A 453,958-nucleotide genomic window follows, 5' to 3' on the forward strand; every position below is an offset into this window, starting at 1 on the left:
ATCGCAGCCGTCAATGACGTCTTGCCATGGTCAACGTGACCGATCGTTCCCACGTTCACGTGCGGCTTGTTACGCTGAAACTTCTCTTTCGCCATAGCTAACGTTCCCTTTTACGGCCACATGTTCCGGACGCCCTTGGGTCTGTCCTGGGCCTGCTCGCCAAACCAAATAGAGCCGCCGACCACTGTTGTCACCCACCTGACAAACCTTGGCCGCTGCCTCCCATGTCTCTGGAGCGGGTGAAGGGAATCGAACCCTCATAGCCAGCTTGGAAGGCTGGAGCTCTACCATTGAGCTACACCCGCTCTTTCGTCGTCGCGCGTCCCAGGCGTCTGGTGGAGGGGGTTGGATTCGAACCAACGTAGGCGAAGCCAACGGATTTACAGTCCGTCCCCTTTAGCCACTCGGGCACCCCTCCACGTCAACCTTACGGACGACGCGCAACGGCGTTGCGCACTATGGTGATTTCGTCTCGCGTGTCAATGATGAACATGCGAAAAAACGACCTCGACATTCCCGCTCTTGCCCATACAAGGCCGGTCGTGTGAAATCGTCTTGCAACAGATTAGGATTTTCGATGACCACGCGCAAGCCCAGGGGCGAATACAGAGGTGAATCAAGGAGCGGCTCGAAAGACCGGGGCTCCTTTCAAAGGAACTCCAGAGCTTTAGATAGTGCTGAGGAGGATCTCTGGATCTATGGCCAGCACGCGACCTTGCTGGCGCTGGCAAACGCCAGACGTCAGAAAAGACGGCTGCTGGCAACGCCGGAGGCCCGGCGGCGACTCGCCGAAGAGCTGGAGCCCTTGACCCAAAGTGCATCCCTCCAGATTGAAGAGCTGCATCGGCGTGATATCGAGCGCCTGTTGCCTGAGGGCGCCGTACACCAAGGTATTGCGATGCTCAGTCAGCCGCTGGCCGATCTGCGCCTTTCCGACTGGCGGCCGCCTGAAACGGGGCGCTGCGTCGTCGTCGCTCTCGACCAGGTTACCGATCCGCATAACGTCGGCGCGGTCATTCGTTCGGCCGCGGCCTTCGGCGCCTCGGCTCTGCTTTTCACCCGCCGCCACTCCCCCGGGGAAACCGGTGTCTTGGCCAAGACAGCCTCCGGCGCCCTGGAATGCGTGCCGATCATCCGTGAGACCAATCTCTCGCAGGCGCTGGAGTCGCTTCACAAAATGGGGTTTCTAACGGTTGGCTTAGCAGGCGAAGGCGAGGAATCGCTGGAGGCCATTCCAAACGACGTCGAGAAGATTTGCGTGGTTCTGGGCGCCGAGGGTAAAGGGTTGCGGCAAAAGACGCGGGAAACCTGCAAGCAGCTCGTCCGTTTACCGACCCGTCCCCCGATCGATCAACTCAACGTTTCCAACGCGGCGGCCATTGCACTCTATGAGCTGTTGGGGCGATCAAGCTGAGGCCTCCAAAAATTTAGAGAAGCATCTCCGGGGATGAACCAGACACCGTCCGCGTAAGTCTTTAGGACAGGCGATGAACGATTTTGCCTGCCCCCTGAGAAATCGAACGGAGAAGATAAATGAAAAAGTATGCAGCCCTCCCCCTGGCGGCGATCCTGGTAGCAACTCTGGCTGTCATTTCGGGTGTAACCGACGTGAACGCCGGACCACGCCATGGGAAGATGTTCGAGAGAATGGACAGTAACGGTGACGGCGTTCTCTCCGCCGTCGAAGCGGAAGCTGCAGCGCTAAGCCGGTTTGAGAAAATGGACGAAAACGGCGATGGCGTAATCACCAAGGCCGACATCTCGGCCATGGCACTCGCCCGTTTTCAAAAGGCCGACTTAAACAGCGACGGTGAGATCACCCACGAGGAAGCCAAAGCCGCACGTGAGGCCTGGCGCAAGGAGCATCACGATCACAATTGATCGTGGCACTTTGAGGCCCTCCAGACTTTCCCGATAACATTAGAAACTGGGCGGGGTGCAGGCAGATACAACCACTGTCTCCGCCCCGTCGAGGTTCTTGAAGCGATGCGGTAGACGACTGTCGAAATAATAACCGTCACCCGCCTTCAAAATCCGCCTCTGATCACCAACGGTAACTTCCAAGCTTCCCGATACGACAACGCCTGCTTCCTCCGCCTCGTGTCGCAACAGGCTTTCGCCGGTATCGGCGCCCGGCGCATAGCGTTCCAACAGAACCTGCAGTGCCCGGCCGGTCAGGTCGCGACCAACCTGGCGATAGGAAATCTTACCCCGACCAAGTTCAACCATTTCCTCACTGGCAAAGAACACCTTCTCACGCGGCGTGTCCTGCCAGGCAAAGAAATCCGACAACGAGATGGGAATGCTATCCAAGACCCTTTTGAGCATTCCGACCGACGGGCTGGTTCGGTTTTGTTCAATGAGGGAAATTTGCGCATTCGAAACGCCGGCGCGTTTTGCAAGCTCACGCTGTGACAGTTTATTCATCTGCCGCAAGGAGCGCAAACGCTGCCCGAGATCAAAACCATCCTGGCTCGACATTCTTTACCTTCTGCTTAGTCGTTAATATGTTAAATATATATAACATTTATGCTCATAATCAGCCATATTAGGTCGCTATTGTCAATTTTCTTTATCGATAGTATTTTCGGCCCGTTCAACATACCAGTCATTAGGAGCAGCCCCATGGAGATGCCAAGCGGCCTTGGCGATTTCGACCCGACGCCAAACAATCTCGAAGCTTTCTGGATGCCATTCACTTGGAACCGCGGGTTTAAGAAAGACCCAATGCTCCTCGCCGAAGCACAGGACATGCATTACACCACCACCGAGGGCAAGAAAGTTCTTGATGGCACGGCAGGTCTTTGGTGCTGCAATGCCGGGCACGGTCGCCGCAAAATTGTGGAAGCCGTTCAAGCCACGGTTGCCAAACTCGACTACGCACCGAGCTTTCAGGTCAGCCACCCTCTACCTTTTGAGCTGGCGAGCCGCATGACCAACATGCTCTCGGGCGATTACGACCATGTGTTCTTCTGCAATTCGGGTTCCGAGGCAGTCGACAGCGCCCTGAAAATTGCGCTTGCCTATCACCGCGTCCGCGGCGATGCAGCCCGTACCCGATTGATCGGGCGTGAACGCGGTTATCACGGCACCGGCTTTGGTGGAATCTCCGTTGGCGGTATCGTCAAGAATCGCATGTTCTGGGGTCCGCTTATCAACGGCGTCGACCATTTGCCGCACACCTTCAACCTTGAGAAGCAGGCTTATTCCAAGGGGCAACCCGAATGGGGCGCCCATCTGGCCGACGAACTGGAGCGAATCGTCACTTTGCACGACGCTTCGACCATCGCCGCCGTGATCGTCGAGCCGGTCGCCGGGTCGACCGGCGTGCTGCTCCCGCCAAAAGGCTATCTCAAGCGCCTTCGGGAGATTTGCGACAAACACGGCATCCTCTTGATCTTCGATGAGGTGATTACCGGCTTCGGGCGTCTGGGTTCTTCTTTTGCTACAGAGCACTTCGATGTGCAGCCCGACCTCATCACCTGTGCTAAGGGCTTGACCAACGGCACCATCCCCATGGGTGGCGTAATCTGCCGCAAGGGCATCTACGACGCCTTCATGGACTGGGCCGACAACACCGGCAACACGATTGAGTTGTTCCATGGCTACACGTACACGGCGCATCCAGTCGCGGCGGCGGCAGCCCTGGCAACGCTGGATGTCTACAAGGAAGAAGGTCTCTTTGAACGGGCGGCGGAATTGGCTCCATACTGGGAAGACGCCGTTCACGGCTTGAAGGGGACAAGGCATGTCATCGACCTGCGCAACATTGGCCTAATCGCGGGAATCGAGTTGGAGTCCCGCCCCGGCAAACCGGGTGCTCGTGCCTACGAGGCCTTCCGAAAGGCCTTTGATGCAGGCGTGATGATCCGAACGACCGGCGACATCATCGCGCTGTCTCCGCCACTGATCATCGAAAAGAGCCATATCGATCAGATTTTCGAAACGATCCGCACAATTCTGACCGATCTGGATTGACGCTAAGATAATGCCTCGTGAAAAGGCAGCAGCGGGCTATCGCGTCGTGGTAGCCCGCCATTCGAACAGGACCAGGCCATAGCAAAAGGGACAATAAATCATGCTCGTGGGCGTGCCAAAGGAAGTGAAAAATCACGAATACCGCGTTGGAATGACTCCAACTTCCGTACGTGAGCTGGTTCATAACGGCCATCAGGTCATGGTTGAGAGCCGTGCGGGCGCAGGTATCGGCTTTGACGATCATCACTATCAGGAAGTTGGTGCGTCAATCATTGGCACAGCTCAGGAGATCTTCGCGAAAGCGGATATGATCGTGAAGGTGAAGGAGCCTCTTCCTGCTGAGTATGCGATGTTAAAAGAAGGCCAAATATTATTTACCTATCTACACTTAGCGCCCGATCTTGAACAAACAGAAGGACTCGTAAAGTCAGGCGCCATCTGCATCGCCTATGAAACAGTGACGGACCGCCGGGGTCGCCTGCCTCTCCTTGGCCCGATGAGTGAAGTCGCGGGCCGCATGTCGATCCAGGCAGGCGCCCACTGTCTCGAGAAAGAACAAGGTGGTTCGGGAATGCTGCTGGGTGGTGTTCCGGGTGTACCAGCCGCCAAGGTCGTGGTCATCGGCGGCGGGGTCGCCGGCACAAATGCGGCTCGTATGGCCATGGGATTGGAAGCCCATGTGACGGTCATCGACCGAAACATTGAGCGTCTTTACGAACTGGACATGCAGTTTGGCCCCATGCTGAACACGATCTATTCCACCGTGGACGCGATCGAGCAACGAGTCGTGGATGCGGATTTGGTTATTGGTTCAGTCCTGATACCGGGCGCCGCCGCTCCTAAGTTGGTTACGCGCGATATGGTCAAGGCCATGCGCCCCGGTTCAGTGCTGGTGGACATTGCTATTGATCAAGGCGGGTGCTTCGAGACCAGTCGTCCAACCACGCATGATCACCCGACCTATGTCGAGGAAGGCTGCGTACATTACTGCGTCACCAACATGCCGGGTGCGGTCGCGCGCACGTCAACCTTCGCGCTGAACAACGCCACCCTGCCCTTCACGCTGGCGCTGGCTAACAAGGGAAGCCGTCAAGCATTGGCGGAAGACCCGCACCTGCGTCAGGGACTGAACGTCGCGGAAGGTAAGATAACCTACAAGGCAGTCGCCGATGCACATGGCATGGCCTTCACGCCGCCGGAAGAATACCTCGGCATATCCTATTAGGGTTTAGATAGTGCCCGGGCTGGCGACGCTTACCACCTGCGCGGATTTGAATGAAGCGAGAAGCCTGCGGGCTTTGCTGGAGGACGCGGGCTTTTTCGTTTTTCTGCCGGAGGAACACCATCTATCAACCGTCTGGTTCCACGAGGTCGCCACAGGCGTGCGCCTGCAAGTCGAAGCTGACTCGCTGCAGGCCGCCCAAGAATTTTTCCAAGCCGTTCAGGAAGAGATTTCACAGCCCGATCGAGGAACCCATCAATCCAACACAGGTTCGATTTGTCCGGCATGCGGTGGAGCCGATATCCATCGCGGTCGCTCACTGCTGGCCGGTATAGCCGGGCTCGTTTTGGCGGGTCTACCCCTGGTCTTGGGGACAAGAAAGCGGCTGTGTCGCAGGTGCGGCCATACTTGGAAAAGCCAGGCCCGAGCCTAGGGAAGCAGGTCGCGCAGACGGTACCAGGTCATTGCCAGAGCCAACACCGGAGCACGCAACCATTTGCCACCGGGGAACAGGGAATGCGGCAGCTTTCCAAAAGCATCGAAGCGTTCGGCCTGCCCGGCGATTGCCTCGGCGATAACCTTTCCTGCTATTCCGGTCAAGGCGACACCCTGACCCGAGTATCCCTGTGCAAAGTAGATATTCTTTTGCTGACCCGTCCGGCCTAGGTGTGGCGTTCGTTCCACTGTGATGCCGACATAACCGCCCCAAACGTACTCGAATGTCTCGTCGCGGAGCTGCGGAAAGACCTTCACCATCTTGCGCCGCATGACGCCAGGCAAGTTCGGCGGCATCAATGTCGTGTAGCTGACGCCACCGCCGAAAAGCATACGGTCGTCACCGGAGCGCTGAAAATAATTGAGTACAAAATTATGATCCGCCACGGTCGCATTGGTTGGCAAACAATCCTCGGCCAAGGCCTTGGGCAGGGGGCGAGTTGCGCCGATGTAGGTCCCGACCGGCATAATCCGCCGGCGCAGTTTTGGAATGAGGTCGCCGAGGTATGCGTTGCAGGCCATGACGACAAACGGTGCCGTGACGGCAGCGCCATTGTCGGTGTCTAGCGTTACCTTGCTGCCTTCCTCAATCCTGGTTACGCGGGTCCCCTCGAACAATTTGACGCCTGCGGCCTGGGCCGTGGCTGCGAGACCCAGGCAATAGTTCAAAGGATGCAACCAACCTGCCCCACCATCGACAAGCCCGCCGACATAAGCTGGTGAATTGCAGTAAGCCCGCACCTCAGCCCCGCGAACGACCTTCAATTCGGCTCGGTAGCCATAACGGCGCCAGGTTTCCAGGGTTTCATCCATATCTGCAAGATGGCGCCTTTTCTCGGCAGCATGGAGGTAACCCCAGCGTAGATCGCAGTCTATTGAATGCTTGGTCACCCGTTGCCGGATGATGTCCTTGGCTTCCTCCGAAAGGTCCCAAAGCAACTGGGCGTTGGCCCTGCCAACCCACTGCTCGATCCTGTCGATCCCCGGGTTATATTCGGTCCCGATATGTCCACCGTTGCGCCCGGATGCCCCCCAGCCGATGCGCTCGGCCTCTAGCAACACAACGGAGAATCCCCGCTCGGCCAGATTCAACGCTGCGGAAAGGCCGGTGAATCCGCCCCCCACCACGCAGACATCGGCATTCACCGATTCCTGGAGCGCCGGCTGAACGGAAAAGGCGTTGGCACTCGCCGCGTAGTAAGACTCCACATGGTTGGCCGATGGCATTACGGCTCCCTCGATTGCAATAGTGTGAAGGCCTCAAGTGCCCATATTCCGCTGATTCGCGGGCATCCGTTCATCAGTCTAGCTTGCCCAAATAAGCGTCTCGTGATAGCCATAGCGTAGTTTCATATGGGAGCCAACAGGCCTGAGATTCCTTACCGCCAGGTCCAACCCAGAATCGGCCCGGCGAATAATTCGAAACGAGATTTTATAGAGAAGCGAGACTCTGCATGTCTTCCGAGAGCGGCGTTGCGGCCGTTAAGCGCTTTATCGAAGAACATCATATAGAAGAGGTCGAATGTCTTGTCCCTGACATGGCCGGCATCGCCCGTGGGAAAATTCTTCCCGCCCAGAAATTCCTGCGTGGAATGACTGAGAATGGCCTGCGCATTCCGGAATCGGTTTTCATCCAGACAGTGACCGGCGATTATCCTGATAGCGATGGTGTGACCGACCCCGGTTCCAGCGATGTATATCTACGGCCGGACCCTGGCACCATCAGAGTGGTCCCTTGGTATGACGATCCTACCGCGCAGATCATTGCCGACGCTTATTATCTGGATGACGAAACGCCGGTCGAGATAGCCTCGCGCCAAGTGCTCAGCCGTGTTTTGAGGCTCTATGAAGCGCGCGGCTGGCGCCCCGTCGTGGCTCCTGAGCTCGAATTCTATTTGGTCGAGGTCAATACCGACCCGGATTATCCTCTTTTACCTCCTATCGGGCGCTCGGGGAGACGGGAAACCTCACGCCAAGCTTATGGGGTGGACGCAGTCAATGAATTCGATCCCCTGTTCGAGGAAGTTTACGATTTCTGCGAAGCGCAAGGCATCGATATCGACACATTGACGCATGAAGCAGGTGCCGCTCAGATGGAGATGAACTTCAATCACGGCGACCCGCTGGAGTTGGCTGATCAAACCTTCCTGTTCAAGCGCACCGTCCGCGAGGCAGCACACCGTCACAAGGTCTATGCGACCTTCATGGCCAAGCCCATGGCAGACGAACCGGGTAGTTCAATGCATATCCACCAGTCCGTGGTGGACGCCAAGACGGGCAAGAACCTGTTCGGGAAGAAAGATAATTCCAATAGCGATCTGTTCTTGTCCTACATCGCCGGATTGCAAAGGTATCTGCCGGCGGTAATGGCATTGCTGGCGCCCAACGTGAACTCCTACCGCCGTTTGCGCCCTGGCGCGGACGCGCCGATCAATACGCACTGGAGCCACGACAACCGTACCGTGGGCCTGCGGGTTCCCGTCTCCACGCCTGCCGCCCGCCGGATCGAAAATCGAGTAGCCGGTGCGGACGCCAACCCCTACTTGGCAATTGCGGCCTCACTAGCCTGCGGCTACCTGGGCATGACGGAGGAGTTGGAGCCGACCCGTCCTATCGAAGGGAGCGCCTACCGTTTGGCTCATACCCTTCCTCGCACACTCTATGATGCTGTCTCCAAGATGACTGGCAGCCGACCGATTAAGGATGTGCTGGGTGAGGATTTCGTGACCGTCGTAAGCGCAGTGCGCGCCGAGGAATTGGACGCCTACCAGCGGGTTATTTCGTCCTGGGAACGGGAACATCTGCTTTTGAATGTCTGATGTGATCGGATGAAGAGCACACTCCTGCTTCACCCGTAGGCATTGGGCTAAGGTTGGTTTTCTGCTATAGGAGAACCATGCGAAATCGCTTCATCACTTTCTATGGCGACCTTCTTGGCAAAGCGCAGCCCTGCTCGTTGGAGTTGGAAGCGGCGCGGTTGACCGAGGGATCGCTGAGATCAAGGCGCCAGGACCTGATGATCCTCTGCGCCCGGATCGGCTATAACCCCTAGAGGCCTGCGGAACGATTCCGTCTGCCTGCGCGAACAGCCGCGAGCAGACGGCAGATTCGGTGCCGCCATATAGACGCCCGTCTTATCCGTTAGCCTCCAGGAGTATGAAATCATGACGACCCAAGCTCTGCGCAATACCACGACGGTTTGGAAAGAACAGGACCGCCGCCACCATATACACCCCTTCACTGACAGTAAAGCACTGCACGCCGAAGGCGGCACACGCATCATTACCAAAGCCCAAGGCTGTTACCTCACTGATTCCGAGGATCATCAGATTCTAGACGGCATGGCCGGATTGTGGTGCGTCAACGTCGGTTACGGCCGTCAAGAACTGGCGGAAGCCGCCTATAAGCAGATGCAGGAGCTGCCGTACTACAATACCTTTTTCAAAACGGCGACGCCGCCGCCGATCGAACTCGCCGAGAAACTCGCAGAACTGGCGCCAGAGGGCTTGAACCGGGTTTTCTACGGCTCCTCCGGATCGGAATCGAATGACACGGTCGTCCGTCTCGTACGGCATTTCTGGAACCTGATGGGCAAGCCCGACAAGAAGGTATTCATCAGCCGCGAGCACGCCTATCACGGTTCAACCTGTGCTTCCGCCAGTCTGGGCGGGATGACTGCCATGCATAAGCAGGCCGATCTGCCTTTGCCGGGTTTCGAGCACGTCATGCCGCCCTACTGGTACGATTTCGGCGCTGGCATGGACCCTGCGAGTTTTGGAAAGAAGGCCGCCAAGGCCGTCGAGGACAAGATTCTGGAACTGGGTGCAGACAAGGTGGCGGCTTTCATCGGCGAACCCATCATGGGTGCCGGTGGCGTCATTGTGCCGCCTGAGACCTACTGGCCGGAAATTCAGCGTATTTGCAAGCAGTACGACGTTCTGTTGATCGCAGACGAGGTTATTAGCGGCTTCGGACGGGTCGGCACCTGGTTTGCCAGTCAGAAACTTGGAATCAAGCCGGATATGATGACCATGGCCAAGGGCATCACATCCGGATATCTGCCGCTCTCTGGACTGATGGTAGGTGACCGGATCGCCGACGCGCTCAGCGAGGGTGGCGACTTCAATCACGGCTACACCTATTCAGGCCACCCGGTCGCCTGTGCTGTTGCCTTGAAAAACATCGAGATCATCGAGCGCGAAGGCTTGATAGAGAGGGTACGCGACGAAACCGGTCCCTATCTGCAGGAAGGCCTCGCCAGCCTGGTCGACCACCCCTTGGTCGGGGAGGTGCGGGGCATGGGACTGCTTGGCGCGGTGGAGTTGGTAAAGGACAAGGACACCCACGAGCGTTACCCAAACAATCAGGCTTCGATCGCTTGCCGAGACCACTGCATCAAAAACGGCCTGATGTTGCGGCAGGTGCGCGACGGTATGATTATGTCGCCACCGCTGATTCTGACGAAAAGCGAGATCGACAAGTTGATCAGTATCCTGCGAAGCGGACTGGACGCGGCCAAAGCTAAGCTCGGCTGATATCATGCCTGAGGAACCCTCGGCGTCTAATGACGTCGGGGGCGCCTCGATAGGCAATGAAAGGAGCTATGAAATGCGCGAAGTGACGGTCGCAGCCACACAGATGGCCTGTTCCTGGGATAAGGACGCCAATGTCAGTAAAGCCGAGTCCCTCGTGCGCGAAGCAGCAGGACAAGGGGCGCAGATCGTCCTTATCCAAGAGCTCTTCGAGACACCCTATTTTTGCCAGGATCAGAAGCAGGAGTACTTCGCACTGGCTCATCCGCTGGAGGATCACCCAACCATCGCGCGGATGGCTGATCTTGCCGCCGAGCTAGAAGTCGTCCTGCCCGTCTCCTTTTTTGAAAAAGCCAACAATGCCTACTTCAATTCGCTGGTGGTGATCGATGCCGACGGGAGCCTCGTGAACCTCTATCGCAAAAGCCACATTCCCGACGGCCCCGGTTACCAGGAGAAGTTCTACTTCAACCCAGGGGATACCGGTTTTGTCGCCAGCAAGACTCGTTATGCGACCATCGGCGCGGCAATTTGTTGGGATCAATGGTTCCCCGAGGCCGCACGTTCAATGGCCCTGCAGGGTGCGGAGATCTTGTTTTACCCCACTGCGATCGGCAGCGAACCCCAAGACGCCTCGCTCGACAGCAAGGACCACTGGCAACGTACGATGCAAGGGCATGCCGCAGCAAACCTCGTGCCCCTGGTGGCCTCCAATCGCATCGGCAAGGAAGAAGGCGCCGGCGGCGAGATTACCTTCTATGGTTCTTCCTTCATTGCCGACCAGACCGGTGCCAAAGTCGCCGAAGCCGACCGCGACAGCCAAGGTATCCAGATTGCCACCTTTGATCTTGATGCCGCAGCCGCCAAGCGAGCCTCCTGGGGTCTGTTCCGCGACAGGAGACCCGACCTGTATGGGAATCTCCTGACGCTGGACGGCGAAGATGACTGGTAGCACCCCGCCTTCGTTTACCTCTTAACAGTTCGCATTATCGGTGGTGCAGACCGCAAAGGAGCTTGCACCGACGATAGCTCCGTCAGGGCGTTCCAGCCGCATGTAGAGGCGGTTTTGCAGAATGTTGAGCGGGATCGACTGACCCTGACCCCGCAGACGGACGCGGAAGCTGCGGAGCGACTCATCCTCCGGCGTGGCCGGGTCGTCGGTCAGGTCGACGGTTTGACGATTGACATCCCGGTCCACCGCACAGTTCGTTGCGCCGATGGGAATGATGCAGGTATCGATCGCCACCGGCAGCGTCGGGCGCGGGTCGTCCAGCACCGATTCGATCACCAGGTCCACCACACCGCCGACATTGACGTTGCGGATCGCCCCGAAGCCGTTGGTGTTGCCGGTGTTTAACGGCACCTGGGCCCGGTTGCCGATGGGGCTGAAGAGGATCGTCGCCACCGCACGCGGTCCCGGCGCCGCCTCGGAGGTCAGCAGCAATGTGTTGAACTCCGACAGCACCTGGGATTCCCCGTTGTCGCAAACCACCTGCAGGTCCATCCGCGTCGGCGGGAAGGTCTCGTTGGGCTGCATCGAGAAGAACCACGTCTGACCGGACACACCCGAGGGCAGGTCCATCGGTTCGTTGGGCTGCAACAGATTGCGTCCCGCATCCCACCAAGAGAAAGGCTGCGCAAAGAACGTGCCGTTGAAGGGCGTCGCCAATTCAACCCGGCAACCGGTCATCGCCGTATTCGGACGGTGGCCGATGTTGAAGAAGCCGGTCATGGGTGGGCTGCCCGGTGCGATATCGACCGCGAAAGCCGCCGGGAAGATGGCCGTGCCCGGCTTCTGGTCGGGCAAGAGGTTATCGCGATCGATATCCTCGCCGTAGACCATGATGCCCATGGCCGCCGTCCCGGTCGCACCGTCGCTGGAAGTCACCGCGACCTCGATGCGGCAGTCGCTGTTGGCGTCGGCCGGTGTACCGCCCGGCAGGTCATAGCTGTTGACCGGCGCGGTCCAGGTGAAGGTCGCCCCCGTCCCCGTGGCCGGCGTACCGTCGCTGTCCCTCAAATCCTGCGGGCGTGCACCAGGGAAACCATCTTCAGCCTGCGCGCAAGTCGCCGTCCAGGCGTAGTCGGTGATGCCATTCCCCACCAGATCGGTGACGTCGACATTGAAGCCCGTGGTGCCGCCGGAATCCACCGCCAGGGCATCTGGCAGAACCGTGGCCGTCAAACGGTTCTCCTCATAGATCGTCACGCTCTCGCTGGGCGACTCATCGCCCGCACCCGTCTCGGCACCGCCACGCGCCGTCACCGAGGCGGACACATCCCCCGTCACCGCTGCCGGGTCGCCCGTGAAGACCAACCCACCCGCCGCCGTCACCGGCAGAACAAGGTTGGCGCTTTCGCCCGGTGCCAGCCCGGGTGTAAGTTGCCAAACAGCACCGGTCCAGCTGCCGTCACCCGTCGCTGCGCCGTCCAACTGGAACAGCCCGCCAAAATCAGGCGTAATCTCGATACCGCCGACGAAGTTGCCGCCAACCGAGTTGCTCACGGTCAAGGTCACCGTTGTATCGCTCTCTTGATCCAGCAGCGGATTCTTCCCAATCACCTGCGTCACCGTTAGATCGCTGTTCTGATTTTCCGGCAGCACATCAATCTCAATGTCCCGAACAGTGCCACCAGTCGCAGAGGATACGGCCGCGTTTAAGGTGCAGGACACCAGCCCGGAGGTCGCGTTCACCGGAGCGGTCCATTGAGGATTAGACGCGCTGACGTCGCTGAAGCTCCCGCCGCAATCGCTGGTCCAATAGTAGGTCAGCCCAGTTGGATCAGAAGTCACGTCCAAACTAAGGTTTGAGATCTCCGCAGAAAGAACCGGATTTGGTGTCGCGGTAATAGCGGGGTCGCCGAAGGTGATTCCCGGATCGAAGCGCGGTGTGACCGTTACAAAAGATATATTGTTGGCGCTGACGAGGTCGAAAAGCAGTATCGGCGGCATTCCAGCGCTCAAAAATACCAGATCTGCAATAAAAACCTGCTCCGTCGAGGTCATTACCCGCGCAGCTACCTGCAAGGTCGCCACACTGGTCAATTCACTTATGGTCCATAGGCCTAGATCAAACACACCATCACCTGTGGCGCTCTCTATCTCGAAGCCATTAGGCAAGGCGACAACGACCAACGCCTCATCAGGCGCGATTGCTCCAAGTAGTTCAGCGGTAATGGTAAAAGTAACAAGACTGCCGGGTAGTGGGTTCGCTACATCGACACTTGCCTGAATGGCCACATCAGTTTCGTCACCTGCCGCAGGATCAGGCAGCAAATGCGCCTGAAGGCCTGCCGTCACATCTGTTGCAAAAGGCGCGGACATATCGACAGACATATTACAGGTCTGAAGCTGCGCAGTGTTGTTGATGCCGCTGGCCCAGATCGTGCTCCGGCTTAGCAGGTCCGCAAAGCTGTGGCCGCCAAGATCAGGCTGTGCCGGACAATCGGCAGACCAAAGATAGTCGATGCCTAGCTCCAAGGCGTCTTCAGCATGGGAAATTACACGGAAGTCGCCTTGCAAGACGCGGCTCTGCGGCACGATAGTCGCCGGAATCGTGCTGGTGATCGTGTTCGCCGCCAGCGAAGTCACCTGCGTCCGGCTGACGTCATTACCACTGTTTGCGTCGCCTTCGACCGTACCGTTCAGCGACGCTTCATTTTCAAGGAGCCCCAATTCATCCAGCGATACCAGGAATCGGGCAACCGCGGTCTCCCCTGCCGCAATCGCGGGAACCAGCAATTCGCTGCTGTCTGCGTCAAAGCTGCCGGCACCTATCAATTGAAGGAAGGTAAAGCCGGTCGCACGCGGATCGGCGGAGAGATCGCCAAGCGGTTCGAGTTGGACACTGACTCCGGTCGCATCGATGATTGAATTGTTGGTCAGGGTCAGTGTGAAGAGTGCGGTGTCCCCCAAAAGAGCCATGTGGCGATCCACCTCCAACCGCAGGCTGATATCCGGCGTGGTGATATCTGTCGGCAAAAGAGTGACTTGCTTGGTGAGTTGCAATGGCTCGGCGCTGTCGGCGGTCAAATCCACGGTCAGGGTGCAACCGGCGTTAGCGCCCGCCAGATTATTTGTCGGAGATGTCCAGTTGGTCTGTTGCCCAACGGCAGGATCGAACGCACCGACCCCCAAGCCGCCGCAGTCGCTACTCGACCACGTGGCTGTGACGCCGCGCCCAAGCAGGCCCTCAGCTTCAACCGAAAGAGCGAACAACCCCTGCCCAACCAGAGAATCTGGGTTCGCGACAATATCCTGCAACACCTCAATGGCATTGCCCGGAATGACAGTCACGGTCCTAAAGGCGCTATCATTGAGCGGGTTGACGTCAACGCCCGGCGCATCAAGACCAGCCAGCTCCGCAAGGTTTACGAAGAACCCCTCGCGTACGGCCTGAGCTTGAAGCTGAATGCTGACCGTCTGCCCTACGGAAAGCAGCGGAATCGTCCAGGTATCCGTTGTGGTATCGAATTCTGGCGGAAGGGTGCCCGTTTGCAGCAGCAGACCTGCGGGCAGGACATCGCGGATAGCTACATTACTGGCATCCGCACCGCCATTGTTGCTCGCCGAGAGCGTGAATGTGGCGATTTCCCCCTTGGCCAGAAGGTCGCGGTCAACAGTCATGGCCAGAGAGATATCCGGGTCGGCAAGTCCCTCAGGCAGAACGACGATCTGGATGCTTTCCTGTAGGGCGCTTGCACCGTCAGCCGACAGGTTGACCGTTAAGGTGCAAAGAGCATTAGCGCCCGCGCCAGAGATATTCTCGGGCGCCGTCCAGATCGGGTCCTGGATGCTGGTGGAACTGAATGAACCGTTATCTGCTGCGTTGCCGTCGGCACAACTCGCCGTCCAAGCGTAGCTCAATCCGGCCCCAAGGTCGTCGAAAGCGGTCAGGTCGAGTTGCACCAGACGTTGCTCGCCGGCGGTCGCCATGCCGACAATCAATGACGTGGGCGTTGCTGTCAGATCGGAGACGTGAATCCGATTCTGCGCGCCGACCTCGATGATGGAAGTACGGCTGTCGTTGTTCGGATTCTGATCGCCATTGCCGTCGGCTGCCACGACCGAGGTCACGCTCGCGGTGTTGACTACACTCCCCGGGAAGAGAACGTCAGCGGTGATCAGCAGGGATTTCTCTTCTCCAAACGCCAAGGCGCCCACAGCCCATGTTCCGGTCCCATCGTCATAGGCTCCACCGGCGTCATCGGACACAAAGCCGAGTTTGCCTGGCAGCAAATCTGTAACCGTAACGTCGGTCGCCGCAACAGGGCCGTTATTCCGGATCGTGACCGTATAGGTGATCTGATCGCCAATGAAGGTAGAAGCCTTCGACGGCGTGTTAGCTTTGAGTGAGATATCCGCCCCCGCCGCTCCATCATGCAGAACGGTTGCCGTGACCAAACCCGTAACCGGTTGGCTGCCTTCAGCCGAGACAGTTATCTGGAAGTCACAACTTTGCGGCGTGCCGGTGGTGTTCACCGGCCCTTCCCAATCCGTCGTTGCTTCGCCCGGCGTGGCAAGAATGCCGCTGTCGATGCCACCAGTACAACCAAGCAGAGTCCACGCATGGGTAAGGGGGCGCCCGATCTCGTCGATCGCAGTCACACTCAGATTAAGCGTACGATCCTGCGGGGTTGAACCAACGGCGCCCAATATCGTGTCCGGATCTGCATTCGGGCCCGCTGTGATCTGGATAACGTTCTCGTCAACGATCGACAGACTTGTCGTCACGCTGTTGTCGTCCAGCAACGGATCGTTCTCGATCGCCGCAGCCGCTGCCTCGATGCTCACCAAACGCGGCGTTTGAACCGTCCCGCCAAGTGCATCGACCACCGCATTTATCGTGAAGTTCACTGTTGAGCCATCACCGGGAATTGGTGCGGGAACGCTCCAGGTCGTGCCGTCGAAGTTCGGATCGTCGCTGGTACCCGTGACCATGAACCCGGTCCCCGGCAACTGTAGTGTAATCTCGGCGCCGTTTGCATCACTCGGACCGAAATTGGTCAGGCTGAAATCTATGGTCAGCGTCTCCCCATCGATCAGCGTCGTGAAATTCGGGATACCCTGAAGAACCAGGAAGACATCATCCGGGTCGGTGCCATTGGGCAGAACCGGGATATCAACGGTTGCCAGCGACGGCAACGTGGACCCGTCGCTGGAAGTCGCATCTGCTGTCAGACTGCAAATCACAACCTGGCCGGTCTGATTGTCCGGTGGCATCCAATCAACGACAGCCTGATCGGTAACGTCAAACGCCCCGTGATTACCGCCAAACTCCGCTGGACAAGCCGCACTCCAGGTATAAGTTGCCGGGTCGCCCAGAGTGGTCGTTACCTCTACGCTGACCGTGGTGCTATTGATCCCATCACCCGCCAAGCTCGCAGGATTAGCCAGGATGCCGTCCAAAGTAACTTCATTGCGGTTGGCAACCGTCAGGGCGACTGCTGCCAGGTCATCCAGGGCATTAGTGTCGTTTTCACCCAAAAGATCAGTGCGGAAAGTGGCTTCGATGTTGATGGTCGTGCTGTTTCCCGGCGCTACAGCCGAGCCTTCGACAGTCAACTGCAGAACTTGGCTCTCACCAGGCAGCAAGGTGCCAACGGCCCACTCACCAGTCCCGGCGGTGTAATTACCCGGTACCGGCGCGATCAAGGTCAGGCCTGCAGGGATCGGAATATCGACCTGAACGCCGGTCGCATCGATCACCCCTTGGTTCATCACCTCAAAGTTCAGCAGCCCCCTGTCCTCGGCTGTTCCCAGGCCAGGAGCCACGACGATGGCCGACGGAGTCACCTGGGCCGTCACGGCCACATTCGTATCGACCGTCGGGTTGACGGTGATATCCGCCATGGTCTCCGCTGTGCCCGAAATACCGTTGGATCCCGGCGCATCCAGGTCAACCATCAAGGTGCAGATATCCTGGGCTCCGGTCGTGTTGGCGGGCGACGTCCAAACGACCTCTGCCGCCGTGCTTGAGGGCGCAAAGCTGCCATTGCCAGCAAACCCCGGACAAGCCGCCGTCCAACGGTACGACACACCCAACCCGTCAACATCGTGGGCGACGATTGACAGTTGGCTCGTTTCGCCTCCGATCAAGACCGCCGGGTTCGCTGCGATTGGATTATCGATGACGATCTGGTTGTCCCCCAGAATGTCGAAAAGCAGCGATGTCGGGTCATTGGACCCCGGGCCGGTATTCGGGTCAGCCGGCGTCACCTGGGTCACGCTCGCGGTGATTGAACCTGTCCCAGGAACGGCACCGGCACCGCTGGCCGCGATCGGCAGTTCGAGCGTGAGCACTTCACCCACGCCAAGGCCTGCGACGCTCCAGTCGCCACTGTCATATGTTCCGCCCGACAAAGTGGGTGCACCGGTCACAGCTAGCTCATCGCTAAGCGCAAGAGAGATCGTGACGTCCGTCGCGGCTTCGGGGCCGTTGTTCTCCAGCCGGACGATGGCTGATGACACCTCACCAACGAATAGCGCCGTATCCAGCGAGGTTACGCGCAGATCGATATCGGCACCGACCGCGCCGGCGGGGAGCAAGGTGACCGGTACTGTACGGGTTGAGACAATCTGGCCGAACAGCGCATCCGTCACAGTGACATCAACCCGCAATGAGCAGACTACCGTTTCGGCAGTGCCATTGAAGGGCGATTCCCAGGACGGTTCGCCTGCGGTCGCATCACTGAAGCTGCCGCTGCCGGGCAAAGACGGACAGATAGCCTGCCAGGCATAGCTCGTATTGCTATTGGAAACGGCGTCCTCAACCGTCAACATCAAACGGCTTACACCCTCGCCGACATGGCTGTTAGGCGATGCAAAGGGACCGGCTATATCCAGCAGGTTCTCCGGAATGACCGACACCACCACTTGCGCGGTCTCATTTCCTGGGTTCGGATCGGCTTGATCAACGGCACTGACAAAGGCCGTGTTTGGCAACTGACCATTTGCGCCGTCTCCCACACCGGGGGCGGATTCAGCGCGCGCAATTACATCGACAAACAGTTCCGCGCTGGCGCCCACCTCAAGATCGCCAACGGTCCAGATTCCCCCGTTATAGCTACCCTGCTCGGCTAATGCCGCGGTCTGGACAAACCCAGGATTGAGCACATCCGTGACTGCCAGGTTAGTCGCCTTTGCAGGTCCTTCATTGGTCACGCGAACCGAGAACCTCAGGCTTTCGCCGGGCAGCACCACCTGCTTGTCGCTTTGCTTGAGTACAACCAGCTCCGAACCCAAAGCATCGCTTGGCAATATTTCAATGGTCAGGCGTCCCTGCGCTTGTGCGCGTTCGGCCGGATCATCGCCGTCGTCGATATCGACGGTGAGGGTGCAAGTCTGCTTTAGCGCACCATCCGCCGCAGGGCCGATGTTCGGCGACGTCCAATTCGCTGTCGCCAGGGTTGGTGCAAGGAAAGCACCGCTGCCGCCGGATGGCAGACAGCTCTCCACCGCCCATTGATAATTTAGCGGATTGCCTCCTAACAGGTCATGCGCCACGACGGAAACCGAAATCGTGCCACCGCCAATAAGGCTGTTCGAGCTGGCAAAGATGCTGTCGATCGTGATGATGTTTTCCGGCACAACCGACACTGTCGCCAAGGAAACATCATTGTCCGGCACCGGATCAGCTTGATCCGCGGCCGCCACGATGAGACTGATGTCCTGCGTTCCCTCGCCAATGGCCAACGCCGTCACAGTCAAGGTTTTCGTCGAAGATGCAAAGACATTGCCGACGGACCAGTTGTACACCCCATTACCCTGGGCGCTGAGGTTCGCCGGATCGTCGGAATCCAGGAACTGCAAGCCAGGCGGCAAGTCAAACGAGACCGCCACGCCTGATGCATTGTCGAGCAGGCTGTTGTTGGAGACCGGCACCGTCACCAGGACCGTATCGCCGAACTCGTAGGCTTGGCGATCTGTGGCCACTGCTGTCGAGAGATCGATACCGATAGTGTTCGGGTTTAATACCGGCACAACCAAATCAACGGAGATAGGCAGCTGTGCTCCTTGAACGGATGCCTCGACGGATAGCAAACAGTCGTAGTCTATAGTCGGATCCGTGTTCTCCGCTGAACTCCAAATCGGCTCTCTAAGCGAAACATCGTCAAAAGAGCCATGGCCTCCCAACTCAACCGCGCACTCTGCGTTCCAAAGGTAGGTGATGGGCCGCTCCAGGCGATCGCGCACCTCGAAGTTCAACAGTGCGACATCGGTCATACCGATCACGCTCGCCGGCGATGCTACAGGTCGCCGCACAAGTTCGAGCGTGTTGTCATCGATCACTTCAAGGATTGACGCGAAGATATCGTTCGCGCTGTTGGGGTCTGGCACATCCGACGCAACACGCCGGACTTGCAGGGCCTTTGCGCCCAGCCGCTCAGGATTGGCGATAGGATCAACTGCCTCTACGTCGATCGTGAGGTCCAGCGTGGCGACGTCACCATTGCCCAGTGCATTGATCTGCCAGAGTCCGGTCGCGGGATCAAAGCTGCGGCTTGCATGATCGACAGCCCAGTTCCCCGGCGCAGCGGCAAAACCCGTCGGCAGCAGAACGCGTGCGACAACGCCGTCAGACCCTATAATACCAAGGTTCTCAGCCACCGCTTGCAGCTGGAAGCTTTCTCCCAGGACCACGCCGTTGGGGGCGCCGACCAAGCTGACTTCGATGTCCGCAACTGGAAGAGTTTCCACGGTGACATTGGCGGTAGCGCTGGATTCCGCACTACCAGCCACACTACCGGTGATCGTCAGGCTGCACCCTTGATTTACCCCAGTATGGTTTTCGGGCGCAGTCCAATCGACGGTGATCACGCGCGGATTTCCACCAGGCGCGATTTCACCGATGACGGGGTCGAAACTCCCCGCAACCGGCGAACCGGCACAGACCTCGGTCATTGTGAAGGGAATCGGGTCCGTGAAGTTCGTTGTTGTCGCTTCAACGGTGAGCGTCGTCATCCCACCAGACACAATGCTTATCGGGTCCGCAATCAGAGTGAACGCCAGCGTTTGCGTTTCCTCAATGGTGATATCCGCGCCGTCGGAATCGTCCGCCCCGTTGTTGTCAATGACTTCCGCCGCCGAGATGCTCGCAAGGTTCCCGGACCCGCTATAAACCCCAGCAGCAGTGGCCCGCAAAGACACGACCAGCGTTGCATTTCCGCCCGCCGGAATGTCACCGACCTGCCATGCGCCACCGGCCGTATCGAACACCCCTTGGCTGATGGCTTCAATCTGCCGGTCGTCGAAACCCGCGGCATGGAAGCTATCCTGCACCACAACATCCTTGGCGATTTCGGTCGGGGAATTGTTTGTCACCACGATCGTGAACTCGGGACGCGAGAGCACAACGACCGGGCTCGCGTTGACTGTCTTGGAAAGCGACAGATTCAATGTCGGGATGCTGTCGACCTCAACCCGCACCGTAGAACTTTCAGCCTGTCCCGCGGTCGGCGTAGCCAAAACTGTCAGGTCACAGAACTGCTGCGCGCCCGTATCGTTGCGCGGCGCGGTCCAAAGCGGCAATTGCGCGGTGTTGTTACCGTCAACAAAGAAACCGTTGCCCGCAAGGTTCCCGTTGCAAGAAGCGCTCCAACTGTAGCTGGCCACAGGGAAACCAAACGCATCAATCGCCGTGGCGCTCAGTTGCGTGGTGCCCTCGCTCTCCACCGGGTCCGGTAGGGCCGATGCCGTTTGAGTGAAAGAGGCCTTGTTCTCTGCCAGCACATCGACGCTGACAACGCCGTTGTTGTTGCCCCCAAGCGGGTCGCTGGCCATGCCGTCGCTCACCGTCGAATCGATGGTAACCGTCCGAGCCTGTCCGGCAGAGCCGCCAACATCGCCACGGAACGTCATGGTAATCGTTCGCCGCCCAACCAAGGGATCAAGCGGATCAAAATCCAAGGCGCCCGGTAGCCAGCGGCCAAGGCCGATGTTTGAGTTATAGGAGAAGTCCTGATTGAGTGTAGCGCCTTCAACCGACACGAAGGACAAGCCATCGGCGGGCAACACATCAATATCTACTTGCGTTTGATTGACGTTGGCAGGTCCGCCGTTCCGCACCTCTAGAGTAACGGTCACATCCTCGCCACTGAAAACCGCCGCAGGCGTCCGCGTCACCAGTAATGACAGATCTGCCTCCGGTTCGGCGATAACACCCACATCGGTCCTGCGAGAGGCACTGCCCAAATTGGTGGCCGTCGCCAAGGAATAGAAAGCGCAGTCCTGTTGGATCGCCGTTGTATTGGCAGGCGCGGTCCAGGTTACGTCGCGCGAATTGTTGCCGAGGCCATCCTCGGGCGTTCCATCGGCAAAGGCGCCGTTACCACCCAAAGGTGCCGGGCAAAATGCGAACCACTCATATGAAATGAAGCTCCCTTCAAGCGAGGCCATCACCGTTGCATTGGCATTCTGGCGCGGCCGCACCGGGTTCGGCAGCACGGACGGCAAGCTGTTGAAGAAGATACTGACCAGCCCGAAGCCCTCTACGGACTTAACGTCGCTATCATTATTGGGGTTCGGGTCGGCCTGGCTCGATGTGCCAAGGGATGCCGTTGTGAACGAAAGAATGTCTTCCGCAATCATCCTGACCTTGACGGACAAGACGCGGCTTTGATCCCGATCCAGATTGTCGATGGTCCAGACCGCAGCGACAGGATCGAAGCTGTCCCCGCCCAGCCCGTCGAAAGTTATGCTGTCAGCCAAGGCCCCGGCGGGTAAAGATACCGATACCTGCACATTGTCCGCGCTGATGGCGTCGGGCCCGTTGTTCCTGGCCGTTACTATCAGATCGAAGAAGGAACCAACCTGCACCGCGGTATCGGACACACGCAAATCGATGCTGATGTCCGATCCAGTCGTCGAGGGGTGCAGCACCGTGACCGGCAAACTGCCAATGACCGGATCCGCACCGCCGGCACCGTCGTCAATCGTTACCTGGAGCGTGCAAAGCGCAGGGCCAAAGTCCGCAACGTTGTATTGAGGCGAGATCCAAATGGGGTCTTCGAGCGTGTTGTCCTCCACGCCACCGGCGGTGGTGAAACGACCACTATCGCCGAGCGCACAGGCGCTATCGTCCCAAAGATAGGTTAACGGCGCGCCCAGCAAGCTGCTGGCGGTCAAGGTTACGGCATAGTTCCCCTGGAAAAGTGCGCTGTCGGGTACCGCCAGCAGGTCCTCGATATTGATACGGTCCTGATCGATGATCGAAATGCGGATAGGACCGGAGAAGTTGTTGCCGTAGTCCGGCTCGACTAGCGCGGTTTCCAACTGTCCGGCCAGCAGATAGTTGCCCAATCCCACTGGATCGCTTGTCGCGACTGCATCGATTTCCAGTGTCGTGGAGGCTCCTTCATTCAACGTACCGGTGGGGAACCACTCACCCGCCTGGGTGACAAATGCATCAACAGGCACGGCCGATTCCAAGTCCAGCTGCAATTCGTCAGGCAAGGACAGCCGGGCTGTGAGGGAACCAATGGATTCCAGGTTTACCAAACCGGGACCGTTGTTGCTAACGGTCAAGCGCAGCCGTGCGCGGCCGCCCAGAAGAACCGCTTTATCCAAGACCTCCAGCGATAAGGCCAGATCGACGTCCGGTTGCTCGGCAACACGGATTGAGTAAGACAAACTAACATCGTTCGCTGTGACGCCTGCGCCCACTGTCACGTCGAGTACGCAACTCAAAACCGCCGGAAACTCATCCGGGACAAAAAGCGGCGCTGTCCAGATCGGCTCAACGGCGCTGGCGTCGTCAAAGCTGCCAAGACTAACACCGTCCGTACAGGATTGCGTCCACTGGAAGGTCATGGGACGCCCCAGGGAATTGCTCGCCTCCAGGCCCAGGAACCGTCCCTGGCCTTGTGACACAAGCGCCTGCACCGCAATGGGGATTGTATCCCAATCAATGAAAAGGGAGGGTTCCTGCAAGATCGAAACCCGGTTTACCAGATAACGCTCCAGCGTAGCGGACGCTGGCATTGCGCCATCCGGGTCGGCCGGCGTCGCGCTCACCAGAGTGGCCGTCGCGGTCTGCAAATCGCTGCCTTCCGGATCAGGATTGCCGAAGTTGTTCGTATTGATGTCAACGGTGACGGTTAGAGTCGCGACAGCCGAAGGATTGAGCGAGGTTAACTGCCAAACCCCTGCTTCGCCGGGCGTCCCACCGGGCGTAAACGCGCCGTTCCCAACCAGCGTGTGTGCGGCGTAGTCCACGCCATCCGGGAGCACCACGTCGATCTGCAGATTGCTGCCGGGCGTTTGGCTCAAGTTGACGATGTTAAACTCATACTGCGCCTGCTCGCCGACGCCGCCCAGGACACGGTCGCTTCCGGCTTCGACAAGGGATTCGGCCAAAGCCGTCAAACCGTAGTTCGTAAAGGGCCCTGGATGTTCCAGGACTGTGAACGCCGAACCGTTCTGCTCGTCCGGCCACCAAAGCGACCGCGCATTGCCTTCAACGTTCATTTCAACCCGAACGGAGCAGATTTGATCTGTGCCCGAAAGGTTATAAGGCGCGCGCCAGTCCCATTGCGCACTGGTTGGGTCCGAAAATTCAAAACTGCCGTCGAACGGTACAAGCTCGTCAGAAAGATTCGGGCAATCCACAACCCAATTGTAGTTGATCGGACGGCTTAGTGCGTCCTGCGCGGTAACCTGTGTTCGCGCAAGGCCGTTCGACGGCACCGGCTGCGGGAACAGACCGAACAGCTCACCGGAATCGACCGTGATCGGATGCGTGGAGAGAACCGCCATATTGGCCGTGACACTACTGTTGGCCGGGAACGGATCCGGCAATTCACCCACGACGCTGGCGGTCAAATCATGATCGCCCGCTTCCAATCCTTCGACCATGAAGGCCAGTGTCGCCTCCTCGCTGCTAACGGCGGGTGGCAGGCTCCAGGTCAAGGACGGCTCGTCGAAAGTACCAACCGACGGAGCGAACTCGCCGGGCATAAATCTGAACCCGGGACCCGGCGGTACGATTGAAACCACGGCGTTTGCAATCGAACCGCTGTTGGCGCGCAGGGTCATCGTAACGGCTTCGGTTTCGGTCAGGAAAATCTGCTGATCTCCCAACTCCAGCGCGAGGTCGGCACCAGCAGGAACGAGCAGATTGATCGCTGCGGTGTTATTGGCCGCGTTACTGTCGAACTCAGCCAAACGAAGCAGCGCTGCGTTTACCGCGATCTCCTGATCGGAGAAGGAGTTCCTAACCGTGATGATGTAGCTTTCGCTCGATCCGGCAGGCAGTTGGTCAAGCCGAAGCTGACCACTGGCCACGTCATAACTCCAACCTGCCGAACCAGAGCCGGACTCGAAAACGAGACCCGCACCCTGTTGATCGCCAGGCAAAGGTACATTGATGACAATATTGTTTGCTTGCGTGTTGGTGGTGGTGTTCGTGAGAGTGACAGTGAGATCGAACACTGCGCCCGGCTCTGGTTGGAATGTGCTCGCATCCAACTGAACCGCCACATCTGTCGTGACGTTCAAGCGACGGAAACCTGCCTGGTGCCACTCACCATAGCTCTTGCCCCTAGCCAGCGGACGCCGCATGGCCAGGCCAATCAGGCCATCGTCCACGACCGCAAGATCATTGCCGCGATCGAACCCATCGATCACGCCTTGCCCATCCTCAATCGGGAAGTTGCCGAGAACACGAAGTGCATAACCGCGGTCGAATAGGCCATCCTTGTTTATGTCCGTATGCAGGCCGCTGGCAGCGTCGATCTGATCGATGTTAACGCCCGGCGTGCAGTGCCGGCCGCCAGGTATGCTTTCAATCTCGAAATGCCCACAAACGTCATAGCTGACCAGGAAGGTACCGGGGCCCGGATAAAAAACCACATGCGGGTTGTCGGCATTGTGCAACGGCGAGGCCGCACCGGGTCCAGGCGTATAGACAATATCCCCTTCGTAAGGTCGAGATATCCTTCGGATTGGCGTTGTAAAAACGCCGCTGGTGGAGAGAATACGACCATAGATTTCCGTTTGACCGTTATCCGGCGCAAAGTTCTTACCAGCCCGGCGGCCTGCCCAAACCAGTAGATAGCGGTCTCCTGCACTGTCGTATGCGAGATCCGGCTCAAAAGCAGTACGCGTGCTTACCTCGCCAACCGGGGCAATGAAGGCATTTGGGAAAGATCCTTCCTTTGGGCGCTTCGTCAGAATGATCGACGTTTCGTCTGGCTCTTCGTCAATAATAGCGAGATGGCCGCGGCCATCAGCGCCGCCGGCAAGAGGCAACAGGCTCGCGGCGTCTGCTTTGCTGAAGTGAACGCGGCTGTGCAGCGTTTCGGAACCGTCGTAGTCAAACTGCCCCGGCACCGGCTCGCCAATGTCCCAAGCCAGTCCCAGTTCTGCATCACCGGCCCCGGGAACAATCGTGACGCGGCCAACGCGTTGGTCCTCGGCACCGGCACCGCCGGCCAATACGACTCCGTATTGATGGTCGGAAATCAGCGAAGCTACACCGCCGTTAACCCCAAAGCGCCCGGCAAAGACCTCATCAACCGGTAGCGCAATGGGATCACCTGCCGTGGGCCGTCCGGCCAAGGCGAAGGCAAAATCGTTGAATGCACTCAAGTAAGCAACCGACGGGCGGAAGGTACTGCTGTAGGCCGTGGTGTCCAATCCTTGCGGGTTCGCGCCCGCCGCAACCTGAAAGGCTGCGCCGCTTCTGTTTGCCGGGTCGTAAGTCGCATCGCCCGCGAGCTCCCGATAGCGCGCGGTCTTGGGGACCATGGGGTCCAACGTGTCCCCTTCCACCGCCGCAATCTCGGTCCAGGCCAAAAGATATGTATCATCCTGCGGATTGTAGGCTATGGCCGGATGCCGGGCGCTGAGATTAAGACTGTCGTCCAGCGTCCAGGTCAAACGAGTCAGATCGGCGAAGCCATCCGCATCTCGGTCCAAGGGTTGGCCGGTAAAGGCGTCAATCCGCGCCGCGTAGAGTTCATAAACATCAGGCGCATCAGCCGTACTGGTCGCTGGGTCCTTGGCCTTGAATCGGATTTCCAGTACCTCCAGAAATTCGTGGCGGACCGAGTTGTAGGCGATGGCGATATCGCTGATCTCATCGCTGACCAATTGCAGCTGCGGATTGAGCGGCGAGAGGAAAACGATCGATTCCGGCGCAAAAAACGGGCTGGGATTCCCACTGCCGTCGATATTGTCCGGAATGGCTTTCACATACCCGTAGCTGACCGGCGGTATTTCACCAATCTTGCGGTCGAACAGTCGCTGTGTCGATCCGCTGGCCGGACCGAAGGTTAAGTTCAGCGAAGCGCTGTCGTTGGCCGGGTCGTTGTCGTCACTGTCGGCACTGCTTGCCGCGGCGCTAAAACTCGCCGCCCCGCTATTGCTGCGGCCAAAAATCGAGAGCCTCATGGTCGCCGATTGCCCGGCTTCTAGGGCATTAATCTGCCATCTCGTGGAACTGGGTAACGCGCCGAGTGAAAACCCTCCCAGTTCCGTCCCTTGAACACTTCCGCTCGAGATCTCCAGATCGTGCAGGAGTACATTCTGGTCCAATGACAGATCGAGGTTGATGCCGAACATCGGCTCTGTGCCCAGGTTCGTGACGGTCAGAACCGGCTCAACCCATTCACCCTGCGCCAGGCTTACTGACGGGTTATCCCAGGAAACGGCAAGATCCCCGAGCGACCGCTGAGCATTCAAGGTTACCGAGAAGCGGTTGCTGCCTGCCGAAACGTCTGGATCAACAGCTTGTCCGTAGAGGCCGCGACTGTTCCCGAGAGCCCATACGGAAATGCTATGTGACGTCACCGCAGTGGTGGGCTTGATAGTGATTGCGGCGCTGGATACTCCGCCGTTGAAGTTGTCGGTTCTGAAAAATTCCGGGTCCGATTGGACAGTCAAGAAAGCGTCGGGCGGTGGAAACGCTCCGGTCGGGTAATGCGGGAACAAGACATCATCGCCAAATAGAGCGACGACCGTCAGCGAATCATCATTCAACCCGTCCTGCCCCACTCCGGGATCATCTGGCCCGCTGCTTGTGATGGTCCGGCGCAAAACCAGGTGTTCACCGACGAACACCTGCTGCCCGTCTAGCACCGGTGTTCCATTCGAAGCACGAACCAAAGAAGAGGCCTCAACACCTGGCGGTAGGCTGACTGCTGGCGTGTTGACGTTTATGTCTGCGATCAAGGTCGGCGGCGCGGTAAGCGTAATGGACACAGCCGCCTGATCGTTGCTTGGGTCGGGATCGGAAAGGGACTTACCCTCAACGTCAGTAGCATCGGCGAGACTGGCGACGAGATCCAGTAGGCCCGATTGGTCGGATTTCAGGCGAATTCGTTGCGAGGCGACAAATGTATAAACGGCACCGCCGCCGCCATCGTCGATCGCCCCCAGCTGGAAGTTCTCCAGGCTCCAGATGTTGGTCGCAGGATCATAATTTGGCGAGGCATCCTGCCCAAAAGGTAGGGAGACACCTGGCGGCAAGGGTAAATTTACGCGTGCGCTCGCCGGCATGGACGTTTGTGAAACGAGAACTGCTGTCAGCAGCACTGTAAATTCTTGATCTTGTTCCAGCGAGCCGGCAAAGGTTAACGGCTCGACGATTTCCAGCCCAATGGCAAGGTCTGCCTGCCTCTCGACAATGCTTATCGATCGGCTGGCGAAGTCATTTGCCGCATTGGGGTCCGCGGGCGTGCTGGCGTTGCGCGTAATATCGAAAATCTGATCTGCCGCTGGAGTTGAACCAGCCGTAAGCGTGATCTGTAGAGTCGCTCTACCACCAGCAGCTATAGAGGGAACACTCCATTGTCCGTTGCCAAAGGTCCCCACGCCCAGTCCCGTGGTAGGATTGGTAAAGGTTGGCGGAATCGTTACGTCAAAAACTGCATTGCTTGCCGCTTCAATCGACGAAAGGTTGTCGGCGATCAAGGTCACGCTCACCTGCCCCTCAGTCGGGATTTGCGTCGTATTACTTGAAAGGCTCACGCTTAAATCAGCGCTAGCGGAAGTCGTCACTGCCGCACTGGCGCTGTTATTCGTTCCGTTGGGATCGGCTTGCCCGCCGGCGTTGGCGCCGTTGTAGGTCGCAATGAGGGTTTGTTCACCCAAAGGCGATTCCTCGGCCCTGAACCGCGCAGTGATGGAGCGGTTAACGCCCGCTGGCCAGGTGTTGATCTTCCAGCGCAGTCCGTTCGCGGGCTGATCCACAATGGTTCCGTTGCCGCCCGGTTCGAACTGGACGAAGGTCAGACCCGGCGGCACGGTGAGGTCTGTATAAACGGTGGTAAGCTCCAGGTTTCCGTGATTCTTGCCGGCAATCGTGAAAAGCACCTCCTGCCCTGCCAACACCGTACTTTGATCTGGTATGACCGAAATGATCTCTATGTCCCCGGGTTGCGCGACTGTATTGACGGTTCTCTGGAACCTGTTGCTGGCATCGCTCAAATCAGGATCGGAGACGGGCAGCGACGCAAACTCGGCGGAAACGGTGGTGTTCGACACAGCAGAAGTTGCCCGCATGCGCAATTCGAACTGAACCACCTCGTCGACGGCGATATCGCGCTCAATGCGAAACTGGTTCGTCGCGGCGTCGTAGAAGAAGTTGGGCTGACCGAAGACGAGGCCTTGCTCAATGGTGAACCCCGCCGGAACGGTGGGGGCGACGACCAGCGGAAACTCCGCCGACGCCGTTGCCACTTCGGGCCCGAGGTTATGAACCTTCATGAAGAGGGTAACTTCATCACCCAGGTTCACTGAATTGCCATCAAACAAGAAGGGCTGACCGGCTGCCGTCAGGTTACGCAAAAAGGTCTTCGAGCCATTATTCGGCGACGTGAAGGTTAAGTCGGCAATAGGTCCCACCGTGTTGACGGTTCGCTGGAACGTGTTGCTGGCATCGCTCAAATCGGGATCGGAAACGGGCAGGGCCGCAAAGACAGTTGAGACAGTGGTGTTTGCCACGACCGAAGTTGCCCGGATTCGAACTTCCACCTGCACCTTCTCGTCGACGGCGATATCGCGCTCAATGCGAAACTGGTTCGTCGCGGCGTCGTAGAAGAAGTTGGGCTGACCGAAGACGAGGCCTTGCTCAATGGTGAACCCCGCCGGAATGGTTGGCGCGATAACCAGCGGAAACGCCGCCGAGGCCGCTGCAATCTCAGGTCCGAGGTTGTGAATCTTGATGAAGAGGCTGAGCTCATCCCCAAGGTTTACCGAAGCGCCATCGGTCAGGAAGGGTTGGCCCGGCGCTGTCAGATTGCGCAGGAAGGTCTTTGAGCCGGAGATTGGAGAGTTGAAGGTCAGATCGGCAGAGGGCCCAACGATGTTGACCGATCGGCTGAAGCTGTCGTTATCCGACCTACTGTCGGGCACGGGTGCGCTGCTGATTTGCGCCGTGAAGTTTGTCCCCGTCGAGACCGCCGAAGCGTAGAAGCGATACTGAAACTGCACCACTTCATTGAAGGCCACCGTCCGTTCAATCCGGAACTGCTTGTTCGCCGCGTCATAGACAACGCCGGGATCGCCGTTATTGCTGGCGGTTTTGAGCGTAAAGTTCGCGGGATGAGGTGCCTGGATGATGATGGGGCTGGAAGGCGTTGCCGCGACGGCATCGGGACCTTGGTTATGCACCTTGATCAGGAATTGGACCTCGTCGCCGGCATTGACCGTATCGTTGGCATCGTTGATGAAAGCGCCGGTCGTAAAATTTCGAACGAAGGTAACTTTCGTATTGTCATCCGAAACAAGCGCGAGATCCGCCGACTGCGCCCGCGCATCAGGAACCCCTGTTGCGGCATAGAGTACGGCCGCCAGCCCCAACAGCAACAATAGTGTTCGTGACATTGCAGATGAAAGAAGTGCTTGCATCAAACTGGCCCCCAGTTATCGTCAGTCGCCCATCAGTTCTGTCCATGCCGATGTAGGCGGATTTGCCGACCGATTCTTCTTCCGGAATGCGTAGTCGCGCACTAACCTTGCTAGAGCTATTTTCTCCCTATTAACGGCAAAACGATATGAGGTGTTTGTCGTATTTTGTACAACAACTGGATTGCGATAATGGTCGCGAAGGCCCGTGAATGACCTAATTCCAAAGCACTAAGCTATTGAGCTAAGAAGCCCCGGCAAATAGCCTTGTTTACGCCTGCAATTGATGAAGTTGGGACCATCGACGCACGAGGCAACGGCTAGGAAATCAGGGTCCAGACCCCCAGCTCTTTGATTGAAAACTGCGAAAATGCTGCTGAATCAAAAGGCAAGCCAAAATTCGTCATTGGCGCGTAATTTGACAACGATTAAAATATCAGTGGTTGTTTGTTCGATCTGGTTAATTTGCCGTAAATTGTTGTTTGAGACATAAATCGACGCTGAATTTAGTGCTGATTGTCGTCCCGGCGGATACTGGCGCAATCGATGCAGAGCGGCGTCGCCGGATCAAGATCCAAGCGTTCCGGTGCAATTCCCTCACCGCAGCGCAGACAATAACCATAATCCCCATCGGCTATACGGTCGAGAGCCGCGTCGATCTTGCGAAGCTCTATTGAGCGGCGATTCGCGGTCGCTTGCGCCATCGCTTGCTGCTGCAAAGCGTCCATCCGGGACAAGCGGCCAACGCGACTTTGATCCAGTTCCACCGGCTCGCGTGATTCTTGACTGGAAACGTCAAGATTTCGCAGTTCCTCCTGCTGAGCGCGCAAGCGTGCAACCAACTGTTCAAGCTGCCGTCCAAGGCTTTCGGTCATGAAGCCACTCTTCCTCTCTCCCACAAAGCGGAGATCAGAAAGTATGACGTAAGATTACACGATCGGCTAGAGAACTGGGGGTGACCCTCAGGAAAGCCTGGAATAGCCCAAGGATTCTGCGCTCTTCACCATGGCGTCTATCGCCATATACTCTGTCTGGCATTCTACATCAAACCCACAGAGGCCAAGGGCTGCCCGCGGCTCAGCAAGGCTAGGATCATCGACGGCACCCAGCAAAGCCTCCCGCAAGGCTGTGATCCTGCCCTGGTCCGCCGCCGGGCAGGTGATATAGGGCAAACCTGGAACCAAGGGACTGGTTGTCAGCACTCTGATCCCCGCAACCGACTGGGGAGCATGGCGGGCCAATAGGCCAAAAGTGATACAGTCGATGGCGGCAACATCCGCCTCACCCCTCTGCAGGCTAGCCAAGCTGTTCCTGTGGCTCCCCGTCTCTATGGCCTTGGTGAAAAACCTTCCTTCGGCGGCAAGCGGCGCCACCACAGCGCGTAGCGCGTTGTAACCGGAATGGGAGCCTTCCATATTGTAGGCCGCTCGGGTCCCCCTGAGGTCGGCCAACGTCCTGCTACGCGCATCCTCAGGCACGACAATCACGCTGCAGTATCGCGGCCCATCGCAGTAAGGAAAATCGTAACAAGGCGTGGCAACGAAGGTTGGCCGCGGCAATGCACCCAACTGCAGGTCGTACCCGCAGCACTGCGCCAGCAGCAAGTCCGGAAGACGCCACAGCACATGGGGTTCCAGGTCACGCGAAAGCCGTTCGGGCGGATTGCTGAAGCCAGCGCTTCTCAGATGCCGCGAGAGCCCCTGCCACCAATGGTCCGTCGCGGCGGCGATCTCGGGAAGGTCATACATAGTTAGACCGGCGACCGCGTTCATTTCTTTGCCATTCCCTTAGCCCGCTTGGCAGCCGTCTTGCCAGAAGTCGCATTTGCCGGCTTTGGTGGCAGATCGCGCAGCAATCCGAGGATGAAGTTAGGCACGTCGGGCGGCTGCATTCGCGCGCCGCGGATCAGATCGTCGAAGTGCCGTGTCAAAGCGCGAATTTGTTCGCCGCCATTGAAGACGAAATACATGTTGCCGAGATAGACAGCCGCGCGCTTGGCTCCAAAAATCGTGTAAGGCGCTGAATAACGCCACAAACCATCGAAGAGGAACCAACGGAACGTTGGGTAAAGCTCCTCCGTCAGCTCTGCCATGGATTCAAGCTGTTTTACACGGGCCTCTCGGTCGAGACGGTCCCAGATGCCACGCCCTTCGGCAAAGTCGCGCAACGACTGGCTGGACGTACAGACCTCGATATCTGTTTCCGGGCGCCGTGTGTAGGCCAACCGCGCTTCGGCCTGCTCGATCCGCGCTTGTGGCACCAAGGCGCCGTACGCTTCATACTCATAGCGAATGATCGCCGGCGATTTCAGCAGGTCGGGTAGCGTTGAGGGAACGTAGCGAACCTTGGCGCCCACGGCTTCCTTGTGCCAACGCTCCAGCCTCTCGTCCATTGGCAGACCGGCGCCTGGTTCGATCTCCAGGGCATTCGCCACCAGTTGGGTGCCCGCCCGCCCCTGCTCGATGACACCAAGCAACCAATCGACTGAAACCTGTGCTACACGGGCGATCGCGACAATGGTCTCGGAGCGCGGCAAGCGCTCGTTTCCTGGAGATAGAAGCTGGGACAATGTCGAACGATCGAGCCCGATTTCCGTCGCAAATGCCGAACGTGTTACGCCGCGCTCCTCGATCACCTGGCTCAATCTTTCACGGAACTTCTCAACCGTCTCGCTTCGTTCCATCACAGGATCGGCCCCACTTATCAATTGACCCGAATAGGATTTTGATGCATTTATGTCATCAATGTTGTGTTTCTGCAACAATCGTTGTGCAAAATCACTTCTACTTTCATTGACGCGAGGGGTAATGGGGACGGCTCCGGTTTCACAAGCGGCTACACCATCGAACCGGTCGAACCCGGCAAGCCAGGCACACGAAGCTCTTGCAGCGCAAGCGCGCCGCATCAGGCCCATAGAAATTCCTACCTTGGTCGTGGCTGTTGCGATTTACTGCGGGTTTGCGCTGGTCACCTACCATCACGCCGCATTGCCCAACTGGCTTTTGTTGATCCTGGGAGGATACCTCGTCGCTTGGCATGGGTCGTTGCAGCACGAGGTCATTCACGGACACCCGACGCCATGGAACTGGCTGAACGAGATCATCGTTTTTCCAAGCTTATGGCTGGTCATTCCATTCGACAGCTACCGCGAAAGCCATTTAGCCCACCACCGGGATGAGAACCTGACCGATCCGGCGCTGGACCCAGAGTCATTCTATGTAACCGCTCGGGAATGGCGTCGCGCCGGGCCTTTAGGCCGCGCGTTCCTTACACTGCACAACTGTCTCCTCGGACGATTGATCCTCGGACCGCTTTGGATACTGCTGCTGCAAAGCAGGGCGATATTCAAAGCCATCATTTCCGGAGATTTGAAAGCTCTTTTCGGGTGGGCAAAGCATGGACTAGCGATATGCCTCGTGCTTGTGTGGGTGCTGGAAGTCAGTGGTCTTCCCTTGTGGAAGTATCTGCTGTTTTTCGTCTATCCCGGATTGGCTTTGACTTTGCTTCGCTCCTTCGCCGAGCACAGAGCCGTTCCGTCGGTAAGTGCGAGAACGGCTATACAGCAAGCCGAATGGCCTTTTGCGCTGCTGTTCCTTAACAACAATCTGCACGCACTACATCATTTGCAACCGGGCCTTGCTTGGTATCGGCTCCCCGCCGTGTGGCGTGCGCTCCGTCCCGATCTTAACGCGGCAAGTGGTCGTGAATCCGGTGAGTTGTTTCGGGGTTACTGGGAGATTGTGCTGCGTTACCTCCTCTGGCCCAAGGAGCCGCCACTTCATCCCGCGGAGCGTTGGCGGTTGGCTGGTAAACCCGATGACATCAGTGGCAGTATGCTGCAAAATCCAGGCGAGGCCTGATCCCGCTCTTTAGTCGGCCTTAGCCCCGCCTTCTTCCTTACGCTTGGCGATGAAGGCTTCGAGCTCGTCGGCGATGGCCGCATCCAATGCCGGCGGCTCGTACTCTGTGAGCAATTGCTTGTAAATCTGGTGTGCACGTTCTGTAGCGGTAAGAGCCCCTGCCTCCTCCCAGCTTTGGAAGTTCCGCCAGTCGGAGAGGATCGGACTATAGAAGGCATTCTCGTAGCGGGCCAAGGTGTGCTGCGCGCCGAAATAATGCCCGCCGGGACCCACCTCCCGCACGGCTTCCATGGCCAGGCTGTCGGCGTTCACTTCGATGGGCTGCAGGAACTCCGCCATGCCTTGCAGCATTTCAGCATCCAAAATCACCTTCTCGAAAGAGGCCGTCAGACCGCCCTCCATCCAGCCGGCACCGTGCATCATCATATTGCCGTGTCCCATAACCGCAGCCCAGATGGACATCTGCGATTCGTAAGCCGCTTGAGCATCGACGACGTTGGCCGCGTTCACGTTCGACGACCGGTACGGCAATCCGTAACGACGCGCCAATTGCCCACCCGCCAAAGCAGCGCGCGAATATTCAGGCGTCCCGAAAGCGGGCGCGCCTGACTTCATATCCACGTTCGACGTAAACCCGCCATAAAGTACCGGTGCGCCTGGATTGACCAGTTGAACGAAGGCGATAGCCGCCAAGGCTTCCGCATTCTGTTGAGCCAAGGCGCCGGCGATCGTGGCTGGCGCCATGGCACCGGACAAGGTGAATGGCGTGATTGCGGCCGGCTGATTCAGCTTCGCCATCTCTATCAGGCCTTCGATCATCGGCCCGTCCAGACGCAAGGGAGATGACGTGTTGACCACGGTGAATATGGAGGGCTCGCGCAACAGCCGGTCATGGCTGATTCCCCGGCCGATCCGGGCGATCTCGATGGCATCGACGATTCTTTGGCGACCCAGCGAATAGCCGTGGAAGGCCTTGTCCGTTAGCGTCACGAAGGCCGCCACCGCATCAAGGTGACGCGTCGCAGGCGGCAGGTCCACCGGCTCCACCGGATACCCGCCAAAGAGATGAATAATGTTCAACTGCTGGCCCAAGCGCAGCAGATCACAGTAATCCTTGAAGTTACCGACCCGGCGACCGCCCGAAATATCCGAGACATTGGGAGCGCTGGCAACTTCGCAAAAGGCAATATTGTTGCCGCCGAAGGTCAGGTCATGCTTGGGGTTACGTGCATGCAACTTAAAATCCGAAGGTGCCTTTCCAACCGCCGTCTCGATCAGGCCACGGTCAAAGCGCACGCGCTCACTCCCTGGCGTCACTTCGGCACCGGCCGCCTTGAGAATTTCCAGAGCCTCCGGGTGCAGGAAATCCATGCCGATTTCCTCAAGTATCTCAAGAGACGTCTGATGTATTGCTTCCAGACCGTCCGCACTGACGACCTCGATAGGACTGTAGGGGTTGGCAAGATTGCGCCAGGGGAGTTGCTGAAAGCCGCCACGCGCACGACTGCGTTCCAGAGTCCCTGCATCTCCGTCGGCACCACCGCGGCGGCGGCGGTTTCGGCGGCTATCCCTGTCTTGCTCCATAGATACTCTCCAGCCCGGTGAATTGCCCTATGCCCCAAACTCACTCGACTGTAATCCTTGCTGGAAAATCTGTATAGACAACTTTGTGTCGCAATGAGTTTTTCCTGTTTTCGCGTCAGGACGACAAAAAACGACGAACGATGGGAGAACGTCTCGCCTCAGGATTGTTCTATCCGAATCATTTCGCCTGCAGGTCTGTTGATCGGCCGCACGACCCGATCAAACCTAACTGTACCGGCAAGAGCGGCAGGAACGTCGTTTCTTGTGTCGGCAGTAAAGGGGAAGCAAAAAATGAGAACGATAATTGGCTCTTTACTGATCGTTGCCGCCCTGGCGGCGGTCGCAGCGACTGCCTGGGCCGGGAACCCATGGCTCGATCACTTCGGCCGTTAGTTTGGTAGAACGATCGAAGTGAACAACAATAGCGTGAGGCCGCCCGTAAACGCGTCGTTTCCGCGCGGCCTCACCCCAATACAGTCAAGCTGAACCTATCTCCGCTGCAACGCCAGCCAAGCGCCGCCAGCAATCAACATCGAGCCGGAAATTCGGTTGACCCAGTTCATCCGCGTGGGACGAGCCAACCAGTGCCGAATGCGGCCGGCAGCCATGACGTACCCGCTATCGCCAAGCAACGCCACAAACCAATAGGTAACGCAGAGCAACAAAACCTGGGGCCCTGCCGCTGCTGTGGGATCGACAAACTGCGGCAGAAAAACCGCCAGGAAGGCGAGCGATTTCGGATTGGTGAGGGAGATGATACAGCCCTCTGCAAACACGTGAGTGAAAGGCTTACGCCGTTCCGCCGACGCCGCCGACAGGTTAGATGCTTCCCGCCAACGTTGGACCCCCATCCAAATGAGATAAGCCGCGCCGATCCAGCGGACCCAGTCGAACCACTCGGCCATGAAGGCAATCAAGGTCGCCAATCCGAAGCCCACCAGCAGCAACTGCATTGCGTTGCCTGCCTGTGTCCCGGCAATGCTACATAACCCGTAAGCTGGCCCATGCCGCAACGAATTAGCGACAACCAGCGAAACAACAGGACCCGGAAGTAGAATGAGTAAAGTCGTCGCTACCACAAAAGATAAATAAAGTTCCCAAGACATGACATGGGCTCCTCAACCTGCCGACAGCATTTTTTACGCTTTTACCTTTCGAAGCGGAAGCCTCAAGCTTTGCGCCGCGCAATTATCGCAGGTTGATAGAATTGACTCTCGGATTTTTCAAGCCAAGAAACAGCCTGAAAACCAGCCACAGTCAGCGCGCGCTCCAACTCTTCGCGGCGCAAAGCATGATAATGAGACGTGAACGACAGTGTTTCCTGCAACAAGCCACGCTCGATGATCAGATACTGAGTCAGCGCATAGCCATCGCCTTTCTTGTCCCAGTCCCAGACCTGAAAAAGGATACGCCGACCGCCCTCGTCCTCTTCATAAACGCGCGGTTTGGTGGCGCGCGGTCTCTCGACGACAAGTCGATCATAATCACGCAGGGTCGCAATAAAAATACCGCCCGGCGCAAGCACTGACGCAACCTCGTGTAAGGCCGTTTCCAGGTCTTCGCGGGTTTCAAGGTGCGGTAACGCATTATCGGCCGCCAGCACCACATCGAACGGTCCGGGCAGATAGCCAGAAAGACTGCGTAAATCGGCGACGCCGAACTTTGCGTCTATTCCCCAAGCATCGGCTTCGCGACGGGCCCGCATGATGGAACCCGGCGAAAGGTCGGTCCCGCGCACTTGATGCCCCTCAAGCGCCAAGCCCAGCGCCTGCGTGCCAATGCCACAGGCCGCATCGAGAACCCGCTTCGGCCCCTCGCCCAGTTCTTTTTCTATCAGCTTCGAGAACAGTCGGCCCTGGTTGCGCACGGCAGCCGACCAATCCGCGAACAGCAGATGGTAGTGCGCTGCAAGGTCGTCATAGAACCGCTCAACATTGGGCAGAGGCTGTAGTTGTGTCATACAGCCATGGCTAACGCGTCTGCCGGCAGGTTGTCCAGTCCGCTGGAGACACCGGCGGTCACATCTGCGCCATGAGGGCGCCCATGGCCGCCTTGTAGTCAGCGAAGATCGCTTCTTCCTTTTCGTGCCGCCGCTCGCGCACGACCCAGCGGCCGCCGACCATTACGTCACGGACGGGATTCTCATTGCCCGCGAAGACCATAGCGTCGAGCAGTGCCATTCCGGCCTTTCCCCATAACGTTGGCGTTTCCGGGTCTATCACCAGGAAATCGGCACGTGCGCCTACTGCAAGTCGGCCGATCGGCCGCCCCAATGCTTGCGCACCACCGTCTAGGGCGCCCAGGAACAGTCCTGCCCCAACATTCGGGCGATTGGCCGCGACCAGCAAATTCCGGCGCATATGACCGAGCCGCTGGCCATACTCCAACCAGCGCAGCTCTTCCCAAGGACTTACGGAGATGTGGCTATCCGAGCCGAGCCCAAACCGTCCACCCTCCTCCAGGTAAGTGATTGCCGGGAACAGACCGTCCCCCAGGTTTGCCTCGGTTGTGGGGCAGAGCCCGGCAACAGCACCACTATCCGCCAATCCGGTTGTTTCCTCGGCGGTCATATGGGTTGCATGGACCAAACACCAGCGGGGATCGAGAGGTTGATTTTCCAACAGCCAAGCCACGGGACGCTTGCCGGACCAAGCCAGGCAAGCCTCGACCTCGGCGGTCTGTTCGGCCACGTGGATATGGATCGGCGCAGTGGCGTCGAGGCTGTCCAGAGCGGTGCGTACGGCGTTCAACCCCTCCGGCGTCACGGCCCGCAGTGAATGCGGCGCGACGCCTAAACGCCGGTCATTGCGCCCGGAAAAGGCCGGTGCCAAGGCTTGCAGCAACGCACCAAAACTCTCGGCATCATGGAGAAAGCGACGCTGTCCAGCGGTCGCCGGCTTACCACCGAAATCGCTGTGCGCGTAAAACACTGGCAAAAGCGTCATACCAATTCCGGCACGGTCTGCAGCCGCCATGACCCGGTGAGCATTCTCCGCCGGGGTTGCGTATTTCTTGCCCTTCGGATCGTGGTGCAAATAGTGAAACTCGCCAACCGCCGTATAACCCGCCTTGAGCATCTCGACGTATAGCTGTCCGGCGATGGCCTCCACCTGGCGCGGCGTCATGTGAGTCACGAATCCGTACATGACCTGACGCCAACTCCAAAAGGAGTCCTTCGGATCCCCGCGGCTTTCCGCCAACCCGGCCATGGCGCGCTGAAAGGCATGCGAGTGAAGGTTGGGCATACCCGGCACGACGGGGCCGCCCATGACCTCGCAGTCCTTAGTGCTTCCACCCGGCGTGACCGCTGTCAGTGTGCCCGTATCATCCACTTCAAGAACCACATCCTCGACCCAACCTTTGGGCAAGAGCGCGCTCGGGGCGAATAACTTAGCAGGCATGCCTTCCTGTCCCTCTGCTTGCACGTTCCGATTGTTGCGGCCACTCTAGGGAGCAGGACGGGCGCTGACAAGAATAGCTGCCAGAACAACAACAAACGGATCGACTATGTGGGATCAACTGCTCATCAACGCCCGACTCGCGACAATGGTCGGCGCCGCTCCCTACGGGGCGATCGACCAGGGGTGCCTGGCGATAGCGGAAGGTAAAATCGCCTGGTGCGGCGAGCGCGGCGATCTGCCCGGTGCGCCAGACAGTCTGGCGCGGGAAGTCACGGACCTTGATGGCCGTTGGATCACTCCCGGTCTAGTCGATTGCCATACTCATCTGGTCTATGGCGGCGATCGGGCCGGTGAGTTCGAACAGCGTCTGGAAGGCGCAAGCTACGCAGAGATATCTCGCGCAGGTGGCGGCATCCGAGCAACCGTCACAGCAACTCGTGACGCCAGCGAAGAAGAACTTTTCAAGCAGTCACGACCCAGGATGGCCGCCTTGGTGGCCGAGGGCGCCACGACGATTGAAATCAAAAGCGGTTATGGATTGGCGTTGGATCAAGAACTCAAACAGCTGCGGGTCGCCCGTTGGCTGGGTGAGTTTGGTGAAATCGGAGTCCGCACGACATTCTTGGGTGCCCATTCCCTGCCCCCCGATTGGGAGGGATCGAGCGACGATTACATCGCCGCCATCATCGCCATGCTGCCGCATGTCAAGGAAAGCGGCCTTGCCGATGCGGTCGATGCATTCTGCGAAACAATCGCGTTCTCGCCCGAACAGACCGAGAAGGTTTTCGCCGCCGCTCGCGCGCTCGGTTTGCCGGTCAAACTGCATGCCGATCAGTTATCCGATTTGGGCGGCGCAGCGCTTGCCGCTCGCTACCAAGCGCTTTCCGCAGACCACTTGGAGTTTACCAGCCGCGAAGGTGTTGAGGCTATGGCCGCCGCAGGAACCGTGGCTGTCCTGCTGCCTGGCGCGTTCTATACACTGCGGGAAACACAGCAGCCCCCGTTGGCCGACCTGCGCGACACAGGCACGGCGATCGCCTTGGCGAGCGACTGCAATCCGGGCTCGTCGCCTCTCACATCCCTGCTGCTGACGATGAACATGGCCTGCACGCTGTTTCGCATGACACCGGAAGAAGCCCTAAGAGGCGTCACGATCAACGGCGCCAAGGCACTGGGTCTGCAAGACCAAATCGGCAGCCTAGAGGTCGGTAAACGCGCCGATCTGGCGATCTGGGAAATCGAACGCCCGGCCGCACTCTGCTATCGCATCGGCTTCAATCCGCTTGCCTTCAGCATGAAGGATGGCCGCACGCTGTAACCGGTTACTTTTCTATCCACTCAAGCGCACGATCCAGCAGGCTGGCGATGACCGGTTTAATTCCTGCCGCCTTTTCGTCCAGGAAACTGAAGGGGGCGGCCTCATCCATGTAGGTTGCCTGGGAAAGCTCCAGTTGGATCGCATGAATCTCACCGGCAGGGTTGCCATAGCCCCGTGTGATCGCGCCTCCCTTGAAGCGACCATTGGCAACCCAACTGTGACCGCTTTCCCGGCATTGGTCTTCCGCCTCTGCCGTCATCGCCTCCAGCAATTCGCTATCTGCCGAGGCCCCGCCCGCGGTCCCAAAATTGAGATCAGGCAGGCGCCCCTCAAAGAAGCGTGGCACTTCGCTTCGGATCGAATGGGCATCCCATAGCAGTACCTTGTGATGTCGTTTCCGTAGCCGCTCTAGCTCCTCGGCAAGCTTGTCATGGTAAGGTTTCCAATACAGCGCGATACGCGCCGCCACTTCACGCGCATCGGGCTCTTCTCCAGGCCGGTAGATCGCTTCACGGTCAAACGTGGTAAGGGGGCAGATCTCAGTGTTGTCCGCCCCGCCGTAAAGCGCCCTACCATCCGAACGCCGGTTCAAATCGACGACATAGCGGGATTTACGGGCGACCAAAAGCGACGCACCCTTGTCCCGGGCGGCTTCATAGAGACGCGGCACATGCCAGTCGGTATCAGCAATCAGCCTTCCAGCTTCCGTGAAGCGCTCGCTGATCTCGTTGGGTACCTCCGTACCGGCGTGGGGCACTGATATCAGAAGCGGCCGATCGCCCGCATGAAAATCAAAAAGCGCCTGCGTCATAAACAATACCTTCCTGCTGGTCAGTCACGATAAACTTGTCTATACAGATTTTAATGACTCATTGAAAAGATAGCCGTAATGGGAAAAGGTCGCCGCAGTGGCTAAGAAAGGCAAGCGTCAAAGCAATGATACGGACCCGCCGCTTTACCGGCGCGTAAAGGAGTACATTGCCGAACGCATCCTCGACGCCAGCTGGGCTGTCGGCACGCGTATCCCCTCCGAGAATGACCTGACCGAGCAGTTTTCCGTCAGCCGCATGACGGTCAACCGGGCACTCCGCGAATTGACCGACGAAGGTCTGCTACATCGTATTAAGGGCGCGGGGACCTACGTGGCGGAACCGAAGCCGCAATCCGCGCTTTTGGAAATCCGAAATCTGCGCGAGGAGATCATCGAGCGCGGTCATAAATACTCCTGCGAAGTCCTTATTATGGAGACAGTAATGGCTGACCGCCAAACTGCGCGAGCGCTCGACTTGGCGGAAGGCAGCACCGTCTTTCATTCTCTTGTTCTGCAGATGGAGGACGATGTCCCCGTCGAACTGGAGGACCGCCATGTGAATCCGGCCTTCGCCCCGGACTACTTCGTGCAGGACTTCACCCGGATCACGACTTTCGAGTACCTCGACGCCCTCGGCCCCATGACCAAGGCAGAACGTTCCGTCGATGCCGTGCTGCCCGACCGGCGCCAACAGAAGCATCTCCGGATAGGCCCAAGAGAACCTTGCTTGTTGGTCAAGAGAAGAACCTGGTGCGGTGATTTGGTGGTAGGGCGTACCAGCAGCTTGCTGCCCGGAAGCCGTTACCGGCTTTTCGGTGTCCAGACCTATAGTTAGAAGCAGATCGATAGGCCCGTGAATTAAAGTTATGTGTCAGTTTAAAGAAGGTATGTAACTATATGAAAACGCATGTTGAAGTAGCGGTCATTGGCGGTGGCGTTGTTGGGTGCTCTGTGCTCTATCACCTGACCAAGCTTGGGTGCAGAGATGTGGTGCTGATTGAGCGGTCCGAACTGACGTCGGGTTCAACGTGGCACGCGGCTGGTGGCTTTCACACCCTCAATGCGGACACCAACATGGCAGCCCTTCAGGGCTACACGATCCGCCTCTACAAAGAATTGGAGGAAATATCCGGCCAGTCTTGCGGCCTGCACCATGTGGGCGGCCTGACGCTTGCCACCACTCCGGAACGCCTGGACTATCTCGTTTCCGAGCGGGCGAAGCACCGCTATATGGGCCTGGATACAGAAATTGTCGGGCCGGACGAAATTAGGAAGCTTTCACCGATCATCAATACCGACGGAGTAATCGGTGCGCTCTACGATCCCTTGGATGGCCACTTGGACCCCTCCGGCACAACCCACGCTTATGCTCGAGCCGCACGCCTTCAGGGTGCTGAAATATATCTGCGGAACAAAGTGTTGGAGCTGATTCCTCAGACGGACGGTTCTTGGGAGGTCGTGACCGAGCAAGGGACGATCCGCGCCGAGCATGTGGTAAACGCGGCTGGCTTGTGGGCCCGTGAGGTCGGCGCCATGGCTGGCGTCTTCCTGCCACTGCACCCCATGGAGCATCAGTATCTCGTTACCGAAGATATTCCTGAGGTTTATGAGCGCGCGCACGAACTGCCCCACGCCATGGATCCAACCGGCGAGAGTTATCTGCGCCAGGAGGGCCGCGGCCTTGTCATCGGTATCTACGAACAGGCCTGTGATCCCTGGGCAGTAGATGGCACGCCATGGGATTTCGGTCATGAGCTACTGCCCGACAAGCTGGACCGGATCGCCGAGCCACTGGAGTATGCGTTCATGCGTTATCCCTGTCTGGCGACGGCCGGCATCAAGCGGGTCATCAACGGCCCCTTTACCTTTGCACCCGACGGGAACCCGCTTGTTGGCCCGGTACCGGGCTTGCGAAACTTCTGGTCCGCCTGCGGCGTAATGGCAGGTTTCAGCCAGGGCGGTGGCGTCGGCCTGACGCTGGCTGAGTGGCTGGTCGAAGGTGAGCCGTCGCGCGATGTCTTTGCCATGGATGTCGCACGCTTCGGATCTTACTGCACCCGCGCCTATACCCGGGAGAAGGTGCGCGAGAACTACCAGCGGCGCTTCGCGGTCTCCTACCCAAACGAGGAGCTGCCGGTTGGGCGACCGCTCAACACCACACCCGCCTATCCGATCTGGCGCGACCAGAACGCCGTGTTCGGCCAGGGTTTTGGACTGGAGCACGTCAACTACTTCGCACCCGAAGGGCAAGAGCCTTTCGAAGTGCCCAGCTTTAGACGGTCCAATGCCTTCGACACTGTCGGCGAGGAGTGCCGTGCGGTTCGCACGGCGGTTGGGATCAACGAGATTCATAACTTCGGCAAGTACCTCGTCTCCGGCCCTGGCGCGCAGGCTTGGCTGGACCGGATCATGGCCGGGCGCCTTCCCAAAACCGGGCGCATCTCTCTTTCGCCAATGCTCAGTCCAAGGGGAAAGCTGATTGGCGACTTCACCATTTCCAAGCTTGGCGAAGGTCGGTTCCAACTCACCGCATCCTATGCCGCCCAGGCCTACCACATGCGTTGGTTCGAGCAGCACCTGCCCGCTGACGGATCGGTGCGCATTGAGAATGTTTCGTTGAACCGCATTGGCTTTCAGATAGCCGGGCCCAACTCCCGAGAGTTGCTGTCACGCGCAACAAGAGCCGACGTGTCAAACAGCGCCCTTCCCTTCATGTCCCTGGCGGAGATCGAGGTCGGTATCTGCGATGCATTGGTGCAACGTGTTACCTACACCGGGGATTTGGGGTACGAGATCTATGTTCCCGCCGCCCAGCAACAGGCGCTCTACGAGGCATTGATTGCCGCCGGCGAAGGACTTGGATTACGGCCTTTCGGAATGCGGGCGATGATGAGCCTGCGCCTGGAGAAGTCCTTCGGGTCCTGGATGAACGAATTCAAGCCGGACTACACACCGTTGGAAACCGGCCTTGACCGCTTCATTTCTTACAACAAGGAAGCCGATTTCATAGGCAAGGCAGCTGCCTTGGCGGAGAAAGCGAGCGGCACGGCCCGTAGGCTTTGCAGCTTCGTTGTAGAGGCATCTGATGCCGACGTTTGGGGATACGAGCCCATCTGGAAGGACGATACGGTGGTGGGATTCGTCACCTCCGGAGGCTTTGCGCATTTCGTTGGAAAATCCGTCGCCTTTGGATTTTTGCCTAATGAACTGATCAGCGAAGGCCAAACGGTCGAGATTGAGATCCTGGGCGCGCGTTGCCCCGCTCGCCTTTACAGTCAGCCGCTTTTCGACCCGAAAGCCGAGCGCATGCGGGGGTAGCCTTTCCAAAGACGATACCAGGAGGTCACTTTACACAAATGCGCTCAGGGCGATAGCTTGAGCAAACCGACCCCGAATATTTCCTAACACCCAGGCGCTGATGACAAACCTTTTAAAGCAACTCCTTGACACTCGCCCTTGGCTTCTGGCCGACGGCGCGACCGGCACAAATCTATTCGCTGCGGGACTGCAAAGCGGCGATGCGCCGGAAATGTGGAACATCGATCCAGCGCAAAGCGAGAAGGTCCATGATCTAAACCGCAGTTTCGTCGATGCCGGGTCGGATATCATCCTGACCAATACCTTCGGCGGAAACCGCTATCGCTTGAAGCTGCACAATGCCCAAGATCGCGTTGAAGAATTGAATGTTGCCGCTGCAAGGCTTGCCCGCAAGGCAGCGGATTCGGTCGACCGACCCGTGATTGTTGCCGGCTCAATGGGCCCGACCGGTGAAATATTCGAACCGATAGGCCCCTTGTCTATCGACGCCGGCACAAAGGCCTTCGCCGAGCAGGCGCAGGCTTTGGCGGCAGGTGGAGCAGACGTCCTTTGGATCGAAACCATCTCCTCCATCGAGGAATTGACAGCGGCCATAACTGGCGCCGGCACGACCGGTCTACCCATCGTTTGTACGCTGTCCTTCGATACCAATGGCCGCACCATGATGGGGATCACGCCTGGGCAAATCGCGGCCCTGATGCAAAGCATGGAACCTCATCCGGTGGGCTACGGCGCCAACTGTGGCACCGGCGCTGCCGAGTTGGTCATGGCGATCCTGCACATGCGCACCGCCAAGGGTGAGACCGATGTCCTTGTCGCCAAGAGCAACTGCGGGATTCCCCAGTTCAAGGACGGCGAGATCGTTTACAGCGGAACGCCTGAGTTGATGGCTGACTACGCCGGTTTGGTTTTCGACGCCGGTGCGCGAATTATCGGCGGTTGTTGCGGCACCACTCCCGAGCATGTCAGGGCGATGCGTCAGGCACTGGAAGCGCACCTGCCGGGACCGGTTCCAAGTGTGGATTTGGTGACCGAACGGCTCGGCAAAATCTCCGCAGGCGCAGGTCAACTCGATTCCGGCGCGCCTCTGGGCGAGCGTCAGCGGGAAAGACGGCGCGGACGTGATCGACGCCGTGGATCCGGCCCGGATGCCGACGGTGGTGCGAACGGCGACGACACACCTCGCTTTTAACAGAAAGAATTCAACAGTTCCGGAAGATGGGAAACATCCGGCAAGACGTGGTCGGCGGATTGCCTCAACGCCTCGATTTCTCCTGTACCACTGAGCACTGCGATACGAAGTCCGGCGCCGGCTGCCTGCGCCATTTCCATGTCATGCAGATTGTCGCCGACCACGGCGATCTCCGACGGCGCGAGCCCGCAAGCTCGGCTGAAGCCCAGCGCCATCCCGGGTCCAGGCTTGATTCCATGACCACTGTCATAACCAGCAACAAAATCGACAAGATCTGAACAGCCGAAATAGGCGAGCGTGGCCTTCGCACCTGCTTCCGAGTCGCTTGTCGCTACGCCGATTACCAAGCCGCTTCGACGCAAAAACGCCAAAAGCGCAGGTAAGTCGGTGAGTGCTACCGCTCCATTGCTAGCGTGCCGCACGAAGCGATCATCCATCCAATCCACCAGTTCGTCCAAGGTCATACCCTTGGAAACTCGCGGCAACCAAGCCTCCGCAATCTCTCGGGTCGTGGAGGCAGCGCCCAAGCTTCCCGCTCGAAAGCGCCCCGACACCACATCGTAGCCGGTTATCGCCATCAATTCGGCTACCAGTGTCAGATCGGCACCGACCAGGTCCTCCAACGCACATTGATAGGCATGGTTCCAAGTCGCGTGGAAATCGATAAGCGTCCCATCCTTATCGAAGAGAATGCCTTTGATCTTCATTTGAGCGCCTTCATCTTGAGCCGGGCGGTTTCCGGCGGTTCCGATGGTCGTGAAGATAGCGCCGCTTTAACCCTCGGGAAACCGCTATGATCGTCTCTTGCGCTCGTCGGTTTCGAAACCTGTGATTGCCAAACCCCGGACCACCTCCTAGATTCCCATGCAACAAGGCCGCGCTGTCATGTGCAAGCGCGCCGCGTGGACGAAAATCGTCCGCAATCGGGGGGGCAGTCCAATGAATAGCAGCAGAAGCAGGCCACACAACATTGCGCTCAAACCGAAGGGCAAGGTGTTGCATCTGGCGTACGACGCGATTACCGGTTGGGCTCTTGATGGAGGTGGATCGCAAAGCACCCTCGAAATAGGGCTTTTCCTCGAGGGTCGCTTCCTACACAGCGTCCAGGCTTCCGGGCCAACCGACGCTCGTCTGGACCAAGACGCGCCTCCCGGCGCCAAGATTTTTCGCCTGCCAATACCGATGGAGAAACAGACGGAGAAGCGGCGCGCGCTATCCGTGCGCTTCATGATCAATGGCCAACCCTTGGAGAACAGCCCGGCGGAGACCACGCCGGACAATTGGGTGCCACCGCAGGTCGACTTCGAGCAGATCACTATCCAACGCAACGACACGGAAGCCCCCGTCCTCGACCAGGCCACAATCGACGAAGAGGGATTAACCCCCACCCAAATACATTGGCGAGAGGCTGGCTATGTCATTCTACCGAAGTTCATGCCCTCGAATATGATTAGCGCCTATTGCCACGCTTGGCAGCAGCGGTGCGGCCAATTGGCCGGCTGGACCTGCCCGGTACCCTACATGCATGTGCCCGAGGCAATGGCGCTCTCCACCTATGGTCCACTCGCCCAGGTGCTGGAGAGTCTGATCGGGAAGACCATGGCGGTGCAGTTGAACCTGACCGGGTGGCTATCGACACGGCGCGACTGGCACCAGGATTCTTACCTCAGCCGCAAAGGCGCAAGCTGGCGCTTGGCTATCTGGATCGCGCTGGAAGATATCCACCCCGATTCCGGACCGTTTGAATTCGTGCCCGGCTCGCACCGCTGGCCGACCCTGGATAATGAAAAGGTGCGCGATTTGCTGCCGCAGCACTTGCGAAATGCAGACTGGCCGCGCTGGGCGGACCGCTTTGTGGTTCCGGCCTGCAAGGCGGAAATCTGCAAACGACGAGCCCGGGTCGAGAAGTTCATCGCAAGAAAGGGGGATGTTTTGATCTGGCATGGCTCCCTGCTACACCGCGGGGCCGTTCCGGTGGATCCGCAGCGACCGCGTAAATCCTTCATTGCCCATTATAGCGCTCTGGATTGTCGGCCCGATTTCCCCGTCGCGCTGCAAAGCAGCCACGGCGGCTACTACTTTCCGATCCATCGACCTTTGGATTGAGGGCAGCCGGTATCAGGCAACCTCGGCGCTTCCCTGCTTGAGAATGCCGCCGTAAATCGCTTCGTCGTCGCACACGCCGACACAACGCCCCTGCTCGACCATCACGACCGGAAAACCGCTACAATGGCGCAAGTTGATGATGCTGGTCATGTCCTCGTCCGGTGACGCGCTGCATAGATTGCCCGGCTGTGCCCCGGCACCGTCCTTCGACAAGACGATCTCGCGCCCGTCGATCCGCGCTGAAAGCGGCGCTCCATCCGGCCCCAATGATAGGCGCAAGCGCCCATCCGCCCCCAACAGCACATCGTCCGCATCGCGCGGCAGGCTATCGAGCGCCTTCATCAACGTACCGCCCCGCATCACTTTCAAGGGGTTCATATGGGCGACAAACTCGGCGACGTAGGCATTTGCGGGATTCAGCACAATCTCCTCGGGTTCGCCGTGCTGAATAATCCTCCCACCTTCCATGATCGCAATGGAGTTGCCGAGCTTGAGCGCTTCATCCAGATCATGACTAACGAAAATGATGGTTTTCTTGAGGCTGCGCTGAAGCTCCAGCAGTTCCTCTTGGAGATGGTCCCGGATCAGCGGATCGAGTGCTGAAAAGGGCTCGTCCATCAACAATATATCAGCATCGGTAGCAAAGGCCCTCGCAAGGCCTACGCGCTGCTGCATGCCACCAGATAGCTCGTGCGCGAACTTGGCGCCCCATTGATCCAGTCCAACGAGTTCGAGCTTTTCCTCCACCAGCGCTTCACGCTCGGCCCGCGGCAATCCACGCAACTCCAGCCCCAAGCCCACGTTCTCCGCGACGGTCCGCCAGGGTAGCAATGCGAACTGCTGAAAGACCATCGCAATCCGGCTCATGCGTAAACGCCGTAAGGTTGCGGCATCGCAACTCGCGACATCGATCTGCTGATCGCCATCCCGAACCAACACACGGCCGCGCGTCACCTTGTTAAGCCCATTGACCGCCCGCAGCAGGGTGGATTTTCCGGAACCCGACAACCCCATCAGGACACAAATTTGACCTTCCTCGACAGCAAGGCTAGCTTCTGCAACACCCAGAACCTGGTTTGTCTCCTGCAAAATTTCATCCCGGGTTTTTCCCGCATCGAGCAGCTTCAGCGCACTCTCAGGTTTTTCGCCGAAGATGATGTCGACCTTGTCGAATTCCACTGCTGACATGGTTACTTCTTCCCCCTGCCTGGCTCACGCTGCTTGCAGATACGATCCAGAAGAATAGCCAGAATGACGATAGCCAGACCGGCTTCGAATCCCTGAGCGATGTTGACCGTATTGAGCGCGCGAACCACTGGTTTACCCAGACCATCCGCGCCAACCAACGCGGCGATGACCACCATCGAAAGGGATAACATGATGCACTGGGTCAGCCCGGCCATGATGGTCGGCAGGGCATGCGGCAGTTCCACTTTCCACAAAAGCTGCCGTTTAGTCGCGCCAAAGGCCTCACCGGCCTCTATCAGTTGCTTAGGCACCGAGGAAACCCCTAGATGGGTGAGGCGGATCGGCGCCGGTAGCGCAAAGATGATGGTTGAGATCAAACCCGGTACAACGCCCAAACCAAAGAGTATCAGGGTCGGTATCAGATAAACGAAAGTCGGGATGGTCTGCATGAGGTCGAGAACCGGGCGCATGGCTGTAAAGAGCCAGGGCCGGTGCGCGGCCGCAATTCCCAACGGTACGCCCACCGCCATACACAGACTTGCTGCGACGAGCACCAGCGCCAAAGTCTCGAGTGTGGCCTGCCAATAACCCAGGTTGATGATCAACAACAACGACAGACCAATCATTGTCGATAGCTTCCACGATCGATGCAGCCAGAAGGCTCCAACGACAATGAGGGCCAACAGCACCAATGGCGGACACCATTCGAGTATCTCGATGAAGCCTTCGATAACGAATTTAAGACCTTCTGTGACCAGATCGAAGAACCAGGCCGCATTGTCCTGGATCAGTCCGATGAAGCTATCGATCCATCGCCCGAGCGGGATCTTATTGCTGGTGATCCACTCTTCCATGAAAAGCCTCCGACTGCGGCGGCGAGGGCGGCATCACGACGCCACCCTCGCCTGCCCGGTTCTTGCGCTGGCCCGCCAATCACTTCCATGCTCACGGCGCACGGGAAGCAGCCGGCATTGGCATCAGAGCCCGAGAGACGCCTTGACGGCCGCCAAGCCATCCTTGCCGTCAAAAGTGGTGACGCCCTGAAGCCAAGCATCGAGTCCGCCGGGGTTGGCCTTCAGCCATGCTGCGGCTGCCTCGTTCGGATCTTTCCCGTCGTCCAGGATCGCACCCATGATCTCGTTTTCCATCGCCAGCGTGAACTGGAGGTTCTTGAGCAGTTGGCCGACGTTGCCGCACTCATCGACATAGCCTGCCCGGGTATTGGTATGAACGGTCGCGCCGCCGAAATCCGGGCCGAACCAATCATCGCCACCCGCCAAGTAGGTCATATCGATGTTCGCATTCATCGGGTGCGGTTCCCAACCGAGGAAGACGATCCATTCGTTCCGGCGAGACGCGCGATTGACCTGCGCCAGCATTCCCTGCTCGGAGGACTCAACGACTTCAAAACCTTTCAGCCCGAAAGCGTCCTTGTCGATCATTTCCTGGATCAAGCGATTGCCGTCGTTCCCAGGTTCGATTCCATAGATCTTGCCGTCGAACTTATCCTTATGCGCAGCGATATCGGCAAAGCTCTTCACCCCGCCTTCCGCGACGTAAGTCGGCACAGCCAGGGTGTACTTCGCGCCTTCCAGGTTGACCCGGACGGTGTCCACGGAGCCATCGTCGCGATAGGGCGCGATGTCGGCCTCCATGGTCGGCATCCAGTTGCCCAAGAAGACGTCGATGTCACCGTTTTTCATGGACGCGTAAGTGACCGGCACCGAAAGAACCTGAGCCGTCGGTTCATAACCGAGACCCTCCAGAATCACGGAAGTGGCGGCCGTTGTCGCAGTGATGTCCGTCCAACCGACATCGGAAAACCGCACCGTCTTGCAGGCGTCGGCTTCAGCCGCATGACTGTTGGGAACGGCGAGCAACGTGCCTGCCGCCAGCAGTGATGCAAAAATGATCTGTCGCTGCATGGTCATTAATCTCCCTGTTCTATCGCTTTTTATCACCTGAGCACGAACCCGAATTCACCGGTTCGTCACACGCGGTTGTTCCGCTCGGCATTTCATACGCGGTTGCCGCGACGCGACCCCCATCGCAATCCTTGCCAAATTTGACCCCAAAAACACACTGTTCGGCAAGCTTCAGACAGCCGCGTCACAGCCGAGGCGATGATATCTTCTTTGATTGAACGTGCAATTAAAAACCAGCTCTCACCGGCAACCTGATTAAAATCAGGGTGTTACATCCCGTTCCTTGGCTCCGCTGCCTGAACGATCACTGGGCATGGGAACAAGCTCGCTAACAACCGGTGAGAGGCGTAGCGGCATGGCGACCATAGAACCCTGCTCCGCCACCGGTTTGGCCTCGCGCACTTTGATTCGATACATAACAAAGGCTGCGAGTAACAAGGCGACCGCGGCGACGAACCCGAAGAAGGCGGCAACCCCCAGAGAATCCATCAACAGCGCGGCCATCAACGGCCCGCCCGTTGCGCCTACAGAGTAGGCCAGCAAGAGTCCGCTGGAAGCCGCCACAAATTTCTCTTTTGGAAGATAGTCGAAGGCCTGGGCCATTGCGGTCGGATAGACCGCTGCCACCGCGCCGCCCATGATGCCTGCGACAATGAACAAAGAGAACTGAGGCAGTGTCGCGCTGTGCAATGAAATCGGCATTCCAAGAGCGCAAGCTGCGGCCGTTATCAACAAGATGACCAGCAGGATGCTGCGACGGTCGTACCGATCGGAAAAGCGGCCGATAGGGTATTGCAGCACCAAGCCACCGATCAACATCGACCCCATGAAGAGCGAAACCTCGAAGGTGTCGAAGCCAATCCGCTTGGCGAAAACTGCTCCCATACCCCAGTAGGCACCTTGCATGACTCCAGAAGTCGCCGAGGCTATGACCGACAAGGGCGACGCACGGTAAAGCTCAAGCGGAGACATCGGATGGATGGCTTCCAAGCTGGGTGGCGATACCTTGCTTAGGGCGGTTGGAACCAAACAAACGGCCATCAGAATACCGCCGACCAGGAACACTTCCAGCCCATTGATATCCCAAAAATTGATCAGGAACTGCCCGCAAATCATGGCGATGTAGCTCACCATCACGTAGAAGGCCAGAACCTGACCGCGCGTGCGGTTGTCGGCACGTTCGTTGAGCCAGCTCTCCATGGTCGAGAACAGTCCGGCGATGCAAACACCGGCCAAGAAACGCAGCAGAAACCATGTTACAGGGTGGAAGAAGAGCGGCAGCGCCAACACGCTGGCGGTCATGATCGCTGCCAATCCGGCGAATGCGCGGATATGGCCGACCGCGATGATGACCTTCTGCCCGAGAATAGCGCCGACCAGCAAGCCACCGAAGTAAGCGGACATCACAACGCCTGTTACTAGCGTAGAGGACGCCGCTTCCTCCAGGCGCAATGGCACGACAATGCCCAGAAGACTGTGCCCCACCAGCATCAGATAGGCTCCCAGCATCAAGCTGGCGACGCTCTTAATGACAGCAAACATCAGGGCCTTCCAATTCTTCTGCGGCAGCATTCTGCAATGAATAGACTTTAGGTGTCCGACCCTAACGAAGTCAGCTCAGCAACGCCATGTCCCTATTCTTTCTGCGACAGGATTGTTTCTGGGCCGAATCTCTTCGCGCATACAGCCAGATATGGCATGCGCGGTAACGCTACAGTAAGCTTCCTCCATGACCGACGATTTTGCCCTGCACGAGCGCCTTGAGGCCGACACGGCCTTCATCTCCGACCTACCTCTGACGCGGGTTCTCCTGATGCGAGATGTCCGCTATCCCTGGTTGATCCTGGTGCCAAGGCGCCCCGGCGCGGTGGACCTTGATAGCTTGGCCCAGGACGACCTCCGGGACCTGTTCCTTGAAGCGCGATTAGCGTCCTTAGCGCTGAAGCGGTTGTTTACGCCTGACCGGATCAACGTCGGCGCGCTGGGTAACATGGTCACGCAACTCCATCTTCATGTTATTGCTCGTTTCGAGGACGATGACGCCTGGCCCGGCCCTGTTTGGGGCGCTCACCCCGCTCTCCCCTATGACGCGGCGACGCTTGAGGAGCGGTTGCACCAACTGCGCGCCGCGCTGACACACTGAGCCGTCGGGCCGAATCGGTGGCACAGCCGGACCCACTGCTGCCGCGCCGGTTCCATGACTGGTTCCGGGCAAAGGGCTGGAAAGCCCGCGATCATCAGATTGATATGTTACAGGCTGCGCGCGACGCTCGTTCGGCTCTGCTCATCGCGCCGACCGGCGGCGGCAAAACGCTGGCTGGCTTCCTGCCAACGCTTATTGATCTAGCCGAAAACCCGCGTCCGGGCCTTCACAGTCTCTACATATCGCCTCTTAAGGCGCTCGCTGTCGACATTCACAGGAACTTACTGTCGCCCATCGCCGAAATGGGCTTGCCGATCACCTGCGAAACCAGAACCGGCGATACACCGCAAGCAAAACGCCAGCGGCAACGCCGCCACCCCCCCCAGATACTTTTGACAACCCCGGAATCGCTCGCCTTGATGCTGTCTTATCATGACGCAGAAGCGGTCTTTGCAACATTGTCCTGCGTCATTCTGGATGAGCTACATGCGCTGGCCGGAAGTAAAAGAGGCGACCAACTCGCGCTTGCTTTGTCACGGCTGCAAAGCATCAACCCCACACTGCGCCGTGTCGGCCTATCCGCCACTGTGCATGATCCGCGCGCCCTGCAAGCATGGGTATCGCCGAGCGGAAGCCCCGATGATGATCGGGTTAGACGAATAGAAGGCAAAGCGGGCGCCGCGCCTGATATTCAAATTCTCTCAACAGGGCCTCAACTGCCTTGGTCCGGTCATATGGCGATGCATGCCTTGCCGGAAATCTATGAGCGCATTCGCAAACATGGCACGACGCTGGTTTTCGTGAACACACGCGCTCAAGCAGAGCTTACATTCCAGGGGTTGTGGCATCTAAACGAGGAAAACCTTCCCATTGCTCTCCATCATGGCAGCCTGGCGGTCGAGCAACGACGCAAGGTGGAAGCCGCCATGGGGCGAAACGCGCTGCGGGCCATCGTCGCCACCTCATCTCTAGATCTGGGTATCGACTGGGGTGCGGTCGACCTGGTTATACAGGTCGGGGCACCCAAGGGTGTATCGCGGCTTCTGCAAAGGGTTGGTCGCGCAAATCATCGCTTGGAATCGCCTTCCAAAGCGCTGCTGGTGCCCGGCAACCGCTTCGAGGTTCTGGAATGCCGGGCAGCCATCGAGGGTGTGATGGCGCACGAACTGGACGGCGACCTACCGAAGCCGGGCGGCCTGGATGTTCTAGCACAGCATATCTGGTGCATGGCTTGCAGCGGCCCACTTGATGCGGATTTGTTGTTTGACGAAATTACAACTGCAGCGCCTTACCGCCGGCTATCCAGGGACGACTTCGACGCCGTGTTGGACTTCGTGGCTACCGGCGGTTACGCACTCAAAACCTACGACCGCTATCAAAGACTCCGTTTAGGACCGGATAATCTCTGGCGCTTGACCCATCCCCGCCACGCACAACGCTTGCGAATGAACATCGGCACAATTGTCGAATCCCCTTTGGTCAAGGTCCGCCTGCACCGCGGGCGCGTATTGGGTGAAGTCGAGGAGTACTTCATTCAGGGATTGCGCGCGGGTGATACCTTTCTTTTTGCAGGACAGCTCCTCCGCTTTTTGGGCATGAAGGAAAATACGGCACTTTGTTCAGCCGACGGACAGGGAGACCCGAAGATTCCGGCTTATGCGGGTGGGCGCCTGCCGCTATCCACCTATCTGGCTGATCGGGTTCGATCGCTGTTGCAAGATGCGCACCGTTGGCACGACCTGCCGGACGCTGTGCGAGAGTGGCTACGGCTTCAGCAACATCGTTCTCTCTTGCCGGATCGGAACGGCTTGCTGGTCGAAACATTCCCCCGCGCAGAGCGAGAGTATCTGGTTGCCTACTCCTTCGAGGGCCGAAATGCGCATCAGACCTTGGGGATGCTGCTAACCCGACGCATGGAGCGCATGGGCCTCTCCCCCCTCGGCTTCGTGGCCACAGACTACGTAATCGCCGTGTGGAGCCTGAAGCCGGCGATCGATCTTGATGCGCTGTTTGACGAGGATATGCTGGGTGATGATTTGGAGGCCTGGATGGCCGAGTCTTCTTTGTTGCGCCGAAGTTTTCGTAACGTCGCCGTCATCGCCGGGCTGATCGAGCGCAAACTGCCGGGCGCAGAGAAGAGCGGCAGACAGGTCACTATCAGTTCAGACCTGATTTATGACGTTCTCCGAAAATACCAGCCCGACCACGTGTTGCTGCGAGCCACCTGGGCCGATAGCGCGGGCGGTCTGACCGATATCGGGCGATTAGGTGGTATGCTGGCGCGCATCAAGGGGCGTATTCGGCACCGACGCTTGGACCGAATTTCCCCGCTGGCTCTGCCTGTCCTATTGGAGATAGGCCGGGAACAGGTTTATGGAGCGGCCTTGGACGAGCTTTTCGATGAAGGTGCGAGAGCATTGATTGCCGAGGCTATAAGCGATACTGATTAATCTGTGCAACAGCGCGAACAAACAGCGCAGGCACGTAAAAAGAACAAGGAAACCGGGGGGCGGTGATGTTCAATTTCCTGAAGCTGAAGGCTCACACCACGGCGTCGGTGACGCCTCATGGCATGGTCACCGAGGTCACCCCGAAACGGATCAGAGGTTGGGCCGTCGGTCGATCATCCGATGGCACGCCACTAGAGGTCGTGGTTAAAGCGGGCGAAATCGAGCTTGGACGTGCGCGAGCCAATTCCGAGCTTAACCAAGAGCAGTTTGAGGAATCGGAAGCCTAGGAGTCGGCAAAGGCTTTCGAAATCATCTGGCCCGAACCGAGGTCGCATCTAACTTTAGAGGTCGTGTTTGCCGAATCCGGCATTCCGCTTTTGGGTAGTCCACGCCACCTGGGCGCGTCGCCCTGGAATCCACCCGATAGCGACTTCGCCGATTTAAGCGAAATTCCAGACGATGATGTGGTTCCGCCCTTGGATAGAACGGAATGTGATGAAAGCGCGCTGACCCAAGATCAACTGCTGTGGCGAAGACAGGGTTACCTCATTCTAGATAGTTTCATGCCGAGTGATCTGGTGGAGAGTTACGCCGAGGCCCGCTGGCGACTGCTGCCGAAGGTGCATGGATGGAACTCAGCAGTCCCTTACATGCACGTTCCGGAGGCCTTGGCACTTTGCACCTGCGCGCCCCTTGCAGCGAAGCTCGAGGAACTCATAAGCGAGCCAATGGGCCTCCACTTGAACCTGACACACTGGGTATCCACACAACGCAATTGGCATCAAGACGATTATCTGAACCCAGAAACCCTCAATAGCTACTACGCTGCGGTTTGGATTGCCTTGGACGATATTCACCCGGATTCAGGGCCGTTCGAGTACGTTCCCGGCTCCCACCGCTGGCCGGTCATGCGTCGCGAGAAAGTTCGCAGCTTGATGCCACCCTATCTGAGGCATGGAGGGTGGCCGAAGTACTCGGAGCCCTTGGTGGTCGCCGCCTGTGAAAGGGAGATCGCCAGGCGGCGAGCCGAAACCAGACAGTTCATTGCCAAGAAGGGTGACGTCCTGATTTGGCATGGCAGACTGTTACACCGCGGCACGGCCCCGAGAAATCCCACGTTGCAGCGGCGCGCCATGATCGCTCATTATAGTGCTATCGATCGCCGCCCTCGTTTTCCGGCAGCCAAGCAGGCAGACGGCGGAGGGTGGTACTTTCCAGTCAACCAGCAGCTTTTCTAACGCCTTTGACCGCACAGGAACATTCCATCCAGCTAAACGGCGCCAACTTGGTGTTGAGGGTTAGCGGCGCACTTTTTTGGCCTGCGCGCGCCACCTTGGTAGTAGCCGACCTGCACCTGGAAAAGGCGAGCAGTTTCTGGCGGCAGGGGCAACTGCTTCCACCTTACGATAGCCAGGAAACTTTGGCGCGCTTGACCGACGAGTTGCGAAACATCAAGCCGGTCAAGCGGGTCATCTGTCTGGGCGATTCCTTCCACGATTCAGAAGCCGGAAACCGTCTGCAACCCGATTCCCGTCGCTGGCTGGAGGCCTGGACATCCCATCTGGAATGGATTTGGATCGCAGGAAACCACGATCCCGACCCGCGCGGTAGCTGGGGTGGGTACGTTATGGAAGAACTGCGCGATGGGCCCCTTGTTTTTCGCCACCAGGCGCAAGCCGGCGGTGTCCTGAATGGAGGAGAGGTTTCGGGGCATTTTCATCCTAAAGCCGCGATTAGGGTCCGCGGCAAGCGCCTGACCGGCCCAGCTTTCATTGAGGATGGGAAACGCCTTATCTTACCTGCCTTTGGGGCTTTGACAGGCGGCCTGGATGTATCCGATCCGGCGATTGCCGGTTTGTTTGAATCAGGGGTCAGGACCCATCTGCTCGGGCGACGCAGCATCGCAACCCTGTCCTCCGGTATTGTTGGGTGAATCCAACCGTCAGGTGCAAAGAAAATGGAGTCCGCTGAACGATAGCGGACTCCATTTAAGGCAACCTTGCGAAGCAGCGTTACATGACCGGTGGCATGATCACTTCATCAACCACATGGATAACGCCATTGTCTGCCCAAACGTTTGCCTGAACCACCATTGGCAGGTTGCCAGCACCGGGGCCAGAGCCGACAAAAACTTGATTACCTAGGCCATTAATATAGAGCTTCTCGCCGTTTGCGGTATCGGCCCAGGTCGTCTTGTTCATGACGGCCTTGGCAGGAACGCGGCCGGGGACGACGTGATAGGTTAGGATTGCTACCAACTTATCCTTGTTCTCAGGCTTAAGCAGCATCTCCACAGTGCCTGCCGGAAGTTTAGCGAAGGCATCGTCGCTCGGCGCAAAGACCGTGAAAGGTCCGTCGCCCTGAAGCGTTTCAACTAGGCCTGCAGCCTGGACTGCGGTAACCAACGTCTTAAAAGATCCGGCTGCGACCGCTGTCTCGACAATATCTTTTCCGGTCATCCGCGGGTCCGACGCTTGCGCCGCGAAACCGCTAAGTAAGAACAGGGCGGCGGCAAGGGCCGCCTTCGAACGAGTCATCGTCTTGATCAATTTTCTCTCCCTTCGTATGGCTACTGTTTAGTGATCGACAGGCTCCCACTGCCGGAAGCGTGTCTGGTCTGGGAACTAACTCGGGAGAGTCGAAGAACAAGCACGGCACTCATAAAACAAACGTGATGAAATAAAGATGATCCAAGGCTCACTTTATTTCGTAGACAGCTGTTTGGCGCGATAGGAGCGGCCATGGTTACGTCCATCATTTGGTTTCGCCGGGACCTTCGCCTTTCCGACAACCCGGCCCTGACTGCCGCAGTGGCTGCGGGCGGGCCTGTCGTCCCACTCTTCATTCTCGAAGACGCAACCAAAGGGGACAACACCTGCAGGGATTATGATTCAGGAACGGGAACCGCCTGTGATTGGTGGCTGCACCATAGCCTCAACGCTCTCGAAGGAGCTCTGAGTGCTCAAGGGATGTCCTTGGTTCTGCGGCGTGGTGACCCGGAACAAATTCTCCGGCAGGTCGTCGAGGAAACACAGGCAGCGGCGATTTTCTGGAACCGCCGTTATGAGCCTGGAGGGATAGAGCATGATCGCAAGATCAAACAGGACTTGCGTCTTCAAGGTCTGACCGTTGAAAGCTTTAACGGCTCGCTTTTGGCCGAACCCTGGTCGGTGAAAACCAAGGCTGATGGCCCATTCAAGGTCTTCACGCCCTTTTGGAACGCACTCCAGCGGAACCGCGGGCAGGTTCCTGTCCAGGCAGCGCCGCGGATCCCACAGCACCCTGCCGTTCGCTGCTTCAGCGAGCGTCTAGATGATTGGCGGTTACTGCCACGCAATCCGGATTGGGCCAACGGCTTTTCCGACGTCTGGCAGCCGGGAGAAGCTGGCGCTCTAGATCAGCTTGTGACCTTTCTGGAGAAAAGCCTTTGTCATTATAAGGAGGGTCGCGACAGGCCCGACCGAGAACAGGTTTCGCGCCTGTCGCCACACCTGCGTTGGGGCGAGATATCACCAAACCAAATCTGGCAGGCAACTTTAATGGCCAGCGAGAAAACCGGGAAAAGCGATGGCTTGCGAGCCGCTGCTTGGGCGTTCCTTCGTGAACTGGGATGGCGGGATTTTTCCTATCATCTGCTCTATCACTGGCCAAGCCTGCCCGCGCGCAACTGGCGACCCGAGTTCGATAAATTTTCCTGGAATCAAGACAGTCGGGCCTTTCAGGCTTGGAGCAAAGGCAACACGGGCTATCCCATCGTTGACGCAGGCATGCGCCAACTATGGGTCAGTGGTTGGATGCACAATCGCGTGCGGATGATCACGGCGTCCTTCCTGATAAAAGACCTGCTGATTGACTGGCGCCAGGGTGCCGCTTGGTTCGCGCAGACGCTCGTAGATGCTGATATTGCAAATAACAGCGCCTCTTGGCAGTGGGTAGCCGGAAGTGGCGCCGACGCCTCTCCGTTCTTCCGGGTGTTCAATCCAATCACGCAAGGGGCGAAGTTCGATCCTGACGGCAGCTATGTCCGAACCTGGGTTCCGGAGCTGTCAGCATTGCCAAAACAATGGATTCACAAGCCCTGGGAAGCGCCCGCCGCTGCGCTCGAGGAAGCGAACGTCCAGCTAGGGAAAAACTATCCTCACCCCATTGTCGATCATGCGACGGCCCGGCAAAGAGCACTTGCGACCTTCGAAGCAATACGCGGGGATCAGCCAGGTTAATCGTGGCCTCACTTGTGTCGGCTTGCTCGGCATACCATTGATGTTATAACATATCAATCAATGCCAACAGGTGAGGATAAAGCCCGTGACTCGGTTCAACACCACTGCTGCAGCCTTCGGCACAACGGAGCACGACCATCAGCGTTGCCAGGAACGGGCTCTGGGTGAAGCCGAAGCGCTCTGTGAAAAACGAGGACTCCGGCTGACCGAGATTAGGCGCGCGGTCTTGGAGATCGTCTGGAACCGCCATGCACCGGTCGGCGCTTATGATATCCTCGACACCTTATCGAATGACCGCGGCAGAATCGCCCCGCCTACTGTTTATCGCGCCCTCGACTTCCTCTTGGTACAGGGTTTGATCCATCGTATCGAGAGCCTGAACGCTTACGTCGGCTGCCCGGTCCCCGGCGAGAAGCATATTAGCCAGTTCCTGATTTGCCGCGACTGTGGTTCTGCCGCGGAGGTAAGCGATCCTGCTATAGATCAGGCAATCGACAGTGTCCTCGCCCACCTCAAGTTCGAGGCAGGACGCCGGACACTCGAGATTGAAGGCCTATGTGGACGATGTCAGGGGCCGCATTCGGAAAAGGCCCGCGGTCAATGACAAGCCCAACCGATGAGGGCCCGGTTCTCGTCACGCTAGAAGGTGTCGGCCTCAGCCTCTCAGGCAACGGAATCCTGAAAGGTTTGGACCTAACGATCGAGCGGCGCGAAATACTGACGGTCGTCGGGCCCAATGGCGCTGGCAAGACATCACTTGCCCGTCTTGTATTGGGATTGGTGAAGCCGACGAGCGGTCGAATAACCAAGCGTAAGGATCTGAAAATCGGTTACGTACCACAGCGGTTTTCCATCGATCCGGTGATTCCCATCACTGTTGCCAGGTTCTTGGCGCTGCCTCGCCCTGCACCGGCCGAAACATTACGCGCCTGCTTGAGTGAAGTTGGCATAGAACGCCTTGTCGATCGCCCGATACAGTCCTTGTCAGGCGGCGAGTTTCAACGCGTCTTGCTTGCCCGCGCGCTACTGCGCGAACCCGACTTGCTGGTCCTCGACGAGCCGGTTCAACAGGTCGATTTCTCCGGTCAAGTCGAGCTTTACGAACGCATTGCGAACCTGCGTGACCGCCACGGCTGCGGCATCCTGCTCATATCGCACGATCTGCATCTGGTCATGGCGCGGACAGACCGCGTGATCTGCCTTAATCATCACATTTGCTGCTCTGGCGCGCCGGAGGCTGTTAGTCAGCACCCGGAATACCTCAGCCTTTTCGGAAAACGCGCCGCCAGCGTCATGGCCTTCTACAGTCACGAACACGATCATCGGCACGGCTTGGCGGGGGAGGTTCTGCCAAAAGATACGCGATCCCATCAGAAAGCCGATCACGGCAACTCGGAAGGGGAGCAGGCCTGATGCTGGACGATTTCATGGTCCGAGCGCTTCTGGCCGGTTCGGGCGTTGCTTTGATGGCCGGCCCCCTGGGGTGCTTCGTCGTCTGGCGGCGCATGGCTTACTTTGGCGACAGCCTCGCGCATAATGCGTTGCTCGGCGTGGCGCTTGGCCTGCTGCTGGGTATCGATCCGTTGATCGGCGTGACGGTCGGCAGCTTGATGCTGGCCGGGTTGCTTTGGCTCATGCAGCGCCAGTCACAACTAGCCGGCGATACAATTCTGGGAATCCTGGCGCACGCCGGTTTAGCATTCGGCGTCATCACACTCGGATTTCTCCCAAACGCGCGCATAGACCTGTTCGGATACCTTTTCGGCGATATTCTTGCCGTTCGGGCAGGTGACATCTATTGGATATACGGGATCGCAGCAGTCGTGTTGTTGCTCGTTCTGCGCTTCTGGCGCTCCTTGCTGCTGGTCACCCTGCATGAAGAGATGGCGGCTGCAGAAGGGCTGCACGTCGGTCGGTTGAAACTGGGGTTTGTTTTGCTGATCGCCATGACCATCGCCGTCGCCATGAAAGTCGTCGGGGTCCTGCTGATTACGTCCCTGTTAATCATTCCGGCAGCCACTGCACGACGCCTGGCGTCAAGTCCGGAGCAGATGGCGGTCCTGGCCACGGCGTGTGCCGCGGCGGCGGTGCTGATGGGGCTCACGGCGTCCTTGTACTTTGACACACCAAGCGGGCCGTCCGTTGTGGCCGCTGCCGCTAGTCTTTTTGCCCTTAGTCTACCGCTTGGCCGTTTTCGCGGCATGACCTAATCAGAGGCGCGGACCGGCCGTTTACTTCTTGAGAGAAGCCTTCTCGGCGGCGATAGCCTTTTCGATGAAGCGTGACGCTTCTTCGGCCTCACCCCAGTGCTGGACCTTAACCCACTTCCCGGATTCCAGATCCTTGTAGTGCTCGAAAAAGTGCGTGATCTGGTCCAAAACAATCTTCGGCAAGCTGCGGTAAGAGCTGACGTTCGTATACCAGGGATGCAAGGCATCCACCGGAACAGCCAAGATTTTCTCATCGAGCCCCTTCTCGTCTTCCATTACGAGAACGCCAACCGGACGGGCCCGTAACACAGCACCAGGCACAACGGGTACGGGCCCAGCGACTAGAACGTCCACCGGATCCCCATCGTCGGCCAAAGTGTGGGGAATGAAGCCGTAGTTACAGGGATAGAACATTGCCGTGTGCAAGAAGCGATCAACGATCATGGCGCCGGAGTCTTTATCCAGTTCGTATTTGACCGGCGCGGCGCCAATCGGCACCTCGATGATGACGTTCACATCCCAGGGAGGGTTTATACCAACAGGGATCTTGCTGACATCCATTGTACTCAGGCTCCTTAAAATACGGCGGCGGTGGCGATCGCGGCGGACAATGCCGCACTGCAACATAGGCCGCAAGAAAAAATCTCTTGAACAGCGGCGGCGGTGACGAAAGGCTGGACACCCTGCTCCCACGCCCTTGGAAAGTACCCGATGACAGAACAAAGCAATGAATTCCAACGCCAACCGATACTACTGGCGCCACCGGCGGTGACTTTTCTGGCGGCGGGAATGATCGCGTTACACGCCTTGTTACAGGTCCTCGGCCCGGCGGCCCAATCGTGGACCTTTCGTAATTTTGCCTTCGTACCTTACGAGTTTTTTGCCCTCTTTGGCGACCGCCAACTCGTTTCCCCGGTGCAAACCACCCTGACTTTGGTGACGCATGCTTTCCTCCACGGCGATTGGGCGCATTTATTGATCAACATGGGTATGTTCATGGCGTTCGGCAGTTTGGTGGAGCGCGCCTACCGGATTCCGGCATTTCTTGCTTTTTTTGTGATTGGCGCCGCTTCCGGCGCACTGACCCAAACTGTATTCGAGGGCGGACAGGCCTTTGTGATGATCGGTGCTTCCGGTGCAGTCTACTGCATGATGGGTGTGGTGGTCCGGTTGCTCTTCCAATCCAAGAACCCGGCCGGACGCAGGCGCGCGGTCGTCCTTGCTGCCGTTCTCATGGCGCTCAATCTGTTCGGCGGGCTGATGGGTGTCGGCGACTTGCTGGCAGGCGCGCAGATTGCCTGGCAGGCTCATTTAGGCGGTTTCGTCACCGGGTTCCTGGTAACCTTCCTGATTCGGCCGAAGGCGCGTTGAGGATCGGGTGAAGCCATGTCAGGAAGATCAGCCCTGTATCGCTTGGCCGTGGCTTTTGCGTTCACTTTCGTCGTGGCAATGGCAGCGCAGCCAAGCTCGGCCAAAGCGGAACGCTATCTGCTAGAGCTATCCGGCGGCACCCTAGCCAACTTCAGCATGACATGTTTTGCGGAGAACGCTGGCCGGCAGACCAGGATACGGCGTCGCGGGTACCTGCCGCAAAGCTACATCATTCATGCGCAATCCCTTCATTGCACCATCGCCTTGCTTGAAAGCCATGATCGTCTGCGTGTCCGCTTGCTCGACGAGAAAGAGCGGGTTATCGCGGAGATGGAACAGCATGCGATCTTTCCCAGAATTACGATCCGCAGTGCCGGGTCGTGGGGGCCCTCCGGCGCCAGCAGGGGTGCCGCGCCGTTTGGCCAGAATGACCCCTGACCGCAGGCATTTTACGACACAGATTAATTTTCGATTGGGTTTTAGCTAATTGTTAAGCAAAGCCCTGTAATGATCTTCGCTGACTTAGAAAACGAAATGGCTTTGAGTTCACCATGATGTCCACCGCACGCCAGGATTTGGCAAGAGATCTTATGACGCCACAAGAAGCTAACGTTCTGATTGTAGACGATAATCCACTCCTGCGGCGGGCAATCTCCACCTGCTTGCGCAAGGCTGGGTTCTCGGCAATCGAACAAGCGGAGAATGGTGCGACAGCAGCCGACAAACTTGGTCATTGTCCCGTCGATGTCATCATCTGTGACATCAACATGCCGGAGATGGACGGCATCGAATTTATCAGGCACCTGGCGGAGATCGACTTTCCAGGCGGCCTCTTGATGGTTACCGGTGAAGAAGAAAGCCTTGCTTCCACCGTTTCAAGCATGATCCATGCTTGTCGGATCGACTTTCTAGGGTTGCTACTGAAACCATTCGATACGGCGGACCTGCTCAGACTCCTGGCGGCCTACGAACCCAAGCGCGTGAAGGGCCGCCGCGGTGGACCAAGACAATTGAGCAAAGAACAGGTAGTCGCGGAAATGGACAGTTCGCTTGATCTGTTCATGCAGCCAAAGGTTTCACTGCGTACCGGCGCGGTGACGGGGATTGAGTTCTTGGCCCGCTGGCGAACGGATGAAGGCAAGTGGCTGACACCTGCCAGTTTCATCCCGACCTGTGAAGAAAATGGCTTGATGGATCAGTTGACAGAACGGGTCATCGACCGGGCGTTTGAGATCGCTAAAAGCTTGGGCGATGGTCAAGACACGCCATTCTTTGCGATCAACATCAGTGCGGCCACCTTGGTCGACCTGACTTTCCCCGACCGATTGCAAGCAAAAGCTCGGAAATTCGACCTTTCGCTAGACAACTTCATTTTGGAAATAACTGAAGCCAGCATCCTAGGAGATCTGCGTCGCAACTTCGAGGTGCTGTCTCGTCTTAGATTGAAACGTATCACCTTGGCTATCGATGACTTTGGTACGGGCCATTCTACCTTGACCCAGTTGCAGCACGTGCCCGCCAGCGAATTGAAACTGGATCGATCATACGTATCGTTGGCGCTTGCCGATCACCGCTCCAGAGCCATTCTTGAGAGCGCCGTCAGCCTTGCGCGCAAGCTGGGGATGCGAACCGTTGCCGAAGGCGTGGAAACGAAGGACATCATGAATTTAACGCGAGATCTGGGCGTGGACGACTTGCAGGGATTCCTGATTTGTCCGCCCATCAGCGAGAAGGATTATATCGATTGGCGCCAGGATTGGACGACCGACAAAAAGCGCTTCTTTGCGGCTTAGCGGCGGAACAGGCGATTATACAGCTTCTTGTTCCGATAAAAGGTGGCGTCCGCACGCGCAAGGATGCTTTCCGGCATCGCAGTAGGGTCAAGCCACTCGACGCCAAAGGTAATGCTAAGCGGGACCTTGGCGCCGCTATCGGGGTCCGTAATGGGGTTGGATTGAATCAGTTGCTTAAGCTCGGACATTTTCCGGTCGGCAGCCATGACGTCGGCCTCCACCAGCAGAAGGCCGAATTCATCGCCGCCAAGCCGCCCGAAAACATCGGACCCACGAATTTCCGCCAGCACCGAATCCACAATCGTCTTGAGTGCAAGATCGCCAACGGGATGGCCGTAGGTATTGTTGATGGCCGACAAGCCGTCCAGGTCGAAATAACAGAAGGCCGCTTTGATCCCGTGGCGTTTCGTGTATTGCTGGGCGCGCTGACACTCCCGCAGAAAAGCTCTGCGATTGAGGATCAACAACAACGGATCAAGATCAGAAAGCCGTTGAAGCTCCGCAACTGCTTCACGAAGCTCTCGATTCTCAGCGCGAAGCTCGGCATTCTCCCGCTCCAACGCTTCTTGGTCCCGTGGTTCGGGCGGACACGCAACGTCTTCAGTTTCTGGCAAATCCGAGGGGATATCGCCTTTTCTGCGCTGCCGGCTAAACAAATTGTGCAACCGCGCGCGCGCGGGCTTGCGCCCCGCTACAGGCAAGCTTTTCAAAACCATCCCCTGTCATCCTTTCGCCCGCATTATGTCTACAGATACAATACAGTACAATATGGCGAATTGCCGAACCGCCTTTAGCGGAATTAATCGAGGGGAAAAACGATATGCGCATCGGTGAGCTTCTAGTTGCACAGGGTTTGATCAGCGACGAACAGGTCGAAGCTGCACGTCAGCGCCAGCTTGCCGAAGGCGGTCGCCTTGGCGACAATCTCGTGGCAGTAGGCGCTATATCGGCAGAAGCGTTGGATCGCTTCTTTCAAGAAGCGCCAGCCGAACCGATGAGCGTGGCCGAGACCGGCCTCCGCGACACAAAGATTACCGAGCTTTTGCTCAAGACCATGCTGTTGCAGAAACTGGAAACCGCCAACCAATGCGTTGAAGCTTTGAAGCTTCCCTTCACGGTAATCAATATAATTCTTGAACGAGCGGTTGAGCAAAGATTGCTTGAAATTCTGGGGTCAACCGGCTCTTCGGCCTCCAGCCAGTTTCGCTATGCGCTAACAGGCGCCGGCAACCAGTATGCGTCCGATGCACTGGAGAGAAATCAGTACATCGGGCCGGCGCCGGTGTCGATATCCGCATTCTGCTACCGCGTCCTACGGCAGAAAATCAGCAACGCACATATCCCGCAGGAAAAGATTACCAATGCCTACAATGATCTGATCGTACCCGATGCTTTGTTATCGGAGCTCGGTCCGGCCATCAATTCCGGCAAGTCGATGCTGCTCTACGGCGCACCGGGCAACGGTAAGAGCTCGCTGGCCGAACGCATGAACAAGATGTTTGAGGACATTATCTATATTCCCCACGCGGTTGATATCGACGGCGAGATTATCAAGATCTTCGACCCCTCGCTGCACTTCCCCATCAAGGTAGAGGAAAAGCCGAACAACTCGATCCTGAAAGATACCTCAATCGAGAAAGAGACGTTGGATAAGCGCTGGATCGCGGTGCGCCGCCCCCTGATTATCGTTGGCGGCGAGCTGACCTTGGAGATGCTGGACCTGCAGTACAACAATGCCAGCGGGTTCTATGAGGCTCCGCTTCATATGAAAGCGCTGAACGGTATCATGATGATCGACGATTTCGGGCGCCAATTGGTGGCGCCGGATCACCTCCTCAATCGTTGGATCATTCCACTGGAACGCCGCGTCGACTACCTGAAGCTACATACCGGCCGGACGTTTGAAATTCCGTTCGATGCTCTCGTCATCTTCTCTACGAACCTGACGCCGGAAGACCTCATGGACCCGGCCTTCCTTCGGCGCATTCCCTACAAGATCGAAATCGAAAGCCCGGCGGCAAGTGATTTCCAACGCATCTTCAAGGCCGTTGCCAATGCCAACGGTCTGGAGTTCCCCGATGGCGCCATAGAGTATGTTGGACAGATGATCCAATCCAACGGCATGCCCCTGGCCGCCTATCAGCCGAAGTTCGTCATCGAACAAGTGCTGTCAGCCTGCAAGTATGAAAGCCGGCCACCGACCGTTGAACGATCACTGATTGATAGAGCCTTAAAGAATCTATCAACAAAAAAGATGCATGCTACGGCGGACGCGCCACAGGGAATGTAGTGTTTTTATGTTTTGTTTCAGTACGTTATTTGCACAATCCGGAAAACAATTAATAAGAGAAATAATGATTTTCCGGAAAATTTTAGGCGCTTGTTTAAGCCTTTGTTAAGCAAGCCTCACGAATAATGACAAACATGGTGGTGACAACGCCACCGTTGCCAAAAAGCGCCCTTGAGGCGTAGGCGCGTGAGGAGAAGCAAAATGGGTTTGGAAATTGTCATAGCAGCCGTTGGCGCAGGGCTTCTGTTGCCACCGCTATTTGATACCCGCGGGCCGATGGCCGTCCGCATGGTGTTCTTATTGGTGGGAGGCGGTGCGATAGCTTTCGGATTGACCCAAGACGTTGGGGCCCTCTGGTAGTCACTTTCCTCCCTAGCAACGTAGAAGAGCCGAAGCCGGTGGACCGAAAGGGCCATCGGCTTTCGCCTTTGTAGGCCTTCGCTTGACCTTTCCCCCCAGGACGCCCGAAACTAGTGCCGAGCTAAACATGAAACCATTTCCAAAGAGTTTCATGTAACAATGAGGCTAGGCATATGGCGAGGGAGGAACAAGATGGAACGTCACATCGTCCCGGGAATCGTGTCCGACCAGGCACTCAGTCTTCTATCCGCGAACGACACCGTACAAGAAGCCGTCGAGATCATGACGACACGCAAGATCGGCGCCGTGCTGATTGTCAATGACGATGGAAGCCTGGCCGGTATATTCACCGAACGCGACGTCGTCGCACGTGTAGTACATCAAGGTAAGGATAGCGCCGCAACAACGCTGGGCGAGGTTATGACGCCGGACCCAGAAAGCGTCCGTCCTGAAGATAAGGCCCTCACCGCCCTTGAAAAGATGAGCCGACGCGGATTTCGCCACCTGCCCGTCATCGCAGAAGATGGGAGCATTGCAGGCATAGTCTCTATACGTGACCTCTACTCGGCCGTGCTCCAGGAGTTGGAGGAAGATGTCCGCCAGCGAGATCAACTCATCTTCGATACCGGTTACGGAAGTGGGTAAAACTAGTTAAAATACAAACTGACAATTTGGAAAGTTTTTAAGGGGGCGGCAACACACTGATTTTTCACAATAACTCCAATCATAAATATTGAAATTAATACTGACTCCTAAATCCAGCGTTGCAGTCATTAATAGTTTGTTAACTATTCTGGCGCATCTTAGGTCTATAAGAAATTGGAGGCTGTGTTGAAGGAATCCTCTGCCCCCGTAACGGCACCAGAACACCAAGATGAAGGCTCGCGGGAAGAACTGCGCAAAGCTCATGGAAAACTGCGTCTTGCGGCAAAAATCGCCCAGCGCATGGAAAGCCTTCAGAGTTCGATCATTGGTGTGCCGGCCGGCAGAGCGAAGGAAAACACGCCCAAAAACGTAGACGGTATTCGGGAAGACGCTCACCAATCAGCCCAGATACTGCGCCGCATGATGCCCGTCGCCGCAGATACCACAAGCAACGCATCGAGTGACGATCCGGATTTGTCGGAACTTTGCCGAGGCCGGCGCATTCTCTTGGCCGACGATGACCCGATGGTTCTTAGTTCGGCCCGCATGGCCTTGATGGATGCAGGCTTTAGCGTGGTTAGCTGTTCATCCGGCGAGGAGGCCTGGAAGGTTTTCTCTAAAAGCCCCAAATCGTTTGACCTGCTGCTTAGCGATATCTCCATGCCGTCGCTCGATGGCGCCAGTCTCGTACAGCAGGCACGCCTGCTGCATCCGCACCTTCGCGTGATATTGATGTCAGGATACTTCGACGAGCGTTCAGCGGCCGATCTGGTCCGCGGCGGCAAAGGTTCCTTCCTCGCGAAGCCATTTGGGTTATCGCAACTCGTGGATGAAGTGCGCGCGAGGTTGCTGGCGTCCTGATCGACGCCCCACCTCTATCTTAGATTCCTGCCAACTCGCATCGCCGTCCAAGCTTTTAGTCAAGCCTGTTCACAGACCATGCCGGCCGCCACTTTGCGGCCCTTATCAAGTGAGCCTGCGGATCGATTGATTCGCCGTTAACCTTAACCTGAAAACCGTCGTGAAACTGCCAGGTGGTGACTTCCTTCGCCTACCCAACATTCAAAAGAAAACAACCACCCAGAAAGGGCAATTTCCTGGATGGTTGCTTCTCCCGTGCAGTCATCGGGGGCGGAAAAGGGTAAAGCTCTACTTTAGGCGTGCGAAGCGCCTTCTTCGCTATCGGGATAACCGTGTAGTCGGTTCAAGCGATCGAGGACCTTGCGTCCGGTATCGATGCTGCGCCGATTGGTCGTCCCGCCACTAATCGGGTTCAGCGACCGCAACAAGTTTCGGATCGCGCCACCTTTGGCTGGTTTAGCAGTTTCCGGAGCGCCACTGGAACCGCCACTGTTCTGATCCTCGTCGTCGTCGTCCGTCTCTGATCTGGAGGGTTCGTCGGTGGCAGGGATCGAAGCGGAGGCTTCAACCGGAATCGTCGCCCCCTCTTGCAAAAACGAAGGCACTGGGTCGCTATCGGGCGCTCCATTCGCGACCGCGTTATCTTCGTGACCTAAGTCATCATCCCGCGCCAAGTCAGACTGCGCCGCGATTTCGGGATCCTTTTCGGATTCCGGTTGTGCGATGCCAGCCGTCATTTCCGCGCCGCTATCCATTGCCGTTTGGCTATCTTCCGAAGTAGACGCCAGATCACCGGCAACGGCTGCATGACCGTTCAGTTGTGAAAGGACAGCAGCTGAACCATTCGCAGAACCGTTTACCGGCTTGTCCGAAACCGCTTTTTTGGGCCCCAGATACTTGCGTGTGATCCAAGCGGTTACGTCTTCGACTAAAGCCTCATCGACGACTTTCTGGCGCGATTCACCGCCGGAGACCGGCGGCATCGGTGTAACCGTGTGGCGTGGCTTCTCCGGCTTATTTTCAAAGAAAGCCGCGCCATTGGCATGGTTTTTGCCCCAGTCATCGTCGCCGAATGGGTCCAATTTGCGCAGCGTGTTCCCGTCAACGAAGCTACCAAACTCCGACGCTGATTCCCTACGCGCGTCGCCATTCTTATATGGCTTGTCATCGCTGGCCCCACGCAGCGGCAGCGGTTGCGGATTGATGGACGGCTTTTCCGGCGCCCAGGCGTCCCAGCTATCGTCACTATCCTGGTCGCCATCGATTCCATGACCGTTCAGGGCCTGATCATCGGCTGGCTCGCCATTCAGGGAACCTCCTGAGAACTCTCCAAAGTCGCCGGCCGAAGATACGGATTCCGCCGTGTTCGGCTCCACAATCATCGCCTGATCAAACTCTGCGGCGGGCGCCACTTGGAGTTCCGGTTTTATTGTTGCGGAATCAAACCCGGTAGCCACGACCGAAACCCGCAGTTTACCTTCCATGGCGTCGTCAAAGGTCGAGCCGAAGATGATGTTGGCTTCCGCATCGACTTCTTCGCGGATGCGGTTGGCCGCCTCATCAACTTCAAACAGTGTCATGTCCGGACCACCGGTGATGTTGATGAGAACGCCCCTGGCCCCTCGCATGGTTATATCGTCGAGCAACGGGTTAGAAATGGCGGCTTCTGCTGCTTGTACGGCACGCCCCTCGCCTTCGCCTTCACCCATACCCATCATGGCTTTGCCCATCCCGGCCATCACCGAACGGATATCGGCAAAGTCGAGATTGATTAGGCCGTTCATCACGACAAGGTCCGTCACATTGCGGACGCCGGAGTTCAGCACCGCGTCCGCCAGCTTGAAGGCGTCCTTGAATGTCGTCTTCTCATCACAAATTCGGAACAGGTTCTGATTTGGAATGATGATCAATGTATCGACGTGGCGCGCCATTTCTTCCAGGCCCTTTTCCGCCGAGCGCATACGATGCACGCCTTCGAACTGGAAAGGTTTGGTGACAACGCCAATCGTGAGAATACCGAGTTCGCGGGAAATCCGTGCAATGACGGGCGCCGCTCCAGTGCCTGTGCCGCCGCCCATGCCGGCGGTGATGAACACCATGTTGGCGTCCTGGATGGCTGCCTTGATTTCCGCTTCTGATTCCTCTGCCGCCTCAGCGCCGATCTCAGCTTTCGAACCTGCGCCCAGCCCAGCGGTCAATTTATGGCCAAGCTGAATTCGGCTTTTGCACGAAGAATGCTCAAGAGCCTGTGCATCGGTGTTCGCCACCACGAAATCAACGCCTTCAAGTTGGCTGGCGATCATATTGTTGACGGCATTCCCGCCAGCGCCACCGACGCCGATGACAGTTATGTTGGGTTTCATCTCTTGCTCATGTTGCGTCATATCCGACGCTCCCTTTTGCCCTGGCCGCTCTCGCCGCAGCCTTTACCCCTTCTTCCCTATAATGACTCACTTGGGTTAATAAGGATTTAACGTCGGTGGGCGTTATGACAGCGCACCGCGGGCCGACACGGGCCAAATTCGCTCTACACGGTCGTTTCGCACCCCTACGAACCAATCATAAAGATTAACCGTGGGGTCACAATGTCCGGGAATCAGCCTCACTCGGTCGCCCAAAGCCAACTTTTCATGTGCAGGTATTGTTAGGGTTCCATGCTCATCGGACGGCCCGGAATAGATAAAATCAGACCTATCGGCCACCGTAGGAGGACCGGAATCGAAAGCCAATGCCTTCAAACCGGCATCGAGAACGGCCTTTCCAGAATGCGCAACGCTCATGACGCTGGACAAAACGAAGAGGCTGTTTTCAAACAGCGCGTAGGGTGTGCCACGCGTATCGCGATTGCGACCATAATCCGCATCCATGAAAATGTAGGACCCGCATTGCAGTTCGGTCCAGATCGGGTACTCAATGTCTTGTAAGAGCGTTCCCGTTCCGCCACCGGTGACGGTCTGGCAAACCAGACCCCGCGCTTCAATATCCGCTTTCGCCGCCTCGGCAAGATTCGCAGCTTTGGCCACGGCGGATTGACGTTCCTGCACTGATCGCAAGTGCTGCGCGCTTCCGTGATAGGCTTGTATCCCGGCAAACCGGAGAGCCGGGCTATCAGCGGCGGCGGCGGCAAGACTGCCGGCCAGGTTCGGCGTCACGCCGCAACGCCCGCCACCTACATCCACTTCAACCAAAACCGATACAATACTGTCTGCCTCCTCGGCGGCCTGGTTCAAGCTTCTGAGGTTTTCGATATCGTCCACGCAAACAGTCAGGCGCATCGAACGTGCCAGCTTGGCAAGGCGCCTTTGCTTCCGCTTGCCGACGACTTCGTTTGCGATCAGGATGTCGCGTACGCCGCCCTGCCATAGGATTTCTGCCTCCGACAGTTTTTGGCAACAAATGCCAACAGCGCCCAAGGCCATTTGATCCAATGCAATGACGGGTGACTTGTGCGTCTTGGCGTGAGGGCGCAAAGCCTTACCTGAGTCGCCGACAATACTGGCCATCAGGCCAAGATTCCGCTCATAGGCGTCCAGATCGACGATCAAGGCAGGGGTGTCGACCTCGCTGAGTTCATCGCCAACTCTCGCTGGAAGTTGTTGAACCACCTCCACGTCCTCCTAACTGCATGAAAACTTCGACAGCCTATCCTGGGGTCGATTTAGTGCGTCCGGCACCCCAGATACCGATTGGGCTCAGGTTCGCAGATTTTTGAGGGCGACGCAGAAAACTCAACAACGTGAACCGATGCCCTTTGGTGACAGGCGTCGCCTCGTGTATCAACGAACAGGGGAACAAAATCGCCCCACCGCGCGGCGGCGCATAGTGGGTAGGTCCGTACTCCGGAAAATGCAGACCGCCCCCTTCATAGTCATCCGTGTTGAGATTCAAAGTCATCGCGAACAACCGGTCCTGCGTTTCCTTTGTCGTATTGTCGCGGTGCGGTCGAAAGTAGTCGCCGCGCTCGGCAGCGTAGCAAGTCACGACGAAGTGATCGAAAGCAAAGCCTTCAAGCCCGAAGCTCTTGCTCAATTCCGGCGCAATTCTGCGCCCGATCAACTGCGAAAGATCCCGCGCTACCGCTGCGTCTGTGATCCTGTGATCCCGCCGCTTTTTCGTTTCATGCGCCACCAGCACTTTTGCACGCCCCTGCGCATCACGGCTTTGCGCAAGCCCTTCGACATGCCCCAGCTTGTGCCAACGCTCAATTAAGGCGTTGCAGGTAGCGTCATCAAGCACGTTGGGGACGATCAAGACAGGGGCAACACTGTTAAGCGTTCCCGTTGGTCCAAGCCTGGGATGCTTCTCGCTGCTGGCCAACGCCTTTGCCGGAACCTGCGCATCCGGTGCCCCAAGGTCTTCCAAGACCCGTTGATTTTCATCCAGGAGCAGAGCCAGGGCCTGGTCTGGGCCGCGCCCGAAGGCTCCGGCCAACGCGGGATAGACCTTCCTCTCTAGATCTTGAAACACCATGAATGACGGCTGTCTGGAGAGCTTTGAGATATCCGCCCGGATGGTGGCCTCCGCTCCCACGAGTAGCAGAAATGGATCGATGTCCGCCTTTGTCAGTGCCGGCAGGGCTGCCTCTATTCCTTCGATCACCTCGACAGCCGTCCCCTCGCCTGCCGGGTGCAGCACCAGAAGGTTTCGCTTGCCGCGGACCTTGTCGTAGAAGACCCAGAGCTTGTCATCCAGCCCCGGTAAAAGGAAATTTGGAACGCGATCGCCACGTGTCAGGGCTGCATTTCCAGCTTGCATGCGGATATTCCTTTCGATCACAAATGCCGCATGATGCTGGTAGCATGTCCCTAAGATAAGGCCAAGCCACCGGTGGCACGGCCGACCACCGGCCGGTAGGTTTGGGTTTGCGGAAGCTTGCCGGAATTAACCTAAGCGAGGAAAAGCCATGCCCGTTGGATCCAGAAAGAACAAAGCAGTCTTCGGTAATCGAGGCGCCCTGTCGGTTTTGTTTAAGCGCAGTCTGATTGCAGGCTCACTGCTTCTGCCTGCCATCGTGCAACCAGCGCTGGCGGAACTAGCGCACTACGATTGCACCTGGACCGGTCGCGTAGGGCAGCCTTTCAGCATGACCTATGCCGACGGCACGACCTATATCGAAGGCAGTCTGGGTGTCTTCGGGCAGATCGCACCGACCGAGAAAACCGAAACCACCTACCGGGCGGCGCTTGAGCTGCCCGGCGGCGTCTTCGCGATCGAATGGCCAAAAAATGGAGGGGCAGCAAGAGTTGCCGTGATCAACCTGAAAGATGAGATTCAGGGAGGCCACCCGCAGGCCGCTCAATGCACGCTATCTGAGTAGCACATTGCCGCGCTAGAACGGCGACTACATTAATCAGGCCTCGTCTGCTTCGCCCCCACCGGAGGCTCCGAACGACGAACCGGTTGGGTCTTGTTCGACCACGTCGGCAACGGCTGCGAAGATTCGCGCCTCTTCTCCAAGCTGCTCCTGCAGCCCTGGGTTTTGTTCACCTACCGAGTTGAAAAACTCAGCGGCGTGGCGTAGCAAGCGCGCAGCAATTTCGGCGTTGGTCGCCATAGCGATCCTCCGTCATTTTGAAGTTAGAGTTGCTAGGAAGAGGCAAACCCTAACAGCCCAAACAATCGGGGTCGATGCTTAATTCCCCCCATCCTGCACCCGAGGCCACTCTCGCTCGACAAGCAAGAGTGAATGATCGAAGCTTGCGCAGTGATGGCTAAAAAATCCTCCAGGAGGCTGAGACGTGAAGGCTGCATTGTTCGAGGCGTTTCGTGGGCCGCTTCACGTTCAGACCGTCCCTGATCCGGACTGCCCGCTAGACGGAGTCGTTGTTTCGGTGGAAGCCTGCGGCGTCTGTCGGTCTGATTGGCATGGCTGGACCGGCGCCGATCCGGACGTCCAAGCACCGCATGTGCCAGGGCATGAGTTTGCCGGACGCATTGTCGAAGTCGGCCCTGAGTGCCGGAACTTCAGTCTCGGCGATCGGGTGACGGCCCCCTTTATCCTGGCATGCGGCCAGTGTCCGGTTTGCCGGGCTGGCGACCCGACGATCTGTGCTGACCAATTCGTTCTTGGTTTTTCTGGATGGGGCGCTTTCGCTCAGTTGGCCGCCGTTCCCCATGCCGATTTCAATCTCGTGACGCTGCCGGAAACCATGAGCTTCGACGAAGCCGCTGCCATGGGCTGCCGCTTCACAACCGCCTATCGTGGTCTGGTCGAACGCGCAACCTTGAAACCGGGCGAATGGCTGGTCGTCCACGGGTGCGGCGGTATCGGTCTATCGGCGGTGATGATCGGGGCGGCGATGGGAGCCTCCGTCTTGGCGGTCGATATCGACGATGCCAAACTCGCTCTGGCGCAGGACCTTGGCGCTACTCTTCTCTTGAATGCGCGAACGGCTGATTCCGTCGGCGAAAGTGTGAGGGATATGACCGGTGGCGGCGGTCACGTCTCCGTTGATGCCTTGGGTGTCACCGAGACGTTCAACAACTCGCTGTACGGTTTGCGTCGGCTGGGCCGCCATGTGCAGATTGGCATGCCAACTGATCAACACGCCCGCCCGACCCTGGCATTGCTAGATCTCGTTTACTCACGCCAGCTAACGCTCCTGGGGACCCGCGGCATGGCCGCACACCGATTCCCAAGCCTCCTTGATATGGTTACCGCCGGACGAGTCTCTCCGGGACGCCTTGTCACAAACCGCATCTCACTCGCTCAAGCCGGCAAGGCACTCTCAGAAATGGACGATTTTAAAGGTTCCGGCATTACTGTAATCACCGACTTTAACAACTAGTCACAATATCTTGATGCTTTTGATATTTTTAACACTATTTATGGTGCGTTTTTGATCAAATTCGCCTATGATTCTATGAATGTCTGTCTATGAAGGTTACTAGGTCGATGTACGATAAGCGTCTTAATAGACCGCGAACGACCCTTAGGAGAGCCTTTTCGAAGCAGCGACAGATGCTTCGCACCGTGTATTTTTCGATCGCCGGATTGGCGCTGGCCATTTCAGTCGGCACGTACGAAACGATTGACCGATTCCAGACGGCGAGCGATCAGTCGCTGAGGGACGTGCTGGCGATTGAACCGGCAGCCGGGCCCGCCAGCAACGACAGCAAAGTCAATCTCGCGTGCCAGGAAACGCCCCCCGATCCGAATGCCAAGCCGAAGCAGGATCGTGACTGTCCCGCGGTGACCAAGCCCTGAGCAACTGACGCCTTGCTTTCCTCGGTAACGTTAAATTCACGTAATATTACACAAACGTGATCAGCGCGGGCATTCCTTTTGTAACGAATGTTCTACATTCTGAAGAACACCACTTACCGCTGGAGTTCGTTCAGGAATGCCACTGCGCACATGGAGATCCCCCCCTCCGCGCACGCCTTTCGCCCCGAATTGGACAGTGCCTCTTTTTATCGAGGAACTTTCCGATCCAGCGGTGAATCGCAAGATTAGAAGCGTTGTCTTGTCGAAAGAACAGCAATTGCGCAACGATATAGAACCCATTCCCATTTCGGGAATTGATGATGGGCTGACGTCGCGCTGGCATGGTTTCAATATCTTTACTTGGCAAGAACCCTGCATGCGGCGGTTCCAAAAGTTCGTCAAGAACGCTTACATTAAGCTTCTGAAGGAAACCCACGCACCGCGCACCCGCTGCTACATTCAGGGTTGGGCGAACGTCGTGCGCTCTGGTGAGCGGCTTTCTCCTCACTCCCATGATCAGTCGCCCTTCAGCTATTTATCGGGCAACTACTGTGTCACCTCCCAGGACTCTGCGACAATCTATTACCCGCCCTATGTCTACGCAGGCTCATTGGACCCGAAGACCAGCATAGCGATCAAGAATCGCCCCGGCATGCTCACGATCTTTCCCAGCGGCATCTTTCATGAAACCTCGATCCACAAGGGTGACCAGGAAAGGATCACGCTGGCTTTCGATATCTTCCTGGAAGACGTGGACCCGCGCGGCCGCGCGGGCCATGAAGGTACGCACATCCTCTTTGATGACCCGCAAGAGCCTGTCGGTGGGAGCCCTCTGCGAAACTGAAGCTGTATCTAGAGGTTGGATTCCACCACTTCGCTGCGTTACGTTGTTTTGATCTTAAAACACGGGGGGCACGAAACATGAGAAAAACATTCTGGACTGCATTAGCCATATCCGCTGTCTTGGCGTCGGGAGTGGCATCCCAGGCGCAAGCCCGAGCCCAGCAAGTATGGGGCATGGGTATCGCCGCGTCGGCGATCGCGCTTTATGGACTCATCGCCGACCAGGAACGGGACGATGGGAATTATGCAACGTTGGGCGGTGGCTGGTACGACGCGATTGACACTGTGGACGAAGCTGGCGAGGCCCATCTCGAATTCCGGCCCGGAGTTTCGATTTGGAAGCTGCAACCATTGCTGGGTGTCGGTGTCACGACCGACGGCTCCGTGATGGCGTATGCGGGCGGGCGCTTCGATGTTTTCCTGGGCGATGATCTCGTGTTGTCTCCCAGCTTGGCACCGGCGGTCTATGCAGAGGGAGACGGCAAGGACCTGGGATCGAACGTGGTCCTGCGCTTCGCCATCGACGCTCAATATAAGCTGGAGAACGATTCGCGCGTGGGATTGGGTATGTATCACATGTCCCATGGCAATGTTTTCGGCGACGATAATCCCGGCGTCGATACGCTGTTTCTCAGCTACACGATTCCCTTCGGGCGTTAATTTCTTCAGCCGCTGCCTGGACGTGGCGGACGCGGTTTGAAACCCGGCAACGACAGTCCGTAAACAATGCCCCCTGCCCGAATGGCGAAAGCCATCAAGAATCCGAGCATCGCGGCAATAGTGACGCTCGTCCCCAGCTCCACCAAAAGGATGTGAACCAAGGCGCCTATGGCGGCTGCGCTCGCGTAGACTTCAGACTTCAAGATCAAGGGCTTTTCGTTACAGATGACGTCGCGCAACAGACCGCCGAAAGTTGCCGTCATCACCCCCATAACCAGCGCAACAGGTGCCGCCGCCCCTGCCTTCAAGGCCAAGTGCGCGCCCATGACGGCATAGGTCGAAATACCAACGGCATCGGCCCAAAGCACGACCACATACCGGCGCTGAATTGCGGGTGCAACAAAGTAAACGAGGAGTGCGACGGTCAGACAAACAAGGATATAGCGGGGATCGTCGACCCAAAACACCGAACGCTCGAGAAGGAGGTCACGTAGCGTACCGCCGCCAACGCCGGTAACACTCGCCATCAAGCCAAAGCCGATCAGGTCCATTTGCTGCCGAGAGGCAACCAACGCTCCGGTCAAAGCGAAGACTGCTACCCCTAAAAGGTCGAGCCAGACCGCGTAACCACCCATCTTACCCCCCCCCCGCCTAAATCTAAAGGATCAACCGCAAGGGAAGCACCGCTACCTGGTAGGATCAAGCCTCTGCCGGGAAACAGTCCGACAAGGAACGCTTCTGCTGCCCATCGGCGTTAAAATTTCCGGGCGACAGCCAGCTCTCGAAACCCCGTTTCAGGCGGGGCCATTCGCTGTCGAGGATAGCGTACCAAGCCGTGTCTCGGTTTCGCTGCTTGTAGATCGTTGCCTGCCTGAAAACACCCTCGAACCGGAAGCCCAAACGCTCGGCCGCACGCCTTGAGCCCTTATTCAGTGAATCACATTTCCACTCGTATCGGCGGTAACCCAGCTCATCGAAAACGCGGGCCATCATAAGGTACATGGCCTCAGTCGCCGCGGCGCGGCGCTGCAAACGGGGTGAGAAGTTGATGTGCCCAACCTCTATGACACCGACCGCCGGGGTGATTCTCAGGTAACTGGCAACCCCGATTGGCTTGCCGTCGGCCGCGTCTATAATCGTATGGAATAATGGGTCCTCGCCCGATGCGTCACTTTCAATCCAGGCGCGAAACTCGGATAAGCTCGCGAACGGTCCGTAAGGAAGGTAGGTCCAAATACGGTTTTCCTTGTCCTCACAAAACGCATCATAGAGCCCGGCGGCGTGACGGCCCGCGGACAGGCGTTCCAGTTTGCAGAATCGGCCGTCCATAGTGGCCTCGCCGGGCGGCGCGGCTCTGGGCTTCCAACCCGACAGGGCCTCTCCGATCTCCTGACCCAGTTCATTTCGTGGCATTACCGTCTCCATGCTGCACTGCTGTGCAACTTGCCCCTTCGCGGGGCCCTGGGAAAAGAGCCAATCCGATAGAATTTATCGGGCCACTAACGCACTCAATCTCGCGTTCGGAACCGCCAGATGAAGTAACCTGCAACACCGATTGCCAGGAGTTCGACCGCGACCAAGCCAAAATCCACACGGTGATTAGCCGGAATCTCGAACAGGAATGCATAGGTAACAGGTGCTTCCGGAACCATCCCCGAGTCCTGGACCAAGCGAACAGGTGGAAAGAGAATCGCCAGCACGCCAAAGACCGCGGACAAGCGTTCCACAGATTTTTTCCTAAGAATTGGGTCCTTCTTACGCAATCCGGTTCTCCTGACTTGGCGGCATATTGAAACGCTCTTTCCTCAACGAATGTAGTGCAGGCTGGAAAAACGCCTACGGAACGCCATAGTTTGCTCGGCCAGCACTTCGGGGTGATCACTGCGCAACGCCGCCGCCAGAAGTTTCGCCAGTTCCGGGGCGTCCTTTGGCGTCATGCCCCAACGAACCACTTCCGGCGTTCCGAATCGCAGGCCATTCATGTCGCCAGGAACCGGCGCCAGGGGCAATCCTATACCGCAGGTCAGGAAGTTGGCCCGCCGCAAGTGTTTTGCCGCCGCCTGACCGCCACCGAAGGACGCTGCCTCCAACGCAAACTGATGCGATTCCGTCGCCCCTTTCTTGGCTGCAAATACCGGCAAACCCTCTGCAAGGCAGGATTGCGCAAGGGCTTGAGCCATGTCGCGCATGGCGGACGAGTAAGCTTTTCCATGGTCACGCCAGTCCAAGAGCGTGAATGCCAGCGCGGCAGACTTGGCCGCATCGAAATTCGCGGTAAGACCGGGGAAAGCAATCGCATCCAGGCGTTGAGCCAGTTCAGCGTCGTTGGACACAATTAGGCCGCCGGCTGGACCACCAAGGCTTTTGTATGTGCTCATGGTCATCAAGTGGGCGCCTTGGTGCAGAGGGTTCGGCCAAGCGCCTCCGGCGATCATCCCACAGAGATGTGCCGCATCGAAAAGCACGTAAGCCCCGACTTCATCGGCAATAGCCCGCACCTTGGCGACCGGATGCGGGAAAAGGTTGAGGCTAGCGCCTATGGTAATCAGCTTGGGCCGCAGCGCCAGCGCTTGGACCCTCAGCGCCGCGATATCCAAGCTGTAGCCATCCGCATCGACGGGGGCATTGTGAATGTCCAGCCCGTACAAACCAGCCGCACCGGCCTTTTGGTGAGTCACGTGCCCACCAATAGCGGGCGGCGGGACGATGATGCTATCACCGGGTTTTGTGGTCGCCATGAAAGCATAGAGATTGCCAAGTGCGCCGGAAGGCACACGAATTTCGGCGTAAGGTGCCTGAAAAATCTCGGCCGCAAGTGCTGCGGCTATCACCTCGATCTTTTCGATAGCCTCCAAGCCCATTTCATACTTGTCGCCCGGATAGCCTAAAGATGGGCGTGAGCCGAGTCCCTCCGCCAGCACAGCTTCGGCTCTTGGATTCATCACGTTCGTTGCCGGATTTAGATTGATGCACTCGGCTTCATGGATACGCCTGTTCTCCACGATCAAGCTATCCAGTCGCGCTGCCAGTGCGTCGCTTTGCTCCGCAGCCGTTTGGCTAGCGATATCGGCAATGTAGTCCTCACAGGCTTGCGGCACCCAAGCCCGCCGCGCCAGTTCCGTCATGTCTTCGCTCCTGTTCGAAAGCAACGTTTCATTCACCGTCCGGCAAAGGGTCGATGAATAAGGAATCAAAATCTCAACTTCCGGCAGCGCCCCTTGCAAAGGAGCATTGCAACAAAGGCACCTGTTTTGCAAATGCTCCATCGCCCATAGTGGTTGGGATCAAGGATTCGGAAACCCAATGTTCGGTAGGGCCAACAATGGAATTTGAGAATTTTCTCATCATTACCGTGATCTTCCTGCTCGCTGGGCTTGTCAAAGGGGTCGTTGGCCTTGGTTTGCCTACCGTTTCCATCGCTGCCTTGACAGCGACGCTGGGCTTGCCGACCGCAATGGCTGTCGTACTTCTCCCCTCTTTCATAACCAACCTCTGGCAAGCTGTGGCAGGAGGAGCGCTGCGGGAAGTGCTTAAGCGACTTTGGCCTTTGTTTCTGGCCGTCGTGTTAACGACCTGGCTGGGCGTCAGTGTGCTTGCGGTCAGCGATGAGGCGATCCTCTCGGCGCTGCTGGCCTTGATCGTCATCCTCTATTCCGCCACGAGCCTCATGGGCTTACAGGCACCAAGGCCCGGCGGGGCGGAGGGTTGGTTGTCACCGCTGGTCGGTTGTATCAACGGCATTCTTACCGGCTTGACCGGGTCCTTCATATTTCCAGGTGTTCTATACTTGCAGGCGCTCGGCTTGCCGCGCGACATTTTGGTCCAGGCCATGGGCATGCTGTTTCTGGTATCGACTCTTGCCTTGGCCGGCTCACTCGGCGGTCATGGATTGATGACGCAGGAGCTGGGCTTGCAATCCTTGTGGAGTGTCGTTCCTGCACTCGTTGGCATGGTCGGCGGACAAAAGCTCCGTAAGCGCTTGTCCGAAACCCACTTCCGCAAAATCCTGTTCTGGGCCCTGCTGCTACTGGGCGGGTACATTCTTTACCGCTCCTTATAAAGGATCGCCGCCGCTGACAGCGCGGCAATTTGGGATTAGGCTTTTCGGCAAACCTTGAGACAAAGAGGTCTTTTATGGACGACCACAAAGAGCGGGAGCATAGCCACAGCGGACACGGGCACGGGCATGGGCATGGGCACGACGAGCATGATGCGCCTCATTCCCATTTGCCCTCGGACCCGGCGTTAAGAGTGAAGGCGCTGGAAACGCTGCTCGTCGACAAGGGGCTTGTGGACCCGGCGGCGCTTGACGCCTTGATAGAGACTTACGAGCACAAGATCGGGCCAAGAAACGGCGCCAAGGTAGTGGCAAAAGCCTGGTGCGATCCAGACTTCAAGGCTTGGTTGCTGAGGGATGCAACCGCCGCCATCGCCAGCCTAGGCTTCACCGGCCGCCAGGGCGAGCATATGGTGGCCGTGGAGAACAGCGCAGCGCTACACAACATGGTCGTCTGCACGCTCTGTTCCTGTTACCCCTGGTCGGTCTTGGGAATTCCGCCCGTCTGGTACAAGTCCGAAGCTTACCGTTCACGCGCCGTGATCGATCCGCGCGGTGTGCTTAGTGAGTTTGGTGTTACCTTGCCGGAAACAGCCGCAGTGAAGGTCTGGGATTCAACGGCCGAGGTCCGTTATCTCGTGATCCCCCAACGCCCGGAGGGTACCGACGGTCTGAACGAGGAACAGTTGGCCGAACTCGTCACCCGTAACTCCATGATCGGTACGGAGCTATTGTCCGCTGATTCAGGAAGCGAGCAACCATGAACAACATCCATGACATGGGCGGAATGCAGGGCTTCGGCGCCATCCCCATTGAGGAGAATGAACCGGTTTTCCACAGTGAGTGGGAAGCAAAAGCCATGGCGATTACCGTCGCGATGGGTGCATGGGGGCGTTGGAACATCGACGCTTCGCGGCATGCCCGAGAGCGTCTGGCACCGCAGGAATACCTGAACCTAACCTACTACGAGCGCTGGATTGCAGCGCTTGCGGACCTGATGGTGGATCGAGGCTTGGTAACAGTCAGCGAGCTGCAAAGCGGCAAACCCGATGGCGGTGCGACGACCGCTCAACCGCCGTTGACCGCCGACAAGGTCGCGGCGGTGCTAGCCCGCGGTGGCCCGGTGCTTAGGGAAATCGACACAGCCCCCCGTTTCAAAATTGGCGATTCAGTCAGGACCGCAAGAGACAACCCGGACGGCCATACACGGCTGCCGCGCTATGCAAGAGGAAGACAGGGCGTCATTACGCTTCATCATGGCGCCCATGTGTTCCCGGACAGCAACGCCAAAGGGCTTGGCGAAGCGCCGCAGCATCTTTACGCCGTTACTTTCAATGCCACGGAGCTGTGGGGTCGGCATGCGAGCGCCAAGGATTCGGTGACCCTGGACGCATGGGAGAGCTATCTTGAGCCGGCCTGAGAGCCTAACCTCGTCTGACGTGCCATCCTTGCCTGACGTGCCTTCCTCGTCAGATATGCCAGTCTTTGTCGAACCCTGGCATGCGCAGGTTTTCGCACTCGCCGTCAGGCTTTCGGAGCAGGGGCATTTCACCTGGCCCGAATGGGCCGCAACTTTTAGTGAAGAACTTGCCCGGGCTTCTGCTGCCGGGGCTCCGAAAGACGGATCGGCCTATTACGACGTCTGGCTGACCGCGTTGGAAACGATGCTGCTGGATCGGAACCTGGCCACGCCCGAGCAACTGAGCGATCTCAAGCAAGCCTGGACCGATGCTTATCTCAGCACGCCTCACGGAGCGCCCGTGCATCTGAAGCGTTGATTGCGCCGCCGCCGCTATGCCTGTCACCCCTGCCCCGCATTTTCGCTTCCGGCCCCGGAAATTCGGGCAAAAAGCCATTTGGCAGTTGGCCTTTGCCGAGACGATTGTCTGGGCGGGGTTCTATTATCTTTTTCCAGCCCTGCTCCCCCGCTGGGAACAGGACTTTGGCTGGGCCAAGACCGATATCACCATCGCAATGACCCTGGCCCTGGTGGTCTCTGCCTTGGCAACACCTTACGCCGGAAGTTTGATAGATAGGGGACACGGACGCACCCTGTTGGTCGGTTGCGCCGCCTTCGGCAGCCTACTTGTCGCCAGCCTGACTTTGGTTTCGACGCCGTTGCAGTTTTACGGCCTTTGGCTCTTGATCGGGCTCATGATGGGCGGGTCTCTTTACGACCCTTGCTTTAGTTTCCTGACCCGGACCTATGGCGGCGGCGCGCGCCAGGCCATTACCTTGGTTGCTCTAGTCGCGGGTTTCGCCGGGACTTTGTCGTTCTCGCTCTCGAATATTCTCGCCGAGCCATTTGGCTGGCGCGTCAGCGCACTGACCTTCGCTGTGTTGCTCCTCTTGGTTGCGGCCCCGCTGTTCTGGCTAGGCACTAGGCCCGGAAACACAAATTCCGAGGCAACCGAAACAGAGACACCCGATAGCCAAAAGGCCGGGCGACGGATGGCCCGCAGCAAAGCCTTCCGCAATCCGGTTTTCTGGTTTCTTGCAACTGCTTTCTCTCTCATCTACCTGAACCACGGAATGATGATCACCCACTTCTTGCCAATGCTGGATGAACGCGGCGTATCGCTGGAGATCGCGGTTGTCGCTATATCATTCATCGGTCCACTGCAGGTCGCCGGGCGCGTGGTCATGGTCATGGTGGAAAAGCGAGTTTCGACGCGGGCGATTTGCACCACAGCGTTTGCGTCGATGGTTTTGGCGTCCGCCGCCCTTTTTGCAGCCCATTGGAGCCTGCTGCTGTTACCTCTATTTGTTCTTTTTCAAGGTGCCAGTATCGGCGTTATGAGTATACTCCGACCCGTTGTTACGGCGGAATATCTCGGTCGCGCGCACTTCGGTACCGTGTACGGTGTCCTTGCAATGCCGGTGACCGCAAGCTTCGCATTTGCACCTTGGCTAGGTGCCATCATCTGGACTTTCGGAGGATACGATAGCCTATTGTTCGCTACGGCGATCATGGCCTTGGCAGCACTTTTGTTCTTCGTCCTTGCAGCGACCCACCGGCAGAGTGCATGAAGGCCACTATGGAGCGATTCGATGCCATCGTACTTGGAGCGGGCGCGGCTGGGTTGATGTGCGCCATGACCGCGGCTCAGCGCGGCCGACGCGTGTTGCTACTGGAACGCGCGAACCAGGTTGGCAAGAAGATCCTGATTTCCGGTGGCGGTCGCTGCAACTTCACGAATTTGGATGTTCGCCCGGAACGTTTTCTTTCGGGTAATCCGCATTTCTGCAAATCCGCACTTAGCCGCTACCGACAACAAGACTTCATAGCTTTGGTCGAACAGCATGGCATTGCCTACCACGAGAAAACTCTTGGTCAGTTGTTTTGTGACGGCTCGGCACGTCAAATCGTCGATCTATTGCTGGCGGGTTGCGCCAAAGGTGGCGTGACCCTGCGCTTGAACCAAGACGTGCAGGAAATATCCAAGCCCGATGATTTTCATGTCGTCGTGAATGGAAGTCTCGCCGCAGCGCCGGCGCTGGTTGTTGCGACCGGTGGCCCCTCGATCCCCAAAATGGGAGCAACCGGTTTTGCTTATCGTTTGGCGGAACAATTTGGTGTTTCCCTCGTGCCGCCGCGCCCGGCTTTAGTGCCTTTGACAGTTGAGAGCGCAGGCATTGGGTTAGAAGATCCCGGGTCACTGGCGGGACTGTCGCTGGACTGCGTGGCTCGGTTCGGGAAAGCCAAATTTCGTGAGGCCATGCTGTTCACCCATCGCGGCCTATCTGGACCTGCGATTCTCCAGATCTCATCTTATTGGCAGCCCGGCAATGAAATTCACCTTGATCTGCTGCCAGACATCGATGCGGCGGCCTACTTGAAAGCACGCAAGCAGGAACGGCCAAAAAGCGAAGCCCGTAGTGTATTATCCGAGATTTTCCCAAATCGCCTCGCTCAAACGATCGCGCTGCGTCATCTGCCCGAAGGCAGCCTTGCAAACCTGCCGGACCGTAGTTTGGAAAGCCTTGGCGCGCGCCTCAAGAACTGGCCCGTCCAACCCACCGGAAGCGAAGGTTACGCAAAAGCCGAAGTTACAGCCGGCGGCATCGACTGCAGGGAGCTCTCTTCAAAAACCTTCGAGACACGCAAGGTGCCAGGGCTCTATTTCATTGGCGAGGCATTGGACGTAACCGGCTGGCTAGGCGGCTACAATTTCCAGTGGGCTTGGTCCAGCGCGTGGTGTTGCGGCCAAGCGCTAACGACCCATGAAGGGTGACAATCGTTGGATCAGAAAAATTTACAGACAACACATGCGAAGGGGTTTGCGCTGACCCTTTTCGGCGTTCTCATCCTAACCCCCGATGCGTTGCTGATCCGCCTCATCGACATAGATCCCTTCTCCATGGTGGTCTGGCGTGGTTTCCTGATGTCCGGCACCCTGATGACTGTCTTCATCATTCACCGAAAGGGCCGTGTTCTAGCCGAATTCAGGGCTCTGGGCCGCTACGGCCTGGCTGTTGCGCTCTTTTATGCAGCGAATGCCTTCTGCTTCATCTTAGCATTGCACCTGACGTCCGTGGCCAACACCTTGGTGATAATATCCGCAGACACGCTCCTGGCTGCGCTGCTGTCCATAATCTTTCTCCACGAACGTGTCGCCACCCCAACTTGGTGCGCCATTCTCGCCGGCATTGCAGGTGTCGTCATCGTGGTTGGCGGCGGACTGGGCGACGGCACATTGCTAGGCGATTTCTTTGCGCTGATGACCGCCCTGCTGTTGGCTGGGACTTTCGTCCTAATCCGCATGCGCCCGGACCTCAACATGATTCCGGCGACAGCGCTGGGCGGATTCCTCGCCGCCATGGTGGCGTTACCCTTTGCTTCACCCTTTGCCGTAAACGGCACTCAGTTAGGAATGATCCTGGTATTGGGAATGTTTGTCCTGCCGGTTGCGTTTGGCCTTATCACGCTGGGGCCGCGCAGCATACCCGCACCGGAGGTTGCTCTGTTGCTATTGCTCGAAACCGTGCTCGGCCCCTTTTGGGTTTGGTGGGGCATTGGCGAAACGCCCCCGACCGCGACCTTCATCGGAGGCGCCGTGATTCTCTCAGCCGTCGGTCTGCACGCGCTTTGGCGGCTCAGAAAACGACCTGCAGGAATATGACCAACAATGCCACGCAACCAACCGCAAAGCTTATCGTGCGGGTAAAGGGGATGTTCGACACATAGGCCGGGTAATGGGCCAGCCGAGCCAGGAAATACACCACCGAGGCCGCCGCCGTGGTTTCATCCGCCGTTCCACTGACATGCGCGATTAGAACCAAGGTGGCAAAGGGCGCCAAGTTCTCAATGGCATTGTAGTGGGCTTTTTTGGCCCGTGCCGCCCAATCAGGAAGCGGTGTTCCATCTGCTGTATAGGTCAAGGCTGGCAGCAGTCCGACGTTAACAATGTGGGCTAGAATGTAGGGAAGCCATAAAAGCGCCGTTAGCCCAGCCACCAGAGCCAACATAATCAGATCGGTTGTCATCTCCCTTCTCCCCAGAAAGAATACTTTAGCGCTACCAGCATTTCACAGGACTAAGACCCTGTAAATCCAGGCTCTGATACGCCGTCCAATCAATGTAGGGTCAAATTCAAGGACGAGCCCTTGCTGGAATTTGGAACGCCCAAGTCACCTCCAAGACCTTCTCCAACCTCACTTGAAACGGCTGACGCAATTTCGGCCCCCAAGCGCAGCGTTTCATCCATCGCACCGGCCTCCACGATTCCGGAAACCGCAGACAGCAGCGCTGCGCTACGGGGCCGCAGCATAATATCGATCAGCAGACGTTCGTCGCTCGTGACCCGCCCGCAGCACGGTCTATTGAACGCCAAGGTACGGCGGGCATCGACCGCTATCGCCCTGACGAACGATTCCATACCGGAAAGAACTCGGCGCGCGGCCGATGCCGAAACCTGCCGGCAGAGCAACTCCCATGCCGCTCGCCAGTAATGCGGATTCCTCGTCTCCCAACCGGTCAACCAGCGACGGAGGACATCCAGCAGCAATTGCTCTCTTTCGGTTAGCAAGGCGTAACTATCGCTTTCATCGTTAACTCGACGCAGTCCCTTGGGCACCACACACGCTCCCTTCTTGTGTTCGTTGTTCCTAGCGGTCACGGGATCAATAGCTATCCTAATTGCGAATGATTCGCAATCTTAATTTAAGCCCTATCTGATGGATAAAGCGAGGATTTCACGTCGATCGTTCATCAAGATGGTTGCGGCCTTGTCAGGCGTATGGAAGGCTGACGGTCCACGAGGTGCGGAGGACTGAAGGTATGAAAATTAGAGCGGTGCATGTCAAACAGGCATTGGACGAGCTACCGGTTCTAAAAGGGCGTACCCCACAGACGACGGCTTCGGATGCCGACCCCTCCTTCGCAACCCTAGCAACGTTCGGCAAGAACGGCGGCGTTTTCGTAGGCAGCTTCGAAGGACGCAGTGCCTGGGAACGGCATAGCCTTGGCGATGAACTTGTACAAGTCGTCGCGGGCAGCACGCGTTTGACCATCCTGGCAGACGGCCAACAACAAATCTTCGAAATGAAGGCAGGTATGGTTACGGTCGTGCCACAAGGCTGCTGGCACCGCTTCGACGCCCCAGAGGGAGTATCGGTGTTAACTGTTACGCCTCAACCGACGGATCATTCGGCCGACGACCCGGTTCTATCCGGAAACGTTGCTACTGATTTTCCTCAAACAACCAAATAGCCTACGAGTACAGCCAAAACGATTGCCGCAACCGCCGCAAGACCATACTTATTCTTCATATCGAGATCGGACCAGAACCGCAGAAAGTTCATCATTATTCCCCTGAATGGAACACAACCATCGAAATTTCCCCACACGATGCCCGGGAATTATAGCAGGTATAGCGACCCAACGCGAACGGGCCCAAAGGCTAAACCAAATTCGGCTGGACGGACACAAGAACGCTTCAGCGGCGCCGCAGAATTCATCGATAAAACGCGACGAGGAGAAGTGGAGCAGTGCCGCGAATATTCCTAAGCTGTTGGGGTACATTAGGCGAGGTACTGCCTTTTGCCGGTTTTGCACGTGATCTCACCACCGCGGGGCACGAGGTGTTTGTGGCCGGGCCGGAAAACCTAAGGGTGATTTTTGACGGAACCGCCACAGGGTATTGCGCACTGCCACCCGGTCCCCGTGAAATGCAGGTCACGGTCGATACCGTCCGTCATCTCTTTAATCCCACGCTGAGTTGGGAAAGGTTGCTGTCCCAGGTAATCGACCCTTACTGCGAGGCGCAGTTCCATGAAGCAGGCCGGTTTATTCAGAAAAGCGGAGTCGATGTCGCATTTTGCAGTTGGATCACGCCGGGGGCGTCTCTAGCGGCCGAAGCCTCCGGAACAGCGACGATTCGTTGCCATCTCTACCCGCAGTCGCTTTTCCAGAAAAGCGACCTTCCATTGTTCAGCCGCTGGTGTCGCGCGATGACCGGTAGCCGGCCAAAAATTACCGATAGAATCGAAACAAGGCGTGCGATCGTGCAGCACTTCTCCAGACTGACGCCAAGGCTGAATAATCTGGCTGCGTCCTGCGGTCTGGCGCCGGAGACCAGTGGCATGTTTGCCGTGGACCGAGAGGAAAGGCATCAGCTAGCACTTTTCCCAGCCGCGCTTTTGCGAAAGGCGGAACCTGGCTGTCTCCATCTCCAACACGCGGCACGACAAAAGATTGGCGAGCTGCCGGCGCAACTGACGCGCTTCCTGGCATCGGGCCCTGCTCCAATTTTGGTGGCGCTGGGATCCGTGATCCCAGTTGCACGACCAGACTTGCTAGACCTTGTTGCCCGCGCTTGTCAGGAGATCAGTGAACGGGCAATTCTTCACCACGGACCATTCAATCAGCCTATCGTACAACATGGGCCAAACCTGATTTCAGTTTCAACCCTACCGCCCCCTTGGCTCCTGCCACGGGTAAAGGCAGTCGTGCATCACGGCGGTATGGGTAGCTTGCGGGAAACCCTGGGCGAAGGTCTACCCTCCGTAAGCCTGCCGCAAGGTTTCGACCAATTGGATAACGCCAAACGATTGGAGGAACTGGCTTTGGGAACATGGGTGGCGCCTTCACGACAAAACAGCGAGACCATTGGCCGCGCCCTTGTCCGGGCATTGCATCAAGAGGCGGAAACCCATGCGGCCAAGCAGTGGAACAAAAACGCCCTTACCAAGCGAGATCTTACTGCAAGCTCCGTCATCTCCACTTTGGGGCTTTGATCTTCTGTTGGCCCCTTCGTTGGTCCACCGCCCCGAAAGGTTCGGCAAAAAAACTAAGCCCCGCCAAGGGGTCCTGGCGGGGCTACGAATGGTCAGGCGGAAACATGGTTAACCTCCTTTCCGCGGGATCTCTTGCTCTTTCGCTTCGGTGACCTGCACCGATGAGCAGTGCTCCCCTCGTAAGCGGGAGCTATAGCGATATTACGCGAGTGATGGCCGGGCAGCAAAGGCAACAAGGGCAGCAGCGTTTACGCTTTCACCGCACCAGATGTTCGGCAACTCATGCCCGGTCAGTCGAGGCAAGCAAATGTAACCGTACCGTCGGGTACGCCGTCTTCAACCATCTGGGCGCTTTTGTCATAGGCAGAGCAATAAGCGTGAGCTTGTCTATAGATTTCACTGACGTTCCCCAACATCACGCCATGATAAGTTGCAGTCTGCGTGCCTGCATCAAGGGAACTCACCCTTATACCGCCAGCGTTGCAACCCGCCACCAAGCCGGCAACGACAACGCTTGCGGCAAATCTCATCCTGAGCCGCCTGTCACTTCGTTCCACCGGATACCTCCCCAACGCATCGACCCGATCTTGTAAGCATATACCGAATAGATCGTAAATAAAGCCGCCTAAACCCATAAGGGGTTTATCTTTGCCAAGTGACTATCAAGCGATAAACTGTCCTGTAACACTCCATCCGATGATGGTGGGAGGGAAACATGATCAGATTGATCGCCAGTGCGGCAATCACGATTAACAACATCCTGTTCATTATATTTTTAGCGCTTTTGGGTTTTCGCGCTTACAACGTCTTGGCGGCCGTCATGGGGACGCCCGAGCAACAAGGTGAACTTCCCAATGTACTTGCCAAGCTCTGGCAAGCTTTCAGTGATCAAGACATACCGCTCGTCCTCGGTGGGCTGATCGCAACCGGTGGCGTCTCCTTGCTAGGGGCGATGTGGCTTGAATTCCGCGAGGCGCGCGGACTTTCTTCAAAACCCCGGAGTTCATAGCCAGCAATTGAAGTGATGTGGAAGTTTGGGTCCTTCCGGGAATAGTGATCACTCGGCCATCACGCGGTCCAAGGCTTCCAGCAATTGGTTTGTCCGATAGGGCTTTGATAAAAGCCTGTATCCATGACTGTCGATCTGCGAGTGGGGAAACCCCGAGGTTAGGAGGATTCGCATCTTCGGATTGATCTTCAGCGCCTCATCGGCCAACCCCACGCCGTCCAATCCCCCAGGCATCACGACATCGCTGAACAAAAGATCGAACGCGCTGTCCCGCTTCAGTATTTCAAGTCCCCCTAGGCCGTCGGCCGCTTCGACGACTACGTAGCCCAATCGCTTCAGCTGCAATACCGCGGCCTGTCGAACAACATCATTGTCCTCGACGACGAGGACTCTCGCGCCACGCAAGGAAGGCTCTAAGCTTTGGCGCGCCCGCTTGGGTGTGGCCTCCATGGCCCCACTATGCTTTCTGAAATACAGGCGGAAAGTCGTTCCCCGACCAATCTCACTGTAGACGCTTACCTTACCCTTTGACTGCGCCATAAACCCGAAAACCATCGACAACCCCAGGCCAGATCCTTTGCCGACCTCTTTCGTGGTAAAAAACGGCTCGAATATGCGCGTCCGCACCGCTTCGGCCATTCCTTCTCCATCATCCGAAACTTCCAGGACAAAATAGGATCCCGGTGCTAGGTCATGCATATCGAAGGGCGTCAGGTCATTGTTTGTTTCTTCGACAGAATCACCGTCGTGATCAATTTCGGCTTCATCGACGGCAAAACGAAGATGCCCTCCACCAGGCATTGCATCACGCGCATTGAGCGCAAGGTTGATGATGGCGCTATCAAGTTGTGCGGGGTCTACGAAGATCTGCGCCTCGGGAACATGACTTTCAAACGAGATGGCTACCTGTTCGCCTAAAGTCCTGCGCATGAGCGGCAGCAATGATTCGACAAAAGTAATCAATTGCACCGGCATTGGCGACAGGGGTTGCTGCCTTGAAAACGCAAGCAGCTGGCGGGTCAGCTCGGAACCTCGCCAAACCGCGTTGAAAGCCTGGCCCAGCATCGCTTCACGTTCGGCGCTGTCACAGCTTGGGTCTGCAATGGCATCAAGCGAGGCATTTATGGCTTGCAACAGATTGTTAAAGTCGTGCGCCACGCCGCCAGTAAGTTGCCCGACGGCCTCCAGTCGCTGTGACCTGCTGACCTGTGCTTCCGCACGCACCCACTCTGTGACATCCCGGCCGGTGCAAAACAATGTCTGATCTTCATCGGACCAGAGCGCCGACCACAGCATGTTCTTGATCTCACCGTCCTTGGTGACATTCCGATTGCTCAGCGAGGCCAAACCACCGTCTTCGATGGCGCTCGCTATTGCCTCAAAGGTTCGGTCCTTATCCTCTGGATGCACCAGCAATACTGAACTGGTGCCAATAAGATCGGTCGGGGAGTAACCCCACATGCTGGTCGCGCGTTCGCTCACTTCCAGGAAAGTACCTGATCTGTCGATCCTGCAAACGACGTCCGGTGATGTCTCGACGATTCTGCGATATCGCCCCTCGCTTTCCCGAAGCTTCTCGCGTGTCATGCGCTCATCGGTAACGTCGATCACCAAGGTCAAGAGACGTGACCAGTCCTTGCGTGCGGAGGGCGGCAGGAACGCTCTTGAATCAACCAACGCCCGGGATCCATCGAATGCTTCGACCCGTCCTTCGTGATGAAAGGATGTAGCGCCCCCGGCAAGCGCCAGAAGAACCTTGAGAAAATACTGGCGTTCAAACTCGGAAATCTTGTGACTACGCATGTTATCGATGACGGCTTCTTTGCTGTCCGCCTTGAAAAGGCCAAGTGTCGCTCGGCTGATATCCACCACTTCTGTCGCATCAATCAGTTGCGAGACAACTTCCGGATGTTCGATGAGGTAACCCCGAAGGTCGGTTACACCCTCTTCCACCAAGCGGTCGACAATGGCTTTAGCGTCCGACCAGTCTTCAACCCAGACTGAAATCGGAACCTCCTCGAAAACGTCACGGTAGCGTTCTTCTGTTTTTCGGAGCCGCTCGTATATTCGCGCACGTTCTGCCTCGAGATCCTTCTGCTCCGTTACATCCCGGGCAATGACTACTCGGGCCGGACGGCCGAATCCTTCTATGGCATGTGAATTGATCTCGACAAATATCATGCCGCCATCTGCAACAACGTGCCGCCAGACACCAGACTGTTGCAGGCCTGGGTCTAGGCCACGTACGACACGCTCCAGATTTGGGATATCGTCCTTAGGACGAATATCCTTGATCGTCATCGCTAAAAATTCTTCCTGGGAATATCCATAATGCGCGATCGCGGCGGAATTGACCGCCAGAAACGCCATCGTTTCTTGATCATACACCCACATGGGATCGGGGTGAGCCTCGAACATCCTGCGATAAAGAGGGTCGCGATGATCAGCCATGGACTAGCATCACACCTTCTTCATTCATTCGGGGATTGTCTGTTCTAGCGAGTGAAACGCAGATACCGTCCGCAGGCAATATTGTGTCGCCCTTTGTCGCCATAAATTGAACTGACTTCACATTCACTAATTTTAATCTCATCTCCCTATCGATTAGCACAACCAGCACTAGCAAAAAACCCCTTCATCGATCAAAACACATAGCCGTAATGTGTATTGCCTTATGTGCGCCCCGCTGTCGTCACAATTTTACAAGAAGCTACAGTCAATTAGTTTTCTACTGAAATCTAACCGGAGGAACGAAGATGTACGACTGTCACCACACTTCAGTCCGCCAAGCCGCTGCTGCGCTTTTTGCACCGCTCTTCGTCAGCCTGCTCCTGTCCTCACCGGTCGAAGCGCGCAAAATGGCATTGCCGCAAGAAGAAATCGTCAACGTCAATGTGAACTTCAATTCTCAATCGCCGATATCCGACCTGTCGGAGGAAGCAATTACCAAGGTCCGCAACGAGGCCAGCCGCGTTCTTTACGAGATGGCAAAAAAGGAATGCGCCTTAATGCTGGAGGTTATCGCCGACACCTGCAAACTCACTAACTTGAACGTTTCCACCCAGGTTCAGAACTACAACAACCAAGCGCCGATGCAGATTTACATCAACTCCAGCGCTAACTTCGCCATCACCTTGAAAAGGGAACCGGCAAACGAATGAATGATCCAACCTAGAAGTAAGCAAAAGGCGGAACACCCATTGAACAATAGGGTTGCACCAGCATCCCGTTCAGCCTACCCAGAGGTCACTTTAAAACCAAAGTGATTTCTCGGAGAATATTAGAATGAAACTACCCTCGTTCATGATTGACCACCTAAGACATGAACGTCCAGATCGACCACAAGCCTATTTTAGACACGGTGTTTTCGCCTTCACGAACTCATGGAAATTACTCCTGGCCGGTGTTGCAGGCGTGGTGCACGCAATCTTCCCCTGGTGGTTCAAGTTCTACTCCGCAGAACAGGTTGTGCGGACGTTCGCAAAGGTTGCTAACTCGGGTCGTCATGACGACCTGCTAGAGCGCTACGGCCTGCAACAGCACAAAACAAGTGCGGACGCTGATACCCCCTGATGGCCCGTCACTCAGGCTTTGATTACCATACGAACTCCTGCCAATATTTCCGCATTCGGCAGGAAAACAAAGCGCATGCTTCTTCTCAGGTCACTAAAGACGCGCAACCTTGGCCCGCTTGATCTGGAGCTGGCTTCCGGCGAGTGCGTGTCGCTGCAAGGACCATCGGGAAGCGGAAAGAGTCTGCTGCTACGGGCAATAGCCGACCTGGATCCCAGTGAGGGCGACATCCTTCTGGACGGACGATCTCGCAGTCAGGTTCCTGCACCGCAGTGGCGGCGGAAAATCGGATATGTTCCAGCGGAACCGGGATGGTGGGCCTCTCGGGTGGATCAGCACTTCGAAGCTTGGCACAGGATATCAGAGAGTTTACGGACACTCAGTATTCCAAGCGATTGCGGTTCATGGCCGATCAGCCGCCTTTCGACCGGCGAACGGCAGCGTCTGGGCTTGATACGCGCACTCTCCACAGGCCCCCAGGTTATACTCCTCGACGAGCCCACAGCGGCGCTTGATCCGGAAACAACAGAAGCTGTTGAAGCAATTATCACAGAGCGCTGCCGAACGGATGGCCTCGCCGCCATTTGGGTTACTCACCGTGAGGATCAGGCCCGGCGCGTCGCCAAAAGGCATTTCAGGATCATTGGGAACGGGATAGTGCGGGCATGACCGGCTATGTGCATCTCGATTTCGTCGATCTCGCCCTGGCTGCGATTCTTTTGTTCTTCAACGGTGCCTTGTCGTTGGTGCTACAGCTACGGTTGGAGCGCCAGCTCGCGATCTCCGCTGTTCGGATGATTGTTCAGTTGATGGCGATCGGGTTCGTATTGCGCGCGCTTTTCTCAACCGTTTCGCCTTGGCTCACCGCCTTGGCGGCTTTGGTGATGGTTCTTTTTGCAGGGCGGGAGATCATGGCACGGCAGGAGCGCCGACTGACCGGTTGGTGGTCCTATGGTCTGGGTGTGTCCTGCATGGCCACCGCCGCCTTCGCGGTGACCGTTTTCGCCCTCCTCACACAGATTGAAACCGATCCTTGGTATCATCCGCGCTTTGCAATTCCGATCCTGGGAATGGTCATGGGCAACACCATGACAGGGATTGCCTTGGGCCTAGACCGCCTGACCAGCTCAGCAGCCCGCGAACGAACAGCGATAGAAGCTCAGCTCTGCCTTGGGGCCACCCGGTTTCAAGCCATGCTTCCCTTTACGAGACAAGCTGTACGAAGCGCGCTCATGCCGACAATAAATGCAATGGCGGCTACCGGCCTGGTCTCCTTGCCGGGAATGATGACGGGGCAAATTCTTTCGGGTGTCGATCCTGTTGAAGCCACAAAGTATCAGCTCCTTGTTATGTTTCTTATATCTGGGGGTACCTCGCTGGGTGCCGTGGCGGCCGTCATAGCGGGAACGCTGCGCATAACCGACAGCAGGCATCGATTGAGGTTGGACCGGATGACTACAGGACCCTAGGTGCATTCTTTCGAGACCGTTGAAGAGTGCGAACGCAAGACATCATAGCCATATCGTTTAGGAGTATGACAATGCCAGGTTCAGTTAAGGAATTGCTCGCAGCGGCTAATGCGGCAGTAACACGCATAACGCCTGAAGAAGCCACCACGCTTGTCGCAGAACAAAATGCACTGGTGGTCGACGTTCGCGATGCCCCGGAAGTTCAATCCACCGGCAAGGTTCAAGGGGCGCTCAATGTCTCACGCGGTATGCTTGAGTTCAGAGCCGACCCTGCCTCTCCCTACCATAACGAGGCCTTCGATCCGAACCGCCCGGTCATTCTTTATTGCGCTTCTGGAGGCCGCTCCGCCCTGGCTGGAAAGACTCTGATCGATATGGGGTACAAATCAGTCTACAACCTTGGCGCTTTCAAGGATTGGGTCGAAAGCGGTGGCGGCGTCGAACCGTGATCGGATTCATCCCTTTATAGCGTCGTGGACTGCCTTTGCCAGTTCACGGCGCCTATAGGGCTTGGACAATAGAGAATAGCTGTGGTTCGGACGTTCTGAATTCGGGAACCCCGAGGTAAGTAGAATTTTTATATGCGGATAATTCTGCTGGACGGAATCGGCCAAGGCCACGCCATCCACTTTTCCAGGCATCACAACGTCACTGAATATCAGCGAAAAATCCTGATCGTTCTTCAATACATCTAGAGCTTCCGCGCCGTTGCCCACCTCAACAACAGCATACCCCAAGGATTCAAACTGACGCTTTACAGTGCTGCGCACCATATCATTGTCTTCGACCACAAGAAGCCGCATACCATTTGCGGTTGGCACGGGAATCTCCAGATTATCATCCGCCGCCGCAACAGCCGGGGCCTCATGGGCCTTGAAGTAAAGCCGGAACGTCGAACCCCGACCGGGTTCGCTATAGACCGTAATTTTCCCATTCGACTGTGCCATGAATCCAAAAACCATGGGCAGCCCCAGGCCTGAACCCTTTCCCAGTCCTTTGGTGGTGAAGAAGGGTTCGAAGATACGAGCCTGCGTTTCCTCCGACATGCCCTCACCATCGTCGGAGACCTCCAACACACAGTAAGCGCCGTGCTCGAGGCCTTCCATGGCGTACAGCGAGCCATCGATGCCGCTCTCTTCATCTTCTTCGATTTGTTTAAACTTTACGCTGAACGCGAGATGCCCGCCGTTGGGCATGGCGTCCCGTGCATTGAGCGCTAAATTCATGATTGCGCTATCAAGCTGCGCCCGGTCGACGTTGATAAAGGTATGCTCATTCGGCATGGCCGAGAACGTGATCTCAATTCTTTCGCCCAGCGTCCTTTTTAACAAAGGCAGGAGCTTTGCAACGAAGGCGTCAAGCTCCACGACAGAAGGTTGCAGTGGTTGCTGCCTGGAGAAAGCCAAGAGCTGCCGGGTCAGGTCAGAACCGTGCGAGACGGCTTCCAGAGCCTGTTGGATCATTTCAGTGCGTTCTTCCTCGGGCAAATCCGGTGAATCCAGGATATCCAAAGAGGAACTGACTACTTGCAAAAGGTTGTTGAAATCATGGGCGACGCCGCCGGTAAGTTGGCCGACGGCCTCCAGTTTCTGCGCTTGACGGAGCTGCGCTTCCGCCGTGACCCGATCACTGATGTCCCGAACCGTCGCGACTAGTCGGGACGGGTTGCCGCGGTCATCGCGCGCCACCACGACTGTATCCTCGACATGAGCATAAGTCTGATCCGCACGGCGCAAACGGTAAAAGAACTCCCTGCGCCGCAACGGGCCGCTCAAAAACGCTTCCAGGCTCTGTTCGTACGCTGGAAGGTCAGCCGGGTGGATCAACTCCCGGTACCAAGTTGCCGCCTTCCCCACCTCTTCCATCGGGTAACCGAAAATCAAGGTGATGCCGGCGCTCCACACTTCCTCGCCTGTCTGAACGTTGCGGTCCCAAATTACGACCGGCGAGGCCTGCTCGACCATGGCGTTGCGCTGTTCGCGGTCGGATAAGCGCTCAGCCATTTGATTAAAGGCCGTTGCCAATTCCCCAATTTCTCCGCCTTGCCGAACCCTAGACCGCTGCTTGAGGTCATTGAGGCCAAAATTTCGTGCATCTTGCGCCAGGTCTCGCAACGGGCGCGAAATCATGCGGCTGAAGAACAGCGCCGCCAACGTGCCGATCAGTATTGAGGCCAAAAAGGCTATGGCCCCGCGCCACACTTCGCTGTTGGCATCGGCGAAAGCAACGTTGTTGGGAATCCCGACGTAAACCACCCAAGGCGCAGCACGCATCGGGCTGTAGGCGCCAAGCCGCTGAATACCATCGGCCGAAGGGCCGTCGGTAATCCCGGAAACTCTTTGTATGGCACGGATTACGCCCGGCAAGTGCGACAGATCTCTGCTGATCCAGTCCTCCGGATCGTGACTTCGGGTCACGACGTGACCATGCTGATCCAACACTGTGACCAGCGCAGAGCGAGGAACCCCACTCAAAGCCACCAGACTGTTGAGTTCCTTCAACCGGGTCGAGATGGACAACACCCCTCGAACGTCGCCCATAGAATCCAACAGCGCCATTCCGACAGTCAGCGTCCATTCGCCCGTCGAGCGGGAGATCTTCGGCTCGCCGAATCCTATGGACTTGGAATCCACTGCATTGACGAGGTAGTCCCGATCACCGACATCGATCTCGAAGCCGGAAGAAGACCCCAAAGGCGCTCCATCCGGCGCATTCAGCTTTATATTGTTTACATAGGCGGGAAGATCACGCTTTACCCGGAAGAATAGTCGCTCGTTCTTGTTGATATCCGTGGCATCGAATGAAACGGAATGGCCCACGACATTCATGACCGTGATCAGATTCTCCAGATAATCATCGATCAACGCACCGACGTTCCCGGCATGATTCAAGGCCATCCGCTGTGCTACGTCGTAATCTTCGCTGACTCGTTGGGCGGCCCCAAAAACTAACAAGACCATCAAGGGAAAGCTGGCGGCGACCGCAACCAGGAAGAGCCGCATCTTGATGCCCAGCCCTTCAATCACGTGGCAACGTCCCTCGCCATCTGCGGATTGACCCAAAAAGATCGCACTGCCTCAATTCTCCCTTGTCCCCATTATCGATGTAGCATTCGACGCTATGCAAGCAATCTTACACTCGATAGACGAGCTTGCCGATTGTTGTTCGCCTTGTTCGTGAAATTCTCTCGGCAAAGAATGGGGAGCGATTTCATCGAGAGGACGTAAACTCATTTACATCCAGGGAGAAGTATTTGCCGTCCGTGCAAACCACGTTGCCCTTCTCATTAGCGTGGTAGGAGACGGCTTCCAAGTCCGCCGCGTTGGAGATGATATTAACGATCAAACCGGAATCGGTGGTGCCGAAGACGCGTACCCGTAGTTCCGGCTTGCGAACGAATGTGTTGCGGCTCTCGTCGAAAATGAAAGTGTATCCGCTGGCGCGAATAGCAGTGTCCTGCACGGATTGCACCTCGCCAATGAAATGGCGGCGCACTTCTTGCGGAAAGTGCCTGCGGGTAATGATATAAACTTTATCTCCTACATTTAGAATTTTTGACAAACCTTTGTTCTTTCGAAAAATTTTAATTTCGTCACAACGGAGAATAGTAGGCATTATTTAAAAATTCATAAACAAATATACGACGACTCCCGATCTGAAACCTGCTGATAGAACTGTCCTTCACAGGCCGATGACTACAGCCTTCCAGATCACGCCGGCGAGCGAACAGAAGGCCAAGGTAGTGAACATGCCTGCTTTCAAGCGAAATACCAGCCCTACCGCACAGAGCACCAGCACCAAAGCTGCTGAATCGAGCGAACTCCAGACTGGTAAATCCAGTGAAATACCCATGCCCGACCAAGGACGAACCGATGTGAAGACCAAGTGAAGCGCAAACCAAATCGATAGGTTGAGTATCACGCCGGTCACGGCAGCGGTAATCGCCGAAAGACCGCCGGACAGGGCCCGATTTTCGCGGAGCGACTCGATGAAGGGAGCCCCCAGGAATATCCAAAGAAAGCAGGGCACGAATGTGACCCAGGTCGTCAAAATCGCCCCCAGTAAGCCGGCCAGCAGCGGATCCATCGTGCCTGCGTTCCGGTTGGCTGCAAGAAAGCCGACGAACTGAACGACCTGTATCAAAGGGCCGGGCGTGGTCTCCGCCATACCCAGACCATCCAGCATTTCACCGGGAGCCAGCCAGCCATGATGCTGAACCGCTTCCTGGGCTACGTATGCCAGCACAGCATAGGCACCGCCGAAAGTCAGAACGGCGAGTTGGCTGAAAAAGACCGATATTTGACTGAAAACATTGGACTCTCCCCATTGAATGTTCAGCCACAGGACTGGAGCAAGCCACAACAACAGAAAGATCGACGCTACTTTCATTGACCAGGAAAGGCTGGGTCTCGCGTGAGCTGGTGTCCCTTCCCCCAATGCTGAATCGGCTTCCGCCAGGGCTCCCTTGCCGTTCTCGCCATGCCCCTTGCCCGGGCGGAACCAAGCGAGTCCCGCCCGTGTGCCAAGGAAACCAACCGCGGCCGCCACCAGAATGATGATCGGAAAAGGAACATCGTAGAAAAAGATTGCGACAAACGCGGCAGCGGCAAGCCAGACCGAGGCGGCGCTGCTAAGGGATCGCCTGCCGATTCGTATCACCGCTTGGATGACAATGGCCAGTACTGCCGCCTTCAACCCAAAGAACAAGCCGGCAATCACAGCGAGATCGCCGACCAGGACATAGAGGTAACTCAAGGCCAGAATCGACAGGAACCCCGGCAGAACGAAAAGCGTGCCTGCGACGAGCCCCCCACGGGTCTTGTGCAGCAGCCAGCCCAGGTAAACAGCAAGCTGCTGGGCCTCGGGGCCCGGTAGCAGCATGCAATAGTTGAGCGCATGCAAAAACCGGGCCTCGCCCACCCAACGCTTTTCTTCGACCAGAATACGGTGCATCACGCCGATTTGCCCCGCCGGGCCGCCAAAACTCAGCAATGCAACACGCACCCATACCCGCAGCGCCTGGGAAAATGTGATCCCGTGAACCTCCGATGAATTCTGCATATCAGCGACTCCGACTGGCACTGGGCCACCCATGAGATTCCTCCATCGCCTCCTGGCACCAGCGGAATAGGGCGTCGTACAGCTTCAATCCAGCTTCCAGTTGCTCAAGATCATCCTGATAGAGCCGAGACAAACCGAGCGAGAGGGCTAATAGGCCGGCGGCTTCGGGTGCCAGATCGGGTCTACCCGTGTCCGCGCCCCGGACGATCACGGCGAGACTATCCAATGCCGGGATTTGCAGTGCGAAACCGGCCAACATCGCATCGAAGGTGCAGGAAGCGCCTTTGTGGGTCCAAAGAAGGTCATCGCCTTCGATATCAAAGGGCGTGGCATGGAACCTGTCTGCAACCGCCAACACATCCTCGGACGGCACGAACAGGAATACTGCATCCGGGTCTACAAACCGACGAAGCAGCCACGGACAGGCAATCCGATCAACCTTTGGACGGGCCCGGGTGACCCAAACGGTCGGACTGCCATTGTCATGGGGCGGTAGCATCGCGTGTGGAACCATCGGCAATCCAAGTGAAGCCCAGGCGAGCGCTCCACCTTCTAGAGCAACCGCATCAACGCCGCGCACGCGTAGCCAAGCTGCAGTTCCCTGGCTCAGCTTTTGCCCCTTCTGGCAAACGATCACGACCGACTGGCCCTTGAACTCGAGGCCCCAATCTGAAACGGACTGAAATGGCCGCCTTCTCGAGCCCGGGATCAAACGAGGGTCGCCTTCGAAGTCTTCATCGACCCGAACGTCGATCACACGTGGGCAATCGGGATGACCGATCATTGCGAACAGAGTTTCACATGGAATGGAAAGTTGAGACGGCATGCTGCGTTCTCCCCAAATACAAAAGGAACGAACGCGATACTTGGGCATCTCGCCTCTTGAAGGCCTTCGTCTATCCGGGACAATACAGACGATAGAGACGGCTTCCACGGGGGAGATCGCGATCCCCCGTCAATTCAAAATCTACGCCACTTCCAGCGCTTGTCAATTAAATGTACCGAGCCGCTATGCCCAAACACTACACGCGAAAGGATAGAGTGGTCGGATAAGCCTGCATTTAATACAATGATAATCGGAAAATTGCGGCTGGAGAAATGGATGGAACGCATACTCACTAGGGGAAAACTCGCCGCCGAGACTGGCTGTAACATTGAAACGATCCGCTTCTACGAAAAGATCGGTCTCATGCCCGATCCGAAGCGAACCGTTGCGGGCTATCGGCAGTACGCCCCTGCTGACCGGGCACGCTTGCAGTTCATCCTTCGCGCCAGAGAACTGGGTTTTAGCATCGCCGATCTTCGTGACCTATTGGGGTTGGTCGACGGGGGGGATTACACCTGTGCAGAAGTGAAGCAACTGACCCTCGCGCACCTCCGATCGGTGCGCGCAAGAATTGCCGACTTAAAGCGGCTTGAAAAGACGCTGGCCAGTGTCTCGGCCCAATGCGATGGCGATTCAGTGCCTCAATGCCCGATCATCGATGCATTGTTCCAGCCTGTGCTCTAGCAAGGGGATCGTTATCGACCCACCTAGATTCCTTCAGCCAAGGCATGGCGTTCATCGGCCTCCCGAAACAGCGCCTTGGCGTGATCTAAACTCCAAGGCTTCTCTTCCAGGGTCTCGTGATCCCATTCCTTGCGCGGCTGCGGCGGGTCGAAAAAATCTCCGCCATAAACATGCAACGCGCAGGAACGCTTGCCGATAGGGTTTGTTACCGAGTGGATAATGTCGGGCCCCAAGGTTGCAACCTCGCCGGGGCCAAGCGATTTTGCACCCGCTGCTTCGATCCCCGCGCCGTGACGCCGCCAGAACAGATTGTCCTCTCTTCCCACGTAGAGCCCCACTATCGAGTACATCTCGTGGTTATGCGGGAAAATACTCATCCGCGGCGACCATACGAATTGGAGGATGGTCAAGTCGCTGCTTCGGTAGAGCGGTGTCAGTCCAGCCGATTGAGGCTCACCCAAAGACTTGATAATGCTGGCCGGGTCACATACCGCCGCGGCCACGACCTCTCGCATGGCTTTTTGCCCTTCCGGTACGGCGGCTTTACAGGATTCGATAAAACGGTCCTTGTCGAACATCGTTCTTCTCCTCTGACCATCGATAATGATCGAGTTCTGCCGGATCGACGGAATAGTCGCGATCATATCATCAAAACTGGAGATGTCCTCTCCAAAGGCCCCATCGATTACGATGGTAGAGACGATTGCCGCTGGCGATGTCTGCTATAAGGTTGGCGCATGTCGACGGCTGTAAACCATATGATCAGAACTCTACAGTACCTGCGTCCCGCGCCAGCGCGGATCCTTGAGGCCGGCTGTGGTGATGGGCAACTCCTCTCGCTGCTCCATCGGGCGGGGTACGACGTGTACGGTTTCGACGTGAAGAACTTTGGCTTGCAAGATGCCGCGTTCTTCGAACGCTGCCACGCGCGATTGCCCGACCTGGCTGCAGACCCGGCCCGATTGAAATTGCTTGAGCAAACATCCGACTGGCCCTTCGAGTGGTTTGAAGTCGTGGTGTCGAACCAGGTGCTGGAGCACGTCAGCGATCACGACCACTTTTTCGCCAATCACTTTCGGGTACTCAAGCCCGGCGGCTTTGGATTGCATGTGTTTCCCGCTCGCGAGGTCCTGTTCGAGTTTCATCTGAACCTGCCGCTGGCACACCGGATTGCCAACAAGGTCTGGCTGGAGCGCTATGTTCGCTGGGCGGGGCACCTTCGACTGGGCAAGGCCCATAAAGGGCCGGGCTCACTGCAGGACGAAAGCCGCAATCTCACCTACTACCTCAACACCCTAACAAACTACAAGACCACCGCCGAGCTGGCGGCATTGGCGAGGCGCCATGGTCTCCAGCCTAGCTATGCGCTGACACCCGCCTTCTACGCCGAGCGGATGAAAATAAACTGGAAGCCGCGCATCGGCGGCGCCTGGCCCTGGAAGTACATAGCCAACGTTACCTTGGTCCTCACCAAGCCATCGACATGAAGATGTCTGGACGTCCCTTGGATGCACCCCCTATGAGTGCGCTGGCAGCTGGCCGTGACTTCATGCAGACTGAAGGAGGTGGAGTTCGTCAGGTAAATCGAGAAAACAGAAGGCCCGTCGCCCCTTGTCTATAGAGAAACTCTACATCCATCTGATGCGCGCTTATCGCTCGATGTGGTTTCCCCCTGCCGCCTATGCAGCAGGAACCATTTTGATCCTTTCCTTGGCGCCCATAGTCGAACCAATCGTGCCTTTCGCTCTGGAGACGCTCATCGAGCCGAATGCCGTGGAGAAGATACTCGGAATCTTGGCTTCCAGCATGCTCGCCGTTGCGATTTTCTCTCTCGGCACCATGGTTTCCGCGTTGCAAGCCTCGGCCAGTTCGGCGACGCCTCGGGTTCGTGTGCTCCTGACGGAAGACCGAACGGCCCAAACGGCTATATCAACCTTCATAGGGGCCTTTATTTTTAGTGTCCTGGGAATTGTCGGTTTGTCGACCGGCTACTACAGCGATGCGGGCCGTTTCATCATCTTCACGATCAGCCTAGCGGTTATTGCAATTGTTATTGCCACCCTGATCTCCTGGATCAACCGCCTATCAAAAATGGGCGGCGTCGGAGAGGCCGTCGATCTGGTGGAGCGCGCAGCAACGAAGGCTTTCACCTTGGCCGCCCGAGACCCTTATTATGGCGGCAAAGCTTTGACGCACGTGCCTGAAAGTGCCACTGGAATCTGTCTCGAGACCTTCGGCTACATCCAGCATATCAACGGATCGCAGCTCGGCGAGATGGCGGAAAAACTTGGCTTCAATCTGCTATTGGTGGCGCGTCCTGGCAGTTACGCCGCCCCGAACCGCCCGGTCGTTCTCGTCGAGAGCCCGGTCGAGGATTCCGATGCCGCCAAGATTAGAAACGCCTTTGTCGTCGGTGATGCCAGAACCTTTGAAGAAGACCCGAGGTTCGGCTTGCTGGTTCTGTCAGAGATAGCATCGCGGGCGCTCTCTCCTTCGGTGAACGACCCGGGAACGGCCATCGATGTGGTCAGCACATTGGTGCGGGTCCTGGCAAATTGGCAACAGCGCGTCAAAGAGCAGGAACCTCAAATCAGGTTCGATAAGCTTTATGTTGCCGACTTACAGGTCGAAGACTTGCTGGGCGACGCTTTCCGATGGATATCCAGGGACGGTGCCGGTCTCCTTGAGGTGTCGGTCAAGGTTCAAAAAGCTTTGGCCACACTCTGTGCGGTCGATCCGGAAAAATTCGGGCCGGCTGCCAAGAACATGAGCCGCGAAGCCCTCGGTCGTTCGAAATTGGCAATGTCAGCAGAATCGGACCTGCTGTGCCTCACGGAAGAGCAGCAAAAGGTCGGCCTTGACTGACAACACCACAGGCGCCTCGTTTAGCGATCAAGATTGACCTCAACAAGTACCGTCTCGGTCTCGAACACCGCACTGTGCCATGACCCCGGCGGCAAGTGGATCACGGTCCCGGGCTTTAACGGCGTCGACCCAGCCGCACATTCCAGCACTCCCGATCCTGATAGCACTTGAATGAATTGCTCGAAGGCGTGTTCATGGCGTTCGGCGCGTGTCCCGGCGGGCACGACCACGTGCTTCAGCGACGCGCCGATACCGACAATCTCCTTGCGCAGAATAGCATCGCTCTCCGAGCCCGTTATTTCCGACCAGCGATAGAATTTTGATGCTGCCAATTGTCCCTCTCCCTCGCAAACTGCCGCAACGAATGTTGCCACCTGACGAGCGTCAAAAGCGATGACACTTCATTTGTGAGACACCATATTGCTTGATATAATTCGCCCCGGCACTGATTTCAGGAGCGCTTCATCATGAAAAGCCGAACAGCGGTGTCCCTGCTCATCCTAAGTGTTCTGGCGCTTACCACTCCGGCGATGGCGGGTGGCAAATACCATCGTGGCTATCACCACGGGCATGGACACGGGCATTACAAGTACAACGACGATGCTATCATTATCGGTGCAGCCATCATCGGCGGCTCGATTCTGGCCAGCACCCTGCTTTCACAGCCACGATATCCGTACGCGCCTCGCTATGCCGTGGCACCAAGAGCACGCGTCTGCGAGCAGGACGAAGTCTATCGTTTCCTGCCTGACGGCCGTATCCAATGGGGCACCCGCACCCGCTGCTACTGACGGTTATTGAGGGATGGGTTGGCGTTCAATGACCCTCGCCCTTTCCCGGATGGCAGAAGAAGGTTTTGCTGACGATGCGCCACTGCCCTTCGATCTCCACAAGTGACAGATGATCACTGAACCAGTGGCCGTAGCTGTAACCTCCCAGCGTTATCACAGCGATATCACCCACCAGAGCCATGTTGTCGACCCTGCATTCAAAGGGGCCTTCACCCGTTCTGGCGTCGGGTGTCGAGGCGATAAATGCCTCCAATGTTGACTGTTCCAGCTCTCCACCAAAATGCCCGACGATGATGGCTTTGTGATGGAAAATGTTTCTCAACCGATCTCCATCGGCATCCAACATGGCCGCATAATACTCCTTGGCGACCCCGGCAACCGCCGCGTCCCTGTCAGGTGACCCTATCATAAGCTTGCCTTTCCAAAGTGATGTCGAGAGCTGATACGCAACGTACCGCCGGTCGGAACCGAGAGGCGTTTTAGAAACTGGTCTTACTTGTATACCATCTTGCAGGCTGTTAAGATTTTCTTCAAATGCAATTTATTGCTGGACGCTCGACAAGAGCGAACCGAGAGAAGCCATCGAAAATCCTGGCGGGCAACGGGTGCAACGACAGCATCTATGGGGAGGGAGTTCGATGTTTTCATCGATCAAGCATAGCTGGATCAGCGACCATCATGACTGGGAAGATGTGTGCTCCGTCAGTGCTGGTGTCCTGATCGTCCTCTCGCCACTTGCCGCCGGATCCGCCGCTACACCATCAGTAGCAATCAGTGCCGGACTAGCGGGAATTACCATAACCGTAATGGTGATGTTGCAATTGATGATGCTTCGTCGTTGGGAAGAACTGTTGAAGCTCGCCTGCGGCGTATGGGTCGTCGTTGCCCCCTTGCTTATGCAGTACGACGGCACTTTGCGGCTGCTTCACTTCGTTCTGGGCGGTACGGTTGTATTCCTCTCGGTACTGGAGTTCTGGCAGGACCGAAGCTGTCAACTCGACAGCTAAGCTAACTTTCAGGAATCACCGGGCACCAAGGCCTGAATTGCCTCTATCAAATCTTTCTTGCGATAGGGTTTGGGAAGCATGCTGTAGTGATGCTTATCTGCATAAGTACTCGAAAATCCTGAGGTCAGGAGGATTTTCATATCAGCGTTCAATTGCTCTGCCTTCTCTGCCAAAGCAATTCCATCAAGGCCGCCCGGCATCACCACGTCGGTAAATAAAAGATCAAAACCGGAATCTTTTTCCAGGATCGCCAAGGCGTCGATGCCGGAGGAGGCAGTCTGAACGGAATAGCCGGCGCTGGATATCTGCTTAACGATCGCAGCGCTAACCATCTCATTGTCCTCGACGATCAAAACCCGGCCGACATTGGTGCCATCCATCTTGACGTCGGGCCGTGATTTCTTTGCTTCCCGCGGCTCCTTCTGTTCGGCTTTGAAATAGAGATAGAACGTGGTGCCTTGTCCGGGCGTACTGTCGACCAGCACCCGCCCTTCCGATTGGCTCATGAACCCAAACACCATGGACAGTCCCAGGCCTGACCCCTTGCCTACATCCTTTGTAGTAAAGAAAGGTTCGAAGATTCTCTCTTGCGTCTGCAAATCCATCCCCTCGCCCTTGTCCGACACCTCCAAGACGCAATATCGGCCACTCGGTAAGTCGCCTTGAGTGGCTATGGTCGGGCTTTCGCTGGTCTTAGCGCCGGGCTGCGCATCAACGATCTTTTCGTAAACCCTGAAAGCTAATGGGCCGCCATCAGGCATCGCGTCACGCGCATTGATCGCCAAGTTCATGATCGCGCTGTCAAGTTGCGACGCATCCACCAAAGTCCAGGCATTGCTGACCTGACTTTCAAAGGTAACCTGCACTTGCTCGCCCAAGGTTCTTTGTAACAGCGGTAGCGAGTTTTCAACGATCGACACCAGATCCACGACAGAACGCGCCTGCGGTTGTTGCCGCGAATATGTCAGCAACTGACCGATCAGCTCCGACCCCCGATGAACGGCGCCAAACGCTTGCTCGAGAATTTTGTTGTGCTGCTGCTGGTCGAGCTTGGATTCCTGCAGGGCATCGAGGGACGCATTGATGACCTGAAGAAGGTTGTTGAAATCGTGCGCGACACCGCCTGTCAACTGCCCAATGGCCTCCAAGCGCAAGCTTCTCTGCAGTGACCGCTCAGCCAGCATGCCATCTGTAACATCCCGGCCCATACACACGAGTTCCTGGTCGCTCTCCGACCAGATCGCAGACCAAATCATGTCTCTGATCTGGCCGTCGCTGCGAATGTTCCGGTTGTTGAACTGGGTCAGCGGCTCGCCCTCAGCCACCTTCCGGATCGCTTCCATTGTGGATTGATGATCATCTGGATGTATCAAAAAGAAGCAGCTTCGCCCAAGCAGATCCTCTTCCTTATACCCCCAGATGCTCTCGGAGCGTGCACTTACGGATAAAATATTGCCGTCCGTATCCAATGACAGGAATACGTCGGGCGAAACCGTTTGCACCTTACGGAATTTTTCCGCACTAGCCGCCAGGCGCGATAGCAGAAAATCATCCGTGAAAACGCTGTCGAAGGCCTCCGCACGCAACCGGCTTCGAATAATACAAACACTCAGAAAAACCAACCCGACGCCAAAAATAAAATGAGAGAGCCAGAAAATATGATCCCAATGCTTTACCGAGAATAAAAATGACACTGATGAGCTTGCAAACAATACTATAGATAGAGATAATATAAGTATTAGCTGGCTATATGCTTTCTGGAATAGAATTATTACTACAGAACCCCAGAAAAATACGAAAGCAAAAATCTCTAGAGAAAACATGGTCTTTCTCAGATCCATGCTTTCGAATGGCACGATGGACATCAATATTGGCAACAATAGCAAAAAGCCTATTGCTATAGTCCAATAGCGCCATGTCGCCAGATGATGATCGCGGCGGCCAAAATTGAGAAGGCCGACAAAGAATAGACCGGCCAGAACCAATCTGGCAGCGGGGCCATAGGCCAGGAATAGTATCTCGTTCGTATCTGCCCAGCGTGTAAAAATACCGTGGAAGGCATAGGTAATCGTGCCTCCCAGAAGCGACAGTGTAAGATAGCGCAGAAAAGTCTCCTGGCTGCGCAGATAGCAACGGTATGACAGCACTGAAAGAATACTGACCCAAAACACGACAAACGCCACTGCGGCTTCGTGTGCCAAAGGTTCCTCGGCCGTACTGTAGTTTCCGCCCGTAACCTTGAAATAAAGCGTCAGACCCACCGGTACACACAGCAATAGAACTGCGCCTAAGATCTTGCCCAGCACGTCAAAAAGAAGTCCGTTACTACGTGCGGGCACTATCAGAAATCCTTTGCTGGCGACTCGAGCGTGTTTAGATCGTATGCATTCAACCTTTTATCAAAATAGGTGCCTTCAGTAGAGAAATTATCTTCCGGACGTGAAGAAACCTTCGACGGTTGCCTTTAGCCGACGATCCGCAAGGCGATGAGCGCAAGGATGATCAGCAGCAGGACGTTGGGGTAGAAGGTGAGGCCAAACCCTACCGCACGCGCCGGAGCACCCGATTCATAACCGCTGAAAAACAACAGGCGTCCGATAACAAACAACCCCACGGCCACCGGGATCGCCGCCAGCCAGGAAACGGGTGCAATCACTGCCCAAAGAATGTGAAGCGTAATCGCCAGGACCGTTTGTTCCAAGGTGTTCTGCAGGATGGCCTGAAGCGATTTGGCGCGCGCCGTCCCTACACTCATACCCCCGCCGTCGATATCCGCGGGTTCATGAAACCGATGCCTTGCCAGCCGACCAATGGATATGACCAAAAGCAGCACTACAAAAAGGTCAGCCTTCAAGGCAAAGGAAAGGCGCCCAGCCATCGTGTTGCTAGGCGTCAGAAAATCCGGTTGCCAGAAAAGAACGCCGATCAAAGTAATCAACGTGATTACCATCGCCATTCCGGCCCCACGCACAACGCCTTTCTGTTTTTCGGTCAGTTGCATCGATACCGCTCCTTCCGATCAGGAATATAAAACCGCAGGGTCGTGTACGCAGTGATTAATGATCGTGTGCGATGCGTCGTTGCGGCACATTATCCTCGTGATGGCCTATGCTCCTCGGGTCGGGGCATGCATGGAGTGAGCACTCGGTCTCAAGCGTAGCGTGCGTAATGGCAAACTTGTCCCGCAGTTTTGCTCTCACTGCCTCCTTCACCGCATCCGCATTCCTCCACTGCCCCGAAGCAATCACGAGATGAGCGTCGACAGCATTCTCATGTTCTTGCATCTGCCAAAAGTGCAAATGATGGACACCGGCAACGCCTTCAACATCCGCGATTTCCGCTAGAACTTGCTGTGTATCCATCTCAGGGGGACTGCCCAGCATCAAGATGCGGATGACAGCGCCAATTTCCGTAAAGGACTGCCAGAGGATGTATCCGGCGATCAACAGCGTGACAATCGGGTCCACCAGACGCCAATCATAAAGCAAGATGAGAGTTCCGGCGCCGATCACAGCGATGGAACCTAAGGCATCGGCCACATTGTGAAGGAAAGCAGCCCGCATATTGACGCTATGCTTTGAAAGCGAAAAGGTCAGCAGCGCGGTAACAGCATCGATCACCAACGCTACGCCCGCAATGACTACCACCAGCCAGCCTTCGACCGCCGTTGGCTCAAGGAAGCGCAGCATGGCTTCATAAACCAGATAAAGACCTATCAGGATGAGCGTCGTGTAGTTGACGAGGGCCGCCACGATCTCCGCCCGACCGTAGCCATAGGTCATCTTCTCGTTAGCAGGACGGCGCGCGACCTTTCGCGCAAAGAATGCGATGACGAGCGACAGTGCATCCGACAGGTTATGAATGGCATCCGCGATCAGCGCGAGGCTGCCGGACAACAGACCGCCGATAACTTGGGCCACTGTCAGTCCCAAATTTACAACGACCGCCCAGAACACCTTCGCATCACCCGCGCTCGGATCTATGTGATGGTGGTGGTGGTGGCCTGCCATACCTATCTTCCTACATGGTTTCCCTTTATCTCTCGATTCAACGACAAACCCCATCCTTTGTCGATTGACGATTTGTCACGAGATGCTTCTGACGCCGCCTGCGTTTCAAAAGCGGATACCAAACCGGGGTAGCACCCAAACCATTATGAGATAAAGCAGCGTGGTCAGAAGACAGGACAACGCGAGCGCCAACCAGAAATTGACCCCACTACGGAGCAGCGCCGGCAATAAAAGAAACATCGGCAAAGACGGCAGGACGTACCAGAACGTCGCTTCCGCGTGGTCAGCGAGGCGAGAGCGGTCCCCGGTCTCACCCCAGAGCCACACCATTCCCATGACCGAAATCAACGGCAACGAGGCGACCAAGGCCGCAAAGGCAGAGCTTCGCTTGCCAATCTCAGAGATCGCCATGATGATTACACCGGAAAGTAGAGCCTTGAAGATCGCAAACCACATGACCTGCACCCCTTTGGAATCTTGGGGGCGTCACTTTGGCTCTAAGTGAGGCTGCGCGCAATCGGTGATCGGCTTGGCTGACCTCGCGGCCAGCGACATGGTCGGCTTCATCGCCCACGAAGCGCTTTAATACCACACCTTACTCCGCGGCAGGGGCGCCAAAACGCGGGGCGCTTTCCAGGTCGTCCTGCAGCGCCGCCTCTCCTTCAGTCGGAAGGATCTCAAGGTAGTTCAGGCCCGCTTCAATATCGTTCTCCCATAGCACGCGCGGCAGCTCGTAAAGGATCTCCACGCCATAGCCGTTGGGATCGCTGATATAGACGCTGTGCGACACTCCATGATTGACCCGCATGTCGAACTTGACGCCCTGCGCCTGCAAGTCCGCCAGCTTTTCCAGCCAGGCTTCTCGGTCCGCCATGGCGATTGCGATGTGGTTGAGCGCGAGCGGCCTTTCAGGCGCCTCGTTTGCCCCGGCCGGCGGCGGAATGTCGGATAGTTCCATCAAGGCAACATCATGGTGGGTCACCTTGCCGTCACGTTCGCCGCTATAGAACCGCATTTTTGGAAAGGGCTCCATCTCAGGCGGCGGACGAAAAGTTCCCACATGCTTCAAGCCGACGACCTCGGTCCAGAAACGATGGGACTCCTCAATATCACGCACATTGAGCACAACATGATTGACGCCACGAGGTGTTGGAGCCTTGCGCCCGCCGGAAGCTCGCTTGCCCATCGGTTTCTCCCAATACTGGTGCAGCCGCCCGCGATGAACCGGCGACCGCAGAAATCAATGTTCAATTTTTTTACGATTTTTTGCAACAAAGTTGCTGAACGACGGCCATTCGGATCACGAGCCTGGCGCTTCCACCGCTTCGGCCAACAACCAGGCAACTGCCTGGTCTCTCGCCTTTGCGTTCGGTGGTTGGGTTTTCGGATAGACGACATAGAATCCGGTCTCTTCTTCTCGAATTTCCCGCCAAACGGGAACCAGGCGCCCCAGCGAAACCTCCTCCGCAACCAGTAATTCCGGTGCTATGGCGATTCCGTGAGAGCGCACCGCCGCATCCATCGCCAATGCTGTTTGATTGAAGATCATGGTCCGACGTTGCGGCTTGCGCTCCGGTACGGCAAGTAAACGGTCCCAGTGGCGATGGCTATCCTGGATCAAGTGGTGCGCGGCCAATTCTTCCAGATGCTCAATCGTACCCATTGTGGCCGCATATTCGGGGCTGCAAACCGCGATCAGACGTTGCGGCGCCAGCAACTCGGCGTTCAATCCGCCGTTGAACGGCGGCTTGCCGAGCCGTATCGCGATATCGACGTCGTCGGAAGTGAAGTTGGAAAGCCCCTCGCTGGCGACCGTACGTATCTCAATATCCGGGTGTGCCTCAGTGAAGCGGACGAGGCGCGCGATCAGCCATTTGGAGGCAAAGGACGGCGTCGTGCTGATGGTTACACGCGACGCCAAAGGCTGCAGCCGTGCCGTTGCCTCCGCAATGATCGCCAGGGCTTGGCGAACCGCATTGTGATAGCTGCGCCCAACTTCAGTCAGAGCTAAACCCCGCGCCTTGCGTTCGAAAAACTTGACGCCCAATCGTGCCTCAATCTGCCGCACCTGCTGGGCTACCGCGCCTTGGGTCAGATGCAGTTCTTCCGATGCCAATCGGAAGTTTTCATGCCTGGCCGCCGCATCAAACATGTAAAGCGCATTGAGATTGGGAAGGGCCACGATGCTCTCCAAGACAGTAGTATTTCTACAGTCTGACACTATCAAACATGATTGGTCAAAAGCTTTGCGCGGGGCTATTTTCAGCTCTTCATTCAACACAAGGAGAAAGCGGCCATGAGCGGCAAGAGAGTAGCACTGATTACGGCGGGTGGTAGCGGCATGGGTGCAGACGCGGCACGACGCTTGGCTTCCGAGGGATATCACGTCGCCATACTTTCCTCTTCCGGCAAGGGCGAGGCCCTAGCCGCGGAACTGGGAGGATTCGGCGTCACCGGATCGAACCGCAATCCCGACGATCTCAAGAAGCTCGTGGACGGCGCCATGGAGCGCTGGGGCCGCATCGACGTGTTGATCAACTCCGCCGGACATGGCCCCAAGGGCCCGGTCCTGGAGGTCAGCGACGAGGACTGGCACGAGGGTATGGAATTCTACCTGATGAACGTTATCCGTCCGACGCGCCTCGTGACCCCCGTGATGGTGGCACAAGGCGGCGGAACGATCATCAACATCTCGACCTTCGCCGTCTTCGAGCCCGATCCGTTGTTCCCCACCTCAGGCGTCTTCAGGGCTGGGCTGGCAAGCTTCACGAAGCTCTTTTCGGATCGCTACGCCGCAGACAACGTCCGCATGAACAACGTTCTTCCCGGCTTCATCGACAGCCTGCCGGAAACCGAAGAACGCCGCGCACGCATTCCCATGGGCCGTTATGGCAAGGCTGAGGAGGTCTCCTCGCTGATCGCCTATCTCGCTTCCGAGAATGCCGCCTACATCACCGGACAGAATATCCGCATCGACGGAGGCTTGACCCGGGCCGTCTGATTCATTGGTTGGTGCAAACATCGGCATGACGCCCTGGAGTTTTTACCTCTTCGTGGTTGGTCTTTTGGGATGGCTCCGTGTCGGTGTGCTGTGGAATGATCGTGCGATCATGCTGATCCATGCGGTGGCCTTGTCGGCCATGATCATTGGTTTGACCAGTTAAGGGCATGGGTTGGAATCCGATCACCTGCTAAATCGAAGGCGGAAGATTGAGTATTCTTCAGATAGAAAACATCGCGGAACAGGATGAGTCCGGTCGGCGGGCTCTCCTGGATCTGAACAACGCGCATGCCCGCGAGACGTCGTTCCTGACCGAGCCGCATTTTGAGAGCTTGCTCGCCGGAGCGTTTTCGGCGGTCTGCGTTCCGAAAGCCGCTGCGCTGCTTATCGCCTTCGATCACTCGGGTCCCTACGATAACCCTAATTTTAGGTGGTTTTCAGAGCGCTACCAGGAATTTGCCTATGTAGACCGAATTGTCGTCGGGCGGGCATTTCAGGGTATGGGGCTCGCCAGGCGCCTTTACGAGCATCTTTTCGATCTTGCGCGCCAGGCGCGGTTGAGGCGCGTCGTCTGCGAGGTGAACCTTGATCCGCCAAATCCGGAATCCGACGCCTTTCATGAACGGATGGGGTTCGCGGAGGTTGGGAAAGCCGTCCTGAAAGGCCGCGAGAAGACCGTCCACTACCTCTGCAAGCCGCTTTGAAAGACCTGGCAAGCCATTACTAACCGGCAGTCAGCTTTTCTTCCGGAACATTCTTGCAGCGAGGCTCGCCAAGGGTTCACCGATCATCGCCCGACACCAGATCAAGGGAATATGTGCAAGGCGCAAGCTCCAGGGTTTCGGCTCCAAGTCGATGCTGAGCGATTTGATGCTGCCCTCGGAAAGCTCGCCAATCACAAACTCAACACCGCCGACCCGCAGACGTCGGCCGACCCGCAGGCGGCCGGGCAGGTTCCTTGAAACGAATGCGCCGATCGTGTCTGCCTCTTTGCGTGTCGGAAGCCTCAAACCGTAGGCATCGGCAACGGACTCCAAAGGCGCGGATCCGTTGAAGACAAAGGCGCCCATGATCGCCGCATCCACTGAATCAAACCCGCCTACTCTCTCGCCGAACAAGCGATCCAAAACCGGAAGCGCCGCAGGCGGCGCCAACAGCAGGATGTCATCGCCCGGATTGAGGTACTTGACCGATACAGGCGTCAGCAGTTTCCCCTCGCGCATGATCGAGACCAGATCAACTTTCTCCGGCAAGGGCAAGCGGGCAAGGTTGCGTTTGAGCGCCAGGGATTTCGGCCGCACGGAGTATGCCAGCATGTCACGGCTGGAGCCCGAGGGCAGATTGAGGGCGACACGTGGCGGCGCCTCCGGGCGCGGCGGCAGGACCACGCCGAACTTCCGCCCGGCCAGCCCGATCGACCAGCCCTGAAAGATCAAGGAAATCAAAACCACAACATAGACAACGCCAAAATAAGCCGCCGCGTGATCAAGCCCCGCCAGCACCGGTATCGTTCCCAGGAAGATCGGCACTGCGCCGCGTAACCCAACCCAGGATACGAAGCCGATCTCTCGCGCTTTGAAGCCAAACCACGGCAAGCACAGCGCGACCGCCACGGGGCGCGCGACCAACATCAGCGCCAGTGCGATCACGACCGCCGGTAACAACACGGGCAATAGCTCACTGGGCGTGACCAGAAGACCCAGCATCAGGAACATCGCAATCTGGCTGAGCCACGCCAACCCATCATGGAACCGGTCGATTTGCAGGGAAGATTTATGGTTTCGGTTACCGACCGTCAGGCCCATCAGATAAGCGGCCAAGAATCCGCTGGCGCCCAACGTTTGCGAGGCGGCGAAGATTGAAAGGACGGACGCGGTTACCACAATCGGGTAAAGCCCCGCGGCCACTTGGATCCGGTTGATCATGAACAACAACAGGTAGCCGCCCGCCAAGCCAGCCGTCGCACCGCCCACTATCTGCAAAACGAAGGTGCCCACCAGCGCAACGGCCGTATCTCCGTTGAAGGGGACTTCAGGCATCCCCAACAAGGAAACACAGGTAATGGTCAAGAGGACGGCCATGGGGTCGTTGAGCCCGGCCTCGGCCTCGAGGGTCGAACTGAGACGCTCACGCAGACGTAGACCGCGCAGGTGAAGTAGCAAGAACACCGCCGCCGCGTCGGTGGATGCGACGATGGAGCCCAGAAGCAGCCCTTCCAACCAACCGATACCCAACAGGAATGAGGCCGCCGCGCCCGTAACCGCGGCCGTTACGACAACCCCTGCGCTGGCCAACACCAGCGCTGGCGCCGCGACTTTACGCAAGCTCTCGACCCGCGTACGCAAGCCACCGTCGAAGAGGATGATTGCCAGGGCGATGCTGCCGACCAGGTAGGTCGTGCCGAAATCGTCGAAATCGATCCCGCCGGGACCGTCCTCCCCGGCCAGCATCCCAAGCACCAGGAAGACAAGGAGCAAGGGCGCGCCGAAGCGAGAGGAAATCATTCCGGCAAAGATGCTGATCAGAATCAAACCGGAGCCGATAAGGATCAGATGATTGGCGAATTCCAAGACGGCCCCACTTCCACAATGCTTACCTTCCGCGGACCGATGATGGGACCAGACCGGCAACCACCCTCTCGCGACTAGACCCTTGAGAATTAAGGTCTCGCACGAACGCGATCAAGCAGCGGCGGCCATCCAATGGGGACAAACAGGCTGTCGCGGAAAATCCTTGCCGCAATTTCGAGGCCAACCCTAGGTACTTGCCAAAGAGACTAAGGCCTTTTTATATCACCGAAACGATCTGAGGAGCAGTGGCGATGGTAAATTCAACTGAGCATGTGACCGGCGGCTGTCTTTGCGGCGCCGTGCGATACAAGGCAGAGGCCTTCCTAAAGAGCGCTTACTACTGTCATTGCAAAAACTGCCAGAAGAGCAGCGGACAACCAGCGGAGATCGGGGTGCCAATCAAGGCAGGTACGCTGGAGTTTACCGGCGAACCGCCAAAGTTTCATTCGTCTTCGGAGTACGGCGAAAGAGGATTCTGCCCGCACTGCGGCTCTCGCCTTCTATGGCGGCCACAGAACGGCGAAAACGAATGGGCTATCAGCGTCAACGTCGGCTCGCTCGACAATCCAGAGGATGTGATACCCAGCGCACACATTTTCGTGGACCGTCAGCTTCCCTGGTACCGGCCCGACGATTCCCTGCCCGGCCGACGTTCAGACGAGATGGAAGTAGTCGCCGCGGCCTGGAAGAAAGAACGCCTTGCCGAATCCTAACCGAGCCGCGCGAACGGGCACGCATCCTGGCGCCCATCCGACTGGACACAATGAATGGATGAGGGAATCAAAACGTCCTTCACCCGCAAGAATGTTGTTGGGATGCTGCGCCCTGCGGCAAGCTGGGCCTAGAATATCTTGCCGGACGCCACGAGCTGCATGACCAGGATGTAAAACATCATGATGACCCAGGTCGGCGCGAGGCCAAGGCCGATGGCAGGACGGTTCTCGGGGGAGCAATCGAAATTACGGAACATTTCCAGGACTCCTTTTACAAAGTCTCATCCGCGCCAAGTGGTCGGCATCGAACAGAGCAGCGCAAAAACTCCAAGGATCGCCATCCACGATGTCACCCTCAGAGACATCATAGATACTGCGAAATCGACTGAGCTTTGTCCCGGGATAAAAGGTCGCAGCACCGGCCTGCATGAACCGCGCCCCGTCACCGGCATCATCTAGACTTCCCCGAATGAAGGTGTAATCATCTAGTCTTTCAACCGAAAGAAGGTTGTCGGGATGCTGCCGCTCCGCACCCTCTCTCCGAGGGTTTCACTTGCTCTCTTGCTGACCCTAACCTTCGCGGTCGCGGCCTGTACGGCGCAACGCCCGACCCAACCGGCCCAAACCGAATCCCAAAGTATTGAACAGAATGACGCGCAGGACAGCCGCACCCGGGTAGATGAACTCACCGCCGAGATCGAAAGCGGAACCTTAGGCGGTAGTGATCTTGCGGAGGCATACAGAAACCGAGGCCTCGCCTGGAGTGACCTCGGCGAGCACCGCCGCGCAATCGCCGATTACGATCAGGCCATCCGCGTCGACCCGCAGTATGCAGCGGCGTACAACAGCCGAGGCGTAGCTTGGGCAGAACTCGGTGAACCGCACCGCGCAATCGCCGATTACGATCAGGCTATCCGGCTCGATCCCGGCTATGCATTCGCCTACAGAAACAGGGGTCTTCGTTGGGCTGACCTCGGCGAGCATCGCCGCGCAATCGAGGATTACGACGAAGCCATTCGTTCGGATCCGCAGTACGCAGCCGCCTATAATAGCCGGGGCAATGCTTGGGCTGACCTCGGTGAACCTCACCGCGCTATCGCCGATTACGATCAGGCCATCCGCGTCGATCCCGGCTATGTATTCGCCTACAGAAACAGAGGCCGTCGTTGGGCTGAACTCGGCGAACTCCGCCGCGCCATCGAGGATTATAACCAAGCCATCCGCGTCGACCCGGAATATGCAGCGGCCTATAACAGCCGGGGCATCGCTTGGAACGACCTAGATGAGCACTACCGCGCTATGGAGGACTACGATCAGGCCATCCGCCTCGATCCGAAACACGCGCTGGCCTATAATAATCGGGGAGTGTCTTGGGCTGACCTCGGCGAACACCGCCGCGCCATCGAAGACTACGATCAGGCCATCCGTCTCGACCCGGAATACGCGCTGGCCTACAGAAACAGGGGTCTTCGTTGGGCCGCCCTCGACGAGTATCACCGTGCCATTGAGGATTACGACGAAGCCATCCGTCTAGATCCGCAGTATGCAGCGGCCTATTATAGCCGAGGCAATGCTTGGGATGGCCTCGGCGAATACCGCCGCGCCATTGAGGACTACGATCACGCCATCCGCCTCGATCCGGAGTATGCGGCCGCCTATAACAATCGGGCAGTGTCGTGGGCTGACCTCGGCGAATACCGCCGCGCCATCGAAGACTACGATCACGCCATCCGTCTCAACCCGGAATACGCACTCGCCTACAGAAATCGGGGCCTCCGTTGGGCTGACCTCGGCGAATATCGCCGCGCCATTGAGGACTACGATCAAGCGCTCCGCATCAATCCGGACTACGCGTCGGCTTACTTCAACCGCGGAAATGCCTGGGGCAACCTCGGTGAATATTCTCAAGCGATCGAGAACTTCAACGAGGCTATCCGCTTGAGTCCGGAATATGCGCAGGCCTACAACAACCGTGGTCTCGCTTGGTACTACCTTGAGGAATACAATCTCGCGATTGAGAACTACGATAAGGCTTTGCAGCTCGATCCAGAATACGCGGAAACCTATAATAACCGGGGTGTCGCCTGGGCTGACCTCGGCGAGGATCGCCGCGCCATCGGAGATTACGACCAAGCCCTCCGCATCGATCCGGACGACGCCCTCGCCTATAACAACCGTGGTCTAGCCTGGGCCAACTTGGGCGAGTATCGCCGGGCTATCAAGGACTATGACCGGGCTCTACAGTTCGATCCGGAATTCACGCTCGCCTACAACAACCGTGGCCTTGCGTTGAAAGCACTTGGCAATGGTCAGGGTGAGATCGAACAATGAGAAGCGCCGATCGCGACGCGGTGTCCGCAGGTGTCTCCGACGCCCTGCCGAAACCCATGTTTCAACAAAAAAATTCCAGGAACTTCCTTGGTAGCAGAAGAGGAATTCATCGCCCGTGGCGGACGCCCAAAGGGCGGCAAGCCCCGACACGCGGATAAAGATTTTAATGCTATGGCTCGCCAACGCCTCGACGACGCGCATCATCGTCTGACTCAAGCGCGCGATTCAGGGTGTGCAAGGCCGGGTCGCCAACAGACTTGAGAAACTGTGCCGTCGTCGCCGGAAAGAGTTTAGCTCTCATGAGGGGTTTTGAATGCTCGCCAAGTCAGTGAGAGACAAAGACCGGCACCTTGGAACGCTCCAGAATCCCGGTTGCGTGGCTCCCAAATTGCTCAAATGCAAGGAAGCGTCGGTACGAAGACCCGATGACGATCACACCAGCGTCAACTCTCTCCGCTTCTTCCAGGAGAGTAGTCGTACGGTCACTCCCGCTCGGCAGTGATGATTTGGACACCTTGAAGCCGTGATCGATAGCATAGGCTTCGGCTTTATCGAGCAAGCGATCCGGGGATTCTCCACTCTTTGGCTTGCCCGCCGTGACCAGATGCAGGTTGGCGTCCGGGCATAGATCCGATTGAACGAACTGCTTGAAGGCTTTCGCACTATCCAGCGAGCCAGACAATGCAACCAGTGTGCTGGCTGGTTTCCATTCCGATTGCTCAGGCACGGCCAACATTGGTCTCAAACCCATCGCGATCAGATGCAGCACCGCCGCTACATCGTCCGCATTGCGCTCTCCTGGTGACCAGGGTCTGGTCGGAATTAGCGCCAGGTCCTGGAATCGCCAAACCGATGAAAGGGTCTCGTCTGTGTCTCCCCTGAGCGATACCGCCTGATAAACAACGTTGGCTCTTTTGCACTCATCTCCAAGGGCAATGAGTGAATCATTCGCGTCTTTCGTCGCGTCACGCAGGCGAGCCTCGATTAGCCTTACCCTGTAAGAGAACGCTCCCACCGGCGCTGGTCCAACCATCCCGATCCGGTCAACGTCCACAATGGCGCAGCCCGTGATCTTCGCGTTGTGTTGCCTTGCAAGCTCTACCGCTATCCTGCTTTGAGCCGCAGCAGCAGGAGAATGAGAAACGGAAACCAGAATACGGCGTAGCATTGATCGACTGCCTCCGGACGGTAACGGGCATTTCGAGAATCCGGAGGCATTATCCTCCTGATCCTTTCCGGCTTAGGATATTCACATTCAGGAGGTTCTTGGATTGATCTAGCGCAAAGCATGTATGAATGCGGTTGTTTACTTGAAGACGGTGATACCCTCTAACCTGTGAACTCCGCAGTTTCATTTTGATCATCCACTGCCGGATACTGGAAACTCTGGATTATGGCTCGACAAGGCAACTCCCTCTCCAGCGTGACCACCTTCGAGGTGGCCAGTCGTGCCCGTCACAATCCGAGAGCAACCTAGATGCCAAGCAGTCTTCTCCTGGCTCTCTATCTCGGAATTGCGGCTGCGCCAGTTGCTCTTGCCTGGATTTCGGACCTTCCCCCAAGACCCTTTCTCGATGATCTGTCGTCCGGGCTGGCCATGACCGCGTATGCGGTCATGCTGATGGAATTCCTCTTGTCAGGACGGTTTCGCTTCGTTTCGAGCAAAATCGGAATCGACCAGACGATGCGGTTCCATCAGCTCTTTGCCCGCACCCTCTTGGTCTTTGTTCTCATCCATCCGTTCATTTACACACTTCCGATCATTGCCAATCCCCCTCCCTGGGATCTTGCCGCCACCGGTTTCCTTAAACTGACAAACATTGGCATCCTCACCGGTATCGCCGGTTGGCTACTCCTGGGAGCACTGGTTCTCACGGCGATGGCGCGTGACGCACTTTCCTACAGCTATGAAACCTGGAGGCTCAGCCATGGCCTGGGCGCCATTCTGGTCGCCGCTCTTGTCGCCATCCATACATTCGATTCAGGCCGCTACAGTGGAACCGGGCCTTTGACGATATATTGGACCGGTCTTCTCGGCATCGCTGCGGTCTCGATGCTGTACGTCTATCTGGTCTCTCCGCTTCTAAAGCTGCTCTCGCCTTTCGAGGTTATCTCGGTCCGGCAAATCGCCGAGAGAACCTGGGAGCTCACGATTGCGCGAAGGGACAGGAGGCCGATCCGGTTCAAGGCCGGTCAGTTCTTCTGGTTGGGCATTACCCGGCATCCGTTCACCCTGAGAGAGAACCCTTTCTCCATTGCATCCGCCCCTGCGAACAACAGGCAGGTTCAGTTTGTCATCAAGGAGCTGGGCGACTTCACCCGTTCGATCTCCCGCATAAGCCCCGGCCAGCGTGCCTGGGTCGATGGTCCTCATGGTGGCCTCAGCCTGCCGGAACCCGATGCTCCGGGTGTAGGTCTCATCGCGGGTGGTGTAGGGATTGCGCCGCTTCTCAGCGTGTTACGCGAGATGAGAGCGCGTGGAGACGAACGGCCTGTCATCTTGCTCTACGGAAACCGGCGCGAGGACCAGATTGTCTATCGAGAAGAACTTGAGAACCTTGCCGCTACGTCGGACCTCAATGTGACACACCTGTTAGGTGAGCCTCCGGATGGTTGGTCCGGGGCAACCGGCCTGGTGGATGCCCAGGTAATCGGAGATATTTTTGGCCAGCGAAAAGGGTCGCAAGGCTGGACGTATCTGCTCTGCGGGCCACCAGCAATGTTGAATGCAGCCGAGGCAGGACTGATGGCTCATGGTGTTCCTGCCAGCCAGATCGTGAGTGAAAGGTTTGTTTACGATTAAGGAGTGGGCTCCATGAATCTGCCCAACCACCGAAAGAACCTGTTGAAGTGGACCATTGTCTCCCTGGCGCTCTTCAGCGTGGCATTGGCTTTTGCCCTTCGGTAATTCTCCAGAACTCTGACAGGACGCGAGCGGCAGATCCGTTGTTGCTGATCAACAGGGCGTGGCCGGAGGATTGCATTGCACGCGCCATCATTCGGATTTTTGAAGTTCCGCACCGGCGGAGCCGCAAGCGGGCTCTGCAACAAGGGTCACGGTTCTGGGAGTCGCTCTTCAAGCCGCTGCGCGAGGCTCTGGGGGCAGGAGCCGAGATGGAGCAGGCACTCATCGCAAAGGGCAAACCAATCGCTTTGACGCTAGCAGTCAATTCGCGCGGGAAGGCCTGGACCGAAGCGGGGCTACGGGCGAGCTGGCGCAAGTTGCGGATCGCGCTCGAGGAGAAGGGGGCGGTTGAACCTGGGCTTACCATCCACGGCCTACGGCACACGGTGGCGACCTTCCTCAAAGAGGCAGGGTGGGACGAGGATACGATCAAGGACCTGCTGGGCCAGAAGGAAATCGCGATGGCGCAGCACTATAGCCGCGACGCTGATCTGCGCCGGAAAATGGAAAAACTGTTGGAAATATGGGACGGCGACGAGGCCAAAATGAGAACGGTTTTGTCAAACCCTGGGAAAAAAGTGTCAAACCTCGCCTTACACAAAAAATTGCAAGGCAAAAAATCACAATGATTCCAGGAACTTCCTTGGTAGCGGGGGAGGGATTCGAACCCCCGACACGCGGATTATGATTCCGCTGCTCTAACCAACTGAGCTACCCCGCCACACGTCAGGAAGTGGCGCTTGATTTATTGGTGCGGGCGGTCTCTGTCAAGCGCTTTACGGACGGGCCAACCGGCCGCCCTCGCCGATCGCCGCCCCTCCCCGCCGGCAATAACCACGGTATCGAGGGCCATCTTGCACGCTTACCAGAGGTCGGGCTCATCTTTTTCACGCTTTTCTGGCAAGAAGCTCCGAATTGGCATTTGCGACCACGCGTTTTTCAGCTAAGAGAATCCATCCACCTGAAACACCCTGCCGCATGAAGCGGGGTTCAGCGACGGATCGCAACGCCGGTTTTAAGCAGGGAGCGGTGCAAGGCGGACCATGGCCTATTTTATGCAGCAGTTGATCAACGGGCTGACGCTCGGTTCGATCTACGGCCTTATCGCCATCGGCTATACGATGGTTTACGGCATCATCGGCATGATCAATTTCGCCCACGGCGAAATCTACATGATCGCGGCCTTCGTGGCGGTTATCGGCTTTACGGTGCTGGCAAGCTTCCAGGCACCCTTGTTGCTGGCGATCCTGATCGTGCTGATCCTCTCCATGCTGATCACAGCGGTCTATGGCTGGACGGTCGAGCGGGTCGCCTACCGGCCGCTGCGCGGGTCGTTCAGGCTGGCGCCGCTGATCTCGGCCATCGGCATGTCGATCTTCCTGCAAAACTACGTCCAGTTGATGCAGGGCGCGCGCAACAAGCCGGTCCCGCCGATGATTCAGGGTGGCTTCACGATCATGCAGGACGGCGACTTCACGGTGCAGCTTTCCTATCTGCAGATCATCATCGTGGTGACCACGGTCGGGCTGATGTATGGCTTTACCAGTTTCATCAACACCACCTCGATCGGACGACAGCAACGCGCCTGCGAACAGGACAAGACCATGTCTGCGTTGCTGGGCGTCAACGTGGACCGCACGGTGTCCCTCACCTTCGTCATGGGCGCGGCCTTGGCCGCCGTCGCCGGTGTCATGGTCACGCTTTACTACGGCGTGGTGGACTTCTACCTAGGCTTTCTGGCGGGCCTGAAGGCCTTCACGGCTGCGGTGCTCGGTGGCATCGGTTCCCTGCCCGGCGCGATGCTCGGTGGGCTCCTGATCGGTCTGATCGAGGCCATGTGGGCCGGATATTTCTCCAGCGAATGGAAGGATGTCGCGGCTTTCTCCATCCTGGTGCTCGTGCTGATCTTCCGGCCGCAAGGGCTGTTGGGCCGGCCCGAGATCGAGAAGGTCTAAGACCCATGGCGCGCCAACCCGTAGAACGTACGCCGCTCGATTTCTCCGAGATCGGTCGGGAACTGGGCCTGACCGCCGTCGTCGGCCTCGGCCTCACCATCCCCCTTCTCAGTTTGAAGACCGTCGATGATGTCGGCGGGTTGCAGATTGTCGGCCGCTGGACGGAAACGGCATTGGTGATCCTGTTGCTGGTTCTGGGTCGCTTCGGGTTGATTTTGCTGCGCGAGACCGGACGCGAAATTCCGGTCGTCCTAGGCGGCGGACTGATGGGCCTTGTCGGCTTGTTGGACCTGCTGCGCAATCAGCTTTCAGCGATGACCGGGGGCGAGCCCTGGGACGGCATTTTCCCGAGCTACACGCTCGCCTTCCTGGCGGGTGCGGGAGGCGCGATTCTGGCCCTGCGCGCCGGGATGCAGCTTTCTCGCCGGTACTCCAACCTGACCCGTGGCGAACGCGATGCGCGGGCCGAAGCACGCGCCGAAACCTTCCGCGGTTTTATCACGCTGCTCGCGGCGTTGGCGGTCGTGATGGCGGTCATCCTGCCCTTCATGCCCTTTTCCAACCGCTATGTGATCGACGTGGCAACCTTGATCGTTACCTACGTGATGCTGGGTTGGGGCCTGAACATCATCGTCGGTTACGCCGGCCTTCTGGACCTTGGGTATGTCGCCTTTTATGCCGTGGGCGCTTACTCCTACGCGCTGGGCGCTCAGTATCTGGGAGTCAGCTTCTGGCTGGCCCTGCCCTTCGCGGGAATTCTAGCGGCCTCCTTTGGCCTGATCCTGGGGTTCCCGGTCCTGCGCCTGCGCGGCGACTACTTCGCGATCGTGACCTTGGGATTCGGTGAGATCGTTCGCATCATTCTGATCAACTGGTACCCGGTGACCAAAGGGCCGGACGGGCTTTCCGGCATTCCCAGACCAGACTTTTTCGGACTGGCCGTCTTCAGCCGCAACGCCATCGACGGCCTGCCTCCATTCCACGAATTTTTCGGGTTGGAGTACGCATCAGAGCATCGCATCTACTTCCTCTATTATCTGATCCTCATCATGGCCTCGCTGGTCGCCATCTTCACGCTGCGAATCAGACGGCTGCCCATCGGGCGCGCGTGGGAAGCCCTGCGCGAGGACGACATCGCCTGTGCTTCACTGGGCATCAACCGCACGACGATCAAGCTTGCCGCCTTTGCTATTTCGGCAGCCTGGGGCGGCCTCGCCGGTGCTTTCTTCGCAACGCGGCAGGGTTTCATCAGTCCAGAGAGCTTCACCTTTATCGAGAGTGCGATCATCCTGGCCATCGTCGTGATGGGCGGCATGGGCTCGCTGGTGGGTATCGCCTGCGCCGCGATCCTCTTGATTGGCCTGCCGGAAGTGTTTCGAGAACTGGCCGAGTACCGGATGGTGGCCTTTGGCGCGGGCTTGGTCTTCATCATGATCTGGCGGCCGCAAGGCTTGCTGTCGCATCGAGAGCCATCTGTTCTGTTACACGGCAAGGACGGTAGAGGCGGCATGAAACCTGCCGCTGATCCGGCGGCGGCCCTGGCCGAGGCGACGAAGGAGTCCGCCTCATGAACCGGGATCTGCTGACAGTCGAGCATCTGACCATGCGATTCGGCGGCCTGGTCGCCGTCGATGACGTGGAGTTTGTTGCCCGCGATCGCGAAATCACCGCGGTCATAGGACCCAACGGGGCCGGCAAAACCACGGTCTTCAACTGCCTGACCGGTTTTTACCAGCCGACGGTCGGGCGGTTGACCCTGACCCACGAGGACGGCCAGCAGTTCCTTCTGGAACGGTTGGAGGCCTATCGCATCGGCCGCGATGCCCGCGTTGCCCGTACCTTCCAGAATATCCGACTCTTCCCGCGCATGACGGTCCTGGAGAACCTTCTGGTCGCTCAGCACACCAACTTGATGCGGGCCAGTGCCTTTTCAGTGGCCGGGCTGTTTGGACTGCCCGGGTACAAGAAAGCTGAAAAGAAGGCGATCGAGAAAGCGCGCTACTATCTCGACCGGACGGGCCTGACGCCGGTTGCCGACTGGCAGGCAGGCAACCTTCCCTACGGCGCTCAACGGCGCCTGGAAATCGCGCGTTCCATGTGCACCGACCCGGTCTTGCTTTGCCTCGACGAGCCTGCTGCGGGCTTGAATCCCCGTGAGTCCGCCGAGCTGAATCAGTTGCTTTTGCAGCTGCGCAACGAACAGGATATCGGTGTGCTTTTGATCGAACATGACATGAGCGTCGTCATGCAGATTTCCGACCATGTGATCGTGCTGGACTACGGCAAGAAGATCGCCGACGGTACGGCTCAGGAAGTGCAATCGGACCCCAAGGTCATTGCCGCCTATTTGGGCGAGGAAGAGGAGGCGCTTTAGATGCTGAGCGTCAAGGGCGTCCACACATTCTATGGCGCGATCGAAGCTCTAAAGGGCGTCGATGTCGAGGTTGCCGAGGGCGAGATCGTGACCCTGATCGGTGCCAACGGCGCTGGCAAGTCGACGCTGCTAATGACGATCTGCGGTGTCACCAAAGCGCGGCGCGGAACGGTTTCTTTCACGGGCAAGGACATTACTGGCAAGCGCACCGACGAGATCGTCCGCCATGGCATCGCCTGCGCGCCGGAAGGCAGGCGGATTTTCCCGCGCATGACCGTGCGAGAGAACCTGCAAATGGGCGCGCTGACGTCCGATCCGGCGCGTTACGATCATAACCTGGAAGTCGCTTACACTCTTTTCCCGCGCTTGAAAGAGCGCGAGAACCAACGCGGCGGCACGCTGTCTGGTGGCGAACAGCAGATGCTGGCCATCGGGCGGGCGCTGATGAGCGAACCGCGCCTTTTGCTGCTGGACGAGCCGTCCCTCGGCTTGGCGCCGCTGGTGGTCAAACAGATTTTCGAGGCCATCCGTCAGATCAATGCGGAGCGCCGCATGACGGTCTTGCTTGTGGAACAAAACGCCCACCATGCCTTGCGGCTCGCCAACCGGGGTTATGTTCTTGTAACTGGCCAGATCACCTTGACCGGAACCGGCAAGGAGTTGCTGGAGAATCCCGAAGTGAAGGCGGCCTACCTAGAAGGAGGCCACGCATGAGCGCGATCTTCTCACAGTCTCTGCCTGTCTTCATCGTATTGACCGCCGCTTTCGGGATTTGTGCTTGGCTTTCCGGCCAGGCAATGGCTAACGGATGGCGGCCTCTTTGGGTGGCGCTTTTCTATGCGGGTTTGATAGCGTTGGCGCATCGCTTTTTGCTGTTTGCGCTTCGCGACGCAAGCCTGCTGGATTTCCTGGGTTTCGTACTTTCTTTGATATTTTTCTGTGCGATCGCTTGGTTCGCCTATCGCAAACGCCGGGCCGATCGCATGGTTTCGCAATATCCGTGGCTCTATCAGCGCGCTGGGTTAATCGGGTGGCGCGCGCTACGGGACTAGCTTTGGTGGAGGCATGCCGCCAAAGGGGCGACCCCCTGGGTTTGTGGGGCGCCGTTACTTGCAGGGAGATCAAGAGGAGACTCCACCCATGAAGAAGATTCTACTCTCTACAGCCGCTGCTGCCATCTTCGCCCTTGTGGCCCAGAGCGCGAACGCGGAGATCAAAATCGCCACCGCCGGTCCGATGACCGGTCAGTATGCCTCCTTCGGCGAGCAGATGCAGAAAGGCGCCGAGGCGGCCGTTCGTGACATCAACGCGGCCGGCGGGATTTTGGGCGAACAGCTTTCGCTGTCCGTAGGTGATGACCGCTGCGATCCTAAGGAAGCAGTGGCCGTGGCCAACAAGTTCGTGAACGACGGTGTCGTTTTCGTTGCCGGTCACTTCTGTTCCGGTTCCTCGATCCCGGCTTCCGCCGTTTACAACGAGGAAGGCATCATTCAGATATCGCCAGCCTCGACCAACCCAAAGCTGACGGAACAGGGTTTTTCGAACGTGTTCCGCACTTGCGGTCGTGACGACCAGCAGGGTGATTACGCCGGCGCTTGGCTCGGCAGGCACTATATCGGCAAGAAGGTTGCCTTCGCGCACGACAAGCAGGCCTACTCCAAGGGACTTGCCGATCTGACGCTGGCCGCCTTCGAGAAGGCCGGCGGCAAAGCCGTTCTCGTCGAGACCGTCAACCCCGGCGAACGCGACTATTCTGCGTTCGTGACAAAGCTGAAAGCCGCTGGCATCGATGCCCTCTACTATGGTGGTTACCACACCGAGTTGGGCCTAATTTCCCGGCAGATGCGTGAACAGGGCCTCAACGCCCAGATCCTGTCGGGCGATGCGCTCAACACGTTGGAGTTCTGGTCCATCACCGGCGATGCCGGCGAAGGTCTGCTTTTCACCTTCGCGCCGGACCCGCGCGCAAAACCGGAAGCCAAGGAGATCGTCGATCGCTTCAAGGCCGAGGGTTATGATCCCGAGGGTTACACGCTGTACACCTACGCCGCCATTCAGGCTTGGGCAGCAGCCGCTACCGCAGCCGGTTCACTGGACAACGCGGCCATTGAAGCCAAGCTCCGGGAATTGGACTTCTCTACGGTCATCGGGCCGCTCAATTTCAACGAATTGGGCGATCGTACGACGGCTGACTATACCTGGTACGAATGGACCAAGGGCAACTACGTAGAGGTGGGTGACGTCGCCCCCAAAATGTAAGTTTGTCAAAGGCCATGTGCCTGAAAAGGAAAGGCCCGGCGGAAAGCCGGGCCTTTCTCTTTTGATAAAGCCTTGAACCGTTTGTCTCACACCTTCCGCGGGCCGAACAGGAGCCAGGCAAGGAACCCGAGGAACGGAAAGACCAACAAAACGACGATCCAGATAACCTTACCCCCCATGGAGGCGTTGGACTGGACGATATGCAATCCCGCCCAAACGATCAGAACCAGAAGGATCAGACCAAATACACCTACGAATTCCATCCCCATCATCGCTTTCATTCCCTTCCCGGCGCGGTATTAGAATAGGCTTAATCTTCAAGCAGTGCTGCGACCTTCAATGCAACGCCCATCGACCCCTCTACCTTAAGCTTTCCCATCATGAAAGCCACATTGGGATCGAGATCGCCGCCAATGAGCTTCCGGGCATTTTCGAGAGAAAGGCGCAGCGTCGTGTCGGCATCCCCGCTAAGTCCGTTCTCTATGATAGCGGTTGTACCTGTCCCATCCCAGGACACCGCGCCATCATCACCAAGATCGAAGTTTACTTTGTAGCCAAGAGGCGGGTTCTGGTTAGCCACGGCACGTAGCTTGTCGATGATCGGCTCTAGACCCATTGCATTCATTCCCCCTGATGGCCGGGCCGCCACCGCAGGCTTAAGCGACTTCCTGGTTGCGCAGTTCGCTACCAACTATCCAGCCGCCGCCAAGCACCTGACTCCCGTCATAGAGAACTGCCGCCTGGCCGGGCGCGATACCATGCTGGGGCTCAACCAAGTCAATGACGGCGCCGCCACCCGGACTCGCCATCACCCGTGCAGCGGCGGCCGGTTGGGCCGAACGCAGTTTTACCTGGCAACTCCGGCCTTCCTGCCCCAAGGGGCGTCCATCCAGCCAATTCAATTCCTTCACGAAGACCCGATCGCGCGCCAGGGCCGATTTTGGTCCGACGACCACCCGCGCCGCTTGCGCGTCTATAGCCACGACATAGAGCGGATCGGCGGTACCGCCGATCCCAATTCCGCGGCGCTGCCCGATTGTGAAATTGATGATGCCCTCATGGTGCCCCAGCACTTGCCCTTTCAGGTCGACAATCTCGCCCGGGTCCAAGGCGCCGGGACGTAAGCGTGAGACCACCTGCGCATAAGACCCATTGGGGACAAAGCAAATATCCTGACTGTCCGGCTTCGCCGCGACCGGCAGGTTCAATTCCTCGGCCAGTTTACGCGTTTCGCTTTTGGGAAGACCGCCAAGCGGAAAGCGCAGAAAATCCAACTGCTCAGGCGTTGTCGCAAACAGGAAGTAGCTTTGATCCCGGCTATCGTCCTCGGCTTGATGAAGCTCAGTTCCGCTGACGCCCGCCTCGCGCCGTACATAGTGACCGGTGGCCAAAGCCGCCGCACCCAACTCTTTCGCCGTGGAAAGCAGATCCCGAAACTTAACCGTCTGATTGCAACGCACACAGGGAATCGGCGTTTCACCGCGCATGTAGCTGTCGGCAAAATCCTCGATCACCGATTCCGAAAAACGGCTCTCGTAATCCAGTACGTAGTGCGGGATACCGATTGTCTCGGCAACACGGCGCGCATCATAGATGTCCTGACCCGCGCAGCAGGCACCCTTGCGTTGAACGGCGGCGCCGTGATCGTAAAGCTGCAAGGTGATGCCCACCACGTCGTAGCCCTCGCGCTTCAACAACGCGGCAGCAACCGAAGAGTCGACGCCACCCGACATGGCGACCACAACACGCGTGTCGGCGGGAGCGCCCGGCAATCCCAGGCTGTTGGTTGATTCAAGGCTACGCATCATGAGGCGGAATATAGGCACGGCAGCGCAAAACGCAAATCCCGTTGCGTAGCAGCCCGAGTCATATCCCTATAAATGCTTGATTCGTTGCAAGAACTGGAAGAACGGCTGCGGCGCGGCAGGCAACCCAAGATAAGCGGTGAAGTGGCCCTGTGGTCGGATTGTGACGTTCTCGTCCGGCAAGCGCCAGTCGCGCGCCAGCGCACGGCCTTCGGAAATTGGCATGATCTCGTCTTCAACACCCAACAGCATGAAGATTCGCTCCGGCGGCAGCGGCGCATCACGTTCCGGCTCGACCAGCGGCGCATAGCGGCGCAGCAGGTCGTCCGTCCAACCGGCCTTGGCCAGACGTTCGGGCAGGCGCATTTCCCCGGCAAGGCGCCCCCCCATCTTCAAAGTTGAAACCCGCCCACTGACCACCATCAACATCAAGGCATCCGGCTTGTAGGCATCGGGCCAGTGGCGTGATGCGCAAGCTAGTTTCTGGGCTGTCAGTCCACCCAAGCTTACACCGGCCAGCCCTACCGGGCCGCCGCCCTGCCCCCGCGCCCAGGCAATCAAGAGCGCAGCCTCGAGCAGATGGCGGCTGATATAATTGATAAAGCCGAAGGGGCCTGTCGAAAGCACCTCCTCGCCGCCGAATGTGCCGGGAGCCCGGCGACGGCCATGTCCGGGGCCTTCGGCTCGAATCAGCCGAAAGCCCTGTTTGACCGCTAACATCGCCGCATCGTTGAATCCCGCCCAAAAATCCGTCTCCATGGAAATACCGTGGAGAAAAACCAAGGTAGGTGGATCAACAGCATCAACAGGCTCTATGACCCGGGCCCAGAGCGGTGCGCCGTCGTTTTCGGACTGGCCTTCCGCAGTTATCCAGCGATGTCGGACACCGCCCTCGATCATGCTGTGGGTCTGCCGCAATTTGGCAGTTGCTTGCGTGGGGTCCAGGAAGCGTACCGGGTCGGCCGCCGCTCCGTCGAAGGACGTTCCTAACTTTTCCGGGGTTGCTATATCCCAAGACAAGGGCGGCAACCGCCCCAACAGCTTGAGCGGCAGAAAAAGGCTACGGGCGTTCATGAAGCGGTCGGCTGCGCCCATGCGTGCCGCTTCCAGCGCTACTAAGTCGATGCTTGCGGCGTCAGCGCCAAAAAACCCTTCCTGCCAACGCCGGTCCGCGCCGACCCATTCGTGGCGCTGCTCCTCGGCCCTTCCCAGCAACAACGCCAACCCACGCTCCCAACCGGGACCTGGCGGCAGGGGCTTGCCGATTCCTGCGACGTAGTCGGCAGGGTCATAATCCACGGCCTCCGCGAGGCTCCAGGCACGCGACAAGGGCTGAAACCAGTCCAGAATTCCGCGCAGTGTCAGACGATCGAACCAGGGCCGGAAGACGAAAGGCTCAACACGCTCCGCCTGCCTTAACAATTTCATCGCTCGCTCGGCAGCACTCCGCATCGAATACGCGCCCCCTAAAATTCGCGACTTACCGACTTCACCCACTTGTGACTCGCCGTGTTCGGCTTGACCTTTGCCCGCGCTGGATACGACCCCTAAGGTTGCCGTCTGGCCTATTTTGCACAGATGGCCTGCCCGATGGGAGGCAAAGATGAGATTTCCGAAACTTACGATACTGACTTTGGCTTGGCTGTTGGTCGCGATAGTAGCGCCTAGAGCCGATGAACCGGCATGGCCCCGGAACTGGGTCGTGATTTCCACACCCCATAGCTATGGCGCTCTCGTCGAGCGTTTCAACGATGCCGTGGCCGAGCAGCAAATGGGGATCGTGTCTCGGGCCAGCGCCACCGTCGGCGTCAAGAAGCTCCTTGACGAGGATATACCCGGCAACATGGTCATAGGCGTCTACCGTCCCGATTTCGCCAAGCGCATGCTGGCGGCCTCGATCCCGGCGGGTATCGAAGCGCCGATCCGTTTCTACATTACCGAGAACAGCGATGGGACGGCGACGCTCAGCTACGCTCCTCCCAGTGAGGTTTTTGCGCCCTACGACGACGGCGGTGTAGCACTCGATGATCTGGCGCGCGAACTTGATGTCATCTTCAAAGCAATCGCGGAAAAGGCGACGGCCGGATAGCTTCGCCACTTCATCGGGCGGCGGCGTCCAGACCCATCTGCCAGAAACCCACCTCTAACCGGGTGGCGGCCGCGAATGTTTCCTGAATCGTCGCCCAGCGAAGGTTCGCCGTCGGGCGATCACCCAAGCGATCGCTGGCAACACGTTCGATCTGCGCAGCTGCCGCGGCCGCAATCTCCTGGTACTCCACACCACCATAGGTCTCAATCCAGGAGCGATAGGGGTTGGCTGCCAGTGTGGCGCTACTATCGGCGAGCAAACGCGAACCGATTTCGCCATAACCGACTACACAGGGCGCCAATGCCACTAACAGATCCAGTAGGTCTCCGGCCAGACCACGCTCCAGGACAAAACGCGTATAGGCCATGTTGGCAGGGTGCTCGACGGTGGCTTCCAACGCCTTTGCATCTATTCCCCACCCTGCCGCCAAATCGACATGCAGCAGCATCTCATGATTAAGGAGACCATCCAGGGTCGCAACGGCTGCCCGCATATCAGAAAGAGTTTCGCTTTTATAGACCGCCAGAGCGTAAGCGCGCGCGAAATGCTTCAGGAACAGATAGTCCTGCGCCAGATAAAATCGAAATGCCTCGATCTCGAGCGTCCCTGCCGCGAGCGCACGAACAAAAGAATGGTTGGTATAGGCTGCCCAGTCATCGCGGCAGTTGGCCTTCAATTCCTCAAACAGTGCCGCCACTGACAGCGGTCCTACTCGAAAAGCATATTGCGGGTTTCGGCGGGCAGCTTGACCGTCAGGCCATCAAGATCATCATTCATGATGATCTGGCAGCCCAGGCGAGAGGTTTCAGTAAGACCGAAAGCGAGATCGAGCATATCCTCTTCATCTTCGGAAGCATCTTCCAACTTGGTATACCAATCGGCTTCCAGGATGACGTGGCAGGTGGAACAGGCGAGCGAGCCTTCACAAGCACCTTCGATATCGACGTCATTGCGGTGCGCTATCTCCAGCACCGATAGGCCAACCGGCGCATCGACTTCCTTGCGATTTCCATCCCGCTCGATGAAGACCATCTTCGGCATACTCTCGAAACTCCTCTTCACGATAACCTTTGTTTGCTTCTATTCCGCCGCACCCTGGCGTTTCTGCGCCCGCAGCGCCCGCACCGCGTCCGAAAGCGTCGCCACGGCAAAATCTACGTCGACTTCACTCGTGAAACGGCCCAGGGCCAAACGCATCGACTGGCGTGACTGCGCTTCGTCCAAACCCAGCGCACCCAATACATAAGACGGCTCGACTTCCGCCGAACTGCAAGCGGACCCCGTTGAAAACGCCAAGTCGGGGACAGCGGCAATTAGCGATTGAGCATTAACACCTGCGAACCGGAGATTGAGATTGCCCGCGATCCGCTGGTCCCACTCGCCATTGACCGTTACACCTTCAACGCGCGCCCTTAAACCATCGAGCAGGCGCGCGCGCAAGGCCGAAACACGGGCATTGTCGCTCTCCCGCTCCTCACCGGCGATGCGACAAGCCTCACCGAAACCTATGCAGAGCGGCGCCGGCAGTGTTCCGGATCGCAACCCACGCTCTTGCCCACCGCCGTCGAACAAGGGCTCCAGGCGAACACGTGGGCGGCGGCGCACGTAAAGCGCCCCCATACCTTTGGGACCATAGATTTTATGGCTGGACAGGCTCAATAGGTCGATCTGCATGGCTTCCATGTCCAATGCGATGCGTCCTGCAGCCTGTGCGGCGTCGCTGTGAAACAGGACACCGCGCGCACGGCAAAGCGCGCCAATCCGGGCCAAAGGCTGTATCACGCCCGTTTCGTTGTTTACCGCCATCACGCAAACCAGAGCGGTTTTGGATTCCAGGGCCAGGGCGAGCTTGTCCATATCAACCAAGCCGCTGGGAAGAACCGGCAGATAGGTGGCGCGAAAACCTTCACGCTCGAGCGCGCGAACGGACTCCAACACACACTTATGCTCGGTTGCCAGGGTGACTATGTGATCGAGCCCCTTGTGCCGCCTCAAGAAGCGTGCGGCTCCCTTGATCGCAAGATTGTTCGCCTCAGTTGCGCCCGACGTAAAAATCACCTCGCGAGGGTCAGCGCCGATCAAGGCGGCGACCTGCTCGCGCGCCTCCTCGACGGCGGCGGCGACTGCCCTGCCAGGGCTGTGCTCGACACTGTGAGGATTGGCAAAGAACTCCGTGAAATAGGGCTCCATCGCCTTGAAAACTCTCGGATCGAGGGGCGTTGTGGCTTGATAGTCCAGATACACCGGCGTTTTAGGCGTATTGTCCTTTGTCACTTTGGATTTTGTTTCCATGTTCAAGCCGCAGCCCGACTGCGGTCATAAAGCGCAAGCCATGCTTTAAGGAATCGCGGTAAGTCCTCCGCCTGACTGTTCCAACCCAAGCTGATCCGAATTGCCGAGGCGGCAGCATCGGGTTCGACGCCCATTGCGCGCAGAACATGAGAGGGTGTTACCTTGCCGGAAGAACAAGCCGAGCCGGCGCTGACGGCAAAACCTGCCAAATCCATCGCCATCACTTGTGTTTCAGCAGGCAATCGCGGCACGCCTAGACAAATCGTGTTTGCAACTCTGGGCGCGCCGTCGCCATAAATCACGGCCTCCGGCGCTTCTGCCAGAACAGCATCCTCAAAAGCCTGCCGCCAGGCTCCCAAGCGGTCCATCGCGTCCTGACGACCCTGCTCGGCCTCCCTGGCCGCGGCAGCAAAGCCTACGATACCAATTAGGTTCTCGGTTCCGGCACGACGGCGGCGCTCCTGGCCGCCTCCGCGCACCAATGGGGTCACACTGAGTCCGTCGCGCTGTATCAACAAGCCACAACCCGCCGGACCACCGATCTTATGTGCAGAGAGCGATAGGAGGTCGACACCAAGCTCGCTGAAGGAAAGTCGAAGCTTTCCGGCAGCCTGCACGGCATCGCAATGCACGAGAGCGCCAACGCTCTTTGCCAAGGCCACGACGTCTTCCAGGGGTTGAACAACGCCGGTCTCATTGTTGACCAGCATTACGGAAACCATCGCTGGCGTCGGCTTGCGGCTCAGACGCGCAGCCAACCACTCGAGATCGACCAAGCCGTTCTCACACAAGGGGATGATTTCGGCGTCGGCGCAAGACTGCAGCAGCGAATCATGCTCGCCGGCGGAAAGCAGGATCGGGCCCTGCTTCGCAGTCAGTAATGCCTGGTTGTTCGCTTCGGTCGCGCCGGAGGTAAAAACAAGCTGCCCGCTGCCCGCTCCAAACAAGTGCGCCAGATCCTGGCGCGCGTCATCCAAAAGGCCTCGCGCCTTGCGGCCAAACCCATGCACGGACGATGCGTTGCCGCAAACTTCCAACGCCGCCAGCACCGCTGATCGGGCTGCAGGCCGCAATGGCGAGGTTGCATTGTGGTCCAAATAGGTCGCTGCTGCTTTCATCGTCGTCCAGGTCAAAGATCCGCGTGGAAGGCTCCAGTTAAAAAAAATCGCTGATTGCGATGCCGGATAGGACTTTATCGGGAAGCCACCAGTTTATCCGACTCCAAATCGGCGCCTCTGTCGTGGCTTACTTTGTCGAGAGCAGCTGGAAATCTGTCCAGACCACTTGTACCTAGAACGCGGCGATTGACAATGTCGGCAACCGAGACGGAGGAAAGATACAGGTAGATCTGATTTCCGAGTTCTTCCCATAGATCGTGTGTCAGACATCGACTTTGATTGCCGCGGCAACCGTAAGGTTGGCCCGGCATGCAGCGCGTCGCGCGAATTGGCTCATCAACGGCCATTATTATGTCGGAGATACGGGTCTCGGCGGCAGGCCGGGCGAGTAGATAGCCGCCGCCAGGACCACGTACGGAAGTGACGAGATTGGCCCGACGCAGTTTGGCGAATAGCTGCTCCAGGTAGGACAAGGATATCTCCTGCCGTTCGGCGATATCCGCCAGGGTGATGGGCTTGCCAATAGATTCGCAAGCCAAGTCGACCAACGCCATGACGGCATAACGACCTTTCGTACTCAATCTCATTTTCCCTACCTCCTAGCGATCCGAAGAAACATGGAGGGCGTCAGCACTTACCGCCGCTTGCGGTCGCCTCGTGTTCCTCTCCGGGGCTGCCGACCGCAGGTGTCCCGGTCGTATTTTGCCCCTTCTCCTCGACGATGTTCTCAAGCTCGTCCAATCGGCCACGCAATCGCGTGACTTCGTCCATCAGTCCCTCCAATGCACGTGCTACCGGGTCGGGCAAGTCACCAACGGGCGTACCATAGGCAACAAAGGGAGCAGGATCGGCCGAACGGCCGGCCTGGGCCACGACCTTAGCCGGAATACCAACCACTGTGACGTTGTTCCCCACATCCTTGGTAACCACGGCGTTCGCGCCCACACGCGCACAGTTACCCACGGTCACGGGCCCGAGCACCTGTGCGCCGGACCCGACAATCACGTTGTTGAGCAGCGTTGGGTGTCGCTTTTGGTTACGCTGTGCATCACTGTCCACCGACGGTGCGACGCCACCCAGAGTAACACCTTGATAAAGCGTCACGTCGTCGCCGATTTCAGCCGTCTCACCAATAACCACGCCCATTCCGTGGTCGATGAAAAACCGACGACCGATGCGCGCACCTGGATGAATCTCGATCCCGGTAAGAAAGCGGGCCACGGCCGTGATCCAACGCCCCAACAGGTGTAACCTCCGCTCCCAGAACCAGTGAGCGAGGCGATACATCATCGTGGCCTGGAAACCCGGATAACAAAGCACTACCTCAAGGGCAGACTTCGCCGCGGGGTCGCGGGCGAGACTTGAATCGATTTCTTCTTTAAGAGACTTGAGAAAGCCCTTGCTTGCCATGCTACACTCCGCCGCCTATTAAACCACTGCCTATCGGCCCCACACATCACCATGTGGTGGCCGATGAGCTGATCGAACAGGTACCAAACTGCAGAAAACCTACCTGTCCAGTCAAGTATTGCACAGCGACCCGCCTGAAAAAGGCTCGCAATACCATACTGTAAGAGTCAGATATTTGTTCGATGATGGTCAATGTAAAGCTGAGGTAATGCGACAATATGCCTGATGTGATCATAAATGGGCCGGAAGGCCGCCTCGAAGGCCGCTACTTGCACAATCGGGAAGCCAATGCGCCGGTCGCAATTATTTTGCACCCGCACCCGCAGCACGGCGGAACGATGAACAACAAGGTGGCCTATCACCTGTTCCACACATTCGCCAAGCAAGGCTTCTCAGTCCTGCGGTTCAATTTCCGCGGTGTCGGCCGAAGCCAGGGCGTCTATGACCGTGGCGAGGGTGAATTGTCGGATGCGGCTTCTGCGTTGGATTGGTTGCAGACAATCAATCCGAACGCACGCGCTTGCTGGGTCGCAGGCTTTTCATTCGGAGCATGGATTGGCATGCAGCTATTGATGCGGCGGCCAGAGATCGAAGGCTTCGTCTCGGTCGCGCCGCCGGCGAACATGTACGATTTCACCTTCCTGGCTCCCTGTCCCTCTTCCGGGCTGATCGTCCAGGGCCAGAAGGACGAGTTGGTGCCGGAACCCTCGGTCGCGAAGCTGGTGCAGAAATTACAGGCACAGCGAGGCATTGCCATCGACTACCGGGTGATTCCCGACGCCGACCACTTCTTCAAGGATCAAATGGAGCTGCTCTGCGAGCACGTGGCCGATCATGTCGACAAACGCAGGGCTGCGGCCGCCTGATTACCCGGACGTTGGCTTTTGATACCCGGGCGGCAGGTGCAGTTGGCCGCCCGTGGTAGGTGAAGCAACCCCCGTCGTTCCCGGGAAGGTCAAAGGCTGTTTCGCCAGAGATCGGAGTGCGAGATACCCAAAGGCCTGGGCCTCGATGGCATCGCCATCCCAGCCGACCGCCTCGACAGGATCGACGGCGGTGCCCAAACATTCTTTTAGCGCGTCCATCATGAAACCGTTATGACGCCCGCCGCCGCAGATCAGCCACCGCAGTGGTGTCTGCGGAAGCCAGGCAGCAGCCTTGGCGACGGCGGCGACTGTGAAGGCCGTCAATGTCGCTGCCCCTTCGTCTAGCGAATGACCGTTCACGCCATCAACCTGGAAACTGTTCCTGTCTAACGACTTGGGTGGCCTCTGTTTGAAGAATTCATGCTGTAACCAGGTTGCCAGCAAGCTTTCGTCGACCTTGCCACGCCGGGCCAGCAACCCATCCTTATCGTAGTTACCCGCATTGAAACCAAAGACCCAGTCATCGATCAGCGCGTTCCCCGGTCCGGTATCGAACGCCAGCAGATTGTCCCCTGCCCGGCTGTTTTCCTCGGGCTCTCCGATCCAGGTGACATTGGCGACACCACCGATATTCAACACCGCCAACGGCTTTGGAAGCCCGGCTGCCAAGGCCGCATGAAATACCGGAACGAGCGGCGCGCCCTGGCCACCGGCATCAACATCTGCCGTGCGCAGTTCGTTGACGACGGGTATGCCCGTCAGGGTCGCCAACAGATGACCATCGCCGATCTGCCGGGTCACACCGTCTTCTGGCGCGTGAAACAGCGTCTGGCCGTGAAACCCGATAACCGAAACCTCTGACGCCTTCAACTCGGCTCTGTCCAACAGGCTGGAAACGGCTTCGGCATGACGCATGGTAAGAAGCATCTCAACTGCATCAACCTCATCGCTGGAATCTCGGCGTCCCAGGAGGCGGCGCAGGCGCTGTCTAAAGGCCTTGTCGTAGGGAATGCTTAACCTTGGCCCGGCTTCTACAACCGTCAAACCGTCGCTGCGGATGAGCGCTGCGTCGATACCGTCGAGCGAGGTCCCGCTCATCATGCCGATGGCCCATTGGGTCTTTGTTTGATTCACTTTCGAAGTTCCTTTGCCCCAAGGCCATCAATGATGATACCGGCATCAATTGTGAAACAGCCTGCTTTGTGATACCAGAGCCGCCCGTCCATACGGAAGTGCAATACAATCGGTGCCCGGATCGGAGCCACCTTCTTACGACGAGCGAACCAAACCATGACCGACGTAAAATCCGACTTTCTGCGCGAAGCCCAGCGAAGGGGCTTTATTCATCAATGCACGGACCTGGAGGGTCTGGATAGCCTGCTGAGCAAAGGCGTTGTAACGGCTTATATCGGTTTCGATTGCACCGCGGATTCCCTCCACGCCGGCTCTTTGCTTCCGATCATGCTCTTGCGCCTGCTGCAACAGACCGGACATCGACCAATTGTCCTCATGGGTGGTGGCACGTCACGTATCGGCGATCCGTCGGGGCGCGACGAAGCGCGAATGCTGCTGACGGACGAGCAAATCGCCAGCAACATGATCGGTATAAAACGGGTATTCGAGAACTTCCTCACCTTCGGCGACGGTCCGACCGATGCCGTCATGGTCAACAACAACGACTGGCTGAGTGAGATAAACTACATCGATTTTCTGCGGGACTTCGGGCGGCATTTCTCCGTGAACCGGATGTTGAGCTTCGACTCGGTTAAGCTGCGCCTGGATCGGGAGCAGTCCCTGACCTTCCTGGAATTCAACTACATGATCCTGCAGGCCTACGACTTTCTTCAGCTTTCACGCAGTCACAGCTGCCGTCTGCAGATGGGCGGCTCCGACCAATGGGGAAACATCGTCAATGGCGTCGAGCTCAGTCGCCGGGTGGATGGTGCGGAAGTCTTCGGATTGACCAATCCTTTGCTGACCACTTCTTCCGGCGCCAAAATGGGCAAGACCGCCCAGGGCGCCGTTTGGCTGAATGAAGAGCGGCTCTCCAACTACGACTACTGGCAGTACTGGCGTAATACCGAAGATGGCGACGTGGGTCGTTTCCTGCGCCTTTTCACCGAAATTCCGGAAAAAGAGATTGCCAGGCTAGAGGCGCTTGAAGGCGCCGAACTGAACGAGGCCAAAAAGATACTGGCCACGGCGGCCACGGCGTTGTGCCGCGGTGAGGAAAATGCGACGCGCGCCGCAGAAACCGCTCGCCAGACCTTCGAGCAGGGTGCGCTTGCTCAGGACCTGCCAACCATCGATATTGCCCGTAGCGAGCTAGAACAGGGTATTGCTGCATTCGAACTCTTTCGTCGTGCAGGACTTGCGGCATCGAACGGCGAAGCGCGGCGCCTCATCAAACAGGGCGGCGCACGTTTAAACGACGAAAAGATTGAAGACGAGACGCTTCAAATCACCTCCGATGCTCTGACACCCGATGGCGTTATCAAGCTATCGGCAGGCCGCAAACGGCACGCGCTGATCAAAACGCAGTAAGGGCCGTCACCCGCTTTCAAAGGTGCTGCCGACTCCTGCCACGATCCGCTAAACTGTCACAAGCGGTAAGAGGCAAATCATGGCGATAGTGGTGGAACAGACGGCTCCCACAACCCTCTGTCGGGATTGCGGCTGGCTGTCTGGCACTTCCCAAACTGCCGACGCGCCGGCGGACCGTTGTCCAAAATGCCGCGGCCATCGACTTCTTTCCCATTCCGAGATTGCTTCGCTGTCCATCGCGCATATCGACTGCGACGCTTTCTACGCTTCTGTCGAGAAGCGCGATAACCCCGATTTAAGAGACAAACCGGTTATCGTCGGTGGCGGGCATCGCGGTGTTGTTTCGGCGGCTTGCTACGTGGCAAGACTCTATGGTGTGCGCTCGGCCATGCCGATGTTCAAGGCACTGAAGGCCTGTCCGGACGCTGTGGTGATACGTCCGGATATGAACAAGTACCGAAGCGTTGGCCGGCAAATCCGTGAACTCATGGAGGAGCTGACACCGTTGGTCGAACCCCTTTCGATAGACGAGGCATTTCTTGACCTGACCGGTACCGAACGGCTGCACGGCGGGCCGCCGGCACGCAGCTTGGCGCTTCTAATCAAGCGAATCGAGGAACGCTTCTCCCTCACTGCTTCGGTGGGTCTCAGCTACAACAAGTTTCTCGCAAAGGTGGCTTCAGACCTCGATAAACCCAGGGGGTTTGCGATTATCGGTAAGGCCGAAGCAAAGCGGTTTCTAGCCGACAAGCCGGTGGGAATGATCTGGGGAGTGGGCAAGGCGCTCCAAGCAACGCTCGCACGCGACGGCATCGCCAACATTAAAGACCTCCTAGCCTACGAGGAGGCGGTTCTCGTCGGGCGCTACGGTGCGATCGGCAGGCGTCTCTATAGTTTTTCCCGCGGCGAGGACCAGCGTAAGGTCACGCCTGACTCCCCGACCAAATCCATCTCCGCCGAAACAACTTTTGATGAGGACATTGGCGACCTTGCGCTGCTCAGGGGGCACCTCTGGCCACTCTGCGAGAAAGTGGCGCGCCGGCTAAAAGCGCAAGGTCTTGCAGGCGGAACGGTTGTCCTGAAGCTGAAGACGGGCAGCTTCAAGCTGATAACCCGCAGCCATCGACTGGACGGCTCCACGCGGCTAGCCGAAGTACTCTACCGCGAAGCCCTATACATCCTGACGAAAGAGTGTGACGGACGGGTGTTTCGACTAATCGGCGTCGGCGTTTCTGAGTTGGAACCGCTTTCCCACGCGGATCAAGGCTCCCTGATCGATCCGGACCGTCCGCGCCTTATTCGGCTTGAGGACGCGCTCGACCGATTGCGTGACAAGCTAGGGCCAGATGCCATTGCAAAGGGCCGTGGTTTCAAACCCATGCCGCCCCGAAAGCCTTTGAAGAAAAGCGAATGAGGCAAACCGTCAGCAGTCGCTGGCGTTTTGCGTTTCGTAATCGCTCAACAGACCTTCGACAACGAAATCGCCCATATCGAGTTGCAGACGATCGATCACGCCATTCTCATAGAGCCGGAAGGATTGTTCTTGATCCGGCACGCTGTTGCGATCACCAACACTGTAGAAAGCGGCACGAACCTGCCAACTTTCCAGGTTCTCCAACCCCTCGACAGAAGGGGCCGTACCTGGCGGCAAATGCTTGCCGATCACCAGACTGACGTCGTAGACGCCCTTTTCGCCCGAACCGTCGAACAGCGGGCCCGATAGAATCACCTCACCCGACCGGGCGGCATCAATCAATTTCACAGTGAAGGCGGAGGGAAACAGCGTACCACGCGGCAACTCCTGAGCGCGGATTTCGCCATTCTCCTCGATCTCGGCGACGCCGCCACTTCCGTCCGCTTTTATCTTCGCCTTACCGCTTTGCTTCTCATCATCACCGGCCTCGGAGAACTGCTCGACAAAGAAACGAAAGCTGCTGCCATCCTTGGCTTCGTATGTTGAATTGCTCCAACCAAAGGTAACGCTTCCACCGCTGGAGAAGCCCAGATCCAAGGAGGTTTTCTGAGCACTTGTCCAACCCCTGCAAGCATCGGTCAATTCAAAGGTCATCCGGCCGCTTGCATCGGTCACGCTGCCACCACTTCGGGCGGTGACGAGCCTGAAGGTGTAAGCGGCTACGTGAGGTTGCAGAACAGGACTGGCTCCGACCTCGGTTGCGCCTGAGAAAATCAATAGAGAAGTAACAAGAAAGGCAGTGGGCTTCAGATCGATCAAGAGTGGCTCCCATTAGGTAGCAGGGCCGTCAGTAGACCATGTGGCGGAACTTGCAGAACATTCTTGAGAAAGGTAAGCCTGCAATGCCGCCTTGCCAAGGTGGCAGGCACACAAGAGTGATTTACTAACCGTCTAGGCGTAGAGGGCGCCTAAGCGATGAGCAGGGAGCATACCTTATGGCAAAAAAGCCGCAGATTTTTGTAACGCAGCAGTTTCCAGACGCCGTCATGGCACGCGTTGAGCGCGATTACGATGCGCGGCTAAACGACACGGGCCGGGTGCCTAACGCCGAAGAAATCGTCTCCCGCACATCCGGCTGCGACGCTATTTTCTGCGCGCCAACAGAGAAATTCACCGCAGATGTAATTGGACGACTTCCGGAGAGTGTCAGGCTGATCGCGACCTTTTCGGTCGGTGTGGATCACATTGATCTGGCCGCCGCAAAGGCGCGAGGCATCGCTGTAACCAACACACCGGATGTGCTGACGGACGCAACGGCAGATATCACGCTGTTGCTGATCCTAGCCGCGGCCCGCCGCGCCTATGAAGGTGAGAGGATGGTGCGAGAGGATCGCTGGGTCGGATGGGACCCAAAAATGCTGATGGGTATCGAGGTGACCGGCAAACGCTTAGGCATTCTCGGCATGGGGCGCATAGGACAAGCCGTAGCGCGTCGCGCAAGCGGGTTTTCGATGGAGGTTCACTACCACAACCGCAAACGGCTGCCGAAGGACCAGGAACAAGGCGCAATCTACCACGAGACGGCGGACGGTCTGCTGCCACATTGCGATTTCCTTTCCATCAATGCCCCAGCCACGGCTGAAAACTACCACTTCTTGAATCAACAGCGGATTGCACTGCTTCCAGATGGGGCCGTGGTGGTCAACACCGCGCGCGGTACTCTTGTGGATGACGATGCACTAATCGCAGCACTGAAGTCGGGTAAGATCGCAGCCGCAGGGCTCGATGTTTTCGAGGGCGAACCCAGGATCAACCCCGGCTACCGAAATCTGGAGAATGTGTTCCTGCTCCCGCACCTGGGCAGCGCGACAATCGAAACCCGCAATGCAATGGGCTTCAAATGCCTCGACAACCTGGATGCCTTTTTCGCAGGCCGGCCACTCCCCGACCGCTTGGTCTAGGATGACATGTTGCTGGCACGAACAGTCCATCGACGTGCCAGGCTGATATGCCGATATCAATGGGTCAATCGTGATCTGGGAAGGACCCTGATGCGACCGTTTTTAACACACCCTTTGGCGGTTTTATCAGGTAGCCTGTGCAGAGAAGCCGACGTGTGCGACAGGCCCAAAGTGCTACGAATTGATTTGTTTTCCCCTGGATCTTGGTCAATGCAATGAAGTTTCCTCGCGTCATTCGGCTCGATGCCTCCGATCTGCACGTGTTCGAACAACCGGCCGAGGTCGGTGAGTGGGCGGTTCCCGGGTCCTTTGCGTTCATCGGCGTGGATGGCACGGCGCTAACAGGCAAGACGAAAATTGCTTTCGCCAGCGGTTGGTTGGGGACGCAAACCTGGGGCCGGGCCAGCTTGGTTGAGGTTGCGGAAATCGATGAAGCGGCATTCCACGCAGTCATCGAGCGCCTCGCGCAGCTTTTCGCCAGCGCTTATGGGGCGCCCAGTCTGGTCGAAGCCCTGCCCGCCGCACGTGCAGAGGCCGAGGATGCGGCGGCGCTGGCCGACCATAAGACCGGTACCTTGCTGGCCATCGAACGCGAACCGGGCGACCCTGAGCCAGACGGCACAGCGTCTTTCCGTGAGAGGGTACGCCTGATCACGCCTCAGCGCGCGACGGACCATGCGCGTATCTGGGAAATAACATCGGACAGCGAAGAGTAAAGCGGCCGGTTACGACCGAAAAATCAATCGACCTTCGGCTGTTGTTGCGTAATGCAGTGAATGCCACCGCCGCCGACAACAATGTCGCCCGCTAGAACCTGCACGACATCATGGTCGGGGAAACATTTGCTAATGGTGTCGAACGCAGCCTCGTCCCTTGGATCGTCGAAGGCCGGAACGATGACACCCTCGTTCGCAATATAGAAATTGACGTAAGAGGCTGCGAGCTTATCGCCCTTGCGTCCTTTGCGCGGCCGCGGCTGTTCGATCTCTACGATCTCGAAGGACCTGCCTTGTGCGTCCGTTGCGTTCTCCAACCTGGCACGTGCGTCTTTGTAGACCTCGTTATTGGGGTCGCTACTGTCGCGGCAGGCGTGCAACAGGACGACGCCGGGCTTCACAAAGCAGCACAAGTTATCGACGTGACCGTCTGTTTCGTCGTTGTGCAGACCCTGGCCGAGCCAAACGACCTTGCGCACCCCCAGATATCCCTGAAGAACCTCTTCAATCTGCTTACGGTCCATGCCCGAGTTGCGATTGGGATTGAGCAGACACTGCTCGGTGGTTAAGAGGGTGCCCTCACCGTCGGTATGAATCGAGCCACCCTCCAGCACGATAGGCGCTTTGTATAGCTCTGCCTGCACGTGGCGGATTACAGCTTCGGCAACCTTGTCATCCAGATCGTGAGGTTCGTACTTGCCGCCCCAGCCATTGAACTTCCAATCCACGCCCGCCAGTTCGCTCCGGCTATCGACGAGAAAGGTCGGACCGTTGTCCCGCATCCAGGAATCGTCATGCTCCTGCGAAAAAGTCGCGATTCCCGGCCCAAGTTGCAGCGAAACCTCTGCAACATCCCGGGGATTGGCGATCATGGTAACCGGCTCAAACGCCGCGATCGCTCGCGCAACTTCCGCATAGGCGTCACGCGCCGCTTCCAAACCGTCGCCCCAAAGCTCCTCACGGCATGGCCAAGCCATCCAGCATCGCTGATGGGGCTCCCACTCCGCCGGCATGCGGTAGCCATTGTCACTGGGTCGCGTCATGCGACGTCTCCCTTCGCTTCGATTCGGCCCTAGACTTTATGAGAGGCCCGGTGGACTGTCCATTCGAGAGCTGTAATGCTTTGTTTTAAAAACATTTTACAGATCGATTTAGACAAAATTGTCGGGAAAATCGCTATCCGAATCAGGGCTTCTTCGCCGGGGGAAGCGACAGGCGCAGATGCAAATCTCTCAGACGATCATCCGGCACTTCAGCCGGCGCGTTCATCATCAAGTCCTCCGCACGCTGGTTCATGGGGAAAGCCACTATCTCGCGCAGGTTTGGCTCATCGGCGAGTAGCATGACAATCCTGTCGATACCGGGCGCAGAGCCGCCATGGGGCGGAGCGCCATACCGCAACGCACTGAAAAGCCCGGAAAAACGGCTTTCCACCTCAGCCGCGCTGTAGCCAACAATCTCAAAGGCCTTGATCATGACATCAGGCAAGTGATTTCGGATTGCGCCGGAGGAAAGCTCAACGCCATTGCAGACAATATCGTACTGAAAGGCCTTGATGGTCAGGGGGTCCTGGTTCAGCAGAGCGTCCATGCCGCCCTGGGGCATCGAGAAGGGGTTGTGCGAAAAGTCGATCTTGCCGGTTTCCTCGTCCTGCTCATACATCGGAAAATCGACGATCCAACAAAACCGGAAACAATTCTTTTCCAGCAGGTCGAGTTCGGCACCAAGTTTGTTCCGAACGTTACCGGCGAACTTCGCGGCGGGAAGCGGCTTGTCGCACGCGAAGAATACCGCATCGCCGTCTTTCAGGCCGGCCAAGGCTTTGATCTCCGCGACGCGCTCGGGCTCCAGGTTTCGAGCAATCGGGCCCTTGGGACCCTCGGCATCGTAAACGATGTATCCCAGGCCCGGTTTACCCTCCTCCTTGCGCGCCCAGTCATTCAGCTTGTCGAAGAAGCTGCGCGGTTGACCGGCAGCGCCCGGTGCTGGGATAGCGCGGACGACCGCACCGTTCTCGGCAATCAGCTTTGAGAAAATCCCGAAGCCTCCGCCAGCGAAGGCGGTCGTTACGTCGGCGATTTCAATCGGATTGCGCAGGTCCGGCTTGTCGCTGCCGTACCGCAGCATCGCATCGTCAAAGGCAATTCTCGGGAAGGGAGCCGGCGTTACCGCACGACCGTTCGAGAATTCTTCAAAAACACCATGAAGAACAGGCTCTATTGCTTTAAAAACATCATCTTGCGTGACGAAGCTCATCTCAAAATCGAGCTGATAAAACTCGCCTGGAGAGCGGTCGGCCCGGCTGTCCTCGTCGCGGAAGCACGGGGCAATCTGGAAGTAGCGGTCGAAGCCGGCGACCATCAGAAGCTGCTTGAACATCTGAGGTGCCTGCGGCAAGGCGTAGAACTTGCCGGGGTGCAAACGGCTCGGCACCAGATAATCGCGCGCGCCCTCCGGGCTAGACGCGGTCAAGATCGGTGTTTGGAACTCCGTGAAACCCTGTTCGACCATGCGGCGGCGAATGGAAGCTATAACCTGCGCGCGTTGAACGATCCGTTTGTGGATGGCTTCACGCCGCAGATCAAGGTAGCGGTAGCGCAACCGAGTTTCCTCGCCAGCGTCTTCCTCCGCATTCACCTGGAGCGGCAGCAACTCGGCGTTCGACTGGATTTCGAAGGCCTCCACTCCGACCTCGATCTCGCCGGTTGGAAGCTTGGGATTGACCGTGTCGGCAGTCCGCTTGATCACCTTGCCAGTGATGGTCACCACGCTTTCGACGCGGGTTGCCTCGACTGACTGGAACAGGGCGCTGGATACATCAAGAACGCACTGGGTAATACCATAGTGGTCGCGTAAATCGATGAACAGCAACTGGCCGTGGTCGCGCTTCCTGTGAATCCAGCCCGACAGGCGAACCTCCTGGCCTTCGTCTGAAAGGCGCAGTGCGCCGCAAGTGTGAGAGCGATAAGGATGCATGAATTTCGTCTTTCGAGGCTTCTTGGAAGTTTGATCCGCTGTCCGCCCGCCGGAAATGCAACGGAACGGTCCTAAAGTCAACCGTCAGCGCTCTCAAACCACCATTCATCAGCAAGAAGAAAGTTAGGACACCCCCTAGTCCGCTTCAACTCGGGCCTTCCCTTTATCGATCGCAAAGGGTATCTGAAAAGCCCATGACCCTCTTGACCGATTCCCAATCGCTTGCCGATTTCTGCGCACGCCAGAAAAACGCCGATTTCATTACCGTCGATACAGAGTTTCTGCGGGAAAGCACCTACTGGCCAAGACTTTGCCTTGTTCAAATCGGCGGCCCAAAAGAAGCCGCCGCTATCGATGTTCTGGCTGACGGTCTGGAGGTCGGGCCGATGCTGGATTTGATGGCGACTGAGTCGTTAATCAAGGTTTTCCATGCCGGTCGACAGGACATGGAGATTTTCTATCGGCTCATGGATGGCGCGTTACCGCGCCCCATTTTCGATACCCAGGTGGCGGCCATGGTCTGTGGTTTTGGCGATCAGGTTTCCTACGAGCGACTGGTCAAAGACCTGGAAGGCGAACAGTTGGACAAAGGCAGCCGCTTTACCGACTGGTCCCACAGACCGCTGACTGACCGGCAGCTTGAGTATGCCCTGGCCGACGTTACTTTCTTGCGAAGCCTCTACCGCAAGCTCAAGAAGAAGCTCGACGCCAACGATCGCGCATCATGGCTGGACGCGGAGATGGATATATTGACCGCGCCCGCCACCTACGCCAGCAACCCGGCGGAAGCCTGGCGCCGGATCAAGTCACGCTCAGGCAACCGTCGTTACCTTGCAATTCTTCGCGAGCTCGGCGCTTGGCGCGAGCGAGAAGCGCAGCGTCGTGACATCCCACGCAATCGCTTGGTACGCGACGAGCAACTTGTCGATATCGCAGTGCATAAGCCGCGCAGCGTCGATGCTCTGGCGCGCACCCGCGGCATCAGCCATGACATGGCACGCGGCAAGCTTGGTGAAGGCATTCTAAAAGCCGTAGAGGCAGGCTTGGCTCTGCCGGACGGCGAATGCCCGGCAGCCGAGAACAAGGCTCCCCTTCCCTCCGGTATCGGACCGGTGGTCGAACTACTGAAAGTTCTATTGAAGGCGCGCTGCGAGGCGCACGATGTCGCGCAAAAACTTGTGGCTAACAGCGCCGATTTGGAACTCATTGCCGCTAGTGACGACGCCGATGTGCCAGCGCTCAAAGGATGGCGGCGCGATATTTTCGGTCAAGACGCCCTGCGGCTTAAACATGGCGAATTGGCTCTAACCCTGAAGAAGCAGCAGGTGGAAGTCGTAGAGCGCTAGCTGTAACGCGCTGCAACGGCTTTGCGAACGGCAGCCAGGCGGCGTTCCACAACGTCGCCACCCGGCACCCAGGCATCCTTTTCGAAAATCAGATTGACCTGCCTCCCATCTAATTCCAAACGCGACTGGGAAAGTACCTCCCGCGTGCCACCCGACAAGGTGTACCCCAGGCGCAAGGCGGCTCCCAGGATCGTTGCCTCTCGGGTCGCTTCCTGGTCGATCAATTCAAAGAGCGGCACGATCGCGGCACTGCCCAACGGCCCGCCATAGCGGATATAGGAGGCCATCCCAAGAAAGCCGCGATCATAGTGATCCGCTCCCTCAAAGGGTTGCCGCAGGAGGCGCAACAGCGATTGCTCCGCTCGGTAGTCGGGGTGTTCGCGCCAAGCGACATCCGACAGGTAGCAAGCCGCGCGGCGCAAACGCTCCCAGCGTTTATGCGCAGCGTCGAACAGGGGCGCCGTCCAGGCAATTAACGGTTCCCCCAAATCGCCAAAGCGTCCTTCGCGCCGAGCGAGTTCCGCCGCCATCTCCTCGAGTGGGTCAAGCGCACGAGCCTCGTCGCTCAGCTTCGCATAACGGCTGCCCTCCCGCAGCCCATAGCCGCAAAAGACAACGTTTTCCGGCTGCACCACAGCAAGCACGCGCGACATGATCAGAGCAGCCATCGGCATGGTTTCAAGCCGACGCTTGGAGACGGACCCGAAGGCTGCCAATGAACGGCTCCCCAAACGGGCGATTACTTTCAGCATGTCCTCGATATCCCGGTAGGCGCGCGTATAACCGTGAATCACATGCAGCGGATACTCGTTCTGCTCGATATCTACCCGGGCAAGCGAACGCCAGGCACCGCCAACAGCGTAGAAATTTGACCCCAACTGATCTCCAAGCCAGCCAACCTGTGCAATCGCCGCATCAATTTTATCCACGACCGCCTGACGCTCGGTTGAGGAGTCACACGGCATGCGGAGCAACCCCAACGGCAGCGTCACGGATTCGCCCAGTTGCCCATGGTTCAGCTTGATCAATTCCAATGATCCGCCACCCAGGTCGCCGACGATGCCGTCCGCATCGGGAATACCGGCCGCCACGCCATAGGCGGCGTAACGGGCCTCCTCCTCTCCACTGAGAATGCGCACGGGGTAACCGGTCAGGGCCTCTACGTCGCTGGCGAATTGCTTGCCATTGCTGGCGTCACGGACCGCCGCAGTCGCAAGCAGTTCAACATCATCGACACCCATGACCTGACACAAGCGGGTGAAGCGCTGCAGGTTGGCTAACGCCATTGCCACCGCTTCCGCGCTGAGCTTGTTCTCGCGATCCATCCCGCGCGCCAGGCCGCACAAGACCTTTTCGTTGAACAGCGGCGTCAACGACCGCTGAAACCGCTCAAAAACCGCCAGTCGGACGGAGTTTGAGCCAATGTCTATGACGGCCTCGCGCTTGCCGTTCGGCAGCGCATCGCGTCCGGCAGTCTCCATTAAGTTCTGGCCTTCCCTCTCGCGAATCCCGTCGACGGATTATGGAGCTTCGTGGCGGATCAATCGAGCAACAATCGAGGTGCCGTTTTGTCGTTTTTCAAGGCGCTGCCGCGCCCGGACAAGCTTGGGTTCGTCATGAAATAACGGTGCGCACTGAAGGACTTGCTGTCGTGAGGCACACGTTCGTAGGCACCATCCCCGCGCAATGTCCAGGACTGAGCCTCATCTTTCAGGTTGGCGATCATGATCTGGTCGAGGATCTGCTGGTGCACGGTAGGATTTTCGATGGGAATAAACGTCTCGACCCGACGGTCCAGATTGCGCGGCATCCAGTCGGCGGAAGCGATGAAGACCTTTGCCTGTGGTGACGGCAGCCCATATCCCGCGCCGAAGCAGACGATACGGCTGTGCTCCAGAAACCGTCCGACGATGGATTTCACCCGAATACGTTCCGAAAGGCCTTTGATACCGGGACGCAAGCAACAGATGCCGCGCACGATAAGGTCGATTTCAACGCCCGCTTGGGAAGCATCGTAAAGCGCATCGATAACTTCGCCATCAACCAGCGAGTTCACCCGGGCCCAAATCGCCGCTGGCTGGCCGGCCTTTGCATGTTCCGCTTCCTCGGCGATCAAACGCAGCAACGTTTGGCGCAATGCTATGGGCGCCAGTGCCACCTTTTCCAACTGGTGCGGTCTGGCATACCCGGTCATGTAATTGAAAATTTTCCCGGCATCGCGACACAATGCCGGATCGCAGGTGAAAAACGAGAGATCTGTGTAAACTTTCGCTGTTATCGGGTGGTAGTTGCCCGTGCCGAAGTGGACATACGAGCGCAGGCCACCGCCTTCCCGGCGCACGATAAGACTCACCTTTGCATGGGTCTTCAGGTCGATGAAGCCATAGACTACCTGCACGCCGGCACGCTCCAGATTGCGCGCCCAACGGATATTCCGTTCTTCATCGAAGCGGGCCTTCAGTTCCACGAGCGCGGTCACGGATTTTCCGGCTTCAGCGGCTTCCGCCAAAGCCGCCACGATCGGCGAATCCTCCGACGTACGATAAAGCGTCTGCTTTATGGAAACGACTTGCGGGTCGCGGGCGGCTTGGCGGAGAAACTGCACCACGACATCGAAGCTCTCGTACGGATGGTGGACCAGGATGTCCTTGTCCCGGATCGCCGCGAGGCAATCGCCGCCGAAATCACGAATACGCTCCGGGAAGCGTGCGTTGTAAGGCTCGAACAGCAGGTCTTGCCGCTCCTGCAAGATCAACTGCTTGGTGTCCACCAGCCCGATCAGACCATCGAGTGAAAAAATGTCGCTGGCGTCCACACCCAAATCGCGTGCCACGAAGCGTTGCAGACTAGGTGGCATATCGCTGTCGACACTCATACGAATGACGCTGCCACGGCGCCTTCGCTTGAGCGCGGTTTCGAACAAGCGCACCAAGTCCTCGGCCTCCTCCTCGACTTCCATGTCACTGTCTCTGAGGATGCGGAAGTAACCGTAATCCTGAAACTCAAAGCCGGGGAAAAGGCGATCCAGGTGAAGGCGCACCACCTGCTCGAGCCGAATGAATCGAGCCTTCGCCCCGGGCAAGCGAATGAAGCGGTCAACCTGGTTGGGAAGAATCATCAACCCGGTCAGGCTCTTGTTATCCTCCCGACGCAATAGCTCCAACACCATCGCGAAACCCAGGTTGGGTATGAAAGGAAAGGGGTGCGCCGGATCGACAGCAATCGGTGTCAGAACAGGAAAAACTTCCTCGATGAAGTAACGCTCCAGCCACTGCCGCTCGGCATCGGTCAGATGCTTGGTCTCCAGGACATCCACACCGGCCTCGCGCAGCTCCTCGCGCAACTCCACCCAGACCCTCTGCTGATGGGCCATCAGACCCGCTGCCTTGGCGTTGATCGCGGCCAATTGCTGCGCCGGTGTCATCCCTTCTTGACTTGGCATCGCCACATCCGCGCTGACCTGCCCCTTCAGACCGGCAACGCGCACCATGTAGAATTCATCCAGATTGCTGGCCGAGATCGAAAGAAACCGCAGCCTTTCGAGCAATGGATGCGATGGGTTGGTTGCCTCCTCAAGCACACGCTCGTTGAAGGCCAGCCAGGAAAGTTCGCGATTGATGAAGCGTTCGGCACTGTTCCGATCAGGCACAGGCAAATCACTTGCGGCGGCATCATCGACAATTGCCGCTTGATGCTTTTCACGAACCTGCGATTCCTGAACGTTTCTCACCTTAGTTACCTCTTTTTCGCCGTAATGCTTTGATCATAGACCAGTTTTGGAACAGAATCATGACGATCCAGCCACTTTTAGACAGAAATGGCAAATTTCACATAGGAAGGTGCATCCGCAATTGAAACGGCTTTATCTGTTACGTCATGCGGAAGCTCGCCCCGCTAGTCGCGGCTCGTCCGATTTTGCCAGGACGCTCACCGACCGGGGACGCAAAACGGCCGCTCTCGTTGCTTACTACCTGCGTGATCAAGACTACCGGCCGGATATGGTGCTGTGCTCCAACGCCAAGCGTGCAGAGGAAACCTGGGCCGTGATAGCCCCTGCCCTGCAACCCTACGAGGACAGCGTGGAACGTCTTATTGAATCTCTCGAGGTTCAGTATCTCAAGAGCCTCTATCTGGCCACGCCCGAGACAATGATAATGCTGATGCGCACTTTACCTGAGACGACCAACAGCTTGCTAATCGTCGGCCATAACCCCGGAATTCAATCCCTGGCAATCACATTGGCGGGCAGCGGCGAGGCGGTGGCCGACGCGCCTCTCTACCGCGATTTCCCGCCAACCGCTCTAGCAGTGCTGAATCTGGAGATCACAACTTGGGCGGCGCTGGAAGAAGGTTGCGGAAGGCTGCTTGAAGTCGCCATCCCCGACCGGGGCTAGACCAACCGGACCGTCCTCTAAAATGTTGAGTTGAAGGCGCCGCCATCAAGCAACAAGTTCTGCCCGGTGATAAAGCCGGACCGCGCTGAGCAAAGGAACGCGCAAGCCTCGCCGAATTCCGCCGGATCGCCAAATCTACCCGCCGGATTGCCCGCCTTGCGTTCGTTCCAAACCTCCTGAGGATCGCGGCCGGAAGCTTTTGCCGCCGCTTCTATGTTCGCACGCAACCGATCGGTCTCGAACGGACCGGGCAATAGATTGTTGATGGTCACGTTGTGACGGACGGTCTTGCGGGAGAGCCCGGCCACGAACCCGGTCAGTCCGGCACGCGCGCCGTTTGATAACCCCAGCGTCTCAATGGGCGATTTAACCGCGCCCGAGGTTATATTCACGATCCGGCCAAATCCGCGCTCAATCATCGGATCAACGGTTGCCTTGATCAGTTCAATGGGCGTCAGCATGTTCGCCTCCAGCGCCTTGATCCAATCGGCCCGCTCCCAGTTCCTGAAATCGCCCGGCGGAGGACCGCCCGCGTTGTTGACCAGGATATCGACCTGGGGACAGGCAGCCAGTGCCTTGGCCCGCCCTTCGGGCGTCGTGATGTCTGCCGCGACCGCCGTGACCTTGACGCCGCTGGCCTCGACGATCTGATGCGCTGCCAGCTCCAGGGTTTCCTGCGTCCGCGCAACGATGGTCAAGGAGACGCCATTGGCCGCCAGCGACTCTGCGCAAGCGCGCCCTAGACCCTTGCTAGCCGCACAAACCAAGGCATGTTTACCCGCAATTCCCAAATCCATAACCACACCTCTCCTACCAAAAAATTTTCCCGACAATTGCCACTCCAGAAAACGCCGTTCGAACTGGCTGCAGCCTACAGCATCCCCTGCTCCTGCAGCACCCGGCGGGCGACCGGAACGGTTACCCGCCGCCGTTCCGCCAATGCCACCCGGTCCAATGCCACCACGACCCGGTGTGCCGCCGAAAAGGAGCGTTCCATGCGCGCCACCAGATAGGTCACCGCCTCGGGGTCCAACGGCGTCTGGCGATCAAGGAAAAGCTTTACTAGCAGGCCCGCCATCAGGTCGTCATCAGGCCGCTCGATCGCGACACAACCGGTTGCCGCAAGGCGCGAACGCAGATCCGGCAGCGCCAGCGGCCAACGGTTCGGCGCTTCGCGCGCCGCAAACAAAAGAGATAATCCACTTTCGGCAGCTAGATTGATCAGATGAAACAAAGCCGCTTCACGCTCGGGCAGACCGGCCACGGCGTCGGCGTCGTCCAATGCCAGTCCGGTCGCATCCGCAACCAGCGCCGGCACCGCCTCTACCGAAAGATCCTGTGGCTGAAGCAGACGCGCGGCGGACACTTCGCGCCATACCGCGATCAAGTGACTCTTGCCGCAATCCGGGGGGCCTTGTATCGCCATCCTCCCGCTCGGCCAATCCGGCCAACGGTCGATCCAGGCGAGGGCGTCGGCATTGCTGGGCGCGATCAGAAAGTCCTCGCGGCCACTAGCGGCCCTGTAGGCCAGGTCGAAGGCTAGCTGACTCACATACCCCCCTCTGCTTTTTTGGATTCGGCTTCATCCTCGATTCCAAATAGCGCGCTCTGCCGGTACCGCTGCAAGCCGAAACGGACCAGCACACCGATGACCGCTGTTACTGGCAAGGCAAGAAGAACGCCTAAGAACCCAAACAACGCCCCACCGGCCAACAAGGCGAAAATCACCCATACAGCGTGCAGGCCGGTTCGTTCCCCGACAAGTTTTGGCGTTAAGTAGTTGCCTTCGACCGCCTGGCCGACGAAGAAAAGAATGGCCACGGCTGCGATACGCCAGGGTTCATCGAACTGGGCTATAGCCAAACCGACCGACAGCACCAAGCCGGTCAGCGAACCAACATAGGGAATGAAGGTAAGGAGACCGGCAAGCAAGCCGACGACAAAGCCAAATTCCAATCCCAGGGCAACAAGCCCGATCATGTAAAATAAACCCAGGACGAAACAAACGGCCGCTTGTCCGCGCACAAAGCCAGCCAGCGTCTCATCGGCCTGCCGCACCAATTCGCGAATCGTGTCGCGGTGGCGGCGCGGCAGGTAATCATCGACCCGCGAAACCATCACGTCCCAATCGCGCAATAGATAGAAAGCGACGATCGGAGTGATGAACAGCAGGGACAGAAGATTGATCAGGGCCACGCCACCCGACAGCACACCGCCAAGCAGGTCGGTCATCCAGGCAACGCCGGAGCTAACGGAACCACGTAGACTTTCGCGAAGCTGCGACAGGGTCTCTGGATCGAGGCGATCGCGCAACAGCGCCATCAGGTTCTCGACCTGCGCCCGCAAGCTGTCGACGATCTTGGGGAGCTGTGCCAAAAAATCGAGGAATTGACTGACGATCAATGGGGCCAGAAGCAGCAGAAACAGGATGAAAATAACCAATGAGACTGCCATCACAAGGACGGTCGCCAAGGTCCGCGACAAGCCCATCCGCTCCAACCGGTCGCACACAGGATCAAGCAGATAGGCTACGCCCATTCCGGCGACAAAGGGCAATAGCACGCCCCGCAAGAGGAACAACAAGGCGATAAACACCGCCGCGCCGATCAGCCAAACACGCATCTGCTTTTCCGCGGTCACGTCCGATCCTCCAGTGCCATAGCCTTTCGGAGCCACACTATTACGTAAGCGCCCCCTGAAAGGAAGGTGGTTCCGGCCACCAGATAAATCAGCGTCGGCTCCAACCCGCCGAGAAGAATGAAGCCTGCCGCCTGCGCCATTACCGCGGCCACCAAGGTGATCTGAGCTGCCGTGTTCAGCTTGCTTATCAGCAAGGGTTGCATGGTCAGCGTCTGACTGAGCGCTTGGAACACTACCGCCCCACCAATGATCAAGAGGTCGCGAAACACCAACAGGAATACCAACCAGAGCGGTAGTAACTCCAACCAAGCCAGCGTTATCGAGGAAACGATCAGTAAGGCTTTGTCGGCAAGGGGGTCCGCATAGGCCCCAAAACTCGACCTTGCATTGAGTACACGCGCCAGCAGACCATCGACCGCATCTGAAACGCCTGCGGCGAGAAAGACCCAGAATGCGGCCTCATAATACCCTAGCAGCAGAAGGTAGAGCACGAAGGGTACGCTGCAAAACCGCAGCATCGTTATCGTGTTCGGCAGGGTCGTCAGCAGCGCTTTCACTGTACGGCAGGCGCCTGATCCCCCGTCGTCACGCCACCATTCGGGGTTGCGACGCGCAAACGCGGGGGCGACAAGCGGGATGCGTCCTCGGACCGCCCGATAACCCACCCAATGGAGGGTTCACCGACCAACACCAAATCGGCCTGATTGAATGCGACACGCAAACGCTGAGGGTCGCCGAAATACTCAAGGCGCAGATCCGCCATCGTGCGGGTCATGCGCAAAACGCGGCGCGAGGCCAACAAGTTTACCTTCTCGAGGCGTTGAACGACCTGCCCCCACTGCTGCAAATCAAAGATGTCGACCCCGGCTTCCAAGCTGTTCCGGCGATCGAACGCGATCGTGTTTCCAAGCTTCCAGTCCTCTTGCAGAGAACTGGCAACCCGTGCAGCTGCGCGGGAAAAGAAGCTTTCGACGGCCTCCCCGCTCTCACGCCTTACAGTAAAGGATACGCCCGAAAGACCCTGACGCGGCGCCGGTGCCGAAACCGATAGTACGCTCGGGTCTGTCGCGCTGTCCGCCGTCGCACGCACAAGAAGAGCGCCCACGGCACCGTGCTGAGCCGCTATGGCCTCCTGAGCCGCCGCGTCGCCCGCTGCCGCACGTGGCGCGTCGATGGCGACAATGTCGCCCAGATCGCCTAAAGGCATAATCAAGGGAACCAGCCCACCGGGTCCGGGTTGCGCCGCCCAGGCACGCATCCAGGGATTGGCCTCCGACCAAAGCAACTGCGTACCTCCCGCCTCGTAAAGCGGGACGACAACCAGGGGTTTACTCTGGGTTTCGGCGAAAGGAACCGGGATGGACTGTAGCAGTTCGCGAACCCGTTGAGGCACGAAGCGGACGTTGACCGTCGCCAGATAACGCACATCCGAACGGCTTTCCTGCACGACCTGGAAATCGCTCAATAATTGCTCTGCAAGACCTGCCGTCAGCTGCGGCAGGCGCACTCTTTCTTCCTGCGGAACCAAACGTTCCATCAAAGCCACAAGGGCGTCTTGCTGGGCGCGCTGTAGCGCCTCGCGCTGCGCGGCAGTGGCCGAATCGGCCGTTACATCCACCTGTACGCCAAGCACGTCGTACACACCACCGATCTGCGCACGCGCGATGGAAAAAGTGAAGACGGCAACGGCTGTCGTCACCAGGAAATAGAGCCCCAATACCCGGATACGGGAAAGAAAGCGGAGAGTCATTGCAAAGCAGTCCTGTTTCGCTATTGTCCGCGAGACATTCAGGCTAGCAAGCCTGTAGCGGAGAGTCATGGGGGTAATGCCCCGGTTGGGGTAAATTACCCTTTAATGATTAAAGGCCTGTTTTGGGAGTGGGTTGATGAGCCGCGAAAGCTACAAAGCCGCTGGCGTGGATATCGATGCTGGCAACGCCTTGGTCGATGCGATCAAGCCGTTGGCCAAGTCCACGGCGCGCTTGGGCGCTGGTGCCGGGTTGGGCGGGTTTGGCGCATTGTTCGATCTGAAAGCAGCCGGTTACAGGGACCCAATCCTGGTCTCCAGCACCGATGGTGTCGGCACCAAACTGAAGGTGGCTATCGACTGCGGCAAGCACGACAGCGTCGGGATCGATCTGGTCGCCATGTGTGTCAACGACCTTGTGGTGCAAGGAGCCGAACCCCTGTTCTTTCTTGACTACTTCGCCACCGGCAAGCTGCAGGTCGACGAAGCACGCGACGTTATCAGCGGCATAGCCGAAGGTTGCCGGCAGGCCGGCTGCGCACTCATCGGCGGCGAAACCGCCGAGATGCCCGGCCTCTATAAGAGCGGCGATTACGATTTGGCCGGCTTCACAGTCGGCGCCGTCGAGCGCGACAGGCTCTTGACCGGCGAGACGGTCGCGCCCGGCGACGTTCTACTTGCACTGCGTTCGAGTGGACTTCATTCCAACGGCTACTCACTGGTTCGTCGTTTGGTTGAGAACAGTGGCGTTGACTATGGCGACCCTGCGCCCTTTGAGACACAAACTCAAATGGGTGATGTCCTATTGCGGCCAACGCGGATCTACGTAAAAAGCTGCCTTGCGGCCATCGAGCGTGGCGGCGTCAAGGCGCTGGCGCATATCACCGGCGGCGGCCTGACCGAGAACCTCCCGCGCGTTCTGCCGCAAGGCGTTGCTGCGAAGATCGACCTTGATAGCTGGACGTTGCCCCCTCTCTTCGCCTGGCTGGCGGACGTGGGAAATCTTGAGCGTCAGGAACTGCTTCGAACCTTCAACTGCGGCATTGGAATGATCCTGGTGGTCGCCGCAGACGCCGTCGGTTCAGTGACCGATGTGTTGGCGGCCAACGGAGAGGAGATTGTCGAGATCGGTTGCATCGAGGCGGCTCAGACCGATGCCGCGCCTGAAGTCCACTATACCGGGGGCGATACCGCGTGGCCGGCAAGCTGAAAGTATCGGTCCTGATTTCTGGACGCGGGAGTAACCTCCAGGCTTTGATCGACGCCTGTAGAGCTCCCGATTTTCCGGCCGAGATCGTTATGGTCGTCAGTAACCGCCCCGACGCGCAGGGTTTGTTTCGTGCCCAGGCCGCAGGCATCTCAACAGCGGTTATCGAACCACGCGATTTCCCAGACAAAGTATCCTTCGATCGCGCGATGACCGAAATTTTGGAATCAAGCGGCACGGGCTTTATCTGTCTCGCGGGTTTCATGCGTCTTTTATCGCCGGAGTTCGTGGATCACTGGCGTGACCGGATGATCAATATTCACCCATCGCTGCTGCCATTGTTTCCGGGATTGGATACGCATCGGCGCGCGCTGGACGCTGGCATGCGCTTACATGGTTGCAGCGTGCACTTCGTGCGTCACGAAATGGACAGCGGCCCAATTATCGGTCAAGCGGCCGTAGCAGTGCTTGACGGTGACGACCCGGATAGTCTTTCAAGCCGGGTCCTGGAGGCAGAACATTTACTCTATCCCTGGTGTCTGGAATTGGTCGCTCGTGGGATGGTGACGGTTACCGGGGATACCTGCCGTATCGCTGGTCACACCACGGCTCTGTCGCCGCTTGTCAGCCCGGCACGCAGTTAGTTCATCTACATGCTTTCACTTGCCCTGGCATCCTGCACAAGCTAGAAAATCCGCAGGATTCACTGTTTCTGCTTTGGGGGATAAAATGCCATATGAGGATCTGACGCGCGAACGCCAGAAGTCTTATGAAGGCTTCATCCGCAGCGGCACCATCGGGACCGCTGTAGTGGCTGTACTGCTGTTCATTCTGGTTGTGGCAATCATCGCCTGATCATCGCCGGCAAGTCGTTGACGAAAAAAGGCGGGTGGAATCTCCACCCGCCTTTTTCCTTCGTCGCCAGGGGTAGCTCGTAAAAGAGTTCTTATACGGCTCTATTAGCCGACGATTTCGATTCCCGAAAAGAAGAAAGCGATCTCAATCGCTGCATTTTCCAAAGAATCCGATCCGTGCGCCGAATTTGCCTCGATGCTCTCGGCAAAATCCTTACGAATGGTGCCCGGCGCGGCGTCGGCGGGGTTGGTTGCTCCCATGACTTCGCGATTCTTCGCAACAGCACTTTCACCCTCCAGCACCTGAACCACAACCGGCCCAGAGGTCATGAATTCGCAGAGGCTGCCAAAAAACGGCCGCTCACTATGCACGGCATAGAAGGCTTCGGCCTGTGCACGGCTCAACTGCAGACGCTTCTGCGCTACGATACGCAGGCCAGCCTCCTCGAAACGTGCATTGATCTTGCCTGTCAGATTGCGCCGGGTCGCGTCCGGCTTGATGATCGAAAGGGTGCGTTCGATGGCCATGGCCTTCGCCTCTCCTCGTCTATAGCGTGAAGGGATAATCGGGCGCGCCAAACCGCACTCCGACTCGTAAATGCGGGCGTGGTATAGCCGCTTCGCTGCGTTGCGGCAACCGCAAATGCTTTTCCTTTGGCGCTGGAAGTCACCCAGCACGTCCGACTCCGCGCCGAGGGGGCTTTGCGGCCAAGCTGCCTCCGTGTTAGACAGCGCGCCATGTTACACCTGAACGAAGTTACCTTGCGCGTATCCGGTCACGTCCTGCTTGAGGGCGCGACGGCGGCTGTCAACGACGGCGAGCGCATCGGCATCGTCGGTCGTAACGGTGCGGGCAAATCAACGCTTCTCAAAGCCATTATGGGCGAACTGGCTTTCGATGGCGGGTCGATGTCTTTCCCGCGCGGCCTTTCAATGGGACTTTTGCGCCAGCACGCGCCAGAAGGCGAAGACAGCCTGATCGATATCGTCCTCGCCGCCGATCGCGAGCGCGCGTCCCTGCTGGAAGAGGCAATCCACTGCAAGGATCCTCACAGAATAGCGGAGATTCATACGCGCCTCGCCGATATCGATTCGCACGGGGCTCCGGCGCGAGCGGCGCGCATTCTGGCAGGGCTCGGGTTTGACGAAGCTGCGCAACAACGAGCGATCTCAGAGTTCTCCGGTGGCTGGAGAATGCGTGTCGCCTTGGCCTCACTTCTGTTTTCCAGGCCAGACCTGCTTTTGTTGGACGAGCCCAGCAATCATCTGGACCTGGAAGCCACGCTTTGGCTTGAGGGATACTTGAAATCCTACCCAGGTACATTGCTGATGGTATCGCACGACCGCCGCCTGCTGAACGCTGTGGCACAGCGGATTCTGCATTTCGAGGGAAAGCGGCTGGTACTCTATAGCGGCAACTACGATACCTTCGAGCGCACCCGGCGCGAGCGACAGTCACGCCAAGCCGCGATGCAGGCAAAGCAGATTGCTCAACGTCGGCATATCGAGAGTTTCATCGAGCGCTTTCGTTACAAGGCGTCCAAGGCGCGTCAAGCGCAGTCTCGCGTTAAGATGCTCGAGCGCATGGAACCCATCGCCAGCGTCGTCGACGAGCGCACGGTATCTTTCGATTTTCCGACACCTGAGCCGCTGTCCTCCCCCATCATCTCACTACAGGGCGCTAGCGTCGGTTACGGCAAGAAGCCGGTGATTTCCGGTCTCGATCTGCGTATCGACATGGATGATCGCATCGCTTTGCTGGGTGCCAACGGCAACGGTAAGTCAACCTTCATGCGGCTACTCTCGAGCCGCCTCAAGCCCATGGAAGGACGGCTCGTCAAGCCGCCCAAACTCAAAGTGGGTTATTTCGCTCAGGAACAGGCGGAAGAACTGGACCTCAAAGCAACGCCCCTGCAACTCATCGAGCGGCTTTCGCCGATGTCCACCGAGACGAAGCTGCGGGCCCAGCTTGGGCGGTTTGGCTTCGGCCAAGCGAGAGCCGATATCTCCGTGAGCAAGTTATCCGGCGGGGAGCGGGCGCGATTGCTGTTCGCCTTGATGACGCGCGACGCGCCGCAACTGATTCTACTGGACGAACCAACAAACCATTTGGATGTCGATAGCCGCGAAGCGCTGATCCAGGCACTCAACGCCTATGACGGTGCTTTGGTCCTTGTCACCCATGACCCCCATCTCATCGAGCTGGTCGCGGACCGTTTGTGGATCGTCAACGAGGGCAAAGTGCAACCCTTCGACGGAGACCTGGACGATTACCGTCAACTTCTTCTGGAACAACGACGGCTGGAGCGAAGCAAGCGTGGCGGTGCGAATGGCAACGATATGGCGGCGGAGGAACCGGCAAGGCAGCGAAAGACCGACCGGCAGGATGCTGCCTTGGGGCGTGCCGCAGTAGCAGATATCAAGAAGCGCGTCCGGACCTCGGAACAGCGCATGGAGAAACTCGGCAAAGCGTTGGAAATTCTGGAAGCGCGGCTTTCAGATCCAGAGATCTACAAAGGCTCGCCCGCAAAACTCTCGGACCTGCAACGCCAGCACGCCGACATCAAACAGGCGCTGGAACGTTCCGAAATACAGTGGCTGGAAGCACAGGCGCTCCTCGAACAGGAAACTGCGTCCTGATAGCGCCGCACCTGTTGGGCGCGGGATCAAGACCTGCGTAATTAGCGCAGCTTGCACCCGCACAATCCGTTAATTTGTCGTCCTACATTTGTTGGAGCGCAACAGGATGACTGCGGAGAACCGAGACACGACCGCAAATAAGATTCTCGCCCCGCGTACGGGGACCGAAGACAATGCTGCCAAGGGCATCGTCCTGATGCTGCTGGCCATAGCGCTTCTGTCGGCGATGGATGCCAGCGTAAAGTACGTAAGCGACGACTATCCTGTCATCGAGGTGGTGTTCTTCCGATCGCTGTTCGCTTTCTTTCCAATCGCATTCGTTGTTTTGCGGGACGGTAACATCGGTGATCTGAAAACCCGGAATCTGCGCGGCCATCTGGGGCGTTCCCTCGTCGGTCTGATGGCCTTGATGAGCTTTTTCTACTGCCTGAAATACATGCCACTGGCCGATCTCGTCGCCATATCCTTCGCAGCGCCACTTTTCGTCACTGCTCTTTCCATTCCGCTACTCGGGGAAAAGGTGGGTTTGCGGCGTTGGACGGCGCTGCTGGTCGGTTTTGTCGGCGTTCTGATCATGGTGAAACCGGGATCGGGGGTCTTTGGTTTGCTGGCCCTGATCGCCATTGGTGCGACATTCTGCTACGCCCTGGTGTTGATCTTCGTGCGCAAACTCAGCCGTACGGAAACCAATGCCGCAATCGTTTTTTACTATTCTTTGACATCGGTGGTCGCCACTGGATTGCTCCTGCCCTTCTTCTGGGTCACACCGACGTTTCCCGATCTCCTGCTGCTAATCGCCATTGGCCTGATTGGCGGTTGCGCGCAGCTTACGATGACGGCTGCCTTCCGCGCAGCCAGCGTTTCCATCGTTGCCCCCTTTGAATATACGGCAATGTTCTGGGCGGTTATCTATGGATATCTGCTATGGGGCGACTTGCCAGGTTGGAACATTTGGGTTGGTGCCGCCGTACTGGTAGCCAGCGGTATCTATATCGTTCACCGCGAAACGAACCTTGGCGTCCGGCGGGCCAAGGCGGCGCGCCTCCAAGCGAAACGTTGACAGACTGGCGCGCTTTTTTTTCCTCCGAGGCTCAGGCGCCTGATCGCCCCTTTTCCTGCCACCGGCCATCTTCGTCCTGCTGCCAGTAGGTGAGCGCATGCCCGGCGTCGAGATAAACTTTCCAACGCGACCGGGCAGCGGCGACGACAGCGTTGTCGCGGCCATCGAACAACTCCGCCACCAAAGCAAAGCGATCCAGTGCCGCGCTTTCGGCGCCATCGGTCAAAAACAACACCTCGGCATTGTTGGGACACTCATCCGCACAGGTTAGCCAGACCGGCTGTTCCTCAGCATGCCCGTCCGCTTTGGTGCCATGCGGTAGGAACGACCGGGTATCGTAGGTCCAAAGCCAGCTATTGAGCGCATCGAGCCGCTCTTCGGAACGCACCATGACCACAGCGCGCTGGCCGCGTTGCAGGCTGCGCGACAGCATGGTTGGCAGTACCTCCTCCAGGGTCGAGCGTTGCAGGTGATAAAAGCGTATTTCGGTCATGTTAGGCGTATTCCGGCTGGGAGTGAGACCCGGCTGCCCCCCATGATCCGGAGGACAGCCGGATTTACTCAGCTTTCGTAGTTCTTGGCGACAAGTCGATCCAGCAAACGCACACCAAAGGCCGTCGCGCCCTTGGGCACCGTCGGCCTCGCCTCATTGGTCCAGGCCACGCCAGCAATATCCAGGTGCGCCCAGGGTGTGCCCTGCTTGATGAAGCGCTGCAGGAACTGGGCCGCGGTTATGGAGCCGCCGGCGCGATTCCCGGTATTCTTCATATCGGCGATATCGCTATTGATCGCCTTGTCATAAGCCTCACCCAGCGGAAGCCGCCAGAGCTTCTCGCCAACCCCCAGTCCTGCCTCCAACAGCTGATCGGAAAGACCGTCATCGTTGGAGAAGAGCCCTGCGTGTTCATGCCCCAGCGAGATGATGATCGCGCCCGTTAAGGTTGCCAAGTCGATGACCGCCTTGGGCTGGAACTTCTCTTGGCCGAACCACAAGGCATCGGCCAAAACCAGACGCCCTTCGGCATCGGTGTTGATCACCTCGATGGTTTGGCCCGACATGGATGTCACCACATCGCCCGGGCGCTGAGCCGCGCCGTCGGGCATGTTTTCCACGAGGCCGCATATCCCGACGACATCGGCTCTAGCCTTACGCCCCGCAAGCGCCCTCATCAGTCCTAAGACGGTTCCGGCGCCACCCATATCCCACTTCATGTCCTCCATTCCGCCGGCTGGCTTGATGGAGATACCGCCGGTATCGAAGGTGACTCCCTTTCCGACCACCAACAGAGGCGCGTCACTCGCCGCCTTGGCAGCCTTCGCAGTCTTGGCTTTCGCCTTGCCGATGGCGGCAAGTCCGTTCCAGCGCATGATCAGCAACTGGGACTCCCGCGCCGAGCCTTGACCGACGCCCAACAGCGATCCCATTCCCAGCTTCGCCATTTCCTTTTCGCCCAGCACTTCGATCTCAACGCCCAATTTCTCAAGCTTGCGGGCCTCTGCGACGAAGCTTTGCGGATAGATGATGTTGGCGGGCTCCGATACGATGTCGCGAGTCGTGAACACACCTGCTGCGATCTCTTCCAACGCGGCGTAGGCTTTCTTCGCTTCCTTATGCGGTTCGGTCGCTACAACAAGCTTTTTGAGTGTCGGTTTCGCGTCGGGCTTCTCTTTCGTGCGGTATTTGTCGAACCGGTAGGATTCCAAGAGCGCACCAAAGGCCGAGCGCGCGGCGTCGGCGCCGGTGTCACGTCCGGCAGCAAGACTGTCGACGATCAGCGTCGCTTCATTTTCGCCGCTGCTATTGAGACGTTTGACGGCGCTGGCGGCCGCATTCTCGATCATCAGGTCGGTGATATCCTTTGCCGCTCCCATACCCAACAACAAGACGCGGGTCAGGTCGCCTTTCCCCGGAGCCAGAACCTCAAGTGTTTGCCCCTTGTCGCCCTTGAAGCGGCTGTTGGCCATTGCGCGGGTAAGGGCCCCGGCAAGCTGTTTGTCGAGCTGGGCGGCGCTGGCCGATAGCTTGCGTCCGGCGAGGGCATAAACGATTGCCGCACCGCTTTTGGGAAGATCCTGGTTAGCGAAAGTGATTTTCATAACTGTCCTCTGTTCTCGATGCCTTGGCTGTTTGGTCCGGCGACGGGCGCCGGGCAGGTAGCATGATTACCTGCCCGAAAGCTGGCCTTAACCTCGGATGCAATCAAGGCATGCACCAAGGCGTGGATCAAGGATACTCTTTGTTGCTATTTTCATGCCCGTCGATTCCCTATAGTGCGGCTAATGACCAACCTGGAACGTCATATTCTACGCCAGCTCGTCTTCCTGACTCTGGTCATCCTTTTGGCGCTGACCTTTGCGGTATGGCTTAGTCAGTCGCTGCGCTTGATCAAGCTAATCGTCAATCAGGGCATCGACATCGCCTCGTTCCTCTACCTGATCGCCCTGCTCGCGCCAGCATTCATTAGCATTGTCATGCCATTGGCAGGCTTTGCCGCCGTTCTGGTGATTTACAATAAAATGGCAAACGACAGTGAGCTTGTCGTGATGCGCGCCGCGGGATTCAGTCCATTACAGATCGCTCGCCCTGCCCTCTATCTCGGCATCGTCCTGACGCTCGCCAACTATCTCGTTGCGTTCTACTTGCAACCGGCGTCCTACCGCGCGTTCAAGGACACGCGCACTTTGCTTCAGACCGAATTGAGCGCAGTGCTGATCGAAGAAGGCGTTTTTACCGACGTGACGGACGGTTTGACGGTCTATATCCGCGACCGGCTGGATGACGGCTCTCTTCAAGGAATCCTGGTGCATGACACCAGGACCCAAGGCAAGCCTGTTACCATGATGGCCGATCGTGGCTTTATCGCGGATGCCGACGCCGGACCAAAGGTCGTCATGTTGAAGGGCAATCGCCAGGAGATGAACCAGGAAACCGGACAGCTCGCGCTGCTCTACTTCGATCGCTACACATTGGAACTGACGCAGCTTGGCAAACAACTGGAAATGCGCTGGCCCGACCCCGCTGAGCGCTACCTCTCCGAACTGGTTGGGCCGGGTATACACCCATCCGACAACGATCCCCAGGTCAGGCCTCGACTGACCGCCGAAGCGCACAAGCGATTTGCCAGTCCCTTCCTCAGCATGACGTTCATCCTGCTCGCCTTATCGGCGCTCTTATCGGGTGACTATAATCGACGTGGGCAAACAAATCGTTTGGCCGTAGCCGTCATAATCGTCGGCGCGCTCGATGCCGCGAGCTTTGGATCGCATTCGCTCATCGAGGAGGACACATTCCTTGCACCCCTGATCTATGCGATTAGCCTTTTGCCAGCGCTTGCCGCGGGATTCATTCTGATCGCCGGTATCAGAGGCACGACCGGCAAGCCTCTTGTGTCGGTGCCGTCATGAGTATCCTCGGGCTGACGCACTTAGATGAACGCGTCGACGTCACCGGCGGTCGTCGGTTATCGCCAACCGTATGTTTCTACATTGCCCGCATTTTTCTGACCTGGGTTGCGCTGCTGTTTCTCGCGATCGGAACCATTGTGGTTTTTGCCGGCGTCGTTGACCTGATGAATCGCTTGGGGCGTCGCGAGGGTGTCGATTTTCTCGTGGTGCTCAATTTTTCAATGTTGAAGCTCCCCTTTATCCTGCAAGAGGTTTCGCCTTTTATTTTGCTTTTTGCCAGCCTCGGAGCATTCTGGCGTCTGGTGCGCAAGAATGAGCTGGTGGTTTTGCGCGCTGCCGGCGTATCCGTTTGGCAGTTTTTGCTGCCAGTCGTTGTCAGCGCTCTAGCAATCGGCCTGCTGATCATCACGATCCTCAATCCCATTGCCGCCGCTACCTACGGACGGTTTCAGGTTGCGGAAGAAAAAATTCTGAAAAACCGGACTGAGGCTCTTAATCTGTCCAATTCGGGACTTTGGATTCGCCAACCCGACCTTACCGAGCCGGCAGGCGGGGGCTACTACATCTTACATGCTTCCGCGCTTGATCGAGACACGTCGATTTTTGACGAATTGATTGTCTTTCGCTTTGACCGCACGGGTCGGTTCGAAGGGCGCTACGATGCCGGAAAGGCGACCTTGACTCCGGATGGCTGGCGCCTTGAGAAGGCCTGGAAGAACTGGCCGGGAGAAAAACCGCTTCTCGTGAATCGTCTGCTGATTCCGAGCAAACTGGAGTTCGAGAGGCTGGAGAACAGTTTTGCCAAGGCGGAAACTATTTCCTTTTGGAGTCTTCCGAGCTTTATCGATCAGTTACAAGACGCCGGTTTTCCTGCGCGCGCCCATAAACTTCAATGGCATCGCCTTCTGGCCATGCCAGCGCTTTTTGCTGCAATGGTGCTGCTTGCCGCAACGACATCCCTGCGGCCCCATCGCCGTGGGCGCGTGATTCTTTTGATGCTGATAGGGCTAGGTGCCGGTTTCCTTCTCTACATAGCAAGCAGTATCGTCTTTGTGCTTGGCCTCACCTCTAAAATACCTATCGTGCTAGCAGCCTGGACGCCGGCTGGTGTTTCCTTGATGCTGGGGATTGCGTTACTGCTCCATCTGGAAGACGGTTAAGATGGAAGTCAGTTAGGGGAAAATGCGCGGGGATGAATAGCAGAATGTGGGGAAGACGGCTCCAAGAATACTTAATGGCTTCAGCCGTAGCCTTTGGGCTGGTGTTCCTTCCTGGCCTTGCTCTGGGCCAATCGACCATGCCGCTTCCCGAATTGGATTCAGATACCCCAGCTTTGCTGAGCGCCGACGAAGTCACTTATGACGAGTCGCTGGGGGTCGCCACGGCGCGCGGAAATGTGGAGATATCCCAGGGTGACAGAGTGCTGAAGGCGGACGCCATCAGCTACAACATGCGTAACGATGTCGTCACCGCAAGCGGGAACATCACGTTGATCGAACCCTCAGGCGAGTTGATTTTCGCCGAGTACATCGAGTTGACCAGCGATCTAAAGGAAGGGTTCATTCGCGACGTTCGTGCATTGCTGACCGATCGATCACGACTGGCCGCCGCCAGCGGCGTTCGCCAAGGCGACCGTGAAACGACCTTCCGCAAAGCTGTCTTCAGTCCTTGTGAGCTATGTCGCGACGACCCCACCCGCGCACCGCTTTGGCAGGTGAAAGCCGCTGAAGTCACCCATGATCAGGAAGAACGGGTGATTCAGTATCGCGACGCTTGGTTGGAGATGTTCGGCGTACCGATTCTCTATACCCCCTATCTGGAACACCCCGACCCGACCGTTGATCGCAAGTCCGGATTTCTAGCGCCTCGCTATCATCACTCCGACGCCATGGGTCATGGGATAGAAGTCCCCTACTTCTTCACCATCGGCCCAGACAAGGATCTGACACTTGCCCCTATCTTCACGACCGAGCAGGGCTTGTTGATGACCGCCGAGTATCGGCAGATCATGACGTCGGGTGAGTTTTCGGTCAGCGGCAGTGCGACCCTCGATGACATGACGAGAAACGGAAAAGTGGATAAAAACCAGTTCCGTGGGCACTTTTTTGCCGAAGGCGAGTTCAGCATAACCCCGAACTACCGGGCGAGCTTCGACATCAAGCAATCCGCCGACGATACTTATCTGCGCGAATTCGATTTTACCAACGACCGAACACTGACCAGCCGAGGCACGGTCGAGTATTTTGAAGGCAGGGATTACGGATCGCTCAACGCCTTTCTTTTCGACGGTCAGCGCGCGCAGGACGACGACGAGGAAGCGCCGATCGTCCTTCCGGAACTTCAGTACAGTTTTATCGGCGAACCGGATGAGCGTGGTGCGTTCTTCAGCATCGATGCCGGTATGCTGAACATATTGCGAGAAGAAGGCCAGGATTCACGCCGTCTGTCACTGCATGGACAGTGGGAGATGCCCTATGCCGGAGAGATGGGCGACCTCTACCGCATCAAAGCGGCACTCTCCGGCGATCTCTACTGGGGCAATGACGTCGATAAGGTTGGCGAGGACGTGACGCCGGGACCGGGCGTCAACACGCAAGATGGTTTTGCCGGACGGCTTTTCCCGCAAGTGGCCGTGGAATGGCGCTATCCGTGGGTGAGTTATCAGGAGGACTTCGCCCAAACGCTGGAGCCAATCATACAGGTGGTTGCCTCGCCGGAGGGCTTCAACGACGGTGACATTCCAAACGAAGACAGTCGCGATGTCGAGTTTGACGACAGCAACCTGTTTTCGCTCAATCGCTTTCCAGGTGATGACCGTGTCTCCAGCGGTAGCCGCGTCGACTATGCGCTCCGCTGGACAGCGGAATCACCGGATTTCGGTTGGGGCGAGGTCTTCTTCGGCCAATCCTTCCGTTTCCTGGGAGGCAGTGACTTCGAGGCGGGATCGGGACTGGAGGATGATCTCTCGGATTTCGTCGGTCGCGTAGCCTTCGAACCCGATCCGACCTTCAGGACGCGCTACCGCTTCCGCCTGGATAAAGATTCGTTGAAGGGTCGGCGTCACGACTTCTCTGCAAGCATAGGGCCGCCCGCCTACACCTTCACGACTCAATACACATTGGCAACGCTAGACGACACTGGCTCTGGCCCCGAGGACTCGGAGGAAATTCGCCTTGGATTCTCCACCCAGATAAACGAGTTCTGGTCAGCGGGGGTGACCTATTTGCGAGACCTCGACGAAGATGAGACAAGGTCCTATGGCGGACAGATTCGATATCATGACGAATGTTTTGATCTGCGGTTGCGCGCGGAGCGGGAATTCTTCAACGATCGCGATCTGAAGCCTTCGGACACAATTCTCTTCGAGGTTGTCTTCAAACACCTTGGCGGCGTCTCCAGTTAATAGGCGTGCCTTGTTTGCGCCAAACTTTGTGGGATACTGCGCCTTGAGAACGCCTCTGCAGGGAACCGCCCTGTCGAGACCGACACATTCGGAACGGACGAGAGAAACCGGGATAATGAAGAAAGCCTATGGTCTGATAGTGGCGCTCCTTCTGCTTGCGCCAGTCGCGTTGAACAGTGCTCGCGCGCAAGACACGCTGCGTGCTGCGGCAGTGGTCAACGATGATGTCATTAGCGTGCTTGACCTGAGCCTGCGAACGCGTTTGGCAATCGCTTCCATCGGGGCAAAGGATTCTCCGGAAATTCGGCAACGCTTGACCCCGCAAGTTCTGCGCGCGTTGATCGACGAGCGCCTTCAACTTCAAGAAGCCAAACGTCTGTCGCTCGAGCCCACTGAACAGGAGGTAGAGGAAGCCTTTGCGGCCATCGCCCAGGGAAACAACATGTCTCCTGAACAGTTCACCGAAGTGTTGCGTCAGAACAACGTACTGCCCACCGCGGTCAAGGACCAGGCACGGGCAGAGTTGGCGTGGCGTGGCGTGGTGGAGCGCCGCATCAGGCGACAAATCACCATCAGCAACGAACAAATCGGCGCGGAGATCGAGCGGTTGAAAGGCCAGGACGGCCAGCTGCAATACAGAATTGCCGAGCTTTTCCTTTCTGTCGACAATCCCGGTGATGAAGCAAGAGTTAGCGAGAACATCGCACGATTGGCCGATGAAATTCGCAAGGGCACGCCGTTCCAAGCCGTGGCCAAGCAATTCTCGCAATCGTCAACGGCGTCCGTGGGCGGCGATTTGGGTTGGGTTACGCTAGATCAGATCGATCCTGCGGTTGCGCGCGCGGTTCAGGGGCTGCAAAAGAACGGACTTGCAGGACCCATCCGCGGTACCGCCGGTTACTACATCGTGGGTCTGATAGATCAGCGAACCTTCCGCTTAGGTGAGCAGTTGATCGATACACGCGCCATTGCGCTCCCTGTGCGTCCAGGTACCAGTGCCGAGGTCATCGAACAGCGCATGGCGCAATTGGCTGCAATTCAGCCACGAATTGAAAGCTGTACCAATCTTCAAACACTCGCCAAGGAAGCCGGTGAGGATGCCGTCGTGCGCGACACGGGGCGGCAGCGGCCACAAGACTTGCCGCCTGACGTGGCTCGGGCCATCGAAGGCGTTGCCGTAGGCCAGGCATCCGCACCCTTCCGGCGCGCCGATGCCTTGATTATTGCCGTGGTCTGTGGCCGCGATTCCAGCGGCATTGATCGCAAGCGCGTCGAAGAACGCCTGGTGCAGGAGCAGATTGAATTACGGGCGCGCCGTTATCTTCGCGATCTGCGACGCTCCGCCGATCTGGACATTCGCATATGAACTCTGCGGGATCCAAAAGCCGCTTGGCGCCACTGGCGTTGACGGTCGGGGAACCGTCAGGGATTGCAAGCGAGATCACACTAAGGGCTTGGCTGCTCCGGGAAAGTCACGCGTTGCCCTGCTTCTTCCTTTTGGACGAAGCGCGTTGGGTCGCGGAATCCGCCAAGGCTCTTGGGCTGGATGTACCGATCAGGGAAATTGAGCGCCCGGAGCAGGCTCATAACTGTTTCAATGATGCTTTGCCGATACTTTCCCACGGTGTCGTGCGCGACGAGGCGTCGCCGGGTCACCCCAGTCCTGCCAATGCGCCCGCCATCATTCGCTCGATAGAACGCGCGGTGACCTTGGCGCAGGACGGGCATGCCGCCGCCGTGGTAACCAACCCCATCAACAAGAAGTCTCTGATGGACTTTGGCTTCGCACACCCAGGCCACACGGAGTACTTGGGCGAGCTCGCGGGTCCGGGCCATCGCCCTGTGATGATGCTGGTATCACCGGCTTTAAGAGTGATCCCTGTTACCGTGCACGTACCGTTGAGCCAGGTACCAGATCTTTTGACCCGCGAGGCTATTGAAACGGCTTGCCGGACCGCGGCTCAAGCCTTGAAAAGGGATTTCGGCATCGCCGAGCCGCGCATCGCTGTGTCGGGGCTTAACCCGCATGCAGGTGAACAGGGCAACATCGGCCGAGAAGAGATTGAGATCATCAATCCTGCAATCGCCGCCATGAAGGCGGAAGGCTTGTCGGTCTTTGGGCCAGTCCCTGGCGATACCCTTTTCCACGCAGCCGCGCGAGAAACCTACGACGTCGCGCTTTGCATGTATCACGATCAGGCCTTGATCCCTCTCAAGACTCTCGACTTCGACCGTGGTGTCAACGTGACGCTTGGGTTGCCTTTTATCCGAACCTCGCCGGATCATGGAACGGCCCTGGGTATCGCCGGCAAGGGCATGGCCTCGCCAATCAGCTTGATCGAGTCTCTGAAACTGGCGGGACAAATGGCTTATCGGCGTAGTTGGGTCGACGCGGCGTGAGCGGGAGCGTCCCGAACCTGCCGCCTTTGCGGGAAATTTTGTCTCGCTATGGCCTTGAGCCAAAAAAATCCCTCGGTCAGAACTTTCTTCTCGATCTCAACCTAACCGGCCGAATTGCCCGCGCCGCCGGCGACTGTGGCAAAGGCACAACCATCGAGATCGGCCCAGGTCCGGGCGGCCTGACGCGCGCATTGTTGCTGGAGGGCGCGGCCAATGTTGTAGCCGTTGAAAGGGACCGCCGTTGCGTGGCCGCCCTGGCCGAACTGTCCGACGCCTTTCCTGGGCGTTTAACGGTAATCGAAGCCGATGCCATGACCTGCGACCTGGCCGATCTGGGCCCGGCGCCCCGGCGGATCGTCGCCAACCTGCCGTACAATATCTCAACAGCTCTCCTGATTCGCTGGCTAACGGCCCTGTATGAGACTCCGGGCCTGTTGGATGGCATGACCCTGATGTTCCAAAAGGAGGTTGCCGAGCGTCTCTCCGCCAAACCCAGGAGCAAGAACTACGGCCGCCTGTCGATCCTGACACAGTGGCTTTGCGAAACCGAAAATCTCTTCGACATTTCCCCCAAGGCCTTCATCCCGCCGCCGAAGATCACATCGACGGTCGTGAGGCTACGGCCACGTGCCGAGCCGCTCCACCCCGCCACTATGACCGTGCTGGAAAAGGTCACCGCCGCCGCTTTCGGTCAGCGCCGCAAAATGCTGCGCCAAAGCCTGAAACCGCTTGGGATCGACCCTAAACAGCTGTTGGAAAAGGTAGGGATTCTAGAAACCGCGAGGGCGGAAGAACTGTCCGTTGCAGACTTCTGTCGTCTGGCTCGGAGTGTAGAAGATAATGACGCCTAGCCCGGTTCTCGAGGACTAGTCGCCGGAGCCGCGTAATTCCTCAACGAAACGCCGTAGGCCTATCTGCCGTTCCCGTTTCAAACGCTCGGCCGCCAAGATTGCCTTTACCTGAGCCACACTCGTTTCGACGTCATTGTTTACGATGACGTAATCATACTCGGCCCAGTGACTCATCTCCGCGGCAGCTTCGGCCATGCGTTGACGTACGACCTCTTCGGAATCCTGCGCTCGTTGGTAAAGGCGTCGCTCCAACTCTTCCACCGACGGCGGCAGCACGAAAACGGAAACCAGATCCTCACGGGCCGCCTCAGCGATTTGCTGAGTCCCCTGCCAATCTATATCGAACATCACGTCACGCCCCTGGGAAAGCGCCTGCTCTACAGCCGCGCGCGGCGTACCGTAACGGTTCTTGAACACCGTGGCGTGCTCAAGGAGTGCGCCCTTGGAAACCATCTGCTCAAATGCGCTTGCAGAGACAAAGAAGTAATCCCGACCCTCGATCTCGCCGGGACGCGGCGGGCGGGTCGTTGCCGAAACCGACATCGACAAAGCTGGCTCGCTATCAAGCAGCCTACGCGAGATCGTGGTCTTCCCCGCCCCGGAAGGTGACGAAAGAACCAGCATCAACCCGCGTCGTTTGATGGCATTCTCGTTCATCGCAACTCCCTCGCGGATCCCGCGTTATTCGATGTTCTGTACCTGCTCGCGCAACCGATCAACCACGGCCTTCAGCGCCAGGCCGACCCGGGTCAACTCGATATCCGAAGACTTCGAACAGAGTGTGTTGGTTTCCCGATTAAGTTCCTGACACAGGAAGTCGAACCGCCGTCCTATCGCGGCACTGTCCTTCAACAACTCCCTTGCCGCAATGATGTGCCCCGCCAAACGATCCAGCTCTTCACGAACATCGCCTTTGGTGGCCAGCAGAGCGACCTCCTGTGCGAGACGCTCGGGGGCAACCGGCTTCTCCCCACCGAGTAACTCAGCAAGCTGGCGTTGCAGGCGCTCCTGGATGGCTGCTGGCTGCGCCGCGGCAAGACTGGTCGCCTGTTCGGTCAAGGCCGCCATTTCGCTCAGCAACTCCTCAACCACGCCCTGAAGGTGGCGCCCCTCGTCTTGACGGGCCGCTATCAGACTGGTCACCGCCAGTTCCAAATCCGCAAGCAACTGTGCCTCGCGGGCCTCCATCTCGGCAGGGTCGCTAATCGGCTCAACGACTTCAACCACGCCGCGAATCGCCAGCAAGCCATCGGCACTTGCCGGCTTTAGCTCCTGCTCAGCCTCAAGGCGCTTTGCCTCCGCCAGCACCTGAGCCAAAACCTCCTGATTCAACTGCACATTCTGGGGTGCACGCGAACGATCCAACGTCAGATTGATCTGCAAGCTACCACGGGTCAGGCGCTTGGCGATCCGCCCGCGCAACGGCGCGTCCAGCATCTCAAAGCCAGCAGGCAAGCGTGCCCGCATCTCAAGCCCGCGCGCATTCACGCTCTTTATTTCCCAAGTCCAGCCGAGCGCGCCGTCCCCACCGCTTTGGCGTGCGAAAGCCGTCATGCTGGCAAGACAGTGCTTTTGCTGGGGCTTGGCCATGGTGTGGCAGTCCTTCTCGTGCTGGCGCTCTCTCCGGGAATCGTCGAGGAGGCGCTTGTGAAGGGTCCCTTATAAGGGACCGGCAAGGTAGGCAACAAGGGGCGTTACACCACCGACAAACCTTGTTTTACGATCGTTCGATAACTGCCTACTTGACCAGCGGCTCAACCCAAGGCGATATGATGCTATGCCAGACAGCAGCACAAATAGAGAAAAAGAGGCAGCCGAGGCTCTTGGTCTTCTACCGAATGCCAGAGCCGTTGATTGCTTTTTTTCCGATCTGTCGGGCGTGGTGCGAGGTAAGCGCTACCCGATAGACCAATTGGACAATGTTCTAGGTGGCGGCGTCGCCTTTCCCGGATCGGTCTTCCTTCTGGACACGCGCGGCGAAAGCCACGACCCGAACGGGCGCGGATTTTCCGATGGCGACCCGGATTGCGCGGCAATACCGATCCCTGGAACTCTGAAACCCGTTCCCTGGGCCGCACAGCCCTTGTTGCAGGTCATGCTGACTCTCCAGAACGAGGATGAGTCGCCCTACTACTTTGAACCCCGGAACGTGCTGAGGCGAACAATCGCCCATTTTACCGAAATGGGCCTGACGCCGGTTGTGGCGATGGAACTGGAGTTCTACTTGATCGACCGCGAGTTAGATCAGCATGAAGCACCGCAGCCACCAATCTCCCCACTGACCGGGCAGCGCGATCACGGCACGCAGGTGTATGGGATGTCCGAGGTTGATGCCTACGGCGACATACTGGAGGACATTTCGACCGCCTGCGACCTGCAAGGCATTCCAACGGGCGCCATTTCAGCGGAGTATGCGCCCGGCCAGTTCGAGATCAATCTGCATCACGTGCCCGACCCTCTGGCAGCCGCCGATCACTGCGTGCTGTTCAAACGTGTCGTCAAAGGCGTCGCCAGCAAGCACGGCATGCGGGCGACTTTCATGGCCAAACCCTACGGCGAGCACGCTGGCAGCGGGCTGCACATGCACATCAGTCTGGTCAACAGCGACGGCCGCAACGTTTTCGATGGCGGCGCGGAAAATCCAGCGAGCCCAATGCTGCTGAACGCCATCGGCGGCGTCCTGGATTCGCTGCCGGAGGCCATGGCTTTTTTGGCGCCAAATCCCAACTCTTACCGGCGGTTCAAGCCCGATATCTTCGTGCCGATCGCACGTTCATGGGGTTACGAGAACCGTTCTGTTGCCCTCCGCATTCCTCTTGGTGAGGGCCACGCCCGTCGAATCGAACACCGCATGGCAGGCGCTGATGCCAACCCTTACCTGACCTTGGCCAGCGCTCTGGCAGGCATACATCACGGCATCACCAACAAGATCGATCCTGGTCCGAAGTGGGAAGGCAATGCCGGTGTCGCCTACGACCAGGGCTTAACCTTCCGGCCCCGCCGGTCATTGGATAGACTGGAAAGCGCCACCGTGCTCAATAAGTATTTTGGCGAGGAGTACGTGAAAACCTACGCCGCCTGTAAACAGCGCGAGATGGACCGCTACGAAGGTGATATCACGCCTACGGAGTACGCCTGGTACCTTCAAGCCGATTGAGCCGCAAACGGGAAACATCGTGACCGAACCGGGGTTACAGATTCGGGAAGAACCGCCACGCCAGAAGGACATTATTAAACTGCTGTCCGAACTGGATACCTACCTGAACGACCTTTACCCGCCGGACCAGAACCACCTTTTGGACCTAACGGACTTGGAAGGGCCGGATGTCATCTTTCTGGTAGCCCGCATCGATGGCCAGGCGGTCGGTATCGCGGCCCTCCGCCGTCATCCCTACTTCGGGGAAGTGAAACGCATGTATGTTAGCCCGGCCGCCCGTGGTCGTAAGGTCGGGGCAACTCTGCTGACCGCCGTGGAAACACAGGCGCGTGCGTGCGGATATCGCCTACTCAAACTAGAAACCGGCCCCCTGCAGAAAGAAGCCCTTGGCCTGTATCGACGGCGTGGTTTCATCCCTTGCTCGGCTTTTGCCGATTATCCTGAAGAACCAGCCAATCTCTTCATGGAAAAGCGGCTGGTTTAGAATCACGCCAACCAGTTACCAATGCGCTCGGCAGCCGTTTCAATCTCGTCGTAGGCCCCCGCAAAGGAAAACCGAACGAAGCGATGGCCGCGTTCGGGATCGAAATCGATTCCCGGCGTGGCGGCAACCCCAATCTCGGCCAGCATTCTGGCGCAGAACTCCTGACTGTCATTGGTATAGCGCCCGACATCAGCGTAGATGTAAAAAGCGCCGTCGGCGGGCGCCAGCTTGTCCAGCCCGGCCTTGGGCAGGCGGTCCAGCAACAAAGCGCGGCTGCGGGCATAACCATCGACCAGCGCATCAAGATCTTCCTTGCAGTCGAAGGCCGCACATCCGGCAATCTGAGATAAGGTCGGGGCCGAGATAAACAGGTTTTGCGCGAGGCATTCCACCGGCCGCAAAAGATCCTCCGGCAAAATCATCCAACCCAAACGCCATCCCGTCATGGAGAAATACTTGGAGAAGGAATTGATCACCACCGCATCGTCACTGAATTCAAGCGCCGAGACCGCCCGCTTTCCAAAGCTTATCCCGTGATAAATCTCGTCCGAAATCACCCGGATATCCTGCGCCGCGCAACACTTCATCAAAGCCCGCAGATGCGGGGCATCGAGCATCGTGCCTGTGGGGTTGGAGGGGCTGGCGACGATCAGCCCTTGCAGGTTGCCTCCCGCTTGCTCCAACAAGGCCGGAGTCGGTTGGAAGCGGTCTCCGGCCTCGCTCGGCAAAAGAACCGGCTCGACCCCAAGCGCTGAGAGAATGTTGCGATAGGCCGGATACCCAGGAGCCGCCAGCGCAACCCGATCGCCTGCATCGAAGGCCGCCAGAAAACTTAGCAGGAATCCCGCCGACGATCCGGTCGTTACCACGACACGGCGGGGATCCAGGTCCAAACCGTAGGCATCTCGATAGTGACCGGCAATGCGTCGCCGCAACTCGGGAATACCAAAGGCATCCGTATAACCAATCTTGTCCGCATCAAGCGCCCGCGCGGCAGCGTTTCGTACCGCGGCCGGTGCAGGCGTACCCGGCTGTCCTACCTCAAGGTGCAGCACTTCCTTGCCCGCAGCAGCCCGTTCGTTAGCAGCACGCATCACATCCATGACGATGAAAGGCGGTATTAGTCCGCGGCGGGATTGCTTCAATGGCATTCAGCGATCCTCGGCAAATGCCTGGGTGATGCGGCGAGCGGTCATCATACCGTCGGCGCTACTCTGCACGGATGGCCAACCCGAAGCCGCGTGGATCTGTCTCGACCGCACAGGATATGGGCTCTTCGTGGCTATCTGCACAGAAAAAGGCGTTTATCTGTCCAATTGTCGGAACCGTCTCGACCTTATGGCCACGCCGAACCAACGCGGAACGAGCCTTATCGTCGGCAATGCGCTCCGCCCAAACGGTATCGGGGCTGCCCACATGAGCAAAGCGCCCGGCGCTCATGAGGTCGCGCAGCGATTCATCCTCCTCAAGCGCTTCCAGCATGATCCGCACCAGATTGGCCATAGCACCGTCGCCACCAGAAGCGCCACCGCCAAAGTAGATGGTTCCGATATTCTGGTTAGCGACAATCAGGGGAGACAAAGCTTTGCCGTTTGGCGATGGCGGCGCACCAAGCACCAGACCTGTTCCCGGCGCGATGCGGCCCGAACCGAAGACCTCGCCCAAAGAGAAGTTGCACGCCACGGCCTGCCCTAGAGTATCCATCACAACGAGGCTGGAGCCCCCGACCGAACCGGGAGTCGCCGTTTCACCGACAACCGCCGGATCAAACGCGGGCGGTTGGTGCCGGTCGTCGCTATAGCCTCGCATCAAACCCTCTGCATAGTCTTCGGAAAGAACCTGATCCAAGGGTAGGCGGCTGGTGCCGTTGGGGTTGCGCCACTGGGATTGTCCCGCGATCACACGCGCCGAGGCTTCGGCGAAAAGGTGCGCGCGCTCGGACGTGCCGGACCCATCATAGTTCTCGACTTCGTCCAGAATGGTCCAGAGTTGCGCACCGGTTACACCACCATCGATCGGCGGCGGTGCGAAGAATGCTGTCTGATCGCCCACCGGTACGGCCACGGGCGCTAGAAAGGCGACTCGGTAACCGCGCATCTCGGCCGCGTCGATGGGTTGACCCGCCTGCCTCATCGCCAGAGCGAGGGACTCCGTGAAGGGTGAGTTGTAAAGCGCCGCCAATCCGGAACTCCTAACACCTGCCAGGACAGCCGCCAGGGCGGGTTGTTCGATCAGTTCCCCCTCCTTATGCGGAGAACCATCGGGTCGGAAGTACATCCGGGCGGCGTCCGGGTCGCCCTTGATCCGATTGCCGTGCAGTGCCAAATCGCGCGCGAACGCGCGGCTGGCTTTACTGCCGAACCGGGCGGCCGATTCCGCTGGCGCCAACAATTGCTCCCAGCGCTGGGTTCCGTATCGGGCATGGAGTGCCGCCATGCCGCGAACCATGCCTGGCACCATGCCACCCTCGGCGCTTTGGATAGCAGGAAATACAACGCTATCGCCATTGACCGACTGGCTTTCAAAAATCAAGCAGGAGCCACCTGACATGATTCCCGCCCGTGACGGCAATGTCGAAGCCATCATGAAAGACATCGCCACGGCGGCATCTGCCGCCCGACCGCCGCGCAACAGCACTTCCTGCCCAAGAATACTGGCTTGGGGACTGTCCGATACGGCAAGGCCGGTTAACTGATATTCGACGTTCAAGACGCCTTCGGGCCTGCCTTGGCAGGCTGAGATCAGCAACAGGGTGGTAAAAAGTGGTGCAACGCGCGCCTTGAAAGTCACATTAAAGATGCTTGCCATAAGTTGATCCAATTCTTCCCCCACCCTACCTTTGCAAAAGAACATCAAGGATGCAGATGTGCGTACCCGAATGAAACACATGATTGTAGCAGCAATGATTCTATTCTTCGCTGCGCCCCTTCCCCTCGCTGCCCAGCAGCGCGGAGCCTCTTTTATCAGAGATGCGGAGATTGAAGATACCATTCGTGTCATCTCCACGCCTTTGTTTCAACAGGCTGGGTTATCGCCAGCCGCGATTGATGTGTACCTAATCAACGACGACTCACTCAACGCCTTCGTCGCCGGTGGGCTGAATATGTTTCTCCATACCGGCTTTTTGGTAAGCACGACGGACATTGGTGAAGTTATGGGGGTCATCGCCCACGAAACCGGGCACATCGAAGGAGGGCACCTTGCAGCGCGCAAAGCGGAAATAGAAGACCTCAAGGATCAACTGCTGGCGACCTATGTCTTGGGATTGGGCGCAGCGATCCTGAGCGGCAATCCGGGCGTTGGGACCGCCGCAACCCTGGCCACTCAGGACGCCATGCTACGCGGTCTGCTGCGCTACAACCGCGGACAGGAAGCTTCCGCCGATCAAGCCGCCGTCCGCCTGTTGCAGGGTGCCGGCTACTCACCCAGCGGGCTGCTGGACTTCATGAAGGTGCTCCATGGTCAGGAGGCCTTGCTTTCCAGCAGTCAGGATCCCTATCTGCGAAGCCACCCCTTGACCCAAGACCGCATGACCTACCTGGCGGAGTCGGTTCAAGAATCGCCCTATCGTTCCAAGCCCTTCCCGCCCGACCTTGTCGAACGCTACCAGCGCATGAAAGCCAAACTTGTGGGTTTCCTGAAGCCCATGCATATCGTGGAAAGCCAGTACCCACAAAGCGACGCGAGCATAGCGGCTCGCTATGCCCGAGCAATTGCTCAGTACCGCAACGGCAGTATCGATATTGCGTTGGAGCAAATCGAAGCGCTAATCCAGTCCGAGCCCGGGAACCCTTACTTCTGGGAACTGAAGGGTCAGGTGCTCTATGAAAACGGGCGCATCAATGAATCGATACCGCCCTATGAGGAAGCAACCCGTCTGGCGCCGGATTCCGCTTTGCTCAGGATCGGCCTGGCCGCCGCTTTGTTGCAACTGCCGGGAAACGACCTTGTTCCGAGTGCACGTGACCACCTCTACGAAGCTTTGAAGCAGGAGGACGACAATCCGACGGTCTGGCGGTATCTTGCCATTGCCGAGGGTCGGCTCGGGAACACCGGCTTGGCGGCTCTTTCCTTGGCAGAAGCCGCCTGGGCGCGCGGCAATGCCAAGGAAACACGCGATCAGGCCGAACGGGCACAAAAACTGCTGGATAACGGTACCAGGGGCAAACTGCGCGCCGAAGATTTGCAAAGATTTGCCGAGAATGAATTGAAGAAGAAAAAGAACTAGGATATTCCCCCGGGACGGGGAACAACGGCGACCGATAAGGATTAGAAACATGAAAACGGGAATGTCGTGGCTCTACGCGTTGCTTGTTGCAGGGATCATCGCAAGCGTGCCGCTCTCCAGCCGGGCACAGGAACAAAGCTCGCCTTTCGACGCCGTTCAGAAGGAAGCGCTTGAGAAGATCATTCGCGACTATCTGATGGAGAATCCGCGAATCATCATCGAAGCGGTGCAAGGACTGGAACAGCAGCAACGAGCAGCGGAAGCCGAACGGGCCCGTATTGCCTTGACCGAGAATCGTGAGGCTCTGGAAGCAGACGCGGCCGATCCGGTCATGGGCAACCCAATGGGTGATGTCACCGTGGTCGAGTTCTTCGACTATCGATGTCCTTATTGTCGACGCATGATTCCTGCAATGGAAGAATTGCTGGAAAGCGATCCGGGCGTGCGTTGGGTCTTCAAGGAATTTCCGATCCTGGGGCCGGATTCGCTCTATGCCGCCCGCGCTGCTCTGGCTGTCGAGAAGCAAGGCGCCTACGAAGCCTTTCATCTGGCTTTGATGGCCGATGGATTTGACGTAACGAAGGAGAACGTAGATCGGGTCGTAGAGAGCCTGTCTCTGAATAAGGCACAGTTTGAAGCCGACCTCGTTTCTGCTGAGATCGAAGGAATGTTGGCAAAGAATCATGCGCTGGCCGGGCAACTGGGAATCAACGGCACGCCGGCTTTCGTCGTTGGCAATACGCTCCTGCCCGGCGCCGTCAGTCTTGCGCAGCTTCGTCAGGCAATCCAACTGGCGCGCGACACCAAAAGCTGACTCGCGACGAGGCCATTTGTTGCCGAGTCAAGGCGTTGCTGCCGATTGCGCGGCTCGTACGCCCTGTGCTAACCAAGCAAGTTAAGATTTGTACATCAGGGATGAATCGGGGGAAACTTGACCCAGTCACGAAGCGTGCTGCTCCTCAATGGGCCGAACCTCAATTTGCTGGGGACCCGCCAACCTGAGGTTTACGGCAGCACGACGCTTGCTGAGATAGAGGCGCGTTGCATCGAGCAGGCCAAGGGTCTTGGCCTGACCCTGGAAGCACGGCAATCGAATCACGAAGGCGAGTTGGTTGATTGGATTCAAGCGGCCCGTCAGCAATTCGCTGCCATCATCATTAATCCTGGAGCGTTCACACACACATCGGTAGCGCTCCTGGACGCACTTCAGGCTTTCGAGGGGCTGGTGATAGAAGTTCACCTGTCCAATATTCATCGCCGGGAGAGCTTTCGCCACCACTCCTATGTATCGCTCGCGGCCACCGGCGCCATCGTCGGCCTGGGTGCGCAAGGGTATGACCTGGCGCTGCAGGCGATCGCCGCGCGCCTGACTGAAGTTTAATTTAAGAGAGACCGTAAATGGCAGAATTCGACCTCAACGATGACTTGATCCGCCGTCTGGCTGGGCTCCTGGAGGAGACTGGCCTAACGGAGTTGGAATACGAGGCCGATGGGCGGCGCATCCGTGTCAGTCGCGGCTCGTCGGTATCTCAGGTATCCGTCGCACCCGCCGCGGCGGCACCCTCTGTTGCGCCAGCGCCCTCGGCCGGCGATGCCATCCCGGCTGGTGCGATCACCGCACCCATGGTGGGCACTGTCTATACGGCGCCCTCGCCCGGCACTCCGGATTTCGTATCCGTCGGCGACAAGGTTCGCGAAGGTCAGACGGTACTCATCATTGAGGCCATGAAGGTGATGAACCAGATTGCGGCGCCGCGCGGCGGCACCGTCACCCAGATCCTGATCGACGACGGCCAGCCGGTGGAGTTCGGCGAGCCGCTCATCGTGATCGAGTAGCGCGGGGTTGCTTCAGCTTTGACCGCAGTTTTTGAAAAGGTCCTGATCGCCAATCGCGGCGAGATCGCGCTCCGCATCCATCGCGCCTGTCGCGAGATGGGGATCCATACCGTAGCCGTCCATTCAACTGCCGACGCAAACGCCATGCATGTCCGTTTGGCCGACGAAAGCGTTTGCATTGGGCCGCCTGCTGGACGCGACAGCTACCTAAACGTTCCCGCATTGATAACGGCGGCGACCATCACGGGCGCCGATGCCATTCACCCCGGCGTAGGCTTCCTTTCGGAAAACTCGGACTTTGCCGCCATGGTTGAAGATCATGGCATGACCTTCATTGGCCCGTCGCCTGAGCATATTGCACTGATGGGCGACAAGATCGCCGCAAAGGATGCCGCCGAGCGCTTTGGCATCCCAATCGTTCCCGGTTCATCCGGCGCCATCACATCGCCCGACCAAGCCCTGAAGGTCGCCGAGGAGATCGGGTATCCGGTGCTGGTAAAGGCCAAGGCAGGCGGCGGTGGCCGCGGCATGAAGGTGGCACGCGATCCCGAAGGCCTGGTCGAGGGCCTGGTCATGGCCAAGAACGAAGCACAGGCTGCATTCGGCAACGACGACGTCTACCTGGAGAAGTACCTCGACAACCCACGCCACATCGAAGTGCAGATTTTGGCGGATGGGCAGGGCGGCGCAGTGCACCTGGGTGAGCGGGACTGCTCATTGCAGAGACGCCACCAGAAGGTGCTGGAAGAGGCGCCCTCGCCGGCATTGAACCAGACCGAACGCGAGCGCATCGGCGATATCGCCATCAAGGCGGTACGGGAAATGGGGTATCGCAGCGCCGGGACATTCGAGTTTCTCTACCAGGACGGTGAATTCTACTTCATCGAAATGAACACACGGCTCCAGGTCGAGCACCCGATTTCGGAGATGATCACCGGCATCGACCTAGTGCGCGAGCAGATACGCGTGGCTGCCGGTATTCCACTGGAGATTTCCCAGGAGGATATCCGGTTCCAGGGCCATGCTATCGAATGTCGCATCAATGCCGAGAACCCCGAGACCTTCGTGCCGTCACCGGGCCGCCTCAGCGATTACCACGCGCCCGGCGGCTTGGGTGTGCGGGTCGACTCCGGCCTCTATTCCGGCTATTCGATCCCGCCCTACTATGACAGCCTTATCGCCAAACTTGTCGTGCACGGTCAAACCCGGAATGAATGCCTGATGCGGTTGCGCCGGGCACTGGAGGAATTCGTCATCGACGGCATTCAGACAACCATTCCGCTGCACCAACGTTTGATTGGCGAGGGTGATTTCATAAACGGTGACTACAATATTCATTGGCTTGAGAAACTGCTAAGCGGCAAACTCTAAAACAGCCTTTGCCACAACAGTCTGCTATTATTGTTTGGTAGAGTTGGTTGACCCGCGAGGAGTGCACGGCTGATTGAGTGATCGCAAGCCGATTCCCCTCACCCCGGAGCTTCTTCTCCGGGCCTATGCCATCGGTATCTTCCCGATGGCCGAGAGCCGTTTTGCCACGGACCTTCATTGGGTCGAGCCTACGCGTCGCGGCATATTGCCTTTGGACAGCTTTCATATCCCACACAAACTGAAAAAACTGGTTCGCAAGGATCATTTCGAAGTGACCTGCGACCTGAGCTTCGTCGACGTGATCGACGGTTGCGCCGAAGGCAGCGACGATCGGCGCGATACCTGGATCAATGAAACCATCCGCGCGCTCTACATCGAGCTTCACGCCATGGGCCACGCCCACTCTATCGAATGCTGGCACGAAGGTTGTTTGGCTGGCGGTTTGTATGGCGTGGCGTTAGGTGGCGCATTCTTCGGCGAGAGCATGTTCAGTCGGGAAAGCGGGGCCAGTAAGGTTGCGCTGGTGCATCTCGTCGCGCGGCTGCGTCTGGGCGGCTACAAGCTGTTGGATACGCAGTTCGTGACATCCCATCTTCGCCAATTCGGGGCCAAGGAGATCTCGCGGGAAGCTTATCGCAGCCAGTTGTCAAAGGTTGTTGGACTGCCGGTTCAGTTCCCGGTGGAACTGCCTTCAACGGCACTGGAGGATTTCTTGCAATCCAGCAACCAGACGTCATAGACCGGGTGCTCCAACGCATTGAGCGCCGGTGAAGAGGCAAACATCCATCCGGTAAATATGCGTTCGCCGGCAGCGTCGGCCCGATCATCGTCGATTTCCAGAAAGGCTGTGCTTTCGGGGGTTTCCGTGGGCGGCGTCTTGCGACAGGTCCTGACGACAACCTTGAGGCTGCCAAAAGTGACTTCCTCGCCCAACGCCACTTCCATGGTCGATATACGGGCCGTCACTTTGTCCAGGCCTTGCAGAACCGCGTAATTGCCGGTGATCGTAAAGTCTTTGGCCGTAAGGGCCAGAGCCGGACTGTACGGCGCGGCGGCGGCCACCAAGCCTGCAAGCGATAGCAAAGCTGTTGTTGTGCGGCCAAGGCGCATGAAGCGGCTCCTACTCACTTTTGTAAGGATTCTGCAGGGACTGCACCAAACGCAGCAGAACGTCTCTGACCTGTTGCTCGTCGCAGCCCATCAGAATTGCATCTTCCAGCGCGTCCTGCGCCATCTCACTGATTTCGGTGAGGTTTTCGTTCAAGACCTTGATCTTTTCGCGGCAAGACAAGGGTTGGCCGTCCGGCTGCAGCCACACCGGGATCGAAAAGCTATCCTGTTGCTTATCACCACTCATGACGCATCACTTATGCTGGGGCCCCTTGGGTCGCAAGCAATAATCGCTTACCTCAACTCCGCTTTGAAACGCAGTCGGACATAATCGGCGGTCCAGTTCCCGTCCGCATCGCAAAGTTGCGGCCGCAAGGCTTCGACCACCTCGGCGATGTATGCTGGCTGCTCCGCATCCGGCAGCAATCGAATAAAGTTCTCGCCGAAGGTTTCCAACCAAGCGCTCAGATCGCCTGGGAGCGGTGTGGGCCGTGGGATCAGCTCGATATAGCTAACCTTGAACCCATGACTCTGCAGCTTGTCCAAATACTCCTGTGGTTGCGGAAAGTACCAGGGAATGGCTGATTCCCCATCAAAGTTGCGCCGATCAAGTGCCGCCACCAGCGCATCTTTGATGGTCTTGACGTTATCACCGCCGCCCATTTCTCCAACAAATCGCCCGCCGGGCTTCAGAGCGCGAGCGACCCCATCAAGAACTGCATCAGGATCAAGCATCCAGTGAAGGGCTGCGTTCGTGAAGACCGCATCGAACTCGGACTGAAAGGCAAGCTCCTGGCCGTTCACAACCCGTGCGTCCAACCCCCTGGCCTTTGCCGCGGCGATTTGGTCCGCACTGGCATCGACAGCCACAACATCCAAGCCGCATTCAACCAGTTTCTCCGTCAGCGCTCCGTCGCCACAGCCCAGGTCTAGAACGCGTTCCCCGGCCTTGGGTACCAACAGTTCGATCAACGGCTCGCCGAGTTTGGCGACAAAGCCGGCATTCCGGATGTAGCGTGCGGGATCCCAGTGTTGCGTCTGCCCATTCTTAGCCGGCATTACTGGGCACCTTCGGCCGCCGCGTCGCTGAGGCTAAAAATAAAGCGCCCTAACATATCGACCACGTTGACGGAGCCTTGCGTGAACTGAATACGCTCACCGGGTTTGAGAGTTTCCTCGGCGCCACCCGGCTCGATCTCGATATAGATGTTCCCCAACAAGCCATCGGGTACGATCCGCGCCGAGCTGTCCTGGGGCAAATTGATCCCCGGGATAATCGACAGGTCGACACGCGCCATGAAGGTCTCGGTATCAACGCGTTGTCCTGTGACGCTTCCTACCTTCAATCCCGCAACCCGTACATCCGTACCGACGCTTACCCCCGAGGCGTTGTCGAAAGTTGCCCAAAGGGACGATCCCCCTGTCGTAGTGACCTGGGTCGCGTTGAAGGCAAAAATGAGAAACCCGCCGGCAACCAACAGAACCAGGCCGCCGATAATAGTTTCCAGTACGCTCCGGCTCATGCGCTCACTTCCTCATTCTTGGCGTTCGTTCCTGCAATCATCTTCACGGTCGAGGCCCTTACTCCGGTTTCCAGGCCTCATAATCGCCGCCGGTCGCGGCCCGTTGACCGCCTTTAAGCGTATGTCCTGGCGGGCGATAGGCTAAATCTGTTCCCGTTAGATTCGGCAAATGCTCTTTCTCCCATGGCTTGCGAGACGGGGCGGTATGCGTGGGCGCCTGATCGATTGTGTGATGAAGCCATGCATGCCAGTCGGGCGGTACTTTGCTCGCTTCGGCCTTGCCGTTGTAGATCACCCAGCGGCGCTCCCGGCGCAAAGAACCGACGTCCAGTTTCTTCGCACCGCGCTCGCGGTAATAGATATTGCCAAATTCGTCACGGCCAACCTCTTCACCCTTGCGGCGCGTGAAAAACCAGGTGCCAAAGTCAAAGAACATGGAGCTCGTCTCTTTTCCTGCCTCGGATCAAAGCATATGCGCGGGCGGACTATTGCACCTGATCGTCGCTCCGTCCAGCCCGACCGACCGTTTGGTGCGCCTGCGGCATTGCAATCGCTGGACAGCACCACAGACCAACCCCTATAGCTTTGTCGTTGAACAGCTATTTGGCAAGCCGGGGTTGAGAAGCATATGACGGATTTCTGGCGGGATTGCGGCTTTGTACTGCTTGAACGGGAAGAAAACGGATTCTTGCGTGTAACGGATGACTTCCTGCGCGCTTATTTCAAGCGTCCGGAGATCCGCCCGGTCGAAGAGTCCTGCGCCGCCGAACGGAAGCTGCACGACGCATTGCTGCGCAACCCACGCCAAGCTGTATCCGACAAGCAGCTGACGGACCTGGCCGACCCGGACGCGCGGGAGAATTACCAGATTGTCCTGGCCTTCCGCGACCGGCTGGTTGCGGCAGGCACCGTCGAGGGTTGCTATCTAAATCTTTTCCGCGACGCCAGCGGGTCGGCTGAGGGAATCCCTGTTCCGCCACTCTTTGTTGATCAAATGACCCATGTGATCCTACGCAACATCCTAGACGGCGTCGCAGATCCCCTCCGGGCACGCGCCGGCGAGTTCTTTTTCCGCCCCCAGAAAGTCACCATCAACGACGGACACATCATGGCCGCCGACGAGGAGATCGTCGAAATGTACGCCAGCAGCGGCGGATTTGGGTCACTTGGGCAGTTGCTGGTTGAAGCCCAAACCCCTTTGCGGACCATTGACCTAGATGTTCTGACGGTCGAGAACGCCGAGATGTACTGGCTGCGCGATCAGAAGTACGACACCGTGCTCAACCTGAACTTTTCAGGCGATGGCCTAGATGCCCTTTGCCGGGTCCTGGAATCTTGGGTGCAACATTTCCTTGATGTTGCCGTTTCCATCCAACCTGTTCAGCAAATTACGGACGAACGCTGGGTCTGGCATATTGGTTTGGAGCAAGAAGGCACGCGATTGCTCAATGATCTCTACCAAGGCGTGGACGTTGGCGAAGCCCGCTTGGCCCGCTTGCTGTCCCTGTTTCGGTTGGACTTCGCCGACCCTCAGGAGATGCGGCCCGATATCGCCGGGCGTCCGGTCTACCTTGCCTTGTCCACTAACGAACAGGGCATTGTCCGTTTGAAGCCGCAAAATCTGCTAGTCAATCTCCCCCTTGCCGCCAAGGCGTCATGACGACAACCAATCCCGACTCGGGACACCCGCCAAATCTGGCGAACCGGCTGGATGGCAGAGTCTGGGCCTTAATCGCTGCTTCCTCGTTGGGCCTGAACACCACTTTGGCGAGTCTTGCCTATGGACTGGGCGCAACGCCGCTGTTGATCGCAGCGGTCCGCGCGCTGGTCGCGGCCTGTATCCTGGGCTTCTGGCTACGTTCGCGGGGAATGCTCGCCTTTCACCCTAGGGACTGGAAGGCTTTGTTTGTCGCAACATTGGCTACGACCGGCGTTTCACTCGGCTACCTGGGTTCGGTTTTCTTCATACCGGTTTCTCTAGCAGCGATCATTTTTTACACCTTCCCGCTCGTGGTGGCAGGCGCAAATGCGCTCATCGAACGGCGTATGCCGACAGCAGGCGAGAGTGGTCTTTTCTTGCTGGCTTTCGCGGGTTTGGTCCTGGCGATCGGTCCCTCGTTCCAGTCCCTGGATTGGCGCGGCATAGCTCTGGCTGGCCTTGCCAGCACCTCCTCAGCCACGCTCTTCATTGTCGCGGCGCGCAGATTGGGACACCTCAACGATCTGGCCGTGTCGTTTCAGATCAACCTTTTCGGGGGCGGCGTAGTCGCGCTTGGCGCTTTGGCCTTGTTCCCAAGCATGCTGGTCCTGCCCGGCAACGTCGCCGGTGTCGCTTTGATCGGCGCGATTTGCCTTGCCTATCTTGTGGGCGTCACAACACTCTTTACCGCCGTTAAGCAAGCCGGCCCCGCCAAAACAGCTCTTTTTTTCAACATCGAACCGCTGGTCTCCATCGCGTTGGCGTTCCTGTTACTGGGCGAGCGTTTTTCCGGTCCGCAGCTGCTTGGAGGTGCTTGCGTCATCACGGCTTTAATGCTGGGCAGCTTGCAACGGGCCCATCGGCCCTTGCCGCCCACAGCCTGACGCCCACAGCAGGCATCTATGCCTTGATGATGTTGTGTTCAGGACCGTAGGGAAATCCGGTAATGTTTTCGGCGCCGTCGTGGCCCAGCACCAATATGTCGTGCTCCCGATATCCGCCGGCGCCGGGTTGTCCTTCCGGAATCATGATCATCGGTTCCATGGAAACCACCATCCCCGGTTCCAAGATCGTTTCCACATCCTCGCGTAGTTCCAGACCGGCTTCCCGTCCGTAATAATGCGATAGGACACCGAAGGAGTGGCCGTAACCAAAGGTTCGGTTCGCAAGCAAGCCGTAACGCGCATAGATTTCGTTGAGCTCGGCCGCGATATCGCAGCAACGCGCGCCGGGTTTGATGAGTGTCAAGCCGCGCTCGTGCACCTCAACATTGATGGCCCAGGTTCTTAGATGCGCATCGCTTGCGTGCTCCAGGAACAAAGTGCGTTCCAACGCGGTATAGTAGCCCGCGATCATAGGGAAGCAGTTGAGCGACAGAATTTCCCCCTTCTGTACCTGGCGACTCGTCACTGGATTGTGGGCGCCATCGGTATTGATGCCGGATTGGAACCAGGTCCAGGTATCCATAAGCTCGGCGTCGGGATAGGTTTCGGCGATCGCCCGCACCATGGTTTGGGTCGAATGCAGGGCAATCTCGTATTCCGGCACGCCTTCCGACAGAGCCTCCACGCACGCCGCGCCGCCCAGGTCGGCGATCCGTGCGCCGTTACGTATTACCGTGATTTCCTCGGGCGACTTGATCATCCGCTGCCGCATGACGGCCGACGATAGGTCTTTTATCGGCGAGCTTGGAAAGGCTTCCTGCAATCTGCCATAGGTTTCTAGACTGAGGTGGTCGAATTCGACACCAATTCTCGCGTCGGCGGGAACGAGCCTCTGGAGCGCTTTGAAGTAGTTGTCGCGATCCCAATCGGTATAGACGACGTTCTCGCCTACCGTTCGGCGCCCGGGCTGTCCGCCGTCAATGTTCGCCGAAACGCTCGTAATCTGCTCCTGGGTCACAACCAATGCGTAGCGCCGCCCGAAGCTGCAATAGAGGAAATCGCTGTAATAATCGATGCAGTGGATCGATGTGAGTACCGCAGCGTCAACCCCAAGGTCAGCCATGATCAGGCGCAACCCCTTCACGCGCCGTTTCATTTCCTTGGAAGAAAAGGTCGGCGTCACTCTCCGACCATTCTTTATCTGCTTCATGGATTCGAGCATTGCGGCATTTCCCTTAACTGAAACGAATGTGGACCGTTCCTGTGATGAGGGTGTGTAGAGCATTTCGTAAATCAAATAAATTTTGTTATACTTTCCATTCTATAAATTTTATTAATGTAAAGCATGTTACTACCGCTTGATCTCCTACACAGCTTTCTGACGGTCATAACAGTTGGCTCTATGAGCCGGGCCTGTCGATCGCTGGGACGAACACAGGCCGCTGTATCCTTGCAGATACAACGCCTTGAGGACTTGTCGGGCGGAAAACTGATAGAGCGTCGGACACGTCCTTTGCAGACCACGCCCCGCGGTGAACTGGTCTTGCAGCATGCGCGCGACATGCTGGAAATGAACGCTGCTTTTGTGGCCCGTCTTAAGGATGACGAGGTGTCCGGTAGTTTGCGGGTCGGAATTCCCAACGACTTCGCCACACGTTTCCTGCCTCGCGTTCTGGCGGCCTTTGTCAGATCGCATCCGGGAATCTCTCTCGAGGTCGAGTCGGACATCAGCGATCGCTTGAGCGCGCGCTTCTCGGACGGCGAACTCGACCTTGTTCTAGCAATCCGCGGCCAGCACGGTTGGGACAGGCCATCCCGCGTATGGCACGACCCGCTAGTTTGGATCGGCCAAAGGGCGGCGATAGCGAAAAAGGCAAGGAGTCACCGACCGCAGTCCCCCCTCTCCCTTGTTACCTATCCTGAAGGCTGCGGCTATCGCCGGCGCATGCTGACGGCCCTGGAGCGAAATGAAATCGCACATCGAATCGCTTATACCAGTCTTGATCTTAGCGGCCTGTCGGTTGCAGTCGAAAATGGCTTAGGCATCACGGCCCTCGCGCAGCATACCCTACCGACACCCCTGAAATCCCTGATCCTGACTGACTCACTTTTACCGCCGCTCGAGCAGGTGGAAATTGGGCTTCTCTGCAAAGAGGAAAGCCTTTCACCGCGCGCGCTCAACACGCTACGAGACAGTTTTATCGAAGCCCTGGATTCACGCCTTTTCCAGACATAGTGCCACCCGCCTCGACTGCCGATGACCTCTCGTTTTTACCGCTAATCACCAATAAACAGGGGTGTCAATCAGCCCTGTGAGGTTGAGCAATTTTTCCGAATAACTTAGTGACACCAACTGTATATTGTGGTTTCATTTAGTTTCGACACTAGGGAATGTGATTAAACTCTTCTCGTTTCCTAGCAAGGCGACTGGGGGGCGCCGTCCTGGCCTCATTTTCATGTCGGTGCCGCCCTCCTGTTGCGCAGGGCAAAAACACGTAAAACCAAAGGAGCGTCAGGTATGCGTATCGCGCGTCGATTCACCGAAGCGGGCAAGGACGTTTACGAGGATATCGAGTTCCGCTCGACGACCAGCGAGATACGCAATCCCGATGGGTCCGTCGTCTTCGTACAGAATGATTTAGAGGTGCCGGCAAGCTGGAGTCAGGTCGCAGCCGACATCCTGGCACAGAAGTATTTTCGCAAGCGTGGTATTCCGGCGAAATTGCGGCGCATCGAGGAGAACGATGTCCCCATCTGGCTGTGGCGCTCGGTTCCGGATGACAAGGCGCTTAAGGCGCTGCCTGAGGACCAAGCCAGCATTGGCGAGACCTCTGCGCGCCAGGTATTCGATCGCCTCGCCGGCACCTGGACCTACTGGGGTTGGAAGGGCGGTTACTTCGATCAGGAAGAGGACGCCCAGACCTATTTCGATGAAATGCGATACATGCTGGCGACGCAAATGGCGGCGCCGAACAGCCCGCAATGGTTCAACACGGGTCTCCATTGGGCCTATGGCATTGATGGCCCAGGTCAGGGGCATTTCTACGTTGATTACCAAAGCGGCAAACTGGTGCGCTCTCAGTCCGCGTACGAACACCCGCAACCGCACGCCTGCTTCATTCAGTCCGTTGACGACAGTCTGGTCAATGAGAACGGCATCATGGACCTGTGGGTACGGGAAGCACGGCTCTTCAAATACGGATCGGGCACGGGCACGAACTTTTCGCGCATCCGCGCCGATGGAGAGAGCCTGTCGGGTGGTGGCCGTTCCTCCGGCTTGATGTCCTTCCTCAAGATTGGCGACCGGGCCGCCGGCGCCATCAAATCCGGGGGAACCACGCGCCGTGCCGCGAAGATGGTGACTGTCGATCTCGATCACCCAGACATCGAAGCCTACGTTAATTGGAAGGTAATCGAAGAGCAGAAAGTCGCGGCTCTGGTAGCCGGCTCGAAGCTTTGCGACAAGCACCTGAATGCCATCATTCAGGCCTGCCATCAGAGCAAGGACGCCCTGGGGGACAAGGCTTTTGAGCCGATGAAGAATCCAGCGCTCAAAGCCGCTATCAAAGCCGCACGCGCGGTAATGATTTCCGAGAACTACATCGGTCGCGTCATCCAGTTCGCCCGCCAGGGTTACACCGCTATCGATTTCAGGACCTACGATACCGACTGGGACAGCGAAGCCTATCTGACGGTATCCGGCCAGAACTCAAACAATTCGGTACGCGTGCCGAACGCATTTTTGGAATGCGTCAGGGAAGATGGTGAATGGGAGCTCACCTCCCGCACCGACGGCAGTGTCGTCAAGACGGTAAAAGCAAGGGAACTTTGGGATCAGATCGCGGGGGCCGCCTGGGCCTGCGCCGATCCCGGCGTGCAGTTTGATACCACCATCAACGAGTGGCATACCTGCCCGGCCGGTGGACGTATCAACGCTTCCAACCCTTGCTCTGAGTATATGTTCCTCGACGATACGGCCTGCAATCTGGCCTCGATGAATCTGATGACCTTCCGGCGCGCGGACGGGTCCTTCGACATCGGCTCCTATGAGCATGCCACACGGCTTTGGACCATCGCGCTCGAAATTTCCGTGTTGATGGCACAGTTTCCATCCAGCGAGATAGCCCAGCGCTCCTACGATTACAGGACCCTTGGCCTGGGCTACGCGAATCTCGGCGGACTTTTGATGGCCATGGGCCTGTCCTACGACAGCGACGAGGGCCGGGCAGTCTGCGCGACCCTGACGGCGATCATGACCGGAACCAGCTATGCCACCTCCGCAGAAATGGCTGGTGAACTGGGAACCTTCCCGCGCTTCGAGGAAAACCGAGATGCCATGCTGCGGGTCATCCGCAACCATCGCAACGCGGCCTACGGGAAAGCCGATGGTTATGAAGACTTGTCGGTGCCGCCCGTGCCGATTCGCGCCGTGGACTGCCCCGACCCGCGCATGATTGAAGCAGCCGAGGCGGCTTGGGATCTGGCGCTGGAATTGGGCGAGCGCTACGGCTATCGAAATGCGCAAACAACGGTGATCGCACCGACCGGAACCATCGGGCTAGTCATGGATTGCGACACGACTGGGATCGAACCGGACTTCGCGCTGGTTAAGTTCAAGAAGTTGGCCGGCGGCGGTTACTTCAAGATCATCAACCGCACCGTTCCGCAGGCGCTGCGCACGCTCGGTTACGATGAGGATCAGATTGAAAGCATGATCCGCTACGCGGTCGGTTTCGGAACGCTCGACGGCGCTCCCGGAATTGACCACAAAGCCCTGAAAGAAAAGGGCTTCTCCCAAGCCGCTGTGGAAGCGGTGGAGGACGCTCTCGCGAGCGCCTTCGATATCAAGTTCACCTTCAACAAATGGACCCTGGGGGCCGATTTTTGCACCAAAGAACTGGGCTTCACGGAAGCACAGCTAAACGATCCCACGTTCGATATGTTGCAAGAACTCGGATTCACGCGGAAGGAAATCGACGCCGCGAACCTGCATGTCTGTGGCGCAATGACCCTGGAAGGCGCGCCGCATCTGAAGGACGAGCATCTGACCGTGTTCGATTGTGCCAACCCCTGCGGGCGAATCGGCAAGCGCTCCTTGTCGGTCGAAAGCCACATTCGCATGATGGCGGCCGCTCAACCTTTCATTTCCGGCGCAATTTCCAAGACCATCAACATGCCCAACAGCGCGACGGTCGAGGATTGCCGAGAGGCCTACGAGCTTTCCTGGAAACTGGCGATCAAAGCGAACGCCCTCTACCGGGATGGCTCAAAACTTAGTCAGCCGCTGGCGGCGAGCCTCTTGAGCGACGAGGAAGAGGACAACAGCGATGAGGTCGTTGAAAAGCTGATTGCCGCTTCCCGCACGGAACAAACCGAAGTGATCGCGGAACGCATCATAGAGCGCATCGTTCATAGGTCTGCCGAACGCCGGCGTTTGCCGCAACGACGCAAGGGTTATACCCAAAAAGCGATCGTCGGCGGTCACAAGGTTTATCTGCGAACTGGTGAGTACGAGGATGGACAGGCCGGCGAAATCTTCATCGACATGCACAAGGAAGGCGCCGCTTTCCGCAGTTTGATGAACAATTTTGCAATCGCGATTTCCATAGGACTTCAGTACGGCGTACCGCTCGAGGAGTTCGTGGAAGCCTATACGTTCACACGCTTCGAACCATCGGGCATGGTGGAGGGGAACGACGCCATCAAGATGGCCAGTTCGGTACTCGACTACATTTTCAGGGAGCTGGCGATTTCTTACCTGGGCCGCAAGGATTTGGCTCACGTGGAACCCGCCGATATCACACCCGATTCGATCGGGACAGGTGAAGGTCAGGCATCGCTTCCCGCCGTTGAGCAGGAAGCCTTGACGGAAACCATGCGTCGCGTCGCCTCGACTGGCTACGTGCGCAACAATCTCGTCGTCTTTTCGGGAGGCGGTGGCAACGCGAATGGGTCCGGAGGCGGTCAGACAACGACCGCGTCGGGGACGGTTGCCAGCGCTAGCCCGACTGTGACGCCGAAAGCCTCTGCAAGCGCCGCAGGCGCTCTGCAGGGCCTCAGCGGTGGTAATGGCTCCGCCAACCACGCCATCGCCGTTGAGGACACCGTGGTCGAGAGTGTCGACCTCCATCTCGAACGTGTGCGCGAGGCGCGCATGAAGGGATACGAGGGTGACGCTTGCGGTGACTGCGGTAACTTTACGCTGGTACGCAACGGGACCTGCATGAAGTGCGTGACCTGTGGCTCCACCAGCGGCTGCTCGTGACGGGGGATACCCCTTCTTAGGAGCCACTCGCCTTTGACGGCGGTTGCCCAGACCGCCACCGGCTCCGTCCCTCGACCCTGAGTTCTCCCTGTGACTGGGGGGCGGCATACGGCGGAGTCCGCCCCTCTCTTTTCCAAGGAGGGGGACCGGCACTGCAAGGCCTGGGACCTTGCCGCTCGGCATGGCTGACTTGTCGCGAGAGGGCTAGTCTGACGGCAAGCCAAGCGCTAAGGTCCGGCCTTTAGACATCAAAGAGCACACCGCCGATAAGGGAGAACCACCATCATGGCCGGGAAGATCGAAGCACGCCTCAAGGAACTTGGACTGGAACTGCCCAAAGCAGCCGCCCCTGCTGCCAACTACGTGCCATACGTGGTCAGTGGCAATCTGGTTTTCATTGCCGGGCAAATTACCCTGTGGAATGGCGAACTGAAGTTCCTCGGTAAGGTCGGTCAGGATTTCACTGTCGATGAAGGCAAGGAAGCCGCAAAGCTCTGCGCCCTTAACATCATCGCTCAGCTCCGCGAAGCCGCGGGCGGCGATCTGGACCGCGTAAAGCGCATTGTGCGCCTTGGCGCTTTCGTCAACTCGACACCCGACTTCACCCAACAGCCGGAAGTTATCAATGGCGCGTCCGATCTGATCGTCGCTGTGTTCGGCGAATCAGGCAAGCACGCCCGCGCGGCCGTTTCTGCCGGCGCTTTGCCGCGCAACGTAGCCGTCGAGATTGAAGCGGTCGCCGAGTTGAGCTAAGGCCAGAACCGGCCGATCAGTTTGACTGTTGCTGTCGGAGCCGCCGCAATTTCTGGACATTGCGGTTGTGCTCCGCCAGCGTCTTCGTGAAGGCATGGCCGCCTTGGCCGTCCGCAACGAAATAGAGATACCCACTTTCAGCGGGCCTCAAGACGGCTTCCAACGACGCGCGTCCCGGATTTGCAATCGGACCCGGTGGCAATCCGGTATTTTGGTATGTGTTGTAGGGGTCATCGACCTTCCAATCCTGGCGGGTCAACGCACGCCCCAGCGGCGCTTTGCCTTTGGTCAGCGCAAAAATGACCGTAGGGTCCGATTGCAGCGGCATACCCTTGGCTAAGCGATTATAAAAAACCGAAGCAACCAGCGGACGCTCACCGCCGACGCCGGTTTCCTTCTCCACGATCGATGCCAGAATTACGGCTTCCTCAGGGTTTTTGAGCGGCAAGCCCTCGGCACGTTGAGGCCAAAGTTCCGCCAACGCCGCTTGCAAACTCTCCTGCATGCGGCCAACCAGTTCGCCCCGGGAATCACCCCGCTGGTAATGATAGGTTTCCGGTAGCAGGCTTCCTTCGGGAAGCGCCTCCGGCGCGTTTCCGGTCAAGGCATCGGCAGCAGCAACAAGGTCCATGATCTCCCGTGACGTCAATCCCTCCGGCACGGTTAAACGACGCACCAGGGTTCGCCCCGAAGAAAGAATTTCCATGATCTGACGCGCTGATGCGCTGGCCGGGATCAGGAACTCGCCGGCTTGCAGGGACCGCGCCTGGTTTTCCAGGCGGACGCCTAGGCGAAAAATGATCGGATCCTTGAGCAGCCCGGCGTCCTTGAGGCGGGCGGCTATCGCGGAAACACCACTGCCGGGATCCACGACGAGGATTTGTTCCTGGTCAAGCGGCCCCGGCGCATCAAACTGTATTTCCAGCCATTTGTAGCCGATACCCAGGCCCAAGATCGCCAGAACCGCCAGGGTTACGACGGTTCGGATCAGCCAACCCATGGCGGTCCTTCCGTTCAGTCGACCTTGGATAAGACGAGCGATGCGTTCGTGCCGCCAAATCCAAAGGAATTTGAAAGGGCATAGCGCACTTTCCGTTCCTTAGCCTTGTGCGCCACGAGATCGATATCGCAGCCGTCGCTCGGATCGTCGAGATTAAGCGTCGGCGGCACGATGCCCTCATTGATCGCCAAAATGGAGAAGATCGCTTCCACGGCACCCGCCGCTCCCAGCAGATGCCCGATGGCGGACTTCGTCGAGGACATGGAAAGTTTATAGGCGTGATCCCCGAACAGCCGCTTGACCGCGCCCAGCTCGATTTCGTCGCCCAATGGCGTGGAGGTGCCATGCGCGTTGATGTAGTCAATGTCGCTCGCGTTGATCCCCGCACGTTTCAACGCCGCTTGCATCGCGCGGAAACCGCCGCTCCCGTCTTCCGCCGGCGCGGTAATGTGATGAGCATCGCCCGACATTCCGTAACCAATCACTTCAGCATAGATGGTCGCGCCACGTTTCTTGGCGTGCTCCAGCTCTTCAAGCACCACAACGCCGGAGCCCTCGCCCATGACAAACCCATCGCGCTGCTTATCCCAGGGCCTTGATGCCCGTTCGGGGGTGTCGTTGAAATGGGACGACAACGCACGCGCCGCCGAGAACCCTGCATAACCAAGACGGCAAACAGCCGCCTCGGCGCCGCCAGCTACCATAACATCTGCATCATCCAGCATGATCATGCGCGACGCGTCGCCAATGGCGTGGGCACCCGTAGAACAGGCTGTCACCACTGCGTGGTTAGGCCCCTTGAAACCGTATCGAATGGAGACCTGACCAGACGCTAGATTGATCAGAGCCGCCGGGATGAAAAACGGGCTCACGCGACGCGGGCCTCTTTCAGCCAGCATGGTTGCCCCATTGGCAATCCACTCCAGGCCACCGATGCCCGATCCGATCAAGACGCCAGTGCGCTCCTGACCCTCATCGTCCGTCGGCTTCCAACCGGAATCCTCAACAGCTTGCTGAGCCGCGGCCATCGCATAGATGATGAACTGGTCGACCTTGCGCTGATCTTTGGGCTCCATGAAATCATCGGGATTGAATAGGCCGTCGGCCGTTTCACCCCGAGGAATCTGACCGCCGATGCGCGACGGCAGATCCGAAACATCAAAACCCTCGATCGCGTTGATGCCGGATTTACCAGCGATCAACCGCTCCCATACGGCCCGGGTCCCCACGCCAAGCGGCGTGACGAGACCCAGCCCTGTGATGACGACACGTCTCATGTCTGTCAGATGCTCTGCCTGATCGCCTCTATCGGCGGCGACCTCCAGAAGCCCTTGCGGGCTTCAGGTCAGGCGTTTTCCTTGATGAAGTCGATCGCGTCCTTGACGGTCACGATCTTCTCGGCGGCATCATCGGGAATCTCACAACCGAACTCTTCCTCAAACGCCATGACGAGTTCGACGGTATCGAGGCTGTCGGCGCCCAGATCGTCGATGAAGCTGGCATTCTCGGTCACCTTCTCTTCTTCCGCACCCAGGTGCTCGATAACGATCTTTTTGACGCGATCGGCGATATCATTGCTCATAAGCTTATCCATCCTCGTTGAAAGACACGTAATTCTGTACGTTCCTTGGGCTCCGGTACGGTGGCCCCTTACTCATCAAAGACCCCGAAGCATCGATTGCGCTGGCCTCTTAACACAAGTGAAAATCATATTCTAGCGTTCCTGGGCGCGAATCGTGTTCGGAGTCTCGCTATTCAAATCATGGCCATTCCGCCGTTCACGTGCAACGTTTGGCCGGTAACATAGGCGGCTTCATCGCTTGCCAGGTACAATACAGCCGCTGCTATATCCTCAGAATCACCCAGGCGACCCATTGGAATCACCTGCAAAATGCGTTCTTTTTGCTGGTCGTTCAACACATCGGTCATCGCCGTAGTGATCATTCCCGGTGCGACGCAGTTCAGCGTGATACCACGGCTTGCAACTTCCTGAGCCAAGGATTTGGTCATGCCGATCATCCCTGCCTTGGATGCCGCGTAGTTCGCTTGGCCAGGATTACCAGTGACGCCGACCACCGACGTTATGCCGATAATCCGACCGCTGCGGCGGCGCATCATTCCTTTCAATGCCGCCCGGGTCAGACGAAAGGCCGCCGTTAGATTGACATCCAGTACGGTCTGCCAATCCTCGTCTTTCATCCGCATGGCCAGTCCGTCACGTGTCAGGCCGGCATTGTTGACCAGAATATCGAGCGGCCCTAAGGCTTCCTCGCAACGCCCAATCAGGCCTTCGGTGGCAGCCGGGTCGGAAAGATCGCAGGGAAGAACCGCGGCGCGATCGCCAAGCGTCGATTTCAACGCTTCAAGCGGCTCCACGCGTGTGCCGGTCAATGCCACGCTCGCACCCTGGGCATGCAATGCTTTGGCAATTGCGCCGCCAAGTCCGCCCGACGCGCCCGTCACCAGGGCCACCTTGCCGCTCAAATCGAACATATCCCGATCCTTTCAATGTCTTTTGCTAGCTACCCGGAGGTAATATCCCGGGTGCCCCGTTCAATTCGGAGCCTTCATCACAAGCTCTTGAGGAGCACGTCAATCTCGTCTGGCGTTCCGGCCGCATCGGCCTGTATCTCGCGGTCGATACGTTTGATCAAACCACTCAGGACCTTGCCGTTGCCCAATTCAACGCAACGCTCGATTTCCAATACCTTCATGGCCTCCACGCTCTCGCGCCAACGCACCATGCCCGTCACCTGCTCCACCAGCAAACGCCGGATGGTTTGCGGCTCGAACACCGGCGCTGCGGTGACGTTTGCAATCACTGGAAGGCTGGGCGGTTGAATTGCCACCGCCTCCAAAGCCTCGGCCATAGCTTCTGCCGCCGGTTCCATCAGGCGACAGTGAAACGGCGCGGATACCGGCAAGGCCAGAGCCCGCTTTGCCCCTCTTTCCTTGGCCAGAACAATGGCCCGCTCGACGGCTGCGGTATGCCCGGAAATAACGACCTGACCCGGCGCGTTATCGTTCGCGGCCTGACAGACCTCGCCTTCCGCAGCTTCCGCAGCCACCGCCACGACTTCCTCGAACGAAAGGCCGAGAATAGCGGCCATAGCGCCCTCACCAAGAGCGACGGCCTGCTGCATCGCCTGGCCACGTTTTTTAAGGAGCCGTGCCGTGTCCGCAAGAGTAAAGGCGCCCGCTGCCGCCAGCGCGGAATACTCGCCCAACGAATGTCCGGCTACGAACTGGGCGCGTTCCGACAACGCAAAATTGCCTTCGGATTCAAGAACACGGACGACCGCCAGACTACAGACCATGATCGCCGGTTGGGCATTCTCGGTTAGCGTCAGGTCATTTTCCGGGCCCTCGAACATCAACTTAGTGAGATTTTGGGATAGTGCGTCGTCGACTTCTTCAAACACCAAGCGAGCCGCCGGAAAAGTCTCGTACATCGCCTGACCCATGCCAATCGCTTGGGACCCCTGTCCCGGAAATACAAATGCCCGCGCCATGTTTCCTCCCTCAATTCGCAGCGTTATACCAGCCTATCAAGGCAAGCCGGTCACTGCTTTTTTGCAACGCCCCACGACAACCCGACTTCAACAGATTTCCCCGCGACAAGGCCGCTAGTGATAGCGTCGCCTAACAGGCTGTCAAGCAGGGCCACTCTCTGCAAGGCTTTTCCCTTGCAAGCACGCGGCTTTTCGCTATAGTCCGCGGCCTCGCAAGCTCCTCGCCGGGTCGTTGCGAACCTCGAACAACGGCTCTGCCGTCGACGAGGGAAAGATTCGGCTAGGGGCGGGTCAGCCACAAGGTTGGTGGCGCCGCTCCACAAAACAGCCATGGGGAGTAACATCGATGGCACTGTACGAATGCGTATTCATCGCGCGCCAGGATGTGTCGACCGGACAGGTCGATTCACTGGGCGATGAATTCACCAAAATTATCGAAGACAACGGCGGCAAGATTTCCAAGCGTGAGTACTGGGGTCTGCGCAGCCTGTCCTTCAAGATCAAAAAGAACCGCAAGGGCCACTATGTGCTCTTCAATCTCGACGCTCCTTCTGAAGCGGTGCTCGAGATGGAGCGCAACATGCGCCTGAACGAGGACGTCCTGCGTCACATGACCGTGCGCGTGGAAGAACTCGAAGAGGGCCCGTCGGCCATGATGCAGCAGAAGGATCGCCGGGATGATCGCCGGGGCGGCGGACGCCGTTTCGACCGTGACGACCGAGGCGGCCGTGACCGTGACGGCGACCAGCGCCGTGAAGGAGGCCAGGAATGAGCACCATCCGTGTTGTCAGCAGTGGCGGCGCCGTGCGTCGTCCGTTCTTCCGCCGCCGCAAGTCCTGTCCTTTCTCCGGCCCGAGCGCGCCGAAGATCGACTACAAGGACATCAAGCTGCTGGGTCGTTTCGTGTCCGAACGCGGCAAGATCGTTCCCAGCCGCATCACTGCGGTCTCCGCAAAGAAGCAGCGTGAACTGGCACGCGCGATCAAGCGCGCCCGGTTCCTTTCGCTTCTGCCCTACGTGACCAAGTAACGGAAGGGAGCAAGCATCATGGAAGTCATTCTGCTTGAGCGGATCGAGAAGTTGGGTCAGATGGGCGACGTCGTCGCCGTCAAGCCCGGCTTTGCCCGCAACTACCTGCTGCCACAGAACAAGGCCCTGCGCGCCAACAAGGCGAACTTGGCCTACTTCGAAACGCAGCGCGCCCAGCTTGAAGCCCAGAACCTCGAACGCAAGAAAGATGCGGACCAGGTTGCCGAAAAGCTCGAAGGTCTGTCGGTGGTGATTATTCGCCAAGCCGGCGACACCGGACAGCTTTACGGTTCGGTTTCAGCCCGCGACATCATGGAAGCCGTTACCGAAGCGGGCTTCACGATTGAGCGTCGCCATGTCGTGCTCGACAAGGCTATCAAGGTTCTTGGACTGCACCCGATCCGTATTCGGTTGCACCCGGAAGTGGTGGTCGAGATCACGGTCAATGTGGCCCGTTCCACCACCGAAGCCGAACAGCAGGTCGCTTCCGGCCAGATGGTGACGGCCCAGGCGCAGTTCGAAGCCGAGGAAGCCGCTATCGAGGAAGCCTTGGAACTGGCTGAAGAAGCCGATGCCGAGGAAGAAGCTGCCGAGGACGTTGGCAGTGACGAAGATGATGAGGCCAAGGCCTGATCTTTATCTTCCGGGCTAAGGAATTAAGGCGCTCCACATAGGCGGGGCGCCTTTTTCTTTGCCTGGACAGTCGGCAGGGGCAGCCCTATCTTTCAAGTTGGTAATCCTGATTGAAAGTGCCGTGCCATGTACCGCGACCATACCCTCATTCCATCGGAAGCGATCCGCCTGCTAGCCTTGGGTTTGCTTGCGGAAGCCCCTCTCCAGTATGCCGATCTGGCCCGGGAAGTACGGCACGTCACTGCACGTCTAGTGGGGCCGTCACTCGATCTGATCGGTGCGCCGCTGGAACTCTTGAAGGTTGAAGGTTTGGTGCAGACCCTAGAGGGCCAAGGCACTGCGGATAATCCCCAGTTCAAGATCACCGATAGCGGGCGGCAGGAAATTGAGCGCCTGTTGGGTGCTGGCGTTCGTGCTGCTTCCTCGGACATCAACAAGCTGATCCTGGCGATCAAACTGCGTTTCATGCATCTGCTGCCAAGGGCGGCACAAGCCCTGCAGGCGGACATGCTGGTCGAGGTTGCGGAGAAGGAGTTGACGAGATTGCGCGACCTCTTGCAAAGCGGTAGCGGCGCACACAGCAGGCTACCGGCCTGGTTGACACTGGAAATCGCACAGGCCGAGGCGCGATTGGCTTGGTTCCGCGACCTACACGACGAACTGCAAGATTGACGGCCCGGTTCGGTTAATAGAGATGCTGGCCGCCCGTCACGAAAACCTCGGTTCCCGTCACATAGCCAAAATCACTGCTGCATAGCTGAAAGACCGAGGCGAAACCTTCTTCGCATGAGCAGGTAATGATTCGCCATTGTTCGTCGGAGAAACGCTTGACGGTAGCGTGGCCGATCCCCCGGCTGGCGCCCGTCAGGACCAAAGTTTCTCGGGCTTTGCGAGAACTCAAAATGGCCTGGAGGCTAACAGCTTCATCAAAGGCGTGGGAGTCCTATCATGGCGACCCGGGCCACACAGATCCGATAAGGCACCGACAGGGTCTTCAAGAACTCAATCCAACGGGCGAACCGAAACGACCCGGAAGGTTTGCAAATCACCGTCATGCTCGCGAATCGAGACGTACTCACCGGGCTTGAAGGCATGGTCGGCGAAGCGATACCCCGCCTCGTCCTCATCCGAATCGCCGTTCACGTCGTAGTGAAAGGCCCAATGTCCGCCGCGGGTGCGTACCAGATGCCCAACTTCATCAGGTTCGCCCTGCCAGAAGCGGTGGACCCGGCAACGCGCGCGCTCTTTTCGCCATTCCTCTACGTCAATCCGGCTATCATCAGCCAAAGGGGCGATAAACTCGTAACCGTGACGATTGCTCCCTTCCGGGTGCTGTGGATCGCGTGCCAACTCCAATCTGATACGTTCCAGCGTCATGACTAACCTCGTCCTTCGTAGGCTTTATAACTCCAACTCCAACTCTGAGAACGCCGACCAACCTCAGTGGGCCATGAGGACCGGCATGCCGGCAGACCGCAGTACGCTCTCGGTCACACCCCCAAAAATGAACTCACGCAATCGGCTGTGACCGTAACCACCCATCACCAAGGTATCGGCACCGGCAGCGGCGGCCGTTTCGAGAAGAACAGCCCCGGTATCGCCACTGTCCGACGGCACTATCTTAGACTTCGCACTCAATCCATGGCATGCCAAGTACCGGGATAGGGCTCCTAGGTCACTGGTTTTGCCGCTTTCTTCTACTGCCACCATGGTGATCTGCTGAGCATCGGATAGAAACGGTAATGCCGCAGCAACCGCACGGGTCGCAAAGGCCGAGCCGTCCCAAGCTATGGCAATGTGCCGCATAGCCGCGCCAACGCCACCTGGCGGAATGAGCAAGACCGCACGGCCGGTTTCCATGAGCGCAGCTTCCACGCAAACCGTCGCATAGGCATCCTCCTCCAGATCCGGACGATCCAGGACGATCAAATCGCGATAGGGGGCAGCAGCCTTTACGATCTCGGTCTCCGATCCCTGTAGGGCTTGCCAGGTAATTGAGAACCCCGGGCGCCCCGTGCCCACACTGGCTTCCAATAATTGCTGCCCTTTAGAAGCGGCTAACGCCTCGGCGGCTTTTCTAGCTTTACTGCGACGCGCATGGCCTTCCTGCTCATTACGCTCGATTACATCTTGGATCATCCCCGCTGCCATGCCCTCTCCAACCATCGGCAAGGCCATACGCGGATCCAAAGACACATGCAGGATATCCAGCACGGCATCAGCGCGCTCGGCAACCTCAGCGGCAGCCTTGAGGCAACCCTCCGTGCGCGCGCCACCACTCGCAATAACCAGAACCGCAGCGATCGGCATGACCTGTCTCCTTCCCTTACTGGCTCGCTCTGAACTCAATAGCAGTATCAGGCCGGGTCAGCGTAGACGACAATGACCTACATCAAACAAGTACATTCGACTAAAGGAATTCAAGACCAAGTGGGCTAGCGAACCGCGGAAGATTCCTCTTCGATGCCGAAAGGGTCTTGGTGAATCAGAATTTCCGCGTCGGGAAAGGCAGCCTGCAGCTCCGCCTCTACGGTGTCGGATACGACGTGGGCGCGCCACAGGCTCATGGCGCCACTCATTTCAATATGAAGTTGGATGAATTTTTGCGGACCAGCGGCTCGGGTCTTTAATTCGTGGAGGCTGAGCACATCCGGATGCGCCAGGACGATATCCTTGATTATTTGCCGCTCCTCGGGCTCCAACTCTCTATCCATCAGCATATCCATCGCGCCGCGCGCGATCTGCCAAGCGTTCCAGACAATATAGGCGGCAATGCCCAGGGCAAAGGCGGGATCGACCCACAAGAGGTCGAACTGACTGACAATAACCAGCGCGACAATCACTGCGATATTGACCAGTACATCGCCCGCGTAATGCAGCGAATCGGCACTGATAGCCAGCGAGTCGGTCCGGCGGACGACGAAGCGTTGATAGCGCACCAGGATCAAGGTCAGGACAATGGAAAATATCATCACACCAATGCCGATGTCGGACGACGCCACCGGTTGCGGCGCATAAAGCCGCTTGCCGGCCTCAACCAAAAGAAAGATGGCTGACCCCGTAATAAAGGCCGCCTGGGCCAGTGCCGCCAACGGCTCGGCTTTGCCATGACCAAAGCGGTGCTCACGGTCTGGCGGCGTCAGAGCCTGCCGGACCGCAAATAAATTGACCAGCGATGCAAAGGCGTCGAGCAGCGAATCGATCAGTGTCGAAAGCATCGCGACCGACCCGGTCAGCAACCAAGCGGCCAGCTTCACGACGATCAGGATACCGGCAACCGAGACCGAAGCGTAGGTAGCCCGCCGCATGAGGGTTGCCTTATGCGCCTGTCCCTGGGCCTCTGCCTGCCTTGCTGCGGTTTCAAACTCGGTCATGGACTGATTATCGCGCGCCCCTCCCGTCAGGGAAAGAGCCGCTCCGTCGTCCAAGTTCCGTCGGGCTGGCGATAGAAGACCAGGCGATCATGCAAACGAAAAGCGCCATCCTTCCAGAACTCGATCAAGCGGGGCATGACCCTAAAACCCGACCAGTATGGCGGCCTGGGTACGGCGCCGATGGCATACTTCGCTGCGTACTGGGCAACACGTTTCTCCAACTCGAAACGACTTTCCACCGGCCGCGACTGCTGGCTTGCCCAGGCGCCGATCTGACTGCTGCGATGCCTCGTGGAAAAATAGGCGTCTGCTTCTGATTCCGTGACCTGCTCGACCGGTCCTTCGATTCGCACCTGTCGACGCAGGCTCTTCCAATGAAACAACAGGGCCGCCATGCCATGGTTCAGCAACTGCCTACCCTTTCGGCTTTCGTAATTGGTGTAGAACACAAACCCCCGCTCATCGAAGCCCTTTAGCAAAACCATACGCGACGACGGCATTCCATCCTCGCCAACGGTTGAAAGCGCCATCCCTTCAGGGTCATTGGGTTCGCTGCCCCTAGCCTCTTCAAGCCAAGCAGAGAATAATTCAAAGGGGTTGTCTTTTTCATTCATCGCCTAAGTTCCTACAGCCATCGCCGTTTCCGCGCCGCGAATCTCACAACGCCGTCGCCTGTCACTTTCATATATCCCGGCGCAAGGATAACCGCCAGGGTCCGCACCAAATACCTGCAATCGCCTCGGGGATGCCCGGGGATGCCCGGGGATGCCCGGGAATGCCCTGGGGATGCCGGCCACAATTCTGTCGTAAAATAATGCAGAATATGATCTGAAGCGGGCGATCAACTGATTCCCCCGTACGCGGGGAGAGGGAAGGAATAGGAAATGGCACTGAAAACCTTTGCTGTCGTCGGTCTTGCTGGCCTTATCCTGGCCGGGTGTGAACAAGGCCCGAAGCAGACCATCGGCACGCTTGCCGGTGCTGCCGGCGGTGCGGCCATAGGCTCTCAAATCGGCTCCGGTTCCGGACGACACGTCGCTATTGCGCTGGGTACACTCGCAGGCGCCATGTTGGGCGGCGAAATCGGTCGCCAACTCGATGAGCGTGATCAGTTGCTTTACAGCCAGGCTTACGAAGATGCCAAGACTGCACCGATAGGCGAGACCATCATCTGGTCGAACCCGGAAAGCGGCAACAAAGGTGCGATTACCCCCGTGCGCGACGGCACGACGGGCTCCGGTAAATACTGCCGCGAGTTCCAGCAGACCGTGATTATCGCCGGCGAACCGCAGCAGGCTTACGGGGTCGCTTGCCGCCAACCCGACGGTACCTGGCAGATCGTTCAGTAAAGCCAGGGCATTTGTCCGGGCACAGGACCTCCCGAGCGTCACTCCGCCGCGCCGGCGATCTTTGCGTCAGACTGCTCGCCCGCTTCACCACGCCCAACGTCGGCCTGCGGGCAAGCCTCCAGCACTTCGATCAAGGGCGTATCCTCGACAGCCCTGATGGCGGAGTTTTGTCGCGCGACCAGTGATACTGCCGCCGGTTCCCACTGCGGATAGGTGTCGTGCGTCAAGCCGAGCGTCTTGGTCAAATCGCCCAAGGTTGCACTGCGCAAATCCCTCGAAAGCAGCCATCGCCCGCGCGAGGTTCGTTCTACGTATCCACTTTTCCGCAGTCGCCCGATCACATCATCCAGCTCGCCCGGCAATACCGGCAGTCCACGGCTCCAAACTTGAACCTTTAAGGCACGCCCTTTCGTGCTGGCCTCTTGCAGCCTTACCAGCAGCGATAGCGCCAACGGCAAGCGGTCGGCTGCCGCTATCAACCGCCCGGCCCGGCTGGAAACAGCCCCCCATTCCCCAAGCGCTGCGGCCACCTCCGCGCCTAACAGGACCACGACCCAAACAAAGTACATCCAAAGAAGAAAAATCGGTATTGCGGCCAAAGCGCCGTATATCACCTGATAGGATGGGAACGCTTCGATATAAGCTGCAAAGGCCAGCTTCATAGCCTCGAATAGGCAGGCCGCGACCGATGCGCCCGCTAAACCGTGCAGCCAGCGAATCGATCGATTGGGAAGTACGACGAACAGAAGCGTGAAGGCCATGGCGTTCAAAATGATCGCGACCATGCGACTAAGGCCCAGCGTTCCTATCCCAAAAGCCTCGGCGCCCGACATGTGCACCATCGTGAAGAGGTAACCGGAAATAGTGATCGACAGGCCGATCAGGATGGGACCGATGGTCAACATGGCCCAATAGATCAAAAGGCGAATAATGATCGGTCTGGGCTCTGTGACCCGCCAAATCATGTTCAGCGCGGTATGAATCCGCATCAACAGCAACACCGCGGTAACCGCCAGCGCCGCGATCCCGGTCCCCGTCATGGTGCGGGCGTTATCGACAAACTCCACCAGCCTTGCCGAAACATCTCCCTGTTGATCAGCGGGAAATGTATCGATAATGGCCAACTCAATTGCCGCGCGCGTCTCTTCAAACGCCGGGAAGGCCGCCAGCATCGCCAAGCCAATGGCTACCAGCGGTACTATGGCCAGAAGGCTGGTGTAACTGAGGCTTGCGGCCAGTCCGGGTCCATCGTCTCCGAGAAAACGTTTGAAGACAAAGCTGAGAAAACTCCAGAACCCCTGCAAGCTGGTCCCAGGCTTGCTTCTTACAATCTTTGTCAGCCGACCAACGCTTTGCGGATCGTTACCTGTTTCCAATGTCATGGCATTAGTCTAAACCAGCAACGGCTGAGGCGGAAACACTGGCTGCACATCAGTTTCCCGGAATTTGACCACTGATGCCTTTGGTGTAGGATGCCTAACAGTGCTGGGTTAGCCTTGGCAGGCTCGATTCTTCCTGGTTTTCAATGAGGATTTTTGATGACGGATTCCCAACCTCTGATGACCGGCAAACGTGGTCTGGTCATGGGTGTGGCCAATGACCGCTCGATCGCTTGGGGTATCGCCAAAGCAGTGCATGCACAAGGCGCCGAACTCGCGTTCACCTATCAAGGCGATGCCTTGAAGAAACGTGTTGTCCCCTTAGCGGAGGCCACCGGCAGTCGCATAGTCCTGCCATGCGATGTGACCGACGACGCCAGTGTCGATGCGGTTTTTGACGAGTTGCAGGATAAGTGGGGCGGCCTGGATTTCGTCGTGCACGCCATCGCCTATGCCGACAAAGAGGAACTTAAGGGCAAGTATCTTAACACCAGCCGAGACAACTTCCTGCGCAGCCTGGATATCTCCTGTTTCTCCTTTACTACCATTTGCCGTCGCGCAGCAGCGCTGATGAACGAGGGAGGCAGCCTCCTAACGCTTTCCTATTACGGCGCCGAGCGGGTTATGCCGCACTACAACGTGATGGGCGTCGCAAAAGCGGCGTTGGAGGCCAGCGTGCGCTATCTGGCCGCCGATTTAGGCGAGCAGAATATCCGTGTGAACGCGATTTCCGCCGGCCCCATAAAGACGCTCGCGGCGTCGGGTATCGGCGATTTTCGCTACATCCTGCGTTGGAATGAGTTGAACTCCCCTTTACGTCGCAACGTCTCCATAGAGGATGTCGGCGGCGCAGGCCTGTATTTGCTCAGTGATCTCTCGAGCGGTGTCACCGGCGAGGTTCATCACGTCGATTCGGGTTACAATGTGATTGGCATGATGGCGGTTGACGCGGCCAGCGATGTTCGCGAACTGCTGTCCGGTCTCGACACCAAGGCCTGACAAGGCGGGAAGAACGATGTCCGGAAACTCCTTCGGCGAGTCCTTTCGCTTCACGACCTGGGGTGAGAGCCACGGGCCCGAGATCGGCTGCGTAATCGACGGCACACCGCCGTTGATCCCACTTGCCGAGGAAGACCTGCAGGTGTGGCTGGAGAAACGCAAGCCCGGACAGTCTCGTTACACCACGCAACGGCGCGAATCCGACCGGGTCAAGATCGTCTCAGGCGTCTTCGAGGGCAAGACCACAGGCACACCCATTGGTCTGATTATCGAAAACGAGGACCAGCGCTCCAAGGATTACGGGGAAATCGCCGACAAGTTCCGCCCCGGACACGCCGATTACACTTACTGGCAAAAGTACGGGATACGCGATTACCGCGGCGGCGGTCGCTCCTCCGCGCGCGAGACCGCGATGCGCGTCGCAGCGGGTGGGGTCGCCCGTAAGGTCCTGCAGCATGTTCTGGGATCGTCCCTAACCATTCGCGGGTCGCTGGTTCAGATGGGGGCCCATCGCATAAACCGTGATCGCTTTGATTGGGGCGAGGTTGATCGCAATCCCTTTTTCTGCGCCGATGCCGATGCTGCTGCCGAGTGGGGCGATTACCTGGATGGGATACGCAAAAAAGGGTCATCCGTCGGTGCCGTAATCGAAGTCGTGGCCAGCGGTGTTCCTGCCGGCTTGGGCGAGCCCGTTTACGACAAGGTTGATGCCGATCTGGCCAAAGCCATGATGTCGATCAACGCCGTCAAAGCCGTGGAGATCGGTGCTGGGTTCGGCTCCGCAAGCCTGTCCGGCGAGGAGAATGCCGACGAGATTCGTATGGTGGACGGTGCACCTCGTTTTCTCTCTAACAATGCCGGCGGCGTTCTGGGCGGCCTGACCACGGGCCAGGACATCGTGGTGCGTTTCGCCGTCAAACCGACCAGTTCGATCCTCAGCCCGCGCAAGACCATCGACCGCCATGGCGCCGAAACCGAAATCGTCACAAAGGGTCGCCACGACCCGTGTGTCGGCATCCGTGCGGTTCCCGTCGGCGAAGCCATGATGGCCTTGGTCCTGGCAGACCACGTACTGCGCCATCGCGGTCAGATCGGAAAGCTCTGAACCATGACTGAAGGGGCGAAGCGTACGAGCGCAGTCGTCCGAGTTGCGGGAACCGAGGACTTCGAGCAGCTTGCGGCGCTCTTGATGGAATGCTTCGACCACTATGGCGATCATCCGCAGCGGTTTCTTCCGGAAGTTCTGGGCGCCTTGCGCGATCACGGTACCGGCGCGGGGCCGGCATTCGAAGCTTTGCTGGCCGAGGTTGGCGGCCCGCATGGGCGGCGGCGGGCCGAGCGTCAGGCGGTTGGGTTTGCGATCTTCGGAAACATATTCTGGACCGGCGACCTGGCACCCGCGCTCTTCCTCAAGGAAATCTACGTCCAGCCGGCCTTTCGCGGACAGGGGTTGGGGCGCAGCCTTATGGCTTCGCTCGCCAGAGTCACGCTGCAACGCCAGTGGCGCCGCATTGTCTGGACCGTCGATCACGACAATCCGACAGCCGCCCGATTTTACGAGACGCTCCCCGGCGCCGCACTTCTCGGCAAGCGGTTCTATGGCATCACCGAAGATAACTTGGAGGACGTCGCCGGACGAATATAGCGCCCGGGCCATACTCTTGAGTCCTACCGCTGCAGCGACGCTGCTATCTCCAGATGACCCGTCCAAAGGAACTGATCGATGGGGCGCAGAGTTGTGAGCGCAAATCCATTATCAACTAAAATCTTAACATCCCGTGCGAACGTACTGGGATTACACGATAACATTGTAACATTCTGTACATTACTCTGAGCAATCTCGGCGCATTGCTCGGGCGCGCCGTTGCGTGGAGGATCGAGGACGATCGCATCAAATTGCTCCAACTCCTCCGCCCTCAAGGGATCGCGCGCCAAGTCCCGGCAGGCGGTACTGACACCACCCGACAATCCGCTGCGCCGTGCGGCTGCGTCCAGGGTTGCCACAGCGGCCTCCTCACCTTCCACTGCCAGCACCGACACCTTTTCGGCCAGGGAGAAGGTAAACGCGCCGCACCCAGAATATAGATCGGCGACCTTTCTGGCACCATCTGGCAGGAAATCGAAAACCGCCTGACGCAACAGCGACTCCCCTTCCGCTGTGGCCTGCAGAAAGGCGCCCGGCCAGGGCTGCACCGCCACCTTGCCGAAGGTGACAATAGGCTGACGGCGCAATGCCACAGGCTCTGGTCCGTCGTCTTCTTCCCAGGATAGCTGGGCAAGATCCTGCTCCCTGGCAAAGCTCGCAAGGGCCTCGCGCTCCCGCAGACCTGGCGCGAAGGGCGCCCGTATCAGGAGGTCGCAGCCCGTTTCGCTCTCCAGAAGATGCAAATCCATCTGCAGATCATTGGGCAGGATGTCAGACAGCAGGGTGCGCAGCGGCGCAAGAAGGTCGAAGAGCGCCGGACGTAGAATCATGCAGCTCTGTACATCCACGATTCGGTGGCTCAATTGCTCGCGAAACCCGAGGAGAACCTTTTGCCCCTGGCGCCGCGCGGCCAGGGTAGCTCGGCGTCGGCTACGCGCCGGCACCGATTGGAGTGGCGACAGGGATTTGGCTTCAACGCCGCGCCTTGCCAGCGCCTCCGCCGCGAGACCGCCCTTCCACTGCCGATAGGCCTCATCCGAGAAGTGTTGAAGGCTGCAGCCCCCGCAAGAGCCAAAGTGCGGGCATTCAGCCTCGACTCGGTCCGGCGAAGGTTGGATCAACTCAAGAATCTCGCCCCGGAAGCCGCCGGCCTTTGGGCTCGTCAAGCGCGCCAGCACCCGCTCGCCCGGCAGCGCGCCGGGAAGAAAAACCGGGCGCCCTTCGAAATTGGCAAGGCCATCGCCGCGGCCACCAAGGCCTGTGACCGTCAACTCCGCCTGCTTACCGCCGCCTGGGCGCACTTGCCGTCGCATTGGTTTAACTCCATTTCAATCAGTTCAATAGAAGGTTTAACTGAAGTTACCTTTGCTTGAGCGCTGCCAAGCGTTCATCCTAGAGGCGATAATCACCAAAGGGTGCGCGCAACGAGCACCAAAAATCGACAAGCCGCCCGGTGAGAAGCACATTAACGGTGGCAAGCAATCGGTCAGACGGCCAAGCGGAGAGAACATGCGCATCATTGTCTTCTTGCTCAAGTCCATAGTTGGATTGCTGGCAAGTATTGGGTTCATTCTGGTTGCCGGTACCGCGGCGCTCATTTACTACGGTTCGCAGGTTCCCGAGGTAAAGAAGCTGGTCAGTCAGGAGAAGATCCCCGCCGAAACCGTGCTCGAACTCGATTTGGTCCAGGGTTTGGCGGAGAACGGCCCGCAGGACGGGTTGCTCGACTTGGCCCGACTGGGCAAGCGACCGCTACTCCTTTCCGATGCGGTGGAAGCTCTGGAACGCGCCGCTGACGACCCGAAAGTCCTGGCCGTCGTTGCGCACCTAGGCCGGGGCGATTTGGGATTGGCCCAAACCTCTGAGTTGCGCGACGCCGTGTTGAAGTTCCGCGAATCCGGCAAACCCACCATCGCCTTTGCCGAAACCTTCGGGGAAGCCGGCGAAGCCATGCCCCACTTCTACCTTGCCACCGCTTTCGAGAAGGTCTGGATTCAGCCGTCCGCCAGCCTGCCAATCACCGGATTCCGATTTGAGCAGCCCTTTATTGGCGGCGCCCTGGAGATGGTGGGAGTCGTGCCACGCTTCGACCAAAGAGAAGAGTACAAGGGCGTTGGCAGTTCCTTGACTGAGCGCGAACAGCCAGAAGCCATCCGGGAGAACCTCACCGACCTCGTGGACTCCTTCCTGCAAGAGACCGCCAAGGGCATTGCCGAGGCGCGCGGATTGAGCGAGACGAAAGTGCGGGAGATTATCGACAGCGCCCCACTGAACGGTCAGCAGGCGCTGGACCTGGGGCTGGTGGATCACCTGGGTTACTGGGACGAGGTTGAGGCTGAGATCGAGAATGCGACCGAGAGCACAGAGTCAGCCAGGATGGGATTGGCCCGTTATGCCTCCCTCTCGCGCGTTCCCGCACCCGACTCGGCGACGAAGATAGCGCTGGTACGCGGCCAGGGCGGAATCACGCTCACCGATTCCGGGCCGTCACCGCTGGGCGGCGGTAGTGGCATCACCTCAGACCGCATGGCCAAAGCCCTCTCAGATGCGATCGAAGACGATGCTATCAAAGCCATCGTCCTGCGTGTTGACAGCCCAGGCGGATCCTACGTGGCCTCCGACACTATCTGGCACCAAGTGACCCGCGCGCGCGCCGTGGGTAAGCCGGTGATCGTATCCATGGGTAACCTAGCGGCGTCCGGCGGATACTTCATTGCCATGGCCGCGGACAAGATCGTGGCGCAACCGATGACGATTACCGGCTCAATCGGCGTGGTCTCGGGCAAGTTCGTGGTCGAGGAAGTTTTGGAAAAGCTGCAGCTTTCGATGGGTGGCGCGGAAGCCGGCAAGAATGCCGGATTCTATTCAGCCACACAGGACTTCACTCCGGAACAGTGGGAACTCTTTCAGACAATGTTGGATGAGGTCTACGCGGACTTCACGGGCAAAGCCGCCGCCGGACGCGGTTTCGATGCCGAACAAATAGACGCGGTTGCAGGTGGCCGTATTTGGAGCGGCGCGGACGCTCTGGAAGTCGGTTTGGTGGACGCACTCGGCGGACTTAGCACCGCAATCGATTTAGCCAAAGAAGCTGCGGGAGTTCCCCCAGGTGAAGCCATCGCCCTGGTGCCCTTCCCCGAGGAACAGGACCCCTTCGCCGCATTCATCGAGGAAGCAATCGGCAAGCCGCTTTCGACCTTGAGCCGCCTGGAGCAATTCGCTGCACGCTGGTTGACGATCAGCGAAGCGCTTACCGGAAATCCGCAGAGCAGACTTCTGCAAGATTCGCGCTTCAGGCAATAGCGGCCGTTGGGTCCTCACAGATTCCGCTGCGCCGCTATCAGGAACTCCCGGTTGCCCTCGGGTCCGGTAATGGGGCTTTCGGTAATACCCAGGACGGCCCAACCCGGCAGCGCCGCAACCCAGGCGCCGATCCGCTCGCAAACTTCCTGATGCAAGGCTTCGTCACGCACGACACCGCCTTTGCCGACTCGCTCCTTACCGACTTCGAACTGTGGTTTGATCAGCGCCGCCAGCCAAGCGCCGGGAGCGGTCAGCAACAACGCCGCGGGCAAAACCGTCTCTAGACCGATAAAGGAGGCATCGCAGACGACCGCGTCCAAGGGATCTGGGATGAGGTCCGCGGTCAAGTGACGGGCATTGGTACGCTCCAGCACCACCACGCGCGGATCCTGGCGTAGCTTCCAGGCGAGTTGTCCATGGCCGACATCCACCGCATAAACGCGCTTTGCCTCTCGCGTTAAGAGCACATCAGTGAAGCCGCCGGTAGAGGCCCCGACATCCGCACAGATTCGTCCTGCGACTGGAAGGTTGAATTGGGTAATCGCCTTATCAAGCTTCAAGCCGCCCCGGCTGACCCAGGGATGGTCCTGGCCTTTCAACGATAATGGCTTGTCATCGGCGAGCTGATGGCCCGGTTTGTCGATACGCTGCGTACCCGTGAAGACTAGCCCTGCCATGATCAAGGCCTGGGCCTTGGTCCTGGTTTCCACCAAGCCACGCTCCACCAGCAATTGATCAACGCGTTTCTTAGCCATTTGCCTGCCGTCGCGCCGATCAGGCCCGCACAGGCGCTGCCTCGGCCTCGTTGTACCCCAACGCGAGGAGGGCTGTATTGACGATGTGCTGAGCGGTTAGGCCCGCCTGCTCGTACTGCTTTTCGGGCTTGTCGTGATCTATGAAGACATCCGGCAGATAAAGGGGCCGGAACTTCAGGCCGCCATCGAGCAACCCTTCCCATGCCAAGGTATGAACCACCTGCGCGGCAAAGCCGCCGATGGCCCCCTCCTCGACGGTGATCAGGACCTCATGTTCGCTTGCCAAACGGCGCAGCAGTTCCTGATCCAAAGGCTTGGCAAAGCGCGCATCGGCTACCGTGGTGCTCAAACCTCGTGCGCCCAGTGCTTCTGCTGCCTTAAGCGCTTCAAGCATCCGCGTGCCGTAGGACAACACGGCAACGCGCGTACCTTCGCGCAGGATGCGGCCTTTGCCGATCTCCAGGGGCGTGCCACGGTCCGGCAAGGCAACCAGTCCCGACGCCTCGCCGCGCGGATAACGCAACGCGGACGGGCGATCATCTATGGTGGCTGCCGTCGCCACCATGTGCATCAACTCGGCTTCATCCGCGGCGGCCATTAAAACCATCCCCGGCAAACAACCCAGGTAGGTCACGTCGTAAGAACCCTGGTGCGTCACTCCGTCGGCGCCGACCATACCGGCTCGGTCGATGGCAAAGCGAACCGGCAGGCCCTGGATCGCAACGTCGTGGACCACTTGGTCATAAGCCCGCTGCAAGAAGGTCGAATAGATGGTCGCGAAGGGCTTGAAGCCCTCCGCCGCCAGTCCGGCAGCAAAGGTCACGGCATGCTGCTCGGCGATACCGACATCAAAACACCGCTTCGGAAACCGCTCGGCGAACTTGTTCAAACCGGTACCCGAAGGCATGGCCGCAGTTAGGGCGACGATTCGGTCGTCCACCTCCGCTTCGGCGATCAGGCCTTTGGCAAAGATGTTGGTATAACTGGGCGCTGCCGCAGCGGCTTTGGCTTGCTTGCCCGTTACAACATCGAACTTGGCGACGCCATGGTACTTGTCAGCGGATTCCTCGGCGGGTTTGTAGCCTTTGCCCTTCTGGGTCACGACATGGATCAGGATCGGGCCGTCATAATCACTGTCTCGCGCATTCCTGAGCACCGGCAACAGGTGATCGAGGTTGTGGCCATCGATCGGCCCTAGATAGAAGAACCCGAGCTCCTCGAACAAGGTGCCGCCGGTCAGCATACCCCTGGCGAATTCCTCGGCTCGTTGCGCCGCCTTCTCAAGCGCGCGTGGAAATTTACTGGCAATCTCCTTACCCAGATGCCGAACCGACTGATAGGGCTTGGAGGAAATGAGCTGCGACAAATAGGCGCTCATGGCACCGACGGGCGGTGCGATCGACATATCATTGTCGTTCAGAATGACAATCAAGCGGCTGCGCTGCGCGCCCGCGTTGTTCATTGCCTCATAGGCCATCCCAGCGGAAAGCGCTCCATCACCGATCACCGCGATGACATTGCTGTCCTCACCCGCCAGATCGCGGGCAACAGCAAATCCCAACCCCGCTGAAATCGACGTCGAAGAGTGAGCCGCACCGAAGGGATCGTAAACACTCTCCTTACGGCTGGTGAATCCGGAAAGCCCGCCGCCTTGGCGCAGCGTTTTCATTTCGTCGCGACGCCCGGTTAGAATCTTATGGGGATAGCACTGGTGGCCTACGTCCCAGATCAGCTTGTCTTTCGGCGTGTTGAAGACGTAGTGGATTGCCGTCGTCAACTCCACAACACCCAGCCCAGCTCCGAGGTGCCCCCCGGTGGTCGAAACGGCCTCGATCGTTGCCTGACGCAGTTCGTCGGCGAGCTGGCGCAACGCGCTTGCTTCCAATCGCCGCAGATCTTCAGGCAGCTTTACCTGGTCGAGCAGGGGCGTGGTGTTGTTATCGGACAAACTCTTCCTCTCCCATCGCTTATCACTACTGTCTCGCGGACAAGCCTTGAACCGCGCGCAGAGGTTATAGGCGCCGCTCCAAGACGAACAGCGCCGCCTGCCGGAGAAGGTCGGCCTTTTCAGCGAAAATATCAAGGCGCGCAACAGCCGAATCGACTAGCAAGGCAGCCTTTTTTCTCGCTTCCTCCGCACCAAGAAGGCTGACGAATGTGGCTTTTTGCAGGGTCTTGTCCTGACCGACCGGCTTGCCGAGTTCGGATGCCGTACCCTCGCAATCCAGAAGATCGTCCCGAATCTGGAACGCCAACCCCAGGTCCGCGGCATAATCCTCCAAAGCTGTGCGTTCGGGCTTCCCGGCACAACCGAGGATCGCCCCCGCCATGACCGAGAATCCCATCAGTGCGCCGGTCTTAAGCGCCTGCAGTCTTGTTATTCCCGGCAAATCAAGGCGGAGCGCGCCACGGTCGGCGGCAACGTCGATCATCTGGCCGCCGACCATCCCAGCCGCGCCCGCGGCACGTGCCAATGCCGCGGTAAGTTCGATCCTGATAGCCGGATCCGGGTGGCTTTCCGGCGACGCTAGGACTTGAAAGGCCTCGGTCAGTAGGCCGTCGCCCGCCAGGATCGCGGTCGCCTCATCGTAGGTTTTGTGCAATGTGGGCTGCCCGCGTCTGAGATCGCTGTCGTCCATGGCTGGAAGATCATCGTGGACCAAAGAGTAGCTATGCAGCATCTCCACCGCGGCACCGACGGTCAGCGCCCGCTCCCGAGGCACCTGGAACAAAGCAGAAGACTCTGCAACCAGAAAGGGTCGCAGACGTTTACCGCCTGCGAGGCAAGCTAGGCGCATTGCCGCGACGACTTGCGCTTCGGGCCCATCCACCATTGGCAGCAATTGATCCAGGCGCACCTGGACCGCCGCAGCGGTTTCGGCCAGTTTTGTTTCAAACAAAGATGCCACGCTATTCCAGATCCAGGGGTTCGCTGCCGGTCGGCTGCCCGTCCTTGGTCAATGTGATTTTCTCGATCCGCTCCTGCGCTGCGCGTAGTTTGGAATCGCAGTGCTGTTTCAAGAGCGCGCCGCGCTGATAAATGTCGATCGACTCTTCAAGTTTTCCATCGCCCTGCTCCAGACGCTCGACGATGCCTTTCAGCTCAGCCAGAGCCTCTTCAAAGCTCATCTTTCCAATCTCGTCAGCGGCCTCAGCCTTATTCATCTCTCGTCGTCCCTTTCCGCCGCCCTCGTGGGCAGCAATGATGTCATGACCTCACGCGTTCATCAGCGCCTTCACATGAGCCGCCGCAGACCGTGCGAGCGATTCCAGATCGTAACCGCCTTCCAGCGTCGAGACTACCCGTCCGCCACAAACCTGATCCGCTATCGCAGCGATTTCACACGTCACCCAGGAGAAGTCATCCTCATGCAGGCACAAGGATGCCAAGGGGTCGTCGGTGTGCGCATCGAATCCCGCCGATATCAGGATAAAATCCGGATTGAAACGCGTCAGACGAGGAAAAACGGAATCGTTCATCGCCTGACGAAATTGTTGCGATCCGGCCATGGGTGGCAAGGGCAGATTCACAATGTTGTGGTTGCACCCGCTTTCGGTAGCGGCACCTGTTCCCGGATAAAGCGGCATTTGATGCGTCGAGAACAGCATCAAATCGGGATCGTCCCAGAAAATGTCCTGTGTGCCGTTTCCGTGATGCACATCGAAATCGACCACTGCAACCCGCCGGCAGCCGTGTACGACACGGGCATGGAGCGCACCGATCGCGACGTTGTTAAAAAGGCAGAAACCCATTGCCGTCTGGCGTTCGGCATGGTGCCCCGGCGGCCGCACGGCGCAAAAGGCATTGCGCGCCTCCTCTGCCACGACCGCATCAACCGCCGCCGCCAAAGCCCCGGCCGCACGCAATGCGGCCTCGCCAGACCCAGGTGATACCAGCGTATCGCCGCCATCCAAAGCGCGCAGTCCTCGCTTGGGCAAATCGGCAAAAATTCTCGCGACATACTCCGCAGAATGCGCAAGCTCCAACGTTTTCCGTTCCGCAAGTGGCGCGTCGCGCCGAACCAGCACCTCGAAGCCAGGCTCTTCCAATGCAGCAATAACAGCGTCCAAGCGAGCGGGACTCTCCGGGTGCATCGTCCCGGTATCATGTGCCAAACAGGCCTGGTGGCTGTATAGCAACGTTGTCATTTGACTTACCTTTCGCCCTTCTGCTCACCTATAACCGCGGCTCCGGCGGTGCAATTGAAAACTGGCGTTAATGATAGACTTCTGTAACGATCTCCCGTTCCTCAAACCATGATTGAGAGCAAAAGGACATTGGTCCAGTGAAAGCTGATCGAAAGGCTGCGTGTGTTAGCTGGCTGCAGCGCGCGCCGATGGTTGTGACAGGGCTGTTTCTTGCCGCCTCAATGGCCATCCTACCCGCAGCAACTCAGGCTCAGGGGCAGCAAGCCATGGCCGTGCGCGTGGATGCCGTCCGCAGCACGCTCCTGTCGCAGAAAGTTCCGGTTCTGGGGCGCCTTGTCCCCAGACAGGCCGGCGTGGTTGCCGCTCGCACCTCCGGTGCAATCGAGCGATTTGTCGTGGAGGTTGGCGATCGCCTGAATGCAGGCGATCCAATCGCCCATTTAGACGAGGAGCGTTTGAAGGCCATCCGCGATGACGCCGCGGCGGCGTTGGACAACGCCAAGGCAAACCTCCAAGTGCGTGATGCGGAGCTCAACCTGGAACGGCAGAACCTGAAGCGGATCGAAGGGCTCAAAGGGTCCTCGGCTTTCAGCGGCGCACGCTTTGAAGACCAATTGCAAACCGTCAATGCCGCTACCGCACGCATTACCGTGGCCAAGGCCCTGGTTAACCGCGCGCAGTCTGCTTTGACGCTCGCCGAGATCGATCTTCGCTATACAACGGTCGCAGCCCCTTACGACGGTGTTGTGACACAGCGGCTGACGGAAACCGGCGCTTTCGTAAGCTTGGGAGACCCGGTGGTGCGCATGATCGCCGACAGCGATCTGGAAGTCGAAGCCGATGTTCCGGCGAATCGGCTGGCTGGCCTGACCCCCGGCAGCACCGTCGAAATCACCTTGGACAGTGGCACGCACCGATACACGGCGCGTGTCCGCGCGATCGTGCCTTCGGAAAATCCGTTAACGCGGACACGACCGGTACGCTTCGTGCCAGATCTGTCGGGTAATGGCGCCAACCTGGCCGCCGAGCAATCCGTCACGGTCCTGGTCCCGGTTAGCGCCCCCAGGGAGGTGATGACGGTACATAAGGACGCGATTCTCCGTCGGGGTGATGGAACGACCGTTTTCGTGATCGTCGATGGAAAGGCAGAGGTCCGCGAAGTGACGCTTGGAGAAGCAAGCGGCGCCCGTTTCGAAGTGATCAGCGGCTTGGAAGACGGCGAGCAGGCCGTGATACGCGGCAACGAGCGATTGCGTCCAGGCCAGGAAGTTCAGGTTCTAAACGGCCAGGCGGCCCCGGCTGATTCTACGCCTTCGAGTCAGCCAAAGCAGGAGCCGCAGGGATGAACCTGATTCGCGGCGCTATCGAGAGGCCCATCGCCGTCATTGCCGTGGTCTTGATGGTGGTGCTCTTCGGGATGGTGGCGCTTCAGGCCATTCCCATCCAATTGGCGCCGGATGTGCGGCAACCGACGATTACTATCGAGACAACATGGGCCGGAGCCGCGCCGGCGGAAATCGAACGTGAGATCGTCGTCGAACAGGAGGATGTCCTCAAGGGGCTGGAGGGGCTGGAGGAGATTACCTCTCGGGCCGAGACCGGCCGCGCTCGTGTCACTCTCGAGTTTGCAGTCGGCACGAATATGGATCGTGCCTTGCTGTTGACCGCCAACAGGCTGGACCGGGTGCCTAGCTATCCCGATGAGGCCGACGAGCCGACGCTGGACACCTCCGGCTCGGAAGACAATCCCATTGCATGGTTTGTCGTCACGCGTCTACCAGGCGTTGAGCAGCCGATACACACCTTCGGCGACTTCGTCGAAGATGTCATAGCCGAGCGCATCGAACGGGTCCCCGGTGTTGCGAAAGTCAACTACTTCGGCGGATCGGAAAGGGAAATCCAGGTTGTTGTGGAGCCCGAGCGGATGGCCCGCTATGGCCTGACAGTTACCCGGATAATAGAAGCACTGCGGCGCGCCAACACCAATACCTCGGCCGGAGACGTGGAAGAAGGCAAGCGCCGCTACGTGGTGCGGACCGAAGGCGAGCTCGACAGCCTGGAAGCGGTTCGTTCCGTGGTTGTACGCTCCTTCGAGGACGCTGCAACCGGCCGGCTGGCGCGCGTGACAATTGGTGATATCGCCAAGGTTGCTTTCTCATACAAAGAACCCACGGCGACGATCCGCCAACTCGGACAATCCACCATCGCATTCAACGCCGTTCGCGACACCGGCGCCAACGTCATCGAGACGATGCGCGGCATTCGTGAAGCGTTGGACGACCTCAATGCCTTCGTCGTGCCGAATGCCGGACTGCAGGTCAATCAGGTTTACGATGAAACCGTCTACATCAACTCAGCCATCGATCTGGTCGAACAGAACATCTATATCGGCGGTTCATTGGCTGCAATTCTGTTGCTGCTGTTCCTTCGCTCATTCCGCGCAACCCTGGTCATCTCCCTGGCCATTCCTGTATCGGTCATCGGCGCGTTCGTCGCCATGGCCGCGCTCGGTCGTTCCATCAACGTTATCTCACTGGCCGGGCTGGCATTTTCCGTAGGCATGGTGGTCGACGCCGCCATTGTCGTGCTGGAGAACATCTACCGCCTGCGCGAACGCGGATACAGCGCCAGAGAGGCCGCATTTATCGGCGCGAATCAGGTTTGGGGAGCCGTGCTCGTATCTGCTCTCACGACGGTAATGGTTTTCATCCCGATTCTGATCATGGAATTGGAAGTCGGGCAGCTTTTCCGGGACATCGCGGTTGCAATTTCGGTTTCGGTCCTACTATCGCTGCTGGTCTCGGTCACGGTGATACCGGCCCTCTCCAGCAAGCTCTTCGGATTGACCAGTGATCGTGACAAGGAACGCTCGCTAACCAAAATTCGACTGCCAATCATCGATGATCTGGCTCAAGTGTTCGTGCGCTTCGTCCTTGGCTTCCTGTCCGTCGTCGTGCGGCGCAAAATTGTTGCATTCCTGGTGGTAGGGACGGTTACCTGTGCTGCCGCCTTCAGCGCTTGGGTTTTCCTTCCCAAACTGGAATACCTGCCGGAGGGCAACCGTAACCTGGTGTTTGGCGTCATTGTACCGCCACCCGGATACAATCTGCCAACCATGGCCGAGATCGCCGGCAAGATTGAACAGGAAATCAAACCCCTTTGGGTCACCGAATCAGGACCGGAGCGGGAGCTCGGCGGGCCTCCGAAGATCGAGCGCTTCTTCTTCGTAGCAACGCGCGGAAACACTTTCTTAGGCGCCATTTCCGCCGAATCACAAAAGGCTGCGGAGTTGATACCGGTCCTCCAGCAACACGCGTTCGTGGAGCCCGGCACATTCGGGTTCATCAGCCAGCCCTCTATTTTCGGACGCGGCATCGGTTCCGGGCGCAAGATTGATCTCGATATCCGTGGGCCCGATTTGGAGGAGATCGTTGGTGTAGCACAGGAGGCCTTTGGCAGGGCGCAAGCCGTGCTGCCGCGCGAGGTCGGAAATCAGTACCGCCCGAATCCGGGTCTCGAATTAGGCGCGCCGGAACTGCGCGTTCTGCCAGATCGCATTCGGCTTGCCGACAACGGTGTCACTGCACAGGAACTGGCCGACACGATCGACGCCTTCAACGACGGCTTGCGCGTCGTTGAAGTCACGGTCGGGACACAGCAGTTGGACCTGACATTGCGTGGCCCGGAATCGGAGATCACGGAAACACAAGGCATTGCCAATCTTCCTGTCGTGACGCAAATCGGCCAGATAATTCCCGCCGGATCCCTGGCAAAGGTTGAGTTGACGTCTGGCCCGACGGAAATTCGGCATCGTGACCGACTCCGCACCATCACACTGGAGATTCGCCCCATCGCTCAACTTCCCTTGGAGCAGGCGGTCGAGATACTGCAGGAAAAAGTGATTGGTCCCATGATCGCGGAGGGCCTGCCGCCTGGAATGTCCATGACCATTTCCGGCACGGCCGACAAACTCAGTGAAACCTGGGACGCCATGGTGCTGGATCTGCTCCTTGCCATCGTCATCGTCTATCTGGTGATGGCGGTTCTGTTCGAGAGCTTTATTTATCCATTGATCATTCTGCTCGCCGTACCGCTCGCTGCGGCCGGTGGCATTGGTGGGTTGGCAGCGCTGAACACCTATGTTTACCAGCCGATGGACATGTTGACGCTGTTAGGCTTCGTGATCCTGATCGGTATCGTCGTCAACAATGCCATTCTGATCGTCCATCAAACGCTGTTCCATGTTCGCGAGGAGGGCCTGGAGGCGACAGCCGCCATTCTTGAGGCAACCCGCAACCGTATCCGACCGATCTTCATGTCGACCCTGACATCGGTTTTTGGAATGTTGCCTCTGGTGCTGTTTCCAGGCGCGGGGTCCGAACTTTATCGGGGGCTCGGGTCGGTGGTGCTGGGTGGGCTGTCGCTATCGGCCCTGCTGACGCTGCTGATTATACCGCCGATGCTGACCTTCCTGGTCGGGCCACTGGAGAACAGGAAACTCAAGAAATCCGACGCTCAGAAGGTTCAAGGTCAAACAGGTGAGGCCGTTCTGCAGCCCGCGGGGGAATAGATCAGGCTTTCTTGCGCAAAAGAAAGCGATACAGCCCCTGTTCTTCTGCGCTTTCCAACAAGTGATCTCCCGTCGTCCGGCAGAACGCCTGAAAGTCCTCCACCGCGCTCGGGTCAGTCGCCAGGACTCGCAACAATCCGCCGGGCGGAATCGCTTTCATCGCCTTCCTTGCTTTGAGAACCGGCAGGGGACACTTCAACCCACGCGCATCCAGTTCCTGGTCGATCTTTTGCGTGTCACTCACTTTCGGCAATCCCTTTCGATACTTGGCCAGCCTTTGACATAGTCATTGACCAAAAGCTGATATAGCAGTCTTGCCGCGCGCGCTCAAAGATACCTAATTGCGCAGGCGCATCAGCCCCGCTCCCGCCAGCGACAGCCAGGAGAGCAGAAGTAAGCTACCGCCCAGTGGCGTCACCCAAACCAGGAAATGCGGTCCCCCTATCGCCAGAACCGCCAGAGACCCGGAAAACGCGAGCCCACCGGCGACCATGCCCCATCCGGAAAACAACAGTAATCGGCCAACCTGCCGCTGTGGGCCTGACAAGAGCGCGGCTAGCGCAACCAGGACCGCCGCATGAACCAGCCAGTACTGTGACGCGGTTGCAAGCCAATCCATGGCCTCCGACGTCAAGGATCCCCTCAGGGCATGCGCAGCAAAAGCTCCGGACGCCACGCCCAGAAAACCAAAGACGGCCCCGGCAATCAGAAAACCGCTACCTTTCGCCGTTTCGCTTTGTCGCTGCATCCGCCTTCTGTACCCTTTTTGAAAGAACCAAATCAACGCACAAGAGTTCAAGCGACTAACCGTTTACGCAGTGGAAGGTAATCGAGATGGCATTTGATACAATCCTTTTCCAGCAAGCGTCCGGCATCGCGCGCATTCGCCTCAACAGGCCCGACAAGTTGAACGCTATCACACGCGAGATGCTGAGCGAACTGGATGCAGCCTTTCGCACCGTCGAAGGCGACAGCAACATCCGCGTGGCGATTCTGGGTGGTGAAGGCCGCGCGTTTTGTGCCGGACAAGACCTGGGTGAAGCCGCTCTGCTTCAAGAGGGCGACATTGCCGAAGCCGTCGCACTTTCCCTCGACCGCTTCTACCACCCTCTCCTTCAGCGCATCCGCAATCTGCGCAAGCCGGTGATTGCCGAGGTCGGCGGTATTGCCGCTGGAGCCGGATGCAGCCTTGCATTGACCTGCGACCTCGTGCTGGCTGGAGAGAGTGCGAGTTTTCTGCAGGCTTTTGCGCGAATTGGCCTAATTCCGGACTGCGGAAGCAGTTGGATTCTACCGCGTTTAATCGGCGAGGCCCGCGCCAGGGCGATGATGCTGACCGCCGAGCCGGTTGACGCCGCAACCGCGCAATCCTGGGGCATGATCCACGGTTGCGTGCCGGACGAGACTTTGAGGTCCGCCACCGATGACTTGGCAGAACGGCTGGCAAATGGACCAACGGCCAGCTTCGGTCGCATAAAGCAGGCGCTCGCACGCAGCTATGATCAAGGCTACGGCGAGCAGTTGGACCTGGAGTGCGCTCTTCAGGCAGAGGCAGCGCGCGGCGAGGATTTCGCCGAAGGCGTGACAGCCTTCAAGGAAAAACGCCCGCCGCTATTCAAGGGCCGCTAGAAAGGAGCCAATGAAGAAGAGCTGTTCGTGAAGGTACGGCACCTAGACCTTCAAGACTTCCCGCAACACCTTGGCGGTCGGAAGCGCCACGAAATACTCCCCATCGATGATGGTCGTATCACCCTCATCCCATTTCGTTTTGTCGAAGTCCCAGGCAAAAAGCTGTGCCTTCTTGTCCGGGTCGTCGATAATCCGGCGCAGCTTGCGCGTAACGAGATTCTGAAACTGGGAGATGGTGCTGAGATGCTTGTCACCAGTGATCTTTGTCAGGGCTTTCATGCCAGCACGACCTTTGGCGTTTGCAAAGGCGCGCAGAATATCCTTCTGCTTCTCGCTCAAGCCATGAACCAGCTTCGCGGCCTGGTCGTGGTCCAGGACCACAGGCTCACGCCACCGCAAGCCCGGTGTTTCCCGGCGAGCCGGCACGGGTACCGGTGAGACATTCTTGCTGGCTGGACGAGTCCCGGAAAACACAGCCAGGATTTCATCCCGTGTCCCTTCGGACAGACGGCGAAAGTCAGTGCTATCGATAACAATCTGCATGGTTTGCCCCTTTCCCAAAAGGCCACTAGGCCCCTCCAGAATGCGCACCCTAAGCTGGTGCCTGGGCATTAACTTGTCTTGCGGCGACGAGTCTGCCTCAGCAAACGGCTTGCTCTCAGGAAAGCGTTACGCCGCTACCAACCTGCATCCCTAAGAGCTCAGCGGCCGACCCTTGGTTGACGGCAATCTCAACGAGGCCCAGAGAATTAAAGTACCAGAAGATGGCCCCTTCTTGCACCTCGTCAAAAGTGCGGGCACGTGAAATTTTCCGTCGACCCACCTTGAGCACCCGTACGCCCTCCATCATGGCGTCATCGAGCCCGGTCATCAGGTTGCCAAATCCGTCGATATAAATGATGCGAGCGGGGTCGGCGGGGTCATCCCAACCAACCAAACTGTCGCTCGCTATCTGTCGCTGCTTGATGGGCTTCCCGGCGATCTGCGAGGCTAGCGCCGGCGCAAAGATGTCGCGTCCATGAAATGAACTCGACAATCGCTTTGGCCGCCAAAGTATCTCGTGGCAGCGCAGTGATCGCGCCGCGCGCGCAACTTCCACCAACAAACCATTGTCAGGCCCGCTGAAAAACCGTCCGTCGGCCTCCATCAGCAACGGCCGCCGGGCGCCTCCCACGCCAGGATCGACGACGCAGACAAGACTCGATCCGACCGGTACGTCCTCCAGGAGATGCGCCAGCAATTGTCCGGCTTCGATCGGACGGAAGCGCGGTGCATCGTGCATCAGATCGACAACCGGTTGCCCAGGCAAACGCTTTGCCAACACCGCTTTGATCTGGCCGACGTAAGGGCCTTCCACTCCAAAGTCCGTAAACAGCAAAATCATGGCGCCCATTCTATCCACAGGAAATCCCTTCGCGCGACTCGACTCCCTGATAGACACTCAATATCGTGGATGTAGAAGCAGGATACTACTAGATATAGTCAGAAACTACCCGATTGGAGGAGCGAACCATGTCCTGGACAGACGAGCGAATTAGCGAGCTGACACGCCTTTGGGAACAGGGATTGAGCGCTTCTGAGATTGGTAAAACGCTTGGTGTTTCAAAAAACGCCGTCGTTGGCAAAGCGCATCGGTTAAACCTACCCGCGCGTCCATCGCCTATCAAGCGCGGCGGCAGCACAAAACCCCGCACGACCAAGCCGATGATCAAAACACCTGATCGTATCGGTAAGATGGAGTGTCGTCCTGCGACACCGGTTGCTGCCCAAACCCACAGCCACGAACCTCGCGTGGCCCGTCCCGCGCTCAAGAAGCGCTCCGTGGTGAAGAGCGCCAACTCCGCCTGCCTATGGCCGATTGGTGACCCTGGCGAGAATGATTTCCATTTCTGCGGCGAACCGGCGGTCTCGGGCAAGCCCTACTGCCAGGAACATTGCGCACGCGCCTACATCACCAAGACCCGCGACGAGTCAAAAGCTGCCTGATCTTTGTCAGGTGCAAAGGCCGCGGCCTTGCTAAAGAATTAGGGAAACGCCTGCGCGACGGGCGTCGGCGGCGGCCTGAAAAGGGCCGCCGCTTTTGTATTCGACGGCATGCACGCCGCCAAAGAACATGTTGGCCTCGGGCCAGGGTTCAAGTTCAAATTGCGCGGCAAGGTCGGAGATTTGCCGCTCGGAAACGGCTCCCGGTTCGTGCGACAAGCGCGTGCCCTCCACATGCAAGCGTGGTGCAGCGACGGCCTCCGCCAGCGTACAGCCGTGGGTTAGGCGGTTTCTCAACACCTGCAAGATCGCCGTTCTCAGCCGATTTGATCCCCCCGAACCCAACGCTATTCGACGATCACCATCAAGCATGGCTACGGTCGGCGACATCATAGAGATCATTCGGCTGTCCGGAGTCCAACGATGAAAACCCCTAGGATTGAGGTCTTCTTCGCCGAGCATGTTGTTGATGTGAATCCCGGTGCCCGGGATCATGTATCCACATCCCTCGCCATTGGATAGCGTGACCGCTGCCAGGTTGCCTTTCGAGTCAACAATGCTCAGATGCGTCGTTCCACGCGCCGTTGCACTGCGATTTAAGATCGCCTTCCGATAACGCATCACAGTTTCGGGCGATAGAAGGTGACCCATGGCACGCGTCTCTTCCACCTCGTTTTCGGCCAGGGCTAGACCGGAATCAATGCGAGCCTTGTTCGTCGCGGCCATAACCTGCGCCAGTAACAATGCGGTATCGTCGGTATCGCCAAGCGCTTCGAGCAAGCCGAGGGCAAAGGCAATCAAAAGCCCACCCGATGACGGCGGTGGCGCGGTCCAGATGCGGGCCCGGGCGAACGAGGCCGCCAGCGCAGGTTGCCGCTGTACGGCGTAGCCCCGCAGGTCGTCCATCGTCAGATGGCCGCCGCACTCACGCGCCAACAACGCGAGACGGGCGCCTATTTCGCCGCGGTAAAACAAGGCCTCCCCTTCGCAGGCAAGGCCGTCCAACGTATCCGCGAGCGCGGGCTGCCGCAGTGGTTCTGTTTCTGAAAACCCGTCGATCAATGCCGCGGTCCCGGGCGTATATCGCCAGATACCTTCGACAATGCCAAAAGCATAACCTTCAAACGGACGCCATGCGACACCATCCCTTGCGGCTTTAATGGCCGGGGCCAGAAGATCGCTCATCGGCAGGCTTCCAAGGTCCCGCTGCACCGCAAACAGGCCGGCCGGGATCCCCGGTGTCGCCGCGGCTCCCATTCCGGCATGAAATGTCTGCACGGCGGGTCCAAAATCACAAGCAATAGGGGCAAAGTCGAGCACAGCCGCCGGGCGCTTTCGCTTAGGCGTCTGAACAAAGAAATCGTATACTTGCGGCGCGCCATCTACCGCCATCGCGGTCAGAAAGCCGCCGCCACCCAGGGACGCCAGCACCGGTTCGGCAACACAGGCGGCAGCGACACCGGCGACAGCGGCATCGAATGCGTTACCACCCGCTGACAGCATTTCGGCAGCGGCCGCCGCCGTAACCGGGTGCCCGGCGGCCACGGCGCCGCGCCCTCCTTGGTCAAGACCTGATGTTCCCCGCCCCAATGCCATGTCTGCTTGATGCCACGGCACCCGCAGTGAGGCAAAGAAAATGACAAAAAAAGAGGCGAAAAGCTTGATAGCTTCTCGCCTCGAGTTGAACCCTGGGGGGCCAGGGTGAAGGATAACAGGTCCGAAAACCCGGAGCGCCAGGTTCAAATCAGCGCTCTGAACTCACCGAAATAGACTGCCGGAGCAGTCTCTTTCTTGCACGGTAATCTTGCATAATACAATAAACGACACAAGACCTAATTCATCGACGGAAGTTCCGGGAAACCGTAATTTCTTTCGTAATTCCAGGCAGATCGCAAAATTCTGCCCTCCTGGTAAAGTGGACCTACTATCTGCAATCCCACCGGTAATCCGTTACTTGCAACCCCACAAGGCAAGCTAGCGGCAGGTTGTCGCGTCAGGTTGAAAGGATAGGAGAAAGGAGTCCAGTCGATCCAGTATCGCATCCCGGATTTCGGCGGAACGTCATGCCCGGCATCAAAGGCCGTAATCGGCAAGCTCGGAGTCAGCAGCAGGTCATATTGCTCGTGAAACTGACGCACGGCGCTGCCCATCTCGTTGCGTGCTTTTTCAGCCGCTTGGAAGTCAGCCAAGCTAAGCTTCATCCCCTCTTCCGCGATCGCCCGCAGCCCCGGATCGAATAGATCACGATCGACATCGCCCAGTGCCCGGAAAAGCCCAGCGGCGCCTGCCCGCCAGTAGGTCATTATGATGTCGTAAACGTCCTTCATTGGAGGTTCCGCCTGCTCAACCCGACAACCCATCTCCTCGAAGCGAGCAGCGGCCTGGGCGACAAGCGCCGCCACTTCCGGGTCTACGGCGGCGCCATTCAGGGTCGGCGAAAAAGCAATCCGCAACGGCTCTAACGGTTGCCGGGTGCTTTGCAGGTAATCTTCGCCCTCATAAGGCAAGCCGTTGAAGTCGATTGGATCAGGCTTGGCCATGACGGTCAGCGCCCTGGCGGCGTCGGCAACCGTTCGCGTCATGGGACCATGCTGGGTTAGGCCGGAAAACGGGCTGGGCGGAAAGGCGGGCACACGGCCGAAAGTCGGTTTGATCCCGAAAACTCCTGTGAATCCAGCCGGTATGCGGATGGATCCACCCGCGTCCCCGCCCTGGGCTATGGGACCACAACCGCAAGCCGCGGCAACCGCAGCGCCGCCGGACGAACCGCCAGGCGTCTTTTGCGGGTTCCAGGGATTCCGAGTGATGCCAAACCGCGGGCTGTCGGTCAGCCCTTTCCAGCCGAATTCCGGCGTAGTGGTTTTGGCGAAAAAAACCGCGCCCGCTTCGCGCAGTCGCGCGACGACCGGAGAGTCTTGATCCCAAGACCCGTCGGCGGAGGTATGGTGGGACCCCTTCAGTGACGGCCACCCCTTGGTGAGCAATAGATCCTTCAACGGTAGCGGTACGCCGTCCAGCAACCCGAGCGGTTCCCCCTTTGCCCAGCGCGCTTCCGATTCACGGGCCATCCGGCGTCCGCAGTCGGCATCGATGAGGACGAAAGCGTTGAGCGCCGGGTTAATTGACTCCGCCCTCTCAATCACTGCGTCCACGACTTCCACCGGCGAAAACCGGCGACGTCGATATCCTTCGATCAACTCCTCCGCATTGAGATCAACCAGATCCTTCGACATGAAACCTCCAGTCAGGGTTGGGCCGCGCGGCGGCAGCCTAAAGACTTGACCAAGAAGATACTGGCAAGGTCAAGCCCGCCGACCCATGTGATAGACTAGTTTGCACAGCAGGCAGGATGACCAACGCAGATGATACGTTTTACACACAGCCTTCTCGTGGCCGTCGGTCTCGCGCTTTTGATGACCCATCCTGGTCAAACGTCGCAGGCCACCCCTTTCCTTAGCCAACCCGTTGCCGCCGGGTCCGAGGATGGGAAGAGCGCCGAAGAACTAGCCCGCGATGCTGTTGAAAAGCTGATGCAGGCCCTGGAACTGATGTTCCGGGAAATTCCGCAGTACAGCTTGCCGGAGATTAACGAGAACGGCGACATCATCATTCGCCGGATACATCCTGAACCGCCGGCGGAAGAAGCACCCGAAGAAGAGAAACAACCCGAACCGGAGTCTACCGATACCTGACCGGATGGTGTCCGGCGCAAATTGACATTGAACCGACCGTCAACGGTCCATCCAGAAGGTGTCCGTTCGGTAGATGCCAAAATGAGCCCCTGGGTCCCAGTTGTAGATCGCATCGCCCGGTACATTGTGCATCTTGTGCCCCACCACGACCGGCTGCGGAACGCGGGCGACGAGTCCGATGGTAAAGACATGATCCGCATGGATCTGAAGAATTTCCTCCCAGGCTGCACGCTTAGCCGTCAAGGTATCGGCCTCTAACCAGGCGCGATACAGCGCCATCAAACGTTCGCCGACTTCCATGTCAACTGGCACACCCGAGTTACCCTGCGTTTCGAAATACTGACCCCACATAGGCCAATGATAACTGTACTGGTGAACCGGTACGAACTCCTCCGGGCTCATCTCCGGGCCCAGCATCGCGTTTTCATAGCCGTACCAGAGCGTCATCAAGGTTTCGCCCGCAAAGATGCGGTTGCGCAGCACTTCGCGCTGCATCGGGCGTGTAAAAACCTTGATTCCAATTTGGCCCCAGCTATCGCCGATCAACTCCAGCAAATCGCTTTCAAGCGTACTCTCGCCAGCGGTTTCCACGACCAGTTCCATCGGCCGTCCGTCAGGCAACAGCCGAGTGCCATGCCCGTTTCGCTCCGTCAGCCCCATCTCGTCGAGCAACGCATTCGCCTTGTCCAGATCGAACGCGGCCCAGGCTTGCCGGTTCTCTGGGCTATGAAGCGGGCTTCCAGGCAACGCCGATTGGTTTCCAGGATCGCCCAATCCGAAGTAAATCACCTGGTTCAACTCATGGCGATTGACCGCCAGTGACAGGGCCCGTCGGTAACGCGCATCGCGGAAAACCTGCTGCCAAGCCTCATCCTTGGTATTCAGGTTGGGATAGAGCGCATAGTCGGAACCGCGAACAGTCTTCCAAAGTCGAACTTCGTAATTTCCGCGCTCCTCCGACTGCTTCAGAAAGGTGTAATCGTCAAAGCGGAGCCCGCGTGCTTGCAAATCGATGTCTCCCGCGCCGGTCTTGACGGGCACGAGGTCCCCGCTGGTCACCACCATCGAAATGCCATCCAGATAGGGCAGTTGATACCCCCTGGCGTCGACCCGATGGAAATAAGGGTTACGACGCAAGAGGAAGCGTGTTGAGGGTGGCTCGGTACTGTTGTACCAGGGCTGCAAGGTCGGTAACGCGGGATTGTCGAAGCGATATAGATTGTCCGCTCGGTTATGAAGTTGGGCCCAATTCCTGGCGCCCGATTCCTCGATATGCTTTTGCAGCTCGTCGGGGTCCGCGTACTTGATGTGGTACTTCTTCAGGTAATGATAGGGGCGATAGATGAACAGCGGGCTGGCCTGTGCCAAAGCCGGGAGGAAAAACGGGTTCGGCTTATCCCAGCTATAGCGGATCGTTACCTCGTCCAGCACCTCTACTTTGGGCGGTTTGCCATCGACCAGCATCTGTGGCGGCGGCCCGACTGGCGACAACTCTGGATCGTTGGCCACATCTTCCCAGTAATACCTAAAGTCCTCGGTGGTGAAGGGCGCACCGTCAGACCAGCGATGGCCGCGGCGCAAACGGAAGGTGAAGATGCGCTCTTTCTCCACCTCGACGCCTTTTAGGATATCCGGACGGAGTTGCAAGTCCGCGTCATAGCCGACCAGACGGGCGTAGCCATAAACGACCGCCAGACGCACGTCCTTCTCGCGCCCTACAAGCATACGCCAAGTACCGCCCTGACGGCCAAGCTTGGCCGGATCAGTGGGATCAAACACTGCGGGCTCCATGGGGACCCGCTGCTCTATGGGCGGCAGGGTCTTGTCTATCACTGCATGCTGCAGCAGTAGCGTCTCCCGGTATGCAGACGGCGGTGTGCTTTCGTCCAACAACACCAAGTCGGCCGCCGCGCGCAAAGCGACAGGTTGCAAGAAAAGGAAAATTCCCAGAATCGCGGCAAGCCCCCCGGCTTGGCCAACATACCGCATGCCAATCCCTCCTTCCGGCGCAAGCCCCCTGGCGCTCTTGCCTGAAGGATCACCGTCTCGGGTTGGGATTGTGGCGCAGTGCCGCCCGCAATACCAGCCTTTAGCAAGTGAAAACCCGGCGTTGCTCACAGGCTCCAGTAGCAGCGGTCCCGGGGAATTGCCGCGCGATCAAGAACCGCACGGATATCGACGATTACACCGCCTGGGCGAGTCCGGGCCGAAAGTCCAGCGCTGCCTTCTGTTATGTACGCCTCATGCGGCACGGCCAGGACCAAGGCGTCCAAATTCTTCAAGGTTGAGAGGCTGTCCGGGGCCTGGCCCATTGCCACCGCCGCTTCTGCCGGGTCGGCAAGGGCATCATGCAAATGCAACGACAAACCCTGCGCCCGCAGGGCGCCAACGATGTCCGCAACCCTGCTGTTCCTGAGATCGGGAACATTCTCCTTGAAGGTCAATCCAAGGATTCCGACGCGCGCGCCCACCCGCTCTATTCCTGCCGCTTCCAACAACGCGAGCAGCTTATCTGCCACCACTTGCCCCATTCGACTATTGATCCGACGGCCAGCCAGGATGACCTCCGGATGGTATCCGAGCGCCTCTGCCTTGGCCGTCAAATAGTAAGGATCCACGCCAATGCAGTGGCCACCGACCAAACCCGGCGTGAAAGGTAGAAAATTCCATTTCGTGCGCGCAGCCGCCAAGACGTCACGGGTCGCCAACCCCATACGCTCGCAGATCAAGGCGACTTCGTTCATCAGTGCGATATTGAGGTCGCGTTGAGTGTTTTCGATGACCTTCGCCAGTTCCGCCGCCTTGATCGAGGGTGCGCGATGCACGCCGGCTGTCACGATACTGCCGTAGAGCCCGGCAATTCGCTCCAGACTCGCCGGGTGGTCGGCCGCAACCACTTTGGTGACCGTTTCCAGACGGTGCTCGCGATCACCTGGATTGATCCTTTCGGGCGAGTAACCCAGGTTGAAATCGCGGCCGACCACCAGACCGCTTTCCTTTTCGATCAAGGGGCCGCAGATCTCCTCAGTCACACCGGGATACACCGTCGATTCGAGGATAACCATGCTCCCCGGCTGCACGATTCCGGCAATAAGGCGGCATGCCCCCTCGACGGCTGAAAGGTCAGGATTGCGCGCATCATCAATTGGCGTCGGAACGGTGATGATGAAAACGCTGCAACCGCGAAGATCGGTAATCTCGCTGGTGAACGTCGCACGGCTGGCTCGTAGAGCCTCCGGCTCCGCTTCTCCCGTACTGTCACGACCGGCACGCAGCGCGGCCACACGCGAAGGGTTGATGTCGTAGGCGACGACGTCGTATTGCCTGGCAAAGGCCAACGCGACCGGTAGGCCGACATAGCCAAGACCCAGAATGGCGATTTTTTCTTGCGGCATGATTTCCCCAACGTCGCTGCGCGAGACGCCGGACAGGTACCAAGAAGAGCTTTTCCAGCGACCGGGCGCATCTTCGGTCTTTCACTCTCGCCTTTCAAGGTCGCGAAGAGGGCTTGCCCCCAGCAACGTGCCGGATAATTCTGTCGCCCATGCAGTCTATCGACCCACAGACCGATCTACCCAAACACCTGCTGTGCGATCATCGCGCCTTAGTCGGAGCACTGGCGCGCGTGCAACAGGAAGATGGTGCGTCTCTGCCGCTTCTGGAACAGGCGGCCTGCGGACAGTATCTGAAGGCCTGTGACGCCCTGTCCTATCGTCCTGCACGGCCGGTTGTGGGTTCCGGCGACAAGGAAGTGCACCAGGATTTCGCTGTCTGCATGGATATAGCGGCAACAAGTCCCCTGCGAACCTTGGCGACGCAACTGCAAGCTGCCCTGCTCGCGGCTGCCTTTGAATCGCACCCCCCGTTATTGGATTCGCGGTTCCACTTCAACGATTTCATCGTCCAGGCCTACCCCCGTAATTCACGCGGCATCACGCCGCATGTGGACCATATTCGCTATCAAGGATTGGTCGCGATTATCGTTTTCTCGGGTCAAGGCGATTTTGCGCTTTGCGATGATCGCTCGGGCCGGAACACCCGGCACCTTCCAGCCGGACCGGGCGATCTGTTGCTGATGCGCGCGCCTGGATTTGCCGCCAGTACGAAACGACCTTTCCACCAGTTGACCAACGTGCGCTCCGATCGCGTCATTCTCGGCTTGCGCTGGGATACGCGAGAGGGCGAGCCCTGGTGAATCCAATCCTTTCGGTTGGTCTAGGCAAGCCCGGCGGAAGCTGGTAGGAACCCGCCCCATGCACATAGAAGACTTCGATTTTGAATTACCGCGGGAGCTCATTGCTCAGCGGCCGGCCCAACCTCGAGAATCCGCGAGGCTGCTCGAAGTTTGCCCAAACGCCGGGTTGGCCGATCGGCGAATCGCCGATCTACCCGAATGCCTGCGCCCCGGCGACCTTTTGGTTTTCAACGACACCAAGGTTATTCCGGCACGCCTTTACGGACGACGCAATGAGGCGAAAGTTGAGGTGCTGCTCCACAAGCCCCTTTCGCCATCGGAGAATGATGTCGATGACCAGCGGCTTTGCTGGGCGGCTTTTGCGCGCCCTGCGAAGCGTCTGCGCCCAGGCGAACGTATTACCTTCGCAGAAGGTTTCACTGCCGATATCCTTCAAAAGCGCGAGGGCGGAGAACTCATCCTCGCATTCTCGATGACCTCGGAAGATCTTTCGCAGGCTTTAAACCAATACGGCGAGGCCCCGCTCCCGCCCTATATCGACAGACCGCAGGGCGCGGACGAACAAGATAGGCATGACTATCAGACGATTTTTGCCGAGCGGGAAGGTGCTGTTGCCGCACCGACAGCAGGTTTGCATTTCACGCAAGACCTCCTGGCCAAACTTGATGAGCGCGGGATTGAACGTTGCGGCGTCACGTTACATGTCGGCGCTGGCACCTTCCTTCCGGTAAAGGCGTCGGTTGTCGATGAGCACCGCATGCACAGCGAATGGGGCGAGATAAGCCCCGCCGCGGCAAGGCGGATTAGCAACGCAAAAGAAGCCGGGCGGCGCATCGTGGCGGTCGGCACGACGTCCTTGCGAATTCTGGAGACAGCAGCGGCGACCAGCGGCACGGTTGAAGCTTTCTCCGGTGATACCGATCTGTTCATCCTGCCCGGCTTTCGGTTTCAAGCGGTCGATATTCTGATCACTAACTTTCATCTGCCTCGCTCCACGCTGTTCATGCTGGTTTCGGCCTTTGCCGGTTTGGACAGAATGCAGCAAGCTTACCGTCATGCCATTGCGCAGAACTATCGCTTCTATTCCTATGGCGATGCCTGCCTCTTGCATCGGGGAGGCGACGCATGAGCGGTCTTGGGTTCCAGGTGAGCATGGTCGATGGAAATGCCCGTCGCGGACAGCTAACCACAGCCCATGGAACCGCGGAGACTCCCGCATTCATGGCCGTTGGAACCGCGGCTACCGTCAAGGGGCTTACCGTCGAGCAGGTGGCCGCCAGCGGCACCGAGATCGTCTTGGGCAACACCTACCATTTGATGCTCCGGCCAAGCGCGGAAAGGATTGCCAGACTGGGAGGACTCCATCGCTTCATGAACTGGCATGGGCCGATCCTGACCGATTCCGGCGGCTATCAGGTCATGTCCCTATCGGCCCTGCGTAAGATCGATGAGAAGGGTGTGACCTTCAGTTCCCACATCGACGGCACCAAACACGCGCTGACACCCGAACGAGCCGTTGAGATTCAGCACCTGCTCGATTCCAACATCACCATGGTGCTGGACGAATGTACCCCGTTCCCTGTCGAGGAGGACGAAGCGGAGCGCTCGATGGAGCGTTCTATGCGTTGGGCCGCCCGTTGCAAGGAAGCCTTCACCGCGCGCGACGGCTATGGCCTTTTCGGGATCGTCCAGGGAAGCGTCTATCCCGCACTGCGCGAGGCTTCTGCAAAAGCCCTGACCGCGATAGGATTTGACGGCTACGCCATCGGCGGGCTGGCCGTTGGAGAAGGTCAGGAGCTAATGCTCTCCACATTGGAAGCAACGGTTCCCTTCCTTCCCCTTGATCGCCCCCGCTACCTGATGGGCGTCGGTAAGCCGTCCGATCTGGTTGCTGCCGTCCTGCGCGGCGTCGATATGTTCGACTGCGTATTGCCAACGCGCTCGGGACGCACGGGCCAAGCCTTCACCCATCGCGGCACGCTCAACATCCGTAACAGCCGACACCAAGACGATCCGCGGCCCTTGGACCAAGACTGCGCATGTCCGACCTGCGGTAATTACTCTCGAGCCTACCTCCACCATCTATTCCGTAATGGCGAGATGCTTGGCCCAATCCTGCTAACCGGGCACAATCTGCATTACTATCAGAGCCTGATGGCCGGATTGCGAAAGGCAATAGAAGACCGAGAAATCCTAGCCTTCGCCGATACCTTCACCCGGACACAGGCTGAAGGCGATATCGCACCGCTTTGAAGGAGCAGGCGACCATGACCTCCCCTAAGACCGCCGCTAAGAACACCCGGTTGACGCAGCTTGGGCATTCCGTGGAAAGCCCGGCACAGCCCGAGGATGCCCTGCTTGAATGTGTCCCCAACCCGCACCCCGACAGCGACTATGTGGCACGTTATGTCTGTCCTGAATTCACGTGTCTTTGCCCAGTGACCGGGCAGCCGGATTTCGCGCATCTGGTCATCGACTATCTGCCCGGCCCGTTTCTGGTCGAAAGCAAGTCGTTGAAACTCTACCTCGGATCCTTTCGCAATCACGGCGGATTCCATGAGGGCACAACGCTCGACATCGCCAAACGGATCGTGAGAGAGGCGCATCCCCGTTGGCTCCGTATTGGCGGCTATTGGTATCCACGCGGCGGCATTCCAATCGACGTTTTTTATCAAACCGGCTCCATGCCGGAAGGTCTTTGGATCCCCGACCAAGGCGTGCCCCCATATCGCGGGCGCGGCTAGCATATGGCGAAAACACCTCCCCCCGATCCGAAAAGCGCCATCCGCGACCAGGCGTTGGAAATTGGTTTCGACGCAGTTGGCTTCGCGCCTGCGGAACTGGGATCTGAAGCGGCGGAGCGCTTACAGCATTTCCTCGCGCACGGCCGTCATGGCTCTATGGGCTGGCTCTGCGAACGGGCGCCCCAACGGAGCAACCCAAAGGAACTCTGGTCAAAAGCACGTAGTGTAATTGTTCTGGGCATGAATTACGGCCCGGACCACGACCCGATGCATAATCTGGCGCTACGCGACCGGGGCAATATCTCAGTCTACGCACGCAACAAAGATTACCATGACACTTTAAAAAAACGTCTTAAGCAATTGGCAAGATATATTATTTCTAACTTTGATTCTGAACTGAAGGTCTTTGTAGACACAGCACCGGTGATGGAAAAACCCTTAGCTGCCAAGGCCGGGCTGGGCTGGCAGGGCAAGCACAGTAACCTAGTATCTCGGCAATTCGGCTCTTGGCTTTTTCTCGGTGAAATCTACACCACCCTCGACCTCGCCGAAGACAAGGCGGAAAGCGATCATTGCGGACGCTGCAGTCGCTGTCTGGATATTTGTCCGACCAATGCCTTCGTTGCACCCTATCAACTCGATGCGAGGCGCTGCATCTCCTACCTGACCATAGAAAACAAAGGGCCCATTCCTGAAAGCTTCCGCAAGGCCATAGGGAATCGGATCTATGGGTGCGACGACTGTCTTGCCGTCTGCCCTTGGAACAAATTCGCTTCCGAGGCACGAGAACCCCACTACAAGGCACGCGAGGAACTCAATGCGCCAAGATTGGCGGAACTGGCCAACCTCGATGACAAAGCCTTCCGTGCCCTCTTTTCAGGAAGCCCGATTAAGCGGATCGGACGTGATCGCTTCGTACGAAACGTCATGATAGCAGTGGGAAACAGCGGTGAACCTTCTTTGTTGGAATGCGTTCGAAACCGGCTGGAGGATGAATCTCCACTGGTGCGCGGCGCGGCAATTTGGGCTTTCCGACAGCTTGCAGACCCGCACCAAACACTTGAAATGAAGGCGCGCCTTATCGCAGGGGAAGGCGATGCGGATGTCCGGCGGGAGTGGAACTAACGCCCGATCAATTCCCTCAAGCCATCGAGTTGCAGGGGCTTTTCAAGAACGACCACGTTTGCGAATCCACGCGCACGGTCGAGACCATGTCTGTCGCCCGACATCAAGACGATCATTGGAACCGTCAAACCAGAGCGTTTCAGTTCGGCAACGGCTTCCAAGCCATCCATACGCGGCATCTGAACGTCCATGATCAATAGATCCGGCTGCTCGCTGCGCACCAACTCAACAGCTTCAACACCATTCTGGCCTGTCGAGACCGAGCAGCCCTGTCGCTTGAAGAATTCCGCCAGTTCAACCATTAGGAACTCATCGTCATCAATAACGAGAACTTTCATCGCGTTCACCACGCCCCTGCCAACCATCCTAATTCAGCGCACAACCGACCGGCCTTTTATTTTTTATCGGACTGAATCCGACTTGGCCGCCAGTAGTGCCGCCTCCCCCAAGGCAGCGGATGCCGGTCTCTTGCTTGATCAAGAGTCAGCAGGGATAGCCTAGCCAGTATCCAGGCGAGAAATCCATTCACGTTTACGCAATCAGTCGACGAGTGGAAGTTGAAGACTCCAGTTCGCCCGCTGGATGCTTACTCCTGCACTGGACCGCAGCGATAGGTGATTCGCACGGGTTGCAATAATGGGCAACGGTTCCAGAAAGAATCCTGATGCAGGATTTCGAAACTCTGCGAGCCTTTTGGACAGGATCTGCCTACATCCTCTGCAATCTCTGACGGGTCACTCACCGAACGACCGTAGCAAAGGGCCTGAATGTCTGCGGCAAAGCGCTTGGTATCGGGATCCCGGACTGCCTTCGCAGGATTGGTCGGCGACGTGCTGGACGTGCAACCCGCGAGAACCAACGAGAACAGCAACCCCATCAAGCCAATTTTGCTCATACCTCTTCAACCTCTACCTTGTAGATGATGTGGTCTTCCAACTCGTCGGCGGCCACCTCTGTTTCGGATATCACAGCATCGCGGACGGAGGCGCCGGCAGCGTGCACACTCTCTGGATCCCCGGAGATAAGCGGATGCCAGTCGAACAGCTCCTTTCCTTCGGAGAGCAGTCTGTAAGCACAGGTTTTCGGCATCCAGGGAAGTTGACTCACGTTGCCCGGGTGCAGCGTAACGCAATTGGGAACCAATCGGCTGCGCTCCTGATAACGTGTGCAGCGGCAGCTTTCGAGATCAAGTAGCCTGCAGGCCACATCTGTTTGAAAAATTCCCTCGCCATCATCGCCCTCAAGCTTGATCAGGCAGCATTGCGCACAACCGTCGCAAAGGGATTCCCACTCGCTACGGCTCATTTCCGTTAGGCTCTTTGTCTTCCAGAAGGGTTCCGTTGTTCCGGCCACCGACCGCTATCCTCATTTCAATTAAGTCTATGCCTAGTGAGGCCCTATCCTAGAACAATGCCCGGCGATTGTAGAGCGCCGGGGGCGGCCTTCCGATAACCGCCCTTCAATCCAGGGCTTGGCCTGGAAGCGTAGCCACGTTAGACAGGCTGTAACCGAGGGAGTGCAACATGTCCGCCCGTAAGGCGCTTGGCTATTTCTTACTTCTTGTCTTCCTGACCGGCTATAGCGTGGCTGTTGTCAGTTTAGCCGATCTCCTTGGCCTGGCCGGCTGGGGCTGGCAGCTTCTTTACTACGGCACCAGCGGCTTGGTTTGGATTTATCCTGCGGTCAAGATTCTCGACTGGAGCCACAAGGCCGACCGCCGCCGGCTCTAGCGTCCTTCTTCTTGGCTCTTCTTTCTGATGGCTGAAAGCGTCGTCGTCGGCGTTATCGCCTCTGGATCAAGGCGCAACTCGATCAACGCCGGACCCGGCGCCGCCATGGCACGCTCGAAAGCAGCCGGGAAGGCCTCCGTCGTTTCAACGATCTCACCCGACGCGCCATAGGCCCGAGCCAACGCCGCGAAATCAGGGTTGGCCAACTGCGTACCGACAACGCGGCCGGGATACTCCCGCTCCTGATGCATACGGATCGTTCCGTACTGGCCGTTGTTGACGACTATCACCAAAATTTTGAGGCCGTATTGAACCGCCGTCGCCAGTTCCTGGCCGTTCATCAGGAAACATCCGTCCCCTGCCCAGGCAACAACAGCCGCGTCGGGTCGCGCTATTTTCGCCGCGACCGCCGCCGGTGTGCCAAAACCCATGGAACCGCTGGTGGGAGCGAGCTGCCCGCCAAAGGTCCGATAGCTGTGAAAGCGGTGAACCCAAGTCGAATAATTGCCCGCGCCGTTACAGTGAATCGCGTCGGGGGGCAGCTTTTCATCCAAAAACCGCACCACCTCCGCCAACTGCAAGGGCCCGGGAATGACGGTTGGCTTGCTGAAGGCCTCGTAGCTTGTGCGAAGCGAGGCACGCCAGGGCTCCCAATCTGAGCCCGCCAAATCAATGGTTTCCAACGCTGCTGCCATCGTTGTCACAGCGCTGTTGATGGCCAGTGTCGGTTGGTAAACCCTTCCCAATTCCTCGGCACCCGGATGCACATGGACCAATGGTTGCTTGGGGCGTGGCGGCTGCAAAAGGGTGTATCCGCCGGTCGTCATCTCACCCAAGCGCGCACCCAGGACGACCAGCAGATCCGTGTTTCGGACCGCTTCCGCCAATCCCAGATCGATTCCGATCCCGACATGACCGACATAACAGTCCTGCGCGTTGTCAAAAAGATGCTGGCAACGGAAGGAGACTGCCACCGGTAGACGCCAACGATCGGCAAAGGCTTCCACCTGCGCTTTGGCCGCTGCGTTCCAGCCGCCGCCGCCCAGCACGATCAATGGGCGCTCGGCCTTTTGGAGCGCGCCTTCAAGCGCACTCAAGGCGCCGGCACCGGGAGTTGCAAGGCTAGGCGTGACGGGTGCGATCGAAAGCGCCTCAACCGCGTCGGTCAGCATATCCTCAGGAAGCGCCAGCACCACCGGGCCCGGCCGCCCTTGCAGCGCCGTATGAAAAGCCCGTGAGACGAACTCGGGAATTCGTTCGGCCTGATCAATCTGCGCCACCCATTTGCAAAGGGGCCCGAACATGCGGCGATAGTCGATTTCCTGGAAGGCCTCGCGCTCCATCATATCGCGGCCGACCTGACCAATGAAAAGGATCATGGGGGTCGAATCCTGCTGGGCAATGTGAACGCCGGCACTCGCGTTCGTCGCGCCTGGCCCGCGCGTCACAAAACAAATCCCAGGCTTTCCGGTCAACCGTGCGTGGGCGTCCGCCATCATCGCCGCACCACCTTCTTGTCGGCAGATGACGAAATTGAAATCCGGATGATCAGCCATGGCGTCGAGGGCGGCGAGATAACTTTCGCCCGGCACGCCAAAAGCCGTGTCGATTCCCTGAGACACTAAACAATCAACCAGTATTTGTCCGCCGGTCCTGAGGTCACTTTGCTTCGTCATCTTCCCGCCCATGAGTGGTCCTTGCCGAGCTAAAATCGCCCGAAGATTTCGCGGGCATCCTGTCAGCAACACCGGGCTTGGGCAAGCGCGGCTCAAACCCAACGTCGTCATTCGTATCCAGGTCCGGGGGAGCGCCCGAAGAAAGGTCGGTCCGAACCGCCGCATCCAGAGGAACCGGGAGTGCCGGAACCTCAACTCCCTGCCATCTCAAGCGCCGCGTGAACAAGCCACGGGCATGGAATCCCGGATCGTCCATTGCCTCCTGGATACTGAGGACCGGTGCGACGCAAACATCCTCACCTGCCAGCACGTCACGCCAATCGGCAAGGCACCTCGACGCGATGATCGACGCGACTGCCCTGCCGACTTTAGACGCGTCACCGGCTTCCAACTCGCGTATCTCCTTGGGTAGACCGATGAGGTCGCAAAACCGGACCCAAAAGCGCTCTTCGAGCGCTGCAACCGCGAGATAACGGCCGTCCGACGTCGCGTAAAGCTGATATCGTGGGGATCCGCCCGTCAGTACACCGCGCCCAGCGGCCTCCGGCTCCAGCCCTCCCGCGCGTGCCGCTTGTGCCCACCACGACCAAGCCAAGAGGTTATCGGTCATCGAAACATCGAGATGGCAGCCCTCACCTGTCTGTTCGGCTTGTCGCAACGCCAACAGAATGTTGACGACGGCTGGCAGGGTTCCGCCACCGATATCGGCGATCAGCCCCGGCGCGATCGTGGGCTTTCCCTCGCTGTCTCCGCCCAAGGAAAGAAGGCCGCTAGCAGCCTGATAATTGAGGTCGTGTCCCACCTCGGCGGCCCTGGGGCCGCTTTGCCCATAGCCGGTGACAGAGCAATAGACCAAGGCCGGATTGATTTCGCGGGCGGATTCGTAGCCGAGTCCCAAGCGGGCCATCACGCCTGGACGAAATTGCTCCAACAGCACGTCGGCTTCTTCGATCAAAGGCGCTAGAACGGACTTCGCATCACCGTCCTTCAAGTTGATCGACAGGCTTTTCTTGCCCCGATTGAGCAGGGCGAATCCCCACCCGCCGAAGGGCGGCGGATAAACACGCAATTCATCGCCGAAATCGGGGCGCTCAACTTTGATAACCTCAGCCCCCGCCTCCGCCAGCAACAGACTTGCGAGCGGCCCAGGCAGGAGGGTGGAAAAGTCCAACACCCTAACCCCCGAAAGTGCGCCTTTCCTCTTGTTATTCATTAGTTCGGCTACCCCACTAGATTATATTTTCCTCCCGGATCAAGCGGCCTTGGGCGAAACGCTCGAACCCAAATGGCGAGAGATCAAGACTGCGGTAGGATCCACCGACGATCAATTCCGCCAAGCCGCGCCCAACCGCCGGGGACTGCTGTACACCGTGTCCTGAGAAGCCGTTCGCCATGTAAAAGTTGGAAACCTCCGGATGGCTACCGAGAATGGCATTGTGATCTATAACGTTCATTGCGTAATGCCCGGCCCAAGCGCGAGTCACCTTGATAGCCTCAAAGGCCGGTACACGCTGCGCCAGAATAGGCCATAGTTTCTCTTCAAACAGGTTCCATTCAACCTCGAAGTCTTCACAGTCCCGGTCGTCCTCCTCGGGCGGCGACCACCCACAGACGTAGTGCTCGCCTTCCGGCCGTACATAGACGCCTGATGGATCGATGATCAGCGGGCTATCGGGGAACCTCTCCTTGCAATCAAACACGAAGACGCTGCGCTTGCGCGGATGGACAGGAAGCTCGATTCCAGCCCAAGCGGCTGTTTTTGCAGCACGCGGACCCGTCGCGTTAACGACGATGCCCGCAGCCAGGCGTTCACCTGAGGCAAGATTCACCGCTGTCACCCGCGCGCCGGACATCTCCAGACCGCATGCCTCGTCCTTCATGTAGGTGACGCCCAAAGAGCTCGCCTTACGGCGCAGCGCCTGCATGACGCTGTAGGCGTCGAACCACCCCTCTTCAGCCAGTCCAAGCGCCGCCAGTGCGACCTCGTCGGTGTTGATGTAGGGATAACGCGCCTGGATATCCGCCGGTTCCAACAGAGCCACCTGGGCTCCGGCCTGCTGCTGGATGATCTGATTCTTCTGCAGCAATGCGCGACCTGATTCACCCGCCATCAGGAGGTATCCATTCGCCTTGATTCCGGCATCGGGCCGGTCGCCGTCGACCTCCAGCACCTCACCGATACTTTCCAGGAAGCTGTAGCCAAACCGAGATATTGCGATGTTCAGCGGGGTGGAGAACTGCACGCGGATCGAAGCGAGGGATAGGCTGGTCGAGGCTTGTGCGTAGGTCGGATCACGCTCAACGACACAGATCGAACGGCCGCCGCCCAACTCGCGGGCAAGAAAATAAGCGATGGCACTACCGATTATCGCGCCGCCTAAAACAACAATGTCGTAGTTCTTATCCGTCATACATAAATGCTCCCGTCAGGACCGAGAGGCTGGCGCCCAGCGGGCGGACAGCACAAACCAGGCGAAGGTTATGATCTGCAATATCAAGAACACACCAAAGGCGACCTTATAGCCCTCGGCTGCGTAGCCGCCATCGGCGCTCGTCGGCCAAAGGGAAATGATGCCGCCTATGGCATATTGGATGGAAAAGGCGCCGAGGAAGATCATCAGGTTGATCGCCGTATTGGCGCGTCCGGCGTAGGCCAAAGGGAAATGCCGCGATAACAAAGCGTAGTTGATCGCGGTCGCGTTGCCTGTGAGCGCAAATAGAACCCAGGGAAGCAATGACTGCGGCACTATCTGAAAGACGATTAGTCCTTGGGCAATCATAAAGGCAACCGCGATAAACCCAAAGGAAACCGCCAGCGAAATACCGCGTCTTTCCAAGCGGCTGGCGACCAATCCACTGAAGATAAAACCGACGGTCAAGCTGGCGGCCGTCCAGAATAGATGGTTGGCAACCATCTCGCGACCGAACGCGCCGACGTCACGCAAATATGGCCCGATCCATAAGCCCTGGACCGCCATGCTGTAGGCAATGACGGCGACGGAAACCGGCCAGACCCGCCAAAACAGGCGGTCCGTGAAGATGTGGCCGATGCCTGTCAGACTTTCCTTCAACGTTGTGTTGCGACCTGCAACCTCACGTTCCGGACAGACGAAAAAGATCAAGGCCGCGATCACGACACAACCACCGGCCAGTCCCATGAAGACCCCACGCCAATCCGTCACCTCCAACAGCCACTCGGTCGGCGCGGTCGCCGAAATGGCACCCAGCCCGCCAACCGCCATGAAGCAGCCATTTGTCAGCGGCCAGGTGCGCCTGGGAAACCACATGGTAATCGCCTTGAAGGACGCCATGAGAGCCCCGGAGACACCAAGACCGATCAGTGCGCGACCGACAAGCAGTTCCGTGAGGCTTGTCCCGAAGGCAAAGAGCGCGCCGCCCAAGGCAGCGAAACACAGCAGCAAAGGGTGAACCTTGCGCGGTCCGAAGCGATCCAGCAAAACACCCAAGGGAATCTGGAAGGCCGCGAAGGCAAGAAAGTAAGCGGCGGTGAGCAGACCAAGATCGGCCGCACCCAACCCCAATTCCCCGGTTAACTGCGGGGCGATGATCGCATTCACAGACCTGAAAAGGTAGGACAGGAAGTACCCGCCTGAGAAAGGCAGGAATACGGTCAAGACGGCTTTGGTCAACGGCGCAGGCGCCGCCTCTTCGGAATTGGACATGAGTGTATTGGCCTAATCGTTCAGCAGGAGCGTATCGCGTGGCGCCCAGCTACACCAGACCTGCTCGCCAACCCTGAAATGCGGCTCGGTCGACCGCGCTTCGTTTTGCACATTCACCATGATCCGCCGGTTCTCATCGTCTTCGACGAAAACCGCCGAGGCTTCGCCGTAGTAAGCGATTTCACGGATTTTGCCTTGCATCTTGATTCGCTCGCCTTCCGGCGCATCACGGGTCAAACGTATCTTTTCCGGCCTGACGGCAATCCAGGCCTGTCCTTCCACAGAAGCAGCGGAGTCGGCTGGAACGGTAATGCGGCCAAGGCCACCAACGTCAAGCTCCAACCCGCCGGTGGTCGCGCCAACGGAAGCGCCTTCGAAAAGATTGGTCTTACCGATAAAGTCTGCAACGAAGCGACAGTTGGGAAACTCATAGAGCTCGGCGGGCGCTGCAAGCTGCCGTACGACCCCGTCCTTCATCACGGCGATGCGGTTAGCCATCGATAGGGCTTCGCTCTGATCGTGCGTCACGATCACAAAGGTAATACCCACGGTTTCCTGCAGCCGAACCAGTTCCAACTGCATGGCTTCGCGAAGTTTCGCATCCAGCGCGGACAAAGGCTCATCAAGCAAAAGCACCCGCGGGCGCTTGACCAAGGCGCGGGCCAGCGCGACACGTTGGCGCTGACCACCCGAGAGTTGATCGGGCATCCGTGTTCCATAACCGCCAAGCTTGACCAGTTCTAAAGCTTCCTCCACCCGCTCCTTGTATTCGGATGCCGGAACGCCGGTTACTTTCAGACCATAGGCGACGTTGTCGGCCACGCTCATATGCGGAAACACGGCATAGGACTGAAATACCATGTTCACCGGACGGCGGTTGGGTGGTACGGCGGATATATCCGCGTCATCAATCTTGATCACTCCGCTGGTCGGAACTTCAAACCCTGCCAGCATCCGCAGCAACGTCGTCTTTCCGCAGCCCGATGGACCCAAAAGCGCAAAGAAATCGCCTTCGTAGATGTCCAAGGAAATTTCATCGACCGCACGCACGGCGCCGAACCGTTTACTAACCTTCTCGATCGAAATGATTGGCTTTCTATCGTTCATCATGAATCCAGCCTGTTGCGCCCAAGCGCGTTAACCCGCACCGACATCACCCTTGAAGCGCGATTGGATGCGCATGGCGATCGCGGTGACCAAAACCGTAATGACGATCAACACCGTCGAAGCCGCATTGACCTCCGGTGTGACCGAGAAGCGAACCATAGAGTAGACCTTCACCGGGAAGGTGACTGTATCGGGTCCCGAGGTAAAAAACGTAATGACGAAATCGTCGAGGGATAACGTGAACGCCATCAAGGCCCCGGCAATGAGGCCCGGCTTCATGAACGGCACGATGACATCACGCATAGCCTGCCATTCGCTGGCTCCCAGGTCCTTGGCCGATTCTTCCAGTTCCCGATTGAAGTTGGACAGCCGGGCCCGGACGATCATGGCGACGAAGGGGAAAGAGAACGCGACGTGGGCGATGATAATGGGCGACAAGGTCATGGGCCAGCCCCATGCCGTCGGCCATCCGACCCACCCGAAGAAGGCCATCATCGAAACGCCCATGCAAATCTCAGGAATCACGATGGGCAAGGCCATCGCTCCTTCATATCCAGCTTTCAATGGAAAACGGAACCGCCAGAGCAAAACGGCGACCATGGCGCCGAGTATGGTCGCCAGGATGGTGTTGATCAGCGCAATCGTCAAAGAGTTGCCGAACGCGATCATCAGGCTCTCGTTCTCCAAGGCCTTCTCGTAATACTTCATGGTGAAGCCGCGCCAAACGATGTTGCGCTTGCTGTCGTTGAAGCTAAAGGCGATCAGCGTCGCGATTGGGGCGTAGAGAAAAACCAGAACGGCTAGAACTGAAAGGCGCAGCCATAAGCGGCGCGTGTAGTCCAAAGGTCCGATGGGGCGTCTGTTGAACATCAAGCCGCCTCCATCGCAGAGCTGTTCTTGGCCAGCACCGCCCGCAGCGCCAGCGCGCCGAAGGTCATGTACATCAAAATAAAGGAAAGCGCCGATCCAAAAGGCCAGTCGTTGGCGCTTTTGAATTGCCGCTCGATCACGTTGGCGATCAACTGGCTATCGGGACCACCCAACAGGTCCGGCTGCAAGAAAGCGCCCAATGCCGGAATGAAGGTGATGATGATGCCGGAGATGATCCCCGCCTTGCTCAGGGGAATAATGACCGAGAAAAAGGTGCGCCACTGCCCGGCGCCAAGATCGAGGCTCGCCTCAATGTAGGATTTGTCCATGCGTTCCAGCGCCGCGTAAAGCGGTAGAATCATGAAAGGCAGGAAAACATAGGTCATGCCAAAGAGGACCGCTTGGTTGTTGTAGAGCAACTCCAACGGTTCGAACCTTTGGCCCAGCAATTGATACTCCCCCAGTCCCACAAACATCAGGAAGCCGTTGGCCTTCTCCCATAGCCATTCCAGGGAAAAGTTGACGTACCCCCGCGTCCGCAACACGGCGATCAAAGCGTAGGTACGGATCAACAGATTGGTCCAGAAGGGCAGGATAATGAGCAACAGCAACAAGCCCTTCCAGCGTTGCGGCGCAAAGGAGATGGCGAAAGCAACGGGAAATCCGATAGCAAAGCAGAGTAGCGTCGTGGCTCCCGCCATCCAGAAGGATTTCAGCAGAATTTCAAGGTAGAGCCACCCCAGCGCGCGGGAATAGTTGTCCAGGGTCCAATTAAGATCGAGATCGTTGATCCCCACCTTCGTCGAGACGCTCATTATCCACATAAGCGTCAGCGGAACGAGAAAGAACACCACCAGCCAAAAGGTGGGGGGCAGGCCGATGATCCAGAAGACCAGTGGATGACGCCGCCAGCTTTCCATATGTGGTTCTACTTTCTATCCGATGCCTTTGTTTGACCCCTCGTGGAACAGTCGGCGACCGGTGGTTCCAGGAGAGGCCGGGAACACGCTCACGCGCGCTCCCGACCCATTTCGTGGAACCTGGTTCAGGCCGCGCTGATGCGCGTCCAAGCCTCGTCGATGATACGCTTGCGGTCCTCGCCCAGATAGATGGCCGATTCGCATTTCGCGAGCGTCTCGTCACTTGGGAAGATCGCTGGATTTTCGGTGTACTCCGGTCCCATCAAAGCCTTTGCAGCTTTGTTGGGCGTCGCATAGTAGATGTAATCCGCGATTGCCGCACCCGCTTCCGCATCGAGCAGGAAGTTGATCAGTTTATGGGCATTCTCTGGGTGCGGGGCGCCCACCGGAATGGCAAGGGTGTCCTGCCACAGCAACGAGCCTTCCTTCGGCACGACGTAGGAGAGATCGTCGTCTTCCTCCATTACCTGCAACAGATCGCCATTCCACTCGACCGCAATATCGACCTCGCCGGAAAGCAACAGGTCTTGCCCGTTATCTTCGGCGATCACTTTGACCCGCGGCTTCTGCTTGATCATCAAAGCCTCGGCCTCTTTCAATTCCTTCTCACTGGTCGAGTTGAAGGAATAGCCCAGATACTTCAGTGCCATGCCGGTCATCGAACCAGGCTCGGACAGCCATGCAATGGTTCCTGCGTACTTGTCACTGTCAAAAATGTACTGCCAACTGTCGGGGACGCCATCCACGCGGGACTTGCGATAGCCGATACCCATCGTACCCCACATGTAGGGCATGGAGTATTTGCGGCCCGGATCAAAGTCAGAATCCTGGAAGGCCGGGTCCAAGTTGGCGAAGTTCGGAATCAAGGAATGATCCAGCGGCTGGATCATCTCGGCCAGGATCATGCGTTCGGTAAAGTCGTTCGTTGGAACGATCAGGTCATAACCCGGATTGCCACCCTTGAGCTTTGCAAAAAGCTCGTCATTGTCAGCGAAAAGGTCATAGTTAACCTCGATTCCAGTAGCATCCTGGAAATCCGAAATTGTGGTCTCTCCGATGTAGGTGTCCCAGTTGTAGAAATTGACCTTTGCCTCTTCAGCGCTCCAGCCTTTCTTCGGAAGGAACGACAGACCGGCGGCCACAGCACCCGTTCCGGCCAGGAAGGAACGGCGCGACCAGGGGCGTTTGCTGAAATTTTTCATTGTTCACTGTTTCCCTGTCTAGGTTTGAAAGTGCAGCTTTTCTTGCGAGCCGCAAAGCGCGGCTTTATCTATTCAGATCATCTTGCCGAGGGCATTCTTGCTGTCAATCATCTGTTTTCTTTTTCGCCGCTTCGGCTTGGCTCTCAACATAGGTCAGCAGATCGGTTAGATCGTCCAGATCAAAATCGAACGGTGTGACATGGGACGGTGAAAGGCTCGTCGATTCCAGGCCGGGCATACGGACAAAAACAGGATGCGGACGACGAGCGAAAAAGGTTTCGAAGCGGTCGCGCCAGTCAGGTAGCTTGACGAGGCGTGGAAAAGACGGTGTCGAGCCTAGCCCGCCGTATTTGTTGAAGTCTCCGATGACATGACAGCGGGCGCAATGCTGCTCGGCAAGCGCACGTCCACGCGCGCCGTCGCCACTATAGGCCACTGCCTCGTTCTGTAGCGCAGCCAAGCACACTATTACGAGAAAAAGCGGTCGCATCACTCAGACAGCCTAACGCCACCGCACCGCCGGCGACAAGGTTTCAGAGGAATCGTTCAGCCTCGGCTAAGTCTTCGGGCCGGTTGGTATTGAAAAAGGGGTCAAGCTTGCCGGCCGGTGTCGCTTGGGCCTCGAAGGTTACGCGCGCCAATCGGTACCGCGACGTCCAGATATCGACCTTACGCAGTTCTTCTTCCTGCATGGCGCGCCGCAAATCGTCGCGCAGGCGCAAGGGCCAGAGCGCTACGACCGGGTGATCCCGGCCATCACTGACGGCGCAGGCCATTTCGGCGCCCTCTTCACGCAGGCCCTCCATTAAACGCGCCGCCAAGTCCTGGGGCAAAAAGGGCGCATCACAGGGAACACTCAGCAGCCACTCACAGTCCGGCGCAGCTCGGGCCGCCCACTCCATGCCGGTCAAAACGCCGGCAAGCGGTCCAGCGAAACCCTCCACAACATCGGCCACCACCGGCAAACCGTAATTCTGGAACCGGTCCGCTTCACCGTTGGCATTCAAAACCAGACGATCAACCTGTGGCCCAACCCGCTCGATGATATGGCTCAGGATTGTTTTTTTCCCCAACAACCGCAGACATTTGTCGCCGCCGCCCATGCGCCGCGACAGGCCCCCTGCCATAAGAACACCGCAAACGCCCGTTGACTCACCGCTTCCTGGCGAGATTTCAGTCATTATCGGCCTCACGGCTGCCTTTCCTCGCGTGGCGCGGGTCTTCCTCGCCATCCTGCTTGGGGTCGTCGTCAAAGATGATCCGCTCTTGCCCTGCCAGAGCGACGAAGCGCTTACCTTTTGCACGACCGATCAATGTCAGGCCTGCCTGGCGGGCTAGATCGACTCCCCAGGCCGTAAAGCCGGAGCGCGAAACCAGGATTGGAATACCCATCTGGACCGTCTTTATGACCATCTCCGACGTCAGGCGGCCGGTCGTGTAGAAAATCTTATCGTCGGGAGACAATCCCTCCATGAACATATAGCCCGCTATCTTGTCCACTGCGTTATGTCTGCCGACATCCTCCATGTAGACCAGCGGCCGTTCCTCCTCGCAGAGCACGCAACCATGGATCGCGCCCGCTTCGAGATAGAGGCTCGGCGCACCATTGATCTTGCGCGATAGCGCCGCGAGCCACGAGGTCCGCAAACGCGCGTCTTTTGCCAACCGCACGTCTTCAAACTTTTCCATGAGATCGCCGAAAACCGTCCCTTGCGCACAGCCGGAGGTGCGCACCTTTTTCTGCAGCTTCTCCTCGTAATCGGTTTCCCGCTCGGTGCGGACGACGACAACCTCCAGATCTTCGTCATGATCGATCTCGGTAATCCGGTCGTCCGCGCGCAGCATGTTCTGGTTCAGCAAATATCCGACGGCAAGATAATCGACGTGATCGCCGATCGTCATCATGGTGACGATCTCCTGGCGGTTCAGATAAAGCGTCAAGGGCCGTTCCATAACCACCCGTGTCTCAATCGCTTGGCCATCTTGGTCCAAGCCCCTGACGGATTCCGTCAGGCGCGGATCGTCGGGGTTCGGCCGCACCAGAAATTCCCCCAACTCGGCCGCACTGGTGGCCTTCGCCTGACCGCGCCGCAGGCTGCGGACTCCTTTTTCAAGCGGGGTTTCACCTGATGTATGCTGGCGCGTCATTGTGCCGGCGCCTCCTGGTTACCTGATCATGGGCGGATTCGCTGGCCTGAATATGAGCGTCCCGGCGACGCCCTGCAAGTCACTGCGGCATCAGGGACTGGTCCAGGCCTGCGTCAAAAGAAACGCTCGCGCGTCGTTTTTCTTTGTGGCAGCCTGACATTCAACTAGGCGAAAATTGCAAGAGCACGTCCACCATGAAGAGCGCGACCGCTGTCCAACGTCAATCCGCCGCGCGAGCCCCCCTTGCTGCCAAAAGGATCGCCGGCGCTTCGCTGGCGTTGATCCTGGGCCTCGGTCTCCTGACAGTCGGCGGCTTTGCTTCCGGCGACTTGCTGCATGACGCTGCGCATGACGGGCGTCACAGTTTCGCGTTCCCCTGCCACTGACGTCTGACGTGGACTCACTGAAGCTGCTTCGTCCGATACTGTTGACCGCGCTTCCTGCGGGTCTGCTGGCCAGCATTCTTGCCGCGCTGTTCCAGAATGCCTTCGTGGAGCCGCTCATTCTCCAGGCGGAGGCCTTCGAGGTTGCAAACCTCCAGAATCCTAACCCTACTGTCGATTTGGCGCGACTGGCGCTTACCTTCCTGACCACCCTGATCGTCGCTTGCGCCTATGGGCTGCTTTTGACCGCCGCGCTTATGTTTGCCGGCGAAAGAGGCGTGCTCCAAGGCCGGCCGATGGCGAGTGGATTGCTATGGGGCGGCGCAGGGTTCTTTGTCTTCCATCTTGCGCCCGCAATCGGCTTGCCGCCTGAGTTGCCCGGCATGCCTGCCGCCGACCTCGTCGACCGTCAGGTCTGGTGGCTCGGGACCGTCGTTTGCAGCGCCGCGGCTCTGTGGCTCTTGTTCTTGACGCACCGCCCTGTCCTGGCACCCGTCGCCGCCATTCTTCTCGTGCTACCGCACGTGTTGGGTGCGCCGCACCCCAACAATCTTGAAACGGCGGTTCCAGCCGGGTTGGCAGCTGCTTTCACGGCACGTGCTATCGCGGCTTCCCTGCTGCTATGGTTGCCGCTTGGCGCGGCGGTGCTGTGGCTAGCTAAACGTAATGCGTTGCTCGCGACGACGGATGCCGGTTAGCTATGACAAGCGTCTTGGCACGGTGATTCGGACCGATTGCGGCGTCACAGAAAATCACAAGGTCTTAACCCGCAGCAAAATTGGGGTCGTATCGAACACATACGGCTGGTTATGATGCTCGCAATTGGTATGACCAAATAACGCTGGAACACAATCCGGCGGGCAGGGAACGAAAGGCCTTAGAGTTCATGGAAATAGACGGCAAGCAACTGCTGATCTGCAATTGCGAGGGCACGATGCCTTTGGATGGGCGCAAGCTTGGCAAGGCTTGCAAAGCCGTCGGCATTGCAGGCGACGTTGAAATAAACAGCCAGCTTTGCCGCGCCCAAGTGGCCAATTTCGAGACGGCATTGGGCAAGGGAAAGCCTGTCATGGTGGCCTGCACGCAGGAGGCGCCGCTGTTCAACGAAATCGCGAGTGAACGCGCGTTCGAGGGTGAAATCAGTTACTTCAATATACGCGAGCTGGCCGGTTGGTCCGCTCAGGCAGAGCGGGCTGCACCCAAGATCGCGGCACTGGCGGCGGCGGCGGCGGTAGACCCCAAGCCGACCCCCGGCGTCGCTTTCGCGTCGGAAGGCATCTGTCTCGTTTATGGCCATGACGAGAGGGCGCTGGAAGCGGCGGACAAGCTGGCCTCCAGGCTGGACGTCACTGTGTTGTTAACCGGCGATGTAGAAGTCATTCCGCCGCGTACAATGCACTTCCCCATCTTCCGCGGACGCATCACCCAAGCGCGCGGGCACCTGGGTAAGTTTTCCATTAACTTGGACGGTTACGCCGCGGCCGATCCCTCCAGCCGCATGCAGTTACAGTACGGGCCGCCCAAATCGAACGTCTTTACGGAATGCGATTTGATCCTGGATTTGACCGGTGGCACACCGCTCTTTACCGGGCATGAGCGCCGGGACGGCTATCACAGGCCGGACCCCGACAACCCCAGCGCGGTCCTTGAGGCCATTCTGGAACTCTCAGAATCTGTCGGTGAGTTCGAGAAGCCACGCTACGTGCGCTACGACGCAGGAATCTGCGCCCATGGGCGCAGCCGCAAGACCGGCTGCACCCGCTGCCTGGATGTTTGCCCTGCCGGTGCGATCAAGTCGCTGGGCGACATCGTCGAGATCGATGGCCATGTTTGCGCCGGTTGCGGCATGTGCGCGTCGGTCTGTCCCACCGGCGCCGCGACCTACCAGCTTCCGGCGGGCGATAGTCTCTTCATGCGCCTACGCGCCTTGCTGACCGCGTACGATAAAGCCGAGGGACGAGACGCCGTGCTGCTGCTGCACGATGAGCGGTATGGCGGCGAACTGCTGTCGCTCATGAGCCGCGCCGGCCCCGGCCTACCCGCCAATGTTCTGCCATTGGCGATAAACGAGATTACCCAGGTCGGAATTGATTTCCTGACCAGTGCGCTGGCCTTCGGCGCTGAGCAGATCGCGATCCTGGTCGGCCCGGAAAAGTCAGGCGAGCTGGAGGGACTGGCGAGCCAGATCGGCTTGGTGGAAACCGTCATGGAAGGTCTTGGCTATGGCGCCGGACGTGTGACCCTGCTGGACCAGGTCGATCCCGATGCGGTCGCGGAAGCACTCAACGACCTACCTCGCATGAAGAAGGCCCCGGCGGGGTCCTTCTTGCCGATCGGCGGCAAGAGAAGCCGTACGGGCCTCGCCCTGGCACACCTCCATGCGAAGGCCCCCGCACCTGTCGATATCCTGCCGCTACCCAAAGGCGCCCCCTTCGGCACCGTGCAGGTCGACACGAGCGGATGTACGCTCTGCCTTGCCTGCGTCGGCGCCTGTCCGACCGGTGCGCTCTCAGACGATCCGGACCGTCCATTGTTGGCCTTCAACGAAGAAGCCTGTGTGCAGTGCGGCCTATGTAAGAACACCTGTCCAGAGCAGGTTATCGCCCTGGAGCCCAGGTTCAACTTCACGACCGAGGCAAAAAACACCCGCGTTTTGAACGAAGCCGAACCCTTCCATTGCCTGCGCTGCGGCAAGCCGTTTGGTGTCGCACAGTCCGTCGAGCGGATTGCCGACCAACTCGCAGACAAACATCCCATGTTCATGGGCGGTCCGGCGGTCGAACGGATCATGATGTGCGAGGACTGTCGGGTCGTGGTACAATTCGATGCGGCGCAACCACTCGCCAGCGGTGTCAGACCGCGCATACGGACCACTGACGAGGACCTGCGCAACCGCGCTCTTGGCATTGCGGACGAAGAGGATACCTGATGCCGGATTCGACGATCGCCGAGCCTCTCGACAGGCGCTTGCACGCGTTCCGGCCGGATTTGGCCGATGCACGTCTGGAGGGCAAGGTCGCGGCTCCGAAGTTCGTGACCGGAAAACCTGCCCAGCTCGACGCACCGCAAGCCGCGGTCCGCAAAGCGGCCAACGGCGATTCCGAACAGGAAGCCGAACTGCTTTACGGCGATCGCGTTTTGGTCTTCGAGGAAAAAGCTGGATGGGCTTGGATTCAAGGGCAGCGCGACGGCTATGTGGGTTACGTTGAAAGCAAGCTGTTGAGCGATCGGCTTTGGGATCCCACTCATCGGGTCGCAGCGCTTCGCACCCCCCTGTTTGCCGGCCCTGGCCTCAAGACGGCCATTCGCGCCCATCTACACATGGAATCCGCGGTCTGCGTGGAAGAACAGCAAGGCAATTACGGGCAAACACGCGATGGCTGGGTCTATGCACCGCATCTGACCGCCTTCGACCAGACCGAACCGGACTATGTGGCCACGGCGCTCAAGTTTTTAGGAGCCCCCTATGTGTGGGGCGGACGTTCGAGCCTTGGTCTGGATTGCTCCGGACTTGTCCAGATTGCATTGCAGCGCGCCGGGCTCCCCTGCCCGCGCGATAGCGATATGCAAGCCAAAAGCGATCTGCTGGGTGAACAACTTGTCGTTACGTCGGCACCTGAGCGCGGCGACTTGATCTACTGGAAAGGCCATGTCGCGATTGCCCTGAATGCAACAGAGGTCGTAAACGCAACGGCTTCGGGCATGGCGGTGATCGTGGAGCCGTTGGCGGCTATCAACGCGCGGGCTGTGGCAGAAAGTGGTCAGGGTGTCATTGCGATCCGGCGACCGGCGGTCTCGGCAAGGTTGTCGCGCGCTAGTTAGTAAGAGGCGGCGGGCCATTGCCACCGCCGACTTGCGCCTGACACAGAGCTTCGGCCCGTTGTTTGAAAGTGGCCGCCTGGGTTTCGGTAACGACGCCTTCTTCCACCATCTTGTCTATATCGCTGGCGCGCGCCGCCAGACAAATGGCGACAGGATCGTCTGCTGCGCGATGAACCTCATCCGGCGGAAACAGGTCTTCCCAATGAATGACCGCGAGGCTGGCCAAGGCCCCGGCAAGAACGGCCAACGCCATAAGACGCCCTCCCATCCCGTCCAGAAAGCTGTTTGGCCGATGCGTATCCATGATGCTACGTTAGGTTAGATTTTTTCCGCCGCCAAGTACGGTAAGACCGCAAGAACTTTGGGGATGAACCCGGGCTTGCCAAGAGGTAAGGTGAGCACCAGATGCCATTATCATGCCGTGACGGATTGGCTTTGCTTCGCGAGCCCCCGGGCGGTTTGATGTAAGACTGGATGGGAGTTGCACGTATGACCGAGATGATCGATCCCTTCGGGAGGAATGTAAGTTACCTCCGGGTTTCGGTTACGGATCGCTGCGATTTCCGTTGCGTCTACTGCATGTCCGAAGACATGACTTTCCTGCCCAAGAAGGAAATCCTCAGCCTGGAGGAGCTTGACCGTTTGTGCAGCGCCTTTGTTGAAATGGGCGTCAAGAAGCTGCGCATGACGGGTGGCGAGCCCTTGGTTCGCAGGAACATCATGTGGCTGTTTCAACGGTTGGGCCGCCATTTGGAAAGCGGCGCGTTGGAAGAGTTGACCCTCACCACGAACGGTAGTCAGCTCTCCCGTTTTGCCGAGGAACTGCATGCCTGCGGCGTACGACGCATCAACGTGTCGCTGGACACCTTGAACCCGGATAAATTCAAGGCAATCACCCGTTGGGGCAAGTACGACAAGGTGATGGAAGGACTTCAAGCGGCCAAGAACGCGGGCCTCCAGGTCAAGATCAATGCCGTGGCACTCAAGGGCGTCAATGACGACGAACTCGACCATATGGTGGACTGGTGCGGTGGCGAAGGATTCGATCTGACTTTTATCGAAGTCATGCCCATGGGAGATATCGGCGGCGAGACGCGCCTTGATCAGTATCTACCCCTTTCCATGGTCCGTGCGCGTTTGCAGGAGAAGTGGACGTTAGACGAGATCGACTACAAGACCGGCGGACCGGCGCGCTATGTAAAGGTGCGCGAAACGGGCGGGCGCATCGGTTTCATCACACCCATGACTCATAATTTCTGTGAAAGCTGTAACCGGGTTCGCTTGACCTGCACCGGTACGCTTTACATGTGCCTGGGCCAGGAAGATGCCGCCGATCTGCGCGCACCGCTGCGCGAAAGCGATGACGACGGCCCATTGCATGCGGCGATCGCCGAAGCGATTTCCCGCAAACCGAAGGGACATGACTTCATCATAGATCGTCGCCACAAAGGTCCCGCCGTCTCTCGACACATGAGTGTGACCGGAGGTTAAGAAACCTCGGCAATGCACTAAAATACAATAAGAAACTTAATTTGCCGCTCGTACGGCGGATGGGTTGAACTCGACCTTATAGGCGAAGTCACGGCCGTCGCTCGCGACGATCGAGGTGAAGCCCATCATGTAGGCAAGGTCGAAGAAGGTGAAATCCTCCTGGATCGCCTGTTCATTCTGAAAAATCGGCAAGAGACGGGATTGCGAAGTCAATTGAGCGAAATAGGCGCGGGTACGAAAGATCGTATCGAGCAGTCCGTCATGCAAAGCCACGATAATCAAGTGATTGTCCAAGCGACCTTTGGTGAAGACGGCGACCTGTGCCGGATAGGGTGACTCCTGCTGTTGGGCGGAAACACCCGTCACGAAGGCTAGGCGAAGTTTGCGTGAAGCTTCGTTTAGGCGCTGCGCACGAGGCGGATAGACTTCGGACACGGAAGGTTCGGGATAGTAGTAACCAACATAGCGATCCTGGGCCAAAGCGAATCCCGGGATCAGCCATAACGATATCGCCAAGACCAGATAGGACCGAATGGTAACGGCACTCATCACCTGCCTCATCGCTCCCCCCATTATCCAGTGCTCCCATCCTGGTTTTCAGCGCGCCTCGACCCGGCGCAAAAACTCCCCCAGGACACGCTGATATAGTTGATCCTTGAGTATGGCGTCCTCGACACCTTTGTCGAGGTTAGGGTTGTCATTGATCTCTATGACATGCACGCCGGTGCCCGTCTGCTTGATATCCACCCCATAAAGACCGTCACCGATGAGATTGGCGGCCTTGACCCCCAGCTCCACGACTTCGCGCGGCGCGTCCTCGACGGCCATGGTCTTGAACCCCCCTTCTTCGACACGCCCGTCCTTGTAATGATGGACGATCTGCCAGTGTTTGCGGGTCATGAAGTACTGCGAAACAAACAGCGGTTGCTTGCCCAGCACGCCGACCCGCCAGTCGTATTTCGTGTACATGAACTCCTGGGCAAGAATAACGGCGGAACGCTGGAAAAGCTTGCGCGAGACTTCGGTCAACTGCGCGCGATCCTCGGCTTTGAACACCCCTCGCGAAAAAGAGCCGTCGGGTATCTTCAAGACGACTGGATAACCGATCTCTTCCTCGACCCGCAAAAGCTGCGGACGATCCACGATGATCGTACGCGGCGCTGACAGTTTATTGCTCTGAAGCAACTCGGCAAGATAGACCTTGTTCGTACAGCGCAACATGGATTGCGGATCATCGATCACCGGCATGCCTTCGTGGCGGGCTTTCTTCGCAAAGCGGTAAGTGTGATTGTCGATGCTGGTGGTCTCACGAATGAAGAGAGCATCGTACTCCGCCAGGCGCAGATAATCCTTGCGCTGGATCAGGTCCACCGCAAAGCCGATGGAAGGGCCGATCGTTTGGAACCGCTTCAGGGTCGCCGCCGAAGAGGGTGGCAAGGCCTCATTGGGATTCTGCAGGATCGCCAGGCTATAGCGCGGTTGCTGCCGCGCCTTTGGCCGTCGCCACTCAGCCTTGGTATAGCCTTCAAGCGCCGCGAGAAAGAAATCGAACTCCTCGGGACTAAGCTTGGCCGGTGAAAGAGCCTCCAGGCTATCGACGCGCCAGCGCTCCTCCTTGGCGATGGTGACGCGCACCAACGGGCAACGGAAGCGGTCGAAAAGCTCATGTGCGAGGGTTTTGAAGCGAGAATCCTGGACCTGCCCGAAACAAATGACCAGAGAGAATCCGGTCTTGGGTGGCTGCGCCAACTTTTCCAGCGTCGTGCGCAGGATCACATTCACTTCCGGCAGTTCAACGCTGTAGAGCATCTTCCGGGTGAGGTCGATGATAGTACCGACGCTGGGCACGACCTTCTGGCCCCGCGCTTCGGCCAGCAACGATACATAGTACCCCAAGTCCATATAACCCAAGTCACTTGATAAGTTCACAACGCGCATCTGCCGCCCGTTGTAAAGGCCTGGTTGGGTTACGTATTCACGCATCGTGACCGCTTGCCCAGCCCCTGCGGCCCAGTCCTTGTCCTCATTCCTTTCAACCACGATCAAATGGTTCGGCATGGCTAACCTGCGCCTCTAGATGTTGTGTCTGGCGTCGACAACACGATGGCGGCGCTGAGCCTATTCTGGCCGTAGCGAGCCATGCGTTCGAGCTCCTCGCCGCGCACAGCAATGTTAATGGAATCCAAGGGTGTCTTTCCCTCGTCGCGATCGACAAAGGGGTCGTGTAGATAAAACAAACGATCATCGCAGCCCGTTACCACCACCCAATGCGGCATCTTCTCGCCCCACATTCGATAACTGCTGACGAGAACCACGGGTAGGGCGCCACTGTTCAGGAAGCGCCTCAGGTCCTTTGCCGTCAGCCGACGCCGATGCGTTGCGATCTTCGCCGCCTTGGCTTGGTTTCTGAAATCCTCCTGAACCAACTTCATGGCCTGCCGCTTTTTCATACTGCGGACCGATTGCAGGAAAAGGGACCCGGGATCGGTTACGAATATTTCTGGTTTCAATCCGCGCCGCTGCGCTGCCAAGGCAAGACCATAGGGACCACATCCTCCGTGTCCGGAAGTCATGAAGATCAAAGTGGCTTCTCGCCAGAGCCGCAGTTCTTCGGTCGTGCTTGGTTCATAGTCGGGCAAAAATGCCGATAAGGCCATCAACAGACAGGCTGGCCCACAAGTGAATTCCTGCGTCTGCTCGTAGAAGGGAACATGCGGCATGTCCGGCATGGGGCCACCGACCAACCGCTTTTCCATTCGCAGCGCATCAACGTCGTCTTCGTAATAGGCGTTCCAAATACCGATGTCGCGATAACCGGCGCGGTGATAAAGCGCGATTGCTGCGGCATTGTCGCGTCGCACCTCTAATCGGACATAAGCGCAACCCTCGTCACGCGCGGCCTCCTCCACCTCCAACAACAAGCGCGCGCCGAGATTGGCGCCGCGCTGATTGGGGAGAACCGCCAGGGAATAAAGCCGGGACAACGACGAAGTTCCGTGCAGCAGGACCAACGCATATCCCTGCAACTGTCCATCCGGCGACTCGGCTACGCGGAACAAGGCATGCCCCTTGCGCAGCAGATGATGGAAGCTCCGCCGCGATAGCTTGTCGGCACTAAAGCAAGCGTCTTCCAACGCGACGAGTTGCGCCAGATCTTCTGCCTTCGCCGGCCTGATAATTATGCCGCCGGTCGAATCCGAATCAGCGGCCGGTGCTGTCTTTTCTTTGCTGGTTGTACGGCTTCGCATTCTCGGTTCCTGAACCAACGTAACTGAGCGCACTTTGCGCAGCAGATGACGATTCCGTCTTCACGCTTACTATGCATGACAGCCACGACGAATGCACGCGGCTGGCTTGCCGCGGTCGCTTGGTTATACTCTTTGCCAGACAGCCGCCGACGGGGGGCAGTAAGGGAGGGTTTCTTTTGAAGATTGCAATCGTTTCGGCTGACTCCGGGGAAGCAAAGACAGCCGAAAAGCGTTTGAAGCAGCGCTACGGCTGCGCGGCGCCCCAGGATGCTTCTGTGATCGTTGCTCTGGGAGGCGACGGGTTCATGCTGGAAACCGCCCACGCCCACCTCGGCAGCGGCAAGGCCATCTACGGTATGAATCGTGGCACCGTCGGCTTCCTTATGAATGCCTACGATGAAGATAACCTCGAAGAGCGCCTGAGCGCTGCCGAACAGGTAAAACTCAATCCTTTGCGAATGTTGTCCCGCACAGTCGATGGACAGGAGCAGAATGCCCTGGCGATCAACGAGGTTTCGCTCCTGCGACAAAGCAGACAGGCCGCAAAAATACGTATTTCCGTCGACGGAGTGCTGCGCCTGGATGAATTGATATGCGACGGCATACTGCTATCTACGCCCGCCGGGAGCACCGCCTACAACCTCTCCGCCCATGGGCCAATCATTCCCATTGGAACCCCCTTGCTTGCGATGACGCCGATCAGCGCCTTTAGACCGCGCCGGTGGCGCGGCGCATTGCTCCCGCACCGCGCCCGGGTGCGGTTCGATGTTCTTGATGCCCAGAAGCGTCCTGTATCGGCAACGGCGGACTATACCGAGGTCCGCGATGTTGCCTCGGTCGAAGTATACGAAGACCGCGACGTCTCCGTGCCGCTGCTCTTCGACTCCGAGCACAACCTCGAAGAGCGCATTCTGCGGGAACAGTTTCTGCCCTAGCGCGTTGGTGCCCTGAGAATCCTTATCGCCCGTCTGTTTTGTGAATTGACCTTGAGCGCAAAGCCGCGCAAGCATTTCCCGTATAAGGTAGTTCGATCATCGGGGAGGATAAGATGGTTGAAAGAGCGGCCGCAGCCATCGACTTAGAGCGCTTTCCGATTCATGAAAGTCAATCTCAATCCTATCTGGCCCTCCTCGCCGAGGTACGCCAGCAACTTAAAGAAACCGGTTGTGCCCGGCTTAAGTCCTTCGTGAACTCGGCTGCAGCGCGCGCGTTGCAGGATGAAGTCAGCGGCGTCGCAGGACAGGCCTATCGTTCTTACAACAAGGTCAATCCCTACTTCACTGCCGATGACCCCACATTGCCGGCGAGCCACCCCCGCCGCCACTTCGAACGCAGGTCTAACGCCTTCATTCCGGCGGATTCCTTTGGCGCTAACAGCCTTCTCCGTGCCATTTACGAATGGCAGCCGTTTACGGACTTTATCCGATTGGCGCTGGGTGAGAGCGAGGATAGCTTCTTTCAGTATGACGACCCGCTGGCGGACGTAATCGTAAATGCCGTGGACCCCGGAGACGGTTTCCCTTGGCATTTCGATACAAACACCTACACGGTCACACTCGGCATTCAGCCCGGCGAAGGCGGCGGCACCTTCCAATACCATCCCAAGCTGCGCAGCAAGTCAGGTGAAAACTATGATCGCGTAGCCGCCGTGCTGGGTGGCGATCTGTCGGGTGTCCGCTCCCTCACCCTTGGCCCCGGTGATTTGCAGATATTCCTCGGTCGCTACTCCCTGCACCGGGTGACCGCGGTGACCGGTACAACCTCCCGCTATGTTGGAATTTTCTCTTATGCCAACGAACCGCAGATGTGCGGGCGCGTGGAACGGACCCGCCAGCTCTACGGACGGGTCCTGGATATTCACCTGCAACGGGAAGCGCTCCTGCGGGGCGATACCCTGCACGACTAAAAAAGGCGCCCGGCCCTTGTTGGACCGGGCGCCGCCAAAACGCTACCGGGGTCGTAGCGCTTGCTTAAGCCCGACTGGAACAACAGCAGGGAAGGTCAGTTCTTCCAGAAAGGCTTAGAAAGTTCGCGCTCGATGTCAGCGGCGCTGATTCCCATGTCCTTCATCATGCGCTCGTCGAGTTGTGCGAGGTTGTGGCGCTCCTGCGCACGGTACTGCCACAGCAGGAGTTTGTCCCAGGTCGCCGTGAGAAGGGATGCGATGCGCTTGCCGGCGCTCTCACGCCCGACAGAGGTCAGGCGTTCGACATCACTGCAAGTCATGCAAACCGCTCTTTGATCCATGCTCGTCATCTTTTCTCTCCTATTCGGCTTGCCTCAACGTCACCAAGAGATCGATTGAAGCGGATACCAATGGGATAGCCTTCTATCCCTGTTATCATCTATCCGAATATTGCTTCTGGTAGCCTTTGTTCACAAACGATGTTATTTCATCCTCCGGATTAGTTTTTCTCATGTTGCGAGTTGGCTATGGCCCGTCGACTTCCGCCGCTTAATGCCCTTCGCGCCTTTGAGGCAGCAGCCCGCCATCTGTCTTTCACCAAGGCCGCGTCCGAGTTGAACGTCACGCAAGCCGCGGTCAGCCATCAGGTGAAGGCATTGGAGGAGCGCCTCGGCATTCAATTATTCGTAAGAATGAACCGGCAGCTTTTGTTGACGGAGGCAGGACAAGCTTATTTGCCCGCGATCCGCGATGCCTTCGATTTGATTGCTACGGCATCGGAACGATTGGTGTCGCGAGGCGATTCCGGCCCCCTGAAGGTGACCTCTCTGAACTCCTTCGCAGCCAAATGGCTGCTGCCGCGTCTACCGGAATTCCGGAAACAGCATCCTGACATCGACGTTCTCGTCCATGCCTCTGACACCGTTATGGACTATGTGCGTGAGGGCTTTCATTGCGGACTGCGATATGGACTGGGTCGTTATCCGGGAATGACCGTGGATTTTTTGATGGCGGACCGGTGTTTTCCGTTTTGTAGCCCACGGTTAATGGATGGTCCTAATCCTCTAACTAAACTTGAGAATCTGCGCTACCATACCTTATTGAGCGACGATGCCTCGCGGGTACCGGGCATCCCTGATTGGAACGAGTGGTTGTCCGCCGCGGGTGTGGAGGGCGTCGATCCCAGCCACGGGTTGACCTACAACGATTCAGCGATGCTCGTGCAGGCCGCCGTCGAGGGCCAGGGCGTCGCGATGGGGCGGTTATCGCTGGCCGAAGGCGATCTGGCGGCCGGACGGTTGATCAAACCTTTCGACCTGGAACTGCGTTCACAGTATTCCTACTACCTAACGATACCGCCAGGCGCCCTGGACCGGCCAAAGGTGCGCGCCTTTCGCGAATGGGTTATCGAGGAGGCCCGAAAGAGCCCCCTCGGTGCAGAGGCTCAGCCGCGATCGACAAGCGCCTAGATCGCTATCGCTCAAACAAGAAAAAAGCAAACGAGGACCTCCGTGACCAACGATCAACCAAGCAGTATCAAGCCTGCCGTCCGCGAGATGATCGAACGGCTGATTGCTTTCGATACGACAAGTCGCAACTCCAACCTGGAGCTTATTCATTTCGTCCGTGATTACCTGCATACACTGGGCGTGGAATGCGAGATTGTTCACGATTCGGAGGGTAACAAGGCCAACCTTTACGCGACCATTGGTCCCCGCGACCGCGGGGGCGTCGCCCTATCGGGACACACGGACGTGGTGCCGATAGACGGCCAAGTCTGGAGCGTCGACCCCTGGCGTGTCAGCGAAACCGACGGCAAGCTCTTTGGTCGCGGCACCAGCGACATGAAGAGTTTCATCGCCGTGGCCCTGGCCATGGTTCCCCGCTTCCTGGAGAAGCCGCTCACCATGCCGCTTCACCTCTGCCTTTCCTACGACGAGGAGGTTGGTTGCCTGGGTGTGCGCGGCTTGTTGGAGTTCCTGGAAACCCAGCCGATCAAACCGCGCCTGGCAATTATCGGCGAGCCAACCTCCATGCAGGTCGTCACCGCCCATAAAGGCAAGCTCTCCATGGCCTGCCATGTCCATGGAAGCGAGGCTCACTCCTCTTTGGCGCCTTTGGCGGTCAATGCAGTGCAGGAAGCAGCCAAGGTGGTGATGAAGCTGAGTGAGATGGCCGAACGCAAGGCCAATGAAGGGCCGTTCGATACGGCCTACGACATTCCCCATACCACGGTCCATACCGGCGTGATCAGCGGCGGCACCGCACTCAACATCGTTCCCAAGGACTGCCGTTTCGAGTTCGAGTTCCGCAGCTTGCCGCAGGAGGACACTCAAGCCTTGCTGCGCGAGGTAAAAGGATATGCCCACAACGAACTGGAACCTGCCATGCAGGCCCGCGTCTCGGGCACCGGTATCCAGTTTGAGGAGCTCTCCTCCTTTCCCGGTCTGGACACACCGCCAAACGCCGAGGTCGTCGAACTGGCCAAGGCACTGACCGGAGCCAACAGTACGACCAAGGTCGCTTTCGGCACCGAGGCGGGTCTATTCGATCAGATCGGCATATCAGCCGTCGTTTGTGGCCCCGGCTCCATCGAGCAGGCACATAAGCCCGACGAGTTCATCAGCCTGGAACAGGTTGCCGCTTGCCAGCGCTTCATGGAGCGCTTGCTGGAAAGGCTGCAGGCTTGACTGGCGCGCCATTCTTGCCGACGGCACAAAAAATCAACGCCGTCGTTTTCGATCTTGGCAACGTGCTCATCCCCTGGGATCCGAGCCGGCTTTACCGGAAGATTTTTCCCAGCCCGGAAAAAGTCGACTGGTTCCTGCGGGAAGTCTGCAACGATGCCTGGAACTTGGAGATCGACCGGGGATGGCCCTTTAGCGAGGCCATCGCCGAGGCGATTTCCCGGCACCCGGATGAGCGCGAAGCCATCATCGCCTGGCAAAGCCGCTGGGCAGAGATGCTGGGTGAAGCAGACCCCGATGCGGTCAACCTGCTTCGGGACCTAAAACTGGCAGGCATGCCGCTCTATGTGCTTAGCAACTGGTCGGCGGAGACTTTTCCACTGGCCGAGGCGCTATACCCTTTCCTCGCCTGGTTCGACGGTTTGGTGATTTCAGGCCGCGAGAATGTCGTCAAGCCGGAGCCGGAAATCTACCGGCGTCTTATACAGCGCTGTGCCTGCCCCGCGTCGGAAATCCTGTTCATTGATGACCGTGAGCGAAACGTCGCCGCGGCACGGGATTTGGGTATCACCGCCTTGCTCTATCTTGGGCCGGACCGCTTGCGGAATGACTTGCTTGGGCTTGGTCTGCCCGTTGGCCCACATCAAGCGAAGGAGCGCCTGTGAGCGACCCGGCCATCCAGAAAAAGCCAACCCTCAAACGCGTGATCATCGCTTTGGTGTTGGGTACCGGCGGCGGGTGGGCGGCGCAGATGTTGCACTTGCCGCTGGCCTGGATGATCGGGGCTATGCTGACCGTCACCGTGGCCGCCACTGCCGGGCTTCCAGTCGCCATCCATCCGCTGTTGCGCCAGATCATGGTAGCGGTACTGGGTGTCTTGCTGGGGTCGTCCTTTTCCCCGGAACTGCTCGACCACTTGGCCGACTGGAGTATGACGCTCACCGCCCTGGCCGCTTATTGTGCGATTGGTGGCGGCTTGAGCTATCTCTATTTCCGCTTCGTCGCCAAGTACGACCCGGTGACCGCCTATTTCGCCGGTATGCCCGGCGGCTTGACCGAGATGATCCTGGTCGGTAGTTCGCTGGGTGGCGACGCGCGGCAAATATCCCTGACGCACGCTTCGCGCATTCTGATCGTTATCATGACCCTGCCCTTTGCCTTCCAAATTCTGGAGGGTTACGAGCCTGCCGCCAGACCGCCGCCAGGACCGCCGCTGCTTGAATTGCTCGGCAGCGACGTCGCCATTTTGGTTGCCTGCGGCATTGTTGGCTTCCTGTGCGCCAGGGCGCTCCGTATTCCGGCCGCCGGGTTGGTTGGCCCCATGGCGCTTTCGGCAATCGCCCACTTGAGCGGTTGGACAGCAGCAAAGCCGCCCTTTGAACTGATTGCCGCCGCGCAGGTGGTCGTCGGCAGCGCCATCGGTGCACGCTTTGCCGGCGTCAGCCTAGCGCTGATACGACGCGCGCTCTTCTACTCGCTAGGCGGCACGGCGATCTTGGTTGCGGTCACACTGGTCTTCGCCTTCACGCTGACGCTTGTCACCGGCATCCGCCCGGACGCGCTCGTCCTGGCCTTCTCCCCCGGTGGCCTGGCCGAAATGAGCCTCATCGCCCTGGCGCTGTCTATGGATGCAGCCTTCGTCGCAACGCACCACATCATCCGCATTTTCTTGATCGTGGTGATGGCGCCCATGGCCTTCAGGCTGCTCAACCCCAACCTTAAGGTGACCGAAAAGAGCGGCCTCTAGCTGAACTTGGCCGATAAGCCGCCATCGACGATCAATTCCGTCCCCGTGATGTATTTCGCATCATCGGAAGCCAGGAACAGCGCCGCGTTAGCTACGTCCCAGGCGTCGCCCATGTGGCCCATTGGGCACTGCGCGTCGCGCGCTTCTATCATCTTATCGACGCTGCCTTCGCCATAGTGGCCCTTTAGCGGCTCGACAATCATCGGCGTATTCATCAAGCCCGGCAGGATGGCGTTCGCGCGGATGCCCTTGGGGGCATACTGCAGGGCGATGCCCCGGGTAAAGGGAATGATGGCTCCCTTGCTGGTGTAATAGGTGATGTAGGGTACGCCGGTGTAGCGGATTCCGGCCACCGAAGAGATGTTGACGATCGCCCCCTTGCCCTGTGCTTCCATGATCGGCAGCACGTGCTTGCACGTCAGGAAGAAGGATTTGAGGTTGATATCCATCACCCGGTCCCAATCTTCGACGGGCAATTCAACCGGCCCACGCGTGTCCAGGATACCAACGTTGTTGTGCAGCACATCGACGCGGCCGTAGACCTCCTTGGCGCGCTTCACAAGCGCTTCGACCTGATCGGGCTTGGAGACATCGGCGGCATGGGCCGTCGCCTCTCCACCCTCGCCGCGAATGATCTCGACGGTTTCCTCCGCCGCCTCGGCCCGCAGGTCGACGCAGAAGACCTTGCCGCCCTCGCGGGCATAGAGCGCGGCGGCGGCCTTGCCGTTGCCCCAGCCCGGTCCGCTGGACCCCGCCCCGATCACCAGACAGACCCTGTCCCGCATCCTCTCGCCCATGCCAGAATTCCTCCCTGTTTGTACGGTTGAATGACGCTGACCCAAGTCTAACCCGGAGCCATCGGCCAAGCCCATAGGCTAAGACGGCACAGGGGCGACAGGGGGGCGACATGGGGGCGACATGCGTTCTATGACCGGGAAGCGCACCTCAGGGCTTGCAGGAATCGCAATGAACAACGAAAGTACGGCCCGCGGCGGTAATAGCACGGCCCCTTGGCGGAACCGGTAGACGCAGCAGACTTAAAATCTGCGACCCGTAAGGGTGTGGGAGTTCGAGTCTCCCAGGGGCCACCACGCACCCTTTCAAGCTCCGCCCAACAGCCCGCAAACTCCCGGATTCTGGAATCTTCTTGGCGTAAAACCGCCGTTCAGCCATGATGTGTAAAATTTAACGATAAAAACCGTAGGACAATCGGGAGTTGTTCGCATGCTCAAGCGCGTGACCTTTGAGCCCGGCGCGGTACTTTGCAGGGAAGGTGAGCCAGCCGATGTCGCCTATTTTCTGGAGCGCGGAGAGGTCGACCTGACCGCGTTTGGCGACACGCATAAGATCTTCTCGGGTGATGTCTGCGGCGAAGCGGCGTTGCTCGGCTCCTCCTATCACGCCACCGCCGTTGCGGTGTCCGAGGTGGAAGCCCTGAGCGCCAGTCGCGAGGACCTGTTGCAGATTATCTATACCGACCCGCAGAAGGCCGAGCTTTTCTTCGACTGCGTGATCCGCAAGGTGGCGGCGCTTTACCGTACCCTGGACCGTTTGAAGAACGAACAGACCCAGCCCGCTGCACAAGAGGATCGCCTCGTCGGCTAGCGGCGCCAACCGGACTTGCAAAAGGGAAAGTATCTGACCGAAACTGCGATCGAGCGTTTCGGGTCGGCTGAGGCCGTCCTTCCCAGTTTCAATCTCCTAGCGCGACAGGGATGGCCGTCCGGCAATGGCTGCAGGCGATAAGACACTTCCCCGTATCACGAACCGCCAGGCCCGGCGTTTGCTGCTGGCCGCCCAGGGACTGATGGAACACCCTGGCCGAAAACTCGACCAACCCGGACTGCTGGCTTTGATCAAGCAGATCGGCTTCGTCCAGGTCGATTCCATCAACACGGTCGAACGGGCACATCACCAAATTCTCTTTGCCCGCAATCAAACCTATCGCCAGAAGCAATTGACCCGCCTGCTGGAACGCGACCGGGCCCTGTTCGAGAACTGGACCCACGACGCTTCCATTATCCCCAGCGCGTTTTATCCCTTCTGGCAACGTCGCTTCGAGCGCGAGAGCGAGGCTCTGGCCGCACGCTGGCGCAAGTGGCGGCGCGAGGGTTTCGAGTATTACCTGGAACACGTCTTGCAACGGGTCACCGATGAGGGTCCGTTGATGGCCCGCGATTTCGGCGAGGAAGGCAACAAACCAAAGGGCGGATGGTGGGACTGGCATCCGGAGAAAACCGCCCTGGAGTACCTCTGGCGCACGGGACAACTGGCGGTGGCGCGGCGCGAGGGTTTTCAGAAGGTCTACGACCTACCGGAGCGCGTCGTCCCGCCCGAGCACCTCCAACCCCCGCCCGATCCGGCGGCTTTTACCGACTGGAAATGCCGCAGCGCCCTGCAACGCCTGCACTTTGGCACTTCCGGCGAGATCGCCGCCTTCTGGGGGGCCCTCGCGGCCGACGAGGCGGCGCGCTGGTGCAAGAAAGCTCTGGCCAAAGGTGAGTTGGTGCAAGTTGAGGTCGAAGGAACGGACGGAGGAAAACCCAGGGTCTGCCTGGCCTTCCCGGATCTGTTGGACAGCCTGGACGGTTTGGCGGATCCGCCGGCACGCCTCCGGGTGCTCAGCCCCTTCGATCCGCTGATCCGTGACCGTCAGCGCCTGGAGCGAGTCTTCGGCTTCACCTACCGGATCGAGGTATTCGTGCCGGCGGCAAAACGGCAATACGGCTACTACGTTTTCCCCTTGCTGGAAGGCGAACGGATGGTTGGGCGCATCGACATGAAGCATGATCGGGCGACCGGCACCCTGGGTGTAAAGGCCGTCTGGTGGGAAGCCGGGATCAAGCCAAGCAAGGGCCGTGTTGGAGCGCTTGAAGCGGAACTGGAGCGCCAGCGCCGTTTCACCAAGGCCGAGCGGGTGAATTTTGACGATGGCTGGCAGCGCTGAAATTGAGTCCTTGACCTTCCACCTACTGGAACCCTTATCTAGATGGTTATGAAACGGTTCGTCAGTCTCTTCACAGCTTTTCTGATCGTTGCACCCCTGCTGGTGCAAACGGCGGGAACTGGTTTGCTCAACCTGAGCCCGACGGCATCGGGCAAGGGACTGGCGGTCACAGCAACGATGGACCACACCGCGCATTTGGCAGCCGCAGAGCCCACGACCACGGAAACGACCAGCCCAAGCGAGGGACAGCCACAGCGCCATCATCCGTCTCACGGTGGGCTCTGCGCTCTGTTTTGTGCAAATCCGATGGCGCAGTCCTTGCCTGAATTAAGCGTCGCGGCATTATTTGCAACCCTGCAGAAATGGCGGACTCCGCCACTGTTGTCCCCGTGGCGCGGCTTCGCCGAGATTTCACCACCACCTCCCCGACGGGCTTAGGCCGACAAAAAGTCGGTCTTAATGACAAGGCATTTGCCGCGTACTCTCGGAAGTTCTTGAGAATTCTCGGCGCGTTCTTAGCCCAATCAGTTCGGGAACAAGACCATGACAAACAAACTCAACCTACGACCGGCGAGGGCTTTAGCCCTGGCGCTTGGTCTGACGGCATTGCTGAACGACGCTACCGCGGCCAATGCCGCGCCCTACGAGTTGACGATTGACCCCGTAACGGTAACCAGCGGAGGCGAGTCACGTGCGGCCATTGGCTACAACGGCCAAATTCCAGGACCAACGCTTTACCTGAAGGAAGGTGACGAAGCCGTAATCGCCGTTACCAACAACCTCGATGAAAGCTCATCCGTCCACTGGCATGGCATCATCTTACCGTCCGATCAGGACGGCGTTCCAGGGATCAGCTTCCCGGGAATCGCGCCGGGTGAGACCTTCACTTATCGCTTCCCGGTAAAACAGAGCGGCACCTACTGGTTTCATAGCCATTCGGGGCTTCAAGAGCAGGAGGGAGCCTACGGTTCAATCGTCATCGAACCGAAGACTCCAGACCCCTTCCATTACGATCGGGACTATGTGGTCGTCCTTTCCGATCGTCATCCGGACAAGGCGACAACAATTCTCTCAAACTTGAAGAAGTCGGCCGATTACTACAACCGTCAGCAAAGAACCCTTCTGGACTTCTTGAAGGACAGCAGAGAGAAAGGCACCGCAGCCACGCTTGCGGATCGGCTTGCCTGGGGTGAGATGCGGATGACACCCACCGACATTGCCGACGTCCAGGGGTACGATCTCCTAATCAATGGCCAGACAGCGGAGCAGAACTGGACGGCTGATTTCAACCCCGGGGAGCGTCTTCGTCTACGCCTCATCAATGCTTCGGCTATGACTTACTTCGATGTGCGTATACCCGGCCTCCAGATGACTGTCGTCCAGGCGGATGGCAACAATGTGGAGCCGGTAACGGTGGATGAACTCCGTATCGCAGTCGCTGAAACCTACGATGTGTTGGTCGAACCGAAAGAGGAAACAGCCTACAGCCTTCTTGCCGAATCCATGTCACGCAGCGGCATGACACGCGCGACACTCGCAGCCGGTGGTAGCAGCAGCAGCACTGTTCCGGAAGGTCGCGAACCGCCGCTCCTAACCATGGCGGACATGGGCATGAGTATAGACCACGGCGGCATGATGCAGCATGGGACGGCGCCCAAGAGTGACGACGGCGCCATGAAAATGGACCACGGCGGCATGATGCAGCATGGGATGGCGCCCAATAGCGACGACGGCGCCATGAAAATGAACCACGGCAGCATGATGCAGCATGGGATGGCGCCCAAAAGCGACGGCGGCGCCATGAAAATGGACCACGGCGGCATGATGCAGCATGGGATGGCACCCAAAAGCGACGACGGCGCCATGAAAATGGACCACGGCGGCATGATGCAGCATGGGACGGCGCCCAAGAGTAACGGCGGCACCTTGAAAATGGATCACGGCAGCATGATGCAGCATGGGATGGCGCCCAAAAGCGACGACGGCGCCATGAAAATGGATCACGGCGGCATGATGCAGCATGGGATGGCGCCCAAGAGTGACGGCAGCACCATGAAAATGGATCACGGCGGCATGATGAAGCATGGAGCGTTGCCGGAAGCCTCCGTCTCTGCTGAGGTCGATCCGTTCTATGCGCCCGGCAGTGGCCTGGTACCGACAACGTTTGTCGAAGGCGGAAGGTTCCTGTCCTATGCGGATTTAAAGGCTGTGACGCCGCTCTATGAAAAACGCGAGCCTGTCAGGGAGATCGAAATTAGATTGACCGGCAACATGGAGCGCTACTTCTGGTCCATGAACGGCGTCAAGTACTCCGACGCGGACCCCATCAGACTGCAGTACGGCGAGCGGGTCAGGTTCAAGTTCGTAAACGAAACGATGATGACGCATCCAATGCATCTGCACGGCATGTGGATGATACTTGATAGTGGTAAAGGCGCCCAGAACCCGGCAAAGCATACGATCAGCATTGCGCCGGGCACCACGGTCTATGCAGAGACCGAGGTAGACGCCCCCGGACAATGGGCGTTTCACTGCCACCTGCTCTACCACATGGCCACCGGCATGTTTAACAAGGTCATCGTCGAAGGCGGGCCGCAAGCAGCGCTGCCTGGCGGGGAGGTAAAAGGATGACCCGCTTCATGAACCAACTAAGGATACTGGCAATCACAGCCTTTATCCTGGGCATCCCATCGATCGTTTGGGCCGCAGAAATGGATGCGGGAATTTTCACAGCCATCGATATCGAAGTCCTTGAGTATCGGGTTCAAGAGGGCAAGGACCTAGCCGTCTGGGAGGGAGAGTTCCGTGCAGGCGACGACGACAACAAGGCCGTCCTACGCAGCGAAGGCGAGTACATCGTTAATGGTGACCACGTTGACTCCGCGGAATTTCAACTGCTCTACCGTCGCCTCATCAGTGATTTTTACGATCTGCAAGCCGGTGCTCGTTTCGACTTGGAACCGAACCCGACCCGAGCCTACGCGGTGCTTGGGATTACCGGTTTGGCGCCGCAATGGATAGAACTGGAGGCAAACCTGTTCCTCAATGATAAAGGGGATTTGTCAGCCCGCGTCGAAGCCGACACCGACTTCCTGTTGACCCAGAGGTTGATCCTGCAACCCAAGGCCGAGATCAATTTTGCCTTTTCCGACGACGAGCCTACCGGGACCGGGACCGGCTTCACGACTCTGGAAACCGGTCTTCGACTGCGTTACGAGGTTTCCCGGGAGGTGGCGCCCTACATCGGCGTAAACTGGGAACGCAAGTTCGGAAATACCGAAGATTTAGCCCGGGAAGACGGCGAAGAGTACGACTCCTTTGCCATCGTCGCCGGCGTCAAACTGCTGTTCTGAGAAACCACGACCGGGGCGGCTTAGCGCCGCCCCGGAAACGCTCATCGGGCTCTTTCACCATTTCGCGCAACGGCGCTGAACTTCGCGGTACTCGCGGGGTAAGTCGACCTTCTGCTGGGTCGTCGTCATGGATTCTTCCAAGCGCTTGAAAATCGGCATGACCAGGGCGCGCAGCTGGTTGAGGCTGTCCGCCTTGGCCGCATCGGCGTCTTTGGCATATCTAGGTTCGGTGGGGCGCGGCAGGTTCAGGGAACTAAGCGACTTGTGGAAACGATCCCTGTATTGGCGAATGTGCGTTTGGGCCACCTGCACGTGTTTTGCCTCGTGCTGCAGGATGGCCCGGTAGTTGCAACTTCTTTCAGAGTACTCCTTGGCCACATAGATGACGGGGGTCTCGTAGGCAACCGTCAGTACAACCCGGTTCAGCCAAAAACAAATGCCCTCCCCTTGCGGGTAGTACTTGATCTGCTGTTCCAGCGTCAGCGTGACACCGTGCTGGTGCAGTCCCTGAATAGAACCGGAGAGATCGCCCGATATAATGCCCAGGGCCGCACGGTCCTTGGAGTGATCGATCCTGGCTTTGGGAATTTCGGATTCGACCCTGATATCATATTGCTCACCCGGTATCGCTTTACAAGATGCCGCCTGCGCAGCGTCGGCGCTGAACAGCGCGGACACGCCCGCTGCGGCCACCAGGGTCAGCGACTTGATATATACGTTCCTCATGTCCTGAATTGTGGCACTGGGGCTCTTCTGCTGCACCCGCAAAGTCTCCGACGGGTCGCAAAAGGCCACAGCTTCAGATCTCCGCCCATTGGCGGACCAAGTTGCCGTAGACCTTCTCCAATCGAATCGCCTCCGGGTGCTCCTTTCCCTGCGGCGTGCTACGAATGAAGAAACTGATGGCCAGACCGATATCAAGGAGAGCCTGACGCTGTTCCGGCGACCGAACCAGTGACTGCAACCAAAGGATCGCGACCCGCCGCTCACCCCGTTGCACGGGATTGACCCTGTGCAGCACCGTCGTCGGATATAGCACGATGGATCCCTTGGGAAGCTTCACGGTTTCCGGTCGAATATCGGTATTGAGCACCAGTTCGCCGCCGTCATAATCAGTCGGATCATTGAGGAAGATCGTTGCTGAAAGGTCCGCACGGAACCTCTCTGGCCCGCTCATCAGCGTGTTGTCACTGTGATCGTGGTAGAAGGCCCCCTCGCCATAAAGCGAAAACAAGATGTTGCCTATGAACTTGGGTTGAGTGATCAACCTGATATCGTTGTTGCGCTCCAGGGCTGCCCGTACGATTTCGTCGAGGCCCTTGCGTTCCGGACTGGAAACAGTCACTTCACGGTTGTTTTTTCGTTGGATGTTTGCCTTGCCAGCCGTCCTACCTCCGTCGGAGAGTGGCGCCTTCTCGATCCGGCGATTGATATCCGCCACTTCCTCGGCTGTAAGGATGTTGGGCAGGGTAAAGATCATCAGGACTTCCTTCCATTGTCGCCTCCATGTGGTCACACACCAAAAATTCGCTGGAAAATCACGTCCACATTCTTGGTGTGATACCCCATGTCGAAACAGGTCTCCAAGTCAGCTTCAGCGATATGCGCGATCACTTCCGCGTCAGTCTTCAGCTCTTCCAAGAAGTCCTTACCCTCGGTCCAGACTTTCATCGCATTGCGTTGGACGGCGCTGTAGGCCGCCTCTCGGCTCATTCCGGCTTGCGTCAGGCCTAATAGAACGCGCTGCGAATGGACTAAACCGCCCAGCATATCCAAGTTGCGCTTCATGTTGTCAGGATAGACAAGCAGCTTCTCAACGACGCCAGCCAAGCGGTTCAAAGCAAAATCCAGCGTGACCGTCGCATCAGGTCCGAACATGCGCTCAACCGACGAATGGGAAATATCGCGCTCGTGCCACAAGGTCACGTTCTCCAGCGCCGGAACCACGGCGGCTCGTACCACGCGGGCAAGACCCGTCAGGTTCTCCGTCAGGACCGGATTGCGCTTGTGGGGCATCGCCGAGGAGCCTTTCTGACCAGGCGAAAAATATTCCTCGGCCTCGTAGACTTCACTGCGCTGCAAGTGTCTGATTTCGGTCGCGAGATTCTCAAGGGAAGCGGCTACGACCCCCAAGGTCGCGAAAAAGTAGGCATGGCGGTCCCGTGGGATGACCTGCGTCGAGTGCGGTTCGATGGTCAACCCCATTTTCTCGGCAACATGCTGTTCGACCGAAGGGTCAATGTTGGCGAAGGTTCCAACCGCACCCGAAATCGCACAAGTGGCGATCTCATCACGGGCTCGGGCAAGGCGTTCGCGGTTACGGGCAAAGGCTGCATAATGCCCGGCAAGCTTCAAACCGAACGTCGTGGGCTCGGCGTGGATACCGTGTGAACGCCCCAGACAGATCGTATCCTTGAATTCGAAGGCCCGCGTCTTCAAGGCTGCCAGGACCCGATCCAGGTCGGCCAGCAACAGGTCCGCCGCCTGTTTCAACTGAACGGCAAGACAGGTATCCAACACATCCGATGACGTCATGCCCTGATGCACAAAGCGGGCCTCGGGTCCCACGTGCTCGGCTAGGTTGGTGAGAAAGGCGATGACATCGTGTTTTGTCTCGCGCTCGATCTCGTCAATTCGCTCTATATCCCAAGCACCCCGCTCCCAAACCGCCTTTGCCGCCGCTTCGGGAATGACGCCCAACTTGGCCTGCGCATCGCAAGCATGGGCCTCGATTTCAAACCAAATGCGGAATTTGTTTTCCGGCTCCCAGATGCGTGTCATCTCGGGTCGGGAATAACGGGGGATCATGGGCGTCTCACTCCGGAAGCAGGGTTGGCGGGAATCACTGTGCCAAGAACAGTGCCGCCTAAAAAGCAAGGCAAGGCCCCCATGTGTCAAGCCCCGATCCGTGGCTGCGCGGCGCGACTTTGACCGCGCGCATAAACTTCGCACCAGTCAGAACAGGCCCAGGCTTTTGAGGCTGGTGTGGCCGCCCTTACCGATAATGAGGTGGTCGTGCACTTCGATCCCTAGCTTTCCCGCAGCCTCAACGATCTCACGGGTGATCGCGATATCCTGTTTGGAGGGGGTCGGGTCGCCGGAAGGGTGGTTATGAATCAAAATGATCGAGGATGCTCCCAGGTCAAGCGCCCGCTTGATGACTTCGCGAGGATAAACAGGCGTATGATCGACGGTGCCGCGCTGCTGCTCTTCGTCGCTGATCAGACGGTTCTTGCGGTCCAGGAACAGCAGGTGAAAGCGTTCAACCTTCTCCTCGGCCAACATGATGCGCGCGTAGTTCAGCACCTTGTTCCAGGACGACAGCACCGGGCGCTCGCGAATCTCCTCCCGCGCCAGACGCAAGGCTGCTTCCTGTACGATCTTGAGGGCAACCACCGATGCCTCGCCGAGACCGGGAAGGCGCGCCAAGTCCTCGGCCGGTGCCGACAGCAGCGCCGACAGCGAGCCGAAGCGGCGCAGCAGGTCCTTGGCCAACGGCTTGACGTCACCGCGCGGCCGTGCGCCGAACAGCAACAATTCAATGACTTCATAGTCCGACAGCGCGCTGCCGCCACGTAGCAAAAAGCGCTCCCGCAGTCGCTGGCGATGTCCGAAATAGTGAGGCGGCTCTCTTAGTTCTTTTTCTGCCACCGCCGCAGACCCCCCTGGTGCAAAAGCTCCCCCTATCCGTATGGCGGCTTATGCCACCCTTTCGGCGAAAGCGTGAAAATCTCGAATCCGTCCGCCGTTACGCCGATGGAATGTTCAAATTGAGCGGACAGCTTGCGGTCGCGCGTCACCGCCGTCCAGCCGTCATCCAGCACTTTTACGTCATAGCGTCCGGCGTTGATCATCGGCTCGATGGTGAAAAACATGCCTTCGGTCAAAGACATCCCCTGGCCTCGGCGTCCGTAGTGAAGAACCGAGGGCGCAGTGTGAAACACTCTTCCCAGGCCATGGCCGCAGAAATCGCGCACGACCGAGAAGCGGTTTGCCTCGGCATAGCTTTGAATCGCATGGCCAATGTCGCCGAGAGTTGCCCCCGGTCGCACAACTTCTATGCCTTTCATCATGCAGTCGTAGGTGACATCGATCAGCTTGCGGGCTTTGACGCTGGGTTTGCCAACAAAGAACATGCGGCTGGTATCGCCGTACCAGCCGTCCAGGATCACGGTGACGTCGATGTTGAGGACATCGCCGTCCAGCAGCACTTTCCGGTCGCTAGGGATACCGTGGCAAACGACATGATTGACCGAGGTGCAGATCGATTTGGGAAACCCCTTGTAGTTTAGGGGGGCGGGGACGGCGTTATGCGCAACGATAAAATCATGGCACAGCCGATCCAGATCTTCGGTCGTCACACCGGGACCAACATGCGGTGTAATAAAATCCAGCGTTTCCGCCGCCAAAAGGCCCGCCGCCCGCATGCCCGCATACCCAGCCTCGCCGTAGAGGGACACCCGCCCCTCCGGCGTGGTTAATTCCTTGATCATCGCGCTTTCGTTCATCCGCAAGCCGTTCCGTTCCTTGAAATCCTAAAACCCACCTAGCCGGCCCGCGTTCAACAAGGACGCGGATGCGCTTCTTAGATATGTACCCGCAAGCCGTGATCCAGGACGATTTTTTCCTGATCCAGTTTACAGCAATAGGCGAAGGCTTCCACACCGCTCCGTCGGGCCATCCGAAAAGCCTCCGCATAGGCTGGATCTATGTCCTCTGCCAGTCCCACAAGACTGCAATCGCTTCGCTGTACCAAAAACAACATCACCGCGCGATACCCGTTCTGCGCCATTGACGCCAAAGCCTCTAAATGCTTGCGTCCGCGCACCGTCACGGCATCGGGAAACTCCGCTCGTTCCTTGGCGCGACACAGTGTGACGGATTTGACCTCCAAATAGCAGTCGGCAAAGCCTTCCCCCTGCAGAAGAAAGTCAATGCGGCTATTGTCGGCATAACGCACCTCAGCCTGATGCGACCGGTAGCCCTTTAGTTCCGTAATCGCACCTTGGACAAGCGCTTCTCCGACGATTCGGTTGGCGTGGCCAGTGTTGATTCCTACCAAACCGCTGGGCAACTCTGTCATCTCCCAACTCAGGGGAAGTTTGCGTTTTGGGTTGCTTGACCGTGAAAGCCAGACCCGCGCGCCCGGGTCGGCCAACCCGGTCATTGCGCCGGGATTTGCGCAGTGCACGGTCGTTTCGCTACCATCGGGCAAAATAACATCTGCGAGAAATCGCTTGTAGCGCTTTACCAGGGTAGCGGGTATCAGGGGCTGCGACAGGTTCATGACGCGGGCAGCTTGCGCGAACGAGGTTGCCTTCCGCAAGAACCTTCGGTTTCACGCGCTCTTGTTTCGCTGCGGTCTTGAAAGATTCGTTAAAGAGGAACAGGTTAGTCTAATAAGCTTATTGGTTGTCTGGAGCGTTATATGCAGTCGGTTTCAACGTCTATTTGTTTCAGCGTCATGGCCTTGCTGCTGCTGGCTGCCTGCGCGGACAGCCCCCGCCAGGAAGAAGCGACTCCGGCCGGGACCACCGCGCCCGACACCACCGAAAGCACTGACACGACCAAGAACGCCGCCACCGGGTCTGAACCCTTGGTCATTACTCCCGAGCCTCAGGACGCAAAGCGTCAGCAGGCTATTGAGTCCTGCTACCTCTACGCCGACGCGCAGGTACGCTCGTCCCAACGGATCGATCAGGATATCAATCAGCGCAACAGCACCATGGGTTTTGGCGGCGGCTATCAGTCCTTCAAAGATCAAGTCGACCCATACGCCTACAAGCAACAGCGCCAGTCTCTGTTCCAAAGCTGCATGAATTCTCAAGGCTACGGCAAGTCCGAGTAGTCTGAACGAGTATGGGTTCGCTCATCCGGGATTGGTAAAACAACATGACGAGAGACGAGGACGTAAAGGCCGCGTTGCTGATCATCGGCAATGAAATCCTGTCGGGGCGGACCAAGGATGCCAACCTCTCTTACATCGGCGAGCGCTTGAACACGCTGGGTATTCGTTTGGCCGAAGTCCGTGTTGTGGCGGACGACGAGGTGGATATTGTCGAGGCATTGAATGCGCTGCGCGCGCGGTACAGCTATGTCTTTACGACCGGCGGTATCGGGCCGACGCATGACGACATAACGGCCGGATGCATCGCAAAGGCCTTTGGATTGCCGCTGATCGAGAACCCGCAGGCCCGCGCGCTTTTAGAAGCACACTACGAACCGGGGCAGCTCAATGCCGCGCGCCTGCGTATGGCGCGAACCCCGGAAGGGGCGGAACTCATAGAGAACCCCGTCAGCACCGCGCCGGGCTTCAGAGTTGAAAACGTTTATGTGATGGCCGGCGTTCCCCGCATCATGCAAGCCATGTTCGAGAGCGTCGCACCCACACTGGTAGGCGGCAAACCATTGCTGTCTCGCACCGTCGTCTGCGACCTCCCCGAAGGTCGCGTCGCCGAGGGGCTCGCAAGAATCCAAAGCCATTTCCCGGAAGTGCAGATTGGCAGCTATCCGTCATTCCGTGCGGGCAACTATGGCACCAATTTGGTCTTGCGGGACACCGACGACGAGCGGCTCTCCGCCGCCGCAGCCGAGGTTTTCAAACTCGTCGCCGACCTCGGTGGCAATCCAATGAACGATCCGCACTGACGAAGTCGCTGGATTTGTTGATTCAGAAAAGAAAAGCGCCGCCTGAAGGACGACAGACGGCGCTTTTTTCTAATGGTGCTGACGGTTGTTTCGACTCTATTCGGTCATGACCTGCTGTTTGGCGACACCCAGTATCTCTTCCAGCTTCACCCGCAGGCGATGCTCAGACATTTCGATACCTTTGGCAGCGAAATCGCCCATTACCTTGCGGACCAGATCCGCATCGCCCGGCTCTTCCATGTCCGAGGCCACAACCTCACGCGCATAGGCGTTTGCCTCATCGCCGGTCAGACCAAGCAGTTCCGCCGCCCAAAGGCCAAGCAACTTGTTGCGGCGCATCTCAACCTTGAACTGTAGTTCCTGATCGTGCTTGTACTTGTCTTCGAAAACCTTCTCGCGTTGATCAAAGGTGGTCATGGCGTCATGCACTCCGAATTGGGTTTATGGCTTTGGATGTAGCTTATAGCGCCTTCGGTGCCCATTTGTGAACCTTGGCTTGCAGGGTCTTAAGCGAATAATGTCGTTGACGAGGGCGAAAGGGCCTTTATGTGTACGCTCGTAATTCTAAGACGACCGGGGACCGATTGGCCCCTGATGCTGGCAGCCAACCGGGACGAAATGGTCGACCGACCCTGGCAGGCGCCGGGCCCTCACTGGTCCGACCGCAAGGACGTGATCGCGGGCCGGGACGCACTATCCGGCGGTAGTTGGCTTGGTATCAATCGTGACGGCGTGGTCGCGGCTGTGTTGAACCGCTATGGCACGCTTGGCCCCGCACCGGGCAAGCGCTCACGCGGTGAACTGGTGCTGGAGGCTCTTGACCACGCCGATGCGGCAACGGCCGCCGCGGCGCTCAGCGAACTCAATCCCGATGCCTACCGGGGTTTCAACCTGGTTATCGCAGACACGCGCCATGCCTTCTGGTTGACCCTGCGGCCGGAAGAATCGGCGATCGAATGCCAGCCCCTGCCGACCGGCCTATCGATGTTGACATCGCGGGAGCTGAACGACCCCGACAGCCCGCGCATCCAACTCTATAAGCCGCAATTTGAAGTCGCACCGGCTCCTGATCCCGACACCGGCGATTGGCGCGCGTGGGAGACGTTGCTGGCCTCGCGCAGCTATGGCGAGGCGGCCGGCCCGGGGGGCGCCATGTGCGTGGAGATGGAAGGCGGCTTCGCCACGGTATCTTCTTCCCTTATCGCCTTAACTGAAAACCCCTCGAAAGACCCCCAATGGCGCTTTTGTCCAGGCCGTCCGGACCGGGAGGCTTTCGAGCCGTTGCCGCTGTTCGAGCGATAGGCGTCAGCCCCGTAAGAACGCGCGTTGTGCGGGGCCACGCGGGTTGCTATACCTCAGCATTGATCTGGCTGGATGAAGCCGACCGAGCCTAAGCGAGGGAAGGATGGAATCGATGCGACGCAGACGCCTTTACGAAGGTAAGGCCAAGATTCTTTATGAAGGCCCCGAGCCCGGCACCATCGTTCAGTATTTCAAGGATGACGCCACAGCCTTCAATGCCCAGAAGAAGGGCACGATCACCGGCAAGGGCGTGCTCAACAACCGCATCTCCGAGTATCTGATGACGCGCCTGGCAGAGATCGGTGTGCCGACGCACTTCATCCGCCGTTTGAATATGCGCGAACAATTGGTTCGCGAGGTCGAGATCGTGCCACTGGAGATCATCGTCCGCAATCTCGCCGCAGGGTCTTTCGCGCAGCGTTTCAAGGTCGAGGAAGGCACGGCCCTGCCCCGCCCGATCATCGAATACTGCTACAAGAACGACGAGTTGGGCGACCCATTGGTGGCAGAAGAACATATCGCCGCCTTCGGTTGGGCGACCGCCCAGGATCTGGATGACATCATCCAACTGACAATGCGGATCAACGACTTCCTATCCGGCCTTTTCATCGGCATCGGCCTCAAGCTTGTGGATTTCAAGATCGAGTTCGGCAGACTTTGGGATAATGACGAGATGCGTATCGTCCTAGCTGACGAAATCAGCCCCGATTCCTGCCGTTTGTGGGACCTCAAGACCAATGAGAAAATGGATAAGGATCGCTTCCGACGAGACCTGGGCGGCGTAGAGGAGGCTTACCAGGAAGTCGCCCGCCGTCTGGGCGTCCTACCTGAAGCGGGCCCCTCCGACGCGCCGGCGCCGCAGACCATTCAGTAATCCAATCGACGGGATTGAGGTTTACTGCCGTAAAAAAGCCCTTCCGACCACCTCGGCGGGTTTGACTTTGTCGCAGAATTCCTTTATTTCCGCGCCTTCACTCCCGGGAATGTGGGACAGCCTCATGAAGCTGCACCCCGCTCAAGGTCCGAAGGAAACGACGAACCGAGAGACTACCGGGACAACAACGCTCTGATTTAACAGGAGGATTGCAGGCATGGGTAAGCGCCTAGCATCAAAGTACAAGATCGACCGACGCCTTGGCGTCAACCTCTGGGGTCGCCCCAAGAGCCCCTTCAACAAGCGCGAATACCGTCCCGGTGAGCACGGCCAGCGCCGCCGCAAGCCGACCGACTACGGCACGCAGCTGATGGCCAAGCAGAAGCTCAAGGGCTACTACGGCAACATCGGTGAGAAACAGTTCCGCCGGTACTTCGACGAGGCATCGCGCCGCAAGGGCAATACCGCCGAGAACCTGATCGAGCTTTTGGAGCGCCGTCTCGACGCGGTCGTCTACCGCGCCAAGTTCGTGCCGACCGTGTTCGCCGCTCGTCAGTTCGTCAACCATGGACACGTCCTGGTGAACGGCAAGCGCGTCAACATCTCTTCCTACATGGTAAAGGACGAGGACATCATCGAAGTGCGCCAGAAGAGCCGCCAGATGATTATGGTCCTGGAAGCGTCCGGTTCGCCCGAACGCGAAGTTCCCGACTACATCGAGGTCGACCACAACCAGATGAAGGCACGCTTTATCCGCGGTCCGCAGTTGGCCGACGTGCCCTACCCGGTTCACATGGAACCGAACCTCGTCATCGAGTATTACAGCTAACAATCTTTCCGATTTTGGCTTTCGAAAAGCCGGTCCTACGGGGCCGGCTTTTTTCGTTCTCGATTCTTTTCTCTTGCTATCTTAGCGCGATATATTATCCTCAACCACGTCCTATGATGGCTTCCCTATAGGAACGATCTTTCCCTGGGAAGGCTGATTGGAAAGCACCGATGGGGGTGACTGCGTTTCACCATCTGCCCCCACAGTGATCCCATCGGCATCACTTAACCGGCTCATTCGTGAGCCGGTTTTCTTTCTTCTCAAGCTGGCATGAACTAACGGGAAATTTTTAGGCGAAAGGTTTCTCTACAATAAAATCAAAAGGAGTCTGATATGGAAATGATTGGCAGCATTTTATCAGTTCTTTCTCCATTTTTAGTCGCAGTAATTGCTTTCTTAGGCTGGCTTCTTAGAAATACTATTGAGCAAAAAAGGGAATTAGAAAGAAAACTATCAGATAAAAAATATCAAACTTATGAAAAACTGCTTGGATCATTGCTATCTATCACACATAAATTTGGCAAATCTCAAGATAAAAAAATAATAGAAGCCGTAAAATTTATGTATGAGTCTCAAAAAGAAATACTAATTCTTGCTCCGGATAGTGTATATTTGGCACTATTAGATTTTATTAGATATGATAAGAAAGAGAATGATAATGAAAACAAACAGCTAGAAAACCTTAGCAAGTTAATTATAGAAATAAGAAAAGATATGCTTTATTCGAAAACTCAGCTAAATAGCAGTAGCATATTAAGAATGTTGGTTACTGATTCAGAGCACTAAATATTAAAATTACTTTGTGTTTCCTGAAAGGTCACCTCGACCTTGTTGCCGTCGGGATCACGCAGGAAAAGCTGAGTCCAGCCGAACCCCGGTATTATGTTCGCGTTGTAGTTGATCTCGGCCTTCTCAAGCGCCTCGCGAAAGGCCGGCAAATCTTCCGCCATAAAGGCAAAGTGCTCGATTCGCGGCGTCGGCGCATCCGGCGTATCTGAGACCTCAACGAGGTGCACCACCGGCCGGTCGCCGAGATAGAACCAAGCGCCGCCGAAAGTGAAATCCGGACGTGGTCCCTCCCGCAAACCCAATACCTCACCATAGAAGCGCCGCAACTCGTCCAGTCTGCCGGTGCGCAGATTCACATGGTCAAGATATTTGAGGGTCATGCTCGAACGCCTCCGGTTATAGAAAGGCCGGCAAACCCGTAAAGGTCACCGGCCTTCTCAAAACAAAGAGCGAGAATTCGATCAGGCCGCGTTTTGCGTATCGATGCCTTTATCCTGCAGGAACTGCTGCAGTTCGCCGGACTGGAACATCTCGCGGACGATATCACAGCCACCGACGAATTCGCCCTTCACATAGAGCTGCGGCACGGTCGGCCAACTTGAAAAATCCTTGATGCCCTGGCGCAAACCGGGATCTTCCAACACGTTGATGCCCTTGAAGCGGACACCAAGATGGCTCAACACCTGAACCACGGCGGCGGAAAAGCCGCACTGTGGAAAAACGGGCGTACCCTTCATGAACAACACAACGTCGTTCTCTTTGATGTCTTGTTGAATTCTCTCGGCTACCGGCGTGTTCATCGGTCGCTCACTCCTTTTATTTTCGTCTGGTGCCGCTCAAGCCTCGGGTGTCGAGGTCTGCAGCGCCAGCGCATGCAATTCATTGCCCATGCGTCCCTGCAGGGCCTGATAGATCATCTGATGTTGCTGGACGCGTGTCTTGCCTCTGAACGCCTCCGACACGACGTAGGCCGCATAGTGATCGCCGTCGCCGCGCAGATCTTCGATCGTCACGGTTGCGTCCGGCAAGGCATCCTTGATCAGCTTTTTGATCTCTCCAGCGTCCATCGCCATGAAGTCGCTTCCCTTTTCCGTTCTCGGTTGTCCCTGGTTCGGGTCTAAAGGCCCGCGGCCATATAGCCAGGGAACCAATCTTCGTGAGCGCGCCTCAGTTCCGCAAGCGATATGGTGAAGCTGTCGCCTGCTTTCAACGTATCGCCGCCACTACGGCCAACGAGAGTCGCCGAAACGCCCGCCTCGCGCGCCGCAGTCAAAACGTCATCGGCATCACGGGTCGCCACAAGATAGCGTCCCTGGTCCTCGCCGAACAGCCATGCCGCCAGCGATGCGCTGTTTGTCGCAGACAAGTCAAGCTCTGCGCCGGTGTTACCGGCTAGCGCCATCTCCGCCAATGCGATCAGGAACCCGCCATCCGAAAGGTCATGACAGGCCGCCAACCTGCCCGAGCCGACGAGAGACAGAACCAACTCGCCGGTCCTGCGCTCCAATGCCAGATCGACCGGCGGCGGCGCGCCGGCGGCGCGGCCATGCAGTTCGCGCTGATAAAGCGACTGGCCAAGCTCACCGCGTGTCTCGCCCAAGAGCACCAGCGCCAAACCCGGTTCAGACAAGGCGATGCCGCAGGTCCGTTCGATATCATCGACGAGACCGACCATGCCGATGACCGGCGTCGGCAGAATAGCCTGGCCATTGGTTTCGTTGTAGAGCGAGACATTGCCGGACACGATCGGCGTATCCAGCGCACGGCAAGCCGCGCCCATGCCCTGAACGCAACCGACAAGCTGACCCATGATCCTTGGTCGCTGGGGATTGCCGAAGTTGAGATTATTGGTCGCCGCCAAGGGGCGCGCGCCCGTCGCCACCAGATTGCGGTAGGCCTCGGCCACGGCCTGCGCACCGCCGGTTTCCGGATGCGCCTTGCAATAGCGTGGCGTGCAGTCGGTGGTGATCGCGAGCGCACGGTTGCTGTTGTGAATGCGCACCAATGCCGCATCGCCGCCGGGCCGTCCATGCCCCAGCGTATCGCCCATGACCATGTGGTCATACTGCTCCCACACCCAGCGGCGCGACGCCAGATCCGGGCTTCCCAGCAACTGCTTGAGCGCCTGACCGTAATCGGCCGGTTCCGGCAAGGAGTTTGCTGCGACCTTTGGCGGCAGCGGCGTTGCCTCATGCGGACGATCGTACTCCGGACTGGCTTCCGCCAGAGGGTCGATCGGCAGATCGCCGACGACCTTGCCTCCGAACGTCAGAACCATGCGGCCCGTATCGGTCAAGCGACCGATGACGGCGAAATCCAGGTCCCACTTCTCGAAGATCGCCTGTGCCTCAGCTTCGCGGCCGGGCTTTAGGACCATCAACATGCGTTCTTGGCTCTCAGACAGCATCATCTCATAGGGAATCATGCCCTCTTCCCGGCAGGGAACCTTATCCAGGTCCAACTCCACGCCCGTGCCGCCTTTCGAGGCCATCTCGAAAGACGAGGACGTCAGGCCCGCCGCCCCCATATCCTGAATGGCGACGATCATGTCGGTGGCCATCAACTCCAGGCAGGCCTCGATCAACAACTTCTCGGTGAAGGGGTCGCCGACTTGAACCGTCGGCCGCTTCTCGTCGGAATCCTCGTCGAACTCGGCAGAGGCCATCGTCGCGCCGTGAATACCGTCGCGCCCGGTCTTGGAGCCGACATAGACGACCGGATTTCCGATACCCGTCGCCTTGGAATAGAAGATACGGTCGGCGGGTGCGATACCGACGGTCATGGCGTTGACCAGGATGTTGCCGTTGTAAGCAGGGTCGAAATTGACCTCCCCGCCCACGGTCGGCACGCCGACGCAGTTGCCGTATCCGCCGATGCCCGCGACGACGCCTGCCACCAGGTGCCGGGTCTTGGGGTGATCGGGCTCTCCAAACCGCAAAGCGTTCAAGTTTGCAACCGGACGCGCACCCATGGTGAAAACATCGCGCAGGATGCCACCGACGCCGGTCGCGGCACCTTGATAGGGTTCGATGAAGCTTGGGTGGTTGTGGCTCTCGATCTTGAAGACCACGGCCAAGCCTTCGCCGATATCCACGACGCCTGCGTTCTCACCGGGGCCCTGAATCACTTGTGGGCCGTCGACCGGCAGGGTTTTCAGCCATTTCTTGGAGGATTTGTAGGAGCAGTGCTCGGACCACATGACCGAGAAGATACCCAACTCCAACAGATTGGGTTCGCGACCCATGATCTGCAGGACGCGATCATACTCTTCCGGCGACAGACCATGCTCGGCAACGATCTCCGGGGTCATGGCGGGTTCGTTCGGCAAGCTCATGAAAGCGCCTCCACAAGGCCATCGAAAAGGGGGCGCCCGTCGATGCCGCCCAACAGCGGATCGGCCAGACGCTCGGGGTGCGGCATCAGGCCCAGCACCGTCTTGGTTTCGTTGTAGACACCGGCGATATCTTCCAGAGACCCGTTCGGGTTGGCATCAGCCGCCGCGCCACCGTCCGGCGCGCAATAGGAGAACGCGATTTGGTCACGCTCGCGCATCGCAGCGAGCGTTTCGGCCTCCACGAAGTAGTTGCCGTCATGGTGCGCCACCGGCACGCGGATCACCTGTCCGGCTTCATACTTGTTGGTGAAAACCGTTTGGCTGGTTTCGACCTTGAGATGAACATCCCGGCAGACAAAGTTGAGCGAAGCGTTGCGCATCAGTGCGCCCGGCAGCAGCCCGCTTTCGCAGAGCACCTGAAAGCCGTTGCAGATGCCCATGGTCGGAACGCCGGCCTTGGCGCGCCTGACCACTTCCTTCATGACCGGCGAACGCGCCGCCATGGCGCCGCAACGCAAGTAGTCTCCAAAGGAAAAGCCGCCGGGCAGAACCATCAGATCCACCTCGTCGAAATCGGCGTCTTTATGCCAGACCATGAGCGGTTCGCGCCCCATGGACTGTCTGAGCGCAACCTGAACATCCCGGTCGCAATTCGAACCCGGGAAGACAATGACGGCGGCCTTCATCACGGAAATACCCTCCGAAAGGTCTCTGGATAGTCTCGTACCAGCCCATCGTCATCGACGGGCAACTCGGCCTTGAAATCGCGAAACAGGCCCTCGTAGAGATAGCGGCCCTCGCCCAATCGGCGATAGCGCTGCTCGGCAACGCGTGGCTCTAGCGAGGGTAAGGGCAGATAAACCACCCGAATGTCTATAGGGCTGTCGCCCACAAAGGGCAGACGGCGAATTGGCAGCGTGTTGGTGAAGGGGGTCACCTGAATGTCAATCTCGTAACAGCCCTGGAACTGCGGCGCGGCTTTACCGTTCATTGTCCAATTGCCTGCGCCGTCGGCCTCCAACAACAATCTCGCCCCACCTTCAACCGCAATCTCGGCGCGACGCAGGCACCAAGCGGCATCCACCTGGATCGAATAGCCAATCCGCAGCGCCTCACCATCGAGCACACGCACTATCGCGCCATTGGCTTCGGACTCCACCTCCGACTGGCGCAGCCGAAGGTGCTCGAAGCCAGGGTCCGACAGTGGGACCCAGCAGACCTCGCTGGTCCGCAGGCTCATCATCCCTCCAGTTCGATGCGGTAATTCTCGATCACCGTGTTGGCGAGCAGCTTCTCGCACATGTCCCGAACACTGGCCTCGGCCTTGCCCGGATCGCTTTCCTCCAGATTCAACTCAATGAGCTTGCCTTGACGCACCTCATCGACGCCGGAGAAACCGAGACTGCCCAGGGCGTGTTGAATTGCCTTGCCCTGTGGGTCGAGAACACCGGACTTCAGGGTCACGAATACTTTGACTTTCATGGGGGTGGCCACCTGCAAAACATCATAGGGGTTGGCTTGGCGCGGAACTTACCCTCGCACCCCGAGTCTGGCAAGGGCCGAAGCGCGCTTGTCTCAGCCCTTTTTCATACCTTTTCGCCGCTGCCGCGCCTCGATCAGGGCCGAAACGATCCCATGCAGCGTCCGCACATCCTGTTGGGTCGGCTCCAGGCGATTCACGAGTGAGCGCAGGTTACGCAGCATGGCTTGGCGCTTATGCTCCGGCCAGAAGAAATTGACCGTGTCCAGCTCGTCGACAAGACGCTCGAAAAAAGCATCTATCTCACCGTGGTCGGCAGGTGGCGTGTGGCCTACCTCGCGCCTGTCCTCCGGCGTATCGTCGCCGGACTGGTACCACTCGTAGCCAATCACCAGCACTGCCTGAGCCAGGTTCAGGGAACTGAAGGAAGGATTGAGCGGCACCTCGATTACCGTGTCGGCCAGCGCTACTTCATCGCTTTCCAGACCCGTGCGCTCCGGCCCGAAGACAAGGGCCGTTTTCATGCCGTCAGCAATCTGCTGGCGGAGCTGCCTTACCGCGGCCTTGGGTGTCATGATCTGCTTGATCATCTCGCGCTGGCGGGCCGTGGTCACATAGACCTTGTGGCAATCCTCAAGGGCCGCCGTCACACTGTTGTAAAGCTTGGCAGCCTGCAGGATTGGCAAGGCGCCGGAAGCTGGCGCCGCCGAAGCCTCGTTGGGCCATCCGTCGCGCGGCTCCACCAACCGCAATTCGCCCAGGCCGCAGTTCATCATGGCACGGGCAACCATGCCGATGTTCTCGCCAAGCTGCGGGCGCACCAGCACGACAACCGGGTTGCGGTCCAAAACGACATCGGGGCGGGATCGGTCGGTACCGGCCATCGTCCTATCGCGCCCTAATTGCGCGCCGCGGCCGACTTGGGCCCCAAAGGCTCGACACCGGCCTTGAACAATCGCCAGCTATAGCTGTCCTCCAGCGCCGTAAAGGAGGCCTCGACAATGTTGGGAGATACGCCCAGGGTCGTCCAGCGCTGACCATCCGGCGCAGCGCTCTCGATCATGACGCGAGTCACCGCCCGAGTTCCTTCCTGAGGTGTCAGAATACGCACCTTGTAGTCGGACAACGCCATGCCTTCGAGCACCGGGTAGGCCCAGACCAGCGCCTTGCGGAGGGCCACATCGAGAGCATTGACCGGGCCGTTGCCGCTGGCCACCTCGTGGCGCAACTGGCCGCCGACCTCGACGGTCACGGTCGCCTCGCTTTCGGTAATCAGATCACCGCGCGCATTCCAACGGCGATCATCCATGAGGCGAAACCGCTCCATGCGAAAATAATCCGGCACCTCGCCCAGACGGCGACGGGCGAGAAGTTCGAAAGACGCTTCCGCACCGTCGAATGAGTAGCCCTGGCTTTCCAGGTCCTTCACCTCTTCCAGCAAGCGATTGACGCGCTTGTCTCCGGCTTCCAACTCCAGGCCGATCTCGCGGAAACGCGCCAGAAAATTGGAGCGCCCGGCCTGATCGGAGACCACGATGTGCCGCTGATTGCCGACGATCTCCGGGTCGATGTGCTCGTAGGTGCGCGGATCCTTCTCCACCGCGGAAACATGCAGGCCGCCCTTGTGGGCGAAAGCCGAATCCCCGACATAGGGCTGATGGCGGTTCGGTGCACGGTTCAGACGATCATCGAGCAATCGCGATACGTGTGTCAGATGGCCCAACTGCGTGTTGCTAACGCCGATGTTGAAATCGCTTTTCAAGGCCAAGGAGGCGATGAGCGAGATGGTATTGGCGTTGCCGCAGCGCTCACCCAGTCCGTTGAGCGTTCCTTGCACTTGTCGCGCGCCCGCCCAAAGGGCGGCCAGGGAATTCGCCACGGCGTTTTCGGTGTCGTTGTGGCAGTGGATGCCCAAACGCGCACCCGGCACCTGCTTGGCAACCTCGGCGACAATCTCCGACACCTCGTGGGGCAAGGTGCCGCCATTGGTGTCGCAAAGCACGATCCAGCGCGCGCCCCCGGCATCAGCAGCCTTCACGCAAGCCAGGGCGTATTCCGGATTGGCCTTGAAGCCGTCGAAGAAATGCTCCGCATCAAACATCGCCTCAGACTTGCGACTCTTCGCGAAGGCGATGGAGTCCTCGATCATCTTCAGATTTTCTTGCCGGTCGATCTCCAGCGCCACATCAACGTGGAAATCCCAGGCCTTACCCACCATGCAAAGCGCATCGGCCTTCGAATTGACGAGCGCAGCCAAACCCGGGTCATTCTCCGCGCTCCGGCCCGGACGGCGTGTCATACCGAAGGCGACGAGTTTTGCATTCTTGAAGCTTGGCGGTTCCGCAAAAAAGCGATCATCCGTCGGGTTCGCACCGGGCCAACCACCCTCGACATAATCGACGCCCAGGTCATCGAGCGCGCGCGCAATGGCGATTTTGTCGGCAACACCGAAATCGACCCCTTGCGTCTGCGCGCCGTCGCGTAGCGTTGTATCAAAGATATGAACGCGCCTCTCGTCGTTCCTACCGTCGTCATTCCCGGCCATCGTCTGTCTCTCTATCCCGCCTATGTGGCTCCCTTGATCGCAAGGGCGCTCTCCCCCGTGCCTCTTTAGAGCGCAGAGCCGGGGGCAAGGTCAATGGCCCAGCGCCATATCGGCGAGACGGCAATGGTTCCGGTAATCATTCGGTCCTCGGCCAACGCGCATCGCCTTCTACGTCGTCTAGGTCGCGATGGTTCCGCATATAGCGCTCACTCGCATCGACGAGCGGCTGGAAATCCCAAGGCAGGCGCTCGCCTTGGGAAAGCGCCTGATAGACCAGACGACGGCGGCGCTGGCTGTCCAGAACCTGATCGCGCAAGCCTTCCGCATCCCAACGGGTCGCCGCCTCTTCTCGAAAAGCAGCGAGCGTTGCGGCCGCGTTCGGGTCTTCCGCCAGGTTGTTGAGTTCATGAGGATCAGCTTCCAGATCGAAAAGCTGATCGGGGTCCGGCGCCGTGGCAATGTACTTGAAACGCCCCCTGCGAATCATGAAGAGCGGCGCAATCGCCCCCTCCCCGCAATACTCGCCCAGGACTTCGTCGTGGCCGCCGGAGCCCGATAGATGTCCCTGTAGGCTGCGCCCGTCGATCTCGGTGGCGTAGTCCGGCGCCTTACCGTCGCCCGCCAGTTCCGCCAGTGTCGGCAACAGATCGACCAAAGAAACGGAGGAGGACACCTGCCCCGGCCGGATGCCGGGCCCGGCGATCATCAAGGGGATTCGCGATGAAGGCTCGAACCAGCTCATCTTGTACCAAAGGCCGCGCTCTCCAAGCATGTCGCCGTGATCCCCTGAAAAGACGATATAGGTATCGCGGGCCACACCGATCTGGTCGAGTACCGACAGCAAGCGGCCAATCTTGTCGTCCAGGTAGGAAATCGCACCATAGTAAGCGCGTCGCGCGGCGCGCACTTTGTCCTCGGGGATGTCCAACCCCTCCAGCGCATAAACATGGCGCAAGCGCTTGGAGTGCGGATCGAGGTCCTTCGGATCGATTTTAACCTGCGGCATATCGATTTCATCGTCGCTGTAACGCCGCCAGTAGTCCCAACCGATAGCATAGGGATCGTGCGGGTGGGTGAAAGACACCGTCAAGGCAAAGGGCCGCTCATCGTTTCCGCGCACCCAATCATAAAGCCAGCGCTCGGCGTTGAATCCCACCTCGTCATCGAAGTCCAACTGGTTGCTCCGCACGCAGGGTCCGGCATTCAGGACAGAGGCCATGTTATGGTACCAGCTTGGCCGGGTTTCGAAATTTTCCCAGTCGCAGAACCAACCATAATCCGCCGGATAGATATCGGTGGTCAGGCGCTCCTCGAAGCCATGCAACTGATCAGGTCCGCAAAAATGCATCTTCCCCGAAAGGGCGGTGCGATACCCGGCATGTCGCAGATAATGCGCGAACGTCGGACGATCTGCGGCGAGATCACAGGCATTGTCGAAGGCGCCAATAGCCTTGGGCAAACGTCCGGTCATCATCGAAAAGCGCGACGGTGCGCACAGTGGCGCATTGCAATAGGCGCTATCGAAAAGGACCGAACGCTCTGCAAGCGCATCCAGATGCGGTGAGCGCACAACCTTGCCTCCATAACTCGGCAAGACCCCAGGCGTCATCTGATCGACCATGATGAAAAGAATGTTGGCTGCCTTGCCACTCGGCATCGCTGCGTCCTCCAGGTTCGTAAGAACCGGCAAAAGGGTGCTTGTGGAACGAATTACCCTTTTTTCATTCTGCCACAGGCTATAATCGCGACTCGAACAAAAGCGACCAGCAACCGCGAAAAGAAACCAATGGAACTACTAACTAAAAGACTTCGCTTGAGGGGCCCGAGGGACAGCGATCTGAAACCGCTGCTACACGCCATGAACGATTGGCGCGTCATTCAATGGTTCGACAGTCTGCCCTACCCGCATCACGAAGCGGACGGCGAAGTCTGGTTGCGCGCCGTCATCGACAACCTGAACGGACCGGAACCTGGCATGTTCCTGGTTGCCGATATCAACAGCGATGACCTGATCGGCGCAGCAACCCTGGAGCGCAAAGAAGGCAGCACGCGCTTTTATCTTGGATACTGGATCGCGCCGCGTTACTGGGGCCAGGGTTACGCCAGCGAAGCCTGCCGCCCCCTGACCGAGTACGCTCACGATCATCTGAAGCTGAATGAACTCTTCGCCGCGGTAGCGCCGCACAACGCCGCCTCGAAACGGGTTCTCAGCAAGCTCCTGTTCGAAGAGTTTTCGAGCGAGGAACGCGAGGGCACGCGCGCCGGTCACCACCGCATGTTGCTTTACCGTCGCAAACTGGAATGATCGCTACCAGAAAGAGGAAGTCAGGCCCGCCGCCAGGTGGTGCCCTGCGGTCCGTCCTCAAGCAGAATGCCCCGCGCCGTCAGTTTATCCCTGATGCGATCCGCCGCCGCGAAGTCCCGCGCCTTTCTGGCCGCTAGACGCTCGGCAATCAAGGCATCGATTTCAGCGGCCTCATCATCGCCTACATCGCCCTTGAACCAAGCAACAGGGTCACACTCAAGCAGGCCCATCAACCGAGCACTCGCGAGGAACTTATCCCGGGCGGGTAAGGAATCTCTTTCCCAACCACTACTTGCAGGCTGAACTTCACTGTAAAGCTCATGAAGCGAGCTAATTGCCTTTGGGGTATTGAGATCATCACAAAGGGCAGAAATGGTTACCGCGCTTGGTTCATTTGATTCAATAGAATGTTTATTTAACTTCATGATTTGCATATAAAATTTATCAAGCTGCGCTTTGCATTCTTCCAGCTTCTCGCGCGTGATGTCGAGCGGTTGGCGGTAGTGACCGGACAGCAGCGCAAGACGGATCACCTCGCCATGCCAGCCTTCGTCCAGCAAGGCGCGCGCAGTGAAGAAATTGCCCAGTGACTTCGACATCTTCTCGCCGTTAACGACGACGTAGCCGTTGTGCATCCAAATATTGGCGAAAGGTGCATGGTTGGCGCAGGTCGATTGCGCGATCTCGTTCTCGTGGTGCGGAAAGATCAAGTCCGCGCCGCCGCCGTGGATATCGAAGGTCACCCCCAGGTGTTCCTTGGCCATGGCGGAGCACTCGATATGCCAGCCCGGCCGCCCCTTGCCCCAGGGGCTGTCCCAGCCGGGTTGATCGTCCGTCGAGGGTTTCCAGAGAATGAAGTCGGCAGGGTCGCGCTTATAGGGCGCCACCTCGACCCGGGCGCCCGCGATCATTTCGTCGCGGTCCCGGCGCGATAGCTGCCCGTAGTTGGCGTCAGACCGGACCGCAAAGAGCACGTGTCCCTCGGCTGCATAGGCATGGCCCTCGGCGATAAGGGTCTCAATCATGGCGACCATCTGTGGAATGTGCGCCGTGCAGCGCGGTTCAACCGTGGGCGGCAACGCCCCGAGCGCTGCCATGTCGGTCTGATAGGCCAGGGTGGTGCGTTTGGTTATGCTCTCGATCGGCTCGCCCGTTTCCTGGGAAGCCTTGATGATCTTGTCGTCCACGTCGGTGATATTGCGCGCGTAAGTGACGTGCTCGGCCCCATAGACCTGGCGGAGCAGCCGAAACAGCACGTCAAAAACCACTGCCGGGCGCGCGTTGCCAATATGCGCGGTGTCATAGACCGTCGGCCCGCAGACGTACATCCGCACGTTCTTGGGATCGATCGGCACGAGCTCCTCCTCGCGCCGCTGCAAGGTGTTGTAAAGCCGGATGGTCACGCCTTCTCCCCTCTCAACCGCCGTGCCGCCTTGTCATGCCCGATCAGAGGTAGCAAGGACTTCAGTTCGGGTCCATGCTCACGCCCCGTCAGCGCCAGCCTGAGCGGCAAGAACAGGCCCTTTCCTTTCCGTCCTGTCGCGGCCTTGACGGCAGCCGTCCAGTGCCCCCAGGTTTCCGCATTCCAAGGTTCGGGCGGCAAGCGCTCGGCGGCATCGGCCAGGAAGCCTTCGTCATCGCCTAGGACCGGCTCCACCTGACCGTGGCAAATAGCCAGCCAATCCTCGGCATCGGCCAGTTTGGTGAGGTTGGGACGGATCGCCAGCCAGTCTGCCTCGGTCAGGCCGGAAAGACGCCCCGCGACATCGGCAAAGGGCATGACGTGCAATAGGCGGGCGTTCAAATGCTCCAACTCCGCCGGATCGAATTTGGGCGCTGCGCGTCCAAAACGCGTGAGGTCGAAACCGGCGGCCAAGGCCTCCAGGGTAGCGGTCGGCTCTGCTGCATCGGGCGTGCCCAAAGCCGCCAGATAGCAGTTGATGGTCATGGCCTCCAGCCCAGCTGCCTTCAAGGATTCCAAGCTGAGGCTGCCTAGGCGTTTGGAGAGACCCCTGCCCTCGGCATCGGTTAGCAAAGAGAGGTGCGCGAAAGTAGGAACAGCCGCACCCAAGGCTTGGAACAGCTGAATTTGAACTGCAGTATTGGCGACATGATCCTCGCCGCGCAGCACGTGGGTCACATGCAGTTCGGCGTCATCCACAACCGAGGAAAGAGTGTAGAGCGGCCGCCCGTCCTCGCGGATCAAAACCGGGTCCGACAGGTTGTGGCCTTCGAAATGTTGGGGGCCACGCACCAGGTCGTTCCACTCGATCGAATCGGGTGCCAGCTTGAAGCGCCAGTGCGGACGCCGACCCTCTGCCTCCAGCGCCGCGCGCGCAGCGTCATCGAGCTTCAAGGCGGCACGATCATAGAGCGGTGGTCTGCCCGCAGCGAGCTGCGCCTTGCGCTTGAGCGACAATTCCTCCGCAGTCTCGTAACAGGGATAGAGACGGCCCGCTGCCTTGAGCGCTTCTACCGCCGCATCATAGCGGTCCATGCGGTCGGATTGGCGCGCAAAGGCGTCCCATTCCAAACCAAGCCATGTCAGGTCCCGCTCGATGGCTTGGGCAAACCGTTCCTCGGAACGCTCCGTATCGGTATCATCGAGACGAAGCAGGAACTGCCCTCCCGCCGCCTTCGCCAGCAACCAGTTCAGGAGGGCGATACGCGCATTTCCGACATGCAAAAGCCCTGTCGGGCTTGGGGCGAAACGAACTTTCACGAGATTCTCTGCTCCCCTCGGGCCTGTTCGTGCAGACTCTAGTATGGCCCTTTATAGGCATTGGTGATGGGATACCGACGATCGCGACCGAATGACTTCGGCGTGATCTTTACCCCTGGTGGCGCCTGACGGCGCTTGTATTCAGCGTTTTCTAACATGCGCCAGACCCGGTTGACGACCGCCCGGTCGTGCCCCTTGGCCACCAGATCGCCGACACCTGCCTCGCTCTCGATCAATCCCGCCAGGATGGCATCGAGTTCGTCGTAGCTTGGCAGGGTATCCTGATCGGTCTGATTGGGCTTCAATTCGGCAGTCGGAGGCTTGGTGATGATACGATCAGGGATCACCTGGCCTTCCGGCCCCAATGCGCCGGGCGGGCGATGATCGTTGCGCCAGCGCGCCAACCTGAAAACCTGAGTCTTGTAAACGTCCTTTAGAACGTTGTAGCCGCCGCACATATCGCCGTAGAGCGTTGCATAGCCCACCGACATCTCGGACTTGTTGCCGGTCGACAATACCATGTGCCCCAGTTTGTTCGACAGGGCCATCAGGGTCAGGCCGCGTGATCGCGCTTGGATGTTCTCCTCGGTCGTATCGGCCTGTCGCTCGGCGAACAGGGGCGCCAGCATTTCGCCGAATGCCGTCATCGCCGGTTCGATGGAAATCTCATCCAGCCGAACACCCAGACGCTTTGAACAGTCCGCAGCATCCTCCAGGCTTTCCCGGCTTGTATAGGGTGAGGGCATCATCACGCAATGCACTCGCTCCGCGCCCAATGCATCGACCGCGACCGCGGCCGAAAGCGCGGAATCAATGCCACCGGACATGCCAATGAGCACGCCCGGGAAGCCGTTCTTGGTGACATAGTCGCGCAAGCCCAAGGTCAAGGCGCGGTAAACCGCGTCATCACCCTCGGGACCGGGTTCGCAGTGCCCTTGGGTGCAGTGCCAGCGCTCCTCCTCGTCCCGTTCCCAGGTCGTAAAGGCCAGATGTTCTTCGAAAGAAGGAAGTTGCGCGACTAAGCCGCAATCAGGATTGAGGGCAAAGGAGCCGCCGTCGAAAACCAACTCATCCTGGCCTCCGACCATGTTTACGTATAAGGCGGCAAGACCGCTCTCGGTCACCCGTTGGACACCGAGATTTAACCTTACATCCGTCTTGCTGGTCTCGTAAGGGCTGGCATTGATCGACACCAGCAACTCCGCACCGGACTCCTCCAGACATTCGGAAACCTCGGCGGTCCAGAAGTCCTCGCAAACCATCAAGCCCAGGCGCAAGCCGCGAAAGCTGACAGGGCCCGGCAGCGGTCCAGGGGTAAAGACCCGCGCGTCGTCGAAAACGCCGTAGTTCGGCAGGTCATATTTATACCGCACGGCCTTTATCTCACCGCTGTCGAGCAGCAAGGCGGCGTTAAATATTTTGCCGCGCAGGGGCGCTTTATTCTGGCCCCAGTCGTCCATCCAGGGAGCGCCGACGATGAGGCCCGGTCCGCCATCGCCTGTCGCCAGCGCCAAGCGGCGAACCGCTTGCTTGACGGCCGCCATGAACTGCGCCTTCAACACCAGGTCTTCAGGCGGGTAACCCGTCACTGATAGTTCGGGCGTTACCAGCAGATGAGCGCCTTTGACCGTTGCCTGCATGCGGTGGTCGAGAATCTTGGCGACGTTGCCTTCCAGGTCCCCGACATGCGCATTCAGTTGGGCCAGCGCGATGATGAAATGGTCTGTCATGCCCCCTAATTACGCGCTGTCTTTGTCTGCGGCAAGCCGCCATGACGCGCCGCGAACTGTCCGGGGGACTCTCCCATGGCTTCGCCAAACATCGCAATGAAGGCGGAGGGGCTTTCATAGCCTACGGCAAAGGCCACCGAGGTCACCGCCTCACCCTCGCTCAGCAGGGTTATCGCGGTCTGCAGCCTAAGCTGGCGCCGCCACTCTCCGAAGCTCTGACCGGTTTCACTTTTAAAGAGCCGCTCGAGCGTCCGTTGGCTGGCTCCGGTCATCCTCACCCAGTCAGCCAGCCCCCTGCGATCTCCCGGATCGTCGAGCAAGCCGTCCACGATGGGCTTCAAACGAGGTTCGCCCGGCAGGGAAAGATGCAGGTCAACCGTCGGCGCCAACCGGAGTTCATTGAGCAGGACAACCGCAAGGCTCGACTGACCGGAACCGGAGTCATAGTTCTGCTCGCGTTCCAGAAAGGCCAGAATCAATTCGCGCAGCAATCCAGAAACCGCCAGCACGCAGCACTCGTCTTGCAAGCCCGGTGAGCCGCGCTCCACATGCAAGGATCGAAAGGCCAAGCCGGGCGAATGGGTAACGCGGTGCGTAGTGCCGGAAGGCAGCCACACAGCCCGCTGCGGCGGCGCCAACCAAAGACCGCGTTTGGTTTCCACCTGAAGAACGCCCCGGGCCGCATAGAGTAGTTGCCCGAAGCGATGCTCATGCCAATCAACAATCTCCGGACGATCGTAATCGATCCGCATACCGATCACCGGGCGCTCCAAAGTAGGCGCCGGGAGGGATTCGCTGGCTGGCCGCGTGATAGAAGCCGCTTGACGTTTCATCGATATAGATTGACCGAATGCCGATAGACCGACAAGTCCTGACTGAGTAGATTGCCTTCAAACCTGAACCTGGAAAGCTGAACTCGCCATGCTCGACCGCCTCGCCGGTATCGTTCGCACCTTTCGATCGCAGGGACTTCGTTCCCCGGAATCGCTGCTGTTGCTTATGGGCGCCGCCGTCCCCCTTTCCTTCGCCGTATGGCAAGCGTTGTTGAACAACTTCGCAATCGAGAAAGCGGCCTTTACCGGTGCCGAGATCGGCATCTTGCAGAGCCTTCGGGAGGTCCCCGGCTTTCTCGCTTTCACGGCGGTGTTTGTGCTTTTGCTATTGCGCGAGCAGCCCTTTGCGTTGCTATCCATCGCCCTGCTCGGCATCGGCACGGCGGCGACCGGGTTCTTTCCGACGGTAATCGGGCTCTACCTGACCACGATCGTCATGTCGGTCGGGTATCACTACAACGAAACCATCCAGCAAAGTTTGGCATTGCAATGGGTCGGCAAGGAACGCGCACCGCTCGTGTTGGGCCGTGTGATCGCGGCCGCGAGCTTCACCTCGCTGATCGCTTACGGTTTGATGTGGGCAGCCTTCGACTTTTTCGACGCCAATTATACCGCCGTCTACCTGATTGGCGGCGGCGGCTCCGTCGCCATTGCCGTCTTTGCCTGGTTCTTCTATCCGCAGTTCCCGGCCAAGGTGGAGCAGCACAAAAAGCTGATCTTCCGGCAGCGCTACTGGCTCTATTACGGCCTCACCTTCCTTTCGGGTGCCCGGCGGCAGATTTTCATCGTCTTCGCGGGCTTCATGATGGTCGAGAAGTTCGGCTATTCAGTGGCCAATATCACCCTGTTATTCCTCATCAACTACGCTGCCAACATTTGGCTGGCACCCGCCATTGGGCGGCTGATCCAGCGCTGGGGCGAGCGTAAGGCCCTGACCTTGGAATACATCGGTCTAATTGTGGTCTTCACCTCTTACGCTTTCGTCACTGACCCGACGATCGCTGCTGGGCTCTATGTGATAGACCATCTGTTCTTCGCTATGGCGATCGCAATCAAGACCTATTTCCAGAAGATTGCCGATCCGCGCGATATCGCTCCCACTGCGGCGGTTTCCTTCACCATCAACCATATCGCAGCGGTCGTTCTACCCGTGTTGTTGGGATACGTCTGGCTCGTCAGCCCCAGCGCGGTTTTCCTGGTGGGTACCGGTTTCGCCGTCGGTTCCCTGCTCCTCACTCAACTGATTCCTATGGACCCGCAGGCCGGCCAGGAAACCGTCCTGACACGCCGGGGCGGCGTACAACCGGCTGAGTAGCAAACGCCGTCCAGACCCTCAAGGATCGATCATGTTTCTGTTGAGGCGTGTTTGGACGAAGGACCATTCGTCGATGCCGGGAGTGATGGCCGGGTGGTCAAGCAGTTTGAGGGCGACTAGGGCCTTGTCCAGCGCAACCTGATGGGCCTGCCAGGCCTGAGGATCGTCCGCCAGCGGCCCGCTCCCCCACTCCGACGACATTGCCCTGGCTGTCCCTCAAGCGGGTGCGGAAGGGCGGCATCGGCTGGTTCGACGGCGCAGCATTCGGCGGAATCGCTTGCGCTACCGGTGGAGACGCGAAGGTGCGCCAATCCGAGTGCAGACCCCAAAGGACGGCTGTATCGCTACTTACGGAATAGGAACTCGCGGCCCAGTTTCACGCGAGGTTCGCCATCGTATTCGATGATATCAGCGGTGGCGTAGGTCTCTGACCAGCGGTCGGGCAGGTAAGACCCGGTCCCTACCACATCCAGGGGAACCCCGGCTTCGGCCATGACCTTGCACTTGGCGGGACTAAAGCCCGAGGAGGCGACAATCTTGACCGCCGGGAACCCCGCTTCATCAAGCGCCTCACGTAGCCGCCATACGGCGGCGGCGGAAACACCCGCTCCCACCAAGTATCGCAGTTCTTCTTCATTTCGGTAGCCGCGTATTGCCGTCGGACAATTACGCTCCAGCACCGCATAGGACCCAGCAGGATCCAGCCCTTCCATGAAACGGCTGCCTGGCACGTCCAGCCGCACCGACAGAGTGCCCGCGGCGGCACGCTCCGGAAAGCGCTTGCAGACCACAAGGCTGTCCGTGATTTCCTGGCCGAAATAATCGACCAAGACCGTCATGGGTTCATCCGGATAGGTCTCGTCATACATCTCGGCGGCCCGCAAAGTCGACCCGGCATAGCCGATCAAGCCGTGGGGCATCGTTCCTTTGCCGTTGCTCTGGCCAAAGAAGTGCGCGGTTGCATCGGTCGCGTTTGCACTAAATCCGATGGCGCCGACCTTGCGGCGGGCGCGTGCGGACCCCACCGAGGCAGCGTAAGCCATCAACTCAGCCATCTCCGTGCCCGCGCAGTGCCGGGCGTCCATGGCCAGGAAGGTGACCTTCGGCAAGTCGGCGCACATGGTGTAGGCGTTGTAGGCGGCAACACAAGCCGGCCCCAGCTTCATCAACAAGAGGGTTTCCAGATCCGACAGCTTCGACAAGGGTCCTGTGATGTAGAGCAGCGGCTCACCGGCACCGACCCATTTACCCTCCTCGTAGCGCAGGTCGATCTCAACAGAGAACCCGCGCGCCGCAGCGATGCTGTTTAACCAATCAATCGCTATACGCGGCGCCGAGACAACCGGCCGCCGCATGAAGAGGGCATAGGTCGCCGTTACGTCGCCGAATTTTTCGACGATCTTGCGGGTTCGTCGGAAATACTGATCCGTCCAATCGCCAACCTCTGCATCCCCCGGCCAAGACTGTCCGAGCGTGCTACCAACCTTACCGCTGCCATCTGCGGGCATAGCGTCGTCTCCCTATCGGGCGGAGAGGAAATCCAGAACTTACTGAGCGGCGGCGAAACGATCTGTACCTTCGGCCATCGCGTTGCGCTCTTCCTTCAGCTGTTCGGCAATCAGGAACGCCAGTTCAAGTGCCTGGCTGGCGTTGAGGCGCGGGTCGCAGTAGGTGTGATACCTTGCACTAAGGCCGTCCTCGCTGATCGCTTGCGCGCCACCCAGGCATTCGGTGACATCCTGCCCAGTCATCTCGAAATGGACACCACCTGCGTAGGTACCCTCAGCCTTATGCACTGCAAAGAAGCCGCGTACCTCACTCAAAATTCGATCGAAAGGCCGGGTCTTGAAACCGGTTGAGGACTTGATGGTATTGCCATGCATCGGATCGCAGGACCAGACCACCTGGAAGCCCTCGCGTTTGACGGCGCGCACCAGCGCAGGAAGCTTTTCCTCGACTTGCTCATGGCCCATGCGAGCGATTAGCGTCAGTCGCCCGGCATCGTTCTTGGGATTCAAAACCTCGATCAAGCGCAAGAGATCATCGGAATCCATGCTGGGTCCGCATTTCAAGCCCAACGGGTTCTCGACACCACGCAGGAACTCCACATGCGCCTCATCCGCCTTGCGGGTTCTGTCGCCGATCCACAGGAAATGCGCAGAACAGTCGTAAGACCGGCCGGTCAGGCTGTCGACGCGGGTCAAGGCTTGCTCATAGGGCAGCAACAGCGCTTCGTGGCTCGTGAAGAAATCAGTCTCGCGAAGCTGCGTGGCCGTTTCCGGTGTCAGCCCACATGCCGCCATGAAGGCCATTGTCTCGTCAATTCGCTGCGCAAGCGCCTCATAGCGCTCGCCTTGCGGACTGCCCGACACGAACTCCAGGTTCCAACCATGCACCTTGTGCAAATCGGCAAAGCCGCCTTGCGCGAACGCCCGTAAAAGGTTCAAGGTCGCCGCAGCCTGGTTGTAGGCCTGGATCATGCGCTGCGGATCGGGGATCCGGGATTCCGGGGTAAAGGCAATATCGTTGATGATGTCACCACGATAGCTCGGCAACTCAACGCCATCGATTACCTCGGTGTCAGCAGAGCGTGGCTTGGCGAACTGCCCAGCCATGCGGCCCACCTTGACGACGGGACAGGCAGCGCCAAAGGTCAAGACGACCGCCATCTGCAGCAGAACCCGAAAGGTATCGCGAATGTTGTTGGCGCGAAAATCGGCGAAGGCCTCCGCGCAGTCACCACCCTGGAGCAGAAAAGCGTCGCCCTGGGCCACTTTGGCGAGCTGGGCGCGCAGCAGACGCGCCTCGCCAGCGAATACCAACGGCGGATAGCTCGCTAATTTCGCTTCAACATCGGCGAGCGCCGCGGCGTCAGGATAGGTCGGAACCTGACGAATTGGCTTATCCCGCCAGGACTGCGGACTCCATGTCGCTACCATCGAACGTCTTTCACCTTTCTCGGTTTGCACCCCGAAACGGGTGCCAGAGCCGCTGTTTTACCGCCGCAAGCCCTGCTAATCCAATAAAAAGCTCAATAAATGCCAAGTTCCCTTGACCAGCGGGTGCCCAAGGGTTCTATCCTTGTTGCCAAGCCGTAACTGGCAATTGAGAATTTTGGCGTGAGAATCAAGCAAAAGCGATGTTCGGGAAGAGACGGTTTTTAATTAACGCACAAGGGAAAAGCTGTTTGCTTTTCCAGGATCGACGCGGAAAGGTCGTCGAGAGCCTGCCGTCTGCCAAAAAGCCCCCGGCCGACCAACCCATGATCGAAACGGCAATTCATGAAGAAGGCTGGGTCGCAGTAGAGGTCGATGGCGACAGCGGGGAAACCGAAATCAGCCTCGACGTCTCGAAAATCGCCCCCAATGCGCTTATCGGCGCAGGCAATATGTTGATCTCCCAGCCGACGGGCCCGGTGCGCTTGCGCTGTTTCGGCGCCGATTGGACCGAGACGGTCTTCAAAGCTGGGTCGGAAGCTGCAGCAGGTCTTTTACAAGCCGTTTCCGCCGGCATGGATGACGTCGGTCGTCAGCGGTTCACAACCAACCATGTCGATTTCTCCTCGCTCAAGGAGGATCAGAAAGACGCCTGCGAGAGTCTGTTCAAGCTTTTCGAGTTCTGGCGCGACCGGGCGTTTGCTTTCGACACCTCCGTGCTGGATTTCCTCCGTGCCCAAGGTCTTTTCGAGCGCTCCACTTTGGTGGAGCCCGATAGCGGAACATTGGGCGGTGTGTTTCTCTTCACCGGCCCTGGCTTCAAGCTCTACGGCAGCGATTGGCCACAGCACAGCATGGGGCTGCCGGTGACAGAGCAACCGGACCCGGTCTATGGCCGTTGGGTCGGCCAGACCTATGAGCGCCTGTTCCGCAGCAATGCCCCGGAAATGGTGCAGGTGGATGCAACCATCATGTCCTATCCCCTGCATGCTCCCCGGCGGTCATACATCTGTGCCAGGCTACCCTGGACCGCCGGAGAGCAACGACTCATTCTATCAGCCTCGGTTCTGCTTAACTGAGAACCTCAAGGCTCTTTGCCATATCCCTTTCGAGTTCCTGGCGCGGTTTAGACAAAAGATAGAGTTGCACATCACCAAAGAAACAATTCCGCCAGTCGATGATCGGCTCAACCCGGCTGTACCCGTAGTTGGCAACAACGCCCTTTTCAACGAGCGCCGGCACCGCTAGTGCGCAGGTTATGTCAGTATCCCAGAAATGGAATCCGAAGGTACGGGACAACAGCGGCACAAGCTTGGCCAAGCCGGTTCCTCTGACCTGCGGATGGAACCAAGCATTGCCGCTGTAGCAAACCAAACCGCTCACCCGTTCCGCGGAAGGCGCGGTGCAGGTAATCATCTCCTCCGGGAAAGCTGACGCCTGGGGGTCGGCATAAACAAAACGAAGACTTTCGGCTTCGATCTTAAAATTGGTGTCCTGCCAGTCATAAAGTTTGGCACATTGAGCACCCACAAATGTTCCTTCACGATCCCTCAGGCAAAGCCAAAATGCCCGGTCGGGGCCAACGTCACTGACACGGGGGTCGAACATAGGGGTCAGCGGATACCAGCCCCGATCTTCGTGCTTCTGATTGTAATCCAGCAACGCAGCGAAGTCCGTTTCCAACGTCACGGAAATACCCAAGTTGGCAAGTTTCTTATGCAACGCCTCGATCAACGCCAAGGCATCAGGTTCCCGCGTTACGATAGGATCGAGACGGACATCATCGGATAAAAATAGATCAGGCATAGCATCCTCCTGGATAAGGTTATGGAGGATGCGATTTTAACGCTTTTACGTGCGTTGTCTTAGGTTAAGTTACAGCCTAAAGTTTTATCTATTTTCTCAATCCCGGCTGAACGGCTCTCGTAGCGTCACGAACTCCTCTGCCGCACTTGGGTGGATGCCAACGGTTTCATCAAAAACTTGTTTTGTAGCACCCGCCTTAATGGCAATCGCGATTCCCTGAATGATCTCAGGCGCATCAACCCCCATCATATGCGCACCCACTACTCGCTGACTGGCTTGGTCGACGACCAGCTTCATCATGGTCTGCTCCTGTCGGCCGGAAAGCGTGTGCTTCATCGGGCGGAAGCGGGACTGATAGATATCCAGTTTACCAAACTTTTTACGCGCGTCGCTTTCACTCAACCCTACGGTGCCTATGGGTGGCTGACTGAAAACCGCCGACGGCACGTTCTCGTGCGACAGGCCACGCGGTTTGCCGCGATAGACCGTATCGACGAAAGCCATTGCCTCACCAATCGCCACCGGCGTCAGGTTGATCCGATTGGTGACATCGCCCACGGCATAGATATTGGCCTGGCTGCTGCGAGAAAACTCGTCCACTTTGATGGCACCGCCTTCAGCTAGCGCGACACCGGCTTCTTCAAGTCCAATACCCATCGTGTTTGGGTGCCGACCAGTTGCATACATCATCTGGTCGGCGGTGATCACGTCGCCATCGGTCAAATGGATGGACAGGCGGCCGTCATCGGCCCGCATCATGCTGGTCAGTTCGGTCTCTACCCTCAAATCAATACCTTTGACGACCAATTCCTCGCTCAGAGCATCGCGGAGACTTTCATCAAACCCGCGCAGAATCTTCTCGCCTCTGTAGACCAAGGTCACATCGCTGCCCAGACCGTTGAAAATTCCAGCAAACTCGACGGCGATGAAGCCGCCTCCGGCGATCACGATACGCTCGGGCAGCGCATCAAGGTGGAAAGCCTGATTGGAGGAGATAGCCATCTCCGTGCCCGGCTTGTTCGGAATAAAGGGATGGCCGCCGGTCGCAACCAAGATAGTTTCCGCCGTGAAGGATTTGCCTTCGACCGATACCGTGTTCTTGTCCAACAAGACGGCGCGACCGTCATGCATCTCGACATCCGCACCCGTCAGGAGTTTGCGATAGACGCCTTCCAGGCGCGCGATCTCGCGATCTTTGTTCTCAATTAAGGTCTTCCAATCAAAGGTGGGTTCACCCGGCAGGCTCCAGCCATACCCGGCCCCATCCTCGAAATCTTCGGCAAAGTGGCTGGCATAGACGAGAAGCTTTTTCGGAACACAGCCGCGAATGACGCAGGTACCGCCGTAACGATACTCTTCGGCAATGGCGACCTTTGCGCCCGTTCCCGCAGCCATGCGGGCGGCGCGCACGCCGCCGGATCCGGCACCAATTACGAAAAGATCATAGTCAAATCGGCTCATTCAACTTTTCCCATAGTCAGTGCTCCACGATGGGAGCAAACAACAGATGCCCCTATGCGGTCAGCGATTCCTTCGGTAAGGAGGCCATGAAAGCACGCTGTGATCCGCGCCAGCGGTAGACCGCCCAACCCAGCGCGACAATCGCTTGAACCGCAGCGCCTGCAAAGGCGGTCCAAGGCTCCAATGCGGTAGCTGGCGTGAAGGTCGAGGCCAGACGATGCAGCCCCATGCCCTGCAGCACCAGCGGCACCAGCATGTAAAGGAGCCCCAACCAAAAGATTGTCATCAAGTCCGCACGTCCACGCAGCTTGCCAAAGGACATTCCCAGGATGATGCCGACATCACGGAGCAACAGCGCCAAGCTTGCCAGCACTAAGGCCTGGAGATGTTGATCCGCTCGGCGTCCGAAATAATCGATGAACTCACGGTCGATCCACTCGCCTTCGATACCAAGAAATGCTGCGGCGAGACCAAAAATCAAGGTCAAAGCCAATGCCGGAAACCAACGTGGGATCCGCTCCTGCAATCTGCTCTCGCGACCGCGAAGGGCATCCAGGAACCGTCCGATATCCTGGGGATCCTTGCGATCCGCAAACAGCGCCAGATAGGTGCCAATACCCAACACCGCGCCAAACAATGCTGCCTGAATACCAGGAGAGTCGGCGCAAGTGGCGCAAGCCGTCACCAGGAAACCATTCAGATAGGCAGCAAACAGCAGCAGAAACAAAGCCCAGCCCCAGGGGCGGGTTCGCAGCTGCAATTCCTCACGCATCAACCGCAGGCACGACGCCACTGCCGCGATCAAAAAGAAGAGCTTGCTGCCGATAATGAAAGATCCCGCCGAAAAGCTAAGTCCATACCAATCAACAGCAGGATGCGCGCCGTAGATCGAGGCGACTGCGTCCTGCCCAAAGAAAAAGGTGCCGTCGGCACCCGCCAACAGCAGATACGCCAGCAAACCCGCGCCTTGGCAAAACCCGATGGCGAGTGTTTGCCGGTCATGGCGCTTGCGCAGAAGCACCAGGGCCGCCGCCAACGCCACGGCCTGAGCGAGCAAGGCATCAATGATAAAGGACAGTAACTCCAGACCCAGAGCGCCCGGCCCGTAACCCCACAGCGCGTGCCCTTCGACACCCTTCAGGCGTCCGATGACCAGAAATCCCAGAAAGACGATCGCCGCGAGCCACGTAAAGGCGGTCGCGCCGAGCATCTTCCCCCAAGTCATCTGCCATGCGCCCATGGAGGAGAGCCGCTGCCAATCCCATGTGGCGCCGCGCAACTCGCTGGCCAAACCCGATGCCGCGCGTCTGGTTCCCCACAGGATAGCGGTCAAAAAGAAGCCGATCTTGCCGGTCAGTGTATAACCCTCGGAGAGGTCGGTGATGCTACCGCCCGCTTCCAGGAGAGCCACAAGAAGGCCAGCCAGAACCGCGAGGCCGATCAGGCGTGACGTACTGATCTCCAACCAAAGATTGCGGCGAAACTCGGGATTCAACATCATGACCGCACCTCCTTGGATGACCCGCCGGCCCTTTCCCGAACAAGGCGCTCACGGTAGAGGCTTTGCAAGTCAGCCTCTCGAACCGCAAACTCGCTGACCTTGCAATCGGCGGCCAGGAGCCCGGCCAAAAGCGCGTGGCGAGCCTGCTGATCCGCCGGGATACGGACCAATGCCGAAAGCGTGTCGGCTCCACGAACAACCGCACCGGCCTGCTCGGCGAGGAGCCCCTGGAGGAGGTCGCCAAAATTTTCCTTCGGCTCGGACAGCGTAATCTGCAGCGCCACGGTCCCGGCAGCCTCGCCCTCGTCGTCCTCGACCCGCCTATGCTCGATCAAGCGGCCGTCGGATAGCAGCAGCATTTCGGTCGCATAGTCCGAAAGTTCGGCCAGAATGTGAGAGGAAACCAAAAAGGTCATGCCGTCATCGCGCAAACCGCGCAGCAACGTTGACAAGTCGTCGCGCGCTTCGGGGTCCAGGCCGGAGGCAGGCTCGTCGAGGATCACGAACCGGGGATCGTGCAGGATCGCCTGGGCAATGCCCAGGCGCTGGCGAAGTCCGCGTGATAGCGTACCGGCCGCCTGATCCAGCCGATCGGATAGGCCGACACGTTCGGCGGCTTTCAGGGTCGCCTTTTCGGCCTCAGCCATCGTCATGCCCTGGGATAGGCCCCGATAAAGCAAGCAGCGGCGCACCGTGAGTTGCTCATAAACCCCGAAAAAATCGGAAAGGTAACCGAGGAAGCGGTGACAGTGCCGGGGGTCTTCGCTCAAATCGACGCCTTCGATCACCACACGTCCGGCCGAGGGGCGTTCCAGTGCGGCAAGGCAGCGCATCAAGGTTGTTTTACCCGCGCCATTCGGACCGACGAGGGCCGTAATAGCGCCCGGCTCCAGTGTAAAGCTTACGCCGTGCAAAGCCCGATTGCCCGGGTAGTCGAAAACCAGTCCCTCCACGGTCAGCAAGGCCATACCGGAACTCCCTACATCAACGCGTTAACCGACGCGCTGGGTTAACTGGTCCAGGGTCCGTTCCGCCTCGCTCAATTGCTGGCGCAAGGTCTCGACCATGCCACGAATCTCACGGCTTTCATTGGAACCGCTGTCGGACGGTGCGCCGTCGCTACCGCCACTCAACAGCCAGTTCACACTGACATTCAGGATGCCCGCAAGCACCATGAGCTTGTTGGCGCGCACATCTCCCCTATCCGCTTCCCAAGCCCTAACCGTATCGGGTTTGACGCCTAGCTTGCGTGCGAGCAACGTCACGGAAATCTCCATCCTTTCCCGCGATTGCTTGATTCGGCTGCCAAGCGTTTCGGCCGATTCCTTAGTCATATCAACTCCTGTTCGTTTGATGATTTGTGGTTCCTCGCTAAAAAAACAATGACGGCGCAGATCACTACGCCGTCATTGCGCAAACCGAACCGCAAAAGGAAGCGATTACACGCCGCCCATGCAAAGGTACTTAATCTCCACGAAGTCATCGATGCCGTACTTCGAGCCTTCACGGCCCACGCCGGATTCCTTGACCCCGCCAAACGGCGCTACTTCGGTTGAAATAATACCGGTATTGATACCGACAATGCCGTACTCAACGGCCTCGGCAACACGCCAGACGCGCCCGATATCGCGTGAATAGAAGTAAGCAGCGAGACCGAACTCGGTATCGTTTGCCATGGCGATCACATCGGCTTCCGTCTCGAACTTGAAGAGCGGTGCAACGGGCCCGAAGGTCTCTTCGCGCGCGACCGCCATGTCCTGGGTCACGCCCGTCAGAATGGTCGGCTCGAAGAAACTCAGACCAAGCGCATGACGCTTGCCGCCAAAAACAACCTTGGCGCCTTTGGAAACCGCATCGGCGATGTGCTCTTCGACCTTCTGAACCGCAGGTTCATCGATCAACGGGCCCTGCGCGACGCCTGCTTCCATGCCGTTGCCGACCTTAATCTTGGCCGCAGCGGCGGCAAGCTTCTCGGCGAAAACGTCATAGACACCCGCCTGCACGTATATGCGATTCGCACAAACGCAGGTCTGACCAGCGTTACGATACTTGGACGCGATGGCGCCCTCTACCGCCGCATCGATATCGGCGTCGTCGAATACGATGAAGGGTGCGTTGCCGCCCAGCTCCATACCGACTTTCTTCACAGTGTCGGCACATTGCTTCATCAACAGTTTGCCGATCTCGGTGGAGCCGGTGAAAGTCAGCTTCCTGACGATTGGATTGGCGGTCAATTCGCCACCGATCGCGCGGGCAGAGCCGGTCACGACACTGATTACACCTTTGGGGATACCGGCCCGTTCGGCAAGTTCGGCCATGGCCAGCGCCGAATAGGGTGTCTGCGAGGCTGGTTTGATCACGATGGTGCAGCCCGCGGCCAGCGCAGGACCGGCCTTACGCGTGATCATTGCGTTCGGGAAGTTCCAGGGCGTGATAGCCGCCACAACGCCGATAGGCTGCTTGATCACGACGATTCGCTTGTCGGCTTGGTGTCCCGGCACGACATCGCCATAAAGACGCTTGGCTTCTTCAGCAAACCATTCGATGAAACTGGCGCCATAGGCGATCTCACCTTTGGCTTCGGCAAAGGGCTTCCCTTGCTCAAGCGTCAGAATTTGCGCCAGATCGTCCTGGTGCTGCATCATCAGATCAAACCACTTGCGCAGGATTTGGGCGCGCTCCTTTGCGGTCTTCGAACGCCATGCGGGTAACGCTGCGTTGGCTGCTTCGACAGCGCGGCGGGTTTCTGCTTCACCCATCTTGGGAACGGTGCCTAGCGTTTTGCCGGTCGCGGGATTGTTAACCTCGATGGTGCTCCCATCGTCGGCATCCACCCAGGCGCCGTCGATGAAACACTGCTGACGGAACAGCTTGGGGTCGCCCAGCTTCAGGGCGCCTGCCGAATCCAATGGCATGAGAAAGTCCTCCTTACAGAAATGTCGTGGCGAGGCCGTTCGCCTCGCATCAGTGAACAATGTGGTATCAGGTGGCGCAGATACTACCCCCGTAATCCCACGACTGCCAGTGTGGCTTTAAATATTTTACCAGGTAAAACCTGCGTCAATCGACGACGTCTGTGGCGCTCCGAGCAATGATGGCAAAGCGATCACTCAACGCGGCGAGTTCGGCTTGGTGCAAAGTCTCGGCCGCGACGACGCCGCCCTGACCGTCCGGCAAATCCCGTGTCGCGCAAGCCGGCGCGACAACGGTCGTGGAATAGCCCAGATCCAGTGCGGCGCGGGCCGTTGAGCTGACACACATATGCGTCATGAACCCAGCGATTATCAGGTTTTTCTGTTCCCGCTTTTTCAACTCTGCATCCAGGCTGGTCCCGGCAAAAGCGTTGGGCAAACCTTTGGTGATGCGAATCTCACCCTTTAGCGCTGCTACTTCATCGCAAAGGTCATAGTTCTTGGTTTCCGGATCGAAAAGCCCTCCGGGACGCCCCTTGTGCTGCACATGGATGATCGTGCTGCCAGCTGATCTGGCCGCGCCCAGCAAGGCGGCACAGGCTTCCAAGGCCGGACCTATGCGAGTCAGTGGCAGATGCCCGTCCAGATACTCTCTTTGCGCGTCGATCAGCAGCAGCACCGATTGGCTTACCTTCAAAGGCTCCTGAGACGCCCCGGCGAGCTGCAATAGCGTTTTCGCAATGACCATGCTTTCAATCCTCTATTCGGCGACAGGTGCGACGGCGGGCGCGCAAGGTGTGAAACCGCCTCGAAAAGCACGCTCGTAATGCCCGCGCTGCAGCTTCGCTGCGGTGACAAGATTTCGAAGAAGAATGGACACGGTTACGGGTCCGACACCCCCTGGAACCGGCGTGATCCAGCCGGCGACGTCGTAGCAACTATCGTAATCTGCGTCGCCGACCACGCGCGTCCCTCCGTCGGGCAAATCGATCTGATTAATGCCGATATCGATCACGGCAGCGCCCGGCTTGATCATGTTCCCTGTAACCAACCCCGGCTTGCCGACAGCGACGAAGACCGCGTCGGCTTGACGGGAGTGAACCTGCAGGTTTCGGGTCATGTGGTGGCAGACCGTGACCGTCGCGCCCTCGCTCATGAGCAAAAAAGCGATGGGCTTGCCGACAATCTCAGAGTGCCCGATCACGACGACCTCCAACCCTTGAAGACGCAAGCCGGTGTGCTTGAGCATCTCGACCGCCGCGACGGAAGTGCAGGGACCCATTACGAGGTCGTTGTAGACAATGTTGCCGATGGACGCCGGGTGCATGCCCTCCACATCCTTGAAGGGGTGTACCGCACCCTGCAGTTCCTTGATGAGAAGGTGGTCGGGAACCGGCCGCTGGATGATGATGCCGGTGACGCGCGGATCTGCGTTCAATGCGGCAATTGCCGCCAGGACCTCCGCTCGCGTGGCCTCTGCGGGAAACAGTTTCTGCTCGAAGGCTATGCCCAGCTTCTCGGCGACGCGTTGCTGGTTACGGATATAGATCATGGCCGCATCGGTATCGCCCACGGCAATGGAAATAAGGCGCGGCGGCCAGCCGGCATCGGCCAAAGCGCGCGCTTCTCTCGCTACCTCCGCGCGGATGCCTTCGCCGATCACCCTGCCGTCCAGAATCTTGTGATCGACAGGTGTCTTCCTCGCCTCGCTCAAGGCCATCTCATCCTCCGGAGCTATTCACTAGGTCGCAGAGGCTGTACCGCAAATCCCTTCGAGAGAAAAGGGACCACCTGTCACCCAACCCTTTCAAACCAGTCGGCGAGGCGGCGCCGGTCTGTCGATTGCCGCTCGAACCAAGCCTCTACGTTGCCAAGTTCGGCCGTTCGGTTCTGGCTGAGTTTCTTGTGGGCGTGCGCCTCGATGATACGGCAGCGCAACCCCGCGATCATTTTCTTGAGGCCTGCAACGTAGTCGTCAGGAGCATCGCTCAACTCCCAATCCGATCCCACGTCGCCCTCAAAAGCGGCCACTTGTCGGACCAGCAAGGGCTCCAACTCGTCATCCGGGATGATCTCGATCTGGACCAGAAATTGACTTGCGACATAATTCCAGGTCGGCACGACCTTGCCGCTCGCCTTTTTCTCGTCGTAGACCGACGGCGAAAGATATCCATCAGCGGCGTTGAACACCACGCGCGCCGTCACCGGGCCCTGCCGCGCCTCGGCAAACAGCGGGTTTGAGCGCAACAGGTGCGCATAGAGATAAGGGCCGGAATCTTCCTGTGCGGTTATAAAGGGCAAAAAAACAACCGTCGGCACTTCGGCCTGCTGAAAAAAGACATTGGCGAAGCGAACCGTCTCCGCGATCGCCAAGGCATCGCCGAGATCATCGCTGTGGAACAGTTTCGGTGGATAAATCGGCACCGGGCCCTCCCTCATCCTGAAAGACGAAACGGGAGCCTACTCCACGGTTACGGACTTCGCTAGATTGCGCGGCTGGTCCACATCGGTCCCCTTTGCAACTGCGGTATGATAGGCCAGCAATTGGACCGGCAACGCATAGAGGATCGGCGCCACGAAGGGATCGACCTTTGGCAGTTCGATGCGATGGGCTACACCGTCGCTGGCCTGCGCCAGCCCCTCCGCATCAGACAGCAGAATCACACGGCCACCACGCGCAACGACTTCCTCGACATTGGAAAGCGTCTTGGTCAGAAGCGGCCCCGATGGCGCGCAGACCACGACCGGCACAAGATCGTCGATCAGCGCAATAGGGCCGTGCTTCAGCTCACCGGCGGCGTAACCCTCGGCATGGATGTAGCTGATCTCCTTCAGCTTCAACGCACCCTCCAGCGCCAGCGGATAGAGACTGCCGCGCGCCATGTAGAGCACGTCCCGTGCCTCCGCCAACTCCTGGGCGATGCCAATGAATTGTGCGTCCATCGCCAAAACCTCGGCGGCGCGCTGCGGCACTTCCAACAAGGCTTCCGACAGGGCGGCCTCCCGATTGGCGGTCAAACTGCCTTTCGCGCGGCCAATGGCCAGTGTCAGGCAGGCCAGCACTACCAGTTGCGTCGTGAAGGCCTTGGTTGAGGCAACACCGATCTCCGGACCGGCGAGCGTTGGCAAAACCGCGTTGGATTCCCTGGCGATAATACTTTCGGGAACGTTTACAACGGACAGGATATGTTGGCCTTCGGCCTTGGCGTAGCGCAATGCCGCCAGGGTATCGATGGTTTCCCCCGACTGGGATATGAAGAGCGCTGCTCCGCCTTCGGGTAACGGCGCCTCCCGGTAGCGCAACTCAGAGGCAACATCGATTTCAACCGGCTGCCGGGCAATTTGCTCCAGCCAGTACTTAGCGACAAGCCCGGCAATATAGGCGGTACCGCAAGCCGAGATCGTCAGGCGTGGCAGGTTCCCGAGATCGCAGGAGACTTCCGGCAAAGCGACCCGCCGTTTGAGCGGATCAACATAGCTGGTCAAGGTATCTCCGATAACCGCAGGCTGCTCGAAAATCTCCTTTTGCATGAAATGGCGATAGCCGCCCTTGCCAATCAATGCGCCGGAGACCGCCGTCCGCTTGACCGGACGCTCCACCACGCTTCCTTGCGCATCCCGTACCTCGGCCCCATTGCCGGACAGGATTGCCCAGTCACCCTCCTCCAGATAGCAAATTCGGTCGGTCAATGGCGCCAACGCCAAAGCGTCGGAGCCAAGAAACATCTCGCCGTCGCCATAGCCAACCGCCAAGGGGCTGCCGCGACGCGCGCCGATCATCAAGTCATGCTGCCCGGAGAAAATAATCGCCAATGAAAAAGCGCCCTCCAGGCGATGCAGCGTTTCGGCCGTCGCCGCCACCGGGTCCAGCCCCGCCTTCAAACCCTGGCTCAGCAGGTGAGCGATGACCTCTGTATCGGTCTCGGTCTCGAAACTTTGCCCGTCCCCTTCCAGCGCACGGCGGAGGTCACGGAAGTTCTCGATGATGCCGTTGTGAACGACGGCAACCTGCGGCGTCATATGCGGATGGGCGTTTGTCTCGTTGGGGCGGCCATGGGTCGCCCAGCGGGTGTGGCCAATCCCTGTCGTACCCTCAATGGGCTTCTTCTCCATGACGGCCGCCAGGTTCTTTAGCTTTCCCTCGGCGCGGCGACGGTCAATTCCCGTACCGACCAAGGTAGCGACGCCGGCTGAATCGTAGCCCCGATACTCCAAGCGTTTCAGTCCGTCCAGCAGCAACGGGCCGACCGGGCTCTTGCCGATAATTCCGATGATGCCGCACATGGGCCGTCTATTCCTTCCCGCTCTTGTTATCGGGTTTCCGGTGGGTTTCGCGGTAACGCCGGGCGCCCTCCTTGATCCGCTTGGCCGGCGCGCGCGTCACGATAAGTTCGTCATCGGCAATCTCGCCGCCCACGGTGCTGCCGGCACCGACGATGGCACCCTTGCCGATCGTCGCCGGGGCGACCAAGGCCGCGTTTGAACCGATAAAGGCACCCGCGCCGATCTCGGTTCGGTGCTTGGCGAAACCATCGTAGTTGCAGGTGATGGCGCCCGCACCGATGTTCGCGCCACTGCCAATCGTCGCATCTCCCAAATAAGCGAGATGATTGGCCTTTGCCCCCGCCTCCAATGTCGTGTTCTTGGTTTCGACGAAGTTGCCGATGCGCGCACCCTCACCGATCAGCGAGCCCTCACGGATACGGGCAAAGGGTCCCACGACGGCATTGCGGGCAATCTCGGCCTTTTCGATATGACTGAAGGCGCGTATCCGCGCGCCGCCGCGCACGATAACACCAGGGCCGAAAACCACGTTGGCCTCCACCACCGCATCAGGCTCCAAAATCGTATCCGCCTGCAGGTATACGCTATCGGGATGTTCGAGCGTCGCGCCAGCCGTCAATGCTGCCTGCCGCAACCGCTGTTGCATAACGCTTTCGGCCGCCGCCAGTTCGGCGCGGGAATTGACCCCTTGAACCTCTTCTTCCGGAGCCAGAGCCACCGCCACGCGCTGTCCCGCGCCCACGGCCATTTCGAAAACCTCCGGCAGGAAATACTCCTTTTTGCTGTTGTCGTTCCGAAGGTCGCCCAGCAGATCGAACAAAAGATCGGCGTCGCCCATCAACAATCCGGCATTGCATAGATCGATAGCGCGCGTGGCTGCGTCGGCCTCTACCGCCTCGACCACCCGCAACAGGTTGCCGGCGGTGTCCAGTACAATGCGGCCATAGGCACCCGGATCGCGCGCCCTGAACGCGAGCGCCGCCAAAGCCGCACCCTGCCGCGCTTTCGCCGCGCACAGCGCCGCAAGCGTATCGGCGGTAATCAGCGGCGTGTCGCCATAGACCACCAGCACCTGGCCTTTCCAGTTCCGCAACTGGGCATGGGCACAACGCAACGCATGTCCGGTCCCCAGGCGATCTTCCTGCACCACGCAGGTGTGCGGCTGGACGGCGGCCTGCAATGCCTCCATCTCCGGGCCGATCACGACGACGATCCGGTCCGGCGCCAAAGGCTCCAACGCCTGCAGCACATGCCCGATCATCGGCCGTCCCGCCAAAGGATGCAGCACCTTCGGCAGGTCCGAGTTCATGCGTGTGCCTTTGCCCGCCGCCAACACAACCACGGCAAGCTCAGCCCCTTTGCAAATTTCCGCTTCAACAGTCATGACGCTTGGATCGCACCCAAATCTGTCCGAAAAAGGGCCGTAGTTCGACCATTCGCAAGAAGGTCGCATAGTGGTGCTGGCGTCGGCAACCGAACAATGGCACATGGGTCGCTGTATGAAAGGGCGCGCGCGGCATTGTCTCGGGTGCGCCGAGCCGTCACAGTTCCCCCTGGAAAGGACCCAACTTGAAACGTAACTGCCTGCTTTTCGACCTGGACGGAACACTCGTGCACAGCGCACCCGATCTTGCCGCCAGCCTGAATCGGCGCCTGGAAGCCCTGGGCCGAACGACGCTGGACCTGGAGGCCGTCACTGCCATGGTCGGCAATGGTTTCCAGAAGCTGCTGGAGCGCGCCTTGCTGGCGACTGGCGGGCCTTTGCCCCAGGCGGAATTCGAGGCCGTGAACGCCGCCGGTCTGGCCGATTATTTCGAGAACGCCACGACCCTGACCCGCCCCTACCCCGGCGTTGCGGCGACCTTGAAGGCGCTCAAAGATCAGGGTTGCCGGATGGCTGTCTGCACCAACAAGCCGGTGGCACCCTCATGGCGGATTCTGGAAGACCTGGGACTGGCCGGTTTCTTCGAGGCGCTGGCCGGCGGTGACTCCTACACGGTACGCAAGCCCGACCCCGGCCATATCAAGGCCCTGCTCGAAGAGATGGGCGTGGCCCCAAGAGGAGCCGTCATGATTGGCGACAGCAGCAACGACCTCCTTGCCGCCCGTGGCGCGGGCCTCCCGACCGTGCTTTTGACCTACGGTTATTGTCCCGAGGGCGCCGCCAACCTGCGGCCGGACGCGCTGGCCGAGAGCTTCACGGAACTGCCTGAAATCCTGCGGCGGCTTCCTTGACAGCCGCGCGCGCCTGGAATACATCAGGCCACCCACCGGCCTGAACGGCCAGGATAAAGGGCGCGTAGCTCAGCGGGAGAGCACTGCCTTCACACGGCAGGGGTCGCTGGTTCAATCCCAGCCGCGCCCACCATATTTTTGATGGGATAGAGCTTTGTATGAGTGTGCGCTTTGGGTTCACTTGAACCCAAAGCGACGCAATTCCACGTGTGGGAAAGGAGAAAGTGATGAGTGACATAGTGGTTCTTTGTTTAGCAAAAGCTCCAAGCGAAAAAACGCCATCAATTCGCAATTAGGTTTGCAAGCTTCTCGAATTCTCCAATGTACTTCTGGATATAGAATTGGTGTGGATTGAGTTTATCTGGCATGAGCAAAAATTGTCCGATTCGAAGCTCGTTTGGCGGCACAGCTTTTAGTTCATTTTGCAAAACCTTTAAGTACCCGGAATAGCTCTCACGGGAATTGTGAGCATGGTGGTTTCTCAGTCGCTTTAAATTTCTAAGAAGGTTCATATTAGCCGTATACACACTTTTGATTGGCTCCCCATCTTTTAGATACAATTCCGACCGGGAAACGACGGTATCTGGAGTGGTCCAATCTAGGAAATTTTGCGAGGATTTTATCATATCTACCGCATGCCAATAGCTCTTTGGCGCTATGTAGGATTGCGCCGTATTACCACTGAGCGAAGATTTTCCCATACAATATAGTATGAAAACTTCTTCAATGAAAATTTCATACGACCTAAATAATTCAAAGAATATAGATGCTTCCACGACCTCCAATTGAATAATTGAAAGAGTTCCAATTTTTGGACGCCTTGGCGCAGTGGACAATCGCTTTCGACTATCTGCCTCCAAGGCTTTAAGGCGATTCGCTGTCCGCAGAAAAGTCGCCAGGCTCGCGGATATTTTTCTTCTTAAAGCCAAAACTCACACCTTAAGTTGAGAGCGCTTGGCCAAGTTTCAGGCAAATAAACTCAGATCTAAATTTCCTTGATGCCGTGTCAGTCGTCGCTCTACGCGAACGGTCGATAAATAATTCAAATTCCTCGGGTATATCTAAATCATGACTTGCTGAAGTATACTCATCGTATCTCGCGCTTATTTCATCCAAAACCACTCGTATTTTACCGATATCTTTCGGTTTTATTTTTATTTTTTCAACTTCAATATTATCAACTCCATGCAAGAAATGAGATATAGATAAAAATAACGAATAAAAAAGCTGTATTCTTGACCAATTTGTTAGAGCCATTTCTCCATTTGGATATATAGCTGATACATACCTTGCTGTATCATAGAAAATTTCTGCTTTTTCTTCTAAAGGACCAGATTCATCTTCAAATCTTTTATAGTAAGTTTCAACATTTTTGTTAGTTTGGACACCACCAATCAATGATGTAAGCAAATCAGAAGCCAACTCTGCTTCCGCCATCCGATTGACACTACTTTTTGTCAACACCTTAGATTCTATAAGATATTCAACGATGTCATACCCAAGGCGGTAGGCTGTCTGTTTAAAGAATCCTAAATACTTTGCATTTCTAGATTCTTGGCCATTTAATTTAACAGTATAAGTATTTATTCTCGCAAATATATCCAGTATTTCTTTGTATGGTATGTCATACAGCAAATCAACGCCTATTTCATACTTAAGAAACTCATTTCTCTCCTCAGGAGAAAGACTTTCAAAGACTTTTCCTGCATGTCTTTTACTGTGCGCTCTAGATATCTTAAAATTACCATCATAGAAATCTAGAATGGCTCGGAGCCGTTGTTGGCCGTCAACGACAATCCTCACATTTCGTTTACTCTCTAACTTTTGAGTTAACAGCATCTTTGGTATGGGTTTACCTCGAAGAATTGTATCCACGAGGTATGACTTTGCTTTCTCAGTCCATACCGAACGCCTTTGAAACTCTGGAGACAAATCTAAAAGGTTTGTGTCACGCCACTCGATAAAATCCGAAATGTTATATACCCGTGTGTCAAAATTTTTCATTTTGGTCGCTCTCAGTAAGATCTGTTATCGAGTTGAAAATTATAGCCTGCGCCAGCAAACTCGAACAAGATGATCTGCTTGATCATCGGCTTTTGCTCTCTATTATCAAATGTGCCTTTTTTATGTAACCGCGGCAGATACGTAAGAATTTATTAAACAATAACGCAAATACTCCACAAACAGGCGCCACACCATAACGGCGCGAACGCCCCAGGCGATGTGGAGAGAAAAAAATGGCGACGGAAGCGACCTCGGCAACGCAGGCCGGGAATTCATCTGCGCAAACAAAGAATGAAAACCAGGCGAGCGCCGACGAGCGCGCCGTCGATACACTGCAAGCTGAGAACCCGGATTCCAGTGAGGAGTCAAGCGGCGAGGCCGCCGTTGAAACGTCGGTACAGGATATCGGCGAAGCACCCCAGGTCATTGCCCAGGCAATAACCCCGGAGACCGCAGCACAGGCCGACGGCGACCCCGCCGATGCGGTAGAGCAAAGCAGCCCAGCCGCGGTTCAGTTGGTAGAGACACCGTCGTCGGTCTCCAGCGCGGATGAAGCGCTGCTGAGTGATGCCATCGCTGCCAGCCTCGGTTTGGAGCCGGCAGCAGGCCCCTCCGATGCACAGCAAACCCCCGAAGCCACGGTCGAAGGAGGGGGCGGCGAATTTGAAACAGCCAGCGTCCAGGGACTGACCGCCCTTAGCGCGCTGAACCTACTTGGCGATGAGAATTACGCGTTCGGGGAGTTACCCGAACTAACGAACAGCGATCTTCCCTTTGCACGCCAGGCTGGCCAAGAAGCTCCTGTACAAGGCAGCGAGGGAAACCCCGATCCCGGCGGCAATCCTGACCCCGGCGGCAATCCCGATCCGGGTGGCAACCCCGACCCGGGTGGTAACCCCGACCCCGGCGGCAATCCCGACCCGGGTGGTAACCCCGACCCCGGCGGCAATCCCGACCTGGGTGGTAACCCCGACCCCGGCGGCAATCCTGATCCCATCGCGCCAACATTAAGCGGCAGCGACAAGGGCCAGGTAAGTGAACTCGGGCTCAAAGGACCCGGTGCTGAAGCCACGAGCGGTTCCTTCGCGATCACAGATGCCGATAGCAGCGGGCATAGCATCACTGCGGTATCCTGGGTGAACAGCGAGGGCATAACCCAAACAGCGATCCCGGTTCCATCCGGCAACGGGAGTGATTTCACTTTCGCCACGGAATACGGGCAGTTCCATGTGTTCCAAGACGCCGGCGGTGTCTGGACCTGGGAATATCAGTTGAACAGCGCAGCCAACCACCAGATCGGGGATGGCGACGTCGTGACCGAAAGTCTGTTGGTGCAGATGACCGACGACAGCGGACAGGTCTCCGGCCTCAACGTGGTGGGCAGCGTGGATATCGTAGATTCCGTTGTAATGCCGGGTTCAGCCTATCAGGTGGCCAGCAACGCCGCCGGATCGAGCTTGACTGGCGACTTGGGAATCGACCTGGGCCTCGATAGCGGACCCCTGCCCACCGGTGTAACCGGCATAACGGCAGACCTTCCCACGGGGTTCACGGCTGGCTCGGCGGTTCTGCAAGGCGACGGTTCTTATGAGATGGTTATCGACGGGCCGCAAGGGTCGTCATTCCTGCTGACGGTTCAGCCCGACGGCGCTTACAGTTTCGATGTGATCAATCCATTAATGCCGGACGTTCACAGCCTCTCACTGATCGATCTCAATGTGAGCAATAAACCGGTTCCAACAATCGCCGATGTACCGATCGGCGAGAGCGTGGCGGTCGCAACATTCACAGGATGGAGTCCGAACAAGGCTGGTGTCCTGGTGGCTGACGACGTCAATTCTTCCGGCCAAGGCATGGGGGTTGGCAACAACATCATCAGCGGCGGCGAAGTCATTCACGTGGCCTTTAGCCAACCTGTGGGCAACCTCTCGTTTGATATCAACAAGTTGAGCACAGGTGAGCAGGTCGGTTTTGCAGTCACGTTGGCAGACGCCGGCGGCACCCAGCTAACCGGCAGCTATGAACTAGTGACCCCCGGACTGACGGAAAGCAACACCCAAACGATTTCCCTGTCCGACGTTTTCTCCGCCTCTGATATCGCGGCAATGGAAGCGGCGGGAATTCTGGGCATCGACATCAACACCAACGGTACCGGTAGTGATTTCCGGTTGGTGAACATGTCCGTCGGCGATTGGAATGCGCCGATGGACGACGTCACCTTCAACTTCTCCGTCCAAGCACAAGACGGCGATGGAGATGCGGCCAGCTCCCTACTGTCCATAACTGTGGACGCAAGCGCCGATGGCCTTGGCACGATCATGGCTCAAAGCGGCGAGACTTACGCCTTGGGCGGTGCCGCGGACGCTGCAAATGGTCTGGATGACGGTGGACTGGTGGTCCTCAGCACACTTCCCGCGGAGCCGGTCGTGCTACACGGCTTTGATCTGTCCGATCCGGCCAGTGGCGGTGATACATTGATGCTGGGCGACCTTCTGACCGGTTTCGGCGGATCGGTGAATGATGCTTTTGGGCTGGGTTACCTTTCAGTCAGTCTCGAAGATCGCACCGGCGACGGAATCGATGACGCCATCCTTTCGATAGACGCGGACGCCGGTGGCGTGCTGCCGACCTACGAAGTGGTGATCTTCGACGGTGCCTCATCCCTGCCGAACCTGGGGAGCTTCGGCGACGCAGCGGATGTCCAGGCAGCCCTAGCCGATAACATCAGCCTGACCGTCTGATGAACGCTAGTCCACCCTTCGGTGTATTTGACACGCCGAAGGGTGGAAGCCGGTCCTTTCCGTTGCTACATTCTGGCCGCGAGGTTCGGCGCACTTTTATTTAGTGACAATCGCTCTGCTATTGATTCATTCTGATGAAAGAAAGCGAGTGTTCAAATCATGAGTTTCGAAGACAAAGTCGGCGCAGGACGACGCAAGCACGTACGTGGCACGGGTGAATGTGAGCTCTACCATAACGGTCAGCGCTACAGTTTGATCGACTGGTCCGTCGGTGGTTGCGCCGTTTCGGAAACCCTGCCCGGCGTCACCCCAGAAGCCCTGATAGAAGTCGAGCTGGTCGTCTTCGGTCCGGCAACGCGGCTTTCCCAAAAAATGACTGCGCGCGTCGTGCGCGTCGAATCAGGTGTGACCGCCCTGGAGTTTCAGGGGCTGGATACCGATGAACGGGACCTGCTGCTGATCGCCCAGGGCGCTTTCTCGAAGAACCTATTTATCCTCAGCGGCGACGACGAAGATGACCCTCTCGGCTCCTTGACCTGATAGGCCTCATTCGACTTATTTAAAGCCCGGTCAACACCGTCCCCATCGCCGTCAGGAGGCCCCTCCAGCTACCTGGAAGCCCTTGATCATCTTCTTGGCCGACTTCATGGCCTCCATACCTTCTTTCGAAGAAACCGCCACAGTCGTTCGCAGATTTGTGACGCCGCCGGTCGCCCCAGCGACCATGAGCGCCGCCATCGTATCAACCTCGCTTCGGCCCTTGCCACCTTCCATGATTACCAGGAAATCGTACTCCCCGAATGTGATGTAATAGCCGATGAGCTTCGCGCCCGCAGCGGCCGCCAGCTTCGCCACGGCTTTGGAGCGATCCTCCGGCTTATTCAGCATCCCCGCCATGGACTTTTGCGAGTAGCAACCTTGCGTAATGTAGTAGGTCATGGTGGTTCTCCCTCCCAGGCCCGCCACACAATGCACGCAGGCCGCTGGTATGGATCATAGTCCAGAATCAATAACATTCGAAAAATTTGGGCTATTTGAACGCAAATCTGCGCTTCTCGATCAAGATTCCAGAGGCACCTTCACGCTGTCTGTTTAACTTTTATTTAGATTTTTAGTGATATTGTCCGCGTTCCATGATGATGAGCGGCTACAACGCACGCCAATAAGAAACGAATAATCAACTATACGGGCGAAACCGAACCTTACGGTCGCCCGAAGGACAGAAGGATTGGCAGTTGGTTGGGTATCAGGCGGCAAAGATGACCGAGGAACCGGAAAGCGCTTATGAATGCCAGCTTGAAGCTGACCGGCTGCGCGCTTTACGACGCTATGAAGTACTCGACACGCCGCCAGAGGAGTCCTTCGATCGCATCACAAGGCTGGTGCAGGCTGTGCTTCAGACACCTATCGCCCTGGTGTCCCTTCTGGATGAATCCCGTCAGTGGTTCAAATCGTGCCAGGGATTGGATGTTCGCGAAACGCCGCGAGACATTTCGTTCTGCACCCACGCAATCAGGAATGATGAACCATTGATCGTCGAAGACGCACTGAACGATGCGCGCTTTGCAAAGAATCCGCTGGTGGTAAACGATCCCAACATCCGCTTTTACGCGGGTGTCCCACTACACACGCCGGATGGTTACCGCTTAGGCACGCTTTGCGCTATCGACCGCCAACCACGCGAGATAAGCCCGGCACAGCTCGCGGTCCTTCAGGATCTGGCGCGTATCGTGGTTGATGAGTTGGAGTTGCGCTCGATTGCCCGGATCGACCCCCTGACCGGTTTGATGACGCGACGCAGTTTTGACCTCGATACCGCCAAGGAAGTCGCTCGCTACAAACGCTATGGTTCCGCCCTGACTTGCATCAAGCTGGACCTCGATCATTTCAAGGCCATCAATGACACTTTCGGACACGCTGGTGGCGATGCCGTTCTAAGAGAGATCGGCTTGATTCTGAAGTCGGCGTTCCGTGAAGCCGACGTCGTTGGACGTCTGGGCGGCGAAGAGTTCTGCATAGCCCTGGCGGAGACCAAACCGGAACGCGCGCGCATTATCGCTGAACGAATCCGTGCAAAAATCGAGGGACGGGAAATTCCGTACCAGGGAGAGATCATCAAGGTCACAGCCAGCCTGGGTGTAGCGGGCATCACACAGCAAGACCAAGCTTTCGCGGATATCATAGGCCGAGCGGACAGTGCCCTTTACAAGGCCAAGACCGATGGCCGCAATCGTGTCGTCGCCTTCCCCTTCTAACGCTTGGCACAAGGCGTCGCCTCCTTCCGAAACGTCAAAGCCCTAGCCTTTCCTCAACTTGGCTCTCTAGTATGAAGGGCGGCGTTGGAAAAGGGAGAGGAAGAACATGCTCAAAGAGTTCAAAGAATTTGCCATGCGCGGCAATGTCGTCGACATGGCCGTTGGTATCATTATCGGTGCGGCATTCGGGGGTATCGTCAAATCACTCGTGGCCGACGTGATCATGCCCCCGATCGGTGTTTTGTTGGGCGGCGTAGATTTCTCCAACATTTTCATCAACCTGTCAGGCGGCGACTTCGACTCATTGGCAGCCGCGCAGGAAGCCGGCGCTGCGACGTTGAACATCGGCGTCTTCATCAACACGGTCATCAATTTCGTTATCGTAGCCTTCGCTATCTTCTTGCTGATTCGCGCGATCAACCAACTCAAGCGCAAAGAAGAAGAGGCTCCCGCCGCCGAGCCAACGACAAAGGATTGCCCGCACTGCCTTTCGACCATTCCCGTCAAGGCGACACGTTGCGGTCATTGCACGTCGCAACTGAATGCCGCCTGAGCCTTTGGTGGATCGCACAAGTTCACATTAGGACGGGATGACCGAATGACCGACGACCTTGGAATCTTCATCGGCAAGGGCGAGACAGCACAGTTTCTCGACCTTGCCCGGGCTAATCGGCACGGCTTGATCGCCGGCGCGACAGGGACGGGCAAAACCGTGTCCCTGCAGATTCTAGCGGAAGGTTTTTCGGATCGGGGCGTTCCGGTCTTCCTGTCCGATGTGAAGGGCGACCTCTCGGGAATTAGTCAACCAGGCGCGCCGAAGGATTTTCTTTTCAAACGGGCCGAGACCATTGGCTTGGAAGGCTACGGCTTCAAGCCCTACCCAACGGTATTTTGGGACATCTTCGGCGAACAGGGGCACCCTATCCGCGCGACGATTTCCGAAATGGGGCCCTTGCTTCTCTCGCGATTGTTGGAGTTGAACGACACCCAGGAAGGCGTCCTGAACGTCGCATTCGCGGTTGCCGACCGCCAGGGACTCCTGCTGTTGGATCTCAACGATCTGCGCTCGATGTTGACTTTCGTGGCGGAGAACGCCTCCCAGATTTCTGTTGAGTACGGCCATGTGACCGCCGCCTCGTTGGGCGCCATCCAGCGCCGCCTTTTGACGTTGAAGACCCAGGGCGGCGATCGGTTCTTCGGCGAGCCCGCGCTCAAGCTGGCCGATTTCATGCGCACCACCTACGAAGGGCGGGGCTTCATAAACATTCTGGCTGCCGATAAGCTGGTGACCTCGCCAAAGGTGTACGCAACCATGCTGTTATGGCTGATCTCCGAGCTTTTCGAGGAGTTGCCGGAGGTAGGGGACCCGGAAAAGCCCCGATTGGTCTTCTTCTTCGATGAAGCACACCTGCTGTTTAGCGACGCTCCCAAGGCTTTGTTGGACCGTGTCGCACAGGTTGTGCGGCTCATTCGATCGAAGGGAGTCGGCGTCTATTTCGTTACCCAGAACCCGCTTGATGTTCCCGAGGAGGTCCTTGGCCAGCTTGGCAACCGGGTCCAGCACGCACTGCGCGCCTTCACGCCCCGTGACGCGAAGGCTGTTCGGTCGGCCGCCCAGACGTTCCGGCAAAACCCTGCCTTCGATGCCGAAACGGCCATCACCGAACTTGGGGTTGGCGAAGCTTTGACCTCGACACTAGATCGCAAGGGCGTCCCCAGTATCGTACAACGAACCTTGATTCGCCCGCCGTCATCCAGGCTTGGCCCTGCCAGCCAGGCGGAGCGCCAGGAAGTGATCGCGCGCAGTCCGGTGGCCGGGGTTTACGACACCGCCATAGACCGTGAGTCCGCACACGAAATTTTGACTCGCCGAGCGGCCGAGAAAGCAGCTACCGAGGCATCGGAGCGCGAGGCAGAACAACGGGCTAAGGAACAGCAAAAACTCGAACGCGAGAGCAAGCGCGCGCCCTCTCGAAGATCAAACCGCCAAGGGATCGGCGAGGCTTTTGCAAAATCTGTGGTGCGTACGATCGGTTCGCAAATCGGCCGGCAACTTCTTAGAGGAATCCTGGGGTCACTTACAAAAGGTTAGCCACAATATGGGCAATAAGAAACGTGCGACCCTGATAGATCGACTGGAACGACTGCCTCGCGTCCGCCTTGGGCAATTGCCTACTCCCTTGGAGCGGCTGGATCGTCTCAGCAATGAAACCGGTGGCGCAGAAATCTGGGTAAAGCGTGATGACTGCACCGGCTTGGCATTCGGCGGCAATAAAGTCCGTCAGCTGGAGTATTATCTCGGTCAGGCCAGAAAAGCTGAGGCCGACAGCGTACTGATTACCGGGGCCGTGCAATCCAATTTCGTGCGCTCCTGCGCTGCCGCGGCGGCGAAGATGGGCCTGGAGTGTCACATACAACTTGAAGAGCGTGTGCCCAGGGACGATGAATTCTATCGTCAGTCCGGCAACGTCTTGTTGGACCGCCTGCTGGGCGCCCAAATTTACAGCTATGCGAACGGCGAAGATGAAGCCGGCGCCGACCGCCGCCTCGGCGAGATCGCATCCGACCTTCGGGCAGCCGGGAAGCGACCCTACATCGTGCCGCTGTCTCCGGGGCACCCGCCCTTTGGCGCACTGGGTTATGTTGCGGCGGCGGCTGAACTAGCGGCACAGCTTGCAGATCAAGGCCTTGCGCCACAGGAGATCATCGTCGCATCGGGCAGCGGCGCTACCCACGCCGGGCTTCTGTTCGGCATCAGAGCCCTGGATTTGGATATCGTCGTGACTGGGATCTGCGTCCGGCGGGACGCAACCGCCCAAAGACAGCGGATCGAATCGCGTTGTCAGGAAATCGCCGATCTGCTGCAGATGGATAACCCCGTCCGGAACCATGACCTGCTGCTCGACGACAGTTATCTTGCACCGGGCTACGGCAAGCTGAACGCCGCTTCAAAGGCCGCATTGCTCGCCACGGCGCGCAGCGAAGGTTTGCTGCTCGATCCGGTCTATACAGCCAAACCGATGGCCGCTTGCCTGGATCGCGCGGCAGCAGCGCAGGCCGGGTGTAAAATAATTTTCATTCATACTGGAGGCACGCCCGCACTCTTCGGGTATCATGCTGATCTGCAGACGCTTTTCTAAGCCTCTGCCCATCCTGGCCTTCGTGGAAGGAGCAGCATGCACGAACCAGACTTACTAGTTGACGTAACGGTCATTCTGCTGGCAGCCATAACCGCTGCAGCGCTCTTCCAACGTCTCAAGGTAAGTGTGGTTCTGGGCTATCTCCTGGCAGGCGTCGTTGTGGGCCCGGGCGCGCTGGGTCTTGTCGCCCGCAACGAGACCATCGATTTACTGGCCGAGCTGGGCGTTGTGTTCCTACTATTCTCCGTTGGCCTGGAATTACCCCTGCAGCGTCTGCGAACCCTGCGCAATCAGATGTTGGGGCTCGGCCTGGCTCAGGTCGTGGCAACCATAGTGGTGATCCTGGCCCTACTCTGGCTGGCGGGTTTCAATCCGGCGGAAGCTTTCGTCCTCGCCGCCGCGCTCGCCCTGTCTTCCACCGCACTCGTTTTGCGGATGCTGTCGGAAAGCCGCGAGATCGCAACCCGCGTCGGCCGCAATGCCCTGGCGGTTCTATTGACCCAGGATGTCGTCGTCGCCGTTCTCCTTGTGGCGGTCGGAATCCTTGGGCAAACGAGCGACGTCGGCTGGGAGGGGCTGGCATTGATCGCCGGGCGCGTGGCGCTGGCACTGGTGCTGTTCCTATTCCTTGCGCCACGGCTGACACAGTTCCTGTTTTCCCGCGTTGCCGCCTTGGCCTTGCCGGAAATCTTTACCGCCCTGACCCTCTTGATCGTCATTCTCTTCGCCTGGGTCAGCGAAGCCGTCGGCCTGTCCATGGGCCTGGGAGCCTTCATCGCGGGTATGCTGCTTGCCGAGACCAGTTATCGCCACCAGGTGGCTGCCGATATCTTGCCTTTCCGTGTCCTGTTGTTGGGGCTTTTCTTCTTGTCCGTGGGTATGTCCTTGGACCTCTCCTATGCCTTCGCCGAGGCGGACAAGGTTTTGGGCTTGGCTATCGGATTACTCGCGATCAAGGGTGTAATCCTCTTTGTCATCGCAAGCAGCGCCCGTCAGATGCCTGGAGAGGCACTGCGGCTGTCGCTTCTGCTTGCCCAGGGTGGTGAATTCTCCTTTGTCCTGATCGGGGTCGGCGCCGGGCATGGATTGGTCGGCGCGGAGAACGCCCAGCTTTTCATCGTCGCGGTGGCTATCAGTATGATCGCAACGCCCCTACTGGCTAAAGCCGGACGGACCCTGCAACGCCGCATAGATCATCCCAGAGCCGCGCTGCCGGAGTCCGAGGGAGAAAATAAGGAAACACCGGAGGACCACGTAGTGATCGCGGGGTTTGGACGCCTGGGTCGGACTCTGGCCGGCAATCTTACCCAAGATAACCTGCCCTACATCGCCGTCGATATCAGCGGTCAGGAGGTCGACCTGGCCCGGCGAGAGGGTTTCCGCGTTTACTTCGGTGACGCAACCCGCCCGGAAGTCCTGGAGGCCCTGCACCTCGGCGCGGCCCGCGCGGTGGCGATCTGCATCAGCGACCCCGAGCACACCAGCCAGTTGGTTGCCTTGATTCACTACATTTTTCCGGAAATGCCGATTCTGGCCCGCGCCTACGACGAACGACACGCCGCTGAATTGAGGGCGCTGGGGGCCACCGACGTTATCACCGAGCTTTCGGCCACCGGCCGACAGTTCGCGCGCAAACTAGGCGCGGGCACGACCAGGGACGACTGAAGCGCTCAGGCCCGCGCTTTCAACCCAAGGCCGGCCGCGACGACCAGCAGACCTGCCGCGACCAGGGAGGGTGCGGTGAAGGAGCCGGTCAGGTCGTGGGTGTAGCCCGCGAACCCCGGCCCGATCACTTGGCCCAGTCCGAAGGCCGCCGTCATCAAGCCCAGGCTGCGGCGCGGGTCTCCTTGCGACAGCGAGCGCGCGTGCATCAGGCCCAAAGCAGTCAGGCCCATGAAGGTTCCACCCAGCAGGGCCGCCGCCAGCAACACCGCCACGAGGTCGGTCGAGAGGACGCTGAGAGCCACACCAAAGGCCTGGACGAGACAAGCCACGACAAAGCTGCGATCATTCCCGATCCGGCGTCCCATCCATCCCCAGAAAGCCACCGAAGGGGCCGCGGCCACGCCGACCGTCAGCCAGACGTAAGGCTCGATGGGCTGCAACAGTGGATCGCTGCGCACCATGGTCGAGATGAAAGTGGCGGTGATGACGTAACCGAACCCGAAAAGCCCGTAAGCGATGATAAGGGCGATCAAGCGCGTGTCCCGCTTGCCTTCACGCCGGACTGGGGGAGCGGCCGCTTGAACGGTCTTTCGAGCGGGCACAAGGCGAATCACCGCTATCAGCCCACCGAATGACAAAAGCCCGCTGGCCAACCAAAGGCTGCTCCAACTGCCGCCAAACGCCGCCAAAGCACTAACCAGCAGCGACGAGACAACGATGCCGACGCCGACACCCGCGAAGAACAAGGCTGAGAGCTTACCGCGACCAGCCTGGGTCAGCGCCTCGAGGATATAGGCCGCCGAGAAGATCAAGGCAAAAGCACTCGCCACGCCGCTCACGAACCGCAACAACAGGAACGGGGCCATCTCATCGACTAGCCCCATAGCTGCAGTCGTTGCCGCGCTAACGCCCAATGCGGATAGGAACCAGAGGCGACGATCGCCTGGAAGGTGTGACTTCGATGCGGCCAGCGCGCCCAACAAGTATCCAAGAAAATTAGCGGAGGCGATGAGGCCGGCTTGGGGCGGCGTCAGATCCAACGCCTCCTGCATGAAGGGCAGGATGGGTGTGTAGACGAAACGCCCGATGCCCATCGCCGTTGCCAGGGTAATGAGGCCGCCGGTCGCCAACAGTATGGATGATGCCGATGATCTTTCCGTCATTGTTCGATGATATCAGTTGCCTCTCACACCTACAGAATGCAGATCGGGAAGGCCTGCCATGCCTATTGAAATCTGTCGTCCTGAATCTTGCTATGCTTCCACAAGTTACTTGTCTTGCACCGGCGCGGCGCGGTCTTGGTCGCCAGCGGCGGCCGGATCCAGCGGAATGGTGCCCGGGCTCGCCGCGACCGTCGCCAGCGACCAATCGTCCTGGGTCACAGGGGCCTTGCGCCAGATCATGCGGAAGATCGTAAAACCAGCCAACCCCCAGAGGATGAGCGACAGAAAAAGGGCAAATCCCGACGGCCCGGCCGCTTCCATGAAGAAGGAAGCAAGCGGCGTACCGATCACCGAGCCAAAGCTGTAGGTCAACGATAGCGCCGCGGCGACACCGACAAGCGATGTTTTGGGAAGACGGTCATTCGTATAGGCCAGCATGACGGCGTAAAGCGGAAAAATGCTCGTCCCGATAACCGCCGCCGTCAGCAATAGAAGCGGCCAGGCGACATCTCCCGGTTCCAAAAGAAACCAGACCAATCCACTCCCTAGGGCGCCGAATAGAGCAACCGAAAGAATGACGGCTCGCCGGTCGAAGCGATCGGATAGCCAACCGATGGGAAACTGAAAAAGCAGCCCGCAAAACATGGCGACCGACATGAACCCTGCAATGCTTTCCGCATCCAAGCCCATACGCGCGCCAAAAGTCGAACCCAGACCCAAGAAAGCACCCTGCCCCGCACTGATGACACCGATACCGATCACCCCCAGCGGCGTTTCGCGAAACAACCAAATCAACCCGAAGCTGTTCGCCTTTGTTGGCTCCTCGACGACAGGCGCGCTGGCGCGCGTCAGCGTGATCGGCACCAGCGCGAAGGAGAACATGATCGAAGCGATCACGAAGAGATCGAAGCCCGAGGCCGGGGCGAGTCCCGAGATGATCGGCCCAACGATATAGCCGACAAAGGCGGCGCTGCCGTAAAGCGATAACAAGCGTCCCCGGTAACGGTTGTCTGCCCTGGCGTTCAACCAGCTTTCCACGACGATGTAGAGCCCCGCGAAGCAAAAGCCGGTGACGAAGCGCATCAAAGCCCAGGCATAAGGATCAACGATCAAGGCGTGGGCAAGCGCAATGCCCGAAACAATGGACCCGAAGGCGGCGAAGGTGCGGATATGACCAGCGATCCAAACCACGCGCGGCGCCAGCAGCGCACCGAGACCGAAACCGGCAAAGTAGGCTGCAGAAATCCAACCGATGGTCGGCAGCGAGAATCCTTCCAAATCCGCTCGCAGGCCCAGAACAACGAACTGTAGGCTATTGCCCGCCAACAGAAGCGCGAAGCTGACGATAAGCGCCATAACCGAAAGCAGTAGCATACGCATCGCTCTAGAACTCCCATCCGGTTGCGCGATATCGTCGGTGCCGCCTATCCTGGCAACCTCATTGCCTGATCCCTTAGGCTTGAGCAACCACCAAACGACAGGGAGCAACCGAAATGCTGCGCACGACGATTGCGGGAAGCCTGCCAAAGCCGCATTGGCTGGCAGAACCTGAAAAGCTATGGGCCGCCTGGCAGTATGAAGGCGAAGCGCTTGTCCAGGCGCAACGCGACGCGGCCCTGGCCTGGGTAAAGCATCAGGAAGATTGCGGCATCGATATCGTGACCGAGGGCGAGCAGTTCCGCATCCATTTTGTCCATGGCTTCTTGCAGCAAGTCGAAGGCATCGATTGGGATAAGAAGACAAAGATGGGAATCCGCGACAATCGCTACGAAGTCGATGTACCGACGGTCACGGCACCGGTTAAGCGCAAAGGCTCCGTTCATGGCGCCCAGGCCGCGTTTGTACGCAGCCATACCAAAAACGAGCTGAAGTTCACCCTGCCTGGACCCATGACGATCTGTGACACGATCGCGGACGGTCACTACGGCCGTCGCGCCGACATGGCCATGGCCTTCGCGGAAATTCTCAACGAGGAAGCCCGCGAACTCGAGGCCCTTGGTGTCGATGTCATTCAGTTCGACGAGCCGGCCTTCAACGTCTTCATGAAGGATGTCCAGGATTGGGGCGTGGTCGCCCTGGAGCGGGCCATAGAGGGTCTCGCCTGCAAGACGGCCGTCCACATCTGCTACGGCTACGGCATCAAGGCCAACATCGATTGGAAGAAAACCCTGGGCAGCGAGTGGCGCCAGTACGAAGAAATCTTCCCGGCACTCAACCGAAGCAAAGTCCAGCAGGTTTCCCTGGAATGCGCCAATTCAAAAGTGCCCTTGTCCCTTCTGGCATTGCTGGATCAAAAGGAGCTGCTTGTCGGCGCCATAGATGTGGCGTCACTGGATGTGGAAACACCCGAGCAGGTCGCGCAAACCTTGCGCCAGGCAATGGCCTACGCGGAGCCTGAACGTATCTTCCCCTGCACCAACTGTGGCATGGCACCGCTGCCCCGCCACGTAGCCGAGGGAAAACTAGAGGCCTTGGGCGCAGGCGCCAAGCTGCTGCGCCGGGACCTCGGCGTGACCTGATGGTTGCTGAGTCTCAAAGCAACGGTCGACCACAGGGTCGGGCCGCTGAAATTATCGAGGCTTTGAAACTATGCCCGCACCCGGAAGGCGGCTGGTTTGTTGAAACCTTTCGAGACACCGCCGCCGACGGACGTCGCGGTACCGTAACCCAGATTTACTATCTGCTGGCCGCTGGGGAACGATCCGCTTGGCATCGGGTCACCGATGCCACGGAGATTTGGCACCACTTTGACGGCGCGCCGTTACAGCTATCCCTTGCGGATGAGGCCGCGGGGCGACGGGTCGTGATACTGGGCAAGGACGTCCAAAACGGCGAGCAACTCAACGCCGTGGTGCCTATGGGTTGCTGGCAGGCGGCTCACTCGCTAGGGGATTGGACTCTGGTCGGCTGCACGGTCGCACCCGCCTTTGAGTTTGCGGGCTTTGAAATGGCGCCGGATGGTTGGGAACCTTAATGACCGTCACCTTCCTTTTGACCCACTTTTCCGGTCAGTGCACCACACCACTTCCCGAATGACGCAGCACGTTGAACTGACCGTAGCTGTTGTTCAAATCTAGCTTGATCGCGCCGGTGGCCTTGGTGGATGCACTCCCGATCTCCGCCAATTCGAACTCGATCCCGTTGGGTATATCAATGCGCACCCTGTGTTCATCGCCAGTCGCCGGAGAGACTATCGGTTGTCCAACCGATGTGATCACCCCCTCGACGGAGACATTGGCGCGGCGAGCATCGATATCAATCTCCAACTCTATCGCTTTGAACAGCGGTTCATGGATGTGGCTGGACATTGCGTGAAAAACCCACCAGTGCGTTGCTGCTTCTTCGGTTTCACCACCATAAAGAACGGTCTGCAAAGCATGGCGCTGTTGTGCATCAGCGCGCTCGTCAATGATGGCTTGAAGGGTCCCGTTGCCCTCGAAGATCGGACCGGGCCAAGCGTAGAGCATGACCACACGCAGTCCATCCAACTCTACATCGCCATAATGCCCCTTGTTGATTTGCAGCGCTTCGAAACCACGACAATGCCCTTCGTTCGGCAAGGCCTCAAACTGACAGGGGCAACCCCAATCGCAATTGCAGTTTCCGAACTCCAAGCCCTCGATATACCAATCGATCATCTCCCACTCCTCTGACGGCGCCTCCCCCACGCTCCGACAACTCAATATTTCTCTCCAGGGTCGTTTATTGTCATATTATTGCATTTTTTTGAATATCGTGCGAGGCTCGCCACCTGCCAACCCCAAGCAAGAGGGTGACCGACCGTGAGACCGAGAGGCGGTACGTTTGTCGCACTGCAAGGGAGCTCACCATGTCGAGCACAGATTGGGCTTTAAAGGCCGTTGAAATGGCAACGTGCAACTGCGATTGGGGCTGTCCCTGTCAGTTCAATGCTTTGCCGACCCACGGCGACTGTCGAGCCGTCGTTACCATTCGGATCGAAAAAGGCCACTTCGGTGACGTCTCGTTGGACGGCGTGACCTTTGCTTGCCTTTTCTCCTGGCCCGGACCGATTCACATGGGCCAAGGACAAGGCCAGCTTATCGTCGAGGAATCCGCGAGCCCCGACCAAAAGGCTGCGATCGAGAAAATCTACCGCGGCGAGGATACTGAGCCCGGCGCCACTGTCTTCAATGTTTTTTCTAATGTAATCGATAAGTACCATGAGACACTGACGAAGCCGATCACGTTTACCGCCGATATTGGTGAACGAACCGGAAGTGTTCGAATTCCTGGCATTGTCGAGGCGTCGGGGGAACCGATCCGTAATCCGGTAACCGGCCTGCCACACCGGGCCCGTGTGAACCTGCCACATGGGTTCGAGTACGATGTTGCGGAGTACGCCAGCGGGAACGCGAAGACATTGAGCGGCCCCATCGAACTGCTTTGGAATTCAAGCCATGCCCATTTCACGCAACTCGATTGGACGCCCGCCGGCCCACGGCACGGATAGGCTCCTGCCACCGATCCAGCATAGGTCGAGCACTGCATGAACGGAATGGTCGCGATCCTCAAGCATGACCGTTGGATCGTTGGGGGTGCGCTTGTCCTTGTGACACTGGGATCCTGGGCCTATTTGCTGACCGGCGCGGGTATCTCGATGACCCCTGCGGATAAGCTCTGGAGCCCAGGCTACTTCCTGGCAATGCTGCTAATGTGGTGCGTCATGATGGTCGCCATGATGCTGCCGAGCGCAGCGCCCATGATCCTGACGTTTGCTGCGATCGGTCGCAAGCAAACCAAGTTTGGCGCGAGAAACCTGGCGTTGGTCCTTTTTACGTCCGGCTATCTTATCGTGTGGTGCGGATTCAGTTTGGGGGCAGTGTTTCTCCAATGGGCGCTGCAACGTGCCGGGTATCCCAGCATGATGCTGGCGGAGAACGCGCCCCTTCTAAGCGGCGCGCTTTTGATCGCCGCAGGACTTTGGCAACTCACGCCCATCAAACAGCAGTGTCTGCGCCATTGCCAAAGTCCGGTGAAATTCCTGATCCTGCGGTATCGCCCCGGCCTACCGGCAGCCCTCAAGATGGGGTGCCAGCACGGCCTATTCTGTCTGGGCTGCTGCTGGTTCCTGATGCTGCTTCTATTCTATGGCGGCGTGATGAACATCGCCTGGATTGGCGGATTGGCGCTGTTCGTACTCGTCGAGAAACTTACGCCTCCGGGACATTGGGTGACCAAAACGACGGGGTGGCTCCTCATAATCTGGGGCGTGATCTGGAGCGCCACCGGAATTCACCTGGTCAGTTAACCCTAGCGACTTTTTTAATGATTTTAACAATAGAGTCTCCTAGGATGCCGCGGGCAACGCAGGGAGTAGGCAGATGGAAAAAGGTAACGGCATTGTTTACGTCATAATCGGGGTCGTCTCCGCCTTGATTATGTATACCGTTGCAGTCCCGGGCGGCTGGGATTGGATCGAAGATGTGCTCTACTTCCAGTACTAACCTCAATCAGGGCGCGCCATGCTGCGCTGAATTCCTGCTGAGCGCGGCCTCATTCCCGCCACCCAGGATTGCGTCCGTCCTCGTATCACGCCGCTTTTCGCGTGATGATCTCTACCGGCGCTATGGCACCGCCAGAAAGACCGGCGCGTAAGTTCCCGATTTTTTCCGGCGCCGTTTTACCCATCACAACATGGGCACCGAGACTACGCGGTAGCTTTCCCTTGGACTCCTCTGCCATCCTCTGGAAGAACGCCAACGCTTCGGCCGTTCGTTCGTGTTCTGCCACCACATTCAGACCGGCGGCCTCCAGGGCCAAACGATACTCTTCCGGCTTTGCCAGAAAACTGATCCGTGCGTGGCTGGCCCAGGGAACCGGGTAGCTGATATCCGCCGTGCCAACCCGCATGACATCGTAAACCCCGAAAGCCGCCCCGGGCTTGAGTACGCGCGCGACCTCACGAAACAAGGCCGCCTTGTCGGCAATATTCATCCCCACGTGGAGCATGTAACCACCGTCGAAGCTGTCCGCCTGAAAGGGCATGTCCAGCGCACTACCACAGTGCATTTCCACCGCATCCGTCAGTTTCGTAACCCGGTTTAACGTCTCGGCCACCTTGACGAAATCACCAACGAGATCGATCCCGGTAATGTGGCAGCTCTTTTGCTGCGCAATCGCCCTTGCAGGCCCGCCGACGCCCGCGCCCACGTCGAGCCACCGCTGACCCGCAAGAATGTTCAGGCGATCTGCAAGCTTCAACGTCGCATCGAGGCCGCCGATATGAAACTCATCGACGGGCGCCAAATCAACGGGAGACGGGCTTTGCCCGTCGAATCCCAACTCAGCAAGGGCCCGTCGAAAGCCCTCTTCAAGGTCTCCATGGCTGTAATGTGCGGCGACGTCGCTACTGCTTGATTCTGGCATCAATTCCTTGTCCTTGCCGAAAGGGCTGAGGTCTAAAACAGTGATTTTCGTTGCGTAGAACATAGCACTCAAGCTTAAATATTCGCTCAGTTTCCGAGCGCACGGCGTATTTGGCTTTGTCTAGCCTGGCTAAGTTGCTTAACCCCGTGGAACTCGGCGAATTGACATCCGCCAAGGTAGGGAACCTCGGCGGCTTTGCTATGACGAGGAGGGATTCCCCAATGACTAAAGGAACCGTAAAGTGGTTCAATGCGACCAAGGGATATGGCTTCATTACACCTGAGGACGACACCAAGGATGCATTCGTCCACATCTCCGCAGTTGAGCGCGCCGGACTTACCGGCCTCAAGGAAGGACAGGTCGTTAGCTACGATCTGGAAGCCGGCAAGAATGGTAAAATGTCGGCGCAGAACCTGCGGGTGGAGGAGTAAGCGCGTTTTTGCTTACGAGAATAAAGGCCCGTCGTTTTGCGGCGGGCCTTTGTCTTTTAGCATCATTGCAACTCAACCTGCGACGAGCGTTTAGGGAAGAATCTCCGCTGGCGCGGACTTGCGGCAGACATACCAGCCGCCGCCGCTTTGCGTTTCAAACCCCGCCACACCCCAACCGGTCGCAACTTCCGAACGATCGAAGGCAATGGCATAAAGCTGCACCTGGCCGATCAGATCGCTGCTGTCCATCGCGACGACCCGTTGCGTCGAACCGGACGTCACAACGGCAATCGGCAATCGGTCTACGAGAAATTCCGAACTGTTCTCCCGGTTGATCGTTACGCGCAGCACGGCATCTTTCCCGTCGCGCACGAAAGCGACCACATCGCGCCCAGGACTGATAGGCGAGCCCTCAGGCAGTTGCTTGCTGTATCCGTACAGCTTGCGCGGACCATCGCAGATCAAAGCAGGTCCGGTCGCATTGCGCACCTGGGCCGCTTCATCGGTCTGTGCGCGAAGGGGCGATGCGGTAAGAAAGGCCAGCAAGGCCAGGCCTGATGCCAGAAGGGCCGTCTTCGTTCTCTGTCGGGGCCTGCTCATGATTCGATCCTTGCTCAATGATCCAAATACGCCGGATGCACGCTAACCTAGTCGGGAAATGTCCGATCGGCTAGAATAAGTCAGCGCCACAGAAAAAAGCCGCAATAGGCATCCGGTGCAAGGTAGGAAAAATGGGGGGCAGGGTTGGACGCAGCCTATATCGCCAACATAGAAATCGTGGGCACGTGTAATCTTCGCTGCCCAGCTTGTGCCGTGGGCAATTACCCCGACGGCCAACGTCAGCTAGGTAGCCTTGGCGGCACCATGCCGCTCGCCCGCTTCGAAGCCATTCTGGACAAGCTTGCTCTTGAATCGCCGGTTCCAAAAGAACAGCTCTTCGTGGCGCTCTACAGTTGGGGGGAGCCCCTGATCCACCCGAAAATCGACCTTCTCATCCGCGCCACCAAGGAGCGCGGATTCCAGGTCGGCGTTTCCAGCAACCTCAACTATGGCAACCATCTTGAAAAAATGATGTTGGCCGAGCCGACGGAGGTCTGCATCAGTCTCTCGGGTTTTCGGCAAGCAACCTACGGGCGGAGCCACCGCGGCGGCGATGTAGAAATTGTCAAATCCAACATGCAGCGTATCGCCGAAATCCGGGAGGCCAATGACCTCGATACAAAAATTATCGTGGCTTACCACCTCTATCGCCATAACTGCGGCCAGGATCTGTTTGAAATGGCGGAGCTGGCTGATCGGTTGCGTTTCACGTTGAACCCCGTATGGGCCCTGCTGTTACCCCTGGAAAAGCTGCTGGCCGCACGGGACGGAATGATTGCCCAAGCCGACCAGGAAACGGTCGCCAATCTGTTGCTCCACCCCGACGAGCAGTTTGCCATCGCCCGGGAAAATCTCGATCTCAAGGGCGGCTGCGATCTGCAAAGCAAGCGCATTGATGTGGATGTCGACGGCGCCGTGCGCCTGTGCTGCGCTACCTTTGAGCGCGGCACGAACATTGCGGCCGACTTCCTAGACCAGAGCCTGGACGACCTCCACCGGCGCAAAGAGCGCTCCAAACTATGCGACGACTGTATGGGTTGTGGAGCAAACCGTATCTTCATGGCCTCCGACATCGACCGCTGGATGGAGATTGGCGGGCCACGGATCGCTGCGCAAGGTTACCTCAATAACGCCGGCCTGGGCCGTTTGGACGCGCCAGACCTGCCGCGCGAACAGAACCTGCAAGCTGAGCTTATCGCGGCCCACCATGCTGACGACAGGCGACGCTATGAAGCAGCCCATGCTGCCCTCGCCCGGCGTTTACGGCTCAAGTACGGATACGATGCCATTGCCTTCTCCGCCTTTCGATCCCGCCTCACCCAACGCAGTGATGCTGCTAAAGTGTGGCGGCGAGGCTTCCACGGACCACTGGACCCACTCCGTCTCTATTTCGCTCAAAACAGAGCGGCGCGGCGCTTTGGCCTAACTCCAACCCTTCATGGCGGAGACGACCTCCACGACCTTCTCGCACTTGCCAGAAATTGGGATGAAGGCGATACCCGATACCAAGCGACAGCCCAAGAAATTGGGGACCATTGCCGACGGCTGCTGGATCGCTCCGCCGTCGCTTGATCGTTTGTTACAAATTTAGACATCACTTTAATGGCTTTGTCCCACTGTGTAGGGCCATATTTGTCCGGTATGGCGCTGTGAACTCGGAGACCACAATCCGGCGCGGCGCCAAACCTTGGGGGGCAAGAGTGGAGGCAGCCATGGCTGCGCATTTGGGTCAGAATTTGGTTGGTCAAAGTCTTGTTTGGCGGTTGCGACACCGATCAGGCATGCGTCGCATCATGGTGGGCGAATCTCGACGCTCGCGTTGGCGTCAGCTCTTTAGTGTTGTCACGTTGACATCGCTAAGACGCCCCAACCTGCAGCGACTTACACGACAACCAACGCCGCAAAGCTCAGTTAAGCCGGCTGCTTCCACCTTCTCACTTCTCCGTCAGGCGTGACAAATGGTTCCCGTGGCGTCGGCAGGTATCCTGCGACGCCACGCACGCTCATGAAAATAGAAAACGACCGTGTTGGCGAGCGGCTCCAGCAAGGCAACACCGGTTGCTACTGCGAGTGACCCGGTCAGGGCAAAAGTAACCGCGAATCCAACAGTAAAATGCAGGACAGCGAAGGATGCGGTCTTCAGGATATCGCGCGCCATGCTCTTTCTTTCCTTCTTTAGAATGATAATTATTCGCAAATATAATGCTAACCTGCGACACTGACAAGCACTTGCACCAAAATAATCGTGAACGGGCCCGCCTCCGGATGCATAGCTGCTGCGCTTTAGTTTAGAAGGCGGTTTTCCGCCCTTGGCGCGGGCTTTCCCCGTCCCTATGATCGCGCCGAACGCACTCTAGAGATTGGATTCCAATGACGCCGTTTGCCATTGCAGGGATGCAACTGCACATCACCGCCGTGCAGGAAAACCTCAGCCACATGAAACATCAGCTCGATTTGCTGATGCTACGCTTCCCGTGGGTACAGATGGTCATGTTCAGTGAACTGGCCCCCTTTGGACCCTTGCAAAGCAACGCCGGCTCGTTCGAGCGCACCGAAGAGGTTATGAGCGGTTGGGCGCGCCACCACGGAATCTGGTTGCTTTCCGGCTCCATGTTCGAAGGGACGCTGGATGGCAAGGTCTACAATACCACTAGCGTCTTCAATCCCCAGGGTGAAGTCGTCGGGCGCCATCGCAAGCTCTTTCCCTTTTGCCCTTACGAGCAGGATACCGCGCCCGGCACAGAGTTCCTGGTGTTCGATGTCCCTGAGGTCGGGCGATTCGGGGTATCCATCTGCTATGATATCTGGTTCCCGGAAACCACGCGCACACTGACGTCGATGGGCGCTGAAGTTTTACTGCACCCCGTACTGACAGGAACCCTGGACCGGGAGGTGGAAATTTCGATCGCGCGAGCGACAGCCGCCATGTTCCAGTGTTATGTCTTCGACATCAACGGCATTGGTGCGGGCGGCGTGGGTCGCTCGGCGGTGTTCGATCCCTCGGGCGCGCAGATTCATCAGGCCGCCGGCCAGGAGGAGTACATTCCTCTGGAAATCGATCTTGATCAGGTGCGCAGGCAGCGGGAAGTCGGCTTGAAAGGGCTTGGCCAGCCGCTGAAAAGTTTCCGCGACCGTGCTGTTGAATTTGACGTCTACCGGAGAGATTGGACGCAATCTCAATATCTTGCTACGCTTGGTCCCCTAGAAATACCGAAGCGCGGATCACGCGCCGGATTGAACAGGCAGGGAGACACAAGCGATGCGCAAGGATCGGGCGCAAGTGATGCGCTGTCGGAAAATGACGCCCCCTCAACCGTTGGCGCGACTCTCAAAACCGTCGGCGGATTCTAAGCCAAATCGGGAGAGCCGGCAGGCGCTCCGGCGCCTCGTATGAGCAACGAATTGACTTCCGGCTCAGGCCCGGCGCTCAACGAGTATTACAATGCCTCACAGTTACGCGCAGATTCCTGGAGCCGCTTGAAGGCGGATTCCGCCCGTTTAGCTGCGGCAGCCGCCAGCGCCGATACATCGAGCCTGCAACGCCGGGTTGCTGAAACCATGGCGATGCTCGAACCCATCGAGATTTACTGGGCCTTTCCGGGCCGCCACAACTTCAAGCACTTGCAACGGCTTTTCGAGTTGGGAGAGTACGTCGGCATGTCGCGCAGCATCGCCCGGATCGTGCGATCGCTGATGAGCAATGCCTACCGGCACAAGGCCATCCCACTTGGTCTGAACGGCGAAACCGAGGAGCAGGAGGACGCGGACAGCGTCATCGAATCCGCGGAGGAAGTTGCGCATCAGCGCCCCTACTTCGAGATTCTCGTGGTCGACAACATGACCCTGGGACAGGAACAGGCACTCCGCCATAGCCTGCGGAAGATGCGCCGCAGCGAGGATCAATTCATCTACGAAGCCGTGATCGTGCCCTCTTTCGAGGATGCGGTCATCGCCGTCCTGCAGAACCACAATATTCAGGCCGTCGTCGCCCGCTACGGTTTTTCCTATCGCTCGGTGCATAATTTTGCCCTGCTCCACCGCAGCCTGACGCGCATCGACGAACGGCACATCGCGGACCTGCAGAGCGAGGACTACGGCATCGCCCTGGCCCGTGTTTGCGAAACCCTGCGCCCGGAGTTGGATTTTTACCTGGTAACCGATCAATCGGTGGAAGACGTGGCGGGACGCGTCCCGCAAAACTGCCGCCGCGTCTTCTACAATCAGGAAGACTATGTCGAGTTGCACCTAAATATCCTGCGGGGCATCAACAAGCGCTATAAATCGCCATTCTTCAGCGCCTTACGGGAATATGCCAGGCAACCAACCGGCGTGTTCCATGCCATGCCGATCTCGCGTGGGAAGTCGATCACGAAGTCCCATTGGATCAAGGATATGGGCGAGTTTTACGGCCTCAATATCTTCTTGGCGGAAACCTCGGCGACCTCGGGCGGGCTGGACTCGCTCCTCGACCCTCACGGCCCTATCAAAGAGGCACAGGAGCTCGCAGCGCGGGCCTTTGGCGCGAAGCAGACTTACTTCGTCACCAACGGGACTTCGACCGCCAACAAAATCGTGGTTCAGTCCTTGATACGTCCCGGCGACATCGTGCTGGTGGACCGCGACTGCCACAAATCGCACCATTACGGCATGGTCCTGTCCGGCGCACAGGTCATCTACCTCGACTCCTACCCGCTCGACCAGTTCTCGATGTATGGCGCTGTGCCGCTTCGGGAAATCAAGCATCAATTGCTGAAGCTGAAAAAGGCCGGAAAACTTGACCGGGTAAAGCTGTTGCTTCTTACAAACTGCACCTTTGACGGCATCGTCTACAATGTAGAGCGGTTCATGCAGGAATGCCTTGCCATCAAGCCCGATCTCGTTTTCCTCTGGGATGAGGCTTGGTTCGCTTTCGCCCGATTTGGACCGACTTATCGCCAACGCACGGCTATGCATTGCGCCAAGGCCTTGCGTGAACGCTATTGCAGCGACGACTACAGGGAAACCTACGTTGCCTGGAAGGAAGAGTTCGACAAACTCGACCCGGAGGACGAGGCGACATGGCTGGATCGGCCGCTCTTACCCGATCCCGATCAAGTCGTAATCCGGACTTACGCTTGCCAGTCGACGCACAAGACCCTGACCTCTTTGCGCCAAGGCTCGATGATCCATGTCTACGATCAGTCTTTCCGGACGAAGGTCGAAGATGCGTTCCACGAAGCTTACATGACCCACACCTCCACCTCGCCCAACTACCAGATACTGGCCTCGCTGGATGTCGGTCGCCGTCAGGTCGAGCTGGAAGGGTTCGAACTGGTCCAAAAGCAAGTCGAGATGGCGATGGTCCTGCGGCAAGCCGTGGCCAGCCATCCCTTGCTGCGCAAGCACTTCCGCTTCCTGACGGTGCAGGACATGATTCCCGAGGAGTACCGCAAATCCGGCATCAAGAAATACTATGATCCCGAGGATGGCTGGACGCGGATTTGGGAAGCCTGGGCTGAAGATGAGTTCGTTCTGGACGCCACACGCCTGACACTCTATGTCGGCGACATCGGGATCGACGGCGATACCTTCAAAAATCGTTACCTGATGGAAAAGTACGGGATTCAGGTCAACAAGACCTCGCGCAATACGGTCCTGTTTATGACCAACATCGGCACCACGCGCAGTTCTGTTGCCTATCTGATAGAGGTACTTGTCAGCATTGCGCATGAATTGGAGGAAGAGTTCGCAGATGCCAATCAGGCCGAACAGCGCGTGCATGCCCGCAAGGTACATTCCCTGACCAAGGAATTACCCCCCCTACCGGATTTCAGCCGCTTCCACGGCACTTTCCAACCGGGAGGCGATGACAGTACGGGTGAAGGCGACCTGCGAACCGCTTACTTCCTGGCTTACGACGACAGTAAGTGTGATTTTCTCCCGATCGAAGACGATACGATCGAAAAAAAGCTGAAGGCCGGTGAAGACGTGGTATCGGCCATGTTTGTCATTCCCTATCCGCCCGGTTTCCCGATCCTTGTTCCCGGTCAGGTAGTCAGTCCGGAGATTCTGGAATTCATGCGCAAGCTGGACGTTAAGGAAATTCACGGCTACAGGCCGGAAATCGGGTTGCGCGTCTTCACCAGGGAAGCACTATCCGAGGAAGCGCAGAAGAATTAGCGCGCCCGAAAAGCCAAGAAAGAAGGAACGCCCACAAAACCAAAGCACCATGACATTGAACTGAGGGAGGCACCCCGTGGCCACAAAGAAAACCGCAGGAAAGAAGAAGCCCGCCGCCAAGACAGCCAAAGCAAAACGCGCGCCCGCGAAGAAATCCTTGGCCGGCATGTCCGATATCAGGCGCTATTTTCACCGAAACGACACACCGATTTTCTTTATCAGCGCCACGAACTTCAACCTGCTGGGTATGGATGAATGGTGCAAGAAGTTCAAATTCATCAACTACTTGGACTGTTACGACGAGCGCCATCCCAACACCTTTGTTCCGCAGGAGATTCCCCACCCTGAGTTCGAGTCCATCGAGGACATCAACAACTATCTGCTGCAGCACAAGGAAGTGCTGGACTACATCAAATCCTTTGGCGGCAAGCCAAAGGCCTGCTTCCTCATGTTCGACGAGAAAACCGAGGAACTGGCGAAGAAAGCCGGTTTGCAAACTTGGTTCCCCAAGGCCAAGTTGCGGAGCCGGATCGACGATAAGATCGAAACTGTGCGTATCGGCAATCGCGCCGGCGTTCCCAGCGTTCCCAACGTCTTGGTCAAAGTGAAGTCCTATGAGGACATGCGCGCCAAGACAAAAAAGCTGGGACCCGACCTAGTGGTTCAGACCGCCTATGGCGATTCCGGACATACCACCTTCTTTATCTCGACCGAGAAGGATTGGAAGAATCACGCCGAAGAGATCATCGCCGGTGGCGAAGTAAAAATCATGAAGCGCATCAACTGCAGGGGTGCTGCGATTGAGGCCTGCACAACGCGCGCCGGCACCATCGTCGGCCCCTTGATGACCGAGCTTGTTGGGTTCAAGGAACTGACTCCTTACAAGGGCGGCTGGTGCGGCAACGAGATTTTCGCCGACAGCTTCACCCCGGAGCTTCGGGAGAAAGCCAGGGACCTGACCTTCCGTTTCGGCGAGGAACTTCGCAAAACCGGCTATCGCGGCTATTTCGAGCTGGATTTCCTGATCGATCAGCAAAGCGGAGATATTTGGCTGGGTGAGTGCAATCCGCGCGTCACGGGCGCCAGTTCTATGACCAATCACGCGGCTTTCGCGCATGCCGATGCCCCCTTGTTCCTGTTCCATCTGTTGGAATTTAGCGGCGTTGACTTCAAACTCGACGTCGACGAAATCAATGCCCGTTGGGCCGATTCCGATAACATCGACAGTTGGAGCCAAGCAGTCATCAAGCATACCGACGACTCAGTCGATATCCTGGTCGATGCGCCGGAATCGGGCATCTGGCGAATGAATGACGATGGTAGCCTGGACTATTCACGCTTCGACTATCACCGACGGGCTGTGGCCAGCGAAAACGAGGCCTTCTTTTTAAGGATCGCTAATACCGGCGACTATCGCTATGAAGGGGCCGACCTCGGGATCCTGATCACACGCGGGCGCCTGATGACCAAAAACTTTAAGCTGAACGACCGTGGCAAAAAGTGGATCGATGCCTTCCGTGGCCGCTTCGTCGGTCGCTCGCTGACACCGCACTTTTCGCCCGGATCCTTCAAGATCATGTAGGCAATGCGTTTCGAGTTCCAATCCATCGACGAGGCCTATCCGGGCACCAAGTGGCAGACGGTCTTCAACAGCCTCTGGCCTGCCTATAAGGCTTGGTTCCTGTCGCAAGGATTGGAGCAGCGCGCGACCTATCTGGAATGCCGGGAGGCCGTACAGCGCTACCTGCCGCGCTTTCTCGGCACCTATGATCTGCTGGTCGAACTGGCGGGCGGCAGCGACCTTGCCGCCCGTTTCCTGAGTCTTTGGAAACCGCCCGCCTATATCGCCGGTTGCTCCCAGGTGGTATGGCCGGGTGACGAACCTGTTCTGATTCGCAATTACGATTACGCCCCGCAGGCCTGCGACGGTATTATCCTGCGATCGGCCTGGAACGGCATGAAGGTCATAGCCATGCTGGATTCCATGTCCGGCACGCTGGATGGGGTGAACGAGGCGGGCCTGGCGGTCAGCCTGACTTTCGGCGGCAGGCGCGTCGTGGGAGAGGGATTCGGCGCCCCGATGATCGTACGCTACATTTTAGAGTTCTGCGAAACGGCGGAGGAAGCCCGCCGGGTTCTGGAAGCCGTGCCCTCCTTCATGGCGCACAATGTCACGCTGGTGGATCGAAAGGGCCGTTTCCTGACTGCCTTTCTGTCGCCGGATCGCCGGGCCGTCATTCGGCAGGTTCCCATTGCGACCAATCATCAAGGCGAGGTCGAGTGGCATAACCACGCCCGCGCAACGGCTACCCTGCAACGGGAGAACTTCCTGTCGTTTCGCCTGTCGGAGTCCGACACCACGCCGGAAAAACTGGCGGATGCCTTCCTGCAACCGCCACTCTACACCCGTGCCTACGATGAAGGCTTCGGCACCATATATACAGCCGTCTACTACCCGCAAAGAGGCAAAGCGCTCTACAAATGGTGGGGCGCAACCCTGGAGTTATCCTTCAACCGCTTCAGTGAAACGATGGTCCCGATCATCTTTCAGAAACGAGCCTAGCCTCTTACTCCGCCGCCTGACGCAAAACCTCTCCATCGGCTCGTCGGTCCAGCGCCACTCGGCCGTTCTTCATGATCAGCAGATGGTTGGATTGATCGGCCGCGCGGTTGATATCCGATAGCGGGTCACCGCTCACCAGCAGCAAATCGGCCGCGAATCCCTCCGCCAAGCAGCCCCGGTCTTCCAACCGCATCAACTCGCTGCCGTTGCGGGTGCCGATCAACAAGGCGTCCTTGGGTGAGATGCCGATCGTCTCGACCATGTACTTCAACTCCTGAGCATTTTCGCCATGTCTGTTAAAGGGCGTGCCGGCATCGGTACCCATGGCGATCTTGCCGCCCGCGGCGTAATAAGTCTTGATCGATTCTTTTTGAGTTTCCGCCCACTTGCGGGCTTTTTCCAGCGCATAGGCGGGAATGCCGCGGTTGTCATTGCTGACGATGTTCCAAAGCGCCGCTAGCGTCGGCACGACGAAGGTTCCACGTTCCAACATCAGCTCAATGCAGGTCTCGGTCAGGCAAAAGCCATGCTCGATGGAATCAATACCGCCCCTGACCGCATTGAGAATGCCCTGCTCGCCCTGGGCGTGGCTGGCGCAATGGCGATGGAAGCGATGCGCCTCGCCAATTCCGGCAGCCATCTCCTCTTCTGTGTAGTGGGCATCTTCGGGGTTAACCCCTGGCGTCATCACGCCGCCGGTCGCCATGATCTTCACCAGATCGCTACCTGCGTGAATCTGTTCACGCACCGCCTTGATGACCTCGTCCACACCGTCGGCGATACGGCCCCAACGGTTTCCGTGTCCGCCGGTCATGCAAATGATGCGGCCGGACGCCATGATCGTCGGCCCAAGCTGAATGCCTGAGTTACAGGCATCACGGACCGCGAACTCCAGAAACTCCTTGCCGCCGCAGTCACGGATGGAGGTGATACCACCCTTGAGCGTCGCTTGTGCGTGCTGCAATGCGCGCATGGTCAATTGGCCGGGCTTCAGTTTCTCTGCCGCGGTACCGGGGTCCGCCTCGCCACCCAAACAGAGATGCACGTGACAATCGATCAATCCGGGCAGCAAGCTTGCATCCTTTGTATCGACCCGCTGCCCAGCAAAGCCTTCGAACTCCGCCAAGGGTGCGATACGCACGATTCGACCCCTATCGACCAACAACCCGTGGCCGCTCAACATTTCGCCATTCGGCGCAAAGACATTGCCGCCGCTAAATAGTACGCCGCTCATCGCCAGCTCCTTGGAAATCATCAAACCGATTCTGAAACTATGCCGCGCCCGGCACCGCTTGGCAAAGCGATCAGAAAGTCATACAGAGTCTAAGGCCATCGTAGATGGCAGCATGGATGTTGCGGCTGGCGACGGCATCGCCGATACGGAACAGCTGAAAGTCGCCGTCCGGGTTGCGGGTCACGCACTGGGGTTGGATAGCGACAAAGGCAGCCATATCGAGCTCCCCCAGATTGCGGGACAGCGGCTTCAACTCAAAATAGAGATCTTCAAGCGGCAAGGTCCCGTGCTCGACCACGACTTGGTCCACCTCGCGCTCGACAATCCGGTCAGAGTAGTCGCTTCCCAAGGACGCCAGCAGCCCGTTGCCCGAACGCCGAACGGCGATCAGACGCGTGTTGATGGTGACACGCACGTCGCACTCGGAAAAACAGCGAGCGTAAGGAACATGATTCAGGCCGCCAATCTCGGGCGCGAAAAAGCGCTCTGGGCTGACCAACTCCAGTTTGGACCCTGCTTGGGCTATGAATTCCGCCGCTTCCATGCCCGGGTGCCCGCCATTGTCGTCGAACAGCAGCACTCGCTCGCCCGGCTTCACGTCACCCGCCAGGATATCCCACGACGTGACTACCAGATCTCCACCTTCCGCCAACCAACCGGTGTCAGGCAAACCGCCAGTGGCGATCACCACAATGTCCGGCGTCTCACCCAGCACATCCTCGCGCTCGGCCCAGGTATTGAAACGGAAGGTAACCCCGAGACGTTCGCATTGGGCCAGGCGCCAGTCGGCAATGCCGATCAGTTCCGAACGGCGTTTGAGTTGCGCGGCCAGGCGCACCTGGCCGCCCGGTTTGTCGGCAGCCTCAAAGACCACCACCTCATGGCCACGTTCGGCCGAAGCACGGGCCGCCTCCAATCCTGCCGGACCGGCGCCGACGATCACGACTTTCCTCTTTGGCCCATCCGATCGCCTCAGAACGTGGGGCAGACTCGCCTCGCGTCCCGTCGCTGGATTGTGGATGCAAAGCGCCTCGTGCCCCTCGTAAATGCGGTCCAGGCAATAGGTGGCGCCGACGCAGGGACGAATTTCCTCCTCACGCCCTTCCGCCACCTTCCTGGCGATATGCGGGTCGGCAAGATGCGCGCGGGTCATGCCAACCATGTCAAGTTTGCCCTCGGCGATGGCATGACGGGCGGTGGCCACATCGGCGATACGAGCGGCGTGGAAAACCGGGAACTTGGTAATCTCCCGCACCTCTCCCGCGAAATCGAGATGGGGGGCCGAAGCCATCCCCTGAATCGGAATCACCTTTGAAAGCGCGGCATCTGTCTCGATGTGCCCCCGGATCAGGTTCAGAAAGTCGATACGGCCGCTGGCAACCAGCCGCTGCGCGATCTCCACGCCCTCTTCCCTGCTGAGGCCCTTGTCCCAATCCTCGTCGGCAACCAAGCGCAGGCCGACGATGAAATCCGTCCCAACGGCCGCGCGAATTGCCGCCAGAACCTCATGCGTAAATCGCAAACGATTATCCAGGCTGCCGCCGTAGGCATCGTCACGCTGGTTGGTCGCCGGAGACCAGAAGCCGTCCATCAGATGACCGTAGGCTTCCAGTTCGATGCCGTCCAAGCCGGCTTCTTGCATGCGCTGAGCCGCGGCCGCGTACTCCTTGGTAATGCGTTCGAGGTCCCAGTCCTCCGCAGTCTTGGGAAAGGCCCTGTGGGCAGGCTCGCGAATTGGCGACGGCGCCAGAACCGGTAGCCAATCCGAATGGTTCCAGTTGGTTCGGCGGCCTAGATGCGTCAATTGAATCATGACGGCAGCGCCTTCGGCATGACAGTCATCCGTCAGGCGTTTCAGCCAAGGTACGATCTCGTCCTTGTAAGCATGAAGATTCCCGAAGGCTGCCGGGCTGTCCGGGGACACAATGGCAGAGCCCGCCGTCATCGTCAGGGCGATCCCACCTTTCGCTTTTTCAAGATGGTAGAGTCGGTAACGGTCGGTCGGCAAACCGTCTTCGGAATAGGCAGGCTCGTGCGAGGTGCTCATGATCCGGTTGCGCAGCGTCAGGTGCTTTAGTTGATAGGGTTGCAGCAGCGGGTCGTTCTCACGCATGCCGTCCTTCTCCTTCGTGTCGTTAAAGTTCCAGCGCCAGCTTGCGACCTTCGTAGATGGCCATCACAGCCAATCGAGGGGCAACAGCATCGCCGATGGAGTGGATTTCGTAGTCGCCACCTTGCCCCGCCAAGGCATCGCCTAACCAGCGTTGCGATTCGTTGGTGCAACCCAGCACCAGCGCATCGGCTTCGACAACCTGACGCTCGGTATCACGCAAATCCATGATCTCGACGGCATCACCACGCCACTCGGTGATAACCGAATCGCCCAGTGTTTTCACACCCAATTGCTTCAGGCGCTGGCGCAGCGGCCAGTCTGTCGCGGTCCGCACCAGTTCCCATCCCGTCATGGCATGGCGCGTCACAATAGTGACCTCATGCCCCTGCTCGGCTAGATGCCAAGCCGTCCCGGCGGCATGCCAATGGCCGATATCGTCAAGCACAACAACGTGTTTACCGGGCCGTGCATTGCGGCTCATTACATCCTCGACCGACCAGACGTTCCCCTTCTCAATGCCGGGGATGCGCTCGACATCCGGTATACCGCGCTGAAAACCGCGCTCATCGGGCAACGACCCAGTCGCCAGGACCACGACATCCAGTGCAAATCCATCTATATCGTCTGCATCGATGAAACAGTTGCGGCGCACCTCGACCTGCAGCTTGGCAAGCTGCGTCTCATACCATTGTATGTAATCCAGTATCTGCGCCCGGCGCGGCTGCAGGCCGGCTAGACGGAAACGACCGCCCAGTTCCGGCGCAGCCTCGCAAAGGGTCACCGAATGACCCCGCTCGGCTGCAACGCGCGCCGCTTCCAGCCCGGCGGGGCCGCCGCCGACCACCAGGACCCGTTTTGGGTTCTCGGCCGGCGTAAAGCGGTCGCCACCCCACTCGAATTCACGGCCTGCCGAAGGATTGATGAGACAGGAAATCCAATAGTCCTTGGATCGTCTTCCCCAGCACATCTGATTGCAGGAGAGACAGGGGCGGACATCCTCCGGCCTGCCTTCACGCGCCTTGTTGGCCATATGGGGATCGGCGATCTGGCCGCGCACGATGGAAACCATATCGGCCTGGCCCGAGGCGATCACATAGTCCGCGTTCTCCGGTGTGCGGATATGGCTCTCTGCCTGGATACGGGTATGCTTGACGACCTGCTTGAGCGCCTCCGCATAGGGTACGCCCAGCTTGTCTTCATAGAGCACCGTCGGCATGAGAGGATAAAAATCGAAATAACTACCGGTGCCGCAGGTCATGTAATCGATCAACGCTCTCTCGTCGTGGTAAGCGGCGATTTCCTGCATAGCTTCAACCGATAGCGAAGCTTTGATGACCGGGTGCATCGATACTGCCATGCCAATGATGAAATCCTCGCCTGTCGCCTTGCGGATGCGGCTGGTGATTTCCGTCGAAAAGCGCATGCGGTTCTCGAAAGAGCCGCCCCAGCGATCGTCGCGCCGGTTGGACCAAGGCGTCCAGAACTGGTCAATCAAGGCATGGTAGGCGGCAAAAAGCTCTATTCCATCGAAACCGCAGACCTGCGCCCTGACGGCTGCGTCGACGTAGCAGCCGATAACCTCCTCGATTTGTGCCCCGGTCATGGCATGACTGCCGTCTGAATCATGGAACGACGGTAGGCCCGAGGGGGACCAACTGGCATGAAAGGAATTATCGAAGTCGCCATGCTGGCCGACGTTGTAGAGCTGGTGAATCATCACCGCTCCTAGATCCTTGCAGGTCTCGGTGATGGCCCTGAAGCCCGGTATGACGGCATCGTCACCCTGGCGAAAGTTACCTCGGGTCAGAATGCCGGAAGCGTGCACCGGCATGGGCTCCACGACGATCATCCCGGCGCCGCCACGTGCGCGCTCCGCGTAGTAGCCAAGGTGCCGCGCTCCAGGCAGGCCCTCCTCCGACATGTTCGCCGTGTGAGCGCCGAAATTTAGGCGCCCGCGCAGTGTCTTGTGGCGTAGTTGCAATGGCTTGAATAGATGAGGAAAGTGCTGGGTCATGACGTCGGTGAACTCCCCGCCCAATCAGTACCAGGCTTCCGGCAGGTCGGCCTTTCGGCGCGCCACGAATTCCCTCAGGGCCTCGTCGACGGCCGGATCTATGGGCGGGGCCTCGTAAGCAGCCAGTATCTCCTTGCAGCGCCGGGCCGCACGGGCCTCTGAACTCAGCGAACCGGCCTCGGCCCACTGCTCAAAGGAATCGTTGTCGGCCATCTCTGCGTCATAGAAGGCCGTACGATAATTACTCAACGTGTGCGCACAGCCCAGGAAATGCTTGCCTACCCCTACTTCGCGAAATGCGTCCAACGCTAGCGCATTATCATCGGTCGCCAAGCCTTTCATCAGCACGTGCATCATGCCGACATGATCGCAGTCGATGATGAACTTCTCGTACCCCATGGTCAGGCCCCCTTCGAGCCAGCCCGCCGCATGCAAAATGAAATTGGCGCCCGACAGCATTGAAGCCATGAGCGAGTCCGAACTCTCCTGCGCCGATTGGGCATCGGCGACCTTGGATGCGGTGAGCGATCCGCCCAAGCGCAGCGGCGCACCCAAACGGCGGGCCAATTGGCCAACGACCATGTAACCAAGCGTCGGCTCGGGCATCCCGAAAGTCGGAGCACCGCTCTTGAGGGACATGGATGACAGGAAGTTGCCAAAAATTACCGGCGCCCCGGGCCGCACGAGTTGCGTCAGGGCGACCCCTACCATCGCCTCCGCCAACGCCTGGGCGATTGCGCCGGTCGTCGTCACCGGCCCCATGGCACCGCCCAGTATGAAAGGTACGACCACGGTGCATTGATTGGCAGCGGCATAAGCCCTGAGCGCGCCAGTCATAGCGCTGTCATATACCAGCGGCGAGTTGACATTGATGTTGCCAAGGATAACGCAGTTCTGGTCTACAAAATCCTCACCGAACGCGAGCTTCGCCATGGCGATGGAATCCGCTGCGCGTTCTGGAATCGTCACCGACCCCATGAAGGGCTTGTCCGAGTAGCGCAGATGCGCATAGACCATGTCCAGGTGCCGGGTGGAAACCGGGATATCAACCGGTTCGCAGATCGTACCGCCGGAATGATTGAGCCACGGAGACGCATAGGCCAGCTTTACGAAGGCTTCGAAGTCCTCCAGCGTGCCGTAGCGCCGCCCGCCATCCAAATCGCGCACGAAAGGCGACCCATAAGCCGGGGAGAAGACCACGTGATCACCGCCGATGATGACGGTGCGCTCCGGGTTACGCGCGTGCTGCTTGAACTGCCGCGGTGTGCTCGCCTGGATAATACCGCGCACCAAACCACGCGGGAACCGGACCCGCTCCCCCTGGACATCGGCCCCCGCTTCGCGCCAAAGACGCAAAGCCTCTTCATCGCCGCGAAAGTCGATCCCGATTTCCTGAAGAATCTGGTCGGCCGCGTCTTCGATCGCGGCCAGCCCTTCCTCTCCCATCAATTCATAGGTGGGAATCTGCCGGGTCAATATGGCTGGAGCCGCAACATCGGCTGGACGCGCCGCCCTTCCCGCTCGACCGCCACCCTCTCGTCTGCGCGCACGCGTTTCACCCATGATCCGGTGTTCCCTCTGGCTTAATGCATTGCCCTTGTTTGTTTGATGCTATAGCTGTCCTGTTGCGCTGTAATCTTGGAAAATTCTGATCTTTCAGATAAAAATGCTTTATGAATAACTTACGTCGGCTTCTTCCCTCCGCCAACGCGTTGCTATCCTTTGAGGCCGCAGCGAGAGCGGGCAGCTTTACCAAAGCCGCAACGGAATTGGGTGTCACACAGGCTGCGGTCAGCTACAGCATACGCCAGATTGAGACGGCGTTGGGCGTCAAACTCTTCACCCGGCAGCACCGGCGCGTCGCGTTGACCGAGACCGGAGAACGCTTCTACCAGGACGTTTCGCTGGGGCTGGCGCATATCCTTCGCTCGGCGGAGGACATTCGGCGTCAGCACGACGATCGCCACATCACCATCTCCGTCTCTACGGCCTTCGCCAGCCACTGGATGGTGCCTCGCCTGGCCGCCTTTCGTCAGGCGCATCCAGACATCGATTTACGTCTGCAAACAACCGACAAGGACATCGATCTGGTCGCAGAGAGCATTACTTTGGGGGTCAGACGCGGATACGGCCAGTGGCCCGGCTGCGGCACAGCTTACTTCGCCGACGAGGAGATACTTCCGCTGTGCAGCCCCGGATACCTTGAGGAAGCAGGCCCGTTCAACTCACTGGATGAACTGGCGGCGGCTAAACTAATTCACCTGGACGAACCTTTTCGGCCACGGCCGAGCTGGCAGGATTGGTTCGCCAACCTTGGTGTTTCCTACCAGGATCGTGGCGATGGACTCCGGTTCAACGACTATGCCCTGGTCATCCAGGCAGCACTCGAAGGACAAGGCGTTGCAATTGGCTGGCGGCACCTGACCGGTAATCTCATCGCACAAGGCAACCTCGTTCCGGCCCGACCGGAGAAGTGGTTGGGCGAACAGGGATTTTATGTGGTTTGGCCGTTCGGCCCATTGGAGAATGAGGATTGCAAGCGCGTACGTGACTGGTTGCTGGACCAGTCACGTCCCTATCGGAAATGACGCTATTTCGGTTGACGCTCATGCGGTGTCGGTAGGTATTCGACACTGGCGCGGCTACGAACCGGCTGCGGAAACAGCTCCATTAATTGGAAAACCTCATCGGGCATGTCATTGGCAATGGGCAGGCCCAACCTTCGCGCTTCGGCCTCGGTGATTGGGTAGTCGTGCGTCCAGCGGCCGCTTGTCAACGTATCGGCAAGCTGCTCGGCCTGTTCAGGCGGCATCTTACCAAGCAATAAATCGAGGACAGACTCGCGGAGTTGGCGAACCGCCTTTTCGGCAATATCAGCCAAAATCAAGGTCTCGTCGTCGACCTCGTCGATCGACTTTGACTGGACCACATTGAGAATGGAAACGGCAGGTTTACCAGCAATCTGCGGATCAACCGGGCCCAACACGGAATGGTGGCACATGACAATCTCGTCCGCTGCCAGAGCCAGGAGCGTACCGCCTGACATGGCGTAGTGCGGCACGTAAACCCGCACCTTACCCTGATGGCGTTGGAGCGCCCGGGCGATCTGTAGCGCTGCCAGCACCAAGCCCCCTGGCGTTTGGAGAATCAAATCGATAGGCATTTTCGGGTCGGTAAGATGGATCGCTCGCAAGACCTGCTCAGAATCCTCCACATCGATGTAGCGCACCAAGGGAAAGCCCAGGAGACGCATGGTCTCCTGCCGGTGCACCAGAAGGATCACACGTGAGCCGCGTTTCTTTTCGAGTTGGGAAATCTTACGTTGCCGCAGAGCCATCAGGACACGTTGCTGCAATACCGGCTGCAGCATGATGACGAGCAGTACGATCCAGAAAAAACCTCCGTCCACACGCCCCTCCGCCGGTTGTTGTCCAAGACAATCAAAACTCTAGGCGAATGACGGCGAATCTGCCAGTCAATGACAGGACGGACACCAATAACCCGGTTTGATAGGTGTTAGAAAAATTAGCTCTGGCGCGCTGCGTAAGCTGTATCGGCGACGGCGTGGCGCGCCCGATTGCGGACCATGCGGTCATGCAGCTCATTGATCATGTGGCTGCCGGTTTTCTCGAAAAGAAAAGGCAAGACCGCATGGATTGCACAAGCCAGGGACGCCAAGAACAACTTCAGCGCAAAACCGGATGCCGTGCCGAAATGCTCACCATAGGTTTCGCTGACGGCGGCTGGATGTGCGGTGAAAAGGCGTCTGATCATCTTCGTGCTCCCCTTGATACTGGAAAACAGCTTAATCAAAAATCCCAGAAAACACTTTCCTATTTTCCTCTATTTTTACTATTTATGTAGTAAATTTTCCCCTTTTTATTTCATAATATGATAATTTTTCCCAATGGATGCCACAGATAAGAGAATCCTGAACCTTCTGCAACGCGATGCCTCGTTGTCGCTCGTTGAATTGGCCGACAGGGTCGGTCTTTCGACTTCGCCATGTTGGCGCCGCATTCAGGCTTTAGAGAAGAGTGGTGTTATAAGGCAGCGCGTAGCCCTGCTGGACCCGGACCGCCTCGGTCTTGGTTTGGCGGCTTTTGTGCGGGTGCGGACGAACCAGCACAACCAGGCTTGGTTTGACAGCTTCGCGACGGCCGTGGAAAAGATCGATGAGATCGTTGAATTCTACCGGATGAGCGGCGATTTGGATTACCTGCTGAAGATCGTCGTTCCGGATATTGCAGGTTACGATGCTGTCTACAAACGTCTGATAGCGAGCGTGGACCTGACTGATGTATCCGCCTCCTTTGTTATGGAGGAGATCAAGGCGACGACCGAGTTGCCGCTGGACTATACCGGTACAAACAACCCCCCAAGTTCTGGAAGTGGAAAAAGACGATGACTAGAGTGCGACGGTTCCTGATGATGCTGGGTCTGATCAGTCTGGTAGCGCTGCCGGGCGTTGCAACGGCGCAGACCAGTGACGCGTCCCAAGAACCCGCGACCGATGACGGCACCTACTCGGAAAACGAAATACTGGAGGAGGCGCGCGGCTTCTTCGGCGCGACGACCGAGGGCCTTGCCGAGATCATCGAGAAAGCTTTCGAGGATAACGGTCGTCCGAACGCCTACATCGTCGGCGAGGAAGCCAGCGGCGCGATTGGCGTCGGTGTTCGCTACGGCGAGGGTACCTTGAACAGCAAGCTACACGGCACCCGCAAGATTTACTGGCAGGGCCCGTCTATCGGATGGGACCTGGGCGGCAATGCCTCACGGGTGTTTACCCTGGTCTACGATCTGCCCAGCTCAGAAGCTATTTTCCAGCGCTTTCCGGGTGTGGAAGGCAGTTTCTACTTCATTGCCGGGTTGGGTGTGAATTATCAACGGGCAGCCGGCATCACCCTGGCGCCGATCCGCACGGGCGTTGGTCTGCGGGCCGGAGCAAACGTCGGCTACCTTCATTACACCAAGGAAAGCTCCTGGATCCCCTTCTGATCGAGGCGTGCCCAACTTAAGGGTGCAGTAAGCGCCCCGTTCCTTTATAAGGCCCGGCGGACCCAACCGCCGGGCTTTATGAATTTAGGAGGGAACATGGAATCCGAAATCAAAGCGGTCGTGGACGAGGTAATCAGCCTAGTCACGCTCTATGGCCTCGACGTCATTGGCGCCATTGTCATCCTTATTGTCGGCCTATTCCTTGCTGGGCGAGCCGACAAGCTAGTACGCCGCATGCTGTCTCGCAGCCCGCGAATCGATGACATGCTACGCAGCTTCTTCGGCAGCCTCGCGCGGTACATCATCATTGCGATGACCGTGATTGCGGTGCTGAATCAGTTTGGCGTACAGACCGCCAGTCTGATTGCGGTTGTCGGTGCTGCCGGTCTGGCCATTGGCCTGGCGCTACAGGGTACGCTCAGCAACGTTGCCGCTGGTGTGATGCTCCTGATCTTCCGGCCTTTCAAGGCGGGTGATTATGTCGAGGTCGGCGGCCGCTCCGGGACGATCAAGGCGCTCGGCCTTTTCGTCACCGAGATGGCGACGCCGGATAATGTCCAGATCATCATTCCAAACAGCCAGGTTTGGGGTTCGGCTGTCGTCAATTACTCTTATCACAAGACCCGCCGTCTGGACCTCGCCCTAGGCATCGCCTACGAGGCCGATATCGGCAAGGCCAAAGCGGCGGTGGAAAACCTGATTGCCGCCGATGCGCGCTGTCATAATGACCCAGCCCCATTGGTCGCGGTCGGCAATTTGGGTGACAGCTCCGTTGATTTCGTGATCCGCATCTGGTGCGACGCCGGTGACTACTGGCCCCTGAAATGGGATATGACCCGGGCCCTGAAAGAGCGCATGGACAAGGAGGGCATCAGCATTCCTTACCCGCAGCGCACCATCCACCAGGCGGCCGAATAACAGGCGCTATGGCGTAAAGAAAAGGGCGGCTCAGGGAAACCGGGCCGCCCTTTTTCGTTTCGATTACCGATCGGCGCCGTCAGGCTGGTTCTTCCAAGCGCAGGCGCGCCGGGTAGTAAGTGACGATCAGGCGGAAGACGGGCAACAACGTCGCCGCCATGAAGAGTTTTGCACCGAAGTCGCCCCAGGCCCAGGTGATCCAGGGCAGACCCGTTCCGGCAAAGGCCAGCGAGAAGAACAACGCTGTATCAACGGCCGAACCGATTACGCTGGAAACCAAAGGCGCTTTCCACCAGACGGCGCGGCGCAACTGGTTGAACACGGAAATATCGAGCATCTGGGCTACAAGGAAGGCGCTTCCCGACGCGATCGCAATGCGCACGTCAACCAGAAGCGAGAGCGCTACGCCGATCACAAAACCCAACGCCACGACCCAACGGGCATTCTTGGCCCCCAGCAGGCGGTTGGTCGTATCGGTGACCAGGAACGCTATCGGATAGCTGATCGCGCCCCAGGTGAGCCAGTCGTTGATCGGATGCTGTACCAATTCGTTCGACAGCACGATGACCAACGCCATCGCAACAAGCGGCGGCAACAAGAGACGGAAGGGAATCCCGGTCGGGTTCATGCCGGATTTGATTGTCACGGTTCTTTGCTCCTGGTTACCCATAGACGCAATTGAATGGATGCGGGGCTATAGGCCCCTACCCCAATCTCTGTCAAGTAAACCTATGACGGCCTCACGCAACCGTGCCTCATCAAAATCCATAGAGTCGCGCTGGATTATCGGTGAAGAGAGCCTGCCGGATCGCCGCATCGGGGCACCAACCCAACACCTCGTTCAACAGCGCCCCGGTGTCCGGCATCACGTCATAGAGCGAGACGTGCGGCCAGTCCGAGCCCCAGACAACACGACTGGGGATTCGCGTTAGAAGCGCTTCGGCCAAAGGTCTGACCTCATCGTGCGGAAGCCCCTTGTCGGTCAGCCGGAAAGCGCCGGATAGCTTGACCCAGGCACGCTCTTCCTCGGCCAACGCGATCATTGATTGGAAAAAGTCCTGATCGGGGCCGAGCGCGGCAGGGAAATGCCCCATATGGTCGAACACTGCTTCGACCGGCAGGCGTCGAATTACCGGCAGAATTTCAGGCAGCATGCGGATATCGATCAGGAACTGCGCGTGCCACCCGAGAGGGGCGACCTTTGCCGCCAGCCGCTCCAGAGCTTCCATATGCACGCCGCCCTTGAACAGCAGATTGATTCTGAAGCCCCGCGCACCCGCTTCGTGCATGCACTCCAGTTCGGCTTCGGAAATATCGGCGGGAATCACCACAACGGCGCGCAAACGGTCCTGGCGGGGCCCGACGGTCTCCAGCAACAAGCGGTTATCGGTCCCGTGTACGCTGACATTCACCAATACGCCGCGATCCATCTGCAAGCGGTCAAGCATCGCAAGATAGGATTCGGGCGAGGCAACCGGCGGTGTGTAGGTCCGGTCTTCCACCATGGGGAATCGGTCGAAAGGACCGATGACGTGGCAGTGGGTGTCGCAGGCACCCTTGGGAAGGGCGATCTTGGGAGCCTCGAGGGCGGTTAGCGGTCCGAGGCATAGAGGCGCGGGCTTTATCGCAGGCAAGGGGCCGATCTCTCCTGAAGTCGTCAAAGATTCCGCCTGAGCGGGAAAGCAGGAAGTATGACAAGGACGAAAGCGGGAGAGAAGCATGAGCCACGCATGGCAGCCCTTCCCACAGGCTGCAATCGGCCAGGACCGTGGCTACAGTCCACCACGGTCCCACAACCGATCAGATCAAAGGCCGCTCAACAGGTCGCTGAAAACCTGCTTTGCCTTTCCGGGCGCGGCGCCAGTTTCGGCTTTAACGGCCTCCAGGTTGGAGATGTCATCACCAACCACTACGACACCGACCATGCCCAGCGCATAGTGTGGAAGACACTTGTAGGTATAGACGCCAGGTGCTTCGAAGGTTACCTCCTCGGTCTTGCTGAGTTTGGTCTTGAAGGGCGTGGCGCCATCCGGCAGCGCGTCGTCCAGCGACTGTGCATTGTGTCCCTTGCTGGTGGCCACGAAGCGGATGGTGTCGCCCGGCGCAATCTTGATAACCGCCGGCGAGAAAACGTTGCGGGCGCCATCCGATCCCTTGTTCAACATCTCCACCTCGTAAGTCTCTGCAAAGGCCGGGCCTGCGAGGGCAACGGCAAACACAAACGCCAAACTCAGTTTCTTGATCATGGCAAAGCTTCTCCTCTATGGGTCATTTGCATGGCTGACATAGGCGGTGGAATCCCAGGACCAAGGCTGGCGAGGCGATCCGCCGCAGCTCTGCCGGTCCTGGCGGCAAGACGGCGAATCCTCTAGTCTGTAGAAATCAATTCAAGGGGTTGAAGATGCCTGTCGAAACGACACTGAGACAACGGCTGGCGCCTTTGGCAGCGATCTGTGTTCTGCTTCTAACGGCAGCCTGCAGCACAACCACTGAATCCGTGATCATGCCCGGGGCCGAAGAGCTGGAGCCTTCGCTGACGGCCAAACTCCTATGCAACGGAAACTGCAGCCTGCTGGTGCGCCTTGAAGACCGAGCAAAGCTGTCGGGAGAGCCGCTATGGGATAGCCAGGGCGTGGTGCTCGTGCCTGGTGGTTACAATTTGTCGGTCCTGTGGAAGCCAAGGGGATACTTCGGTGGCGAGGCCTACACCACGGACTTCGGAAGCTTCTGGATCGAGGTCGGCGAGACCTTCGTGGTCAAGCGCTGCGACTATGAGGAACGTAGCGACAAAGAGTCAGCCTCGTTCGTGGCTTACCGGGTCTTCTGGATAGAAAACGCCGACAGTGGTGAGATCATACGTGACTGGCCGGGGCACGGCACCAGCGAAGGGTGCAGGTAGTACGGCACACTCGGTAGCGTCTTAGAAACCGCCCAAAAGCCCGCCAGCCTTGGCGAACCCGATCGTGAAGGTCAACAGGGTCGAGAGGCACACAAGCGTTGCAATCAATAGTGCACCCACGCCCTTGTACCGGATTTCGAGGCGCTGAATGCGAGTTGCACGCGCCACTTCCTGATAAATCTCACTTCGCATTGTCATCTCCATCAAACCGACGAAACCGCCGATAGACACAATTTGAAGCGAAAATATTTAAGAATTTCCTAAAACACCGCCGGTATTCTGTCCTCTGTAAGGTTCTCCGCTCATCCCTACAGCAAAAAGGCGGCCGGGCAATCGCCCGTGCCGCCTTCGCTCTTGCTGGCCGCGAGGACCCCCTTAGCTGTAACGATAAGGGCGGCCGGCCTTTTCCATGGCGTCGTTGTATTCGCGGATGATCTTGATAACCCGCGCGTTTCGCTCGCTCTCCGCGGCAATCTCATCCCAGAAATTACGGGCCTCGGCTTCCACCTTCGCCCATTCGGCATCGGGGATGGTGGTGAGCTTCAACTTGTCACCGAAAACGCGCAGCTTGGCTTCGCCGCCCCAGTACCAGTACTGGCGATAGTAGTGCGAACTGTCCATGCAGAGCTTGAACAGCTCCTTCAGGTGGTCGGGCAGCTCTTTCCAACGGTCGCTGTTGGCGAAGTACGAGCCGACCCAGGCCCCCGAGATATTGTTGGTCAGGAAGTAGTTGGTTACGTCCGCCCAACCGACCGTGTAGTCCTCGGTGATGCCGGACCAGGCGATGCCGTCCAGTTCACCGGTCTGCACGGCAACCTCGATATCCTCCCAAGGCAGCGTCACCGGGACCACCCCAAAGCGAGACAGGAAGCGGCCGGCCGTCGGGAAGGTGAAGACGCGCTTGCCTTTCAGATCCTCAAGGCTGTTGATCGGGTCCTTTGTGTTGAAATGGCAAGGATCCCAGGCGCCCGCCGACAACCAGGTCACGCCTTCGACCTCGCTATAGGCCTCCTCCCAGATCTCGCGCAGACCCCACTCGTTGAACAGCACGGGTACGTCCAGGCTGTAGCGGGTCGCGAAGGGGAAGTATCCGCCGAACACCGAGATATCGACCGGTGCGGCAATCGAATCGTCGTCCGACTGCACCGCGTCGATGGTGCCGTTCTGCATGGCGCGGAACAGCTCGCCTGTCGGAACCAACTGATCGGCGAAGTAAAGCTCGATCTCCATCTCGCCGTTCGCCACCTTGTTGAAGGCATCAATCGACGGCTTGATGACGTGCTCGGCCAGGGCAGCACCCGCGTAGGTTTGCAAGCGCCACTTGATCTTGCTTTGCGCCCTTACCGCAGGTGCGGGAAAGCTGGAGGCCGCGGCGACCGCGCCGACGGCACCTGCCGCACCTGCTTTTTTGAGGAAATCGCGTCTATTCGTCATGTTTTATCTCCCTTGTCCAATGAGCGGCCTTGTGATCAACCGCCTGGTTTGAAGATCTTTCCACCCCTTTCGATAGGCCTCACGCGAAGCGGTTTCGTCAGGGGGGCCGCAACGTACTCTACAGTTTTGCCTCCTATACCCTTGAACCACCAGAAAAATGATTTCGCCTGCGACCAAACGGCCTGCCCTAATAGCCGTAATGTTGCCCGGGCAGCCAAAGTGCGATCTGCGGGAACAGCATTACCAGCGCCAGCGCCAGCATCATCACGAACACGAACGGAATGATGGATACGTAGATGTCCTTCAAGCCGATTTCCGGCGGCGCCATGGCCCGCATCAGGAAGAGGTTGTAGCCGAAGGGCGGCGTCATGTAGGCAATCTGGCAGGTGATGGTGTAGAGCACCCCGTACCAGATCAGATTGAACCCCAGCGCATCGACCAGCGGCACATAAAGCGGCGCCACGATCACCAGCATCGCCGTATCGTCCAGGAAGGTCCCCATCAGGAGGAAAGAAAGCTGCATCAGGATCAAGACTTCCCAGGGACCCAGCGCCAGTTGGCCGATGAAGAAACCCTCGATGGCCTTGACCGCACCCAGGCCGTCAAAGACAGCACCAAAGCAGAGCGCGGCCAGGATGATCCACATGAACATGCAGCTGATGCCCAGCGTCTTGCGCAGGGTCGCCTCCATGACCGTGTAGTTGAGACGCCCCTTGATCAGGGCCGCCAGCGTGGCCGTCACCGCCCCCACCGCCGAGCTTTCCACAAGACTGGTGACGCCCATCAGGAACAGGCCGGTCATGCAAAAGAAGATCAGCAGCGGCAGGATGCCCGCCCGCAGCAGGCGCAGCTTCTGGGCAAAGGGGATATTGCGTTCCTGCTCGGCCAACGCGGGTCCAAGCTGCGGCTGGAACCAGCAGCGCACCACGATGTAGAGGATGAACAGCCCGGCCATCATCAGGCCCGGGAACACGCCTGCCAGCCAGAGCTGACCCACCGGCTGGCGCGCGATCATGCCATAAAGCACCAGCACCACGCTGGGCGGCACCAGGATGCCCAGCGAACTACCGGCCTGGATAACGCCGGTCACCATGATCTTGTCGTAGCCCCGGCGCAAAAGCTCCGGCAGGGCGATACTGGCGCCAATGGCCATGCCCGCCACGCTCAACCCGTTCATGGCCGAGACCGCGACCATCAACAGCACCGTACCGATGGCAAGGCCGCCGTTCAGCGGCCCCATCCAGACATGGAACATCTTGTAGAGGTCGTCGGCGATCCCCGATTCCGACAGCATGTAACCCATGTAGACGAACAGCGGCAGGGTCAGCAGCGGGTACCACTTCATCAGCTTCATGGCCGCCGAAAAGCCCATCTCGGACCCACCCTCGCCCCAAAGCGCCAAGGCCGCCACCACGGCGATGAAGCCGATGGCCGCGAAGACGCGCTGGCCGGTCAACAGCATCAGCATCATCGAGGAGAACATTAGCAAAGCGATCACTTCGTAGCTCATCAGAGCTCTTCCCCCCGCAGCTTGGCGATGTCCTTGATGAACATGGCAATGGCCTGCAGCAACATCATGAAGATGCCGATGCACATGATGATCTTGATGGGCGCCATGTAGGGCCGCCAGGCTGAATAGCTGCGCTCGCCGTACTGGAGCGCATAACCGCTGCTCGACAGGCCACCCCACAGCAGCAGCGCCAGATAAAAGATCAAAAACAGGATGGTGATGACGTCGACCTGGGTCTTGGTGCGGTCGGACCAAGCGCCATACAGAAGGTCCATGCGAACATGCTCGCCGAGCTGCATGGAATAAGGCCCGCCCAGCAGGAAATAACCGACCATCAGGAACTGTGCCATCTCCAGCGTCCAAAGTGGCGGGATGGCGACCGTCTTCATGATCGAGGAGTAAAGCAGGACCCCCATCATCGCAAAGATCAACAACATCGTGATGCGCCCGACGATGCGGTTGACCGCTTCGACGTAGCGCACGAAGAGTCTGACAGCTTTCGGCATTCACGCTCCCTTTGACCGGCCTCGGCCGCCCGAAATCCGTGGCAAACCTGGCCTAAAGCGAAACCCTGTTCCTTCTACCTCTTTTCGATGGGCGAGCCCCGTTCAAGCGGAACTTCCCGCGGACGCTACCCGGCCTCCCCCCTTCCCGCTCCAACGCGCCGCGCGGCGAAACTTTGCGGCCATGAAATCAGTTCGCGTCAAGCGCCAACAGGTGATCCGGGTACCGTCTGAATCCCAATCGTGATGACAGGTTAGTTTCAAAGGCTCGACGGGTCGAGACTCAAAACCGATCGCAACCGCGCCACTGCGACGATCAGACCACGAAGGCACCTCAATTACATTCTGGTACACACTCTAAGGTCGTAGTATTTTAATTTGCTACACGCGTAACTTGGGTTTTTCTGAATGCGATCGATACGGTGCGGCGCGCAGGTGGCGCGCTCTTTCCTGTCAGCTTTGGCGCTGGCGTCTCTCTTGATGGGGTTGGCGGCAACATCCGGCGTTGCCCGGGCGGGCGATCCGCCGGTGGGAACCCCCAGCCGTATTTCCGGGTATGTCACCCATGTGCGCGACGGCGACACCTTCGAGGTGGCGCGAGTACCCGTCCGCTTCAGCGGAATCTCCGCACCGGAGCTTTCCGAGCCATACGGCCAGCAGTCCAAGAACGCCATGCGCGGTCTGGTCGCGGGCCAGCAGGTGATCTGCGATCTTACCGGGCGCAAGACCTATGACCGCTGGGTGGGAGATTGCTTCCTGGCCGACGGCACGGACCTCTCCGTCGCCATCGTGGCGCTTGGCCTTGCCCGCGACTGCCCGCGCTATTCGGGCGGCCTCTACGAGCCCTTCGAAACCGAACGCAGCAAACGCCTTCCCTTCCCAGGATACTGCAAACCAAAATGACGATGGATTCCTCTCACACCCGCGCTTTGGCAGAGTGCGGAATGGGGAAGATCACGTCGTAGGCCCAGTTGAAGACGAAGGCGTAAACCAGATAGAAAAGGGCAAAGGAAACGTCCATCAGGAAGGCCTGCAGCAAGGTGATGCCCAGGTACCAGGCGATGAAAGGCAAGAGAACCAGTAGCATTCCGAACTCGAACAGCACCGCGTGGAAGACGCGGATCGCCACTGATTTTCGCGGGCTGCCGGTGAGCCGCAACATGGCGTGGTCAAACAGCAGGTTGTAGAGGTAGTTCCAGGCCGTCGCCAGCAGCGAGCTGACCAACGCGACGAGGCCGATGGCATGCATCGGTTGGTCAAAACCCCAGGCGGCTACGGGGGTCACGATGATAAGGCCGATGACCTCGAAACACACGGCATGGCGGATACGGTCGCGAACGCTACGCAAGGGAGTTTCTCCCACTTTGTCCTACGGGTCGTCCCGCCTTCAGTTTCCCGGGCCGGGGGAGGTCGTCCTCGCTTTGGGCCCCGTTGATATAAGACAGCACCCACTATTGGCAAGCATTTGGCCGCGATCAGGGCGCCGTTTTTGGTGCATGAAGGCACTATAGCGCGAAAATTACCAGGTGCAGTGGTGGATGGTGGGCGCGGCTGGGATTGAACCAGCGACCCCTACGATGTCAACGTAGTGCTCTCCCGCTGAGCTACGCGCCCGTTTCCGGTTCGGGATGCCTGGGGGCGGTAGGAGCCAACGAATGCGGCCTTTCCCGTCCAAGCGAGAGGCGGATACCATGCCCCTTGCGCCTTTTCAAGGCTCCATTTTCTATAAAGCTGCGCCAAGTCTGCCTCTTGCCCCGCCGCAAGGAAGCCAGTACCTAGGAATAGGGGCTGAAAATCACCGCCCAAGGGCGAGCAGCGAAGGCAGTAACCAAAAGGCGGGCCCGACAGCTATACTCCAACGGCAGCCTTAACGTCAGCCTCACGACAGGACCGATGAACCGGTGAAGAGACAACCAAAGCAGAGCGTTAAAGCAGCTCGAAATGCCGTACCGGACGGTCACGACGCTGCCGTTCTCAATCTGCCGGACCCGTCTCACATCGTCCTGCGACCGGCATGCCAGACATTGCCCCTCGTCCTGGCTTCACCGCACAGCGGCCGCTGCTATCCACCCGAATTCATCGCTGCATCACGGCTCGATGCACAGGCGCTGCGCCGCAGCGAAGATTCCTTTGTCGACGAGCTATTCGATTTCGTCACTGCGGCGGAGCCCAGCGGCGACCCCGATGACCCCGATAGCTCTGACAGCATCCCGGCTCTTGGAGCGCCCCTGCTCTGCGCGCTGTTCCCACGCGCCTACATCGATCCGAATCGCGAAGCCTATGAGCTTGATCCCACGATGTTCTGTGACAGCCTGCCGGACTTTGCGAACACCCGCTCGCCCCGTGTAGCGGCTGGGCTTGGCACCCTGGCGCGCGTCGTCGCCGGTGGCGCGGAAATCTACCGGACGAAGCTGCGTTTCGCCGAGGCGCAGGCCCGGATTGAAAAGCATTACCGTCCCTATCATGCGACCTTGCGCCGTTTAATCGACGAAACCCGGGAAGCGTTTGGTTACTGCATCTTGTTAGATTGCCATTCCATGCCATCGGTCGGCGGCCCCTCGCCACGGGGCTCGACAAGCAAACCCCAGCAGCCAACCTCAGGTGGCCATGATCCGGGCCCGGAGGGGGCTGCCTTCGTCCTTGGCGATTGCCACGGCAGCTCCTGCGCCGGTCCGGTCATCGAAGCGGTGGAACAGAGCCTGTCCAACGCAGGCTACAAGGTTGCTCGCAACGTGCCCTACGCGGGCGGGTTCGTTTCGCGGCACTACGGCCGACCCGGCGAGGCCGTGCATGCCCTGCAGATCGAGATCAACCGCGCGCTTTATATGGATGAACGCAACTTCGCGCGTGGACCCGGCATGGCAAGCCTGCGCGCCGATTTGCGCCGCGCGGTTGCAGCACTGTCGGATCTCGACTCAGCGCAGCTAATACCCGGAGACAACCGCAATGGGTAAAGAAAAAGCAGGTATCGTTTTTACACTGCGCGCGGCGGCGAGCAGCGATCTGGAGGCCTTGCTCGCCATCTATGCGCACCACGTGCGGCACGGCACGGCATCCTTTGAACTGGAGCCGCCGACGCTGGAGGACTTCAGCGGACGCTTCAGGACGCTACAGATGGCGCGATACCCCTATATCCTGGCCGTGACCGATGACGGCCGAGTCCTGGGCTACGCCTACGCCGGTCCCTACCGGCCTCGACCGGCCTACCGCTATACAGTGGAGGATTCTGTTTACGTTGCGCCCGAGGCTGCGGGGAAAGGCGTAGGAGGCGCGCTCCTGGATCGCCTGATAGAACTCGCCGATGAGCAGGGATACCGCAAAATGGTGGCTGTGATCGGCGACAGCCTCCAGGTCGCCTCGATCGCCTTGCACGCAGGCCGAGGCTTCGTTTTCGCCGGAACAGTGCGTGGCGTTGGCTACAAACACGGACGCTGGCTCGATCAAGTACTGATGGAACGCGACCTTGGTCCCGGAAATCTGACGCCACCTGACGAGGGCCCAAACGCACCGACTCTCGGATAAAAAAAGGGCCGCACCCAAAGGCGCGGCCCGAGTTTAGGGAGGAAACGCTCAAGAAGTGCGTTACGGCCACCTGGCAGACGCCAGATCATTGCCGCACTGCAAAATTTAGGCATGATTTGTGTGCAGTGCAATATCTAATGATTAGTTTTTTGATTTTTTTGGCTATTTCCTGTTTTCTCTTTGGGATAATTATCGGCTACCAAGAGGAAAAACAGGTATATGCTGCATCGCAATAGCGGTGGGGATCAAGAATCCACGGCACTTGGCACAAGGCCGGTCATAACATCGGCGTTGCTGGGCCACTGTGCCCAATCATGCGCGCCGAATCCCCACTTGTTCTTGTGCTCGCTAGAGGCGCCGGCCGCCAGCAAACGGCGAACCACTTCCTCGTGCCCCCGGGCCGCGGCGATCATAAGCGGTGAATTGCCCGCATCGCTGGTTTGTTCGACCGAAGCCCCAGCGGAAAGAAGAAACTCCACGGTTTCAATCCGCCCGGAAGCAGCAGCCAGGTAAAGAAGGGTTGCGCCGTAGCGATCACAGCCATCAACCGGTTCGCCGGCGGCAAAACCTGCCTTCAGCGCCTCGATATCGCCTTTCTGAGCGGCCTTGAGCAGTTCGGGTGTCGTCTTGCGGTACATGTCGGCGCCTTCCCATGGATTAAAGCCAGGGCGGAAGTGTAAAGATCAAGAACGCAGGCCGCCAAGGCTTTTGCATGGAGGCATCCCGCACTTTGCATGGCCTGAGACAAAATGCCCGTGATAAGAAGAGCGCCATGACCGAAAAAAGCTTTCAGCCGATCCATAGCAAAGAAGCCGACGCGCCGAGCAACCGCTTCTGGCAGAGCGGTGATCGCTTGGCGCGGATTTTGCTGTTCATCAACCCAGCCTTCTTTGCCGGGAACATGTTGATGGCTCGAGCAACCGCCGATCTGGTACCGCCGATCGCGTTGGCCTTCTGGCGCTGGGCCATAGCCGTTTCAATCCTCCTGATGTTTCTGGGTGGACCGGTTTGGCGCGCCCGCGCCGATATCCTGGCTGAATGGCGAGATCTGATGATCCTAGGCGCACTCGGCATGGGCGTCTGTGGCGCGTTCGTCTATATCGGGGCGGACACCACCACGGCGATGAACATCGGTCTGATTTATGCCTATTCCCCGGTGCTGATCATCCTGCTGGATCACTTTTTCTACGGGTCCATCATGATCAAAAGGCAGTGGCTGGGCGCGGGACTCGCGCTGGCCGGTATGCTGCTTATCGTGTTTCGCGGGAATCTCGATTCGCTGCTCAGCCTGTCCCTTTCGCCCGGCGACCTCTGGATCCTGGCAGCAGCGACCGGCTGGGGGTTCTACTCTATTCTGCTGAAACATCGGCCGAGCAAGCTAAAGCCCAATGTCCGCTTTGCAGCCATCATGCTTTACGGCACGGCGGTTCTGGCGCCCTTCCACCTTTGGGAAAGTGTCTGGATCGAAGCGCCAACCCTGGATGCGCTCAGCATCGGCGCGGTTCTTTTCCTAGCGCTCGTTCCGGCATTGGGTGCTTACGGAACCTACGGGTACATGCAGCGCTACCTGGGCGCCTCCACCACCAGTTTGATCCTCTACCTGATCCCTGTTTATGCGGCCTCCCTAGGCTACATATTGCTTGGCGAAAGCCTCGAATTCTACCATCTGACAGGCGCCGCACTGGTGTTGCCTGGTATTTGGCTGGCGACCCGCCGCAGACGTCAAAGCGAGGACGCCGAGCGCGCAGCCTGATCGTAAAGCCCCGAGAGGGCCCGCAAAAGCTCCGCCACCTCGCCGAATTCGGCATTGAGCTCATCGCGCCGGATACCGGCAAAGGCAGAAATCGCCTCCAAGAGACAGGTTTCCCGCACCTCGCGGTAGCGTTGGCAGGCAGCAGTTCCTGCTTCAGTTGCCTGCCAGAGCGTTTCCTTGCCAACCCGCTCCCCGGCCACAAGATCGGCCCGCGACAGCTTCTTCAGGGAATAGGTAACCGTGTGGGTGTCCTCGACATTCAGCACGAAACAGATGTCATTCTGCTTCTTGGGCCGCCCGCGGTGATTGACTGAATGCAGCACCATCACGTCCAACGCCGAGAGGTCCGGGCAGCCGGCCGCCGCCATGCAGCGCACGATCCATCGCGAAAAGGCGTTGCTGACGGTAATCAGGCCAAACTCCAGTTCCGACAGTTCGGCGGCCGTTTCCGACACCAGGTGCGACGAGGAGACGATGCGTTGCCCCTTGCGGCCGCGTTGCAACCCGGGGGGGTGCTCGCCCTGGGCCGATTCCTTGCTCATTCCGCCGCCTCCCGCCGTTCGGAAACCGGACCGAAGCCACCACCGGTCGGGCTCTGTACCACGAAGACATCGCCCGGCTTCATCTCGGTGCGGTCGGTGCCGCTCATCGGATGGATGGTGCCATCGGCCCGCTCGACCCAGTTCTTGCCGCACTGGCCGTTCTCGCCACCGGCAACGCCGAAAGGCTCGATAAGACGATGACTGCTGAGGATGGCGACAGTCATATCTTCCAGGAACCGCAGGCGCCGCAGCGTGCCATCGCCGCCACGGTGGCGGCCCTTGCCGCCACTGCCCCGCCGGATCTCAAAGGATTCCAGCAAGATCGGAAAGCGGAACTCCAACACTTCCGGGTCGGTCAGGCGCGAGTTGGTCATGTGGGTGTGAACCCCGTCGCAACCGTCGAAATCCGGCCCGGCGCCCGATCCGCCGGCGATGGTCTCGTAGTACTGATAGCGTTTGTTGCCGAAGGTGATGTTGTTCATCGTCCCCTGCGCTGCCGCCAGCACACCGAGCGCGCCATATAGCGTATCGGTGATGATCTGACTGGTTTCGACGTTTCCGGCCACAACGGCTGCGGGATAACGCGGGTTCAGCATCGAACCTTCGGGGATGATCAGGTCGAGAGGCTTGAGACAGCCTTCGTTCATGGGAATCTCGTCTTCGACCAACGTGCGGAAAACGTAGAGCGTGGCCGCCCGGCATACCGCCGAGGGCGCGTTGAAATTGCTCGTCAATTGGCCGCTGGTGCGCGAAAAATCGATGGTTGCGCGTCGCGCCTTCTTATCGATGGTGATATCGACCGCTACCTGATTGCCATCGTCCATCGGGCAGGTGAAGCTGCCGTCGGTCAACACATCCAGCACACGGCGGACCTGTTCTTCGGCGTTGTCCTGCACGTGCCCCATGTAGGCGATCACGACGTCGAGGCCAAAGTGATCGACCATCTTGCGCAGTTCTTGCACCCCCTTCTCGTTGGCGGCGATCTGCGCCTGCAGGTCCGCGATATTCTGGTCGGCGTTTCTTACCGGGTAAGGGCCCGAGGTCAGCAATTCGCGCAACGGACCTTCACGGAACTTGCCCTGATCGACCAGCTTGAAGTTGTCGATCAATACGCCTTCGTCCTCGACGGTGTGGGAATCCGGCGGCATTGACCCCGGTGTGATTCCGCCGACGTCGGCATGATGGCCGCGGCTGGCGACGTAGAAGAGGATATCCTTGCCCGCCTGATCGAAGACCGGCGTTACAACGGTGATGTCCGGCAAGTGCGTGCCGCCGTTATAGGGTGCATTCAAAACATAAACGTCACCCGGCTTGATGTGCCCGGCGTTCTCCCGAATCACAGCCCGAATCGACTCGCTCATCGACCCCAGATGAACCGGCATGTGTGGGGCGTTGGCGACCAAATGGCCGTTCAGATCAAAAACGGCGCAAGAGAAATCCAGCCGTTCCTTGATGTTGACCGAGTGCGCCGTCTTCTCCAGAACCGAGCCCATTTGTTCGGCAATAGACATGAAAAGGTTGTTGAAAACCTCCAGCATGACGGGATCGACCTTGGTGCCCACGGCCTCCTGGCGTTTGATGGCCTGATATCGGTCCATGACCAGATGATTGCGCTCGGTTAGCTTGGCGCGCCAGCCTTTCTCAATCACCGTGGTGCTGTTCGGCTCGATCAGCAACGCCGGGCCTTCCAAGTGATCGCCAACCAGCAGATCGTCCCGGTCGTACACCGGCGCCTGGACCCATGCGCCTTCGACGTACATCGGCGCCTGCGCGCGCGGCACCAACGGCGAGGTGCGTTTCTCCATTTCAAGCAACGGATCGTCTGACACGCCGGTATGACCGATGCCCTCGACGGACACCAACTCGGCGATCAAGGGCTTGCCTTCCAGCCCAAAGCCGAAGCGCTGCCGATGCGCCTCCTCGAAAGTCGCCCGGAGCGCATCCAGGTCATCCAGATTGTCGGGCACCCCAAACGAGGTATCGCTACCTTGGTAGCGCACGTAGATTTCGCGCTTGAATGACATGCTGTCCTCGGAGATACCCTGGGCCTTCAGGTCCTGGCGGGCTTCCTCGGTCAAAGCAGCCGACAACCGCTTCAGTTCCCCGCGCACCGCAGGGTCATCCAGACGACCCTCGACGCCCTGCTGGGCGAAGGTGCGCAGATCGGCCAGCCCCATGCCATAGGCCGATAGTACACCGGCATAGGGGTGGAGGAAGATGCTGGTCATTCCCAAGGTATCGGCAATGTCGCAGGCATGCTGGCCGCCGGCGCCGCCGAAACAGTTGAGCGTATACTCGGTTACGTCATACCCGCGCTGGATGGAGATTTTCTTGATGGCGTTTGCCATATTCTCCACGGCAATGCGCCGGAACCCCTCGGCAACCTCTTCCGGGCTCCGTTTGTCGCCGGCTTCCCGCTCGATCCTCTGGGAAAGCTCTTGGAATTTCTGCCTTACAACATCGATATCCAACGCCTCGTTGGCGTCGGGCCCGAAGACCTTCGGGAAAAACTCCGGCACGATACGGCCCAACATGACGTTTGCATCCGTGACTGCCAAAGGTCCGCCGCGCCGATAGCAGGCGGGGCCGGGATTGGCGCCGGCGGAGTCAGGGCCGACCCTGTAACGGCTGCCATCAAAGTGAAGAATCGAGCCGCCACCTGCCGCAACCGTATGAATTTGCATCATGGGCGCGCGCATCCGAACACCTGCGACCTGCGTCTCAAAGGCCCGCTCGTATTCCCCCGCATAGTGGGAAACATCGGTGGAGGTGCCGCCCATATCGAAGCCGATAATTTTTTCGAAACCACCCATGGTTGCCGTGCGAACACACCCGACGATGCCGCCGGCCGGGCCGGAAAGGATGGAGTCCTTGCCTTGGAACCGCCGCGCGTCCGTCAGACCGCCGTTCGACTGCATGAACATCAAGCGCACATCGCCGAGCTCGCCCGCGACGCGGTCCACGTAACGCCGCAGAATCGGCGAGAGATAAGCATCAACGACGGTCGTGTCGCCACGCCCGACAAACTTCATCAGCGGGCTCACTTCGTGGCTCACCGAAACCTGAGCAAATCCGATCCGGCGGGCTATTTCGGCAACCAGTTTCTCGTGGTCGCTGTAGCGGTAGCCATGCATGAAAACAATTGCACAGGACCGGAAGCCCTGCTCGAAAGCCTCCCGCAACTGACGCTCCACAAGGCTCTCATCAGGGGCGGCCAAGACCTTTCCATCCGCCATGACACGCTCGTCAATCTCCACCACCTGCTCGTAAAGCTGTTCGGGCAACTCGATCTTGCGCGTGAAGAGGTGTGGTCGATTCTGATAGGCGATACGCAAGCCGTCCTTGAAGCCCTTGGTTACGACCAGCAGGGTGCGCTCACCCTTCCGCTCAAGCAAAGCATTGGTGGCCACCGTGGTGCCCATCTTAACGGCGTCGATAATCTCCGCAGGTATCGATTCCTGCTTGCCGATGCCCAACAGGTTCCGAATGCCTTGAATTGCGGCATCGGGATATTGCTCCGGGTTCTCACTGAGCAATTTGTGGCTCCGCAAACTGCCGTCCGGCTGGCGTGCAACGACATCCGTAAAAGTACCCCCACGGTCGATCCAGAACTGCCAGGTACCCGTCGTCGTTACTTGATGCTCGGCCATTGCAACCCCCAAAAGCAATTTATCGATAATTTATCGACGAAACCTAGTTCAACACACCCCGCCACGCAAGCATCTAGCGATGTGCAGACGCACTTTCTGGCGCGCCAAACACTGCAATCAGAAGAGATTACGGCTTTCTTCGCCATTGGCACCCCCATTCTATGATCGCTTCATCTGGTCGGGGGAGGGTTGTTCTTTCCGCATAGGCAAAGCGGACGGTTTCCCTTTCAATAACCATAGTCCCAAGGTATCAAAGACTTATGAGCATCTGGGGAAAGATTGTTGGCGGTGCGGCGGGCTTTGCCGTTGGAGGGCCTTTAGGAGCCATCCTCGGTGCGGTGGCCGGTCATGCCGTGGACAAAATGGCCGAAGACAGCAAACCACCCGGCGATGATGGCGATACGGGCGCCGGCAATGATCCAACCCGCAGAATCGCCTTTACCATCGCCGTCATCGTGCTGGGCGCCAAGATGGCCAAGGCCGACGGCCATGTCACCAAGGATGAGATCGCCGCCTTCCGGCAGGTGTTCCACATTCCTCCGGAGGAGGTGAAGAACGTCGGCCGCCTGTTCGATCAGGCCCGCCGCGATGCCAATGGATTCGAGCCCTATGCCAAGCAGATCGCTCGGTTGTTCCGGGATCGCCCGGCAGTGCTCGAAGAACTGCTGGACGGCCTGTTCCACATCGCCCGAGCCGATGGCCATGTAACCCCGGAAGAACTGGACTATCTGCAGGCCGTTGCCAACATCTTCGGCCTGGACGAAGCGGCATGGCATCGTCTCAAGGCAGCCAACCTGGGTCCCGACGCCGAAGATCCCTATCATATTCTGGGGGTTACTCGGGAAACCGTCCCCGAAGCCATAAAAGCCGCCTATCGAAAGCTTATCCGTGAGAATCACCCTGATCGTCTGGTAGCTGAAGGCATGCCGCAGGAGTTCGTCGCGATGGCCAACGAAAAGATGGCCAAGATCAATGTCGCCTACGACCGCATTTGCAAAGAAAAGGGCATTTCATAATGGCGTTGGATCGCTGATGCTTTCCATTCGACCCCTGCATCTCATGTTGTTTCTCCTGGTCATGTGCCTGTGGGGTTTCAATTTCGCCGTCGTCAAGATCGGCTTACGGGATTTGACACCCTTGATGCTAACGGCCCTGCGCTTCGGGCTGGTTGCCGTGATCTTGCTACCGTTTGTCAAACCGCCCAAAGGACGATGGCTGGACATTGCAATTATCACGATCCTGCTTGGTGTATTGCACTTTTCGTTGAACTTCACGGGGCTGGCGGGTCTAAATGCCTCGACTGCGGCAATTGCCATTCAGCTCCAAGTCCCCTTCGCCTCAATACTGGCGGCCATCTTCCTCAATGATAAACTTGGCTGGCGGCGAGGCCTTGGCATGACCATCGCATTTGTCGGGGTCGCGGTGATTGCTGGCGAACCGCGCGTCGAAGGTCAGTACTTTTACCTAAGCTTGGTCATCCTCGCCGCTTGCATATGGTCGGTCGCCAATCTTGTGATTAAGATCCGCCCCCCAATTGACGGGCTTTCGCTTCTTGCCTGGATGTCGGCCTTTTCCGCGCCTGCGTTGTTCCTCTGCTCGCTCGCTCTGGAGACCGGCCAGATGGAGGACTTGAGGGCCATCGGTTGGGAAGGCGTTACATCGGTAATTTATCAAGCCGTCTTCGTGGTGGTGATTGGCTATGGTATCTGGTACCGGCTTTTACCGCTCTACGATATGAACATCACCATGCCCATAACGCTGTTGATCCCGCCCGTGGGGGTGCTTTCCGGCGTTATCGTCCTGGGCGAAAGCCTCACGCTCACCTTCATAACAGGCGCTGCCATTACCATCGTGGGCGTCGCCATTATCCTGGTGCGCAGACCAACCACCGCCGCCCCGGAAATCGAGCGGGTGTAGGGACGCCTATGATTATCGAGCAACGCCCCTCCCCGAACCAGGAAGACCGGCCGGGCGCGGGGTTGGTCGATTTTCTGATTCTGCATTACACCGGCATGCGATCAGCCCAGGAAGCGCTTGATCGGTTGTGCGATCCGGCAGCCAAAGTCAGCGCCCACTACTGCATCGACGAAGACGGCCGCACCTGGGAACTGGTGCCGGAATCCAGGCGCGCCTGGCACGCTGGCGTTTGCTATTGGGACGGCATCACCGATATCAACAGCCGTTCTATCGGGATCGAACTGGTCAATCCGGGACACGCTTTTGGATACCGCCCCTTCCCGCAAGCGCAGATCGAAAGCCTGGAAAACCTTTGTCGGTCGGTTTTGGAGCGTCATAACATCGCACCGCAACGAATCCTTGGCCATTCGGACCTCGCTCCCCTGCGCAAGGAAGACCCAGGCGAGTTATTCCCTTGGCGGCGCTTGGCGGAGAACGGGATCGGCCTTTGGTGCGATGAACCACTGGATACCGACAGGGATTTGGTCGGCGCCCTCCAAGAAATCGGATATGGATATATGGACGAAGACGCCGGCAAGGTCATTGCGGCGTTTCAGCGCCACTGGCGGCCCGCGTCGGTAACAGGTAAAGACGACCCGGAAACCCGTGGTTTGGCTGCCGCATTGCTTCAACGGATAGAGCAATCTTTCGCCTGAGCCTTGCAGGCGAACGTCCGGGCCCTTACGTTGCCTTCACGGATTGCAATTCAACAGGAGACCAAGCATCGCCATGATCGGCCATCACGAAGCGCTCATCTACACCATGGTCATGATGTCGGCCGCCGACAACGACATGACTGACAAGGAACTCAGCACAATCGCCGATATCGTGAGGCATCTGCCAGTGTTTGATGATTTCAAGGTGGACGATTTGCCAGCCTTGGCGAACCGTTGTTCCGAACTTCTTGCCGACGAGGACGGGCTGGACAAGGCACTGGAAATGATCGCGTCCGCGCTGCCCGCCCAACTTCGCGAAACCGCTTACGCCGTCGCTTGCGACGTTGCAGCCGCCGACGGCCTGGCATCGCAGGAGGAACTGCGGCTTTTGGAAATGTTGCGCTTTACGCTGCCTGTCGGCCGCCTACCCGCCGCGGCAATCGAGCGCGGCGCGCGAGCGCGCTACACCCGGATGACCTGAACCTCCTGGGGATCGCCGACCAAAATTACTAAACGTCGAGGTTTGCGACTTCCAACGCGTTGGTTTGGATAAACTCGCGGCGCGGCTCCACCACGTCGCCCATCAAGGTTTCGAACACCTGTCCGGCTTCGTCCAAATGGGCGACTTTGACCTGAAGCAACGAGCGGGCATCCGGATCCAAAGTAGTTTCCCAAAGCTGCTCCGGGTTCATCTCGCCCAAGCCCTTGTAGCGGGCAATGGCAAGGCCTTTGCGGCCCAGCTCCATGATAGCCTCGGCAAGGGTTGCCGGGCCGAATATGGGAAAGCTTTTCTCCTTGGACTTCAGTTCCCCAGGCAAGCGGTATGATTCCTGTAGTTCTCCCGCTATCGAGTCCAACCGCCGCGCCTCGACACTGCGCAAGGCCGCCGCATCGATCACGCGGCGCTCGGTAACCCCCTGCAAGGTACGCTGGAAGGCCAAACCGCCGTCTTCGGCGACATCGCCTTGCCAACTCTTCTGGTTTTCGTCCTCCATAGCATTCAGGCGCTTGGCGATGTAACGCGCTGCTTCCGCAGCTTTCTCCCGGTCGGCAAGCAAATCCGCATTCAACGCGCCCGCAATGGCCGCTTGGCCCACGATCCGCACGTTTCCTACCTTTCGGATCAAAGGCTGGAGCCACTGCTTGGCGAGATTGGCCCGTTCCACCAGCGCTTTAAGCGCCTGCCCGGCCACTTGACTTCCACCGCCCAGCGTCAAGACGCTTTCCTCGACGCCTTGGTCGATCAGGTAGCTGTCCATTTCCCGCTCGCCCTTGATATACACCATCGAATTTCCACGCTTGGCGCGGTACAGCGGTGGTTGGGCGATGTAGAGGTAGCCGCGCTCGATGATTTCCGGCATCTGCCTAAAAAAGAAGGTCAGAAGCAACGTCCGGATGTGTGATCCGTCTACGTCTGCGTCCGTCATGATGATAATCTTATGATAGCGCAGCTTGTTGATATCGAATTCCTCGCGCCCGATACCGGTCCCCAGAGCGGTGATCAGCGTGCCGATCTCCTGGCTGGATAGCATCTTGTCGAAACGCGCGCGCTCGACATTCAAGATCTTACCCTTGAGCGGCAAAATCGCCTGGTGCTTGCGATCACGCCCCTGCTTGGCGGAGCCGCCTGCGGAATCACCCTCGACGATGAAGATTTCGGACAGCGCCGGATCCTTTTCCTGGCAGTCCGCGAGTTTGCCTGGCAGCGAGGCAATGTCCAGGGCCGACTTACGGCGCGTCAACTCTCTGGCCTTGCGAGCCGCCTCGCGTGCCGCGGCGGCTTCAACCACCTTGCCGACGACGCGCCGCGCCTCGTTGGGATGCTCCTCGAAGTAGCGCTCCATCGCCTCCCCCACCAAGCTCTCGACGACAGGGCGGACTTCGGAGGAAACAAGCTTGTCCTTGGTCTGACTGGAAAACTTCGGATCAGGCACCTTGACCGACAGCACGCACGTAAGACCCTCTCGGGCATCGTCGCCTGTCAGGGCCACCTTCTCTTTCTTTGCCAAGCCAGAACTCTGGGCATAAGCATTGATCTGACGTGTGAGCGCAGAGCGGAAACCGGCCAGATGCGTACCGCCATCACGTTGCGGGATGTTGTTGGTGAAGCACAAAACCTGCTCGTGATAGGCATCCGTCCATTGCAAGGCACACTCGACGGAAATTCCCTCGCGCTCGGCTTGAACATGAATCGGTGGCTGAAACAACGGCTGGCGGGATCGGTCCAGATAAGCGACGAAAGCCAGCAAACCGCCTTCATAGAACAACTCAACCGACTTCGGTTCCGCCGGACGGTCGTCGGTCAACAGGAGCTTAACCCCGGAATTCAGGAAAGCCAGTTCACGTAGACGGTGTTCGAGACGATGAAAGTCGAACTCCAACATCGTAAAGGTCTCGGATGAGGGCAGGAAGGTGATCTCCGTTCCCGTCTTGCCCCCGGCATCCCCAACGATCTTCAAGGGCTCCACGGCTTCGCCATGTTCGAAAGACATCGCGTGTTCCTTGCCACCACGCCAGATGCGTAGATCGAGCCGCTTGGACAGCGCATTGACGACCGACACCCCGACGCCGTGTAAGCCGCCGGAGACCTTGTAGGAATTCTGGTCGAACTTACCGCCTGCATGCAGTTGGGTCATGATGACCTCGGCGGCGGAAACGCCCTCTTCCTTGTGAATATCGATGGGTATTCCACGGCCATTGTCCGTAACCGTCACCGACCCATCGCCGTTCAAGACGACACTGACGGCATCGCAGTACCCGGCCAAGGACTCGTCAATCGCATTATCGACCACCTCATAGACCATATGGTGCAGCCCCGAGCCATCGTCCGTGTCGCCGATGTACATACCCGGGCGTTTGCGAACCGCTTCCAGTCCGCGCAACACCTTGATCGATTCAGCGAGATACTCTTCCGCCGCGTCGTTCGTACGATTGCTCTTTTCGTCACTCATGTTTCAGTCCGCCTTCGAATACCGGGAGGGGGTTTCCGTGAACTCACGAATCGGGCGCAATGCGCCCTTCCCGGACAGAGAAAAACTCGGCGTTGCCGCCAATTCCATCAAACAGCGACGGGTCCGTGCCCGTCAGCCAGCTTTGGCCCTCAAGAGCCAACAACTCGTCGTACAGCGCGCGCCGACGTTCCTCGTCCAAGTGCGCGGCCACTTCGTCCAACAACAACAGCGGCGCAGCGCCACGCTCACTGGCAATCAAGCGCGAGTTCGCCAGCACGATCGCGATCAACAGCGCCTTTTGTTCGCCGGTCGAGCAAAGTTCCGCCGGCATGGCTCGCTGCAGGTGGCCTACCCGCAGGTCGCTACGATGTGGGCCAACCGCCGCTCCACCCTGCTCCGCATCCCCGCTTCGCGAGGCACGGAGATGCTCCTGCAAGCGATCTTCGACGGCGAGCGCGGGCATATCCGTTAGCCAGGCCTCCACGTCTCCCGCCACCGCCAGCGATGCGCGTGGAAAAGCGCCCCCGGCCAGGGCACAGGCGCTGGCCAAACGCTCCGCTAGCGCGCAACGGGCTGCCGCAATCGCCACACCCTGCTCCGCCAGTGTTTCCTCCAGCACCGTCAACCAAGCCGGGTCTGGGGTTCCCTTTTCCCAACGCAACAGGCGTGATCGCTCTCGCAAGGCCTGTTCGTACTTCGCAATCCGGCCCGCATGTGCCGGATCACTTCCAAAAACCAAGCGATCCAGGAACCGCCGTCGCTCGCTCGGCCCCTCCTGAAACAGGCGATCCATCTGTGGCGTCAGCCATACGACCGACAAAACCTCACCGAGAGCCTGCTGACTGCTGGCGAAAGCGCCATCCAGTTTCACGGCCCGCTTGTCGCGCGGACTGGCTGGATCACGTCCGGTTCCAAGAGACCGCCGCTCACCGGCAACCACCACCTCCGCGGCAACCGCCCACGGTTGAGAAGTTTCGCCACCCTCTGCCCCGTCACCGCCGACGCGCCGGTCCACCTCCGAGAGGCGCGCCCCGCGCAAACCGCGTCCCGGCGTCAGGAAGGAGAGCGCCTCCAGCAGATTTGTCTTACCAGCGCCGTTAGGGCCGGTCAGAATCACGGGCCGCCCATTCGTTTCCATTCCGGCCTGCCGGTAAGAGCGAAAGGCGTTGACCTGCAAACGCGCCACCCAGACGGTCGGCTGCCTCACTCCCTCTTTCGCCACCTCATCCGGGCCATCAAGGGATGCTGTTGGCATCTGGTTGGCTTTCAGGTGCTGCAAAGCGGCCAAAAGGCCCTCCTCAGACCCGCATCGGCATCAGGACATAGAGCGCGGACTCATCACCGACGTCGCGCACGATCGTTGGCGATGTCGCGTCGGAAAGCTGAAACAGCGCTTCAGAGCCTTCGATCTGCTCGGCGATATCCAGCAGGTATCGTGAGTTGAAACCGATCTCCAGCGTCTCGCCCTTGAAAGCAACTTCAATCTCTTCGATCGCGCTACCGTTCTCGGGACTGGTGGCAGACAAGGTCAACAGGCCCTCGCTGAACGAAAGCTTGACCGCGCGGCTCTTCTCCGAGGAAATCGTGGAGACACGATCGACCGCCTCGCGGAAGGCCTTGCGATCGACTTCCATCGTACGGTCGTTGCCGCTGGGGATGACTCGCTCGTAATCGGGGAAGGTTCCGTCGATCAGCTTCGAGGTCAAGACGGTCGAACCGAAGGAAAAACGAATCCTCGTGTCGGACAGGGCGATTGCGACGCTGTCGTCGGACTCGTCGAACAGCTTCCGAAGTTCACCGACGGTCTTTCTGGGCACGATCACCCCTGGCATGCCTTTAGCACCCTCGGGCAACGGCATCTCAAAGCGCGCCAGACGGTGGCCGTCGGTCGCGACCGCACGCAGCACCGGGACGCCGCCGCTCTCAGCGGCATGAAGGTAGATGCCGTTGAGGTAGTAACGGGTTTCCTCAGTCGAAATGGCAAACCGGGTGCGATCCACCAGGCTGCAAAGCTCTGGTGCCGCGACCTTGAAGGACTGCGGCAGATCAACCTGATTGGAAGCGGGGAAATCTTCACGCGGCAGCGTCGTGAGCGTAAAAGCGGACCGTCCCGCGGTCAGGGTCATCTGGCCGCTGTCACCCGCGAGCGATAACTCAACCTGCGCCCCGTCGGGAAGCTTGCGAACGATATCGTAAAGCGTATGCGCAGGAACCGTCGTCGCCCCCTCTTGCAACACCTCGGCCGCGACCTCTTCGATGATCGTCAGGTCCATATCGGTTGCCGTTAGCGACAAATTTCCGTCACCTGCGGCCAACAAGACGTTCGAGAGAATGGGAATGGTGTTGCGGCGCTCTACAACGCTTTGCACGTGGGCCAGGGATTTCAGCAGCGCCGCGCGTTCAATGGTCAGTTTCATGGCAGTCCCAATGGCTTGATTTCTAAGGCGTTTTCTATGACTTATGCCTTCACAGCGGAAGGCACATCCAACTTCATCCGAGCCACTATCTGACGATTGTTCGAGGGGGCGAATCGGCCCCTTACGGCACGGATGCATAATATAGACCATACTGCCCGGAATCGTAAGGGTTTTCGCGCTTTTTACAGGCCTATTTTGGGCTCCGTGGTGATCGACCTTACAGGGTCGTCCAAACTACAGATTTCCAGACCGATGGAACCAGTCCAAGCACACCAGCTAAAGCTTCAGCATAGCCAACTTCGCGCCAAAACCGATGAAGACGACACCGGTGATGCTCTTGAGCCACCGCTGGAACCTTTGGTTCCGGGTTGCGCCCGCCAAGCGCGCAAAAAGCATGATAATCAACGAGAACCAGACCAAGTTCAGCAGCGAATGGATGAAAACGAGCGTGAAAGACGCACTCAAGGCGCCATCCATCCGCGAAATGAACTGTGGAAAGGCTGCGAGGTAAAACATCGACACCTTTGGGTTCAATGCATTGGTCAAGAACCCCTCGGAATAGGCCTTAAGGAGCGTTCTGCGCCTTTTCGCAGGCGCGACGTCCCCGACGGCGGGTGCAACCCCACGCCATGCCTCCAGCAAGGCCTTTAAACCGATCCAGCACAGATAGGCTGCACCCAGCATTTTAACGATGAAGAATGCTTGCGCCGATTGAACGAGAATAATTGAAATACCCAGGATCGACAGGGCACCGTGAAGATAGAAAGCCGACACAAATCCGGCAACGTTGGCGAAACCTGCCGCTTTTCCCGACGTGGGAACGGTCCTTGCGATCAAAACACCATTCGGTCCCGGCGACATCACCAGCAGTGCCGCAATGAAGGAGAAGCTCAGGACCGTTGCGAGATCCATTAGTTCTCCAGCATACGGCGCAACAGGTCGACTTCGTCGGCAAACCCGGCATCCAGACCCCGCAACTCATCGATCTTGCGCACCGCATGCATCACGGTGGTGTGGTCGCGGCCGCCAAATCGGCGACCGATCTCCGGCAATGACCGAGAGGTCAGCTGCTTGGAAAGGTACATGGCGACTTGACGCGGGCGCGCAACGGCGCGCGCGCGTCGCGCGGAAAGCATGTCGGCGTGGCGAATGTTGAAATGCTGCGCGACCTTGCGCTGTATCTCCTCGATCGTCAGGCGCCGTGCATTGGCGTGCAGCAGATCGTGCAACACTTCCTGCGCGGTCTCCAATGTCACCGGCCGCCCGACAAGCGTCGCGTGTGCGGTGATGCGGTTGAGCGCCCCTTCAAGCTCGCGCACGTTGGAGGTAATCTTGTGCGCCAGGAACTCCAAAACCTTCAAGCTGACATTGCACTTCATCTGTTCGGCCTTGGATTGGAGAATTCCAAGCCGCAGTTCATAGTTCGTCGAATCGATTTCCGCGACTAGGCCCCAACCCAACCGCGAACGCATGCGCTCCTCGACCCCTTCGAGGTTTGATGGGCTCTTGTCGGCCGACACCACGACCTGACGGCTCTGATCGACCAGCGCATTGAAGGTATGGAAAAACTCTTCCTGGGTGGACTCGCGACCACCGATAAACTGAACGTCGTCGATCATCAAAACATCTACCGAACGGAACTGGTCCTTAAAGGCTACCGTATCCTTAGTGCGTAGCGCTCTGATGAACTGGTACATGAATTTTTCCGCAGACAAATAGATAACCTTCTTCTGCGGACTGCGCTGGCGCACATGCCAAGCGATCGAGTGCATCAAGTGCGTTTTCCCGAGGCCAACGCCGCCGTAAAGAAACAAGGGATTGAAAGCGACGGATCCTGCCTCCGCAACGCGGCGCGCCGCCGCGTAGGCCAACTCGTTTGGCTGGCCGACGACGAAACTCTCGAAAGTCGAGCGCGGGTCCAAAGGTGCGGAAATATCGTCATAACCATCCCGCTTGGCTTCTGCTACCGGCGTGATATTGCCTTGCGCCAACGCATCTGCGTCATCATCCGCAGGTTCCTCATTGAATGCTTTGCCCGCACCAACAAGTGGCGCGCGCGTCGGGGAGGAACGGACGACGATCTCCACACCCTTAAGAGCGCCATCCTCGCTTGCCCACAGCGCCCGCAGACGATCCGAATAGTTGGAAATCACCCAGTCGCGCATGAAGCGGGTCGGTACGGCAAGGCGAACCTGCCCGTTGTTCAGTCCGACAAGCGTGAGAGGCTTAAGCCAACTCCGAAAAGCCGCCTCTCCTACTTCGTCGCGAAGCCGTCCTCGAACTTTGGCCCAGGCTTCGCTAACATCTCGTTCGCTTGCCGAATTACCCATTCCCCTTTTCTCCGCCCTCTCTTGCTCTCTCCGACCGATCTCGAACGAGATCGCCTCACCCCGCGCATCTAACTCTGCTACGAAACCATCAGGACTAGCTCATCCGGAGAACAAAACCCTTCAACCAAAGGCGACAGAATATCGCCTCAGTTTACTTGCACTGTTTTGTTATTTTCCCAGGACTATTGAAGTAGACCCGAAACACCTCACGACTAATACTCCCTGAGTTTTATTTTTTTCTTGTAATTCTAGTTTTTTATTTGCACCCGCCGAACGGGAAGTAAAGAGTACCGCCGCAGCAACGGTCATGCAATGAGACTGAATCCAGAACGCACGAATTTCTTCCATCAAAATTTATGGATTCGCAATCGGAGGCACCGCTCCAAGTCACCCGAGCCTCAGACATGCAAAAAGCCGCAACGGATATCCGTTGCGGCTTCAAGCCGTTAACCCAAGGCTGGGATCAGCCGAGCGCCTTTACCCGAGCGGAAAGCCGCGAAAGCTTACGCGCCACCGTATTTTTTGGCATCACGCCGGCGCGCACGCCACGGTGCAGTTCCGGCTGCGCCTCGCGCAGTGCGGTTTGGGCGGCAGGCTTATCGCCGGACGCCAGAGCAACCTCGACCTTCTTCAGGAAGGTACGGATGCGATTCACACGCGTGCCATTGATCTCAGCGCGGCGCTCGTTTCTGCGGATCCGCTTTTGGGCGGATTTATGATGGGCCATGTCAGACGACCTTTTTAAGAATTCCGGTGTTCAGAAGGCCGGGGTTATAACCGCAGCCAGACCGGGCGTCAAGCGCCGGTGGCATGGAAAGTCCAGCAATTACTTCAGCGGCCTGATGCCTGCTCAACGATGCTTCCAGGACGGCTTCCGCTTTTCAGCGAAGGCATTCATCCCCTCCTTTTGATCTTCAGTCGAGAAAGTTGAGTGGAAGACCCGCCGCTCGAACAAGACCCCTTCGGCGAGAGATGTTTCATAAGCGCGGTTCACTGCTTCTTTGCACATCATGGTGATCGGGCGCGACATCCCGGCGATTTTCGCACCGATCCGCAACGCCTCATCCAACATTTCGGCATTCGGCAGCACCTTGGCGACGAGGCCGCTGCGCAGGGCCGTGTCCGCATCGATGAATTCGCCGGTCAGGTTCATGTACATTGACAAAGACTTGCCAACGAAGCGGGTCAACCGCTGGGTCCCGCCGGACCCTGGAATAGTGCCGATTGTGATCTCCGGTTGTCCGAACTTGGCGCTCTCGCTCGCTATGATCATGTCGCACATCATAGCCAACTCGCAACCGCCGCCCAGGGCGAACCCTGATACTGCGGCGATGGTCGGCTTGCGGGTGGTGGCAAGGCGCCCCCACCCCTTGGTGATGAAATCCTGACCGTAAACGTCCATGTAGGTCCGGTCTTTCATCTCCTTGATATCCGCACCCGCGGCAAAAGCCTTCTCGGATCCGGTGACGACAATAGCGCCGATGTCGTCGTCTGCCTCGAAATCGTCCAATGCGTGAGCTAGTTCATCGATCAACGCGGCGCACAACGCATTGAGCGCCTGTGGGCGATTCAAGGTAATGAGGCCAACGCCTCCTTTTTTCTCAGCGATGATATTCTCGTAGGCCATGGTCCTCAGACTCTCCTCATGGAAATAGTGGGCCGACGGTCGTGCAGGCGCCCTTCGCCGGAAGGCTGCATTATCCTGGCTGCAGTGTAAATCCGACGACCAGATGGCCGCCCGACCGTTCGAAACTGATGCTCAACACCTCACCTTCCCGGTGGAAGGTATCTCGTCCTGCCGATCGCCACCCCAGCTGCGAAAGCGTTCTCTCGTAAAATCGCCGAACCTCCGCTTCCTCCAAATCGCCGATTGCGTGCGCTTCGACAATGCGTCCTGACGGTTTGTCAAAGGCCATCCCTTGGCCCTGGATCTCCTCGAGGCCGCGCATCAGTGGAAGATCCTGGATATCGGACAGGAAGGCCTGTCCATCTTGAGCCAGACTCCCACCCGCCAGTAAGGCCGACAGGCAAACGGCGGCCAGGAAAATAGAGCGCAGGGTGCGGGACAAGCGGTTCATAACCTTCTTCCTACCCTAGCGTTGGCGGGTGGGACAATAGAAAGTCGAACGGCCCGATTGTACGATTCGCCTAATACCGATCCCCGAGGCGTCACCCGACTCCCCACAATCACAATCCGGACAGCGTTCGCCTTCTCGACCATAGACCGCCCAGGCGTGCTGAAAGTATCCCAATTCTCCATCCGCCTGAACATAGTCGCGTATTGACGATCCGCCGGCTGCGATCGCACGGGTCAGCACATCCCGGATCGCTAGTGCCAGACGTTCGGCCCGCGCGCCCTGAACCGTATGGGCTGAGCGGCGTGGTGACAGGCCCGCATGGAAAAGCGCTTCCGAAACGTAGATGTTACCCAGCCCAGCGACCACACGCTGATCTAGCAGCGCCGCCTTTATCGGTGAGCGCCTGCCCTTCAATCCAGCCGCTAACACTGGACCGCTGAAAGCGTTGCCGAGAGGTTCCGGACCCAATGCCGCCAACAGCGGATGGCTGGTCAAGGCCGCCTCGTCCGGCAGAATATCCATGATCCCGAAACGTCGTGCGTCATTGAAACGCACCTGCAGGCCTGCCTCTGTCTCGAAGACCACATGATCGTGCTTGCCCAACGGTAAATCGGGATCATCGACCATAAGCATTCGCCCCGACATGCCCAGATGGCAGAGCAGATAGGCGCCGTCATCGAGCCTGAACAGAAGATACTTGGCGCGCCGCTCAATGGCCACCACGCGCCGGCCCTCTAGCCGCGCAACGAAATCGCTTGGCAGCGGGAACCGCAAATCAGGTCGGCGCTGCAGAACACGACGCAGGCGCTGACCTTCCATCAAGGGCGCCAGACCGCGGCGTACGGTTTCGACCTCAGGGAGTTCCGGCATGACTAAAACACTACGACTCGTCTTCTAACCTCAGATGCGTTGGAGAGTAGCCTAAGCGCAGTCGGCGCGCTATCTTGCGCGCCATGAAAGAACAAGCTCCTTCCGGCGATACGGCATCCTTCGGGTTTCGCGAAGTCGCCCGTGCAGAGAAAGCGCCCTTGGTCCAGGGCGTATTCCGTTCGGTTGCGGGTCGCTATGACTTGATGAACGACTTGATGTCGGGCGGCATTCACAGATTGTGGAAGCGTGAGATGGTTGCCTGGCTGGACCCGAAACCAGGCATGGCGCACCTCGACGTTGCCGGTGGCACGGGAGACATCGCATTTCGCATCCTCAAGCAGGTCGGGCAGGACAAGGCCGGTCCCATGACGATTTGCGACCTGACCCCGGAGATGCTGGAGGTGGGCCGCAACCGAGCCATCGATCATGGCATTACAGGGGGCATCCGTTGGGTATGCGGCGATGCCCAAAGACTGCCGTTTCCAGACCGCAGCATGGCCGCCTATACCATTGCCTTTGGTCTGCGCAACGTGACCGACATTGATCTTGCTCTGGCGGAAGCGCGGCGGGTACTCAAGCCCGGCGGCCGTTTCCTGTGCCTTGAGTTCAGTCACGTGGTCGTCCCGTTGCTTAGCCAGATATACGACCGCTTTTCCTTCTCGGTGCTGCCCTGGCTGGGCGAGAAAGTCGCCGATGACCGTGACTCCTATCAGTACCTTGTGGAATCGATCCGGCGTTTTCCGGACCAAGAGTCGCTTGTCGCCCGCATGGCTGCTGCCGGGCTCGGCGAATCCCGTTATCGCAATCTGACCGGTGGGATCGCAGCTTTGCATTCCGCCTGGCGCCTCTAAGTCGGGACGGGAAGCGATGCGGCGTAGCCTACGGTCCTTTTACCGGCTTTTCACCATCGCGCGCACCCTGGCGCGCCACGATGCGCTGGCTTTCGTTGAAGACCTGGGTATCGCGCCCGGCCTCTGCCGAACACTGCGGTTCTTTTCGCCGCGCCGCAAATCGGGACGTCCCGGGCAGAAACTGGCCTCGGCACTCACCGAACTAGGCCCCAGCTTCGTGAAGCTGGGTCAGTTTCTTTCCACGCGCGCCGATCTGCTGGGTGAGGAAGTCGCGCTCGACCTTGCCGAGCTACAGGACCACCTGCCGCCCTTCCCCAGCGACCAGGCCCGCCGCGTTATAGAACGGGAACTGGGGCAACCGGTTGCAACATTGTTCTCAGCGTTTTCCGAGGAGGCGGTATCCGCCGCCTCCATCGCCCAAGTGCATTTCGCCGTAACCAGCGAGGGCGAGGAAGTGGCGGTCAAAATTCTGCGCCCCCAAATTGAACGGGCTTTTCGCCGGGATCTCGACCTCTTCTACTGGTTGGCAAACTTGTCCCTACGTGCGCAGCCGCGCCTAGCCCGCCTCAAGCCTGTGGATTTGGTAAGGCTTTTCGAGGAACAGGTGACCATGGAAATGGACCTGCGCCTGGAGGCTGCGGCAGCATCGGAGCTAGCGGAGAACTTTGAGCATGACCCGACCTATGTTGTCCCGCATGTGGATTGGGAACGGACCGCGCGCCGGGTGTTGACCACCACCCGCCTGTCCGGCATTCCGCTCGATGACCGCGAGGCCTTGCTGGCGGCAGGGCATGATCTCGAAGAAGTCCTGACCCGTGCGGCGGCAACCTTCTTCAATCAGGTTTTCCGTGATGGCTTCTTTCATGGCGACCAGCACCCGGGGAATATGTTCGTCGATTCCGACGGCAATATCGGCGCTGTCGATTTTGGCATCATGGGGCGCTTGGACCACGAAACCCGCATGGTGCTGGCGGATATGCTGTTGGCGGTACTGGCGAAGGACTACCGCCGCCTAGCTCAAGTGCAGGTCGATGCCGGTTTCCTGCCCGCCGGACGGCCGCTGGACTCCTATGTCCAGGCCTTGAGAAGCGTTTGCGAGCCGATCTTCGGCAAGCCTTTGGCCGAGATTTCCTTCGCCAACCTCCTGACCCAGTTGTTTCAACTCACGGAATCGTTCGAGCTGGAGGTACAGCCGCAACTGACCTTGCTTCAGAAGAACATGATGATGGCCGAGGGCGTCAGCCGCGTTCTCGACCCCCGACTCAACATCTGGTCCCTGGCCGAGCCGCTGATCGCCGATTGGGTGGCCCGCAACCGCGGCGCGCCGGCACGAGCCCGCGAGGGCCTACAAACACTGGAGGCGACCCTGCGACGCATCCCCCGTATTGTGGAAAATCTGGAGCGCGCGACCAAGGAGCTGGCGAACGACGGCCTCCGGCTCGCCCCTCAGGACAGCCATCGAATGCGCTGGAGCGAAAAGGTAGCGCTTGCCGCTGCTTTCACCGCCGCCATTCTCGCTCTCTTCGCGCTGTTGGATTAGACGGTAAATTACTATCCTTCACTGTAGAAAACTTGCCGATACCGCATTATTAAGCGTATTTTCCTGTAAATTCTGAATTCGGCGGTTGGAATAAAACCATCGGAGGATGATGTATACGGGGCAGACTCAAGGACTTTAGATGCTTCAGGGCAAGCGCATACTCTTGATCGTGGCAGGTGGCATCGCCGCCTATAAGAGCCTGGACCTAGTGCGCCGCCTGCGGGAGCGAGGCTGCTCCGTTCGCGCTGTTCTCACAAAAGCGGGTGCAGAGTTCGTCACTCCCTTGTCCCTATCGGCGCTGACGGAGGACAAAGTCTATGGTGACCTTTTCTCGCTGACCGACGAAAAAGAGATGGGCCATATTCAGCTCAGCCGCGACGCAGATCTTGTGGTGGTCGCTCCGGCAACAGCCGATCTTCTGGCCAAGCTAGCCTGCGGCCTAGCCGACGATCTCGCCTCCACAGCCCTTTTGGCGACCGACAAACCCGTATTGGCCGCACCCGCCATGAACGTGCGCATGTGGGACCATCCCGCCACCCAGCATAACCTGCGAACCCTGAAAGAGCGTGGTGTGATCTTTGTGGGACCCAACGAAGGCGACATGGCCTGTGGTGAGTTCGGACCGGGACGTATGGCCGAACCCCTGGAGATTGTGGCGGCCATCGACACAGCACTTGGTGGCGAAGGTCCTTTGAGTGGTCTGACGGCGATCGTGACCAGCGGCCCGACCCACGAGGCTATCGACCCGGTACGCTACATCGCCAACCGCTCCTCAGGCCGCCAAGGGCACGCCATAGCCGCGGCGCTGGCCGGTTTAGGCGCCAACACGCTGCTCGTTACCGGCCCCGTCTCCCAGCCAGACCCTGCTGGCGTTCGCGTCGCCAAGGTCGAAACGGCGGAAGAGATGCTACGGGCCTGCCAGGAAGGCCTGCCCGCCGATATTTTGGTCTGCGCGGCGGCAGTCGCGGACTGGCGCGTTGCCAAGACGGCAGGGCAGAAGATCAAGAAAGAGGACGGCGGCAAATTGCCGGTGCTGTCACTCACTACCAACCCGGATATTCTGGCCACTCTTTCCAAGCCGGGTCGCAAGCGCCCCCGCCTTGTAATTGGTTTTGCCGCCGAGACCGAAAATCTGGAGGCCAACGCCCGCAGTAAACGCGAGCGCAAGGGCTGTGACTGGATACTCGCCAACGACGTTTCGGATACCAATGGCATATTCGGCGGCGCGGAGAACGAGATCCTCGTGATTGATACGGCCGGGCAGGAGTCTTGGCCTCGGATGGACAAACAGGCCGTGGCGCAACGCCTGGCGCAGCGCGTGGCCCAGCATTTTGCCAACAGGAAGAAGAGATGACCCAGAACACCAAGATCGCCGTTGCTGTCCAGCGCCTTCCCCACGGAGAGGACCTACCACTTCCAGCCTACGCGACGAGCGACAGCGCCGGACTGGACCTGATGGCCGCAACGGATGAACCTCTGACGCTGCAGCCGGGAGAGCGGCGGTTGATCCCCACGGGCCTCGCAATGGCGCTGCCGAGCGGTTTCGAAGCACAAGTACGTCCGCGATCGGGACTTGCGCTCAAGCAGGGCATCACCGTGCTCAACAGTCCCGGCACCATCGATGCGGATTATCGCGGCGAAGTCGGAGTCATTTTGATCAACCTGGGACAGGAAGCCTTCACTGTGGAGCGCGGACAACGCATAGCGCAAATGGTCGTTGCCCCCGTTACCCAGCTTGCCTGGCAAGAAGTAAGGAATCTCGAAGACAGCGCCCGCGGCAGCGGGGGTTTTGGCTCAACGGGGCACTGAAGGGCAAAGGTAGGAAAGAATGCTGAGACTCTCCAAGAAGTTGCTCTTTGCAATAGAGGCGGTCGTCGACATCGCCTACAACGCCGGAACGGAGCCGGTGCGCTCCAACGAGATTTCCGAGCGACAGGGTATCCCGAGGCGTTATCTCGAACAGGTGCTGCAACATCTCGTGCAGAATGGTGTCCTGACGGGTCAGCGTGGCCCGCGCGGCGGCTATCGCCTGGCTCGCGAAAGGCGGCGCATCACGATTGGTGAAATCATCCGCACCGTTCGGGAATTGGAAGGCACGGGCGACCCGGCCAGCGAAACCGAGGGATCAGATATTGGCGTCAAGGTCGTTCGCCCGATCTGGACGGAAATGCAGCAGGAAATGATGTCTCGGTTTGATTTGATGACCGTTGAAGATCTTTGCCGAAAAGCCCGAGAGTTACGCATCGAGCGGGATGCGCCGGACATTCCGGATTTCTGCATCTGAATCACACCAACGACGGAGGACGCATCACGATGCCATCCAAAGGCACCGCCGTGCCCTGTTTCAGAGGGCGCATCTACAACAGCATTCTGGAGACAATAGGCGCAACGCCTCTGATACGCCTCCCGCGCCTCGCCAGTACGTATTCTACCAAGGGCGAGATTCTGGCCAAGTGTGAATTCTTCAATCCACTTAGCTCCGTCAAGGATCGCATTGGCATGGCTATGATAGAGGCCATGGAGAAAAACGGGCAGATCACGCCCGGGAAGACCACGATCGTCGAGCCGACCTCCGGCAATACAGGTATTGCGCTGGCCTTTGCCTGCGCCGCCAAGGGGTATCGTCTAATTCTGACCATGCCGGAGACCATGTCTGTCGAGCGTCGCAAGATGCTCCGGTTACTGGGCGCCGAGCTGGAGTTGACCGAGGGCGCCAAAGGTATGCGAGGTGCTATTGCCCGCGCGCAGGAACTGCTCGACGAATTGCCCGACGCGGCGATGCCGCAGCAATTCTCGAACCCTGCCAACCCGGAAATCCATCGAACCACCACCGCCGAGGAAATCTGGGCCGACACCCAGGGCGACCTCGACGTCTTTATGGGCGGTGTCGGCACCGGCGGCACAATAACCGGCTGCGGACAAGTGCTCAAAGCCCGGAACCCGAAGCTGCGTGTCGTTGCGATCGAACCCGAAGACAGTGCCATCCTTTCCGGCGGCGAACCGGGCCCCCACAAGATTCAGGGGATCGGCGCAGGCTTCGTGCCGGATAACCTGGATACCAGCGTCATCGACGAGGTGATCTGCATATCCAATGATCGTGCCTTTGCAATGGCGCGCCAAGCCGCCGTGCTGGAAGGGCTGCCGGTCGGCATTTCCTCCGGCGCCGCGCTGGCCGCGGCGATCGAGGTTGCCCAACGGCGCGAAATGGCTGGCAAGCGCATCGTCGTCGTTCTGCCTTCGGGGGCCGAACGTTATCTGACCACTGACCTCTTTGAGGGCTTGGTATAGCACCTTGCCGGACGCATTCGACACTCTGCTGAAGTCGGTTCGAGACTGTCGCATTTGCGCGGCGCACCTACCCTTGGGGCCGCGTCCCGTCGTTCAGGCCAGCCAGACCGCCCGCCTGCTCATTATCGGACAAGCGCCTGGAACCCGCGTTCATGAAACCGGCATCCCTTGGAACGACGCCTCTGGCGAACGCCTTCGCGACTGGCTGCGTCTTGACAGAGACCTCTTCTATGACCCGTGCCAGATCGCTATCGTTCCCATGGGATTTTGCTATCCGGGCCGCGATCCGAAGGGCGGCGACAATCCGCCACGCCCGGAGTGTGCGCCCACTTGGCACGCGCCTCTCCTGCGGCATCTGCCACAGGTGGAAGTCACGTTGCTGATCGGTATGCACGCCCAGGCTCGCTATCTGGCAAAAACCCGCAAGAAGACCATGACCGAAACGGTCGCTGCTTTTCGCGAGTACGGCCCTGAATTTATTCCGCTGCCCCATCCGTCATGGCGTAACACCGCCTGGATCAAGAGGAATCCCTGGTTCGAGCGCGATACCTTGGTTTATTTGCGCGCACGCATGCAAAAGCTTTTCCCAAGCAACTAGTGGTTTGAACCAGACAAAAGAGTCTGTTTCGGTGGCCCCATAGGCTGTGTGACGTACGAGTCTCCAGGCATGCGCACAGGTATCGGATGCTGTGCCACGTCCGCCGCCGCCACAACTCAAATGGGAGATCGGCAACTGGATTATCCGGTTCACCGTCCGCAAACTGCGGACACGGCAAGCGCAGGCATTGGTACTTTGTACTCTCCCTCCACAAGGAAGCTTTCGAGTTCGGTTTCCCACGAAGAGTAGATTTCATTCAAGACGGCATCCGTCTGTTGGTCGAGGATGACAGCCGCTCTTGCGGCGAACTTTCTGAAGTGATCGGCGAATCTCCCGGCCGGAGACCTGAAGACAAGAGGAAGCCGACGCACGTCTACCTCTTCGAAACCTGCCTGCTCCAGGGCCTCTCGCATGGCTTCCTCTGACGAAAGGGTAAAAGGAGGCGGCGACGGCGGCACTGCCGACATATCTGCTAGGCGCTGCACCGTGCCAAAGACGATCCGGAAAAAAGGAGACTCTGGCGGGCCGATCCAATGGCTGAGTGCCACCCGCCCTCCGGGTTTCAATACCCGCACCATCTCGCTGAACAAAGCCTCGGGGCTGCCTACATGCATGAGCCCAAACGAACAGATAACGGCATCGTATCTGTCATCTTCACGTGGAATGGACTCGGCGTCGCCCACGTCAAAGGCCGCCTTTGGGAAATCTCTTCGGGCCGCATCCACCATCGCCGCGGATGCATCAATGCCTTCTGCAAAGGCACCTAAGGCAACCGCTGCGCCGGCGGCCCTTCCGGTTCCGCAACAAAGATCAAGAACTTGCTTCTTGGGGGTTGTTTCGGCCATCGCTAGGAGTGTTGGAATCGCTTGGGTTGTGACCTGCCCCGTGTAATCGTTGTAGGTCTGCGCACGCGCATTCCAACCCACCATTTCAGCCTCTTTGAATGCTTCATAGGTCATGATTTTCCTCTCCAAGTTCTTTACACTGATCCAGTGTGCTGACCGAAAGCGGTTTCTGTTAGGGCCGGATTGGCCAATAGCGGGCCATTTCGGCCATTGATGCGCGAGGGAAACCACGGAGATTATGAGTAGGGATTTCACAAGCGACCCACTTCGAATCGACGTCCTTGCTGCGGAAAGTTGTAGAGGCGCAATTCTCTACGGCCTGTATGACCTTCTGGCGTCGGTCGGCACCGCCTGGTCCTACCTGACAGAAGGAACTTTTCAGCCGCCCATGACACGCGTCAGGATCGTTGCGCGCGACAAGGAGCCATTTCGCTGCATAGGCCGGGTACCGGTCATGCCGGATGCGACTCTTGAGGAAGCCGATGATGCAGAGATCATCTGTCTGCCCAATTTCAGGATTGGGGAGGTAGAAAGGCCAAAGGACGTGCTGGGACCGGAAATCGATTGGATTCTGCGCCGCCACGCATCCGGAGCCCGCCTCGCATGCGCCTGCTCTGGTGCCGCGCTCCTGGCCGATGCCGGCCTGTTGGACGGCGAAGAAGCCACGGCCCACTGGTCAATGAGAGAGATTTTTCGAAAGCGTTGGCCAAGCGTAGCGTTTTGCCCGGACCGTACGCTAACCTTCGCAGGGCCAGGAGACTCAATTGTGATGTCCGGTGGGATGGCCTCCTGGGCGGATCTTGCACTCTATGTGATTGCGCGATTTCTTGGTCCCGAACATGCCGCCAAGTCCGCGCGGTTCTACTGCGTCGACCCCCGCCCCGATGGGCAGCGTCACTTTGCGGCACCCATGCGGCGGCTACAGACCGAGGACGCCGTCATCCGGGAATGCCAGGAATGGCTTGCCGACGGATACGGTGAACATGACGCCGTTGGCCGCATGATTGCCCAATCCGGCCTGCCAAGACGTACATTCGACCGCCGCTTCCGCGCAGCTACCGGCTACAGTCCAACGGATTACGTGCAGTCCTTGAGAATCGAAGAAGCAAAACAGTTCCTCGAAATGGAAGGGCACAATGTAGAATCAATTGCTGAAGCCGTGGGTTACTCGGACACGAGAGCTTTCCGCCGCCTGTTCAAGAAGATGACCGGGCTAAGCCCTGCGGAGTATCGGCGGCGCTTTTCGAGCAGCGGCTTCCTTTCGCCACGATGAAGTGTCACTCATTCTTTGACGCTTTGCTCTCGTTAAGGCGGTCGCCGCAGTCCTAAGTCTTGTCAATGACAGAGCGGGGCGTTTGAGAAGGGCTGCTTAGCCAACGATGCGGCCCTGCGCATACCGTCAGCAACAAGCGCGCGTGAGAGTTTCAAGTGTCTGATTCAGACCGCTAGGACACCTGACCTTCGATCCGGTCCATATCGTCGTCTGAGAATCCGAAGTGGTGGCCAATCTCGTGGATCAGCACATGCCGCACGACGTGCATCAGGCTTTCCTCGGTTTCGCACCAATAGTCCAGGATCGGCCGTCTATAGAGAAAAATCGTGTCAACGTCTTCAGGCTGATCGCCGACCGACCGCCGCGTCAAATCCACACCCTGATACAACCCCAATAAATCGAAGGGGCTCTCACAGTCCATGGCCTCCATAGTTTCGTCGTCGGGAAAATCCTGCACCTGCACGACAACACCCTCGCAGTGACGCCGAAGGGAATCCGGTACGCCCGCGTAGCATTCCCGCGCCATCGCCTCTATGTCCGCCAGACTGGGTGGCGTCGTAAAGGGTCTGCTTGCTATGTAGGCCATAACCATTTCCTTTTTGTGACGTCCACCTTGACGATCACGCCGCCAACCGCCGACCCTATTGCCTCAAATCACCGGGCAGGGAGAGATCGATGGTCAAAAAACTTACCGGACCGGAACGCCAGAGCGCTCTCGATCAACTAACAGGCTGGCAGAATGTCGAGGATCGCGACGCCATCAGCAAGAGCTTCAAGTTTCGCTCTTTCATCGAAGCATTTGGCTTCATGTCGCGGGTCGCACTGCACGCCGAAAAACTCAACCACCATCCTGAGTGGAGTAATGTCTACAACCGCGTCGACATTCTACTGACAACGCATGACGTAGATGGGCTTAGTGAATTGGATATGCAACTCGCATCAAAAATCGACCGGGAAGCAAGCCGCTAACATGCAGCGACTGCCTCCGGCGATTGTGGTTTTACTGCATGCGCATTGCGCCATCCAGGCGGATGATATCGGCGTTCAGCATGGCGTTCTCACAGATGTGCAGCACCAACCGGGCGAACTCCGACGGGTGTCCAAAACGTGATGGGAAAGGCACCTGTCCGGCAAGATTGTCTTGGACTTCCTGCGGCATGTTCAAAAGGAGCGGCGTTCCGATCAGACCAGGCGCTATGGTCAACACACGCACACCTGAACGGGCGAACTCACGCGCGGCGGGCAACATCATGCCGTTGATCCCCGCCTTGGATGCCGCATAGGCGACTTGCCCGAGCTGACCTTCGACGCCGGCGATCGAAGACGTCGAGATGATGACGCCGCGTTCCCCATCATCGTTCAGAGGTTCGGCGCCCAGCATATCGGCCGCGCAAAGCCGAAGCATGTTGAAGCTACCGATAAGATTAACGGCGATGACCTTTTCAAAGGCATCCAAAGGCATTGCACCGTCTCGGCCGACAATCCGCTTTGCGGGCGCAATTCCGGCGCAATTGACCAAAATTCGACAGGGCCCGTGAGTGTCGCGAGCCTTGGCAACGGCCTCTTCACCGGCGGCGGCGCTGGCAACATCGCAAGCAAGACCGATACCACCTATTTCCGCCGCAACCGCCTTTGCCGCTTCCTCATTAACATCCAGGACCGCAACTTTTGCGCCCGATTTGGCCAAATGCCGGGCCGTTTCCGCGCCTAAACCCGAACCCGCACCGGTAACAACCGCGCCTAAACCCTTCACATCCATCGTCACACTCTCCTGTCTAGAACCGCGTTCGGCGGCTTTCAGTCACACTTGGCGGTCTTACTAGCAGAGCGCGCCGCATATTGCGACCGCGAAGCTGCGCGACCATATTTGACACCATGAACGGTCATCAAGATCCACTCGACGACAAACGCTTCCAACGCGACAGCGCGCGCGTTGAAACAGGGTTTTGGCCCAAAGTGCGTCGTGTATTCGGCCGCGTGCCCTTCCTGGAAGACGCAATTGCAGCTTACTTCTGCGCCCGCGATCCGGCGACGCCATTTCAAGTAAAGGCGATCGCGATGGCGGCGCTTGCCTATTTCGTGCTGCCTACTGATGTGGTTCCAGACTTTGTCGCCGGGCTGGGGTACACAGACGATGCGGCGGTATTTTTGGCGGCTTGGCGCAGCGTGGCCAATCACGTCAAACCTGACCATCGTCGGCAGGCCCAGGAGACTCTCGTAAGATTGCAGTCGGGGAAAACCCCCGAAGACTGATAGTCTGCAGGGTAATAACGGTTTATGTCGGTGAACCTGCGCCGATTGTGGAGAGATTGCATGGCCTTGACTGAGGTTCCACGCCCCGCACTAACCTTGGGTGTCGTTGGTCTGTTTCCCTTTTTGATCGGCGCAACCGGTAGCTGGCTTTTGCCCGACCCCTATAATTTCCTGGCCGCACAAGCAGGGTTGGTTTACGCGCCGGTGATCGTGACATTTCTCGGCGCGGTGCATTGGGGGTACGCAATGGCTGACGGCAAAAGCGCCATGTCTTTTGCCCGCCTTGGGTTTTCCATACTGCCGGCATTGGTGTCCTGGGTTGCGCTGCTGTCACATCCGACGCCGGCGCTAATCCTGATGGCCGCTTGTTTCTCCGCGCTCTATCTCGCCGATGTACGCGCTATTCAAACCGGTCGGTTTCCCGCTTGGTATAGAGACTTACGGCGACCACTGACCATCGTGGTGTTGCTCTGCCTTTTGAGCCTGCTGATTTTCTCACTCAGGATGAACGCTTGACGGCTGCGGCTCGCGACTCGCTTCGCGCGATGTGATATGTGCTGCCGACGATCACCGCCGCCCCCAAACCGGTCCAAATCGTCGGTATCTCACCGAAAATGTAGAAACCCAGGGCGGAAGCGATGATGATTTTCGAGTAATCAAAGGGTGAAACGAAGGTCGCCTCCCCAACCTTGTAGGCCCGGAGCAGAAAGGACTGGGCGCCAGCACCGATCACGCCGATCGCCGCGAGGACCAGCCACTGCAGGACGGTGGGATCACGCCAGGCAATCAAAGCTGGAATACTCGTGGTCACCAGCGACGCAATGCAAAAATAGGTTAAAAGAACCGTCGTACTTTCCTCGCGCGGCATCATCTTGACCAGCACCACCGAGAGGCCAATCCCAAAAGCCATAAGCAAGGCGACCAGCATGACTGGATCAAAGCTGTGATGCCCAGGCCGCACCATCAGCAGGACGCCGCAAAATCCTATAGCCGTGGCAAGCCAGCGCTGCCACGCGACCGGCTCCTTCAACAGAATCACGGCCAGCAGGATGGTAAAGAGTGGTTGGGTGAAGCCAAGCGCGGCGACATCGGCCAACGGCAAATGAGCCACCGCATAGAAACCGCACATCATGGCCACGCTTCCGATTACGCCGCGCAGCAAATGAATTCCGGGATGCCGGGTGCGAAAGGCTTTTGGGCCAGCCTTCCAGATGAAAGGCAGCAGAATGAAAAGCGCAAAGAATGCGCGCGCCATGGCAATCTGAAAGGGATCCAGGCCATCATAGGCCAGATACTTGATAAGAGCGCCGTTGATGGCAAATCCAAGCGCGCCTAGAACCATCCAACAGGCGCCTCTCGCATTGGGTGTCAGCCGCGCGAAGCGCAATACAATGCTACTGGAAGTTGGCTTCTCGGTTATTGTGGTTTGTGTCATGCCCCTCGCCACGGTCCGTTCCACAGACCATCTGATTTACCGTCCACGCGGCGAAACCGTAGCAGCCCCCTTTGCACGCCCCTCCGCGCTGGCCCTGGCTTCCCGTCGCGCAATGTACAAGCTGGAAGCAGCAATTACCGCTGCGCCCACCCACGTCCACACGTCACTCGTTTGTCCAAAGAAAAAATACGCCAATACGGCGATAAAAGGGAGTCTTGAATAATCGAAAGGTAGAATTGCCGATGCATCGGCGGAGGCATAGGCACGAGTGATGAAAATATGAGCGACGACAGCGAAGAACCCCAGAGCCACCATCAACATCCAAACTTCAAACGATGGCCAACGCCAGACAAAGAGTGCCGGCAACAGGGACAAGGGAGTCAGCAATAAGTTCATATATAATACAACCGCCGCAGGTGTTTCCGTATCCGAGAGGCGCTTCACGCATATTACTGAAACAGCCATGAACGCGGCGGCAATCACCGGCAGTGACATCAGGGGAGTCAGTTCCATGAAGCCCGGGCGCAGGATTATCAACACGCCGATAAACCCAACAAGCGTTGCGCTCCACCGGCGCAACCGGACACGCTCGCGCAGGATTACCGCCGCACCGATCGTCGCAAAGAGCGGCACCGTGAAATTCAGCGCGACCGCCTCGGCCAGAGGCAACATGGCAACCGAGGTGAACCAGAAGAGCATCGCACAAAGGCCAAAGCCGGCGCGTGTTGCATGCAAGCCGAGGCGTTTTGTTTTCAGCGCCGTGGACCAATGCGATGCCAACCAAGGCAACATGAAGATCAGAGCGAAGAGGTTGCGGAAGAATGCCACCTGTATCGGGTGCAACTCTGCGGCACCAAGCCGCACGAATATGTTCATGATCGAGAACCCCAAACAGGCAACGATCATGTAAAACGCACCTTGAACCGGACCGCTACAGGTACCGAAGCGGTCTTTCACCGACCTAATCAATTTTGGCATGATGGCCGCAAGAGTAACGACGCTTGCACCCAGGCGCTATACTCGCAAACGCAAAGCACCGTTGCGTGACAGGACTAGCGCCGCCTTGGCAGGTGCGCGTACTTTGCATAGTGTTCCGCATATGCCGAATCACCGGTCGTCTTGGCCCGTCGAACCGCAGGAGTAGATACCTATGACTCAGCCGCTCTGGCAACCGACACCCGAACGCAAGGAAGGCGCAAACATCTCTGCCTTCATGGAGCAATTGAAGCGGGACTGGGGTGTCGAGTTGTCCGACTACGCTGAACTCTATGACTGGTCGGTCAAAGAAATCGAGAAGTTCTGGAGCAGTGTTTGGACCTTCGGCAAGGTGGTCGCCGAAACCCGGGGCGACAGGATACTGGTGGACGGAACCAAGATGCCGGGCGCGGCGTTCTTCCCGGATGCACGTTTGAATTTTGCGCAAAATCTTCTGCGCAGACGTGGCCCCGAGGACGCTATCGTGTTTTGGGGTGAGGACAAGGTTAAACGTCGCCTTTCCCACGACGCCTTGAATGCGCTGGTCAGCCGATTGCAACAACGCCTGCAAGATCTGGGCGTCGGAGAAGGTGATCGTGTCGCCGGCTTCATGCCCAACATGCCTGAAACCGTTGCCGCCATGCTGGCGACCGCATCGCTTGGTGCGGTTTGGTCGTCGTGCTCCCCGGATTTCGGCGTACAAGGAGTTCTCGATCGGTTCGGCCAGATCGAACCGAAGGTGCTGTTCTGCCCGGACGGTTATTATTACAACGGCAAAGCCGTCGATTCCCTGGCCCGGGTCGCTGAGTTCTCTAAGGAGATACCCAGTCTCAACGGAATCATTGTCTGTCCGTACCTGAATGACGAGCCGGACGTTTCCACAATTGCCAAGGCCATGACATTGACGCAGGCCATCTCGGGTAAAACCGCAAACCCGATCCAATACCGGCACGTAGCCTTCAATGCACCGCTCTACATCATGTTTTCCAGCGGGACGACGGGAAAACCCAAGTGCATTGTCCACGGCGTCGGCGGAACGCTGCTTCAGCACATCAAGGAGCACAAACTGCAGTGCGACGTGAAACCGGGTGACCGCGTGTTCTACTTCACGACCTGCGGGTGGATGATGTGGAACTGGTTGGTTTCCGGATTGGCAGCGGAAGCCACCCTTTTGCTCTACGATGGGTCGCCTTTCCATCCGGTCCCGGAGATTCTTTTCGACTACATGGACGCCGAGCGAGGAACGCTCTTTGGCACCTCCGCCAAATTTATCGATTCCTTGAAGAATGCCGGAGCTGACCCGAAGTCGAGCCATGATCTCTCCAGCATTCGAATCATCGCCTCAACCGGATCCCCGTTGGTCGCCGAGGGATTCGACTACGTATACGCACACATCAAGGAGGATGTCTGCCTGGCCTCCATCGCCGGTGGTACGGACATAATCAGTTGCTTTGTGGCAGGCAATCCGATCGGCGCGGTCTGGCGCGGCGAGATTCAAGCCCGCTGCCTGGGCATGGCTGTCGAGGTCTTCGACGATGAAGGTCAGCCGACGAGAGGCAAGAAGGGGGAACTGGTCTGCACCCGCCCCTTCCCTTCAATGCCGATTTACTTTTGGAACGATCCCGACGGCGCGCGCTATCACAGCGCCTATTTCGAGCGTTATGACAATATCTGGTGCCAAGGTGATTTCGCCGAAATCACCGAACACGATGGGGTTATTATCTATGGCCGTTCGGATGCGACCCTGAATCCCGGCGGCGTTCGCATCGGCACGGCGGAGATTTATCGTCAGGTGGAGAAGCTACCGGAGATCGACGAGTCCCTGGTCATTGGTCAGGACTGGCAAGGCGACGTTCGTGTCGTATTGTTCGTCCGATTGGCGGCGGGAGCCGTGTTGGACGAGGACCTGATAAAACGCATCAAGACACAGGTCCGCACCGGCGCGACACCGCGACACGTTCCGGCCAAGGTCGTCGCGGTAGCCGATATCCCACGTACGAAATCCGGAAAGATCGTCGAGCTTGCCGTGCGCGATGTCGTCCACGGCCGGGCGGTGAAGAACAAGGATGCTCTCGCCAACCCCGAAGCGCTCGACCTCTACGTGGGACTCGCCGAACTTCAGGAATAACCGGGGACGTCAGCGGTCGGATGCGCTGGCCATGGGGGCTGGAGCACCGCTTGTGGTGACAGTTACCTCGGCCTCCATTTCAATGAAATCGTCACGGTCGCCAAAATAGCTGCCGGAAAAAGGTAAAGCCTGCGCCGGGTCGCGTGCCACACCAACACGGATCAGGTTACTGCCACCGATGATTCCATTCGTCGGATCGCATTCCACCCAACCGGGGCCCGGCAGATAAACCTGCACCCAGGCATGAGTCGCACCGGCGCCGACCGTGCCGTTGTCGCCGCCTTCCAAGGCCGGATCGTAGAGGTAACCGGTTACGAAACGTGCGGCCATGCCCAACGAGCGCAACGCCTCCATCATGAAAAGCGCGTAGTCACGGCAGGTTCCAGTTTGCCTTGCCAGCGTTTCCAACGGCGCTTGCACGCCTTCGTCCTCACGCGGAATGTACTGAAACTCGTTGCGTATTTGTTTGGTAATCTGCTCCAGGAGGATCCAGATATCGGTCGGCCCGGTTTCATTGCGGAACTTTCTCGCCCAGGCATCTATTTTTTTCTCCGAATCATGGTACTGCCGCTCGATCGTGCGCGCCAGATCGGGGTACTCCTCGGACGAGTAGGAAATCGGCAGGGTCCGAGCCGCCGGGTCCAACGGAAACTCAAACTCGCTGCTGCCATAATGTTCGACCATGATCATGCTGTCGACGAACAGCTCCTCGGCCGGCTCCTCGAATGTGGCAATGGCAACGGAATTGCCAAAGACGTCATGGAACCAGCGCAGCTCCGGTTGCGGCTTTATGATCAAGCCCGATGAAATGACACGGATGTCATGACTGTCCCTGGGCCGGAACATCATACGATGCGGCCCAAAACGCACGGGCTTCTTGTAGCTGTAACGGGTGGTGTGGCGGATCGTCAGCAAGCGCATTTGCGCTACTCGCTTCGCTGCTTTTGTAGAGGGCCTCACTTCTAACCCCGACTCCCCTCCGACCGCAAGCCGTGATCGTCACGCGGCTTCAGTGGAAGAACTGCGCGTCAATAGCGTTTGAGAGTTCAACCAGCAGAAACTGAATGCGGTCCATCAAGCGATTCACGTGATCGCCGCGGTCCTCATCGTCGGTTGGTTGGCAGGCAAGTCGGTTCAGTTCCTTCAGTTTTTCTTTGATATCGGTGGAAGCCGTCAGCCCGTACTCCCGCTGCAACTCGGCAACGAGTTCCTCCAGTTCGCGCACGCAAGTGGTGATCGATCGCGGAAAGGCCGGATCGCAGAGGAAAAACCTGAGCACATCGGCTGCTATCATACCGCGCGGATGCACGCGTCTGAATGCGTGGTATCCGGCGCCCGAGCGCAGCAGGGTGTTCCAAAGGCTGGCGTCCGACGCCGGATCCTCGGTCGACGGGGCGATATCCAACGAAGGGCGTCGATACTTGATGTCGAGCAGGCGTGAAGTTTGGTCGGCACGTTCCAGATAGCGGCCAAGGTTATAGAAATGCCAGCCCTCGTCCCGATAATAGGTGCCCTCGGTGATGCCTGCGTGAGCCTGGCAGCTTTCCTTGACCTCCGAGCAGACAAGCGAAAGTTTCTCCAGGGCCAGATCCTTGCTACGCAAACCGGTCAGGCGCCCATGGAACACGTTCACCTGTGTCCACATCTCAGTCGAGATCAGGTGGCGAAGTGCGCGTGCGTTTTCGCGTGCCTGGTGGACCGAAGCAATGATCGATGTCGGATTCTTACGATCCAGTAAATAGAAATGCACGACGTTGTCCGCACTGGCCTCGTTATGAATTTTGAAGAAGCGCTCCTCGTCATCATTGAGTTGTAGAATCGGCAACCAATCGCGTGCTCCCAAACGGTCCCGTGCAAAGGATTCGTTGACCTGGAGGATGCGCGCCAAGTTCTCGGCCCGCTCCATGTACCGCGCGAGCCAGAAGAGATTGGAGGCGAAACGTGAAAGAAGCCTACTCAAGGACCCAGGTATCCTTCGATCCACCGCCTTGCGACGAGTTAACCACTAGCGATCCCTTCTTCAACGCCACCCGCGTAAGCCCGCCCGGCAGCACCCAGGTATCCTTCCCGGTAACCGCGAAGGGTCTCAGATCGACGTGGCGCGGCACAACTTCGCCATTGAGCAGGGTTGGGCTGACTGAAAGGCTGATCACGGGCTGACTGATATAGTTGGCAGGGTCGGCCTTTACTTGCGCGCGCAAGGCGTCCAATTCCGCCGCGCTTGCCTGCGGGCCGACCACAACGCCGTAACCGCCTGCCTCGCCCACCGGTTTGACGACAAGTTCGCTCAAATGATCGAGCGTGTACTTCAGCGCTTCCGGCTCCGCGCAGATGTGTGTCTCGACATTATCCAGGATTGCCTCCTCATCCAGGTAGTAGCGGATGATGCGGGGCATATAGGCATAGACCGCTTTATCGTCGGCAACCCCGGTTCCAACCGCATTCGCGAGTGTTACCCGGCCCTTGGCATAGGCCCGCATCAATCCAGGGACACCAAGCGCGGAATCCTTGCGAAATGCCTTTGGGTCCAGAAAGTCATCGTTGATACGACGGTAAACCACATCGACCCGGATCGGGCCGGCGACCGTGCGCATATAGAGGCAATCATCGTCATCCACGAAAAGGTCTTGCCCCTCGACCAGTGGAACGCCCATTTCCCGAGCCAGGAAAACATGCTCGAAATAAGCCGAATTATAGAAGCCAGGCGAAAGCAGCACGACCTGTGGATTATCAATGTTCGCCGGCGCGACTTCGGCCAAAGCATTTTGCAGATGTAATCCATAATCGCTGACCCTGCGGATCCCGATGTTGTCCATCAGGTCTGGGAATGTTCGCAGCATCAGGTGGCGGTTCTCCACAACATAAGAAACGCCCGACGGACAGCGCGCATTGTCCTCCAGCACCTTGAAGGCCCCTGCCTCATCACGCACCACGTCAATGCCGCAGATGTGCACATAGGTCCCCTGCGGCAGGTCCAGCCCTTGCATTACCTTCTGGTAATTGGCGTTCGTGAGGACCAGCTCCGCCGGGACGACACCGTCCTTTAGAATTTTCTGGTCGTGGTAGATGTCTGCCAGGAACAGATTCAGAGCTTTGACCCTCTGGCGTACGCCACGATCAATCACCGCCCAGTCAGCGGCTGTGATGACACGAGGTATCACATCGAACGGCAGTATCCGGTCAATGGCTTCTGCATCGCTGTAAACGGTGAAGGTGATTCCGAGATTGTAGAGCTCTCGCTCGGCATTGCGTGCCCTGCGTTCCAGGCTTTGCAGGCCGATCTTGTCCAACAGTCTGCAAATCTCGACCGTTCCAGGCTGGTTTTCCCCTACCCGGCCCGTCAGTTCACAGAAAAAACTCTGATGATCGTAATTGGTAAGCACAGCACGACGGCTCATGACACCTCACTTTCCAGATCGCGGAAGAAGGACCAAGTAACCGTTTTGCTGTCCCCTGTTCTCATAGCGCACTTTTCATAATGCATTGTCTATAATGGTAGAATGCTGCGCTGCAAAATACAATGATCGCCTAATTTTCCCCAGTGTCAGCCAGAAATCGGCTTCACCTCGACGCCCATGCTGCTTAGACTTCGCCGCGGTTTTGAGGCATTAATCAGAAGTTCAAAAGCAGGCGTACCGGAGTTTGAAGCGACTGCCGCCGCCGGAAGAGAAACATAACGACCATGTCCGACAAGCCACTATCCTCTCAGCTTTGCCGCTGCTGGCTGTTCCTGCCGGCCGGCGACCCGCTGAAAACTTTGCTGGCCGCCGCTGAAAGCCCGGCCGATGCGCTGATTGCGGAATTCGAGGATTTCACCGCCCCCGAAAAGAGGCCCGCAGCACGCGCGCAACTGTCCAAGGTGATTGAAGCCTGGCGGGCTGCTGGAAAACGCACCGCCGCCCGTATCAATCCCTTATCCGACGCCGACGGTTTGCGCGACCTAGAGGCGGCAATGGCGGCGGGCGTCGACGTTGTGGCCTTGCCAAAGGTGTCGATGCCGGGTCATGTCACCCAACTGGGAGAAGCGGTCGGCGCGCAGGAGCGAAAATTGGGCCGCCCCATCGGCAGCACCGAACTGCTGCCAAACATAGAAAGCGCAGCCGGACTGGTCCGCACCATAGATATCGTTACCGCGTCGCCCCGTGTGGAGGCGGCGCTCGTTGCGTCCGAGGACATGGCCAACGACCTGCAATGTGAACGCGGTCGCGACGGTTCCGAACTCCGCTACGTGCGGGAGCGTTTCCTGGTTGAATGCCGGGCGGCGGGGATACAGCCGATCGATTGTCCCTATACCTGGACGGACCTGGAAGGCGTGGCCGCCGATTCGGCCTATGCCAGACGCCTGGGCTACACGTCCAAGAGCGCCGTAAGCCTGGAACATGCCATGACGATTCAGGCAGCGCTTACACCTGGAGCAGAGGCCATCGAGCAGGCGCGCCTTAAGGTTCGTGCCTTCGAAGCCGCGCGACAGCGTGGCGAAGGCCGTGTGGAAGTGGCGGGCTCGCTTGTCGAGATGCCGATCTACGCGGAAGCGCAACGCCTGTTAAAGCGCGCGGCGCTTTACGGTCTGCTCAACGATGATGACCAGGAGGAATAACCGCAATGAGCGACGATCAGGCGGGCGATCAGGCTTTCCGAAACGATAACCCTCACAACCGCTGGTCGGAGATGACATACGGCGGCGCGCTCAGCTTTCTGAGGCGTCGCTACAGCCGCGACCTGACGGGCGTCGATGTCGCTGTCACGGGCGTGCCCTACGACTGTGCGGTAACCTATCGGCCCGGTGCCCGCCTGGGACCGCGCGCGATCCGCGCCGCTTCGGTTCAACTCGCCGAGTTGAAAGCCTTTCCCTTCGGCTTCGACCCGTTCAAGACCTTGAACGTCGTAGACTATGGCGATTGCTTTCTAAACCCACACGACCCTTTGAGCATCATCGAGGCCATCACCGCACATATTTCGGAAATTCTGGCTCATGGGGCCTTTCCCCTGACCTTTGGCGGTGATCACTTCATTACCTATCCGGTACTGCGCGCCATCGCCCGCGCACATGGGCCAGTCGCTCTGGTGCACTTCGACGCCCATTGCGACACCTGGCCAGACGACGGGCAGGAGATCAACCACGGGACCATGTTTCTGCGCGCCAAGAACGAAGGCCTGTTGGACGTTGAGGGGTCGGTTCAGGTTGGGCTTCGGACCTACAACGACGACAGCCATGGCTTTGAGATTCTGAGTGCCCCTTGGGTTCATCGCGAAGGTAGCGCGGCCACCATCGAAGCAATCAGGGAAAGAGTCGGCGCCCGCAAGGCGTACCTTACCTTCGACATCGATTGCCTGGACCCTGCCTTTGCGCCCGGCACCGGAACCCCGGTATCCGGTGGCCTCACGCCTGCCCAGGCCCTGGAGATCCTACGCAGCTTGGGTAACATCGATTTCGTCGGCATGGATGTGGTTGAGGTAGCCCCGGCCTACGATCTATCCGAAGTGACGGCTATCAATGCGGCCACGCTCGCCCATGATTTCCTCTGCCTGCTGGCGGAAAAGAAAGGCGCGAAACGTTTGCCTATAGGCCGGCTTTAGACTTTCAGCGCCTCAAGTGCAGACCGAATGTCCGCAGGGATCTCAACCGGCGTCATACCCTCGCGCTGCACGAATACATGCACGAAATGTCCGGTCGCAGCCGGCGTCTCAAGCCCCGCCTTGAAAAGGCCGATCTCGTACCGCACGGAACGCCGCCCCAAGTGTCCGACACGCAGACCGGCCTCGACCGGTTCGGGAAAGGCAAAGGAAGCCTTGAAGGAGCAGAAAGACTCTGCACAGACGCCAATCACCTTGCCGTCATGGATGTCTAAACCACCCTCGGCAATCAAGTAGGCGTTAATCACGGTGTCAAAGTAAGAGTAGTATATGACGTTGTTGACGTGACCGTAGAGATCGTTGTCCATCCAGCGGGTCGGGATGGTCAGGAAGTGTTTGTATTCTTGACGCAAGGTTCGCTTGCCTTTCTCGTTTAAGATCGAATGATCGAGGTTTACTCAGGTACGATAAGCGCGCGGTTCTCGTCCGCCAGTCCGATCAGGACGCTGGTGCCATCGGAGGCGACGTGCAGAACGCCGAAACGGGCAACCTGATAGGCCTGCCGTTGCCCTTCTTGGAAAAAGAAGCTTTCCGCGCCATAACGCATGCGTCCGGCGTCGGTGACAAGCTTGTACCGAAGTCGGACCTCGCTCGGTGCCAGTGGGCTTTCGTCATCGAAACGCTGAAACCGTGCGACGCCATCGCTATCCAACAGCATGATTGCCGTGCCCTTGCGCGGCGAACCTTTGGGGATTTCGCCCCTGGCATGGAGGTCCGGGCTGTAGTCGAGGCGCATGTAATCGCCCTGGATTAAAGAGCGCGGATCGACGGGCTGCAAAGGCAAGAGCACCTTTTGGCCCGTCTCGACAATCGACTGCTTGGCGAGAATATTCCAGTTGGCAAGCCCCAATACAAGGACGAGGCCAGCCAGGACTCCCAAAATATCAAGCGCACGGCGGTTCATTCCTCCAACCCCCGCACATCTTTCAAAAGATTAAAAAAGAGGGCCCAGGCAATCAGCAGAAAGGTGCCAGTTCCCATCATGATGAAAGACTTCTCAAGCAGCGTGAGATCAAGGGAATAGTAGTATCTGGCGATGAAATAGACTTCCAAAACAACGCCTGAGATTGCCAAGCCCCGCGAACCAGAAATGCCGGCTAGAACCAATGCCGGCAGCACCGCCGATCCGGCAGGCGGCAGAATGCCCGTCACCGCCCCTGCGGTCGCCACCATCCCGACAATCAGCAGCTTTTCCTGCACCTCATCGACCTGGCGCCAGGCGATAGCGAAGGGCACCGCGATCGCCAAGTAATGAAACAACCGCGTCGCGTCTTCAAAGCGTGCGTTTCCGCCGTTGGGCGAATAGTCGAGATAGCCGTCGAAAAAGGCGGTCATCTCGAATAATCCAGCAAGTAGCAGACAGACGGTGGCCCCGGCGCGAAAGTCGAACTTGGCCGTGCCGAATAGCAGCAGGCAAACCATAGCCAATATGACGACCGCCAATACCGGCGTAAGCTGCGCTTCGCTCGCATCATGGACCCACAGAGCAAGCAAAAAGAGTGCCAGAGCGGCAGCGAGGCCTTGCAAGAGTTGGCTGCTCCGCCAGCAAGCCGTTGCCACCGCAAAAGCCGTCGCAATCACGGTTGGTGCCCAGTAAGTCTCCAACTCGATCGCTACCGCAAACACGATCAAACTGATTCCCGCAGCAGAGAGCGCGTCGGCAAAATGACCGGTAAAGCCAGCCGTAACCCGATTTCGCGCCAACGCGATCCCAGTACTCAAAAACAGTGATCCGAGCAACAACGCGGGCAAAGTCATGTCGTCGATGTCGTCATCGAAGAAGGCGATGACCAGCGCTAGCGAGAAACCGAGCAGCACCAGAGCCGTGAACCAAGCTGCAACGCCAAGTCCCAGCGACATGTACCAGGGCAGGTGATCGTCGCGCACGTTGCCCGTTTGATCGAGAAGCAGCGCAACCTGGGCGTCGGCCAATCCAAATCGCTGGCACAGAAGGCTTCGGTTGATCATGACGCTACGACCTTGCTGTGACGCTGGTAGTGGCGAAACAACAAACCGAGGACGGTAAGGCAGCAGAAACTCCAGAAAACCAGCAGACCCCAACTTGCCAAGCCCGCCCCCAAGTCAAAGCTCCAGTCGCCGATGGCCGATTCGATTCCACGTGCGCCCAGCATCGCGAAAAAGGCGGCAACTCCTAAAAGGACGATGGTAAGCGCGGCGAGATCGAACAGGCGCGATCCGTAAATACGCCAGGCAAGCGCGCAAGCAAAACAAAAGGCGAGCGCACCGAGACCGCTTTGCATGAAAACAGACCCCGTAAATACGCTTTCAAACAGAAATTGCACCGCGGACACGAACAGATGCCCGAGGAAGGCGAACAGCAGGAAGTGGCGCGGCCAGACCGCCCTCAACCATTCGAACCCCGCCGCGCGCCCGGCTTCGAAAGCAACTAAAAACAGGCCCGGTATCATCGACCAAAGGACCATCGCATGATCCCAGGTCACGGCTCTCAACGGCAGGAATACCTGATGCAGGAATGTCCAGCAGCCCAGATAGACAACTAAGCCCCAGAGCACCCAATGTGCGGCGCTGCGGGACAGCAGCACCCAGGGCAGTGTCAGGAATGCCCAGGCGGTGAAAAGCTCATAAGTATCGGCGCCGGTTTGATAGACTTGCCCGGTCACCGCCAAAAGCAGCCCCGTCATGACAGTCGCCCCGATCAGGGCAACCTGCCCGACCAAACGCTGCGACCCGGCGACCATCGCCAGGATGGCGAACGACAAGACGCCCACTTCCAAAACGGAGAACTTCTGCCAACGGGTCAGTTCATCCCAGTTAAAGGCGAAGAAAAAAATAACACCTGAAAGGAAATGACCAGCCCCCAGCGCCAGCAGCGCGTGGCCTGTCCAGCGCCTCCAGAAAACCCGGTCCCGGGCCAGATAGGCAGCCTCGGCAAAGGCCATACCACCCAGCAAACTGCCCCTACGCATGCGAACCAGGTCGCCAAGGTCGACGGCCTTTTGGGTCAAAGCGATCCACCTTCCCATAGTACAACTTATGCTGGCTAGCCTAATGCCGGGAAAAAACCGCCGCAAGCAAATGCAACCGGCCATCCGGACAGATCGCAAGGTTAAAGATGCGAAACCAACCCCTGCTTGGGGGATTACTCTGTCGTGGGCTTTGGCATAGACGGCGGCAAATGAAATTTGCACGAGGTTGCCAGTAGAGATTCGAGCTTGTCCGTAAATCGCGGCGCTAAACAACCATAGTGTGGCAAATAGGTGATATTCGAGCAGGCGCTGATTTTTCTAGTTTTGTCGCTTCTCCAGCGCGGGCTCCATTCCCGGTAGCACTTCGGGGAATCCCGCGGCGCGCAGTTCAACGCCCAGGCGGTCTTCCAACAGGCGGACGGCTTCTGTGGACCAAGCCTTGTCGCCGTAGCGCTTGCGCGCTTCCTCGAACAAGGCTCCTGTCAATTCCGCCAACGGCAGAGGTGTCGCGGTATCGCGCGCCAGATCCAAAGTGAGGTTCATATCCTTGAGCGCCAAATCCATTGTGAAAGCGCAGTTATAGGAACCGTTCAGGACCAACTGACCCTCGGTTTCGTGGGCGAAGGAGTTGCCGGATGAAATGCGAATGCCGTGGTAAGCCTTGGCAAGGTCCACGCCGGCCCGTTTGGCCAACATCAAGGCCTCGCCGCTGGCCAGCAGATGGACAAAAGCCAGCATGTTGGTGATGACCTTGACGACCGAGGCCGCGCCGATCGGACCCATGTGCTCTATTTCACCGCCCATGATCTGGAGGAGAGGCATGGCGCGCGCGACATCGGCCTCCTCCCCGCCGACAAGGATGGAAATTTCACCGGTCCAGGCACGATTGGCGCCGCCCGTTATCGGCGCTTCAACAACGGCGAGTCCGAGATCGACTGCGGCTTGGGCGTGCGCCTTCATCTCGGCGTCGTCCGTCGTCGACATCTCGATCCAGAGGGCACCGCGAGGGAGCGAGGCCAACAGTCCGGTATCTCCGGGCACCACTGCCGCCACGGCGCGCGGATTAGGCAAGGACGTCACCGCGGCTTGAGCATCGGCAGCGGCCTCCGCAATACTGCCAGCCCAAACGGCACCCTCGGCAAGTAGGCCGGCTGCGCGCTCCCGGTCCAGGTCGTGAACCGTTAGTTCATGTCCCGCTTTCAGGAGATTACGGGCCAGCGGATACCCAACATTCCCCAGACCGATGAAGGCTACCTTCATAAGTTCTTCGCTCCTCTATCTGATGGGATCGCTAGCTGGAACGAGGTGCAGATCGCTGCCCTCGTAGGGGTGCGCTAGCGCAACTTCCTCATTTAACTCAACACCCAAACCAGGATCGTCGGGCGGAATCACGTAGCCTTCCTCCCAGCGAATCGGCTTTTTGAGAATGCTGCTGTGAAATCCACCCCAGGTTTCTATGGATTCCAAGATCAGGAAGTTTGGTGTGCAGGCACTAATCTGAATGTTCGCAGCACCTTCGATCGGCCCGCAGTAAAGGTGCGGCGCGATCTGCGCATAATAGGCCTCGGCCATGCCCGCGATCTTTTTGGCTTCGAGCAATCCGCCTACCCGCCCTAACGCCATTTGCAGGATCGAGGCTGCGCCACACTGCAGAACACGAGCGAATTCGTACTTGGTCGTCAAACGCTCACCCGTGGCAATTGGGATTCGGGTCTGACGCGCGACCTTGGCCATCTCTTCAGGCATCTCCGGTGGTGTCGGCTCTTCAAACCAAAGCGGGTCGTAAGGCTCAAGGCGTCGCGCCAGTCGAATGGCGCCCGACGTCGTGAACTGACCGTGTGTTCCAAACAACAGATCGCAGCGCGTGCCGACGGCCTCCCGGATGCGCTTGCAAAAAAGCGCGCTCCGCTCAAGGGATTCCAGGCTGGGCTGACGCGGATCAAAGGCAGAATAGGGGCCGGCCGGGTCGAACTTCAGCGCCGTAAATCCCTGGTTCATGTACTCCACTGCCCGTTCTGCGGCGGCATCGGGATCGCTATAAACCGGCGAGGGCGCATAGGCGCCCCCCTCCTCCGGGCGTGGATAAAGATAGGTATAGCTCCGCAAGCGCTCATGCACTTTGCCACCCAACAACTCATACACGGGCTTGTTCAACGCTTTGCCCAGGATGTCCCAGCAGGCCATCTCCAAGCCGCTCAAGACACCCATCAGCGAGATATCCGGCCGTTGGGAATAGCCCTGGCTGTAAACATTGCGCCAAAGCCGCTCAATCCGGAAAGGATCGCTCCCTTCAACATGTCGGCTGAAGACATCCTCGATCATGGCGACGACAGCGGCAGGCCCGACTGTGGCATTATAGACCTCGCCGACGCCTTCGATCCCATCGTCGGTCACTAACTTCACGAAAATGAAGTATCGCCCCCCGGCAAGGGGTGGCGGATTGCCAACCACGAAAGTCTTGAGATCACGAATCCTCATACGGCAAATCCTTTGGCCTCGGCGCGCGGATGCTGCGAATCGCGTCGAGTATGAAGGAAGGCGTTATAATGCCAATGCCAAAGAACGACATCATGGTGACGCTTTTTCTTTGGCCTTTTGCCATTCAAGGGCCAAAATTTGTGATCCGCACAGAGCTTTGCCGACAGGAGCAGAAAATGCATGGTTCAAGATTGGGATCACTGGTCATTGATTGCCAAACCGATGATCTCGCGGCGGCCGCTGAGTTCTGGGCGCAGGCGCTGGGTTATGAGGTCGGCGATGCTAGCGGACCCTACGTCGATCTCGTCGGGCCGGATGGCGAGGTCAAAGTGCTGGTCCAGAAGGTCGAGCATGAAGCGCGGGTCCACCTCGACATCGAAACCGACGACCAAGAGGCGGAAGCAAGTCGTCTGGAAGCGCTCGGCGCCAAGCGTATCGCCAAGATTAAGCGCTGGATTGTTCTGGAGGCACCCAGCGGGCATCGCTTCTGTGTCGTCAACCCGCAACGCAAGGACTTTCCCGACAGTGCGAATCGTTGGCCATGACCGCCTTTGACTTTGAAGCAAATCGCGCCAAGCTTAATGGTATGAGGAAATGGCCACACCTGCTCGCCGTGCTTGGGCTTGCCCTGCTGTTTGAACCCACTCGGGCTCCTGCGCAAGACCAGACCGTAAATCCAATCCTCAATTTCGAGATCGGCCGCTATCTCGGTTTGTGGCACGAGATCGCCAGCATTCCCGCTTGGTTTCAGGAAGACTGCGTGGCCCGAGCAACCGCGACCTATGCGCTCGCTGAAGAGCCCGGACGGCTCACCGTTCTCAACGCCTGTCAGACGGCTGGCGGCGGAAGGACGGAAGCCGAAGGCAGGGCCCGTCTCACGGGCGCGCTCAACCGTGGTGCCTTGGAGGTAACCTTCGTCGAAATCTTCGGCTGGTGGCTCTGGCCCGCTGCGGGCGACTACACCATCATCGCCCTGGACGACGATTACCGATGGTCCGCCGTTGGGCATCCCTCGCGTGATTACGGCTGGATACTTTCACGCGAGGAGAGTTTGTCCGACGAAACCCTGAAGATGATCGCCGCACACTTCCGCGCCGCAGGATACGATACCTGCCGTATCCTGACGACGCCTCGCCAGGACGGCGAGGCTCGGGTGCCACTTTGCGAAGATTAAGTTCGCATCAATCGATCGGGTTTTGACTCGGCTCGCCCTGCTCGCCCTCAAAGGGAGTCTGCGCCTTCTCGTTTTGCTGCTGACGCTCGGTACCCTTCGCGCTCTTCCTGGCCTTTTCAACCGACGCATTCAATTCGCTCTGGCTGCACAAGCCGAGAAGCACCGGATCGCGCGGGCGAATGTTAGCACTGTTCCAATGTGACCGCTCTCGCACCGCATGAATGGTGTTTTTGGTGGTGCCGATCATTTTGCCGATCTGAGCATCCGAAAGCTCCGGGTGATGGCGCAGCAGCCAGGCAACGCCATCGGGCTTGTCCTGGCGCTTGGCGAGCGGCGTGTAGCGCGGACCCTTGGTGCGTTTTGCAGGCTGCGGCAGGTTCTGCTTCGCCAACTCCAGGCGCACGGAGGCGTCGGCCTCGCCGCGTTCCAGCTCTTCCTTGGTCAACTGACCGTTGGCAACAGGGTCCAGGCCGTGAATCCCGGTGGCCACTTCGCCGTCGGCTATGCCCTGAACCTCCAGCACATGCAAACCGCAGAAGTCAGCGATCTGGTCGAAGCTCAGTTTCGTGTTGTCAACCAGCCATACGGCCGTTGCCTTGGGCATGAGGGGGGTAGCCATAGAACCTCCTTTTAGCGGGGGGCGTCTCATACGTCCCACCGACTGCACCATCCAACGAATGGACAGTGACTTTTAAACAATCATGGAATTGGGGCGGAATATACGGACTCCCTCGCTGCGGATAAAGCCCTTATGCGACCTCCAACATGATCTTTCCGATATGGTTGGACGATTCCATCAACGCATGAGCAGCTGCGGCATGCTCCAGGGAAAAGGTTTTGTGGATGACCGGAGCGATCCGACCCGCCTCGATCAAAGGCCAGACCCGCTTGAGAAGCGCCTGGGCTATTGCTGATTTGAAAGCCACGTCGCGGGCCCGCAAAGTCGATCCCGTGACCGTCAAGCGCTTCAGCATGATCGATTGAAAGTTAATTTCGGCCACCGGCCCGCCCAGGAAGGCAATGAAAACCAACCGCCCGTCCGGCGCCAAAGCTTTGATATCGCGCGCGATATAATCGCCGCCGACCATGTCGAGGATAACGTTGACGCCCTTGCCATCCGTCGCCTCCTTGACGACCTCAACGAAATCGTCATCCCGATAGTTGATCGCGCGTTCTGCGCCGAGCCGCAGACAGGCCTCCAGTTTTTCTGGGGATCCCGCTGTTGCGAATACGCGCGATCCCAAAGCCGTGGCAAGTTGAATGGCCGTGGTTCCGATACCGCTGGATCCCCCGTGCACCAAAAGCGATTCGCCCGGCTGCAATCCAGCACGATCGAACACATTGCTCCAAACCGTGAAGAAGGTTTCCGGCAAGGCTGCCGCCGCAATGAAATCCAGGCCTGCTGGAATCGGCAGGCATTGCTCCACCGGCGCTGCGCAGTACTGGGCGTAGCCACCACCTGTTACTAAAGCGGTTACGGTATTTCCAAGAGAAAGCGACTGAACGCCTTCACCCAAGGCCACGATCTCTCCGGCAATCTCCAAGCCCGGTATATCGGACGCCCCCGGCGGCGGCGGATAGTTGCCGGCACGCTGCAATACATCGGGGCGGTTGACACCTGCTGCACGAACGCGGAGCAACACCTCACCCGGCTTGGGAACCGGCAGCGGTCGTCGCGACGGGATAAGGACCTCGGGCCCACCCGGCTCCCTGATCTCAATGACGGTCATCTCATCTGGCAGGTTACCGGGTAAAGACGCACTCATAATCATCGCTCCCTTGGCTGCGGCTGGACCCAGGTCTAGTATGCCAACGGACAGCGGCGCAAGCCCCGGCGATAAGTTGGCAATAGCAGCGTTATTCATTGCAGGGAGGAACCAAAGTATGGATAGCGACGACCTGGAACCCCGCGCAAAGAAGGCCATTCTAAAAGACTTGGAAATCATGGGTGTTGCCGAGCTTGAAGATTATATCGCAGGGCTGCGGAGCGAGATCGAACGCGCTCAGGCCGTTATTGATCGCAAGCAAAGCCACCGCGGTACCGCCGAAAGCCTTTTCAAGTCTTAAGCGGGCCCGCCACCGGATTCCTCCAATCCGCGCTTCGCAGTTGCGCGCATGAAGAGGAACCAACCGATAATCCCAAGTACCAGAACGATGACCAACCACCCGATACGCGGCGCAAAGGGGCAACGGGTGTCAGGCCCCACACGCCAAGCGCCGCCGCGCGGTGACAAAATCACATGCAGCAACGGCAAGACGTAAAAGCCAAGGATGAAGGCCCAGGCCAGAAGCGTTTCGGAAAGCGGCTGATCCATCATGCGGCAATAGTGCGTCCTCAAACCCCCGTCGCCAAGTCACAAGTAGGTTTGTCGTTCGTTTTCGCCCTTTAACCGAGCCCGCGACCTCGCTATCACTGCGGAATGCATACAGGAACGAAGCAAACGAAAGGAATGCAAATCATGTTGCAGGGTAAGACCGCCATCGTCACGGGCTCCACCAGCGGCATCGGCCTAGGCATCGCCGAGGCGCTGGCAGCGCAGGGTTGCCGTATCGTGCTCAATGGGCTGGGCGACGCAACCGAAATAGAGGACACCCGCCGCGAGCTCGCCGAAAGTAAAGGTGTCGACGTGGCCTACGATGGCGCCGACATGACCCGGCCCGATGAAATCGCCGCCATGGTCAAAGGCGCCGCTGTACGCTTTGGAAGCGCCGATATCCTAGTCAATAATGCCGGGATTCAACATACAAGCACGATAGAGGCGTTCCCGCGCGACCGTTGGGACGCCGTCATCGCGATCAATCTGTCCGCCATCTTCCATGCGACGCAAGCCGCGCTTCCATTCATGCGCAAGGCGGGTTGGGGCCGTATCATTAACGTGGCGTCGGCCCACGGTCTGGTGGCGTCGGCCAACAAATCAGCCTACGTCGCAGCCAAGCACGGCGCGGTAGGACTGACCAAGGTCACCGCCCTGGAAACCGCCGGCAGCGGCATCACCTGCAATGCCATTTGCCCGGGCTGGGTGCGCACCCCCCTCGTCGAGCGTCAAATCGAGGCCCTTGCCGCTAAGGAGAATTGCAGCATTGATGAAGCAGCCGTTGAATTGTTGAAAGCCAAGCAACCGTCCAAGCAATTCGTGACACCGCAACAAATCGGCGCGTTGGCTGCTTTCCTCTGTTCGTCGGCGGCCGAACAAATCACCGGCTCCACACAGTCGATCGACGGTGGCTGGACCGCCCAGTAGGGGGATCTACCAAGTCAATGCGAAGGCGGCTCATCTAGGATCCGCCCAAACCGCCAATAATGGAAACTCGTCCAACAATCGACCCTGAATAAAGATCGCAATTATTTGCGTAAAATTTAATCAATTGTTAAGGACTTTAATATTATTGTAGAGCTGTACTCCGGTTGGACGGATACCGGGGTCTTAACTCCCTCTTTTCGAAACCTCCCTGTCCTCTGGGCCGCCGATTAACAAAATCGACGGCCCTTTTCTTCGGTATTTCAATCTGTTAACTATTTTGACACAAATGCGACTTGACCAATCGCGTGTCTGCGCTTTAACGTTCCATCACCATCCCGGCAAGTGGACAGGTAGAGGCAACGAACGATGGAGGGCCACGATCCCAAAATGAGGATCGTCAGGCCCTTCACGCATTTCTGCCTTATGATTTTCTTCAGACCCGAGGCGGATTGGAGTCCTCCATGACGAACCCGAAATTCCTGAAGCCCGATACGCTGGCCCTACATGCCGGACATCAACCGGATCCCGTCACTGGCTCACGCGCGGTCCCTATCTACCAGACCACGTCCTACGTTTTCCGGAGCGGCGACCATGCCGCAGCACTCTTCAATCTGGAACAGGCGGGCCATCTCTACAGCCGTATATCGAATCCGACCGTTTCGGTTTTGGAAGAGCGCATCGCAGCCCTTGACCTGGGCGTCGGCGCCGTCGGCGCAGCCTCCGGTCACGCGGCGCTGTTTCTTGCGGTTGCGACGCTGATGGGCCAAGGCGGTCATATCGTCTCATCGCGCTCGCTCTACGGTGGATCAGTCAATCTCTTCACGCACACCCTGCCGCGCTTTGGAATCACCACAACCTTCGTCGACCCTCGCAAGCCAGAGGCGTTCCGTGCCGCCATCCGCCCGGAAACGCGCATGATCTTCGCGGAGGTTGTGGGCAATCCTGGCTTGGAGATTCTTGATCTGCCGGCCGTTGCCGAAATCGCCCACAAAGCCAAAGTACCCCTGGTGATCGACAACACCTTTCTCACGCCGGCCCTGTTGCGCCCGGTTGAGATGGGGGCTCACCTGGTGGTTCATTCGGCCACCAAGTGGTTGGGCGGCCACGGATTGGCGATCGCCGGGCTGTTGGTTGACTCGGGGCGTTTCGATTGGGAGGGGTCGGGCAAGTTCCCTACCATTACAGAACCCTACGAAGGCTACCATGGCATTGATTTTTCCGACGAATTCGGACCCCAAGCGTTTCTGATGCGGGCGCGCTCGGAAGGCCTGCGCGATTTTGGGGCCAGCATGTCCCCGCAAACAGCTTTCTACATCCTGCAAGGTATCGAAACTCTCTCGATCCGTATGGAGCGGCACTTGGCGAACACCGAAAAGGTGCTGGCGTTCCTGGAGGGAAATGAGGCGGTTTCCTGGGTGTTGCACCCCAGTTTGAAGAGCCACCCCGACCACGCGCTGGCGCAGCGCCTGCTGCCGAAGGGCGCGGGCTCGATCATTTCCTTTGGCGTAAAGGGGGGCCGAGATGCCGGCGCCCGTTTCATCGAGGGATGCCAGCTTTCCTCGCACCTGGCCAATGTGGGTGATGCCAAGACCCTGGTTATTCATCCAGCAAGCACGACGCATTCTCAGCTTTCCACCGAAAACCTGCGCGAGGCCGGAGTCGGGGAAGATATGGTTCGGCTATCCGTCGGACTGGAAGATGCCGATGACATCATTGACGATTTGCGCAACGCCCTTCGCCATTCCCAGCGCGACGATCGTTAACACAAAACACTCTTAGTAACCTGGAAGTAAGCTCATGGAACTGACCGTAGACGGCCACCGTGTTCATGCCGCCACCGGCGGGCGCCAGTTCGATCCCAACCTGCCGGCGATGATTTTCCTGCACGGCGCAGGCATGGATCGAACAGTTTGGTCGCTGCAAAGCCGCTATTTCGCCCATCGCGGCCACGCGGTCTTGGTTCCCGATCTGGCCGGTCACGGTCAGTCGGATGGCGAGGCCAAGACAAGTATCGGTGACTGGGCGGACTGGGTATCGCAGCTTGTTACCGCGGCCGGAGTCGCCGGCGCCGTCCTGGTTGGCCATTCCATGGGATCGCTCATCGCCCTGGAGACCGCACGTCGGCATCCACAACAAGTCACCGGCCTCCTCTTGTTGGGCGTAGCGCCGCGCATGCCGGTTCACCCAGACTTGCTGGCCGCCGCTCAGGCCAACGACCGTAAGGCGGCATCACTGATTTCCGATTGGGGTTATGGACCAACCGGCCATATAGGCGGCGCCAAAATTCCCGGCCTCTACCTGGTTTGGGGCGGCGAGCGTTTGTTGGAGCAAGCGCACCCCGATAGCCTGTTCCGAGATCTGAGCGCATGCAATTCGCACAAGGTCGAATCCGATGGCATCACTTGCCCAACACTATTGGTTCTGGGTGACAAAGACCGCATGACCCCAGCAAAAGCCGGGCTCAAGCTGAGTCAAATGATGGAACGGTCGGAAGCGATCGTCATTCCCGAAAGCGGGCACATGATAATGCTGGAAAAACCAGATGAAACACTGGCGGCCATGAAGCAATTCACGTCGCGCTTGAGCAAAGAAGGAAGACAGGCAGTTTGAGGTTGCCTATACTTCAAACTCTTTTGCGAGTCGCCATGCATTTTCGGAATGCAGGGTCTGATTCGATCACGCTAGCGGCTGGGGGACCGCATGGATTGGGATAAGCTGCGAATATTTCACGCCGTTGCCGAGGCGGGCAGCTTCACCCATGCCGGTGATCAGCTTAACCTCAGTCAATCGGCGGTCAGCCGCCAGATCAGCGCGCTTGAGGACAGCCTCAATGTGACGCTGTTCCACAGGCATGCGCGCGGCTTGATTCTGACTGAACAGGGCGAACTGCTTTACCGTACGGCCCATGAAATTTTCGGAAAGCTTTCGATGGTCGAGGCCCAGCTTGCTGAAAGTAAGGATCGGCCGCGCGGTGCGCTCAAGATCACAACGACGGTTGCCTTTGGATCGACGTGGCTCGCGCCACGCATGCGCGAATTCATTGAGTTGTATCCGGATATTGAAACACACCTGATATTAGCGGATCGGGAGCTTGACCTTTCGATGCGTGAAGCGGACGTCGCAATCCGGCTTTCCCCTCCCAGACAGGCAGACCTCGTGCAGCGGCACTTGCTGACCGTCCACATCAATATCTACGCGTCGCCGCATTATCTGAAGAAAAGTTCGTCACCGGCATCCGCCAAGGATCTCGATAAACATCGACTGGTCGTTTATGGCGAGGATGCCCGCCCCCCCGTCCCGGATGTCAACTGGCTGCTGCGCATTGGCAACGACTCGGGGCAACTTCGCAAACCCGCGCTGACGGTGAACAACGTCTACGGCGTGATGCGCGCAGTGCAGGCCGGGGCCGGTCTTGGGGCCCTGCCGGAGTTCATGGCGCAGGGTTCGTCTGACCTCGTCCAAGTTCTTCCCGAGTTGACGGGACCCACCATTGACGCCTATTTCGTTTACCCTGAAGAGCTCCGCAGCTCCAAAAGAATCCAGGTTTTCAGGGACTTCCTATTACGCCACGTAACGGCGCAGCGGTTCTAGAATCGGCATTTCAGGCGGGTCTGTTTAGTAGTTATATGGCATTTTCACCAAGCCATGCGCCACGTGCATGTCAATGCTGCTAAATTTGGTGTGGTATAGCCGGCATCCATCATTATCTTGGGCTTATCGATGTTGCGTCGCAACATCAACCGGCTTGCCGACGTCCCCTCGTCGGCAAAGAGTTCCGGGCTCTTGGCCCGGAAGGGGTTCCTTTTTGGAATCCTACGTCTCCCAGACGTGAAGCCTCCCTGTTCAACTTGCCGGGAAATCGAAAGGTTTCCCGGCATTTTTTTCGGTGAGGTTGGCTGAGACTGCAAAAGTGGCGGGACGCCAGCACAAGAATATGGCATAGATGTGCGACGAGAATGGAGTGACAGATGAGCCGATTTGATCCAGACGGTCTTAAAGACGCCGCAACGCTTACCCCCGAAAAGCGCCTTTGGTGCGCAGTGCTGTTCCGTATTTTCCAGGACGCCTGCCGCAAATTGCCGGAGAGTGCCGACAATGCGGTGAAGATCGAATGTGATCAGGCGCGTTCATGGTTGCTGAGCGGACAGGACATGCGGATCGTTTGCGAACTCGCTGGTTTCGACCCCGATGCCGTTCGTGAATCGGCGAGGCGGATGGAACAGGCCGGATGGCCCGTCATTAAGCTCGACGTCAGCGAAAAGACCGAGGCAGCACCACTGGCCGCCTGATGTGCAGCGATGTCATGTAAGAACGGAGCCGCGTCATCTCGGCTCCTTCTGTTCCCGCTATACGCCGTCAACCAATGCCAAGGAGCAAACCGATGCTCCCTGGCGTAATGCCTTCACCGGCGCATAGTCCGGCGAATGATAGAAAGTTCGCGCCTGCTCCATTGAGGGAAACTCGATAACTACCAGCCGTGTCGGCTTCCAAAGGTCTCCTTCGAACACCTCCAGTTCACCGCCCCGTACTTTATAGATTCCGCCGTACTTCTCGACTAACGGTTTTGCCTGCGCCTTGTAATTTTCATAGGCTTCCGGGTCGGTAATCTTGGTATCGACAATCAGATAGGCTGGCATATCCAGTCTGCTCCCATTTCCTTGCTGTCCGGAGAGTTCATTCCGCTGCCGTAATTTATTCCTCAGGTTGGCAGGGCCAGGTGGTCGGGCGAACCATGCCCGCTGGCAGGACCGTTTGGTCGTCCCCGCAAGAGCGCCCGAGATTCTCCGCCGTCAAGCCTTGGGTCTTGGAAAGGTCAACGCCCTCAAGATGCACGAGCATCATGATCGCTTGCGAAAAATCGGCACCCGATAAGGACGCTCCACGGAGATCCGTGCGCACCAGCAATGCGCTGCGGAACTTTGCATCATCGAGAGTCGCCTGCGTCAACAGGGTCCGGCTCATCTCAGCTTTGGTGAGGTCGGCACCACGCAAATCGGCGCCTGTAAAATCGGCCCGCGCCAAATCGGCTTTATGGAGGTTTGCTCCCGGCAGATGCGCTTCCTTGAAATTCGCGCGCCCGGCATAGGCTCGCTCTAGATTGGCGCCTGTCAGCTCCGCCTCGGCCAGCCGAGTCCGCGACAGATCTGCCGAAATCAAGATTGCGCCTTTTAACTGCGCACTCTTGAGGTCGCTGCTGCTCAAATCCGCGCGCTCGAAGTTTCCGTTGTCGAGTTCACTACCCACCAAACGCAAGCGGGTTTTCGAGCAGGCGGTCCAATCGACGCCAGGCCTTGGGGAGTCGCTACAGCCGGCGAAGGGTTTGACTTGCATGACAAAAGGCGCAGCGGCAACCAACAAGGCGCCCAACAGGACCCTGGTCACCAATCTTCCGTTCGTCTGTCGCTTTTGCCTAATTCCTAGCGGACCCATTCACTTCCCTTCACATAAAGAGTTTCTCACCTTCAAGGCCATCATAGAGTTCTGCAACATACTCGCCATAGCCATTGTAAAGCTGTGTCGGCACGCGTTCATCCAAACCTAACACGCGCTCGGTGGCTTGGCTCCAACGCGGGTGAGGAACTTCCGGATTGACGTTGGCCCAAAAGCCATACTCGCTGGCCTGGATATTCTCCCAGAAACTAAAGGGTCGTTTGTCGGTGAACTCAAACTGCACGATTCCTTTGGTCGATTTGAAGCCGTACTTCCAGGGCACCGCCAGGCGCAAGGGGGCTCCATTCTGTTTAGGCATGGGCTTCCCATAAATTCCGGTTGCAATGAAGGCCAGATCGTTCGTCGCTTCGGCGATCGTGAGCCCTTCTACATAGGGCCAGGGATACCACGCCGCCTTCTGACCAATAGCAACCTCGGGATTTGAAAAGGACACCATTTTCACATATTTGGCGCTAGACAGAGGCCGCGCAAGGTCAACCAAGGCTCGTAGCGGGAAGCCGCTCCAGGGCACAACCATCGACCAAGCTTCGACACAACGATGGCGATAAACCCGCTCTTCAAGCGGCATCTTGGCCAGCAGGTCATCTATATCAATTTCGAAGGGCTGCTCAACCATCCCATCGATCCGAACCGTCCAGGGTCTGATTGGCAGATCCTGGGCGCGCTGCCAGATATTCTTTGAAGATCCGAACTCGTAGTAGTTGTTGTAGGTCGTGGCCAGCCGCTCATCGGTCAAGGGTCGCTCTGCCTTGTAGGTCGTATTCCGCTCAACCGGATACAGCTTGGCGCTTGGATCGTCCGTTGTCTCGGCGCTGGCTGTCTTGATGTCCTGCTCCTCGCAACCCGCCAGCAAAGCACCGGCCGACATCAGAATCGGGCCGGCCGCCAGCCCTGCGACGAACCTGCGTCGCTGATGAAAGAGGCGTTCCGGCGTCACAGCGGACTCGGGCAGGGCCCAACCGCGTCGTTTGATAATCGGCATTTAACCGTTCCTCCTGGTGATTCCTAACCATGAATCATTGTCTGCCAGGACAAGAATACAACTACTACATAGATTACATTTGGTCACAAGAACGCGACCATACAATGATCAGCGCGAGACGCTGAACGTTCAGGCGAACCGCTTTCCCGCTGAATCACTCAAAAGCGAGGGTTACCTCACCCAAGGGACCAAAGTCCGCCCGGCAACCTTGCCCAGCTTCGAGCAAGGCAAACTTTGCGGTAACCAGACCCGTGGTTACCGTCTCCCCTGCCTGTAATCCACGCCCACGCCGTGTTAGATCGTTAGCCAACCATGTGAGCGCCCTGAGCGGATGGCCGAGGACAGCCTCCCCGCGACCGCTGCTGAAGGCCTCTCCATCGACGGTTAATCGCACCTCTAGATTTGCTAGGTCGAGATGGCGCCAATCCTCCGTTCCCAGCCCCAAGACGAATGCACCATGTACGGCGTTGTCCGCCGCCAGCGAAGGTGCGCCACGTTTTGTCCAGTCCCTACCGAAGCTGCTGCTGACGATCTCGAAAGCCGGATGCAAGCTTGCGACGGCTTGGCTAACCTCGTCGCTGCTGTAGTCGGCGCCTCGGGGCGGCAGGTCCTCCGCGAGAATGAACGCAAACTCCGGCTCTATAAGGCGGAACAAAAACCTGTCCGCCGGTAGATGGGCCGGACTGTCATGATAGGCTTCTTCCAACAGGCGACCGAAGAATGGGCCATCCACCCCAAGCAGCGTCTGCGCGACGGCTGAAGTCGCTGCGATCTTGTAACCGCAGGCCTTTGCGTTTTGCACGGCCAACAGCACATCCTGCACCACATAGCCCTCGGCCAGGTCAGCGGGTCGGATATCCGCCGGGAGCTCCGCCAAGGGCTGACGGTCGCGCCGTGCGCCCGTCAACATTTCAACACAGCGCTGGATCGCCGCCTGCTGCATGCCGCCAGTCCTCTTTATCTAGCCAGCACCGATCAGGTGCTTGATGTTCCTGCGCCAGTTAACCCGCTTTAAGGCGTCTTGCCTACCGATCTTGCCTATTGTGCCGCCTGGCGAGCCTGAACCACCTGATCTGCCAATCTGCCTTGAAGTTCCTGCAGGTGATCAAAGACAGCGGTAAAATAGGCGGTACCCTGGGTCAAGCTCCGCAACTCTATGATGAGATCCTGAAGTTCGGATTCCGGCATGTAGGCCTGATGATCATCCCAACCCGTCCAACCCGCCTTACCGTCAAACCCCAGAATCTGGCCTCGACGGCTGCTTATCAGCCCATGAATACGGTTGGTGAAGCTTTGCGGAACAGAGATGGTCACGAGGTGTATTGGCTCCAGGAGCACGGGATCACACTCGACGAGCGCGTCGGTTATTGCCTGACGCCCGCAAATCTTGAAAGCCTGATCGGAGCTATCTACCGAATGGTGTTGGCCGTCGTAGAGTTCAACTTCCAGATCGACCACCTGAAAGCCCAGGGGACCGCGGACCAGGGATTCCCGAACGCCTGATTCAACCGCCGGGATGTAGTTGCGCGGCACCGATCCACCGACAACGCTATCGCTGAACTGGAAACCGCTACCCCGCTCGCGTGGCTTGATCCGAATCTTTATGTCGGCAAACTGCCCGTGGCCGCCACTCTGGCGCTTATAGCGCGAATGATGATCGGCCGATCTGCGAATGGTCTCCTTGTAGCCGGTTTGCGGTCTGTCGGTACGAACGGCGACATTGAACTTATTCTTGAGACGCTCAACGGCTAGCTTCAGATGCACCTCGCCCTGGCCGCGCAACAGCAACTGCCCCGTATCCTCACGCATGATGCTGCTGATCGAGGGGTCCTCCTCAGCCAACTTCGCCAAGCCAGCTGTCAACTTCACCTCATCCTGACGGTTCTCCGGCTCAACGGCCACGGCGTAGACCGGCTCGGGAGATTCCGGCTTTAACACATCCGGATAGGTGATGTTGGTTTCGTCGAATAACGCGCCGGTCACAAGGTTGTCTCGGCGACCCAACGCAACCAAGTCGCCACTTTCGGCCCGCGCCAGCTTTTCGGTTTCTCCCCCCATGACCCGGTAAAGTCCGGACAGACGCTCACCAACGACATTCGCGCCTTCTGCCAGCGGGCCGCGCCAGACCCTGGCCATGCTGAGTTTCCCTGTATGCGGATGGTGCTGCGTCGCCAAGACACTGGCAAGATAAGAGCCCTTGCCTTCCAACGACAGGCGCTTGGCCGTGGTTGCCGCCTCCGGCGCTTCATGCCGCAAGGCTTTCCAAAGCCGGGTTACACCGTTCTCCCGCTCCGCCGACCCCAGGAAAACCGGAACAATCAGATCCTGGCGCAGATCAGCGGCTAACTGTTGATAAACCTCCTGGGTCGCCGGAATCTTGTCTTCAAGCAACTGTTCAAGCAGGTCATCGTCAAAATCGGCCAGTGATTCCAATAGCTCTTGACGGGCTTCGCCCTCGCGGTCACGCATCTCATCGGGCATCTCGATCAGATCCGAAGGCTGGCCTTCGCGATAAGCGTAAGCGCGTTCACTGACAAGATCGACAAAGCCGGTAACGGCTTCGCCGTCACGAATTGGAACTTGGCGCAATACGAGCGGTTTTTCGGAAACCTCTTGCAATCCAGCCATTAGGTCGCGCGCGCGCAAATCGGACTTATCCATCTTGTTGACATAAACAACATGCGGAATGTTGTGGCTGTCCATGAACTTGAAGAGCGGTGCGAGGATAGCCAGGCGATCAAGATTGGGTTCCGTCACGACAACCACGACATCTGCAACCAGCAGAGCTTGATACGATAGCTCCAGCAACTCTACCGAGCCGGGCGCATCGATCAGGTGCCACGTCTCTCCCAAGAAACTGCAATGCGCGAAATTGAGCTCTGTGGACATGCCGTGCGATCGCGCTTCTGCGGACGCATCGCCGACCGTGGCGCCATCTTTGACCGAACCCCGGCGCGGTATGGCGCCAGCGGCATGAAGCAGAGATTCGAGCAGCGTGGTCTTACCGCTGCCATAAGATCCGACAATGGCCGCGCAACGCGGCCCCGATTGGGCTTTTCCAGGCGACTCGCTATTCGGCATGACATCCTCCCTGTGCTGCGCTCGCTCTAACGAGTGCGCACCCGCCCTACGCGAAGGATATCGCGGAGGCGGACTGCCCCCGTACGCGGCGTCTTGTATCGTTTTACAGGATTCAGTCTGAGCAATTTGCCCAGCACACGCAAGCATCCCGCACCCGACGCTGGTTAGGGCACCGGTCGAATTGATTCTACTGCGCTTCCGTGAAACCCTTGTTCCCTGCGCGGGTCACATTGACGTGTCCAGCCGCTCCAGTTCATCAATCATCGATTCGATGACGGACAACCCCTTACCCCAAAAGGCCGGATCCGAGGCATCCAGATTGAAGGGCGCCAATAGCTCCTTGTGACGCTTACTGCCACCAGCGGCCAGCATTTCGAGGTACTTTTCGGCGAAGCCCGCCTCGGCTTCCTGATAAACGGCGTATAGCGAGTTCACCAGGCAATCGCCGAACGCATAGGCGTACACGTAGAAGGGCACATGCACAAAATGCGGGATATACGACCAGAAGGTTCTGTAGTCGTCGTCGAACGACAGCGACGGCCCCAAACTGGCCTGCTGGGTTTGCATCCAAATGTCGCAGAGCTCATCGGGAAGCAACTCGCCCTCGCGTCGCTTGTCATGAACGATCGTTTCGAACTCATGAAAGGAAATCTGACGCACGACTGTGTTCAACATATCCTCCACTTTCCCGGCGAGCATGATCTTGCGCCGGGTGGGATCGCTTTCGCTGCGCAGTAGTGATTGGAACGTCAACATTTCGCCGAAAACTGACGCGGTTTCCGCCAAGGTCAGCGGCGTGTTCGCCATCAAATATCCCTGATCGGCCGCCAACACCTGATGCACCCCGTGACCCAGCTCATGGGCCAGGGTCATAACGTCGCGCACGCGCCCCTGGTAGTTCATCAGGATATAGGGATGTGCTCCCGGAACGGTGGGATGCGAGAACGCGCCCGATGCCTTTCCGGGGCGTGGGTCGGCATCGATCCAGCCTTGCGAAAAGAAACGCTCGCCGACTTCGGCTAGGCGTGGCGAGAATTCTCCATAGGCCGTGAGCACATGCTTCTCGGCTTCGCCCCAGGCGATTCGGCGGTCATTAGCCTGCGGTAAAGGTGCGTTGCGGTTCCAGTACTCCAACTTCTCGCGTCCGAACCACTTAGCCTTCAGGGCATAATAGCGATGCGACAAGCGCGGATAGGCCGAACGAACTGCCTCCACGAGCGATTCGACAACCTCGTCCTCGACAACGTTCGCCAGATTGCGCGACGACACCGGCTTTTGAAACTTGCGCCAGGAATCCTCGATCGCTTTGTCCTTGGCCAGGGTATTTGTGATCTGCGTGAAAAGTCTGAGGTTCTGCTTCAGCACCGATGCCAACGACTTCGCCGCAGCCTTGCGCGTATTCTCATCGCGATCGGTCAGTTTGTTGAGAATCTGCGCCTCGGTCAGTTCTTCGCCGTTCAACGGGAACTTAAGGGCTGCCATGGTCTCATCGAACAAGCGATTCCAGGCAGCGCGGCCCGTGACATGCTTTTCATGCAAAATGCGCTCTAGGTCCTCGCTTAACTGGTAAGGCCGGAAAGCACGCTGCTCCTCCAACCAAGGGCGATACCGCGCCAGATCACTGTCCTTCAGCTTCTCGGCCAAGTCCAGGTCATCAAGCCGGTTCAACTCCAGCGTGAAGAAAATCAACTGCGCAGAGATTCCAGTGACCGTCTCCTGAATGCTTTGGTGGAAACGCCCAACCTTTGCATCAGTCATATCTGTGCTATGGCGCAACTGTGCGTAGCTCATCAAACGGCCGAGTGTCTCCTCAATCGCTTCATAGTCCGAGATGGCTGCTGCAAGTTCCGAGCCGCTCAATCCCGCTAATTTACCTTCGTAGTCCTGGCGAAAAGCCTTGGCCTTCGCCGCAGCATCCGAACAATCCTGTTTGACTGCTTGCGAGTCGGGGCCAGGATAGAGATGATCGAGATTCCAGGTGGGAAGCTGGTCGGCGGAGCGTTCGGCGTTGTCTTGGGACAAAGGTCATACCTCGGCGAGATGTTGGCTAACGTTGGACGATATAGGTGGCATTTGTCCTTTCGCCAAGCGTATCGGACAAACCAGAACAAAAAGACTATGAAATTTCGGCTACTATGGAGCCGACATTGGGGAAAGAAACGGGGGACTGCCCATGGATTACAAAGCTTGGCCTAGCCTATCGGCGCTGTTCTATCATCAGGTAGAGTCCGAAGGGGACAATCCTTTTCTCTGGCAGAAAGTTGATGGGACGTACCAAGCGTTGAGTTGGCGGGAGGTCGCCGAGCGGGTCAAGGCGTTGTCGCGCGGCCTGCGGGACCTTGGCGTCAAACCCGGCGACCGCGTGACGCTGGTGGCGGAGAATTCGCCAAACTGGTTCATTGCCGACCTGGCAATTGTATCGGCGGGCGCGATCACCGTGCCGGCCTATACCACCAACACCGAAACCGACAACCAGCATATCCTGAATCACAGCCAGTCCATTGGTGCCATCGTTTCGAATAATGCCTTGGCCAGTCGGCTGCTTCCGGCTGCGATCAAAGCACCGGAATGCCGTTTCGTCGTCGCGATCGAAGATCCCGGCATCGACCAATCTTCGACTCTCGACATCCATCAGTGGGACGATGTCATGAGCCGCGGGAAGGAATTACCGGACGATGTGATGGATATTGTCCGCCGAGCCAAACGCGAGGACGTCTGCTGTTTCATTTACACATCCGGAACCGGCGGCACGCCCAAGGGCGTGATGCTCAGCCACGGCAACATCCTCTGCAATTGTATGGGCGCTTATCATTTGTTGGAGGAATTCGGCTTGGGCCGGGAAGTCTTTTTGTCTTTCCTGCCCCTCTCCCATTCCTATGAGCACACCGCCGGTCAGTACTTTCCCATGTCTATAGGCGCGGAGATCTATTACGCCGAAAGCGTTGAACAGCTGCTGACCAATCTGGCCGAAGTACGCCCGACGATCATGACCGCCGTTCCCCGCCTTTATGAGTCGATGCATCAACGCATCCAGCGTGGCATCAACAAGCAGGGTGGGTTGAAGAAGAAGCTCTTCGACATGGCTGTGGAAATCGGTATCAAGCGTTACCGCGACCCTATCAGTCTAACGTTGCTCGACCGTATCAAGGATGTGATCGCCGATCGGCTGGTCCGTCGGAAGGTGGCCCTCCGGTTCGGCGGCCGGTTGAAGGCATTTGTCTCGGGTGGCGCAGCGCTCAACCCGGACATCGGCACCTTCTTCATTGCGCTCGGTCTACGATTGCTTCAAGGCTACGGGCAGACCGAAGCCTCGCCCGTCATATGCGCCAACCCGCCGAGCTGCATCAAGATACACACGGTAGGCCCGGCTTTGACCGACGTTGATGTGAAAATAGCTGCTGACGGTGAAATCCTGGTCCGCGGCGAGCTGGTCATGCGCGGATACTGGCGCGACGAAGAAGCCACGGCGCGTGTTATCCAGGACGGTTGGCTGCATACCGGTGATATCGGCCGCTTGGACGAAGACGGCTATTTGGAAATTACCGACCGCAAGAAAGACATCATCGTACTTTCCGGCGGCGACAATGTATCGCCCGCACGTGTCGAGGGTTTCTTGACGCTGCAGCCCGAAATTAGTCAGGCCATGGCTTTTGGCGACAAGAAACCGCATCTCGTCGCCCTGTTGGTGCCTGATCCCGATTGGTTGGGCGAATGGACCCGTGAAAACGGCAAATCCAGCGATCTGTCGATACTGCGCGACGACCAGGATTTCCGCAAAGCGATAAATGCTGCCATCGAAAGGGTCAACAAATCTCTCTCATTGCTGGAAAAGGTCCGGCGATTCCAAATCGCGGACGAAGCCTTCAGCGTCGAGAATCAAATGATGACGCCGACGTTGAAGATCCGACGTCACGTCATCAAGCTACACTACGGCGCCTTGATGGACAGCTTGTACAAGGCCTAATACAAGGTCCGACGAGTCAGGCACGCGGGCCGCTTGAAATCGACCCGCGTGCGTTGATTTCCTCGATTAGGAGGAAAAGTTCCGCCAGCCCCTTCAAGAACGCGGCGACGCTCGCACGGCTGTAGCCGCGCCAGAGGCTCCCTAGTCGAAAAGAATCTCCAGCTTGCCGCAGGGCGATCCAAACTTCCTGGCCTTCGAAGGCCAAGGCCATTTGCCCGCCGCCGAAGCGCCGATCCAGTGCCAGGAGCCGCTCCATGAAAAGCGGCGTCAGGAGGTAACGCGCCTCGACCTGGTCTTTCGAGTACACCTCGAAAACCTCTTCGAAACGCGGATCCTCCAACCGTACTTTATCGCCACCGCCGAACAGCCCACTCAGCGCACCGGCCAACCAGCCCGCATCGCGCTTGACCAGCACACGCGTCGAGAAAGGCTTCAAGAACCCACAGCGGATCAACAGCCCGTCAAAGACCGTAACATAGGTTGTCTTGGTGCCATTCTTGGTATTCTGGGTGCGCTTTTCCTCCAGATACGCCTCGGCGATATCAAACGCGACGCCTGCGTGCTGACCCCGCACCCGGTCCTCAAGTTTAGACCGGTCATAAGATGGCAGGATCCCCAACTCCCTGAAGCGGTCCAGGGGAAATACGCCAGCCACACGGCTGTAGTCGAGATCCAGGTACCCAAAGATCGCCGTCACCAAACTGCCTTCGCTGTCGGCCAAGCGTCTGGCAGCCCAACCGCAGCCGATCCCACCGACCAGGATCGCGGGAACAATCAGCATTGGGTTGATCACCTGCATCTCATCGGTCGAGAGAAAGCTGGCAACGCCAAGCGCGCCACCGATCAGCAGTGAAACGCCGATTATTGCGAGACTTTGCCGACGCTTTCGATTCTGTGCATCCAGATTTGGCTCAATTTCACGCCGCCAGAAGTCCTCGAACCCCGCGAACCTCGGCCCCAACACATCGAATGACCGGCTTTCGGCGTCATCCTGTGGCACCCCTTCACCTCTTCAAGTAATCGTCCGCATCAATGGGCTGGCGAACGGCTTCTTCTTCGACCTCGTAGTAAGGCATCTCGCTAACCTTTACCCAGCCCGCGATCATTGATGTTGGGAAAATCTGTACGAGGTTGTTGAGATCCGTTACCGCCGAATTATAGAACCGGCGTGCCGCCGATATATGCCCCTCGACCTCTGAAAACTGCATCATGGCTTCCTGGATAGGCTTTTCCGCCTTTAGGTCCGGGTAGGCCTCCACTTGTATCATTAGGCGCCCGACCTGCTTTTCCAGAGCTTGAACAACGCCCAGGTGCTCCGCAGCCGCTTCGCCGCTTTTCGGGCGCTCGGTTTCCTGGAACCGACTCCGCAACCGCGTGACCTCATTCAACAAATCGCGCTCGTGTTCCATGTACCGCGCCGCCAGCTTCAAAACGTTGGGCAGCAAATCGTAACGTTTACGCAATTGCACATCGATGGATGCCAAGGCCTCTAGGGCCCTGTTCCGAGTCGAAATGACCTTCACGTAGAGGCCGTAAAAAATCAGCGCCGCGACAGCTAGAACGATCAAGAAAGTGACGGTCGAATCCATGCGGTCTTTCCCCCCTCAATCAATCGGCCCGCCAAGGGTAACAACCCGTAAAGGCTGCGAATAGCCCCGTCTGCCTGTCACTCAGACCACAGCAAGAATAATCTTGCCAAATAGGTCAGCATTGCTTACCTATAATCTTATCTTGCATGAGAGGTTGCCTTTACCGACATCTTGCAAGAGGCTCGAATCTTCCCAGAGCGGCGGAGAAGAATCGCTCGAGAAGACGGCGATGAAGTTTTTGCTGAACGGGAGGACGGACGGGATGGCGTTGCAAGCGGTCTCACTCAATGACAAGTTCGAGCTGGAAACCGGCCGGGTTTACCTGAACGGGACACAGGCGTTGGTGCGTTTGCCGATGATGCAGCGCCAGCGCGATCTGGCAGCGGGCTTGAACACGGCTTGCTTCATCTCTGGCTATCGCGGGTCGCCGTTGGGCGCGGTCGATCAGCAGTTGCACCGAGCCAAACCTTTCGTCGAAAAAAATCACATCTACTTCCAGCCGGGCGTCAACGAGGATTTGGCCGCCACCGCCATCTGGGGCAGCCAGCAAGGCGATATCTTCAACGACTTCAACTACGACGGCGTCTTTGCCATGTGGTATGGCAAGGGACCGGGTGTTGACCGTTCGGGGGATGTCTTCAAACACGGCAACCACGCCGGAACGGCGAAGCACGGAGGCGTCCTGCTGCTTGCCGGTGACGATCACACCGCCAAATCATCGACAGTCGCGCATCAGAGTGAATACGCCTTCGTTGACGCCATGATCCCGGTCCTGAACCCGGCGGGCGTGCAGGAATTCCTGGACCTGGGCATTTATGGCTGGGCGATGAGCCGCTTTTCCGGTTGCTGGATCGGCTTCAAGACCATCGCCGAAACCGTTGATTCCTCGGCCAGTGTTTACGTAGACCCGCAGCGCGTGAAGATCGTGCTGCCTCAGGACGTGGAAATGCCGCCGGAAGGCCTGAACATCCGTTGGCCCGACGAGCGACTGGAGCAGGAAGAGCGGCTGATGCGTTACAAGCTTTACGCAGCGCTCGCCTTTGCACGCGCTAACAAGCTTGATCGCCGCGTGATCGACAGCCCCAAACGCCGCTTCGGCATCGTCACGACCGGCAAGTCGTATCTGGACGTGCAGCAGGCGCTGGACGATTTGGGGATCGATGACGATTTGGCCGCCGAGCTTGGCCTCTCGCTCTATAAGGTCGCCCTTGTCTGGCCACTTGAGCGCGAGGGCCTCCGCAGCTTTGCGGAAGGTTTGGACGAAATTCTGGTGGTCGAGGAAAAACGCGCGCTGCTGGAAAACCAAGTCAAAGAGCGACTCTACAACTGGCGCGAGGACGTGCGCCCCCGGGTGATCGGAAAGTTCGACGAGACCGGGAAGCCACAGCTTCCTTCCCATGGTGAACTGACCCCGGCGCTGATCGCCCGCGTGATCGCGCGGCGCATCGAACGCTTTTACAAGAGCGAACGCATCGACAGGCGCCTGAAGTTTCTTGAGGAGAAGGAAGCCGCGCTGGAGGCCCACAAGGCGCCCATGGAGCGCACGCCCTACTTCTGTTCGGGCTGCCCGCACAACACCTCGACCAACGTGCCGGAAGGAAGCCGCGCACTGGCGGGCATCGGCTGTCATTTTATGTCGATCTGGATGAACCGGGACAACGAAACCTTCACCCAGATGGGCGGTGAAGGGGCTTCCTGGATCGGTCAGGCGCCTTTCTCAAAGACCAAGCATGTCTTCGTGAATCTGGGCGACGGAACCTATTTCCACTCGGGTCTTCTAGCCATCCGAGCGGCTGTCTCGGCCAAGGTCAACATGACCTACAAGATCCTTTTCAATGATGCCGTGGCAATGACCGGCGGGCAGCAGCATGATGGCCCCCTGGACCCAGCGATCATCTCCCGGCAGATCGCCGCCGAAGGTGTGCGTAAAGTCGTCGTGGTCAGCGATGAACCGGAGAAGTATCCGGTCGGCGTCGCCTGGGGCGCCAACACGACGCTGCGCCATCGCGATGACCTGGATGCCATTCAGCGCGAATTGCGTGAGATGACCGGCGTGACGGCGATTATCTACGACCAGACCTGCGCTGCCGAGAAGCGTCGGCGCCGCAAGCGCGGCACCTTCCCCGATCCCAAGAAGCGCGTCTTCATCAACGAGTTGGTCTGCGAGGGCTGCGGCGATTGCGGCGTCAAATCGAACTGCGTATCCGTCACGCCGCTGGAAACCGAGTTCGGACGTAAACGGCGCATCGATCAATCGAGCTGCAACAAGGACTACTCCTGCGTCAAGGGCTTCTGCCCCTCGTTCGTGACGGTGCATGACGCCGAGCCGCGCAAACGCAAAGCCGCAACCACCGCCGAGGACGTCTGGGAGGTTCTCCCCGAACCGACGCTGCCGATTATTGGCGAGCCTTACGGCATCCTTGTAACCGGCATCGGTGGGACGGGGGTCGTGACCATCGGCGCCCTGCTCGGCATGGCAGCGCACATCGAGGGCAAAGGCTGCTCGATCCTCGATCAAACCGGGCTCGCGCAGAAGGGCGGCGCGGTAACGACACACGTACGCATCGCCAACAAGCCGGAGGACATCCAGGCGGTACGCATCGCTGCCGGTGGCGCCAATCTGATCGTCGGCTGCGACCTGGTCACGACCGCTTCTTCGGATGTGCGTGCCAAGATGCGCAGCGACTTCACGCAAGCCGTCGTCAATACCGAGGAAACCATCACCGGAGCCTTCACCCACGACGTGAACTTCCGCGTCCCCGGCAAGGAACTGCACGAATTGATTGCCGAGGCGACCGGCGAGACGGCTTCTGAATTCGTGCCCGCGACGCAGGTTGCCACGGCGCTCCTGGGTGATTCGATCGCGGCCAATCTCTTCATGCTGGGTTATGCTTGGCAGAAGGGGCTGGTTCCTGTCAGCGCCGAGGCCATCGATCAAGCCATCGAGCTGAATGGCGTCGCTATCGCCTTCAACCGCAAGGCCTTCCTCTGGGGCCGCCGCATGGCGCACGATCGGGACGCGGTGATGCGTTTGGCCAAGCCCGAACGTGAAATCCCCGATCGCAAGCTCAGCGAGACCCTGGATGAGGTGATCGAGCGGCGCACCGCCTTCTTGACGGCCTACCAGAACAAGGCTTACGCGACGCGTTATCGTACCTTAGTGGCGAAGGTTCGGGCAGCCGAACGTGATGCCGTGCCGGGTAGCGAAGCCCTAAGTGACGCCGTCGCACGCTATGCCTTCAAGGTCATGGCCATCAAGGACGAGTATGAAGTCGCCCGCCTCTATACAGACGGCAGTTTCGAAGCGGCGCTTAAGGAGCAGTTCGAAGACGGCGGCACGCTGACCCTGCATCTGGCGCCACCGCTGTTCGCCAAACGCGACCCCCAGACCGGGCATCTCATCAAGCAGGAATTCGGCCCCTGGATTCTCAAAGCCTTCAAAATTATGGCCAAATTTAAAGGATTGCGCGGCGGGCCGCTCGATATTTTCGGGCGCAGCGAAGAACGCCGTCAGGAGCGCAAGCTTCGCGACGATTATCTGAGCCAGGTCGAAAAGACACTCCTTAAGAATCTCCGTCCGGAGACCCTCGGACTCCTGGTCGAGATTGCTCAAATTCCCGACCAGATTCGGGGCTTCGGGCATATCAAGGAAGCAAATTTCCAGAAGGCCAAGGCGCGCGAGACCGAACTGCTCAAGGCGCTGGAGAACCCGCAAGCAACCGCCAGCGCCGCCGAGTAGCCGCCTACTCGGCCGCGGCGGCTAGTCCAAAAGGTTTGAGCGCCTCTGCAAGCTGACGACCTTCCTCTGCGTTCAGGGCTTGGAGCGGCGGCCGCACGGCGCGCCAGCTTTCCTGGCCTTCGGCGTGGGCCAGCAGAGCTTTCATCGCCGGGATCGCCGGCTTTTGCTGAAGTGCCTTGCGGAAAGCCGTGACTCCCGCCTGCAACGCGTCCGCGTTGGAATCCTGCCAGTGATCGTAGAGATGGCGTATCGCCCGGGCGTTGATATTGGCCGTCGCCGTGATCGAACCGGCGCCACCGTTTCTCAAGGTATCCAGCAGGAAAATCTCCGACCCGCAGAAGACGCCAAATCCGGGGAAGGCATCCAGCACCGCCTTCGTGTTGTTCCAATCGCCTGAGGAATCCTTCAAACCCACGATCGTCTCGGGATAGGTCTTCATCAAACGCTCGATCAGCGGCAGGCTCCAACCAACAACGGCGACCGGCGGAATATGATAGAGGTATATCTTCAGGCGGCTATCGCCGACCCGCTGAATGACCTCGCTGGTGTAGGTGAACAGCCCCTCGTCATTGATGGCTTTGTAATAAAAAGGCGGCAACAGCAACACACCTCCACAGCCCGCGTGAACGGCCGCTTTAGTCAAGCGCACCGTTTCCGTAAGGGCCGACAACCCGGTACCGGGCATCAAGGCCGCAGGGTCGACGCCGCCTGCCACCAGAGCCTCAAGCAGCGCTTGCTTCTCATCCACCCCCAACGAGTTCGACTCGCTGGTCGTTCCAAACACAGCCAGGCCATTGCAGCCTTCTGCCAACAGACGCTTGCAAAAGTCGACAAAGCGATCCGTGTCCGGGTTCAGATTCCGATCGAAGGGGGTAAGTACCGGCGAAAGAACGCCGGAAAAGGGCGCATGCTGGGCCATTCGGCTAATCTCCTAGAGGATGGTTATCGCGTACAAATACAGCCTACAAAATGGATAGTTGCAAGATACACCCGCCGCCGGAGGATCGTCACGGAAAACCCATGGGCCTGCTAACAATCTTCTGGAGACCATGCAGGCTCCAGAACGAAAAAGAGCGCCGGTCCAGGCGCTCTAAATCTGCAAATGCTTGCCGCTTTGGCCGCTGATTACTCTGCGGCAACCACGGCCGCTGTTTCATTGCCGGGCGCCAATTTGGCTCGGCTGGCTACCATCAGCTTGGCTTCGCCGTCTAAAACCTGTGTATCGCCGACCGTGCAAACGGTGTCGACGACCAAGCGTTTCTTTTCCCGGTTGACCTCGCGAACCGTCACACGCGCCACCACAGTGTCACCAATACGCACCGGCGCTTTGAAGTTCAGTGTCTGGCTCAGATATATGCAGCCTGGGCCCGGAAGCCGCGTACCAAGCACGGTGGAAATGAAGCTGGCGGAGAGCATGCCGTGGGCGATCCGCTCCTTGAACATCGTGCCCTCGGCAAAGGTTTGGTTCAGGTGCACGGGGTTCGTATCGCCCGAGAGACCGGCGAACATCACGATATCCGCTTCCGTCACGGTCTTCGCGTAGATCGCGCTCATGCCGGGCTCCAAGTCCTCAATGTAGTATCCGTGCAGTTCCTGCATTCTCTATCCCTCAATCACTATCATTGCGTCGCAGCAAATTTTGTTGCAGTGCAACTTTAATGATAGAATTACATCGATAGCAAGGGAACTTTTGCGGCGATGCAGTGCAATAGCAATATCGACTTCAGCCCAGTGTCGGTGCCGCGCGCTTCTCTCCTCACCGATATGACCCAGATCAAAGTCCTGTCATCCGGCGCCGCTATAATTGCACTCAAATGACTGAGATGGGACAATGCCTGGTCCTTCATGGAATGCAAGATCGACTGCGAAAGGAAAAAATCCATGGCGGCGCAGAAGATGACAGCCGATCCGACGTCTACGAAGAAGGAAAAGCAATCTGCGATCGTGCGCGTGGGTAAGAAATTGCGCCCTGCCTTCAATCGCTGGATCGCGAGAGATTCCATAGTGGGTGATCACCCGGTCTTTGAACCGGGAGTGTTCAGCTTCACTAAGGATCTTGAAGCCAACTGGAAACTCATTCGGCAGGAAGTAGCCGACATCGTGGAGAAGCGGACGCCGCTGCCTAGCCTGCAGGAAATTTCCCCAGACCATTATCGTATAGCTACCGACAACAAGTGGCGGACGTTCTTCCTCTGGGGATATGGCTACAAGATGCATCAGAACTGCGCGCGCTGTCCGGAGACAACGCGAATCGTCGAGCAGATTCCCGGCCTCAATTCGGCTTTCTTTTCTGTTCTGGCACCCGGGGCCGTCATCCCTCGCCACAAAGGCGTCACCAAGGCAATCCTAACCTGTCACCTAGGGTTGATGGTTCCAAGGGACCGGCAGAATTGTACCATTCAGGTCGATGATCAAACACTTGCCTGGGAGGCTGGCAAGGCCATCGTTTTCGACGATACCTTTTACCATGAGGTCCACAACCGAACCGACGAGGAGCGGATCGTACTGCTGCTGCATTTCAAAAGGCCGGTTTCCTACCCTGGAAAGCTGGCGGCCGATCTGTTCCTGGGCGGTGTCAGGATGAGCCCCTTCGTCCAATCCGCTCGCCGAAATGTCGAAGAGTTCGAAGCGCTGCACCGATAGCGGATGATCATGGCTTGGTGGCACGGAACCACCGTAGCGCCCCGTGGGTTCCCCCCTCGTCCTGGTGAACCTCGGCATGCATTCCGGCTGTCTCAAGCGCCGCCAGAATTTCAGCGGTGCTTCGGAAATTGTAAGCCGGCGTCATGAATCTTGCCGGTATTTCGGCATCCGTCACCACTGCGGCAATCACCAGAACGCCACCGGATTTGAGTGCGCCCGAAAGGCGCTCACAGGTCTGCTGCAAATCATCAAGAAAATAGAGGCAATGCACGAGCAGCGCATGCGTGCAGACCTCTCCTAACTCCGCAACGACACCGGAAGCGCCCTTGCGCAGGCTCAAACGGCCGTCTGAGATGGCATCCTCGTTTCGTGCCGTGGCAAGCTTCAGCATGAGGTCCGATGATTCGATACCAATAACCCTCAACCCTGGATACCTTGCAAGAACCCGGCGGATCGTCTCGCCCGGCCCGAAGCCGATCTCCAAAAGACAATCGCCTGACTCCAGATCCAAGAGAGCGATAGCCTTGTCATTGATTGCTCGGGATTCCCAAGCCCATAGCCATCCGAGAAAACGCCCCATCAAACCGCGCGGCCGTCGCGCGTTGGCGTTGATGAACCGATAGATCCGCTGCATCTCAGGCAACCGTAGCTTTTCGTGTTTGCCGCAAAAGCAACAGAAAGGGCGGCAATGCGCCCAAAACCACGCCCACGAAGCCGATGGTCATTTCATTGAACCCGTCGATACAGGACCCGGGAATGACGATGAGAAATCCTATTGCCAGCGTTGGCAAGGCATAGGTAAGCGCGTAAAGACCAATGGCCCACCAATAAGACATGGTTCCCCCAAATGGCGTTGTCGCCACATATTTTTTCTCACTTCACATTGGGTCATGAAGTTTTGGTGCCCGGGGCGAGACTCGAACTCGCACAGTATCACTACCGCCGGATTTTGAGTCCGGTGCGTCTACCAATTCCGCCACCCGGGCAGGGTGCGTGGGGATCGCGGCGCATATTAGCTTCATCCCCGTCTCGCGCAAGACCGAAAGATGCTAATTTATTTACAATATTTTTTTGTGTTATTTTTATGGTTGACAGTGGGCAGGCGTATAATCTTAACTCTCTTCACAGCGCCGATTTGAGGTTCAGCTTGCGGGGCGCTTAAAAAATACTGCTAAAGCGAGCGGGCCAGGACCCGCCGCCGTTGCAAGCGCCGGGTCTTTTTTGTTTTTACCGGCACGATATCGCAAACGATCGGTACTCCTGACTTGGCAAGCGGAACCTCGGTGAAACCGAAACGGCGTCCGCTTAGGTCGCCAGTCAAGTCAAAGGAGTAGATGATCATGACGACCACGAAACGAACCTTCCTCAAGACACTTACCGGCGCGGCAGTCGCTTTGGGTATTGCCGCCGTTGCTCCCTTCAACGTCTCCGCCGCGGAAAAACCGGAAACGGTCACGGTAGATTATGCCTATTACAACCCGGTGGCCCTTCTCTTGAAGAAAAAGGGTTGGCTGGAAGAAGAGTTTGCGAAGGACGATATCGATGTCCGCTGGCTGCTCAGCCTAGGCTCTAACAAGGCGCTCGAGTTCCTCAACGGCGGCAGTGCCGATTTCGCCTCCACGGCTGGCTCCGCGGCCGTGGTCGGCCGTGCCAACGGCATTCCCATCAAGGCGGTCTATGTCTATTCAAAGCCGGAGTGGACGGCATTGGTGACCAAGCCGGACTCCGGCATCGAGACGGTCGCCGATTTGAAAGGCAAGAGTGTCGCTGTGACCCGTGGCACCGACCCGCACATCTTCTTGCTGCGCGCGCTGGCGGCTGAGGGATTGAGCGAGAGCGACATCAAAACCGTCCTGCTGCAGCACCCCGATGGCTATCTTGCCCTGGAAAAGGGTCAGGTTGATGCTTGGGCCGGTCTCGACCCACACATGGCCAAAGCCGAGCTGGAATCAGGCGCCAAACTTTTCTTCCGCGCACCGGACCTGAACACCTACGGCATCCTGAACGTCCGTGAGGCCTTCGCCGACGAGCATCCCGATCTCGTGACACGTGTCCTGCGTATCTACGAGCGGACCCGTCGCTATGCCTTGGAGCATCCCGAGGAACTGCGTGAAGTTCTGGTCGAAGCAGCCCGTTTGACGGACGAAGTCGCCGATAAGCAGCTGAGCGAGCGTACCGATATCACCAACCCGGTTATCGGCGCCGAGCATCGCACGACCTTCCTTGAGACAGCCAAAGTTCTTCAGGGCATCGGCGTGCTGAAGCCGGAAGTGAACGTGGAGCAGGTGGTCGACGATCTGATCGACTCCTCCTTCATCGTCAACCTTGCGGCCAAATAAGGGAGATAAAGGAATGGCGCTGGTCGACCTCATTCGACGGCGCCCGGTTGAGGCAGCGACGCTGGAAGGCGTCGCTGCCAGCCTCCCCAAGGGGGCAACAGCCGGGCTGCTGAAACGCGGCAAGGGGCTCGTCGTTCCCCTGCTTTTGCTGTTGGCCTGGGAGGTTCTGAGCCGACTGGGCGTTTTTGCCGCACACCTCGTACCCTCGCCGACCGCGGTCGTGGAGGAGCTGCATTATCTCTGGCAGCGCGGCGAGTTGTTCAATCATCTCTGGGTCACCAGCCTGCGTGTCGCCTGGGGCTTCGGCGTCGGCGTGCTCGCGGCAACGATCCTGGGTGCCTTGGCTGGTGCGTCCAATTTGGCGCGCGAGCTCCTTGATCCGACGATCCAGGGATTGAAGGCCGTTCCGTCCTTGGCTTGGGTCCCTCTGTTTATTCTCTGGTTTGGCATTTTCGAGACCCCCAAGATCGCACTCATTGCCGTTGGTGTATTTTTCCCGGTTTATCTCAACCTGATGAGCGCCATTCAGGATAGCGACCGAAAGTTGGTCGAAGTCGGACGTATCTACCGCCTCTCCCGGTTCCAGCAGCTTCGCTACATTCTGGTCCCCTCGACCTTGCCGTCCTATGTCGTCGGCCTGCGCTCCGGGCTAGCCTTGGGATGGATGTTCGTCATTGCGGCGGAGTTGATGGGAACATCCGAGGGCCTCGGATTCTTGATGATCGACGGGCAGATGACGGGGCATCCCTCCATCATCGTCGGAAGCTTGTTGCTCTTCGCCTTCGCGGGCAAGGCAACCGATGGCCTGCTGGCCATGCTTACCCGCCCCCTGCTTGCTTGGCAGGATTCCTTTTCCGGTATGAACAAGGGCCAGGGAAATGCTTGAAATCAACGCCGTCAGCAAAACCTTCCCGGCCCCCGAAGGGCCGCCGCGCCTGGCGCTCGACACGCTCGACTTGAGTGTCGCAGAGCACGAGATCGTCAGTCTTGTTGGTACCAGCGGCTGTGGAAAATCAACGCTTCTACGCATTCTCTCGGGCCTGGACAACGCCAGCGAGGGGGAAGTTTCCATCGCCGGCCGACCGGTCACCGGCCCCAATCCGGACATCGCCATGGTTTTCCAGGAGCCGCGCCTGATGCCGTGGCTGACAGTCCGCGAAAACGTGAGGCTCGCCCTGCTTGACCTGCCTCCCGAAGAACAGGACAGGCTGATCGACGAAGCGCTCTCTCAAGTGGGGCTGGCCGCCGCTGCAAAGCAGTTGCCAAAGCAATTGTCCGGCGGCATGGCACAGCGTGTCGCCATCGCCCGGGCCATCGCCCGGCACCCGAAGATTCTGCTGCTGGATGAACCTTTCTCGGCACTGGATTCCTTCACCAGGGACAAGCTCCAGGATCACCTCCTCAGCCTTTGGGAAAAGGGCCGCTTCACGATGGTGTTCGTGACCCATGACCTGGAGGAAGCCGTCGTCCTGAGCGACAGGATCGCCGTGCTGCGCGGACAACCCGGCCGCCTGGCCGAGGTGATCGAGGTGGACTTGCCACGACCCCGCGACCGCGCAAGCGCCGAGGTCCAATCCCTCAAGCGTCACCTCGCGGGCACGCTGAATCTTTCCTGACCCCTTTGGGCGCAAACAAGGACGCGGCATCCTATCGGCTTCCGTGTTCTTGCTTGCTCCCGGTCTTGCGGCCTGATAGCAGGGAACGAGGAAAAGAGCCCCCATTATTCGCGGGCGCTTGAACCGTATCCGGCCAAGGGGGCAAAAGGGCGCAATGCTGAGGAAACTCTACGACTGGACGCTGGATATGGCGGGCCGCCGGAATGCCATGACGGTGCTGGCCGTTGTTTCCTTCATCGAGAGTTCCTTCTTTCCCATCCCGCCTGACGCGCTGATCGTACCAATGATCGTTGCAGAGCGACGCCGGGCCTGGCGGGTCGCGCTGATTGCGTCCATCTTCTCGGTGCTCGGCGGCCTGTTCGGCTATGCGATCGGTTTCTTCCTGTTCGATAGCATCGGCCAGCCCTTGTTGGATTTTTACGGCTATAACGAAGCCTTCGCTAAGTTCCAGGACGCTTACAACGAGTGGGGCTTATGGATTGTTGCGAGCGCCGGTTTCACGCCCCTACCCTACAAAGTCTTCACCATTGCCAGCGGCCTAACGCAGATGGATCTGGCGATCTTCTTGGCGGCTTCGATCGTCTCGCGCAGTGCACGGTTCTTTTTGGAAGCAGCAATTCTCTGGTACTTTGGACCACCGGTCCGCGCCTTCGTCGAGCGTTACCTCGGACTCGTGGCCATCGGCAGCTTTGCACTATTGATCGGCGGCTTTATCACCATCAAATACTTGTTCTAGGGCAATAAGAGGCGACAGGAGAAGGCCAGACAATGCAGATGACCGCCATATCGCCACGGATGCTCCTGGCATTGCTACTGTACGGCAGCGCCCTGCTTTTAGGGGGGGCCTATGCTTTTCAGTACATCGGCGGATTGGAGCCTTGCCAACTGTGCCTCTATCAACGCATCCCACATGGATTGGTGATCGCCATAACGCTCGTAGCCTTGGGCGTGAAGCCCAAGGGTGTCGCCCTTCTAGCAGTCCTTTTATCACTGGGTTTGATCCTCGATATCAGCGCCCTCATGGCGGGATTCCATGTCGGAGTGGAGCAGAAGTGGTGGGAAGGCCTGCCCGGCTGCAGTTCCACGGCCATCAGCACCGACATGTCGATCGATCAATTGAAAGATGCGATTCTGGGGCGTGAGAAGGTGGTTCCCTGCGACGAGGTCGTCTGGTCGCTGTTCGGCATCTCCATGGCCGGTTACAATTTCATCGCCAGCATGATTATGGCTCCCGTGGCGTTCCTGGGCGCGGCAGTGGCAGCGCGGAGCTTGAAGCGGGAGACGAAACAATGACTGCGGCGAAAACAACGCGTACCGCATCAAAAAGGCGGCGCTACCTGCCAGGCGATCCTCTGCCGGAGGACGAAGTCGCCGGCATGATCCGCGTCGATCACGCCGGAGAGTACGGCGCGCGGCGAATCTACGAGGGACAATTGGCGGTCTTGGGAGACAGCAGCAGCGGGCCGCTGATTCGGAAAATGTACGAACAGGAGAAAGAGCACCTGGACACCTTCGACAGGCTTATCTTGGAACGGCGCGTCAGACCGACGGCGTTGCAGCCGGTCTGGCATGTCGCCGGGTTCCTCCTAGGTGCAGGCACCGCGCTGTTGGGCGAGAAAGCCGCGATGGCCTGCACGGTCGCAATCGAAGAAACCATCGACGAGCATTACGCAGCCCAAGCCGATGCACTTTCCGGCAACAAGGAGGAAGCGCCGTTGAGGGCGACAATCGAGAAGTTTCGTAAAGAAGAACTCGAACACCGCGATATCGGCCTTGAGGAAGGCGCGGAAGAAGCGCCGGGCTATACGTTGCTGACCGGCGCCATCAAGGCTGGGTCGCGGCTCGCGATCTGGCTATCGCAAAAGATTTGAGCTTGTAGAAATAAGGCATTGATCCAACTGGTTCAGTCTTCCAGTTCGCTGTCCCAATACAGGTAGTCATTCCAGCTTTCATGCAAAAAATTAGGCGGAAACCTCCGCCCATTCTTTTGTAACTCATAGGCAGTAGGCACACGGGCCGGTCGCAGGACCGGCATGGCGCATTCCTCAGGCGTCCGGTTGCTCTTTACGAGGTTACAGCTTTGGCAGGCGGCAACAACGTTCTCCCAGGTCGTCCGGCCGCCGCGTGAGCGTGGCATCACATGATCGAACGTCAGCCACTCGGCATGATACCGGTCACCGCAGTACTGGCAGGTAAAACCGTCTCGCAGAAACACATTGAAGCGGGTGAAGGCCGGACGGCGATCCATCTTCACGTACTCGCGTAGTGAGATCACACTCGGCAGACGCATCTTGATACTGGGAGAATGAATCTCGTGCTCGTACTCGGCGATGATGTTCACGCGGTCGAGAAAAACCGCCTTGACCGCATCCTGCCAACCCCAAAGAGACAGTGGAAAATAGCTCAGCGGCCTGAAATCCGCATTCAGCACCAGCGTTTGAAAGCGATCGACGTGCATGTCGTCCAGGCCCCGCGTTTCGCAACAACTTCCCTAAACTCTTACCTTATCCACGATAGAGCTACAAGATATTGTGGTTTCGTCATCGAATTCTTCATCTAACCGTCAAAGAACGCCGCTTACGTTTTTTCCGGCAAACCTCCTTCCACCAGAACCTGACGCAAGAAGGCCGCGCCCAGGCTCAACCCTTCCTCGTCGATGGAATGTCCCAGACCAGGGCGCAGGTCCGACATGACCTTGAACTGCATGGAAAGCAGCGCCTGGGTTGCCGCCGTCAAAGCCGCGGAGGGGACGACCGGATCGGCGTCACCATGTATCAACAGGATCGGCGGCCGAACTTTGATCTCCTGCGGCAAACGTTCCGGCGCCACCAGCGCTCCTGAGTAGCCAACGACCCCGGCCACGGTCTCGGCAAGACGCGGCGCAACATAAAGGCTCATCATCGTGCCCTGGCTGAACCCGACCAGAGCCACAGAGCCAAGCGAAAGACCGTAGTGCTCGGCTTCACGCGCGATGAAGGCCTCCAACTGAGGTGCCGCCGCCTGAACGCCGGAGAGAACCTGACCCGACGATCTGTCCTGAAGGCTGAACCATTGGTAACCGCTCGGCGCCATATCGCATGGATCTGGCGCATTGGGCGAAACGAAGGCCGTATCTGGCAGCACCTGACTGAGCAACGGAGCCAAGCCTATCAGGTCATTGCCGTCCGCACCCAAGCCATGCAGGAAAATCACCAGGGATTTCGCCGGCCCTCCCGAAGCCGGTTCCGCACGCGGTCCATCCAGTTCCTTTAACGCCATAACCACCCTTTCCGAACTCTCGTTAACTCAATCAGGCAACCCCGGATGGCGATATAAATGCCACAGGAAGCGCGCCGCCGCGCCACGGTAGGGACGCCAGCGCCGCTTGGCAACCGCCGCCGCCTTTTTGGTATCAGGACGTTCACGCATGCGCAGCAAGCGCTGCATGGCGACTTGCAAAGCGAGATCTCCGGCCGGAAAGACATCCGGCCGTCCCAGGCTGAACAACAGGTAAATTTCCGCCGTCCAGCGCCCAACTCCCTTGGCGCGGCACAGGTAGGCTATGGCGGCCTCGTCATCCAGTTCGACCAGGTGCCGGAAATCCAATTCCCCGCCTTCCACCATCGCCACCAAGCCGCGCAAGTACACGGCTTTCTGGCGCGACAACCCGAGGCCACGCAACCTCGTCTCATCAAAATGGATCAGGTTTTCGGCCTTCAATCCGGGACTGGCCTCCTCCAGGCGGGCGATAATGGCCCGGGCCGAGGCCACAGAAACCTGTTGTGCCATGACGATCCGCAGGAGGCCCGCCAGCCCCGCTTCATGACCGGGCGGCGGCGGCAGGCCACAAAGCGCGTAGGCAGACGCGAGCTTTTCATCCTTTTTCGCCAGCGCTTCCAGAGCGTAGCGCTGCGTCTCATCTTGCTTGGCTTCGTTGGTCATGGCTGGACTTTATCGCCTGTCTCGGCTACGCGCATCCCATGACAGGAAGCAAAATCCGCCACGTGACCCGTTTTGCGCCCTCTCCGACGGGCCTGATGCACCTTGGCCACGCCCACGCCGCCCTGTTCGCGCAGCGCGCTGCAGGGCCTGAGGGACGATTCCTCCTGCGGATCGAGGATATCGACGTCACCCGCTGCCGTTCGGAGTTCGTAGACGCCATCTATCAGGACTTGGCGTGGTTGGGTCTAACCTGGGAAACCCCGGTACGCCGTCAGTCGGAGCATTTGGACGACTACTGGGAGGCGTTGGAGCAATTGGCCGCACGGCGGCTGCTTTATCCCTGCTTCTGCACACGCAAAGAGATAGAAGAAGAGATCGCCCGCGCCGGCGGCGCACCGCATGGTCCCGAAGGGCAGCTCTATCCCGGCCTTTGCCGCCATTTGGATGGCCGTGAGCGCCGCGACCGGATTGCACGTGGCGAAGGCCACGCCTGGCGTCTGGATGTCGAGCGCGCCGCAGCGGAGGTCGGACCGTTGGAATGGCGTGACATGAGCCGCGGACGGCAGACAGCCGATCCCTTAGCACTGGGTGATGTGGTTCTGGCGCGCAAGGATATCAGGACGAGCTACCATCTTTCGGTCACGCTGGATGACGCGTTGCAGGGCGTCACGCTCGTAACGCGCGGCGAAGACCTGATGCCCGCCACTGCGATCCACCGCCTGTTGCAGGCCCTGTTGGAGCTGCCGGTCCCTGAGTGGCATCACCACGGGCTTCTGCTGGACGACGGCGGTCGGCGGCTGGCAAAACGCGATGCGGCAATGACTTTGCGCGCACTACGCGAAGCTGGGAGATCGTCTGCCGAGGTGCGGGCCCTGGCAGGTTTTCCCGACTGAGCAAGGCCGGTTCAACGCCGGGCCTGGAAAAAATCCTTCAACAAAAGCCCACATTGACTCTCCTGAACGCCCGCCACGATATCCGGCCGGTGATTGCAGCCTGGCTGATCGAAGATACGGGGGCCATGCTCCACTCCACCAGCCTTCGGGTCGTAGGCACCAAAGACAACCCGCGCCAGGCGAGCAAACGAAATGGCTTGCGCGCACATCGGGCAGGGCTCCAGGGTCACGAAGAGCTCCGCGTCGATAAGACGTTTGGAGCCCAGCCGTTTTGCGGCGCTTCGGATGGCCAGCATCTCGGCATGCGCCGTCGGATCATGATCACGTTCCACCCGGTTGTGAGCCACGGCCAACACGGAACCGTCGCGCCGATCAAACAAGACTGCGCCCACCGGCACCTCTCCAGCCTTTGCGGCTTGGCGCGCCTCGTCCAATGCCAGTTCCATTTTGTCGCGTAAGCTCAGCATCACATCGGCGAAGCTCGCTGTTTCTCCCCGGCCCGTCAAGGCAAAGCGGCTTGCCTCGTAGAGAGGGCACCCCTAGAGTGCGGCCTGCGGCCGACCCTGGCTTGCCAAGCCACATGAACCGGAAAAGGCCCGTAATTCCCATGGCGTCCGAGGACAAGGAAATTCAACCAGAAAAATCCGGCAAGCAGCGCCTCGCCAAGGCCATTGCCCGTGCGGGACTCTGTTCGCGCCGGGAGGCGGAAGCCTGGATCGCCGAGGGCCGTGTTACGGTCAATGGGGAGACGGTTCTTAGTCCGGCGCTCGACGTGACCGCTGACCATCGCATCACCGTCGATGGCCGCCCCCTGCCCGCACCCGAGCGGCCGCGCGTGTTTCGCTTTCACAAGCCCGCTGGCGTGGTGGTAACCGCGCGCGACGAATTGGGGCGCCGCACAATTTATGATCTTCTGCCCTCTGGGCTGCCGCGCTTACAACCGGTCGGACGCCTGGACCTCAACACCGAAGGCCTGCTGTTATTGACCAACGACGGTGAGGTTAAGCGAAGCCTGGAGCTGCCGAGCCGCGGGTGGTTGCGTTGCTATCGGGTGCGCGTCTTCGGCACGGTTGACGAAGCCCGCTTGGCCGCCTTGAAGGACGGCCTGACAATCGACGGTTTCTCCTATGGTCCGATCGACGCGAAACTTGAACGCAAGACCGAATCCAACGCTTGGTTGACCATGGGCCTGCGCGAAGGAAAGAACCGCGAGATTCGCAAGGTGCTGGAGCATCTGGGCTTAATGGTCAACCGCCTGATCCGCACCAGTTATGGGCCTTTGCAACTGGGCAACCTGACGCGCGGTGCTGTTTCGGAGGTGCCGCGCGGCGTGCTGCGCGATCAAATGGGCATCGGCGAACCGATCAAGGACCGTACCGGCTTTGCGAAAGCCAAACCGCGCGCCAACCGCCCGTTGCAGAAAGCCCGACGTAAACCCAGGACGGAAGAGAATGCGAATCGTCGGCGGTGAGTTAAAGGGACGACGTCTGGAGGCGCCGGAGGGTAGAAGTGTACGTCCAACCTCCGACCGCGCTCGTGAATCGCTTTTCAATATCCTGACTCAAGGCCGCGTCGCGCGGAACGGCAATCCCCTGGCCGGCGCCAGGGTCCTGGATGGCTTCGCAGGCAGCGGCGCACTGGGGATCGAGGCCCTGTCACGGGGTGCGGCGGAGGCCTTCTTCCTGGAAAAGGACCGCGATGCTTTGGCGGTGCTGCGCCGCAATCTCGCGACCCTGAATCTCGGCAGTCGGGCCCGTGTGGTGCCCGCGGACATTTTGTCGCCACCGCGCGCAGTCCAGCCTTGTGATATCCTCTTTCTGGATCCGCCCTACCGGACCGGATTGGCGGAACCCGCCTTCAAGGCACTTGCCGCCGCCGGGTGGATAGCACCCGGTGCGTTGATTTCTCTTGAAACCGCCCGTAATGAGGACTTCGAAGCACCGGCCGGATATACGCAAATCGACGAACGCCATTACGGAAACGCAAGGCTGACCCTATTTCAATACGAGGCGGATGAACCGTAAACATCCTTGTGCTAAGACAGACTCGAAGACACGAGTGACGTAGCTAGAACCAAAAGGCGTAAAGGTAAGATCGGCACGATGGCAAGCAGGCTCCCCAATCACCTGACACTCGCGCGCATTGCCGCCATCGTTCCGCTGGCCGTGTTGATCGTGACGCCCGGGGTTTGGGCCGCGTGGTTGGCTTTTTTACTCTATCTTGCCGCAGCCCTGACGGATTGGCTGGATGGTTATCTCGCGAGAAAGCTTGGCTCCGTCTCAGCCGTTGGAAAGTTCCTCGATCCCATCGCCGACAAGATGCTGGTTGCCGCCGTCCTGATCATGCTGGTTGCCGACCACCGCCTTATCGACTGGAACTTGATCCCGGTACTCTTGATTCTGGGCCGCGAACTGCTGGTCTCCGGCCTGAGGGAGTATCTCGGTCAAAAGGCTGTCGCTCTGCCTGTCAGCCAACTGGCAAAGTGGAAAACAGGCCTTCAAATGACCGCGCAAGGCGCGATTATTCTGGCCCCGGGCCTGCCTGCCTTGGGCTTCGTCAACGGCGTCGGAATTCTACTGCTCTGGGCCGCAACGCTGCTTACCGTCATTACAGGTGGCGACTACCTGCGCCGCGCCATCCGCTACCTTCGGGCCGCGTGAGGCCTAGCTTTCAGACCACTGTAGCGATTGACATTTTGACTCCAGCAACCTTCTTTCTAGGCAAGAGCGTGAAAAGCGCAACAGCAACAGGAGGCAGCAGGACTTGAAGATTTTTGGTCTCGCCGGATGGAGCGGCAGCGGCAAAACGACCCTGATGGTTAAGCTGCTTGGCGAACTGGTGTCCCGTGGATACCGCGTTTCCACCATCAAACACGCCCACCATGCTTTCGATGTGGACAAACCCGGCAAGGACTCCTACGAGCATCGCCAGGCAGGCGCGGCAGAGGTCATGGTTTCCTCCGCGCAGCGCTGGGCTTTAATGCATGAGCATCGCGGCGCGCCCGAGCCCACCGTCAAGGATCTGGTCGCCCAAATGACCCCCGTTGACCTGCTGTTGATCGAAGGCTTTAAGCGGGAAAGCCATCCCAAGCTCGAAGTTCATCGTCCCGGCGTGGGCAAACCGCTGCTACAACCGGAAGACCCGCAAGTCGTTGCCGTGGCCAGCGACAGTCGTTTGGACGGCCTGTCGGTTCCGGTTCTGGACCTGGATGATGTGTCAGCCATCGCCGACTTCATCCTGACACACCAGGGCCTGACATTGCGCAAGGAAGGGGTTGCCTGACGATGGCGCAGCTCAGCGATGATTGCTTTGCTCACGGCGGGCGGTTGATGCCACTAGCAGAAGCGTTGTCGGCCATCGCCGAACGCAGCGTCGTTCTCTGCGACAGCGAGGTTCAACCGCTTGCGGACTGTCTGGGGCGTATCCTGGCCGAACCCCTTGTTTGTGCTTTTGATGTGCCGCCCCACGCCAACTCGGCTGTCGATGGCTACGCCGTCTTCCACGCCGATCTTTCGGCCGATCGGGAAACCCGCCTGCCGGTCACCGGGCGCGTCGCAGCGGGCACATCGCTCGGGCGTGCGGCAAAGCCCGGCGAAGCGATCCGCATTTTTACCGGCGCGCCGCTGCCCGAGGGCCCCGACACCGTGATGATGCAGGAAGACTGCCGCCTGGAGGGCGACACGGTGATTATTGCACCGGGAATCAAGAAGGGCGCGAACAGCCGCAGGGCGGGGGAGGACATTAAGGCCGGCTCGCAGGTTCTAGTTCCCGGGCAGCGGCTACGCGCTCAGGACCTGGGTCAGGCTGCTGCGGCC

Annotated in this window: 443 protein-coding genes, 7 tRNA genes, 1 pseudogene and 1 riboswitch (1 of these 452 cut by a window edge); of the genes and pseudogenes, 216 read left to right on the top strand and 235 right to left on the bottom strand. The window is 58.3% G+C overall.

All coding sequences use genetic code 11. The annotated features are described in order from the left end of the window. The 3 genes from FHR98_RS05815 to FHR98_RS05825 form a co-directional block, all read right to left on the bottom strand. Window positions 1–95: GTP-binding protein (locus FHR98_RS05815; RefSeq protein WP_246377584.1), on the bottom strand; the 95-nt coding region annotated here is incomplete at its 3' end. A 136-nt stretch (window positions 96–231) separates the two neighbouring features. Next, a tRNA-Gly gene (locus tag FHR98_RS05820) sits at window positions 232–305 on the bottom strand. 28 nt (window positions 306–333) lie between these two features. After that, window positions 334–418: transfer RNA gene (locus FHR98_RS05825), tRNA-Tyr, on the bottom strand. Window positions 419–577: 159 nt separating this feature from the next. Here FHR98_RS05825 and FHR98_RS05830 point away from each other — a divergent pair. Both FHR98_RS05830 and FHR98_RS05835 read left to right on the top strand, forming a co-directional pair. Then, entirely contained in the window at window positions 578–1,414 is an 837-nt protein-coding gene (locus FHR98_RS05830) for a TrmH family RNA methyltransferase (protein ID WP_183415723.1), read from the top strand. A 119-nt stretch (window positions 1,415–1,533) separates the two neighbouring features. Next, window positions 1,534–1,881 (top strand): EF-hand domain-containing protein, encoded by a 348-nt coding sequence (locus FHR98_RS05835; RefSeq protein WP_183415724.1) that lies wholly within the window; start codon window positions 1,534–1,536, stop codon window positions 1,879–1,881. A 39-nt stretch (window positions 1,882–1,920) separates the two neighbouring features. On the opposite strand, the gene FHR98_RS05840 is transcribed toward FHR98_RS05835, so the two are convergent. Next, entirely contained in the window at window positions 1,921–2,481 is a 561-nt protein-coding gene (locus FHR98_RS05840; protein WP_183415725.1) for a cupin domain-containing protein, read from the bottom strand. A 150-nt stretch (window positions 2,482–2,631) separates the two neighbouring features. Between FHR98_RS05840 and aptA the strand changes: the two genes are divergently transcribed. Both aptA and ald read left to right on the top strand, forming a co-directional pair. Continuing rightward, window positions 2,632–3,978 carry an omega-aminotransferase AptA gene (aptA, locus tag FHR98_RS05845; RefSeq protein WP_183416149.1) on the top strand — a complete coding sequence of 449 codons (1,347 nt, stop codon included), beginning with the start codon at window positions 2,632–2,634 and terminating at the stop codon, window positions 3,976–3,978. A gap of 100 nt (window positions 3,979–4,078) precedes the next feature. Next, window positions 4,079–5,203, top strand: a complete 1,125-nt coding sequence (gene ald, locus FHR98_RS05850; RefSeq protein WP_183415726.1) for an alanine dehydrogenase — start codon at window positions 4,079–4,081, stop codon at window positions 5,201–5,203. A gap of 426 nt (window positions 5,204–5,629) precedes the next feature. On the opposite strand, the gene FHR98_RS05855 is transcribed toward ald, so the two are convergent. Further along, window positions 5,630–6,922: an NAD(P)/FAD-dependent oxidoreductase gene (locus FHR98_RS05855; protein WP_183415727.1), complete on the bottom strand. Its 1,293-nt coding sequence runs from the start codon at window positions 6,920–6,922 to the stop codon at window positions 5,630–5,632. Window positions 6,923–7,149: 227 nt separating this feature from the next. Here FHR98_RS05855 and FHR98_RS05860 point away from each other — a divergent pair, with 227 nt between their 5' ends. The 4 genes from FHR98_RS05860 (at window position 7,150) to aguB (ending at window position 11,179) form a co-directional block, all read left to right on the top strand. Further along, window positions 7,150–8,514 (top strand): glutamine synthetase family protein, encoded by a 1,365-nt coding sequence (locus FHR98_RS05860; RefSeq protein ID WP_183415728.1) that lies wholly within the window; start codon window positions 7,150–7,152, stop codon window positions 8,512–8,514. 77 nt (window positions 8,515–8,591) lie between these two features. Next, complete coding sequence (locus FHR98_RS05865) at window positions 8,592–8,747, top strand: hypothetical protein (protein ID WP_183415729.1); 156 nt, start codon at window positions 8,592–8,594, stop codon at window positions 8,745–8,747. A gap of 112 nt (window positions 8,748–8,859) precedes the next feature. Then, window positions 8,860–10,230, top strand: a complete 1,371-nt coding sequence (locus FHR98_RS05870) for an aspartate aminotransferase family protein (RefSeq protein WP_221205756.1) — start codon at window positions 8,860–8,862, stop codon at window positions 10,228–10,230. Between the two features lie 73 nt (window positions 10,231–10,303). Beyond that, on the top strand, window positions 10,304–11,179 hold the full coding sequence (aguB, locus tag FHR98_RS05875; protein ID WP_183415730.1) for an N-carbamoylputrescine amidase: 876 nt from the start codon (window positions 10,304–10,306) through the stop codon (window positions 11,177–11,179). Between the two features lie 21 nt (window positions 11,180–11,200). Here aguB and FHR98_RS05880 read toward each other — a convergent pair whose 3' ends face one another. From FHR98_RS05880 to FHR98_RS05895, 4 genes are all read right to left on the bottom strand, one after another. Continuing rightward, a complete protein-coding gene (locus tag FHR98_RS05880; protein WP_183415731.1) occupies window positions 11,201–30,079 on the bottom strand; it encodes a CLIPPER-2 domain-containing protein in 18,879 nt (6,292 codons plus the stop codon). Window positions 30,080–30,582: 503 nt separating this feature from the next. Next, complete coding sequence (locus FHR98_RS05885) at window positions 30,583–30,951, bottom strand: TraR/DksA family transcriptional regulator (RefSeq protein ID WP_183415732.1); 369 nt, start codon at window positions 30,949–30,951, stop codon at window positions 30,583–30,585. 87 nt (window positions 30,952–31,038) lie between these two features. After that, entirely contained in the window at window positions 31,039–31,848 is an 810-nt protein-coding gene (locus FHR98_RS05890; RefSeq protein WP_183415733.1) for a phosphate/phosphite/phosphonate ABC transporter substrate-binding protein, read from the bottom strand. Beyond that, window positions 31,845–32,759 carry a helix-turn-helix domain-containing protein gene (locus FHR98_RS05895; RefSeq protein WP_183415734.1) on the bottom strand — a complete coding sequence of 305 codons (915 nt, stop codon included), beginning with the start codon at window positions 32,757–32,759 and terminating at the stop codon, window positions 31,845–31,847. The genes FHR98_RS05890 and FHR98_RS05895 overlap by 4 nt, the downstream gene beginning before the upstream one ends. 124 nt (window positions 32,760–32,883) lie before the next feature. Here FHR98_RS05895 and FHR98_RS05900 point away from each other — a divergent pair, with 124 nt between their 5' ends. Then, window positions 32,884–33,936 carry a fatty acid desaturase gene (locus FHR98_RS05900; RefSeq protein ID WP_183415735.1) on the top strand — a complete coding sequence of 351 codons (1,053 nt, stop codon included), beginning with the start codon at window positions 32,884–32,886 and terminating at the stop codon, window positions 33,934–33,936. A 9-nt stretch (window positions 33,937–33,945) separates the two neighbouring features. Here FHR98_RS05900 and FHR98_RS05905 read toward each other — a convergent pair whose 3' ends face one another. The 4 genes from FHR98_RS05905 to FHR98_RS05920 form a co-directional block, all read right to left on the bottom strand. Continuing rightward, window positions 33,946–35,520: a trimethylamine methyltransferase family protein gene (locus FHR98_RS05905; protein WP_183415736.1), complete on the bottom strand. Its 1,575-nt coding sequence runs from the start codon at window positions 35,518–35,520 to the stop codon at window positions 33,946–33,948. Window positions 35,521–36,008: 488 nt separating this feature from the next. Continuing rightward, entirely contained in the window at window positions 36,009–36,626 is a 618-nt protein-coding gene (locus FHR98_RS05910) for a LysE family translocator (RefSeq protein WP_183415737.1), read from the bottom strand. Between the two features lie 62 nt (window positions 36,627–36,688). Further along, window positions 36,689–37,480 carry a class I SAM-dependent DNA methyltransferase gene (locus FHR98_RS05915; protein ID WP_183415738.1) on the bottom strand — a complete coding sequence of 264 codons (792 nt, stop codon included), beginning with the start codon at window positions 37,478–37,480 and terminating at the stop codon, window positions 36,689–36,691. 58 nt (window positions 37,481–37,538) lie between these two features. Beyond that, window positions 37,539–38,921 (bottom strand): formimidoylglutamate deiminase, encoded by a 1,383-nt coding sequence (locus FHR98_RS05920; protein WP_183415739.1) that lies wholly within the window; start codon window positions 38,919–38,921, stop codon window positions 37,539–37,541. Window positions 38,922–39,027: 106 nt separating this feature from the next. On the opposite strand from FHR98_RS05920, the gene hutI reads away from it, so the two are divergent. Next, a complete protein-coding gene (hutI, locus tag FHR98_RS05925) occupies window positions 39,028–40,239 on the top strand; it encodes an imidazolonepropionase (RefSeq protein ID WP_183415740.1) in 1,212 nt (403 codons plus the stop codon). A 4-nt stretch (window positions 40,240–40,243) separates the two neighbouring features. Here the strand turns inward: hutI and hutG are convergent, their stop codons facing one another. Continuing rightward, a complete protein-coding gene (hutG, locus tag FHR98_RS05930; protein ID WP_183415741.1) occupies window positions 40,244–41,050 on the bottom strand; it encodes an N-formylglutamate deformylase in 807 nt (268 codons plus the stop codon). Window positions 41,051–41,147: 97 nt separating this feature from the next. Between hutG and hutC the strand changes: the two genes are divergently transcribed. The 3 genes from hutC (at window position 41,148) to bmt (ending at window position 45,560) form a co-directional block, all read left to right on the top strand. Continuing rightward, complete coding sequence (gene hutC / locus FHR98_RS05935) at window positions 41,148–41,885, top strand: histidine utilization transcriptional repressor HutC (RefSeq protein WP_183415742.1); 738 nt, start codon at window positions 41,148–41,150, stop codon at window positions 41,883–41,885. 62 nt (window positions 41,886–41,947) lie between these two features. Continuing rightward, window positions 41,948–44,368, top strand: a complete 2,421-nt coding sequence (locus tag FHR98_RS05940; RefSeq protein ID WP_183415743.1) for a GcvT family protein — start codon at window positions 41,948–41,950, stop codon at window positions 44,366–44,368. 100 nt (window positions 44,369–44,468) lie between these two features. After that, window positions 44,469–45,560, top strand: coding sequence for a betaine--homocysteine S-methyltransferase (gene bmt, locus FHR98_RS05945; RefSeq protein WP_183415744.1), 1,092 nt, complete (start codon window positions 44,469–44,471; stop codon window positions 45,558–45,560). Here the strand turns inward: bmt and FHR98_RS05950 are convergent. Then, complete coding sequence (locus FHR98_RS05950; RefSeq protein WP_183415745.1) at window positions 45,557–46,267, bottom strand: HAD family hydrolase; 711 nt, start codon at window positions 46,265–46,267, stop codon at window positions 45,557–45,559. The two genes, bmt and FHR98_RS05950, sit on opposite strands and share 4 nt — an antisense overlap. Before the next feature lie 232 nt (window positions 46,268–46,499). Here FHR98_RS05950 and FHR98_RS05955 point away from each other — a divergent pair, with 232 nt between their 5' ends. Beyond that, window positions 46,500–47,666 carry a phytanoyl-CoA dioxygenase family protein gene (locus FHR98_RS05955; RefSeq protein ID WP_183415746.1) on the top strand — a complete coding sequence of 389 codons (1,167 nt, stop codon included), beginning with the start codon at window positions 46,500–46,502 and terminating at the stop codon, window positions 47,664–47,666. A 12-nt stretch (window positions 47,667–47,678) separates the two neighbouring features. Here the strand turns inward: FHR98_RS05955 and choV are convergent, their stop codons facing one another. From choV to FHR98_RS05975, 4 genes are all read right to left on the bottom strand, one after another. After that, complete coding sequence (choV, locus tag FHR98_RS05960) at window positions 47,679–48,854, bottom strand: choline ABC transporter ATP-binding protein (protein ID WP_183415747.1); 1,176 nt, start codon at window positions 48,852–48,854, stop codon at window positions 47,679–47,681. 2 nt (window positions 48,855–48,856) lie between these two features. After that, complete coding sequence (gene choW, locus FHR98_RS05965; protein WP_183415748.1) at window positions 48,857–49,708, bottom strand: choline ABC transporter permease subunit; 852 nt, start codon at window positions 49,706–49,708, stop codon at window positions 48,857–48,859. A gap of 123 nt (window positions 49,709–49,831) precedes the next feature. Continuing rightward, entirely contained in the window at window positions 49,832–50,779 is a 948-nt protein-coding gene (locus tag FHR98_RS05970) for a choline ABC transporter substrate-binding protein (protein ID WP_183415749.1), read from the bottom strand. Window positions 50,780–51,040: 261 nt separating this feature from the next. Continuing rightward, window positions 51,041–52,321 carry an MFS transporter gene (locus tag FHR98_RS05975; RefSeq protein WP_183415750.1) on the bottom strand — a complete coding sequence of 427 codons (1,281 nt, stop codon included), beginning with the start codon at window positions 52,319–52,321 and terminating at the stop codon, window positions 51,041–51,043. 187 nt (window positions 52,322–52,508) lie between these two features. Between FHR98_RS05975 and FHR98_RS05980 the strand changes: the two genes are divergently transcribed. The 5 genes from FHR98_RS05980 (at window position 52,509) to pdeM (ending at window position 57,305) form a co-directional block, all read left to right on the top strand. Then, window positions 52,509–52,922 carry an HIT domain-containing protein gene (locus FHR98_RS05980; protein ID WP_183415751.1) on the top strand — a complete coding sequence of 138 codons (414 nt, stop codon included), beginning with the start codon at window positions 52,509–52,511 and terminating at the stop codon, window positions 52,920–52,922. Window positions 52,923–52,939: 17 nt separating this feature from the next. Then, a complete protein-coding gene (locus tag FHR98_RS05985) occupies window positions 52,940–55,372 on the top strand; it encodes a ligase-associated DNA damage response DEXH box helicase (RefSeq protein ID WP_183415752.1) in 2,433 nt (810 codons plus the stop codon). A gap of 65 nt (window positions 55,373–55,437) precedes the next feature. Next, window positions 55,438–55,659 (top strand): hypothetical protein, encoded by a 222-nt coding sequence (locus FHR98_RS05990; RefSeq protein WP_221205757.1) that lies wholly within the window; start codon window positions 55,438–55,440, stop codon window positions 55,657–55,659. 63 nt (window positions 55,660–55,722) lie between these two features. Then, window positions 55,723–56,610 carry a phytanoyl-CoA dioxygenase family protein gene (locus FHR98_RS16780; RefSeq protein ID WP_183415754.1) on the top strand — a complete coding sequence of 296 codons (888 nt, stop codon included), beginning with the start codon at window positions 55,723–55,725 and terminating at the stop codon, window positions 56,608–56,610. Beyond that, window positions 56,577–57,305 (top strand): ligase-associated DNA damage response endonuclease PdeM, encoded by a 729-nt coding sequence (pdeM, locus tag FHR98_RS06000; protein WP_221205758.1) that lies wholly within the window; start codon window positions 56,577–56,579, stop codon window positions 57,303–57,305. Before FHR98_RS16780 ends, pdeM begins: the two co-directional genes overlap by 34 nt. A gap of 79 nt (window positions 57,306–57,384) precedes the next feature. Here pdeM and FHR98_RS06005 read toward each other — a convergent pair whose 3' ends face one another. Beyond that, window positions 57,385–57,909 (bottom strand): fasciclin domain-containing protein, encoded by a 525-nt coding sequence (locus tag FHR98_RS06005; protein ID WP_183416152.1) that lies wholly within the window; start codon window positions 57,907–57,909, stop codon window positions 57,385–57,387. 204 nt (window positions 57,910–58,113) lie between these two features. On the opposite strand from FHR98_RS06005, the gene FHR98_RS06010 reads away from it, so the two are divergent. The 4 genes from FHR98_RS06010 to FHR98_RS06025 all read left to right on the top strand — a co-directional run bounded on the left by FHR98_RS06010 (window position 58,114) and on the right by FHR98_RS06025 (window position 61,802). Continuing rightward, a complete protein-coding gene (locus tag FHR98_RS06010) occupies window positions 58,114–59,592 on the top strand; it encodes a cryptochrome/photolyase family protein (RefSeq protein ID WP_183415755.1) in 1,479 nt (492 codons plus the stop codon). Window positions 59,593–59,677: 85 nt separating this feature from the next. Then, window positions 59,678–60,196 carry a Fur family transcriptional regulator gene (locus tag FHR98_RS06015; RefSeq protein ID WP_183415756.1) on the top strand — a complete coding sequence of 173 codons (519 nt, stop codon included), beginning with the start codon at window positions 59,678–59,680 and terminating at the stop codon, window positions 60,194–60,196. Then, the gene (znuC, locus tag FHR98_RS06020; RefSeq protein WP_183415757.1) at window positions 60,193–61,005 is read left to right on the top strand and encodes a zinc ABC transporter ATP-binding protein ZnuC; all 813 of its coding nucleotides are present in this window, start codon (window positions 60,193–60,195) and stop codon (window positions 61,003–61,005) included. Before FHR98_RS06015 ends, znuC begins: the two co-directional genes overlap by 4 nt. After that, window positions 61,005–61,802: a metal ABC transporter permease gene (locus FHR98_RS06025; RefSeq protein WP_221205759.1), complete on the top strand. Its 798-nt coding sequence runs from the start codon at window positions 61,005–61,007 to the stop codon at window positions 61,800–61,802. The genes znuC and FHR98_RS06025 overlap by 1 nt, the downstream gene beginning before the upstream one ends. Before the next feature lie 21 nt (window positions 61,803–61,823). Here FHR98_RS06025 and ppa read toward each other — a convergent pair whose 3' ends face one another. Further along, entirely contained in the window at window positions 61,824–62,363 is a 540-nt protein-coding gene (gene ppa, locus FHR98_RS06030) for an inorganic diphosphatase (protein ID WP_183415758.1), read from the bottom strand. 150 nt (window positions 62,364–62,513) lie between these two features. On the opposite strand from ppa, the gene FHR98_RS06035 reads away from it, so the two are divergent. The 3 genes from FHR98_RS06035 (at window position 62,514) to FHR98_RS06045 (ending at window position 64,966) form a co-directional block, all read left to right on the top strand. Further along, window positions 62,514–63,173 carry a rhomboid family intramembrane serine protease gene (locus FHR98_RS06035; RefSeq protein ID WP_183415759.1) on the top strand — a complete coding sequence of 220 codons (660 nt, stop codon included), beginning with the start codon at window positions 62,514–62,516 and terminating at the stop codon, window positions 63,171–63,173. Between the two features lie 15 nt (window positions 63,174–63,188). Then, a complete protein-coding gene (locus tag FHR98_RS06040; RefSeq protein WP_183415760.1) occupies window positions 63,189–63,611 on the top strand; it encodes a hypothetical protein in 423 nt (140 codons plus the stop codon). A gap of 152 nt (window positions 63,612–63,763) precedes the next feature. Beyond that, window positions 63,764–64,966, top strand: a complete 1,203-nt coding sequence (locus FHR98_RS06045) for an EAL domain-containing response regulator (protein ID WP_183415761.1) — start codon at window positions 63,764–63,766, stop codon at window positions 64,964–64,966. On the opposite strand, the gene FHR98_RS06050 is transcribed toward FHR98_RS06045, so the two are convergent. After that, window positions 64,963–65,682, bottom strand: coding sequence for a GGDEF domain-containing protein (locus FHR98_RS06050; RefSeq protein ID WP_183415762.1), 720 nt, complete (start codon window positions 65,680–65,682; stop codon window positions 64,963–64,965). The two genes, FHR98_RS06045 and FHR98_RS06050, sit on opposite strands and share 4 nt — an antisense overlap. A gap of 104 nt (window positions 65,683–65,786) precedes the next feature. Between FHR98_RS06050 and FHR98_RS06055 the strand changes: the two genes are divergently transcribed. The 4 genes from FHR98_RS06055 (at window position 65,787) to FHR98_RS06070 (ending at window position 69,122) form a co-directional block, all read left to right on the top strand. Further along, complete coding sequence (locus FHR98_RS06055; RefSeq protein ID WP_183415763.1) at window positions 65,787–67,256, top strand: DUF8689 domain-containing protein; 1,470 nt, start codon at window positions 65,787–65,789, stop codon at window positions 67,254–67,256. 201 nt (window positions 67,257–67,457) lie between these two features. Further along, window positions 67,458–67,616 (top strand): hypothetical protein, encoded by a 159-nt coding sequence (locus FHR98_RS06060; protein WP_183415764.1) that lies wholly within the window; start codon window positions 67,458–67,460, stop codon window positions 67,614–67,616. 192 nt (window positions 67,617–67,808) lie between these two features. Beyond that, on the top strand, window positions 67,809–68,261 hold the full coding sequence (locus FHR98_RS06065) for a CBS domain-containing protein (RefSeq protein ID WP_183415765.1): 453 nt from the start codon (window positions 67,809–67,811) through the stop codon (window positions 68,259–68,261). A 186-nt stretch (window positions 68,262–68,447) separates the two neighbouring features. Beyond that, window positions 68,448–69,122, top strand: a complete 675-nt coding sequence (locus FHR98_RS06070; protein WP_183415766.1) for a response regulator — start codon at window positions 68,448–68,450, stop codon at window positions 69,120–69,122. Between the two features lie 293 nt (window positions 69,123–69,415). Here FHR98_RS06070 and ftsZ read toward each other — a convergent pair whose 3' ends face one another. The 3 genes from ftsZ to FHR98_RS06085 all read right to left on the bottom strand — a co-directional run bounded on the left by ftsZ (window position 69,416) and on the right by FHR98_RS06085 (window position 73,877). Next, window positions 69,416–71,506 carry a cell division protein FtsZ gene (ftsZ, locus tag FHR98_RS06075; RefSeq protein ID WP_183415767.1) on the bottom strand — a complete coding sequence of 697 codons (2,091 nt, stop codon included), beginning with the start codon at window positions 71,504–71,506 and terminating at the stop codon, window positions 69,416–69,418. Window positions 71,507–71,608: 102 nt separating this feature from the next. Continuing rightward, window positions 71,609–72,727: a DSD1 family PLP-dependent enzyme gene (locus FHR98_RS06080; protein ID WP_183415768.1), complete on the bottom strand. Its 1,119-nt coding sequence runs from the start codon at window positions 72,725–72,727 to the stop codon at window positions 71,609–71,611. Window positions 72,728–72,764: 37 nt separating this feature from the next. After that, on the bottom strand, window positions 72,765–73,877 hold the full coding sequence (locus tag FHR98_RS06085) for a 2OG-Fe(II) oxygenase (RefSeq protein WP_183415769.1): 1,113 nt from the start codon (window positions 73,875–73,877) through the stop codon (window positions 72,765–72,767). Window positions 73,878–74,025: 148 nt separating this feature from the next. Between FHR98_RS06085 and FHR98_RS06090 the strand changes: the two genes are divergently transcribed. Next, entirely contained in the window at window positions 74,026–74,439 is a 414-nt protein-coding gene (locus FHR98_RS06090; protein ID WP_183415770.1) for a hypothetical protein, read from the top strand. Window positions 74,440–74,472: 33 nt separating this feature from the next. On the opposite strand, the gene FHR98_RS06095 is transcribed toward FHR98_RS06090, so the two are convergent. Continuing rightward, complete coding sequence (locus FHR98_RS06095) at window positions 74,473–74,676, bottom strand: hypothetical protein (RefSeq protein WP_183415771.1); 204 nt, start codon at window positions 74,674–74,676, stop codon at window positions 74,473–74,475. Window positions 74,677–74,860: 184 nt separating this feature from the next. On the opposite strand from FHR98_RS06095, the gene FHR98_RS06100 reads away from it, so the two are divergent. From FHR98_RS06100 to FHR98_RS06115, 4 genes are all read left to right on the top strand, one after another. Then, a complete protein-coding gene (locus FHR98_RS06100; protein WP_183415772.1) occupies window positions 74,861–75,910 on the top strand; it encodes a zinc-dependent alcohol dehydrogenase family protein in 1,050 nt (349 codons plus the stop codon). Window positions 75,911–76,083: 173 nt separating this feature from the next. Beyond that, entirely contained in the window at window positions 76,084–76,329 is a 246-nt protein-coding gene (locus tag FHR98_RS06105) for a hypothetical protein (protein ID WP_183415773.1), read from the top strand. 259 nt (window positions 76,330–76,588) lie between these two features. Continuing rightward, complete coding sequence (locus tag FHR98_RS06110) at window positions 76,589–77,173, top strand: putative 2OG-Fe(II) oxygenase (RefSeq protein ID WP_183415774.1); 585 nt, start codon at window positions 76,589–76,591, stop codon at window positions 77,171–77,173. Between the two features lie 77 nt (window positions 77,174–77,250). Then, window positions 77,251–77,832 carry an acyloxyacyl hydrolase gene (locus FHR98_RS06115; RefSeq protein ID WP_183415775.1) on the top strand — a complete coding sequence of 194 codons (582 nt, stop codon included), beginning with the start codon at window positions 77,251–77,253 and terminating at the stop codon, window positions 77,830–77,832. A gap of 5 nt (window positions 77,833–77,837) precedes the next feature. On the opposite strand, the gene FHR98_RS06120 is transcribed toward FHR98_RS06115, so the two are convergent. From FHR98_RS06120 to glyA, 4 genes are all read right to left on the bottom strand, one after another. After that, complete coding sequence (locus tag FHR98_RS06120; protein WP_183415776.1) at window positions 77,838–78,467, bottom strand: trimeric intracellular cation channel family protein; 630 nt, start codon at window positions 78,465–78,467, stop codon at window positions 77,838–77,840. 64 nt (window positions 78,468–78,531) lie between these two features. Continuing rightward, the gene (locus FHR98_RS06125; protein ID WP_183415777.1) at window positions 78,532–79,245 is read right to left on the bottom strand and encodes a GNAT family N-acetyltransferase; all 714 of its coding nucleotides are present in this window, start codon (window positions 79,243–79,245) and stop codon (window positions 78,532–78,534) included. Window positions 79,246–79,340: 95 nt separating this feature from the next. Beyond that, window positions 79,341–79,559 (bottom strand): hypothetical protein, encoded by a 219-nt coding sequence (locus FHR98_RS06130; RefSeq protein ID WP_183415778.1) that lies wholly within the window; start codon window positions 79,557–79,559, stop codon window positions 79,341–79,343. 78 nt (window positions 79,560–79,637) lie between these two features. Next, window positions 79,638–80,957, bottom strand: a complete 1,320-nt coding sequence (gene glyA, locus FHR98_RS06135) for a serine hydroxymethyltransferase (protein WP_183415779.1) — start codon at window positions 80,955–80,957, stop codon at window positions 79,638–79,640. A gap of 197 nt (window positions 80,958–81,154) precedes the next feature. On the opposite strand from glyA, the gene FHR98_RS06140 reads away from it, so the two are divergent. From FHR98_RS06140 to FHR98_RS06170, 7 genes are all read left to right on the top strand, one after another. Beyond that, complete coding sequence (locus tag FHR98_RS06140) at window positions 81,155–81,892, top strand: sulfite exporter TauE/SafE family protein (protein WP_183415780.1); 738 nt, start codon at window positions 81,155–81,157, stop codon at window positions 81,890–81,892. A gap of 74 nt (window positions 81,893–81,966) precedes the next feature. Next, window positions 81,967–82,653, top strand: coding sequence for a nitrile hydratase subunit alpha (gene nthA / locus FHR98_RS06145; protein ID WP_183415781.1), 687 nt, complete (start codon window positions 81,967–81,969; stop codon window positions 82,651–82,653). Beyond that, complete coding sequence (gene nthB, locus FHR98_RS06150; RefSeq protein ID WP_183415782.1) at window positions 82,650–83,309, top strand: nitrile hydratase subunit beta; 660 nt, start codon at window positions 82,650–82,652, stop codon at window positions 83,307–83,309. Before nthA ends, nthB begins: the two co-directional genes overlap by 4 nt. Next, window positions 83,296–83,667, top strand: coding sequence for a nitrile hydratase accessory protein (locus FHR98_RS06155; RefSeq protein ID WP_221205760.1), 372 nt, complete (start codon window positions 83,296–83,298; stop codon window positions 83,665–83,667). The genes nthB and FHR98_RS06155 overlap by 14 nt, the downstream gene beginning before the upstream one ends. 16 nt (window positions 83,668–83,683) lie before the next feature. Beyond that, a complete protein-coding gene (locus FHR98_RS06160) occupies window positions 83,684–84,919 on the top strand; it encodes an MFS transporter (RefSeq protein WP_183415783.1) in 1,236 nt (411 codons plus the stop codon). After that, window positions 84,916–86,124 (top strand): BaiN/RdsA family NAD(P)/FAD-dependent oxidoreductase, encoded by a 1,209-nt coding sequence (locus FHR98_RS06165; RefSeq protein ID WP_183415784.1) that lies wholly within the window; start codon window positions 84,916–84,918, stop codon window positions 86,122–86,124. Before FHR98_RS06160 ends, FHR98_RS06165 begins: the two co-directional genes overlap by 4 nt. Before the next feature lie 6 nt (window positions 86,125–86,130). After that, window positions 86,131–87,012: a DMT family transporter gene (locus tag FHR98_RS06170; RefSeq protein WP_183415785.1), complete on the top strand. Its 882-nt coding sequence runs from the start codon at window positions 86,131–86,133 to the stop codon at window positions 87,010–87,012. On the opposite strand, the gene FHR98_RS06175 is transcribed toward FHR98_RS06170, so the two are convergent. After that, window positions 86,987–87,376, bottom strand: coding sequence for an MAPEG family protein (locus FHR98_RS06175; protein ID WP_183415786.1), 390 nt, complete (start codon window positions 87,374–87,376; stop codon window positions 86,987–86,989). The two genes, FHR98_RS06170 and FHR98_RS06175, sit on opposite strands and share 26 nt — an antisense overlap. Window positions 87,377–87,465: 89 nt before the next feature. Then, window positions 87,466–88,008, bottom strand: a complete 543-nt coding sequence (locus FHR98_RS06180; RefSeq protein ID WP_183415787.1) for a hypothetical protein — start codon at window positions 88,006–88,008, stop codon at window positions 87,466–87,468. Between the two features lie 161 nt (window positions 88,009–88,169). Between FHR98_RS06180 and FHR98_RS06185 the strand changes: the two genes are divergently transcribed. Then, window positions 88,170–88,601 (top strand): cupin domain-containing protein, encoded by a 432-nt coding sequence (locus FHR98_RS06185; protein ID WP_183415788.1) that lies wholly within the window; start codon window positions 88,170–88,172, stop codon window positions 88,599–88,601. Between the two features lie 278 nt (window positions 88,602–88,879). Further along, a complete protein-coding gene (locus tag FHR98_RS16785; RefSeq protein WP_183415789.1) occupies window positions 88,880–90,127 on the top strand; it encodes a glycosyltransferase in 1,248 nt (415 codons plus the stop codon). A gap of 290 nt (window positions 90,128–90,417) precedes the next feature. Here FHR98_RS16785 and FHR98_RS06195 read toward each other — a convergent pair whose 3' ends face one another. Next, window positions 90,418–90,657: a hypothetical protein gene (locus FHR98_RS06195; RefSeq protein ID WP_183415790.1), complete on the bottom strand. Its 240-nt coding sequence runs from the start codon at window positions 90,655–90,657 to the stop codon at window positions 90,418–90,420. A 185-nt stretch (window positions 90,658–90,842) separates the two neighbouring features. Here FHR98_RS06195 and FHR98_RS06200 point away from each other — a divergent pair, with 185 nt between their 5' ends. Continuing rightward, window positions 90,843–91,136, top strand: coding sequence for a hypothetical protein (locus FHR98_RS06200; RefSeq protein WP_183415791.1), 294 nt, complete (start codon window positions 90,843–90,845; stop codon window positions 91,134–91,136). Window positions 91,137–91,184: 48 nt separating this feature from the next. Here the strand turns inward: FHR98_RS06200 and FHR98_RS06205 are convergent, their stop codons facing one another. After that, window positions 91,185–93,587, bottom strand: a complete 2,403-nt coding sequence (locus tag FHR98_RS06205) for a PAS domain S-box protein (RefSeq protein WP_183415792.1) — start codon at window positions 93,585–93,587, stop codon at window positions 91,185–91,187. A gap of 305 nt (window positions 93,588–93,892) precedes the next feature. Here FHR98_RS06205 and FHR98_RS06210 point away from each other — a divergent pair, with 305 nt between their 5' ends. The 5 genes from FHR98_RS06210 to FHR98_RS06230 all read left to right on the top strand — a co-directional run bounded on the left by FHR98_RS06210 (window position 93,893) and on the right by FHR98_RS06230 (window position 96,627). Further along, complete coding sequence (locus FHR98_RS06210; RefSeq protein WP_183415793.1) at window positions 93,893–94,297, top strand: hypothetical protein; 405 nt, start codon at window positions 93,893–93,895, stop codon at window positions 94,295–94,297. Between the two features lie 124 nt (window positions 94,298–94,421). Beyond that, the gene (locus FHR98_RS06215; RefSeq protein WP_183415794.1) at window positions 94,422–94,709 is read left to right on the top strand and encodes a DUF6356 family protein; all 288 of its coding nucleotides are present in this window, start codon (window positions 94,422–94,424) and stop codon (window positions 94,707–94,709) included. A gap of 75 nt (window positions 94,710–94,784) precedes the next feature. Then, the gene (locus tag FHR98_RS06220; protein WP_183415795.1) at window positions 94,785–95,378 is read left to right on the top strand and encodes an ABC transporter ATP-binding protein; all 594 of its coding nucleotides are present in this window, start codon (window positions 94,785–94,787) and stop codon (window positions 95,376–95,378) included. Continuing rightward, the gene (locus FHR98_RS06225; RefSeq protein ID WP_183415796.1) at window positions 95,375–96,178 is read left to right on the top strand and encodes an ABC transporter permease; all 804 of its coding nucleotides are present in this window, start codon (window positions 95,375–95,377) and stop codon (window positions 96,176–96,178) included. Before FHR98_RS06220 ends, FHR98_RS06225 begins: the two co-directional genes overlap by 4 nt. A 71-nt stretch (window positions 96,179–96,249) precedes the next feature. Continuing rightward, window positions 96,250–96,627, top strand: coding sequence for a rhodanese-like domain-containing protein (locus tag FHR98_RS06230; protein ID WP_183415797.1), 378 nt, complete (start codon window positions 96,250–96,252; stop codon window positions 96,625–96,627). A 6-nt stretch (window positions 96,628–96,633) separates the two neighbouring features. Here the strand turns inward: FHR98_RS06230 and FHR98_RS06235 are convergent, their stop codons facing one another. The 4 genes from FHR98_RS06235 to FHR98_RS06250 all read right to left on the bottom strand — a co-directional run bounded on the left by FHR98_RS06235 (window position 96,634) and on the right by FHR98_RS06250 (window position 102,065). Beyond that, window positions 96,634–99,240: an ATP-binding protein gene (locus FHR98_RS06235; RefSeq protein ID WP_183415798.1), complete on the bottom strand. Its 2,607-nt coding sequence runs from the start codon at window positions 99,238–99,240 to the stop codon at window positions 96,634–96,636. A 148-nt stretch (window positions 99,241–99,388) separates the two neighbouring features. Beyond that, the gene (locus FHR98_RS06240) at window positions 99,389–99,739 is read right to left on the bottom strand and encodes a hypothetical protein (RefSeq protein ID WP_183415799.1); all 351 of its coding nucleotides are present in this window, start codon (window positions 99,737–99,739) and stop codon (window positions 99,389–99,391) included. A 120-nt stretch (window positions 99,740–99,859) separates the two neighbouring features. Continuing rightward, window positions 99,860–101,239, bottom strand: a complete 1,380-nt coding sequence (gene chrA / locus FHR98_RS06245; protein WP_246377540.1) for a chromate efflux transporter — start codon at window positions 101,237–101,239, stop codon at window positions 99,860–99,862. Window position 101,240: 1 nt separating this feature from the next. Continuing rightward, window positions 101,241–102,065, bottom strand: a complete 825-nt coding sequence (locus tag FHR98_RS06250; protein WP_183415801.1) for a chromate resistance protein ChrB domain-containing protein — start codon at window positions 102,063–102,065, stop codon at window positions 101,241–101,243. Between the two features lie 276 nt (window positions 102,066–102,341). On the opposite strand from FHR98_RS06250, the gene FHR98_RS06255 reads away from it, so the two are divergent. Further along, complete coding sequence (locus FHR98_RS06255; protein WP_183415802.1) at window positions 102,342–102,749, top strand: MerR family transcriptional regulator; 408 nt, start codon at window positions 102,342–102,344, stop codon at window positions 102,747–102,749. A gap of 23 nt (window positions 102,750–102,772) precedes the next feature. Here the strand turns inward: FHR98_RS06255 and FHR98_RS06260 are convergent, their stop codons facing one another. Further along, window positions 102,773–103,327 carry a hypothetical protein gene (locus FHR98_RS06260; RefSeq protein WP_183415803.1) on the bottom strand — a complete coding sequence of 185 codons (555 nt, stop codon included), beginning with the start codon at window positions 103,325–103,327 and terminating at the stop codon, window positions 102,773–102,775. Window positions 103,328–103,507: 180 nt separating this feature from the next. Here FHR98_RS06260 and FHR98_RS06265 point away from each other — a divergent pair, with 180 nt between their 5' ends. Together FHR98_RS06265 and FHR98_RS06270 are read left to right on the top strand one after the other, a co-directional pair. Continuing rightward, window positions 103,508–104,236 (top strand): class I SAM-dependent methyltransferase, encoded by a 729-nt coding sequence (locus FHR98_RS06265; RefSeq protein ID WP_183415804.1) that lies wholly within the window; start codon window positions 103,508–103,510, stop codon window positions 104,234–104,236. A 124-nt stretch (window positions 104,237–104,360) separates the two neighbouring features. Then, a complete protein-coding gene (locus tag FHR98_RS06270) occupies window positions 104,361–105,614 on the top strand; it encodes a DUF2254 domain-containing protein (RefSeq protein ID WP_183415805.1) in 1,254 nt (417 codons plus the stop codon). A gap of 20 nt (window positions 105,615–105,634) precedes the next feature. Here FHR98_RS06270 and FHR98_RS06275 read toward each other — a convergent pair whose 3' ends face one another. Further along, the gene (locus tag FHR98_RS06275; RefSeq protein ID WP_183415806.1) at window positions 105,635–105,946 is read right to left on the bottom strand and encodes a cupin domain-containing protein; all 312 of its coding nucleotides are present in this window, start codon (window positions 105,944–105,946) and stop codon (window positions 105,635–105,637) included. Between the two features lie 135 nt (window positions 105,947–106,081). Here FHR98_RS06275 and FHR98_RS06280 point away from each other — a divergent pair, with 135 nt between their 5' ends. Then, entirely contained in the window at window positions 106,082–106,405 is a 324-nt protein-coding gene (locus FHR98_RS06280; RefSeq protein ID WP_183415807.1) for a hypothetical protein, read from the top strand. Between the two features lie 25 nt (window positions 106,406–106,430). Here the strand turns inward: FHR98_RS06280 and FHR98_RS06285 are convergent, their stop codons facing one another. Beyond that, complete coding sequence (locus FHR98_RS06285; RefSeq protein WP_183415808.1) at window positions 106,431–106,814, bottom strand: nuclear transport factor 2 family protein; 384 nt, start codon at window positions 106,812–106,814, stop codon at window positions 106,431–106,433. A gap of 229 nt (window positions 106,815–107,043) precedes the next feature. Between FHR98_RS06285 and FHR98_RS06290 the strand changes: the two genes are divergently transcribed. Then, on the top strand, window positions 107,044–107,412 hold the full coding sequence (locus FHR98_RS06290; RefSeq protein WP_183415809.1) for an SPW repeat domain-containing protein: 369 nt from the start codon (window positions 107,044–107,046) through the stop codon (window positions 107,410–107,412). Between the two features lie 8 nt (window positions 107,413–107,420). On the opposite strand, the gene FHR98_RS06295 is transcribed toward FHR98_RS06290, so the two are convergent. The 6 genes from FHR98_RS06295 to FHR98_RS06320 all read right to left on the bottom strand — a co-directional run bounded on the left by FHR98_RS06295 (window position 107,421) and on the right by FHR98_RS06320 (window position 113,604). Next, window positions 107,421–109,397 (bottom strand): PAS domain-containing hybrid sensor histidine kinase/response regulator family protein, encoded by a 1,977-nt coding sequence (locus FHR98_RS06295; protein WP_183415810.1) that lies wholly within the window; start codon window positions 109,395–109,397, stop codon window positions 107,421–107,423. 479 nt (window positions 109,398–109,876) lie between these two features. Further along, the gene (locus tag FHR98_RS06300) at window positions 109,877–110,413 is read right to left on the bottom strand and encodes an MAPEG family protein (protein ID WP_183415811.1); all 537 of its coding nucleotides are present in this window, start codon (window positions 110,411–110,413) and stop codon (window positions 109,877–109,879) included. Between the two features lie 55 nt (window positions 110,414–110,468). Next, window positions 110,469–111,422 carry a cation diffusion facilitator family transporter gene (locus FHR98_RS06305; RefSeq protein ID WP_183415812.1) on the bottom strand — a complete coding sequence of 318 codons (954 nt, stop codon included), beginning with the start codon at window positions 111,420–111,422 and terminating at the stop codon, window positions 110,469–110,471. A 105-nt stretch (window positions 111,423–111,527) separates the two neighbouring features. Further along, window positions 111,528–111,878 (bottom strand): DUF3147 family protein, encoded by a 351-nt coding sequence (locus FHR98_RS06310; RefSeq protein ID WP_183415813.1) that lies wholly within the window; start codon window positions 111,876–111,878, stop codon window positions 111,528–111,530. A gap of 139 nt (window positions 111,879–112,017) precedes the next feature. Further along, on the bottom strand, window positions 112,018–112,608 hold the full coding sequence (locus FHR98_RS06315) for a VOC family protein (protein WP_183415814.1): 591 nt from the start codon (window positions 112,606–112,608) through the stop codon (window positions 112,018–112,020). A 114-nt stretch (window positions 112,609–112,722) separates the two neighbouring features. After that, window positions 112,723–113,604, bottom strand: coding sequence for a LysR substrate-binding domain-containing protein (locus tag FHR98_RS06320; protein WP_221205761.1), 882 nt, complete (start codon window positions 113,602–113,604; stop codon window positions 112,723–112,725). Window positions 113,605–113,718: 114 nt separating this feature from the next. Between FHR98_RS06320 and FHR98_RS06325 the strand changes: the two genes are divergently transcribed. The 3 genes from FHR98_RS06325 to FHR98_RS06335 are packed head-to-tail and all read left to right on the top strand — an operon-like array spanning window position 113,719 to window position 115,127. Beyond that, window positions 113,719–114,423 carry an SDR family oxidoreductase gene (locus tag FHR98_RS06325; protein ID WP_183415815.1) on the top strand — a complete coding sequence of 235 codons (705 nt, stop codon included), beginning with the start codon at window positions 113,719–113,721 and terminating at the stop codon, window positions 114,421–114,423. A gap of 4 nt (window positions 114,424–114,427) precedes the next feature. Then, complete coding sequence (locus FHR98_RS06330; RefSeq protein ID WP_221205762.1) at window positions 114,428–114,586, top strand: DUF6552 family protein; 159 nt, start codon at window positions 114,428–114,430, stop codon at window positions 114,584–114,586. A 46-nt stretch (window positions 114,587–114,632) separates the two neighbouring features. After that, window positions 114,633–115,127, top strand: coding sequence for a GNAT family N-acetyltransferase (locus FHR98_RS06335; RefSeq protein WP_221205763.1), 495 nt, complete (start codon window positions 114,633–114,635; stop codon window positions 115,125–115,127). Between the two features lie 30 nt (window positions 115,128–115,157). On the opposite strand, the gene FHR98_RS06340 is transcribed toward FHR98_RS06335, so the two are convergent. Next, window positions 115,158–116,993 (bottom strand): potassium/proton antiporter, encoded by a 1,836-nt coding sequence (locus FHR98_RS06340; protein WP_183415816.1) that lies wholly within the window; start codon window positions 116,991–116,993, stop codon window positions 115,158–115,160. Between the two features lie 251 nt (window positions 116,994–117,244). Here FHR98_RS06340 and FHR98_RS06345 point away from each other — a divergent pair, with 251 nt between their 5' ends. Then, window positions 117,245–117,706 carry a GFA family protein gene (locus tag FHR98_RS06345; protein ID WP_183415817.1) on the top strand — a complete coding sequence of 154 codons (462 nt, stop codon included), beginning with the start codon at window positions 117,245–117,247 and terminating at the stop codon, window positions 117,704–117,706. Between the two features lie 128 nt (window positions 117,707–117,834). On the opposite strand, the gene FHR98_RS16730 is transcribed toward FHR98_RS06345, so the two are convergent. After that, window positions 117,835–117,963: a hypothetical protein gene (locus FHR98_RS16730; RefSeq protein WP_281369924.1), complete on the bottom strand. Its 129-nt coding sequence runs from the start codon at window positions 117,961–117,963 to the stop codon at window positions 117,835–117,837. Between the two features lie 259 nt (window positions 117,964–118,222). Here FHR98_RS16730 and FHR98_RS06350 point away from each other — a divergent pair, with 259 nt between their 5' ends. Next, entirely contained in the window at window positions 118,223–120,037 is a 1,815-nt protein-coding gene (locus FHR98_RS06350; protein WP_183415818.1) for a tetratricopeptide repeat protein, read from the top strand. Between the two features lie 325 nt (window positions 120,038–120,362). On the opposite strand, the gene FHR98_RS06355 is transcribed toward FHR98_RS06350, so the two are convergent. Beyond that, entirely contained in the window at window positions 120,363–121,205 is an 843-nt protein-coding gene (locus FHR98_RS06355; protein ID WP_183415819.1) for a universal stress protein, read from the bottom strand. A 309-nt stretch (window positions 121,206–121,514) separates the two neighbouring features. Between FHR98_RS06355 and FHR98_RS06360 the strand changes: the two genes are divergently transcribed. Together FHR98_RS06360 and FHR98_RS06365 are read left to right on the top strand one after the other, a co-directional pair. Then, window positions 121,515–122,840, top strand: a complete 1,326-nt coding sequence (locus FHR98_RS06360; RefSeq protein WP_183415820.1) for a ferredoxin reductase family protein — start codon at window positions 121,515–121,517, stop codon at window positions 122,838–122,840. 311 nt (window positions 122,841–123,151) lie between these two features. Continuing rightward, window positions 123,152–123,571, top strand: coding sequence for a tyrosine-type recombinase/integrase (locus tag FHR98_RS06365; protein ID WP_183415821.1), 420 nt, complete (start codon window positions 123,152–123,154; stop codon window positions 123,569–123,571). A gap of 15 nt (window positions 123,572–123,586) precedes the next feature. Here the strand turns inward: FHR98_RS06365 and FHR98_RS06370 are convergent. Next, window positions 123,587–123,663, bottom strand: a tRNA-Met gene (locus FHR98_RS06370). 322 nt (window positions 123,664–123,985) lie between these two features. Here FHR98_RS06370 and FHR98_RS06375 point away from each other — a divergent pair. The 6 genes from FHR98_RS06375 to FHR98_RS06400 all read left to right on the top strand — a co-directional run bounded on the left by FHR98_RS06375 (window position 123,986) and on the right by FHR98_RS06400 (window position 129,530). Continuing rightward, complete coding sequence (locus FHR98_RS06375) at window positions 123,986–124,897, top strand: ABC transporter permease subunit (RefSeq protein WP_183415822.1); 912 nt, start codon at window positions 123,986–123,988, stop codon at window positions 124,895–124,897. 5 nt (window positions 124,898–124,902) lie between these two features. After that, window positions 124,903–126,468 carry a high-affinity branched-chain amino acid ABC transporter permease LivM gene (gene livM, locus FHR98_RS06380; protein ID WP_183415823.1) on the top strand — a complete coding sequence of 522 codons (1,566 nt, stop codon included), beginning with the start codon at window positions 124,903–124,905 and terminating at the stop codon, window positions 126,466–126,468. Continuing rightward, window positions 126,465–127,271 carry an ABC transporter ATP-binding protein gene (locus FHR98_RS06385; protein WP_183415824.1) on the top strand — a complete coding sequence of 269 codons (807 nt, stop codon included), beginning with the start codon at window positions 126,465–126,467 and terminating at the stop codon, window positions 127,269–127,271. Before livM ends, FHR98_RS06385 begins: the two co-directional genes overlap by 4 nt. Beyond that, entirely contained in the window at window positions 127,272–127,985 is a 714-nt protein-coding gene (locus tag FHR98_RS06390) for an ABC transporter ATP-binding protein (protein ID WP_183415825.1), read from the top strand. Next, the gene (locus FHR98_RS06395; protein WP_183415826.1) at window positions 127,982–128,323 is read left to right on the top strand and encodes a DUF6867 family protein; all 342 of its coding nucleotides are present in this window, start codon (window positions 127,982–127,984) and stop codon (window positions 128,321–128,323) included. Before FHR98_RS06390 ends, FHR98_RS06395 begins: the two co-directional genes overlap by 4 nt. Window positions 128,324–128,411: 88 nt before the next feature. Further along, window positions 128,412–129,530 (top strand): branched-chain amino acid ABC transporter substrate-binding protein, encoded by a 1,119-nt coding sequence (locus FHR98_RS06400; RefSeq protein ID WP_183415827.1) that lies wholly within the window; start codon window positions 128,412–128,414, stop codon window positions 129,528–129,530. Window positions 129,531–129,616: 86 nt separating this feature from the next. Here FHR98_RS06400 and FHR98_RS06405 read toward each other — a convergent pair whose 3' ends face one another. From FHR98_RS06405 to FHR98_RS06420, 4 genes are all read right to left on the bottom strand, one after another. Then, a complete protein-coding gene (locus FHR98_RS06405; RefSeq protein WP_246377543.1) occupies window positions 129,617–129,802 on the bottom strand; it encodes a PLDc N-terminal domain-containing protein in 186 nt (61 codons plus the stop codon). A gap of 38 nt (window positions 129,803–129,840) precedes the next feature. Next, on the bottom strand, window positions 129,841–130,146 hold the full coding sequence (locus FHR98_RS06410; RefSeq protein WP_183415828.1) for an SCP2 sterol-binding domain-containing protein: 306 nt from the start codon (window positions 130,144–130,146) through the stop codon (window positions 129,841–129,843). A gap of 40 nt (window positions 130,147–130,186) precedes the next feature. Beyond that, window positions 130,187–131,338: a tRNA 2-thiouridine(34) synthase MnmA gene (gene mnmA, locus FHR98_RS06415; protein ID WP_246377546.1), complete on the bottom strand. Its 1,152-nt coding sequence runs from the start codon at window positions 131,336–131,338 to the stop codon at window positions 130,187–130,189. 66 nt (window positions 131,339–131,404) lie between these two features. Beyond that, complete coding sequence (locus tag FHR98_RS06420; protein ID WP_183415829.1) at window positions 131,405–132,763, bottom strand: alpha/beta hydrolase family protein; 1,359 nt, start codon at window positions 132,761–132,763, stop codon at window positions 131,405–131,407. A gap of 175 nt (window positions 132,764–132,938) precedes the next feature. On the opposite strand from FHR98_RS06420, the gene FHR98_RS06425 reads away from it, so the two are divergent. After that, window positions 132,939–133,424 carry a DUF302 domain-containing protein gene (locus tag FHR98_RS06425; RefSeq protein ID WP_183415830.1) on the top strand — a complete coding sequence of 162 codons (486 nt, stop codon included), beginning with the start codon at window positions 132,939–132,941 and terminating at the stop codon, window positions 133,422–133,424. 10 nt (window positions 133,425–133,434) lie between these two features. Here the strand turns inward: FHR98_RS06425 and tenA are convergent, their stop codons facing one another. From tenA to cysE, 6 genes are all read right to left on the bottom strand, one after another. Continuing rightward, entirely contained in the window at window positions 133,435–134,121 is a 687-nt protein-coding gene (tenA, locus tag FHR98_RS06430) for a thiaminase II (RefSeq protein WP_183415831.1), read from the bottom strand. Window positions 134,122–134,132: 11 nt separating this feature from the next. Continuing rightward, entirely contained in the window at window positions 134,133–134,465 is a 333-nt protein-coding gene (locus tag FHR98_RS06435) for a ferredoxin family 2Fe-2S iron-sulfur cluster binding protein (protein WP_183415832.1), read from the bottom strand. 39 nt (window positions 134,466–134,504) lie between these two features. Beyond that, complete coding sequence (locus FHR98_RS06440) at window positions 134,505–135,698, bottom strand: aminotransferase class V-fold PLP-dependent enzyme (RefSeq protein ID WP_322091219.1); 1,194 nt, start codon at window positions 135,696–135,698, stop codon at window positions 134,505–134,507. 20 nt (window positions 135,699–135,718) lie between these two features. Beyond that, window positions 135,719–136,834, bottom strand: a complete 1,116-nt coding sequence (locus FHR98_RS06445) for a cysteine desulfurase family protein (protein WP_183415834.1) — start codon at window positions 136,832–136,834, stop codon at window positions 135,719–135,721. A 74-nt stretch (window positions 136,835–136,908) separates the two neighbouring features. After that, entirely contained in the window at window positions 136,909–137,421 is a 513-nt protein-coding gene (locus tag FHR98_RS06450; protein ID WP_183415835.1) for an Rrf2 family transcriptional regulator, read from the bottom strand. A 40-nt stretch (window positions 137,422–137,461) separates the two neighbouring features. After that, entirely contained in the window at window positions 137,462–138,244 is a 783-nt protein-coding gene (gene cysE / locus FHR98_RS06455; RefSeq protein WP_183415836.1) for a serine O-acetyltransferase, read from the bottom strand. Window positions 138,245–138,462: 218 nt separating this feature from the next. On the opposite strand from cysE, the gene FHR98_RS06460 reads away from it, so the two are divergent. Then, complete coding sequence (locus tag FHR98_RS06460) at window positions 138,463–139,110, top strand: alpha/beta hydrolase (protein WP_183415837.1); 648 nt, start codon at window positions 138,463–138,465, stop codon at window positions 139,108–139,110. On the opposite strand, the gene FHR98_RS06465 is transcribed toward FHR98_RS06460, so the two are convergent. Further along, on the bottom strand, window positions 139,111–140,244 hold the full coding sequence (locus FHR98_RS06465; RefSeq protein WP_322091220.1) for an anhydro-N-acetylmuramic acid kinase: 1,134 nt from the start codon (window positions 140,242–140,244) through the stop codon (window positions 139,111–139,113). Between the two features lie 156 nt (window positions 140,245–140,400). Here FHR98_RS06465 and tyrS point away from each other — a divergent pair, with 156 nt between their 5' ends. Continuing rightward, complete coding sequence (gene tyrS / locus FHR98_RS06470; RefSeq protein WP_183415838.1) at window positions 140,401–141,654, top strand: tyrosine--tRNA ligase; 1,254 nt, start codon at window positions 140,401–140,403, stop codon at window positions 141,652–141,654. Window positions 141,655–141,733: 79 nt separating this feature from the next. Beyond that, window positions 141,734–143,068 carry a DNA polymerase IV gene (locus tag FHR98_RS06475; protein ID WP_183415839.1) on the top strand — a complete coding sequence of 445 codons (1,335 nt, stop codon included), beginning with the start codon at window positions 141,734–141,736 and terminating at the stop codon, window positions 143,066–143,068. Window positions 143,069–143,077: 9 nt separating this feature from the next. Here FHR98_RS06475 and FHR98_RS06480 read toward each other — a convergent pair whose 3' ends face one another. Continuing rightward, window positions 143,078–143,887, bottom strand: coding sequence for an EipB family protein (locus FHR98_RS06480; protein WP_183415840.1), 810 nt, complete (start codon window positions 143,885–143,887; stop codon window positions 143,078–143,080). A 176-nt stretch (window positions 143,888–144,063) separates the two neighbouring features. Here FHR98_RS06480 and FHR98_RS06485 point away from each other — a divergent pair, with 176 nt between their 5' ends. Next, window positions 144,064–145,029, top strand: coding sequence for a 2-hydroxyacid dehydrogenase (locus FHR98_RS06485; protein WP_183415841.1), 966 nt, complete (start codon window positions 144,064–144,066; stop codon window positions 145,027–145,029). A gap of 215 nt (window positions 145,030–145,244) precedes the next feature. Then, the gene (locus tag FHR98_RS06490) at window positions 145,245–145,745 is read left to right on the top strand and encodes a DUF6505 family protein (RefSeq protein WP_183415842.1); all 501 of its coding nucleotides are present in this window, start codon (window positions 145,245–145,247) and stop codon (window positions 145,743–145,745) included. A gap of 23 nt (window positions 145,746–145,768) precedes the next feature. On the opposite strand, the gene aguA is transcribed toward FHR98_RS06490, so the two are convergent. Together aguA and aspS are read right to left on the bottom strand one after the other, a co-directional pair. Next, window positions 145,769–146,788 carry an agmatine deiminase gene (aguA, locus tag FHR98_RS06495; RefSeq protein ID WP_183415843.1) on the bottom strand — a complete coding sequence of 340 codons (1,020 nt, stop codon included), beginning with the start codon at window positions 146,786–146,788 and terminating at the stop codon, window positions 145,769–145,771. 142 nt (window positions 146,789–146,930) lie between these two features. Next, window positions 146,931–148,721: an aspartate--tRNA ligase gene (gene aspS / locus FHR98_RS06500; protein ID WP_183415844.1), complete on the bottom strand. Its 1,791-nt coding sequence runs from the start codon at window positions 148,719–148,721 to the stop codon at window positions 146,931–146,933. 194 nt (window positions 148,722–148,915) lie between these two features. On the opposite strand from aspS, the gene rnd reads away from it, so the two are divergent. Further along, window positions 148,916–150,067, top strand: coding sequence for a ribonuclease D (gene rnd, locus FHR98_RS06505; protein WP_183415845.1), 1,152 nt, complete (start codon window positions 148,916–148,918; stop codon window positions 150,065–150,067). Here rnd and FHR98_RS06510 read toward each other — a convergent pair. After that, entirely contained in the window at window positions 150,064–151,548 is a 1,485-nt protein-coding gene (locus FHR98_RS06510) for a Ppx/GppA family phosphatase (protein WP_183415846.1), read from the bottom strand. The two genes, rnd and FHR98_RS06510, sit on opposite strands and share 4 nt — an antisense overlap. 59 nt (window positions 151,549–151,607) lie before the next feature. Next, a complete protein-coding gene (locus tag FHR98_RS06515) occupies window positions 151,608–153,749 on the bottom strand; it encodes an RNA degradosome polyphosphate kinase (protein ID WP_437126626.1) in 2,142 nt (713 codons plus the stop codon). Window positions 153,750–153,918: 169 nt separating this feature from the next. Here FHR98_RS06515 and FHR98_RS06520 point away from each other — a divergent pair, with 169 nt between their 5' ends. Then, the gene (locus FHR98_RS06520; RefSeq protein ID WP_183415848.1) at window positions 153,919–154,461 is read left to right on the top strand and encodes a SixA phosphatase family protein; all 543 of its coding nucleotides are present in this window, start codon (window positions 153,919–153,921) and stop codon (window positions 154,459–154,461) included. Window positions 154,462–154,478: 17 nt separating this feature from the next. Here the strand turns inward: FHR98_RS06520 and FHR98_RS06525 are convergent, their stop codons facing one another. The 5 genes from FHR98_RS06525 to FHR98_RS06545 form a co-directional block, all read right to left on the bottom strand. Next, on the bottom strand, window positions 154,479–155,258 hold the full coding sequence (locus FHR98_RS06525) for an SDR family oxidoreductase (protein WP_183415849.1): 780 nt from the start codon (window positions 155,256–155,258) through the stop codon (window positions 154,479–154,481). A 74-nt stretch (window positions 155,259–155,332) separates the two neighbouring features. Continuing rightward, window positions 155,333–156,013, bottom strand: a complete 681-nt coding sequence (locus FHR98_RS06530) for an HdaA/DnaA family protein (RefSeq protein ID WP_183415850.1) — start codon at window positions 156,011–156,013, stop codon at window positions 155,333–155,335. Further along, window positions 156,010–157,101: an AI-2E family transporter gene (locus FHR98_RS06535; RefSeq protein ID WP_183415851.1), complete on the bottom strand. Its 1,092-nt coding sequence runs from the start codon at window positions 157,099–157,101 to the stop codon at window positions 156,010–156,012. Before FHR98_RS06535 ends, FHR98_RS06530 begins: the two co-directional genes overlap by 4 nt. Beyond that, a complete protein-coding gene (locus FHR98_RS06540; RefSeq protein ID WP_221205764.1) occupies window positions 157,098–157,658 on the bottom strand; it encodes a CDP-alcohol phosphatidyltransferase family protein in 561 nt (186 codons plus the stop codon). Before FHR98_RS06540 ends, FHR98_RS06535 begins: the two co-directional genes overlap by 4 nt. Further along, window positions 157,655–158,851, bottom strand: a complete 1,197-nt coding sequence (locus tag FHR98_RS06545; RefSeq protein ID WP_183415852.1) for a DUF8605 domain-containing protein — start codon at window positions 158,849–158,851, stop codon at window positions 157,655–157,657. Before FHR98_RS06545 ends, FHR98_RS06540 begins: the two co-directional genes overlap by 4 nt. 136 nt (window positions 158,852–158,987) lie before the next feature. Here FHR98_RS06545 and purM point away from each other — a divergent pair, with 136 nt between their 5' ends. From purM to FHR98_RS06560, 3 genes are all read left to right on the top strand, one after another. Then, on the top strand, window positions 158,988–160,058 hold the full coding sequence (gene purM / locus FHR98_RS06550) for a phosphoribosylformylglycinamidine cyclo-ligase (protein ID WP_183415853.1): 1,071 nt from the start codon (window positions 158,988–158,990) through the stop codon (window positions 160,056–160,058). Then, window positions 160,043–160,699, top strand: coding sequence for a phosphoribosylglycinamide formyltransferase (purN, locus tag FHR98_RS06555; RefSeq protein WP_322091221.1), 657 nt, complete (start codon window positions 160,043–160,045; stop codon window positions 160,697–160,699). The genes purM and purN overlap by 16 nt, the downstream gene beginning before the upstream one ends. A gap of 85 nt (window positions 160,700–160,784) precedes the next feature. Continuing rightward, window positions 160,785–160,910: an aa3-type cytochrome c oxidase subunit IV gene (locus FHR98_RS06560; RefSeq protein ID WP_183415854.1), complete on the top strand. Its 126-nt coding sequence runs from the start codon at window positions 160,785–160,787 to the stop codon at window positions 160,908–160,910. A gap of 104 nt (window positions 160,911–161,014) precedes the next feature. Here the strand turns inward: FHR98_RS06560 and ndk are convergent, their stop codons facing one another. Next, a complete protein-coding gene (gene ndk, locus FHR98_RS06565; RefSeq protein WP_183415855.1) occupies window positions 161,015–161,437 on the bottom strand; it encodes a nucleoside-diphosphate kinase in 423 nt (140 codons plus the stop codon). 210 nt (window positions 161,438–161,647) lie between these two features. Between ndk and FHR98_RS06570 the strand changes: the two genes are divergently transcribed. Continuing rightward, window positions 161,648–163,549, top strand: a complete 1,902-nt coding sequence (locus FHR98_RS06570; RefSeq protein ID WP_183415856.1) for an ABC-F family ATP-binding cassette domain-containing protein — start codon at window positions 161,648–161,650, stop codon at window positions 163,547–163,549. A 106-nt stretch (window positions 163,550–163,655) separates the two neighbouring features. Beyond that, window positions 163,656–164,609 carry a DMT family transporter gene (locus tag FHR98_RS06575; RefSeq protein WP_183415857.1) on the top strand — a complete coding sequence of 318 codons (954 nt, stop codon included), beginning with the start codon at window positions 163,656–163,658 and terminating at the stop codon, window positions 164,607–164,609. 31 nt (window positions 164,610–164,640) lie between these two features. Here FHR98_RS06575 and FHR98_RS06580 read toward each other — a convergent pair whose 3' ends face one another. Together FHR98_RS06580 and FHR98_RS06585 are read right to left on the bottom strand one after the other, a co-directional pair. Then, window positions 164,641–165,102 carry a DNA polymerase III subunit chi gene (locus FHR98_RS06580; RefSeq protein ID WP_183415858.1) on the bottom strand — a complete coding sequence of 154 codons (462 nt, stop codon included), beginning with the start codon at window positions 165,100–165,102 and terminating at the stop codon, window positions 164,641–164,643. Window positions 165,103–165,170: 68 nt separating this feature from the next. Further along, window positions 165,171–166,706 (bottom strand): leucyl aminopeptidase, encoded by a 1,536-nt coding sequence (locus FHR98_RS06585; protein ID WP_183415859.1) that lies wholly within the window; start codon window positions 166,704–166,706, stop codon window positions 165,171–165,173. A gap of 183 nt (window positions 166,707–166,889) precedes the next feature. Here FHR98_RS06585 and lptF point away from each other — a divergent pair, with 183 nt between their 5' ends. The 6 genes from lptF (at window position 166,890) to rsmA (ending at window position 174,668) form a co-directional block, all read left to right on the top strand. After that, a complete protein-coding gene (gene lptF / locus FHR98_RS06590; protein WP_183415860.1) occupies window positions 166,890–168,014 on the top strand; it encodes an LPS export ABC transporter permease LptF in 1,125 nt (374 codons plus the stop codon). Then, window positions 168,011–169,174, top strand: coding sequence for an LptF/LptG family permease (locus tag FHR98_RS06595; RefSeq protein WP_183415861.1), 1,164 nt, complete (start codon window positions 168,011–168,013; stop codon window positions 169,172–169,174). The genes lptF and FHR98_RS06595 overlap by 4 nt, the downstream gene beginning before the upstream one ends. A gap of 74 nt (window positions 169,175–169,248) precedes the next feature. Beyond that, window positions 169,249–171,417, top strand: coding sequence for an LPS-assembly protein LptD (locus tag FHR98_RS06600; RefSeq protein ID WP_183415862.1), 2,169 nt, complete (start codon window positions 169,249–169,251; stop codon window positions 171,415–171,417). Window positions 171,418–171,532: 115 nt separating this feature from the next. Then, entirely contained in the window at window positions 171,533–172,783 is a 1,251-nt protein-coding gene (locus tag FHR98_RS06605) for a peptidylprolyl isomerase (RefSeq protein ID WP_183415863.1), read from the top strand. Further along, a complete protein-coding gene (gene pdxA, locus FHR98_RS06610) occupies window positions 172,780–173,817 on the top strand; it encodes a 4-hydroxythreonine-4-phosphate dehydrogenase PdxA (protein ID WP_183415864.1) in 1,038 nt (345 codons plus the stop codon). The genes FHR98_RS06605 and pdxA overlap by 4 nt, the downstream gene beginning before the upstream one ends. Continuing rightward, window positions 173,814–174,668: a 16S rRNA (adenine(1518)-N(6)/adenine(1519)-N(6))-dimethyltransferase RsmA gene (rsmA, locus tag FHR98_RS06615; RefSeq protein WP_183415865.1), complete on the top strand. Its 855-nt coding sequence runs from the start codon at window positions 173,814–173,816 to the stop codon at window positions 174,666–174,668. The genes pdxA and rsmA overlap by 4 nt, the downstream gene beginning before the upstream one ends. Before the next feature lie 15 nt (window positions 174,669–174,683). Here rsmA and gmk read toward each other — a convergent pair whose 3' ends face one another. Both gmk and FHR98_RS06625 read right to left on the bottom strand, forming a co-directional pair. After that, a complete protein-coding gene (gene gmk / locus FHR98_RS06620; RefSeq protein ID WP_183415866.1) occupies window positions 174,684–175,325 on the bottom strand; it encodes a guanylate kinase in 642 nt (213 codons plus the stop codon). 24 nt (window positions 175,326–175,349) lie between these two features. Further along, window positions 175,350–176,258, bottom strand: coding sequence for a YicC/YloC family endoribonuclease (locus FHR98_RS06625; protein WP_221205766.1), 909 nt, complete (start codon window positions 176,256–176,258; stop codon window positions 175,350–175,352). Between the two features lie 187 nt (window positions 176,259–176,445). Between FHR98_RS06625 and FHR98_RS06630 the strand changes: the two genes are divergently transcribed. Both FHR98_RS06630 and FHR98_RS06635 read left to right on the top strand, forming a co-directional pair. Beyond that, a complete protein-coding gene (locus FHR98_RS06630; protein WP_183415867.1) occupies window positions 176,446–177,825 on the top strand; it encodes a glutamine synthetase family protein in 1,380 nt (459 codons plus the stop codon). Between the two features lie 19 nt (window positions 177,826–177,844). After that, the gene (locus tag FHR98_RS06635) at window positions 177,845–178,309 is read left to right on the top strand and encodes a GNAT family N-acetyltransferase (protein WP_183415868.1); all 465 of its coding nucleotides are present in this window, start codon (window positions 177,845–177,847) and stop codon (window positions 178,307–178,309) included. 2 nt (window positions 178,310–178,311) lie between these two features. Here the strand turns inward: FHR98_RS06635 and FHR98_RS06640 are convergent, their stop codons facing one another. Continuing rightward, window positions 178,312–179,460 carry a pyridoxal phosphate-dependent aminotransferase gene (locus FHR98_RS06640; protein ID WP_183415869.1) on the bottom strand — a complete coding sequence of 383 codons (1,149 nt, stop codon included), beginning with the start codon at window positions 179,458–179,460 and terminating at the stop codon, window positions 178,312–178,314. Window positions 179,461–179,518: 58 nt separating this feature from the next. Continuing rightward, the gene (locus FHR98_RS06645; protein ID WP_183415870.1) at window positions 179,519–181,117 is read right to left on the bottom strand and encodes a gamma-glutamyltransferase; all 1,599 of its coding nucleotides are present in this window, start codon (window positions 181,115–181,117) and stop codon (window positions 179,519–179,521) included. A gap of 70 nt (window positions 181,118–181,187) precedes the next feature. Between FHR98_RS06645 and FHR98_RS06650 the strand changes: the two genes are divergently transcribed. From FHR98_RS06650 to aat, 6 genes are all read left to right on the top strand, one after another. Then, window positions 181,188–182,537, top strand: a complete 1,350-nt coding sequence (locus FHR98_RS06650; protein ID WP_183415871.1) for a M48 family metalloprotease — start codon at window positions 181,188–181,190, stop codon at window positions 182,535–182,537. Between the two features lie 49 nt (window positions 182,538–182,586). Continuing rightward, the gene (locus FHR98_RS06655; RefSeq protein ID WP_183415872.1) at window positions 182,587–183,351 is read left to right on the top strand and encodes a DsbA family protein; all 765 of its coding nucleotides are present in this window, start codon (window positions 182,587–182,589) and stop codon (window positions 183,349–183,351) included. A 117-nt stretch (window positions 183,352–183,468) separates the two neighbouring features. Further along, window positions 183,469–183,918, top strand: a complete 450-nt coding sequence (gene aroQ, locus FHR98_RS06660) for a type II 3-dehydroquinate dehydratase (protein ID WP_183415873.1) — start codon at window positions 183,469–183,471, stop codon at window positions 183,916–183,918. Window positions 183,919–183,935: 17 nt separating this feature from the next. After that, on the top strand, window positions 183,936–184,373 hold the full coding sequence (gene accB, locus FHR98_RS06665; protein WP_183415874.1) for an acetyl-CoA carboxylase biotin carboxyl carrier protein: 438 nt from the start codon (window positions 183,936–183,938) through the stop codon (window positions 184,371–184,373). A gap of 18 nt (window positions 184,374–184,391) precedes the next feature. Next, complete coding sequence (accC, locus tag FHR98_RS06670; protein WP_183415875.1) at window positions 184,392–185,744, top strand: acetyl-CoA carboxylase biotin carboxylase subunit; 1,353 nt, start codon at window positions 184,392–184,394, stop codon at window positions 185,742–185,744. 73 nt (window positions 185,745–185,817) lie between these two features. Further along, a complete protein-coding gene (gene aat / locus FHR98_RS06675; RefSeq protein ID WP_246377549.1) occupies window positions 185,818–186,483 on the top strand; it encodes a leucyl/phenylalanyl-tRNA--protein transferase in 666 nt (221 codons plus the stop codon). On the opposite strand, the gene FHR98_RS06680 is transcribed toward aat, so the two are convergent. Genes FHR98_RS06680 through FHR98_RS06700 form a run of 5 tightly spaced genes read right to left on the bottom strand, consistent with a single transcriptional unit; the run spans window position 186,414 to window position 188,813 of the window. Continuing rightward, window positions 186,414–186,854 (bottom strand): DUF2155 domain-containing protein, encoded by a 441-nt coding sequence (locus FHR98_RS06680; RefSeq protein ID WP_183415876.1) that lies wholly within the window; start codon window positions 186,852–186,854, stop codon window positions 186,414–186,416. The genes aat and FHR98_RS06680 overlap by 70 nt on opposite strands. Before the next feature lie 10 nt (window positions 186,855–186,864). After that, entirely contained in the window at window positions 186,865–187,101 is a 237-nt protein-coding gene (locus tag FHR98_RS06685) for a hypothetical protein (RefSeq protein ID WP_183415877.1), read from the bottom strand. Between the two features lie 47 nt (window positions 187,102–187,148). Next, complete coding sequence (locus FHR98_RS06690; RefSeq protein WP_183415878.1) at window positions 187,149–187,913, bottom strand: class I SAM-dependent methyltransferase; 765 nt, start codon at window positions 187,911–187,913, stop codon at window positions 187,149–187,151. After that, the gene (mlaD, locus tag FHR98_RS06695; protein ID WP_183415879.1) at window positions 187,913–188,377 is read right to left on the bottom strand and encodes an outer membrane lipid asymmetry maintenance protein MlaD; all 465 of its coding nucleotides are present in this window, start codon (window positions 188,375–188,377) and stop codon (window positions 187,913–187,915) included. Before mlaD ends, FHR98_RS06690 begins: the two co-directional genes overlap by 1 nt. A 58-nt stretch (window positions 188,378–188,435) precedes the next feature. Further along, window positions 188,436–188,813: an NADH:ubiquinone oxidoreductase subunit NDUFA12 gene (locus FHR98_RS06700; RefSeq protein WP_183415880.1), complete on the bottom strand. Its 378-nt coding sequence runs from the start codon at window positions 188,811–188,813 to the stop codon at window positions 188,436–188,438. Window positions 188,814–189,005: 192 nt separating this feature from the next. On the opposite strand from FHR98_RS06700, the gene FHR98_RS06705 reads away from it, so the two are divergent. Beyond that, window positions 189,006–190,037, top strand: a complete 1,032-nt coding sequence (locus FHR98_RS06705; protein WP_183415881.1) for a DUF6352 family protein — start codon at window positions 189,006–189,008, stop codon at window positions 190,035–190,037. Then, window positions 190,034–190,960, top strand: a complete 927-nt coding sequence (locus FHR98_RS06710) for a DMT family transporter (RefSeq protein ID WP_183415882.1) — start codon at window positions 190,034–190,036, stop codon at window positions 190,958–190,960. The genes FHR98_RS06705 and FHR98_RS06710 overlap by 4 nt, the downstream gene beginning before the upstream one ends. 16 nt (window positions 190,961–190,976) lie before the next feature. Here FHR98_RS06710 and FHR98_RS06715 read toward each other — a convergent pair whose 3' ends face one another. Continuing rightward, a complete protein-coding gene (locus FHR98_RS06715) occupies window positions 190,977–192,182 on the bottom strand; it encodes a M24 family metallopeptidase (RefSeq protein ID WP_183415883.1) in 1,206 nt (401 codons plus the stop codon). Between the two features lie 123 nt (window positions 192,183–192,305). On the opposite strand from FHR98_RS06715, the gene FHR98_RS06720 reads away from it, so the two are divergent. The 3 genes from FHR98_RS06720 to FHR98_RS06730 all read left to right on the top strand — a co-directional run bounded on the left by FHR98_RS06720 (window position 192,306) and on the right by FHR98_RS06730 (window position 197,978). Then, window positions 192,306–193,196: a LysR family transcriptional regulator gene (locus tag FHR98_RS06720; protein WP_183415884.1), complete on the top strand. Its 891-nt coding sequence runs from the start codon at window positions 192,306–192,308 to the stop codon at window positions 193,194–193,196. A 282-nt stretch (window positions 193,197–193,478) separates the two neighbouring features. Beyond that, window positions 193,479–197,225 (top strand): vitamin B12-dependent ribonucleotide reductase, encoded by a 3,747-nt coding sequence (locus FHR98_RS06725; protein WP_183415885.1) that lies wholly within the window; start codon window positions 193,479–193,481, stop codon window positions 197,223–197,225. Between the two features lie 285 nt (window positions 197,226–197,510). Beyond that, window positions 197,511–197,978, top strand: a complete 468-nt coding sequence (locus tag FHR98_RS06730) for a RidA family protein (protein ID WP_183415886.1) — start codon at window positions 197,511–197,513, stop codon at window positions 197,976–197,978. A 16-nt stretch (window positions 197,979–197,994) separates the two neighbouring features. On the opposite strand, the gene mltG is transcribed toward FHR98_RS06730, so the two are convergent. The 5 genes from mltG to fabD form a co-directional block, all read right to left on the bottom strand. Beyond that, a complete protein-coding gene (gene mltG / locus FHR98_RS06735; protein ID WP_183415887.1) occupies window positions 197,995–198,978 on the bottom strand; it encodes an endolytic transglycosylase MltG in 984 nt (327 codons plus the stop codon). Between the two features lie 14 nt (window positions 198,979–198,992). After that, complete coding sequence (fabF, locus tag FHR98_RS06740) at window positions 198,993–200,255, bottom strand: beta-ketoacyl-ACP synthase II (RefSeq protein WP_183415888.1); 1,263 nt, start codon at window positions 200,253–200,255, stop codon at window positions 198,993–198,995. Window positions 200,256–200,323: 68 nt separating this feature from the next. Further along, complete coding sequence (locus tag FHR98_RS06745) at window positions 200,324–200,560, bottom strand: acyl carrier protein (protein WP_183415889.1); 237 nt, start codon at window positions 200,558–200,560, stop codon at window positions 200,324–200,326. Window positions 200,561–200,733: 173 nt separating this feature from the next. Next, a complete protein-coding gene (gene fabG / locus FHR98_RS06750) occupies window positions 200,734–201,471 on the bottom strand; it encodes a 3-oxoacyl-[acyl-carrier-protein] reductase (protein ID WP_183415890.1) in 738 nt (245 codons plus the stop codon). 77 nt (window positions 201,472–201,548) lie between these two features. After that, window positions 201,549–202,490: an ACP S-malonyltransferase gene (gene fabD, locus FHR98_RS06755; protein WP_183415891.1), complete on the bottom strand. Its 942-nt coding sequence runs from the start codon at window positions 202,488–202,490 to the stop codon at window positions 201,549–201,551. Between the two features lie 346 nt (window positions 202,491–202,836). Between fabD and rpsF the strand changes: the two genes are divergently transcribed. The 4 genes from rpsF (at window position 202,837) to FHR98_RS06775 (ending at window position 204,824) form a co-directional block, all read left to right on the top strand. Further along, window positions 202,837–203,262, top strand: a complete 426-nt coding sequence (gene rpsF, locus FHR98_RS06760; protein WP_183415892.1) for a 30S ribosomal protein S6 — start codon at window positions 202,837–202,839, stop codon at window positions 203,260–203,262. Next, window positions 203,259–203,519 carry a 30S ribosomal protein S18 gene (gene rpsR / locus FHR98_RS06765; protein ID WP_183415893.1) on the top strand — a complete coding sequence of 87 codons (261 nt, stop codon included), beginning with the start codon at window positions 203,259–203,261 and terminating at the stop codon, window positions 203,517–203,519. The genes rpsF and rpsR overlap by 4 nt, the downstream gene beginning before the upstream one ends. Window positions 203,520–203,537: 18 nt before the next feature. Further along, window positions 203,538–204,152 (top strand): 50S ribosomal protein L9, encoded by a 615-nt coding sequence (gene rplI, locus FHR98_RS06770; RefSeq protein WP_183415894.1) that lies wholly within the window; start codon window positions 203,538–203,540, stop codon window positions 204,150–204,152. A 126-nt stretch (window positions 204,153–204,278) separates the two neighbouring features. Then, window positions 204,279–204,824, top strand: a complete 546-nt coding sequence (locus tag FHR98_RS06775; RefSeq protein ID WP_183415895.1) for a hypothetical protein — start codon at window positions 204,279–204,281, stop codon at window positions 204,822–204,824. A 13-nt stretch (window positions 204,825–204,837) separates the two neighbouring features. On the opposite strand, the gene FHR98_RS16860 is transcribed toward FHR98_RS06775, so the two are convergent. The 5 genes from FHR98_RS16860 to pdxH all read right to left on the bottom strand — a co-directional run bounded on the left by FHR98_RS16860 (window position 204,838) and on the right by pdxH (window position 208,140). Further along, complete coding sequence (locus FHR98_RS16860; protein ID WP_437126614.1) at window positions 204,838–205,053, bottom strand: SDR family oxidoreductase; 216 nt, start codon at window positions 205,051–205,053, stop codon at window positions 204,838–204,840. Between the two features lie 101 nt (window positions 205,054–205,154). Further along, on the bottom strand, window positions 205,155–205,529 hold the full coding sequence (locus tag FHR98_RS06785; protein ID WP_183415896.1) for a hypothetical protein: 375 nt from the start codon (window positions 205,527–205,529) through the stop codon (window positions 205,155–205,157). Between the two features lie 63 nt (window positions 205,530–205,592). Further along, a complete protein-coding gene (locus FHR98_RS06790; protein ID WP_183415897.1) occupies window positions 205,593–206,462 on the bottom strand; it encodes a universal stress protein in 870 nt (289 codons plus the stop codon). A gap of 125 nt (window positions 206,463–206,587) precedes the next feature. Further along, window positions 206,588–207,526 (bottom strand): cation diffusion facilitator family transporter, encoded by a 939-nt coding sequence (locus tag FHR98_RS06795; RefSeq protein WP_183415898.1) that lies wholly within the window; start codon window positions 207,524–207,526, stop codon window positions 206,588–206,590. A gap of 26 nt (window positions 207,527–207,552) precedes the next feature. Further along, window positions 207,553–208,140 carry a pyridoxamine 5'-phosphate oxidase gene (gene pdxH / locus FHR98_RS06800; protein WP_183415899.1) on the bottom strand — a complete coding sequence of 196 codons (588 nt, stop codon included), beginning with the start codon at window positions 208,138–208,140 and terminating at the stop codon, window positions 207,553–207,555. Window positions 208,141–208,410: 270 nt separating this feature from the next. On the opposite strand from pdxH, the gene FHR98_RS06805 reads away from it, so the two are divergent. Then, complete coding sequence (locus FHR98_RS06805) at window positions 208,411–208,875, top strand: RT0821/Lpp0805 family surface protein (protein WP_183415900.1); 465 nt, start codon at window positions 208,411–208,413, stop codon at window positions 208,873–208,875. A 38-nt stretch (window positions 208,876–208,913) separates the two neighbouring features. Here FHR98_RS06805 and FHR98_RS06810 read toward each other — a convergent pair whose 3' ends face one another. Next, complete coding sequence (locus FHR98_RS06810; RefSeq protein ID WP_183415901.1) at window positions 208,914–210,257, bottom strand: YihY family inner membrane protein; 1,344 nt, start codon at window positions 210,255–210,257, stop codon at window positions 208,914–208,916. Window positions 210,258–210,413: 156 nt separating this feature from the next. Between FHR98_RS06810 and fabI the strand changes: the two genes are divergently transcribed. From fabI to FHR98_RS06825, 3 genes are read left to right on the top strand one after another with little or no spacing between them, the layout of a single operon-like run. Then, the gene (fabI, locus tag FHR98_RS06815; RefSeq protein WP_183415902.1) at window positions 210,414–211,253 is read left to right on the top strand and encodes an enoyl-ACP reductase FabI; all 840 of its coding nucleotides are present in this window, start codon (window positions 210,414–210,416) and stop codon (window positions 211,251–211,253) included. Window positions 211,254–211,269: 16 nt separating this feature from the next. After that, window positions 211,270–212,358: a chorismate synthase gene (gene aroC / locus FHR98_RS06820; RefSeq protein ID WP_183415903.1), complete on the top strand. Its 1,089-nt coding sequence runs from the start codon at window positions 211,270–211,272 to the stop codon at window positions 212,356–212,358. A gap of 3 nt (window positions 212,359–212,361) precedes the next feature. Continuing rightward, window positions 212,362–212,898 (top strand): GNAT family N-acetyltransferase, encoded by a 537-nt coding sequence (locus FHR98_RS06825; RefSeq protein WP_183415904.1) that lies wholly within the window; start codon window positions 212,362–212,364, stop codon window positions 212,896–212,898. Window positions 212,899–212,921: 23 nt separating this feature from the next. Here the strand turns inward: FHR98_RS06825 and FHR98_RS06830 are convergent, their stop codons facing one another. Further along, complete coding sequence (locus FHR98_RS06830; RefSeq protein WP_183415905.1) at window positions 212,922–214,211, bottom strand: class I SAM-dependent RNA methyltransferase; 1,290 nt, start codon at window positions 214,209–214,211, stop codon at window positions 212,922–212,924. 196 nt (window positions 214,212–214,407) lie between these two features. Here FHR98_RS06830 and sppA point away from each other — a divergent pair, with 196 nt between their 5' ends. Beyond that, entirely contained in the window at window positions 214,408–216,201 is a 1,794-nt protein-coding gene (sppA, locus tag FHR98_RS06835; RefSeq protein ID WP_183415906.1) for a signal peptide peptidase SppA, read from the top strand. 14 nt (window positions 216,202–216,215) lie between these two features. Here sppA and FHR98_RS06840 read toward each other — a convergent pair whose 3' ends face one another. The 5 genes from FHR98_RS06840 to FHR98_RS06860 all read right to left on the bottom strand — a co-directional run bounded on the left by FHR98_RS06840 (window position 216,216) and on the right by FHR98_RS06860 (window position 221,105). Next, window positions 216,216–216,956, bottom strand: coding sequence for a TlyA family RNA methyltransferase (locus tag FHR98_RS06840; protein ID WP_183415907.1), 741 nt, complete (start codon window positions 216,954–216,956; stop codon window positions 216,216–216,218). A gap of 19 nt (window positions 216,957–216,975) precedes the next feature. After that, window positions 216,976–218,904 (bottom strand): 1-deoxy-D-xylulose-5-phosphate synthase, encoded by a 1,929-nt coding sequence (gene dxs / locus FHR98_RS06845; RefSeq protein WP_183415908.1) that lies wholly within the window; start codon window positions 218,902–218,904, stop codon window positions 216,976–216,978. 64 nt (window positions 218,905–218,968) lie between these two features. Beyond that, window positions 218,969–219,865, bottom strand: a complete 897-nt coding sequence (locus FHR98_RS06850; RefSeq protein WP_322091222.1) for a polyprenyl synthetase family protein — start codon at window positions 219,863–219,865, stop codon at window positions 218,969–218,971. A 1-nt stretch (window position 219,866) separates the two neighbouring features. Then, the gene (locus FHR98_RS06855; protein WP_183415909.1) at window positions 219,867–220,121 is read right to left on the bottom strand and encodes an exodeoxyribonuclease VII small subunit; all 255 of its coding nucleotides are present in this window, start codon (window positions 220,119–220,121) and stop codon (window positions 219,867–219,869) included. Window positions 220,122–220,172: 51 nt separating this feature from the next. Then, complete coding sequence (locus FHR98_RS06860) at window positions 220,173–221,105, bottom strand: histone deacetylase family protein (protein ID WP_183415910.1); 933 nt, start codon at window positions 221,103–221,105, stop codon at window positions 220,173–220,175. Window positions 221,106–221,242: 137 nt separating this feature from the next. Between FHR98_RS06860 and FHR98_RS06865 the strand changes: the two genes are divergently transcribed. Further along, the gene (locus FHR98_RS06865) at window positions 221,243–222,451 is read left to right on the top strand and encodes an efflux RND transporter periplasmic adaptor subunit (RefSeq protein ID WP_183415911.1); all 1,209 of its coding nucleotides are present in this window, start codon (window positions 221,243–221,245) and stop codon (window positions 222,449–222,451) included. After that, complete coding sequence (locus tag FHR98_RS06870; protein WP_183415912.1) at window positions 222,448–225,675, top strand: efflux RND transporter permease subunit; 3,228 nt, start codon at window positions 222,448–222,450, stop codon at window positions 225,673–225,675. Before FHR98_RS06865 ends, FHR98_RS06870 begins: the two co-directional genes overlap by 4 nt. Before the next feature lies 1 nt (window position 225,676). On the opposite strand, the gene FHR98_RS06875 is transcribed toward FHR98_RS06870, so the two are convergent. Beyond that, entirely contained in the window at window positions 225,677–225,919 is a 243-nt protein-coding gene (locus FHR98_RS06875) for a sulfurtransferase TusA family protein (protein ID WP_322091223.1), read from the bottom strand. Window positions 225,920–226,012: 93 nt separating this feature from the next. Then, window positions 226,013–226,423: a DUF423 domain-containing protein gene (locus FHR98_RS06880; protein WP_183415913.1), complete on the bottom strand. Its 411-nt coding sequence runs from the start codon at window positions 226,421–226,423 to the stop codon at window positions 226,013–226,015. 86 nt (window positions 226,424–226,509) lie between these two features. Between FHR98_RS06880 and FHR98_RS06885 the strand changes: the two genes are divergently transcribed. Further along, on the top strand, window positions 226,510–227,304 hold the full coding sequence (locus FHR98_RS06885) for an enoyl-CoA hydratase-related protein (RefSeq protein ID WP_183415914.1): 795 nt from the start codon (window positions 226,510–226,512) through the stop codon (window positions 227,302–227,304). Between the two features lie 42 nt (window positions 227,305–227,346). Here the strand turns inward: FHR98_RS06885 and FHR98_RS06890 are convergent, their stop codons facing one another. Together FHR98_RS06890 and FHR98_RS06895 are read right to left on the bottom strand one after the other, a co-directional pair. Further along, window positions 227,347–227,847 (bottom strand): hypothetical protein, encoded by a 501-nt coding sequence (locus FHR98_RS06890; RefSeq protein WP_183415915.1) that lies wholly within the window; start codon window positions 227,845–227,847, stop codon window positions 227,347–227,349. A 115-nt stretch (window positions 227,848–227,962) separates the two neighbouring features. Further along, entirely contained in the window at window positions 227,963–228,688 is a 726-nt protein-coding gene (locus FHR98_RS06895) for an SAM hydrolase/SAM-dependent halogenase family protein (RefSeq protein ID WP_183415916.1), read from the bottom strand. Between the two features lie 128 nt (window positions 228,689–228,816). Between FHR98_RS06895 and FHR98_RS06900 the strand changes: the two genes are divergently transcribed. After that, complete coding sequence (locus tag FHR98_RS06900; RefSeq protein ID WP_183415917.1) at window positions 228,817–229,290, top strand: GcrA family cell cycle regulator; 474 nt, start codon at window positions 228,817–228,819, stop codon at window positions 229,288–229,290. A gap of 30 nt (window positions 229,291–229,320) precedes the next feature. Here FHR98_RS06900 and FHR98_RS06905 read toward each other — a convergent pair whose 3' ends face one another. Together FHR98_RS06905 and FHR98_RS06910 are read right to left on the bottom strand one after the other, a co-directional pair. Further along, entirely contained in the window at window positions 229,321–230,832 is a 1,512-nt protein-coding gene (locus FHR98_RS06905) for a gamma-glutamyltransferase (protein ID WP_183415918.1), read from the bottom strand. Between the two features lie 287 nt (window positions 230,833–231,119). Then, a complete protein-coding gene (locus tag FHR98_RS06910; RefSeq protein ID WP_183415919.1) occupies window positions 231,120–232,520 on the bottom strand; it encodes an amidase in 1,401 nt (466 codons plus the stop codon). Between the two features lie 129 nt (window positions 232,521–232,649). On the opposite strand from FHR98_RS06910, the gene FHR98_RS06915 reads away from it, so the two are divergent. Continuing rightward, window positions 232,650–232,979: a hypothetical protein gene (locus tag FHR98_RS06915; RefSeq protein WP_183415920.1), complete on the top strand. Its 330-nt coding sequence runs from the start codon at window positions 232,650–232,652 to the stop codon at window positions 232,977–232,979. A 39-nt stretch (window positions 232,980–233,018) separates the two neighbouring features. On the opposite strand, the gene FHR98_RS06920 is transcribed toward FHR98_RS06915, so the two are convergent. Both FHR98_RS06920 and FHR98_RS06925 read right to left on the bottom strand, forming a co-directional pair. Beyond that, window positions 233,019–234,968, bottom strand: coding sequence for an ABC transporter substrate-binding protein (locus FHR98_RS06920; protein WP_183415921.1), 1,950 nt, complete (start codon window positions 234,966–234,968; stop codon window positions 233,019–233,021). Window positions 234,969–235,093: 125 nt separating this feature from the next. After that, complete coding sequence (locus FHR98_RS06925; RefSeq protein ID WP_183415922.1) at window positions 235,094–236,374, bottom strand: nucleotide sugar dehydrogenase; 1,281 nt, start codon at window positions 236,372–236,374, stop codon at window positions 235,094–235,096. A gap of 149 nt (window positions 236,375–236,523) precedes the next feature. Here FHR98_RS06925 and FHR98_RS06930 point away from each other — a divergent pair, with 149 nt between their 5' ends. The 5 genes from FHR98_RS06930 to queG are packed head-to-tail and all read left to right on the top strand — an operon-like array spanning window position 236,524 to window position 241,043. Continuing rightward, window positions 236,524–237,174, top strand: coding sequence for a hypothetical protein (locus FHR98_RS06930; RefSeq protein WP_183415923.1), 651 nt, complete (start codon window positions 236,524–236,526; stop codon window positions 237,172–237,174). A gap of 58 nt (window positions 237,175–237,232) precedes the next feature. Then, a complete protein-coding gene (gene queA, locus FHR98_RS06935) occupies window positions 237,233–238,303 on the top strand; it encodes a tRNA preQ1(34) S-adenosylmethionine ribosyltransferase-isomerase QueA (RefSeq protein ID WP_183415924.1) in 1,071 nt (356 codons plus the stop codon). After that, the gene (gene tgt / locus FHR98_RS06940; RefSeq protein WP_183415925.1) at window positions 238,300–239,427 is read left to right on the top strand and encodes a tRNA guanosine(34) transglycosylase Tgt; all 1,128 of its coding nucleotides are present in this window, start codon (window positions 238,300–238,302) and stop codon (window positions 239,425–239,427) included. Before queA ends, tgt begins: the two co-directional genes overlap by 4 nt. 14 nt (window positions 239,428–239,441) lie before the next feature. Then, window positions 239,442–239,918 carry a preQ(1) synthase gene (queF, locus tag FHR98_RS06945; protein WP_183415926.1) on the top strand — a complete coding sequence of 159 codons (477 nt, stop codon included), beginning with the start codon at window positions 239,442–239,444 and terminating at the stop codon, window positions 239,916–239,918. Between the two features lie 3 nt (window positions 239,919–239,921). Further along, window positions 239,922–241,043, top strand: a complete 1,122-nt coding sequence (queG, locus tag FHR98_RS06950) for a tRNA epoxyqueuosine(34) reductase QueG (protein WP_183415927.1) — start codon at window positions 239,922–239,924, stop codon at window positions 241,041–241,043. On the opposite strand, the gene FHR98_RS06955 is transcribed toward queG, so the two are convergent. The 3 genes from FHR98_RS06955 to FHR98_RS06965 all read right to left on the bottom strand — a co-directional run bounded on the left by FHR98_RS06955 (window position 241,040) and on the right by FHR98_RS06965 (window position 242,396). Continuing rightward, window positions 241,040–241,381 (bottom strand): response regulator, encoded by a 342-nt coding sequence (locus FHR98_RS06955; protein ID WP_183415928.1) that lies wholly within the window; start codon window positions 241,379–241,381, stop codon window positions 241,040–241,042. The two genes, queG and FHR98_RS06955, sit on opposite strands and share 4 nt — an antisense overlap. Before the next feature lie 248 nt (window positions 241,382–241,629). Further along, window positions 241,630–241,938 (bottom strand): hypothetical protein, encoded by a 309-nt coding sequence (locus FHR98_RS06960; RefSeq protein WP_183415929.1) that lies wholly within the window; start codon window positions 241,936–241,938, stop codon window positions 241,630–241,632. Beyond that, the gene (locus tag FHR98_RS06965) at window positions 241,935–242,396 is read right to left on the bottom strand and encodes a YcgN family cysteine cluster protein (protein WP_183415930.1); all 462 of its coding nucleotides are present in this window, start codon (window positions 242,394–242,396) and stop codon (window positions 241,935–241,937) included. Before FHR98_RS06965 ends, FHR98_RS06960 begins: the two co-directional genes overlap by 4 nt. A gap of 170 nt (window positions 242,397–242,566) precedes the next feature. Between FHR98_RS06965 and FHR98_RS06970 the strand changes: the two genes are divergently transcribed. Continuing rightward, window positions 242,567–242,773 carry a DUF2842 domain-containing protein gene (locus FHR98_RS06970; protein ID WP_183415931.1) on the top strand — a complete coding sequence of 69 codons (207 nt, stop codon included), beginning with the start codon at window positions 242,567–242,569 and terminating at the stop codon, window positions 242,771–242,773. Here the strand turns inward: FHR98_RS06970 and FHR98_RS06975 are convergent. From FHR98_RS06975 to fdhD, 11 genes are all read right to left on the bottom strand, one after another. Then, the gene (locus tag FHR98_RS06975; RefSeq protein WP_183415932.1) at window positions 242,770–244,449 is read right to left on the bottom strand and encodes a thiamine pyrophosphate-binding protein; all 1,680 of its coding nucleotides are present in this window, start codon (window positions 244,447–244,449) and stop codon (window positions 242,770–242,772) included. The genes FHR98_RS06970 and FHR98_RS06975 overlap by 4 nt on opposite strands. Beyond that, the gene (locus FHR98_RS06980; RefSeq protein WP_183415933.1) at window positions 244,433–245,662 is read right to left on the bottom strand and encodes a CaiB/BaiF CoA transferase family protein; all 1,230 of its coding nucleotides are present in this window, start codon (window positions 245,660–245,662) and stop codon (window positions 244,433–244,435) included. The genes FHR98_RS06975 and FHR98_RS06980 overlap by 17 nt, the downstream gene beginning before the upstream one ends. Window positions 245,663–245,678: 16 nt before the next feature. Beyond that, window positions 245,679–246,860: an NAD(P)/FAD-dependent oxidoreductase gene (locus tag FHR98_RS06985; protein ID WP_183415934.1), complete on the bottom strand. Its 1,182-nt coding sequence runs from the start codon at window positions 246,858–246,860 to the stop codon at window positions 245,679–245,681. Between the two features lie 15 nt (window positions 246,861–246,875). Further along, window positions 246,876–248,132 (bottom strand): MFS transporter, encoded by a 1,257-nt coding sequence (locus FHR98_RS06990; RefSeq protein WP_183415935.1) that lies wholly within the window; start codon window positions 248,130–248,132, stop codon window positions 246,876–246,878. A gap of 12 nt (window positions 248,133–248,144) precedes the next feature. After that, the gene (locus FHR98_RS06995; RefSeq protein ID WP_246377553.1) at window positions 248,145–249,242 is read right to left on the bottom strand and encodes an ABC transporter ATP-binding protein; all 1,098 of its coding nucleotides are present in this window, start codon (window positions 249,240–249,242) and stop codon (window positions 248,145–248,147) included. A gap of 27 nt (window positions 249,243–249,269) precedes the next feature. Beyond that, window positions 249,270–250,109 (bottom strand): ABC transporter permease, encoded by an 840-nt coding sequence (locus tag FHR98_RS07000; protein ID WP_183415936.1) that lies wholly within the window; start codon window positions 250,107–250,109, stop codon window positions 249,270–249,272. Continuing rightward, entirely contained in the window at window positions 250,109–251,029 is a 921-nt protein-coding gene (locus FHR98_RS07005; protein WP_183415937.1) for an ABC transporter permease, read from the bottom strand. Before FHR98_RS07005 ends, FHR98_RS07000 begins: the two co-directional genes overlap by 1 nt. A 125-nt stretch (window positions 251,030–251,154) precedes the next feature. After that, window positions 251,155–252,231, bottom strand: coding sequence for an ABC transporter substrate-binding protein (locus FHR98_RS07010; protein ID WP_183415938.1), 1,077 nt, complete (start codon window positions 252,229–252,231; stop codon window positions 251,155–251,157). A gap of 103 nt (window positions 252,232–252,334) precedes the next feature. Beyond that, window positions 252,335–252,721, bottom strand: a complete 387-nt coding sequence (locus FHR98_RS07015; protein ID WP_183415939.1) for a c-type cytochrome — start codon at window positions 252,719–252,721, stop codon at window positions 252,335–252,337. 43 nt (window positions 252,722–252,764) lie between these two features. Beyond that, the gene (gene mobA / locus FHR98_RS07020) at window positions 252,765–253,412 is read right to left on the bottom strand and encodes a molybdenum cofactor guanylyltransferase MobA (RefSeq protein ID WP_246377556.1); all 648 of its coding nucleotides are present in this window, start codon (window positions 253,410–253,412) and stop codon (window positions 252,765–252,767) included. After that, window positions 253,405–254,379 carry a formate dehydrogenase accessory sulfurtransferase FdhD gene (gene fdhD, locus FHR98_RS07025; protein ID WP_183415941.1) on the bottom strand — a complete coding sequence of 325 codons (975 nt, stop codon included), beginning with the start codon at window positions 254,377–254,379 and terminating at the stop codon, window positions 253,405–253,407. Before fdhD ends, mobA begins: the two co-directional genes overlap by 8 nt. A 194-nt stretch (window positions 254,380–254,573) precedes the next feature. On the opposite strand from fdhD, the gene FHR98_RS07030 reads away from it, so the two are divergent. From FHR98_RS07030 to FHR98_RS07045, 4 genes are all read left to right on the top strand, one after another. Continuing rightward, window positions 254,574–254,765 carry a CbtB domain-containing protein gene (locus FHR98_RS07030; RefSeq protein WP_183415942.1) on the top strand — a complete coding sequence of 64 codons (192 nt, stop codon included), beginning with the start codon at window positions 254,574–254,576 and terminating at the stop codon, window positions 254,763–254,765. Between the two features lie 8 nt (window positions 254,766–254,773). Beyond that, on the top strand, window positions 254,774–255,460 hold the full coding sequence (locus FHR98_RS07035) for a CbtA family protein (RefSeq protein ID WP_183415943.1): 687 nt from the start codon (window positions 254,774–254,776) through the stop codon (window positions 255,458–255,460). A 188-nt stretch (window positions 255,461–255,648) separates the two neighbouring features. Beyond that, window positions 255,649–257,691: a 4Fe-4S binding protein gene (locus FHR98_RS07040; protein ID WP_183415944.1), complete on the top strand. Its 2,043-nt coding sequence runs from the start codon at window positions 255,649–255,651 to the stop codon at window positions 257,689–257,691. Next, window positions 257,691–258,584, top strand: coding sequence for a C40 family peptidase (locus FHR98_RS07045; protein WP_183415945.1), 894 nt, complete (start codon window positions 257,691–257,693; stop codon window positions 258,582–258,584). The genes FHR98_RS07040 and FHR98_RS07045 overlap by 1 nt, the downstream gene beginning before the upstream one ends. Here the strand turns inward: FHR98_RS07045 and FHR98_RS07050 are convergent. Next, window positions 258,577–258,837 (bottom strand): hypothetical protein, encoded by a 261-nt coding sequence (locus tag FHR98_RS07050; RefSeq protein WP_183415946.1) that lies wholly within the window; start codon window positions 258,835–258,837, stop codon window positions 258,577–258,579. The two genes, FHR98_RS07045 and FHR98_RS07050, sit on opposite strands and share 8 nt — an antisense overlap. Window positions 258,838–259,082: 245 nt before the next feature. On the opposite strand from FHR98_RS07050, the gene moaA reads away from it, so the two are divergent. After that, window positions 259,083–260,075, top strand: coding sequence for a GTP 3',8-cyclase MoaA (gene moaA / locus FHR98_RS07055; protein ID WP_183416167.1), 993 nt, complete (start codon window positions 259,083–259,085; stop codon window positions 260,073–260,075). Between the two features lie 36 nt (window positions 260,076–260,111). Here moaA and FHR98_RS07060 read toward each other — a convergent pair whose 3' ends face one another. The 3 genes from FHR98_RS07060 to FHR98_RS07070 are packed head-to-tail and all read right to left on the bottom strand — an operon-like array spanning window position 260,112 to window position 263,323. Continuing rightward, window positions 260,112–260,624 carry a molybdopterin-guanine dinucleotide biosynthesis protein A gene (locus FHR98_RS07060; RefSeq protein ID WP_183415947.1) on the bottom strand — a complete coding sequence of 171 codons (513 nt, stop codon included), beginning with the start codon at window positions 260,622–260,624 and terminating at the stop codon, window positions 260,112–260,114. A 48-nt stretch (window positions 260,625–260,672) separates the two neighbouring features. After that, the gene (locus FHR98_RS07065) at window positions 260,673–262,133 is read right to left on the bottom strand and encodes a RimK family ATP-grasp domain-containing protein (RefSeq protein WP_183415948.1); all 1,461 of its coding nucleotides are present in this window, start codon (window positions 262,131–262,133) and stop codon (window positions 260,673–260,675) included. Window positions 262,134–262,135: 2 nt separating this feature from the next. Next, window positions 262,136–263,323 carry a GNAT family N-acetyltransferase/peptidase C39 family protein gene (locus FHR98_RS07070; protein ID WP_183415949.1) on the bottom strand — a complete coding sequence of 396 codons (1,188 nt, stop codon included), beginning with the start codon at window positions 263,321–263,323 and terminating at the stop codon, window positions 262,136–262,138. A 176-nt stretch (window positions 263,324–263,499) separates the two neighbouring features. Between FHR98_RS07070 and FHR98_RS07075 the strand changes: the two genes are divergently transcribed. Next, window positions 263,500–264,258: an NAD kinase gene (locus FHR98_RS07075; RefSeq protein WP_246377562.1), complete on the top strand. Its 759-nt coding sequence runs from the start codon at window positions 263,500–263,502 to the stop codon at window positions 264,256–264,258. Between the two features lie 113 nt (window positions 264,259–264,371). Then, window positions 264,372–265,229 (top strand): HalD/BesD family halogenase, encoded by an 858-nt coding sequence (locus FHR98_RS07080; protein ID WP_183415951.1) that lies wholly within the window; start codon window positions 264,372–264,374, stop codon window positions 265,227–265,229. Window positions 265,230–265,324: 95 nt separating this feature from the next. On the opposite strand, the gene FHR98_RS07085 is transcribed toward FHR98_RS07080, so the two are convergent. Next, window positions 265,325–265,579: a DUF1127 domain-containing protein gene (locus FHR98_RS07085; protein ID WP_221205770.1), complete on the bottom strand. Its 255-nt coding sequence runs from the start codon at window positions 265,577–265,579 to the stop codon at window positions 265,325–265,327. Window positions 265,580–265,756: 177 nt separating this feature from the next. Here FHR98_RS07085 and FHR98_RS07090 point away from each other — a divergent pair, with 177 nt between their 5' ends. From FHR98_RS07090 to FHR98_RS07105, 4 genes are read left to right on the top strand one after another with little or no spacing between them, the layout of a single operon-like run. Beyond that, window positions 265,757–266,698, top strand: a complete 942-nt coding sequence (locus tag FHR98_RS07090; protein ID WP_183415952.1) for a transcriptional regulator GcvA — start codon at window positions 265,757–265,759, stop codon at window positions 266,696–266,698. Between the two features lie 42 nt (window positions 266,699–266,740). Continuing rightward, window positions 266,741–267,919 (top strand): acetylornithine deacetylase, encoded by a 1,179-nt coding sequence (gene argE / locus FHR98_RS07095; RefSeq protein WP_322091224.1) that lies wholly within the window; start codon window positions 266,741–266,743, stop codon window positions 267,917–267,919. Further along, the gene (locus FHR98_RS07100) at window positions 267,916–268,581 is read left to right on the top strand and encodes an HAD family hydrolase (protein WP_221205771.1); all 666 of its coding nucleotides are present in this window, start codon (window positions 267,916–267,918) and stop codon (window positions 268,579–268,581) included. The genes argE and FHR98_RS07100 overlap by 4 nt, the downstream gene beginning before the upstream one ends. Then, on the top strand, window positions 268,578–269,663 hold the full coding sequence (locus FHR98_RS07105; protein WP_221205772.1) for an AbrB family transcriptional regulator: 1,086 nt from the start codon (window positions 268,578–268,580) through the stop codon (window positions 269,661–269,663). The genes FHR98_RS07100 and FHR98_RS07105 overlap by 4 nt, the downstream gene beginning before the upstream one ends. Here the strand turns inward: FHR98_RS07105 and FHR98_RS07110 are convergent. After that, window positions 269,660–270,460: an SDR family NAD(P)-dependent oxidoreductase gene (locus FHR98_RS07110; RefSeq protein ID WP_183415953.1), complete on the bottom strand. Its 801-nt coding sequence runs from the start codon at window positions 270,458–270,460 to the stop codon at window positions 269,660–269,662. The genes FHR98_RS07105 and FHR98_RS07110 overlap by 4 nt on opposite strands. A 207-nt stretch (window positions 270,461–270,667) precedes the next feature. Between FHR98_RS07110 and FHR98_RS07115 the strand changes: the two genes are divergently transcribed. The 6 genes from FHR98_RS07115 (at window position 270,668) to FHR98_RS07140 (ending at window position 275,963) form a co-directional block, all read left to right on the top strand. Continuing rightward, window positions 270,668–270,754 (top strand) — tRNA-Leu (locus FHR98_RS07115). A 133-nt stretch (window positions 270,755–270,887) separates the two neighbouring features. Then, entirely contained in the window at window positions 270,888–271,268 is a 381-nt protein-coding gene (locus tag FHR98_RS07120; protein WP_183415954.1) for a cyclic nucleotide-binding domain-containing protein, read from the top strand. Window positions 271,269–271,392: 124 nt separating this feature from the next. Further along, window positions 271,393–272,610 (top strand): winged helix-turn-helix domain-containing protein, encoded by a 1,218-nt coding sequence (locus FHR98_RS07125; RefSeq protein ID WP_183415955.1) that lies wholly within the window; start codon window positions 271,393–271,395, stop codon window positions 272,608–272,610. 42 nt (window positions 272,611–272,652) lie between these two features. Beyond that, the gene (locus tag FHR98_RS07130; RefSeq protein WP_183415956.1) at window positions 272,653–273,048 is read left to right on the top strand and encodes a hypothetical protein; all 396 of its coding nucleotides are present in this window, start codon (window positions 272,653–272,655) and stop codon (window positions 273,046–273,048) included. A 105-nt stretch (window positions 273,049–273,153) separates the two neighbouring features. After that, window positions 273,154–275,241, top strand: coding sequence for a copper resistance system multicopper oxidase (locus tag FHR98_RS07135; RefSeq protein ID WP_183415957.1), 2,088 nt, complete (start codon window positions 273,154–273,156; stop codon window positions 275,239–275,241). After that, the gene (locus FHR98_RS07140; RefSeq protein WP_183415958.1) at window positions 275,238–275,963 is read left to right on the top strand and encodes a copper resistance protein B; all 726 of its coding nucleotides are present in this window, start codon (window positions 275,238–275,240) and stop codon (window positions 275,961–275,963) included. Before FHR98_RS07135 ends, FHR98_RS07140 begins: the two co-directional genes overlap by 4 nt. A gap of 54 nt (window positions 275,964–276,017) precedes the next feature. Here the strand turns inward: FHR98_RS07140 and FHR98_RS07145 are convergent, their stop codons facing one another. The 6 genes from FHR98_RS07145 to sfsA all read right to left on the bottom strand — a co-directional run bounded on the left by FHR98_RS07145 (window position 276,018) and on the right by sfsA (window position 281,250). Further along, window positions 276,018–276,725, bottom strand: a complete 708-nt coding sequence (locus FHR98_RS07145) for a hypothetical protein (protein WP_183415959.1) — start codon at window positions 276,723–276,725, stop codon at window positions 276,018–276,020. 37 nt (window positions 276,726–276,762) lie between these two features. Then, the gene (locus tag FHR98_RS07150; RefSeq protein ID WP_183415960.1) at window positions 276,763–277,443 is read right to left on the bottom strand and encodes a Fe2+-dependent dioxygenase; all 681 of its coding nucleotides are present in this window, start codon (window positions 277,441–277,443) and stop codon (window positions 276,763–276,765) included. A 32-nt stretch (window positions 277,444–277,475) separates the two neighbouring features. After that, window positions 277,476–278,771 (bottom strand): adenylosuccinate lyase, encoded by a 1,296-nt coding sequence (gene purB, locus FHR98_RS07155; protein ID WP_183415961.1) that lies wholly within the window; start codon window positions 278,769–278,771, stop codon window positions 277,476–277,478. Between the two features lie 147 nt (window positions 278,772–278,918). Further along, entirely contained in the window at window positions 278,919–279,614 is a 696-nt protein-coding gene (gene radC, locus FHR98_RS07160; RefSeq protein WP_322091225.1) for a RadC family protein, read from the bottom strand. Window positions 279,615–279,646: 32 nt separating this feature from the next. Further along, the gene (gene map / locus FHR98_RS07165) at window positions 279,647–280,456 is read right to left on the bottom strand and encodes a type I methionyl aminopeptidase (RefSeq protein WP_437126627.1); all 810 of its coding nucleotides are present in this window, start codon (window positions 280,454–280,456) and stop codon (window positions 279,647–279,649) included. A gap of 92 nt (window positions 280,457–280,548) precedes the next feature. After that, complete coding sequence (sfsA, locus tag FHR98_RS07170; protein WP_183415963.1) at window positions 280,549–281,250, bottom strand: DNA/RNA nuclease SfsA; 702 nt, start codon at window positions 281,248–281,250, stop codon at window positions 280,549–280,551. Window positions 281,251–281,391: 141 nt separating this feature from the next. Between sfsA and FHR98_RS07175 the strand changes: the two genes are divergently transcribed. Beyond that, complete coding sequence (locus FHR98_RS07175) at window positions 281,392–281,811, top strand: hypothetical protein (RefSeq protein WP_183415964.1); 420 nt, start codon at window positions 281,392–281,394, stop codon at window positions 281,809–281,811. 44 nt (window positions 281,812–281,855) lie between these two features. Further along, entirely contained in the window at window positions 281,856–282,611 is a 756-nt protein-coding gene (locus tag FHR98_RS07180) for a competence/damage-inducible protein A (protein WP_183415965.1), read from the top strand. Window positions 282,612–282,707: 96 nt separating this feature from the next. On the opposite strand, the gene FHR98_RS07185 is transcribed toward FHR98_RS07180, so the two are convergent. Continuing rightward, window positions 282,708–283,028 (bottom strand): DUF1476 domain-containing protein, encoded by a 321-nt coding sequence (locus FHR98_RS07185; RefSeq protein ID WP_183415966.1) that lies wholly within the window; start codon window positions 283,026–283,028, stop codon window positions 282,708–282,710. A gap of 129 nt (window positions 283,029–283,157) precedes the next feature. Here FHR98_RS07185 and FHR98_RS07190 point away from each other — a divergent pair, with 129 nt between their 5' ends. The 4 genes from FHR98_RS07190 to FHR98_RS07205 all read left to right on the top strand — a co-directional run bounded on the left by FHR98_RS07190 (window position 283,158) and on the right by FHR98_RS07205 (window position 286,402). Then, window positions 283,158–283,913, top strand: coding sequence for an NRDE family protein (locus tag FHR98_RS07190; protein ID WP_183415967.1), 756 nt, complete (start codon window positions 283,158–283,160; stop codon window positions 283,911–283,913). Between the two features lie 112 nt (window positions 283,914–284,025). Then, a complete protein-coding gene (gene purC, locus FHR98_RS07195; RefSeq protein WP_183415968.1) occupies window positions 284,026–284,787 on the top strand; it encodes a phosphoribosylaminoimidazolesuccinocarboxamide synthase in 762 nt (253 codons plus the stop codon). A 217-nt stretch (window positions 284,788–285,004) separates the two neighbouring features. Continuing rightward, entirely contained in the window at window positions 285,005–285,616 is a 612-nt protein-coding gene (gene rpsD / locus FHR98_RS07200; RefSeq protein WP_183415969.1) for a 30S ribosomal protein S4, read from the top strand. A 333-nt stretch (window positions 285,617–285,949) separates the two neighbouring features. Continuing rightward, window positions 285,950–286,402, top strand: coding sequence for a hypothetical protein (locus tag FHR98_RS07205; protein WP_183415970.1), 453 nt, complete (start codon window positions 285,950–285,952; stop codon window positions 286,400–286,402). On the opposite strand, the gene FHR98_RS07210 is transcribed toward FHR98_RS07205, so the two are convergent. From FHR98_RS07210 to betC, 10 genes are all read right to left on the bottom strand, one after another. Next, entirely contained in the window at window positions 286,399–286,785 is a 387-nt protein-coding gene (locus FHR98_RS07210) for a VOC family protein (protein ID WP_183415971.1), read from the bottom strand. The genes FHR98_RS07205 and FHR98_RS07210 overlap by 4 nt on opposite strands. An 81-nt stretch (window positions 286,786–286,866) precedes the next feature. Then, entirely contained in the window at window positions 286,867–287,205 is a 339-nt protein-coding gene (gene grxD, locus FHR98_RS07215) for a Grx4 family monothiol glutaredoxin (RefSeq protein ID WP_183415972.1), read from the bottom strand. Between the two features lie 36 nt (window positions 287,206–287,241). Beyond that, window positions 287,242–287,478 carry a BolA family protein gene (locus FHR98_RS07220; protein ID WP_183415973.1) on the bottom strand — a complete coding sequence of 79 codons (237 nt, stop codon included), beginning with the start codon at window positions 287,476–287,478 and terminating at the stop codon, window positions 287,242–287,244. Between the two features lie 44 nt (window positions 287,479–287,522). Then, on the bottom strand, window positions 287,523–289,739 hold the full coding sequence (gene purL / locus FHR98_RS07225; protein ID WP_183415974.1) for a phosphoribosylformylglycinamidine synthase subunit PurL: 2,217 nt from the start codon (window positions 289,737–289,739) through the stop codon (window positions 287,523–287,525). Further along, a complete protein-coding gene (gene purQ / locus FHR98_RS07230) occupies window positions 289,736–290,425 on the bottom strand; it encodes a phosphoribosylformylglycinamidine synthase subunit PurQ (RefSeq protein WP_183415975.1) in 690 nt (229 codons plus the stop codon). Before purQ ends, purL begins: the two co-directional genes overlap by 4 nt. After that, entirely contained in the window at window positions 290,425–290,979 is a 555-nt protein-coding gene (locus FHR98_RS07235) for a putative glycolipid-binding domain-containing protein (RefSeq protein WP_183415976.1), read from the bottom strand. Before FHR98_RS07235 ends, purQ begins: the two co-directional genes overlap by 1 nt. Beyond that, window positions 290,979–291,221: a phosphoribosylformylglycinamidine synthase subunit PurS gene (gene purS, locus FHR98_RS07240; RefSeq protein ID WP_183415977.1), complete on the bottom strand. Its 243-nt coding sequence runs from the start codon at window positions 291,219–291,221 to the stop codon at window positions 290,979–290,981. The genes FHR98_RS07235 and purS overlap by 1 nt, the downstream gene beginning before the upstream one ends. Before the next feature lie 93 nt (window positions 291,222–291,314). Beyond that, window positions 291,315–292,103, bottom strand: a complete 789-nt coding sequence (locus FHR98_RS07245) for an RNA methyltransferase (RefSeq protein ID WP_183415978.1) — start codon at window positions 292,101–292,103, stop codon at window positions 291,315–291,317. Between the two features lie 14 nt (window positions 292,104–292,117). After that, window positions 292,118–293,764, bottom strand: coding sequence for a citramalate synthase (gene cimA / locus FHR98_RS07250; RefSeq protein WP_183415979.1), 1,647 nt, complete (start codon window positions 293,762–293,764; stop codon window positions 292,118–292,120). A gap of 136 nt (window positions 293,765–293,900) precedes the next feature. After that, window positions 293,901–295,421: a choline-sulfatase gene (betC, locus tag FHR98_RS07255; protein WP_183415980.1), complete on the bottom strand. Its 1,521-nt coding sequence runs from the start codon at window positions 295,419–295,421 to the stop codon at window positions 293,901–293,903. 156 nt (window positions 295,422–295,577) lie between these two features. Here betC and FHR98_RS07260 point away from each other — a divergent pair, with 156 nt between their 5' ends. Continuing rightward, entirely contained in the window at window positions 295,578–296,069 is a 492-nt protein-coding gene (locus FHR98_RS07260) for a GNAT family N-acetyltransferase (RefSeq protein ID WP_183415981.1), read from the top strand. Window positions 296,070–296,089: 20 nt separating this feature from the next. Here the strand turns inward: FHR98_RS07260 and cysS are convergent, their stop codons facing one another. Genes cysS through FHR98_RS07280 form a run of 4 tightly spaced genes read right to left on the bottom strand, consistent with a single transcriptional unit; the run spans window position 296,090 to window position 301,354 of the window. After that, entirely contained in the window at window positions 296,090–297,472 is a 1,383-nt protein-coding gene (gene cysS / locus FHR98_RS07265) for a cysteine--tRNA ligase (protein WP_183415982.1), read from the bottom strand. Next, window positions 297,469–298,791 (bottom strand): glutamate--tRNA ligase, encoded by a 1,323-nt coding sequence (gene gltX, locus FHR98_RS07270; protein WP_183415983.1) that lies wholly within the window; start codon window positions 298,789–298,791, stop codon window positions 297,469–297,471. The genes cysS and gltX overlap by 4 nt, the downstream gene beginning before the upstream one ends. A gap of 38 nt (window positions 298,792–298,829) precedes the next feature. Continuing rightward, window positions 298,830–300,521, bottom strand: coding sequence for an NAD+ synthase (locus FHR98_RS07275; protein ID WP_183415984.1), 1,692 nt, complete (start codon window positions 300,519–300,521; stop codon window positions 298,830–298,832). Between the two features lie 5 nt (window positions 300,522–300,526). Beyond that, a complete protein-coding gene (locus tag FHR98_RS07280) occupies window positions 300,527–301,354 on the bottom strand; it encodes an AraC family transcriptional regulator (RefSeq protein ID WP_183415985.1) in 828 nt (275 codons plus the stop codon). A gap of 88 nt (window positions 301,355–301,442) precedes the next feature. Between FHR98_RS07280 and FHR98_RS07285 the strand changes: the two genes are divergently transcribed. Beyond that, the gene (locus FHR98_RS07285; RefSeq protein WP_183415986.1) at window positions 301,443–302,669 is read left to right on the top strand and encodes an MFS transporter; all 1,227 of its coding nucleotides are present in this window, start codon (window positions 301,443–301,445) and stop codon (window positions 302,667–302,669) included. An 18-nt stretch (window positions 302,670–302,687) separates the two neighbouring features. Here FHR98_RS07285 and FHR98_RS07290 read toward each other — a convergent pair whose 3' ends face one another. The 3 genes from FHR98_RS07290 to FHR98_RS07300 all read right to left on the bottom strand — a co-directional run bounded on the left by FHR98_RS07290 (window position 302,688) and on the right by FHR98_RS07300 (window position 305,608). After that, window positions 302,688–302,870: a hypothetical protein gene (locus FHR98_RS07290; RefSeq protein WP_183415987.1), complete on the bottom strand. Its 183-nt coding sequence runs from the start codon at window positions 302,868–302,870 to the stop codon at window positions 302,688–302,690. A 143-nt stretch (window positions 302,871–303,013) separates the two neighbouring features. Beyond that, window positions 303,014–304,177 carry a nicotinate phosphoribosyltransferase gene (locus FHR98_RS07295; RefSeq protein WP_183415988.1) on the bottom strand — a complete coding sequence of 388 codons (1,164 nt, stop codon included), beginning with the start codon at window positions 304,175–304,177 and terminating at the stop codon, window positions 303,014–303,016. Window positions 304,178–304,216: 39 nt separating this feature from the next. Then, window positions 304,217–305,608, bottom strand: coding sequence for a class II 3-deoxy-7-phosphoheptulonate synthase (locus tag FHR98_RS07300; protein ID WP_183415989.1), 1,392 nt, complete (start codon window positions 305,606–305,608; stop codon window positions 304,217–304,219). Window positions 305,609–305,856: 248 nt separating this feature from the next. Here FHR98_RS07300 and FHR98_RS07305 point away from each other — a divergent pair, with 248 nt between their 5' ends. After that, a complete protein-coding gene (locus FHR98_RS07305; RefSeq protein ID WP_183415990.1) occupies window positions 305,857–306,684 on the top strand; it encodes a hypothetical protein in 828 nt (275 codons plus the stop codon). Here FHR98_RS07305 and FHR98_RS07310 read toward each other — a convergent pair. From FHR98_RS07310 to glmU, 11 genes are all read right to left on the bottom strand, one after another. Further along, on the bottom strand, window positions 306,677–307,411 hold the full coding sequence (locus tag FHR98_RS07310) for a hypothetical protein (RefSeq protein WP_183415991.1): 735 nt from the start codon (window positions 307,409–307,411) through the stop codon (window positions 306,677–306,679). The two genes, FHR98_RS07305 and FHR98_RS07310, sit on opposite strands and share 8 nt — an antisense overlap. Before the next feature lie 96 nt (window positions 307,412–307,507). After that, entirely contained in the window at window positions 307,508–308,872 is a 1,365-nt protein-coding gene (gene gor, locus FHR98_RS07315) for a glutathione-disulfide reductase (protein WP_183415992.1), read from the bottom strand. Window positions 308,873–308,924: 52 nt separating this feature from the next. After that, complete coding sequence (locus tag FHR98_RS07320; protein ID WP_183415993.1) at window positions 308,925–310,373, bottom strand: hypothetical protein; 1,449 nt, start codon at window positions 310,371–310,373, stop codon at window positions 308,925–308,927. Further along, window positions 310,370–311,341 carry an ABC transporter ATP-binding protein gene (locus FHR98_RS07325; RefSeq protein WP_221205773.1) on the bottom strand — a complete coding sequence of 324 codons (972 nt, stop codon included), beginning with the start codon at window positions 311,339–311,341 and terminating at the stop codon, window positions 310,370–310,372. The genes FHR98_RS07320 and FHR98_RS07325 overlap by 4 nt, the downstream gene beginning before the upstream one ends. Window positions 311,342–311,365: 24 nt before the next feature. Continuing rightward, window positions 311,366–311,707, bottom strand: coding sequence for a helix-turn-helix domain-containing protein (locus FHR98_RS07330; RefSeq protein ID WP_183415994.1), 342 nt, complete (start codon window positions 311,705–311,707; stop codon window positions 311,366–311,368). Between the two features lie 105 nt (window positions 311,708–311,812). After that, window positions 311,813–313,288 (bottom strand): NADP-dependent succinate-semialdehyde dehydrogenase, encoded by a 1,476-nt coding sequence (gabD, locus tag FHR98_RS07335; RefSeq protein ID WP_246377565.1) that lies wholly within the window; start codon window positions 313,286–313,288, stop codon window positions 311,813–311,815. Window positions 313,289–313,433: 145 nt separating this feature from the next. Further along, on the bottom strand, window positions 313,434–314,033 hold the full coding sequence (locus tag FHR98_RS07340) for a cysteine hydrolase family protein (protein ID WP_183415995.1): 600 nt from the start codon (window positions 314,031–314,033) through the stop codon (window positions 313,434–313,436). A gap of 12 nt (window positions 314,034–314,045) precedes the next feature. After that, window positions 314,046–315,005 carry a bifunctional 5,10-methylenetetrahydrofolate dehydrogenase/5,10-methenyltetrahydrofolate cyclohydrolase gene (locus tag FHR98_RS07345; RefSeq protein ID WP_183415996.1) on the bottom strand — a complete coding sequence of 320 codons (960 nt, stop codon included), beginning with the start codon at window positions 315,003–315,005 and terminating at the stop codon, window positions 314,046–314,048. A gap of 74 nt (window positions 315,006–315,079) precedes the next feature. After that, window positions 315,080–315,709 carry an FMN-binding negative transcriptional regulator gene (locus tag FHR98_RS07350; RefSeq protein ID WP_183415997.1) on the bottom strand — a complete coding sequence of 210 codons (630 nt, stop codon included), beginning with the start codon at window positions 315,707–315,709 and terminating at the stop codon, window positions 315,080–315,082. Window positions 315,710–315,745: 36 nt separating this feature from the next. Beyond that, complete coding sequence (gene glmS / locus FHR98_RS07355; RefSeq protein ID WP_183415998.1) at window positions 315,746–317,569, bottom strand: glutamine--fructose-6-phosphate transaminase (isomerizing); 1,824 nt, start codon at window positions 317,567–317,569, stop codon at window positions 315,746–315,748. A gap of 7 nt (window positions 317,570–317,576) precedes the next feature. Then, window positions 317,577–318,953 (bottom strand): bifunctional UDP-N-acetylglucosamine diphosphorylase/glucosamine-1-phosphate N-acetyltransferase GlmU, encoded by a 1,377-nt coding sequence (glmU, locus tag FHR98_RS07360; RefSeq protein WP_183415999.1) that lies wholly within the window; start codon window positions 318,951–318,953, stop codon window positions 317,577–317,579. Window positions 318,954–319,138: 185 nt separating this feature from the next. On the opposite strand from glmU, the gene gph reads away from it, so the two are divergent. Beyond that, complete coding sequence (gph, locus tag FHR98_RS07365) at window positions 319,139–319,804, top strand: phosphoglycolate phosphatase (protein ID WP_221205774.1); 666 nt, start codon at window positions 319,139–319,141, stop codon at window positions 319,802–319,804. A gap of 58 nt (window positions 319,805–319,862) precedes the next feature. Continuing rightward, window positions 319,863–319,937 (top strand) — tRNA-Val (locus FHR98_RS07370). A gap of 806 nt (window positions 319,938–320,743) precedes the next feature. Here FHR98_RS07370 and FHR98_RS07375 read toward each other — a convergent pair. After that, window positions 320,744–321,808 (bottom strand): DUF262 domain-containing protein, encoded by a 1,065-nt coding sequence (locus FHR98_RS07375; protein ID WP_183416000.1) that lies wholly within the window; start codon window positions 321,806–321,808, stop codon window positions 320,744–320,746. A 233-nt stretch (window positions 321,809–322,041) separates the two neighbouring features. Here FHR98_RS07375 and FHR98_RS07380 point away from each other — a divergent pair, with 233 nt between their 5' ends. Together FHR98_RS07380 and FHR98_RS07385 are read left to right on the top strand one after the other, a co-directional pair. Continuing rightward, on the top strand, window positions 322,042–324,549 hold the full coding sequence (locus FHR98_RS07380; protein ID WP_183416001.1) for a VCBS domain-containing protein: 2,508 nt from the start codon (window positions 322,042–322,044) through the stop codon (window positions 324,547–324,549). A 159-nt stretch (window positions 324,550–324,708) separates the two neighbouring features. Then, window positions 324,709–325,089 carry a PilZ domain-containing protein gene (locus tag FHR98_RS07385; RefSeq protein ID WP_183416002.1) on the top strand — a complete coding sequence of 127 codons (381 nt, stop codon included), beginning with the start codon at window positions 324,709–324,711 and terminating at the stop codon, window positions 325,087–325,089. Window positions 325,090–325,140: 51 nt separating this feature from the next. On the opposite strand, the gene FHR98_RS07390 is transcribed toward FHR98_RS07385, so the two are convergent. After that, a complete protein-coding gene (locus FHR98_RS07390; protein ID WP_183416003.1) occupies window positions 325,141–325,488 on the bottom strand; it encodes a GYD domain-containing protein in 348 nt (115 codons plus the stop codon). Between the two features lie 320 nt (window positions 325,489–325,808). Between FHR98_RS07390 and FHR98_RS07395 the strand changes: the two genes are divergently transcribed. From FHR98_RS07395 to FHR98_RS07415, 5 genes are all read left to right on the top strand, one after another. After that, complete coding sequence (locus FHR98_RS07395; protein WP_183416004.1) at window positions 325,809–326,804, top strand: GGDEF domain-containing protein; 996 nt, start codon at window positions 325,809–325,811, stop codon at window positions 326,802–326,804. A gap of 106 nt (window positions 326,805–326,910) precedes the next feature. After that, a complete protein-coding gene (mscL, locus tag FHR98_RS07400) occupies window positions 326,911–327,357 on the top strand; it encodes a large conductance mechanosensitive channel protein MscL (protein WP_183416005.1) in 447 nt (148 codons plus the stop codon). Window positions 327,358–327,402: 45 nt separating this feature from the next. Next, window positions 327,403–328,896, top strand: coding sequence for a helicase HerA-like domain-containing protein (locus FHR98_RS07405; protein ID WP_183416006.1), 1,494 nt, complete (start codon window positions 327,403–327,405; stop codon window positions 328,894–328,896). A gap of 7 nt (window positions 328,897–328,903) precedes the next feature. Next, the gene (locus tag FHR98_RS07410) at window positions 328,904–329,944 is read left to right on the top strand and encodes a D-cysteine desulfhydrase family protein (RefSeq protein WP_183416007.1); all 1,041 of its coding nucleotides are present in this window, start codon (window positions 328,904–328,906) and stop codon (window positions 329,942–329,944) included. A 36-nt stretch (window positions 329,945–329,980) separates the two neighbouring features. Next, entirely contained in the window at window positions 329,981–331,609 is a 1,629-nt protein-coding gene (locus FHR98_RS07415) for a cation:proton antiporter domain-containing protein (RefSeq protein ID WP_183416008.1), read from the top strand. 5 nt (window positions 331,610–331,614) lie between these two features. On the opposite strand, the gene FHR98_RS07420 is transcribed toward FHR98_RS07415, so the two are convergent. Beyond that, window positions 331,615–332,772 carry a YbfB/YjiJ family MFS transporter gene (locus tag FHR98_RS07420; protein WP_183416009.1) on the bottom strand — a complete coding sequence of 386 codons (1,158 nt, stop codon included), beginning with the start codon at window positions 332,770–332,772 and terminating at the stop codon, window positions 331,615–331,617. Between the two features lie 105 nt (window positions 332,773–332,877). After that, window positions 332,878–334,152, bottom strand: coding sequence for an MFS transporter (locus tag FHR98_RS07425; RefSeq protein WP_183416010.1), 1,275 nt, complete (start codon window positions 334,150–334,152; stop codon window positions 332,878–332,880). A gap of 113 nt (window positions 334,153–334,265) precedes the next feature. On the opposite strand from FHR98_RS07425, the gene FHR98_RS07430 reads away from it, so the two are divergent. Beyond that, entirely contained in the window at window positions 334,266–335,291 is a 1,026-nt protein-coding gene (locus tag FHR98_RS07430) for a methionine synthase (protein WP_183416011.1), read from the top strand. Next, complete coding sequence (locus FHR98_RS07435; protein ID WP_183416012.1) at window positions 335,291–335,746, top strand: cupin domain-containing protein; 456 nt, start codon at window positions 335,291–335,293, stop codon at window positions 335,744–335,746. Before FHR98_RS07430 ends, FHR98_RS07435 begins: the two co-directional genes overlap by 1 nt. Before the next feature lie 34 nt (window positions 335,747–335,780). Here the strand turns inward: FHR98_RS07435 and FHR98_RS07440 are convergent, their stop codons facing one another. Beyond that, the gene (locus FHR98_RS07440) at window positions 335,781–336,410 is read right to left on the bottom strand and encodes a DUF1326 domain-containing protein (protein WP_183416013.1); all 630 of its coding nucleotides are present in this window, start codon (window positions 336,408–336,410) and stop codon (window positions 335,781–335,783) included. A gap of 191 nt (window positions 336,411–336,601) precedes the next feature. On the opposite strand from FHR98_RS07440, the gene FHR98_RS07445 reads away from it, so the two are divergent. The 3 genes from FHR98_RS07445 (at window position 336,602) to FHR98_RS16735 (ending at window position 338,237) form a co-directional block, all read left to right on the top strand. Then, the gene (locus FHR98_RS07445) at window positions 336,602–337,243 is read left to right on the top strand and encodes a DUF1326 domain-containing protein (protein ID WP_183416014.1); all 642 of its coding nucleotides are present in this window, start codon (window positions 336,602–336,604) and stop codon (window positions 337,241–337,243) included. A gap of 36 nt (window positions 337,244–337,279) precedes the next feature. After that, window positions 337,280–338,041, top strand: a complete 762-nt coding sequence (locus FHR98_RS07450; protein WP_183416015.1) for a DUF2182 domain-containing protein — start codon at window positions 337,280–337,282, stop codon at window positions 338,039–338,041. Window positions 338,042–338,114: 73 nt separating this feature from the next. Continuing rightward, on the top strand, window positions 338,115–338,237 hold the full coding sequence (locus tag FHR98_RS16735) for a hypothetical protein (protein WP_281369925.1): 123 nt from the start codon (window positions 338,115–338,117) through the stop codon (window positions 338,235–338,237). Between the two features lie 85 nt (window positions 338,238–338,322). Here FHR98_RS16735 and FHR98_RS07455 read toward each other — a convergent pair whose 3' ends face one another. Next, window positions 338,323–339,159: a class I SAM-dependent methyltransferase gene (locus FHR98_RS07455; protein ID WP_183416016.1), complete on the bottom strand. Its 837-nt coding sequence runs from the start codon at window positions 339,157–339,159 to the stop codon at window positions 338,323–338,325. A gap of 221 nt (window positions 339,160–339,380) precedes the next feature. Between FHR98_RS07455 and FHR98_RS07460 the strand changes: the two genes are divergently transcribed. After that, window positions 339,381–339,590 carry a cold-shock protein gene (locus FHR98_RS07460; RefSeq protein ID WP_183416017.1) on the top strand — a complete coding sequence of 70 codons (210 nt, stop codon included), beginning with the start codon at window positions 339,381–339,383 and terminating at the stop codon, window positions 339,588–339,590. Window positions 339,591–339,680: 90 nt separating this feature from the next. Here the strand turns inward: FHR98_RS07460 and FHR98_RS07465 are convergent, their stop codons facing one another. Next, window positions 339,681–340,190 (bottom strand): hypothetical protein, encoded by a 510-nt coding sequence (locus tag FHR98_RS07465; protein ID WP_183416018.1) that lies wholly within the window; start codon window positions 340,188–340,190, stop codon window positions 339,681–339,683. 144 nt (window positions 340,191–340,334) lie between these two features. Here FHR98_RS07465 and FHR98_RS07470 point away from each other — a divergent pair, with 144 nt between their 5' ends. Further along, entirely contained in the window at window positions 340,335–341,762 is a 1,428-nt protein-coding gene (locus FHR98_RS07470; RefSeq protein ID WP_183416019.1) for a radical SAM protein, read from the top strand. Window positions 341,763–342,135: 373 nt separating this feature from the next. On the opposite strand, the gene FHR98_RS07475 is transcribed toward FHR98_RS07470, so the two are convergent. Beyond that, window positions 342,136–342,348 carry a DUF2061 domain-containing protein gene (locus FHR98_RS07475; protein WP_183416020.1) on the bottom strand — a complete coding sequence of 71 codons (213 nt, stop codon included), beginning with the start codon at window positions 342,346–342,348 and terminating at the stop codon, window positions 342,136–342,138. Window positions 342,349–342,560: 212 nt separating this feature from the next. Here FHR98_RS07475 and FHR98_RS07480 point away from each other — a divergent pair, with 212 nt between their 5' ends. The 4 genes from FHR98_RS07480 to FHR98_RS07495 all read left to right on the top strand — a co-directional run bounded on the left by FHR98_RS07480 (window position 342,561) and on the right by FHR98_RS07495 (window position 348,912). Next, complete coding sequence (locus FHR98_RS07480) at window positions 342,561–343,541, top strand: carbon-nitrogen hydrolase family protein (protein WP_183416021.1); 981 nt, start codon at window positions 342,561–342,563, stop codon at window positions 343,539–343,541. Window positions 343,542–343,580: 39 nt separating this feature from the next. Next, window positions 343,581–346,349 carry an aminotransferase class I/II-fold pyridoxal phosphate-dependent enzyme gene (locus FHR98_RS07485; protein ID WP_183416022.1) on the top strand — a complete coding sequence of 923 codons (2,769 nt, stop codon included), beginning with the start codon at window positions 343,581–343,583 and terminating at the stop codon, window positions 346,347–346,349. A 76-nt stretch (window positions 346,350–346,425) separates the two neighbouring features. Beyond that, window positions 346,426–347,931 carry a biotin carboxylase gene (locus tag FHR98_RS07490; protein ID WP_183416023.1) on the top strand — a complete coding sequence of 502 codons (1,506 nt, stop codon included), beginning with the start codon at window positions 346,426–346,428 and terminating at the stop codon, window positions 347,929–347,931. Between the two features lie 3 nt (window positions 347,932–347,934). Beyond that, the gene (locus tag FHR98_RS07495) at window positions 347,935–348,912 is read left to right on the top strand and encodes a C45 family autoproteolytic acyltransferase/hydrolase (protein WP_183416024.1); all 978 of its coding nucleotides are present in this window, start codon (window positions 347,935–347,937) and stop codon (window positions 348,910–348,912) included. A 4-nt stretch (window positions 348,913–348,916) separates the two neighbouring features. Here FHR98_RS07495 and FHR98_RS07500 read toward each other — a convergent pair whose 3' ends face one another. From FHR98_RS07500 to FHR98_RS07515, 4 genes are all read right to left on the bottom strand, one after another. Next, on the bottom strand, window positions 348,917–350,146 hold the full coding sequence (locus FHR98_RS07500; RefSeq protein WP_183416025.1) for a metal-dependent hydrolase family protein: 1,230 nt from the start codon (window positions 350,144–350,146) through the stop codon (window positions 348,917–348,919). Between the two features lie 70 nt (window positions 350,147–350,216). Then, a complete protein-coding gene (locus tag FHR98_RS07505; protein ID WP_183416026.1) occupies window positions 350,217–352,259 on the bottom strand; it encodes an NADH:flavin oxidoreductase in 2,043 nt (680 codons plus the stop codon). A gap of 22 nt (window positions 352,260–352,281) precedes the next feature. Beyond that, window positions 352,282–354,273, bottom strand: a complete 1,992-nt coding sequence (locus tag FHR98_RS07510; protein WP_183416027.1) for an oxidoreductase — start codon at window positions 354,271–354,273, stop codon at window positions 352,282–352,284. 24 nt (window positions 354,274–354,297) lie between these two features. Then, complete coding sequence (locus tag FHR98_RS07515) at window positions 354,298–355,836, bottom strand: trimethylamine methyltransferase family protein (RefSeq protein ID WP_183416028.1); 1,539 nt, start codon at window positions 355,834–355,836, stop codon at window positions 354,298–354,300. Between the two features lie 110 nt (window positions 355,837–355,946). On the opposite strand from FHR98_RS07515, the gene FHR98_RS07520 reads away from it, so the two are divergent. Next, window positions 355,947–356,861 (top strand): LysR substrate-binding domain-containing protein, encoded by a 915-nt coding sequence (locus FHR98_RS07520; protein ID WP_183416030.1) that lies wholly within the window; start codon window positions 355,947–355,949, stop codon window positions 356,859–356,861. Between the two features lie 2 nt (window positions 356,862–356,863). Here the strand turns inward: FHR98_RS07520 and FHR98_RS07525 are convergent, their stop codons facing one another. Further along, window positions 356,864–357,682 carry an SDH family Clp fold serine proteinase gene (locus tag FHR98_RS07525; RefSeq protein WP_322091226.1) on the bottom strand — a complete coding sequence of 273 codons (819 nt, stop codon included), beginning with the start codon at window positions 357,680–357,682 and terminating at the stop codon, window positions 356,864–356,866. Window positions 357,683–357,798: 116 nt separating this feature from the next. After that, on the bottom strand, window positions 357,799–358,047 hold the full coding sequence (locus FHR98_RS07530; RefSeq protein WP_183416031.1) for a DUF6356 family protein: 249 nt from the start codon (window positions 358,045–358,047) through the stop codon (window positions 357,799–357,801). A 133-nt stretch (window positions 358,048–358,180) separates the two neighbouring features. On the opposite strand from FHR98_RS07530, the gene FHR98_RS07535 reads away from it, so the two are divergent. The 3 genes from FHR98_RS07535 to FHR98_RS07545 all read left to right on the top strand — a co-directional run bounded on the left by FHR98_RS07535 (window position 358,181) and on the right by FHR98_RS07545 (window position 360,192). Further along, window positions 358,181–358,681: an Lrp/AsnC family transcriptional regulator gene (locus FHR98_RS07535; RefSeq protein WP_183416033.1), complete on the top strand. Its 501-nt coding sequence runs from the start codon at window positions 358,181–358,183 to the stop codon at window positions 358,679–358,681. After that, window positions 358,678–359,274 (top strand): DUF1134 domain-containing protein, encoded by a 597-nt coding sequence (locus FHR98_RS07540; protein ID WP_183416035.1) that lies wholly within the window; start codon window positions 358,678–358,680, stop codon window positions 359,272–359,274. Before FHR98_RS07535 ends, FHR98_RS07540 begins: the two co-directional genes overlap by 4 nt. A 96-nt stretch (window positions 359,275–359,370) precedes the next feature. Beyond that, window positions 359,371–360,192 (top strand): mechanosensitive ion channel family protein, encoded by an 822-nt coding sequence (locus FHR98_RS07545; RefSeq protein ID WP_183416037.1) that lies wholly within the window; start codon window positions 359,371–359,373, stop codon window positions 360,190–360,192. Between the two features lie 79 nt (window positions 360,193–360,271). Here FHR98_RS07545 and FHR98_RS07550 read toward each other — a convergent pair whose 3' ends face one another. From FHR98_RS07550 to FHR98_RS07560, 3 genes are all read right to left on the bottom strand, one after another. Beyond that, entirely contained in the window at window positions 360,272–360,838 is a 567-nt protein-coding gene (locus tag FHR98_RS07550; protein ID WP_322091227.1) for a VUT family protein, read from the bottom strand. A gap of 112 nt (window positions 360,839–360,950) precedes the next feature. After that, on the bottom strand, window positions 360,951–361,853 hold the full coding sequence (locus tag FHR98_RS07555) for an amidohydrolase family protein (protein ID WP_246377572.1): 903 nt from the start codon (window positions 361,851–361,853) through the stop codon (window positions 360,951–360,953). A gap of 144 nt (window positions 361,854–361,997) precedes the next feature. Continuing rightward, window positions 361,998–362,438, bottom strand: a complete 441-nt coding sequence (locus tag FHR98_RS07560; RefSeq protein ID WP_183416041.1) for a pseudoazurin — start codon at window positions 362,436–362,438, stop codon at window positions 361,998–362,000. Window positions 362,439–362,593: 155 nt separating this feature from the next. Here FHR98_RS07560 and FHR98_RS07565 point away from each other — a divergent pair, with 155 nt between their 5' ends. Next, window positions 362,594–363,091 carry a hypothetical protein gene (locus tag FHR98_RS07565; RefSeq protein WP_183416043.1) on the top strand — a complete coding sequence of 166 codons (498 nt, stop codon included), beginning with the start codon at window positions 362,594–362,596 and terminating at the stop codon, window positions 363,089–363,091. Between the two features lie 21 nt (window positions 363,092–363,112). Here FHR98_RS07565 and FHR98_RS07570 read toward each other — a convergent pair whose 3' ends face one another. From FHR98_RS07570 to FHR98_RS07585, 4 genes are all read right to left on the bottom strand, one after another. Next, window positions 363,113–363,283: a hypothetical protein gene (locus FHR98_RS07570; RefSeq protein ID WP_183416044.1), complete on the bottom strand. Its 171-nt coding sequence runs from the start codon at window positions 363,281–363,283 to the stop codon at window positions 363,113–363,115. Between the two features lie 183 nt (window positions 363,284–363,466). Then, window positions 363,467–364,525, bottom strand: coding sequence for a TRAP transporter substrate-binding protein (locus FHR98_RS07575; RefSeq protein ID WP_183416046.1), 1,059 nt, complete (start codon window positions 364,523–364,525; stop codon window positions 363,467–363,469). 187 nt (window positions 364,526–364,712) lie between these two features. Beyond that, window positions 364,713–366,035 carry a TRAP transporter large permease gene (locus tag FHR98_RS07580; RefSeq protein WP_183416048.1) on the bottom strand — a complete coding sequence of 441 codons (1,323 nt, stop codon included), beginning with the start codon at window positions 366,033–366,035 and terminating at the stop codon, window positions 364,713–364,715. Further along, the gene (locus FHR98_RS07585) at window positions 366,035–366,541 is read right to left on the bottom strand and encodes a TRAP transporter small permease subunit (RefSeq protein ID WP_183416049.1); all 507 of its coding nucleotides are present in this window, start codon (window positions 366,539–366,541) and stop codon (window positions 366,035–366,037) included. Before FHR98_RS07585 ends, FHR98_RS07580 begins: the two co-directional genes overlap by 1 nt. Before the next feature lie 405 nt (window positions 366,542–366,946). Here FHR98_RS07585 and FHR98_RS07590 point away from each other — a divergent pair, with 405 nt between their 5' ends. Further along, window positions 366,947–367,441 carry a thermonuclease family protein gene (locus FHR98_RS07590; protein WP_221205775.1) on the top strand — a complete coding sequence of 165 codons (495 nt, stop codon included), beginning with the start codon at window positions 366,947–366,949 and terminating at the stop codon, window positions 367,439–367,441. 13 nt (window positions 367,442–367,454) lie between these two features. Here FHR98_RS07590 and FHR98_RS07595 read toward each other — a convergent pair whose 3' ends face one another. After that, window positions 367,455–367,886 carry a PACE efflux transporter gene (locus FHR98_RS07595; protein ID WP_183416050.1) on the bottom strand — a complete coding sequence of 144 codons (432 nt, stop codon included), beginning with the start codon at window positions 367,884–367,886 and terminating at the stop codon, window positions 367,455–367,457. A 191-nt stretch (window positions 367,887–368,077) separates the two neighbouring features. After that, window positions 368,078–368,152: transfer RNA gene (locus FHR98_RS07600), tRNA-Val, on the bottom strand. Between the two features lie 287 nt (window positions 368,153–368,439). Here FHR98_RS07600 and FHR98_RS07605 point away from each other — a divergent pair. Further along, window positions 368,440–369,492 carry an N-formylglutamate amidohydrolase gene (locus FHR98_RS07605; protein ID WP_437126615.1) on the top strand — a complete coding sequence of 351 codons (1,053 nt, stop codon included), beginning with the start codon at window positions 368,440–368,442 and terminating at the stop codon, window positions 369,490–369,492. After that, a complete protein-coding gene (locus FHR98_RS07610) occupies window positions 369,485–370,060 on the top strand; it encodes a GNAT family N-acetyltransferase (RefSeq protein WP_183416051.1) in 576 nt (191 codons plus the stop codon). Before FHR98_RS07605 ends, FHR98_RS07610 begins: the two co-directional genes overlap by 8 nt. Window positions 370,061–370,305: 245 nt before the next feature. Here the strand turns inward: FHR98_RS07610 and FHR98_RS07615 are convergent, their stop codons facing one another. Further along, window positions 370,306–370,698, bottom strand: a complete 393-nt coding sequence (locus FHR98_RS07615) for an ankyrin repeat domain-containing protein (protein WP_183416052.1) — start codon at window positions 370,696–370,698, stop codon at window positions 370,306–370,308. 134 nt (window positions 370,699–370,832) lie between these two features. Between FHR98_RS07615 and FHR98_RS07620 the strand changes: the two genes are divergently transcribed. Further along, window positions 370,833–371,813, top strand: a complete 981-nt coding sequence (locus FHR98_RS07620) for a DMT family transporter (RefSeq protein ID WP_183416053.1) — start codon at window positions 370,833–370,835, stop codon at window positions 371,811–371,813. On the opposite strand, the gene FHR98_RS07625 is transcribed toward FHR98_RS07620, so the two are convergent. Together FHR98_RS07625 and FHR98_RS07630 are read right to left on the bottom strand one after the other, a co-directional pair. Continuing rightward, window positions 371,783–372,355, bottom strand: a complete 573-nt coding sequence (locus FHR98_RS07625) for a winged helix DNA-binding protein (RefSeq protein WP_183416054.1) — start codon at window positions 372,353–372,355, stop codon at window positions 371,783–371,785. The two genes, FHR98_RS07620 and FHR98_RS07625, sit on opposite strands and share 31 nt — an antisense overlap. Then, window positions 372,352–376,005, bottom strand: coding sequence for a hydantoinase B/oxoprolinase family protein (locus FHR98_RS07630; RefSeq protein ID WP_183416055.1), 3,654 nt, complete (start codon window positions 376,003–376,005; stop codon window positions 372,352–372,354). Before FHR98_RS07630 ends, FHR98_RS07625 begins: the two co-directional genes overlap by 4 nt. 260 nt (window positions 376,006–376,265) lie before the next feature. Here FHR98_RS07630 and FHR98_RS07635 point away from each other — a divergent pair, with 260 nt between their 5' ends. From FHR98_RS07635 to FHR98_RS07650, 4 genes are all read left to right on the top strand, one after another. After that, window positions 376,266–377,021, top strand: a complete 756-nt coding sequence (locus FHR98_RS07635; protein WP_183416056.1) for a TerB family tellurite resistance protein — start codon at window positions 376,266–376,268, stop codon at window positions 377,019–377,021. Continuing rightward, the gene (locus FHR98_RS07640; protein WP_221205776.1) at window positions 376,978–377,922 is read left to right on the top strand and encodes a DMT family transporter; all 945 of its coding nucleotides are present in this window, start codon (window positions 376,978–376,980) and stop codon (window positions 377,920–377,922) included. The genes FHR98_RS07635 and FHR98_RS07640 overlap by 44 nt, the downstream gene beginning before the upstream one ends. An 8-nt stretch (window positions 377,923–377,930) precedes the next feature. Continuing rightward, on the top strand, window positions 377,931–378,617 hold the full coding sequence (locus FHR98_RS07645) for an N-acetylmuramoyl-L-alanine amidase (RefSeq protein WP_183416058.1): 687 nt from the start codon (window positions 377,931–377,933) through the stop codon (window positions 378,615–378,617). 73 nt (window positions 378,618–378,690) lie between these two features. After that, window positions 378,691–379,098, top strand: coding sequence for a tellurite resistance TerB family protein (locus FHR98_RS07650; RefSeq protein WP_183416060.1), 408 nt, complete (start codon window positions 378,691–378,693; stop codon window positions 379,096–379,098). Between the two features lie 28 nt (window positions 379,099–379,126). On the opposite strand, the gene gyrB is transcribed toward FHR98_RS07650, so the two are convergent. The 9 genes from gyrB to mutM all read right to left on the bottom strand — a co-directional run bounded on the left by gyrB (window position 379,127) and on the right by mutM (window position 389,263). Then, a complete protein-coding gene (gyrB, locus tag FHR98_RS07655) occupies window positions 379,127–381,568 on the bottom strand; it encodes a DNA topoisomerase (ATP-hydrolyzing) subunit B (protein WP_183416061.1) in 2,442 nt (813 codons plus the stop codon). Between the two features lie 43 nt (window positions 381,569–381,611). Then, on the bottom strand, window positions 381,612–382,856 hold the full coding sequence (recF, locus tag FHR98_RS07660; protein ID WP_246377575.1) for a DNA replication/repair protein RecF: 1,245 nt from the start codon (window positions 382,854–382,856) through the stop codon (window positions 381,612–381,614). Between the two features lie 10 nt (window positions 382,857–382,866). Continuing rightward, complete coding sequence (dnaN, locus tag FHR98_RS07665; protein WP_183416063.1) at window positions 382,867–383,985, bottom strand: DNA polymerase III subunit beta; 1,119 nt, start codon at window positions 383,983–383,985, stop codon at window positions 382,867–382,869. 276 nt (window positions 383,986–384,261) lie between these two features. Then, window positions 384,262–384,897 (bottom strand): LysE family translocator, encoded by a 636-nt coding sequence (locus tag FHR98_RS07670; protein ID WP_183416065.1) that lies wholly within the window; start codon window positions 384,895–384,897, stop codon window positions 384,262–384,264. Then, on the bottom strand, window positions 384,897–386,315 hold the full coding sequence (gene dnaA, locus FHR98_RS07675; RefSeq protein ID WP_183416066.1) for a chromosomal replication initiator protein DnaA: 1,419 nt from the start codon (window positions 386,313–386,315) through the stop codon (window positions 384,897–384,899). The genes FHR98_RS07670 and dnaA overlap by 1 nt, the downstream gene beginning before the upstream one ends. 463 nt (window positions 386,316–386,778) lie before the next feature. Then, window positions 386,779–387,042, bottom strand: coding sequence for a 30S ribosomal protein S20 (gene rpsT, locus FHR98_RS07680; protein WP_183416067.1), 264 nt, complete (start codon window positions 387,040–387,042; stop codon window positions 386,779–386,781). 123 nt (window positions 387,043–387,165) lie between these two features. Next, entirely contained in the window at window positions 387,166–387,942 is a 777-nt protein-coding gene (locus tag FHR98_RS07685; RefSeq protein ID WP_183416069.1) for an enoyl-CoA hydratase, read from the bottom strand. Window positions 387,943–388,012: 70 nt separating this feature from the next. Next, window positions 388,013–388,393, bottom strand: coding sequence for a hypothetical protein (locus tag FHR98_RS07690; protein ID WP_183416070.1), 381 nt, complete (start codon window positions 388,391–388,393; stop codon window positions 388,013–388,015). A gap of 15 nt (window positions 388,394–388,408) precedes the next feature. Continuing rightward, window positions 388,409–389,263: a bifunctional DNA-formamidopyrimidine glycosylase/DNA-(apurinic or apyrimidinic site) lyase gene (gene mutM, locus FHR98_RS07695; protein WP_183416072.1), complete on the bottom strand. Its 855-nt coding sequence runs from the start codon at window positions 389,261–389,263 to the stop codon at window positions 388,409–388,411. Window positions 389,264–389,346: 83 nt separating this feature from the next. On the opposite strand from mutM, the gene FHR98_RS07700 reads away from it, so the two are divergent. The 7 genes from FHR98_RS07700 to FHR98_RS07730 all read left to right on the top strand — a co-directional run bounded on the left by FHR98_RS07700 (window position 389,347) and on the right by FHR98_RS07730 (window position 395,540). Beyond that, entirely contained in the window at window positions 389,347–390,114 is a 768-nt protein-coding gene (locus tag FHR98_RS07700) for a class I SAM-dependent methyltransferase (RefSeq protein ID WP_183416074.1), read from the top strand. Window positions 390,115–390,130: 16 nt separating this feature from the next. Next, window positions 390,131–391,654, top strand: coding sequence for a 2-polyprenylphenol 6-hydroxylase (gene ubiB / locus FHR98_RS07705; protein ID WP_183416076.1), 1,524 nt, complete (start codon window positions 390,131–390,133; stop codon window positions 391,652–391,654). A 139-nt stretch (window positions 391,655–391,793) separates the two neighbouring features. After that, window positions 391,794–393,008: a bifunctional phosphopantothenoylcysteine decarboxylase/phosphopantothenate--cysteine ligase CoaBC gene (gene coaBC, locus FHR98_RS07710; protein ID WP_183416078.1), complete on the top strand. Its 1,215-nt coding sequence runs from the start codon at window positions 391,794–391,796 to the stop codon at window positions 393,006–393,008. Then, on the top strand, window positions 393,005–393,463 hold the full coding sequence (dut, locus tag FHR98_RS07715; protein ID WP_183416080.1) for a dUTP diphosphatase: 459 nt from the start codon (window positions 393,005–393,007) through the stop codon (window positions 393,461–393,463). The genes coaBC and dut overlap by 4 nt, the downstream gene beginning before the upstream one ends. Window positions 393,464–393,482: 19 nt before the next feature. Next, entirely contained in the window at window positions 393,483–393,938 is a 456-nt protein-coding gene (locus tag FHR98_RS07720; protein ID WP_183416082.1) for an RrF2 family transcriptional regulator, read from the top strand. Between the two features lie 29 nt (window positions 393,939–393,967). After that, window positions 393,968–394,942, top strand: a complete 975-nt coding sequence (cysK, locus tag FHR98_RS07725) for a cysteine synthase A (RefSeq protein ID WP_183416084.1) — start codon at window positions 393,968–393,970, stop codon at window positions 394,940–394,942. 4 nt (window positions 394,943–394,946) lie between these two features. Then, complete coding sequence (locus tag FHR98_RS07730; RefSeq protein WP_183416085.1) at window positions 394,947–395,540, top strand: uracil-DNA glycosylase family protein; 594 nt, start codon at window positions 394,947–394,949, stop codon at window positions 395,538–395,540. A 149-nt stretch (window positions 395,541–395,689) separates the two neighbouring features. Here the strand turns inward: FHR98_RS07730 and FHR98_RS07735 are convergent, their stop codons facing one another. After that, window positions 395,690–396,499 (bottom strand): class I SAM-dependent methyltransferase, encoded by an 810-nt coding sequence (locus FHR98_RS07735; protein ID WP_183416086.1) that lies wholly within the window; start codon window positions 396,497–396,499, stop codon window positions 395,690–395,692. Between the two features lie 124 nt (window positions 396,500–396,623). Here FHR98_RS07735 and FHR98_RS07740 point away from each other — a divergent pair, with 124 nt between their 5' ends. Next, window positions 396,624–397,658 (top strand): GlxA family transcriptional regulator, encoded by a 1,035-nt coding sequence (locus FHR98_RS07740; protein WP_183416087.1) that lies wholly within the window; start codon window positions 396,624–396,626, stop codon window positions 397,656–397,658. Window positions 397,659–397,830: 172 nt separating this feature from the next. Here the strand turns inward: FHR98_RS07740 and FHR98_RS07745 are convergent, their stop codons facing one another. Continuing rightward, window positions 397,831–398,244 carry a metallopeptidase family protein gene (locus FHR98_RS07745; RefSeq protein WP_183416088.1) on the bottom strand — a complete coding sequence of 138 codons (414 nt, stop codon included), beginning with the start codon at window positions 398,242–398,244 and terminating at the stop codon, window positions 397,831–397,833. An 86-nt stretch (window positions 398,245–398,330) separates the two neighbouring features. Here FHR98_RS07745 and FHR98_RS07750 point away from each other — a divergent pair. Beyond that, window positions 398,331–398,627: pseudogene (locus FHR98_RS07750) on the top strand (4a-hydroxytetrahydrobiopterin dehydratase); the annotation flags it as partial. A 31-nt stretch (window positions 398,628–398,658) separates the two neighbouring features. Here the strand turns inward: FHR98_RS07750 and FHR98_RS07755 are convergent. After that, entirely contained in the window at window positions 398,659–399,417 is a 759-nt protein-coding gene (locus tag FHR98_RS07755; protein WP_183416090.1) for an SDR family NAD(P)-dependent oxidoreductase, read from the bottom strand. Between the two features lie 116 nt (window positions 399,418–399,533). On the opposite strand from FHR98_RS07755, the gene FHR98_RS07760 reads away from it, so the two are divergent. Further along, window positions 399,534–399,911, top strand: a complete 378-nt coding sequence (locus tag FHR98_RS07760; RefSeq protein ID WP_183416091.1) for a YkvA family protein — start codon at window positions 399,534–399,536, stop codon at window positions 399,909–399,911. A 60-nt stretch (window positions 399,912–399,971) separates the two neighbouring features. Further along, window positions 399,972–400,427, top strand: a complete 456-nt coding sequence (locus tag FHR98_RS07765) for a DUF3429 domain-containing protein (protein ID WP_183416092.1) — start codon at window positions 399,972–399,974, stop codon at window positions 400,425–400,427. Here FHR98_RS07765 and FHR98_RS07770 read toward each other — a convergent pair. Then, complete coding sequence (locus FHR98_RS07770) at window positions 400,411–401,346, bottom strand: DMT family transporter (protein WP_183416093.1); 936 nt, start codon at window positions 401,344–401,346, stop codon at window positions 400,411–400,413. The genes FHR98_RS07765 and FHR98_RS07770 overlap by 17 nt on opposite strands. Before the next feature lie 36 nt (window positions 401,347–401,382). Then, complete coding sequence (locus FHR98_RS07775) at window positions 401,383–402,324, bottom strand: DMT family transporter (protein ID WP_183416094.1); 942 nt, start codon at window positions 402,322–402,324, stop codon at window positions 401,383–401,385. A gap of 172 nt (window positions 402,325–402,496) precedes the next feature. On the opposite strand from FHR98_RS07775, the gene FHR98_RS07780 reads away from it, so the two are divergent. Next, the gene (locus FHR98_RS07780) at window positions 402,497–404,449 is read left to right on the top strand and encodes an acetoacetate--CoA ligase (RefSeq protein ID WP_183416095.1); all 1,953 of its coding nucleotides are present in this window, start codon (window positions 402,497–402,499) and stop codon (window positions 404,447–404,449) included. Between the two features lie 9 nt (window positions 404,450–404,458). On the opposite strand, the gene FHR98_RS07785 is transcribed toward FHR98_RS07780, so the two are convergent. The 3 genes from FHR98_RS07785 to FHR98_RS07795 all read right to left on the bottom strand — a co-directional run bounded on the left by FHR98_RS07785 (window position 404,459) and on the right by FHR98_RS07795 (window position 407,847). Then, entirely contained in the window at window positions 404,459–405,370 is a 912-nt protein-coding gene (locus tag FHR98_RS07785) for a transglutaminase family protein (RefSeq protein WP_183416096.1), read from the bottom strand. Window positions 405,371–405,458: 88 nt separating this feature from the next. Beyond that, window positions 405,459–406,409 carry an alpha-E domain-containing protein gene (locus tag FHR98_RS07790; protein WP_183416097.1) on the bottom strand — a complete coding sequence of 317 codons (951 nt, stop codon included), beginning with the start codon at window positions 406,407–406,409 and terminating at the stop codon, window positions 405,459–405,461. After that, the gene (locus FHR98_RS07795) at window positions 406,402–407,847 is read right to left on the bottom strand and encodes a circularly permuted type 2 ATP-grasp protein (protein ID WP_183416098.1); all 1,446 of its coding nucleotides are present in this window, start codon (window positions 407,845–407,847) and stop codon (window positions 406,402–406,404) included. Before FHR98_RS07795 ends, FHR98_RS07790 begins: the two co-directional genes overlap by 8 nt. Before the next feature lie 284 nt (window positions 407,848–408,131). Here FHR98_RS07795 and FHR98_RS07800 point away from each other — a divergent pair, with 284 nt between their 5' ends. Both FHR98_RS07800 and speB read left to right on the top strand, forming a co-directional pair. After that, complete coding sequence (locus FHR98_RS07800) at window positions 408,132–409,046, top strand: HpcH/HpaI aldolase/citrate lyase family protein (protein WP_183416099.1); 915 nt, start codon at window positions 408,132–408,134, stop codon at window positions 409,044–409,046. A 5-nt stretch (window positions 409,047–409,051) separates the two neighbouring features. Then, a complete protein-coding gene (gene speB / locus FHR98_RS07805) occupies window positions 409,052–410,026 on the top strand; it encodes an agmatinase (RefSeq protein ID WP_183416100.1) in 975 nt (324 codons plus the stop codon). On the opposite strand, the gene FHR98_RS07810 is transcribed toward speB, so the two are convergent. The 6 genes from FHR98_RS07810 to FHR98_RS07835 all read right to left on the bottom strand — a co-directional run bounded on the left by FHR98_RS07810 (window position 410,023) and on the right by FHR98_RS07835 (window position 415,509). After that, on the bottom strand, window positions 410,023–410,436 hold the full coding sequence (locus FHR98_RS07810; protein WP_183416101.1) for an acyl-CoA thioesterase: 414 nt from the start codon (window positions 410,434–410,436) through the stop codon (window positions 410,023–410,025). The two genes, speB and FHR98_RS07810, sit on opposite strands and share 4 nt — an antisense overlap. A 41-nt stretch (window positions 410,437–410,477) precedes the next feature. Beyond that, window positions 410,478–410,987, bottom strand: coding sequence for a GDYXXLXY domain-containing protein (locus FHR98_RS07815; protein ID WP_183416102.1), 510 nt, complete (start codon window positions 410,985–410,987; stop codon window positions 410,478–410,480). Next, entirely contained in the window at window positions 410,984–412,051 is a 1,068-nt protein-coding gene (locus FHR98_RS07820) for a DUF4401 domain-containing protein (protein WP_183416103.1), read from the bottom strand. Before FHR98_RS07820 ends, FHR98_RS07815 begins: the two co-directional genes overlap by 4 nt. Next, window positions 412,048–413,070: a DUF2157 domain-containing protein gene (locus FHR98_RS07825; RefSeq protein WP_183416104.1), complete on the bottom strand. Its 1,023-nt coding sequence runs from the start codon at window positions 413,068–413,070 to the stop codon at window positions 412,048–412,050. The genes FHR98_RS07820 and FHR98_RS07825 overlap by 4 nt, the downstream gene beginning before the upstream one ends. Window positions 413,071–413,349: 279 nt before the next feature. Then, on the bottom strand, window positions 413,350–414,291 hold the full coding sequence (locus FHR98_RS07830) for an NAD(P)-dependent oxidoreductase (RefSeq protein ID WP_183416105.1): 942 nt from the start codon (window positions 414,289–414,291) through the stop codon (window positions 413,350–413,352). A 15-nt stretch (window positions 414,292–414,306) separates the two neighbouring features. Beyond that, window positions 414,307–415,509 (bottom strand): mandelate racemase/muconate lactonizing enzyme family protein, encoded by a 1,203-nt coding sequence (locus tag FHR98_RS07835; RefSeq protein ID WP_183416106.1) that lies wholly within the window; start codon window positions 415,507–415,509, stop codon window positions 414,307–414,309. A gap of 68 nt (window positions 415,510–415,577) precedes the next feature. On the opposite strand from FHR98_RS07835, the gene FHR98_RS07840 reads away from it, so the two are divergent. Together FHR98_RS07840 and FHR98_RS07845 are read left to right on the top strand one after the other, a co-directional pair. Further along, entirely contained in the window at window positions 415,578–416,054 is a 477-nt protein-coding gene (locus tag FHR98_RS07840; RefSeq protein WP_246377578.1) for a VOC family protein, read from the top strand. Then, window positions 416,051–416,683, top strand: coding sequence for a lipocalin family protein (locus FHR98_RS07845; protein ID WP_183416107.1), 633 nt, complete (start codon window positions 416,051–416,053; stop codon window positions 416,681–416,683). The genes FHR98_RS07840 and FHR98_RS07845 overlap by 4 nt, the downstream gene beginning before the upstream one ends. Window positions 416,684–416,690: 7 nt before the next feature. On the opposite strand, the gene FHR98_RS07850 is transcribed toward FHR98_RS07845, so the two are convergent. Further along, the gene (locus tag FHR98_RS07850) at window positions 416,691–417,302 is read right to left on the bottom strand and encodes a DUF1013 domain-containing protein (protein WP_183416108.1); all 612 of its coding nucleotides are present in this window, start codon (window positions 417,300–417,302) and stop codon (window positions 416,691–416,693) included. 130 nt (window positions 417,303–417,432) lie between these two features. Continuing rightward, window positions 417,433–418,449, bottom strand: coding sequence for an NAD(P)H-quinone oxidoreductase (locus FHR98_RS07855; RefSeq protein ID WP_221205777.1), 1,017 nt, complete (start codon window positions 418,447–418,449; stop codon window positions 417,433–417,435). A gap of 118 nt (window positions 418,450–418,567) precedes the next feature. On the opposite strand from FHR98_RS07855, the gene FHR98_RS07860 reads away from it, so the two are divergent. After that, window positions 418,568–418,750, top strand: a complete 183-nt coding sequence (locus FHR98_RS07860) for a DUF1192 domain-containing protein (RefSeq protein WP_183416109.1) — start codon at window positions 418,568–418,570, stop codon at window positions 418,748–418,750. On the opposite strand, the gene FHR98_RS07865 is transcribed toward FHR98_RS07860, so the two are convergent. Beyond that, window positions 418,747–419,001 (bottom strand): DUF2897 family protein, encoded by a 255-nt coding sequence (locus tag FHR98_RS07865; protein ID WP_221205778.1) that lies wholly within the window; start codon window positions 418,999–419,001, stop codon window positions 418,747–418,749. The two genes, FHR98_RS07860 and FHR98_RS07865, sit on opposite strands and share 4 nt — an antisense overlap. 141 nt (window positions 419,002–419,142) lie before the next feature. Here FHR98_RS07865 and FHR98_RS07870 point away from each other — a divergent pair, with 141 nt between their 5' ends. The 5 genes from FHR98_RS07870 (at window position 419,143) to FHR98_RS07890 (ending at window position 424,214) form a co-directional block, all read left to right on the top strand. Then, window positions 419,143–419,925 (top strand): 3-hydroxybutyrate dehydrogenase, encoded by a 783-nt coding sequence (locus FHR98_RS07870; protein WP_183416110.1) that lies wholly within the window; start codon window positions 419,143–419,145, stop codon window positions 419,923–419,925. Window positions 419,926–420,386: 461 nt separating this feature from the next. Then, window positions 420,387–421,688, top strand: a complete 1,302-nt coding sequence (locus FHR98_RS07875; protein ID WP_183416111.1) for an O-acetylhomoserine aminocarboxypropyltransferase — start codon at window positions 420,387–420,389, stop codon at window positions 421,686–421,688. A 34-nt stretch (window positions 421,689–421,722) separates the two neighbouring features. Beyond that, window positions 421,723–422,535 carry an alpha/beta fold hydrolase gene (locus FHR98_RS07880; protein WP_183416112.1) on the top strand — a complete coding sequence of 271 codons (813 nt, stop codon included), beginning with the start codon at window positions 421,723–421,725 and terminating at the stop codon, window positions 422,533–422,535. 90 nt (window positions 422,536–422,625) lie between these two features. Further along, window positions 422,626–423,516, top strand: a complete 891-nt coding sequence (locus FHR98_RS07885; RefSeq protein WP_183416113.1) for a LysR family transcriptional regulator — start codon at window positions 422,626–422,628, stop codon at window positions 423,514–423,516. Between the two features lie 377 nt (window positions 423,517–423,893). Further along, window positions 423,894–424,214, top strand: a complete 321-nt coding sequence (locus FHR98_RS07890) for a hypothetical protein (protein WP_183416114.1) — start codon at window positions 423,894–423,896, stop codon at window positions 424,212–424,214. A gap of 57 nt (window positions 424,215–424,271) precedes the next feature. On the opposite strand, the gene FHR98_RS07895 is transcribed toward FHR98_RS07890, so the two are convergent. The 6 genes from FHR98_RS07895 to FHR98_RS07920 all read right to left on the bottom strand — a co-directional run bounded on the left by FHR98_RS07895 (window position 424,272) and on the right by FHR98_RS07920 (window position 431,461). Next, window positions 424,272–424,562, bottom strand: coding sequence for a DUF1330 domain-containing protein (locus FHR98_RS07895; RefSeq protein WP_183416115.1), 291 nt, complete (start codon window positions 424,560–424,562; stop codon window positions 424,272–424,274). Window positions 424,563–424,617: 55 nt separating this feature from the next. Further along, window positions 424,618–425,307: a pentapeptide repeat-containing protein gene (locus FHR98_RS07900; protein WP_183416116.1), complete on the bottom strand. Its 690-nt coding sequence runs from the start codon at window positions 425,305–425,307 to the stop codon at window positions 424,618–424,620. Between the two features lie 58 nt (window positions 425,308–425,365). Next, complete coding sequence (gene msrP, locus FHR98_RS07905) at window positions 425,366–426,358, bottom strand: protein-methionine-sulfoxide reductase catalytic subunit MsrP (RefSeq protein WP_183416117.1); 993 nt, start codon at window positions 426,356–426,358, stop codon at window positions 425,366–425,368. A 154-nt stretch (window positions 426,359–426,512) separates the two neighbouring features. Then, window positions 426,513–427,301, bottom strand: coding sequence for a 2-keto-4-pentenoate hydratase (locus FHR98_RS07910; protein WP_183416118.1), 789 nt, complete (start codon window positions 427,299–427,301; stop codon window positions 426,513–426,515). A 95-nt stretch (window positions 427,302–427,396) separates the two neighbouring features. Continuing rightward, complete coding sequence (locus FHR98_RS07915; RefSeq protein WP_183416119.1) at window positions 427,397–429,439, bottom strand: elongation factor G; 2,043 nt, start codon at window positions 429,437–429,439, stop codon at window positions 427,397–427,399. Window positions 429,440–429,664: 225 nt separating this feature from the next. After that, window positions 429,665–431,461 carry a M3 family oligoendopeptidase gene (locus FHR98_RS07920; RefSeq protein ID WP_183416120.1) on the bottom strand — a complete coding sequence of 599 codons (1,797 nt, stop codon included), beginning with the start codon at window positions 431,459–431,461 and terminating at the stop codon, window positions 429,665–429,667. Between the two features lie 151 nt (window positions 431,462–431,612). Between FHR98_RS07920 and FHR98_RS07925 the strand changes: the two genes are divergently transcribed. Further along, window positions 431,613–433,403: an AMP-dependent synthetase/ligase gene (locus FHR98_RS07925; RefSeq protein ID WP_183416121.1), complete on the top strand. Its 1,791-nt coding sequence runs from the start codon at window positions 431,613–431,615 to the stop codon at window positions 433,401–433,403. A gap of 16 nt (window positions 433,404–433,419) precedes the next feature. Here FHR98_RS07925 and FHR98_RS07930 read toward each other — a convergent pair whose 3' ends face one another. Then, a complete protein-coding gene (locus FHR98_RS07930; RefSeq protein ID WP_183416122.1) occupies window positions 433,420–434,403 on the bottom strand; it encodes a DUF3137 domain-containing protein in 984 nt (327 codons plus the stop codon). 4 nt (window positions 434,404–434,407) lie between these two features. Next, a complete protein-coding gene (locus FHR98_RS07935) occupies window positions 434,408–434,992 on the bottom strand; it encodes a LemA family protein (protein WP_183416123.1) in 585 nt (194 codons plus the stop codon). A 262-nt stretch (window positions 434,993–435,254) separates the two neighbouring features. Here FHR98_RS07935 and FHR98_RS07940 point away from each other — a divergent pair, with 262 nt between their 5' ends. After that, on the top strand, window positions 435,255–438,731 hold the full coding sequence (locus FHR98_RS07940; protein WP_183416124.1) for an indolepyruvate ferredoxin oxidoreductase family protein: 3,477 nt from the start codon (window positions 435,255–435,257) through the stop codon (window positions 438,729–438,731). Window positions 438,732–438,735: 4 nt separating this feature from the next. On the opposite strand, the gene FHR98_RS07945 is transcribed toward FHR98_RS07940, so the two are convergent. Beyond that, window positions 438,736–439,650, bottom strand: a complete 915-nt coding sequence (locus FHR98_RS07945) for a dihydrodipicolinate synthase family protein (RefSeq protein ID WP_183416125.1) — start codon at window positions 439,648–439,650, stop codon at window positions 438,736–438,738. A gap of 206 nt (window positions 439,651–439,856) precedes the next feature. Then, the gene (locus FHR98_RS07950) at window positions 439,857–440,330 is read right to left on the bottom strand and encodes a MaoC family dehydratase (protein ID WP_183416126.1); all 474 of its coding nucleotides are present in this window, start codon (window positions 440,328–440,330) and stop codon (window positions 439,857–439,859) included. Window positions 440,331–440,612: 282 nt separating this feature from the next. Between FHR98_RS07950 and FHR98_RS07955 the strand changes: the two genes are divergently transcribed. Continuing rightward, complete coding sequence (locus FHR98_RS07955; protein WP_221205780.1) at window positions 440,613–441,374, top strand: aspartyl/asparaginyl beta-hydroxylase domain-containing protein; 762 nt, start codon at window positions 440,613–440,615, stop codon at window positions 441,372–441,374. A gap of 7 nt (window positions 441,375–441,381) precedes the next feature. On the opposite strand, the gene FHR98_RS07960 is transcribed toward FHR98_RS07955, so the two are convergent. From FHR98_RS07960 to FHR98_RS07975, 4 genes are all read right to left on the bottom strand, one after another. Next, window positions 441,382–442,008, bottom strand: a complete 627-nt coding sequence (locus tag FHR98_RS07960) for a class I SAM-dependent methyltransferase (protein WP_183416127.1) — start codon at window positions 442,006–442,008, stop codon at window positions 441,382–441,384. Between the two features lies 1 nt (window position 442,009). After that, the gene (locus tag FHR98_RS07965; RefSeq protein ID WP_183416128.1) at window positions 442,010–442,210 is read right to left on the bottom strand and encodes a hypothetical protein; all 201 of its coding nucleotides are present in this window, start codon (window positions 442,208–442,210) and stop codon (window positions 442,010–442,012) included. 63 nt (window positions 442,211–442,273) lie between these two features. After that, window positions 442,274–442,360 (bottom strand) — tRNA-Leu (locus FHR98_RS07970). Between the two features lie 131 nt (window positions 442,361–442,491). Further along, window positions 442,492–442,570, top strand: a riboswitch (SAM riboswitch). Beyond that, a complete protein-coding gene (locus FHR98_RS07975; RefSeq protein WP_183416129.1) occupies window positions 442,546–442,725 on the bottom strand; it encodes a hypothetical protein in 180 nt (59 codons plus the stop codon). It overlaps the preceding riboswitch by 25 nt. Here FHR98_RS07975 and FHR98_RS07980 point away from each other — a divergent pair. The 6 genes from FHR98_RS07980 to FHR98_RS08005 all read left to right on the top strand — a co-directional run bounded on the left by FHR98_RS07980 (window position 442,715) and on the right by FHR98_RS08005 (window position 447,200). After that, window positions 442,715–443,713, top strand: coding sequence for an aliphatic sulfonate ABC transporter substrate-binding protein (locus FHR98_RS07980; protein ID WP_221205781.1), 999 nt, complete (start codon window positions 442,715–442,717; stop codon window positions 443,711–443,713). The two genes, FHR98_RS07975 and FHR98_RS07980, sit on opposite strands and share 11 nt — an antisense overlap. 13 nt (window positions 443,714–443,726) lie before the next feature. Next, window positions 443,727–444,599: an ABC transporter permease gene (locus FHR98_RS07985; RefSeq protein ID WP_183416131.1), complete on the top strand. Its 873-nt coding sequence runs from the start codon at window positions 443,727–443,729 to the stop codon at window positions 444,597–444,599. Beyond that, window positions 444,592–445,329, top strand: coding sequence for an ABC transporter ATP-binding protein (locus FHR98_RS07990; protein WP_183416132.1), 738 nt, complete (start codon window positions 444,592–444,594; stop codon window positions 445,327–445,329). The genes FHR98_RS07985 and FHR98_RS07990 overlap by 8 nt, the downstream gene beginning before the upstream one ends. 154 nt (window positions 445,330–445,483) lie before the next feature. Beyond that, window positions 445,484–446,065, top strand: a complete 582-nt coding sequence (locus FHR98_RS07995; RefSeq protein ID WP_183416133.1) for a YqaA family protein — start codon at window positions 445,484–445,486, stop codon at window positions 446,063–446,065. Between the two features lie 32 nt (window positions 446,066–446,097). Then, complete coding sequence (locus tag FHR98_RS08000; RefSeq protein ID WP_221205782.1) at window positions 446,098–446,622, top strand: disulfide bond formation protein B; 525 nt, start codon at window positions 446,098–446,100, stop codon at window positions 446,620–446,622. Continuing rightward, complete coding sequence (locus FHR98_RS08005) at window positions 446,619–447,200, top strand: demethoxyubiquinone hydroxylase family protein (protein ID WP_183416134.1); 582 nt, start codon at window positions 446,619–446,621, stop codon at window positions 447,198–447,200. Before FHR98_RS08000 ends, FHR98_RS08005 begins: the two co-directional genes overlap by 4 nt. Window positions 447,201–447,232: 32 nt before the next feature. On the opposite strand, the gene FHR98_RS08010 is transcribed toward FHR98_RS08005, so the two are convergent. From FHR98_RS08010 to FHR98_RS08020, 3 genes are all read right to left on the bottom strand, one after another. Next, on the bottom strand, window positions 447,233–447,787 hold the full coding sequence (locus tag FHR98_RS08010) for an HNH endonuclease (protein WP_183416135.1): 555 nt from the start codon (window positions 447,785–447,787) through the stop codon (window positions 447,233–447,235). Window positions 447,788–447,906: 119 nt separating this feature from the next. Next, window positions 447,907–448,587: an alpha/beta hydrolase gene (locus FHR98_RS08015; protein WP_183416136.1), complete on the bottom strand. Its 681-nt coding sequence runs from the start codon at window positions 448,585–448,587 to the stop codon at window positions 447,907–447,909. 27 nt (window positions 448,588–448,614) lie between these two features. After that, window positions 448,615–449,250 (bottom strand): DNA-3-methyladenine glycosylase family protein, encoded by a 636-nt coding sequence (locus FHR98_RS08020; RefSeq protein WP_183416137.1) that lies wholly within the window; start codon window positions 449,248–449,250, stop codon window positions 448,615–448,617. 38 nt (window positions 449,251–449,288) lie between these two features. Here FHR98_RS08020 and gluQRS point away from each other — a divergent pair, with 38 nt between their 5' ends. After that, window positions 449,289–450,143, top strand: coding sequence for a tRNA glutamyl-Q(34) synthetase GluQRS (gene gluQRS / locus FHR98_RS08025; RefSeq protein ID WP_183416138.1), 855 nt, complete (start codon window positions 449,289–449,291; stop codon window positions 450,141–450,143). Between the two features lie 11 nt (window positions 450,144–450,154). Here gluQRS and FHR98_RS08030 read toward each other — a convergent pair whose 3' ends face one another. Continuing rightward, window positions 450,155–450,589: a nucleoside deaminase gene (locus FHR98_RS08030; RefSeq protein ID WP_183416139.1), complete on the bottom strand. Its 435-nt coding sequence runs from the start codon at window positions 450,587–450,589 to the stop codon at window positions 450,155–450,157. A gap of 161 nt (window positions 450,590–450,750) precedes the next feature. On the opposite strand from FHR98_RS08030, the gene FHR98_RS08035 reads away from it, so the two are divergent. The 5 genes from FHR98_RS08035 to FHR98_RS08055 form a co-directional block, all read left to right on the top strand. Next, window positions 450,751–451,614, top strand: coding sequence for a pseudouridine synthase (locus FHR98_RS08035; protein ID WP_322091228.1), 864 nt, complete (start codon window positions 450,751–450,753; stop codon window positions 451,612–451,614). Continuing rightward, window positions 451,595–452,167 (top strand): 16S rRNA (guanine(966)-N(2))-methyltransferase RsmD, encoded by a 573-nt coding sequence (gene rsmD, locus FHR98_RS08040; protein ID WP_183416141.1) that lies wholly within the window; start codon window positions 451,595–451,597, stop codon window positions 452,165–452,167. The genes FHR98_RS08035 and rsmD overlap by 20 nt, the downstream gene beginning before the upstream one ends. Before the next feature lie 78 nt (window positions 452,168–452,245). After that, window positions 452,246–452,803 carry a CDP-diacylglycerol--glycerol-3-phosphate 3-phosphatidyltransferase gene (pgsA, locus tag FHR98_RS08045; protein ID WP_183416142.1) on the top strand — a complete coding sequence of 186 codons (558 nt, stop codon included), beginning with the start codon at window positions 452,246–452,248 and terminating at the stop codon, window positions 452,801–452,803. Between the two features lie 103 nt (window positions 452,804–452,906). After that, entirely contained in the window at window positions 452,907–453,425 is a 519-nt protein-coding gene (gene mobB, locus FHR98_RS08050) for a molybdopterin-guanine dinucleotide biosynthesis protein B (protein ID WP_183416143.1), read from the top strand. Between the two features lie 2 nt (window positions 453,426–453,427). Beyond that, on the top strand, window positions 453,428–453,958 hold the 5' portion of the coding sequence (locus FHR98_RS08055; protein WP_183416144.1) for a molybdopterin molybdotransferase MoeA. It continues 726 nt past the right edge of the window; the window shows 531 of its 1,257 coding nt (coding positions 1–531); the start codon lies at window positions 453,428–453,430; the stop codon falls past the right edge of the window.

This window comes from Limibacillus halophilus, assembly GCF_014191775.1.
GTDB lineage: Bacteria > Pseudomonadota > Alphaproteobacteria > Kiloniellales > CECT-8803 > Limibacillus > Limibacillus halophilus.

What these genes read in the sequence shown, in the direction of transcription:
- FHR98_RS05830 (WP_183415723.1), top strand. Translation starts at nt 578, where the DNA reads ATGACCACGCGCAAGCCCAGGGGCGAATACAGAGGTGAATCAAGGAGC.
- FHR98_RS05835 (WP_183415724.1), top strand. Translation starts at nt 1,534, where the DNA reads ATGAAAAAGTATGCAGCCCTCCCCCTGGCGGCGATCCTGGTAGCAACT.
- FHR98_RS05840 (WP_183415725.1), bottom strand. Translation starts at nt 2,481, where the DNA reads ATGTCGAGCCAGGATGGTTTTGATCTCGGGCAGCGTTTGCGCTCCTTG.
- aptA (WP_183416149.1), top strand. Translation starts at nt 2,632, where the DNA reads ATGCCAAGCGGCCTTGGCGATTTCGACCCGACGCCAAACAATCTCGAA.
- ald (WP_183415726.1), top strand. Translation starts at nt 4,079, where the DNA reads ATGCTCGTGGGCGTGCCAAAGGAAGTGAAAAATCACGAATACCGCGTT.
- FHR98_RS05855 (WP_183415727.1), bottom strand. Translation starts at nt 6,922, where the DNA reads ATGCCATCGGCCAACCATGTGGAGTCTTACTACGCGGCGAGTGCCAAC.
- FHR98_RS05860 (WP_183415728.1), top strand. Translation starts at nt 7,150, where the DNA reads ATGTCTTCCGAGAGCGGCGTTGCGGCCGTTAAGCGCTTTATCGAAGAA.
- FHR98_RS05865 (WP_183415729.1), top strand. Translation starts at nt 8,592, where the DNA reads ATGCGAAATCGCTTCATCACTTTCTATGGCGACCTTCTTGGCAAAGCG.
- FHR98_RS05870 (WP_221205756.1), top strand. Translation starts at nt 8,860, where the DNA reads ATGACGACCCAAGCTCTGCGCAATACCACGACGGTTTGGAAAGAACAG.
- aguB (WP_183415730.1), top strand. Translation starts at nt 10,304, where the DNA reads ATGCGCGAAGTGACGGTCGCAGCCACACAGATGGCCTGTTCCTGGGAT.
- FHR98_RS05880 (WP_183415731.1), bottom strand. Translation starts at nt 30,079, where the DNA reads ATGCAAGCACTTCTTTCATCTGCAATGTCACGAACACTATTGTTGCTG.
- FHR98_RS05885 (WP_183415732.1), bottom strand. Translation starts at nt 30,951, where the DNA reads ATGACCGAAAGCCTTGGACGGCAGCTTGAACAGTTGGTTGCACGCTTG.
- FHR98_RS05890 (WP_183415733.1), bottom strand. Translation starts at nt 31,848, where the DNA reads ATGAACGCGGTCGCCGGTCTAACTATGTATGACCTTCCCGAGATCGCC.
- FHR98_RS05895 (WP_183415734.1), bottom strand. Translation starts at nt 32,759, where the DNA reads ATGGAACGAAGCGAGACGGTTGAGAAGTTCCGTGAAAGATTGAGCCAG.
- FHR98_RS05900 (WP_183415735.1), top strand. Translation starts at nt 32,884, where the DNA reads ATGGGGACGGCTCCGGTTTCACAAGCGGCTACACCATCGAACCGGTCG.
- FHR98_RS05905 (WP_183415736.1), bottom strand. Translation starts at nt 35,520, where the DNA reads ATGGAGCAAGACAGGGATAGCCGCCGAAACCGCCGCCGCCGCGGTGGT.
- FHR98_RS05910 (WP_183415737.1), bottom strand. Translation starts at nt 36,626, where the DNA reads ATGTCTTGGGAACTTTATTTATCTTTTGTGGTAGCGACGACTTTACTC.
- FHR98_RS05915 (WP_183415738.1), bottom strand. Translation starts at nt 37,480, where the DNA reads ATGACACAACTACAGCCTCTGCCCAATGTTGAGCGGTTCTATGACGAC.
- FHR98_RS05920 (WP_183415739.1), bottom strand. Translation starts at nt 38,921, where the DNA reads ATGCCTGCTAAGTTATTCGCCCCGAGCGCGCTCTTGCCCAAAGGTTGG.
- hutI (WP_183415740.1), top strand. Translation starts at nt 39,028, where the DNA reads ATGTGGGATCAACTGCTCATCAACGCCCGACTCGCGACAATGGTCGGC.
- hutG (WP_183415741.1), bottom strand. Translation starts at nt 41,050, where the DNA reads ATGACGCAGGCGCTTTTTGATTTTCATGCGGGCGATCGGCCGCTTCTG.
- FHR98_RS05940 (WP_183415743.1), top strand. Translation starts at nt 41,948, where the DNA reads ATGAAAACGCATGTTGAAGTAGCGGTCATTGGCGGTGGCGTTGTTGGG.
- bmt (WP_183415744.1), top strand. Translation starts at nt 44,469, where the DNA reads ATGACAAACCTTTTAAAGCAACTCCTTGACACTCGCCCTTGGCTTCTG.
- FHR98_RS05950 (WP_183415745.1), bottom strand. Translation starts at nt 46,267, where the DNA reads ATGAAGATCAAAGGCATTCTCTTCGATAAGGATGGGACGCTTATCGAT.
- FHR98_RS05955 (WP_183415746.1), top strand. Translation starts at nt 46,500, where the DNA reads ATGAATAGCAGCAGAAGCAGGCCACACAACATTGCGCTCAAACCGAAG.
- choV (WP_183415747.1), bottom strand. Translation starts at nt 48,854, where the DNA reads ATGTCAGCAGTGGAATTCGACAAGGTCGACATCATCTTCGGCGAAAAA.
- choW (WP_183415748.1), bottom strand. Translation starts at nt 49,708, where the DNA reads ATGGAAGAGTGGATCACCAGCAATAAGATCCCGCTCGGGCGATGGATC.
- FHR98_RS05970 (WP_183415749.1), bottom strand. Translation starts at nt 50,779, where the DNA reads ATGCAGCGACAGATCATTTTTGCATCACTGCTGGCGGCAGGCACGTTG.
- FHR98_RS05975 (WP_183415750.1), bottom strand. Translation starts at nt 52,321, where the DNA reads ATGTTTGCTGTCATTAAGAGCGTCGCCAGCTTGATGCTGGGAGCCTAT.
- FHR98_RS05980 (WP_183415751.1), top strand. Translation starts at nt 52,509, where the DNA reads ATGACCGACGATTTTGCCCTGCACGAGCGCCTTGAGGCCGACACGGCC.
- FHR98_RS05990 (WP_221205757.1), top strand. Translation starts at nt 55,438, where the DNA reads ATGTTCAATTTCCTGAAGCTGAAGGCTCACACCACGGCGTCGGTGACG.
- FHR98_RS06005 (WP_183416152.1), bottom strand. Translation starts at nt 57,909, where the DNA reads ATGACTCGTTCGAAGGCGGCCCTTGCCGCCGCCCTGTTCTTACTTAGC.
- FHR98_RS06010 (WP_183415755.1), top strand. Translation starts at nt 58,114, where the DNA reads ATGGTTACGTCCATCATTTGGTTTCGCCGGGACCTTCGCCTTTCCGAC.
- znuC (WP_183415757.1), top strand. Translation starts at nt 60,193, where the DNA reads ATGACAAGCCCAACCGATGAGGGCCCGGTTCTCGTCACGCTAGAAGGT.
- FHR98_RS06025 (WP_221205759.1), top strand. Translation starts at nt 61,005, where the DNA reads ATGCTGGACGATTTCATGGTCCGAGCGCTTCTGGCCGGTTCGGGCGTT.
- ppa (WP_183415758.1), bottom strand. Translation starts at nt 62,363, where the DNA reads ATGGATGTCAGCAAGATCCCTGTTGGTATAAACCCTCCCTGGGATGTG.
- FHR98_RS06035 (WP_183415759.1), top strand. Translation starts at nt 62,514, where the DNA reads ATGACAGAACAAAGCAATGAATTCCAACGCCAACCGATACTACTGGCG.
- FHR98_RS06040 (WP_183415760.1), top strand. Translation starts at nt 63,189, where the DNA reads ATGTCAGGAAGATCAGCCCTGTATCGCTTGGCCGTGGCTTTTGCGTTC.
- FHR98_RS06045 (WP_183415761.1), top strand. Translation starts at nt 63,764, where the DNA reads ATGACGCCACAAGAAGCTAACGTTCTGATTGTAGACGATAATCCACTC.
- FHR98_RS06050 (WP_183415762.1), bottom strand. Translation starts at nt 65,682, where the DNA reads ATGGTTTTGAAAAGCTTGCCTGTAGCGGGGCGCAAGCCCGCGCGCGCG.
- FHR98_RS06055 (WP_183415763.1), top strand. Translation starts at nt 65,787, where the DNA reads ATGCGCATCGGTGAGCTTCTAGTTGCACAGGGTTTGATCAGCGACGAA.
- FHR98_RS06060 (WP_183415764.1), top strand. Translation starts at nt 67,458, where the DNA reads ATGGGTTTGGAAATTGTCATAGCAGCCGTTGGCGCAGGGCTTCTGTTG.
- FHR98_RS06065 (WP_183415765.1), top strand. Translation starts at nt 67,809, where the DNA reads ATGGAACGTCACATCGTCCCGGGAATCGTGTCCGACCAGGCACTCAGT.
- ftsZ (WP_183415767.1), bottom strand. Translation starts at nt 71,506, where the DNA reads ATGACGCAACATGAGCAAGAGATGAAACCCAACATAACTGTCATCGGC.
- FHR98_RS06085 (WP_183415769.1), bottom strand. Translation starts at nt 73,877, where the DNA reads ATGCAAGCTGGAAATGCAGCCCTGACACGTGGCGATCGCGTTCCAAAT.
- FHR98_RS06090 (WP_183415770.1), top strand. Translation starts at nt 74,026, where the DNA reads ATGCCCGTTGGATCCAGAAAGAACAAAGCAGTCTTCGGTAATCGAGGC.
- FHR98_RS06095 (WP_183415771.1), bottom strand. Translation starts at nt 74,676, where the DNA reads ATGGCGACCAACGCCGAAATTGCTGCGCGCTTGCTACGCCACGCCGCT.
- FHR98_RS06105 (WP_183415773.1), top strand. Translation starts at nt 76,084, where the DNA reads ATGCTTCGCACCGTGTATTTTTCGATCGCCGGATTGGCGCTGGCCATT.
- FHR98_RS06115 (WP_183415775.1), top strand. Translation starts at nt 77,251, where the DNA reads ATGAGAAAAACATTCTGGACTGCATTAGCCATATCCGCTGTCTTGGCG.
- FHR98_RS06120 (WP_183415776.1), bottom strand. Translation starts at nt 78,467, where the DNA reads ATGGGTGGTTACGCGGTCTGGCTCGACCTTTTAGGGGTAGCAGTCTTC.
- FHR98_RS06125 (WP_183415777.1), bottom strand. Translation starts at nt 79,245, where the DNA reads ATGCCACGAAATGAACTGGGTCAGGAGATCGGAGAGGCCCTGTCGGGT.
- glyA (WP_183415779.1), bottom strand. Translation starts at nt 80,957, where the DNA reads ATGACGGAACTGGCGCGGCGGGCTTGGGTGCCGCAAGCCTGTGAGGAC.
- FHR98_RS06140 (WP_183415780.1), top strand. Translation starts at nt 81,155, where the DNA reads ATGGAATTTGAGAATTTTCTCATCATTACCGTGATCTTCCTGCTCGCT.
- nthA (WP_183415781.1), top strand. Translation starts at nt 81,967, where the DNA reads ATGGACGACCACAAAGAGCGGGAGCATAGCCACAGCGGACACGGGCAC.
- nthB (WP_183415782.1), top strand. Translation starts at nt 82,650, where the DNA reads ATGAACAACATCCATGACATGGGCGGAATGCAGGGCTTCGGCGCCATC.
- FHR98_RS06160 (WP_183415783.1), top strand. Translation starts at nt 83,684, where the DNA reads ATGCCTGTCACCCCTGCCCCGCATTTTCGCTTCCGGCCCCGGAAATTC.
- FHR98_RS06165 (WP_183415784.1), top strand. Translation starts at nt 84,916, where the DNA reads ATGAAGGCCACTATGGAGCGATTCGATGCCATCGTACTTGGAGCGGGC.
- FHR98_RS06175 (WP_183415786.1), bottom strand. Translation starts at nt 87,376, where the DNA reads ATGACAACCGATCTGATTATGTTGGCTCTGGTGGCTGGGCTAACGGCG.
- FHR98_RS06185 (WP_183415788.1), top strand. Translation starts at nt 88,170, where the DNA reads ATGAAAATTAGAGCGGTGCATGTCAAACAGGCATTGGACGAGCTACCG.
- FHR98_RS06195 (WP_183415790.1), bottom strand. Translation starts at nt 90,657, where the DNA reads ATGAGATTTGCCGCAAGCGTTGTCGTTGCCGGCTTGGTGGCGGGTTGC.
- FHR98_RS06200 (WP_183415791.1), top strand. Translation starts at nt 90,843, where the DNA reads ATGATCAGATTGATCGCCAGTGCGGCAATCACGATTAACAACATCCTG.
- FHR98_RS06205 (WP_183415792.1), bottom strand. Translation starts at nt 93,587, where the DNA reads ATGGCTGATCATCGCGACCCTCTTTATCGCAGGATGTTCGAGGCTCAC.
- FHR98_RS06210 (WP_183415793.1), top strand. Translation starts at nt 93,893, where the DNA reads ATGTACGACTGTCACCACACTTCAGTCCGCCAAGCCGCTGCTGCGCTT.
- FHR98_RS06215 (WP_183415794.1), top strand. Translation starts at nt 94,422, where the DNA reads ATGAAACTACCCTCGTTCATGATTGACCACCTAAGACATGAACGTCCA.
- FHR98_RS06220 (WP_183415795.1), top strand. Translation starts at nt 94,785, where the DNA reads ATGCTTCTTCTCAGGTCACTAAAGACGCGCAACCTTGGCCCGCTTGAT.
- FHR98_RS06225 (WP_183415796.1), top strand. Translation starts at nt 95,375, where the DNA reads ATGACCGGCTATGTGCATCTCGATTTCGTCGATCTCGCCCTGGCTGCG.
- FHR98_RS06230 (WP_183415797.1), top strand. Translation starts at nt 96,250, where the DNA reads ATGCCAGGTTCAGTTAAGGAATTGCTCGCAGCGGCTAATGCGGCAGTA.
- chrA (WP_246377540.1), bottom strand. Translation starts at nt 101,239, where the DNA reads ATGCAGAATTCATCGGAGGTTCACGGGATCACATTTTCCCAGGCGCTG.
- FHR98_RS06250 (WP_183415801.1), bottom strand. Translation starts at nt 102,065, where the DNA reads ATGCCGTCTCAACTTTCCATTCCATGTGAAACTCTGTTCGCAATGATC.
- FHR98_RS06255 (WP_183415802.1), top strand. Translation starts at nt 102,342, where the DNA reads ATGGAACGCATACTCACTAGGGGAAAACTCGCCGCCGAGACTGGCTGT.
- FHR98_RS06260 (WP_183415803.1), bottom strand. Translation starts at nt 103,327, where the DNA reads ATGTTCGACAAGGACCGTTTTATCGAATCCTGTAAAGCCGCCGTACCG.
- FHR98_RS06265 (WP_183415804.1), top strand. Translation starts at nt 103,508, where the DNA reads ATGATCAGAACTCTACAGTACCTGCGTCCCGCGCCAGCGCGGATCCTT.
- FHR98_RS06280 (WP_183415807.1), top strand. Translation starts at nt 106,082, where the DNA reads ATGAAAAGCCGAACAGCGGTGTCCCTGCTCATCCTAAGTGTTCTGGCG.
- FHR98_RS06285 (WP_183415808.1), bottom strand. Translation starts at nt 106,814, where the DNA reads ATGATAGGGTCACCTGACAGGGACGCGGCGGTTGCCGGGGTCGCCAAG.
- FHR98_RS06290 (WP_183415809.1), top strand. Translation starts at nt 107,044, where the DNA reads ATGTTTTCATCGATCAAGCATAGCTGGATCAGCGACCATCATGACTGG.
- FHR98_RS06300 (WP_183415811.1), bottom strand. Translation starts at nt 110,413, where the DNA reads ATGCAACTGACCGAAAAACAGAAAGGCGTTGTGCGTGGGGCCGGAATG.
- FHR98_RS06305 (WP_183415812.1), bottom strand. Translation starts at nt 111,422, where the DNA reads ATGGCAGGCCACCACCACCACCATCACATAGATCCGAGCGCGGGTGAT.
- FHR98_RS06310 (WP_183415813.1), bottom strand. Translation starts at nt 111,878, where the DNA reads ATGTGGTTTGCGATCTTCAAGGCTCTACTTTCCGGTGTAATCATCATG.
- FHR98_RS06315 (WP_183415814.1), bottom strand. Translation starts at nt 112,608, where the DNA reads ATGGGCAAGCGAGCTTCCGGCGGGCGCAAGGCTCCAACACCTCGTGGC.
- FHR98_RS06325 (WP_183415815.1), top strand. Translation starts at nt 113,719, where the DNA reads ATGAGCGGCAAGAGAGTAGCACTGATTACGGCGGGTGGTAGCGGCATG.
- FHR98_RS06345 (WP_183415817.1), top strand. Translation starts at nt 117,245, where the DNA reads ATGGTAAATTCAACTGAGCATGTGACCGGCGGCTGTCTTTGCGGCGCC.
- FHR98_RS16730 (WP_281369924.1), bottom strand. Translation starts at nt 117,963, where the DNA reads ATGTTCCGTAATTTCGATTGCTCCCCCGAGAACCGTCCTGCCATCGGC.
- FHR98_RS06350 (WP_183415818.1), top strand. Translation starts at nt 118,223, where the DNA reads ATGCTGCCGCTCCGCACCCTCTCTCCGAGGGTTTCACTTGCTCTCTTG.
- FHR98_RS06355 (WP_183415819.1), bottom strand. Translation starts at nt 121,205, where the DNA reads ATGCTACGCCGTATTCTGGTTTCCGTTTCTCATTCTCCTGCTGCTGCG.
- FHR98_RS06360 (WP_183415820.1), top strand. Translation starts at nt 121,515, where the DNA reads ATGCCAAGCAGTCTTCTCCTGGCTCTCTATCTCGGAATTGCGGCTGCG.
- FHR98_RS06365 (WP_183415821.1), top strand. Translation starts at nt 123,152, where the DNA reads ATGGAGCAGGCACTCATCGCAAAGGGCAAACCAATCGCTTTGACGCTA.
- FHR98_RS06375 (WP_183415822.1), top strand. Translation starts at nt 123,986, where the DNA reads ATGGCCTATTTTATGCAGCAGTTGATCAACGGGCTGACGCTCGGTTCG.
- livM (WP_183415823.1), top strand. Translation starts at nt 124,903, where the DNA reads ATGGCGCGCCAACCCGTAGAACGTACGCCGCTCGATTTCTCCGAGATC.
- FHR98_RS06385 (WP_183415824.1), top strand. Translation starts at nt 126,465, where the DNA reads ATGAACCGGGATCTGCTGACAGTCGAGCATCTGACCATGCGATTCGGC.
- FHR98_RS06390 (WP_183415825.1), top strand. Translation starts at nt 127,272, where the DNA reads ATGCTGAGCGTCAAGGGCGTCCACACATTCTATGGCGCGATCGAAGCT.
- FHR98_RS06395 (WP_183415826.1), top strand. Translation starts at nt 127,982, where the DNA reads ATGAGCGCGATCTTCTCACAGTCTCTGCCTGTCTTCATCGTATTGACC.
- FHR98_RS06400 (WP_183415827.1), top strand. Translation starts at nt 128,412, where the DNA reads ATGAAGAAGATTCTACTCTCTACAGCCGCTGCTGCCATCTTCGCCCTT.
- FHR98_RS06405 (WP_246377543.1), bottom strand. Translation starts at nt 129,802, where the DNA reads ATGATGGGGATGGAATTCGTAGGTGTATTTGGTCTGATCCTTCTGGTT.
- FHR98_RS06410 (WP_183415828.1), bottom strand. Translation starts at nt 130,146, where the DNA reads ATGGGTCTAGAGCCGATCATCGACAAGCTACGTGCCGTGGCTAACCAG.
- mnmA (WP_246377546.1), bottom strand. Translation starts at nt 131,338, where the DNA reads ATGATGCGTAGCCTTGAATCAACCAACAGCCTGGGATTGCCGGGCGCT.
- FHR98_RS06420 (WP_183415829.1), bottom strand. Translation starts at nt 132,763, where the DNA reads ATGAAATTGTTAAGGCAGGCGGAGCGTGTTGAGCCTTTCGTCTTCCGG.
- FHR98_RS06425 (WP_183415830.1), top strand. Translation starts at nt 132,939, where the DNA reads ATGAGATTTCCGAAACTTACGATACTGACTTTGGCTTGGCTGTTGGTC.
- FHR98_RS06435 (WP_183415832.1), bottom strand. Translation starts at nt 134,465, where the DNA reads ATGCCGAAGATGGTCTTCATCGAGCGGGATGGAAATCGCAAGGAAGTC.
- FHR98_RS06445 (WP_183415834.1), bottom strand. Translation starts at nt 136,834, where the DNA reads ATGAAAGCAGCAGCGACCTATTTGGACCACAATGCAACCTCGCCATTG.
- FHR98_RS06450 (WP_183415835.1), bottom strand. Translation starts at nt 137,421, where the DNA reads ATGAGATTGAGTACGAAAGGTCGTTATGCCGTCATGGCGTTGGTCGAC.
- cysE (WP_183415836.1), bottom strand. Translation starts at nt 138,244, where the DNA reads ATGGCAAGCAAGGGCTTTCTCAAGTCTCTTAAAGAAGAAATCGATTCA.
- FHR98_RS06460 (WP_183415837.1), top strand. Translation starts at nt 138,463, where the DNA reads ATGCCTGATGTGATCATAAATGGGCCGGAAGGCCGCCTCGAAGGCCGC.
- tyrS (WP_183415838.1), top strand. Translation starts at nt 140,401, where the DNA reads ATGACCGACGTAAAATCCGACTTTCTGCGCGAAGCCCAGCGAAGGGGC.
- FHR98_RS06475 (WP_183415839.1), top strand. Translation starts at nt 141,734, where the DNA reads ATGGCGATAGTGGTGGAACAGACGGCTCCCACAACCCTCTGTCGGGAT.
- FHR98_RS06485 (WP_183415841.1), top strand. Translation starts at nt 144,064, where the DNA reads ATGGCAAAAAAGCCGCAGATTTTTGTAACGCAGCAGTTTCCAGACGCC.
- FHR98_RS06490 (WP_183415842.1), top strand. Translation starts at nt 145,245, where the DNA reads ATGAAGTTTCCTCGCGTCATTCGGCTCGATGCCTCCGATCTGCACGTG.
- aguA (WP_183415843.1), bottom strand. Translation starts at nt 146,788, where the DNA reads ATGACGCGACCCAGTGACAATGGCTACCGCATGCCGGCGGAGTGGGAG.
- aspS (WP_183415844.1), bottom strand. Translation starts at nt 148,721, where the DNA reads ATGCATCCTTATCGCTCTCACACTTGCGGCGCACTGCGCCTTTCAGAC.
- rnd (WP_183415845.1), top strand. Translation starts at nt 148,916, where the DNA reads ATGACCCTCTTGACCGATTCCCAATCGCTTGCCGATTTCTGCGCACGC.
- FHR98_RS06510 (WP_183415846.1), bottom strand. Translation starts at nt 151,548, where the DNA reads ATGGAGACTGCCGGACGCGATGCGCTGCCGAACGGCAAGCGCGAGGCC.
- FHR98_RS06525 (WP_183415849.1), bottom strand. Translation starts at nt 155,258, where the DNA reads ATGGATTTGGGAATTGCGGGTAAACATGCCTTGGTTTGTGCGGCTAGC.
- FHR98_RS06545 (WP_183415852.1), bottom strand. Translation starts at nt 158,851, where the DNA reads ATGACTCTCCGCTTTCTTTCCCGTATCCGGGTATTGGGGCTCTATTTC.
- purM (WP_183415853.1), top strand. Translation starts at nt 158,988, where the DNA reads ATGAGCCGCGAAAGCTACAAAGCCGCTGGCGTGGATATCGATGCTGGC.
- FHR98_RS06560 (WP_183415854.1), top strand. Translation starts at nt 160,785, where the DNA reads ATGCCATATGAGGATCTGACGCGCGAACGCCAGAAGTCTTATGAAGGC.
- ndk (WP_183415855.1), bottom strand. Translation starts at nt 161,437, where the DNA reads ATGGCCATCGAACGCACCCTTTCGATCATCAAGCCGGACGCGACCCGG.
- FHR98_RS06570 (WP_183415856.1), top strand. Translation starts at nt 161,648, where the DNA reads ATGTTACACCTGAACGAAGTTACCTTGCGCGTATCCGGTCACGTCCTG.
- FHR98_RS06575 (WP_183415857.1), top strand. Translation starts at nt 163,656, where the DNA reads ATGACTGCGGAGAACCGAGACACGACCGCAAATAAGATTCTCGCCCCG.
- FHR98_RS06580 (WP_183415858.1), bottom strand. Translation starts at nt 165,102, where the DNA reads ATGACCGAAATACGCTTTTATCACCTGCAACGCTCGACCCTGGAGGAG.
- FHR98_RS06585 (WP_183415859.1), bottom strand. Translation starts at nt 166,706, where the DNA reads ATGAAAATCACTTTCGCTAACCAGGATCTTCCCAAAAGCGGTGCGGCA.
- lptF (WP_183415860.1), top strand. Translation starts at nt 166,890, where the DNA reads ATGACCAACCTGGAACGTCATATTCTACGCCAGCTCGTCTTCCTGACT.
- FHR98_RS06595 (WP_183415861.1), top strand. Translation starts at nt 168,011, where the DNA reads ATGAGTATCCTCGGGCTGACGCACTTAGATGAACGCGTCGACGTCACC.
- FHR98_RS06600 (WP_183415862.1), top strand. Translation starts at nt 169,249, where the DNA reads ATGGCTTCAGCCGTAGCCTTTGGGCTGGTGTTCCTTCCTGGCCTTGCT.
- FHR98_RS06605 (WP_183415863.1), top strand. Translation starts at nt 171,533, where the DNA reads ATGAAGAAAGCCTATGGTCTGATAGTGGCGCTCCTTCTGCTTGCGCCA.
- pdxA (WP_183415864.1), top strand. Translation starts at nt 172,780, where the DNA reads ATGAACTCTGCGGGATCCAAAAGCCGCTTGGCGCCACTGGCGTTGACG.
- gmk (WP_183415866.1), bottom strand. Translation starts at nt 175,325, where the DNA reads ATGAACGAGAATGCCATCAAACGACGCGGGTTGATGCTGGTTCTTTCG.
- FHR98_RS06625 (WP_221205766.1), bottom strand. Translation starts at nt 176,258, where the DNA reads ATGGCCAAGCCCCAGCAAAAGCACTGTCTTGCCAGCATGACGGCTTTC.
- FHR98_RS06630 (WP_183415867.1), top strand. Translation starts at nt 176,446, where the DNA reads ATGCCAGACAGCAGCACAAATAGAGAAAAAGAGGCAGCCGAGGCTCTT.
- FHR98_RS06640 (WP_183415869.1), bottom strand. Translation starts at nt 179,460, where the DNA reads ATGCCATTGAAGCAATCCCGCCGCGGACTAATACCGCCTTTCATCGTC.
- FHR98_RS06645 (WP_183415870.1), bottom strand. Translation starts at nt 181,117, where the DNA reads ATGGCAAGCATCTTTAATGTGACTTTCAAGGCGCGCGTTGCACCACTT.
- FHR98_RS06650 (WP_183415871.1), top strand. Translation starts at nt 181,188, where the DNA reads ATGAAACACATGATTGTAGCAGCAATGATTCTATTCTTCGCTGCGCCC.
- FHR98_RS06655 (WP_183415872.1), top strand. Translation starts at nt 182,587, where the DNA reads ATGAAAACGGGAATGTCGTGGCTCTACGCGTTGCTTGTTGCAGGGATC.
- accB (WP_183415874.1), top strand. Translation starts at nt 183,936, where the DNA reads ATGGCAGAATTCGACCTCAACGATGACTTGATCCGCCGTCTGGCTGGG.
- FHR98_RS06680 (WP_183415876.1), bottom strand. Translation starts at nt 186,854, where the DNA reads ATGCGCCTTGGCCGCACAACAACAGCTTTGCTATCGCTTGCAGGCTTG.
- FHR98_RS06685 (WP_183415877.1), bottom strand. Translation starts at nt 187,101, where the DNA reads ATGAGTGGTGATAAGCAACAGGATAGCTTTTCGATCCCGGTGTGGCTG.
- FHR98_RS06690 (WP_183415878.1), bottom strand. Translation starts at nt 187,913, where the DNA reads ATGCCGGCTAAGAATGGGCAGACGCAACACTGGGATCCCGCACGCTAC.
- mlaD (WP_183415879.1), bottom strand. Translation starts at nt 188,377, where the DNA reads ATGAGCCGGAGCGTACTGGAAACTATTATCGGCGGCCTGGTTCTGTTG.
- FHR98_RS06700 (WP_183415880.1), bottom strand. Translation starts at nt 188,813, where the DNA reads ATGTTCTTTGACTTTGGCACCTGGTTTTTCACGCGCCGCAAGGGTGAA.
- FHR98_RS06705 (WP_183415881.1), top strand. Translation starts at nt 189,006, where the DNA reads ATGACGGATTTCTGGCGGGATTGCGGCTTTGTACTGCTTGAACGGGAA.
- FHR98_RS06710 (WP_183415882.1), top strand. Translation starts at nt 190,034, where the DNA reads ATGACGACAACCAATCCCGACTCGGGACACCCGCCAAATCTGGCGAAC.
- FHR98_RS06715 (WP_183415883.1), bottom strand. Translation starts at nt 192,182, where the DNA reads ATGCTCGAATCCATGAAGCAGATAAAGAATGGTCGGAGAGTGACGCCG.
- FHR98_RS06720 (WP_183415884.1), top strand. Translation starts at nt 192,306, where the DNA reads ATGTTACTACCGCTTGATCTCCTACACAGCTTTCTGACGGTCATAACA.
- FHR98_RS06725 (WP_183415885.1), top strand. Translation starts at nt 193,479, where the DNA reads ATGCGTATCGCGCGTCGATTCACCGAAGCGGGCAAGGACGTTTACGAG.
- FHR98_RS06730 (WP_183415886.1), top strand. Translation starts at nt 197,511, where the DNA reads ATGGCCGGGAAGATCGAAGCACGCCTCAAGGAACTTGGACTGGAACTG.
- mltG (WP_183415887.1), bottom strand. Translation starts at nt 198,978, where the DNA reads ATGGGTTGGCTGATCCGAACCGTCGTAACCCTGGCGGTTCTGGCGATC.
- fabF (WP_183415888.1), bottom strand. Translation starts at nt 200,255, where the DNA reads ATGAGACGTGTCGTCATCACAGGGCTGGGTCTCGTCACGCCGCTTGGC.
- FHR98_RS06745 (WP_183415889.1), bottom strand. Translation starts at nt 200,560, where the DNA reads ATGAGCAATGATATCGCCGATCGCGTCAAAAAGATCGTTATCGAGCAC.
- fabG (WP_183415890.1), bottom strand. Translation starts at nt 201,471, where the DNA reads ATGTTCGATTTGAGCGGCAAGGTGGCCCTGGTGACGGGCGCGTCGGGC.
- fabD (WP_183415891.1), bottom strand. Translation starts at nt 202,490, where the DNA reads ATGGCGCGGGCATTTGTATTTCCGGGACAGGGGTCCCAAGCGATTGGC.
- rpsF (WP_183415892.1), top strand. Translation starts at nt 202,837, where the DNA reads ATGGCACTGTACGAATGCGTATTCATCGCGCGCCAGGATGTGTCGACC.
- rpsR (WP_183415893.1), top strand. Translation starts at nt 203,259, where the DNA reads ATGAGCACCATCCGTGTTGTCAGCAGTGGCGGCGCCGTGCGTCGTCCG.
- rplI (WP_183415894.1), top strand. Translation starts at nt 203,538, where the DNA reads ATGGAAGTCATTCTGCTTGAGCGGATCGAGAAGTTGGGTCAGATGGGC.
- FHR98_RS06775 (WP_183415895.1), top strand. Translation starts at nt 204,279, where the DNA reads ATGTACCGCGACCATACCCTCATTCCATCGGAAGCGATCCGCCTGCTA.
- FHR98_RS06785 (WP_183415896.1), bottom strand. Translation starts at nt 205,529, where the DNA reads ATGACGCTGGAACGTATCAGATTGGAGTTGGCACGCGATCCACAGCAC.
- FHR98_RS06790 (WP_183415897.1), bottom strand. Translation starts at nt 206,462, where the DNA reads ATGCCGATCGCTGCGGTTCTGGTTATTGCGAGTGGTGGCGCGCGCACG.
- FHR98_RS06795 (WP_183415898.1), bottom strand. Translation starts at nt 207,526, where the DNA reads ATGACCGAGTTTGAAACCGCAGCAAGGCAGGCAGAGGCCCAGGGACAG.
- pdxH (WP_183415899.1), bottom strand. Translation starts at nt 208,140, where the DNA reads ATGAATGAAAAAGACAACCCCTTTGAATTATTCTCTGCTTGGCTTGAA.
- FHR98_RS06805 (WP_183415900.1), top strand. Translation starts at nt 208,411, where the DNA reads ATGGCACTGAAAACCTTTGCTGTCGTCGGTCTTGCTGGCCTTATCCTG.
- FHR98_RS06810 (WP_183415901.1), bottom strand. Translation starts at nt 210,257, where the DNA reads ATGACATTGGAAACAGGTAACGATCCGCAAAGCGTTGGTCGGCTGACA.
- fabI (WP_183415902.1), top strand. Translation starts at nt 210,414, where the DNA reads ATGACGGATTCCCAACCTCTGATGACCGGCAAACGTGGTCTGGTCATG.
- aroC (WP_183415903.1), top strand. Translation starts at nt 211,270, where the DNA reads ATGTCCGGAAACTCCTTCGGCGAGTCCTTTCGCTTCACGACCTGGGGT.
- FHR98_RS06825 (WP_183415904.1), top strand. Translation starts at nt 212,362, where the DNA reads ATGACTGAAGGGGCGAAGCGTACGAGCGCAGTCGTCCGAGTTGCGGGA.
- FHR98_RS06830 (WP_183415905.1), bottom strand. Translation starts at nt 214,211, where the DNA reads ATGCGACGGCAAGTGCGCCCAGGCGGCGGTAAGCAGGCGGAGTTGACG.
- sppA (WP_183415906.1), top strand. Translation starts at nt 214,408, where the DNA reads ATGCGCATCATTGTCTTCTTGCTCAAGTCCATAGTTGGATTGCTGGCA.
- FHR98_RS06840 (WP_183415907.1), bottom strand. Translation starts at nt 216,956, where the DNA reads ATGGCTAAGAAACGCGTTGATCAATTGCTGGTGGAGCGTGGCTTGGTG.
- FHR98_RS06855 (WP_183415909.1), bottom strand. Translation starts at nt 220,121, where the DNA reads ATGAATAAGGCTGAGGCCGCTGACGAGATTGGAAAGATGAGCTTTGAA.
- FHR98_RS06860 (WP_183415910.1), bottom strand. Translation starts at nt 221,105, where the DNA reads ATGACAACGTTGCTATACAGCCACCAGGCCTGTTTGGCACATGATACC.
- FHR98_RS06870 (WP_183415912.1), top strand. Translation starts at nt 222,448, where the DNA reads ATGAACCTGATTCGCGGCGCTATCGAGAGGCCCATCGCCGTCATTGCC.
- FHR98_RS06880 (WP_183415913.1), bottom strand. Translation starts at nt 226,423, where the DNA reads ATGCAGCGACAAAGCGAAACGGCGAAAGGTAGCGGTTTTCTGATTGCC.
- FHR98_RS06885 (WP_183415914.1), top strand. Translation starts at nt 226,510, where the DNA reads ATGGCATTTGATACAATCCTTTTCCAGCAAGCGTCCGGCATCGCGCGC.
- FHR98_RS06890 (WP_183415915.1), bottom strand. Translation starts at nt 227,847, where the DNA reads ATGCAGATTGTTATCGATAGCACTGACTTTCGCCGTCTGTCCGAAGGG.
- FHR98_RS06895 (WP_183415916.1), bottom strand. Translation starts at nt 228,688, where the DNA reads ATGATTTTGCTGTTTACGGACTTTGGAGTGGAAGGCCCTTACGTCGGC.
- FHR98_RS06900 (WP_183415917.1), top strand. Translation starts at nt 228,817, where the DNA reads ATGTCCTGGACAGACGAGCGAATTAGCGAGCTGACACGCCTTTGGGAA.
- FHR98_RS06910 (WP_183415919.1), bottom strand. Translation starts at nt 232,520, where the DNA reads ATGTCGAAGGATCTGGTTGATCTCAATGCGGAGGAGTTGATCGAAGGA.
- FHR98_RS06915 (WP_183415920.1), top strand. Translation starts at nt 232,650, where the DNA reads ATGATACGTTTTACACACAGCCTTCTCGTGGCCGTCGGTCTCGCGCTT.
- FHR98_RS06920 (WP_183415921.1), bottom strand. Translation starts at nt 234,968, where the DNA reads ATGCGGTATGTTGGCCAAGCCGGGGGGCTTGCCGCGATTCTGGGAATT.
- FHR98_RS06925 (WP_183415922.1), bottom strand. Translation starts at nt 236,374, where the DNA reads ATGCCGCAAGAAAAAATCGCCATTCTGGGTCTTGGCTATGTCGGCCTA.
- FHR98_RS06930 (WP_183415923.1), top strand. Translation starts at nt 236,524, where the DNA reads ATGCAGTCTATCGACCCACAGACCGATCTACCCAAACACCTGCTGTGC.
- queA (WP_183415924.1), top strand. Translation starts at nt 237,233, where the DNA reads ATGCACATAGAAGACTTCGATTTTGAATTACCGCGGGAGCTCATTGCT.
- tgt (WP_183415925.1), top strand. Translation starts at nt 238,300, where the DNA reads ATGAGCGGTCTTGGGTTCCAGGTGAGCATGGTCGATGGAAATGCCCGT.
- queF (WP_183415926.1), top strand. Translation starts at nt 239,442, where the DNA reads ATGACCTCCCCTAAGACCGCCGCTAAGAACACCCGGTTGACGCAGCTT.
- queG (WP_183415927.1), top strand. Translation starts at nt 239,922, where the DNA reads ATGGCGAAAACACCTCCCCCCGATCCGAAAAGCGCCATCCGCGACCAG.
- FHR98_RS06955 (WP_183415928.1), bottom strand. Translation starts at nt 241,381, where the DNA reads ATGAAAGTTCTCGTTATTGATGACGATGAGTTCCTAATGGTTGAACTG.
- FHR98_RS06960 (WP_183415929.1), bottom strand. Translation starts at nt 241,938, where the DNA reads ATGAGCAAAATTGGCTTGATGGGGTTGCTGTTCTCGTTGGTTCTCGCG.
- FHR98_RS06970 (WP_183415931.1), top strand. Translation starts at nt 242,567, where the DNA reads ATGTCCGCCCGTAAGGCGCTTGGCTATTTCTTACTTCTTGTCTTCCTG.
- FHR98_RS06975 (WP_183415932.1), bottom strand. Translation starts at nt 244,449, where the DNA reads ATGACGAAGCAAAGTGACCTCAGGACCGGCGGACAAATACTGGTTGAT.
- FHR98_RS06980 (WP_183415933.1), bottom strand. Translation starts at nt 245,662, where the DNA reads ATGAATAACAAGAGGAAAGGCGCACTTTCGGGGGTTAGGGTGTTGGAC.
- FHR98_RS06985 (WP_183415934.1), bottom strand. Translation starts at nt 246,860, where the DNA reads ATGACGGATAAGAACTACGACATTGTTGTTTTAGGCGGCGCGATAATC.
- FHR98_RS06990 (WP_183415935.1), bottom strand. Translation starts at nt 248,132, where the DNA reads ATGTCCAATTCCGAAGAGGCGGCGCCTGCGCCGTTGACCAAAGCCGTC.
- FHR98_RS06995 (WP_246377553.1), bottom strand. Translation starts at nt 249,242, where the DNA reads ATGATGAACGATAGAAAGCCAATCATTTCGATCGAGAAGGTTAGTAAA.
- FHR98_RS07000 (WP_183415936.1), bottom strand. Translation starts at nt 250,109, where the DNA reads ATGTTCAACAGACGCCCCATCGGACCTTTGGACTACACGCGCCGCTTA.
- FHR98_RS07005 (WP_183415937.1), bottom strand. Translation starts at nt 251,029, where the DNA reads ATGGAAAGCTGGCGGCGTCATCCACTGGTCTTCTGGATCATCGGCCTG.
- FHR98_RS07010 (WP_183415938.1), bottom strand. Translation starts at nt 252,231, where the DNA reads ATGAAAAATTTCAGCAAACGCCCCTGGTCGCGCCGTTCCTTCCTGGCC.
- FHR98_RS07015 (WP_183415939.1), bottom strand. Translation starts at nt 252,721, where the DNA reads ATGCGACCGCTTTTTCTCGTAATAGTGTGCTTGGCTGCGCTACAGAAC.
- mobA (WP_246377556.1), bottom strand. Translation starts at nt 253,412, where the DNA reads ATGACTGAAATCTCGCCAGGAAGCGGTGAGTCAACGGGCGTTTGCGGT.
- fdhD (WP_183415941.1), bottom strand. Translation starts at nt 254,379, where the DNA reads ATGACGCGCCAGCATACATCAGGTGAAACCCCGCTTGAAAAAGGAGTC.
- FHR98_RS07030 (WP_183415942.1), top strand. Translation starts at nt 254,574, where the DNA reads ATGAAGAGCGCGACCGCTGTCCAACGTCAATCCGCCGCGCGAGCCCCC.
- FHR98_RS07040 (WP_183415944.1), top strand. Translation starts at nt 255,649, where the DNA reads ATGGAAATAGACGGCAAGCAACTGCTGATCTGCAATTGCGAGGGCACG.
- FHR98_RS07045 (WP_183415945.1), top strand. Translation starts at nt 257,691, where the DNA reads ATGCCGGATTCGACGATCGCCGAGCCTCTCGACAGGCGCTTGCACGCG.
- FHR98_RS07050 (WP_183415946.1), bottom strand. Translation starts at nt 258,837, where the DNA reads ATGGCGTTGGCCGTTCTTGCCGGGGCCTTGGCCAGCCTCGCGGTCATT.
- moaA (WP_183416167.1), top strand. Translation starts at nt 259,083, where the DNA reads ATGATCGATCCCTTCGGGAGGAATGTAAGTTACCTCCGGGTTTCGGTT.
- FHR98_RS07060 (WP_183415947.1), bottom strand. Translation starts at nt 260,624, where the DNA reads ATGAGTGCCGTTACCATTCGGTCCTATCTGGTCTTGGCGATATCGTTA.
- FHR98_RS07065 (WP_183415948.1), bottom strand. Translation starts at nt 262,133, where the DNA reads ATGCCGAACCATTTGATCGTGGTTGAAAGGAATGAGGACAAGGACTGG.
- FHR98_RS07070 (WP_183415949.1), bottom strand. Translation starts at nt 263,323, where the DNA reads ATGCGAAGCCGTACAACCAGCAAAGAAAAGACAGCACCGGCCGCTGAT.
- FHR98_RS07080 (WP_183415951.1), top strand. Translation starts at nt 264,372, where the DNA reads ATGGTTGAAAGAGCGGCCGCAGCCATCGACTTAGAGCGCTTTCCGATT.
- FHR98_RS07085 (WP_221205770.1), bottom strand. Translation starts at nt 265,579, where the DNA reads ATGACGAGCATGGATCAAAGAGCGGTTTGCATGACTTGCAGTGATGTC.
- FHR98_RS07090 (WP_183415952.1), top strand. Translation starts at nt 265,757, where the DNA reads ATGGCCCGTCGACTTCCGCCGCTTAATGCCCTTCGCGCCTTTGAGGCA.
- FHR98_RS07110 (WP_183415953.1), bottom strand. Translation starts at nt 270,460, where the DNA reads ATGGGCGAGAGGATGCGGGACAGGGTCTGTCTGGTGATCGGGGCGGGG.
- FHR98_RS07120 (WP_183415954.1), top strand. Translation starts at nt 270,888, where the DNA reads ATGCTCAAGCGCGTGACCTTTGAGCCCGGCGCGGTACTTTGCAGGGAA.
- FHR98_RS07125 (WP_183415955.1), top strand. Translation starts at nt 271,393, where the DNA reads ATGGCTGCAGGCGATAAGACACTTCCCCGTATCACGAACCGCCAGGCC.
- FHR98_RS07130 (WP_183415956.1), top strand. Translation starts at nt 272,653, where the DNA reads ATGGTTATGAAACGGTTCGTCAGTCTCTTCACAGCTTTTCTGATCGTT.
- FHR98_RS07135 (WP_183415957.1), top strand. Translation starts at nt 273,154, where the DNA reads ATGACAAACAAACTCAACCTACGACCGGCGAGGGCTTTAGCCCTGGCG.
- FHR98_RS07140 (WP_183415958.1), top strand. Translation starts at nt 275,238, where the DNA reads ATGACCCGCTTCATGAACCAACTAAGGATACTGGCAATCACAGCCTTT.
- FHR98_RS07150 (WP_183415960.1), bottom strand. Translation starts at nt 277,443, where the DNA reads ATGATCTTTACCCTGCCCAACATCCTTACAGCCGAGGAAGTGGCGGAT.
- purB (WP_183415961.1), bottom strand. Translation starts at nt 278,771, where the DNA reads ATGATCCCCCGTTATTCCCGACCCGAGATGACACGCATCTGGGAGCCG.
- map (WP_437126627.1), bottom strand. Translation starts at nt 280,456, where the DNA reads ATGATCAAGGAATTAACCACGCCGGAGGGGCGGGTGTCCCTCTACGGC.
- sfsA (WP_183415963.1), bottom strand. Translation starts at nt 281,250, where the DNA reads ATGAACCTGTCGCAGCCCCTGATACCCGCTACCCTGGTAAAGCGCTAC.
- FHR98_RS07175 (WP_183415964.1), top strand. Translation starts at nt 281,392, where the DNA reads ATGCAGTCGGTTTCAACGTCTATTTGTTTCAGCGTCATGGCCTTGCTG.
- FHR98_RS07180 (WP_183415965.1), top strand. Translation starts at nt 281,856, where the DNA reads ATGACGAGAGACGAGGACGTAAAGGCCGCGTTGCTGATCATCGGCAAT.
- FHR98_RS07185 (WP_183415966.1), bottom strand. Translation starts at nt 283,028, where the DNA reads ATGACCACCTTTGATCAACGCGAGAAGGTTTTCGAAGACAAGTACAAG.
- FHR98_RS07190 (WP_183415967.1), top strand. Translation starts at nt 283,158, where the DNA reads ATGTGTACGCTCGTAATTCTAAGACGACCGGGGACCGATTGGCCCCTG.
- purC (WP_183415968.1), top strand. Translation starts at nt 284,026, where the DNA reads ATGCGACGCAGACGCCTTTACGAAGGTAAGGCCAAGATTCTTTATGAA.
- rpsD (WP_183415969.1), top strand. Translation starts at nt 285,005, where the DNA reads ATGGGTAAGCGCCTAGCATCAAAGTACAAGATCGACCGACGCCTTGGC.
- FHR98_RS07205 (WP_183415970.1), top strand. Translation starts at nt 285,950, where the DNA reads ATGGAAATGATTGGCAGCATTTTATCAGTTCTTTCTCCATTTTTAGTC.
- FHR98_RS07210 (WP_183415971.1), bottom strand. Translation starts at nt 286,785, where the DNA reads ATGACCCTCAAATATCTTGACCATGTGAATCTGCGCACCGGCAGACTG.
- grxD (WP_183415972.1), bottom strand. Translation starts at nt 287,205, where the DNA reads ATGAACACGCCGGTAGCCGAGAGAATTCAACAAGACATCAAAGAGAAC.
- FHR98_RS07220 (WP_183415973.1), bottom strand. Translation starts at nt 287,478, where the DNA reads ATGGCGATGGACGCTGGAGAGATCAAAAAGCTGATCAAGGATGCCTTG.
- purL (WP_183415974.1), bottom strand. Translation starts at nt 289,739, where the DNA reads ATGAGCTTGCCGAACGAACCCGCCATGACCCCGGAGATCGTTGCCGAG.
- purQ (WP_183415975.1), bottom strand. Translation starts at nt 290,425, where the DNA reads ATGAAGGCCGCCGTCATTGTCTTCCCGGGTTCGAATTGCGACCGGGAT.
- FHR98_RS07235 (WP_183415976.1), bottom strand. Translation starts at nt 290,979, where the DNA reads ATGAGCCTGCGGACCAGCGAGGTCTGCTGGGTCCCACTGTCGGACCCT.
- purS (WP_183415977.1), bottom strand. Translation starts at nt 291,221, where the DNA reads ATGAAAGTCAAAGTATTCGTGACCCTGAAGTCCGGTGTTCTCGACCCA.
- FHR98_RS07245 (WP_183415978.1), bottom strand. Translation starts at nt 292,103, where the DNA reads ATGGCCGGTACCGACCGATCCCGCCCCGATGTCGTTTTGGACCGCAAC.
- cimA (WP_183415979.1), bottom strand. Translation starts at nt 293,764, where the DNA reads ATGGCCGGGAATGACGACGGTAGGAACGACGAGAGGCGCGTTCATATC.
- betC (WP_183415980.1), bottom strand. Translation starts at nt 295,421, where the DNA reads ATGCCGAGTGGCAAGGCAGCCAACATTCTTTTCATCATGGTCGATCAG.
- FHR98_RS07275 (WP_183415984.1), bottom strand. Translation starts at nt 300,521, where the DNA reads ATGACAGACCATTTCATCATCGCGCTGGCCCAACTGAATGCGCATGTC.
- FHR98_RS07280 (WP_183415985.1), bottom strand. Translation starts at nt 301,354, where the DNA reads ATGAAACGTCAAGCGGCTTCTATCACGCGGCCAGCCAGCGAATCCCTC.
- FHR98_RS07285 (WP_183415986.1), top strand. Translation starts at nt 301,443, where the DNA reads ATGCTCGACCGCCTCGCCGGTATCGTTCGCACCTTTCGATCGCAGGGA.
- FHR98_RS07290 (WP_183415987.1), bottom strand. Translation starts at nt 302,870, where the DNA reads ATGTCGTCGGAGTGGGGGAGCGGGCCGCTGGCGGACGATCCTCAGGCC.
- FHR98_RS07295 (WP_183415988.1), bottom strand. Translation starts at nt 304,177, where the DNA reads ATGCCCGCAGATGGCAGCGGTAAGGTTGGTAGCACGCTCGGACAGTCT.
- FHR98_RS07300 (WP_183415989.1), bottom strand. Translation starts at nt 305,608, where the DNA reads ATGGTAGCGACATGGAGTCCGCAGTCCTGGCGGGATAAGCCAATTCGT.
- FHR98_RS07310 (WP_183415991.1), bottom strand. Translation starts at nt 307,411, where the DNA reads ATGCCTGATCTATTTTTATCCGATGATGTCCGTCTCGATCCTATCGTA.
- gor (WP_183415992.1), bottom strand. Translation starts at nt 308,872, where the DNA reads ATGAGCCGATTTGACTATGATCTTTTCGTAATTGGTGCCGGATCCGGC.
- FHR98_RS07320 (WP_183415993.1), bottom strand. Translation starts at nt 310,373, where the DNA reads ATGATGTTGAATCCCGAGTTTCGCCGCAATCTTTGGTTGGAGATCAGT.
- FHR98_RS07325 (WP_221205773.1), bottom strand. Translation starts at nt 311,341, where the DNA reads ATGGCCTTGCTGACCGTGGAGGGACTGGTTTTCGACTACCCGGGCAAT.
- FHR98_RS07330 (WP_183415994.1), bottom strand. Translation starts at nt 311,707, where the DNA reads ATGACTAAGGAATCGGCCGAAACGCTTGGCAGCCGAATCAAGCAATCG.
- gabD (WP_246377565.1), bottom strand. Translation starts at nt 313,288, where the DNA reads ATGCCATTGGATTCGGCAGGCGCCCTGAAGCTGGGCGACCCCAAGCTG.
- FHR98_RS07340 (WP_183415995.1), bottom strand. Translation starts at nt 314,033, where the DNA reads ATGGTCATTGCGAAAACGCTATTGCAGCTCGCCGGGGCGTCTCAGGAG.
- FHR98_RS07345 (WP_183415996.1), bottom strand. Translation starts at nt 315,005, where the DNA reads ATGGCCTTGAGCGAGGCGAGGAAGACACCTGTCGATCACAAGATTCTG.
- glmS (WP_183415998.1), bottom strand. Translation starts at nt 317,569, where the DNA reads ATGTGCGGCATCATCGGAATTATCGGCAAGAGCCCGGTCGGCCCGTTG.
- glmU (WP_183415999.1), bottom strand. Translation starts at nt 318,953, where the DNA reads ATGACTGTTGAAGCGGAAATTTGCAAAGGGGCTGAGCTTGCCGTGGTT.
- FHR98_RS07375 (WP_183416000.1), bottom strand. Translation starts at nt 321,808, where the DNA reads ATGAAAAATTTTGACACACGGGTATATAACATTTCGGATTTTATCGAG.
- FHR98_RS07380 (WP_183416001.1), top strand. Translation starts at nt 322,042, where the DNA reads ATGGCGACGGAAGCGACCTCGGCAACGCAGGCCGGGAATTCATCTGCG.
- FHR98_RS07385 (WP_183416002.1), top strand. Translation starts at nt 324,709, where the DNA reads ATGAGTTTCGAAGACAAAGTCGGCGCAGGACGACGCAAGCACGTACGT.
- FHR98_RS07390 (WP_183416003.1), bottom strand. Translation starts at nt 325,488, where the DNA reads ATGACCTACTACATTACGCAAGGTTGCTACTCGCAAAAGTCCATGGCG.
- FHR98_RS07395 (WP_183416004.1), top strand. Translation starts at nt 325,809, where the DNA reads ATGACCGAGGAACCGGAAAGCGCTTATGAATGCCAGCTTGAAGCTGAC.
- mscL (WP_183416005.1), top strand. Translation starts at nt 326,911, where the DNA reads ATGCTCAAAGAGTTCAAAGAATTTGCCATGCGCGGCAATGTCGTCGAC.
- FHR98_RS07405 (WP_183416006.1), top strand. Translation starts at nt 327,403, where the DNA reads ATGACCGACGACCTTGGAATCTTCATCGGCAAGGGCGAGACAGCACAG.
- FHR98_RS07410 (WP_183416007.1), top strand. Translation starts at nt 328,904, where the DNA reads ATGGGCAATAAGAAACGTGCGACCCTGATAGATCGACTGGAACGACTG.
- FHR98_RS07415 (WP_183416008.1), top strand. Translation starts at nt 329,981, where the DNA reads ATGCACGAACCAGACTTACTAGTTGACGTAACGGTCATTCTGCTGGCA.
- FHR98_RS07420 (WP_183416009.1), bottom strand. Translation starts at nt 332,772, where the DNA reads ATGACGGAAAGATCATCGGCATCATCCATACTGTTGGCGACCGGCGGC.
- FHR98_RS07425 (WP_183416010.1), bottom strand. Translation starts at nt 334,152, where the DNA reads ATGCGTATGCTACTGCTTTCGGTTATGGCGCTTATCGTCAGCTTCGCG.
- FHR98_RS07430 (WP_183416011.1), top strand. Translation starts at nt 334,266, where the DNA reads ATGCTGCGCACGACGATTGCGGGAAGCCTGCCAAAGCCGCATTGGCTG.
- FHR98_RS07435 (WP_183416012.1), top strand. Translation starts at nt 335,291, where the DNA reads ATGGTTGCTGAGTCTCAAAGCAACGGTCGACCACAGGGTCGGGCCGCT.
- FHR98_RS07440 (WP_183416013.1), bottom strand. Translation starts at nt 336,410, where the DNA reads ATGATCGATTGGTATATCGAGGGCTTGGAGTTCGGAAACTGCAATTGC.
- FHR98_RS07445 (WP_183416014.1), top strand. Translation starts at nt 336,602, where the DNA reads ATGTCGAGCACAGATTGGGCTTTAAAGGCCGTTGAAATGGCAACGTGC.
- FHR98_RS07450 (WP_183416015.1), top strand. Translation starts at nt 337,280, where the DNA reads ATGAACGGAATGGTCGCGATCCTCAAGCATGACCGTTGGATCGTTGGG.
- FHR98_RS16735 (WP_281369925.1), top strand. Translation starts at nt 338,115, where the DNA reads ATGGAAAAAGGTAACGGCATTGTTTACGTCATAATCGGGGTCGTCTCC.
- FHR98_RS07455 (WP_183416016.1), bottom strand. Translation starts at nt 339,159, where the DNA reads ATGCCAGAATCAAGCAGTAGCGACGTCGCCGCACATTACAGCCATGGA.
- FHR98_RS07460 (WP_183416017.1), top strand. Translation starts at nt 339,381, where the DNA reads ATGACTAAAGGAACCGTAAAGTGGTTCAATGCGACCAAGGGATATGGC.
- FHR98_RS07465 (WP_183416018.1), bottom strand. Translation starts at nt 340,190, where the DNA reads ATGAGCAGGCCCCGACAGAGAACGAAGACGGCCCTTCTGGCATCAGGC.
- FHR98_RS07475 (WP_183416020.1), bottom strand. Translation starts at nt 342,348, where the DNA reads ATGGCGCGCGATATCCTGAAGACCGCATCCTTCGCTGTCCTGCATTTT.
- FHR98_RS07480 (WP_183416021.1), top strand. Translation starts at nt 342,561, where the DNA reads ATGACGCCGTTTGCCATTGCAGGGATGCAACTGCACATCACCGCCGTG.
- FHR98_RS07485 (WP_183416022.1), top strand. Translation starts at nt 343,581, where the DNA reads ATGAGCAACGAATTGACTTCCGGCTCAGGCCCGGCGCTCAACGAGTAT.
- FHR98_RS07495 (WP_183416024.1), top strand. Translation starts at nt 347,935, where the DNA reads ATGCGTTTCGAGTTCCAATCCATCGACGAGGCCTATCCGGGCACCAAG.
- FHR98_RS07500 (WP_183416025.1), bottom strand. Translation starts at nt 350,146, where the DNA reads ATGAGCGGCGTACTATTTAGCGGCGGCAATGTCTTTGCGCCGAATGGC.
- FHR98_RS07505 (WP_183416026.1), bottom strand. Translation starts at nt 352,259, where the DNA reads ATGCGTGAGAACGACCCGCTGCTGCAACCCTATCAACTAAAGCACCTG.
- FHR98_RS07510 (WP_183416027.1), bottom strand. Translation starts at nt 354,273, where the DNA reads ATGACCCAGCACTTTCCTCATCTATTCAAGCCATTGCAACTACGCCAC.
- FHR98_RS07515 (WP_183416028.1), bottom strand. Translation starts at nt 355,836, where the DNA reads ATGGGTGAAACGCGTGCGCGCAGACGAGAGGGTGGCGGTCGAGCGGGA.
- FHR98_RS07520 (WP_183416030.1), top strand. Translation starts at nt 355,947, where the DNA reads ATGAATAACTTACGTCGGCTTCTTCCCTCCGCCAACGCGTTGCTATCC.
- FHR98_RS07530 (WP_183416031.1), bottom strand. Translation starts at nt 358,047, where the DNA reads ATGATCAGACGCCTTTTCACCGCACATCCAGCCGCCGTCAGCGAAACC.
- FHR98_RS07535 (WP_183416033.1), top strand. Translation starts at nt 358,181, where the DNA reads ATGGATGCCACAGATAAGAGAATCCTGAACCTTCTGCAACGCGATGCC.
- FHR98_RS07540 (WP_183416035.1), top strand. Translation starts at nt 358,678, where the DNA reads ATGACTAGAGTGCGACGGTTCCTGATGATGCTGGGTCTGATCAGTCTG.
- FHR98_RS07545 (WP_183416037.1), top strand. Translation starts at nt 359,371, where the DNA reads ATGGAATCCGAAATCAAAGCGGTCGTGGACGAGGTAATCAGCCTAGTC.
- FHR98_RS07560 (WP_183416041.1), bottom strand. Translation starts at nt 362,438, where the DNA reads ATGATCAAGAAACTGAGTTTGGCGTTTGTGTTTGCCGTTGCCCTCGCA.
- FHR98_RS07565 (WP_183416043.1), top strand. Translation starts at nt 362,594, where the DNA reads ATGCCTGTCGAAACGACACTGAGACAACGGCTGGCGCCTTTGGCAGCG.
- FHR98_RS07570 (WP_183416044.1), bottom strand. Translation starts at nt 363,283, where the DNA reads ATGCGAAGTGAGATTTATCAGGAAGTGGCGCGTGCAACTCGCATTCAG.
- FHR98_RS07575 (WP_183416046.1), bottom strand. Translation starts at nt 364,525, where the DNA reads ATGACGAATAGACGCGATTTCCTCAAAAAAGCAGGTGCGGCAGGTGCC.
- FHR98_RS07580 (WP_183416048.1), bottom strand. Translation starts at nt 366,035, where the DNA reads ATGAGCTACGAAGTGATCGCTTTGCTAATGTTCTCCTCGATGATGCTG.
- FHR98_RS07585 (WP_183416049.1), bottom strand. Translation starts at nt 366,541, where the DNA reads ATGCCGAAAGCTGTCAGACTCTTCGTGCGCTACGTCGAAGCGGTCAAC.
- FHR98_RS07590 (WP_221205775.1), top strand. Translation starts at nt 366,947, where the DNA reads ATGCGATCGATACGGTGCGGCGCGCAGGTGGCGCGCTCTTTCCTGTCA.
- FHR98_RS07610 (WP_183416051.1), top strand. Translation starts at nt 369,485, where the DNA reads ATGGGTAAAGAAAAAGCAGGTATCGTTTTTACACTGCGCGCGGCGGCG.
- FHR98_RS07615 (WP_183416052.1), bottom strand. Translation starts at nt 370,698, where the DNA reads ATGTACCGCAAGACGACACCCGAACTGCTCAAGGCCGCTCAGAAAGGC.
- FHR98_RS07620 (WP_183416053.1), top strand. Translation starts at nt 370,833, where the DNA reads ATGACCGAAAAAAGCTTTCAGCCGATCCATAGCAAAGAAGCCGACGCG.
- FHR98_RS07625 (WP_183416054.1), bottom strand. Translation starts at nt 372,355, where the DNA reads ATGAGCAAGGAATCGGCCCAGGGCGAGCACCCCCCCGGGTTGCAACGC.
- FHR98_RS07630 (WP_183416055.1), bottom strand. Translation starts at nt 376,005, where the DNA reads ATGGCCGAGCATCAAGTAACGACGACGGGTACCTGGCAGTTCTGGATC.
- FHR98_RS07635 (WP_183416056.1), top strand. Translation starts at nt 376,266, where the DNA reads ATGAGCATCTGGGGAAAGATTGTTGGCGGTGCGGCGGGCTTTGCCGTT.
- FHR98_RS07640 (WP_221205776.1), top strand. Translation starts at nt 376,978, where the DNA reads ATGTCGCCTACGACCGCATTTGCAAAGAAAAGGGCATTTCATAATGGC.
- FHR98_RS07645 (WP_183416058.1), top strand. Translation starts at nt 377,931, where the DNA reads ATGATTATCGAGCAACGCCCCTCCCCGAACCAGGAAGACCGGCCGGGC.
- FHR98_RS07650 (WP_183416060.1), top strand. Translation starts at nt 378,691, where the DNA reads ATGATCGGCCATCACGAAGCGCTCATCTACACCATGGTCATGATGTCG.
- gyrB (WP_183416061.1), bottom strand. Translation starts at nt 381,568, where the DNA reads ATGAGTGACGAAAAGAGCAATCGTACGAACGACGCGGCGGAAGAGTAT.
- dnaN (WP_183416063.1), bottom strand. Translation starts at nt 383,985, where the DNA reads ATGAAACTGACCATTGAACGCGCGGCGCTGCTGAAATCCCTGGCCCAC.
- FHR98_RS07670 (WP_183416065.1), bottom strand. Translation starts at nt 384,897, where the DNA reads ATGGATCTCGCAACGGTCCTGAGCTTCTCCTTCATTGCGGCACTGCTG.
- dnaA (WP_183416066.1), bottom strand. Translation starts at nt 386,315, where the DNA reads ATGGGTAATTCGGCAAGCGAACGAGATGTTAGCGAAGCCTGGGCCAAA.
- rpsT (WP_183416067.1), bottom strand. Translation starts at nt 387,042, where the DNA reads ATGGCCCATCATAAATCCGCCCAAAAGCGGATCCGCAGAAACGAGCGC.
- FHR98_RS07685 (WP_183416069.1), bottom strand. Translation starts at nt 387,942, where the DNA reads ATGGCCTACGAGAATATCATCGCTGAGAAAAAAGGAGGCGTTGGCCTC.
- FHR98_RS07690 (WP_183416070.1), bottom strand. Translation starts at nt 388,393, where the DNA reads ATGAACCGCTTGTCCCGCACCCTGCGCTCTATTTTCCTGGCCGCCGTT.
- mutM (WP_183416072.1), bottom strand. Translation starts at nt 389,263, where the DNA reads ATGCCGGAACTCCCTGAGGTCGAAACCGTACGCCGCGGTCTGGCGCCC.
- FHR98_RS07700 (WP_183416074.1), top strand. Translation starts at nt 389,347, where the DNA reads ATGAAAGAACAAGCTCCTTCCGGCGATACGGCATCCTTCGGGTTTCGC.
- ubiB (WP_183416076.1), top strand. Translation starts at nt 390,131, where the DNA reads ATGCGGCGTAGCCTACGGTCCTTTTACCGGCTTTTCACCATCGCGCGC.
- coaBC (WP_183416078.1), top strand. Translation starts at nt 391,794, where the DNA reads ATGCTTCAGGGCAAGCGCATACTCTTGATCGTGGCAGGTGGCATCGCC.
- dut (WP_183416080.1), top strand. Translation starts at nt 393,005, where the DNA reads ATGACCCAGAACACCAAGATCGCCGTTGCTGTCCAGCGCCTTCCCCAC.
- FHR98_RS07720 (WP_183416082.1), top strand. Translation starts at nt 393,483, where the DNA reads ATGCTGAGACTCTCCAAGAAGTTGCTCTTTGCAATAGAGGCGGTCGTC.
- cysK (WP_183416084.1), top strand. Translation starts at nt 393,968, where the DNA reads ATGCCATCCAAAGGCACCGCCGTGCCCTGTTTCAGAGGGCGCATCTAC.
- FHR98_RS07735 (WP_183416086.1), bottom strand. Translation starts at nt 396,499, where the DNA reads ATGACCTATGAAGCATTCAAAGAGGCTGAAATGGTGGGTTGGAATGCG.
- FHR98_RS07740 (WP_183416087.1), top strand. Translation starts at nt 396,624, where the DNA reads ATGAGTAGGGATTTCACAAGCGACCCACTTCGAATCGACGTCCTTGCT.
- FHR98_RS07745 (WP_183416088.1), bottom strand. Translation starts at nt 398,244, where the DNA reads ATGGCCTACATAGCAAGCAGACCCTTTACGACGCCACCCAGTCTGGCG.
- FHR98_RS07755 (WP_183416090.1), bottom strand. Translation starts at nt 399,417, where the DNA reads ATGGATGTGAAGGGTTTAGGCGCGGTTGTTACCGGTGCGGGTTCGGGT.
- FHR98_RS07760 (WP_183416091.1), top strand. Translation starts at nt 399,534, where the DNA reads ATGAACGGTCATCAAGATCCACTCGACGACAAACGCTTCCAACGCGAC.
- FHR98_RS07765 (WP_183416092.1), top strand. Translation starts at nt 399,972, where the DNA reads ATGGCCTTGACTGAGGTTCCACGCCCCGCACTAACCTTGGGTGTCGTT.
- FHR98_RS07770 (WP_183416093.1), bottom strand. Translation starts at nt 401,346, where the DNA reads ATGACACAAACCACAATAACCGAGAAGCCAACTTCCAGTAGCATTGTA.
- FHR98_RS07775 (WP_183416094.1), bottom strand. Translation starts at nt 402,324, where the DNA reads ATGCCAAAATTGATTAGGTCGGTGAAAGACCGCTTCGGTACCTGTAGC.
- FHR98_RS07780 (WP_183416095.1), top strand. Translation starts at nt 402,497, where the DNA reads ATGACTCAGCCGCTCTGGCAACCGACACCCGAACGCAAGGAAGGCGCA.
- FHR98_RS07785 (WP_183416096.1), bottom strand. Translation starts at nt 405,370, where the DNA reads ATGCGCTTGCTGACGATCCGCCACACCACCCGTTACAGCTACAAGAAG.
- FHR98_RS07795 (WP_183416098.1), bottom strand. Translation starts at nt 407,847, where the DNA reads ATGAGCCGTCGTGCTGTGCTTACCAATTACGATCATCAGAGTTTTTTC.
- FHR98_RS07800 (WP_183416099.1), top strand. Translation starts at nt 408,132, where the DNA reads ATGTCCGACAAGCCACTATCCTCTCAGCTTTGCCGCTGCTGGCTGTTC.
- speB (WP_183416100.1), top strand. Translation starts at nt 409,052, where the DNA reads ATGAGCGACGATCAGGCGGGCGATCAGGCTTTCCGAAACGATAACCCT.
- FHR98_RS07815 (WP_183416102.1), bottom strand. Translation starts at nt 410,987, where the DNA reads ATGAACCGCCGTGCGCTTGATATTTTGGGAGTCCTGGCTGGCCTCGTC.
- FHR98_RS07820 (WP_183416103.1), bottom strand. Translation starts at nt 412,051, where the DNA reads ATGATCAACCGAAGCCTTCTGTGCCAGCGATTTGGATTGGCCGACGCC.
- FHR98_RS07830 (WP_183416105.1), bottom strand. Translation starts at nt 414,291, where the DNA reads ATGAAGGTAGCCTTCATCGGTCTGGGGAATGTTGGGTATCCGCTGGCC.
- FHR98_RS07835 (WP_183416106.1), bottom strand. Translation starts at nt 415,509, where the DNA reads ATGAGGATTCGTGATCTCAAGACTTTCGTGGTTGGCAATCCGCCACCC.
- FHR98_RS07840 (WP_246377578.1), top strand. Translation starts at nt 415,578, where the DNA reads ATGCCAATGCCAAAGAACGACATCATGGTGACGCTTTTTCTTTGGCCT.
- FHR98_RS07845 (WP_183416107.1), top strand. Translation starts at nt 416,051, where the DNA reads ATGACCGCCTTTGACTTTGAAGCAAATCGCGCCAAGCTTAATGGTATG.
- FHR98_RS07850 (WP_183416108.1), bottom strand. Translation starts at nt 417,302, where the DNA reads ATGGCTACCCCCCTCATGCCCAAGGCAACGGCCGTATGGCTGGTTGAC.
- FHR98_RS07855 (WP_221205777.1), bottom strand. Translation starts at nt 418,449, where the DNA reads ATGAGTGCGTCTTTACCCGGTAACCTGCCAGATGAGATGACCGTCATT.
- FHR98_RS07860 (WP_183416109.1), top strand. Translation starts at nt 418,568, where the DNA reads ATGGATAGCGACGACCTGGAACCCCGCGCAAAGAAGGCCATTCTAAAA.
- FHR98_RS07865 (WP_221205778.1), bottom strand. Translation starts at nt 419,001, where the DNA reads ATGATGGATCAGCCGCTTTCCGAAACGCTTCTGGCCTGGGCCTTCATC.
- FHR98_RS07870 (WP_183416110.1), top strand. Translation starts at nt 419,143, where the DNA reads ATGTTGCAGGGTAAGACCGCCATCGTCACGGGCTCCACCAGCGGCATC.
- FHR98_RS07875 (WP_183416111.1), top strand. Translation starts at nt 420,387, where the DNA reads ATGACGAACCCGAAATTCCTGAAGCCCGATACGCTGGCCCTACATGCC.
- FHR98_RS07880 (WP_183416112.1), top strand. Translation starts at nt 421,723, where the DNA reads ATGGAACTGACCGTAGACGGCCACCGTGTTCATGCCGCCACCGGCGGG.
- FHR98_RS07885 (WP_183416113.1), top strand. Translation starts at nt 422,626, where the DNA reads ATGGATTGGGATAAGCTGCGAATATTTCACGCCGTTGCCGAGGCGGGC.
- FHR98_RS07890 (WP_183416114.1), top strand. Translation starts at nt 423,894, where the DNA reads ATGAGCCGATTTGATCCAGACGGTCTTAAAGACGCCGCAACGCTTACC.
- FHR98_RS07895 (WP_183416115.1), bottom strand. Translation starts at nt 424,562, where the DNA reads ATGCCAGCCTATCTGATTGTCGATACCAAGATTACCGACCCGGAAGCC.
- msrP (WP_183416117.1), bottom strand. Translation starts at nt 426,358, where the DNA reads ATGCCGATTATCAAACGACGCGGTTGGGCCCTGCCCGAGTCCGCTGTG.
- FHR98_RS07910 (WP_183416118.1), bottom strand. Translation starts at nt 427,301, where the DNA reads ATGCAGCAGGCGGCGATCCAGCGCTGTGTTGAAATGTTGACGGGCGCA.
- FHR98_RS07915 (WP_183416119.1), bottom strand. Translation starts at nt 429,439, where the DNA reads ATGCCGAATAGCGAGTCGCCTGGAAAAGCCCAATCGGGGCCGCGTTGC.
- FHR98_RS07925 (WP_183416121.1), top strand. Translation starts at nt 431,613, where the DNA reads ATGGATTACAAAGCTTGGCCTAGCCTATCGGCGCTGTTCTATCATCAG.
- FHR98_RS07935 (WP_183416123.1), bottom strand. Translation starts at nt 434,992, where the DNA reads ATGGATTCGACCGTCACTTTCTTGATCGTTCTAGCTGTCGCGGCGCTG.
- FHR98_RS07940 (WP_183416124.1), top strand. Translation starts at nt 435,255, where the DNA reads ATGGCGTTGCAAGCGGTCTCACTCAATGACAAGTTCGAGCTGGAAACC.
- FHR98_RS07945 (WP_183416125.1), bottom strand. Translation starts at nt 439,650, where the DNA reads ATGGCCCAGCATGCGCCCTTTTCCGGCGTTCTTTCGCCGGTACTTACC.
- FHR98_RS07950 (WP_183416126.1), bottom strand. Translation starts at nt 440,330, where the DNA reads ATGCAGGAACTGCACGGATACTACATTGAGGACTTGGAGCCCGGCATG.
- FHR98_RS07955 (WP_221205780.1), top strand. Translation starts at nt 440,613, where the DNA reads ATGGCGGCGCAGAAGATGACAGCCGATCCGACGTCTACGAAGAAGGAA.
- FHR98_RS07960 (WP_183416127.1), bottom strand. Translation starts at nt 442,008, where the DNA reads ATGCAGCGGATCTATCGGTTCATCAACGCCAACGCGCGACGGCCGCGC.
- FHR98_RS07965 (WP_183416128.1), bottom strand. Translation starts at nt 442,210, where the DNA reads ATGTCTTATTGGTGGGCCATTGGTCTTTACGCGCTTACCTATGCCTTG.
- FHR98_RS07980 (WP_221205781.1), top strand. Translation starts at nt 442,715, where the DNA reads ATGACGACCACGAAACGAACCTTCCTCAAGACACTTACCGGCGCGGCA.
- FHR98_RS07985 (WP_183416131.1), top strand. Translation starts at nt 443,727, where the DNA reads ATGGCGCTGGTCGACCTCATTCGACGGCGCCCGGTTGAGGCAGCGACG.
- FHR98_RS07990 (WP_183416132.1), top strand. Translation starts at nt 444,592, where the DNA reads ATGCTTGAAATCAACGCCGTCAGCAAAACCTTCCCGGCCCCCGAAGGG.
- FHR98_RS07995 (WP_183416133.1), top strand. Translation starts at nt 445,484, where the DNA reads ATGCTGAGGAAACTCTACGACTGGACGCTGGATATGGCGGGCCGCCGG.
- FHR98_RS08000 (WP_221205782.1), top strand. Translation starts at nt 446,098, where the DNA reads ATGCAGATGACCGCCATATCGCCACGGATGCTCCTGGCATTGCTACTG.
- FHR98_RS08005 (WP_183416134.1), top strand. Translation starts at nt 446,619, where the DNA reads ATGACTGCGGCGAAAACAACGCGTACCGCATCAAAAAGGCGGCGCTAC.
- FHR98_RS08010 (WP_183416135.1), bottom strand. Translation starts at nt 447,787, where the DNA reads ATGCACGTCGATCGCTTTCAAACGCTGGTGCTGAATGCGGATTTCAGG.
- FHR98_RS08015 (WP_183416136.1), bottom strand. Translation starts at nt 448,587, where the DNA reads ATGGCGTTAAAGGAACTGGATGGACCGCGTGCGGAACCGGCTTCGGGA.
- FHR98_RS08020 (WP_183416137.1), bottom strand. Translation starts at nt 449,250, where the DNA reads ATGACCAACGAAGCCAAGCAAGATGAGACGCAGCGCTACGCTCTGGAA.
- gluQRS (WP_183416138.1), top strand. Translation starts at nt 449,289, where the DNA reads ATGACAGGAAGCAAAATCCGCCACGTGACCCGTTTTGCGCCCTCTCCG.
- FHR98_RS08030 (WP_183416139.1), bottom strand. Translation starts at nt 450,589, where the DNA reads ATGGAACTGGCATTGGACGAGGCGCGCCAAGCCGCAAAGGCTGGAGAG.
- FHR98_RS08035 (WP_322091228.1), top strand. Translation starts at nt 450,751, where the DNA reads ATGGCGTCCGAGGACAAGGAAATTCAACCAGAAAAATCCGGCAAGCAG.
- rsmD (WP_183416141.1), top strand. Translation starts at nt 451,595, where the DNA reads ATGCGAATCGTCGGCGGTGAGTTAAAGGGACGACGTCTGGAGGCGCCG.
- pgsA (WP_183416142.1), top strand. Translation starts at nt 452,246, where the DNA reads ATGGCAAGCAGGCTCCCCAATCACCTGACACTCGCGCGCATTGCCGCC.